The sequence below is a fragment of the Streptomyces sp. NPDC096152 genome, from assembly GCF_044763235.1.
Taxonomy (GTDB): Bacteria; Actinomycetota; Actinomycetes; order Streptomycetales; family Streptomycetaceae; genus Streptomyces.
The window spans coordinates 55336-508454 of sequence record NZ_JBIWFW010000007.1 but is presented as its reverse complement, the minus strand read 5'-3'; the positions used below and the strand labels follow the sequence as shown (position 1 = coordinate 508454).

Sequence of the window (453119 nt, the reverse complement as noted above, 5' to 3'; positions counted from 1 at the left end):
GCGATGCCAACCATCATCGGCGAGATCAAGCGCTTCTTCCGCGACACCTCGTGGTCCGTGCGCGTCCCGCGCCGGCTGCAGGAACTGCGGCTCGACCTGGCCAAGGCCGGGGACGAGCTGTCCCAGCGGCTGGACCGGGCCCCGACGGTGGCGGAGCTGGCCGCGCACCTCGGCCTCACCAACGACGAGGTCGTGGAGGGCATGGCGGCGTCGAACGCGTACACCGCCTCGTCGCTGGACGCCCAGCCCGAGGACGACGACTCCGAGGGCGCGCTCGCGGACCGCATCGGCTACGAGGACCACGGACTCGAAGGCATCGAGTACGTCGAGTCGCTGAAGCCGCTGATCGCCGAGCTGCCCTCGCGGGACCGGCAGATCCTCTCCCTGCGGTTCGTCGCCAACATGACCCAGTCGGAGATCGGCGAGGAGCTCGGCATCTCGCAGATGCACGTCTCCCGTCTGCTGACGCGCACCCTGGTCAAGCTGCGCAAGGGGCTCACCGTCGAGGAGTGACCCGCTGAGCGGGCTCCCCGGCGCACCCGGGACGGGGGGCGCCCGGCCCGACCTGACCAGGGGCCTCCCCCGGCTCGCCCAGGGCCGGGGCCCCTGCTCCACCCGGAGCCGGGGGTGCTCTCACCCCCCGGAGCCGAGGTGGCTCTCAGCCCACCAGGGCCCGGAATCCCTCAGCCCACCCGGGACCGGCGGTGCCCGGGCGACCCGGTGACGGGGTCTCGGCGCCCGGCCCACGGGACCCGGAGGCTCCTCCCGCTCTCACGTCGCCTCACCCGGTTACCCGGGGAAACCTCTTTTCCCCACAGGCCTCGTCCACCACTATGGTCACCCGCAAACCGACCGGTACGGCAGGGCTCCGCGACCGACCGGCCGGCCGCCGCACACGCGGCTGCGGCACGGGGTGCGAGGAGGCGGGTCGATGGCGCGGGCCGACGGGACCGACGAGGGCGTCCGGACCGGGGACGCGGACGCGGAGGAGGGCGGCGGCGCACACGCGACCGCGTCCGACCCGCGGCTCATCGAGCTGCTGCGCGCCGACACCCCGGCCGTCTACCCCGCGCTGCGCGAACTGCGGGCCCGCCACCACGCCGCTGTCCTCGCCTACGCACGGCAGTGCACGACCGGCGAGTCGGCGGCACGGCAGCTCGCCGCGCAGGCCTTCACCCTCACGGCCCGCGAGACCGCCCGCGGCGCCGACCCGGGCGTACCGCTGCGGCTGCGCCTGCTGCTGCTGACCGTCCGGCTGTCCGCCTCCTGGGCCCGTGACGAGCGGTCCGGCGGCCTCGACCCGGGGCTCCTGCTGGTGCTGAACACGGCGGGTCCAGAGACGCCCGTGCCGTCCCTGCTCGCCGCCTTCCAGTCGCTGCCGACCCGCGCCCAGGGCCTGGTCTGGTACGGCATCGTGGAGGGGGAGCCCGAGGAGCGGACGGCGACGCTGCTCGGCCTGACCCGCGAGGACGTGACCTACGGCACCCCACAGGCTCTCCAGACCATGGCGCAGGCGTGTCTGAGGGCCCGCCTCGCCGCCTCCGACGACCCGCGCTGCGGCGATTTCCGGCGGCTGATCGAGGAGGCGCTGCGGCCGGACGGCCCCCGCCGCAGCGCCGATCTGCACGCCCACATGGCGCGCTGCGCGCACTGCACGGCAGCGTTCGAGGAGCAGCGCGCGCTGCGCGAGAGCCCGCGCGCCGTGCTGGCGGAGGGGCTGCTGCCGTGGGGCGGCACGGCGTACGGGACCCGGCGGCCGGCCGAGCCGCCCGCGGACACCGGCGCGCGCGGGGCGCCCTGGCCGCCGTACCGCCGCTACGCGCTGGTCTCGGTGGCGCTCGGCGTGGCGCTGACGCCACTGGTGGTCCTGCTGCTCACCTCGGGCGGCGGCCCGCGGGACCGGCGCGGGGCGGCCTCGGCCACCGCGCCCGCGGCTCCCGTGCAGGTCACGGTCACGGCGACGGTCCCGGCGCCCACCCCGCCCCCCTCACCGTCCCCGACCTCCCGGCCCCCTTCGCCGACGCCCACGGCCCGCCCGCCGCGGACCCCCCGCCCGAAGCCGACCCCGACTCCCTCTCCGACGTACCCGCCGGGCGCCGCCTACGCCCAGGTCGTGAACGTCGCCTCGGGCCGCTGTCTGGACGTGGCGGGCGACTTCGACGACGGCACGGACGTGGTCACGGCCCGGTGCACCTCCTCCCCCACCCAGCGCTGGCGGGTGGACTCCGGCCGCGGGGTCCTGCAGTCGGCCGCCGATCCGGACTTCTGCCTCGACAGCCGGGGCTCGGTGGACAACGGCGTCGGCATCTGGACCTGCTCCTCGGTCTACGGCGACCACGGCCGCAACCTCCGCTTCGCCGTCGACCCGGACGGCGTGATCCGCCCCGCCATCGCCATCGAGACCGCCCTCACTCCGGACGAGGACGGCGGACTGTCCCTGGACCCCGTGAACGGCGACACCGTCCAGCGCTGGCGGGCGGGGGCGGCCTAGGCGGGGCGGCCCGGCCGGGCTTCGGCGAAGGGCGTACAGGCGTGGGTGAGCGCCGCCCGGCCGGCGGGCGGGCGGCCGCAGCCGACGGCGGGAGCGCGGGCTCGAGGCGGCGGCGCGAGGCCCGAGGCGGCGGCGCGGGTCAGGACACCGGCGTGCCGCCTCGCCAGACGCGGGTCACCAGGGGCACACCCGGGCGGTAGGCCAGGTGGACGTGGCTGGGGGCGTCCAGGAGGGTCAGGTCGGCGCGGGCGCCGGGGCCGAGACGGCCGATGTCCGTGCGGCGCAGGGCCGCCGCTCCGCCGGCCGTGGCCGACCAGACCGCCTCGTCCGGGGTCATCCCCATGTCGCGGACCGCGAGCGCGACGCAGAAGGGCACCGAGGAGGTGAAGGAGGACCCGGGGTTGCAGTCGGTGGACAGGGCGACCGTGGCCCCGGCGTCCAGGAGGCGGCGGGCGTCGGGCCAGTCGGCGCGGGTGGAGAACTCGGCGCCGGGCAGCAGCGTGGCGACCGTGCGGCTGTTGGCCAGGGCGTCCACGTCCGCGTCCGTCAGGTGGGTGCAGTGGTCGGCGCTGGCCGCGTCGAGTTCGACGGCGAGTTGCACACCGGGGCCGTAGGAGAGCTGGTTGGCGTGGACGCGCGGGTGCAGTCCCCTGGCGCGGCCCGCGGTGAGGATCGCGCGGGCCTGGTCGCCGTCGAAGGCGCCCTTCTCGCAGAAGACGTCGATCCAGCGGGCGTGCGGGGCGCAGGCGTCCAGCATCTCGCCGGTGACGAGGGCGACGTAGCCGGCCGGGTCCTCGGCGTAGTCCGGGGAGACGATGTGGGCGCCGAGGTAGGTGACCTCGTCGGTGTGGCGGGCGGCGATGCGCAGGGCGCGGGCCTCGTCCTCGACGGTCAGGCCGTAGCCGGACTTGGTCTCGAACGTGGTGGTGCCCTGGCGCAGGGCCTCGGCGAGGTAGCGGGTGAGGTTGGCCTCCAGCTCCGCGTCGGTGGCGGCGCGGGTGGCGGCGACCGTGGTGCGGATGCCGCCCGCGCTGTAGGCCCGGCCCGACATGCGGGCGTTGAACTCCTCGGTGCGGTCGCCCGCGAAGACCAGGTGGGAGTGGGAGTCGACGAAGCCGGGGATCACCGCCCGGCCGCCGGCGTCGACCCGATTGTCAGTGGCGGGTGCTTTGCTTGATTCACCGGTCCACGCGACGCGGTCGCCGTCGATGACGACGGCCGCGTCCCGGATCAGGCCCAGGGGGGTTCCGTCACCGAGGGAGGGGTCGTTGGTGACCAGCGTGGCGATGTTGGTGATGACGGTGGTCGTGCCGTTGCTGCCGGTCGTGCTGCTCATGACGTCCTCGTGGGCGGGGGCGGGGTTCGGTGGGTCGGGGGTCGGTGTGGAGACCGGGGCGGGGGTCAGTCGCGCAGGGCTTCGACGGCGGCCGCCAGCGCCCGCGGCACGTCGGGGACGAGCGTGTGCGCCCCGTCCCGGACGATCTGCCGCCCGGCGACGACCGTATGGCGGACGTCCGCTGCCGTGGCCGCGAATACCGCGGTCTCGGCACCGAGGCGGGGCAGGGTCCCCGCCGTTCTGACCGAGTCCAGCGCGATCGTCGTGAAGTCGGCGAGGGCGCCGGGCGCGAGGCTGCCCGCGTCGCTCCAGCCGAGGGCCGCGTGCCCGTCGGCGGTGGCGGCCCGCAGCAGGGCGGCGGCCGTCCAGTGGCCGCGGGTGCGGGTGCGCAGCCGCTCGTCCAGTTCCATCGCGCGCGCCTCCTCGAGCAGGTCGATGACGGCGTGGCTGTCGGAGCCCAGGGAGAGCGGGGAGCCGGCTCGCTGGAGGGCGACGGCGGGTCCGATCCCGTCGGCCAGGTCCCGTTCGGTGGTCGGGCACATGCAGGTGCCGGTGCCGGAGTCGCCGAGCAGGGCGATGTCCTCGTCGGTGAGGTGGGTGTTGTGCACCCCGGTGGTGCGCGGCCCGAGGACGCCGTGGTCGGCGAGGAGCCGGGTCGGGGTGCGGCCGTGGGCGTCCCGGCAGGCGTCGTTCTCGGCGGTCTGCTCCGACAGGTGCACATGGAGCGGGGCCCGCCGTTCCTCCGCCCACCGCGCCACGGTCGCCAGCTCGCGCGCGGGCACGGCCCGTACGGAGTGCACGGCCGCCCCGATCCGTGCGTGGTCCCGTTCCTTGAGAACTGCACAGCGTTCGGCCCAGGCCTCGGCCGTGGTGTCGGAGAAGCGGAGCTGGTGGGTGCTGGGCGGCTGCCCGAAGCCGGAGGACAGGTAGCAGGTGTCGAGGAGGGTGATGCGGATGCCGGCCTCGGCGGCCGCCGCGATCAGCGCCTCGCCCATCGCGTTCGGGTCGGCGTACCGGGTGCCGCCCGGGGCGTGGTGGACGTAGTGGAACTCGCCGACCGCCGTGACCCCGGCCAGCGCCATCTCGGCGTACACGGCGCGGGCGAGGGCGTGGTAGGTGTCGGGGGTGAGCCGGTCGGCCGTGGCGTACATGACCTCGCGCCAGGTCCAGAAGGTGCCGGAGCCGACCTGGACGGTGCCGCGCAGGGCCCGGTGGAAGGCGTGGCTGTGCGCGTTGGCGAGCCCGGGCAGGGTGAGCCCGCGGAGCACCTCGGCGCCGGGCGGCGGGGCGGTCACGTCCGTCCGTACGGCCGTGATCCGTCCGTCCCGGACGTCGAGAGCCACGTCCGGCTCCACGTGCGTGCCGAGCCAGGCGTGCTCCAGCCAGTACGTCCGCCCGTGCCCGTGCCCCGGCTCCTGCCCCTGCGCTTGCGTCTGCGTCACCTGCAGGCCAGCCCTTCCAGTACGTCGGCGAGTGCGCGCACCCCGGCCACGCAGTCGTCCTCGGCCGCGGACTCGGCCGGGGAGTGCGAGACGCCCGTGGGGTTGCGCACGAACAGCATGGCGGTCGGGATGCTCGCGGAGAGGATCCCGGCGTCGTGTCCGGCGCCCGTGCCGAGGACCGGCACCTTGAGACCGGTGTCCCGGCCCAGGATGCGGCCGAGTTCGTCGCGCAGCGCGTGGTCGAACTCGACGACCGGCGTGAAGGACTCGCGGACGACGTCGAGGTCGACGCCGTGCTCGGCGGCGTACGCGCGGGCCGCGTGCTCGATGCCGGTGACGACGGTGTCGAGGGTCTTCTGGTCGGCGGCCCGGGAGTCGAGCCAGCCGCGCACCAGGGAAGGGATGGCGTTCACGCCGTTCGGCTCCACGGCGATCTTGCCGAAGGTGGCGACGGCTCCGGCGAGTTCGGCCTCGCGCCGGGCGGCCAGCACGGTCTCGGCGTACGAGGGCATCGGGTCGCGCCGGTCGGCGAGCCGGGTGGTGCCGGCGTGGTTGGCCTCGCCCCGGAAGTCGAACCGCCACCGGCCGTGCGGCCAGATGGCGCTGGCGATGCCCACCGCGTCCCCGGTGAGGTCCAGGGCGCGGCCCTGCTCGACGTGCAGTTCGACGAAGGCGCCGATGCGGGCGAGCCGCTCCGGGTCGGGCCCGATGGCGTCGGGGTCGTGGCCGGCGGCCTCCATGGCGCGCGGCAGCGTGACTCCGTCCCCGTCGGTCAGCCGGTGCGCCTGCTCGACGGTGAGCTGCCCGGCGGTCAGCCGCGACCCGACGCAGGCGAGGCCGAACCGTGCGCCCTCCTCGTCACCGAAGTTGACGACGGCGAGGGGCCTGGTGAACTGCGCTCCCCTGTCGCGCAGTTCGTCCAGCGCGGCGAAGGAGGACACCACCCCGAGGGGGCCGTCGAAGGCGCCGCCGTCGGGCACGGAGTCCAGGTGCGACCCGGTGACGACGGCGTCGCCCTCGGCCGGGTCGCCGAGCCAGGCCCACTGGTTGCCGTTCCGGTCGACCTCGTAGGTCAGTCCCCGGGTCTCGGCCTGCGCCCGGAACCAGGCCCGGCACTCGCCGTCGGCGCCGGTCCAGGCGAAGCGGCGGTAGCCGCCGGAGGCGGAGCTGCGGCCGATCGGCAGCAGCTCCGCCCACATGCCGTGGAAGCTCAACGCTCCTCACCCTCGCGCATCGGGACGCGGACGCCCCGCTCGGCCGCCACGGTCTCCGCGATGTCGTAGCCGGCGTCCACGTGCCGGATCACGCCCATGCCGGGGTCGTTGGTGAGCACCCGACGGATCTTCTCCCCGGCGAGCGGGGTGCCGTCGGCCACCGTCACCTGGCCGGCGTGGATGGAGCGGCCCATGCCGACGCCGCCGCCGTGGTGGAGGGAGACCCAGGAGGCGCCCGAGGCGACGTTGACCATCGCGTTCAGCAGCGGCCAGTCGGCGATGGCGTCGGACCCGTCGAGCATGGCCTCGGTCTCGCGGTACGGGGAGGCGACCGAGCCGCAGTCGAGGTGGTCGCGGCCGATGGCCAGCGGGGCCGCCAGCTCGCCCGACGCCACCATGTCGTTGAACCGCTCGCCGGCCTTGTCCCGCTCGCCGTAGCCGAGCCAGCAGATGCGCGCGGGCAGGCCCTGGAAGTGGACGCGCTCCTCGGCCATCCGGATCCAGCGGGCCAGGGACTCGTTCTCCGGGAAGAGGTCGAGGATCGCCTTGTCGGTCTTGGCGATGTCGGCCGGGTCGCCGGACAGGGCGGCCCAGCGGAAGGGGCCCTTGCCCTCGCAGAACAGCGGGCGGATGTAGGCGGGGACGAAGCCGGGGAAGGCGAACGCCCGGTCGTAGCCGGCCAGTCGCGCCTCGCCGCGGATGGAGTTGCCGTAGTCGAAGACCTCGGCGCCCGCGTCCATGAAGCCGACCATCGCCTCGACGTGCCGGGCCATCGACTCGCGGGCCCGGGTGGTGAAGCCGGCCGGGTCCTTGGCGGCGGCGTCGGCCATGTCCTCGAAGGCGACCCCGAGCGGCAGGTACGACAGCGGGTCGTGGGCCGAGGTCTGGTCGGTGACGATGTCGATGGGGGCGCCCATGGCGAGGAGCTGCGGGACGAGGTCGGCGGCGTTGCCGAGGACGCCGATGGACAGCGGGCGGCGGGCGTCGCGGGCCTCGACGGCGAGCTGGAGGGCGTGGTCGAGGGAGTCGGCCTTCACGTCGAGGTAGCGGTGCTCGATGCGGCGCTCGATGGCGCGGGGGTCGCAGTCGACGCAGATCGCGACGCCGTCGTTCATCGTCACGGCGAGCGGCTGGGCGCCGCCCATGCCGCCGAGGCCGGCGGTGAGGGTGATCGTGCCGGCGAGGGTGCCGCCGAACTTCTTCGCGGCGACGGCGGCGAAGGTCTCGTAGGTGCCCTGGAGGATGCCCTGGGTGCCGATGTAGATCCAGGAGCCGGCGGTCATCTGGCCGTACATGGTCAGGCCGAGGGCCTCCAGACGGCGGAACTCCTCCCAGTTGGCCCAGTCGCCGACCAGGTTGGAGTTGGCGATCAGGACGCGCGGGGCCCACTCGTGCGTCTGCATGACGCCGACCGGGCGGCCGGACTGCACGAGCATGGTCTCGTCCTGCTTGAGGGTGCGCAGGGTGCGGACCATGGCGTCGAAGGAGCGCCAGTCGCGGGCCGCCTTGCCGGTGCCGCCGTATACGACGAGCTTGTCGGGGTGCTCGGCGACCTCGGGGTCGAGGTTGTTCTGGAGCATCCGCAGGGCGGCCTCCTGCTGCCATCCCAGGGCGCTCAGTTCCGTACCGCGCGGCGCTCGGACGGGCCGTGGTCCTGACATGGTCTGCCTCCTGGTGGGTTGCTCCCGGCGGAATATGCTGCGGTTATTCACATCCTGACTCGCTGAATAGAACTAGTCAATACATCGGCGCCCCCGCGTGCGGGCACTCGCGGTGTTTGGCTGGATGCATGACCGCCGGCGGCGAGAGGACCAGGGACGGAATGGACACGGAACGCGTTGAGCGGCCGCGCGCGGCGGACGCGGGGCGGGCGGACCGGCGGGACACGGCGGTGCGGGCCGCGGTGGAGCAGGGGCTGCTCGGCCCCGGAGCACCCCTCGTCGGCCTGCTCGACGTCGCGGGCATCCGGGAGTCGGCGGCGGCCCTGCGGGCCGCGTTCGAGGCGGTGGTGGCGCCGGGCACGCCAGTGCTGCACGCCTTCGCGGTGAAGGCGACCCCGCTGGTGCCGGTGCTGCGGCTGCTGGACGAGGAGGGCATCGGCGCCGAGGTGGCCAGTCCGGGCGAGCTGGCCCTGGCGCGGGCGGCCGGCGTCCCGCCCGCGCGCACCGTGCTCGACTCGCCCGCGAAGACCCCGGCCGAGCTGCGCGAGGCGCTGGCGCTGGGCATCGCAGTCAACGCGGACAACCCGCAGGAACTGGACCGCATCGACGCCGTCGTCCGGGACACCGGGACCCGCTCACCCGTCGGCATCCGGGTGAACCCGCAGGTCGGCGGGGGCTCCATCGACGCGCTGTCGACGGCTACGGCGACCTCGAAGTTCGGGGTGGCGCTGCGCGACGAGGGGGCGCGCGAATGGGTGGTCCGCGCCTGCCTGGACCGCCCGTGGCTGACCCGGCTGCACGCCCACACCGGCTCCCAGGGCATCCCGCTGCCCCTGATGGCGCGGGGCGTGGCGGAGACGTACGCGCTCGCGGAGGAGATCAACGAGCGGGCCGGGCGGCGGCGGATCGACACCCTCGACATCGGCGGCGGGCTGCCGGTGAACTTCGCCTCGGAGGAGACCGTACCGACGTACGGGGAGTACGCGCGGCTGCTGCGGGAGACGGTGCCCGGACTCTTCGACGGCCGGTACGGGCTGGTGACCGAGTTCGGGCGGTCGCTGCTGGCCCGGCACGGCACGGTGGTGGCGCGGGTGGAGTACACCAAGAGCGCCGGCGGGCGGCCGGTCGCGGTCACCCACGCGGGCGTCCAGGTGGCGACCCGGACCGTCTACGCGCCGGGGGCGTGGCCGCTGCGGATCGCCGCGTACGACGGCCGGGGACGGCCGAAGCCGGGGCCCGAGGTGGTGCAGGACATCGCCGGGCCCGCCTGCTTCGCGGGCGATCTGCTCGCCGAGGGCCGGGCGCTGCCGCCGCTCGAACCGGGCGACCTCGTGGCCGCGCTGGACACCGGCGCGTACTACTTCGCCCACCACTACGGCTACAACTCCCTTGCCCGGCCCGGCATTCACGGTTTCACCCTCGACGGCGCCGGGGGTGTCTCCTTCGCGGTCGTACGGGAGCCGCAGACGCTTCAGGACATCGTGGCCGAGTCGGGAGGGGCGCACGCGAACGCGCTCACCACCCTGCGCGCATCAGAAGGCCGTTGACGCACACCGGGAACACCCTGTGGAACTAGTGTGAATGCAGGGTCAGTTGACCAACACTAGCCGCTCGGTCGCATGTTCCACCGGAAAATGCCATATCCCTCACCGCCCGCGCACACGGTGCGTAGCGTCGGCATCACTCAGCCGAACCCCAGGCGGGAGGGGAACAACGGTGCCCGGAATCGACGAGTGCCTGCTGGAAGCCATGCGACTGCCCGGTGCCCGGGGCGCGTCGCTGGTCGACTGGACGAGCGGGCTCGCCCTGGGCACGGTCGGAGAGTCCCCGGGCGGCGACCACGAGACCACGGCCGCGGAGGCCGCCGAGCTGGCCCGGCTGGCCGCCGAGCACGGCGCGTTCGCCGCCGACGACGACCCGGAGGCCGAGCGCCCCCCGGTCGAGGACCTGATAGTCAGCAACCGGGACAGCTACCACCTGCTGCGCTTCGTGGACACGTCCTTCGACAGCAGCGTCTTCCTGCACCTGTGGCTGGCCCGCGCGGAGGGCAACCTCGCCCTGGCCCGCATACGCCTGGGCGAGATGGCCGAACGGCTGGTGCTGGGATGACCATGGTCGAGACCCCGCCGCCCCGCCTGCCGGTCCGGGACAGGGCCGGTGCCGCCGAGCGCTCCTGGGGCGGCCTGTCACCCATGCTGACCCGGCTCGCCGAGGAACGGGCCACCGGCGTCCTCGTCCGCGCCCGAGGCTCGCTCTACCTCGTCGACGGCCAGGTGGTGCACGCGGAGAGTCCCGCGGCCCCCGGCCCGGGCGCGCTGCTCACCGCCCACGGCACCCTGGCGGCCGGTGTCTGGCGGGACGCCGTGTCCCGGGCCGACGACCGGTGCGGCGCCGCGCGGCTGCTGCTGGACGGCGGCCACGTGACCGCGGGAGCGCTGGAGCTGTGCCACCTGGCCGCGTTGTACGACGCCGGGTACTTCGCGCTCTCCCCCAGCAGCACTCCGGGCCGTTTCCGCTACGGCATCACCCACCGGCTCGGCCCGATCCTGTCGTTGCCCGTCGCCGCGCTGGAGCGCGAGACGCTGCGCCGCCGCGACCTGCTGCACGCCATCTGGCCCGACCCGGCGCCGGACGGCGCCCCCCTGGCGCGGACGTACGCGAGCGGCGCCCCGAAGCTCACCGCCCGCCAGCAGAGGCTCCTGGCCCTGATCGACGGAGTCCGTACCGCCACGGACCTCGCACACGCGCAGGGCCGGCAGGCCTTCCACACGCTCGTGGACGTACGGCGCCTGGTGTCCGCGGGCCTGGTGGCGCCCCAGGAGCCCGCCCCGGCGCCGGACGACGGCGGCGTGGCGGCCACCGTCGCCGAGCGCCTGGCCCACACCACAGACCCCCACATCACGCTGCTGAAGAGGCTCAGGGATGCGCTGGAGGCCCTTTGAGAGGAGACACCGGATGGCAGCCGAGCCCGAAATCCTGGAGGAGCTACGCCGGTTGCGAGCCCGCGTCCCCCAGCTCACCGGCGCCCTCGCCGCGAGTGTCGACGGTCTGGTCCTGGCCCACGACACCCCGGGCGTGGAGCCGGAGAGCGTGGCGGCCCTCACCGCGACCGCACTCGGCGTCGCCGTGCGCATGGCGGACGTGACCGGTCAGGGGGATCTGCGGGAACTGCTCGTGCGCGGCGTCTACGGCTATGTCGCGACGTACGCGGCCGGCCGTACCGCCGTGCTGACCCTGCTCGCCCAGGACCGCGTCAACGTCGGCCGGCTGCACCTGGAGGGCCGCAGGGCCGGAGCCCGCATCGGGGAGCTGATGGACGCCGAGGCGGCGGCCAGGAGCCCGGCCAGGACGCAGACGAGGACGGCGAAACCGGCTCCCCGGACCATCGCCACACGGACCAGAAGCACGCGCGCGCCACGCACCACCGGCACCAACGCGCCTACCACCACCGAAAGTTGAGAAAAGGAGAACCACCATGGCCAACGTAGAGACCTGTCTGAAGGAAGCGCTCGCCTCCATCGAGGGCGCCACCGGCGTCGCGCTCGTCGACTACACCAGCGGTATGGCGCTGGGCACGATGGGCGGCAGCAAGACCTTCGACCTGAACGTCGCCGCCGCCGGCAACACCGATGTGGTGCGGGCCAAGATGCGCACCATGGAGCACCTCGGCCTCAAGGCGCAGATCGAGGACATCCTGATCACCCTGACCGACCAGTACCACCTGATCCGCCTGATCAGCGGGCGCGGCGGCAACGGGCTGTTCCTCTACCTCGCCCTGGACGCCAAGCGGGCCAACCTGGCGATGGCCCGCCACCAGTTGAGGAAGATCGAGGAGGACCTGGAGGTCTGATCCGCTCCACCCTGCCGGCCGAGTGCCGCAGGCGTGCCGGAAGACAGGACCTAGTGTCGTACGAGCGCCGCGGTGCGGCGGCGTGCCCCGCCCGGGGCCGCGTCGCCTGCCGCGATGCCCGTGCTGCGCCAGGCCCGGACCGCCGTGCCCGCCGGACGGCCGCCGCGTCCGTCGAGCCAGTCGACGCGCACCCACAGCAGCGCGTCCGCGGCCCGCTCGAGTCGCCCGAGCCAGGCCGCCTTCAGGCGCAGCCCGGCGCCGGCGCCGGCCAGCAGCAGGCCGCCGGCCGCGGGCACGGCGAAGGAGCTGCCCAGCGCGGCCGCGAAGGCGAGCAGCAGCCACCAGCGGTGACCCCGGCGCCAGACGCGGACGCTGACGGCGCGGTCCTGGAGCACGTCGTTCCGCCCGGCGCGGGCGGCGCCGCGGGCGAGGGCGGTGTAGCGCCGGCGGCGGCTCACGGCCACGACGGCCGCGGCCGCCACGAACAGCGCGGCGCCCGCCAGGACGCCGACCAGGCGCCCGGTCAGCCCGGGCACCAGCACCCCGACACCGGCCGCACACACCCCGAGCCACCCCAGGGGAGCCGCCCCGGCCCGCACCACGACAGCCACCCTGGCCAGTCCCTGTCCTCCGCGCCCTCCGCGTGCCACGTGCCGCCTCCTTCTCGTCCCGTCCGGCACACTCCGTTCGGGCCGGGAGGCTAGTGGCCTTCCGTGAGACGAGTCTGAGAACGCCCGGCCGGCCGCACGGAAGCTCACCCCACCGGCCGCCACCCACCACGACCGGCAGGCCGACTAGGCCGAGGCGCGAGTACGACCGTCACGCCACCGCGACCGCCACGCCAGTACGGGCTTCACGCCATCGCGACCGCCACGCCAGTACGGGCTTCACGCCACCGCGACCGTCACTCCACGAACAACCCGCGCGCCACCGCCTTGGCGTCGAAGTCCTCCAGCCGCTGCTGCGCCTGCGGGAGGTCGTCGCACATCGCCTCCAGCAGGACCCGGCCGAGCAGCATCGGCGCGCACGCGGTGTCGAAGGCGAGCCCGGTGCCGACCGCGGCGGGCAGCAGCAGGTCGGAGTACTTCGCGACCGGCGCGAAGGCGGAGTCGGCGACCGTGACGACGGTCAACCCGGCGTCCCTGGCGTAGGCGAGGGTGTCCACGACCTCGCGCGGGTGCCGCGGCAGCGCGAAGCACAGCAGCGCGCTCGCCCCGGCCCGGACGGCGCCGTCGATCCGGTCGTGGATCATGGTGCCGCCCTCGTCGAGCAGCCGTACGTCCGGGTGGACCTTGGCGGCGAAGTACGTGAAGCCGTACGCCTGGGAGGCCGCGGCCCGCAGACCGAGGACCGGCAGCGGGCGCGAGGCGGCGAGGATGCGCCCGGCGTCCCGCACCGGCCGCGGATCGGCCAGCGCCTCCGCCAGCTGCCTCAGGTTCTCGATCTCGGCCTCGACGGCCTGCTGGTACTCGTTGTACGACGCCGAGACCGCCGCCGGTTCGGCGGGCGCGACCTCGCGCAGGTGGCGGCGCAGCGCCGGGTAGCCGTCGAAGCCGAGCGCGACGGCGAAGCGGGTCACGGATGGCTGGCTCACCCCGGCCAGCTCGGCCAGTTCCACGCTGGACAGGAACGGCACGTCGGCGGCCCGCCGCACCATGCTGTGGGCGATGCGCCGCTGGGTCGGCGTGAGCCGGTGCCCCTCGAAGAGCGCCTGCAGCCGAGCGGCCGGGCTGTCGGTCACGCTCATGACGTACTCCCCCTCAGAAGTCTCGAACCCCGGGAGAGTACTCCCCGACCACCTGCTATTCAGACACCAAGAACTCTGCATGAGGCCATACACCCGGAGCAAGGTTTCGGCCGGGTGTCTTGCCCTGTGAGAGCCGCGGGGCCGGGCCCCGGGGGCCGGTCCCAGCGCCGAGAGGGGGGCTGGCACCAGTGCGCCGGCGGGCGGGCGTTCCTAGCCTGGGCGGCATGAGCGGAATGGACGCGCGAGACCTTGAGCTGAAGAAGGAACTCGACGCCACCCTGCAGACCCGCAGGGAACTGGGCGAGGAGTACGAGTCGGCGCTGGTCGACTCGTTCCTGGAGAAGATCGACCAGCGCATCGACGGCGCCGTGGAGCGCCGGGTGCGGCGGCAGCTCGCCGAGCAGCGGATGACGGTGGCGCGGGGCTCCCGGGCGCCGGGGGCCACCGACTCCTGGGGCGAGCGCTTCGGCTTCGGCATCGTCTCGCTGGTGCTGGCGATCCCGCTGTCCGCGATCGGCGGCGGCGTCGCGCATGTGCCCGGGCTGCTGGTCGCCTGGGCGGGCATCGTCGGCGTCAACGCCTTCCAGGCCGCGCGCGCCAACCCCGGCCTGTTCGGCGGCCGTCGCCGCAGGTCACCCCAGGACGGTGACTGGGAGGACTGAGCGGGGCGACGGGGGCCCACAGAGAAACACGGCGGAAACGGAGAAGCGCGAGGGACGTCGTGCGCGGGGACCGCCGCACCCCCGTTGCCGGGGGGCGGGACGACGGCGGTCCCCGCGAAGGACGCGGGCCGGGTCAGGACCGGGCGTGCGCGTCCATGGCGTCCGTGGAGGTCCGGGAGCCGCTCCGGAGGTCCTTGGCGCCGTTCGACGTCGATCGGGGCGAGAAGCTGGTCCCGCCCCTCCGACACCCACCAATCTGCCGGACGCGTGTTAAGCGGGTGCTGCGTGAACGTGACACCCTCGTACCATTTCCGCGCCTCACTCTCAGCCGCAGGTCACCGCAAGTTCCCCGCGGCCGCGCCCGGTCACCGGGCGTTCGCTACCGCACCCCGCCCTTGGCCAGGAAGGCCAGCAGGTCCTGGCGGCTGACCACACCGGTCGGCTTGCCCTCGACCAGCACGATCGCCGCGTCCGCCGAGCCGAGCACGGACATCAGGTCCGCGACCGGCTCGCCCGAGCCGACCTGCGGCAGCGGGGCCGACATGTGCTTCTCCAGCGGGTCGTCCAGCGAGGCGCGCTGGGTGAACAGCGCGTCGAGCAGCTCCCGCTCCACCACGGACCCCACGACCTCCGCGGCCATGACGTCCGGGTGGCCGGCGCCCGGCTTCACGATCGGCATCTGCGAGACGCCGTACTCGCGCAGCACCTCGATGGCCTGGCCGACGGTCTCGTCCGGGTGCATGTGGACGAGGGAGGGAATGGCGCCCTCCTTGTCCCTCAGCACGTCGCCGACGCGGGCGCTCGGGCCCTCGTCCTCCAGGAAGCCGTAGTCGGCCATCCACTCGTCGTTGAAGATCTTGCTGAGGTAGCCGCGGCCGCTGTCGGGCAGCAGCACCACCACGACGTCGTCCGGGCCGAGGCGCTCGGCGACCCGCAACGCGGCGACGACGGCCATGCCGCAGGAGCCGCCGACCAGCAGGCCCTCCTCCTTGGCCAGCCGCCGGGTCATCTGGAAGGCGTCCTTGTCGGACACGGCGACGATCTCGTCGGCGACGGTGCGGTCGTAGGCGGTCGGCCAGAAGTCCTCGCCGACGCCCTCGATCAGGTACGGCCTTCCGGAGCCGCCGGAGTAGACCGAGCCCTCCGGGTCGGCGCCGATGACCTTCACCTTGCCGTCGCTGGCGTCCTTCAGATAGCGGCCGGTGCCGGAGATGGTGCCGCCGGTGCCGACGCCCGCCACGAAGTGGGTGATCTTCCCCTCCGTCTGCTCCCACAGCTCGGGGCCGGTGGAGTGGTAGTGCGACAGGGGGTTGTTCGGGTTGGAGTACTGGTCGGGCTTCCACGCGCCCGGCGTCTCACGGACCAGCCGGTCGGAGACGTTGTAGTAGGAGTCCGGGTGCTCCGGGTCCACGGCCGTCGGGCACACCACCACTTCCGCCCCGTACGCGCGCAGCACGTTGATCTTGTCCGTGGAGACCTTGTCCGGGCACACGAAGATGCACTTGTAGCCCTTCTGCTGGGCCACGATGGCGAGTCCCACGCCGGTGTTGCCGCTGGTCGGCTCGACGATCGTCCCGCCGGGCTTGAGCTCCCCGCTCTGCTCGGCCGCCTCGATCATGCGCAGGGCGATGCGGTCCTTCACGGAGCCGCCCGGGTTGAAGTACTCCACCTTGGCCAGGACGGTGGCCCGGATGCCCTTGGTGACGTTGTTGAGCCTCACCAGCGGGGTGTTGCCGACGAGGCTGATCATCGAGTCGTGGAATTGCACCGTTGTCTCCGGTTGCTGCAAAAGATGTGGTCGTGGTGGTCCAGCCAGCCTAAGGCCAGTGAAGGGGCGGACGACGGCCCTTCACTGGCCGTCGAGATTGGGCGACGGTCCGTACGGGGCAAGGAGTGGGTGTACGGCTGAGAGGAGGTGGCGGCGAGGCATGACGGGCATGTCGAGGGCGAGAGTGGCCCGGCGGATCGCGGCCGGCGCGGCGTACGGCGGCGGGGGGATCGGTCTGGTCGGCGCGGCCGCGGTCGGTCTGCTGCTGGCCGAGGTGCAGCTGGCCAGACGCCAGGTGGCCAACGGCACGACGGACGGCCGCCTGCCGGTCGCCGACGGGCGGTACGGCGGCGGCTACGACATCCCGGGCGAGCAGCCCCTGCGGCTGGTGCTGCTCGGCGACTCCACGGCCGCGGGGCAGGGTGTCCACCGGGCCGGGCAGACGCCGGGCGCGCTGCTGGCGTCGGGGCTCGCGGCCGTGGCGGAGCGGACGGTGGAGCTGCGCAACGTGGCCCTTCCGGGCGCCCAGTCGGACGACCTGGACCGTCAGGTGACACTGGTCCTCGCCGATCCGGCCCGGGTGCCGGACATCTGCGTGATCATGGTCGGCGCGAACGACGTGACGCACCGGATGCCCCCGACCCGCTCGGTGCGCCATCTGTCGGCGGCGGTCCGCCGGCTGCGCACGGCAGGCGCGGAGGTGGTGGTCGGCACCTGCCCCGACCTCGGCACGATCGAGCCGGTCCAGCAGCCGCTGCGCTGGCTGGCCCGCCGGGCCTCGCGCCAGCTCGCGGCGGCGCAGACGATCGGCGTGGTGGAACAGGGGGGCCGCACCGTGTCGCTGGGCGACCTGCTGGGCCCGGAGTTCGCGGCGAACCCGCGGGAGCTGTTCGGCCCCGACAACTACCACCCCTCCGCCGAGGGCTACGCCACCGCCGCGATGGCGGTCCTGCCGACGGTCTGCGCCGCGCTGGGGCTGTGGCCGGCGGAGGAGGAGCGTCCGGACGCGTTCCGGCACGAGGGCTACCTGCCGGTGGCCCGCGCCGCGGCCGAGGCGGCGTCGGAGGCCGGTACGGAGGTCACCGCCGCGATGCCGACGGGGCCCCGGGGACCGTGGGCCCTGCTCAAGCGCCGCCGTCGCCGCCGGGTGCCGGAGGCGGCCCCGGCCCCGATGGAGACCCCGACCTGACCCTGACACCAGGAGAAAAGCAAGCGCTTAGAAAATTGCGGTCAGGGTCACATCGCCGTTCCCGTGACCTCGACCATACGTACGGGTAACTTCCCAACCAGCCCTGCCCATCCCCGTATGCAAGCCACTGGAGCCGTGATGCCCGAAGCCGTCATCGTCTCGACCGCCCGCTCCCCCATCGGCCGCGCTTTCAAGGGCTCCCTCAAGGACCTGCGCCCGGACGACCTGACCGCCACGATCATCCAGGCGGCCCTCGCCAAGGTCCCCGAGCTGGACCCGAAGGACATCGACGACCTGATGCTCGGCTGCGGCCTGCCCGGCGGAGAGCAGGGCAACAACCTCGGCCGGATCGTCGCCGTGCAGATGGGCATGGACCACCTCCCCGGCTGCACCATCACCCGGTACTGCTCCTCCTCGCTGCAGACCTCCCGCATGGCCCTGCACGCCATCAAGGCCGGCGAGGGCGACGTCTTCATCTCGGCCGGTGTCGAGATGGTCTCCCGCTTCACCAAGGGCAACTCCGACAGCCTGCCGGACACGCACAACCCGCTGTTCGCCGAGGCCGAGGCCCGCACCGCCGCGGTGGCGGCGCAGGAGGGCACCACCTGGCACGACCCGCGCGAGGACGGCCTGGTCCCGGACGCCTACATCGCGATGGGGCAGACCGCCGAGAACCTGGCCCGCTGGAAGGGCGTCACCCGCCAGGACATGGACGAGTTCGGCGTCCGCTCGCAGAACCTCGCCGAGGAGGCCATCAAGAACGGCTTCTGGGAGCGCGAGATCACCCCGGTGACCCTCCCGGACGGCACCGTCGTCTCCAAGGACGACGGCCCGCGCGCCGGCGTCACCCTGGAGGGCGTCTCCGGCCTCAAGCCGGTCTTCCGCCCCGACGGCCTGGTCACCGCCGGCAACTGCTGCCCGCTGAACGACGGCGCCGCCGCGGTGGTCATCATGTCCGACACCAAGGCCCGCGAGCTCGGCCTCACGCCGCTCGCCCGCATCGTCTCCACCGGCGTCTCCGGCCTGTCCCCGGAGATCATGGGCCTCGGCCCGGTGGAGGCCTCGCAGCAGGCGCTGCGCCGCGCCGGCCTCACCATCGACGACATCGACCTGGTCGAGATCAACGAGGCGTTCGCCGCGCAGGTGATCCCCTCCTACCGCGACCTCGGCATCGACCTCGACAGGCTGAACGTCAACGGCGGCGCCATCGCCGTCGGCCACCCCTTCGGCATGACCGGCGCCCGTATCACCGGCACGCTGATCAACTCGCTCCAGTTCCACGACAAGCAGTTCGGTCTGGAGACGATGTGCGTCGGCGGCGGCCAGGGCATGGCGATGGTGATCGAGCGCCTCAGCTGATCCCCCGCCGGGGGCCATTGAGAGACCGTCAGTGGCCGCCGTAGCACCCATAGTGAGCGAACGGCCCGGAATCCAAGAAACACCCGGCTTCCGGGCCGTTTTGTGATCGAATCTCCCCCAGGATGTGACCTATCTCCCCCAGGGAGGGAGTTCACGCAGGTCAAGGGTGTTTCGCCAGGGAACCAGGGGCAGCATTCCTGTCCGTTTCGTGACGTTACGCACTGACAGCTGGTTAGTCCGCCCTTCAAGCTGATGTAGGAAGTCGGGGGTCGACCTTGAACCCGGGAGTACGTCAGTGAGCGCCATGCCGATCGCCTTGTTGCTCACCACGGCCGCCACCGGCGCCGTGGGCGTCGCGGTCCTGCGCACCCTTCTGGTGCTGCGCCGCCAGGTCGCCGCTCTGCACACCCAGCTCGCCGAGAGCCAGGCCGCCGCCACGCGCGCCCTGCTGCCCGCCGCCCGCACCGCGGAGACGGAGCAGATACGCGCCGCGGTCGCCCAGGCGCTCGCCGAGGAGCGGGAGCGGGAGCTGGCCGAGGCCCGGGCGTTCTGGGCCGCCCAGGAGGCCCGCGACGGGGGTGACGCGCCCACGCTGCTCGGCCTGCCCGACAGCGAGCTGTTCCTGCCGCGCCAGGCCGACTTCGCGGGTCTGGAGCCGCTGGAGGCCCTGACCGAGACCGGCCCGGACGCGGACGAGTTCTCCGGGGAGTCGCCGGAGCTGGCCGCGGCCCGCCGCCGTCACCCCTCGCACCCCGACTTCACCCCGTCCCCGTCGCCGGTGGTCAACGACCACGAGCGCACGGTCGCCACGCTGGAGGAGCTGGCCGATTCGGGCGTGGAGCTGACCGATGTGCGGCCGGGCCCGCTGGGCACCCTCGACGTCTACGTGTTCGCGGACGGGACGACCCTGTGCATGACCCCGGGCCACCGCGAGACCGCGGAACGCCTGTCCACGGCGCTGCGCGCGGGCCGGGCCCCGGTGCTCCTCGGCGGCTCCGGCGTCTCGGGCGCGTACACCCTCACCTTCGCGTGCGGCGAGGAGAACGTGTACATCCTGGCGGACCGGGTCATCGCGTCGCTGTAGCCCGCCCTCCGGGCGCGCACGCCCGGACGCTCCTCGTGCTCCCGGCACTTCGGGCACTCACGCTCATGGCGCCCCAGCCGCTCGGCGCACTCCCGCGGCTCACACTCCGGCGCGTTTCTGCGCCTCCTCCACCAGCCGCACCGCCTCCTCCACCTCGGCCTCGTCCCTGAGGACGAGGGCAAGGTCGTGTCCGGCCACGGTCAGCTGGTCGGCGGCCGCGAACATCCCGGCGTCGGGCATCTCGCGCGGTTCGCGGCCGGGCTCCTCGCGTTCCTGCGCCCGCCGCGCCATTTCCCTGGCCAGCCCCAGCGCCTCCGCCGCCCCGCTGCGTTGCAGCCGGCTCTGCGGCGCGGCCCGAAGACGGTCGGCGAAGTGATCCACTGCGCGGGTCAGCGATGTCGTGTCAACCACGCCGCGAGACTACGCGTCGCAGCAGGACTGTTGCCAATACGCGAACGCTCAGGCACGGTGACCTGAAGGACCGGCTTCGTCGAACGCGTCCGGAGGCGCCGATGTCCCAAGTCTTCTCCGAGGAGACCCATCGCAACCTGCTCGCCCGCATCCCCCACTGCACCGGTCGTGAAGTCTCCGACTGGCTGCGCACCGTCGAAGAAGGCCCCGCTCTCCGCTTCGAGGAGAAGGTCAGCTGGCTCCGCCACGAACACGACCTCGCGTACGGCCACGCCAAGGCGCTCATCCACGAGTACGACCTGAGGAGGGCCGCGCGCAAACTGCTCTAGGCGCGCACGCGCAAGGGCCCCGGGAGATCCCGGGGCCCTTGCGCTGTCCGTCGCGGTGCGGCTAGTCGTTCTGGTTGAGGATCGCGATGATCCGCAGGAACTCCATGTAGATCCACACCAGCGTCAGCGTGAGGCCGAAGGCCGCGAGCCAGGCCTCCTCGCGGGGCGCGCCGTAGGCGATGCCGTCCTCGACCTGCTTGAAGTCCAGGGCGAGGAAGCAGGCGCCGAGGAGGATGCCGACGACACCGAAGAAGATGCCGAGGGGACCGCTGCGGAAGCCGAGGCCGTCACCGCCACCGAAGACGGCGAACAGCATGTTCACCATCATCAGCAGCACGAAGCCGAGCGCGGCCGCCATCACGAAGCCGTAGAACCGGCGGTTGACGCGGATCCAGCCCGCCTTGTACGCCACCAGCACACCGGCGAAGACCGCCATGGTGCCGATCACGGCCTGCATGGCCGCGCCGCTCGCGAGGTGCGTGTCGACGATGTTGGAGACGACGCCGAGGAACACGCCCTCGAACGCCGCGTAGGTCAGGATCAGCGCGGGCGAGGCCTTGCGCTTGAAGGACTGCACGAAGGCCAGCACCATGCCGATCAGCGCGGCGCCGATGCCGATGCCGTAGGACCGGTTGATGTGGGCCACGTCGACCGGCAGCAGCGCCCAGGCGAGCGCGGCCGTGACGATCAGAGTGCCGAGCGTGGACGCGGTGCGCAGGACGACGTCGTCCATCGTCATCCGGCCGGTGGTGGCCGGGGCCTGCGGCGGAGCGCCGTACTGCAGGTCCTGCTGGGCGTACGGGTTCTGGGCGTAAGGGTTCTGCGCGTAGGGGGCGCCGCTCGGCTGGGCGTAGGGGTTGCCCTGCGCGTACGGATTGCCCTGCGTGCCGACAGCGGGGCCCCCGGCCTGCGGCGCGGTGTTGAAGCCCGCGTAGCCGTTGTCGCGGCTGAACCCCCGTCGCGAGAAGACCGGGTTTCTGCTCCTCATCTCACTCCTCCATGGCCACGCTGCGCGGCCTTGGCCTCAAGAGTAATGGAACGGCAAAGGATGGATCCTAATACCTGCGAAGGATCTTTCCCTCGTCCTGCTGGCGAACACGCTACGCGGCCAGGTGATTCCCGGCCACGGAGGGCCCCATTCATGACCAACCTGCGACATGGCCGGAATCAGCCGGAGATCATCGGCCGGGTCAGTCGAGGGAGAAGCCGGTGTACGCCTCGGCGAGGTCGGTCTCGGCCGCGCGCCCGGAGGCGATCCGCCGCAGCCGGGCCAGCTGGAGGCGGTCGTCGAAGCCGGTGGCGTCCGGCGCCCGGTGCAGCATGGTCGTCATGTCGTAGCTGAACCGCTCGGCCTGCCAGATCCGGCGCAAACAGGTCGCCGAGTAGGCGTCGAGCAGCTCGGCGGAGCCCGTCCGGCGCTCGTGCTTCAGCGCCCGCGCGAAGGTGACGACGTCCCCGACGGCGAGGTTGAGCCCCTTGGCCCCGGTGGGCGGCACGATGTGCGCGGCGTCCCCGGCGAGGAAGAGCCGCCCGTGCCGCATGGGCTCGTGGACGAAGGAGCGCATCGGGGTCACCGACTTCTGGGTGATCGGCCCGCGCCCGAGGGTCCAGTCGTCGTCGGTCTCGAACCGCCGTCCGAGCTCGTCCCAGATCTCCTCGTCGCCCCACTCCTCCGCGTCGGTGCCGGCGGGCACCTGGAGGTAGAGGCGTGAAACAGACGGGGAGCGCATGGAGAGCAGGGCGAAGCCGCGGTCGTGGCGGGCGTAGACCAGTTCGTCGTGCGAGGGGGGCACGTCGGCGAGGACGCCGAGCCAGACGAAGGGGTACGTCCGTTCGAAGGCCCGGGAGAGTGCGGCGGGTACCGCCTTGCGCGCCACGCCCCAGAAGCCGTCGCACCCCACGACGTAGTCGCACTCCAGGACGTCCTCGCGTCCCTCGTACCGGAACGGCACGCGCGGGCGGTCGCCCTCCGCGCCCTCCACCGCGAGCGCCTCCGCCCCGAACAGCAGCGGGCCGCCCTCCTCCAGCTGGAGCGCGATGAGGTCCTTGCAGACCTCGGTCTGCGCGTACACCGTCACGGACCGGCCGCCGGTGAGGGCGGGGAAGTCGACCCGGTGCCGGGTCCTGGCGAACCGCAGCTCGATCCCGTCGTGCCGCAGCCCCTCCCGGTCCATCCGCTCCCCGGCCCCGGCCGCGCGCAGCACGTCCACGGTCCCCTGTTCCAGGATTCCGGCCCGCTGGCGGTTCTCGACGTAGACGCGGTCCCGGCTCTCCAGGACGACCGAGTCGATACCGGCGTTGTGGAGCAGCCGGGCCAGGAGCAGACCGGCCGGGCCGGCTCCGATGATGCCGACGGTGGTGCGCATCGGTCGTTCCCTTCGGGTGGGCGTCGTTGCCTGGGGAGGGGCGTTCCCGGCCCTTCCGGGCCGTCGGGAGTGGGGAGAGGCCGAGAGAGGGGCGGGTGTTCGCGTGGTGAAATTTATTTCACCTGCGCCTCGCCTGAGTCTCCGCCCGGCCCCACCCGATGTCAATGGGCCCGTGTCGATGGGCCCGTGCCCATGGGTCGGCGCCCACGGGTCCGCGGCCTGCGCGCACACAACCGACCGCCGTGCCCGCGCGATCAGGTCGCGGACACGGCGGTCGGCCGGGGAGCGGGGTACGCCGCGGCAGTGGTAGCGGCGTACCCCGCGGCTCAGTGGCCCGGCCAGCCGTCCAGGTGACGGTGCAGGGTCACGGAGGGTTGCGCCTCGCCCTTCGGGGCGCGCGCCACCGCGTCGTGCAGGACGCTGCTCACCTCGGCGGCGAGGCCGTCGACCCGCGACTTCAGCTCGGTGGCGGGGAGCGAGGAGCGGGTCAGCACGTCGAGGCGGCGGTGGATGTCGTCCAGCCGGCTCTGGGTGTCGCCGTCGAAGGTGATCGGGGTGGGCGTGGAGACGACGAACTGGTAGGCGCCGGCCAGGGTCTGGCAGCCCGTGCACTTCTTGTTCGCCGCGTCGCTGAGGTTCACGGCGTTCAGGTGGGTGCGTGCCCCCGCGAACGTGACGATCTGGAAGGACAGCGCCACCGACCGGCACTCGTCGTCGGCGGAGCAGCCCGCGGAGACGGCGTTGGCCTGGTTGCGCACCCCGGCGGCGTTCACGTTGCCGTACTGGCGGATGGTGAAGGAGTCCTTGGCCTGCGTGTGGTGCGCCCGGTCCGCGTGGCTGAACACGTAGTCGGAGGCGACCGCCGCGTGCTGCGGCGCGGCGGTGGCCGCCTGGGCCGGTACGGCGGTGGCCACCCCGGCGACTCCGGCGGCGAGCAGGCCCGCGCGGACTGCGCGCTGGGTGAAGTTGTTGCTGGTGGGACGTGGTTTGCGATGACTGCTCATGGGATCTCCTGCGGTAGATGGTTCGTGAGCCGCGGGCCGGGGCGCCGTCCCCGGTGCCGCGACGGCCCGGCGCACCCCGGGGCGGCACGGGGTGGGCGCGGGTGGAGGCGGACCCGTACGCGTTCCGCCTCCCGGGACGACGCCGCGTGCCGCGCTCCGGGGCGAGCCGGGTTTCGCCGCTCTAGGACGACACCGGGCTGGGTGACTCACTCACCGGCGGCGGGGAGGGGCTGGCCGGGGGCGACGCCGGCAGGCTCTCCGAGGGCGTCGGGGAGGGCTCCGGCGCGGGCCCGCCCCCGGCGGACGCCGACGGCAGCGGCCCCGCGGCGCTCCCGCCGCTGGTCGGCACCGCCTGCTGCGAGGCGCCCGCCGGTCCCGACGCGGTCGCCGACGCGCCGGCCGACGCCGGCGCGCTGCCCGTGGCGTCCACCGGCGGACTGCCGTCCGGCCCCGCGGACCCGGCCCCCGCCGTGCCCGACGGCTGCGCGGAGGCACCGCCGGACGGGTTGCCGGAGGGGGGTCCGTCCGGCGTCGACGCCTCCCGCGGCTGCGGTTCCTGCGTCGACACCCCCGGCTGCAGGATCGGCGCGATCGGCGGCCTCTTCGGCAGCGGCTTCGGGGTCATCCCGGACACCCACGCGTAGCTCAGCCCGGTCAGCGCGGCCAGCGTCAGCGCGCACACGGTCACGCGCAGCACCGGCCGGCTCGCCGTGGACCGCTTCGCGGCCCGGAAGAGACGCCCGGTCAGCTTCACGGACAGGTAGACCACACCCGCCATGGGGCACAGCAGCATGACGCAGCCGATCACCCCGACCAGGCCCTCGACGACCTGCCCGTCCGCGAACGCCGAGCCGGTGCCGACCAGTTGCTCGGTCAGCGACCGGATCATCGTGGCGATGATCCGCGGCAGGTTCCACAGCGCGTAACCGAGTTCGCCGAGCAGGAGCGGCACCATCGTCAGCACCCAGGTGGCGACGATGGTCCGCGCCGACTTCTTCAGCCCGGCGACCTCCTTGCGGGCGGCCCGGCCCTTCGCCCCGGGGACCAGGCTCAGCAGGATCGGCTTGATCTTGCCGTACAGGTCCGGCACGCCGGCCAGGTCGCCCAGGATGTAGTAGCCGTCCAGCCGGACGGCCGGCATCAACTGCTCCAGGATCTCGAAGTGCCCGAGATAGACCGCGGCCAGGAAGAACTGCGCCCCGGTGGCGAAGTACGCCCCGGCCATGGCCAGCATGAAGACGACGTTGAAGTACACCCCGCCCAGGTCGGTGCGCAGCCGGCCGGCGCGTCCGATCCGGTAGACGTCGGTGACGTCGGTGTACATCGACGGCCAGATGAGGAAGAGCCCGCAGCCGATGCACCCGGGGCGGGCGCCGCCGTATCGGCAGGCGGAGGCGTGGCCGAACTCGTGGAAGACGAGCGAGGCCACGGTGAGGACGAAGACGATGAGGATGAGCACCGGCTGGTCCAGGACCTCCAGCACCGGCTCGATCGCCCCGAAGAAGCCGAACAGCCAGACGTCCATGACGACCGCCGCGGCCAGCACCACGGCGACCACGACCGGCCGGTGCAGCCACGCGAACATCCGGGCGATCTTCGCCGTGCGGCGCTCGTTGAAGATCACCCGGTGGCCCTTGAGGGCGAGCAGCAGGTCGGACCTCGGCGCGTCGACCTCCTCGCCCTCCTGGCCGTCGGGCACGGTCACACCGAGCGGTTCGAGCTTCTCCTCCACCAGGAAGCGCACGTTCTCGCCGCTGACCTCACGGCCGAAACGCGCGCTGACCCGGTGGGCGATGGTCTCGACGTCCCGGACGCCGTCGATGGACGACGCCACGAGATACAGCAGCCGCGAGAGCTGCACGACCTGCCCGTCCCCCCGACGGGCGATGTACTTGGGGTCGGTGAAGCCCGACCCCTGGTACTCGCCGTGCAGCTGGAGCCCCGCACTCAGCCGCGGGACCAGTGGCGCCTGCTCCACGACGGGCAGCTTGCCCGTCGTCACCTGCTCGTACGTCACCGGCCAGCCGCCGGGACCGGGCACCGGGCCCGTGTCGTGCAGCGTCGGCGCCCCCTCTCCGAGCACCGTCATGTGTGGTCTCCCCCCACGTCCTCCCCCGTCCTCCCCGCTCTCCCCCGGTTCGACTCCGGGGGCGGACCGCGCCGTACCCCCCGCGCGGTCCGCCCCCGTGGCCGTCGTCGCGGCGCGTGGCCGCGCCTGCGTGCGCTACTGCGTGACGTTGATGCTCTGGACGGCCTGCGACTGGGCCACCGACCACGACGAGTGGTCGTTGAGCGCCGCGGACTCGTTGTGGGCGGAGATGTTGGCGACGTGCTTGGTGACGTTCACCGTCTTGCCGAAGCTGAACTTCAGGCGACCCAGGGCCTCACGGCCCGGCAGCAGCTCCGCGGACTCGGCCTCGAGGTCGTGCATGTCCATGCTCATGATGGATGTCCTTTCTGTGTCTTCAGGTCGGGATCGGATGGGGAGCGTTACTGGGTGACGTTGATGCTCTGGCCGGCACCGGAGTCGGCCACCGACCACGCGGAGTGGTCGTTCAGGGCGGCGGACTGGTTGTGGGCCGAGATGTTGGCGACGTGCTTGGTGACGTTCACCGTCTTGTTGAAGCTGAACTTCAGGCGACCCAGGGCCTCGCGACCCGGCAGCAGCTCCGCGGACTCGGCCTCGAGCTCGTGGGCGTCCATCATGATCAATTCCCCCTCAGGGATAGACATTTCCGGTCGGACCGAGTCAGGTTCCCCCCGGACTCTGTCCAACTTGGTCGGACGTGCTGTCCAACGAGATTGGACACTACGGCTTCGGGGGCGTTTCGCGCAACCCGTTCGGGGAATCGCCTCTCGGCGCCGCGCCCGGGCGCCCGTAGAATCAGGCGGCACATGGAGGGTTTCCGTGAGTTCCGCCAGGCGGCGAGCAGGAAGTGACGGTCAGTGGCCAACGCACTGCAGCAGTTGATCCGTGAGCGCCTCGACCGCAAGGGCTGGTCCTACGGCGATGTGGCGCGGCGCGGCGGCATTCCCCGCTCCACCGTCCACCACCTGGCGACCGCCGACCGCGTGGTCCGCATGCCCCAGCCGGCCACGCTGGAGGGGCTGGCCAAGGGGCTGGAGCTGCCCCTGGACGCCGTGCGCCGCATCGCGGCCGAGGCCTGCGGAATCCACGTCTACGGCCCCGCCGCGGGCGCCGGTGGCGAGGCCCCCCGCCCCACCGACCCCGACGTGGACCTGCTCATCGCCAGCGTCCAGCAGTTGTCGGCCGACGACCGCCGCCATGTCGCCGCCCTGGTGGAGTCCCTGCTCGACCGCTCCGCACGGGAGAAGTGACCGCACCCGGGACCGGACCGGCCGTCCGACGACATCGGACGACCGCTTCCCCGCCAACTCGGAAAAAGAATTCAGAGCACCCGAAAACCGGCGAGATCCGCCGCTAGTCTCTCGCTTGCCCGAGACGCGAGAGCCGCACGACCCGGGCTCCCAGGGGGGAAGTGTGTTGTTCGTGCATGGCGGCCCGACCACGGCCGTGGTCCGTGGCCCCGCCGGAGAATCGGTCGTCCTGCTGTCCGGCGAGCTGCCCGAGGTGCTCACCGACGAGGCGCTCGCCGAGCTCCTGGACCTGGCCGCCGCCATCCTCGATGCGGACGAACTGGTCCTGTTCCACCAGTGCCTGCAGACCCTGCGCCGCAACGGAATGCGGGCGGGCCGCCGCATCGAGAGAGGCGGTCTCGTACTCACCGTCTACGAAGGCTGACCCCACTCGGGGGCACGGGCTTTCGAAGGGTGAAGACGGGGGGTGAACACAGGGGGAAACACGCGCGCGCCGCCGCGGGGGACGGTGGCGCCGCGCGGTCGGTGGTGCCCGGAACCGGACTTGAACCGGTACGCCCGCGAGGGGCAGCGAGGTTTAAGCTCGCCGTGTCTGCATTCCACCATCCGGGCAGGCCATGGGCTCCGCATCGAGATCCCGAGCCTATCGGGGCGCCTCCCGCGAACAGTGGGCAGGCAACCCGATGTTGTCTTATTTTATTGATGTCTGAGGGAGCATCAGCAAGCGGAACAGGCCATCAGCACTTGCCAAGAGCCTTCCGTGGAGCCGGCCGTCACGCATGCGAAATGACGGAATTTCACCCTCTGAACAAGGACGCTCCACCTGTTCTTGACGACGGCCTCCTCAGGGACGGCCGTCATCCCCAGGTATGACGCGGACGGTTCCGGTCCGTCCCCGGTCGCCCCCCGGAACCGGAGCAGCGGCTGACTACACCGGCGCGATCGGCGGACACGATGGACGACGTCCCTTCGAACACCGTCGTCCCGTCAGGAGCGCCCACCCGTGACCACCTCCTCCATCGCCGGCCGGACCACCGCCGTGGCCGCGCGCGCCACGGATCTGTCGAAGATCTACGGACAGGGCGAGACCCAGGTGGTCGCCCTCGACCGGGTCTCCGTCGACTTCCGGCAGGCCGAGTTCACCGCGATCATGGGCCCGTCCGGCTCGGGCAAGTCCACGCTGATGCACTGCGTGGCCGGTCTGGACACCTTCTCCTCCGGCTCGGTGCGCATCGGCGAGACGGAGCTGGGCTCGCTGAAGGACAAGCAGCTGACCAGGCTGCGCCGGGACAAGATCGGCTTCATCTTCCAGGCGTTCAACCTGCTGCCGACGCTGAACGCCCTGGAGAACATCACCCTCCCGATGGACATCGCGGGCCGCAGGCCGGACCGGGAGTGGCTGGACACGGTGATCCGGATGGTGGGACTGTCCGACCGGCTCGGACACCGGCCCGCGCAGCTGTCCGGCGGCCAGCAGCAGCGCGTCGCCGTCGCCCGCGCGCTGGCGTCCCGGCCCGACATCGTCTTCGGTGACGAGCCCACCGGCAACCTCGACTCGCGCTCGGGCGCAGAGGTGCTCGGCTTCCTGCGCAACTCCGTACGGGAGCTGGGCCAGACGGTGGTGATGGTGACCCACGACCCGGTGGCGGCGGCGTACGCGGACCGGGTGGTGTTCCTCGCCGACGGCCGGATCGTGGACGAGGTGCACGAACCGACCGCGCAGGCGGTCCTCGACCGGATGCGGCACCTGCCCGGGGGGAACCCCCAGGCTCCCGAGCCGGACGCCGAGGGCCGCACCCGCTGATCACCGCCGACCCCGTACCCCTGGACTGAGACAACCCATGTTCCGCACCGCCTTGCGCAATGTCAGCGCGCACAAGGGCCGGCTCCTCATGACCGTGCTCGCCGTGATGCTCGGCGTCGCCTTCGTGTCGGGGACCCTGGTCTTCACCAACACCCTCTCCGACGCCTACCGGAAGAGCTCCGCCAAGGGCTTCGGCCAGGTCGACGTGGCCGTACGGCCCGCGTACCGGGAGAGCGAGGGCGACCGGCTCGGAAAGGCGCCCGAGCTGACCCAGGCCCTGCTGGACCGCAGCGCCCGCGTGCCGGGCGCCGCCTCCGCCGTCGGTGTCGTCGGCGGCTTCACCGCGCTCGCCGACAAGCACGGCAAGCTGATCGGCGGCGGCTTCCAGTCGCAGGGCGGCAACTTCTGGGGCACCGAGGACCCCCGGTACCCGCTCAGGAGCGGCGCCGCGCCGCACGGCCGCGACCAGGTCGCCATCGACTCCGAGACCGCGCGGCGGGCCGGCTACCGGGTCGGCGACACCGTGCGCCTCTCGGTCGACGGCCCGGTGCTGACCCCGACCATCAGCGGCATCTTCACCACCGACGACGGCAACGTCGCGGCCGGCGGCAGCCTCGCCCTCTTCGACACCGCGACCGCCCAGCGGCTGTTCGGCAAGCCGGGCACGTACGACGAGATCGACGTGCGGGCCAGGCCCGGCACCGGCCAGGCGGCCCTGAAGGCCCAGCTCGACCGGACGCTGCCGAAGGGGACGGCCGAGACCACGACCGGCGCGCGGCTCGCCGACGACCAGGCGCGGGCGATCTCCGCCTCGATGAGCGGGCTGCGCCAGGGCCTGCTGGTCTTCGCCGGGATCGCGCTCTTCGTGGGCACGTTCATCATCGCCAACACCTTCACCATGCTGGTCGCCCAGCGCACGAAGGAGCTCGCGCTGCTGCGCGCGGTCGGCGCCTCCCGCCGGCAGGTCACCCGCTCGGTGCTGATCGAGGCGTTCGTGGTGGGCACGGTGGCCGCCGTGGCCGGGCTGGTCGCGGGCGTCGGCATCGGCGCCGGGCTCAGGTCCCTCATGGGCACCCTGGGCGCGACCGTCCCCGACGGGCCGCTGGTCGTCACGCCCGGCACGGCCGGCGCCGCCCTCGCGGTCGGTGTCCTGGTCACCATGCTGGCCGCCTGGCTGCCCGGCCGCCGGGCCGCGAAGATCCCGCCGGTCGCGGCGATGGGCAGCGTGCACGCCAAGGCGACCGCCAAGTCGCTGGTGCTGCGCAACACGCTGGGCGCGCTGTTCGCCGCCGCGGGCGTCGCCGTCGTCCTGGCGGCCACGACGATGGACGGCACCGACGGTCAGGCGCCCATGGGGCTCGGCGCGGTGCTGCTGATCACCGGCGTGTTCGTGCTGACCCCGCTGCTGTCCCGCCCGCTGATCGCGGCGGCGGGCCCGCTGCTGCGCGGCTTCGGGGTCTCCGGCAAGCTGGCCCGGCAGAACGCGGTGCGCAACCCGCGCCGTACGGCGGCCACGGCGTCCGCGCTGATGATCGGCCTGACCCTGATCACCGGCATGACGGTGATGGCGGGCAGCCTGCAGACGTCGATCGACAAGATGGCGTCCGCCGCGATCCGGGCCGACTACGTGGTGTCGATGGCGAACGGCAACGCGCTCTCCCCCGGCGTGGACCGCAAGCTGCGCGCCACCGGGGGCGTGACGGCGACCAGCCCGATGCGCAACGCGCCCTCCCGCATCGACGGCCGAACCGAGTACCTGACCGGTGTCGACGGCCACGCGTTCGGCGAGCTGACCGACCTGAAGGTCGACGACGGCTCCTTCACGGTCGCCGGCACCCGGGTCGTCGTGGACCACGACACGGCCACGTCGCACGGCTGGCGGGCCGGTTCAGGCTTCACGGTCGCCTACGAGGACGGCCGCAGGCAGCGCCTGACGGTCGCCGGGGTCTACGAGGGCAACGACATGATCCGCGGCATCATGCTCGACAACGCCACCCTCGCCCCGCACCAGAGCGACCCGGCCGACATGCGGGTCCTGGTCAAGACGGCGAACGGCGCGTCCGCCGCCACCAAGGACCGGCTGGTCAGGGCGCTCGGCTCCAACCCGGCCGTCAAGGTCCAGAGCAAGCGGGACCTCTCCGACGACATCGCGAAGATGTTCACGCTGATGCTCAACATGCTCTACGGGCTGCTGGCCATGGCGGTGATCGTGGCCGTCCTCGGGGTCATCAACACCCTGGCGATGTCGGTGTTCGAGCGCTCGCAGGAGATCGGGATGCTCCGCGCGATCGGCCTGGACCGCACGGGCGTCAAGCGGATGGTCCGGCTGGAGTCGCTGGTGATCTCCCTGTTCGGCGGGGTGCTCGGTATCGGCCTGGGCGTGTTCTTCGGGTGGGCGGCCGGTGAGCTGCTCGGCACGAAGATGGCGACCTACGAACTGGTCCTGCCCTGGGCGCGGATGGCGCTCTTCCTGCTGCTGGCGGCGGCGGTCGGCGTCCTGGCCGCGCTCTGGCCGGCCCGGCGGGCGGCCCGGCTCAACACGCTCGAGGCGATCAAGTCCGAGTAGCGTACGGGCGGCGGCGCACGAGCCGGGGCCCCGTTCCACCGTGGAACGGGGCCCTCTCGCGTGCCGGGGGCCAGGGCCCTTCTTTCCGGGCCCTATGGCTGGCGCGTCACCCAGGTGCGGGCGCGCAGTGGCAGACCCGACGCGCCCGACTCGGTACTCCGCACCGCCAGCACCTGGTTGACGCCGATGCGGTTGCGCTCGAAGGCGAGGGCGGAGGCGGCCATGTACAGGCGCCAGACCCGGGCGCGGCCGGGGCCGGCGAGCTGGGCGGCGCGGGGCCAGTGCGCCTCCAGGTTGGCGACCCAGCGGCGCAGGGTGAGCGCGTAGTGCTCCCGGATCGCCTCCACGTCCCGCACCTCGAACCCGGCGCGTTCCAGCTGGGTCACCGTGGTGCCGACCGGGGCGAGTTCGCCGTCCGGGAAGACGTAGGCGTCGATGAACGCGTCCACCTCGTACGCCGTCTCGTCGCGCTGCGGGCGGCGGGCGATCTGGTGGTTGAGCAGCCGCCCGCCCGGCCTGAGCAGGGCGTGCAGGACGGTGGCGTACTCCAGGTAGCGGTCCGCGCCGACGTGTTCGGCCATACCGATGGAGGAGATGGCGTCGAAGGGGCCGTCGTCGACGTCCCGGTAGTCCTGGACGCGGATCTCCACCCGGTCGGTGAGCCCCTCGTCGGCGACGCGCTTGCGGGCGTAGGCCGCCTGCTCCTGGGACAGGGTGATGCCGACGACGCGCACACCGTGCTCGCGGGCCGCGTGGATCGCCATGGAGCCCCAGCCGCAGCCCACGTCGAGCAACCGCTGACCCGCCGTCAGACCCAGCTTGCGGCTGACGAGTTCGAGCTTGTCGTGCTGGGCCTCTTCGAGGGTTCCGTCGGGTTCCGGGGCCCGCCAGTAGGCGCAGGAGTACACCATCGAGGGGCCGAGGACGAGTTCGTAGAAGTCGTTGCCCACGTCGTAGTGGTGGCTGATCGCCCGCTTGTCGCGGCGCCGGGTGTGCCGGCCGCCGCGGCGGCCGCGGACCTCCTCGGGGGGCGGGGCGGGCGGCAGCGGGAGGCCGCCGAGCCGGACCAGGCCGCGGGCGGCGGCCCGCACCTCGGGGTCGCGCAGCGCCTCGGTCAGGGTCCGGGCGTCGTCGTCCCGCTCCCAGACGAGCCCCGAGAGCAGTCCGAGCGCGGCGTACAGATCCCCCTCGATCTCCAGGTCGCCGGCGACCCAGGCGCGGGCGAGACCCAGCTCGCCCGGTTTCCACAGCAGCCGGCGCAGGGCCCGGCGATTGCGGACGACGAGCGTCGGCGCGTTCGGCGGCCCGGCCTGCGAACCGTCCCAGGCGCGGACACGCACCGGCAGCGGTACCCCCAGCAACTGTTCCAGCAGACTCCGCAGCCGCGGCGCGGCATCGGCCATGGCGCACACCTCCGTGACGAGTGATCCGGGAAGTTCCTCATCTGATCCGGGATGTTCCTCATCACGTAAACACCTGTGGGGCGACAATGCAGTCCCCCACGCGCGTTACGTCTGCGCAAACCCTCGCGCACACCCGCCCCTCCCGCCCGCCGCCGCGCCCCGGTGTCCCCCGGATGCAGGGGCCGGGGGACCGGCCGTCCGCGTACGACGAAGGGGGCCGCCCGCACCACGGATGGCGGGTGGCCCCCTTCGGGGTGTCGGGTGACCGGAGGTCAGGAGGCCTTGGCCTTCTCCTCGGTCTTGGCGGTGGCCGGGGCCCCCGCCTTCACGGCCGGAGCCGGAGCCGGCTTGGCGGCCTCGTAGAACTCCTCGCGAGGGTTCTCCATGGCGCCGAGGGAGACGACCTCGCGCTTGAGGAACATGGCGAGCGTCCAGTCGGCGAAGACGCGGATCTTGCGGTTCCAGGTCGGCATGGCCAGACCGTGGTAGCCGCGGTGCATGTACCAGGCGAGACGGCCCTTGAGCTTGATCTTCATCTTGCCCATGACGATCATCGCGACGCCCTTGTGCAGGCCGAGGCCCGCCACCGCGCCCTTGTTGGCGTGGCTGTACTCCTTCTGCGGGAAGCCCCGCATGCCGGAGACCACGTTGTCGCCGAGGACCCTGGCCTGGCGCAGCGCGTGCTGGGCGTTCGGCGGGCACCAGGCGTTCTCCACACCGGCCTTGCGGGCGGCGAGGTCGGGCACCTGGGCGTTGTCGCCGGCGGCCCAGATGTAGTCCGTGCCCTGCACCTGGAGGGTGGGCGCGCAGTCGACGTGGCCGCGCGGGCCGAGCGGGAGGCCGAAGCGGGACAGCACCGGGTTCGGCTTGACGCCGGCCGTCCAGACGATCGTGTTGGAGTCGACCTCGAGGCCGTTCTTCAGCACGACGTGGCCGTCGACGCAGGAGTCCATGGAGGTGGACAGGTAGACCTCGACACCGCGGCCCTCGAGGTGCTCCTTGCCGTACTGGCCGAGCTTCGGGCCGACCTCGGGGAGGATCTTGTCGGCGGCGTCGACGAGGATGAAGCGCATGTCCTCGCGGGACACGTTGGTGTAGTACTTGGCCGCGTCCCGGGCCATGTCCTCGACCTCGCCGATGGTCTCGGCGCCGGCGAAGCCGCCGCCGATGAAGACGAAGGTGAGCGCCTTGCGGCGGATCTCCTCGTCGGTCGTGGAGTCGGCCTTGTCGAGCTGCTCGAGGACGTGGTTGCGCAGGCCGATGGACTCCTCGATGCCCTTCATGCCGATGCCCTGCTCGGCGAGGCCGGGGATCGGGAAGGTGCGGGAGACCGCGCCCATCGCGATGACCAGGTAGTCGAAGGGCAGCTCGTACGCCTCGCCGACCAGCGGGGCGATCGTGGCGACCTTGCGGTCCTGGTCGATGGTGGTGACCCGGCCGGTGAGGACCTCCGCCTTGGGGAGCACGCGTCGCAGCGGGACGACGACGTGACGCGGGGAGATGCTGCCGGCGGCGGCTTCGGGGAGGAAGGGCTGGTAGGTCATGTACGACCGGGGGTCGACGACCGTGACGGTCGCCTCTCCGTAGCGCATCTTCTTGAGGATGCGCCGAGCTGCGTACAGGCCTACGTACCCACCGCCTACTACGAGGATCCTGGGACGCTCCGTGGTGCTCATGGCATCGAGTATCCACCCGTCTCAGGGGGGTCGCTCGTGCGCCCCTTCACAAGCTCCGGCAGTCCCTGTGTTAAACTCCGCGGCCCGCGTGACGCAGGTCATCTCGGCGGAGGGAACTCCCCGCACCTCACGGCCCGTTGTCCATGCCGTGTGAGCTGCCCGTCAGGCCCTTCCGGGGCCCCGGACCGGGCCTCTGCCGCACCCTTCCGGAGCGCCCGCGCCCCGCTGCCCCGAGCGGCCCTCAGGGCCGGTCGATGACCCGAAAGGACCAACGGAGGGCCTTTCGGCCCCTGGCGGTCCCGAAATCCTTGTGAAGAACTTCACGAACTTTTCCGGCGGAGCGTCGCCGAGGGGTGCGCGAGGGCCCCTCGGACGCGCTCATACGTTATACGGCCCTGCTCAGCCGAGGCTACTGATCGGTAGCAAAGGAGACCTAGGCCACCGACCACGCGATGCCGTCGAGGATGTCGTGCTCGCTGACGACGACCTCCTCGGCGCCGATCCGCTCCATGATCGCCAGCAGGACCAGCGCGCCCGCGCCGATCACGTCGACCCGGCCCGGGTGCATGGACGGGATCGCCGCGCGCTCGGCATGGGTGGAGTGCAGCAGCCGCTCGGTGATCTCGCGGACGCGGTCGTGCGAGACGCGGGAGTGGTGAATGGCGGCGGAGTCGTAGGCGGGCAGGTCCTGCGCGATCGCCGACACCGTCGTCACCGACCCGGCCAGGCCCACCAGCGTGCGCGCCTCGCGCAGCGGCACCGTCCGCTCGGCGAGGTCGAGGGCCGCCTCGACGTCCGCCCTTATCGCGGCGATCCGCTCCTCGCTGGGCGGGTCGGCGACGACCCCGTCCCGCAACAGGTGACGCTCCGTCATCCGGACGCAGCCGACGTCGACGGAGCGCGCCGCCCGCACGTGGTCGTCGCCGACGACGAACTCGGTGGAGCCGCCGCCGATGTCCACGACCAGGAAGGGCCTGGCCAGGTCCGCGCGCCCGGTCAGCTCCTTCGTGGCGCCGGTGAAGGAGAACTCCGCCTCCTGCTCACCGGAGATGACCTCGGGCTCGACGCCGAGGATGTCCAGCACCTCGCGCACGAACTCGTCCCGGTTCTCCGCGTCCCGGGAGGCGGAGGTGGCCACGAAGCGCAGCCGCTCGGCGCCGTGCTCCTTGACGACCTCGGCGTACTCGCGGCAGGCCGCGAAGGTCCGCTCGAGCGCCTCGGGGGCGAGCCGCCCGGTGCGGTCGACGCCCTGGCCGAGCCGCACGATGGTCATACGCCGGTCCAGTTCGACGAGTTCGCCGGTCCCGGGGTTCGCGTCGGCGACGAGCAGCCGGATGGAGTTCGTGCCGCAGTCGACGGCTGCGACCCGGGTCACCGGTCCTCCTCCGGCACCGTCACGCAGGCGCCCTTCGCCCACCACTCGGGCAGCATCGCGAGCGCCTCGTCGCCGAGCGGGTTGACGCCCGGCCCGGCGGCCAGCGAGTGGGCGACCAGGACGTGCAGGCACTTGACCCGGTCCGGCATCCCGCCGGCGCTCGGGAAGCCCGTCAGCTCCTCGATCTCGTCCCGGCGCCGGATGTAGTCCTCGTGCGCGGCGCGGTAGGCGGCGGCGAGTTCGGGGTCGGTCCCCAGCCGCTCCGTCATCTCCTTCATCACGCCGTTGGCCTCCAGGGTGCCGATCGCGGAGGCCGCCTTGGGGCACGTCAGGTAGTACAGCGTGGGGAAGGGGGTGCCGTCGGGCAGCCGCGGGGCCGTCTCGACGACGTCCGGCTGCCCGCAGGGGCACCGGTGGGCGATCGCGCGCAGCCCGCGCGGCGGGCGCCCGAGCTGCTGCTTGAAGGCCTCGACGTCCGCGTCGGTGGGCTCGGTGCGCGGGGTCGTGGGCGGTGGCGTTTCCATGCCTTGCTTTCTGTGCGTCGGTCCGTTCACTGGTCGGAGGCGTCGGACTTGTCGACTCCGTCCCAGACGTTCACGTACCAGGGGCGGCGGGCCGCCGCCAGGTCGAAGCGTGACTGCCTGGCCCGGCCCGGGTCGACGACCACGAAACCGGTCTCGCCGGGCAGCACGTAGTGCAGCCGCAGCCGGATCTGCTGCCGGGCGTACGCGTCGTCCTGCCAGCGTGCCTTGAGGTCGCGCAGCTGCTGCACCCGTTCCTGGGCCTGCTGCTTCTGCTGCTGGAGCTCGTCGATCTCGGCGCGCTGGGAGACGTACTGGCGCATCGGGTACGCCAGGGCGACCACCAGCGAGCAGACCACGAGTGCGAGCAGCGCCGCGCGCCCGGTGAGCCGGGAGCGGCGGGCCTGCCGCCGGGTCTGGGAGCGGTAGACGCGGGCCGCGGTCTGCTCGCCGAGCAGCCTGAGCCTGGTCGAGGTGGAGAACCGGTCCCGGTCGGTCACGGCCTCCCACCTCGACTCACTACGCCGGTCACCTCTGCCTCCTGCCGGGGGTCCGGGGCTCGTCCCCCGGGACAGCGCAGTACAGCCATCGTCCCCGCCTCCCGTGGGTCGGCACACACGCGTACGTCCCCGGACACGGTACGGGACCGAGTACGGGGACGTACGTGCGACTGGCCAGGCCTCACCCGGGGTTGGCCCCGGGCCGGGGCGGGGTCAGACCTTGGAGACCTCGACGTTCCCCTTGAAGCGCGGGAACGCGCTGCGGCCGGCGTACACCGCGGCGTCGTCGAGGATCTCCTCGATGCGCAGCAGCTGGTTGTACTTGGCGACGCGCTCGGAGCGGGCCGGGGCGCCGGTCTTGATCTGGCCGCAGTTGGTGGCGACGGCCAGGTCGGCGATGGTGACGTCCTCGGTCTCGCCGGAGCGGTGGGACATCATGCACTTGAAGCCGTTGCGCTGGGCCAGCTCGACCGCGTCGAGGGTCTCGGTCAGCGAGCCGATCTGGTTGACCTTGACCAGCAGCGCGTTGGCGGCGCCCTCGTCGATGCCCCTGGCCAGGCGCTCCGGGTTGGTGACGAACAGGTCGTCGCCGACGAGCTGGACCTTGTCGCCGAGCTGGTCGGTGATGGTCTTCCAGCCCTCCCAGTCGTCCTCGAACAGCGGGTCCTCGATGGAGACCAGCGGGTACGCGGCGACGAGCTCGGCGTAGTAGTCGGTCATCTCGGCGGCCGTGCGGGCCTTGCCCTCGAAGAGGTAGGAGCCGTCCTTGTAGAACTCGGACGCGGCGACGTCGAGCGCCAGGGCGATCTGCTCGCCGGGGGTGTAGCCGGCCTCCTTGATCGCCTCGAGGATGAGGTCCAGGGCCTCGCGGTTGGAGCCGAGGTTCGGGGCGAAGCCGCCCTCGTCGCCGAGGCCGGTGGACAGGCCCTTGCTCTTCAGGACCTTCTTCAGGGTGTGGTAGACCTCGGTGCCCCAGCGCAGGGCCTCGGAGAAGGACTCCGCGCCGATCGGGGCGATCATGAACTCCTGGATGTCCACGTTGGAGTCGGCGTGCGAGCCGCCGTTCAGGATGTTCATCATCGGCACCGGCAGCAGGTGCGCGTTCGGGCCGCCCAGGTAGCGGAAGAGCGGGAGGTCGCTGGCCTCGGAGGCGGCGTGGGCGACGGCGAGGGAGACGCCGAGGATGGCGTTGGCGCCGAGGGAGCCCTTGTTGTCGGTGGCGTCCAGGTCGAACATGGCCTGGTCGATCAGGCGCTGCTCGGTGGCGTCGTAGCCGACCAGCTCCGGGCCGATCTGCTCGATCACGGCGAGGACGGCCTTCTCGACGCCCTTGCCCTGGTAGCGGCTCGGGTCACCGTCGCGGAGCTCGATGGCCTCGAAGGCGCCGGTGGAGGCGCCGGACGGGACGGCGGCACGACCCGTGCTGCCGTCGTCGAGGCCGACCTCGACCTCGACCGTGGGGTTGCCTCGGGAGTCCAGGATTTCCCGGGCTACGACGACGTCGATGGACGGCACGAGCATCTCCTTCGTGGATGTGACGCTGGTTGTGCGGGGCTGGTGTGCCTTGCGCCTAGAGCCTAACCGCCACGGGCCGCCGGCCGACCGACCGACCGTCCCGTGGACAGGCTGACCGTACACATTGTTCACGCGCGGAACAAAGGGGCCGGGGAAACCGGGACCACTTGGAGACACAAAAGCCCCGCCCCGGTGCGTACGGGGGAACACGCACCGGGGCGGGGAGCCCGTGAGGGCGGGAAGCGGCCCCTCGCGTGACCCCCAGGGGGGCCGGGGTCACGCGCGGGAGGGGCCGGTGGTCCGGCTACCGGGCCGCTGTCACTTCAGGTGCAGCTGCTGGCCCGGGTAGATCAGGTTGGCGTCCTGGACGATGTCCTTGTTCAGCTCGAACAGCTTCTTCCAGCCGCCCTGCACCTTGTGCTTCTGCGCGATGGTGCTGAGGGTGTCGCCGGCGACCACCTTGTACTCGCCGTCACCCTTCTTGACCTTCTTGCCGGTCGGGGTGGTGACGGTCTTCTTGGCGGCCGGACGCGTCGCGGAGCGGTTGGCGGCCTGCTTCTCGGTGGAGCGGGTGGTGGTGCTCTTCGTCGAGGTGCCGGTGCCACCGCTGTACGGGGTGCTGGACAGGTTCTTGCCGCAGACCGGCCAGGCACCCTTGCCCTGGCTCGCGAGAACCTTCTCGGCGACGGCGATCTGCTGCGACTTGCTCGCCAGGTCGGCGCGGGAGGCGTAGGCGGTGCCACCGAAGGCGGCCCAGGTGGAGTTGGTGAACTGCAGACCGCCGTAGAAGCCGTTGCCCGTGTTGATGGACCAGTTGCCACCGGACTCGCACTGGGCGACCGCGTCCCACTCGGAGGCGGTGGCGGCGGAGGCCGTGCCGGTCGCCATCAGCGGGGCGGCGACTGCGGCGCCGGTGACACCGGCGAGGGCGATGGCGCGGGTGGCCTTGGACGGACGACGGTGCTTGCCCTTGCTCGAAAACAGCATGGTGGATCCCCTCACCGACGCCTGCGAGGTGAGCTGTCGGGTTCGGGCCGGTTGAGTTGCCCGGCCGTGCCCCTCGCGGCGCACGGCTTCACCCCTAGCCGGTCCGGCTCAACCGCCGGATACGGCACTTACCTTGGGTCCCCCGCTCCTGCCTACGGCGCATGACGCGACGACTGGTCCCGGGCAGCCGCTGGCAGGATTCGGCGTTGCGACAGCCGGGGCTCGTGGTGACGAGCGGACACGACCGTAGACACGCGATCCGGGGAATTTCAAAGACGATCAGGGCTTCTGAGACCCATCCCACACTTTCACCTAATCGGACATTAGGTGCTAAATGCGCCCCGAATTCCCCCTACTTTTGGGTGGTTTCGGTAGGGAGATCAAGGGTCTGACCGGCGAAAATGTGATTCGGGTCGGCACCGATCGCATCCTTGTTCGCCGCATAGAGCGAACGCCATCCGCCGTCGAGGTCAAGGGAGTCGGCGATGGACGCGAGCGAGTCCCCGGCGCGAACGGTGTACGAGTCGTCCACCGTGGCGCGCGCGTCGGCGTCGCCGCGCGAGGCGTGCCGGCCGGAGGAGGTGTCGACCCGGATGTCGGCCGGGCCCTCCGCCGCGCTGCCGCCGCGGTGCCGACCACCGATGGAGCCGGTGTCCACCAGCGCGGAAGAACCGCCGACTTGGGCGTAGTTGTCCGAGTCGTCCACCTCGGGAGACATCGAGGGAGAGCTGCCGGAGTCATGCGATGCACCGGCATCGGCGGATGTGTCGGACTTACCCGATTCACCCTTCTTGCCGGATGGCGTGGGCGACGAGGGCGAAGTCGATGGCGTCGCGCTGGAATCGTCCGAGGAACCGGACGAACCGTACCTGCCGTGCGAAGAGTCGGACGAACCGGACGAGTGGGATATACCCGGCGCCGCGTTGGACAGTCCCGAGTCGGTCGAACCGGACGAACCGGAGGAGTCCGGCGAGCCGGACGAATCGCCCCCCAGGCCGGTGTCGACGTTCGCCGCGCCGGAGTCCTTGGTGAGGCCGGACAGCAGACCGCAGGTGGGCCAGGCGCCGGGACCCCGGTCGGCGAGTATCTTCTCGGCGACGGATATCTGCTGGGACCGGCTGGCCTGGTCCGCGCTCGGGGCGAAGGAGACGCCGCCGTACTTCTCCCAGTCGTCCTGGGTCAACTGCAATCCGCCGTAGTAGCCGTTGCCGTTGTCGGCGCTCCAGGAGCCGCCGCTCTCGCACTCCGCCACCTTGTCCCACGTGGTGCCGTCGGCCGCGCTCGCGCCGGAGGCGCCGAGCAGCGGAAGGGCGATGGCGGATCCGGTCACACCGGCCGCGACGAGGATGGCCGGGGCCTGGCGGGGGCGACGGTGACGGCCGTTCCCGGGGAGCATGCGGAAGCCTTTCGCGTGACAGCGGTGACCGGCGCGGCGGGAAACGCTCTCCGCCACGCTGATGCGTGAACGTAGCGGGTACCGATCACTTGTCACAAGTTCATGCCGCGCAGATCACGTGAAGATCACATAGTTGAGAGTGCGTCACTTTTCCTTCACCGGCGCACCGGCCGGGGGACGACACCTGCCGTACTCAGGCAAGGGGCGTGAACCGGACGGGCAGCGTGCGCAGGCCGCGCATGATGAGCCCGCCGCGCCAGCGCAAGTCCGCCGGGTCCGCGTCGAGTCGGAGGTCCGGCAGCCGGGTCAGGAGGGTGGCGAGCGCGGTCTGGCCCTCCAGCCGGGCGAGCGGGGCGCCGAGGCAGTAGTGGATGCCGTGCCCGTAGCCGAGGTGCTGGTTGTCGCGCCGGCCGAGGTCGAGCACGTCCGGGTCGGCGAACCGCCCGGGGTCCCGGTCGGCGGCGGCGAGGACGACGAGGACCGGGTCGCCGGGCGCGATGTCCTGCCCGCCGATGGTGAGCGGCCGGGTGGCGAACCGCCAGGTGGCCAGTTCCACGGGGCCGTCGTAGCGCAGGAGTTCCTCGACCCCGGTCTCCAGCAGGCCGCGTTCCCCGGCCGCCAGCGAGTCCTGCAGCCGGCGCCGCTGCCCGGGGTGGGTGAGCAGGGCGTAGGTGCCGTTGCCGATGAGGTTGACGGTCGTCTCGAAGCCCGCGAAGAGGAGGATGAAGGCCATCGCGGCGGCCTCGTTCTCGGTGAGGTGCTCGCCGTGGTCGGAGGCGCGGATGAGACCGGAGATGAGGTCCTCGCCCGGTCCGGGCTCGGCCGGGAGCGCCTGCCGCTTGCGGTGGATGAGGTCGGCGAGATAGCCGCGCATCCGCTTCACCGCCCGGGCGACCCCGCCCCGCGGGCCTCCCCCGTGCCGGATCATCATGCCCGCCCAGTCCCGGAAGTCGTCCTGGTCCTCGCGCGGGACGCCGAGCAGGTCGCAGATGGCGTAGATGGGAAGCGGGAAGGCGAACTCGTGGATGAGGTCGGCCGTGCCGCGCTCGGCGAACCGGTCGATGAGGTCGTCGGCCAGCTCCTGCACGCGCGGCGCGAACTCGGCGACGCGGCGGGGCGTGAACGCCTTGCTGACCAGCCGGCGCAGCCGGGTGTGGTCCGGCGGGTCGATGTTGAGCAGATGGGTCATCAGCTCGGCCTTGCGCTCGCCGGGGATGCCGGTCTTGCCCTTGGCGTGCGCGGGCTCGTCGTGGTGCGCCGGGTTCTTGCTCAGCCGCTGGTCGGCCAGGGCCTGCTTGGCGTCGGCGTACCGGGTGACCAGCCAGGCCTCGACCCCGCTGGGCAGCCGGGTGCGGTGCACCGGGGCATGCTCGCGCAGCCAGGCGTACGCCGGGTAGGGGTCACTCGCGAACTCCCAGGTGAAGAGCTCGGGGGCGGGGCTGTCGGGTCCGGGGTGGTCCGGCGGGGGCTGGGCGGTCACTCCTCGACGTTATCCGGCCGTGCGGCGGCCGCTCGCTCCGTCTCCCTGATGGCGTCCCGGTAGGCGCGGGCCGCCGCGCGCAGCGCCGCCTCCGGGTCGACGCCCCCGGCCTCGGCGCGGGCGGCCATCGCCAGCAGTTCGTAGCCGACGCCCTCCGCCTTCGGCAGCGGCACGTCCAGGCCCGCCGTGCGCACCCGGGACGCCAGCTTCGCGGCCAGGGCGAGGCCGGGCTGGCCGAGCGGGACGCCCTCGGTGACGGAGGTCCGGCGCTTCTCCTCGGCCTTGGTGCGCAGCCAGTGCTCCTTGACCTCCTCGGGGGTCGCGGCCGTCTCCTCCCCGAAGACGTGCGGGTGGCGGTGGATCAGCTTGGCGACGATGCCGCCGGCGACGTCGTCGATGGAGAACGGCGCCTCGGGGTCCTCCTCGGCGATCCGGGCGTGGAAGACGACCTGGAGCAGGACGTCCCCGAGCTCCTCGCGCAGCTCGGCGCGGTCGCCGTCCTCGATCGCCTCGACCAGCTCGTACGCCTCCTCGATCCCGTACTTCGCCAGGCCCTGGTGGGTCTGGCGGGAGGACCAGGGGCACTCGGCGCGGATACGGTCCATGACCTGGACCAGGTCGAGCAGCCGGGCGCCCGGCAGGTCGTAGGAGGCGGGCAGCAGCTCCAGCTCCGGCATGGCGACCCGGCCGGAGCCCGCGAGACGGGCGAGTCCGTCGGTCAGGGCCGGTTCGCCCTCGCCGGTCGCCACCACCACGACCGTGCGGCCCCCGGCACAGGCCGCGACCAGCTCCTCGGCGGTCGGCGCCGCCTCGTCCACGGCCACGCCCGCCTCGCGCAGATAGGGCAGCTGCGGGTGCGCGCCGTCCGCGCACAGCACCCGGTCGGCCACGCGCAGCGCCTGCCAGGCGGGCCAGGACAGCAGGCCCGGCGCGACCCGGTGGCTGGTCGTGAGCAGAACGACGCGGCCGGGGGCGGCGGCCGGCGCGTCCGGAGCGGCGTCGATGCTGGTGGTGTTCACGCTCCGAACGTAACGCACGGGACCGACAGCCCCGCGGGCCGTCCACAGACGTCCGCCGGGCCCCCGCGGGGGCTCGCCAGGGGCCCGGCGGACGCCGCCGTCGGACCGTGCGTGTCAGGCGTCCGTGTCAGGCCCGCGTATCGGGCGTGCGCGTCAGGCCGTCTGCTGCGCGGTCTGCGTGGAGACGTCGCGCAGCCACGGGCTCTTCGTCTCGACGCGAGTGCTCTTCTGGACGTCCCAGCTGCCGTAGCGCGGGTTGAGGTCGACGCGCAGCGACCGGGAGGCGTCGGACAGGGCCTTCCAGAACGCCGGCTGGCTGGTGTCGGCGTGCAGCTTGGTCGCCAGCTTCTGGGCCTCCAGCTGGAGGCGGAGGTTCTCGTCCAGGCGCTTCGGCGGCACCCCGTACTGCTGGAGCCAGGCCGTCTGCAGTCCCTTGCGGCCGCCCGCCTGCCGCTCGAGGCCGGTGCGCATCTGCTGGATCTCCCGGCGGCTGACGGAGACGCCCGCGTCCCGGGCGGCCCGGTCGAGGACCCGGTTGAGGACCAGCTGGTGCAGGGTGTCCCGGGCGAGCGTGCCGGTCCGGGCGACCACCCGCTCGTACTGCGCCGCGTCGGGCACGGCGGCGCGCTGCGCCTGCCGTACCTCGTCCACCCTGCTCTGCAGCTGCGCGACGGTGATCCGCTGCCCGCCGACCACGGCGGCGGCGCCGGGATGGGCGTCGTTCCCGCAGGCGGTGAGGGCGGGGGCCGCAGCGGCGATCACGGCGGACAGGACGAGCGCGGTGCGACGGCGGCGGTGCAAGGAAGCCTCCCGAGGAGAGATTGTGCGACGGTGCACAAAGTCTTGCGATGATCGATGGTAGGCAGCGGCCGGGCTCCGGCCAACCCATTGGACCAACGATTCACCACGAGTTCGGGCACCGCCTCGCCGCCCGGGCCCTCGGCTCGGCTCGCCCACCGCCGCGCCCCGGTAGCTCAGCCCCGTTCGCGCACCGCCGCACCGCCCCGCGCCGCTCAGCTCCGGCCGCGCACCGCCGCGCCCCCGTACCGCCCCCGCCGCTCAGCTCCGGCCGCACACCGCCGCGCCCCCGCACCGCCCCCCGCCGCTCAGCTCCGGCCGCGCACCGCCGCGCCCCCCGTACCGTCCCGCGCCGCTCAGCTCCGGCCGCGCACCGCCCGCTCGACGGCCGCGGCCACGTCGGCGCGCACCCCGTCGCCCGCGGCGACCGTGGTCACGTTCCCGCCGGAGCGGCCACCGCCGCCGACCAGCACGAAGCCGACCTTCGCGTACCGCGGTGCGGTCTGGGCCGCCGCCGTGGTCTCGGGCCGGCCGACGGCCAGGACGACGTCGCAGGAGCGCTGCAGCATCCCGTTGAGGAAGGGCCGCGCGTTGCCGACGCTCTGCTCGCCGCTCACCTGGGAGTAGCTGACCCGGGCGTGGGTGGCGAGGGAGGCGTCCTGCATGCCCTGCCAGGCGCGGGCGGCGGTGGTGCCGGTGATGCCGTCCTTGCCGGTGAGCAGGCAGGCGTCGGTCTCGGTGTAGTGCCGGGCGCGGGTCTCGGGGATCGGCGGCCGGTCGTCGTGCCCGAGCAGCAGCACGCCCGCCACGACCAGCGCGGCGACGACGGCCACCGCGCCCGCCGCGAGCGCGATGGTGCGCCCGCGCAGCGAGCGCAGCCGGCTGACGGCGGCCCGCCCCACCCCGGCGAGCCGCCCGCCCGCCGGGGTCCGCGCGTCCGTCGCCGGGCGCGCCCGCGTCACCTGTCTGACCTGTTTGGCCACGAGAACCGCCCGCTCCTGTCCCAGCTCTTCTCTCGGATTCCGCGTCAGCCGGTGATGGCGACGGGCGCGTCCCACGCGTCGCGGTCGACGGTGAGGGTGATGCCGCCGTGCGACTCCTTGCTGTTCACCATGTACTGGTGGCCCCGGCTGTGGTTGGTGAACTGGGTGGAGCCCCAGGGCCAGTCGGTGGTGGTGGTGTTCTGCTTGTCCCACAGGGCGTACCAGAGGTTGCCCGGCAGGTCGGTCTTGTCCGTCGCGGTGGCGATGGCCTTGGCGCTGGAGCTGGTGAAGCCGTAGAAGCCGGTGCGGTAGGTCTTGGCGCGCAGGGCCTTGTCGAAGGAGCGCACGTAGGTGAGCACGGCGTCGTTGCACGACTTGTTGGTGATGTCGTACGGCTCCATGTCGAGGTAGACCGGGCTGCCGGCCTTCATGCCGAGCGCCGAGGCCTTGGCGACCGCGTCGGCCCCGTCGCTCGCGCCGAGGGAGGCGGCGGTGGAGGCGGTGAGCTTCTCCGGGTTGGAGCTGGTCTGGCACGGCGGCTGGGCACCGACGTAGATCGGGATGAGCTTCCAGCCGATGGAGCTGACCGACTTCACCCAGGAGGCGGTGAGGTTGGGCTGGTTGCAGCCGCGGTTCTTGCCGCCGACGTAGACGGCGGCGGCGCCGTAGAACCCGGTGTGCCAGGCCTTCATGGTGGACAGCGAGGGCGCGGTGCAGGTGTCGAAGGCACGGCCGGTGTACGTCTTCTGGGCCGGCCAGGTGGTGGCGGCCATCGAGGTCTGCGCCGCGATCCCGGCTCCCGCGACGACGGCGGCCCCGGCCGCCGCCCACGTGACGTACCTGCGCTTCCTGGACTGCCGGTGCTCGGCCATGCCCACCCCTTTTTATCTGTGCGTGCGCGCGCGTTCGTCCGCGCGCATGCGTGTGGAGCGGCGTACGACGACGGTCGGGCATCGTGCGTCCGCTGAAAAACGTCGCTTGGTCCCCTGAAACGGCTTACGGCGCGCGTGAGTCCGTCTGCCGGCACTCTCCCCGGCGCCCGTAGCGGATCGCAAAGTAACCGATGGTGCCCCAGCGCACGGGAAACGGAGCCCCTTGTTCAGCACATGATTCCCTCAAGCAACGGCAAAAACTTCCGTCTCACTAGTGGCGGACGTGCGCCGCGCACGTCAACTCGCCGTTCTTGACCTGTTGTTGAGCAACCCCATACCCGTACGTGTAATATGCACGCGCTGGACGCCGTAGGGTCCGATGGCCGCTCCCCTGCCTCAAGCAGCCGCTCGTCCGGCTCAGTTGCTCTCCCCAGAAGGACTCAGATGCACATCCCGTCCCGCACCGCCCGCGCCGCCCGTGTCCTCGCCGTGGCCGCGCTGCCCCTGGCCCTGGCGGCCTGCGGATCCCAGCAGGCCACGTCCGCCAAGGGGTCGGCGTCCTCCTCCCCCGCCAAGGACCCGAACGCGGGCCTGCTGACCGGCGCGCAGATGAAGAAGGCGCTCGCTCCGGCGTCCTTCTTCCCCGCCGGCTTCGCGGTGGACCCGAGCGGGGCCAGGGACTCCGGCGACACCTACACGGCGCCGTCGACGGCCCCCGCGGCCAAGCCGGACTGCGCGAAGCTGGGCGGCACCGCCTGGATCGCGGTCACCGGGATCTCCGGTGTGTCCTTCGCGCAGAACGACTACGTCAGCAAGAACACCTCCGAGGACATCGCCCAGGAGATCGACGCCTACCGCGGCACGACGGCCTCGGACGTCGTGAAGGCCGTGCAGAAGACGGCCGCGGCCTGCGACGGCTTCGCCGACTCCCAGACCCACTCGAAGGTGAAGGTGGCCGGCGCCGCCACGCCCGGCCTGGGCGACGAGGCCTACACGGTCACCCTGACCGACACCGCCTGGCAGAACGGCACCACGCTGATCGCCGCCCGCGTCGGCACCAACGTCGTCAGCGTGATGTCGACGGACGGCCACGACAACGGGGCGGCGACGGCGAAGAAGCTGACGCAGCAGATCGTCGCGTCCCTGAAGAAGACGGCCTGACAGGGGTCTGTGCGGGCCGCCCGGTGACCTAGTCTTACCCTCTGCACTGCCTTGGGGGGTAAGCATGGAAAAGCGTCTGGAGGCCGGCTGGTTCCAGCGGATCGCCTGGTCGATCCTGGCGTGGGGCTCGCTGGGCCTGCTGATCTGGGTCCCGTTCCTGGTCGTGGCGGTCCGCCGCGGCCGCGGCTCGGACTGGGGAGCGTTCGCGGCCTTCCTCTTCTACGAGTGCGTGACGCTCCCGTGGGCGTCCATCACGTCCGGCGGCGACGGCGACCCGGTCCTGGGCGCCGTCGCCCTCCTGTGCCTGCTGGTGGCCACGGCCATGCTGCTCTTCGCCGTCTTCGACCCCCGCTCGCCCCAGGGCGCCCAGGGGCAGCGGCCGATGTACGGAACCCCGCCGGCGCCCCCGCAGGGACAGTCGTACGGATATCCGTACGGACGGTAGGCCTGTCCGGGGGGGGCGAAGCCACGGCGGGGCGAAGGCACGGCGGGCGACTGACGGGCACGGCTGACGGTGCGACAGGAACACGACCGTCGCTTGACCGTTCACCTACCGTCCGGACATCCGCCGTTCATCCGATCTCCTTATCGTCCCCCCGTCTTGATCGGCGGTCCGGCTCGTGCCGGCGTCGATTCCTCTCATGTACGGAGTCCCATGGCCCTGAACGTCCGCCGCAACCGCCAATTGCACGAGACGGCAGCCCCGTTGCTCGTCGAGGGCGAACGGGTGCTGCTGACCACCCTGGCCGGTGTCGGCTCGGTCTCCGTCCGCAAGCGGGCGCTCACGGCCGCCGTGGTCGGCGCCCTCAGCGCGGGCATGGTGATCGCCACGGTCACGCCTCGCCCGATGTACATCGTCCTGACCGACCGGCGCGTGCTGTTCTTCGACGGCAACCGCGGTGGCAAGCCGGGCAAGCTGATGGTCGACCTCCCCCACGAGTACGTCACCGCGGGCGGCTCCAAGAAGGCCCTCCTGGGCCTGCAGTTCGTCACCCACCTGTCGGTGGCGGGCCAGGAGCAGGGGCTGAAGGTCACGTTCCCGGTCCAGCACCGCGGGGACGGCCCGCGGTTCGTGTCGGGTCTGCCGGTGACCCGCTGACGCCCGGCCGTACCGGGGAATCCGCCGTCCCCGGTACGGTCCGCGGTCAGATTCGCGCAGCCGGCGTCGCGTCCAGGAAGACGGGGTTGGTCAGGGCGGCCATCGGACCGAACATCAGCGCCTGCCCCATGGTGTTGCCCTGCCCCGGGCTGCCGTCCGCCATCGGGTGGCGCACCTCGGCCCGTACGTACGCTGCGAGCGAGGCGGTCGTCCGCCACACCACCGTGCCGGACCCGGAGGCGCCCACCGACTCCTGGTGCATCTGGCCCTCGTCGGTGATGAACCGGACCGTGCCGTTGGGCACGCCCTGGACGTCGAGGCGGACATCCACCGGCGCATCGGCGGGAACGCTCAGCTTCTCGCCGATCCCCGCCTGGCTGCCGTGACCGCTGGCGGTGAAGGTCAGCTTGACGGAGGACGACTCCGCGATCCAGCTGCGGCCCGCGCGGATGCCCTCCATGAGGGAGTCGGTGGCCAGGTCGTCCGCGTGGACGACGTTGTGCGGCAGGCCGATGACCTGCGGATCGCTGTGCGCGTCGCTGTTGCCCATGGCCGGGAGCCAGCGCTTGCCGGTGCGGACGGCCTCGCCGAGCTTCTGGTCCCAGGTGCTCACCGCGTGCTCGTCGTCGTAGGTCCACGGTCCGGTCCACACCTCGGTGGCGTCGGCGTCCTCGAAGCCGAACTTCCACTGGCAGGCGACGTACGCGCAGTACATGTGGGCGGGGACCACGAGGCCACCACCGCGGCGCACCTGCCGCGAGAAGCGGCCGAACGCGTCGTCGCGCGAACGGTAGCGCCAGTCGATCCACTCTCCCGCCGGAAGGCCGAGGGCCAGCCAGTGCCCGTTGCGGGTGGTGACCTCCTCACCGGGGATGATCAGCAGGTCCGGCCCGGCGTGCTCGCCCCACACCGCGTGCGAGGCGGGCGTGTTGTGGTCGGTGGAGACCATGAAGTCCAGCCCGGCGGCGCGCGCGCCGGCCGCGACCTCGCTCGGCAGGCGCTTGCCGTCGGAGTACACCGTGTGCAGATGGCAGTCGCCGCGGTACCAGTCACGGCCGCGGCCCCTGGCCCGCTGCGGCGGGTACTTCTTGACGTAGTCGGGCCCGGGTTCGCCGTAGGTCAGCGTCACCTCGACCCGGTAGTTCATGCCCTGCGGCGCCACCTGGTAGGGGCCGAGCACGATGTTCCAGGTGCCGGCGTTGACCGGGCCGGGCAGGTATCCCGGCGTGGCGTCACTGTTGCTGATCTCGAACGACGTACGGAAACCACCGGACCAGCCACGGAAACCGCGTCCGCCGAGCGCGGTGCCCCGCTCGTCGAACACACCGATGTCGCAGGCGTTGCCCGGCGTGCCGGCGGGCACGGCCGGCTTGTCGTAGGAATACGAGACCGCGATCTTCTGCACGCCCTCGGGAACCTCGACAGGGAGGTAGACGAAATCCGCGGCCCCGGTCTCCAGGGACCCGGTGATGGTGCGGGTCGCGCTGCCACTCGCCGGGCTCGTGCCGCCGGACGAGCCGTCGGCCGCCCGCGCGAACGAGACCGGGGCCAGGGTGAGGGCGGCGGCGCCGGCCATCCCCGCGGTGATCAGTCGCCGCCGCCCCGGTCCGGCGGCCGAGTCGCCGGCACCCACGGCGTCGGCCGGGAGGGGATCCGCGTTGTGCTCGCAATGTCCGTCAAGGCACATGTCGTCCTCAGTAAAGTCGTCTTGATAGGTGCACGATGAACGCACCAAGGGCCCTCAGACTCTGATCCGGCTTCGTGGACGGAGGATGATCCCGGAATGAAGGCTTCACGGCATGCCTGCATCGACCTGCCTCGACGTGGTCACACACTCATGCCGTAGCCCAGTTCCTCGGCCCCGATGTGCCAGAAGGAGTTCTCGTCGGCAACGGCTGCGGTATCAAGCACCCTGAATCGTTCCAGCAACGCTTCAGTGAGCGCGTCGGCGGCCTGCTCGGCCAGATCCACGGCCTCGTCGTCATCCAGACCGTCGCCGGGCCCCCCGTACGCGGCGGCCTCAGCAGCGGCTTCCTCATAAGCGCGGCTGAAGGCGACGAACGCCTCGACACTGGAGTTCACAAGTTGGGGGATACCGTCCTCCGGCACACACCACAGCGAGCCCTCGCCACGCCGTAGGACGAGCGTGCTCAGCCCTGGGTCGACGGCGACCAGGGCATACCTCACACCGTCGTACGTGCGTTCCGCGAGAGGGGGACCCTGCCACACCCCGGGGTATGGGCAACGAGCACATCCAGCCAAGAGTGAGGCGACTTCAGCGTCGTTCATGCCGAGAACATAGCCCGCCCCGCCGATGCTTCACCAAGCCGGTGAACCTACGCGGTTACAGCACTAGACAGCACTTCGGCCACGTCAGCCCGAGAAGGGGAAACGACTCACTCGGCGGCGTATGCCCGTAGCGCCGGCAAGAGTTGGCTGCTGTATTCGTCGCACGCAGCCTCCAGTCGACTGCCGGCCGGCGACTCAAGCAGGTGCGAGTCCCCTGGAGCAGCGAGGATCGCCTCGTGACAGGCGCGTTCGATTTCCAGGTTCCTGGTTCCGAAATAACCCAGACCGTAGGCCCGAAGGCGCTCGTCGGCGCCGGCGAGATAGCGTTCACGGCACTCTTCCCCGTCCACCACGGTGAGCGAGTCGTCCATGCACGAATCGAGGTAGGTGGCCATCTCTCGCGCGAGGCCGACGACCTCATGGGTTTGCTCCTCGCTCATCTCCCCCAAGGCGTTGCCGAGCAGAAGCCAGCCGTTGATAGCCTCCAACTGGAACAACTCCGTGAGTTCGGGCTCGACTTCGGACTCGAACAAGGGTGCGGAGCTGATGTCCACGATTGCCTCCGCGAGACCCTCATCGGCCTCGCCGTCAAGTCGCGCGGCACCCTTGCGGAGCAGAGTGGTGACCGCGGCGGGATCGATCCCCCAGTCCGCAGGCATCTCGATGCTCACCAACGGTGCCTGCAATCTGCGCAGAGCGAGGTAGGCGGCCTGATGACGCTGCCGTCGACTCATGCCACGGATCTGCGCCGACAGCGTGTCGTCTTCGCGCCAGTCCAACCGACTCACCTACTTCACTCACCGGTGACGTGCCACAGCCATCGCCTTGCCCCTGCCGCACGGCCCCTACAGAATCGGGCCCTCGCATCGTGCCTCATCCGGGGCTGGAGGATTCCGTGACCATCGCCGCTCGTCTCGTCTCCACTGTCACCGCTCCCCTTGACCGGGCGTCAGCCGAGGCTCCGCAGGTGCTGCACTGGCCCGGCCGCAGGCTGCTCGTACAGCGTGGGGACACCGAGGTGGTGGCCGTCGACCTGGACGTACCCAGCGAGGGCCGGGCGGCCGAGGTCCGGTTCCTGGCGCCTTGGCCGCGCCGCTTCGGAACGGTGGCGGTGTCGCCGAAGCTGGACACCGCGGTGTTCGCCGGCGTGCACGCGGTGCGATCGGTCGAGGCGAACGGTGCCACGCGGTGGGAGGTACGGCACGGCTGCTGGAGCGCCGGCTGCTCCGTGACGCACCATTCGTTCGACGAATACGCCGACGACGAGGAGCACTTCTACGCCGACGGCGGCTCGGTCGCCGTCAGCGCGGACGGCGGACTGGTCTGGACGCATGTCCTCGGCCCGCGGGGCAGCGACAGCGGCACGGAGGACGGCCGGGAACGGTGGATGATCCTGGACGCCACGGACGGACGGATTCTGGGGCGTGTGGACACCCTGACCGTGGCCTCCGGCTCCGAGCACACCCCGCACCCGGACCCCACGCAGATGGGGCTGAGCATCGGCGAGGGCGAGGAAGGATCGCCCGTGCTGTGGGGGCGCTGGGACGGGCAGCGGCTGAACGTCGAGCAGATCGGCATCGAGCGGATCCTCCTGGCGGTGAGCCCGTCCGGCCGGTACGTCCTGTCCGTCCCCCTCGGACAGTGGTCCCTCAGCCTCCACCGTGTGGAAGACGGCTCGCTCCTGCGGGAACTGGACGCCGAGGACACTGTGCCGGCGCACCCCGGCAGCACCGGCGAGGACAGGGTGTACTGGGACTACGAGGCGGCCTTCGTGGACGAGGACACCGTCGTCGCCGGAACCTCTGAGTGCGACGCCCGCCACGGCACGGCCCGCCACTGGCTGGTCGACGCGCGCGGCATGACCCTGCGCGGCGAGATCCGATACCCCTTCCCGGTCTCCGGGCCTGCCCGCTCCGCGGGGGACGGCACCTGGTACACGGTCTCCGGCAACGGGACGTCCGTCCATCTGTGGCAGCTGGCCGAGGAGGACTGACCTGCGGACGCGGTCGCTCAGGGGACGACGTCACTGTTCGACCCACGTGTGCCTGGACCACATCTCCTCGCGCTGTGCGGCCTCCAGAAGAATCTGGACTCCCATCTCCCGCGGCAGGACGCAGTCCCTCGGCCAGTGGATCCCCTCACCAGCAACGGTGATCTCCACCTGCGCGGGATCGTCAGAGAGTTGCAGGTTGTAGAACGTCCGATCACGCAGAGCCGTGACCGTGGAGAAATCCGGTTCCACGGTCACGATGACGCAGTCGTCCTCACCGTCACCCAAGGTCAACCCAAGGGACGCACCTACCGGAATCGATCGATAGACATCCAGAAGCCTCGGCAGAGGAACCTCTGAGCGGCGGTATGAGGGGTCCCACACCTCGACGGTGACTACGTTGCGCATTCGAACCCGCTTTCAGATCAGCAGGAAGAGCCGGCGCGGCTCATCGATCAGGCGGCGGCCAGTTCACACCACACGATCTTGCCCCGGTTGCCCTCCCTGGCCAACGGCTGCCAGCCCCACAGATCGGCGCACGCCCGGACGAGCTCGAGCCCTCGTCCCTCCTCCAGATCGGTGACCTGCTCCCACGGCACCGGCGGCTCCGGCGGAGCGGGGTCCGCGTCCCACGCCCCGATCCGCAGCACCCCCGCCGCCCAGCGCACCCTCAGTGCGGCCGGCCCCTTGGTGTGCCGTACGGCGTTGGAGACCAGCTCGGTCGCCAGCAGCTCGGCCACGTCGACCAGACCGATGAGGCCGTGCATCGTGAGGATCAGCCGCAGGGTGCGGCGACTCACGGTGACCGCGCGGGGATCGTTGGGGATGTAGAGGCAGTACTCCCACGAGTCGGCGGCGGGATTGGCTTCAGGCATGGGGCAGCTCCATAGAGCGAGTTGAGGGCGTGCGTTGATGGGCGGCGGATGTGGGCGGTGGCCTGCCGCAACCGTCCTGGCAGGGCGGAGCGGTGCGCTTCCGGTGCCCCAGAAATCCGCAGCGTGTACGTCGCGTCACCGACGGTAGGGGTTACAGTTTCGGTTCAGCAAGCCAGCCGCGTAATCTGCCCCCGAACGAGTCGCGCTCACAGGCGCGTTGGACCCAGGAGTGATCGATGACGACGAGGCGCGCGCCAACGGCACGTCAGATGCGTCTGGCGGTCGAACTGCGCAGGCTCCGCGAAGCGGCAGGACTCGCCGCCCGTGAGACGGCAGCGCTGCTCGGAGTGAGCCACGTTCAGATCAGCCACATCGAGGCCGGACTCACGGGCGTGAGTGGGGAACGACTCCGTCGGCTAGCAGCCAACTACGCATGCTCTGACGACGAACTGATCCAGGCCCTGGTGGCCATGGCGACCGATCGCACGCGCGGCTGGTGGGAGGAGTACCGAGGGGTCCTCCCTACGGCGTATCTGGATCTGTCCGAACTGGAGCACCATGCCAGCTACCGGTGGGACGTCGACTTCCTGCATATCCCGGGTCTTCTGCAGACCGAGGACTACGCCCGCGCGCTCTTCTCCTACGTGAACCCGGAGTTCCCCAAGGACGAGGTGGAGCTTCGTGTGGAGCATCGGATGAAGCGGAGGGTCATCTTCCAGCGCCCCGACCCGACCCCGTACGAGGCCGTCGTCCATGAGGGGGCTCTGCGCATCAGAGTCGGTGACCGTTCCGCAGCACGTGCTCAGCTCGTCCGCGTTCTGGAGCTTTCCGAAGCAGAGCACGTCACCGTACGCGTCATTCCCTTTGATCTGGATGGGTTCGCCGGTGCTGGAAGCGCGATGGTGTATGCGGGCGGCCCTATCTCCAAGCTGGACACTGTGGTGCGCGACGGCCCTCATGGCACGACGTTCGTCGATGCCGAGGCCCAACTCGCTCGGTTCCGAACACTCTTCCGTAGGCTAGAGGCAGCGTCGCTTGAACCCGAGCGTTCGCGGGACTTCATCCACAGGCTGGCGAAGGAACTGTGAAGCGATGATCACCCCCAGAACCTGGCAGAAGTCGTCCTACTCCGGAGGCGGCGAAGGCAACGCCTGCGTCGAGATAGCGACCTCGCCGACCCACATAGCCGTCCGCGACTCAAAAGCCCCGGCCAGAGCCACCCTGACCTTCCCGGCCGGGGCGTTCAGCACCTTCGTCGAAGCCCTGAAGGGCTATGCCAGGCCCCACGTCTGACTGCCTCAGCCACCCACTCCAGCATCATCGTCCGAGTAGCTCAGCCCGATGACGCGTGCGTACAGGTCGGCGAACTTCTCGCTTCGCTGCACAGCTGCACGCCTGTCCACAAGTGTCCCGCCGTCCGCCTGGCGGGCATCGGACTCCATCCCTTGGAAGTCGACCGTTGCCAGCTCATGGCCTGCCGGCAGTTCCTCCCGAGCCATTTCATCGTGTGCCTCTGCCAGTTCATCGGCACGTTCGAGGACTTGAACGAGCGCGTCTGAGTCGTCCGGCGCGAGGAGGCAGTCGAGCACTTCGGTGGCGAACACCAGGTGATCCGTGATTGCCGCTTCGAAAGGCGGGCCGTCCGGATCACATGCCTCCAGCGCCTCGTCCAGCTCGGCGCGGAGGCTCGCGAGGTCAGGAGTCTCTCCTCGAAGCACAGCGTGAGCAGCGGACGTCGCCTGCGCCAGCGCGTCTCGGGCCCGCCCGAACCACTGCCCGAACTTGGGGTCCGTGTGCCAGCTGCAGTACCTGACGAGGAGCAGCGCAACAGTCGCGTTCTTACTCTCCTCGTCAAGCCATGCCAGGCGGGCGACGTGGTCCTGTGCTTCACTCATTGCCTGCACCTTGTACTGGACGTGTCGTAGTACTGGAAGCCGGTGCCTACCGAGACCCGGGCGGCGAAGATCCCCGTGGTCGCCTGCGCGGTTCCCTTGTAGAGGTAGAGCCTGCCGCCGGGGGTGCGGGCCAGGAAGTCTGTCATGCCGTCGCCGCTGATCGCCGTTCCAGGCGCTACGCCCCTTGATCCGGGAGGAGAAGGCCTCGGAGCCGGTCTTGCCGGTGACCTTGTACAGGTACAGGTCGCCGGTGCTGGACTGGCGCGCGAGCAGGTCGGCGTTGCCCTTGCCCAGGTAGATCCACAGTGTCTCGCCGGAGTCCAGCGGCAAGAAGCCGACCTCCGTCACTGATGACGGAGGTCGGCTTCAAAGGCTCGGCGATCGGCGATCCAAGCCGGCCGTGCCTTAGAACAACGTCTCCTCCCCTTCGCTCCCAGGCCTCCCGGTCGAAGCCGGCGGCGGAATATCGGAAGGGGAAGCCTCGGCCTTGGCGCTGAAGAGCGATACTGCCTCCACCTCGACGTCGGGCTCATCCGGCGCAGGAGTGTAAAGCGCGATCCCGGTTCCTTGAAGTACACCGCCCGAGTCGTCGATCTCGACGGTCACCCCCCGGCTCGTCAAATCGTCCACGACCTCGCCGAACGGACGTCCACACAACTCGACAGACGCAAAGGCCGGCCGCGCTCTTGTGGTCGCCTCGATGAAGACCAGTCGGTCCGATGCGTCGAAGCTGAGGAGTAGCCCCAGATCCACGTAGTGATCGACGGGTGGGGTTCCCGGGACGCGCACGAAGGAGGTGGCTGCTCCGAGCCGATCACGCAGTTCGCCTCTCGTCTCCCCGAAACGGGCCGACTCCAGTCCAACCCAGGGAATCACGTCAAGCACAGGTGCCTCTTTCGCTCCAACACGTCGACTTCGTATTTTCCATCGGCGAGGGCTGAGAGCCAAACCTGTTCGTACGCGCCCTCGAAACCGAAGGGCCTCAGATCTACCATGGCCAGGTAGTTGTTGGCACCACGGGCGACTGGATCTTCGTGGGTAATGTAAGTGCTGTCGTTCATCTAGACGGTCTTCCTGTTATCGACTTCCATAGAGATACGGCCCGCCGCAGCGAGCGGCGGGCCGTATCTCTATGGAATTGTTCGCGACCTGTTCGATGTTTTAACTCAAGCGAGCGCCGCCTCGTTCAGCAGCTGCAGCCATTGGTCATTTTCACCCAGCGGTGTGATTTCCCTGTACCCGGAACCGAAGGCGAATTCCAACATGAAGGAGATGAATCCGGCAGCACTTCGACGGAAATCCGAGGACATCCACCACTCGACCCCAGTGTCCGGGAAGGTCCACACCGACCCATCCGCCTTCTTGATGAAGAAGGGTTCGTCACTGATGAGACCGCAACAGAACCACTCATCGCGGCCGAGACGGACTGGCCCCCCCTCGACCTGATCAGCGTAGAACTGAAAGTCAGCCGCCTCCCGAAGCGCGAAGACTGTGAGGACCCCAAAATTTCCTCCGTCAACGACCCGTGCCGCCTGAACGAAATCATCGGGACACGAGTCGGTGAAGGTCGCCGTCGACAGGCCATCACCTACCCGGTTCTGGATCTCCCACTCATCGCGCTGGGACATCACACGCTTCACCAGTTCGACCGCAGCGCTCAACCGATCAACGCTCATGACTACCTCGCAATTCGAATCTTGATTGGCGTGTAGTCAGGCAGATGCCGAATCTGAGGCCATATCTGACGGAGTCCTATCTCCTGGTTCGTGAACCGATCCAGCATTTTCAAGTTGCTGGCCACGTCGGGGCCACCCAGTTGCAATTCATGCACATGGTCGGGATCCATTCTGGTCAGGATCCGCTCTTTCAGCGCGTCAGCAAACCCGCGGTTGTTCTCGCCGAACTGGTCGTAGACTCGCCGGATCAAATCTGCCTTGTAGTTGGCGGTCACCGATCGGTCCCGCGCAACCGGATTGGGAGCCTTGAACAGCTTGCCCTCGTCACTGAGCTTCTGAAGGGCGTCTGCCTTCTTGTCGAACTCGTTCCTCGGCATCCCTTCTCGGTAGCTGACCGTAACCTCAGCCGGGTCACAGTTATGTACGAGAACCGGCGTTTTCCCGGCTTCCACATAGTACGTGTGGAGGGTGCCGATGGTCAGGTCGTACGTCGTGGTGTGCGCGTGGTACAGGCGGACACCGGTGACCTCGGTCGTGCCGGTCGGGGTCTGGAGGACGTCGCCGGGGTTGAGGTCCTTGGCCTCGACGAAGGCGGACTGGGTCTTGTCGTAGAAGGGGTGGTGGAAGGTCGTCGTCAGGTGGGCGTCCTGCGCGTCGGCCCTGGTGGCCTGCGCCGGCGAAACCTTGCCGACCGCCGCCACCGGCGCCGTCGACGGCTGGTGCGCGTCACCGTGGCCGTGGCCGGCCGACAGGGCGCCGAGCACTGCCGCCGAGGCCGCGAGGCCGAAGGCCGCCTTGCGGGCCGCCTTCTTCGCCACGGACTTGACCGCGGCCTTCGCGCCGGCCTTCACCGACTTCTTGCCGGCGGACTTGCCCGCGTCCTTGATCGTCAGGTCCACGAAGTCGCGGTCCGTGCGCGTGACGATCACGTCCGTGACCTTGTGCGCCTCCGTGCCCTTCGCGCCCGGCACCGAGTTGGCGATGGTGTCGCCCACCTTGACGTGGTCGATGGCCTTGGTCGTGCCGTCGGCCAAGAGCACCCGGGTGCCTGCGGTGAAGCTGTGACACGTCGCGTTGGACTGGGACTGGCTACGTGTCCCCGCCCCCTCCGACTCCGCCGCCGAAGCCGCTTCCTCCGTCGCGTCCGTCGCCGCCGTCTCCTCGGCCTCGGTCGCGCCCTTGCCAAAGAGACCGCCGACGACCTTCATCGCCTTCGGGGCGACCTTCGCCAGGATCTTGCCGCCCAGGCTGCCCAGGGCGCCGCCCAGGGCGCCCGCGACGCCGCCTTCGAGGGCCGAGCCCGCGAAGGCGCCCACGCTGCAGTCGCCGCCGCCGTTCTCCGCGCACTTGAAGCCCTGCTCCACCAGCGCGCCCGCCGCGCCCGCGGCCGCCGCGCAGCCGATCGAGCCGACACCGGCCGTCACCGCCTCACAGCCCGCGAACACCGCCGTGGACACCACGAACGAGGTGATCGCCGCGGCGTGGTGCTTGACGTACTTCGCCGCCGACTTCGCCGCCTTGACCGTCGCGTGGTACGCCGTCCTCGCCGCGTGGGCGACCGCGTGCGCGGCCTTCCTCACCACGTGCGCGACCTTGTGCGCCGCCTGCTTCACCGCGTGCACCACCCGGTGCACCGCACGCGAGACCCGGTGGTACGCCGAGTGCACCGCGTGGACGACCCGGTGATACGCCCGTCTCACATGCCTCGCGGCGTAGTGGTAGACGCGCCGGACCACCCGCACCGTGGCGTGGTAGTAGTCCCGCACGTGGTGCACCACCTTGTGGGCCGCGTGCTTGACCGCGTGGACCACCTTGCGGGCCACGTGCTTGACCGCGTGGTACACCTTGTGCGCCACGTGCCGGACGGCGTGGCTCACCTTGTGCGCGACCTTCTTCGCCCCGCACACCACGTCGTACCAGGAGCAGTTGCCCGACTCGTCGGTACCGGCCAGCGGGTTGTCGTCGACGTAGGCGAACGGGTTCGCCGCCACCGAGTTCGGCACCGGGTTCAGCGAGATGCTGTCCTTGTTCAGGAACACACCCGTGTCCGGGTTGTACCAGCGCGAGGCCGTGCCGACGTCGCCCGTGCCCGGCTCCGTCCACCCGGACTGGAAGCCCAGGTGGCCGCTGATCGTGTTGGTCGGCGAGACCACCTTGCCCATCGGGTCGTACGAGACGGAGCCCGCCAGCGAGGTCGCACCCGAGGCGAACGTGCCCACCACGTCGTTGTGCTGGTCCGTCAGCGCCAGCACCCCGCTGCCGCCGCCGGCCGGCTTGATGCCGACGATGCCGCCGGACGGGTCGTAGGTGTAGTTGCTGTCGCCGTCGGAGGCGATCGTGTTGTCCGCGCCCGAGTAGGCGAAGGTGCGGGTGGTGCTGGACGCCCGGTCCCGGTCGGAGACGTTCCGGCCCATCGCGTCCTGCGTGTAGGACTGCTGGCCGGCGACGATCTGGCCGCCGAAGGCGTCCGTCTGGTACGCCACCGTGCCGCTCGCCGACGCCTCCTGCGTCATCGTGCCGCGGGCCGAGTAGTCGTAGGAGTTGACGCCGTCCGACGTGAGCTGGTCGCGCTCGTCGTACGTGAACACGTCCGAGCCGCGGCGGATGCGGTTGCCCGAGGCGTCGTAGCCGTACGTCGTCGTCTTCGTGCCGTCGTTCCACGACGTGAGGCGGTTGGCCCAGTCGTAGCCGTAGGTGTTGGAGGACGCGCCCGACACGCCCGTCGTCGTCTTCGACGTCAGGTTGCCGTTCAGGTCGTAGCCGTACGTGAAGCTCGCCAGCGTCGAGGCGTCCTGGACCAGGACGTCGCTGGTGAGTTCGTGCGCGCTGTTGTAGCCGAAGGTGCGGGTCTGGCCGGTGGAGCCGTACTTGACCGACTTCAGCTCGTTCAGCCGGCCGTACGAGTACGTGAGCTGGGTGCCCGTGGCCGCGTCGTTCAGGGACGACAGTCGGCCGGCCGTGTCGTAGCCGTACGTCGTCGTGCCCGCCGCGTCCGTGCGGGAGGTCATCGAGCCGTCGTCGTTGTAGGCGAAGCTGGAGGAGCCCGCCGAGCCCGAGGCGGTCAGGACGTCACCGCGGTCGTCGTAGGTGAACGCGTCGTGCGTGGCGTCCTGGTGGTCCACCGCGCCGGCCGTGCCCGCCTCCGCGGTGTCCGCCGAGAGCACCCGGCCGTCCGTGTCGTAGGTGAAGCTGCGCGTGGCCGTCGCCGCGTCCGCGCCCGAGCCGGACATGGACTTCAGCTGGCCCAGCGAGTCGTACGTCATCGACGTCGTCACGCCGCCCGGCAGCGTCGCGCCGGTCATCTGGCCGTCGGCGTCGTAGGCGAAGGTCGTCGTCGAGTCGGCCGCCGAGGTGTACTTGGCGGTGGTCGGCTCGATCACCTTCTCCTGCTGTCCCCACGGCGTGTACGAGTAGCGCCAGGAGTTGCCGCGGCCGTCGGTGAAGCGGGTCCGGTTGCCGGACGCGTCGTAGCCGAAGGTCGTGGTGATCGACGTGGAGGCGTCGACCGGCTGGATCTCCTGCGTGATGGTGCCGGCCGCGTCGTAGGTGAAGCGGCTGGTGTGGCCGTTGGCGTCCGTGGCGGCGGTCATGTTGCCGACGCCGTCGTAGGCCTGCGAGGTCTCCCAGAGCTTGGTGCCGCTCGCGTCGTAGGACCGGGTGGCCGTCGGGTCGCCGTCGTCGTTGTAGTCGGTCGTCGTGTAGGTGCCGTCCGCCAGCGTCGTCTTCGCGCGGTTGCCCTCGAAGTCGTAGGCGTAGCTGGTGGTGTTGCCCGCGCCGTCGGTGACGGAGGTGATGTCACCGGCCCGGTTGTAGGCGTACTGCGTCGTCACACCGCCCGGGGAGGTGGTGGAGGCGGCGTGCGCGCCGTAGGGGTTGCCGGTGGTGACCGCGTAGGAGTTGGTGGTGGTCAGCGTCCGTGTCGACGGGTAGCGCTCCAGCGTCGACTGCGTGAGCTGGCGGCCCAGGAAGTCGTACGTGGCCTGGGTCTGCGCGCCGGTCGGGTCCGTCGCCGAGAGCTGCTCGCCGTCGGCGTCGTAGGTGGCGTGCGTCTTGGTGCCGTCCGGGGCGGTGGTCTGGGCGAGGTTGCCCATCTGGTCGTACAGGTACGACGTGGTCTTGCCGCCGGGCGAGGTGACGGAGTTCTGGTTGCCCTCGCTGTCGTAGGTGTAGACGGTCGTGCCCGCGTTGGCCGAGGAGGCGCCGCTCGGGGTGTACGGCGGCAGGGTCTCGGAGACCTTGTTGCCCTCGGCGTCGTACACCGTGGTGGTGACCAGGCCGTTCGGGTCCTGCTCCTCGACGCCCTCGCCGAAGGTGTTGAAGCCGCTGGTGGTGACCGGGCGGACGGTGGAGGCGGTGGTGCCGTCCGGCTCAGCCTGGACGGCGGGCGCGGTGGTGACGGCGAGGTTGCCCGCCTCGTCGTAGCTGTAGTCGGTGGTGTGCTGCTCGGCGTCCGTCATGGACGTCGGCAGGCCGCGCTTGTCGTAGGCGTACTTCGTGGTCTGCGCGTCGGAGGAGCCGACCGTGCCGCCGGAGCGGCCCTTGCCGTAGAGCGAGGAGACCTCGGTGGCGGACAGGGCGCGCTGGTAGACCTGCACGTTCCCGACCTCGCCGGCCACCACGTCGCTCGTGGTGCCGCCCGCGGTCTTCGCACCGCCGATGGACAGCGGGCCGGTGCCGGTCCACGGCGAGGTGTTGGTCGCCGTCGTCCCGGACTGCGCACCGTCGACGTACAGCTTCATCGAGCCGTTGCTCGCGTCGAAGACGCCGACCAGGTGGGTCCAGGTGTTCAGCGGCGCCGCGGAGCCGGCCGTCGCGTCGTAGTACGCGGACGGTGAGGCGGTGTCGGAGTTCGCCGCGTGGAAGCGGAAGGCGTTGTCGGCCTTGGAGTACTGGAGGTAGAACGAGGCGCGGTTGGTGCCGCCCTGTGCGACGAAGGTGCGGTAGGTGGAGGTGTCGGTCAGGTTCACCCAGGCCGAGACCGTGTACGAGGCGGTGGTGTCCAGGACCGGGCTGTTGGTGGCGATCACGTCACCGGTGCCGGTGCTGGAGCCCGCGAACTTCGCCGCGTCGTCCGCCCAGGTCACACCGGGGTCCGCGGTCGCGGTGTTGCCGGTGCCGGAGGAGTCCGTGACGGACCTGCCGGACGTCTGGTTCAGCTTCCACCAGCCCGCCGGGTGACCGGAGGCGTCCCCGTACAGCGTCTCGCTGAGCAGGTTGCCCATGTCGTCGTAGGTGTTGGTGGTGGTGCGGTCGTAGCCGGAGGCGTCGTGGTCGCTCTCGGAGGCGACCTGGTCGTCCGGGGTGTACGACACCGTGGTCACGCGGTCCACGCCGGTCGGGTCCAACTCGGTGGAGGTGGTCCGGGAGGCGGCGTCGACCGTGTACTTGGTGACGGTCTCGCCGTTGTCGGACGTGGACTGCAGCAGGTTGCCGGCCGCGTCGTAGGTGTCCGACTCCAGCGTGTAGATGCTCTTGCCGTCGGCGCTGGTGCGCTTCACCGTCGCGGTCAGACCGTCGTCGGTGTACGTGTACGACGTGGTGTTGCCCATCGCGTCGGTGATCGACGCGAGCCGTCCGGCCGGGTCGTAGGCCCGGGAGGACTCGGTGAGCAGGGCCGCCGGCTGCGGGTTCGTCGGGTCGCCGGTGGACATCAGGCCCTGGGTGAGCAGGTTGCCGTTGTCGTCGTAGGTGTAGCGGGTCTCGTTGCCGGCGGTGGTGACCTCCTTGGTCTTGTTGCCGGACGAGTCGTAGGTGTACGTCGTGGTGTTGCCGTTGGAGGCGTTCTCCGCCGCGTTGGCGTCGGCCTCCGTCGCCACGTGGTCGTAGGCGTCGTAGGTCCACGTCTGCGTGCGGGACGTGTCGCCGCCGCTCGCGTCGGCGACGGTCTGCGAGGTGGTGTCGCCGTCCTCGTCGTAGACGGTGCTGGTGACCGCGGCGTGCGTGGCGCCGGTGACGCGGTCGGTGAGCTGTGGGTCGTGCTCCTCGACCACCTGGCCGGCGGCGTCGTACTTGTACGACGTGACCAGGCCGTTCGGGTAGGTGTCGGAGACGACCTTCTGGGTGGTGACCTGGCCCAGGCCGTCGTAGGTGTACTGGGTGACCAGGCCGATGGCGTCCGTGGTGGAGGCCACGTCACCATTCTTGAGGTACGACACCTGGTTGACGGCGCCGCCCGGGCTGACCGTCTTCACCGGCAGGCCCTTGGGCACCGTGCCGCCGTCCGCGGAGGGGTAGGCGCTGGTGCCGTCGCTGTACTCGGTGGTGGTGCCGCGGCCGTTCGGGAAGCCGGGCACCGCCGGGCCGGTGATCTTGGTCTGGTTGCCGGCCGAGTCGTAGGTGAACGACGTCAGGTAGGTGGTGTCCGTCGCGGACGAGGACCGGCCGTCGCGCTCGGTCAGGAGCTGGTCGTTGCGCGGGTCGGCGGTGGTCAGCTGCGGCGTGGTGTCGTCCGGGTAGTACGTGTAGTACTCGGTGTTGCACTTGTTCGCGGGCTGGTCCTGGCAGGACGTGGAGGAGACCACGTTGCCGCGCACGTCGTGACCGGTGACCGTCATCGCCCCGTTGGGGTCGGTGACGGTGTGCTCGAAGCCGGCGGTGTCGTAGCCGAAGCTCGTCCTGTTGCCCAGGCCGTCGGTCTCGGTCAGCGCTCGGTTGTTGTTGGTGACGTCGTAGGTGTACGTCAGCGTGGAGTTGGTCGGCGAGGTGACCTTGATGGTCTTCACCGGAAGCAGGCCGGTGGAGTTCTTCGCCGCCTCGAACTGGTCGGCGACGTCGGCGTCGGACAGCTGCGAGCGGAAGAGGGCCACCTCGGCGATGGAGCCCTTGAAGTAGGTGGCGTAACCGGTGTTGTCGGTGGTGCTGTTGTGCGGCTCGTCCGGCCAGTAGCCGCCGATGAATCCGCCGCCCACGTAGGTGTAGGTCTGGCCGGACATCGCGGCGGTGCCGGTCTGCGTGCCGACGAGCCCGCCGTCGAGGTACAGCGACTGGCTGCTCGCCGAGGTGGACAGCACCACGTGGTGCCACTTGCCGTCGGTCACGGAGGCGGTGGAGACCAGGGGGTTGTCCGAGCCGCCGGAGAACCAGAACTCGCCGTGCAGCTTGCCGCTGCTGCCCACGTAGAGCACGGGGGTGTAGCCGGACGTCGTGGTGCCGGCGGACAGCGGGTTCTTGGACGCGCCGAGCAGCACGCCGTTCGGGGTCGACGTCTTGAACCACATGCTCGTCGACTCGGCGCCCGAGCCCGGGACCGATCCGCCGGGCAGCGTCACCTGGGACGCCGTCCCGTCGAAGGTGGCGGCCTTGGCGTCGCTGAACGGGCCGGTGGCGCCGAGGGTCACGGTGTTGTAGGTGCCGTCGCCGCCGCGCACCTGGTCCACGGCGGTGGTGGCGCCCGCGGCCTCACCGAGGCGGAAGTACTCGGAGGGGGCGCCGCCGAGCACGGCACCGCGGTAGGTGTCGCTGGAGCCGGCCACGGTCGGGGTGCCGAGCTTCCACACGCCACCGTTCTCGTCGGTGAGCTGGGTCAGCGTGGTGGAGTCCGCGTCGTAACTCATCGCCGCGAAGGTCTTGCCGGACGGGCGGGTGACGGAGTTCAGCAGGCTGGTGCCGTGGGTGCCGTACGTGTAGAGGGCGTTGACGTCGGCGGCGACCAGCGGGCGGCTGTACCAGCCGACGTCGGCGATGGTGCCGTTGAAGTAGGTGGCGTAGCCGTCCTTCTCGGTGGTCGAGTAGTGCGGCTCGTCGGGCCAGCTGCCGCCGAGGAAGCCGGTGCCGAGGTAGTTGAACGACTGGTTCTTGCCGAACGCGGTCGCGCTCTTGATGGAGACCGTGCCGGTGCGGGAGCCGACCTTGGCGTTGTCCAGGAACAGCGACTGGGAGTTGCCCGCGGCGGACAGCACCACGTGGTGCCACTTGCCGTCGGCGACGGACGCGGAGGACACGATCGGGTTGACGCCGCCGCTGTACCAGAACTCGGCGTTCAGCTTGCCGTCGGTGCCCACGTAGATCGACGGGGTGTAGAAGCCGGCGGCCTGCCCGGAGCCGATCGGCTGGGAGGCGTAGGAGTAGAGCACGCCCGGGCCGGCCGAGGTCTTGAACCACAGGGAGAGGGCGCCGGAGTCGGTGTCGTTGCCGAGGTTCTTCGGCAGCGAGACGTCGGAGGAGGTGCCGTTGAAGGTGGCGGCCTTCGCCGAGGACCCGGTGAGCGGGCCGGTGGCCTGGCCGAGGGTGACGTTCTCGTACGTCGCGTCGGTCGTGCCCTCGTTGGCGAGGATCGTGTCCTTGGCGCTGGTGCCCGAGGTCTCCGACAGCGGCCAGAAGGTGTGCGGGTCGAGGTCGAGGGCCGCGTTGCGGTAGCCGGAGCCGGAGGCGTAGCCGTAGGTGGTGCACTTGGTGGTGGACAGCGGCGAGCAGACCTTGGTGAGCTGGTCGCCGGTGTAGCCGTAGGTCCACGTCTGGGCGGTGGAGGCGTCGCCCGGGGTGACGGGGTCGGTGACCACGGTCGCCACGTGCGCCGCCTGCGCGCCCGAGGGGGTGCTCCAGGTCAGCGACAGGGAGCGGCCGGAGACGGCGGACGTCATCTTGGTGACGTGTCCGCCGGCCCAGGTGAGGTTGATCGCACGGCCGTTGGCGTCGGTGACCGAGGTCAGGCCGTAACCGCCGGAGCCCAGGGACTGGGTGAAGGTGTAGACGGTGTCGTCCTTGTCGGTCAGCGTGTAGCCGCCGGTGACCGTCTTGAAGGTGGCGAACCGTCCGTTGCCGGGGGTGAAGGTGCCGTCGCTGTTCTTGCCGTAGCCGACCTGGGAGCCGTCGGGGTAGGTGACGACGGCGCTGGTGACCGCGCCGGAGGCGTTGTACTGCTCGGTGGCCCGGGAGTCGAAGATGCTCGACCAGCCGGAGCCGAAGGCGCCGGTCCAGCGCGGGTCGCGGGAGTTGTAGTCGCGCTCGACGTCCAGGGAGGGGCCGACGGTGGAGACGGAGGCGTCGGTGTCGGAGGTCGTGTAGTTGCCGATGGCCGCGTCGAAGCCGTGGTCGCTGCTGTTCTGCGACAGCCCGGAGGTGATCACGGGCTGCGGGACCTGCACGGACAGCGTGTACGGATCGGCCGGGGAGTACAGGTTGGTGGCGGAGTCGTACGCCTTGACGGTCCAGGTGTAGGCCTTGCCCCAGGCGAGCTTGCCGGCGGGGACGGTCCAGTCGCCGGTGGCGACCAGGCCCGAGTCGGCGACCTTGGCGCCGGAGGCGTCGTAGACCTGGAAGAGGTACTGGTTGTTGCTGCCGCTGGTGGAGTTGGCGCCGCCGGCCCAGGCCGTCAGTTCGGGCTGGGTGGTGCCGACGACGGCGTTGTCCTGCGGGAACTGCTCGTACAGCTGCGGCGCGGTGTTGCCGGTGTAGGTGACCGAGAGGACCGGGCCGAGGTTCGGGTCGTTGAAGGAGCCGAACTGCTTCCAGTGCAGGTTGTCGGTGGTCGCGGCGTAGACCGCGAGGCCGTGGTCGGCGGTGGTGCCGCTGAACCAGCCCTGGATCGCGGAGGTGGACAGCGAGACCGTCACCCAGTCGCCCACGGTGCGGTCGGCGGCGGTGTTGGCGCACGCGGTGGGCACACTGGGCGTGAGGTTGCCGATGGAGGAGCCCTTGGAGGGGCCCGGGTAGGAGGTGACGGACTCGGGGGTCCAGGAGCCGGTCACCAGGGCGACGTCGAACCGCTCGGCGGTGCAGGTGGAGGCCCAGGTGTCGAAGAGCTTCAGGGACGCCGAGGTGACGGTGGCGCCGCTGGCGTCCCAGGCGGTGTCCCAGTGGTTGACGAAGCTGTTGGCCGAGTGGGTGCCGGAGTCGTAGGAACCGACCTTGATGGTCTGCTCGTAGGAGTGGTCGACGTTGTTGCCGGCCCCGGACTCGGCGTAGGTGGTGGTCCAGCCGTCGGTGACGGTCGGGTCGACGGTGACCGGGAAGACGCGGTGGGAGTCGTGCAGCCAGCGGCTGTCCAGGGTCACCTTCAGCGCGTAGCCGTCCTTGCCGTGGACCAGCTCGGAGGTGACGTCGTGGGTGGTGGCCGGGTCACCGGAGCGGCGGTTCACCTTCGCGTCGTACGCGTACGCCGGAGGGATGCGCTCGACGGTCTTGCCGGCGGAGTTCCTGAGGTCGATCCAGCCGTTCTTGTGCTGGACGGGGGTGAGGCCCTCGAGGGTGAGCGGGAAGGTCCAGGAGTTGGCGGCGTCCGCGGAGTGCAGGACGACCGACTCCTTCACGCCGGTGGCGGTGGGCGACAGCTTCAGGTCGGTGGCGTCGAGGACGCCGCCGTAGGTGACGGTCGAGCCGTGCGCGGTGCCCCGGACGGGGGCGGCGCCCTGAAGGGCGTAGGCGACGCGGTGCTTGTCGTCGGGTGCGAGGGAGGCCAGGGCGGAGTCGGTGGCCTTGGCGCCGAGGTCGACGGCGAGGGAGTTGGCCTTCTCGTGCCAGCGGCCGTCCGGCCCGGCCCGTACGTCCACGTCGATCGGCGCCCAGCGGCCCTTGCCCACCTGGTAGTTGACGGGTGAGGGCGATATCTGCCGGGTGGTGGAGCCGTCGGCGTTGTCGTAGACGGTCTCGTTGCGCGTGGACTTGGCGGCGTTCCGCTTGCTGGTCTTGGCGTTGAAGGCGCCGCCCGCGCTGCGGCCGTGCTTCACGGCGCTCGCGTGCGGGTGGTAGGCGGCCAGTTCGCCGCGGCCCTTGCCGGGGGCGTGGCCCGCGCCGCGGTGGGCGTCGGTGGCGTCGGCGGAGACGTGGTGCCGGTGGCCGGTGGCCGTGCCGGACCGCTGGTGCGGCAGCTTGCCCCAGTGCGGGTCGGTGAACCAGGACGCGAGCGAGGACGCGCTCAGGCTCGGCAGGTCGACGCGGCTCAGTTCCAGTCCCTCGGCGAGGGCCTGATCCGTCGTCAGCATCAGGGCGAGCGCGGTGAGCGCCGCCATGGCGACGAGGCGTTGCGTACGACGTGCGAGAAGGGCTGGCCGCACGCGACGCGCGGTGCGCGCGGGGCGTGGGCGGCGGCTGAGCGGCCACAGAGGCACGGGATTCGACTCCAGCGGTCAAGAACGACACAGAAACGCGCTGATCTTGCCCTCTGGTGAACATCCTGTGGACACGTCAAGGAACGATCTTGTGCAGACCTTGACCGCCTCTTGCTGAACCTGACCGCTTTGCTGTCCGGCGCCCCTTTGCGACTTGTGAACGTCTTTACGGTTCCGTTACGGGACCCGTATCACTTGTTCATCCGACGGTGACTCACTTCCTGGTGCTCCGTCACCTTTGCTGCGTACGAGCGAACTTCAGCCGCCGCACTGCCGCAGCATCATCCGCTTGTCGGCCGCCGTCACCGGAAGGTCGTACTTCACCGACACCTGGGCGAAGCGCACCGAGTAGGCGCAGCGGATCGGCTTGCTCGGCGGCAGCCAGGTCGCCGGCCCGGAGTCGCCCTTCGCGCCGTTGGTCGGCCCGTCCACCGGGATCAGGTTGAGCGGGTCGTTGGCGATGTCCTCCCGCTTGCCCTTCGCCCAGTGCGTGGCGCCCATCTGCCAGTCGTACGACAGCGGCATGACGTGGTCGATCTGGACCCTCGCGGCACGGGACTTGGTCCACTCGATGGTCCTGCCCGTGTACGGGTCGTGCAGGGTCATCGAGGCGACCACGCAGTTCGAGCCCGACCGGAAGCGGAGCCGCTCCCCGTCCCGCTTGAGGAGGTCGTTGCGCGAGTCGCACCCGTTGTGCGCGTAGGGGATGCCGCCCGGAGCCGAGTCCATCCAGGCGTAACCGAACTCGTCGCGCTCGTAGCCCGTCTTCGGACCGCGCCCCTTCGTCGCGACCTTCCCGATCAGCGAGCGCGCCCTCGCCAGGTCCGCGGCGGACGTGATCGCCGCCAGGCCGGGCTTCGTGCCGTCCGGGTTCTCCAGCGGGCTCACCGCGCGACCGTCACCGGCGGTCGGCACGGCGGAGCCGGACGGCCCGCTGTCCACGGGCGGGGCGAGGTCCTTGCAGCCGCCGAGCAGCAGCCCGCCGGCCAGCAGCGCGGCCGACGTCACCAGGGCGCTCCGGCGCCCGCCTCCGTGCCCCACGCGCCCCTCCGCGCGCACGGCGGCCCCGCCCCTCAGACGCGTCACGATGCGCCCCTCCCCTTGCCTCCCGGTCCCGCCCCGACACGGGCGGTCGTTCTCCGGCTTCCCACGTTAGCGACGAAGATGTCCATGCCATATGGGGCGCGAAGAGGCACCCGGCGCATACCGGGCGTATCGTCGGTCGAAGCGACGTCCGGAAGGAGCTCTTCCATGGGCATCTTCGACAAGTTCAGGCACAAGGCCAAGAGCGTGTCCGACACGGCCGAGCGGAAGGTCGACGAGAGGACGGGCAACAAGTACGAGTCCCAGGTCGACCAGGCCCAGCAGCAGGCGGAGCGCCGCATCGGCATGGAGCAGGAACGCCGTCCCGACGAACAGCAGCCCTAGCGGCGAAGGAAGGCGGGACGCGCCACCGGCCCTGGGAGGCCGGTGGCCCGACGGCGTGTCACGAACAGCTTGGCACGAACAGCGTGTCGCGAACCTGCTACGAACCCAGGACCGACGCGAGGAACTCGCCGACCCAGCCGAGCAGTTCGCGTCCGACGAGCGGCTTGCCGCCGACCTTGGCGGTCTTCGGGCGGGGCACCAGGACCTGGTGGACGGCCGGCTTGATCACCGATCCCGGGTACAGGCGCTTAAGCCGCAGCTCCTGTGACTCGCGCAACTCCACCGGTGCGAAGCGGATGTTGGCGCCCTGAAGGACGATCTCGCCGACGCCGCAGGCCCGGGCCAGCATCCGCAGGCCCGCCACCAGCAGCAGGTTCTCCACCGGCTCCGGCAACTTGCCGTAGCGGTCGGTGAGTTCCTCGCGGACCGCCTTCACGTCCTCCTCCGAGTTGGCGGAGGCGATGGCCCGGTAGGCCTGCAGGCGCAGCCGCTCGCCGGGGGCGTAGTCGTGCGGGACGTGCGCGTCGACCGGCAGCTCGATCTTGACCTCGAGGGGAGCCTCCTCCTCGATCTCGCCGGTCTCCAGCTGCCGCCGGTAGTCGGCGACCGCCTCGCCGACCATACGGATGTACAGGTCGAAGCCGACGCCCGCGATGTGGCCGGACTGCTCACCGCCGAGCAGGTTGCCCGCGCCGCGGATCTCCAGGTCCTTCATCGCCACGTACATGCCCGCGCCCATCTCGGTGTGCTGGGCGATGGTCGCCAGCCGCTCGTGGGCGGTCTCGGTCAGCGGCTTCTCCGGCGGGTAGAGGAAGTAGGCGTAGCCGCGCTCGCGGCTCCGGCCCACCCGGCCGCGCAGCTGGTGCAGCTGGGACAGGCCGAAGTTGTCGCCGCGCTCCACGATCAGGGTGTTGGCGTTGGAGATGTCGATGCCGGACTCGACGATCGTCGTCGAGACCAGCACGTCGAACCTCTTCTCCCAGAAGTCGACGACGACCTGCTCCAGCGCCTGCTCCGACATCTGGCCGTGGGCGGTGGCGATACGCGCCTCGGGCACGATCTCCCGCAGCCGCGCCGCCGCCCGGTCGATCGACTCCACCCGGTTGTGGATGTAGAAGACCTGGCCCTCGCGCAGCAGCTCACGGCGGATCGCGGCGCCGATCTGCTTCTCCTCGTACGGTCCGACGAAGGTGAGCACCGGGTGGCGCTCCTCCGGCGGGGTGGTGATCGTGGACATCTCGCGGATGCCGGTGACCGCCATCTCCAGGGTGCGCGGGATCGGGGTCGCCGACATGGTGAGCACGTCGACGTTGGCGCGCAGCTTCTTCAGCTGCTCCTTGTGCTCGACGCCGAAGCGCTGCTCCTCGTCGACGATGACCAGGCCCAGGTCCTTGAACTTGGTCTCGGAGGAGAACAGCCGGTGGGTGCCGATGACGACGTCCACCGAGCCGTCCTTCAGTCCCTCCAGGACCGCCTTCGCCTCGGTGTCGGTCTGGAAGCGGGACAGCGCGCGCACATTCACCGGGAACTGCGCGTACCGCTCGCCGAACGTCCCGAAGTGCTGCTGCACCAGCAGCGTCGTCGGCACCAGCACCGCGACCTGCTTGCCGTCCTGGACGGCCTTGAAGGCGGCGCGGACCGCGATCTCCGTCTTGCCGTAGCCGACGTCGCCGCAGATCAGGCGGTCCATCGGGACCGTCTTCTCCATGTCCTCCTTGACCTCGGCGATCGTGGTGAGCTGGTCGGGCGTCTCCGCGTAGGGGAAGGCGTCCTCCAGCTCGCGCTGCCAGGGCGTGTCCCCGCCGAAGGCGTGCCCGGGGGCGGCCATCCGCGCGGAGTACAGCCTGATCAGGTCCGCGGCGATCTCCTTGACCGCCTTCTTCGCGCGGGCCTTCGTCTTCGTCCAGTCGGCGCCGCCCAGGCGGTGCAGGGTGGGGGCCTCGCCGCCGACGTACTTGGTGATCTGCTCCAGCTGGTCGGTGGGGATGTACAGGCGGTCGCCGGGCTGGCCGCGCTTGGCGGGGGCGTACTCCACCACCAGGTACTCGCGGGTGGCGCCCTGGACGGTGCGCTGCACCATCTCGATGTAGCGGCCGACGCCGTGCTGCTCGTGGACGATGTAGTCGCCCGCCTCCAGGGTGAGCGGGTCGATGGTCTTGCGGCGGCGGGCCGGCATCCGGGCGCCGTCCCGGCCGGACGCCTTCTGGCCGGAGAGGTCGGTCTCGGTGAGCACCGCCAGCTTCAGCGCCGGGTCGACGAAGCCGTGGTCGATGCAGCCGCAGGCCACGTGCACCAGGGACGGCGAGATCTCGCCGAGGTCGGCGTCCAGCCGGGCCGCGACGCCCTCGCCGCCGAGCACCTCGACCGTGCGCGAGGCCGGGCCGTGGCCCTCGGTGACGAAGACGGTGCGCCAGCCCTCGGCGAGCCAGCCCTTGGTGTCGGCGAGCGCCCTCGCGGTGTCACCGCGGTACGTCTCGGGGGCGCGCATCCCCAGCTTCAGCGTGTCGCCGTCCCCGGCGGACTCGTCGGCGGCGAACGGCGACACCGACCACCACATCATGTCCAGCTCACGGGCCCGGTCGCGGACGTCGGCGATGGACCGCAGGGAGGCCGCGCCGACGTCGATGGGCGCCTCGCCTCCCGCCCGTCGCCCACCACCACCCTCAACCGAGCGGGCTTCGCCCGCACGCCCCGATCCCGCGGTGGCCGCCCAGGACGCCTGCAGGAACTCCTGCGAGGTCGCCACAAGGTCGGAGGCGCGGGTGCGCACCCGCTCGGGGTCGCAGACCACGGCCATGGCGCCCTTGGGCAGGACGTCGATCAGCAGCTCCATGTCGTCGACGAGGACCGGCGCCAGGGACTCCATGCCCTCCACGGCGATGCCCTCGGCGATCTTGCCGAGCAGTTCGCCGAGCTCGGGGTGGCGCTCGGCCAGGGCCGCGGCGCGGGTGCGGACGTCCTCGGTGAGCAGCAGCTCCCGGCAGGGCGGCGCCCACAGGCCGTGCTCGGCGACCTCCAGGGAGCGCTGGTCGGCGACCTTGAAGTAGCGGATCTCCTCGACGTCGTCACCCCAGAACTCGATGCGCAGGGGGTGTTCCTCGGTGGGCGGGAAGACGTCGAGGATGCCGCCGCGCACGGCGAACTCGCCGCGCTTCTCCACCAGCTCCACGCGCGCGTACGCGGCCGCGGCGAGGGCTTCGACGATCTCGTTCAGGTCGGCGGACTGCCCGGATCCCAGGGACACCGGCTCCAGGTCGCCGAGGCCCTTGACCTGCGGCTGGAGCACCGAGCGCACCGGCGCCACGACGACGGAGACCGGGCCGGTCTCGGGGTCGTCGGGCCGGGGGTGGGCCAGGCGCCGCAGGACGGCGAGGCGGCGGCCGACGGTGTCGCTGCGGGGGCTGAGGCGCTCGTGCGGGAGCGTCTCCCAGGAGGGGTACTCCACCACGCCCTCGGGGGGCAGCAGCGAGCGCAGCGCCGCGGCCAGGTCCTCGGCCTCGCGGCCGGTCGCCGTCACCGCGAGGACGGGGCGGCCGGTCTCGCGGGCCAGCGCGGCGACCGCGAAGGGGCGGGCCGCCGAGGGCCCGACCAGGTCGACGTGCATGCGGTTGCCGTCCGCGGCCGCGGTGATCGCTTCCGCTAGGGCGGGGTCCTTGACGACGGCGTCGAGCAGACCGTGCAGGCTCATGGAGGGCTTTCCGTCCGGGGTGGCGAGGAGGTGGGCAAGGGGGTGGGCAGGGCTGGTGGACAACACGAAGAGCCCGACACGCGCCGCGGGCCGGGGGTCCCTCCAGCGTACGACGCCGCACCGACGACCGCCGGGCCTGTGGACAACGCCCGGCCAACCCGCACCCCGCGGGTGCCCGGGCGGGCGGCGCACAAAGGCCCGGTGCCGGGAAGTCAGGGACTTCCCGGCACCGGGCCCGCCCCCGCAACCCCCGTGTGCGGTGGTTCCCGGCGTGCGGTGCGGCCGTGCGGCTACTCGGTCGCGATCGCGTTCAGGACGTTCATCCGGCCCGCCCGGAAGGCCGGGATCAGGGCGGCGAGCAGGCCCACGAAGGCCGAGCCGACGAACACCCCGGTGATCGTCGGCCAGGGGATGTCCAGCACCTTCAGGCCCTCCAGCGCGAGCAGCTTCTGCGCGGTCGCGCCCCAGCCCATGCCCAGCCCGAGGCCCAGCAGCGCGCCGAACAGGGCGATCACCACCGACTCCAGGCGGATCATCCGCCGCAGCTGCCGGCGCGACAGGCCGATCGCCCGCAGCAGGCCGATCTCCCGGGTCCGCTCGACCACCGACAGGGCGAGGGTGTTCACCACGCCGAGGACCGCGACGACGATCGCCAGGGCGAGCAGGCCGTAGACCATGTTCAGGAGCCGGCCCACCTGGTCCTTCAGCTCCTGCTTGTAGTCGGTCTGGTCCCGCACCTGGTACTGCGGGTACCGTTTCATCGCGCTCTTCAGCGCCGCGTACGCCTGCTTCTCCCGGCCGTCCAGGGCCTTGGCGAACATGATCTGGTTCGGCGGGATCCTGTCCTTCGGGACGTACTTCTGCATGGTCGCGATGCTCAGGTAGCGCGCGCCCTTGTCGATGGCGGCGTCGTCGCTGGTGACGGCCGCGACCTTCAGCCTGGCCGTCCGGCCGCCCTTGAAGGCGACGGTGAGGGTGTCGCCGACGTGCACGCCGTGCTTCTTCGCGTAGTCGGAGCCGACCGACATGGCGTCGTCGCCGTAGGCCGCCGCCAGGGAGCCGGCGGTGGTGGTCCGGCGCAGGTCCTCGGCGTACGACGGGTCCGCGGCCGTCACCCCGTGGTCGTCGACCTGCCCGTCGGGCGAGGTCAGCGTGGCGTCGAGCGTCTTGTAGCGGGTGACGTGGGCCAGGCCGGGCGTGTTCCGCATGGCCTGCTCGGCCTGCGGCACGATCCGCTGCCGCCCCTGGACGATGAAGTCCGCGCCGACCGACCGGTCCAGCTCGTCCGTGGCCGAGGCGACCATCGAGGAGCCGACCACCGACAGGCACGCCACCAGCGCGAGGCCGATCATCAGCGCGGCCCCGGTGGCGCCGGTGCGGCGCGGGTTGCGCAGGGCGTTGCGCTCGGCCATGCGGCCGACCGGCCCGAACACCCGCAGCAGCACCGCGCTGATCACCCGCACCAGCCCGCCGGCCAGCAGCGGCCCGACGACGACGAAGCCGATCAGGGTCAGCACCACGCCGAGCCCCAGGACGAGCGAGCCCTCGCTCGCCTTCTTCGCCCCGGCCGCCGCGAACAGGGCCGCGGCACCGGCGCCGGTGAGGACCAGGCCGATCACGCCCCGCACCCGGCCCGCCCGGCCGTCGGCCGGAGTGCCCGCGTCGCGCAGCGCGGCCATCGGGGAGACCTTGCCGGCCCGGCGCGCCGGGAGGTAGGCGGCGAGCACGGTGACCACGACGCCGAGCAGCAGCCCCGCCACCGGCGTGGTCGCCTTCACCGTCAGGTCCCGCGTGGACAGCTCCATGCCCATCGCCGACATCAGCTTCATCAGGCCGACCGCGATGCCGACGCCCGCGCCGACGCCCAGGATCGAGCCGACGACACCGAGCAGCAGCGCCTCCACCAGCACCGAACGGTTGACCTGCCGGCGCGAGGAGCCGATCGCCCGCATCAGGCCGATCTCCCGGGTGCGCTGGGCGACCAGCATCGAGAAGGTGTTGATGATCAGGAAGATGCCGACCAGGAACGCGATCCCGGCGAAGCCGAGCATGGCGTACTTGATGACGTTCATGAACGCGCCGACGCTCTCGCGGTTCTCGTCCGCGTTCTCCTTGGCGGTCTGGATCTTGTACGGCCCGGAGCCGGTCCCGGCCAGGGTGCGCGCGACGTTCCGCTTCAGCGTCCCGTCGGAGACGCCGGTTGCGGCGGTGATGTTGAGGTGGGTGAACCGGCCGGTGGCGCCGAGCAGTTCGCGCTGGGCGGTGGCGGTGTCGAAGTAGAGGATGGCGGCGCCGGGGTTGGTCACCTTGAAGGTGGCGATGCCGACGATCCGCGTCTTGAAGTCGCCGGTCTGCGCGATGGTGCGCAGCTCGTCGCCGAGCTTGAGGTGGTGCTTGTCGGCGGTGTCGGCGTCGACCATCGTCTCGGTCGGCCCGCGCGGGGCGTGCCCGGAGGTGATCTCCATCGAGCGCAGCTCGTTGCCGTTCCAGTTGCCGGCGATCGTCGGGGCGCCGGTCGAGGAGCCCATGTTCTCGTTGTCGGCGTTCACGACGGTCACGTTCGCCGACACCACGCCGCCCTCGACCGACTTCACGCCCTCGGCCTCGCGCGCCTTCGCCACCAGCGAGGCCGGCAGCGACTCGGGCACACCGCCCTGTGGTGTCTCGCCGGTCTTCGCGACCTTCGGCGAGACGGTCACGTCGGCCGCCGTCACCGCGAACAGCTTGTCGAACGTGGTGTTCATGGTGTCGGTGAACACCAGCGTGCCGCACACGAACGCCACCGACAGCAGCACCGCGACCGCGGAAAGCACCATGCGCCCCTTGTGCGCGAAGAAGTTGCGCAGGGAGGTCTTCAGCACGGTCATGACGTCCGTCCGCGGGCGTCGAAGTCCTTCATGCGGTCCAGCACCTGGTCGGCCGTCGGCTGGTGCATCTCGTCGACGATCCGGCCGTCGGCGAGGTACAGCACGCGGTCGGCGTAGGAGGCGGCCACCGGGTCGTGGGTGACCATCACGATGGTCTGCCCGAGTTCGTCCACCGACCGGCGCAGGAAGCCCAGCACCTCGGCGCCGGCCCGCGAGTCGAGGTTCCCGGTCGGCTCGTCACCGAAGATGATCTCGGGGCGGGCGGCGAGCGCCCGGGCCACGGCGACCCGCTGCTGCTGGCCGCCGGAGAGCTGGCTGGGCCGGTGCCCGAGCCGCTCGGCGAGCCCCACGGTCTCCACCACCCGGTCCAGCCACGCCTTGTCCGGCTTCCGCCCTGCGATGTCCATGGGCAGGGTGATGTTCTCGATCGCGTTCAGCGTCGGCAGCAGGTTGAAGGCCTGGAAGATGAACCCGATCCGGTCCCGGCGCAGCCGCGTGAGCTTCTTGTCCTTCAGGCCCGTTATCTCGGTCTCGTCCAGGTAGATCTGCCCGCTCGTCACGGTGTCGAGCCCGGCGAGGCAGTGCATCAGGGTGGACTTGCCGGACCCCGAGGGACCCATGATCGCGGTGAACCGGCCGCGGGCGATGTCCACGTCGACGTGGTCGAGGGCGACGACCCGGGTCTCCCCGGCCCCGTACGCCTTCACGACCTGCCGCGCCCGCGCGGCGACGGCCGTAGGCCCTCCAGTACCCCCGTGCCTGGGAATGGTCACAGCCGAAGTCACGGTAAGTCTCCTATATCGGTCAGCGGTTGGGTCGCACGAGCCCACGAGCCGTACGAAGTGGTACGCCGATGAGTCTGGCCGGGGCGCCTTCCTGGCGCGCTGGTGCTCAGCACCCTCTTCCCCGGGGGAAAACCCCACCGTCGCCGGTGCGGTGCGCCGCCCCCCAAGCGGCGTAAAGCCAGGTTAAGGAGGAGGCCCCGGCCTCCTCGTCCTCCGCCGGTACGAACCCTCCCCGACCCCAGGTACGGAGGTACCCCTAGGGGCCGTCCACCGACGGGTGGAGGCCTTCTCAGGGTCGCCTCCACCCTCCGGCCCACGCAGCCTCCACCCTCCCGCCGCGTCAGGGGCAAGCGGGAAGCCGCCGGACGGCCCCCTTCCTCCTCACCGTCCGGCGGTCACCTCCGTCCGCGGCCCTCGCACCGGGGGCACTCACAGGGCGGGAACCGCCCCGCCGGCAACTGCCTCGAAGTGACGGCGTGGCGCAAGTCGACGTACAGCGGCGAGAGCGGCGGCAACTGCCTCGAAGTGAACGACGCCGCCCGCCCCACCCACGTCCCCGTCCGCGACAGCAAGAACCCCACCGGCCCGGCGATCGTCTTCTCGGCGCCGTCCTGGACGGCGTTCGCCTCCTGGCTCGCCCGCTAGTCGAAGCCGATCCGGGCCAGCAACTCCACGACGCGGTCCCGCACCTGGCGGCTGTTGGCGTGCTCAGCGAGGAACAGCACCGTCTCGCCGGAGGCCAGACGTGGCAGGTCCGCCTGCTCGACGGCGGCCGTGTAGGCGACGATCGGGGTGCGGTTGAGGAACCCGTACTCTCGCAGCCAGTGGACGATCCTGTAGCGCTCCTGGTGCACCTGCATCAGGTCCATGCAGACCAGATTCGGGCGTAGTTCGCTGGCCACGATCATCGCGTCGGCGGCCGTCGCCCGCGCCACCTGCATCCCGCGCCGCTCCAACGACCTGGTCAGCGCCAGCGCGATCTCCGCGTGCTCCTCGATCAGCAGGACGCGCGGCGCGTGCTGCTCGCTGTCGCGCGGGGCGAGCGCCTTCAGCAGGACGGCGGGATCGGCGCCGTACGCCGCCTCGCGGGTGGCCTGTCCGAGTCCCGCGGTCAACAGCACGGGGACCCCGGCGGCGACTGCGGCCTGCCGCATCGACACCAGCGCGGTGCGCGTGATCGGCCCGGTCAGCGGGTCGACGAACAGGGCGGCGGGGAAGGAGGCGATCTGCGCGTCGACCTCCTCTCGGGAGTGCACGATCACCGGCAGGTAGCCGCGGTCGCTCAGCGCCTGCTGCGTGTCGACGTCCGGAGAGGGCCACACCAGCAGCCGGCGTGGAGCATCCTGATCACGTTCATCAATGGCCGGCTCATGGGGATCGATGACCTCGAGGGTGACAGCCACCCTCGTAGGGCCCCCTGCCGACCACGCGACGACGGAACACAGTCTGCCGTCCGCGTCGATCAGCACCGCGCCCGGAGGAGGGTGGTTCTTGGACGAGGCAGGACGCAGGGTGAGCACCGGGGCTCCCGTGCGCTCGTGCCGCTCGTACCACCCGGCAATCGCCGGGCTGCTGTCCGCGGGCGCGAGTGGCGTGGTCGGAAGGGCGCCCTCGACAAGATCCACGCGCATCAGGCGACCGGGACCCTCTCTTCCAAGTCGTCCCTCAACAGCGGTCAAGTCCGTGCCGTCCTGACGGTGGACGCGCAACCGCCAGCCCGTGATGGGATCGCGCCGGACCGCGAGTACGACGTCGGGCTTCACGGCGACGCCAGTGCCGAGGAACTCACCGTCCCTGCTGATCCAGACGAGCGACCGCAGGAACTTGTCCCCTACCCGGCCCGCGAGCACTTCATAGAGATAGTCGCCGACCGGTCGGCGGTCCGCCTTGAGCATCGCACCGATCCCAGACAGTCGCCGCAGGTTTCCTCCCGCCACATCCACGAGGTCGGTCAGTTCGGCAAAGGTGTGCCACAACTCGCCGTGCTGGGACTCAAGGGACTTCGCCAGATAGGAAGTGGCCTCGTCTCGGTTCAGATCTCCCAGATTCAGGCTCACGTACGTCGAGCCGGGCCACCTCGTTCCCTCCGAGAGGGTCACCAGCAGTGCCCCGTACTCCTGCGGCGGCAGGCAGAGATCCCACCCACTGTGCGAGGCAGGACGGTCCGACTGAATTGTCTGCGGGGTGATGTCGTCATAGATCAGCAGCCAGCCAGGATGGGATCTCAGGTGCTTCCAAAGATCCACCATGCGTTGGAGGGGATCGGACCCGGGCTTCGCAGAGGGAACGCCGAGATCATCGGCAAGGGTGTTCAGTTCGTCCAGCAGGACCTCGCGGCTGTGGGCCCGGATCCACCAAATCCAGGTGAAGTGCCCGGCCAGTCGATGTGCACAGTCGATGGCCAGCATTGTCTTGCCCACGCCCTGCGCTCCCTCGATCATCCACGTCGCAGGACGCCGACGCGGGTAGCCCCCGGATGCTGCCACGGCAGGAGGAGTGGTCGCGCGCAACCCCCTGACGATTTCGTCTGCCTCGTGCCGGTGGACGTAGGTCGGCGCAAGAGGCGGGAGACTGCGCCGAGGCGAGCGGTCCTCGAAGTTGATCGTGATCCCCGACCGATCCACGGTCAGCGACCAGTCGCGCCCCCTCTTCCGCCGCCAAGGCAACCACCGCGACCTCCGTCCCTCGACCACCTCCGGCTCCGGTTCCGGCTCCGCCTCCGCAGGCGCCCCCCGCGCCGCCGCCCCGCTCCCCCGCGCCCCCAGCCGCGCCGCCACCTCCTTGTAGTCCCCGCCGACCCCGCCGATCACCGCCACCGCGACCTCGGCGAACGCGCGGCTCTCCTCGGGGAGTTCGAGGCCGTCCAAGGCGCCGTCGCCCTCCGCCTCCACCGCTGCCACCAGGGCGCCGAAGTCGGTCACTCCGCCCAGCGTCGCCGCCACGCGCTCGCTGACACCGTCGAGGACCCGGCGCAGCACGCGCAGCGACTCCGTGCGGGTGAGACGGCCCAGCAGCGCGTCCCGGACGCCGGGCCGGAAGTCGTAGAGCACGCGGTCGGGGTCCTCGCCGGGCCCGGGCGGGGTGCGGCGGACGAGGAGGCCGGAGAGGAAGATCTCGGCGAGGTGCATGGGCGTGGACGACGGGAGCATGGCGCGCTGGACGAGCCGCATCACCGGCAGGCTCAGCGGGGCGGCGGCCAGCAGGCGCAGCAGGCGGAAGGCCTCCGGTGAGTAGCCCTCCTCGAAGTGCTCGACCCAGGCTGCCGGGGTGGCCGGTTCCTCGGACGCGGTGAGGGGACGGGGGCGTGCGACGACGGTGAGCGGGGCGGCGTGCAGCGGGACCCAGTCCGTCGTGCGACCGGAGACCAGCCGGGCCCACGGGGCGAGCCAGGCGTCGTCGGCCTCCATCACCGGCAGCCAGCGGATGCGCTCCCGGTCGGCGGCGCCCGCACGGCCCCGGGCGATACCGGGCAGCGGGCCCGAGGAGCGGACCTCGATCGTGGCGGAGGCCGCTTCCGTGCCCCGGGCCCGGACGGAGGACGTGCCCAGGGCGGTGCGGTGCCACAGGCGGCTGGGCAGCACCTGGAGCGCGGCGACGGGGCGGCGGCGGGACCAGTCGGCGAGGGCGGCGGGCAGTTCGGTGCCGTACCAGGCGGGGCCGACGGCGTTGGTGAGGACCAGGACGGCGCGGCGGCCGGCGGGATCGGCGAGGGCCTGGCGCCAGCGGCGGGTGGGCGAGGCGGCGCGGGTGCCGGACCTGAACGGTGCCAGCGTCGGCTCGGGGCCGTCGGTGTGCAGGGCCCAGGCGCGGACGTCGGCGAAGGCGCCGTGCCGGGCGAGCAGGGTGCGCAGTTCACCGGCGAGGCGGTGCCAGACGGTCATGGTGGTGCCGGTGTCGATCAGCAGGTCGACGGAGAACCGGCGTTCGGCGGCGGGGCGCAGAACGGGCAGCAGCAGTCCGGTTTCCCCGGAGGCCGCCGCCGTGGCCTCGACGTCCAGGACGCGGGCGTGCGCGGAAGGCACCCAATGACGCAAGGGGCGCAGCGCCCGGGTCAGGCAGAGGGGGTTGGGGAGGGCCGGCGGCTGGGCGACGCGGATGGCGTGGGCGCCGCCCGGGCGGGCCGGGGCGGTGCCGTCGGTGCCGCCGGGAAGGTGGAGCTGGGCCGTCGGCTCTTCGGGCCGGGGATCGGGGGCGAGCCGGTCGTCCGGCGGGGCCGGGGGCAGCGGGTCGGCGGACGGAGCGGGGGCCGAGGTGTCGGTGCTTGGGCCGAGGTGCGTCCAGTCGACCGGGTCGAGGCCGCTGAGCCGGGCGATCCAGAGCGCGTCCAGGGCGTCGGTCGCGTCCGGCGCGCGCTCGGCGGCCAGGAGGCGGGCGAGCTCCTCGCGCAGGACGGCGTCGGGCGGCGCCGCCCGCTCACCGCCCGGCGCGGCCCGCTCTTCGCCGGGCGCGTCCCCCAGTCTGGCGCCCTTCCCGGCCCGCGCCCCGGGCCGTCCTCCGCCCGGCGCGGCGCTCGCCCTGAACCTCGACACCCCCGTCACGGCCCGCTCAGCCCCGGTCCAGCGGCCGCAACAGGTCGTCGTCGAGCAGGGCCCGTCCGGTCTCGTTGTCCCACAGGCCGCGTTCCGCCATGAGCAGCGCGTTGAGGAGCTGGTCGTTGGCGAGCGTGCCCACCGTCTGCTGCCGTTCCAGGAACTGGGCGATGATCCGGGCCCGGACCTCGGCGGAGCCGTTGCCGCCGGGGCCGGGAGCGCCGAGGTGCGCGGCGACCATGCCGGTCAGCCGGTCCTTGTCGGCGACCCCGATCTCCAGCCGGACGCAGCGGCGCAGGAACGCCATCGGGAACTCCCGCTCCTCGTTGCTGGTCAGCACCACGAAGGGGAACTCGGTGCAGGCCACCGCGCCCCCGCTGACGTCCACCTCCTGCCGGTCGGCGGTCATCACCCGCTGCGGCCTGCGGCCGAGCCGGGCCAGTTCCGGGATGACGAACTCGCCCTCCTCGAAGACGTTCAGCAGGTCGTTGGGGAAGTCCATGTCGGACTTGTCGATCTCGTCGATGAGCAGGACCCGGGGCCGCTGCCAGGGCAGCAGGGCCGTGCCGAGCGGCCCGAGCCACAGGTACTTGCCGATGTCGGGCGGTTCGGGCGTCGCTCCGGTACCGGTCGCCAGGGCGCCCGCGTTGCGCAGCCCGGCGTCGTAGAGGCGGCCCACGGCGTCGTACTCGTAGAGCCCGTCCTTGAGGGTGGAGCGGCTGGTGATCGCCCAGCGCAGCACCGGCCCCAGCCCCAGTTCGTGCGCGACGGCGTAGGCGAGGGTGGACTTGCCGGTGCCGGGCTTGCCGGTGAGCAGCAGCGGGCGGCGCAGGTGCAGGGCGAGGTTGACGAGGTGGATCTCGCGCTCACCGGCCTGGTAGGCGGCGCCCTGTCCGGCGCGCCCGAGGTGGCGCTGGACGGCGTCGTCCCCGGCCGCCGAGGGCGGGGGGAGCCGCCGCTGGGGTGCGTCCCCGCCGTGCCGGAAGGCCCGCCACGGGGGTGCCGGGGGCAGCCGGCGGATTCCGTGGTGCGGAGTGCCGGTGCCCTCGTAGACCCACCAGTCCTGTGTCTGCGTCATGCTGCTCCTCAACCGGCCCCTTGAGTGCCGGACATCTGGCCGTCCTGTCCGCGGAAGACACATGTGGGGTCGTCCCACAGCAGGGTGATCTGTTTGCCGACGCTGTGCGGATTGCGCCGCTCGCGCTTGCGCGCCTTCATCACGCTGTCGGGAAGTTCGGCCAGCAGGGCGGGCGGCCCGTCCGCGCGCAGGGCGTCCACCAGGTGGGTGGGATCACCCGCGTCGCGGCGCCAGACCATCACGGGGATCCCGTCCTCCAGGAGGGCGTCGAGCACGGCCTCCCGGATGAGTTCGTCGTGGGGGTCGTAGGGCCTGCCGAGGCCCAGGCAGGCCAGGTCGGCGTGCAGCCGCAGCCAGTCCTCCACCTCGGCCGGGTCGGTCAGGCGCAGGGGCGGGTAGGCGCTGTCGGGGCAGCCGAAGTCCTCCGGCAGGCCGTCCTCGCCGGCTCGGGCCGCCGTCCCATGGTCGTCGGGGCTCATCCAGCCGATGCGCTTGAGCGCGTCACCGGGTGGGCGGTCGCCGTCGAGCATCCGCCACCGCCGGGCCCACACCTCGTGGAGGGAGTTGTCCTTGTAGCGGCGCAGTGACCGTACGACAACCTGGCAGGCGCGGCTGAGCGGCCGGCCGGCCGATCCGCCGGACCACAGCTCGGCCGGATAGCCGAGGAGCGAGTCCGGCAGCAGGAACTCCACCCGATTGCCCGGCCCCCATTCGACCGCCTCCTGCGCTCGCCAGGCGGCCAGGAATTCGCGCCCGCGCTGGGCCAGTTCCTCACCGGTGAACAGGCCGGGCCAGTCCCAGGAGCAGTGGAACTCCGGCCGGGCGCTTCCCGTGCCCTCGTAGTGGAGACCGCGCAGCGAGTAGCGGCGCTGGGTGTACGGCAGGTCGCTGGGGGCGTCCTCCTCCTCGACCCGTATCTGGATGATGACCTGGCGCCCGGTGCCCGCCTGTCCCCCGGCGCACGCGGACGCCCCGGCGGCCGCCACGTCGAGGGCCTTGGTCTCCTCGCCCGGGATCCGGCCGAGGAGATGGGCGAGCCGGGGGCTGCGGCCGGGCTCGGCGTCCAGCCGCCGCAGAAAGCCGAGCAGTTCCCTGCGCGCGGCGCCGGGGTCGGCGGCGGGCACCCGTGCGTCGTAGAGGCGGAGCAGCACCAGCGGCAGCGTGCGTCCGTCCACCGGGCGACCGGCGGCGCGGCGCTCGGTCAGATACCGGGACACCGCGGTTCTTCCGAAGTCCGCTGGAAGCGACCGGAGTTCACCGACCAGGCCGAGCATCCACCTGGTGGGCAGCGGCGGTTCGGCGGTCGCGGTCAGGACCGTGACCGCGAGCCGGAACCACGCGGCGTCGATGTCGTCCGGGACGATGTCCTCCAGCGCGTCCCGCAAGGCCTCCAGGGCCGCGTCGTCCCGGGCGGCGGCGCGGACGACGGCGCGCAGGTGGGTGCGGGTCTCGGCGCTCTCGGACACGGAGAACGGCTTGCCGAGGCCGAGGTGTTCGCCCATCAGGGCCAGGAGTTCGTGGCGGGTGCTCAACCGGTGCAGTTCTGCTACGCCGAGCAGCATGTCCACGAGCTGCCGGTGCGTCTTCCACGGAGCAGCCGGCCACCCGCGGCCGAACCGGCTCAACACGGACACTCACTCCTCCCCGAGCACGAGTCCGCAGGAGACGAGGAGGTCCCGCACCCGCTTGGTGCCGATGTCGTCCGGCGCGATCTCCTCCAGGGCGAGACACATCGCCTTCAGCGCCGCGTCGGCCGTCAGGGTCGTCCGTTCGACACGGCGGCACAGGGCGCGCAGGTGGGTCCGGGTGTGCGGGGACTCCGGCACGTCGAAGGGGTGGTCGAGGCCGAGTAACTCACCCATGAGGAGCAGGAGTTCGTGCCGCGCGGCGAGCTGGTGCAGGGCCGGGCAGGCCAGGAGGGCGTCGAGCAGGTCCTGCTGCTCGGGCAAGACGAAGGCGGCGGGCGGCGGCTGCGAGGGCGGGAGCGGGAGCGACTGCGGGGCAGGCACCGGAGTGGTGGCGGGCACGGGCGGGCTCAGCGTGTCGACGGCCGGCGCGGACGCAGCCGCCACGGTCTCGTCCCGCGTGGGCAGCCGGGGCACCCGCCCCAGCTCCGGCACCGTCTCGAACGGCTGCCCGGTCAGCAGCCGCAGCAGCTTCTCCGCGCCGTCGGCGCTGAACTCGCGCACGGTGCAGTGCGCGGTGGTGCTGCCGCCCAGCCACAGCGGCAGATCGGCAGGGGAACCGCCGGGCAGGACGACGGGGACGATCCGGTCCAGCGCGGCCGTCGGGTCCGCGTACACCAGGTTCCGCAGCAGGAGGGCCTCCCACTGCACGCCCGCACCCTCGCCGGGCAGGGCGTCGCCCTCCGCGCGACGCTTGTACGCGGGCGAGGCGACGACGATCACCCGCCGGCTGTCGCGGATGCCGCGCAGCATCCACAGCGCCCAGTCCTGGCGGCGCTCCCCGGCGGGCAGGTCGAGGTCCGCGTCGACACCCGCGGAACGCAGTAAGCGGTACAGGTCCCGGACCTTGCCGACATGCCCGTCGTCGTCGTGCGCGTACGAGATGAACACCCGGCCCGGTGACGGCAGCCCACTCATGTGGCCTCCCCCTTGCTCCTACGCACCACCACGAGTGGATCCATGATGGCCCACCGGCGACGGGGGGTCAGCCATTTGGCTCCGGAGCACCCGGCCACACGGCCCAAAAGACTGACTTAACGCGGGTAACCCCCGAGGCCGCCCCCCGACTCCGCGCAGAAAGCGCATACCGACCGGATAGTTTGGCGAAAAGCCCGCGCCCGCCCGGTTGGCCGAGTAGCGTGCGGGCACCGCTCACCCCCCTCCCTGCAGTCCGCCGCACCGGACCCGAGCCGCGCAAGGAGTACCGGGATGTCCTACGACTCGTTCCCGCCGTACCCATATAGACCACACGACGCGTCATCGTCGTACCCGTACCGACCGCACGACGCGTCCCCGTCGCGCCCTCATCCCTCGCACGAGGCCTCACCGCCGTACCAGGCCTACGCGCCCCACCCGGCCGACGCGGCCCGCCCCACCTACCCCTGGCAGCCGTCACCGCCCGAGCCCGAACCCGGACTCGATCACCGGCGGCAGCCGCGCCGGCCCGCGCTGGGGCACCACAGCGACCTGCGGATCCTGCGCGGCGCCTACCGCCGGCAGCGCCGGGTGGCCACGCTCACCGCGCTCGGGTACTTCACGCTGTTCCTGGTCTTCTCGGCGTTCGCGCCGTCGCTCATGACCACCACCGTCACCGACGGCCTGCCCCTCGGACTGCTGCTCGCCCTGCTCCAGCTCCCCGTCACCTGGCTGGCGATAGTCCTCTACGAGCACACCGCGCGCCGGTACGTCGACCCGATCGCCGGCCGTATCCGCAAACAGGCGGAGCTGGACTCGAAGCGGGAGGCCACCCGATGACGACGCAGTTCAGCGGGTCGGCCCAGACGATGTCCCTGGTGGCGTTCACGTCCGTGGCCACGGTCACGCTGCTGCTGTGCGTGATGACCGGCCCGGACCGCGACGACCTCGACGAGTTCTACACCGGCTACGGCTCCCTGTCCCCGGTACGCAACGGCCTGGCGATCGCGGGCGACTACATCTCCGCGGCCTCCGTGCTCGGCACGGGCGGCGTGATCGCCCTGTGCGGCTACGACGGGATCGTGCTGGCGCTCAGCACGGCCCTGTCGCTGATGCTGATGATGTTCCTGCTGGCCGAACCGCTGCGCAACGCGGGCCGGTTCACCATGGGCGACGTCCTGGCGCGCCGGATGCCGGGGCGGTCGGCGCGCATCGCGGCGTGCGCGGTGACCATCGCCGCGCTGGTGCCGCTGATGCTGGTGCAACTGGCCGGCACCGGACAGCTGCTGGCCTTCATCCTCGGCTTCTCCGGCGACTGGCTGAAGACGGGCTGCGTGATCGGCCTCGGCGTGCTGATGATCAGCTACGCGGCGATCGGAGGAATGAAGGGCACGGCCCTCATCCAGATCCTGAAGATCGTGATGCTGCTCGGCTCGGGCGCGGTGGTCGCCGTACTGATCCTGCGGCGGTTCGACTGGGACCCGGGCGCGCTGTTCGCCGCGGCGGCGCAGCGCAGCGGGGTCGGGCCCGCCTTCCTCCACTCGGGCCTGGAGTTCGCCGGTGGCGCCAACCCCCGCCTGGACATGATCAGTTCGGAGCTGACGGTCGTCCTCGGCGGCGCCTGCCTGCCGCACATCACCATGCGCATGTACACCGCCTCCAGCGCCCGGCAGGTACGGCGGTCGATGTCCTGGGCGGTGTCGAGCGTGGCACTGTTCGTGCTGGTGGTCACGGTCGTCGGGTTCGGCGCGACGGCGCTGATCGGGCGCGGGGTCATCGCGCAGGCCGACCCGCAGGGCAACACGGCCTATCTGCTGGGCAGCCGGGCGGTGTTCGGCGCGGAGGTCTCGCCGGCGGAGAGCTTCCTGTTCACCACCGTCACGACGGCGCTGTTCCTGACCCTGCTCGCCTCCGTCGCCGGGATGATCCTGGCCTGCGCGAACTCCCTCGCCCACGACGTGTTCGCGGCCCGGGTGCGGGAGATGTCGGCGCGCCGCGAGATGACCCTGGCCCGCGTCTCCGCGCTGGCGGTCGGCATCCCCACGATCCTGCTGGCCGTCCTGGTCCAGCACCGCAGCCTGCAGCCGCTGGTGACGCTGAGCTTCTGCCTGGGCGCCTCCGCCATCGCCCCCGCCCTGGTCTACAGCCTCTTCTGGCGCCGCTACACCCGAACGGGCCTGCTGTGCACGCTCATCGGCGGCACACTGGCGGTGCTGCTGCTGATGCCGGGCACCAACCTGGTCTCCGGCTCACCGGTGTCGGCCTTCCCCGACGCCGACTTCAACTTCTTCCCCTTCACCACGACCGGCCTGGTCTCCATCCCCCTGGGCTTCCTCTTCGGCTGGCTCGGCACACTGGCCTCGGGCCGCGCTAAGGCCGAGGAACAACGCCGGCAGTACGAGGCGGTCGAGGGCTGGATCCTGGCGGGCGCGGTGCGCAGGGGCGGTTGAGCGACGGGCGGCGGGCGTGGCCCGGGCCGACGGACGGCCGGAGGCGCGGTCCGGGGGCACTCCCGCCGAACGAACCCGCCGTCCTCCGCTCGGCTACTCGGCCCACGCCCGCCCGGTGAGGGCGGTGATGCTGTCCCGCACCGAGTCCATCTGCGCGCGCACGTCGTCCCACATCTCACCGTGCTCCCGCAGCACCTCCTCGGTCTCCCGGCCGATCCGCTCCTCGCGCGCCCGGGCCTCGGCCAGGACCTCCGCCGCCCGCACCCCCGCCTCCTCCGGTGCCCGCCGCGCCGCCTCCTCCGCGGCGGCGAGCACCTCGGCCGCCTCGGCCAGCGCCGCCTCGGCGGCCACCACGCGCCCGGCGTACTCCTCCTCCAGCGCGGCCTGCCGCCCGGCCAACTCCCGCTCCGCCTCGGCCCACCGCTCGGCGTGCTCGCGGGACTGCTCGGCGAGCATCCCGCAGACGCGGTGCCGCACCTCCCGCAGTGCGGCCAGCGCCTCGCCCCGGCCCTCCCGCACCTCGCGCCGCACCGAGATCCGGATCTCGTCGGCCTCCGCGCGCGCCGCCAGCAGCCGCTGCCGGGCGGTCTCCTCGGCCGCCGTCCGCACGGCCTCGGCGTGCGTCCGGGCCGCTTCGAGCACGGCCTCCGCGTCCGCCCGCGCCTCGTCCACCACGTGCCGCGCCTCCCGCCGGGCGCGCTCCCGCACCTCCTGCGCCTCCCGCTGCCCCAGCTCGTAAAGCAGCCGGGCGCCCTCACCGAGGGCCGCGTACGTCTGCGGGGCGAGCCGCGCCACGGTCTCCCGCAGGGCGAGGGCCTCCGCCTCCATGTCCTTGGCGAGGACGGTCAGCCGCGCGGCGCGCTCCCAGGCGGCGTCCCGGTCGTCGGAGAGGGCCGCCACCCAGGCGTCGGCCTGCTCCGGCCGGTAGCCGCGTCCCCGTACGGCCGCGAAGCCGTGAGGTGACACCGGTGTGCTGCCCATCCTGGAACCCCTTCCGCCGGACCCCCGCCGCACGGACGCCGCCAGCCGACGTCGCGCACATCTTGAGGTATCGGGCATAAATGTTCATAACGCGACACTCCGGGCAAGGGGTGATGCCGGATACCGGCGAGAGCCGAGCCGCGGTGAACAAAAAGGGGCCGGGCCCGGTCGTCCGACCGGGCCCGGCCCCTTCGCACCCGCCTCAGCGGGTCACAGCAGCCCGTCCCACATCTGCTCCAGCAGCACCGACCACCAGCTCTCCGGCGAACCCAGCGCCGCAGGGTCCAGAGCGGCGAGCTGGGCCTGGAAGTCGACGGTCCAGCGGCCCGCCTGCTCCTGGTTCAGCCCGTACCGCAGCCGCCACATCCGCCCGAGCAGCGCCAGACAGCGCGCGAACTCGGGCAGGCCCGTGTTCACGAACTGCGGCGGTACGGACGTACCGCCCGGCCCCGCCTCCACGGGCACCGCGACGATGTTCGCCGTGCCGTACTGCACACAGATCGCCCGGCCGAAGTCGCTGCCCATGACCAGGTACGAGCCCGCGTCCGGCGCCGGCTGCACGCCACGCTCGGCCGCCAGCTCCGCCAGCGTCGGCACCGGACGGCCCGGCTGGGCCTGCGCCCAGAAGAACGGGCCCATGTCCACCGGCAGACCGGCCGCCACCAGCGTGTGCGCGACGATCGGCGGCACACCCTGCCGGGAGACCGCCGCCTGCTCGAACCGGAACACACCCGGCCCGAAGGCACCGGCCAGCTCCTGCCCGATCGCCTCCGGCGGAACCGGCGGCGCGGGCTGCACCGGCGACAGCGGCGCCCGCACCGGCCCCGGCCGCGCCGGACCGTCGGCGACCTGGTGCAACTCACCCTGGTGCGCGAGCAGTTGCCGCATCCCCTGCTGCCGGCTCGCGTGGTCCGTGCCGTACGGCGCGATCGACGCGATACGCGCCTGCGGCCACTGCTCGCGGATCATCCGCGCGCAGTAGGCGCCGGGCAGCTCGCACGACTCCAGCTCGGTGTGCAGCTCCAGCACCTGGTTCGGCGGCACGTTCATGGCGCGCAGCTCGTGGAAGATCTGCCACTCCGGGTGCGGCGTGCCCGGCGCGGACCGCCGGATCAGCTGCTGCTCCGACCCGTCCTGCGCGCGGTAGCGCAGCACGGCCTGATAGCCGGGGCCGACGACCGGCTGCCCCTGCTGCGGATAGCCGTACGCCGGGGGCTGCTGCCCGGGGACGGGCGGCTGGCCCGGCATGGGCTGACCGGGCACCGGGGGCTGACCGGGCACGTGCTGACCGGGCGCGGGTGGCCGGCCCGGCATGGGCTGTCCCGGCGGAGGCATCGCACCAGGGGGAGGCATCGCACCGGGCGGGGGCATCGCGCCAGGGGGAGGCATCGCACCGGGCGGCTGCGGGGCACCCGGGGGCATCCCGGGCGCGCCCGGAGCACCGGGGGCGCCGGGCGGGCCGGGGGGACCCGGAGGCTGCGGGGCACCGCCGAGCTGACTGGGATCGGCCAGCATCGTGGCCGCGTGGTGGACCCCACCCGGAGGCGTACCACCAGGCGTGTTCGGCGCGCCCGGAACACCCGGGGCACCCGGAGCACCGGGCGGCTGCGGGGCACCCGGGACGCCGGGCGGGCCGGGCGGCTGCGGGGCATGGGGAGCGCCCGGGACACCCTGCGCGCCCGGACCTCCGGGGGCGCCGGGCGGGCCGGGGAGACCCGGAGGCTGCGGGGCACCGCCGAGCTGACTGGGATCGGCCAGCATCGTGGCCGCGTGGTGGACCCCACCCGGAGGCGTACCACCAGGCGTATTCGGCGTGCCCGGAACACCTGGAGCACCCGGAGCACCGGGCGGCTGCGGGGCACCCGGCGGCGGAGGCGTGCCCGGACCGGCGGCGCCCTCGGGGCCGTCGGGACCGAGCGACGACACGAGCTGGGTCCGCACATACCCGCCCGCGGGAGCACCCGGCGGCGGAGGTGTGCCCGGCGCGGGCGTACCGCCCGGCCGCGCGCCCGGCGTCCCCGGGGCACCCGGCGGCGGAGGCGGCGCCGACCCGCCACCGTGTCCACGGCGCGGCGGAGGCGCCGCCTTGCTGGTCGCGGCGTCGGCGATGTCCCCGGCGTTCGGCGCGAGCGGGCGCCCCGGACCGGCCGGACCACCCGGAGCCGGCGGCGCGGCCGCGGACCCGCCCGGCCCCTGCGGATACCCGTACGAGGACGCGCCGGGCGGCGGAGGCGTGCCCTGCGGACCGCCCGGAGGCGGAACCGGAGCGCCGGGCGGCGGAGGCGGCGTACCGCCCTGGGACGCGCCAGGCCCACCCGGTGCGCCCGGTGCGTGCTGTGCGTGCTGTTGCTGTGCGTGCTGTGCGGCCGGGTCGTCGAGCGCCGGTGCCATGGCCGTACGCGGAAGCCGGCTGCCACCGGCCATCAGCGCCGTCTTGGCGTCCGGCACGGACGAGGGCGGCGGGGTGTCGTCGCCGGAGTCGCTCAGCTGCGGCGCGAACACCGTCGCGGGCAGCGGCACGGAACGGTCGTCCCCCGCATCGGCGTTGGTGTCCGTACCCGCCCACGGCGTGGCCCCCGCCGGAGCCCCCGGCGCACCCGCACCCATCCCGGACAGAGCCCCCGGCGCACCCGCGCCGCTCCCGGACGGCGCACCGGCGTCGCCCGCACCCCCGTCGGCGGCCGGCCACGCCGCACCGCTCGACGCGGGGGAACCGGTCGGCACCCCGGCCTGCGTCTCGGGCAGCGCCCCGCCCCCGGCCACGCCCGAAACCCCACCGGCACCGGCAGCGGAACCGGCAGCCGACCCGGCAGCGACCCCGGCGTCAGAAGCCGACCCGGCACCACTTCCGGCCCCGGCACCGGCGACCGTCCCGGACGCGGCCCCGGCCCGCCGGTCGGGAATCCCCAGCTTGTCCGCCGCCTCCTGCAACCACTCCGGCGGACTCAGCAGGAACGACGTCTGGTTCAGATCCACCCGCGCCGCAGGCGCCGGCGCCGGCTCGGCGGGCACGTCCGGACGGCCGTACTCCTCCTCGTACCGGCGGATCACCTCACCCACCGGCAGCGACGGCCACAACGTCGCCTCCCCGCTGTCCCGCGCGATCACCAGCCGCTGCGCGCCCCCGTCCGAACGCGGCCCGTCCGCACGGTCCTCGGCCCACACCACGAAACCGAGCTCGAACTCCCGCACCCGCACCTCACGGTGCTGGTACGAGGGCACATCCCCGTTGATCCACTCCTCGGCGCGCTCCTGCGCCTGCGCGAAGGTCACCATCGCTCAGCTCACTCCCCCACCGACGACACGGAAGAGACGGGCACGACCCGCGCGAAACCGCCGTCCACCATCAGATTCGCCACCGTCTCCAACTCCGGCGGAGAACCCGCCAGCCGGGACAGGAACGCGTCGAAGTCCGCAGCGCACGGCAGCAGCAGCCGCTCCACCCGCTCCGCGGGCGACCACGACGGATCCACGTCACGCGCGTCGTCGTACGCGCAGAACCACACCGACCCCTGCCGCTCGCCCCGCACCTTCACCGCGAGCAGCCCGCCCTGCACGAACGCGACCCCCAGATAGTCCTTCGTCAGATGGTCGCGCAGACACTTGTTCACGTACACCAGGTCGTTGACCGCCGCCTCCTCACGCACCGTGAAGAACGGCTGGTCGACCAGCAGCCCCAACTCCGCGTCCAGCGCCGTCCCGACCGGCGCGCAACCGCCCGCCGCCTTGAGGAACGAGCGGTACGCGCCCGGCAGCCGGTACCCCAGATCCTCCTCGACCCCCTGCACCGCCTGCTCGGAGACCGCCACGCCCGACTTCGGCAGCCCGAAGTGCGCCGGACGCGTCTCCTGCAACGGCCGCGTGCCCCGCTTCGTCTGGTCGACCCTCGCGGTCGCGATCCCGCCGTGGTGCCGCAGCAACGCCTTCACCTCGACCGGCACCAGCTCCAGCCGGCGGCCACCCGACACGTGGTGCCACGTCCAGCCGTGCGGCGTCGCCACATCCGGCACGGTGTCCCACAACTCGTGACCCGTCGCGGCCAGCGCCGCGTTCGCCGACACGTAGTCCGTCAGCCGCAGCTCGTCGACACCGAAACCCTCCGGCGGATCCGCGATCTCCGCCACCGCCCGCGCGTACGGCGAGAAGTCGGGATAACCGCGCTCGTCCATCCGCACCCCCCTCGGGTGGCGGGCGGCCCGGACCGGATCCGGGAAGTGCACGACCTGCCCTGCATAGGCCGCGTTCGGCGGCGCGGCTTGCTGCCCGAGCCGACCTGTCGTCATGGCGGTTGCCCCCTGCGGCACTCTGTACGGCCCGCGGCCACCGGCTCCTGCGCCGGCCCACCACTGCCCGTATCGACTACTTCTCTCCAACGCGTTGACCGCACCGATCGCGGTGCCGACAGCCTATGCGGTACCGCTTCACCGGTCACCGGGCCTCCACCTCCGTGACCAGCCGTCACCCCCGCGTGACCAACCGCCCCGGCCCGGGCGTGTCGCACCGCCCCAGCTTCCGCACCAGCCAAGGCATTTGGCAGTCTGTCTTTTTCCGGGGGATGCTCGGGAGGGGATGATGATCATGAACGCGACGCAGACGGGACCGCACACCAGCGCATCCGGCGACCCGCGAATCGGCTGGAGCAGCGCCGAAACCCCCCACGCGCCCGCCCTGCGGCACCGCCGCGACGGCATACTCCCCACCGTCGCCGCCGCCCTCTCCGTCCGCGGCGCCACCCTCACCGGCACCGCCGCCCGCGGCGACCAGCCCCCCGCGCTCCACCCGCTCGTCCAGGACTTCCTCGACACCCTCACCAGCACCCAGCGCGACCGCTTCACCGGCCGCTGCGCGGAGACCATCCTCATCTCCCGGCACATCACAGGCGCCGACGCGGCCCGCAGCAAACGCGCCGCACGCAAACCCATGACCAACGGCGAAGCCCGCAAAGCACTCAAGCAGGCCAAACTCACCGCCCGCCACATCCGCGAGGCCGGCGACCCCCTGCACGGCAGCTTCGCCACCCCCTGCCGGGCCTGCACCGCACTCAGCGCCCACTTCGGCGTCCGCATCGTCGACCCCGCCACCACCGACGCCTGACACCCGGAACCCACAGGCGAACCACGACGAACAAACGAACAGACGCACAGTTTCACCGACGCACAGACACACACAGGCAAGAACGGGCGAACATAGGGCAGATGCACACCGACCGCACCTCTTCCCCCAAGCTCTCGACTCCGCTCGAGCAGGGGGGACCCCCATCCCGCTTCGCCGTACCCGTCGACGCCGCCCTGCGCGCCGCAGGCTGGCAACCCGGACGCTGGGACATAAAACAGGCCGAGATCTGGGCCGACACCCTGCGCGACCACACCTCACCCGCCGGACACCGCCACACGGTCTTCCCCGCCGCCGTCGAAGCCTGGGCCGAATTCGGCGGCCTCCACATCACCCCCACCGGACCCGGCCGCCAGATCGCCCCCACCACCCTCCACCTCGACCCCCTGTACGGCCTCCACCTGGCCCGCACCCTCGGCGACCTCGGCCGCGCCCTGGACAGCGAGGTCTGCCCCCTCGGCACCGAGACCGAAACCCGGTCCCTCCTCGCCATCGACACCGAAGGCCGCGTCTACGCCCTCGACCACACCGGCGACTGGTACCTCGGCCCCGACATCGACCAGGCCCTCACCGCCCTCGTCTCCGGCACCGAACCCACCCGCCTGACCGCAGGCTGAACCACCAACCGGCCCTACGACGCCGGAATCACCGCCGACACCCGAAAACCCCCCGCATCCGTCGGCCCCGACACGAACACCCCGCCCAGCGCCGCCACCCGCTCCCTCATCCCGAGCAGACCGTTCCCCCCCGACGGCAGCCGCGCGGCCGACGCCGACCCCGGCTCCGGCGGCGGCTCGTTCTCCACCTGCATCGCGATCTCCGACACCCGGTGCGCCAACCGCACCCGCGTCTTCGCCCCCGCCGCATGCTTGTGGACGTTCGTCAACGCCTCCTGCACCACCCGGTACGCGGTCTGCTCCACCTCCGCCGCATACGACCGCGACTCCCCCTCCACCGACAGGTTCACCACCATCCCCGCCGCCGCCGACTGCCCGATCAACTCGTCCAGCTCCGACAACCACGGCCCCTCGGCACCCGGCTCCTCACCCGCACCCCGGGACGCCGCCGCAGCCGCCGCCACACCCACCGCGACAAGCGGCACCGCCGCCGGCTCACGCCGCCCCCGACCCTCCCCACTGCGCAGCACCCCGAGCATCTCCCGCAACTCGGTCAACGCCTGCCGCCCCATGTCCCCCACCAGCGCGGCGTTCTTCACCGCCTTGTCCGGATCCTTGCGCGCCACCGCCTGCAACGCCGCCGCGTGCACCACCATCAGACTCACCCGATGAGCGACCACGTCGTGCATCTCCCGCGCGATCCGCGTCCGCTCCTCACCCCGCGCCCACTCCGCCCGCTCCTCGGCCCGCTCCGCCAGCAGCTGCAACTCCCGCTCCAGGCTGTCCGCCCGCTCCCGCAGACTCTCCATCAGCCGGCGCCGCGCACCGACGTACAGCCCGAGCAGCACAGGAGGAGCCGTCAGCCCCAGCGAGGTGGTGACGGCGGCGAACGGCACGAACCAGTCCCCCAGGGTCAGATCCCCCCGCGCCATGTCCTGCCGCGCCCGCACGAACGTCACGATCATCGTGCCCAGCAGCGACATCCCGGCCAGCGACGCGATGATCCGACGCGGCAACTCGCACGCCGCCAGCGTGTACAGGCCGACGATGCCCATCAGGAAACCCATCTGGGCCGGCGTGACGGCGATCGACACCAGCACGACGGCGATCGGCCACCGCCGCCGGACCAGCAGCACGGACCCGGCCACCAGACCGAACACGATCCCCGCCGACACCGGGATCCCCGCGTCCCGCGCGAACGGAATCCCCTCCGCCCCGCACTCCAGAGCGGACACCAGCGCGAGACTCCCGTCCAGCGCCGCACTGCGCCACCGCGCCCACCACCACGGCCCGGTCACGGCCGCCGCGCGGTCTTCCCCCGTCGTGGTCATGCCTCCAGCCTACGGGCGCCGCCCCCGGCTTTTCCGGCGAGTTTCCGCTACTGGCCCACACCACACTCCGTAATCGAATAGCAGCAAAACCAGCTGATATCCCTCGAACCGCTGAACCAGCCCTGTTCACCCCCGGAACACTCCATTCCGGCCGGACGGTATGCCCATGGCACATTCACACAGCAAGTACGCGGACTTCGAGAGGCTGCGGGATCAAGCGGTGGCACTGCGGCGCGAGGGGTACAGCCTTCGGCAGATCCGCGACGAACTGAAGGTCTTCAACAACGACATCCTCAATCAACTGGTGAAAGGGGAGCCGCCGCCGGCGTGGACGAAGCGCCCGAACGCCAAGGACGACCTCCGCGCCAGGGCGCGCGAGCTGCGCCTCCAGGGCTGGACCTACGACCGGATCGAGGCGGAGCTGGGCTGCTCACGGAGCTCGGCGTCACTGTGGGTGCGGGACCTGCCGAAGCCGGAGCGCAGGCGCAGCCCCGCGGAGGCGGCAGCCATCGCACGGAAGGGCTGGGAGGAGAAACTGCGCATCCGCGACGAGGAGCGGCAGCGCACGAAGGCGATGGCCAAGCGGGCGATCGGCAGCCTCTCGCCTCGCGAGCTCTTCCTGGTGGGCGTGAGCCTGTACTGGGCGGAGGGCAGCAAGGACAAGCCGTACGAGCGCCGCGAGAGCGTGACGTTCGTAAACAGCGACCCGGGCGTGATCAAGGTGTTCCTCGCCTGGCTCGACCTGGTCGGCATCGAACGCGAGCGTCTCCGCTTCACCGTCATGATCCACGAGAGCGCGGACGTGGCCGGAGCCGAGCGGTACTGGGCCGAGTTCGTCGGCGCCGACTCTTCGGCGTTCAACAAGACAACACTCAAGAAGCACAACCCCAAGACCGTTCGCAAGAACATCGGCGACGCGTATCGGGGCTGCCTCGTGATCAAAGTCCTGAAGGGCGCGGACTTGTACCGTCGCATCGAAGGGTCTTGGTGCGGCATAGTGTGGGGTGCCGACCCGACGGCCTGACCAAATGTCCGGTTAGGGCGGCTTCCATCCCCCATGGTGTAATCAGGCAGCACTGAGGGTTTTGGTCCCTTAAGTTCAGGTTCAAATCCTGATGGGGGAGCTGTCACGATGCGGGCCCTGACTTCCCAGTCAGGGCCCGCTCTCGTCTCCCCTGCGAACCACCCCGGTATCCTGCGGATGTCCACCCCACCCAAAAGCCGAAGGGCATCCCGTGAGCTCCATTCGCCCGGCAGCCGTCGTCGTTCTCGCAGCGGGTGAGGGCACCCGTATGAAGTCGGCCACACCCAAGGTCCTGCACGAGATCTGCGGCCGCTCCCTGGTCGGTCATGTGCTGGCCTCCGCCCGTGAGTTGAAGCCCGAGCACCTCGTCGTGGTGGTCGGGCACGCGCGGGAGAAGGTCACGGCGCATCTCGCCGAGGTCGACCCTCAGGCGCGGACCGCGGTGCAGGAGAAGCAGAAGGGCACCGGGCACGCCGTACGGATGGGGCTGGAGGAGCTCGGCGGGTCCGTGGACGGGACCGTCGTGGTCGTCTGCGGGGACACCCCGCTCCTGACCGGCAGGACTCTCCAGAGCCTGACCGCGACCCACTCCGAGGACGGCAACGCCGTCACCGTGCTGACGGCCGAGGTGCCGGACGCGACCGGCTACGGCCGGATCGTCCGCGACGGGGCCTCGGGGGCCGTGACGGCGATCGTGGAGCACAAGGACGCGACGGAGTCGCAGCGGGCGATCCGGGAGATCAACTCCGGGGTGTTCGCGTTCGACGGGCGGCTGCTGGCCGAGGCGCTGGGCAAGGTGCGGACGGACAACAGCCAGGGCGAGGAGTACCTGACGGACGTCCTCGGCATCCTGCGGGAGGCCGGGCACCGGGTGGGCGCCTGTGTTGCGGAGGACCACCGGGAGATCGCGGGGATCAACAACCGGGTGCAGCTCGCCGAGGCGCGCCGGACGCTCAACGACCGGCTGCTGACGGAGGCGATGCTGGCGGGTGTCACCGTCGTCGATCCGGCGACCACGTGGGTGGATGTGACGGTGGCGTTCGAGCAGGACGTGACGGTGCTGCCGGGGACGCAGCTGCACGGGTCGACGCAGCTGGGTGAGGGATGTGTGGTGGGGCCGAACAGCCGGCTGACGAACACGCGCGTGGGCAGGGGGGCGCGGGTGGACAACACGGTCTCGGACGGTGCGGTGATCGGCGCGGAGGCCTCGGTGGGGCCGTTCGCGTATCTGCGTCCGGGTACGCGGCTGGGGCTGAAGTCGAAGGTCGGTACGTACGTCGAGACGAAGAACGCGTCGATCGGTGAGGGCACGAAGGTGCCGCATCTGTCGTACGTCGGTGACGCGACGATCGGTGAGTACTCGAACATCGGTGCCGCGAGCGTGTTCGTGAACTACGACGGGCAGGACAAGCACCACACGACGGTGGGGTCGCACTGCCGTACCGGTTCGGACAACATGTTTGTGGCTCCTGTCACGATCGGGGACGGTGCGTACACCGCCGCGGGGTCGGTGATCACGCGGGACGTGCCGCCGGGTTCGCTGGCCGTGGCCCGTGGTCAGCAAAGGAATATCGAGGGTTGGGTGGCTCGTAAGCGGCCCGGGAGCGCGGCGGCGAAGGCGGCCGAGGCGGCGTCCCGGGAGCCGGAGGGCGAGGCTTGAGGGGAATCACGCACGTCTGGGACGGCGTACCGTGATAAGTGCACGACCCGCACCCCACCAGCTGAGACGGCTTCGCGCAGACAGCTGACGAGGCTTCTCGACATCCAGCTGTGAATACCTCTGAGGAGACAGTGCTGTGACCGGGATCAAGACGACCGGCGAGAAGAAGTTGATGTTCTTCTCCGGCCGCGCCCACCCCGAGCTTGCCGAGGAAATCGCTCACGAGCTGGGTATCGGGGTTGTCCCGACGAAGGCCTTCGACTTCGCCAACGGTGAGATCTATGTGCGGTATCAGGAGTCGGCGCGTGGCGCGGACTGTTTCCTGATCCAGAGCCACACGGCGCCCATCAACAAGTGGATCATGGAGCAGTTGATCATGATCGACGCGTTGAAGCGTGCGTCGGCCCGCTCCATCACGGTGATCGTGCCGTTCTACGGTTACGCGCGGCAGGACAAGAAGCACCGGGGGCGTGAACCGATCTCGGCGCGCCTGATCGCCGATCTGATGAAGACGGCGGGTGCGGACCGGATTCTCGCGGTGGATCTGCACACGGATCAGATCCAGGGGTTCTTCGACGGTCCGGTGGATCATCTGTTCGCGCTGCCGCTGCTGGCGGACTATGTGGGTCACAAGGTGGACCGTTCGAAGCTGACGGTGGTGTCTCCGGACGCCGGCCGGGTGCGGGTGGCGGACCGCTGGTGCGACCGGCTGGGCGCGCCGCTGGCGATCGTGCACAAGCGCCGGGACAAGGACGTGGCGAACCAGGTCACGGTGCACGAGGTCGTGGGTGATGTGAAGGGCCGTATCTGTGTGCTGGTGGACGACATGATCGACACCGGTGGCACGATCTGCGCGGCCGCGGACGCGTTGTTCGCGCATGGTGCGGAGGACGTGATCGTGACGGCGACGCACGGTGTGCTGTCGGGTCCGGCGGCGGACCGGTTGAAGAATTCGAAGGTGAGCGAGTTCGTGTTCACGAACTCGCTGCCGACGCCGGGTGAGCTGGAGCTGGACAAGATCACGGTGTTGTCGATCGCGCCGACGATCGCGAGTGCGGTGCGTGAGGTGTTCGAGGACGGTTCGGTGACGAGCCTGTTCGACGAGCAGTGACGGTCGCTGTGGTGGGGCGTGACTGATCGCCGTCGGTCGCTGTAGATCGCTGTAGATCGTTTTGGGTTCGGCCTCCTTTGCCGAGTAGACTGCTCCAGTTGCTCGGCGAGGGAGGCCGTTTCCGTTGTTCCGGCGGATGCGGTGGTCCGTTATCGACGCGCTCTTCGTAGCAGGCCGTTCGTGTGGCCGGGTGACCAGTCCCCTTAATTTCTGCGAGGAGTGAAGAGCATGTCCGAGGTGAAGATCTCCGCCGCGACGCGCACCGAGTTCGGCAAGGGTGCCGCGCGCCGTATCCGTCGTGAGGACAAGGTTCCGGGTGTGCTGTACGGGCACGGCTCGGACCCGCTGCACGTGACGCTGCCGGGCCACGAGCTGCTGCTGGCGCTGCGTACGCCGAACGTCCTGATTTCCCTGGACATCGACGGCAAGGCGAACGAGCTGGCGATCCCGAAGGCCGTGCAGCGTGACCCGCTGAAGGGTTTCCTGGAGCACGTGGACCTGCTGCTGGTCAAGCGCGGCGAGAAGGTCACGGTCGAGATCCCGGTGCAGGCCGAGGGTGAGCTGGCCCCGGGTGGCAACCTGCTGGAGCACGTGCTGGCCGCGCTGCCGGTCGAGGCCGAGGCCACGCACATCCCGGAGCAGGTGACGGTTTCCGTGGAGGGTCTGGAGGCCGGTGCCTCGGTCCACGCCAAGGACATCAAGCTGCCCAGCGGTGTGACCCTGGCCGTGGACGAGGACGCTGTGGTGCTGCAGGTCCTGCAGGCCCAGATCGAGGAGGCCCCGGAGGGCGAGGGCGAAGAGGCCGTCGAGGGCGAAGAGGCCGGCGCCGAGGCCTGAGCCTGACCGTCGTCGTTTCTGTCAGCCGCTGTTCCCGTCGGGGGCAGCGGCTGGCGCGTATCGAGGAGATGTGGACGTGACCACTCCCGCGAATGTCCCGTGGCTGATCGTCGGCCTCGGCAATCCGGGGCCGGAGTACGCCATGAACCGGCACAACGTGGGGTTCATGGTGGTGGATCTGCTGGCCGAGCGGATCGGGGGGAGGTTCAAGCGGGCGCAGAAGGCGCAGGCGCAGGTGGTGGAGGGCCGGATCGGGCCGCCGGGGCCGGCGGGCCGGCGGGTGGTGCTGGCGAAGCCGATGTCGTTCATGAACCTGTCGGGGGGTCCGGTGACCGCGCTGCGGGACTTCTACAAGGTGCCGGTGGCGAATGTCGTGGCGGTGCATGACGAGTTGGACATCGACTACGGCATGCTGCGGTTGAAGCTGGGGGGCGGCGAAAACGGGCACAACGGTCTGAAGTCGATGACGAAGGCGATGGGTGCTGACTATCACCGGGTGCGGTTCGGGATCGGGCGTCCGCCGGGCCGGATGCAGGTGGCGGACTTCGTGCTGAAGGACTTCTCGTCGGGGGAGCGCAAGGAGCTGGACTACTTCGTGGACCGGGCGGCGGATGCGGTGGAGTGTCTGGTGTCGGAGGGGCTGGAGCGGGCGCAGAGCTCGTACAACTCCTGACTTGTCCGCCTTGTGAGTTGACCGGGTGCGACGGTATGGCCAATGATCCCGGCCATGCCCGCCACCGTCACCCGCTCCCGTCAGGCCTCGGCCGCCGCGCTCCGGCTCGGTCGGGTCGCGGCGATGGGCACGGTCGCGGCGTTGATCCTGATCGCGGGTGTGTGGGCGTCGTGGGGGACCGCGCAGCATGTGATGCTGACCAAGGGGCGGGAGCACGGCACGGTCACGGTGGTGCGCTGCGGCGAGGGCGCGTGCAGTGGTCGGTACACGCCGGTGTCGCCGGGTTCGACGCCGCGGGGCCGGGTCGTGATCACGCAGACGGTGACGGTGCGCAGGGGCGGTACGTACGCGGTGATCGTGAAGCCGGGTACGGACGAGGTGGTGCGCTCGGGTCCGGCGGGGGTGCTGTATGCCTGGGTGCCGCTGGGCGGGGCGCTGCTGCTGGCGTCGGTCGTGGTGGGGGGCGGGCTGCGGCGGACGCGGGTGGCGTGGGCGCTGGCGGGGACGGGGCTGGCGTTGCTGACGGCGGCGTTCGTGGCGCTTTGACCGCGTGGGGGCGACCTCCACGTCTGTGCGGGTTCCAAGCGTTCCCGGTTCGTGATTGACCGGTGGTCAGTGGTGATTGGAAGCTGAACCGCCCCCTCCACACTTTCCTTTCGCTTCCCGAAGAGGGACTTCTCCATGCGTACCCTGATTCGCGCCGGCGCGCTGACCGCTGGCGTCTGTGCGGCGGTCGTGGCCGTTCCGGCCGCTCACGCCGCTCCCGCCTCGCCTCCCGGTGACAACGGCACCGTGAAGATCCACGACGCGGCGACCGGCGCCGAGGCGCGCCGCAACGAGCCGCACGTGTGCTCGTTCTACCTCGACGCGTTCGGCTTCGACGGTGGGCAGCGGGTGGCCTGGCACATCGAGGCGTGGGCTCCGACGGCCGCGGCCAAGGGCGTCGAGGTGAAGTCCGGGTCGATCGTGCTGGACGCCGCGGGCGCCGGGCGGACGCCGGACCTGTCGCTGCCGGACGGGCACTACAAGCTGTTCTGGAACTTCGACGGCGAGAACGGTGCCGCGAAGCAGAAGGTGTTCTGGACGGACTGCGCGGCGTCGGGCGGGCCGTCGGCGTCCGTTTCGGTGGGCGCGTCGGTGTCGGTCGGCGCGTCCGTGTCGGCGGGCGCTTCCGTGCCGGCCGGTTCCGCGGCCTCGCCGTCGGCGTCCGCCGGTGCGGGGGCGGCCGTGTCGTCGTCGCCGTCGCCCCAGGGCGGTGCGGGCGATCTTGCCGAGACCGGTGCCGGTGCCCCGGTGGGGGCGCTGTCGGCCGCGGCGGCCGCGCTGCTCGCGGCGGGCGGTTATCTGATGTTCCGGCGGCGTGCGGTCCGCCGGGGCTGACGGGCTCCCGTAGGGCGAGGGCCCCCGCTCCGTGCCGGAGCGGGGGCCCTCGCCCTACGGTGTCCGGGTGTCAGCCGGTGTTGCGCAGGCCGGCGGCGACGCCGTTGACGGTGAGCAGCAGGGCCCGGGACAGCAGCGGGTCGGCCTCCTCGCCGGCGGCGGCCGCGTCGCGCTGCCGCTTGAGCAGGGCGACCTGGAGGTAGGAGATCGGGTCGAGGTAGGCGTCCCGGATGGAGAAGGTCTGCCGGAGCGCCGGCGTGGCGTCGAGCAGTTCCTTCTCGCCGGTGATGCGCAGGACCTCGCGGACGGTGAGTTCGTGTTCGGCCCGGATGGTGTCGAAGACGTGCTTGAGGTCGTCCGGGACGAGGGTGTCGACGTAGTGCTGGGCGATGCGCAGGTCGGTCTTGGCGAGGGTCATCTCGACGTTGGAGATGAAGTTGCGGAAGAAGTGCCACTGCTCGTGCATCTCGTCGAGCACGGTGTCGAGGCCGGTCTCGCGCAGCGCCTTCAGGCCGGAGCCGACGCCGAACCAGCCGGGGACGATCTGCCGGGACTGGGTCCAGCCGAACACCCACGGGATGGCGCGCAGGCCGTCGAGCGAGACGCCGGAGCCGGGGCGGCGGGAGGGCCGGGAGCCCAGGTGGAGGTCGGCGAGCTGGTCCACCGGCGTGGACGCGAGGAAGTACGTCGGCAGGTCGGGGTCCTCGACGAGGCGGCGGTAGGCGGCGTGGGCGGCGTCGGAGACGACGTCCATGGCGGCGTCCCAGCGGGCGAGGGCCTCGTCGGACTGGCGGGGGGCGGTGTGCAGGGCGGAGGCCTGCAGCGTCGCCGCGACGGTCAGTTCCAGGTTCTCCCGGGCGAGGGAGGGGATGAGGTACTTGTCGGAGATGACCTCGCCCTGCTCGGTGACCTTGATCTCGCCTTCCAGGGTGCCCCAGGGCTGGGCGAGGATCGCGTCGTGGGTGGGGCCTCCGCCGCGGCCGACGGTGCCGCCGCGGCCGTGGAAGAGGCGCAGGCGGACTCCGTAGCGGTGGGCGACGTCGCGCAGGCGGCGCTGGGCTCGGTGGATCTCCCACTGGGAGGTGGTGATGCCGCCGAACTTGGAGGAGTCGGAGTAGCCGAGCATGACCTCCTGGACGTCCCCGCGCAGCGCGACCAGGCGCCGGTAGGACGGGTCGGAGAGCATGTCCTCGAGGATGGTGTCGGCGGCCTTGAGCTCCTCGGTGGTCTCCAGCAGCGGCACGATGCCGATCTTGGCCCAGCCGGCGTGCAGGTCGAGCAGTCCGGCCTCGCGGGCGAGGACGGCGGCGGCGAAGACGTCGTCGGCGCCCTGGCACATGGAGATGATGTACGACTCGATGACCTCGGGTCCGAAGACCTCCAGGGCCCGCTTGACCGTCTGGAAGACGCCGAGGGTCTTGGCGCCGGCCGCGTCGACGGGGGCGGGGCTGGGGGCGAGCGGCCTGCGGGAGCGCAGTTCCTTGGCGAGCAGCTTGGCGCGGTACTCGCGGGGCATGTCGGCGTAGCGCCAGGACTCCTCGCCGAGCCGGTCGAAGAGCTGGCCGAGGGCGTGGTGGTGGGCGTCGGCGTGTTCGCGGACGTCCATGGTGGCGAGCTGGAGGCCGAACGCGGCGAGGGTGCGGAGGGTGCGGTTGAGGCGGCCGTCGGCGAACAGCTCGCCGCGGTGGGCGCGCAGGGAGGTCTGGATGACGCGTAGGTCGTCGATGAGTTCGGTGGTGCCGAGGTAGTCGCGGCCGGGCTCGTGCGGGGTGCCCTTGGCCAGGCGCTGCTTGGTGTTCTCGAGCTTCTGCCGGACGCAGGTGGCCTTGAGCCGGTAGGGCTCCTCGGCGTTGAGGCGCTTGTAGCGGGGGCTGATCTCGGGCAGGCGTTCGAGGTCGGCGTCGAGGGAGGTCAGGAGCTCGTCGGTGGCGCCGGTGTAGCGGATCGACTGGGAGAGCAGGCCGCGCAGCTCGTCGATCATGTCGAGTGCGTCGTTGATGCCGTGCTCGTGCTGGAGGATCAGCACGTCCCAGGTGACCTGCGGGGTCACGTTGGGGTTGCCGTCGCGGTCGCCGCCGATCCAGGTGCCGAAGGTGAGGGGGCGGACGTGGTCGGGCAGCTTGACCCCGACTCGCTCCAGCTCGGCGGTGAGGTCCTCCAGGACGTCGCCGACGGCGCCGGCGTGGAGTTCGTCGAGGTAGTAGATCGCGTTGCGGGCCTCGTCGGCGGGCTCGGGGCGGACGACGCGCAGTTCGTCGGTCTGCCAGACGAGGTCGATGTTCTCCGCCAGCCGGACGTCGTGGCGGCGGCGGTCGGAGTCGATGACCGGGGTCTCCAGGAGCGCGGCGACGCGCCGGAGCTTGTTGAGGACCGACCGGCGCGCGGCCTCGGTGGGGTGGGCCGTGAACACGGGGCGGACGTTGAGGTGCTCGACCGTCTGGCGTACGTGTTCGGGGTCGGCGTCCTTGAGGCGGTCGACCGTGCGGGAGAGCAGGCCGCCCTCGGCGGCGCGCCGGGCGCGCAGCTCGCGGCCGCGGTGGACCTGCTCGGTGACGTTGGCCAGGTGGAAGTAGGTGGAGAAGGCGCGGACCAGCTTGGCCGCGGTCTCCAGTTCGGTGCCGCGCAGCAGCTCGGCGGCGGCCTCGCCGTCCTCACGGGTGAGGCGGCGGACCTTTTCGACCAGGTCGAGGAGCTCGGGGCCCTCCTGCCGGACGAGGGTCTCACCGAGGAGGTCACCCAGTCGGCGGATGTCGGCGCGCAGCTCGCTGCTGGTCGTCGTCTGGTCGTCGGCACTGCTCACAGGTGCGGCTCCTTGCAGTGTTGAAGCTCGTCCGGGAGGGGAACCCGGTGGCCACGCCCGCGCGGCGGGTGCCGCATGAGAGGGGGGCATCCGGGAAGAAATCAGAGCGGACCGCGCTGTCCGACCGATTCCAAGTCTAGGTGTCGACCGGGAGGCGCAGGCTCGCGGGCTCTTGCCGCGCGGCGTGGCACTGCCATACTTACGACGCCGTAGGTTACGGAACCGTAGGGAGGCGGCTGGTTCCGCGCCCCCTTCGACACCTGAGCCTGTCTCTACCCTCGATCCCACAGGGGACGCCCATGACCACAAGCTCCGATGTGATCGACGACGCCCCGAAGGCGACCGACACCGCGCTGCCGTCCGCGACCCTGGGCGGCGAGCAGAAGCGTTCGATCGAGCAGATCACGCTGCTGCTGTTCATCACCGTTCCGTTCCTCGCCCTGCTGGCGGCGGTGCCGCTGGCCTGGGGGTGGGGAGTGAGCTGGCTGGACCTCGGTTTGCTGGTCTTCTTCTACTTCCTGGGCTGCCACGGCATCACGATCGGTTTCCACCGGCACTTCACGCACGGTTCCTTCAAGGCGAAGCGGCCCCTGAAGATCGCGCTGGCGATCATGGGCTCGCTGGCCGTGGAGGGCCCCCTGGTCCGCTGGGTCGCGGACCACCGCAAGCACCACCGGTTCTCCGACCACGAGGGCGACCCGCACTCGCCGTGGCGGTACGGCGAGACGGTCCCGGCGCTGATGAAGGGCCTGTGGTGGGCACATCTCGGCTGGATGTTCGACGAGGAGCAGACGCCGCAGGAGAAGTACGCGCCGGACCTGATCAATGACCGGACGCTGCGCACGATCTCCCGCCAGTTCGTGCTGTGGACGGTGGTGTCGCTGGCGCTGCCGCCGCTGATCGGCGGTCTGGTGACGATGTCGTGGTGGGGTGCGTTCACCGCGTTCTTCTGGGGCTCGCTGGTGCGGGTCGCGCTGCTGCACCACGTGACGTGGTCGATCAACTCGATCTGCCACGCGGTCGGCAAGCGCCCGTTCAAGTCGCGGGACCGCTCGGGCAACGTGTGGTGGCTGGCGGTCCTGTCGTGCGGCGAGTCCTGGCACAACCTGCACCACGCCGACCCGACCTCCGCCCGGCACGGGGTGGAGCGGGGGCAGCTGGACTCCTCCGCCCGGATCATCCGCTGGTGCGAGCGGCTCGGGTGGGCGTACGACGTGCGCTGGCCGTCACGCTCGCGTATCGATTCCCGCCGGAAGGACCGGGAAGGCGGCTCCCGGCGCCGGAAGGAGACCGCCGAGGCGGCATGATGGTCGCCGTGGCGACCGACTCCAGTACCCCCAGCAATGACAAGCCGCGGCGCGCGCGTCGCACCCGGATGACCGGTGCCGAGCGCCGCCAGCAGCTGCTGGAGATCGGTCGCACCCTGTTCGCGGCGAAGGGCTTCGAGGGCACGTCGGTGGAGGAGATCGCGGCGAAGGCCGGGGTGTCGAAGCCGGTGGTGTACGAGCACTTCGGCGGCAAGGAGGGCCTGTACGCGGTGGTGGTGGACCGCGAGATGCGGCGCCTGCTGGACATGGTGACCGGCTCGCTGACCGCCGGCCACCCCCGCGAGCTGTGCGAGCAGGCGGCCTTCGCGCTGCTGGACTACATCGAGGAGTACACGGACGGCTTCCGCATCCTGGTCCGCGACTCCCCCATCCCCCAGTCGACGGGTTCCTTCGCCTCGCTGATCTCCGACATCGCGACCCAGGTGGAGGACATCCTGGGCCGCGAGTTCAAGAGCCGCGGCTTCGACCCGAAGCTGGCCCCGCTCTACGCCCAGGCCCTGGTCGGCATGGTCGCCCTGACCGGTCAGTGGTGGCTGGACGTCCGCCGCCCGAAGAAGGCGGAGGTCGCCGCCCACCTGGTGAACCTGGCCTGGCACGGCCTGGACGGCCTGGAGCAGAAGCCGCGTCTGATAGGCCACCGCAAGAACTGACGCCACTCCGCGGAGTGGAATCAATAGACCGCAAGATTAACCTTGTGGCACGATTCGGGCCATGACTGAGATTGCGATCAGCGCCGCCCGTTCCCAGCTCGGCGACCTCGTCCGCCGCGCCGCCCACAGCCGCGAGACGATCGCGCTCACCGATCACGGGCACGTGGCCGCGCTTCTCGTGTCTCCGCAGGTGATAGAGGATCTGGAAGACGCTCTGGCCGTCGCCCACTACCAGCGGCGCAAGGCGGAGGGAGCACTGGAACCGGGCATCCCGATGGCGGAGGCGCGCAGGCGACTGGGGCTCCAACAGCGGTGACCTACGAGATCTTCTTCGAGCCGCACGCCCTCGACGCGGCCGCACGATTCCTGGCGGAGGACCCGAGCGGCCTCGCCGTGGTCCTGCACACCATCGACAAACTGGCCGACGACCCTCGTCCGGCGGGGTCGACGCCGTACGGGTCGCCAGACCTCCGCCGCCTGCGCGTCGGCGACCACCGGGTTCTGTACGCCATCGAGCAGGACGTGATCCACATCCTGGTCACCCAGCTGGGCCGCACGCCCTCCTGGCGTCAGCCGGCCGGCTGGAGGAACTCCAGCCGGTTGCCCACCGGGTCCTCGGAGTAGAAACGGCGGTGGCCCGGCAGGCCGTCGTCCCAGGTGACCTTCGCGCCCCGGGCCTCCAGACGGGCCGCGTACGCCTCGATGCCCGTCACGCGCAGCCCCGGGTGGGCCTTCCGGGCGGGGCGGAAGTCCTGCTCGACGCCCAGGTGCAGCTGCACGGTCCCGGCCCGGAACCAGCACCCTCCGCGTGCCGCCAGGACCGGCGGCTTGGGGATCTCGGTCATGCCGAGGACGTCGGTGTAGTACGCCCTCAGCCGGTCCTCCGAGCCTGGCGGGGCGGCGAGCTGGACGTGGTCGACGGCGGCGATCATCGGTTAGCCCTCCTTCGTGGCCACCGCGAAGATGCGGCGGAAGGGGAACGGGGTGCCGTGCGGGCCGGTCGGGTAGGCCTCGCGCAGGGCCGAGCGGTATTCGGCGAGGAACTGCTCCCCGGCCTCCGGGTCGTCGGCGAGCGCGGTGAGGACCGGGCGCAGGCCGGTGCCCTTCACCCAGTCCAGGACCGGGTCCTCGCCCTGGAGCAGATGGACGTACGTCGTCTCCCACACGTCCGCCGCGCAGCCGAGACCGGTCAGCCTCTCCAGGTAGGTCCGCGGCGCGAGCACGGCGTCGTCGTGGCGCAGGGTGCCGGCCAGGCGGTCCCGCCAGCGGGCGGAGTGCGCGAGTTCGCGCATGAGCGTGTGGCTGGGGGCGGAGAAGTTGCCGGGCACCTGGAAGGCGAAGGTGCCGCCGGGGGTCAGGGCCGCGATCCAGTCGGCGAAGCGACCGGCGTGTCCGGGCACCCACTGGAGCGTGGCGTTGGAGACGATCAGGTCGCAGGGCTCGGCGGGGTTCCAGGTGCGGGCGTCGGCGGGCGCGAAGTCCAGGCGGCCGCCGCCCGGGGTGGGGCCCTCGTGGTCGACGTGGGCCCTGTCGAGCATCTCGGGCGCGTTGTCGTAGCCGGTGATGCGGGCGGTGGGCCAGCGGTCGGCGAGGAGCGCGGTGACGTTGCCGGGCCCGCAGCCGAGGTCGGCGATGCGGGGCGGGTCGCCGGGGAGGCCGGGGACGCGGGCGAGGAGGTCGGTGAAGGGACGGGCGCGGTGGCCGGCGTGACGCAGATACTGGGCGGGGTCCCAGGCGGTGGCGTGGGCGGGCATGGCGTCTCCTCGAGGTGCTGGGCGTCCGCGGCGCGCCCGGTGCGGTACGCCCGGTGCGCGCACCACGACGATCACCACTCTCCCCCGAATATATCTCGACGTCAAGAGAATCGACATCAAGAGACTTCACGTCGACACAACCACTACACTGATCGACATGGAGGACGAGGTCGATCGGCTGGTCGCGGCGTGGCGCCGGGAGCGCCCGGACCTCGACGTGGAACCGCTCGAGGTGCTCAGCCGGGTGAGCAGACTGGCCCGGCACCTGGACCGCGCGCGCCGGCTGGCCTTCTCCGAGCACAGCCTGGAGCCGTGGGAGTTCGACGTGCTGACGGCGCTCAGGCGCGCGGGATCGCCGTACCAGCTCTCGCCCGGACAGCTGCTGACCCAGACCCTGGTCACCTCGGGCACGATGACCAACCGTATCGACCGTCTGGCGAAGAAGAGCCTGGTGGAACGGCTGCCCGACCCCAGCGACCGGCGCGGGGTGCTGGTCCGCCTCACGGACGAGGGCCGCGACCGCGCGGACCAGGCGCTGGCCGGGCTGCTCGCCCAGGAGCGGGCGATCCTCGGTGAGCTGTCGACCGCACAGCGCGCCGAACTGGCGGCGCTGCTACGCCAGTTGACCGCCCCGTTCGACAACATCCCCGGCTAGGTCGGCCGGACCGACCCCGGCCCGGCGGGCGAGGGCGACGGCGGCGAGGGTGGAGTGCACGCCCAGCTTGCCCAGCACGTTCTGCATGTGGGTGCGCACGGTGTGCGGGGACAGATAGAGCCGCTCGGCGACGGCCTTGCGGCCGAGCCCGGCGACCATGCAGCGCAGCACCTCCCGCTCCCGCGGGGTGAGCGACTCCACCAGGCGCTCGCTGTCGGTGCGGTGCTTGCGCGCGGCGGTCAGTTCGCGCAGTACGCCGGTGAGCAGCGCCGGCGGCAGATGGGTCTCGTCGCGCAGCACGCCCCGGATGACCGTCAGCAGCCGGGACAGCGAGCAGTCCTTGGCCACCCAGCCCGAGGCGCCGGCCTGCAGGGCGAGCGCCGCCCGCCGGGGGTCGTCCTTCTCCGCGAGCACCACGGTCCGCACCGCGGGCTGGGCCCCGCGCACCCCGGCCACCAGGGAGATCCCGTCGACCAGACCGTCGGCGTTGCCCTCCTGCACCGGGACCGCGGGCCGTCCGCCGGGCACGTTGCCGCCGAGGTCGGCGTCGACGAGCAGCACGTCGAACCTGCGGCCCTCGGCGGCCGCCCGCTCCATGCAGCGCAGCGCCGCCGGGCCGGAGCCTGCCGCGGCGACGTCGACGTCGGGCTCGGCGGCCAGGGCGGCGGCGAGCGACTCGGCGAAGATGCGGTGGTCGTCGACGACCAGGACTCGGATGCGAACCACTGAAAACCCCCTTCCCCACGCTCCTCGCAGAGCAGGGGATCCCCAACGTCCGGAGAACGCCGACCGGCGCCGGCACGACGCCCGGGGCGGCCACGACCGCACGGCCGCCGCCATGCGGAACAGTTACCCCCACTTCGGGCGTCGTACCCGACTGTCTCGCCCCCTGATCGGCACCGGCCCCCACCGGTGCTGCTCCACAGAGTACGGACGGTGGCCAGGAGGGGAAGGCAATTCGCAGAACTGGCCGCCGAGCGCGTTTAGGGTGTGCCGCATGTTTCGTATTGAGGCAGAAGTCGACAAAGACCGGCGCGATCTTCTCCGCTCCCGCCTCCGGGACACGAACACGGCGGCGTCCCCGGTGCTCGCCGCGCTGCGCGGAACGGCCGGGGGACGCGAGGTGCCGCTGCACGTCTGGGCGTCGGACGACTCCGGCGCGCTCGCCGGCGGCCTCGTGGGCCACACCTGGGCGACCTGGCTGCACGTGACCTACCTCTGGGTCGACGCACGCCACCGCGGCGCGGGCCTCGGCTCCCACCTCCTGTCCCACGCGGAGCACCTCTCCCGCACCGAACGCGGCTGCACGGCGGCCCGCCTGGAGACCTGGGACTTCCAGGCCCCCGACTTCTACCGGCGCCACGGCTACGACGTGGTCTGCGTGATCCCGGACTATCCCCCGGGACTGACGGAGTACACCCTGACGAAGCGACTGGGGTGAGGGTCAGAGCCCTCGACGCCCGCGGCCGCCCCGTCTCACCTGGGGTTCGACGGCTGTGGAACACCGCACGCCGGCCCAGGACATGAAGCCGATTTAGGCGCCTTGCCGCCCCGGCCGGGCGCGGCGACGACGCCGAGGAAGCCGTAGCATGCGGCGCGTGCGTTCGCGTTCGCCTTCGTCTTCGCCACATCACGTCGATGGGCTGTGGTCGGTTCGGTCGGTGGCTACGGACCCCGCGCTGGGTCAGCCGGTGCCGCGCACCCCGGCGCGGCGGGCCAGGACCACGGCCTCCGGCGAGGGGTTCCGCTCGCTCTCCGCGAAGGAGTTGCCGGAGGAGAGCTGATAGAGCAGGAAAAGACGCCGAGGCCCCGGCACCGCGACGACACCGGCGAACCGCGGGTCGCCCGCGAACCACACCTCGGCCACCTGAGAGGTCTTCTCCGTCTCGTAGCCCCGCCCGAGGCGGCGCCGCCACCAGACGGACCGCGCGTGCCCGTGAAGGATCATCCGGACGACACCGCCGGGCTGGTCCGGGTCGGGAAACGCCAGCCAGACGTCTCCGGATTTCGCTCGAGGGATCTGCCCGATGCCGCTCTCCGGAGTCGTGTGCGCCCGCCACGGATACACCTTCAGGACGCGACGCGTCTGCAGGGCCGCAACGATGTACTGCCGCTGAAGCAGCGTGCGGTAGAGGGCGTACAGAGCCAGAGGCAGCAGGAACCACATCGACCAACGCCCCGTGAGAATCATGAGGACGAAGGCACCGACCGCCACCGCGGGCCAGAGAACCTGCCCCAGAACGGCGAAGCCGAGCAGCTTCCCGCAAGCACGACGCGTGCCGGGATCATCCCAACCCGGCTGGGGGCCTCTGGGGTGCTGTAGCGGTTCCAAGGTCACGCCTCCCCTTGCAGGTTCACGGGCAACGGGTTCTCGAAGGTGACCATGCGGGCTGTCTCCCGGAGCAGATCACAGTAATGGTCGGCGCGGTGTACGGCCGGTGCGGAAAGCGTCAGAACAGCCAGCTTCGTGGCCTCGGGGTAAGGAATGTGCACGGCGACCTGAAGCAGATCGCGCGGCAAGCCGGCAGCCGGCGCGTCCAGGGTGGTCACCACCAGCGACGCGGGGCCGCAGGACAGTTCGAGGACCTCAGCGTGCCGTGCATCGTGTGTCCCGGCGGCGATGCGCGCGACGGTCACTTGGCGCGGCGCCCAGGCGATCTCCTGCCAGCCGAGAGTGAACAATGACGGCAGCAAGGCTTCGTCTGCCCCGTCATCGCGATGCAGCCCCAGCGAGCAGTGCAGCACGCCGTTGTGTGCAAGGACCTGGAACAAGCGCCGGACAGGCAGAAGAAATTCGAGGGCCCGTTGGGAGTCCCCGAGAGCCTGAAGCATCGGCATGGCTTGGGGCCAGCGCGGGCCGATATCCATACCATCCGAAGCCTCCTCGGACTTGAGGAGTTCCTGGAAAGGCAGCGGAATGAAGCCCGCCGGCAGGGCGAACCAGATGTCCGCGTCCGGCGTCATGGCGGACGGATCGATGACGAACGTATCCGTGGTCATGAAGCGGCAGCCACTCCTTTGAAGAGGAAATGGAGAACGCCGGCGGCGGCAGGGGCATCGACCGCTCCGGTCCGCACCCCGTCCACCACGGACGTCACGGTCTTGGCGCCATCACTGTCCAGTGTGTCGTAGAGGCTGCCGGCCACCCCGTACACGGCCGTACCGGCCCCGAGCCACGTCGAGGCAGTCTCCACCCTCGGCAGGACGTCTTCAGTGCGCGCGCCGAAGACGTTGACTCGTTCGAGCAGACTCGGCGCTTCGTCGATTGCGGAGGCCTCTTCACGGATCGAAGAACCAACCGCAGCGGCTTTCTGCCCGAATGTGAGGGCTTCATCCGCTGACCGGGCAGCGGCGCTCAGCACTTCAGGCGTCTTCAGGAGCCCCTTGGTGACCGCGCCAAGCCCCGGCACGACGCCCAGCGCGTCCCCGACTACGGAGATGGCGTTGCCCCAGAAGTCCGAGTCGAGCTCACCCTTGGTGATTCCGTCACGCAAAGAGGCCCACGTCTCATCGTCCTGGAGCCGCAGGACGAGGGCAGACCCGCTCAGCACCCCAGCGGCCAGCATGAGGAGCGGAACTGCGAGCGGCCCTGTGGCGAACAGGGCGAAGACACCCAGGATCGCTGCGACGCCGCTGAGCAGGTCGGGCAAGTTCTCGTCCAGCCAGTCGGTGAACTTGTCCCACGCTCCCGGCTCCTGCGGGGCCAGTTTCTTCGTCGCGTCGCGGATCTTGGCTGCTCGGTGGCGGCCGCGGTCCTCGTGTTCCTCGGCCAGTTCCCTCGCCCGGGCGATGATCTTGTCGAGGTCGGACTGCGCCTCTTCGACCGCTGTGTTCGCGTGGGTCAGCGTCTTCTGGGCCGTGTCGTGGCCGGCGCCCTTCTTGTGCAGGTCGGGGCTGTTCTTCGCCTTGTGGGCGCGGCCCTTGGCCGCGTCGACCGTGGCCTGCGCCTCCTTCGCCTGTTCCTCCAGGCGCTTGGCGCGGCGCTGGAAGTCGTCGAGTTCGCTCTCCCAGCGGTCGAGTTGACGGGCCGCCTTGCGCAGCGAGTGGGCGGCGTTCTTCAGGTTGAGCGGGAGCGGCCCGCCGTCGAGTTGCTCCCGGAAGGCGACGGCCGCGTCGCCCTGCCAGTAGCTGCCGTCCATCAGCCTGGTGACCAGGCCGTGGGTCTCCTCCAGGACCTTCGCGCAGTTCGCGAGCTTCCTGCCCAGGTCGTGGACCGTGTCGGTGCTGCCCGGGACGGGGTTGAAGCCCAGGTGGGGATAGCCGGGGTTGGGGATGTGCGGGGCCGACTTCAGGCCCTGCGGAAGGTCACCGTTGCGGCGGGCGGCGGAGCCGGGGTAGGGCGACGGTTCGACGCCGGGAGTGACGGTCACTTCCTGCCCGCTCCCTTGCCGTGCCCGCCCTTGCGCAGCGCCTCCTCCAGCGCCTTGTCCACCTCGCGGTAGCTGTCCTTGCTCTGACCGATGATCTTGGCCAGGTCCTCCGTCTGCTCGCCGATCTGCTCCGTGCCGTACTTCCAGTCCTCCTGGAAGTCCTCGCACGCCGAGTCCAGATCGTCCGTTCCCAGACCGGTGACGGTCGCGTCGCCGAGTGCCTTGCGCACCCCCTTCAGCGAAGTGCCCGACGCCTTCAGCATTTTCATGAAGTGCGCGAGTTCGTCGCCGTCGACGACCAGGCGGTCCGCCATGCCCTTGCCCCTCTCCCCGTTCACCGGCCGGCGTCCGGAGCAAGTGATGGTATCGGTTCCGCTTGGGCGGCGGTCTGACGCCTTTCACCGGCCGCGTACGGGACGGCGTCGGCCCCGGGGCGTGGGCGGTCACGCTTCCGGGGCCGGTGGTACGTCGTGGGTCAGGTGAGGCGGCGGGCTCCCGCGGACGGCACTGCCTCGAAGACGCGCGGGGTGGTGAAGCCGGCCGTGGCGAAGGCCTCTTCGACCGCCTTGGTGATCGCCGGCACGTCGGTCTCCTCGGCCAGCACGATCGCCGAGCCGCCGAAGCCGCCGCCGGTCATGCGGGCGCCCAGGGCGCCGGAGGCGTTCGCGGTGTCGACGACCAGGTCCAGCTCCGGGCAGGAGATGCGGAAGTCGTCCCGCAGCGAGAGGTGGCCCTCGGTCAGGACGGGGCCGATGGCGCGGGTGTCACCCGACTCCAGCAGGGACACCACCCGCTCGACCCGCTCGTCCTCGGTGACGACGTGCCGCACCAGGCGGCGGACCTCCTCCTCGTCGCCCAGCCGGCCGAGCGCCGCGTCCAGTTCCGCGTACGGCACGTCGCGCAGGGCGTCCACGCCGAGCAGGGCCGCGCCCTTCTCGCAGCCCGCGCGCCGCTTGCCGTACTCGCCGTCGCTGTGGGCGTGCTTGACGCGGGTGTCGACGACCAGCAGGCGCATCCCCTCGGCGGCCAGGTCGAAGGGGATCTGCTTCTGCGCGAGGTCGCGGGTGTCGAGGAAGAGGGCGTGCCCCTCGGCGCAGCAGGCGGACGCCGTCTGGTCCATGATCCCGGTGGGGGCGCCGACGTAGACGTTCTCCGCGCGCTGGCACAGGCGGGCCAGCTGCCAGCCCCGCAGACCCAGCTCGAACAGGTCGTTCAGGGCGAGGGCGACGACGACCTCCAGGGCCGCCGACGAGGACAGCCCGGCACCGGCCGGCACGGTCGACGCCAGGTGCACGTCCGCGCCGGTCACCGCGTGGCCGGCCTCGCGCAGCGCCCACACCACGCCCGCCGGGTACGCCGTCCAGTCCCGGTCGGACTCGGGGGCCAGCTCGTCGACGCGCAGTTCGACGGGGGCCGCCGTCCCGCCGCCGATGTCCGCCGAGTGCAGCCGCAGCAGGCCGTCGGTGCGGCGGGAGACCGCGGCGACCGTGACGTGCGGCAGCGCGAACGGCATCACGAAGCCGTCGTTGTAGTCGGTGTGCTCGCCGATCAGGTTGACCCGGCCGGGCGCCGCCCAGACTCCCTCCGGTTCGGCTCCGTACAGCCCGACGAAGCCGTCCCGCACCTGCTGTGCCCCCACTACTGCTCCCTTGCGATCTTCTGCGCGAACTCCCAGGCGTCCGCGACGATACCCGCGAGGTCCGCGCGGGACGGGTTCCAGCCGAGCTTGTCGCGGGCGGCCCCCGCGGAGGCGACCAGCACCGCCGGGTCGCCGCCGCGGCGCGGGGCCACGACCTCGGGGACGGGGTGGCCGGTGACCCGGCGGACCGTCTCGATCACCTCGCGGACGGAGAAGCCGTTGCCGTTGCCGAGGTTGCAGATCAGGTGCTCGCCGGGGGTGGCGGCCTTCAGGGCCAGCAGGTGGGCCTCGGCGAGGTCCGCGACGTGGATGTAGTCGCGGACGCAGGTGCCGTCCGGGGTCGGGTAGTCGTCGCCGAAGACGGAGATCGCGTCGCGGCGGCCCTGGGCGACCTGGAGGACCAGGGGGATGAGGTGCGACTCGGGGTCGTGCCGCTCGCCCTGCGCGCCGTAGGCGCCGGCCACGTTGAAGTAGCGCAGCGAGACCGCGCCGAGGCCGTGCGCGGCGGCCTCGCCGGTGATCATGTGGTCGACGGCGAGCTTGGAGGCGCCGTAGGGGTTGGTCGGCCTCGTCGGCGCGGTCTCGACGATCGGGACCTGCTCCGGTTCGCCGTAGGTGGCCGCCGTGGAGGAGAAGACCAGCGTGCGCACGCCCGCCTCGCGCATCGCGCCGAGCAGCGCCATGGTGCCGCCGACGTTGTTGTCCCAGTACTTCTCCGGCTTGACGACCGACTCGCCGACCTGCGAGAACGCGGCGAAGTGCAGCACCGCGTCGTAGGAGGGGTCCAGCCACTTCGCGGCGTCGCGGATGTCGCCCTCGACGAAGGCGGCACCGGCCGGGACGCCCTCGCGGAAGCCGGTGGAGAGGTTGTCCAGGACGGTGACCTCGTGGCCGGCCTCCAGCAGATGCTGGGCCACCACGCTGCCGACGTAACCCGCGCCGCCCGTCACCAGGTACTTCCCGCTCATCAACTCGCTACCTCTCGCAGTCGCTCGGCCGCGCGCTCCGGCGGCACGTCGTTGATGAACACGTTCATGCCGGACTCGGAACCCGCGAGAAACTTCAGCTTGCCGGAAGTGCGGCGGATGGTGAAAAGCTCGAGGTGGAGCGCGAAGTCGTCGCGGCTCACCCCGCCGTACCCCTGCGGCGTGCCGAACGGTGCCTGGTGCCAGGCCGCGATGTACGGGGTCGGAGGCTCACCCTCGCCGAAAATACGGTCGAAGCGCCGCAACAGTTCCAGATAGACCTGGGGAAACTCTGTGCGCGCGGCCTCGTCCAGCCCCAGCAGGTCCGGCACCCGGCGGCGCGGGTAGAGGTGGACCTCGTAGGGCCAGTGCGCCGCGTACGGCACGAAGGCCACCCAGTGCTCACCCTCCAGGACGATCCGCTCCCCGGCGAGTTCCCGCTCCAGGACGACGTCGAACAGGTTCTCCCCGCCGGTGGCGTCCTTGTGGTCCGCCAGTGAGCGGAGCATCCGCGCGGTGCGCGGGGTGGTGAAGGGGTAGGCGTAGATCTGACCGTGGGGATGCTGCAGCGTCACACCGATCTCGGCCCCGCGGTTCTCGAAACAGAACACCTGCTCGACGGAGGGCAGATGCGACAGCTCCGACGTCCGGTCCGTCCACGCGTCCAGCACCAGTCGCGCCTGCTCCTCGGTCAGGTCGGCGAAGGAGGCGTCATGGTCGGACGTGAAGCAGACGACCTCGCAGCGGCCCGAGTCGCCGGCCAGCGAGGGGAAGCGGTTCTCGAAGACCACCACGTCGTACGACGAGTCCGGGATCTCGCTCAGCCGCTCGCCCCGCGACGGGCACAGGGGGCACTCGTCGGCCGGCGGGTGGTAGGTGCGGCCCTGGCGGTGCGAGGCCACCGCGACCGAGTCGCCGAGCAGCGGGTCCCGGCGGATCTCGGAGGTGGTGACGGTGGGGTCCAGCGGGCGCCGGTCGGGCGCGCCGCGCACCACGTCGTCGCGCAGGTCGTAGTAGACGAGCTCACGACCGTCGGCCAGCCGGGTCGAGGTCTTCTTCACGGCAACTCACCCTTCTTCGCACCCGGGGCCCCTGCGAGTCGGCCGGGGGTCCGGGGGTCGCCCCCGAAAGATGCGGCACAGGGGACTGCCTAGCACCGCACGCCATCACTCAACACAATCAAACATAACACGTCACAACCAACCAACCAGTCCGGACATCACAATCAAACAAAGACCACCAACAGAAGTGTTCATTCACTGAGCACAAAGGCGTAGGTTCCCCGCTGGATCAGTTCGCGCAACGAAGCGAGTTCTCATGCAAACCCCCACACATGCGCCCGCCTACCTGGCAGCGGAGCTACGGCTCCCCACCAACTGGCTCGACTACACGATCCTCGGGATCTACTTCGTCGTGGTCCTCGGCATCGGCTTCGCCGCCCGCCGCTCCGTACGGACCACCCTCGACTTCTTCCTCTCCGGGCGCTCGCTGCCCGCGTGGATCACCGGCCTGGCCTTCATCTCCGCCAACCTGGCCGCCACCGAGATCCTCGGCATGGCGGCCAACAGCGCCCAGTACGGCGTCTACACCGTGCACTGGTACTGGATCGGCGCCATCCCGGCCATGGTCTTCCTCGGCCTGGTGATGATGCCCTTCTACTACGGCTCCAAGGTGCGCTCGGTCCCCGAGTTCCTGCTCCTGCGCTTCGACAAGGGAGCCCACCTGCTCAGTTCGATCCTGTTCGCCTTCGCCGCGATCCTCATCGCCGGCGTGAACCTCTACGCCCTCGCGATCGTCGTCGAGGCGCTGCTGGGCTGGCCGCAGTGGGTGGCGATCGTGGTCGCCGGCTTCTTCGTGCTCGCCTACATCACCCTCGGCGGCCTGTCCTCCGCGATCTACAACGAGGTGCTGCAGTTCTTCGTGATCCTCGCGGCCCTCATCCCGCTCGTGGTGCTCAGCCTGAAGAAGGTCGGCGGCTGGGACGGCCTGACCCACACGCTCACGCAGCAGCACGGCGGCAACTTCGTCACCGCCTGGGGCGGCACCGGCATCGGCAGTGCCAACCCGCTCGGCGCCAACTGGCTGACCATCGTCCTCGGCCTCGGCTTCGTGCTGTCCTTCGGCTACTGGACGACCAACTTCGCCGAGGTGCAGCGCGCGCTGTCCGCGCGGAACCTCTCCGCCGCCCAGCGCACCCCGCTGATCGCCGCCTACCCGAAGATCTTCATCGTCTTCCTGGTGATGATCCCGGGCCTGGTCGCCGCCGCCCTCGTGCCGAAGATCGGCACCTCCGCCTCCGGCCTCCAGTACAACGACGCGATCCCCTACCTGATGCAGGAGCTGCTGCCCAACGGCGTCCTCGGCATCGCGGTGACCGGTCTGCTCGCGGCCTTCATGGCCGGCATGGCGGCCAACGTGTCGTCCTTCAACACCGTCTTCACCAACGACATCTGGGCCAAGTACGTGGTCAAGCACCGCGAGGACGGCTACTACGTCCGCTTCGGCCGGCTGATCACGGCGGTCGGTGTGCTCGCGTCGATCGGCACGGCGTTCCTGGCCGCGTCGTTCTCGAACATCATGGCCTACCTGCAGACGCTGTTCTCCTTCTTCAACGTGCCGATGTTCGCGGTCTTCATCGTCGGCATGTTCTGGAAGCGCGCGTCGATGAAGTCCGGCTTCTGGGGCCTGCTCGCCGGCACCACGGCGGCGATGGTGAACTACTTCGTCATCTACAAGCAGGGCATCATCGGCATCCCCACCGACCAGGGCGCCAACTTCGTCTCCGCGATCGCCGGCTTCGTCGCGGGCGCGGTGGTCATGGTCGCCGTGTCGCTGTTCACCCGGCCCAAGCCGGAGGAGGACCTCCAGGGGCTCGTCTACGGCACCAGCTCGCCCGGCGTGGCCGAACCCTCCGCCCCCGGGGACGAGGCCTGGTACCGCAAGCCCGCCCTGCTTGGCTGGGGCGCGGTCGCCCTCGCCGCCCTCTGCTACATCCCGTTCTCGTTCTGACGCGGGAGGATTGAGAGACCATGTCCGAGAACCACGGATACTCCGAGAAGGACGTCCAGCGGGAAGTCACCGACCTGGAGGGCAAGTCCGCGACCGCCGCGCGCATCTTCGACCTGCGGCGCATCATCGGCGGCCTGTTCGTCCTCTACGGCGTCATCGTCACGATCACCGGCCTCACCGACTCCCAGGCCGCCATCGACAAGGCGGAGGGCGTCAACATCAACCTGTGGACCGGGATCGGGATGCTGCTGCTCGGCATCTTCTTCCTGGTGTGGCTGAAGCTGCGGCCGGTGGTACCGCACCTGCCCGAGGAACCGGCCGAAGAGCAGCGGCCGGAGTGACACGGGCCGGCCGGCCCGGCCGTACGGCGGCCACGGCGCGGTGCGCGGGTGAAGGGTGGCCCGCCTCCCCACAGCGGGCCACCGGGAGCCTCGGGGCCGGAGTTCCCCTCCGGCCCCGCGCCCGTCCCCGCCGAAGTCCCCGGCCCCGCGCCCGTGCCCCCGTGAGTCCCTACTGGGGCCCCGCCGCTCCCGTCTCCGGCCGCGCGGGCGGGACGGGCGCCGTGTGCGGGAGCGGGCCCGCGCGCTCCAGCAGGCCGGTGCGGGCCGCCAGGGCCGCCGCCTCCAGCCGGGAGCCCACCCCGAGCTTCATCAGCACCCGCTGCACATGCGTGCGGGCCGTGCTCGGCGCGATGCCCATGCCCGCCGCGATCAGCCGCGTGTCCTCGCCGTCGGCCACCCTGACCAGCACCTCCACCTCCCGCGGGGTCAGCATCTGCAACAGCCGCTGTCCCTCGTCGTCGGGCTGGGCGGCGGGGTTGAGCAGCTCGCCGAAGGCACCCTGCAACAGCTGCGGGGCCACGGCCGCCTCCCCCGCCCGCGCCTTCATGATCGCCCGCTCCACGCCCTCTATGCGCTCGTCATGGCGTACGTATCCGGAGGCGCCCGCCGCGAAGGCCGCCGCGATCCCGCGCGGCGACGGGACCGGGCCCAGCACCACCACCGCGACCTGCGGCCGCTCCCGCTTGATCCGCGCCACCGGGTCGAACGTCCCCGGCTCGGCCGGTGTCGCCGTCCCCAGCAGGCACACCTCCGGCGCACGGCTGATCACCAGCTCCGCCGCGCCGGCGGCGGGTGCCGCCGCGGCCAGCACGCGGTGTCCCCGCAGTTTCAGCGCCGAGGCCAGTGCCTCGGCGAGCAGTCGGTGGTCGTCGACCACCATCAGCCGCACTCCCATCGAGCAACCCCCCAGTCCTCCCAACGGACGCCCCTCATGGATGCCCACCGGATCCCACGGGCAGCCCTACGCGCGGTGCGCCCCCCGGCACACCGCCCTATGCATCCCCCGGAAGCTACACGCTTGTTCGACGTCGCGCTGCCCCTACCGGCGAGAAGTGCCCCGGATCGACGGAATTCCCGGGATTCCCCGCATTCGAGGGTGATGCGCGGTACGCGCACGGCCCCGCCCCTGAGCAGGGGCGGGGCCGTGCGGGTCGCGGCCGTGCGGAGGGCTCAGCCGCCGGCGCCGAAGGCCAGCAGCAGGTACTCCTTGCCGAAGGACGAGCTCGACTTGTGCGCGAAGACCGCCGACATGTACAGGTGGCCCTGCGCGTAGAGGATCTCGGCGTACTCCGGGGACATCGAGGTCTCCGCGTCCCGCACCGCCTCCGTGGCCGGGTTCTCCAGCAGCTCGGTCTCCTTGAAGGAGCCGCCGTCGATGCTCACGATCTGGCCGCCCTTGTCGTAGGGCGGGCGCTTGTAGGCGATGACGTTGCCGCCGTCCATGCGCAGCGGGGTGATCGTGTAGCCGTCGCCCGCGTCGGCGCGCTGGCCGGTCTGCCGGCCGGTGGCGAGGTCGAAGGCGACGATCTCGTTGGTCTTGCTGTACTGGCCGGTGCCGTCGTGCTCCTCGGTCGGCACGTACAGCTTGTCCTCGCCGACCGCGAGGCCGGTGCAGTACTCGATCCTGGTGATGCCGTCGCAGCGGGCCGCGTACTTGTCGCCCGGCGCGGAGATGTGGGCGCGCAGCTTGCCGGTCTTGTCGTCGATGGAGAAGAAGTCGGAGATGCCGCTGCCGTCGCCCGCGCTGTCGCCGACGTCGGCCGCCACCACCAGCGGGTCGGTGGACACCACGGCCGCGTACTCGATGCCCTGGGACATCTTGTACTCCGAGATCACCTTCCCGGTCTTCGGGTCGATGGTCTGCACGCGCAGCTCGCGCTGGCCGTACTGGCCGCACTTGCGCAGCGCGACCAGCTTGGGGCCGCCGCCGTAGCCCGCGTCGTAGCAGGTGTCGGTCGGCTTCGGGGACCACAGCGCCTTGCCGGTGGCGATGTCGAAGGCGGCGCCGCCGCTGGTGCTGCCCACGGCGACCGTGCCCGCGCTGACGGTGACGTTGTCCAGGGAGACCAGCCGGTCACCGGCCTTGACGGTGTTCGTCCACAGCTTGCGGCCGGCGTCCAGGTCGATCGCCGCGACCTGGCTGCAGCCCTGCGAGGGCTTGGCCTTGGTGGGCATGGCCGGCTGGTAGAGGATCGCCGTCCGGTTGTCCGCCGTGGTGTGCTCGGTGGCCTGGCACACCGGGCCGGGCAGCTTGATCGTCCACAGCTTGGTGCCCTTGTCGGGGTCGTAGCCGACGATCTCGGCGACCCCGCTCTTGGCGTACACCTTGTCGGTGAGCCAGGAGCCGGTGGTGACGAACGTGTCCTTCACGTCGGGCATCGGCACCTGGTAGAGCACCTTGGCGGCGGGGTCGGAGGGGACCTTCTCCTTGCCGCCGGAGGAGGTGCCGCCGGGGCCGCCCTGGTCGCCGTCGCCGCTCTTGCCGCCGGTGCCGCCGCTGGAGCTCGCGGTGTCGTCCTTGCCGCTGCCGCCGGAGGAGTTGGCGTACCAGACGCCGCCGCCGACGATCAGCGCGATGGCGACGACGGCCGCGACGATGATCGCCAGCTGCGCGTTGACCTTCCGTCCGCCGGCCGGCTGCCCGGCCTGCGGGTGCATCGGCATGGTGGGCTGGCCCGGGTAGCCGTAACCGGACTGCTGGGCGCCGTAGGGACCCGGCTGCGGGCCGCCGTAGGGACCGGGCTGCGGGGTGCCGTAGGGGCCCGGCTGCTGGGCGTACGGCCCCTGCGGCCGGCCGGGGTAGCCGTAGCCCGGGGGCGTCTGCGGGGCCTGGGGCGCCTGCGGGTAGCCGTAGCCGGGCGGGGTCTGGGGCGGCTGCGGGACCTGCGGATAGCCGTACCCGGGCTGGGGCTGCGGCGGTCCGGCCGGCGGGGGCGTCTGCGGGGCGCCCTGGGACGGCTGGGGGGCCTGGGGCGGCTGGGAGCCCTGCGGGGCCTGCGGGGCCTGCGGGGCCTGCGGGGCCTGCGGGTAGCCGTAGCCGGGCGCCGGGGTCGGGCCCTTGGTCAGGTTCGGACCGCCGGCGGGCGGCGGAGCCTGCGGCGGCTGCTGGGGCTGGGCGGCAGGGGGCTGCGGGCCCTGCGCGGGCGGCTGCGCCGCACCGTCCTGCTGCGGCGGCTGGTCCTCGGGCGGGCCGAAGCCGCCCTGCCGCGGGGGCTGGTTGGGCGGCGGCGGAGGCTGGGTCATGACGGGTGCACCTCGGGAATGCGGGGGACGACGGGGACTGCGGAGAAGCCGGGTGATCGAAACGGCGCGGGAGCGCCGGCCGCCCGGGAGCGGCCGACCGGCCTCACTTGCCGAAGGCGAGCATCAACTTCTCCTTCGTGTCGTCGTTGCCGTTCAGCCGGGTGGTGGAGATGTAGAAGCGCCCGTCGACCCAGTCGACGTCCTTGGAGTAGAAGCCGTCCTCGATCTGCGCGGTGCCCTGCGGGTTCTGCAGCAGCTTCGTGGTGGTGTGGCTCGATCCGGCGGTCGGCACGGAGACGATCTGGCCGCCCGCGTCGTAGGACGGCTCGACGTAGGCGACGAGCTTCCCGTCCTCCACCTTGACCGGGACCATCTTGGTGTCCGCGGGGGACTTGACCCGCCACTTCTCCTTGCCGGTGGCGAGGCTGAGCGCGACGATCTCGTTGGCGCCGCTGGTGGCCTCGGTGGGCAGGTAGAGCGTGCTCGCGTCGACGGCGACCGCCCGGCAGCCCTGGAGGTCGCGGTCGAGGATGGCGAAGCCGCACTGGGCGTCGAAGGAGGCCTTGGTGTCGACCTGGGAGCGGATGGAACCGTCGCTGTTCAGCGTCGAGATGTTCCAGTGCTTCTTGTCCTTGTCGGTGGAGTAGATGACCACCGGGTCGACGGAGTAGGCGCGCTCGACCGTCCAGCCCTTCGGGATCTTCTTGGTCCACCGCGCCTTGCCGGTGGCCGGATCGAGCTCCTGCACCTCGTCGTGCGCGTTCGAGCCGCCGACGCCGCAGGAGGAGACGGCGATCAGCCGCGCGCCGCCCGCGAACCCGGCCGGGTAGCAGGCCTCGCCGTAGTGCTTCTTGTCGAACAGCTTCCTGCCGGTCCCGACGTCGTACGCCACACCGGACTGGGAGCGGCCCACCATCAGGGTCTTGCCGGTCAGGGACAGCTCGACGGTGATCGTGCTGTCGAACAGCTGGCCGTCGGCGACCTGGGTGGTCCAGCCCTTCTTGCCGGTGTCCAGGTCGATCTCCTGGAGCTGGTTGCACTTGGCGCGGTCGCTGCTGCCGCTCATGTACGCCACGACGACCTTGCCGTCGGCCGATTTCTCGGGCGTCACCGCACAGATCTTCTGCGGGAAGGTGAGGGGCGCCCAGGTGGGGTTGCCGTCACCGACGTTGTAGGCGACGACCTGCTTGTAGGCCGCCTTCACCGCGGTCCTGCCGGTGATCCACATGCCGGGGGCGTCGGCGCCGGAACCGGGGGCGTCGGGCGCCTCCTTGTACCAGAGCACCTTCGCCTCGCCGGGCTTGCGGCCCGCGTTGAGGTTCTCCGGGTCCTTGCCGCCGTCGCCGCTGCCGTCGCCGGGGTCGGCCGGGCCGTCGGAGGCGGTGTCCTTGCCGTCGCCGCTCGGTCCTGCGACCGGCTTCTTGCCACCGCCGCCGTCACCGGCGTTGACGGCCCACACGGTGCCGCCGACGACGAGCAGCGCCGCCACCGCGGCGCCGACGACCAGCGCGGGCCGGCCCTTGAAGGGGTTGCGGGAGCCGCCGGGCGGCGGGGTGCCGGGCGCGCCCGGGAACTGCTGCTGCGGGTAGCCGTATCCGGGCTGCTGTCCGTACGGGCCGGGCTGCTGCGGATAGCCGTACGGCCCCGGCTGCTGCGGCTGCCCGTACGGGCCGGGCGCGGTGGGCGCGCCGTACGGTCCCGGCTGGGCCGGGGGGCCGGGCTGCTGCGGGTAGCCGTAGCCGGGCTGCGGGGCCTGGGGCGGCTGGGCGGGGGGCGGGGGCGTGCCCTGGCGCGGGTCCTGGGGAGCGCCGAAACCGCCCTGCGCGGGCGGCGGTTGCGGGGCCCCGAAGCCGCCGCCCGGCGGTGGCTGCTGCGGAGGCTGATCCTGCGGTGCTCCGAAGCCACCCTGCGGCGGCTGATTGGGCGGCTGAGCCATCAGCGCGTTCCCCCTAGTTCACTGATTTTCGGCCACGCTCTGAGGTTCGTGACGGACCCGAAGTGATACTCAGATTGTTCTCAGACGGCCCTTTCTATCACTCACCGCCGACGGCGGACCGGCTCGGATCAGCCCCTGTTCCCAAGGGAGAACCGGCCCGTGATGCCCTCGTTACGCGCCTTCACGCGCCCTTCACGCGGCGCACGCGACGCCGCCCCACGCCCGGGTTTTTTCGGCCGTGGGGCGGGGGCGGACGTGGGACGGGCCCGGATGCGGGCCGGAGCGGATGTGTGGCGGACGTGGGCGGGATGTGCCGGTGAGGCCGGCGGGATGCGCGGGTGGGCCGAGTCCTAGGCGTCCTCGGCCAGTTCCAGCCAGCGCAGTTCCAGCTCCTCGCGCTCGCCCGCCAAGTCGCGCAGTTCGGCGTCGAGTCGGGCGACCTTCTCGAAGTCGGTTGCGTTCTCGGCGATCTGGGTGTGCAGCGTGGACTCCTTGTCGGAGATGCGGTCCAACTGCCGCTCGATCTTCTGGAGTTCCTTCTTCGCGGCACGCTGTTCGGCGGCGCTCTTCTCGGGCGCGGCCGACCCGGGCCGCGCCGCCGCAGGCGCGGCGGTCGCGGCGGCTGCCGCGGCCTGCTGTTCCATCCGCTGCCGCCGCTCCAGGTACTCGTCGATGCCGCGCGGCAGCATCCGCAGCGCGCCGTCGCCGAGGAGCGCGTACACGGTGTCGGTGGTGCGCTCGACGAAGAACCGGTCGTGGGAGATGACGATCATCGAGCCGGGCCAGCCGTCGAGGACGTCCTCGAGCTGGGTGAGGGTCTCGATGTCGAGGTCGTTGGTGGGCTCGTCGAGGAAGAGGACGTTCGGCTCGTCCATGAGCAGCCGCAGCAGCTGGAGCCGCCGCCGCTCACCGCCGGACAGGTCGCCCACCGGCGTCCACTGCTTCTCCTTGTTGAATCCGAAGGTCTCGCACAGCTGTCCGGCGGTCATCTCCCGGCCCTTGCCGAGGTCGACGCGCTCGCGCACCTGCTGCACGGCCTGCAGGACCCGCCACTCGGGGTCGAGTTCCGCGACCTCCTGGGACAGGTACGCCAGCTTCACGGTCCGGCCGACGGCGATCCGGCCGCCCGCCGGCTGCTCCTCGCCCTCGGTGCGGGCCGCCTGGGCCATCGCCCGCAGCAGCGACGTCTTCCCGGCGCCGTTGACGCCGACCAGGCCGATCCGGTCACCCGGGCCGAGCTGCCAGGTCACGTGCTTGAGCAGCACCTTCGGCCCGGCCTGCACGGACACGTCCTCCAGGTCGAAGACGGTCTTGCCGAGCCGGGAGGAGGCGAACTTCATCAGCTCGGAGGAGTCCCGCGGCGGCGGCACGTCCTTGATCAGCTCGTTGGCCGCCTCGACGCGGAAGCGCGGCTTGGACGTACGGGCGGGGGCGCCGCGGCGCAGCCACGCCAGCTCCTTGCGGACGAGGTTCTGCCGCTTGACCTCCTCGCTCGCGGCGATCCGCTCCCGCTCGGCGCGGGCGAAGACGTAGTCGGTGTAGCCGCCCTCGTACTCGTGGACGACCCCGCGCTGCACGTCCCACATGCGGGTGCAGACCTGGTCGAGGAACCAGCGGTCGTGGGTGACGCACACCAGCGCCGAGCGCCGGACGCGCAGGTGCTGGGCGAGCCAGGCGATGCCCTCGACGTCGAGGTGGTTGGTGGGCTCGTCCAGGACGATCAGGTCCTGCTCGTCGATGAGCAGCTTGGCGAGCGCGATCCGCCGCCGCTCGCCGCCGGACAGCGGCCCGATGACGGTGTCCAGGCCCTTGGGGAAGCCGGGCAGGTCCAGCCCGCCGAACAGCCCGGTCAGCACGTCGCGGATCCGGGCGTTGCCCGCCCACTCGTGGTCGGCGAGGTCGCCGATGACCTCGTGCCGCACGGTCGCCGTGGGGTCGAGGGAGTCGTGCTGGGTGAGCACGCCCAGCCGCAGCCCGCCGGAGTGCGTGACGCGCCCGGTGTCGGACTCCTCCAGCTTGGCCAGCATCCGGATGAGGGTGGTCTTGCCGTCGCCGTTGCGCCCGACGACCCCGATCCGGTCCCCTTCGGACACGCCGAGCGAGACACCGTCGAGCAGGGCACGCGTGCCGTACACCTTGCTGACGTTCTCGACATTGACCAGATTGACGGCCATTTCACTCCTGCCCGGGGGACGCGATCGACCCTCCAGGGTAGTCGGAGACAGACGTACACCGATCGGGTGACGTCCGACGACGGACCCCACTCGCCCTCCGGGCTCCTCACCTCTTCACCGCCGTCCCCGCTTTACCGCCGTAACCGCTTTACCGCGGGGGAAGCCGCATGATCAGCTACGCCTGTCATGAACAGGACGGCCTCTGGGGAGGGCCGGGGGGAGGAACGCGGTGAGCACCGCTGCACGACAGACGCTTCAGCCATGCCCGGAGTGCGGGGCGGAGATCCGCGCGGACGGCCGGTTCACCGTGTGGTGCGCCGCCTGCGACTGGAACGTGGACCCGGGGCGGCCCGAGGACGACGGCGGCCGGCTCGAACGGCTGCGCCGCGCGCTGGCCCGGCGGCACGGCGAGGCGCTGTTCGCCGCCACGGGCGACGGCCGGGGGCGGCGGCCCGGCCGGGACGCGGCCGGCGTCGTCGCGTACGTGATCGCGGGGGCGATCCACGCCGTGACCCTGGGCCTGGCCGTCGCGGGGCTCTGGTTCCTGCTGACGGGGTGGGGCGGGTTCGCGATGCTGCTCGGCCTGCTCCTGCTGGGGGTGGCCTGGCCGCTCAGGCCACGGCTCGGCCGACTGCCCGAGGACGGCATCATCCTGCGCCGGTCCGACGCCCCGGAGCTCTACGCCCTCGTCGACGAGGTCGCCCGGGCCGCGGGCACCAGGAGCGTGGACGCCATCGCGGTGGACGGGCAGCCCGACGCGAGCGTGACCGGCCACGGCCTGCGCGGCCGCCTGCTCACACTGGGCCTGCCGCTGTGGGAGGTGCTCACCCCGCAGCAGCGCATCGCCCTGCTGGGGCACGAGCTCGGCCACTGCGCCAACGGGGACACGCGCCGCGGACTGGTGGTGGCGACGGCCTACCGGTCGCTCGCCACCTGGCACTACTTCCTGACCCCGATCCGCGACCCGAGCGCGGCGGAGATGGTCGTCAACCTCCTGTACCTCGTGCCCCGCGCGCTGGTCCAGGGCCTGCTGATGGTCTTCGAGGTGCTCACCGCACGCGCCACGCAACGGGGTGAGTACCTGGCCGACTCCCTGGCCGCCCGGGTCGGCTCCACCGAGGCGGCGGTCGGGGTCATGGACCTTCTGCTGGTCATGGACTCGGTGACGGTCACCCTGCACCGGGAGGTCGGCAGGCGCCGGATGGCCCGGCGCGGCGACCCGGCGAACCTCGGCGAGGGGCTGTGGGAGGAGCTGGCCGCCCACATGGGGTCGGTCCCGGAGTCCGAGTACGAACGTCAGCGCCGCGCCGGGGCCCTGCGCGGGCACAGCGTGGGCTCCACCCACCCGCCGACCCACCTGCGCCGCCGGTGGCTGCTCGACGCCCCGGCGCTCAGCGCCTCGGTCGTCGCGGACACCGACCGCGCCGAGCGCGTGGCCGCCGAGCTGGCCGGGGCCCGGCAGCGCGTGGCCCGGCAGCTCGTCCGGGACGGGCTCGGCGGCGCCTGACCCCGCCGGGGGCGGACGCCCCCGGTCCCGCTCCGGCCCGTACGGCCTCGTCCGCGAGCGCCGAACGGGCCGGCACTCCCGCCGCTACGAGGCTCCGCTCACCACGGTCGCCCCCGGCACCGGGCCCGCCGCGGTGCGGGCCGTGCGGCAGGTGCCCGTCGCGCGGAGGTCCCGGGCGATCCGGGCCGCCGCCTCGGCGTCACGGGCGAGGAAGGCGGTGGTCGGGCCGGAGCCCGAGACCAGGGCGGCCAGGGCGCCCGCGGCGCGACCCGCCGCCAGGGTGCCGGCCAGCTCGGGGAAGAGGGACAGCGCGGCGGGCTGCAGATCGTTGGAGACGGCCGCGGCCAGCGCGTCCGGGTCGCCCTTGGCCAGCGCGTCGAGCAGGTCCTGCGAGGCGACGGGCTCGGGGATGCGCGTGCCCTCGCCGAGCCGGTCGAACTCGCGGAAGACCGCCGGGGTGGACAGCCCTCGGTGGGCCGTCGCGAACACCCAGTGGAAGGTGCCGCCCACCTCCAGCGGGCGGAGCAACTCGCCCCGCCCGGTGCCCAGCGCGGCCCCGCCCACCAGGCTGAAGGGCACGTCGCTGCCCAGTTCGGCGCAGATGTCGAGCAGCTCCTCGCGGGAGGCGTGCGTCCCCCACAGCGCGTCGCAGGCCACCAGCGCGGCCGCCCCGTCGGCGCTGCCGCCCGCCATGCCGCCGGCGACCGGGATGTCCTTGGCGATGTGCAGGTGCACGTCCGGGCTGCGACCGTGACGCTCGGCGAGCGCGAGCGCCGCACGGACCGCCAGGTTCGTGGCGTCCAGGGGGACCTGGCCGGCGTCCGGGCCCGCGCAGGTGACCCGCGGCCCGTCCGCCGACGCGGTGGCCGTGACCTCGTCGTAGAGGCCGACCGCCAGGAAGACGTTCGCCAGGTCGTGGAAGCCGTCGGGCCGGGCGGCACCCACCGCCAGCTGGACGTTGACCTTGGCCGGGACGCGTACCGTCACGCTCACTTACTCGGACTCCTCTTCCGCGGCCGCCCGCGCCGGAGCGGCCCCCCGGGACGCGGCCGCCTCCGCGATCCGCGCGAACTCCTCGACGCTCAGCGACTCGCCGCGCGCCTGCGGCGAGACGCCCGCGGCGACCAGGGCCGCCTCGGCGGCCGCCGCGGAACCCGCCCAGCCCGCGAGCGCGGCCCGCAGGGTCTTGCGCCGCTGCGCGAAGGCCGCGTCGACGACGGCGAACACCTGCTTCTTGGTGGCCGTCGTCCTGATCGGCTCGGCCCGCCGGGTGAGGGAGACCAGCCCGCTGTCGACGTTCGGCGCGGGCCAGAAGACGTTGCGGCCGATGGCGCCGGCCCGCTTGACCTCGGCGTACCAGCCCGCCTTGACGGACGGCACGCCGTACACCTTGGAGCCGGGCCCGGCGGCGAGCCGGTCGGCGACCTCCGCCTGCACCATCACGAGGGTGCGCTCGATGCTCGGGAAGGTGTCGAGCATGTGCAGCAGCACGGGCACGGCCACGTTGTACGGCAGGTTCGCCACCAGCGCGGTGGGGGCCGGGCCCGGCAGCGCGGTCACCTGCATCGCGTCCGAGTGGACCAGCGCGAACCGGTCGGCGCGGTCCGGCATGCGGGCGGCGATCGTCGCGGGCAGCGCGGCGGCGAGGACGTCGTCGATCTCGACGGCGGTGACGCGGTCGGCGACCTCCAGCAGCGCGAGGGTGAGGGAGCCGAGCCCCGGCCCGACCTCCACGACGACGTCGTCGGGACGGACGTCGGCGGTGCGGACGATACGGCGGACCGTGTTCGCGTCGATCACGAAGTTCTGGCCGCGCTGCTTGGTGGGACGCACACCGAGGGCCGCCGCCAGTTCGCGGACGTCGGCGGGGCCCAGCAGGGCTTCGGGGGTGGGGCTGCTGCTCACGGAGCAAGGGTACGGGGCGCCCCGCCCGGCTCCCGCACCGCGCTCAGCCGTCCAGCCGTCCCCCGCACTGCGGCCAGGGACTGGTGCCCCGGCGGACGTACAGCTTCTTCGCCCGGTACGTCTGCTCCTCCGGCGAGGCGTCCTGCGGGCGCCCCTGGCCGCCGAGACTGTGCCAGGTGTGGGTGTCGAACTGGTACAGCCCCCCGTAGGTCCCGGAGGGGTCCACCGCGTGCGCCCGGCCCCCGGACTCGCACTCCGCGAGCCCCCGCCAGTCGAGGTGGTCGGCCCCCCGCACCGACGGCGGATGCGCCCGGGTGCCGACCTTCACCACCTGCGTGCGCGGCTCGCGCACCACCTCGGAGTCGAGGCGCCGGGGCCGCTGGCGCACCCCGTTGACGGTCCGCAGGGCGTACGTCACCCGGCGCACCCCCGGCTTCCCGGCCCGCTCGACGATCTCGGTGCCCCGGAACAGCGTGGGATCGTCGGTGCGCCGTACCTCGAAGGGGATCGGCTCCTCCCGCACCTCGCGCGACCCGGTGATGCGCAGCACGGTGACCGTCTGCCCGTCGCGCGGGAAGCTGTCCGGCGGGACGGAGGTGGCGTCCTGGCCGCGCAGGGTGACCCCGGCCGCCTCCACCGCCTCCCGCACGGTCGCCGCGTTGGTGCGGACGGTGCGGGCCCTGCCGTCGGCCATGACCGTCACCGTGCGCTCGGTGCGCACGTCGAGCGCGAGCCCGGCGCGCCCGATGGGCCGGGAGCGCGCGGCCGACAGATGAGCGCCCTCGGCGCGCACGCCGAGCTGCCGGAGCGCCCCGTCCACGGTGCGCGCCGTCGTCCACACCTCGTGCCGTTGTCCGTCGAGGGTGAGCCGCAGCGGCCGCCCGAAGCGCACCGCCACCTCGTCCCCGCTGGCCAGCGTCGCGTCCGCGCCGGGCGTCACCACGTCGTGCGCCCCGATCTCCACGCCTTCCTCGGCGAGCAGCTCGGAGACGTCGTCGGCGAAGGTGTGCAGGGTGCGCGGGCTGCCGTCGACGTCGAGTTCGACGGCCTTGTCCTGGGCGACGAAGGCGGTGGTGCCGCCGGCCAGGAAGGCGACGACCAGCGCCTGCGGCAGCAGCCGCCGCACGTTCGGCTCCGGGCGCTCCGCGGGGCGGGCCCTGCGCCGGCGGGCGCCGCGCCGCCCGGCGGTGTCCGTCCGCGGACCGCCGTCCGGGTCACGCGCCTCGCCCGCCGAAGCGCCGCGGCCCTGCCGGGGCAGCACCGGCTCGGTGATCTCGTACGCGGGCCGGTAGGTGTCCGCCCGGGCCCCGGGCAGCCCGTCCACGACGGTGGTGCCGGCGCCGCCGGGCCCGGCGGAGGCGTCGAAGCCGTCGAGCGCGGTGGGGGCACCGAGCGGTGTGGTGAGGCCTGGGGCGCCCGCATTCCGGAAGAACATGTCGCCGCCGTGGCCGCCGTAGCCGCCGTACACCCCGTAGGCCACCGTCTCGGCGCTGTGCACGTCCGGCGGCGGTTCCGGGGCGGGGACCACGCCGGGGCCGTACGGCTCGTACGTCTCGTACGGCGTCCCGTGCGTCTCGTACGGCATCCCGCACATCTCGTGAGACGTCCCGCACATCTCGTACGACGTCCCGTACGGCCCGTCCGACGTCCCGTACATCACGTAGGACGTCCCGAGCGTCTCGTACGTCTCGTACGGCGAGTTGCCGTTGCTCACACCGACACGCTCCAGAGGGCCGAGGGTCCGAGGGTCCGGATCGGGCCCACGCAACCTAGCGGAGCGCTCGTCACTCTCCAAAGTGACATGAATACGCATGGTCATGATCGGGCTCGAGGCGAACCCAGGTGGGCGTTATCGGTCGGTTGTGCGTCAGTAGCCGAAGGCGCGTGCCGTGTTCGCCGCCAGGGCCGCCGCCAGCGTGTCCTCGTCGATGCCGCGCACCTCGGCCATCGCCCGCACCGTGATCGGAACGAGGTACGGCGCGTTGGGCCGTCCGCGGTACGGCGCAGGGGTCAGGAAGGGCGCGTCGGTCTCCACGAGGACCAGCTCCAGCGGCGCCACGGCGAGGGCGTCCCGCAGGTGCTGGGCGTTCTTGAAGGTGACGTTGCCCGCGAAGGACATGAAGTACCCCGCGCCGGCGCACTCCTCGGCCATCTCCGCGTCCCCCGAATAGCAGTGGAACACCGTCCGCTCGGGAGCGCCCTCCTCCTTGAGGACGCGCAGCACGTCGGCGTGGGCGTCGCGGTCGTGGATGACCAGGGCCTTGCCGTGCCGCTTGGCGATCTCGATGTGCGCGCGGAAGGACCGCTCCTGCGCCGCCTTGCCCTCGGGCCCGGTGCGGAAGTAGTCGAGCCCGGTCTCGCCGACGCCCTTGACCTGAGGCAGCGCGGCCAGCCGGTCGATCTCGGCGAGCGCCTCGTCCAGGCCCGCGTCGCCGCCCGGCTCGCGCGCGCCCTGCCGGGACCAGCCGTCGGGATCGCCGTGCACGATGCGCGGGGCCTCGTTCGGGTGCAGGGCGACCGTCGCGTGGACGGCGTCGTACGCCGCGGCCGTCTCGGCCGCCCACCGCGACCCGGCGAGGTCGCAGCCGACCTGCACCACCGTGGTCACCCCCACCGACGCCGCCTTGGCGAGGCCCTCCTCGACGGTGCCGGACTGCATGTCGAGGTGGGTGTGGGAGTCGGCGACCGGGGTCCGGAGGGGTTCCGGGAGCGGTGGCGCCGCGTTCTTGTCGGCGTTCGAAGGCATGCCCCGATCCTACGAAAGGGGCAGGCCCCGACCGCTCCGGGCGGGCGTCAGCCGGCCTTGCGCTGGAACGGGTGCAGCAGGTCGGACAGGTGCCAGTGATGGCCGTGCCGCTCCCGGTCCGCCGCCTCCTCCCCGGACGGGGACTCCGGCGCGGGCGGCGCTGGGTCCATGACCGGGCCCGCCGGGCGCTGGTTGCGGTGCAGGTGGTACTGCACGGACGACACCTGCCCGGCCCGCATGATCCGCACGACGTGACCGTCGCAGTTCTGGCAGCTGGGACGGCTCAGCGGGGACGGGACGACCCGGCCGTCCGCGACGTACAGCACGAAATCACCGCCCTCGGCGTCCGTGTGGTGCTCTATCTCGTACGACTGCTCCCAGCCGTGTCCGCAGCGCATACAGGCGAACGCGTACGACTCGTTGACGACGGCGGTGGCCCCTTCACGCAGGCCGGTCTGCCCTGAGATCTCACTCATGCCAGCTCCTGTTGTCCGCTGGACAAGCGCCCCCGGCGAGGGGATTCCCCCCGGAATCCCGTCAGGGGCGAGGGACGGGTGCGTCCCTCGTCCCAGTGGACGCCTCCACCAGCGCGAACGCATCAGTCCTGTCGAACGTTGGAGGCGATTTGGCGGACGCTTGCCCCAGGGCACCCGAACGGCGGGTGGTTGCTTTGCCTTGCATGACGCGGCTTTGCCGCCCGATGGGGCGCACGCTCACCAGAGATGCTCCCTGCTCAGAGAGGGTGTGGCCGCTCTCACACCGACAGGCCCGCGCGCCACGGTGACCCGCACGTCACGGCGGCACATGCGTCGTCACAGCGGCCCGCACGTCACGGCGGCACGCACCGACCGGCCCTCCGACCGGCACTTCGACCGGCCCTCCGACCGGCGCCGCGGGTGTCACACCGAAGGGCGCCGCCTCCGCGGGGGCCGGCTCAGCCCGCGTGCTTGGCGGCCACCACGGCGTCGAACACCTCGCGCTTGGGTACGCCCGCCTCCGCCGCGACCGCCGCGATCGCCTCCTTGCGCCGCTCCCCGGCCTCCTCGCGGACCCGCACCCGCCGCACCAGCTCCTCGGCGCCGACCTCCTCGGGCCCCTTCTCGGGCGCCCCCTCCACCACGACCGTGATCTCGCCGCGCACGCCCTCGGCCGCCCAGGCGGCCAGCTCCCCGAGCCCCCCGCGCCGTACCTCCTCGTACGTCTTGGTCAGCTCCCGGCACACCGCGGCCCGCCGGTCGGCGCCGAACACCTCGGCCATCGCCGCGAGGGTGTCGTCGAGCCGGTGCGGAGCCTCGAAGTAGACCAGCGTGCGCCGCTCGTCCGCGACCTCCCGCAGCCGGGACAGCCGCTCACCCGCCTTGCGCGGCAGGAATCCCTCGAAGCAGAACCGGTCGACCGGCAGCCCCGACAGCGCCAGCGCGGTCAGCACGGCGGACGGTCCGGGCACCGCGGTCACCTTGACGCCCCGCTCGACGGCCGCCGCGACCAGCCGGTACCCGGGGTCGGACACGGACGGCATGCCCGCGTCCGTCACCAGCAGCACCCGCGCGCCGCCGGCGAGCTCCTCGACCAGCTCGGGCGTACGGGCGGACTCGTTGCCCTCGAAGTACGACACCACCCGCCCCTTGGGCTGCACGCCGAGGGCCTGGGTCAGCCGGCGCAGTCGCCGGGTGTCCTCGGCGGCGACCACGTCGGCGCCGGCCAGCTCCTCGGCGAGCCGGGGCGGCGCGTCCTGAAGGTCGCCGATGGGGGTGCCCGCCAAAACAAGGGTTCCAGTCACGCCCCCCATCCTCTCAAGGGCGCCGGCCCGGGAGCGCCGCCTCCCTCCCGGTCCCCGCCACCACCGCGGCCTCCGCGGAGACCGCGTCGCGGCCGGAACCGCCCATGCGCGGGACTCACACAGAACCGTTCCCTACGATGGCGCGGTGACCAGTACCGCGTCCTCCACGGACACCCGGCAGGGACCGGCCCCGCACGACCGCCGGCCGTCGTGGCAGCAGCGGCTGCGCCGCTTCGGCTGGCCGGCGGGGCCCACCAGCGACGTCGGTGTCACCGACCGGCTGGTGCCGCCGTACGCGCAGCCGAGCCCGAGACTGTGGGCCGCCCTCGGTGTCCCGGGGACGCTCGCCCACCGACTGACCCGCTGGTCGGGCTGGGGCGGGCCGCTGCTGGTGACGCTGCTGGCCGGCGTGCTGCGCTTCTGGAACCTGGGCAGCCCGAAGGCGGTGATATTCGACGAGACGTACTACGCCAAGGACGCGTGGGCGATCGTCCACCGCGGCTTCGAGGTCAACTGGGACAAGAACGCCAACGACCTGGTCCTCAAGGTGGGCAGTCACATCGGCATCCCCACCGACGCGGCCTACGTCGTGCACCCGCCGGTCGGCAAGTACGTGATCGGCCTGGGCGAGCTGGTCTTCGGCTTCGACCCGTACGGCTGGCGCTTCATGACCGCGCTGCTCGGCACGCTGTCCGTGCTGATGCTCTGCCGCATCGGGCGCCGGCTGTTCCGCTCCACCTTCCTCGGCTGCCTGGCGGGCGCGCTGATGGCGGTGGACGGGCTGCACTTCGTGATGAGCCGCACCTCACTGCTCGACGGCGTGCTGATGTTCTTCGTGCTGGCCGCCTTCGGCTGCCTGCTGATCGACCGGGACCGGGCCCGCGCGCGGCTCGCCGCCGCCCTCCCGGCCGACGCCGACGGCCGGATCCGGCCCGACGCGCACACGGCGGAGCACACCCGGCTGGGGTGGCGCCCCTGGCGCTGGGCCACCGGACTGCTGCTGGGCCTGGCCATCGGCACCAAGTGGAACGGCCTGTACATCCTGGCCGCCTTCTGCGTGATGGCGGTGCTGTGGGACGTCGGCTCCCGCAGGGTGGCCGGGGCCCGGCACCCGTACGCGGCGGTCCTGAAGCGGGACACCGGCATCACGTTCCTTGCGACGGTCCCGGTGGCGATCGCCGTCTACCTGGTCTCGTGGACCGGCTGGATCCTCTCCCCCACCGACGGCACCGGCGGCTACTTCCGCAACTGGGCCGCGACCGACGGCAGGGGCGGCAACTGGACCTTCCTGCCGGACTGGCTGCGCAGCCTGTGGCACTACGAGCACGAGGTCTACAAGTTCCACGTCGGCCTGTCCTCGCCGCACACCTACCAGTCCAACCCGTGGAGCTGGCTCGTCGCCGGCCGCCCGGTGTCGTACTTCTACGAGTCGCCCTCCCCCGGCGCGGACGGCTGCCCGGCGGACGCCGGCGAGAAGTGCGCCCGCGAGGTGCTCGCCCTCGGCACACCGGTGCTGTGGTGGGTGGCGTGCGTCGCCCTTCTGTACGTGCTGTGGCGCTGGTTCTTCCGCCGCGACTGGCGCGCGGGCGCCATCGCCTGCGGCGTCGCGGCCGGCTACCTGCCGTGGTTCCTGTACCAGGAGCGCACGATCTTCTACTTCTACGCCGTGGTCTTCGTGCCCTTCCTCTGCCTGGCGGTCGCCATGCTGATCGGCGCGCTCGTCGGCCCACCCGGCTCCACCGACACCCGCCGCGTCACCGGCGCCACCGCCGCGGGCGTCCTGGTCCTCCTGATCGCCTGGAACTTCATCTACTTCTGGCCCCTCTACACCGGCACCGCCATCCCCATCGACGACTGGCGGGCTCGGATGTGGCTGGACACCTGGGTCTAGCTGCGGAGACGTGACACGCGGCACGGCGGCCTGCCGCGCCGCTGTGGTCGTTGTCGGTCGTCCGTGGCTGTCCTGGGCCGCCGTCGGACGGCCCAGGGACGGCCCAGGCATGAGGCCCGAGCGGAGCACGTGAGCCAGGTGCCGACGTCCGTTCGCATCCCGTCCTGACCTCACAGATCCGCGATGCCGCGGACATGGCCGTTGGCCCCTTAGCCTTCGATCATGCGTGGGTCCTCATGACCTAACCCAGAGGAGCAGTTGGGGGTGTCCCCTCTGCCGAGTTGACGAAGGCCCTCATGCCTCGTCAACTCCGTCCATCCATATGGCACTTCTTAGGCAGACTGAGGCCATCCACCTCGTAGACTCTGAGGGATCAAGCGTGGACAATCAGTGATCGCTGTCCGCACTGAGAGTTCCCAAGCCGAGAGGCCGGGAGAGAGGGGCACTGGTGGAGTCCACGCACGAGGGGCCGGAGCAGTTGGCGTTCGGCGATGAGAGCGTCACCATTAGTCCTGCTCCGTTCGTGGCGGCTTCGCAAGGCCCGCGAGATCTCGTCCCAGTGCGCATCTCGTTGGCGATTATTGAGCGCTTCTCTGACGGACTCTACAGTTCGCCCAACAAGGCCTTCGAAGAACTAGTTTCGAACTCATACGATGCCGGAGCCGAGAATGTATGGGTTTACATGCCTGGTGACCTGTCATCTCCGCACGCCTCCATTTTGGTTATTGACGATGGCGAGTCCATGGACGTACAAGGCCTCCAGGATCTATGGCGAATCGGCAAATCACGTAAGCGTGAAGACGACTCTAACGGCAAGCGGCGCGAACCGATCGGAAAGTTCGGCATCGGAAAGCTTGCTACCTATGTATTGGCCCAGGAACTCACTTACATCGTCCTGAAGGACGGAACGTATCGCGCAGTGACCATGGACTATCAGATGGTCCAAGGTGACATGAGTGACCCACACACCCTTAACTTGGAGGTTGCCGAGCTCGATCGCGAAGAAGCGCGAGAGGCTTTGCTGTCCAACCTGCGAGATTACGGCGAACGCATGAAGCCTGTTCTGGATGCACTCTTCCCGGAGGGCAAAGCCGGACCAGAACATTGGACAGCCGCCATTATGACTCGACTTAAGAAGCAGGCACAGGGTATCCAACAAGGACGTCTTAGGTGGGTACTCTCTACCGCCATCCCGTTGAACCCTTCTTTCAACCTCCTATACAACGGAGACCCCATTGAGGCGTCTAAAGCCCAGGGGGTAGAACAGTGGCGCTTCACGATTGGTCAATCCGAAGACACCCTTGCTCCTGACTCAAGGATTGGCACGCCAGAACACGTCGAGGTGAATGGGGAACGTCTACCTGCATATAGGCTCCCTCTTGCCGGAGCGGTCTGGGGGCAGGCTCAGCTATTCGAAGATTCCCTTAACCGCGGACAGAGCGGCAAACTAGGTCGGAGCCACGGCTTCTTCGTCAGGGTGCGGGGCCGGTTAATCAATCTAGATGACGCTACTTTCAACGTCGGCGTCGACCTACACTATGGCACGTTCTCCCGCTTTAACATGGTGATTAACGCCGATGAACTTGATGCACTCGTGGCTAGCCCCCGAGAGAGCCTCATGGATTCGCCGGAAGTGCGCGAACTGAAGACTTACATGCTCGCCGTCTTCAACAGGTCACGCTCAGTTTTGAAGAAGCGCGATGATGACGACGAGATTCCTCTTCTGACGCAACAAGGTCGCATTTCCAATCCACCTCCCGGGCTTACCCAGGGCCCTCTCAGAAGAATGCTGCGGCGAGCATCTCAGGGAGATGAGCAGGTACGAGAGTCTCTCGGCATCAAGGTTGATACAACGATGCTCCCTGACACCTTTACGCAGGGAGGAGGAGAGGTCCTTGAACAGGTCCTCGTCGAGCCCGCAGGCGAGGAAACTCGTCTGATCTCATATGACCCGCAGCGGCGCGCGGCTATCCTCAACCAGGCTCACCCGTTCGTCAGTAACTATATCGATCGAGATGGCACCCAAGAGGCGCTGCAAATTCTCGGCCTGACAGAGTTGCTGACCCAGGCTTACATGCTTGACGAAAACATCGATGCCGCGACCGTAAATCGGATCATGAAACGGCGTGACGCTTTCCTGCGTGACTTCGTCAGCTATCACCCAAGATCCGCTCCTGTTATCGCGAAGAGTCTGCGCGATTCAAGCAATGACGAGAAAGCCCTTGAGGACGCAGTCGCCGATGCCCTCACCGTTATGGGATACAGCGTACAGAGGATCGGCGGCAGCGGAACACCGGACGGAGTTGCTACCGTCCGACTCGGCCGCCGCGGAGGGGGAGGTAGCGAAAGCTACGCACTCACCTACGACGCTAAGTCCAGCGGATCTGAGGCACGACGAGCCCTGGAGCCGGAAAAGCAGAAACAACCTGCAAGAGCGCCGCGCATTCAAGCCGGCACAGCCAGAACCTCAGTTCTTCGAGTTCACCGAGAACGGGCCGCAGAGCAGTTCAAGCTTGACGTACCGCCTAAGTTCACGCTTCTAGTAGCTCCTGGCTTCCAGGGGGATGGCGACGAAAAGGCCCTCATCGGTGATATCTGCCGCAATGACGGCATTACCCCAATTACCGTGGAGGACTTGGCGCGTCTGGTTGAGCTTTTCCCCTTGCGGCGTCTATCTCCGCTGAAGCTTTTGAACCTTTTCGCGACTCACGAGCCCAGCGAGGCGCGAGCATTTGTGGATGCCATCGAGGCCCAGAAACCCCCAGTTGCCCCTCCCGTGGCTGAGGTCATTGAGTTGCTTGTCCAGTACTCAGAGCGACGAACTCCGGTGACGGTAGATACCATCGTGACCGCCGTGTATGAGCGGAGCGGTATTGACCTCGACCATGAAGAGGTCGCAGCGATTGTGCGGGGCCTGGCTGCCCTTGCGCCCGCTACGATGTACTTCGACGGGCAACTCGTAGCGCTTAATGCATCACCGCAGGGACTCATTGGCGAGCTTCGTCAAACCCTCGGCGAGTATCCGAATAGGCTCGCAGAGACCTACAAGATTGCTATTCCAGTTCCTCAGCAACGCGTAGGAGACGATCAGTGATTACCGCCACCAGGGCTGCCGTGCATCCGTTTCCCGCACGCATGGCGCCCGAACTCGCAGCCGCTAAAGTCTCTAGTCTTGCCCCTAACGCGGTGGTGCTAGACCCAATGATGGGATCTGGCACATTCCCTCTGGCCGCCGCTAGATCCGGACACCAAGCTTTCGGTTGCGATACAGACCCCTTGGCCATAGTAATCGCCAACACTATCGCGGCCAGCTACTCTCTGGATGATTTCCTCTCGGCCGCAGAATCCGTGGTAGCGACTGCCAAGTCCAATAAAGTAGTCGACATACATGTTGATCCCGAGACATCCAAGTTTATTGACTTTTGGTTCGATCCGACCGCACGACAACGTCTCTCATCTCTAGCGGCGGCAATCAAAGAAGTGCCACCTCCGATTTCGTATCCTTTGTGGTGCGCATTCTCGCGGCTCATCATCGCCAAGGATGCGGGCGCGTCGCGCGCGCGAGATGTGTCTCACTCCCGTCCGCATCGAGTTCGTGAAACATCCTCATTCGATCCGATTGAGAAGTACTTCGCCTCGGCTAGATCTGTAGCCAATCGCGTGTCCCACTCGCGCACGGAGTCAGGAGAAGAAGCGGTTCCGCGCTCGTCGCCAAATATTTTGCGCGCGGATGCTCGGAGCCTACCTTTCGCGCAAGCGACAGTGGATGCGGTCATGACGAGTCCTCCGTACCTGATCGCCATCGACTACCTGCGTGGACATCGTATGAGCCTGGTTTGGATGGGCTATTCGATCTCTTATCTGCGGTCACTCAGGTCAGGCAATATTGGGTCTGAGGCAGGCGTGGCCGTTGACTCTGCTCTAGCCTCAATCGCAAAGTCTTCTTTCACTGGGGCACTCCCAGACCGAAGCCAACGCATCATCGGACGCTACGTACAGGACATGGACGGGGTCATGTCCGAGATTGCTCGCGTAGTTAAGCCGGCTGGACTTGTATCTTTCGTCATGGCCGATGCACGAATGAACGGGGTTGAGATTTCGATAGAGGAGATCCTCATTCGCGTTGGACTTCGTAACGGTCTCGTCCGTCGCGCACGAGTCTCGCGAGAACTTCCGGAAAATAGGCGCTACCTCCCCCCTCCACGCGATGCTGCCGGCGCGCTCGATAAGAGGATGAAGGAAGAGGTAATTCTGACCTTCGAGCGCGAGTGAATTGCCTGTAGCCGCTGCATACGGGCATCGCCATCCTCATCAACTCGTGGAGATGGCAGCTGTGGCTGGACACCTGGGTCTAGCCAGGTCGAAGCGTCGTGGCGGAACGTCCGATGGCCCAGTCCATCGTGGTCGTTGTTGGTCGTCAGTGGTCGCTGTCGGCCAGCGTCGGACGGCCCGGAGCCGGCGCAGGAACTTAGCTAGGCCGGGGTTTGCAGGGTAGCGATGACCTGCGGTTCTTCGGCCCGTGGCCGCTGGCGTGCCGTCGACAGACGCGCGCGGGTGCTGAGGGCAGTGCCTGCTAACGGATGCCGGGCGTTCTGGGCGTCTCGTCGTCCAGCCTCGTCGGGTGCCAAACTTGTGGATGCCTGTGCGAATGATCAGCGGAGAACCGGCGGAGGGGACTCAATGGGAGACGCCAGCCCACGTGGAACCTACCTGCAGGTTGCTGAGGCTCTGAGGGAGCGCATCCAGAGCGGAACCATCACCGACAGGATGCCGTCAGAAGCGGCCATCTCTGCTGAGTTCGGTATCGCGCGAACCACAGTAAGGCGAGCGCTGGCCTCACTAGAGAGTGAGGGCGTCATCGAGTCGATCGCTGGCCTGGGGCGCCGCGTAACGAGTGGCGAGGCTCATCAAGCCCCCTATAAGCGCGTGCGTGACGACCTGTTGGCGCAGATGCAAGACGGGCGCCTGCCGGCCGGCGAGAGGATGCCATCCGAACCGATACTGGCCACGGCCTACGGTGTGTCACGAGGCACCGTGCGGCGCGCGCTCGCCGCGCTGGAAGCGGACGGACGGGTGGAGTCACGGCAAGGCGTGGGAAGGGTTGTACGAGCAGCGGCCGAAGAAGGGTGAATTGATGAGTCTGACGTCCTGGGCATACGACATCGCACAAGGTCTGTTGGCGGACAGCCTGCCGAAGCGCTGGGCGCACTCCCAACAGGTCTATGAGCAAGCACGAAGTCTGCGGCCCATCCTCGGGGACGACTACGACCTTCTGACGGCAGCAGCTATCGCCCACGACGTCGGCTACGCCGAGACAGCCAAGCACACCGGCCAACACATGATTGATGGCGGTCGATATCTCCAGAGCATCGGCGCTGATCCTCGCCTCTGCGCTCTTGTCGCGCTACACACGTCATCGCCCTGGGAGGCGGCCGAGTTGGGCTTGTCGGACGCGCTTAACGACTTCACGCCGGTCCCACAGCCTCTCGTAGATGCCATCACTTACTGCGACTTGAGTAGTAGCCCCGACGGGCATCCCGTCAATCCTTCGGACCGTCTTGACGAGGTCCTAGAACGGTATGGTTCAGAGCACGTCGTCTTCCGGGCCGTATCAGCGGCTCGACCGGAACTGCTCAGGATGGTTCAGCGCGTCCGCACTCGCATTGAGGCTGCGGCGGGAGCCAGGACTAGCTAATAACGGGTTGAGGTAGCTTTTTCAGACCTTCCGAGATGCGTCGGCGAGTTGTAGGTGACATTTCCAACGCATCGAGTTCTTCGGGATCCACCCAGCGAACCTCAAAAGACTCAGAACTCACGGAGATTTCGCCACCTACGGGTCGAGCACGGAAGCAAAGGGAAAACTCCTGCCGCACCTCCCCGTCTGAGAACTCAATGACATGCCCGGGGTCCGTGAAAATGCCGACCAGTCCGGTCACTTCGACAGTGATTCCGGTCTCCTCAGCTACCTCCCGAACTACAGTCTGGCTAATGCTCTCCCCAATCTCTTGCACACCGCCTGGCATCCCCCATCGTCCATTATCGGATCGCCGCTCCATCAGGAGAAAACCACGCTCATCCTGGATGAACGCAGTAACCGCCGACACGATACGCGTAGCTACTGGCGCCGCAGGGTCATCGAAGTAATCTTTACGGCTCACGGCTTCCCTTCAATCGGAACAGCTTGGATCCATACTTTTTCGAAACTCTGCGCGTAAGTCGATGCCAACTGGGCTCCGGCGACCTTACGCAGATGGAGAACGGGCGTGTACGGCGCACTCACGCCGTACACCTGCGTGTTAACCAGCCACTCATCATCAGCTCTGTAGAGCGAGTTATGAAGAGTGGACCGGTGCAAGCGGAACTCAATGCCGTCCACGCCGTACAAGGGGCGATAAAGTTTCATCACCTCGCGCACCTTATAGGCGACACCCTCCCCAATCTCTTCCTCTTCGCCTCGCCGCGCAATCTCCGGGCTATCCGGATCACCGAGAAGGATGCGAGCACGAACGCCAGTTGCAGCTTTCATTCTGAGCAACTGAAGCCAGCGAGGGTTCTCAGCGAGAAAAACGCCTGCATGCACTAGCACGCCGATCTCTCGCTCAGCACGCCCAAAGAGTTGCAGCCACAGGTCTGGTGGAACGTAGCTCCGGTGAGGGTAGACCTTGAGCACTTCAGCATCGGCCGCATCTTTACGCTGCCCATCAGGCAAGCCGTCGGGCCACAGGTAACCCTCGTCCTCGCGTAGATACGCGGCCACCTTGAGCCTGTGCCGGCGGTACGGCGCCCGGCCACTGGTCACCCAGCGCTCGGCGGTCTTCGGGTCGACGCCGCAGTGTTCTGCCAGGTCATCCGTACTAATTCCCTTGGTCAGCATGGCAGACCTGAGCCGTTCGTTCGCCACCCCACCCCCACAGGACGTCTAGGGACGTACTCGCCGTACAGGACCGTACCCAGGACGTCCCAAGTCGTCCAGGGACGTGGTCACTTCGTCCCGCCCCCCTCCCGCAAGCTGAAGGCACATCAGGGCGACGCACCCACATCCGGTGAAGGGCTTGACAGCCGGAACGAAGCACGGCACCTTGAGAGACATGTTCAGCATGTATCGCATGCCCTTAGCGGCTATGCGGAACGTGCCGACTCGTGCGGCTTGACCTGCACGAATGCGCAGGGCGGGGACGCTGCAATCCCGCTAAAGGCCAGGTGAAACAGGGCTTCGGCCCGTACTGGCGAGGTGGCCCGGTGACCGCGAGCAACGGCCGGAGAGTGGGGACAAGGTCCCCCTTGCAGTTCAAAGTCCCTGTTCATCGCTCTGAAGGAGCAACTGTGACCAGACGAAAGCGTTGGGCGTGGCCGTGATCGACCGGCATGGTGGCGCCGCTCCATCCCAGGTCCCTCGCATCGCTCGGGTGCGGCGGACAACCGGTCGCCACTTCCGTCTCGCGGTGGCTATCGCCGCGCCGGTTGCCTCCCTCGCCCGTCCGGTCGCGCTGTGTGCGCTGGCTGCACGGGCGGGGTGGTGGGGAGCCGGAACCCCCGACTTCAACGGCGTGAGCCCCCGGAGGTGCAACTCCGGGGGCTCTGTTCAGGCCGTTCCTCCGTGGAAGGAACCACGACCCATGAACCACGTTGTCACACTTCAGGACGCTGTTACCGCGTTCGCCGACTTCATGGAGCCGACGAACGCTGAGCTGGACGCGCTCGAGCGCGAGATGCCCGTGATCCTCGCGGACGTCGAGCTGCTGGACGCGTACATCGTCACCTTCGACCGCACCCCGTCCGAGCTGGACGAGCGGCGTATCCGCCGGGCCCGCCGCCGGGCGCTCGCCGCCCGGGTCGCGCTGGTCAACCGCGCGGCCGGTACGAGCCTGCCCGGGGGTGCCGCGTGAGCGCCACGGAGAAGAACCTGGCTGCCGCCCACGCGGAGGTCAAAGCGGAGATCACGCGGACGGACGCGAAGACAGCGCTGCTGCTGGCGTTCGTCGGGGCCGTCCTCGCCGGATCGTGGACGGTCGCCCGCGACCTTCCCCTGAGCCTGGCCGCCAACATCGTCGGCGGTGCCGGTATGGCTCTGCTGGTCGGTGCCGCCGGGCTGCTGCTGCGGTCGGTGCGGCCGAACTTGTCGGGCCGGCACGGCTTCCCGCTGTGGGCCACCCTCACGGCTGAGGAGATCACGGCGGCGGTCGACCGGGACATGGCCGCCGACATCGCTGGCCTGTCTCGGCTGGCGGTCGCCAAGTTCACCGGCCTACGCCGCGCGGTCGACCTGACCGCCGCCGGCGGGCTGCTACTCATCCTCGCCGTGGTGATCACTATGGGGGGTGCGCTGTGACGCTGGACGACCTAACGGTCCCGTTGCGGGCCCTGCGGCTGCTGGCCGTGGACTTCCCGCACCTGCCCGCCCCCGACGTGGACGTGTCCCCCCTCTACCCGGAGCGGCTGCGGCTGTCCTTCCACGACACCACGGGCGAGAGTCTGGCCGCGTTCGAGCAGTGGCGCACAGTGCTGCGGATCGCGCCGGATGCGGTCGACTCCCGCACCCAGAGCGACGGCCACACCCGCGTGCTCGCGGCTGAGGGTTCGTTCGCCGGCGCGGTGGTCGTGCTGACCGCGTTCGCCGATCAGCCGGTCACCGACCCTGTCTCGGCGGGGCAGGCGGGAGGTGTCCGGTGAAGGCGAAGACGGTGCTGCCGGCCGTGGCGATGACGGCCGTGTCCATGGTGCTCACCCTTGCGGTGGTGATGATGTGGCTGGGTGCGGCGGTGCCGTGGCCGGTCGCGCTTGTCGTCGGTCTTGGTATCGACGGCGGATGGCTCGCCACCCTCGCCTACGAACGCCGGCTGGCTGCGCAGGGCGATCACAACCGGGCCGTAACCGCTGTCGGCTGGTCCTTCGGCATCCTCGCTGCCGGCGTCCTCGTGGCGCACGCGCTGACCGCCGAGCATTCCGCCGGAGCGTGGCTGGCTGTCGCGTGGCTGCCCATCGCCGCCAAGGCCCTGTGGCTGGTCCACAGCCTGTGGGAGCGCACGGCGCTCACCCCGGTCGCGCTGGACGCAATCCGGGGAATCCAACAGGAGGCACGCGACGAAGCGGCCGTGGCCCGCGCGCGGCTGCGGGCGGAAGCGGCGACCGAGGAGACGCGACTGACGGCCGTGACGGCCGCCGGGGCACGCGTCGCACGCGTCCAGGCGAAGACGGCGCAGACCCTTGCGGGGGCGTGGTCGACGCTGGAGACGGCGCGGAAGGGCGAGGAGACCGGCAGGGCGCTGACCAGCGTGACGAGCACCGTCACGCCCGGCGTCATACCCCGCTGGGAACTCCCCGTCTGGGGCCCGGCGGAGCCGGTTCCGGCGCTGGAAACGGCCGCGCCGGCGCTCACCGATGAGGCGCTGGACGCGCTGGTGGACGAGATCCGTACCAGTGAGGTTCCGGCGCTGTCGTACCGGGAGATGGCCGCCCGGTTCCGGGCGGCCGGACACTCGGCTTCGGAGGTCCGTTTGCGGGCCGCGTGGAAGCGCGTTGCCTGATGGCCGCGCTGCCGGTCTACCGGTGGCGCCTGGCCCCGGACGGCTACGCCACCCGCCGCCAGCTCAGGGCGCGCGGCTTGCGACCCGGTGGTCAGTGCGTGGCCGCGCAGCTCGAACGGCCACGCCGCCGCCGGGAACCGCTGGTCGCCTACCTCTACCGCGTCGACCTCGCCAAGCCCGTGCGACCGATGACCCCGGGTCGGTGGGCGGCGCTGGCGAAAGCGAACGCCGCCCGACGCATCTGCCCGCAGTGCCGCCGCGATGCGGGCTACGTCATCCCCGCCTCGCTCGGAACCTGCGTGCCCTGCGCCTACCCCGACCCCGCCGACTCTCCGAGGAGTACCTGACCATGCGCAACGCCGATATCCGTCGCCTGGACCGCGCGATCCAGGCGACGTCCAAGAAGCTGGAAGCAGTCCGCCGGGGTGAGTGGTGGCCGCTGAACGGCAGTGAGCGCCGGGCCATGGCCCGTGCCCTGGCCGGCGGCGCCTACAAGGTGGCCCGGGGCCGTAGCGCGGGCCGCGCCGAGGAGCGGATGGACGCCACCGGCAACGCGGCCGAGATGCGGCTGAACGCGGAACTGACCGCCCTGCACGGCGAGCGTCAGCGGCTCATCACCGAGGCCGCCCGCGATAAGGCCAAGAGGAAATCGTCCGGCTGGTTCTGAACAGCCATCACGCCGGGGTGACCGCCTCTTTCCACGGACACGGCCACCCCGGCCCTCTCCCTTACTTCCGCCCTTATGGGCAGTCAGGAGCACTTCCAGCATGTCTGAGAACGTCGTCCACCTCCACAAGCCCACCGACCCGCCGACCCCCGATACCGCCCCCACCGTGCTCACCGTCGTACCCGACGCGCCGCCGGTCCGGTCTGTGCCGCTCTGGGTCCGCTCCGGGCGTGCCGTGAAGACGGCCGCCACGCACGAGTCGACCCGGGCGACGGCGCGGGCGGTTGCCCGGCACAGCCTCTACACCCTCAACGGCGGGCGGATCGTGGCCCGTCGTACCTGGGACGGCCGTACCGGCTCTCGCTATGAGCGGATGATCCGGGCGGCGGAGGCCGCGGGGAACCTGGAAGCGGCCGAAGAGTGGGAGGACCGGTTGCAGCGCTTCCGCGCCGCCCGCCATCACCGCCGCATGGACCTCCTGCACTCGCCCGTGGAGGCCGCCAAGGGAGTGGCCGTCGGCGCCGGCATGAGCGTCGGTGTCCTGGTCGCCCTCGGAGTCGTCATGGCTATCAACACCAGCCACGTCGGCGACGTCATCACCCCTCTGTCGGCGACCATCGACTTCATCGCCCTGCTGATTCGCATCGTGCAGATCGTGTGGGGTCCGGCGCTTACGATCGGCCCGTTCCTGGCCCTGCTCGCCCTGTGGTCCGTGGGCCGCAAGCAGCAGGCCGCCCCGAACTGGGCACTCCCGGCGAACGTCCGCAACGGCGAGGGTGAACCGATCACGCCGTCCATCGTGGTCAAGGCCCTGCGCGACCTCGGAGTCCCCGCCCTGCGCAACGCCATCAAGGAGATGGGCGACGCCGGCGCGAGCATGCTCGGACCGATCACCATCGCCGGATGCGGCGTGGAAGTCGACGTGACCCTTCCCTCCGGGGTGTCGACCAACGAGGTGCAGAACAAGCGCCGCAAGCTTGCCGAGAACCTGACCCGGCACGAGCACGAGGTGTTCATCACCATCCCGCAGGCCGCGCGGACGGTACGGCTGTGGATCGCGGACTCAGGGGCGTTGGATGAGCCGATCGGCCCGTCCCCGCTGGTCACCGACGACACGATGACCGCGGACTACGCCAAGGGCAAGGCGCCCTGGGGGCAGGACCTTCGCGGGGACGCTGCCGCACTGAGCCTGTACCAGCGCCACCTCCTGATCACCGGTCTGTCGAACCAGGGCAAGACCGTGGCCCTGCGCTCCTTGGCTCTGTGGCTCTCGCTGGACAAGTCGGTGCAGTTCCTCATGGGTGACCTCAAGGGCGTGGGCGACTGGGCCATGTTCGACGGGCTCGCCACGACCTTGATCCAGGGCCCGACCGATGAGCACGTGATCCAGGTGACCGAGATGGTCGAGGGCGCGGTGGACGAGATGAACCGCCGCATCCAGGCGCCGCCCGGCACCGTGTTCCCGCCGCTGATCGTGCTGGTCGACGAGGCACAGGTGGCGTTCATGTGCCCGGCCAAGGACGAGGCCAAGCGCCCCTATGGCGGGTCGAAGGCCAACTCCCGGTACTTCATGGCTGTCCGGAAGATCCACAACCAGGGGCGGGCCGTGAACGTGCTGATGTGGCAGGGCACCCAGGACCCGACCAATGAGAACCTTCCCAAGCTGGTCCGCGAGGGCGCCCACACCCGCGCCTCCCTCGCCTTGGGCACCGAGTCGCAGGCCCGCATGGCGCTCGGGGACAAGGCCGTCGACGGGGGCGCGGCTCCGAACTTGTTGCGTCCGGGCCTGGACCGGGGAACCCTGGTCGTCGCCTCCGACGGGATCACCATCCCGGCCGGACAGTCGTCCATCACGGTGCGCACGCACTACATCGACGACGACGCAGCCGAGGCCATCACCGACCGGGCCAAGGCCCTGCGCGACGGCGTGACCACCCTGCACGCCATCGAGCGGGGCGAGGAACACGACCCGCTCGCCGACATCGCCACCGTCATCGGCGATGCGCCCCGTGTGCGGACGAAGGACGTGCTAGCGCGGCTCGCCACGCGGAACGCGGACGCCTACGGCGGCTGGTCGTTCATCGACCTCAAGCGCGTCCTGGACGACGCCGGCGCCGAACCCTACAAGTCCGACGGCGTCATGGTCGTCGCCCGCGACCGCGTTGCCCGCGCCCTCGCCAACCGCGACAGAGACGGTTCCGCTTCCGCTGGCGGATGACAGGGAGCCGACCCCCGACGGGTCAGGGAGGCAGGGAGAACTCCCTGAACGCCTCCCTGACCCGCCTCCTTGTCCCTGACCTGCACAGATGATCGTTCAGGGAGTCAGGGAGGCGTGCAGGTCACACCCCCCGAATACCCCTCCACACGGCACCCCGAAGGGGGTGTCTCTGTCTCCCTGGCCAACTACCGGAAGGGATTCCGCATGTACCCCGAGAACACCCCTCGCGTGCCCGCACAGCGGGCGGGCGAAGTACACCACCCGAAACCGATCGTGCGCATCGTGCCGGTATCGGTGCCGCTCGTGCCGGTGCAGCCGGATAGCCTGCCGACCGTGGCGAGCGTGGTCCTGCCGGACGGGCGGGTCGTCACCGGCTACGCCGTCAACCCGGTTCAGCCCGAACCGCTCGAGGCCAAGCCGACCTTGTCCCGGACGGCGGTGAACGTAGCTCTGGGAGGCGTCGGGTTCCTTGCCGTCTGCGGTGGCCTGCTGCTGCTCACCACCTTCATCGCCGCGCTCGCCGCGCTCATCCAGCAGCTCGTCATCCTCGCCGCTGTCATCTTCGGCGGGTTCATCGCCCTCCAGGTCCTCGGTCACCGCCCCCGCGGCGGCGCCGGGACGACGGTCAACATCCGCAAGGCCGTCATCAAGCGGAATCACTTCCGCGGTTAGGGCTGCTTGTCGGCCAGGGGCCAGCCTGCGAAGCCGTCCTCGGTCTGGTAGACCAAGCCGATGCCCAGCTCCTTCAGGAGTTCCTTCACGTCGTCGGTGGGCTCGCTCGGCAGCAACACCGCCAAGCGCAGTTCGTCCCGGTTGGGGACGCGTCGGCGATAATCGAGGAGCTGTCCGATCGCCATCCGCACGTTGGCCCGGGTTGTCATCCCCTTAGCCTCATACAGCGCGTGATCCGGCGCGTCGTACAGGTCAGGGGTCAGCGCCCCAGGCTCGCCCTTGATGGTGAACTGGAAGCTGTGGGTCGTGTGGCCCGCCGCTGCCAGATGGGCCGTGAACGCCGTGACCAACTCGCCTTCGCGCCGCAAGACCTTGCGCTGCGCGGCGGGAATGTCGGCGACTGTCTCAGCAGTGGTGTGCTGCTCGGTCGCCTTGACCTTCACCGCGTTCTGCTTGGGCACCGCGACCGGTGCCGGCGTCGGTACCGGCCCCGCGGGATCGGTGATTGCCACCGATGTCTTTGTGGCGGCCGGCACGCGGTCTGCTTCGGTCCAGGCCGGCGTCGTTCCTCCAGCCGGCCTGAAGCGGAAGACCAAAACGTTGCGCATGACGCCGTCCTGGCCGGGCCCGCGCCGAATGTCGTAAGGCTTGATGGGGTCCAGCACCATCTGACCGATGTAGCGCTGGAGCATCGCCCCACCACCGGGCACCCTGCCGTGGGCGACGAACAGATGCAGCTCACGGTTCTTCTCCACGTGGGTGAGCAGCGATCCATTGCGCCCCGACGGCTTCTGGTCCCCCTTCGCGCCGGCCCCGGTGTACAGGTACAGGGGCCCGTACTCGTCGTCTTCCGCGCGTCCGTCGAAGGTGTACCCGTACTCCTCGCCCGCTGACGGGTCGGAGAACACGAATACCTTGCCCGCCCTGTCGGCAGGTTCGATGCCCTGGAAGGTCCCACAGCCGTAGGTCGCCGCGATGGCATCCCGCGTCGTGATCAGGCCCGGCACAAGATCAACGGTCGTCGTCATGCCGCGACCTTAGCGACCCCCGCTGACAGCCTGCCCCGCCTTTTCCTAGCGGCAGGCAAGAGGGCGACCCCCCTTTCCGGCAAGAACGCGGGGCCGCCCTCATCCCAGCACCCTCAACAGGACTGGAGAAACCCAGCATGACCCAAGCCACCGACATCCGACCAGTGCCCGGCCATGGGCGCGGCAGCACGAGCGATCACCTGCGTACCGCCCTGCGTCTGGCGGCCGGCGGTCTACCCGTGCTTCCCCTGCGCAGGGGGAAGGTGCCGTTCGGCAACTGCCCCGACTGCAAGAACAGCGGCTGTGGGGACCGACCCAACATGAAGGCGGCAGGTCCCTGCCGGTGCCCGGCCCCGTGCCACGGATGGGCCGCCGCCACCACCGATCCGGCCGTCCTCTCCTCCCCGGCGTGGACGGCCGCATGGCGACGGGCCGTCGCCATCGCCTACCACCCCGGCGGCGCCGCTCTGACCGTAGTGGATCTGGATGACGCGGATGCCATCGCGTGGGCCCGAACCGCCCTGCCTGCCACCCGGACCGTGCCGACGACGCGCGGTGAGCACTGGATCTACAGGGGCGCCATGTCGTCACGCAACGCGGTCCGCCCCGGTGTCGACATCAAGTCGACCATGGCCTACGCCCGCTACCTCGGACCTGGCGCCGGCACCCTGACCGTCCTCCCCAACACCGTCCGCGCGCTGGCCCTGAAGGAACCGCCTACCGTCCGGCCGGCGCCCCGTTCCATCTCCGTGCCCGCACGGTCCGGCGGCGGAGAGTGCCCCCACCGCACGCCCGTCTTCCTGGAACGCGGCCTCGCCATGGCGGAGCAGCGCATCACGCAAGCCACCAGCGCGGTGCACGCCACTGTCTACGGGGCCTTCCTGGCAGTGCTGTCCACACACGGCCGCTGCGGCTGCCTCACCGACGCTCACGTCGCGCGGCTGTTCGCCGCCGCGCAGGCCAAGGGTGAGACCCTGCGGCACTGCACCGCCGCATGGTCCAACGCCCGCACCACGTTGGGACTGTGACCCATGTCCGACGACGACAAGAACCCCGCCCGCGAGGTCATCATCGATTACGCGCGATCCCACTTCCGGTACTTCCGCACCGCCGACGGCACCGTGTACGCACAGCGGAACGGCCACCCTGTGGCCCGCCCGATCCGCTCCCAGGGCACGACGGGCAGCCATCGGCAGGAACTCATGGTCGGACTGTTCAAGGACGGTATCGGCGTGTTCAACGGCACCGCCATGAAGGAAGCGCTGGACCTGATCGAGGCACTCGCGCTGACCGAGGACGTGCAGCCCGTACATATCCGCGTCGCTCCCGGATTCGACGGGTCGACATGGCTGGACCTGGGCCGCAGCGACGGGCAGTCCGTGCGTATCCACCCCACCGGCTGGGACATCGCCGTCCCGGACCCGCGTGAGGTGTGCTGGCGCCGCACCCAGCTCACTGGTGAACTGCCCCTGCCTGCGAAGGACACCGACGGCAAGGGCATCGACCTGCTGATGCGGCTGTGCAACTTCGCCACCGCGGAAACCGAGTGCCTGGCCATCGCCTGGCTCATCGGCTGCCTGGGGCCGACGGTGCCCGTCCCGGCCCCGTTCCTCACCGGTCCGCAGGGTGCGGGCAAGTCCACCGGCGGGCGGATGCTCGTGCGGATCATCGAGGGCATGACCGGGGATCTTCGCCGGGCGCCGAAGGATGAGGAGAACCTGATCACTGCGGTGGCGGCCGGTTGGGTCACCGCCCTGGACAATCTCTCCCACATGACCCCGGAGCTGTCGGATGCGATGTGCTGCATCGTGACCGGCGCAGAGAACGTCAAGCGCGCCCTGTTCACCGACGGGGACGTCTTCCGCGTCGGATATCGCCGGCCTCTGCTCCTGACCGGCATCGACGTCGGGGTGATCCGGCCCGACCTCGCAGAACGGCTCCTGCCGCTGCGGTTGGAACGGCCCCGCGTGCGGCGCACCGAGGCGGAACTGTGGTCCGACTTCGCAGAGGTGCTGCCCGTCATCCTCGGCTCGCTCCTGGACCTCACCGTGCAGGTGCGAGCTGCGGAGGCGGACATCCCGACGGACCTGCGCATGGCTGACTTCGCGCACTTGTGCGCGCAGCTCGACGCGGCCACCGGTCTCGGGGCGCTCGCCGCCTACCGGGCCAGCCTGGACGACCTCAACGACGACGTCATTGAGGGCGACCTGTTGGCGCAGACCGTGCTCAAGCACGCCGCTGACATCGATCCGGGGACCGAGCAGCGGATGACGTCGGCCGAGTGGCTGCACTGCCTTACAGGCCTTTACGCGGGCGAGGACTTCCGTCCCTTGCCTAAAGGGTGGCCGACCACCGGCAAGGTGCTCTCAGACCGTCTCAAGCGCCTTCAGCCCACCCTTGCGGCCCGGGGCGTCCTCATCGACTGGGGACGCACCAAGACGTCCCGCTACATCGAGATCGCGCGGCCGGCCGTCGCACCGTCCCCGCACGAGCAGGAAGCGGCGTTCTGACCGCGCGGCACGACGCCTGCCGCAACAAGCAAGAGGAGCACCCGGCGCCGCGTGCTCCTCTTGCTGTTCGGCGGCGGCGCCGCCCTGCGATGGTCGCGCCGCGAAGCGGCTCCTTCTTCACGCTCTGAGCCGCGCACCACAACAGATAGCACTCCCTCTTTGTCCCAAGTAGGGAGACGCTGCGTCACCTGCGTCACCCACACCCCGCAAACGGCCGGTGACCTGCCGAAAGGGCGGTGACGCAGACGGCCGATTCCAGCGTCACCCCGCGTCACCTGCGTCACCCGATGACGAAGGTTTGCGTCACCGATGACGCACCCTCCGGACCGTGCGTCATCCCGAAACCGCAGGTCGGAGGCGTGAATGACGCAGATGACGCGGGTGACGCAGAAATCCGCACCTCGGACACACACGGACTCCCGAGACATCCCGTACGGAGGCGCCTCATCGATACCGCACTTGATCGGCCGGACCCCCGCGCCATCCTCCGTGGCGGTCTCCCTGACCGCTACCTCACCCCCGACGACATCGCCGAAATTTTCGAGGTGCCCAAGGAAACGGTCTACCAGTGGCGCAAGAAGCGCATCGGCCCGCGCGGATTCCGCATCGGTAAGTACGTCCGCTACGACCCCGCTGACGTCCGTGCGTACGTCGCCCAGCGTAAGAGCGCCGACAACGGCGCCACCTGACTGAATCACCACAAAGGCCGGCCGGGAGAGTCGCGAGTCAGCGGCTCTCCCGGTTGCACGTTGAGAGGACCGCTGCCACGTGGCAGGACACATCCAAGACCGCTGGTTCAAGACCGTCACCGGTCCTGATGGCAAGCCCGTCAAGGTCACGACCGACCGTCATGGCACCGGGCTCCGTTACCGCGCCCGGTACATCGGCCCGGACGGCACCGAGAAAAGCAAATCCTTCCGTGACAAGGAACTGCGGCTCGCCAAACAGTGGCTCGCCGAGATCGAAGCGGATATGTCACGCGGACAGTACGTCGACCCGCGCAACGCGCGGACCACGTTCCGGCAGTACGCGGAGCGCTGGGTCAAGACGCACACCGGCGAAATCAACAGCCGTGAGGCTGCGGAACGTCGGCTCCGCCTACACGCCTATCCCCACATCGGCTCACGCCCGCTCGGCTCGTTCAAGCCGGAGCACATCCGTGCCTGGATCGCCGACCTGGAGGCGACCGTGCCGGCGGAGTCGCATCGCCGCATCATCGTTGGCACTGTGTCGGCTGCGCTGAGCGCGGCGGTCGATGACGGGCTACTCGGCAAGAACCCGTGCCGGGCCCGCACGGTGCAGCTCCCGAAGCCCGGCAAGCCACGCGTCATCCCGTGGACTGCCGTGCAGGTCTTCGGAGTACGCGCTGCTCTCCCCCGCCGCTATCAGGCGGCAGTGGACGCCGGGGCGGGTTGCGGGCTGCGGCAGGGCGAGATCTTCGGTCTGGCCGTCGAGGAAATCGACTATGAGGGCGGTTGGATGGCCGTCGGTCATCAGCTCAAGCGCATCCGGGGCAAGTACGTCTTCGCCCTGCCGAAAGGCGGCAAGGTCCGGGACGTGCCCCTCCCCAAAGCTGTGGCGACCGCGCTCCGGGACCACTCGAAGGAGTTCGAGCCCATCACCGTGGCTCTCCCGTGGCGCACACCGGACGGCCCCCTCGTGACGAAGCGGCTCCTGTTCAGCGGGCCGGAGGGCAATCACGTCCGCGTGAGCAACTTCAACGACCACCACTGGAAGCCCGCTCTGGCCGCCGCCGGCATCATCCCGGCGCGGGAGGCAGGCAAACGGTACGCGTCGGCCCCTGAACACGGCATGCACGCGCTCAGGCACTTCTACGCGTCGGTCCTACTGGACGCGGGCGAGAACATCCGGGCCCTGAGTCAGTACCTCGGTCACAGCGATCCGGGGTTCACGCTCCGGACCTACACGCACCTCATGCCGAGCAGTGAGGGACGCACCCGCAAGGCCGTCGACAGCCTCTATCTGGCGTCCAATCCTCAAGATCACGGCCCAGAGACGGCCCAAGCCGCCTGATCCGGCCCCGGCCGGCAGCAAACGCCCTGGTCGGGGCACTACGGGGCCAGATCACGCAGACTTCATCTACTTCTGGCCCCTGTACACCGGCACCGCCATCCCGATCGACGACTGGCGGGCACGAATGTGGCTGGACACCTGGGTCTAGCCGGGCGGACACACGACGAGGGCGCGGCTGCGGCCGCGTCCTCGTGGTTGTTGTTGGTCGCCGGTAGCTGCCGGCCACCCTCGAACGGCCCGGGATGGCCCAAGCTGGCCCGCACCCGGGGGATCCCCTCGAGGTTTACGAGGCGGCCGGGCAGGCAACCCAGGTGTGACTTGAGCATGGCCTGATCCATCAAGCCTGCCCGCCGGGGGCACGCTGTCCGCCGCGAAGGAGACCATACGGTTGAGCAGTAGGCTTTTCGACCCGCGGCGGGCCGCGGCGAGCCCCCGTCATGCAGAGATCTACGGCCGCTACCAGATCATCTACACCACCGTCGAGTTCGCCGCGGCGGTCGCGTTCGTCATCGGCAGCGCCTTCTTCTTCTTCGACTCGATGGCACTTCAGGCGGACTGGCTGTTCCTCGTCGGGTCGATCCTGTTCGCGGTCCGGCCCACCGTGAGCGTGCTGCGCGAGTCCCATCTGGCCCGGCTCCCGCTGCCCGGCGACGACCAGCGCGCCCGGCAGGCCGCGGGCTCCTGCGCGAGTCGACACGGCTGAGCCGAGCCGCTTCGCCTGCCCGGACCAGTACAGGTCGCCGGCCCGTCGGCGCAGCTCTTCACTTCACGGGCGGCGACGTCGTTGCCTCCCTCCGACGGCGCCAGGTCGCACACCTGCAGGTCGGCTCCATGGCTGAAGCATCGTCCCGCCTCCGGGCCCCGCGCCTCAAGGCAATCCAAGTTCGGCCAACATCCGAAAACAGCCCTCACAGGATCCCCTTCCGCCACTTACAGTGCGGGAGGAGAAACGGGGAGGGAGCGCTTCCATGCGCAAGGGGGTCAAGGCGGCGATCGTCGGCGGGGTGGTCGTCGTGATGGTGGGCGGGGCCGGGTACGGGGCGTTCAACGTGGTGTCCGCGCTCAGCGGTGACGGCGGGCCCGCGCCCGTGCGGACCGGGCCGCCGAGCGGGGACGAGGTGAAGGACACCTCGGCGAAGTTCTTCGCGGCCTGGGAGAAGAGGCGGGCGGCGACCGCGGCGTCGTACACGAACTTCCCCGACGCGGCCGAGCGGTTGCTGTCGGCCTACGGGCGGGACGCGCACATCACGGACGTCAGGATCACGCCCGGCGCGGCCACCGGTGCCACCGTGCCCTTCTCCGTGCGGGCCACCGTGTCCTACGGCGGCAGGTCCCAGCCGCTCGCCTACCGCAGCCGGCTGACCGTGGTGCGCGGTACCAACACCCACCGCCCGCTGGTCGACTGGCAGCCGTCCGTCGTGCATCCCGCGCTGAAGAAGGGCGACACGCTCGCCACCGGTGAGTCGGCCGCCCCGCCGATCGAGGCCGTGGACCGCGACGGCAAGGTGCTGACGAAGGACAAGTACCCCTCCCTCGGGCCGATTCTGGACGAACTGCGCGCCAAGTACGGGGACAAGGCAGGGGGCACGCCCGCCGTCGAGCTGAGCATCCGGCACGAGAGCGGCGAAGGCACCGACGCCGCCGAGACCCCGCTGGTCACCCTCGCCAAGGGCCGCCCGGGCAGACTGCGCACGACGCTCCGTGCGAGCGCGCAGGCGGCGGCCGAACGGGCGGTGCAGCGGTACGCCGAGTCGTCCGTGGTCGCGGTCAAGCCCTCCACCGGCGAGGTGCTCGCGGTGGCCAACCACCGCGCCGACGGCTGGAACGCGGCCTTCCTCGGCCGACTCGCCCCCGGCTCCACCATGAAGATCGTCAGTGCCGCCACCCTCATCGACACGGGACTCACCACGGCGAGCGGCGCCGCGCCCTGCCCGCCCGACGCGATGTGGGAGGGCCAGACCTTCCACAACCTCAAAAACATGGCCCCGAACCCCCGGGCGACACTCTCGGAGAGCTTCGCCCGCTCCTGCAACACCGCCTTCATCAAGTTCGCGGACTCGCTGAAGGTGGAGTCCCTGAACGAGGAGGCGGAGCGGCGCTTCGGGCTCGGACGGGACGACTGGAAGACCGGCATCCCGTCCTTCGACGGCTCGGTCCCCGCCTCCGGCGGCCCGGACAAGGCGGCCAACCTCATCGGCCAGGGTCAGGTGCAGATGAGCCCCCTGAACATGGCGTCGGTGACGGCGACCGCGATGACGGGCGCGTTCCGGCAGCCCGTCATCGTCCCGCAGGACCTCGACGACCGTGAACTCGCCCGGGCCGAGGGCCTGTCGGCGGGCACGGTCGCGCAGCTGCGGCAGATGATGAACCGCACCGCCACCAGCGGCACCGCGGCCGTCGCGATGTCCGGGCTGACCGGGAGCGTCGGCGCGAAGACCGGCTCCGCCGAGGTCGACGGGCAGGCGAAGTCCAACAGTTGGTTCACCGGCTACCGGGATGACGTGGCCGCCGCCGCGATGACCCAGGAGGGCGGGCACGGCGGCGACGCGGCGGGCCCGATCGTGGCGGCCGTCCTGCGCGCGGGCCGCTGAGGCGGCCCCCGGCCACGCGACCCCGCCCGCCCACCACCCCGAGCCCCCGGCCACGGACCCCCGCCCTCCCACCACCCCGTACCCCGGGGCTAATGTCGCAGGTCTGCTACGGACAGGTGTCCGAAGTCGCACACGTGGAACAGGCCCCTAGGGTAGGAGCCGTCGTTGGGGTGCGTGAGGGTGGCGGGGGCCCTGGGAAATCGTGAAGGACGGAAGGCAGTGGGCAAGAGAAGGCGCGTCACCGAGCAGCGGAGAACGAATCCGGCGGTGATCGGCGGAGTGATCGCCGTGGTCGCCGTCGGCGGCGCGGGCTTCGGCGCGTACGCGCTGTGGGGTGGCGGACCGGCGGCCGACGACGGCAAGGGGACCCAGTCCGCGCCGCGTCCCCAGCACTCGGTAAAGACCGGCCCGCTGACGGCGGCCGAGGTGCGGACCACCACCGAGCGCTTCCTGACGGCGTGGCAGCAGGGCCGGCCCGCCGAGGCGGCGGCCGCCACGAACGACTCCGCCGCGGCCACCGCCCTGCTCACCGGCTACACCCGGGACGCCCACCTGGAGCAGGTCACGCTGACCGCGGGCACGGGCACGGGCGGCAAGGTCCCGTTCTCCGTGCGGGCGACCGTGGCGTACAAGGGGCTGACCAAGCCGCTGGCGTACGACAGCGCGCTCACCATCGTCCGGCGCGCCACGGACGGGAAGCCGGTGGTCGACTGGCACGCCTCCGTCGTCCACCCCGACCTGAAGGACGGCGACACCCTGGTGACGGGCGCCTCCGGCACCCCGCCGGTGAAGGCGCTGGACCGCGACGGCGACGAGCTGACCACGGCCGACTACCCGTCGCTGGGCACCGTGCTGGACGGGCTGCGCGAGAAGTACGGCAAGACGGCCGGCGGCAAGGCCGGCGTCGAACTGCGGGTGATCCGCGGCAAGGCGTCACAGAAGGCCGAACTCTCCGACAAGACGCTGGTGGAGCTGAGCAAGGGCACCCCGGGCACGGTGCGGACGACGCTGAGCCCGACGCTCCAGGCGGTCGCCGAGAAGCAGGTGGCCAAGAGTAAGCGGGCGTCGGTGGTCGTGGTGCGGCCGTCGACCGGCGAGATCCTGGCGGTGGCGAACACCGACCACGGCTTCAACACGGCGCTCCAGGGTTCCCTGGCCCCCGGCTCCACGATGAAGGTCATCACCTCCTCGCTGCTGATCGACAAGCACCTCGCCTCGGCCGACAAGCAGCACCCGTGCCCGAAGACCTTCACCTACGGCGGGTGGAAGTTCCACAACGACAAGGACTTCGAGATCAAGAACGGCACGTTCAAGGCGAGCTTCGCCCGCTCCTGCAACACGGCCTTCATCAGCCAGGCCGGCAAACTCGAGAACGCCGACCTGACGCGGCAGGCACAGCAGGTCTTCGGTCTGTCGATGAACAACTGGGCGATCGGTGTGCCGTCCTTCGACGGCGCGGTGCCGGTACAGAGCGCGGCCCAGATGGCGGCCTCGCTGATCGGCCAGGGCGGGGTGCGGATGAACCCGCTGAACATGGCGTCGGTGGCCGCGACGGTCAGGACGGGCAGCTTCCACCAGCCCTACCTGGTGTCCCCGAAGACCGACGGCCGCACGCTCGCCACGGCCTCCCGCACGCTGTCCGCGTCCACGCTGTCCCAGCTGCGGGAGCTGATGAAGTTCACCGCGGACTACGGCACGGCCGCCGAGGCCATGTCCGGTCTCGGCCCGGACTACGGCGCGAAGACCGGCTCGGCGGAGGTCGACAGCCAGAAGAAGCCGAACGGCTGGTTCACCGCCTACCGCGGCGACCTCGCGGCCGCCGGCGTGGTGCAGCAGGGCGGCCACGGCGGCGACACGGCGGGCCCGATCGTGGCGACCCTGCTGAGGACGGGGAGCTGAGCCCCACCCGCGACGTCCCCGGTGTCCGACGGGTTCCGCAGGTCACCGGTGTCCGACGGGCTCCGCAGGTCCCCGGTGTCCGACGGGCTCCGCGACGGGCTCCGCGGCGGCTCGGTAGGTCCGCTGCAGGAAGCGGATCAGCGTCTTGGTCTCGAGCTGGACCACCGCGACGCCCCCGGCGGAGTGGAACTCGATGACGGCCTGCACCCGGCCGCAGGGCCACACCCGGACGGCGCCGGTGCCGGTCGGGGCGCGCAGGCCCTGTTCCAGCAGCGCCCGGGGGAACGCCCACTCGTGGGGGCCGGGAAGTCCGATGCGCACCACACGCGGGTCGGCTTCGGGGTCGTAGCGCAGGACGACCGGTACGGCGGCGTTCTCATCCCGCAGGTCGTGGTCCGTGACTATGTGAGCTCGTGCGTACTGTTCGACTACCGACATCGGACGACCCCTCACACTGGGTGACCTATCCGAAAGCTGGGATTCCGCTTTCTCTCCAGCCTCGCACATTTTCACGAGGGCGCCCGTCGAACGCCCGGCATCCCGCACTCCTCGCGCGCGCCCCGTCCGGCACGCACGACCTTCTCGCTCTTGCAAGGAGTTCGCAACAAGCCTCTATCATCGAACCGTGCATGTGCCTGACGGATTCATCGACGCCCCTCTGTCCGCCGCCACCGGAGCCGTCGCCGCCGGTGCCCTCGCGGTCAGTCTCCGCGGGGCCCGCCGGGAACTCGACGAGCGGACCGCGCCCCTGGCCGGCCTGGTCGCGGCGTTCATCTTCGCCGTGCAGATGCTGAACTTCCCCGTGGCGGCCGGGACCAGCGGCCATCTCCTGGGCGGAGCGCTCGCCGCGATACTCGTCGGCCCCTTCACCGGTGTCCTGTGCGTCTCCGTCGTCCTGCTCATGCAGGGCATCCTCTTCGCCGACGGCGGGCTGACCGCGCTCGGCGTGAACATCACCGACATGGCGCTCGTCACGACGGTCGTCGGGTACGCCGTCTTCCGCGGCCTGGTGAAGGTGCTGCCGCGCCGGCGCCGCTCCGTCACCGTCGCCTCCTTCGCCGCCGCCCTGCTCTCCGTCCCGGCCGCCGCCGTCGCCTTCACCCTGATCTACGCGCTCGGCGGCACCACCGACGTCGCCATCGGCAAGGTCGCCACCGCCATGATCGGCGTCCACGTCCTCATCGGCCTCGGCGAGGCCGCGATCACCGCGCTGACCGTCGGCGCCGTCATCGCCGTACGGCCGGACCTCGTGTACGGCGCGCGGGGGCTGCGGCAGCGGCTGAAGCTGCGGGTGAACGGCGAACTGGTCGACGCACCGCCCGCCCGCCCGGTCCCCGCCGCCGCCCTCCCCCAAGCTCTCGGCTCCGCTCGAGCAGGGAGGTACCCCCACCACCGCAAGGTGTGGCTCACCGGTCTGGTCGCCTCCCTCGTGCTGGCCGGCTTCGTCAGCTTCTACGCCTCCGCCAGCCCGGACGGGCTGATGAAGGTCGCCCACGACCAGGGCATCGACAAGAAGACCGGGCGGCACGCGTCGGACGGCTCCCCGCTCGCGGGCTACGGCGTCGAAGACGTCTCCGACGCCCGCCTGTCCGGCGGTCTCGCCGGCGTGATCGGCGTCGGTGCCACCGTCGTCGTGGGCAGCACGGTGTTCTGGGTCGTGCGCAGGCGCCGTGGCGCCGCCGAGTCCGCCGCTCCCTCCTCTCGGGGCGTCTGACATGGGCGCCGGGCACACGCACAAGCTCTACCGGCACGGGCACTCACCCGTGCACGGCCTGCCGCCGCACACCAAGCTCGCCGCGGCCTTCGCCTTCGTGGTCGTGGTCGTCTCGACTCCGCGCGAGGCGATGTGGGCCTTCGCCCTCTACGCCGTCCTGCTGGCCCTCGTCGCGTACGCGGCCCGGGTGCCGGCCGGTTTCCTGCTGCGGCGGCTGCTGATCGAGGTGCCGTTCGTGGCCTTCGCGGTGCTCATGCCGTTCGTGGCGGAGGGCGAGCGGGTGCACGTCCTCGGGCTGTCGCTGAGCGTGCACGGCCTGTGGGGCGCCTGGAACGTGCTGGCCAAGGGCACCCTCGGCGTCGCCGCCTCGGTCCTGCTCGCCGCCACCACCGAACTGCGCGAACTCCTCCTCGGCCTGCAGCGCCTCAGGCTCCCGCCGCTGCTCGTGCAGATCGCCTCCTTCATGATCCGCTACGGCGACGTCATCACCGACGAGATGCGGCGGATGCGGATCGCCCGGGAGTCGCGCGGCTTCGAGGCGCGCGGGATCCGCCACTGGGGCGTGCTCGCGAAGTCGGCGGGCGCGCTGTTCATCCGCTCCTACGAGCGCGGCGAGCGGGTCCACCTGGCCATGGTCAGCCGCGGCTACGCCGGTGCCATGCCGGTGATCGACGAGGTGACCGCCTCCCGGGCGCAGTGGTCGTACGCCCTCGCCCTCCCATTCTCCGCCCTCCTCGTCTGTCTGCTGGGATGGATCCTGTGACTGCCGCTTCCCCCGCCTCCCTGGAGGTCTCCGGCCTCGCCTTCGCCTACCCCGACGGCCACCAGGCCCTGTTCGGCGTGGACTTCCGCATCGCGCGCGGTGAGCGGGTCGCCCTGCTCGGCCCGAACGGCGCCGGCAAGACCACCCTCGTGCTGCACCTCAACGGCATCCTGAGCGGCGGGACCGGCACCGTCACGGTGGCCGGACTGCCCGTAGGGCGCGCGCACATGGCCGAGATCCGGCAGAAGGTCGGCATCGTCTTCCAGGACCCGGACGACCAGTTGTTCATGCCGACCGTGCGGGAGGACGTGGCGTTCGGCCCGGCGGCGGCAGGACTGAAGGGGGCGGCACTGGAGGACCGGGTGCGCACCGCGCTGGAGCGGGTCGGCATGGCGGACTTCGCCGAACGCCCGCCGCACCACCTGTCGTTCGGCCAGCGCCGCCGGGTGGCGGTGGCGACCGTGCTCGCCATGGAGCCGGAGATCCTGGTGCTGGACGAGCCGTCCTCCAACCTCGACCCGGCCTCGCGCCGCGAACTGGCCGACATCCTGCGCTCGCTGGACGTGACGGTCCTCATGGTCACCCACGACCTGCCGTACGCGCTGGAGTTGTGCCCGCGCTCGCTGATCCTCAGCGACGGCGTGATCGCCGCGGACGGCCCGACCGGCGAACTCCTCTCCGACGAGGCGCTGATGGGCGCCCACCGGCTGGAGCTGCCCTTCGGATTCGACCCGCGCTCCGTGACAATGGGCGCGTGACGAACCGGGACGAGAACCAGGGGGCAGCCGGGTCGCTGCTCCTGGACCACCAGCTGTGCTTCGCGCTGTACGCGGCACAGCGCGCGGTGACCGCCGCGTACCGGCCGCTCCTCGACGAGCTGGGGCTCACCTATCCCCAGTACCTGGTGCTGCTGGTGCTCTGGGAGCGCGGCGAGACGACGGTGAAGGAACTGGCCGCGGCCCTGCGTCTCGACTACGGCACGGTGTCGCCGCTGCTGAAGCGCCTGGAGGCCGCGGGCCTGGTGAGCCGGGAGCGCTCGGCGCGCGACGAGCGGTCGGTGCTGGTCTCGGTCACCGGGCGGGGCGAGGAGTTGCGGGAGCGGGCGGAGCGGGTGCCGGGCGCCATGCTGGCGGCGGCGGAGCTGGACACGGCGGAGGCCGAGCGGCTGCGCGAGGAGCTGTGGCGGCTCGCGCGGCGCGCCGACCGGGCGGCGGACCGGGTCCGCTGACCGGGGCAGATCGTCGGGGCCGTTGACCGGGGGGCCGCCGGGCGCACCGCGGCCGGAACGGCTGCGCCCCCGGCCGGCCCGGCAACATCGCGGTAACGATCGTGCCCTGCGGGCGCCACACAGGAATCGCAGGCTGGACCACCGTGTTGCGCTCGATGTCGTAGGCAAGGCAGAGGGAGGGACGCGGGCGTGGACGTGCACGGCACAGTGGCCGGGGGCTTCGAGCCGGTCGGGGAGGCGTTCGCGGCCAACTTCGACCGGCTGGGCGACCGGGGCGCGGCGGTGGCCGTGTACCGGGACGGGCACAAGGTCGTCGACCTGTGGGGCGGCACGAAGGACGTCGACGGTTCGGCTCCCTGGGAGCGGGGCACCGCCCAGATCGTGCGCTCGGCGACCAAGGGTGTCGCCGCCGCCGTACTCCTGCTGCTGCACCAGCGCGGGGAGCTGGACCTGGACGCGCCGGTGGGGGCGTACTGGCCCGAGTACAAGACGGCCGGCAAGGAGCGCACCCGCGTCCGCGACCTGCTCGCGCACCGCGCCGGTGTGCCGGTGCTGGAACGTCCGCTGACCCCGGAGCAGGCCGCCGATCCGGTGCTCGGTGCCGCCGCCGTGGCGGCGCAGGCCCCGGTGTGGGAGCCGGGCACGGACCACGGCTACCACGCACAGACGTACAGCTGGCTGACGGGCGAGCTGGTCCTGCGGGTGACCGGCCGCCCGATCGGCGAGTGGATCGCGCGCGAGATCGCGGAGCCGGCCGGGGCGGACCTGTGGGTCGGGCTGCCGGAGCGCGAGACCGGGCGTGCGGGCCGGGTGGGGCAGACCGAGGCCCCGCGGTCCGCGGGCGAACTGCGGACCCGTCCCAAGCGGTCGGTGGCCGAGGCGTACGCCGACCCCGGGTCGCTGACCCGGCGCGCGTTCGCGGCGATCAGCCCGCTGCCGGACGAGAACGAACCCGCCTACCGGGCCGCCGCGCTGCCCGCCTCCAACGGCATCGCCACCGCCGACGGCCTCGCCCGTTTCTACGCCGCGCTGATCGGCGAAGTGGACGGCGGACGGCGCCTGTTCACCCCGGCGACCATGGAACTCGCCCGCGCGGAGCACTCCTTCGGGCCGGACCGCGTGCTCGTGGTGAACACGCGGTTCGGCCTCGGGTACATGCTGCACGGCAGCGCCTCTCCCCTCCTCGGACCGGGGTCCTTCGGCCACCCGGGCCGGGGCGGCGCCCTCGGCTTCGCCGACCCGGAGTCGGGCATCGCCTTCGGTTACGTCACCAACGGCTTCCGCACGAGTGTGACGGCGGACCCGAGGGCGCAGGCGCTGATCGGTGCGGTACGGGCGTCCCTGACGTCCCTCGCGTAGGGCCTGCCCGGACCGGTCAGACGTGGATCGGGTGCGAGGTGTGCCCGGACGCCTGGTCGATCTCCCCGTGCGCCTTGGTCAGCAGTTCCATGACGATGTCGTTGAGGGCGCGGGCTCCGGCGATCTCCTCGCCGACCCGCGGCTGATTGGTGTCGGTGTAGTGCCGGCTGGCCCGGCCGTGGCCCCGTACCTCGGACCCGTCGGGCAGGCGCACGAGCGCCGCCGCCCGCGTGTGCGTCTCGTCCTCCTCGAATTCCAGCTCGATATGCCATCCCACAGTGGTGTGCATCATGACGGTCACCTCCGGAACATCTGCTTCCAGAGTGCCCCTCGCACGCCACCCGCGCACCCAAGAGGACGGCCCGGAGCCCGCGCGGGGCCGCCCGGTCAGCCCGCGTGCAGCATCAGGCCGATGCCGACGACCAGCAGCCCCGCCGCCGCGATGCGCGGCGCCCCGAAGCGCTCCTTGAAGAACACCGCCCCGATCGCCGCGCCGACCAGGATCGAGGACTCCCGCAGCGCCGCGATCGGCGCGAGTTCCGCCTTCGTCTGCGCCCACAGCACCAGCCCGTACGCCGCCACGGACAGCGCGGCGCCGAGCAGCCCCACGGCGGCGAACGGCCGTAGCAGGCCGACCGTCCGCCCGCGCCACCGCCAGGCCGCGTAGACCGGGATCGCGACCCCCTGGATCGCCATCAGCCACGCGACGTATCCCAGGGGCGACCCCGAGGCCCGTACGCCGAGCCCGTCGACGACCGTGTACGCCGCGATGGTCAGCCCCGTCGCGAGCGCCGCCCCGATCGCCGCCCAGTGCGGCCGGTGCCCGCGCAGCCCCCACAGGGCGACGCCGGTCAGCCCGGCGCAGGACACCGCGATGCCGGTGGCCGCCCAGCGGTCGGGCACTTCGTGCGCGAAGACGGCCGCGAGCGCGGTGACCACCAGCGGGGCGGAGCCGCGCGCGAGGGGGTAGACCTGCCCGAAGTCGCCCAGCCGGAACGACGTCATCAGCAGGGCGTAGTAGACGACGTGGATGGCGGCCGAGCAGACCAGGTACGGCCACGCCCGGGCCGCCGGCGGCGCGGCGAACGGCGCCAGGGCCAGCCCGATCAGCACGCCCCCGCCCGCGATCAGCGTGAAGCCGACGAGCTTGTCCGTGATGCGGTGGGCGATCGCGTTCCAGCCGGCGTGGGTGACGGCGGCCAGCAGGACGGCCGCGGTGACGAGGGGTGTCACGAGGTGCGCTCGCGCACGTCCACCAGGGTGCCGCCGGCCTGGGCGACCAGCTCCTTCGGCGCCATGGGGAAGACGGCGTGGGGCGTGCCGGCGGCGGCCCACACGACGTCGTGCTCCAGCAACGACCGGTCGGCGAGCACCCGGGTCCGCGTGCGGTGCCCGAAGGGCGGGACGCCGCCGATGGCGTACCCCGTCGTCTCGCGGACGACGTCCGCCCTCGCCCGGGTCACCCGCTCGGCGCCGAGTTCCCGCCGCACCCGCTCGACGTCCACGCGAGAGGCGCCGTCCATGAGTACCAGCACCGGCACGGAGTCCGCGGCGAAGATCAGCGACTTGCAGATCCGGCTCAGCTCGCAGCCGATCGCGGCGGCGGCCTCGGCGGCGGTCCGCGCCCCGTCCGGGAACCGCCGGACCTCGCCGATCAGGTCCGCGAGTCCCCGCTCCCGCAGGGCCTCGGCGAAACGCGGGTGGGCTCCCGACTCGGAAGACGTGCTCATGACCGGCAGGCTAGCCGCCGGGCCCCGGCCGTCACGAGCGAATTCCGCCACGTGGGACGGAGGCCGGTGAGAAGAGGCGGGTGAGAAGAGGCGGGTGACGACGGGCCGGTGAGGAGAGGCCGGTGACGACAGGCCGGTGAGTGAAGCCGGGCGCCGAGGCGGCGCCGACGCCCTCGGTCACACCTGTCGCTTTTCCACAAGTTGCTCCTCCCCATGCCCCGGCGAAGCATGGGGAGGTGAGCTATCTGCGCCTGCCGCACCTGAGCGGCGACCTGCTGTGCTTCGTGTCCGAGGACGACCTCTGGCTCGCGCCGCTCGACGGGGCCGAGCGCGCCTGGCGGCTCACCGTGGACCGCACCAAGGCCGGCCACCCCCGCTTCTCCCCCGACGGCAGCGCCATCGCGTACACGAGCTGGCGCAGCCTGGTGCCCGAGATCCACCTGGTCCCGGTCGACGGCGGTCCGGCCCGGCAGCTGACGTACTGGGGCAGCTCGGACACGCGGGTCTGCGGCTGGAGCGCGCCCGACGAGCAGGGGCACAGCCACATTCTCGCCGTCACCTCCCACGGCGAGCCCTTCTCCTACTTCACCTGGTCCTACAAGGTGCCCGCCGACGGCGGCCCCGGCCACCAGCTCCCCTGGGGCCCGGTCTCCGACATCCAGGTGGCCGACATCGCCGGCGAGCGGAAGACCCTGCTGCTCACCGGCACCCCGCCGCACGAACCGGCCGCCTGGAAGCGCTACCGGGGCGGCGCCATGGGCCGCCTCTGGCTGCACGGGCAGCGGCTGCTCGCCGACATCGGCGGCCATCTGGACTCCCCCATGGCCGTCGGCGGGCGGATCGCCTTCCTCTCCGACCACGAGGGCGTCGGCAACCTCTACTCGTGCGCAACCGATGGCTCCGACCTGCGCCGCCACACCGACCACGACGCCTTCTACGCCCGCCACGCCTCCACCGACGGCACCCGGGTGGTGTACCAGTGCGCGGGCGATCTGTGGATCGTCGACGGCCTCGCCCCCGACTCGGTACCGCGCCGGCTGGACGTACGGTTGAGCGGGCCGCGGGCGGGCCGCCGCCCCTACCAGGTGCCGGCCGCCCAGCACGTGGACGGTATCTCGGTCGACGACACCGGCCGGGCCAGCGCCGTCGTCGTCCGCGGCTCCCTGTACTGGCTCACCCACCGCGACGGCCCCGCGCGCACCCTCGTCGAGACCCCGGGCGTCCGCGTCCGGCTGCCGGAGATGCTCGGCGAGACCGGCCGGGTCGCCCATGTCACCGACGCCGAGGGCGAGGACGCCGTCGAGATCACCTTCCTGCCGCGCGCCACCGGCGACCGCGCGCCCCGCCGGCTCGCCTCGGGCGCCCTGGGCCGCGTCCTGGAGATGGTCTGCGACCCCGAGGGCGAACGACTGGCCGTCGCCTCCCACGACGGACGGCTGCTCCTGCTCGACGTGCGGGAGGAGGCGGGCGCGCAGGTCGGCGCGCAGACCGGCGCGGAGGGAGGCGCGGAGGCGGGGGCGCAGGGCGGCGCGGAGGGGGCCACGGACCCGGGTGCCGCCGGTGAACCGGGCGGTACGGTCACCGAGTTGATCCGGTCGGCCAACGGCCCGGTGCGCGACCTCGCGTTCTCCCCGGACGGGGCCTGGCTGACCTGGTCGCATCCGGGCATCGGCCGCACCCTCCGGCAGATCAAGATGGCCCGCATCAAGGACCACCTGACCGTCGACGTCACCGACGGCCGCTTCGAGGACGAGAACCCGGTCTTCACCCGGGACGGCCGCTACCTCGCCTTCCTGTCCTGGCGCGGCTTCGACCCGGTCTACGACGTGCACACCGGGGACCTGTCGTTCCCGCTCGGCTGCAAGCCCTATCTCGTCCCCCTGTCCTCGGCGACCCCCTCCCCCTTCGCGCTGAACCCCGAGGGCCGCCCGGCGGCCGGCGGGCTCGACCCGGCCGAGGAGGAGGAGACCGGCGAGCCCGGCGCGGTCACCGTGGAGGTCGAGGGCCTGGCGAACCGGGTCACCCCGTTCCCGGTCATCGCCTCCAAGTACTCGGCGCTGCACCCGGTCGCGGGCGGCGGCCTGGTCTGGCTGCGCTGGCCGATCTCCGGCGCGCTGGGCGAGACGTTCGCGAACCCGGACGACACCACCGGCCGGCCGACGCTGGAGTACTTCAACCTCACCAAGGCGAAGAAGCACGAACTCGTCGGCCACCTCGACTGGTTCGCGGTCAGCGGCGACGGCACCCGGCTGGTCGTGGTCGACGAGGGCGAGCTGCGCGCGGTCCCCTCCACCGAGATCGGCGACAGCGACTCCACGACCTGGATCGACGTACGCCGGATCCTGCACGTCGTCGACCCGGCCGCCGAGTGGCGTCAGTCGTACGAGGAGGCGGGCCGCCTGATCCGCGCCTACTTCTGGGATCCGGGCATGTGCGGCATCGACTGGGACGGGGTGCTCGCGCAGTACCGCCCGCTGGTCGAACGGGTCGGCTCACCGGACGAGTTCGCCGATCTGCTCCGCGAGGTGCTGGGTGAACTGTGCACCTCCCACGCGTACGTCACGGCCGCCCGCCGCAACGAGGGCCCGCCGCACTACCAGCGCCACCAGGGGCTGCTGGGCGCCAACCTGGTGCGCCGGGACGGCGGCTGGACGGTCAGGCGCATCCTGCCCGGCGACTCCTCCGACTCCAAGGCCCGTTCACCGCTGGCGGGCACCGGGATTCGCGAGGGGGCGGTCCTGACCCACGTGGACGGCCGCCCGGTGGACCCGGTCGCGGGCCCGTACCCGCTGCTCGCGGGCTCCGGCGGTACGACGGTGGAGCTCACCTTCTCGCCCGCCGGGGGCGCCGGACCGCCACGCCGGGTCGCAGTGGTCCCCCTCGTCGACGAGCGGCCGCTGCGCTACCAGGACTGGGTGGCCAAACGCCGCGAGGTCGTGCGCGAGGTGAGCGGCGGCCGGTGCGGCTATCTGCACATCCCCGACATGGGCGGTTCGGGCTGGGCGCAGTTCAACCGGGACCTGCGCAAGGAGGTGTCGCTGCCGGCGCTGATCGTCGACGTGCGCGGCAACGCGGGCGGCCACATCAGCGAACTGGTCGTCGAGAAGCTGACCCGTACGATCCTGGGCTGGGACCTGACCCGGTACGCCGAGCCGGTGTCGTACACCTCGAACGCGCCCAGGGGTCCCCTCGTTGCCCTCGCCGACGAGGCGACCTCCTCCGACGGCGACATGATCACCGCGGCCTTCAAACTGCTGAAGCTCGGACCGGTCGTCGGGCAGCGCACCTGGGGCGGTGTGGTCGGCATGACCGGCCGGCACCGCCTGGGCGACGGCACGGTGATCACGGTGCCGATGAACGCGGCCTGGTTCGACGCCTACGGCTGGTCCGTGGAGAACCACGGCGTCGCCCCCGACCTCGAGGTCCTGCGCACCCCCCTGGACTGGGCCGAGGGCCGCCACGCCCAACTCGACGACGCCGTCGAACTGGCCCTGGACCTCCTCGCCACCAACCCCCCGGCCACTCCCCCGCCCCACCACAACATCCCCACCCTCTCCCGCCCCGCCCTCCCGCCGCGCTCCACGCCGTAGCCCGCTGTCGACCGCTGCGCCCGGCTGCGCCCGGCTGCGGGCAAACTCCCCCCTGTGGGCAGCCGTTCCCCCGCTGTGGGCAGTCGTTCCGCAGGGCGATGGGGGTCCCCCCTGGACCGGAGCTTGTCGGAGGTCCTTGGGGGAGGGTGGGCACAGCCATCAACGCCGGGCACCGGGCGAAACACGCGCTCAGGACAGCGCCCCCACGCCCCCGGAGGGAAAACCCGAACGTGGGGCACCCCAACCGGCAAGGGGCACCCCACGCTTCACGGCCGAAGCCGAACGCAGCGACTAGGCGTCGTAGTCCTGGTCGAAGCGGTCCTCCATCTCGTCCCGCGGGTGCTCGCCACCCTGGCGGCCACGCTCACGGTGCTCGGAGGAGCGCTCGCGCTGCTGGCCCGCGTGCTGGCCCGGGTGCTGCCCCGCGTGCTGCCCCGCCTTCTCGCGGGCCTCGCCGGCCTTCTGCTTGCCCTGCTGCTGCCGCTGCTCGGCCTGGTCCTGGTACTTGTCCTTCATGCCCATGCGGTTTCACTCCCAAAGTGGGTGAGGGGATCGGGCTCGACCAGATTCACATGGGCGGTGACCCTGCGCATGTCGATCAGTCACGGTGTGTGATGCGCTGCTGTTCGTCGGCCGCACCACCCGCCCCGACCAGCCCCGTTCGCATCCCTGCCAGCCGGTCCGCGAACCGCCGCATCTCCCGCTGTCCCACCGTCCCGATCAGCCCCGGCAGATACCCGCGCACCCCCTGCATCCCGCGCAGCCACCACTGCCCGTACACATGGGCGGCCCGGCGCTCGATCCCGGCCACGATCCGGTCCACCGCGGGACCCAGCGGATAGGTCTTGTTGGACGGCCACGGCAGCCGCTGCCGCAACTCCCGCATGACGTCGTCCTGATCGGCGCCGCGCACCATGTCCGTGTCGGTCCACGACAGGTAGGCGACGCCCACCCGCACGCCCCGGTAGCCGACTTCGGCCCGCAGGCTGTGCGCGTACGCCTCCACGCCCGACTTGGACGCGCAGTACGCCGTCATCATCGGCGCCGGGGTGATCGCCGCGAGCGAGGCGATCTGGAGCAGATAGCCCCGGCTCTCCGTCAGCACCGGCAGGAACGCCCGGCCGGTCACCGCCGACCCGATCAGGTTCACCTCGATCACCCGCCGCCAGGACTCCGGGTCGGAGTCGACGAACGGGCCGCCGGTCGCCACACCGGCGTTGGCGACCACGATGTCGACCTTCCCGAACCGTTCCTTGACCTCCGCGGCGACCCGGCTCATCGCCTCGTGGTCGGTGACGTCGGCGTACCAGTGGGCGCTCTCGCCGTGCAGCCGCGCCGACACCTGCTTCAGCTCGTCCGGTTCGAGGCCGACCAGGGCGACCTTCGCGCCGCGCGCGGACAGCTTGCGCGCGAGCAACTCGCCGACCCCCCGAGCCGCGCCGGTGACGACCGCGACCTGCCCCTCCAGGCTCACCCTGCTCATGCGCCCTCCCTGATCCCTGCCTCGTCGGTGTTCTTCGCCGTGTCCGGTACCGCGTGCGCGGTGACCAGTTCCCGGATGCGGCCCGTGACCGCCTCGGGAGCCTCCACCGGCGTCATGTGGCCGAGTCCGGGCAGCTCCGTCAGCCCGACGCACAGCGGCAGCGCCGCGGCCAGCGCCCGCGCGTGCACCGGCGGGGTCAGCCGGTCGGCCGTGCCCACCACCACCGCCGTCGGAACCCGCAACTCCCTCACGCCGTGGTCGAGATCGAGCGCGGCGAGCACCTGCGACCAGGCGTGCCGCACCCGCCGCGGGCAGGCGTGCACGATCCGCGCGCAGGCCTCGACCATGTGCGGCGCCGAACCGGCGCCCATCGTGGCGTACTTGAGGATCCGCCGGGCGAGCGGCGTGACCGGTCCGAGCGGCGCCCGGGAGCCGAGCACGTTCCGGGTCAGCCAGGTCCGCAGCCTCCCGGCCCGGATCGGTACGACGGTCGACTCGGCGACCAGCCGCGAACTGCCCGTGCTGCACAGCAGGACCGCCGCCGCGTGTTCCTGGAAGCGGGGCCGCCCGGCCGCGGCCAGCACGGTCATGCCGCCCATCGAGTGCCCGGCGACGACGGCCTTCTCGCCGGGCGCGAGGGTCGCCGCGAGCACCGCTTCGAGGTCGTCGGCGAGCGCGTCCGTGCTGCACGCCGGGCTCGCGGGGCTGCGGCCGTGGCCGCGCTGGTCGTAGACGACGACCCGGTGGTCGGCGGCCAGGTCCCGGATCTGCGCGGCCCAGAAGGCCGTGGAGCAGGTCCAGCCGTGGGCGAGGACGACCACCGGGGCGGCCGGGTCGTCGGCGGGCCCGTGCACCTCGACGTGCAGCCGGGCGCCGTCGGCGGAGACGGCCGTCAGTTCGCGGGCGGGGGCGGGCGGGGCGTACGGGTCCGGGACCACGTGCGTCGGACGGCTCACGCGTCCACCTCCGCGGGCGCCGAGGTCCCGGCGGCGTCGGGCGCGGCGCCACCGGCAGCGGCGGTCCGGCCGGCGTCCCGCGCGGTGCCGCCCGGGGCGGCCGCCTCGCCGGCGTCCCGCGCGGGCGCCCGCAGCACCTCGTACTCCGCGAGGTCCACCCGCCGGGTGGCGCGCCGGAACTCCGCCGTCGTACCCGGCCAGATGGTGGTGTTGCGGCCACTGGCGTCCAGGTACCAGCTGGTGCAGCCGCCGGTGTTCCACACCGTGCGCTTCATGCGCTCCTGCACCATGTGGTTCCACGCCCCCACCGCGTCCGGGCGGGCGTCGAGGGCGGCGCGGCCGCCGAGGACGTTCAGCTGGCGCAGGTAGTCGGCCATGTAGTTCAGCTGGGACTCGATCATGAGGATCATCGACGAGTTCCCGAGGCCGGTGTTGGGCCCGATGATGGTCATCCAGTTCGGGAAACCGGCCGCGCTCGCGCCGCGCAGCGCCTCCATCCCGCCCTTCCAGGTCTCCGCCAGCGTGCGGCCGTCCGCGCCGACCACACGGTCGGCGATCGGCATGTCGGTGACGTGGAAGCCGGTGCCGAAGACGATCGCGTCGACCTCGGCCTCGCTGCCGTCGGCGGCGACCAGGGTCGAGCCGCGGACCTCGGCGAGCCCGCCGGTGACGACGTCCACATTGGGCTGCGCGAGCGCCGGGTAGTACGTGTTGGACAGCAGGATCCGCTTGCAGCCGATGCGGTAGTCGGGCGTGAGCTTGGCGCGCAGCGCCGGGTCCTTGACGGCGCGGGCCATGTTGCCCTTGGCGAGCCTCTCGACGAAGCCGAGCTCGTTGGGGTGCTTGGTGAACGCCTGGACCTGCAACTCCCGGATGCCCCACAGCACTCCGCGGCGCAGCTGCGTGGTGAACGGCAGCGCGCGGTGCAGCCGGCGCTCCAGGCCGCTGATGGCGCGGTCGGCGCGCGGCATCACCCAGGGCGCGGTGCGCTGGAAGAGGGTGAGGTGGGCGACCTCGGGCTGGATGGACGGCACGATCTGGATGGCGGAGGCGCCGGTGCCGACCATGGCGACCCGCTTGCCGCGCAGGTCGTAGTCGTGGTCCCAGCGGGCGGAGTGGAAGACCTTGCCGGGGAAGGAGTCCAGGCCCGGGATGTCCGGGACCTTGGGGTCGGACAGCGGCCCGGTCGCGGAGACCACGACGTCGGCCGACAGGTTCCCGCCCGCCGTCTCGATGTCCCAGCGCAGCTTCTCGGCGTCCCAGGTCATCCGCGCGACCTCGGCGCCGAAGCGGATGTGCGGGCGCAGGCGGAAGACGTCGGCGACGTGCTCCAGGTAGGCGCGGATGTGCTCCTGCCCGGAGAAGGCGCGCGGCCAGTCGGGGTTGGGCGCGAAGGAGAACGAGTACAGGTGGGACGGCACGTCGCAGGCGCACCCCGGATAGCTGTTGTCGCGCCAGGTGCCGCCGACGCTGTCCGACCGTTCCAGGACGACGAAGTCGGTGATCCCCTCCCGGCGCAGCCGCACGGCCGCGCCGAGTCCGCCGAACCCGGACCCGATCACCGCCACCCGCACATGCTCGTGTTCGGCCATTGCCCGCCCCTCCATGCCTCGCGTAGTCCTGCGGCGAAATCCGCCGGCCGGTCCGGATGTCCCGGCCCCGCCGACTCCGCCAGTGAACACTGGCGCAATGGGGAGAGTAGAGGAGGTGCGTACCGAGCGGTAGGGGGCGGGACGACGAAAGTTACCGGCGGTACAACATAGGCTTCCGACGTGGCAGCAGACGGTGGACGACGCGAGTACCGCATGGAGGAGCTGGCCGGGCTGGCCGGCATCACGGTGCGCACCCTGCGCTTCTACCGCGAGCGCAAACTCATCCCGCCGCCCCGCCGCGAGGGCCGTATCGCCTGGTACGACGACCACCACCTGGCCCGCCTGCGCACGATCTCGGCCCTGCTGGAACGCGGCCACACCCTGAACGGCATCGCCGAACTCGCCGAGGCCTTCGACCACGGCCGCGACGTCGGCGACCTGCTCGGCCTCGGGGCCCCCACCGAGGAGACCCCGGTCCGCCTCACCCCCGAGGAACTCGCCGACCACTTCGCCGGCCAGGTCACCGCGGAGAACCTCGCCGCCGCCATGCGGCTCGGCTACCTCGGCACCGACGGCGACGAGATCGTCCACGTCAGCCGCCGCCTGCTCGACGTCTCCGCCGCCCTGGTCCGCGAGGGCATCCCGCTCGCCGAGGTCCTGGCCGCCGGACAACGCGTCCGCGAGCACGCCGACGCCCTCGCCGAACTCTTCACCGACCTCGTCACCCGCCACGCCCCCGAGGAGGAACTCCAGCGCCTGCGCCCCCTGGCCAAGAGCGTGGTCGAGGCGGAACTCTCCATGGCCCTGGACCGCCGCCTGCGCAAGCGGGCGTGAGGACGGCGGGTCCGGGCGTCAGACGTCGTAGACGACCGTCACCGGCGCGTGGTCCGACCACCGCTCGGCGTGCGTCGCGGCCCGCTCCACGAACGCCTTGACCGCCCTGGCGGCGAGCCGCGGCGTGGCCACATGGTGGTCGATCCTCCAGCCTGAATCGCTGTCGAAAGCCCGGCCCCGGTAAGACCACCAGGTGTACGGCCCTTCGACGTCCGGGTGGAGGGTGCGGACGACGTCGACGTAGCCGCCGGCGGTGGGTTCGAGGACGGTGCTCAGCCACGCCCGTTCCTCGGGGAGGAAGCCGGAGTTCTTGGTGTTGCCGCGCCAGTTCTTGAGGTCGGCCTGCCGGTGGGCGATGTTCCAGTCGCCGCAGACGAGGACCTCGCGGCCGTCGGCGGCGGCGCGTTCGCGCAGTTCCTTGAGGTGGGCGAGGAACTCGCCCATGAAGCGCATCTTCTCGTCCTGGCGCTCGGTGCCGACCTCGCCGGAGGGCAGGTACAGGCTGGCCACCGTGACGCCGGGCAGGTCGGCCTCGACGTACCGTCCGGCGGCGTCGAACTCGGCCGACCCGAATCCCACCCTGACCCGGTCGGGCTCCCGGCGGGTGTAGAGGCCGACGCCCGCGCGGCCCTTGGCGGCGGCCGGGGCGTGGACGACGTGCCAGCCCTCGGGGGCGCGCACATGCTCGGGGAGCTGGTGCGGCTCGGCGCGCACCTCCTGCAGACAGAGCACGTCGGCGGAGGTGTCCGCGAGCCACTCCACGAAGCCCTTCTTCGCGGCGGCCCGCAGTCCATTTACATTGGCGGTCGTCACAGTGAGCACCCGGGCACCCTACCGGCACACTGGACGAGGTCTCGTTCGAGACGGATCACCGTCCACCTACTGCATTGATATACGGTTCCCCACATGAATTTCCGCCCCGTGTCCTTCGACCACCCCGACGCCGTCAAGCTGAACGACGAGGTCCAGGCCGAGTACCACCTGCGCTACGGCGACGGCGGCGACGCCACGCACCTGGACCCGGCGGATTTCCGGCCGCCGCGCGGCGTGTACCTGATCGCGTACGACGCCTACGACACCCCCGTCGCGACGGGCGGCTGGCGCAGCCAGGACAGCAACCCCGAGGGCAACGAGGACGGCGACGCCGAGCTCAAGCGGATGTTCGTCGTCGAGCAGATGCGCGGCCGCGGCCTGGCCCGGCGGATGCTCGCCACGCTGGAGGACGACGCCCGCGCGGCCGGCCGGGTCCGCATGGTCCTGGAGACCGGCGACCAGCAGCCGGAGGCCATCGCCCTGTACACCTCCAGCGGCTACGAACCGTGCGCCAAGTTCGGCTACTACCGGGAGTACGAGTCGAGCATGTGCTTCGCCAAGCTGCTGTAGCCGGGCGCGGCGACCGCCAACCCGGCCGGAGGCCCCGCCAGTTGCCCTCGCGGGGCTTCGGCGCGGGAGAGGGACCGCGGCGGAGGGCGCCCCGGTCACCGGGGCCCACAACACGTCAGAGCCCCGGTCGGAATTCACCGACCGGGGCTCTGAGCTGCGTGGACCTGAGGGGATTTGAACCCCTGGCCCCCTCGATGCGAACTATGGGCACGACGGTCACTGAGGTCTGGTCGGCTGGTCACACAATCGCATGTGGCTGCTGACGGTTGACTCGGGTCGCGACGGTTGCTGTACCTCGCTGCTGTACGGCAGGAAGGGCTCTGCTTGGATCAGCCCATGATTTCTGATGGCACCCCGGACGAGACGCAAGAGAAAGCAGAGCTTGCAGTCTGGTTCGGCGGAGCGTCCTTGGCGTTCTGGTTCTGCTGTCCGTTCTGGATACTGGTCAGCTTCGTCGCGCTGCCTCTGGCGCTCGTTGGCCTGGTGCGGGCCTTTGTCGAGCATCGCGCATCGAAGTCGAGGCGAGCGAACGGGACACGAGCTGTAGTGGGAGGCGTGTTGTCCCTCTTGGGAGCGGCAGCGGCGATCGCCTACATGATCTTTCTGGCCACCCATCCTGATCTTCCCGTCCAGGGATAGCCGCCTCATTTAAAAGGAGCGAAGTGAGGCGAGTGCCGCTCTGACCTGCGAACCGCCCGCGTGGGCAGACCCCGGCCGCCGCCTACGATCCGTCAGCGGGTCGGCACGCCATGAGATCGCGGGAGGCTGCGGAGAGGCAGGATCGGCAAGAAGATCGCCCAACAGGCCGGCGGCGAGGTTCTGCTGTACGGCTCCCTCATACGCCCCCGCGGCACTCCACCCCACCGGACCGACGATCCGCATCTCCGGAACCCTGGGGTTCGGGCGGTTGAAGGTCCGTCACGCCCGACGCCGAGGTAACTACTTCCACGCAACGGCCACGACGACCGCGGCCGCCGAGAGTGTCCCCACGGCGTAGAAGGCCCACTGCTGCTTGTTGCGCATGCCCATCAGAGCTGCCACCGCCACCAGAACGTCCAGGGAGAGCTTCACCCCCATCTTCGCGTTGTCCACCGGTAGGTCGAGGGACGTCCGGGTCCATATCAGTCCCGCACCGGTGACCAACTGTATGACCGCGCTGATCGGCATGTAGCTGCCGGCCACCGGGTTCTTCTCCCTCAGCTGATAGAAGAGGCCGCCCATGATCGCGGCGAACCCGAAGAGGTGGAAGACGAGGAACACATATCTGAGGATCTCCATGCCGGCGATCATCCCATCCCTCAAAAGGAGGGCCCACACTGGGAGTTGACAGATACATTGCGGGGCGGGCATCCCTGAATTGCAGGTGTGAGTTCTGGTGTGTGTGGGCCTCGGGATGCTCGCGCGTCGCCGCCCACGGCGGCACCCTGCGCTGACCTGCGGCATACCCCCGGGTAGGACTCTCAGGGGACACCCCTATCCTCTCCCCAGTCGCGCACGTGTTCGTGCGCATCAGGTGGGGAGAACAGCGGTGGACAACAGCGCCATGCCGTCGGCCGGCGTCGGAATCGTGCGGGAGTACCGCAAGTACAAGAAGACGCCCTTGGTGAGGGTCCTGGGGCCGTCGGTCATTCCGATCCTCGCCTTCTCCCAGACACTGCGGCACGGCGGCCCGTTCCGGTGGCCCATGGTCATCCTCGCCGTCATTTTCGTGCTGACCCTCGCGCGGCTGGGGCTCTACATGCGGCGCGGCCGCACGCTGGTCGACCCTGACGGCATTACAGTCCGCCGCGCCCTCACCGAGCGCACCCGCGCCTGGTCCGCCATCTACGACATCCGCGCCGAGCCCGTTCCGAACGCCATGGGTTCCGCCCGCCGCTGGCTCGCCTACCTCTACGACACCGAGGGCCGGCGCCTCCTCCTGCCGCACATCGACGACTGGCAGCTGGACAACCCGCCGGCCGAGGTCGCCGGTCTGCTGGCCGTCGGGGCCCCGTACCGCGGCATGGCGTGGGCGCGCCGGCCGGAGGTGGAGGCGCTGATCCGGCAACGGGCGGCGCACCGCAGGGCCTGGCTGTGGGCGGTCTACGGGGCGCTCATCGTCTTCGGGTGCATGACCGTACTGTCGATCGGACTGTTGTTCACCTCGGACGGCTCGCCCGTGGTCCTGCTGACGATGCTGGTTCCGCTGGGCTCCTTCGTCCTGTTCGCCGCCCTCTTCCACGCGGGCTGGAAGTACCTGGTCCCCCGCGACCAGCGGGAGGCCTGACACACGTCGGGGGCGGCCGGTCCGGCCGCCCCCGAGGTCACTTCCGGCGCACGGCGCCTACCACACGACGGTGATGCGGTCCGCCGGAAGCGGTGCGATCGGGCTGCCGGCGGAGGAGCTGGCCGTCAGGTACTTCTCCAGCGCGCCCAGGTCGTCGCCGCCCACCAGGTCGCCCGTGCCTCGGCCGAGCGTCGGGCGGCTCGACAAGCTCACCGTGCGGGACGTGCGGAACTGGGTGAATAGCCTCCTGGAACAGTGCCAGTGCTGTGCCCAGGGTCTAGACACGAAGCGGGACACTTCGCGTTGCCGTGCCGCCGGCCAATGCTGCGGGCGGGTCCCCTCCCGTCGCACCGTGCAGGACGCCCGCGCGGTTCTGCGTTCCGCGCTGACCAACGCAATGACGGAGGAACTGATTTCGAAGAACGTTGCGCTTGGTCCACGACGAGACCAAGACCGCAGTGTCGACGGCGACGCTCCCCCCTCCTGGGATCTGCGTCACGGCGCTCCAACTGCGGAGGAAGGAACAGGAGCTTTCCAGGCAGGCGGCCGGTGAGCTGTGGACGGCCAACGACTTCGTGTTCACCACGCGCTACGGCACGCCGTTCGAACCGCGCAACTTCAACCGCCGGTTCATGGACCGCACCGCCCGCGCCGGCATCCGTCGAATCCGGCTGCACGACACCCGCCACACCTGCGGCTCGCTGCTCGCGCCCCTGGACGTACATCCCCGCGTCGCCATGCAGATCCTTCGGCACAGCAAGATCGCAGTGACCATGGAGGTGTACACGCACGTCCCGTCCGAAGCGACTCGGCGGGCGCTGCGCAAGCTGGGCAAGCACCTCGGGAAGCAAGATCCGAAGTAGTTGCTGTACTTCGCTGCCGTACAACATGTCAGAGCCCCGGTCGGAATTCACCGACCGGGGCTCTGAGCTGCGTGGACCTGAGGGGATTTGAACCCCTGGCCCCCTCGATGCGAACGAGGTGCGCTACCGGACTGCGCCACAGGCCCTTGCAACGAGTGAAACTCTAGCATCCCCGTCCGGGTGGTCGGAAATCCATTGCCCGGCTGGTCAGGGGCGGGTCTCCGGAGGCGGTGTTTCCGCCGGAGTCCCGCCGCCCCACGGTCTACTCGTTGGCCGCCCGCGGGCGGTCCCCGTCCTCGTACTGGTCGAAGAGCGGCGTCCGGCCGCGCTCGCGGGAGCGTCGGGCGGAGGCGGCGCGGCGGGCGTCGCTGCGCTCGTCGGCGGCCGGCCGGTCCTCGTCGTGGGCCGACTGCTGCGGCGGCGCGGCGTCGGGGACGGCGGGGGCCGCCTCCTGCTCCGGCACGGCGGAGCTGGACCGGGCCGAACTCCAGGCGTCGGGCGCCCCGAGGTCGACGTCGGAGGTGGCGCGGGGGGCGACCGGCGCGGTCACGTACGTCGGCAGCGGCACCGGGACGGGGTCCCAGCTGTCGCCGTGGCCGGGACGCCGCTGGCGCTCGCGCTGCTGGTCGAGCCACTCGGCGTGGTCGGTCTGCTCGACGAGGGCGCGACGGTCGGCGGCGAGCGCGGCCAGTTCCTGGTCGGTCTCCGGCTCGGGTCCGGCCTCCGGCTCGTCCGCGGCCGCCTCCACGGCCGCCCGCCGGCGCGGCTGGCGCTCACGGAGCCGCTGCGCGGCGACCTCCGCGCGGCGGCGGTCCATCTGGAAGGCGAAGCGGCGCCGTTCCTGCGCCCGCAGGTACACGATGTACCCGCTGAGCATGACGGCGGGCACGGCGGGCGCCCACAGGAGCGCCAGGCCGCCGACCGCCGCCACGATCGCGCCCAGGGTGAAGGCGAGAAAGAGGATGACGGTGGTGCGCCGGCGGCGCGCGAGGACCTTCGAGCGCCGGGCGCGCGCTGCGGCCGCCTCCGCACCGGGGGCCCGCCGGGCGGCGGGCACGCGCGGCCGTGCGGGCACCTCGCCGGCCGTGACGGCCGGTCCGGTGGAGTGGGCCGCCGCGGAGGCGGATCGGGCCGCGGGTCTGCCCGGGCGCCCGGGCAGACCCGCCCCCGGACGCTCGCGGTCCGGTGTCCGCTCGCGCTCCGGTGCCTGCACCGGGGCGGGCTCCTGTGCCCGGGTCGGAGACACGGCGAAGGCCCGGACGTCCACCGAGTCGGTGACGGCGTCCGGTCCCGTGGCGTCGCGCTCCCCCTCGTCGGTGGAGCGCGCCCGCAGGTCCCTGGCGTACCGGCGCTCCATGCCCGCCCGTCCGGACAGCAGCCGGATGGCTGTGCTGAAGCGTTCCGTCGGACGGGCCTCGTTCAGCTCGTCCTGCCTACGGAGCCACATCGGCACCAAGTAGGCGGCCCAGGCCCCGACAATGACTGCGTAGATGAGGCCGCTGCTGCTCACGTCTCACACGGTAGAGGGGTTTGCGTGAGGCCATCTGCCAATTGGGCCGGTGTGTCGCACGATCTGGCTGATATTTCGAACTTTTTTTGTGACCGATGCGATCAGTCGGCCGTCAACCCTGCGAATTCAATGCCCCCGAGACGGTCGCGAGCAGATCCGAGGCCGGTCAATTTCGAACACTTATTCAATTTCCGGGCCACGCGGGATTCCCTCGGGTGTTCTGTTCGCCGGAGGCCGTGTTCCGGGCCCGCTGGGCGCGGGTGCGGCGCCACCGGTTCAGCAGCCCGTCGGGCACCTCCTCCGCGGTGAGCGCGTAGACCAGATGGTCGCGCCAGGCGCCGTCGATGTGGAGATAACGCGGCCGCAGCCCCTCCTCGCGGAATCCGAGTTTCTCCACCACCCGGCGGCTCGGCCCGTTCTCCGGGCGAATGCAGACCTCGACGCGGTGCAGGCCGACGGTGCGGAAGCAGTGGTCCACGGCGAGCGCCACGGCCGTCGGCATCACTCCGCGGCCGGCCACCGCCTCGTCCACCCAGTAGCCGACGTGGCCCGAGCACATCGAGCCCCAGGTGATGCCGGCGACGGTCAACTGCCCGACCAGCCGCCCCTGGTACTCGATGACGAAGGGCAGCATCCGGCCCGCGTGCGCCTCGGACCTGAGGTGGCGGACCATCTGGCGGTAGGTCGGCCGGTGGGTGATCGGGCCGCTGGGCGTGGGCGGCGGGATGGTCGCCTCCCAGGGTCTGAGCCAGTCCCGGTTGCGCCGGTTGACCTCGCGCCAGACCCGTTGGTCGCGCAGCTTTATCGGGCGGAGGACGACATCGCCCTCCGCGAGCACCACGGGCCAGGCCGGGCTGTTCAGCTCGCACCCCCGGGGCGTCTGGACCGGTCGTCGCCGGCCGGAGCCGGTTCCCCGCCCGGCCCGGGGTGGTCGCCGCCGCGCAGCTGGTCGACGGCGTGCGTCAACAGGGGCTCCAGGACGGCCAGTCCGTCCTTCACCCCGCCGGTGGAGCCCGGCAGGTTGACGATCAGCGTCCGTCCGGCCACTCCGGCCAGGCCCCGGGAGAGCGCCGCGGTCGGCACCTTCTGCCGTCCGTACGCCCGGACGGCCTCCGCGATGCCCGGCACCTCGTGGTCGATCACCCGGCGGGTCGCCTCGGGGGTGCGGTCGGTGGGCGAGATGCCGGTGCCGCCGGTGGTGACCACGACGTCGTACCCCGCCTCGGCGGCGGCGCGCAGCGCGGCCTCGACCGGGTCGCCGTCCGGGACGACCCGCGGGCCGTCCACGGCGAACCCGAAGCCCTTCAGTCCGTCCACGATCAGCGGACCGCCCCTGTCCTCGTACACCCCGGCCGCGGCCCGGTTGGAGGCGGTCACGACGAGTGCCCGGTACGGCACGCCCGGCGCGCCGCTCATGCCCGGCTCCAGTCGCCCGACTTGCCGCCCGTCTTCTCCTCCACCCGCACGTCCGTGATGACCGCTCCCTTGTCGACCGCCTTGACCATGTCGATCACGGTGAGCGCGGCGACCGAGACCGCGGTGAGCGCCTCCATCTCCACGCCCGTGCGGTCCGTCGTCCGCACGGTGGCCGTGATCTCCACGGCGTCGTCCGCGACCGACAGGTCCAGTCTCACACCCGACACCGACAGCGGGTGGCACAGCGGGATCAGGTCCGGGGTGCGCTTGGCCCCCATGATCCCGGCGATCCGCGCGGTGGCGAGGGCGTCGCCCTTGGGTACCCCTTCGCCGCGCAGCAGCTCGACCACGCGGGGCGAGACGAGGACGCGGCCGGCGGCGCGGGCGGTGCGCGCGGTCACCTCCTTGCCGGACACGTCGACCATGCGGGCGGCGCCCGCGTCGTCGAGGTGCGTCAGTCGGTCCTGCGCAGGGGGTCCGGGGGTCTCCCCCCGGGAAGGCACGGTCATGATCGTGTGGCGCTCCCGGTCCGGGCCCGCCGCGGTGCGGTGCGCGGGCCTGTTGTGCGCGACACGGTACCTCCCGGGCGGAGCGGGCAGCGGACCAGGACCCCCGGGCCCGGCGCGCACCCCCGCGCGCGTGGGAGCCCGCCGCGCACCCCCGCGCGCGTGATGGGCTCAGCCGAGCAGGACGACCTCGACCTCGGTGCCGGGCTCGACGGACTCGACGTCCTCGGGGACGACGATCAGCGCGTCGGCCTGGGCGAGGGCCGCGACCAGATGGGACCCGGCGCCGCCGACGGGGGTCACCTCGCCGTCGGCGTACGTCCCGCGCAGGAACTGCCGGCGCCCCTTGGGCGAGCCGAGCGCCTTGCCGGCGGCCAGCGTCGCCCGGGTCCGGGGCCGGTGGACGTCCTCCAGGCCCATCAGGACGCGGATCGCGGGTCGGACGAACAGCTCGAAGGAGACGTACGAGGAGACGGGGTTGCCGGGCAGCGCCAGCAGCGGGATGTGGTCGGGGCCGACGGTGCCGAACCCCTGGGGCTTGCCGGGCTGCATGGCCAGCTTGCGGAAGTCGACGCCGCCGCCGGACTCGTCCTCGTCACCGACGTGCGCCAGCGCTTCCTTGACGACGTCGTACGCTCCGACGCTCACGCCGCCGGTGGTGACCATCAGGTCGGCGCGGACCAACTGGTCCTCGATGGTGGACCGCAGGGTGTCGGCGTCGTCGGCGACGGCGCCCACCCGGTAGGCGATGGCGCCGGCGTCCCGGGCGGCCGCGGTCAGCGCGAAGCTGTTGGAGTCGTAGATCTGGCCCTGGCCCAGTCGCTCGTCGGGCTGGACGAGTTCGCTGCCGGTGGACAGCACGACCACGCGCGGGCGCGGGCGCACCCGGACCGTGCCGCGGCCGATCGCGGCGAGCAGCCCGATCTGCGGCGGCCCGAGGACGGTGCCCGCCTCCAGGGCGAGGTCGCCCGCCTTCACGTCGCTGCCCTTGGCGCGCACATGCGCGCGTGCCTCGGCCGACCGGTACACGCGTACGTGCCCGCGCGCTCCCTCGGGGGCCAGGCTGCGGGCGCGCATCCCCCGCACCGGGCCCTCGCCGAGGCCGCCGTCGGTCCACTCCACGGGGACCACCGTCTCGGCGCCGGGCGGCAGCGGCGCGCCGGTCATGATGCGGGCGGCCTGGCCGGGTCCCACCCGGGTGAGGCCGGCCGCGCCCGCGGCGACGTCCCCGATCACCTCCAGCACCGCCGGGAACTCCTCGTTCGCGCCGGCGACGTCCGTGACCCGTACCGCGTAGCCGTCCATGGAGCTGTTGTCGAACGGCGGCAGGGAGACCGGCACCGTCACGTCCTCGACCAGGACGCAGCCCAGGGCGTCGAGCAGGTTCAGCTCGATGGGGTCGAGGGGGCGGACGGTGGTGAGGACGTCCTCCAGGTGCTCGTCCACCGACCACAGGCGGTCCGGGTCGGCGGCGGGGGTCGCGGCGCTGCTCAACGTCGTTACATCTCCTCGGCTACGTAGCGCTGAAGCCAGGCCTTGAAGTCGGGGCCCAGGTCTTCACGTTCGCACGCGAGTCTGACAATGGCACGCAGGTAGTCGCCACGGTCTCCGGTGTCATAGCGGCGGCCCTTGAAGACGACGCCGTGCACCGGGCCGCCGATCTTCTCGTCCTGGGCGAGCTGCTGCAGCGCGTCGGTGAGCTGGATCTCGCCGCCGCGGCCGGGTTCCGTGGTCCGGAGTATGTCGAAGATGTGCGGGTCGAGCACATACCGGCCGATGATCGCGTAGTTGGAGGGGGCGTCCGCCGCGTCCGGCTTCTCGACCAGGCCGGTCACCTGGACGACGTCACCGTCCGTGGTGCTCTCCACGGCCGCGCAGCCGTAGAGATGGATCTGTTCGGGCGCGACCTCCATGAGCGCGACCACGCTGCCGCCGTAGGTCTCCTGGACGTCGATCATCCGCTGGAGCAGCGGGTCGCGCGGGTCGATCAGGTCGTCGCCGAGGAGCACGGCGAAGGGCTCGTGGCCGACGTGCGGGGCCGCACAGAGCACGGCGTGACCCAGGCCCCTGGGGTCGCCCTGGCGGACGTAGTGGATCATCGCCAGGTCGCTGGACTCCTGCACCTTGGCGAGCCGCCTCTCGTCGCCCTTCTTCTCCAGGGCCGACTCCAGCTCGTAGTTGCGGTCGAAGTGGTCCTCCAGGGGGCGCTTGTTGCGGCCCGTGACCATGAGGACGTCGTTGAGACCCGCGGTGACGGCCTCCTCGACCACATACTGGATCGCCGGCTTGTCGACGACCGGCAGCATCTCCTTGGGAGTGGCCTTGGTGGCCGGCAGGAACCGGGTTCCGAGACCTGCTGCGGGAATGACAGCCTTGCTGATCCTGGGGTGCGACTGAGTCATGTCCGCAACCTTATCCGGTGCCTTTGCGGGGAATCTGTGGCTCCGGTCATTCGGCTCTTGTATGAGCACATTGGGAAGGGTACGGGAACGACGTTGCGTCACACCGGACACAAAGGCGAGCCTGACAAGCGAATGTTGCGCCGGGAATTCCTCGCGGTGAGGAACAGGTTGACCGCGGATGACGTGCGGAAGTCGGCGGCCGCGCTCGCCGGGCGTGCGCTGGAGCTGCCCGAGCTGGCGGGGGCGCGCACGGTGGCCGCGTACGTCTCCGTCGGCGCCGAGCCGGGCACCCTCGCGCTGCTGGACGCGCTGCGCGCGCGGGGGGTGCGCGTCCTGCTGCCGGCCCTGCTGCCCGACAACGACCTGGACTGGGGCGTGTACGGCGGGGAGGGCTCCCTCGCGCGTGTGCAACACGGCGGGAGGATGGCGCTGTTCGAGCCCTCCGGCGAGCGGCTCGGCCCGGACGCGGTGGCGGAGGCGGACGTCGTTCTGCTGCCCGGGCTCGCCGTCGACGCGCGCGGGATGCGGCTGGGCCGCGGCGGCGGGTCCTACGACCGGGTCCTGGCCCGTCTGGAGCGCGCGGGCGTCCACCCGGTGCTGGTGGTGCTGCTGTACGACTCCGAGGTCGTCGGGCACGTCCCCGGGGAGGCGCACGACCGGCCGGTGCAGGCGGTCGTGACGCCCTCGGGGGTACGGCGTTTCAGAGCTTGATCGGGGCATTGTCGAGGCTTTATCAGAGCGCCGGTCAAACTCTGATCGTGGCTTTGTCGGCCGCTCCCGGACTTCGGCTTCTTGTTCAGCTTTCCGATTACCGGAACCGTGGATCACCGGCACGGTTGCCGGCCGCGTGATTGCCCGGCACGGTCAGGGAGATGACCGCGCCGGTGCCGAACGTGCCGAGCGCGAGGGGCCCGCCCCCGAGATGGGTGCGGGCCCCTCTTCTCGCCGGCCGCTCAGGGCTTGAGCGTGAGCTTGTCGCTCGTGCTCCGGTCGACCGCGTCCGGCGAGTAGGACCACGTCAGCAGGTCGCCCTTGGCCCACTTGCCGGTCTGGTCGGTGTAGTGGGCGCTGAAGGCGTGCCCGGAGGCGCCGGTGAGGTTGATCCACCGGGACTTGTCCAGGTCGGCGAGGTTGACGACCATCCGCATCGACGGCACCCAGATGACGCCGTAGCCGCCGGCCGCGTTCCAGCCCGCGGCGTTGACCGCGGCCTCGCCGCCGCTGAGCTTCCAGGGGCCGCGGTTGAGGGCGTACTGCAGGAAGCCGGGCCCGTCGGAGCCCAGGGTCTGGTTCTTCAGGAACAGGCGGTGCAGCCGGCCCCAGCTCCAGGTGTCGATGTCCTTGCCGAGCTTGGCGGTCAGCTCCCAGCGGGCGTCGATCATGGCGCGCCGGAACAGCTCGTCACGGTTGTCGGCCTTGGGGCGGGTGCCCGCGGCCGGCGCCTTCCACCAGTCGCTGTTCTCGTCGTCCATCAGGGTGCGCACCACCTCGAACCAGCGGTCGCCGCCGTCGGGCTGCGCCTGGTCGGAGTCGCGCTCACCGCACTCGCGGACCTTCTGCGCCTCGTCGGCCGGGCCGGTGGTGTCGGACGGCTCCACCCACAGGCACTGGCCCTTGACCCGCAGCTCCTTGGGGAGCTTGTTGCCGAAGGCGAGCTTGAGCACGTTGCGCCAGACGGCGTTGAAGTAGGCGGCCGCCGCCGAGTCGGCGTTCTGGGTGTAGTCCCAGCCCTCCAGGAGCTTCTGCGCCTGGCGGACGTCCTTGTCGCCGATGTCGATCTTCAGCAGCTTGGGCACGAGCAGCTTGGCGATCTCGCTGCTGTTGTCCAGCTGCATCTGCCGCATGTCCTCGGTGGAGATCTTGCCGCCGCCGTCGATCTTCGACTGGATCAGGTCGCTGATCCGCTGGCTGCGGGCGCCGTAGCCCCAGTCCGTGGTGAGCGCGTACGGGTAGGTCTTCGGGTCGACGACGGCCTGGTTGGCGGTGACGATGTAGCCGCGCTTGGGGTCGTACTCGTAGGGCAGCTCGTCCTGCTTGAGGTAGCCGGTCCAGTCGTACTTCGAGTCCCAGCCCGGCGCCGGGATGGAGCCGTCGTCGGTCTTGGCGCGGACCGGGATGCGGCCGGGCAGCGTGTAGCCGATGTGGTTCCGGGTGTCGGCGTAGATCAGGTTCTGCGAGGGCACGTCGAACAGGGCCGCCGCCGACCGGAACTCGCCGAAGTCCTTCGCCTTGTCGAGGGCGAAGACGGCGTCCATGGTGGTGCCCGGCTCCAGCGCGGTCCACTTCAGCGCGATGGCGTAGCCGTCGCCGCGGTCGGGCGCCGCGGTGTCGACGGCTGCCTTCCGGCCGACCGTGACGAGCTCGTCGTCCCGGTCGGAGAGCAGCGGCCCGTTGCCGGTCTCCCGGACGGTGATCGTCTTGGCGGCGCCGCCGGCCACCTTGATGGTCTCCTGGCGGGTGGTGAAGGGCACCACCTTGTCGTCGCGCAGGTAGCCGTCGCCGCTGAGCTTCTCCAGGTACAGGTCGGTGACGTCGACGCCGGAGTTGGTCATGCCCCAGGCGATGTCCTGGTTGTGGCCGATCACCACGCCCGGCATCCCCGCGAAGGTGTAGCCGGTGACGTCGTAGGGGCAGGCGCTGGAGACCGTGCGGCAGTGCAGGCCCATCTGGTACCAGACCGACGGCAGCGCGGGACCCAGGTGCGGGTCGTTGGCCAGCAGCGGCTTGCCGGTGATGGTGTACTTCCCGGACACCACCCAGGAGTTGGAGCCGATGCCGTCGCCGTTGACGCCGACGGCCGAGGGCAGGTCCTGCATCGCGTCATGCAGGCCCATCAGCTGGCTCTGCACGCCCGAACCGGAGGACGCCGGGGTGCCGCCCGCCCCGGGCGACCGGCCCGTGCCCGCCGTCCCGGAGGTGCCGTGGGTGCCCGCGGTGCCGGACGGGCGGCCCGTGCCCGTCGAGGTGCCGGCCGAGCCGGCCGTGCCGGTCGGGGTGCCCGCGCCGCCGCTGGCCCGGAACGTCCTGCCGAGCGCGTCGTACTGGCCCTCCGTGACTATCGCCTTGTTGCGGGCGTAGGGGTAGTCCGGGTAGAGGTCCTTGATCTGCTTGGGGCCGAGGCGGCTGGTCATCAGGGCGCGGTCGACCTCGTCCTGCATGTTGCCGCGCAGGTCCCAGGCCATCGCCTTCAGCCAGGACACGGAGTCGACCGGGGTCCACCGCCCGGGCCGGTAGTCGTTGGTGAAGCCCAGGGCCGCGTACTCCAGGGAGATGTCCGAGGCGTCCTTGCCCTTGAGGTAGGCGTTGACTCCCTCGGCGTACGCCTGGAGGTACTTCTTGGTGGAGGCCGACAGCTTCGTGTCGTACTCCCGCTGGGCGACCCGGTTCCAGCCCAGGGTGCGCAGGAAGGCGTCGTTCTTGACCTGGCCCTTGCCGAACATCTCCGACAGGCGCCCGGAGGTCATGTGCCGGCGCACGTCCATCTCGTAGAACCGGTCCTGGGCCTGGACGAAGCCCTGGGCCATGAACAGGTCCTCGGCCGAGGAGGCGTAGATCTGCGGGATGCCGTAGCCGTCGCGCTTGACGTCGACCGGGCCCGACAGGCCCTGCAGCGTGACGGTGCCCTTGGTCTGCGGGAAGGAGGAGCGGACCGTGCTGATGGACCAGTAGGCCCCGTAGACGACGCCTCCGATGAGGGCCAGCACCAGGACGAGCACGATCAGTCGGGCTTTTCGCCCCTTCTTCCTGCCGGACTTGCCGGGCTTGTCACCCGTTGAGGCGGTGGTGTTGGGGGGCATCGCTGTCCTTGCTGTCCTAACGCGAGCGGCAGGCGGTACTGGAGTGCTGGAGCAACCATAGGCGCAGGGCCCGATACCTCTTGACGCGGAGTCGGGTCCAGGCGCGGACGGACGTTCGATCTTGCCGCGTGAAGCGTCAAGAAAGCGTCAAGAGTTAGGTAAGGTAACGAAGTAACCCGAGACCTCCGGGGGAGGAACCGCCGCTGACTGTCCACCACCTCAACCAGCTCCTTCTCGTCTGCTCGCTCGTCCTGCTCGTCGCCGTGGCAGCGGTCCGGATCTCCTCGCGCAGCGGGCTCCCCAGCCTGCTCGTCTACCTGGGGATCGGGGTCCTCCTCGGCCAGGACGGCCTGGTCCACCTGCACTTCGACAACGCCCAGCTGACCCAGATCATCGGCTACGCGGCCCTGGTCGTGATCCTGGCCGAGGGCGGTCTCGGCACGAAGTGGAAAGAGATCAAGCCGGTCCTGCCCGCCGCCTCCGTGCTGGCGCTGGTCGGGGTCGGCGTGAGCGTCGGCGTCACGGCGGCCGGCGCGCACTACCTCATCGGGCTGGACTGGCGGCCGGCGCTGATCATCGGAGCGGTGGTGTCCTCCACGGACGCGGCGGCGGTCTTCTCGGTCCTGCGCAGGGTCCCGCTGCCCGCACGCGTGACGGGCACGCTGGAGGCCGAGTCCGGCTTCAACGACGCCCCCGTGGTCATCCTGGTCGTCGCCTTCTCCACGGCGGGCCCGGTCGAGCACTGGTACGTGCTGCTGGGTGAGATAGCTCTGGAACTGGCCATCGGAGCGGCCATCGGCCTCGCGGTGGGCTGGCTCGGCTCCTGGGGCCTGCGCCATGTGGCGCTGCCCGCCTCCGGCCTCTACCCGATCGCCGTGATGGCGATCGCGGTCACCGCCTACGCGGCCGGCGCGCTCGCGCACGGCAGCGGCTTCCTCGCCGTCTACCTCGCGTCGATGATGCTCGGCAACGCCAGGCTGCCGCACTGGCCGGCCACCCGCGGCTTCGCCGAGGGGCTCGGCTGGATCGCCCAGATCGGCATGTTCGTCCTGCTCGGCCTGCTGGTCACACCGCACGAACTGGGCGACGACATCTGGCCCGCCCTCGTCATCGGCCTGGCCCTGACCATGGTGGCCCGGCCGCTCAGCGTGGTGACCAGCCTGGTGCCGTTCCGGGTGCCCTGGCAGGAGCAGGCCCTGATGTCCTGGGCCGGCCTGCGCGGCGCCGTGCCCATCATCCTGGCGACGATCCCGATGGTGAACGGCGTCGACGCCACCCACCGCATCTTCAACATCGTCTTCGTCCTCGTCGTGGTCTACACCCTGGTGCAGGGACCGACCCTGCCGTGGCTGGCCCGGACGCTGCGCCTGGGCGAGGGCCCGGAGGCCGCCGACCTCGGCATCGAGGCGGCGCCGCTGGAGCGGCTGCGCGGCCATCTGCTCTCCGTCGCGATCCCGGAGGGGTCGCGGATGCACGGCGTGGAGGTCAACGAGCTGCGGCTGCCGGCCGGGGCCGCGGTCACGCTCGTGGTCCGCGAGGGAAAGTCGTTCGTCCCGCTGCCGACGACGGTCCTGCGGCGCGGCGACGAGCTGCTCGTGGTCGCCACGGACCCCGTCCGGGACGCCGCGGAACGGCGGCTGCGCGCGGTGGGCCGGGGCGGCAAGCTGGCCGGCTGGCTGGGCACGAACGGGGGCGCCCGCGGTGAGGGGCGGCAACCCGGCGGCTCGCGTTGAGAGCACGTTCCGCACTGATCACACCGGCGGCAATCACAGGCGAACGGCAGCCGCGGTGCTCCTTTTCACAGGGGTACGAGGCACCGGCCCCTGTACGATGAAGGCGCACCCTGATCGAACCAACTCTGCCTGACGCAGAGCTGGCGCGACCGTATGGCGGCCGTCTCGCCCCCCGCAGTGGGCGCCGGTATCTACCGCAGTCCGCGCAAGAGGACAGCTCTCGGCGCCCGGAGCCCCGCCCGTGGGCCCGCGCTACCAGGCGGCAGAAAGGCACGGGCCGTGGCATCCACGGTCTCCACCGGACCGGCGCGGAACACGACGGAGCCGGGCATCTCGACGGACTCCGCGCACGCGGCGACCGCCGCGAGCGCCACGAACCCGGCGCGCTCGGGGGACCCCGCCGACCCGACCGGTCCGGCGGCATCGTCCTCCCGTCCCGGATACGGGCAGCTGCTGCGCACCCGCGGCGCCTGGACGTTCCTGCTCCCCGGCTTCGCGGCCCGCCAGCCGTTCGCCATGCTCACCCTCTCCATCGTGCTGCTCGTGCAGCACACCACCGGCTCCTACGGCGCGGCGGGCGCCACCGCGGCCGTCACCGGGGTCTCCATGGCCCTGTTCGCCCCCTACAGCGGCCGACTCGCCGACCGTCACGGGCAGCGCGCCGTGCTGGTGCCCGGCGTCCTGGTGCACGCACTGGCGGGACTGACGCTGACGGCGCTCGCCCTCACGCACGCCCCGCTGTGGGCGCTGTTCGCGGCCGCCGTGCCGACCGGCGCCTCGGTGCCGCAGGTCGGGCCCATGGTGCGGGCCCGCTGGGGCGTGACCCTCAAGGACTCCCCGCTGATGAGCACCGCGGCGGCCTTCGAGTCGGTCACGGACGAGCTGACCTTCGTCGTCGGCCCGCTGCTGGCCACCGCGCTGTGCACGACCGTCGCCCCGGCGGCGGGCCTGCTGACGGAGGCCATGCTGACCCTGCTCGGCGGTCTGCTCTTCGCCGCGCGGAAGCACACCCAGCCGGCCGTCACCACCGCGGGCCACGCGCGCGTGGAGCACGCCTCCGCCCTGCGCGTGCCCGGCGTGCGCGTGCTGGTGGTGACCTTCCTGGGCATCGGGTCGGTCTTCGGCGGGATGCAGGTCTCGCTGGCCGCGTTCACCGAGTCGATCGGCGAGCCGGGCCTCAACGGCGTCCTGTACGGGATCTTCGCCGCGGGCAACATGCTCTCCGGCGTGGTCTGCGGCGCCGTGGCCTGGAGGGCCGCCCCGCAGCGCCGCCTCGTCCTCGGCTACGCGGCCCTCGCGCTGACCGCGTCGGCCCTGTGGACCGCCCACTCGGCGGCCGCCCTCGCCGCACTCGGCCTCCTGGTCGGCATGTGCATCGCGCCCGCCCTGATCACCGGCTACACCCTGGTCGAGAGCCTGGTGCCGGCCGGCGCCCGCACCGAGGCGTTCACCTGGCTCACCGGCGCCGTCGCGCTCGGCCAGGCGGCCGCCGTCACCGTCGCCGGACAGCTGGAGGACCGGCTGTGGGGCGGCGCCGGGTTCCTGGTCCCCCTGGCGGGCACGGTACTGGCCCTGGCGACCCTGGTGGCCCTGCGGTCACGGCTCGACGCGCGGCCCCGCGCCCGGACGGTCGCACGTGGCGTCGGTCACCGCTCGCCCGTGTCAGTGGACTGATCTCGAGGAATACGTCACTATGGATCGTCGTTAGCACTCATCGAGTGAGAGTGCCAGGAGGAAGACAGTGCCCACCTACCAGTACCAGTGCACCGAGTGCGGCGAGGGCCTCGAGGCGGTGCAGAAGTTCACCGACGACGCCCTGACCGAGTGCCCGAGCTGCCAGGGGCGCCTGAAGAAGGTGTTCTCCGCGGTCGGCATTGTCTTCAAGGGCTCCGGCTTCTACCGCAACGACAGCCGCGGCTCCTCGTCGAGCAGCAGCCCGGCGTCGTCGTCGAAGTCGTCGAGCACGTCGTCGAGCTCGTCGTCGTCCTCCGACTCGGGTTCGTCGGCCGCGAGCACGTCCCCGGCCTCGCCGTCGAGCTCGGCCGGCACGTCCGCCGCCTGACACCTCTTCTCCCCGGACCCCGCCGTCGCCCGACGGCGGGGTTCCCAGCGTCCCCGAAGCGGCCTCCTCACGGCGGTCGGGGGCGGATAGTGTGCTGGTCATGGCGAACGCAGAGATCGGTGTAATCGGCGGTTCCGGCTTCTACTCGTTCCTGGACGACGTGACCGAGATCCAGGTCGACACGCCGTACGGGCCGCCCAGCGACTCCCTCTACCTCGGTGAGATAGCCGGCCGCCGGGTCGCCTTCCTGCCCCGGCACGGCCGCGGCCACCACCTTCCGCCGCACCGCATCAACTACCGGGCCAACCTGTGGGCGCTGCGCTCCGTGGGCGTGCGCCAGGTCTTCGGCCCCTGCGCGGTGGGCGGCCTGCGCCCCGAGTACGGGCCCGGCACCCTGCTGGTGCCGGACCAGTTCGCCGACCGTACGAAGTCCCGGGTGCAGACGTACTTCGACGGGCTGCCGCTGCCCGACGGCACGGTGCCGCGCGTGGTGCACGTCTCCCTGGCCGACCCCTACTGCCCCACCGGGCGTGCGGCGGCCCTGAAGGCGGCACGCGGGCGGGACTGGGAACCCGTCGACGGCGGCACGCTGGTCGTGGTGGAGGGGCCGCGCTTCTCGACCCGTGCCGAATCGTTGTGGCACCAGGCGCAGGGCTGGTCGGTGGTGGGCATGACCGGCCACCCGGAGGCGGCGCTCGCCCGCGAGCTGGAGCTCTGCTACACCTCACTGACCCTGGTCACCGACCTCGACGCGGGTGCCGAGACCGGCGAGGGCGTCTCGCACGAGGAGGTGCTCCGGGTGTTCGCGTCCAACGTGGAGCGGCTGCGCGGCGTGCTCTTCGACGCGGTGGCCGCGCTGCCCACGGAGGCGGAACGGGACTGCCTGTGCGCGAACGCGCTGGGCGGGATGGATCCGGGGTTCGTACTGCCGTAGGTGTGGGGGCGGGGGCCTGCCTGGTCTGCCTGGTCTGCCTGGTCTGCCTGGTCTGCCTGGTCTGCCTGGTCTGCCTGGTCTGCCTGGTCTGCCTGGTCTGCCTGGCGGAACGTCCCGTTCGGGTGAGGCGGTTGTCCACAACCCGGCAGTAGCACACGGGCTCCGGCGGGCGCCCGCCACTTCGTGGATCGTGGCATCGCAACCGATTCCACGTCGTCCACAGGTGGTGGTCCCTGGTGGTTCAGCGGGTTCCCGTGTCCTCGTCTCCGTCGTTCCCCTCGCTTCCCTCGTCTCCGTCCTCTTCTTCGCCGTATCCGTCGCATCCGCCGTATCCGTCGCATCCGTCGTCGGTTCCGTCGCATCCGTCGTCGGTGCCGTCCCCGGCTTCTTCGCCGTCGCTGTTCCCGCCGGGCACGGACGCTCCCGCCCCGTGCCAGGTGCCCCCTTTCGCCCCGGTGCGGGTGCGCGGCGGCCGGTACGGGCTGCGGCGGCTCGTACGGCACCGGAGGCGGGCGGTGGCGGCCGGGCTCGCCGTGACCGCGGCCGCGCTGGTGGCGGCGGGGCCGGGAGACGGCCCCGACTCTCCTCGGAACGGACGGCCCCGCGGCCATCCGCCGGCGGCCCGGCTGCGGGAGCACCCGGGTGGGAACGGCGAGGCCCTGGTGACCGCGCCGGTGCGGATCGCCGACGCGGCCACGGTCCGGCTGCTGCGGCCGGGCGACCGGGTCGACGTCATCGCCGCGGAGGATCCGGCGGCGGGTGGCGAGGCCCGTGTGGTCGCGCGGGGCGCGCGGGTGACGAAGGTGCCGGAACCCGTGGACGGTACGGCGGAGAGCGGCGCTCTGGTGGCTCTCTCGGTGCCGCGCGCCACGGCGGCGCGTCTGGCGGGGGCCGGTGTGACGTCCCGGCTGGCGGTGACGCTGTGGTGAGCCGTAGGTTGCGGAGCTGTTTGTTCCACAACCTGTTTGTACGAGGAGGGCTCCGAGGTGAGAGAGAAGAAGGACCCGAGCGTCTGGCACGGCTTCAAGGCCTTCCTGATGCGCGGGAACGTCGTCGACCTGGCGGTCGCGGTGGTCGTCGGCGCGGCCTTCACCAACATCGTCAATGCCGTGGTGAAGGGTGTGATCAGCCCGGTCATCGGGGCGATCGGCACCAAGAACCTCGACCACTACAGCTCGTGCCTGAGCGCCACGTGCAAGGGCGACGAGGGCATCCAGATCCTGTGGGGATCGGTGCTCGGCGCCACCCTCCAGTTCGTGATCACCGCGGCGGTGGTCTACTTCCTGATGGTCCTGCCCATGGCGAAGTTCCTGGCCCGCCAGGAGGCACGGAGGAAGGCGCGCGAGGGCACCCGCGAGATCATCGAGGTGACCGAACTGGAAGTGCTCAAGGAGATCCGCGACGAGCTGGTCGCGCAGCGCGGCCCCGAGCGGAGCCGGCGGTAGCGGCCCCGGGCCGGCGGGGCTCCGGGAGGCCTGTCGGCCGGGAAGGTGCCGGGGCCGGTCCCGGAGGCGACAGGGCTGAACCCGGAGGCCGCAGGGCTGACCCGGGAGGCGGTGGAGCTTGCCTCAGATGTGGTGGGGCGGCTTCTCGTCGAGGAAGCGCTTCAGGTCGGCGGCGCTGTCCCTCTCCGTCCGCTCGCCCCACCCGCGGTCGGTGTCGTCCGTGGACTGCTGGCTCAGCGGGTCGTCGAAGATCAGCGCACTCTTGGGATCGCGCGGCTCGGGGGCGGTACTCATGCCTCCAGGGTACGGTCCGCCGCGGCCGGGGCCGTCGGTGAAGTCCGCTCCGGGACGCGGGCGGCGGCGGGAGACTGCCCCCATGAGAGTTGACGCATTGACGGACGTCGCCGGTGTGCGGGTGGGACACGCGACGCGCAGGGGCGGCGGGTGGCTCACCGGCACCACGGTCGTGCTCGCGCCGGAGGGCGGCGCCGTCGCCGCCGTGGACGTGCGCGGCGGCGGCCCGGGCACCAAGGAGACCGACGCACTCGATCCGCGCAACCTGGTGCGGAAGGTGGAGGCGATCGTGCTGACCGGGGGCAGCGCCTACGGGCTCGACGCGGCCTCCGGGGTGATGGCCTGGCTGGAGGAGCAGGGGCGCGGAGTGCGGGTCGGGCCCGACCCCGGGCAGGTCGTGCCGGTGGTGCCCGCCGCCTGCCTCTTCGACCTCGGACGGGGCGGCGACTTCCGGGCCCGGCCGGACGCGGCCACCGGGCGCGCCGCGGTCGAGGCGGCGGCGGGGAGCGAACCGGGTGCGCCCGTGCCGGAGGGCTGCGTGGGCGCCGGGACGGGAGCGGCCGTGGGTCCGCTCAAGGGCGGGATCGGCACCGCCGGCACGGTGCTGGACTCCGGGATCACGGTGGCCGCGCTGGTGGCGGCCAACGCGGTGGGATCGGCGCTGGATCCGGAGACGGGGGTGCTGTACGGGGAGTTGGGGCGGGGGCGGGTGACGTACCCGGACGCGCGGCTCCACGACACCGCGCGCCGGCGGCTCGCCGAGTCCGCCGAACGGAACGGCACTCCGCCGCTGAACACCACGCTGGCGGTGGTCGCCACCGACGCGGACCTGTCCAAGGCGCAGGCGCAGAAGCTGGCCGGGACGGCGCACGACGGCATCGCGCGCGCCGTGCGCCCGGTGCATCTGCTCAACGACGGGGACACGGTGTTCGCGCTGGCCACGGGTGAACACCCGCTGGACTCCGACGATCCCCTCGCCCTGAACGCGGTCCTGGCCGCGGGCGCGGACGTGGTGACCCGGGCGATCGTACGGGCCGTACGCGCCGCCGAGCCGGTGGACGGGCCGGGCGGGGCCTGGCCCGCGTACGAGGAGTTGTACGGAGTCGGCGGTGGGCGGCCGGGCTCGTATATCTCGTGATGCCTGCGATTGTCCCGGTTCTGTCACGCGATGGCCCGTAGCGCGATCGGCGGGAACCCCGGCGGGTGGTGGATCGCTCTTTACCGACGCACTGCAGCGGATCACCTCACCACTCGAACCTGGAGCAGCCCGTGACAACGCCGGACACAGCAGCGCGGCGCGCACTGGTGGCCTGTGCCGCCCTGATGGTCGGCGCCCTGACCCTCACCGGATGCGGTGGCGACGCCACCGCCAACGACGGCAAGGACGGTGACAAGAGCAGCCCCAAGACGTCCACGGCGAAGATCGCCATCTCGGCCAAGGACGGCTCGACGGGTGCCTCGATCAACGCCACCGGCGTCAAGGTCAGCGACGGCAGGCTGACCGAGGTGAAGATGACGGTGGCGGGCGCGGGCCAGGCCGTGCAGGGTTCGATCTCGGCGGACGGCAGGAGCTGGAAGCCGAAGGAGCAGCTGGAGCGCGGCACGAAGTACCAGATCTCGGCGACCGCCAAGGACGAGGACGGGCGTACCGCCGCCGCCAACTCCATCTTCACCACGGTCAGCACGGCGAACAGCTTCATCGGCACGTACACGCCGGACAACGGCGCGACGGTGGGCGTCGGGATGCCGGTGTCGTTCACCTTCGACAAGGCGATCAGCGACAAGAGGGCCGTGCAGTCGCACATCACGGTCACCTCCAGCAGCGGACAGCAGGTCGTCGGCCACTGGTTCGGCGCGCAGCGGCTCGACTTCCGGCCCCAGGACTACTGGAAGGCCGGCTCCAAGGTGACGATGAGGATCGACCTGGACGGCGTGCAGGGCGCGAACGGCGTCTACGGCGTGCAGAAGAAGACGGTCACCTTCGCGATAGGCCGCTCGCAGGTCTCCACGGTCGACGTGGGCACGCAGACGATGACCGTCGTGCGGGACGGGCAGACCCTGAAGACGGTGCCGATCTCGGCGGGCAGCCCGCAGCACACCACCTACAACGGGCGGATGGTGATCTCGGAGAAGTTCGTGCAGACGCGCATGAACGGCTCGACGGTCGGTTTCGGCGGCGAGTACGACATCGCGGACGTGCCGCACGCGATGCGCCTGACCTCGTCGGGCACGTTCATCCACGGCAACTACTGGTACAACAGGGGCAACCCGCCCTTCGGCCGCGAGGGCACCAGTCACGGCTGTGTCGGGCTCGCGGACGTGCAGGGCGCCCAGGGCGACACCAGCGCCAAGTGGTTCTACGACAACTCGCTCGTCGGCGACGTCGTGGTCGTCAAGCACTCCCCCGACTCCACGGTCGCCCCGGACAACGGGCTCAACGGCTGGAACATGGACTGGAGCCAGTGGGCCGCCGGAAGCGCCGCGTGATCGCCAACAGGCCTTCCAGCAGCGGATTTTGACTCATCGCCGGGCCGTGCGGGAACTTCTCGCGCGGCCCGGTCGTTTTCCCGGCGTACGTTTTCTCGGTTCCCGGACATGATGTCCGACCGAGGGGCTACGGTATGCACCCACAAGGTGACATGCAGCGACGCCGGGAGAAACCTTGAGCGTTCCGTACGAGACGGCAGCGTACGAGCCACGCGAGTCGCCCGAGTCTCCGGAGGAGCACCTCGCGCGACTGCTCGGCCGCGCCCTGAACTCCTTCGAGCTGCCCGACGAGACGATACGGCGGCTCGACTGCGCCCTCGCGTACGACGGTTCGCTGCACTCCGCCCACCACAGCGCGGGGCTGCACCGCGAGACGTACCGGCACACCTGGCTGCTCGCCGACGGCTCGGCGCTCACCCTCTGGGAACTGGTGCACAACACCGCGCCGGGCAGCGAGCCGCAGCACGAGGTCTACGTCGACGAGGAGGAGTTGCGCACCGCGACCGGCCGGCTGCCGCTCCCGGCGGACACGCCGGACTTCGAACTCCCGGTGCTGATGCAGCTCTCGCAGGTTGCCGAGGCGCGGCACACGTATGTGCCGGACGGCTCGGCCGATCATGCGCGCCGTCTGCTGCGGCGCGCGGAGAACCCGGACCGGCCGGGCGCGGACATCGCCTCCCTGCTGGCGACGGCGGCCGCGCACCAGATCACCCAGGCCTTCGGCCGCCCCTGCCGCGCGGGCCGCGCCGGACTGTGCTTCTCCCTCTACGAGCACGCCTTCCTGCTCGGTGACGGGAGGGAGATCTCCCTGTGGGAGGTCGAGCACACGGCGACGCCGGACGGCCGGCACATGTGCGAGGTGTACGCGACGGAGGACGCGGCCCGGGACGCGATGGAGCGGCGGGCGGCGCAGGTGTCGTAGGGGCGAGCGCCGGGCAGCGGCCGCTCAGTGGCCTTCGTCCAGTTGCCGCATCAGGCCCACGAAGGCGTCCCGTTCCGCCGGGGTCAGTTCGACGGACTCGCGCCGGGGGCCGGACTCGGACTGGTGGGGGACGGCCGGCAGGCGCGGGAGGGTGGGCCGGCGAGCGGTCTCGATGCGGACGGCGCGTCGGATGCGGGCCAGGCCGATCAGACAGGCGGCGGTCAGCGCGGCGGGGACGGCCACACCTATCCACATCAGGGGCGAGACATGCTCAGGCATGCGTTCCAGTAGACACCACGGCCGGGACTTTGACCCCGGACCGTGACGTATCTCGCAGGTGTCGTGGAACAACTCACAGTGCCCCAAAGGGACAGGGGCAGGAGCGGGCGGGCAGTGCGTCGGCCGCGGCCCCGGGTCGTTCCGGGGGCGCGGCCGACGCCACGGGCTCACGCCGCCACGGGCTGCTTCCGGTCGGCCGCGGGCGCCTGCGCGTCCTCGCCCGTGCCCTGGGCCGCCGCGTCGGGGGCCGGCTTGCGCAGGCTCTTCAGGGCGACCACCAGGGCCGTCGTCACGCACACGCCCGCCGCGATGGCGATCAGGTAGAGGACCGGGTTGCCGATCAGCGGGACCACGAAGACGCCGCCGTGCGGGGCGCGCAGGGTCGCGCCGAAGGCCATGGACAGCGCGCCGGTGACCGCGCCGCCGACCATCGCGGACGGGATGACGCGCAGCGGGTCGGCCGCGGCGAACGGGATCGCGCCCTCGGAGATGAAGGAGGCGCCCAGCACCCAGGCGGCCTTGCCGTTCTCCCGTTCGGTCCGGGTGAAGAGCCGGCCGCGCACGGTGGTCGCCAGCGCCATCGCCAGCGGCGGCACCATGCCCGCCGCCATCACCGCGGCCATGATCTTCATCGCGGAGTCGCTCGGGCTGGTGACCGCGATCCCGGCGGTGGCGAAGGTGTACGCGACCTTGTTGACCGGGCCGCCGAGGTCGAAGCACATCATCAGGCCGAGCAGGGCGCCGAGCAGGACGGCGTTGGTGCCGGTGAGGCCGTTCAGCCAGTCGGTCATCGCCTTCTGCGCGGCGGCGATCGGCTTGCCGACGACCACGAACATCAGGAAGCCGACCACCGCCGAGGAGATCAGCGGGATCACCACCACGGGCATGATGCCGCGCAGGGCCTGCGGTATCCGCACCTTCTGGATCGCCATCACCACACCGCCGGCGATCAGACCGGCCGCCAGGCCGCCGAGGAAGCCCGCGTTGATGGTCAAGGCGATCGAGCCGCCGACGAAACCGGGCACCAGGCCGGGGCGGTCCGCCATGCCGTAGGCGATGTATCCGGCGAGGACCGGGACGAGGAAGCCGAAGGACACCACGCCGATCTGGAAGAGCAGCGCGGCCCAGCTGTCGCCCTGGGTCCACACGAAGTGGTCCATCACCGACGGCGCCTTGTTGATCCTGTAGCCGCCGATCGCGAAGCCGAGGGCGATCAGCAGACCACCGGCCGCGACGAAGGGGACCATGTAACTGACGCCGGACATCAGCCACTTGCGCAGCTTGGTGCCGTAGCCCTCGCGGGCGTCGCCGGTCCGCTCGACCGGTGTGGGTGCCGCACCGGAGGTGACCTCGCCGCGCGCGGCCTTGTCCCGGACCTCGGTGATCAGTTCGCCGGGGCGGTTGATGCCCGCCTTCACGCCGACGTCGACGGTCGGCTTCCCGGCGAAGCGGTCCTTGTCGCGTACGGGCACGTCGTGGGCGAGGATCACGCCGTCCGCGGCGGCGATCACGGCCGGGTCGAGCCGGGTGAAGCCGGCCGAGCCCTGCGTCTCGACGGCGACCTCGACGCCCGCCGCCCGGCCGGCGTTCTCCAGCGACTCGGCCGCCATGTAGGTGTGGGCGATGCCGGTGGGGCAGGAGGTGACGGCGACGATCCGGAAGGGGCGCCCACCGGACGCGCCGGGCGCCTCGGACCCGTCGGGGGCGTCGGGGGCGTCGGACACGTCGGGGGCGTCGGACGCGGGTCCGCTGGAGCTGCCGCCCGGCGCCGGAGTGGGGACCGAGGCGGAGGCGGCGGTGTCCGTCTCGGGCGTGGTGCCCGCTGCGGCGCCGGCGGAGGCCGCCCCCGGCGCCGCAGCGGAGTCTTCGCCGGCGCTCCGCGCCGCCTCGGGGGCCTCGTCACCGCGGATCATCGCCGCCGCGGCGGCCGCGTCGCCCGCCGACCGCAGCGCGGAGGTGAACTCGGCGTTCATCAGCTGCCGCGCCAGCGAGGACAGGATCGTCAGATGGGCGTCGTCGGCGCCGGCCGGCGCGGCGATGAGGAAGATCAGGTCGGCGGGGCCGTCCGCCGCACCGAAGTCGATCCCGGTGGCGCTGCGCCCGAAGGCGAGCGTGGGCTCGGTGACGTGCTCGCTGCGGCAGTGCGGGATGCCGATGCCGCCGTCGAGGCCGGTCGGCATCTGCGCCTCGCGAGCGGCCACGTCGGCGAGGAAACCCTCCAGGTCGGTCACCCGGCCCCGGGCCACCATCCGCTCGGCGAGGGCGCGGGCCGCCGCGTCCTTGGTGTCGGCGGACAGGTCGAGGTCGACCAGGTCCGCGGTGATCATGCTGCTCATCGCGGGCTCCTTAGCACGCGTATCGCCCGGGGCGTGCGGTGGGCGGGGGCGGAGGCGGGGGTGCTGTGCGGGGAAGCGGGAGACGTCGTACGTACGTTCATGGCGCCGGCTCCTTCAGGGGGCGGTCGACCGGCACCTCGGCCGTGACGGTCACCGCCGCCGGGTCCAGGTCGCGCGGGGTCGGCATCACGCTGCCCGGCAGCCGGACGGCGGCCGCGCCGTGCGCGACGGCGGAGGCGAGGGCCTCCCGGCCACGGCCGCCCGCGATCAGGAAGCCGGCGAGCGAGGAGTCGCCGGCCCCCACATTGCTGCGGACGACGTCGACGTGCGCGGAGCCGAACCAGGCGCCCGCACCGTCCACGAGCAGCTGGCCGTCGGCGCCCAGACTGGCGAGCACGGCGCCCGCGCCCAGCCCGCGCAGTTCCTCGGCCGCCTTCAGTGCGTCGCCCACCGTGGCCAGCGGGCGTCCGACGGCCTCCGCGAGCTCCTCGGCGTTCGGCTTCACCACGTCCGGGCCCTCGCGCAGTGCCGCGAGCAGCGCGGGTCCGGAGGTGTCCAGCGCGATGCGCACTCCGGCGGTGTGCGCCCGCGTGACCAGGTCGGCGTACCAGGACGGGGCGAGTCCGCGCGGCAGGCTGCCGCAGCACGCGATCCAGTCGGCGCCGCGCGACTGCCGCCGCACGGTGTCCAGGAGCAGTTCCTGCTCGTCGGCGGACAGCTCCGGCCCCGGCGCGTTGATCTTCGTGAGGACACCGTCGGCCTCGGCGAGGGCGATGTTGGAGCGGGTGGCCCCGGCGACCGGCACCGGCGCGACCTCGATGCCCTGCGCGTCGAGCAGCTCCGCGACCAGCGCGCCCGGTGCGCCTCCCAGGGGCAGCACGGCGACCGTGCGCCGTCCGGCCGCGGCGACCGCTCGGGAGACGTTCACTCCCTTGCCGCCCGGGTCCATCCGTTCGCCGGTGGCGCGGACGACCTCGCCGCGGTGGAGCATGGGGACCTCGTAGGTGCGGTCCAGGGACGGGTTGGGGGTGACGGTGAGGATCATGCGCGCACCACTTCCGTGCCGCCGCGCTCGATGGCGGCGCCGTCCTCGGGGCTCAGACCGCTGTCGGTGATCAGCAGGTCCACGTCGCTCAGGTCGCCGAAGCGGGCGAAGTGCTCCTGGCCGTGCTTGGCGGAGTCGGCGAGCAGCACCACACGGCGGGCGGCGGCGACCGCCGCGCGCTTCACGGCGGCCTCGGCGAGGTCGGGGGTGGTCAGACCGTGCTCGGCGGAGAAGCCGTTGGCGGCGACGAACAGCACGTCGGCGCGGATCTCGCCGTAGGCGCGCAGGGCCCAGGCGTCCACGGCGGCGCGGGTACGGTGCCGCACGCGCCCTCCGACGAGGTGCAGCTGGATGCCCGGGTGGTCGGCGAGGCGGGCCGCGATGGGGAGGCTGTGCGTGACGACGGTGAGGGTGGCCTCCAGCGGGACGGCCCCGGCCAGGCGGGCGACCGTCGTACCGGCGTCGAGGATCACCGTGCCCTCGGTGGGCAGCTCGGCGAGGGCCGCCTTGGCGATCCGGTCCTTCTCGTCGGCGGCGGTGGACTCGCGCTCGGTGAGGTCCGGCTCGAAGTCGAGGCGCCCGGCCGGGATGGCACCGCCGTGCACGCGGCGGACCAGGCCGGCGCGGTCGAGTGCCTTCAGGTCCCGGCGGATGGTCTCCGCGGTCACCTGGAACTCCTCGGCGAGCGACACGACGTCCACCCGGCCGCCGTCACGGGCGAGCCGGAGGATCTCCTGCTGCCGCTCCGGTGCGTACATGTCCGTTTGCCTCCGACCGATGCCCGAACCTGTGGTTTCCCTGCGAGGCTACGCCCGCCCATGGGGAAAGTAAACAGGTTCGGGCTCGAATCGGGCATGAACGGGCTTCCGGAGCATGAGCGGGGCGGGCGGGGCGGGTCAGCCCGCGAGCGCGCGCTCCCGCTCCGGCGTCCCGGGTGCCGCCGGCTCCTCCCCCGCGCCCTCCGTGTGCTGCGCCGGGCGCCCGGGCAGCGCGGACATCAGGACGAAGATGACGCCCATCACCGCGGCGACGTACACCAGCGCGTGCCGGAAGGCGTGCACGAAGGCCGGGCCGACCTGGGCCGGTGCCGGCCGGTCGCCGATCACGCCGAAGAACACCACCGACACCAGGCCGAGCCCCAGCGCGTTGCCCATCTGCTGCACGGTGTTGATCAGGCCGGACGCCGAACCGGCGTGCTCCCGCGGCACCTCCGAGAGCACCGCGTCCGTCAGCGGGGCGACGATCAGGCCCATGCCCGCGCCCATCACGACCAGCGGCAGCGCCATCTGCCAGGAGGCGATGTGCAGGCCGTAGCGGCCGGACTCCCAGATGTAGAGCAGGACACCGGCGCCCATGGTCAGCGCACCCGCCTGGAGGACCTTGCGGCCGAACCGCGGGACCAGCTTCTGCACCGACATCCCCGCCGCCACCGAGACCGCGATCGAGAACGGGACGCCCGTCAGCCCGGCCCGCAGCGCGCTCCACCCCAGCCCGATCTGCATGTACAGCGTCCAGACCAGGAAGAACACACCGAGCGCGACACCGAAGACCGTCTGGACGGCGATGCCCGCCGCGAAGCTCTTGACCCGGAACAGGGACAGTTCGACCAGCGGGGAGCCGTCCCTCGCCGCCTTCCGCCGCTCGTACGCCACCAGGACCGCGAAGACCACGAACGCGCCCGCCATCGACCCGTATCCCCACAGCGGCCAGCCCAGCTCACGGCCGCGGGTCAGCGGGTAGAGCAGCATCAGCAGGCCGAGGGTGACCAGGGCGACTCCGACGAGGTCCAGTTTCAGAGCGCGCGGGGCCCTTGACTCGGTGATGAAGCGGCCGCCGAGGAGGAGGGCGGCGATGCCGACCGGGAGGTTGATCAGGAAGATCGGGCGCCATTCGAGGCCGAAGAGGTTCCATTCGGTGAGCAGCGCGCCGAGCAGCGGACCGGAGACCGCGCCGAGCCCGACGATCGCCCCGAACAGGCCGAAGACCTTGCCGCGTTCGTGCGCCGGGAAGGTGGCGTGCACGATCGACAGGACCTGCGGCACCATCATCGCCGCCATGGCGCCCTGGAGGATGCGGGAGGCGACCAGCATGTCCGGGTTCGCGGCGAAGCCGCACAGGGCGGAGGCCAGGGTGAAACCGCCGATACCCACGAGGAACAGTCGCTTGCGGCCGTGGATGTCGCCGAGGCGCCCGCCGGTGATCAGGCCGGCGGCGAAGGCGAGGGCGTAACCGGCGGTGATCCACTGGATCTGGCTGAAGGACGCGCCGGCGTCCCGCTGGATGGACGGGATCGCGATGTTGACGATCGTGACGTCCACGAGGTCCATGAAGGCCGCGGTCATGACGATGGCGAGCGCGAACCAGCGGCGGCGATCGGCTGCGCCGGGGGCGCCGGAGGAGCCGGCGATGTGCGGGGTGGGGCCGGAGGTGCCCGCGGCGCCGGCGGCGAACGCCGGTTCGGGGGGCGTGTCGCGGGTCGTGTCGCGGGTCGTGTCGGTGGTCATGGCTTCACGGTAGAAGCGCAATAGGTCAGATCATGTCCTAGCCGTACGGCATTCTCGGACGCATGACGACGGACACTCCGGCTCGGCTGCTGACGCTCCTGTCCCTCCTCCAGACGCCCCGCGAATGGCCCGGCGGTGAACTCGCCGGGCGGCTCGGGGTGTCCCGCCGTACGGTCCGGCGCGACATCGACCGGTTGCGGGAGCTGGGCTATCCCGTGCAGGCGACGCGGGGCTCCGACGGGGGCTACCGGCTGGTCGCGGGCAAGGCGATGCCGCCGCTGGTGCTCGACGACGAGGAGGCGGTGGCGATCGCGGTGGGGCTGCGGGCGGGGGCCGGGCACGCGGTGGAGGGCGTGGACGAGGCGTCGGTACGGGCCCTGGCGAAGCTGGAGCAGGTGCTGCCGGCCCGGCTGCGGCACCGGGTCTCCACCCTGCAGGCCGCGACGACACCCCTGGTGAGCGGGGACGGGGCGAGCATCGCGCCCGAGACGCTGACCGTGATGGCGTCGACGGTCGCGGGGCAGGAGCGGCTGCGGTTCTCCTACCGGGCCGGGGACGGGACCGAGACGCGCCGCCTGACCGAGCCGCACCGCCTGGTCTCGACCGGGCGGCGCTGGTACCTCGTGGCCTACGACCTCGATCGCGCGGACTGGCGGACGTTCCGGGTCGACCGGGTGAGCGAGCCGTTCGCGACGGGGGCGCGGTTCACTCCGCGGGAGCTGCCGACCGGGAGCGCGGCGGAGTACCTGCGGCAGTCGATGCACCGGCAGCAGGGGACGTACGGGTTCACCGTGACGTTCGCCGAGTCCGCGGACGTCGTGGCGGGGCGGCTGCCGGCCTGGCTCGGTGCGCCGGAACCGCTCGACGGCGGCGGGTGCCGCCTGCGGGCGAGCACCGGTGACCGGGTGGAGTGGCTGGCGGTGCGGCTGCTGATGACGGGGTTCGAGTTCGTGGTGCGGGAGCCCGCGGAACTGGTGGACTGCGTCCGCGAACTGGGGGCGCGGCTCAACCGGGCGGCCGGGGGCGCCTGAGCGGGAGGCGTGCGGCGAGGGCAGCGACAGGGACGGGCCGCGGCCAGGGGTGCGTGGATCAGGTCCAGTCGAAGTCGCGCAGGGCGGCGAGGTTGCGCAGGGCCAGCTCGGCGGGGCCGTCCGGGCCGTCGGGCGGGGAGTCCCCAGCGGCCCAGCTCTCCACCGCCACGCGTACGGCGGCGCTGGCCACGGCGGCGGCGAAGCGCACCTCCTGGGAGCCGGGCGGCCGCTCGGCAACGTTGTCGAGGCGGGCCGCCAGGACGTCCGCCAGCCTCCGTTCCGACGCCTGGCACTCCTCCGCCCAGACCTTGCGCACCGCCGGATTGGTGTCGGCCAGCCGGATGAGCGTGCGGACCCACTGCCACGAGGCCTCCGAGACCCCGGCGCCGGGGGTCAGGGTGTAGCGCACCGCGTGTTCCAGGGCGCGGAGGACGGGGAGGTCGTCGGGGGCTTCGCGCACCGCCTGTGTCCACCGTTCGGCACCGGTCGCGTAGAGGGGCGCCACGGCCTCCTCCTTCGTGGCGAAGTACCGGTAGAACGTGCGCGGGGCGACGCCGGCGGCCTGGGCGATGTCCTCGGCGCGGGTGGCCCGCAGCCCCCGCGTGACGAAGAGGTGGGCCGCGGCCCGGGCGATCTCCATCCGGGTGACGGCCTTGCGGCGCTCGGTCAGCGTGGGCGAGGAGGAGGTACGTCTCGGGGAGGGGGTGGAACTGCTCACATCGGCAGGTTATGCCTGTGTGGCACAATCTGCCATCTGGGCGGGCCACCCCGGGGTTCAGGTCCGGGGTGCCCCGCCTGTCTGGTGTGTGCGGAGGCGGAGAAGGAAGTAGCCGGGCTCCGGCACCCGGGGGGGTGGCGCCGAAGCCCGGCTGGGGAGAGTCCCGGCGCCGGGGGGGTGTGCGTCGGGACTTGGCTCGGTGGTCCGTCCGCCGACTCGTCCGGTGGCCGTGCGGTGGCCGTTCCGGGGTCGGTGCGGGCGGTTTCGTGCGGGGCCCGTGCGGGCCGAACTGCTGTGCCATGAAAGGTTGTTCCCACGGCCCCCCGGGTTGAAGCGGCGGTACAGCGCCATTGTTTGCGCGTACTTCTGCCACCCGGCGTACGCGGTCGGCGCACGGCGCTCGCCGCCCGGCATCGACGAGACCCTTCCGGCACCCGCGAGCCGCGGAACCTTCCGCGATCGGCGGACAGTCGCGGTCTCCCCTGCGCGGCCGGCGGACGGGGCTCCCCTTCCGGGGCCCGCGTCACGCCGACGCCAGGGGCGGCGTCACGCCGACGCCTCGGGACCGTGTCAGGCCGCCGCGTCGAAGCCGGTGTCGCGGGCCAGCTTCTTCAGCTCCAGCAGGGCGTGCTTCTCGATCTGGCGGATGCGCTCGCGCGTCAGCCCGTGCTCCTTGCCCACCTCGGTCAGCGTGCGCTCCCGGCCGTCATCGATGCCGTAGCGCATCTTGATGATGGAGGCCGTGCGCTGGTCGAGGCGGCCGATCAGGTCGTCGAGCTCCTCGCTCCGCAGCAGGGTGAGCACCGACTGCTCCGGCGACACCGCGGAGGTGTCCTCCAGGAGGTCGCCGAACTGGGTCTCGCCCTCGTCGTCCACCGACATGTTCAGCGAGACCGGGTCGCGGGCCCAGTCGAGGACGTCCGCAACGCGCTCCGGCGTCGAGCCGAGCTCGGTGGCGATCTCCGCGGGCTCCGGGTCACGGCCGTGCTCCCGGTTGAACTCGCGCTGGACCCGGCGGATGCGGCCGAGTTCCTCCACGAGGTGGACGGGCAGGCGGATCGTGCGGGACTGGTCCGCTATGGAGCGGGTGATCGCCTGACGGATCCACCAGGTCGCGTACGTCGAGAACTTGAAGCCCTTGCGGTAGTCGAACTTCTCGACAGCGCGCACCAGGCCGGCGTTGCCCTCCTGGATCAGGTCCAGCAGGGGCAGGCCGCTGCGCGGGTAGCGCCGGGCGACGGCGACGACCAGGCGGAGGTTGGAACGGATGAAGATGTCCTTGGCACGCTCCCCCTCGGCGACCAGGGCTTCGAGCTCCTCGCGGGAGGCGTCCGCCTTGGCCTCCTCGAGCCCGTCGAGGATCTGCTGTGCGAACACACCCGCCTCGATGACCTGGGACAGCTCGACTTCCTTCGCGGCGTCGAGCAGCGGTGTACGCGCGATCTCGTCGAGATACATGCCGACCAGGTCGCGGTCGGCGATCTCGCCGCCATGGGCGCGAACACTGTTTGCCGCGTCGGCCGTCTCGCCGGTGGCGGACTTACGACGGGCGACGGCACGGGTTGCCATGCGTGCTCCCTTGCGATGGTGGGTCAGCGGGTGGGCTTCGGACGCTGGACACTGTCTTGGGGGACTCTCCTCGGGTGCCCCGCATCCGATGGAAACAACGACTGGAATCCGGACAGAATTCCCAACCCGCCCCCCAATTTTTCTGATCATGCAGTACCCTGCACGGCCGCAGCGCCCTAGCATCGCCGACGGCCCCCACGGAGACGCAGGTCAGAGCGGTTACCGCCCTCTCCTCCAGGTTTCCGCGAACCCGGTGGACCGCGCCGCCGTGAGGTTCCGGTCACACGTACGGTGGCCGGTCCCTCACGGGAAGAGCCACGGAGAGCGCCGCGGGGAGGGCTGCGGGGAGAGCGTCACCCTCGGCCGTTCTCCCACTCTCAAGGACGGGTGGTACCAGCCGAAGGTTGCCGCAAACCCGGACTCTCAGGAGATTCCCAGACTCTCCACACCCAGAGGTACGCGGCGCGTGTGCGCTTGTTTCAGCCGAACTGCACGGACCGCTTCGCCATTCCCATCCAGAAGCCGTCGATCACGGATTTCTGCGTGTCCAGCTCCCCGCCGACCTCCGCCGCGCCCATGGTCACGAAGAGCGGGGCGAAGTGCTCGGTGCGCGGATGGGCGTACCGGCCGGCCGGGGCCTTGTCGAGGAAGTCGAGCAGGGCGTCCCAGTCGCGGGCCTCCAGCGCGCGGCGGCCCCAGTCGTCGAACTCGGAGGACCAGCTCGGCACCCCGCGCCCGGCGTGACGCAGCGCGGCCAGGTTGTGGGTGAAGAAGCCGGAGCCGACGATCAGCACGCCCTCGTCGCGCAGCGGGGCCAGCCTGCGGCCGATCTCCATGAGCTTCACCGGGTCGAGGGTCGGCATGGAGATCTGCAGGACGGGGACGTCGGCCGCGGGGAACATCTCGACGAGCGGGACGTAGGCGCCGTGGTCGAGGCCGCGACCGGGCACGTCCTGCACCGGCATACCGGGGGCGCGCAGCAGCTTGCGCACGCTCGCGGCGAGTTCGGGGGCGCCGGGAGCGTCGTAGCGCACCTGGTAGTAGTGCTCCGGGAAGCCCCAGAAGTCGTAGACGAGGGGAACCGGCTCGGTGGCGCCGACGGCGAGCGGGGCCTCCTCCCAGTGGGCGGAGACCACGAGGATCGCCTTGGGGCGGGGCAGCGCGGCGGACCAGGAGGCGAGTTCACCGGGCCAGACCGGGTCGTCCGCGAGGGGTGGGGCGCCGTGGCTGAGGTAGAGGGCGGGCATGCGTCCGGGGGCGCGCTCCGCCGCGCCCTCCCGGCTGCGGCCCTGCTGCGTGTGCGCCTGGGTGACTTCGGACATGGTGGCGGCTCCCTCCGGCATTGCTTGAAAGCTAAAGCTTTACTGGAGAGGGTACGTGCAAGTTGTTTAAGTTTCAAGAAGCAGCCTCGTACAGTGGAGCCATGAACACGGCACCCGCATCCGCGTCCGGCTCCGGCCCCGGCCCCACCGGGGACCACCGCTGGCTCACCGCCGAGGAGCAGCGCGTCTGGCGCTCCTACCTGCACGCCACCACCCTCCTGGAGGACCACCTCGACCGGCAGTTGCAGCGTGACGCGGGGATGCCGCACATCTACTACGGCCTTCTCGTCCAGCTCGCCGAGTCCCCGGGCCGCCGCCTGCGGATGACCGAGCTGGCCAGGAACGCGAAGATCACCCGCTCCCGCCTCTCGCACGCCGTGGCGCGCCTGGAGAAGAACGGATGGGTACGCCGTGAGGACTGCCCCTCCGACAAGCGGGGCCAGTTCGCGGTGCTGACCGAGGAGGGGCGGGACGTCCTGCGCCGCACCGCGCCCGGCCATGTGGCCGCCGTACGCCAGGCCCTGTTCGACCGGCTGACTTCGGAACAGCAGAAGTCCCTCGGCGAGATCATGCAGATCGTCGCCGAGGGACTTCAGCCGGACGAAGCGGGTGCGGACCTGCCCTGGCTCCGCTGAGCGGAGTGCGCGGAGGGGCCGGGGCAGGGAAGGGGCAGGCCGTCCGGTCGATGGACGGCCGGTGGGTCGATGGACTGCCGGTGGGTCGATGGACTGCCGGTGGGTCGATGGACTGCCGGTCGGTCGATGGACGGCCGGTGCGTCAGTGGGCGACGACCGGGACCATCACCTCGTCCTCGACGCCCTCGCCCGCGCCGGAGCCGGAGCCCGAACCGGTGACCGTGGCGCTCCCCGGGCGGCCGGCGTTGACGAAGGACAGCGCGATCAAGGAGGCCGCGGCCAGGATGCCGACGGCGAACCAGATGGCGCTCGCGTAACCGTGCACCATGCCCTCCAGCCGGACCAGCTGCTGCTGCGGCCTGGAAGCGGCGGCCCCGATGTGGTCCTTGACGTACCCGCTGTTCGCGGAGGCCGCGATCGTGTTCAGCAGGGCCGTACCGATCGCACCGCCCACCTGCTGCGAGGTGTTGACCATCGCCGAGGCGACACCGGCGTCACGCGGCTCGACGCCCAGGGTGGCCAGGGACATGGCCGGCATGAACGCCGTACCCATGCCGAGACCGAGCAGCAGCATCGCCGGCAGCAGCAGCGCGGCGTACGAGGAGCCGATCTCCAGCTGGGTCAGCAGCAGCATGCCGAGGGCCGCGACCAGGAAGCCGGGGCCCATCAGCCGCCGCGGCGCCACCCGGGTCATGAGCCGGGCGCCGATCTGGGTGGAGCCGGTGATCATGCCCGCGATCATCGGGAGGAAGGCGAAGCCGGTCTTCACCGGCGAGTAGCCCTTCACGACCTGGAGGTAGTAGGTGAGGAAGAGGAAGAGGCCGAACATCGCGATGATCGCCAGGCCCAGCGAGAGGTAGACACCGCCGCGGTTGCGCTCGGTGACCACGCGCAGCGGCAGCAGCGGGGCCTTGACCTTCGACTCGACGACGACGAAGGCCGCGAGCAGCAGGGCCGACCCGACGAACATGCCCACGGTCACGGAGTCGCCCCAGCCGTCGGACTCGGCGCGGGTGAAGCCGTAGACCAGCGCGACCAGGCCCAGGGTGGACAGCACGACGCCGGGGATGTCGAGCGGCGCGCGCTTGCGGCTGCCCTCGGGCTCGCGGACGACCAGGTAGGCACCGGCCGCGGCGACGACGGCGAACGGGATGTTCACGAAGAACGTCCAACGCCAGTCCAGGTACTCGGTGAGGAAGCCGCCGAGGATCAGGCCGACGGCGCCGCCGCCACCGGCGATCGCGCCGTAGATGCCGAACGCCTTGGCGCGTTCCTTGGCGTCGGTGAACATCACCGCGAGCAGGGAGAGTGCGGCCGGCGCGAGCAGCGCGCCGAACGCGCCCTGCAGGGCGCGGGCCCCGAACATCATCGCGCCGCTCGTGGCCGCGCCGCCGAGCGCGGAGGCGGCGGCGAAGCCGGCCAGGCCGGTGACGAAGGCGCGCTTGCGGCCCCACAGGTCGGCGATGCGTCCGCCGAACAGCAGCAGACCGCCGAAGGCCAGGGCGTACGCCGTGACGACCCACTGCCGGTTGCCGTCGGAGATGCCGAGGTCCAGCTGGGCGGAGGGCAGGGCGATGTTCACGATGGTGGCGTCCAGGACGACCATCAGCTGGGCGAGCGCGATGAAGACGAGCGCCTTCCAGCGGTTGGCGTCGGGGACGACGCCGGGAGCCTTCACGGCTGTTTCGGACATGGGGGTACCCACTTCGGGACTTCGTGACGGAAAAAGGGTGACGTGTGCCGGCGGCTCGTCGTCGGTGACGGCCACGGGATCTTGACGGCTTTGGTGGCTGGGCGGGGTGGCTTTGGCTGATGGGGGGTGGCTTTGGCGGATGGGGGGCTTTGGTGGATGGGGGGGCTTTGGTGGCTAAGTGGCTTCGGCGGCTGGGTGGCTTCGGCGGCTGGGTGGCTGGATGCCCGGGTGGAGGAGGGGCGCGGTGCCGTGCCCGCGTTACTCAGGCAGCCTGGCGCAGGTCCTCAGGTCCTCCATGGTCGCCGCGGCACCCGGCAGGACGGACCGGGCCGGAGCCCGCAACCCGTCCAGGAACAGCTGCAGATGACGGTGTACGAAGCGGTCGGTGCCGAGGCAGCCGGTGCCGGCCGGGGGCCGGCTGAGCTGGGCCACGGCCACCATCAGGTCGCCGACGCCCACGTCCGAGCGCAGTTGCCCGGCCGCCTTGGCGCGGTCCATGACCTCCTCGACGAGACGCTCCACCCGTTCGCGGGCGGCTTCCAGATCGGGGTGGTGCTGGTCGAAGGTGCTGGAGATCATCGGGCACAGCGCGCTGATCCGCTCGTCGGCGGCGACGTGCACGAAGCGCTCCAGGGCGTCGAAGGCGTCGCCGGTCTCCGCGAGCGCCTGCTCCGCCGCCAGCGCCGTACGGTCCATGACCGAACAGACGACCTCGCGGACGAGAGCGTCGCGGTCCGGGAAGTTGCGGTACAGCGTGGCGTTGCCGACGCCGGCCCGGCGGGCGATCTCGTCGAGCGGCACCTCGGGTCCGAACTCGACGAACATCTCGCGGGCGGCGGTGACGATCCGCTCCCGGTTGCGCAGAGCGTCGGCGCGAGGCCGGGTCGCCTTGCGCGAGTGGGCGGTCGCGGTCTGCACGGCGTACTCCTCGACTGATCGTGGGGCTTGCGGGTCTGGGGGCTCGGGCATGGGGCCTTGGGCCTCAAGCCCCGAGCCTGGGGTCTTGCTGAGTCCTGTCGCGTGTCGCCGCGATCCGGGGAAGGAATCCCCGTTTCGCTGGACACAGGGCTAAACGGGGAAACGGTCCCCGGTTATTTCCCGCGCCCGCCAAGTTTTCCGGTGACCTGGGTCACATGACCATGGGTGACCCCCGGACCCTGACCATGGGTGACCCCCGGACCCTGACCATGGGTGACCCCCGGACCCCTGCCATGAGTGCCCCCCGGTCCCCTGACCAGCCCCTCACTTCCCTCCCGATCGGCCGTCGCACGATCGGCCGCTCCAGCGCGCGCCCACCGCCCCGACGACACAGGGTGATCGAAAGGGTGCAGCCGGAGACCGGTGGCTGCCTGGCGCGAAAGGTCCACGGATGCAGCCGCAGCCCCGCCACCGGATACGCAAGCGCCGTGCGGCCGCCCTCGCCTCCGTGACCGCGCTGACCCTGGCGGTCAGCACGTCGGCCGGATCGGGGCGCCTCACGGCGGGGCCCTCGGCCACCGGTGCGGGCTCGGCCCTCCTGGCCCGCTCCCCCGCCCTCAACCCGTGTCTGATCAGCGGCGGTTCGGCCGTGCAGATGTCGGAGGGCATACCGACCGGCAGCGGCTACGCCCGCTCCGTCGGCACCGTCCACGCCCTGACCGTCATGATCGACTTCCCGGACGCACCGGGCGCGGGCAAAGCGCTCGACCGCTACCACGAGTTCTTCCCGCGGACCCAGGAGTGGTTCCGCACCGCCTCCTACGGCCGGCTCGACTACCGCCCCGAAACCCCGATATCCGGGTGGCTGCGCATGCCCAAGCCCTTCAAGGCGTACGGCATAGAGCGCGGCGCGCCCTTCGACCCCGGCTACCGCCAACTCGTCCAGGACATCGTCACGGCGGCCGACCCCACGGTGGACTTCCGGGACTACGACCTGCTGAACGTGCTGATGACCCCCAACGCCGGGCCGTCCGCGCTGGAGACGGTGCTGTCGGTGACGTTCGCGGGCAACAGCGCGGCCCCGGTCGCCGACGGCGTCCCGGTGGCGAACGCCTCCTTCGTCTACTCCCGCCAGGACGACGGCTCCGGCTCCTACGGCAGCACCGGTTACCGCGTCCTGCCCCACGAGAACGGCCACGTCTTCGGCCTGCCCGACCTGTACACGCCGGAGGGCGGGGGCGCGGTCGGCCACTGGGACATCATGAGCGAGGACTGGGGGGCCGACAACGACCTCCTCGGCTGGCACAAGTGGAAGCTGGGCTGGCTGGACGCCTCCCAGGTGAGCTGCGCGGCCAAGCGGGGCTCGGTCGAGTACCCGCTGACGCCGCTGGCCCGCCCCGGCGGCCCGAAACTGGTCTTCGTCCCCCTCGACGCCCGCAGCGGCTACGCCCTGGAACTGCGCACCCGCGCCGGCAACGACGAGACCGTCTGCCAACCGGGCGTCCTCATCTACAAGGTCGACGCGGACGTCGACACCGGCCGCGGCCCGATCAAGGTCTACGACGCCCACCGCGACTCCGGCGGCTGCACCCGCAGCCCCAACGTCCACGCCGAACTCTCCGACGCGCCCTTCGCGCCGGGCCAGTCCTTCCGGGACCCCCGGGCGGGCATCCGCATCGACGTGGCGGCGGCCGACCTCCACGGGAACTACCGGGTGCGGGTCACCCGGCGGTGAGGGCCGGTGAGGGCCGGTGCGGGCCCCTCGGAAGGTACGGAGGAGGGAACGCGCGGTGCGGGCTTACGGTAGGCCTGCCGCCACCCCCGTACCGGAGATGCGATGCCCCCGAACACCCCGACGGTGGCCCACCGGGTCACCGGCGCCGGCTCCCCCGCAGCCGCCGCACCCACCGCGGCCACCACTGCCGCCGCGCCCGCCGAGGCGGTCACCCCGCTGATGCGGGGCGTCGCGGTGCTGCGGCAGCTGACCGAGGCCGGCGGAACGCTGAGCCCGAGCGCCCTGGAACGGGCCACGGGACTCGCCCGCTCCACCGTGGACCGGATCACGGCGACGCTCGCCCGCATGGGGTACGTCCGTCCGGACGGCCGGGACGTCGTACTCGCCCCCCGCCTCATGGAACTGGGCAACGCCTACCTGGCCGCCCTGCGGCTGCCGGCGCTGCTCGACACGCGCGCCGACGCCCTCGCCGACGAGCTGGACGAGTCGGTCTCCCTGGCCGTCGGCGACCGGGACGGCATCCGCTTCATCCACCAGGCCACCCGCCGCCGCGCGATGTCGCTGAGCTTCCGCATCGGCGACCTGCTTCCCGCGGAACGCACCGCGCCGGGCCCGCTGTTCGCGACGGAGTGGACCGACGCGGACTGGCGGCTCTGGCATGCGCGCCGGGCGGCCGACCCGGAGGACAGGGGCTTTCCGGCCGTACCCCCACGGGTGCCGACGACGGACCGGCCGGGGGACGCGATCGGCACGATCGGCACGATCGCCACGGACTTCGAGCGGCGCGCGGCGAGCGCGCGGGAGGACGGCTGGTCGCTGGACGACCAGTTGATCGAGCCGGGCCTGGTCGCGGTCTCCGTACCCGTACGGCACCCGGACACGGGCCGCATCGCGTGCGTGGCGAGCGTGGTGAGCCACACCAGCCGGCACTCGGCGGACGACCTGCGCACCACCCTCCTGCCCCGCCTGCGGAGGACGGTCGCGGCGATGGAGGCGGACCTGCGCGCGGCCCCGCCCCTCTCGGGCACCTCACCCCCCTCGAACCTCGCGACGTGGACGGCCGCGTCGAAGCAGGAACTGGGCCGGGAGTTCGTCGAGTCCCTGGCCCGAGGCCTGACCGTGCTGACCGCCTTCGGCGAGGACAGGGCCGCGCTGACGTCGGCGCAGGTGGCCAAGGCGACGGGGCTGTCCCGGGCGACGGCACGGCGAGCGCTGATCACGTACGAGCACCTGGGCCTGGTGCGCCAGGAGGGCGACCGGACGTTCACCCTCACCCCGAGGGTGCTGTCCCTGGGCTTCCCGCCCCTGTCCCGCACCTCGCTCCCCCTGATGGCGCTGCCGCACCTCGAGGAACTGGCGGCCCACGTCCACGAGTCGACGTCTCTGGCGGTCCTGACTTCCTCCGGCGAGGAGATCCAGTACACGGCCCGGGCGACGACGGGACGCATCATGAGCGTGGACATCACCGTGGGCACCCGCCTCCCGGCCCACGCCACCGCCCTGGGCCGAGTCCTGCTGTCGGACACACCGTCCGTGCCGCAGACGCACCCCGAAACCGCGGAGCAGGGCTACGCCCTGGTCGACGAGGAACTGGAAGCGGGCCTCCGCTCCCTCGCGGTCCCGATCCACGACCGCGCGGGCCGGGTGGTCGCCGCGGCCGGCGTGGCCATGCACACGGCCCGCCACACCCGCGAACAGTGCATCGAGCACCTCCTCCCCGCCCTGCGCCGCACGGCCACCGCCATCGAGGCAGACCTCCACGTGGCCACCCACTTCACCCACGTCCCCCTGACCTGACGCCCGGCGTCCCCACCTGCGGCCGCCCACATCCGGTACGCTGACGCCTGTGACCCACGCGGCCACGATCCGCCTTCGTAGCTCAGGGGATAGAGCACCGCTCTCCTAAAGCGGGTGTCGCAGGTTCGAATCCTGCCGGGGGCACCAGCCAAAAGGCCCCGGACCGATCATGGTCCGGGGCCCTTGATGGTGCCGTGGCGGGCGTCGTGCAGCCGGACCACGCAGAGGCCAGCAGACTGGACGATGCGTGTGAAGGAGCGGTAGACGTTCCACGGTTCGACCGGGCGGCTGGTATGGGTGGCGAAGACGCAGGCGTACTCCCGGTGAGCCGCAAGGCTTTACCTTTCACTCCGGTGCCGCCGGTTGATCAGCACCGTGTGTGCGGCCAGGGCCAGACAGACAGCTACCGCTGCAAGGCGGGTAATGGTCCATGCCGTCTCACCGACTGACCCTTGCAGTGAGACCTCAGCTCGCAGCCGCGCCGACGTCTCCACAACAGCCAGCAGCGGGATCATCAGCCGGAAGGGAAGACCGCCAAGGCCAGGCTTGCGTGCCAGGTTCCCCGCGAGCCCCAGAAAGGGCCCGACTACCAGAGCGACTGCACCCCATGCGAGCGTGGCCGGCAAAAACCCGGCCCAGGCGGCGTGCGCGTCCACCGCGTAGTAGGCAGCGACAGCCGCCGCCAGGGACACTGCGGCCAGGGCCGCGGACGCAATCCTGGATGCACAGGCGAGGCCAGCGCAGAAGGCCAGGGCCGACCAGGGCCATGCCTCGTTCAGGACGAGATACGCGGCACGGACTCCCGTGGAGGCATTCGCCTCAAGAAGGCGGGTGAGGGATCCCAGCGCCGCACCGACTGCGAGCGCAGCCGCAGATGTCAGGATCCAGGAGCGTGGAGAGAACACGAGGTTCGAGAGAGCCTTCCAGTAACGAGACTTCTGAGACCTGACCTCTGCGCGAGTCTACGTCGGCCACCGTCGCGGGTTCAGGGCCGTTACTCGTTGCCAGAACAGCGGAGTGCTCACCGCGCCGCTCGCCGGCCAGACGGCGGGGCGAACGGCACGGCAGCTTCCCTGCGCACTCGCGAAGGGGATGCGGAGGCGAAGGGCTGACAGGTCTCGGGCTTGTCCGCGAAGTTGCCTATTGCGCCTCCAGCGTGAGGCTCGCGGTGAGAGCAGGCCCTCACGAGACAGGCGTCGCTTCACGGCCCCCTTGAGTGTTAGCGCGGCCGAAAGGCTTATTCGTCGACGCTCCAATACGCGGCGCACGTGTAGGCGGAGCCTGCCGTCCTGCTGGCCTTAGCCGTTTGTTTGGCGAAGGCGTAAGCCTTGTTCTGGGCGTTGGCTATTCTCGCCGTCGCATGGTGCATCTTCGAGCCATGGAAGTAGTAGGAGAAGCAACGCTTGCCGCCGGTCGTCAGCTCCCAGCCATAGGTCCAGGTGCCACCACCGACGTCCTTGGTGTGAGTTTCACGGTCCGCCGACCGCAAGGATGAGTTGAGGTTGATGACGGCCATGCCTGACTTCGCGGGCTTGAGTTCTGCCGCGCTGGCCGACGCAGCCGGAGCGATGACGGCTCCGGCGGTCAGCGCCGCGACGGCTGCGGTCAGCATCAGGGACTTACGACGAGCTTTCAAGGTCAACCCCGTTTTGTGTGGGAAGCATTAGATTTTCTGGAACGAGAACAGGCCACAACTAGTCATTGGTCGAAGGCAAGTTGAGGACAGTATCCGCCTACGGTATGACCGCTCCCGCACCGGCTCAAGATCCCCATTCCGTTATGGATGTCACACAGGCGGCAGGAACCGATGCAGTCCTCGCGGCCTCCGTCAGGCGCTGTAGGGCTGGTTGCGGTACAGCAGAGAAATACAGCAACCACAGCAACCGACCATGGCCAACAGCCACCCTCAGGAACCGAACGGAGACCTCTATGGCCCCCATCGACCGATCTCTATAGAGCTACGGATTAGGAGGTCGTGAGGGGGGCGGGTGCGGAGCCGTTCGGCGTCCCGGATCCAGTGGGCTGGGGACCCTATCGAAGCCCGCCAGCGGGCCCGCGAGTTGCCCATCAGCGCATAGGCCCTGACGGCACCTACTGACGGCAACAGGCGCGTACGACGGGGCACGAGGGCAGCAGTCAGCGGCCTGGGCTCGACCACGGGAGGAGCCTTACCGCTGGGCCTACACCTGCGGGTAGGAACTCCTAAAGCGGGTGTCGCAGGTTCGAATCCTGCCGGGGGCACCAGCCAAAAGGCCCCGGACCGATCATGGTCCGGGGCCTTTGACGGTGCCATGGCGGGCGTCGTGCAACCGGATCACGCCGGTCAGGTTGCCGTATTACGACATCGGCTCGTTCCTAGCACCGATCGGTCACAGGCGGCCGCGGGTGCGCCGTCAGCCGAGACGCTGTCATCATGCTGGCCTGTGGATGCATGAACCTGATGGACGTCATCACCAACCTGACGGGGTACGGGCTCATGGGTCTTGCCGGACTCGGCCTTTTCCTGATCTGTCTGCTCGCTTTGTTGCTCGGTGCGATCGTCGCCATCGGGCACCTGCTCCGCCCGCGGCAGGTGCCCGATGCACCTGAAACGCAAACACCGCATCTGATCACAGAAGGGTCTGCTCTCGCATCCTTCCGTTGGGAAGTTGAATCGGATCAAGAAAATTGAGCCTTGTTCAACCTCAAGGGGCCTTCCCCCGTGATGGTGGACACGCTTCGTTGATCACGCGGCGAGCGTGAGCGTAGCGGTGTGGTGTCGTCGTGCGCGGCCCGGCTCGAACGGGCTGGTCGCCACCAGCAAGAAGAAGAGACCGTTCACATGCAGCTCCCCGCCGAAGCCGTTGCGGCTACCGTGCTGATTGAGGTCGTGAGGGTCTCCGCCCCGCCGCCCAAGAAGGGTGTCCCCTACCCCGGCAGGGCGGTCGCCCACTGGACCGGCAGCGAGGCCGCCGAAGCCCTGACTTTGATCGAGAACCTGCCCGGCAGCCAACAGCACCGCTGCGGCTTCTCGCCAGGCTGGAGTGTCCGGGCGTACGAGGACTCTCTCGACCTGGCACTGTTCGAGGCGGCGTTCTGTTTCAGGTGCCACGAGGTCCGCATGCACGGAACGGCAGTGCCGGCCGCGCTGGCCACACAGTTCTTCGACGCGGACACCCCGCCAGCCCAGGCGCTCCTGGGCCTCTTCCGTGCGGCAACCACATAGCCGGCTGGCCGAATGAGCGAGTTACGCCGTGCACTCAGGGCGGGCTGTAGCACCGAAGGCGCCGCATGGCAGCCACGGCTGACGGCCGTGACGGCAGCGCTGACGGCAACGACGGCGGACGACAGCGGCACTCAGCGGTCCGGAACGGAAGCATCAAGGTGCCATCGCACCGTCCTGCCAAGGCTTGCCCGCATCTTCTAAGCTCCGGGTCGCATCCCGGGTGAGTGTCTAACTGCGTGACAACGCCGACGCACAGCGGCGGACGAGCGCGGACGGCTGTGGACGCTCGCAGCAGGTGAGAGGCCCACCGCCCCATGGTCGGCCACCCGCGCAAGTTCCTTCGGGACGAAGAGGTCGTGGGTTCAAATCCCGCCACCCCGACAGCCAAAACACAAGGTCAGGGCCTGTTTCCCTTCACGGGAAACAGGCCCTGACTCGTTCCAGTGTGCGGCCGGCTCTCCCGTCTGGCCCGCACGGACGTAGCCGAATTCCACAATGGCTGTCTCCACCCAGATCCGCGTTCGTTCCGCGACCGTGTCCGGACGGTTCAGCACGTTCGAGACCGTTGCCGCAGAGACCTCGGCGCGGCGGGCGACGTCGACCACCTTTGCGCCTACGTGCCGGGCAGCACCGTTGGCGGGACCGTGGCCACGGAACACGAAGGTGTGCTCGTGACACGGGCAGGGTGCCGACTCGGTCCGGGCGATATGACCGGCGACCAAGCAAGACAGCCACTTCGGCGTGTCGATGGTTTTGACGGCTCCGCCCGCTCCGCGCGTCGGCCCAGTCTCAGCGTGCCGGACCTGGCCAGGGCCTGTGCCCAGGTCCTGTCGGGTGTGTCCCCGTGACACCCATGACCAGTGAGTAGAGGCTGGTCTCCGCCGTGATGAACAGACGGTTGCGCTTGGCGCCGCCCCACGAGATGTTGGCCACCGCCTCCGGCACGTTCAACCGCCCGATCAGTGTGCCGTCAGGGTCGTAGCAGTGCACGCCGTCCGCCATCGCGGCGGCCCAGAGCCGGCCTTCTTCATCGAAACGGAGGTTGTCGAAGCGCGCCGCCGCACGGGCTCCGGCCGCCGCGAAAATCCTGCCGTCCGACAGCGTGCCGTCGTCCCGTACGTCGAAGACCCGGATGAACCCCGCCCGAGTGTCGGAGACGTACAACTGCCGTTCGTCAGACGAGAACACGAGACCGTTCGGCGCTCCGAAGCCGTCGGCGACCAGGTCGACCCGGCCGGTGGCCGGGTCGATTCGGTACACGTTGTTGGAGCCGATCTCGCTCTCCGCCCGGTAGCCCTCGTAGTCGCTGGTGATCCCGAAGTCCGGGTCGGAGAACCAAATCGAACCGTCGGACTTCACGGCCGCGTCGTTCGGGCTGTTCAAGCGCTTTCCCTGCCAGCGGTCGGCCAGCACGGTGATGCGACCGTCGTGCTCTGTACGCGTCACCCGGCGGTTTCCCTGCTCACAGGTGATGAGTCGCCCCTCGAGGTCCAGGGTGTTGCCGTTCGTGTGCCCGGCAAAGCGGCGGAAGACGCTGACCGACTCCGTCTCCTCGTCCCAGCGCAGCATCCGGTCGTTGGGAATGTCGCTCCAGATCAGTTGCCGCCAGGCGGGCAGGTAGACCGGCCCTTCGGCCCAGCGGCAGCCGGTGTACAGGACCTCGAGGCTCTCGTCACCGTTCATGCACCGTCCGGTACGGAACCGGTCGTCGAAGCTCTCGTACAGCACGGGGCGCTGACCGGGCATTGGATGTCCTTCCGTCCAACAAATGGCGCGTACATCGAATCTGGTTCGACTTGCATGCGATAGTGCAGGATTCCATATGGTCATCACAAGGTCATGCCGAACGGAGAGTTGTGGATCACATCGACCGAATCCTGCTGACGCAACTTCAGCAGGACGCAACCCAGTCCTACGCCGCGCTCGGCCGGGCCGCGGGCCTGTCCGCCGGTGCCGCCCACGAGCGGGTCAAGAAGCTGCGGGAACGGGGCGTCATCCGGCGCACGATGGTGGAGGTGGACCCGGCGGCGGTCGGGTGCGGCGTCTTGGCCTACGTGATGGTCGAGTCGACGTCATGGATGGGAGATTCGGCGGAGAGCTTCGCCGCGCTCCCCGAGATCATGGAGGCGCACGTCATCGCGGGCAGCGCATCGGTGTTGGTGAAGGTGAGGACCGCGACCACCGAGCAGCTCCAGGACGTACTGCGCAGGATTTACGCGATCGACGGCGTCAGCGGAACGCAGGCGACAGTCGTCCTGCAAACGTTCTTCGAACGCCCAGTCTCCGCTGGCCCTGCCGATCCGCAGGATGTCTCCCCGCAAAGCGCAGGGTAAAGGCTGTTCCTTTTCTCGCGGACAGTATGGGGAATAGCTACCAGCGGACCGCTCCGGTGATGACCGGCCGGAGCTGCTTCCGGTAGACGGCCTCCGTCGTCGCCTGACTGGTGTGCCCGTCAAGCTGCGCGATGCGCTCCAGCGGGATGCCATGGTCGGAGAGCAGTGAGACGAAGCTGTGCCGCAGTTCGCGCGGCGTCCATTCTGGAGCCAGTCCCGCCTTCTTCACGATGGCCTTGAAATCACGCCGGACGTTGGCAGCGTCGAGCGGCTCACCGCTCCGCGTCGTGAAGACGCGACCGGTCGGACTCCCCATCCCTCGGAACGCCCTCTCCTGCTTCTGCCACCGCTTGTGCTCTTCGAGGACGTCGACCACCTGCTTCGGCAGAGCGATGGTCCGGCGGCTCCTTCTTGTCTTGGTCTCGCCGTGCTTGCGCACCGAGCGCCAAACGGCGACGTGGGGCGGGATGCCATCCTCTGTCTCCAGGAAGAGATGATCCCAGGTGAGGGCCGTGCCCCCTCTGTACGTAGGCCACTGAGGAGTGAGAGCAAGAGGTAGGCGTACAGCCGCGACGGGCGAGCGGCGGCGAGCACGGCTTCCGTCTGCTCAAGGTTCAATGCCTTACTCGGACGGCCCGGTCGTCCTTCCGGAGCGGTGACCGGCAGCGCCACGTTGCGCGCGGCCTTGTCCCTGCGCTGAGCGTGCTCGATCTCTGAACCGCATCGGGCGAAGCGTGCCGATCACAGCCACTCGTTGATGGCCGCTACGAGGACAGTGGCCTCGTAGCGGACCGCGAGTTTGTCGTACCGGGTGGCGACGGCGCGGTGTCTCTTGAGGCGGTTGATCCCCCACTCGACCGCATGACGTTCGTGGTGAAGGCAACACGACGGACAGGGCACAGCAGGAGGCTCAGACGTGCGTCTGTTCGTCGGTGGCCGAACGACGGCCTCCATATGAGGTAACCAATGCGTCAGCGACGGCCGCCGCGTCTGCGTCCGCTACGTCCGCCGGGTACTCCGGCAGCAGGTCGTCCCAGACGGGCAACCACGAACCGTAGAATTGGGCCTGCCCCTCGGGCCGGGCGAAGAACCAGATATGCAGGTGTGCGGCTCCGTCCCCGATCCGGTAGACGTGGGCTCGGGAGACATGCGCTAGTGCCTGCACATGACGGACGATGTGAGTGGTGAGCAGCCCGAGTTCGGCGGCCATCTCGTCGGGCAGATCCGCCATGTCGTAGTGGTCTCGGGAGTACAGCATCAGCACCAGCGGCACACCGACTCCCGTGACCCGGGCCAGTCGCCAGCGTTCGTTGAACCAGATGCCCTTGTCTCGGGCGCGGCACACGTCGCAGTTCGCCGGATCCTCGCCGTGCCGTTCTGGCTCGGGCGAAACGGGCGGGCGCAGCGGCGCGACGCGAAGTCCCCCGGGTTCGAACGGGCTTATGTCCCAGCCGGTCATCCGTGCCAACGGAAGCCGAAGCTCACCATCCGCGGCTGCAAGTGCGTGGTCGTAGAACTCATCAGGTCGCAAGGCCATGATCGGAGACTAACGTGCCCCACGAGTGCTCCGAAGGCCAATGTGATCACCTGTCGAGCGGACCTGCGGGTACAGGTGTCGGGACTGCTGCAGGTTCGGGTGACAGGTTCAGTCACCCGGCCTGGAGGGCCGGTGTGGTCATGACGGCTTCGTATTCGATGAGGGTCAGCCGGCCGAGTGCGGATTGTCGGCGGCGCCGGTGGTAGGTCCTCGTTCTCCTGCTCCAGCAGCTTGATCCGCCGACACTTCCCGGAGTTCCGCGCTCTCCTGGCTGGCCACCCCGGGCTTGGATCCGTCATCGATGTCCGCCCGGCGCATCCACTTCCACAACGTCATCGGGTGAACCCCGAATGTCAGTGGCCACCTGCTCGACCGTGACACCCGGGCCCCGGTTCTTCGCGATTCGTACGACGTCCTGGCAGAACTCTTTGCGGATAGGGCTTGGGCGCAGCGACGTCCTTCCCAGCCGCCCCTCAGGGCAGGCCAGTTCAGATGTCACCCGATCGTGCAGCAGACACCTACCACACGCCCAGTGTCGACCTGCAAGAGTGCGTCGTCGATCTCTGCTGGTGTGTGCGGGCCGACTGCACCTTCCACTCCATACTGCTTCCAAGCCTCTTCGGCCTCGGCGGCCAGTTGGCGAACGAGTTCCGGAACGGATCCGCCGGTCCTGTTGACCGCACTGCCGAAGACGCCGTCTTGTCGCGGCAACGAGCCCGTAAGAGAACGCAGTTCCTCAGCTACGTCGACCCGGCCGTTCTCCAACGGGCGAGCCCTAACCCGGTCACGGCTGTGCAGCCTCGTGCGATGGGCGTGAGTGTCTATCTGTGTGACAACGCCGACGGACATCGGCGGACAAGTACGGACGCCCGCGGACCACCGCCACAAGTGAAAGGCGCACTGGGCGCAGGTCGCGCCTCCGGCCAAGTAGCTTCGGGACGAAGAGGTCATCGCCCAAGGTCTCACCGCTACGCTTCCGCCAGCACAACTTGCTCTGGTCGACGACACGGCAGCGTGGCTGAGGCCGGTGGGAGTACAGGGAGACACACGCGCGCGTGGTCGGCCGTCGCACCCGCCGTCCTGGCTGACTGCCGTCGGTCGAGGTTCGTGCCACAACCGTGCCAGATGCAGGGGTCAGCCACGGTCAACGAGGGTGTTTCGCAGTCGAGTTTGTAGCCGCCCCACAAGGTGTCGAAGACCCAGGTCAGCGGCACAGCCTCTCAGCCTCTCTCCTAAAGCGGGTGTCGCAGGTTCGAATCCTGCCGGGGGCACAGAAGAAAGGGCCAGCTCAGGAGGGTTTTCCTCCCAGGCTGGCCCTTCGTCGTGCCAGGCGCCGTGGCACACGCGTGCCACTACGTCCGCTCGGCGTCCTCTCCGGTGGACTCGGAGGCCGCTCCCCCCACCCCGGATCATGGCCCCGAGCCGAGCCGCGATGGCCCGATCACAGTCGCTCGTCATGTGCTGATAGATCAGCGCGGCGCAGGCCTATAAGCGGCTGCTCGATGCGACCGTGCACCATCGCCTAAATTCAATCGTACGTAGACGCCATGAAAGCGACAACCAACGCCCAGCACCCGCTGTTCATCTAGGCGGTGTGCGATCTGATGGCGTCCGGCGCCGCGATGTCATCTGCCCTCATGGGCGTACAGCTCCGTGCGCCCGAATACGTCATTGCCGCTGGTCAAGCGGTGATCGAGGCCATCCAAGCAGGTGCCGAAGAGGGGACGAACTCTCGGAACGCCCGGAGCATGCCCACCAATCACGCCGACGCACCGGGCAACTCAAAGATCCCCGACAGAGTCAAGCTCAGCTATGGACTGTCTGTTTGACGCCGTCCTTGTCGGTGATGCTGACGGAAACGCGCCACCGCGTCCGCTTGTCGACCTCGATCTTGACCGTACCGCCGAACTTCCGGCCATCCAGGTCTTTCGCCTTCATCGAGGCACCGTAGGTGGCGCTGTCGTCACACACTTCGATCCCGGCGCGCAGCGCTGTCCCATTACTGACCTTCAGACCACCCGAGGGACCGAGACAGTCATACCGCACGGACAATGCGGCAATCCGGTCCGCAGCCACGGGCAGCTTCACCGTCCCCGGACCCAGCCGGCCCGGTTCCTTAGCGCCCTTCGCAGGATTGTCCGGATCGGACACCAGCGCCGCCTTCGAGGCACTCGGCGAAGGCGGCGTACTCTTCCCGCCGCTGCACCCGGACACCACAGCGGCGGACACCACCAGCAGAACGATCCCTGCGCTGCGCATCAGCATTTCCCGTGCCACGTCTCGCGGCCGTTGTAGACCAGCCGCGCCGTTCCGTTGTGCAGCACCTTGGTGCTGCAGTTGGGCTCGGTGGTCTTGTAGTTCCACTTCGTGTACCTGACCTTCACCCCAGCGTGCAGTGCCGTACGCCGGGCCGCATTCGCGCTGGAGAACGTCATGCTTCGTGAGCGGAGTCGAGCACCACCATGAACCTGTTGCCTTCCGGATCCTTCATCAGGGCTTCCATGGGATCGTGGAGTTCCACCAGTGAGGCGCCTTTGGCGATCAGCGTCTGGACCTGTTCGGCGACCGTTCCGGCAACGACGGTGACGACTGGCAGCACGGCCGGAGATTCCGCTTGGCCAACGCTGTACGCGCCATGACCCGGGATGCTGCCCCAGAACCTGATCATTTTCTCTGGGTCTACGGCTTCAAAATGAACGTGCACGCTTCTGTCTCGCTTTCATTTGTGGGACCGAAACTGAAAAAGGCCTACCGAATCGCTCCGGCAGGCCGTTATGAGTGAACGGACTTCAGCAGTCGATCACGGTGTTGTGCGTGTCTGCGATTCCGGGTTCGCTGAAGCGTCCGCGGTACTCGACCTGAAGGGTCACCTGAGTGTTGTACGTCTCCTTGTGGCCATCATGCACGCACTTGAGCCCTGGGGTGGTGAAGCGCCCGCTGCACTTCGTCCACCCGCTGTCCTTGTGCTTCACCGCGTGCCAGTGCCCGTCGTAGGCTTCGAGCCGCTGAAGATCGACCTGGGCCCGGCATTTGTTGGGCGCCGGAGTCGAGCAACCCGTGTAATGACCCTGGGCGAACAGCGGGCCGTTATGGGTGACTTGAAACGGCTTCTCACCTAAGAACGTGCACCACACGGCTACGTCAGTAGGGCTCTTCGCGATGGCCCTTCCCGTGCTGCCGCTCGGAGTTGCCGCGGCCGACGCTGTGGCAGCCGGCACCAGCAGGGCCCCAGCCGCGAGAAGCGGGACGACAAAACGTGCCTTCACTTTCCCCCTAGAAAAATCGAACGCGTGTCGTACCACCAACCACCCTCATGGGTTCACAGGCGCCACACAAGATCCGTGGCGCGAACTTTCCGTAGTTTGTCCGGTTCCTTATCGGTGGAATTGGCCGTTCCCTCCCATCCGCTGGCAGTGGGCCGGTAGACAACGACGAAGCCCCGCCGATCCGGAGGCTGACAGACGATGACACCAATGGCTCACACCACGGGCGCGGACAGTGACGGTCAACGCCGGACCTCAGCGGACCATCGTCCGAGGGCGTTAGCCCTCGGACGATGCTGCCGAGACCATGTGATCGACCTGATAAGGATGAGGCTAGGTACCAAAGTCTCGGGACCACTCGGGGCGTCGGCCTCGACGACCGATGTACCACGCCCGCCGACTTGCCTGACCCATTGAGCGTGTCACTCAGCCGTGCTCGTGAGTGGCCCCGTCATCACCCTCAGGGATGTCGCATGCTGCCAGTGCCCGACCACGAAGGCCCGTTCGTCCTCCGTACCTACTTCGGTGACCAGTCTGCTTGGGAAGCGCTCCAGTCAGCGGTCCACGGAGCAGATCCCGATGGCGGAAGTGGTTATGTCGGCTTCGTTGACGACCTGGCGTATCGCGACCTCACAGCGGAGCAGTTTGCGGAGCTGATGCCCCAGGGCGATAACGACCCCACATTTCTGCTGCTGGCAGACGAACGGGCCGTGATGGACAAGGAGTACCCGATCCTCGTCCTCGACCTCTACGAAGAAGGGCGGGGTCGGTCGCGCCCGAGAGGTATCGCGTCAAGTTGGCGCGTCGGGTGGAACGCTATGAACGCGAAGGACGCTGAACGCGCACGCCTCTGCGGAGGATGCGCGTGCCACAGCCGTGCCAGATGCGGGGGTCAGCCACGGTCAACCAGGGTGGCTGACGGCCGCACTCGTGCCCGCTGGCTCAGCCAGCAAAGCCGCAGGTCAAAAGGCCACCTACCGATCTTGGTAGGTGGCCTTTGACATCCAGGTCTGACATCAACGAGGACGGTCACTGACGACCGGGGCGCCTCCGCAGCAGGCGGTCCATGTGGCTCATGGCCTCGCGTTGGGTGTCCTGGACGACGTGAGTGTAGACGTCCATGGTGATGCTGATCTGGGAGTGCCCGAGGATCTCCACCACGACGCGGGGCGCGACTCCGGCCGCTGCGAGGAGGGTCGCGGTGCCGTGCCGGGCATCGTGCAGCCGGATGACGCGGAGGCCGGCGGACTGGGCGATGCGGGTGAAGGAGCGGTAGACGTTCCGCGGCTCGACCGGGCGACCAGTGCGGGTGGTGAAGACGTAGGCCGACTCTTGCCACCCCTCCCCCGCCTTGGCACGTGCAACTGCCTGCTTCATGCGGTGCCAGCGCAGAGGCGCGATGCAGAGCGCGGGTAGCGGGACGACACGGCGACGGCGGCTTTTCGGGTCGTCGTCGTACAGGACGCCCCGTCGACGCTGTGTCTGCTGGCGGACGTACAGGACCCGGTTTTCGAGGTCGAGGTCCGACCAACGCAGACCGACGATCTCACCCCGGCGAAGACCCATGCCGATGGCGAGCACGAAGGCCGCGTAGAGCGGGTCCTTGCGCGAGGCGGCCAGGAAGTCGAGCGTCTCGTCCAGGGTCCAAGGCCTCAGCTCCCGGTTGTCGGTTCGAGGAGGCTCGACGAGCTTGGCGACGTTGCGCGTGATCAGTTCCTCTCGGCACGCGGAGGACAGCGCCGAACGCAGAACGCGGTGTGATTCCTTGGCCGTTGCGGCGGTGGTCTCCTGTTCCAGGCGCATGAGGAACCGTCGTACGTCGGGAACGCTGAGGGATTCGAGCCGCTTGGCCCCGAGCAGCGGGACCAGATAGAGCCGGACGTGCCCTGGTGTTCCGGTGCCGGCCTGTAGGCGGCCACGCGCAACTCTCCGACGAATCAACCGCAGTTGAATGGCTCACCCCGACCGAGGCCATCGCCACGATGAGCGAGGTCTACGCGATCCGCGTCCAGGACGCCTTGCACGACGAGGCGCCCCCTGTCCGGAGCCACGATGGCCGCAGACTAACGCCACCGGTAGGCAGCTGAACCGCCAAGCTGCCTAGAGCTGTTACATGTTTCTCTACCTCATCAAGCCCCGGCTGCGCTCCGCTCCGCCGGGCGCGCTACCGGCTCCGCTCGGGGCGCCGCTCCTGCCTTCGGCCCGCTCCGCCCCGGCTGCGCCTCCGCGCGCCCACAGGTGGATAGGGCCGATGGCCATGAGTCGATCACCGCATAGGGCAGGCCGCCGGTCAAGGCGGTGCCTCCGGCGGGGGATCGGCCGGCACCGGGATGGAGGGGGCACCGTTCCCGACTGCGGGACCGTAGTGGCGTGCGCGGCTGGGGTGGGTGGTGGCTGAGGGTGGATGGTTCGTAACGCGTCGCTTCTGAAGCCATTGCAGATCTTGCCAAAGGCGTCAGGTCCGCTCGCGAGCACCCATCACCCGGATTCGGCCTGGACGGGCGAGGGCTCCTGGGGAGCGGGCGCTGCTGCGTCGGTCATCCCTCAAAGCCAACAACGCGCGGACCTGCCCAGATGGAGATGACGTGCATGGCCGGGAGCGTGGCACGCAGCGTTAGTGCGATGGCACGCGGACATAGAGGGTCCGATCCCGGCGTGCGTACGTTGGGTGGCGGCCCTAGGTTGGGAAAGTCGAGGTCGCAAAGCCACCGAAATGACCGCCGGCACTTCCACGGCCGAGTCGCCCTGGATCAGCAGAGGAGATCGTCATGGCAGGCAGCAACCGCGCCGTCGTCTTCCAGAACCCGAAAGACATGCGCGTCGAGTCTCTCGACTTCCCGAAGCTTCAGATGCCGAACGGGAAAAAGGCCCCGCATGGCGTCATCCTCAGAATCGTCGCCACCAACATCTGCGGTAGCGACCTGCACATCTACCGCGGGTCCTTCCCGGTGCCCCAGGGCATGGTGATGGGGCACGAGATGACCGGGGAGGTCATCGAGGTCGGCCCCGACGTCGAGTTCCTCGGTGAAGGCGACCTCGTCTCCGTCCCGTTCAACGTCGCCTGCGGCCGATGCCGCAACTGCAAGGCGCGCCGGACCGAGGTCTGCGAGACCACGAACCCCAAGGTGTCCTGCGGAGCGTACGGCTTCAACCTGGGCGACTGGACCGGCGGCCAGGCCGAGTACCTGTTCGTCCCGTACGCCGACTTCCAGCTCCTGCGCTTCCCGGACAGGGACCAGGCCATGGCGAAGATCCGTGACCTGGCGCTGCTCTCGGACATCCTGCCCACCGCGTTCCACGGTCTCATGGAGGCCGGTGCCAAGCCGGGCTCGACCGTGTACATCGCCGGCGCCGGCCCGGTCGGCCGCTGCGGCGCAGCAGCGGCGCGCCTCCTCGGGGCGTCCTGCATCATCGTCGGCGACCACAACAAGGACCGCCTGGAGCTGGTGAAGAAGAACGGCTGCGAGACGATCGACCTGAGCCAGGACGCAGCGCTCACCGACCAGATCGAGGCCATCCTGGGCGAACCCATGGTCGACTGCGCAGTCGACTACGTCGGCACCGAGGCGCACGGCATCGGCCCCGAGGCCGAGGACATGGACCCGGCCTACGCGATCAACCAGGTGATCGACGCCACCCGCGCGGGCGGAGCCACCGGCGTCATCGGCGTCTACGGCCCAGACCCGCTCGCGAAGTCGAAGGCCGAGCAAGAGGGAACGTACCCGATCGACTTCGGCAAGGCCTGGATCAAGTCGCCGCGGATCACCGCCGGGCAGGCACCGATCATGCACTACAACCGCGAGCTGATGATGGCGATCCTGTGGGACCGCATGCCCTACTTGAGCGCCATGCTCAACACGAAGGTGATCAGCCTCGACGACGCCCCCGAGGCCTACGCGACCTTCGACACGGGAGTGGCCGAGAAGTTCATCATCAACCCCCACGGCCTCATTCCCGCCTGAGGCCCGCCCTCCCCGGCCCCGCAGTCCCCGTTCGGGGAGGCTGCGGGCCGGACTCCTGCCTTGCCGACGCATCGGTCGGCGAAAGGCCCGAGAAGATCCCTGCGGCGTAGGCGGGACAGGACGCCGTGAGCCTCGGGCAGATCGGCGCGGAGCGGTCAAGAGGAGAGCATGACCGTGGCTCAGGACGGCTTGGCGCTGCCGCGCCTGACGTCCTTCTCCACCCGTCACGCCCCGCGGGGCGACGGGGTCGACTACTGGCGTCAGGCCAGGCGGGAAGCCTACGTGTCGGTCAGGACGGACCCAGTCGGCAGCTCATTCGGAGGCGAGATCAGGCTGGGCCAGGACGCGGATTTCCGTCTGTCCACCAAGCGGGCCCGACCGGAGGAGGTCCGGCGCTCGGCCGCGACGTCGCGCAGGGCCGGGAGGACGAGGAGTACCTGTACCTCGCGTTCCAGCTAAGAAGACATCTCATTTGGCGAGTTGCGGTAGCAGATGAGGGTGCGGTGCAGGCGATGCTCGTGTAAGCGAGGAGGTGGTCGGCCTTGCGTTCGGAGCGGCGGTGCGGTCGGCGGTATCCGATGAGCCAGGCCGTGTCTTCTCCTGATCAAGCCGGGTGAAGGTCAGATGGTGAACGGCCGCCGACGGAGGAACTCGGCATCTACCCGCACGCCGAGTTGGGGCAGGACGACATGTCGCGTCCTCAACTGTGCACCCTTCAACGAGCTACGGACGCGCAGCGCACGCAGGTTTTCGCCGCCGGGCGAACTTCGAGGCGCTCCGTCGGGATCGGCTCACCGCATTGCTCGCAGCGCCCTGAGTCGCCTCTCTCCAACCGTTCCAGGACGCGATCGAGATCGTTCAGATGCTCGCGCGCCTGGGACAGCAGGGCGGCGACGTGCGCCCGCTCGAAGGCCGTGCTCGCCCCCTCCGGGTCGTGCTCGTCGTCAATGGCCACCAGTGCGTTCGCCTCGACGATCCCCTTCGAACTCACGGCTAAGGGCGGATATCTGCTGCAGCGTGCCGACACGGTCGGCCGCGAGCAGCGCCCGCATCGACTCTCCCTTGGGCCGCGGGAAAAGCAACATTGATGCATTGATCGCCCATACCGGAGGAAACCTCATTGTCTTGTGCCGAATTCCCGGGTGCTCGGGCGGCGACGGCCTCAGCGATGACGTGGGCGGCCACGCTGGTACTGCTTCGGCCACGGGACGTCGTCACCGAGCACGTGGGCCGCGCGGAGCGGCCAGGTCGGGTTGCGCAGCAGTTCGCGCGCGAGCATGATCGCGTCGGCCGAGCGGTCCACGAGGATCTGGTCGGCCTGTTCCGGTGCGGTGATCAGGCCGACCGCGGAGACGGGCAGGGCCGCGCCCTCGCGGACGGTTCGGGCGAAGGGCACCTGGTAGCCGGGCTCCACTTCGATACGGGCGTTGTGGACGAGCCCGCCGCTGGTGATGTCCACCAGATCGACGCCGTGGGCCACCAGGTGCCGCGACAGCTCGACCGTCTCTTCCGGGGTCCAGCCGCCGTCGGCCCAGTCCGTGGCCGAGAAGCGTACGAACAGCGGGCGGTCCGCCGGCCACTGCGCCCGTACGGCGTCGGTGACCTGGACCAGGAAACGGCTGCGCCCGTCGAGATCGCCTCCGTACTCGTCGCTGCGGTGGTTGGACAGCGGTGACAGGAACTGGTGCAGCAGATAGCCGTGCGCGGCGTGGATCTCCAGGACCTCGAAGCCGGCGGACAGCGCCCGCGCGGCGGCCTCGCCGAAGGCCCGGACCAGAGCGCGGATGTCGTCCGCGCCGAGCTCCCGCGGGGCCGGCCAGTCGCCGAATGGCAGCGGTGACGGTGCGACCGTCTGCCATCCTCCGGCCTCCGGTTCGACGTACACGTCACCCTCCCAGGGCGGTGCCGTCGACGCCTTGCGGCCGGCATGGGAGATCTGGATGCCGGCAATGGCTCCCTGCCCGTGGACGAAGTCGGTAATCCGCTTGTACGCGGCGGCCTGCCCGTCATCCCAGATGCCGGCGTCGGAAGGGGTGATCCGGCCCTCAGGTTCCACTGCCGTGGCCTCCTGCATGACCAGGCCGGACCCGCCGCGTGCCAGGGAGCCGAGATGGACCAGATGCCAGTCCTGCGGATAGCCGTCGACCGAGCTGTACTGGCACATGGGGGCCACCCAGGCCCGGTTTGGGAAGGTCGTGCCGCGGAGGGTGAGCGGCGAGAAGAGACGGCTCATCGGAGGCCTCGCAGGAGGGATGTGGGACGCCGGGTGCCCCGCAGCCGTCGAGCCGTGACGACCTGGGTTCCTGCGGGGCGCCCCGCAGGGTGGGTGCACCCCCGAGTACCCCGGCCGCTCGTGGCACACACCACCGGCCAGGCGTGCTCACCCGCGCAGATGTCCGGGCACGTGGCGGTCCCGGGCCGTGGTCGCGTGAGCAGCTGGTAGCGCGGCGCGATGGAGTCGGCGAGGGCGAAGACCTCAGCAACCGTGAGGACCGGACGCTCAGGCACGTCGTACCGGTCCGCGCCCTTGATGCGGCACGGGTTGCGCCGGATCAGCTCGTCGTCCACGGCCGTGTTCATCAGGGCGCGCAGCAGCTGGTACGCCTTGTGCCCGACGCGCCGGAAGCTTACGGGGCCGTGATCACTCGCGCCAAAGCAGCTCCGTAAGTTGGAGGCGGCCCGGGAGGGCCGGATGTGGCTTCGTGGCTGACTTTCGTCGGCTGAGGCACAGACAATCTCCGGGACGAGATGCCGCCCTCATGGGTGGGGGGGTGGCCGCACCCTTGACTCGGTCATTGAAACTCCAGGCCAAAATCGCTCCGCCGACCTGGCACGCCCGACAGCGGTATTGCTGGGCCGTTGTCATCTGGGCTGCGTGCTGGTCTGGGCGGGGCAGGCGGTTGAGCTGGTCGTTGCTGGGCGTGCGGGTACCGGGGTCAGGGGTGTGCAGACGGGTGTGGCGGCTCCGATGAGTTCGACCAGGCCGGTGCCACCGGTGGGTGGGACGAATTTGGACCAGTTGTTGGCCAGCCAGACGTTGCCGGACTGGTCGACCTGGATGGCGGTGAGGTGCTGGATGGAGTTGCTGCGGTAGCCGTGGGGCGGCGTCAGCAGGGAGCCGGTGGAGGAGCCGGTCGGGCAGGCGCTGGTGTTCACGCCGCACAGGACGGAGACGGAGGGGGCGCCGAAGCCGGCGATCCATATGCGGTCGGATCCGTCGATGGCCAGGGACCAGGGTGCGATCGTGGTCGGCAGTTTGTACTCGCCTGTGATCTTTCCGCTCGGCCCGATTTTGGTGACCGAGTTGCTGACGAAGCTGGGCACCCAGACGTTGTTCTTGGAGTCGACGGCGAGTGCGAGGGGCCAGTCGAGTGAGTTGTCCTTGATGGGGGAGAACGAGGTCGGCTTGAAGTCGGGGCCAATCACGGTGACGCTCCCGCCGACGTGGCCCTTGGGTACGCGCGTGTCAAGGAGTTTTGCCCCGTTGAGGCGGGCGTTGCTGACCCAGGCCCGGCCGTAGCCGTCGATCTGGATGGAGAACGGGTGGTCGAGGCCGCCGCCCTTGATGGTGATCGCCTTTGAGGGGTCACCGTGTGGGTAGACGCTCACGCTTCCCTGGCCGCGATTGCCTTTCAGGCCGTAGAAGTTGGCGATCCAGATGTTGCCCTTCTGGTCGACGGCGGTGCCCTGGGGGTGGGTCAGGTCGCCGTTCTTGAATCCTGTGCCGGGCGACAACGGCTTTCCGGCCGACGAGTACTTCGACATGGCATCGCCGCCGTAGCTGGGCACCCATACGGAGCCATCGTGGTCGATGGCGATGCCCCAGGCGCCTGCCTTCATGCCGCCGCCGCTGATGGGGCTGTTCAGGGTGGGGTTGCCCACCGGGTCCTGCACGGTGACGTAGGGGCTGGGGTTTCGCGTTCCGGGCAGCCAGTTGTTGGAGGCCCAGATGTTGCCCTTGGCGTCGATGGCCATCCGGCCGGGGGCGTAGACGTCGGGGGCGGTGTAGTGCAGGGCCAGGACCCAGGCTTCCGGGGGCGCGGTGAGCGCGGGGGTGTAGGTATGTGCCCGGCCTGCCAGGGCGTAGAGCTTGCCGGTGGCCAGTCTCGGGTTGTGGGTGAGGTTGAGCACGGCTTGTGCCGTGTCGGCGGGAGTGGTCCCGTGCTGCGGTGCTGCCAGGCGCAGCATGTCCTGGCATCGCCCGGTGTCCGCTCCCGGCGCACAGAGGGAGACGAGGTTGGCCAGGGTGCCGAGGGTGGCCAGAGTGTCGTTCTTGGTGCCGTTGTTCTGGTCGGTGACGACCTTGCCGGGCCTTCCTGAGGCCGGGTTGGCGAGGTTGTAGGACCTGGCTGCGGCGTTCTCCAGGCCGGGGCTAGGCCCAGTGATGCCGCGCTGGTCGGTGAACTGAGCCAGTGCGTAGGTGGCGGCGACGGTGGTGAATTCGTTGACCGTGACAGCGGATTCGAAGCGCTGCGGCACACCACCGTCGGGGCCGACTCCCACGACGGTGCGCAGACGCAACAACCGGTCGCCAGCGGGTGCGGCTTCGACGTACAGCACCGAGCCCGTGCGCTGGCTGGGCCGGATCTGGAAGGTTCCGTTGGCGTCGGTGGTGGCGTGTCCCAGTTCCCGCGTGCCTTGCCGGTCTCCGGCGAAGAGCGTGACGTCGGCGTGGGACAGCGGCTTTCCAGCGCTGGTGGCTGTGCCGTGCAACGGGGCCGGCGTGCCGGGAGGCGTGGTTGCGGGGAGCCCCGTCAGGGCCAGTGCCATGGTGGCCGATGCGGCCAAAGCGGTGCCTGGAAGGTGTCGGCGGGGCTTGGCTTTCCCAACGCTGCGACGAACGCGGAGTGCTGATCTGCGGGGATGAATGGTCGGGGGAAGCAAGGTCGGGGCCTTTCGTCATGTCGGCTCGTGTCAGAGCCTCCGCTCACAGGCGGGGTCCAACCCATCAACCGAATGTCGCGACTTCCCGGAGAGACCGCTCACGGTAGCGGCCCTCGTTACGTTCGTGATCACAGCGCCCCGGTTTCGGCGCGATCGGTTCCGTTGCTGCTGTTCGGGTCGCGCAGCGTGAACCATCCGATCTTGCGGCTGGACAGCCAGATCAGGCCCAAGTACAGGTGTGGGTCGACCTGGCGGAGCTCATCGCGCACGCCCCCGAACACCAGCGACGTGTTGGAGTAGTCGATGACGATGCACTCCTGTTCGTCCAGACGGCTGGGGCCCGGCCCGACCATGGCAACGATGGACAGCATGTCCAGCGGGAAGAGTCGATTGCTGAGGTAGCCGTCGGGGCTGAAGACTTTGCCCCGCCACAAGAACAGATGCACCAGGCGGGCGAGCAACCGTGCCCCCGAAAGCCCCGCCCCAGGCAAGATCGCTAGACCTTCCATCGGGCCTTTGGGGATCTCACCAGCAGGAATCTTGCGAAAGAGCTCCTCAAGCTGCTTGTCGTCGGTCTTGAGGAGCTCAGTGTCGGTTGGCATCACGATCTTCCTTCTCGCCGTCAGTCCCGCCCTGCCTCTGCTCCACGCCTCTGGAGACAGCCCGAATTGAAAGACGGGGTGCCGTTTTGCACAGGCCTGTGGAATTCGGGTCGCTGCCCGGAAACGCCTGTGGCCCCGGACTGATCGAGTAGAGGCTCCCAGGCATCGCGACGCCAGCCCACAGTGCGGGGTGCCGAGCAAGGGAGCGGCGGGCTACTTCCAAGGGCGACTAGTCCGGCGCTGCGACCAAATTTGGCTTGCAATCCGCCACTTTCTCCATTTTGAACCCCATCTAGGCGGCTCACAACCGCTGGCGAACTGCTGCCGTGCCGCACTGGTGCGCGGCGCGTGCCCCCTGCATCGTGGTCTGCCTGCCCCGATTCCTGGCACCAACAGCCACGGACAGCGGCGATGGGCGCTGGGCCTCTGCGGGCCATCGGCCGGCGGCTCCGGCCGTTTGACCGACACCCGAGACGTCCCGTGATCGACCTGATAAGGATGCGGCCGGAAGTAGTACCGCAGGGGAATACTCCGCGAGCCCCCTTTCCCTGACTGGAAGGGGGCTCGTTGACGTTCGGTGACGCGTGCGTCCATGGGGCCGCCGCTGTGGGGGCGCGGTTCACGGCTGGCGCATCGGGCCCAGACTCGCGTTCCTCGTTTTGACTGCCCGGCGATCCGGTCGTAGGTTTGAGACAAAAGCCACTTATGCCGGTTTCTTACCGCAAGTGGTGACCCGCCGCGTGCGGCGGGTGGGCGCCGGAGCTACGCGCCAGCTCCGAGCGCGGGCGGGCGGCCCGTGGAGGCCGCCGGGAAAACCAGACACCCTCCGGAGAGGGGCGCATCATGCGCGCGCACACCACCCGTATGAAGAGAATGGCCATCGCAATCTGCTCGGCGCCGATCCTGGCCATCGCGGCCGGCGCTGGAGCCGCCCACGCGGCCGCCACCACCACTGCCCCGCAGAACGTCGTCTCCTACCACCAAGGTGGCTGGGGCTGGGGCTGGGGAGACGATGGCTGGGGCTGGGGCGGCGGCTGGGGCTGGGGCTGGGGCTGGGGCGGCGGCTGGGGCTGGGGCTGGGGCGACGGCGGCGGCTGGGGGTGGGGCGGCGGTGGCTGGGACTGAACCTCCGCAGTGAGCCACATCCCCTGACAAGGACAAGCGAAGGGTGGATCCGGGTGCTCGACCCCACGGGCACCCGCATCCATGTGCCGGCCCGCAAACGGGAGGGACGGGCTGGGGGCGCTCCTGAGACGTCCGTTTCTGTGCCGATGTATTCGCACCTGGCACACTGCCCGCTGGTCAGTCCCCGCCCAGGTTGCTTCGGGACGAAGAGGTCGTGCCAGACGCATGCCAGGTATGTGCGGAACCAGGGGGCGCGGGAGTCTCTAGTGGGCCATCAGGTCGTTCTCAACGGCGGGAGCCAGCCGGGCGAGCCAGCGCTGTGTCTCGACCGGTTCGAGAATCCGGTCGAGGCGGAGGACCGGCATCATGTGCTCAAACACTCGACCCACGCCCAGGCCCTTCCGGGCTGATGTAGGCGCCCTGGCCGTCGAAGAGGCGGAAGCAGCGGATCGCCGGGTCGTCGGGGCCGAGGTGGGGGTCGCCGCTGGTGGCCGCCTCGACCCAGGACCGCGCGGGGCGGTCCCCAGCGACCAGGTCTTGTCCGGGATCCCCCACGAGGCGATCCGCCAGGAGGATGTGCAACTGGCCGTTGTCCCCGACGCCACTCATCGTGAGGGCGTATCCGCGGTGTGTGCGAGGGTCGATGACGACCAGCGGCTCGTCGTCAAGGACGGCAGCCAGCGCGCCGACCCAAGCAGCTCGCTGGGACCGGTGGGCGACCGCGGCAGCGTGCTCACGCAACTCGGCTTTGACGTCGTCGGCGACGGCCGCGCGGAAATCTGCGTCCGCCAGGACGGTGATCAGAGCTTTGAGCCAGTGCTCCATGTCGAACCAGGACATGGCGATCCGGGTCATGGTGTTCTTGTCGACGCCCCGGCGCCACCGGACCAGTCCGGTCAGCCTCCGCACCAGTAGGTGGGTGCTGGCGCTCACCGGTTCGGGCAGCGGTCGGCCGCGTGCTGCCTTGTCCCAGAATTCCGGCACCACCTCGTTGAGCATCATGGCCTCCGAGGCGCGCCGCGGCAGCACGTCGACGAGAGCCATGGGGGACGCACCCCACTCGACGCAGGCGCCCGCCAGAACCGCGGTTATGGCGAAGTCCCCACTCAGACCCGGCAGCAAAGGCGCGAGAGCTTCTACTGCGGCCGTCAGGCTCTCGGGGCCTCCCGCCCGCGCGGTATCCGCAAGCCGCTTCATCGCGGTTCGGTAGGCGGGAGCGGAGCCGGACTTCATCTGTGTGACGAGTTCATCGACCAGACGCTGTATCTCCGAGGGCACGTGGGGACGTTAGCAGGGGTGATCGTCCGTCCAGAGCCTTCACCTTGACCAGCCAAGTGACAGACAAGGTGGAGCCGGGCAGACCTCCGCGGTGACATCCATGGCTGACTGTGAGGATGTCGGTGGTGCCGCCCGAGGCGGTCTGACCCGCCGACAGCCTCCGGCGGCCCCGCACGACAGGCTCAGTCAGGTGTACAGCCTCCTCACCCAAGGCCTGATCGAACTCCTAAGGCGATGGTCACACCTACCTGCGACGCCGGACGTACCAACCCACAACCAGCACGACCACAAGCGACAGCACGAACGCCCAAACGGCCGTTGCTGCGTCGTAGGACCGGTACACGATGGCCAGCATGCAGAGACGGATACCCGGCATGCGGCGTGGCAGCCCTGCACCGCAAGCGCACCAGAACGAGCGGGGAAAAGCGGGGAGTCACGGTGAAAGTGACCAGCTCGATCGGGCCGCGCCACGGAGGCACGAGCGAGGCCGCGTCATGCCGGACGCTACCCGGCGTGTGGCTTCCGGTGCGGCAGGCCAGACTTCTGTAGGTGATCATTCGTAGGGCACGTGATGTCTGACTATCCGAGACTGGCGGCGAGTTCTCCGTTCTCAGCCTGCTTGGCACTCAGTTGTACGGTTCCGCGGTGGGAAACTTCCACTTTGTAGAACTTCTCCCCCATGGGCACATCGGGCACGGCGATTTTGAAGGTGCAGGTCACGCCCATTTCATCCGACTTGGACTTGCCCAGGCTGCTGGTGGCGATGACATCGCCCTTGGCGCCGTACACGGTGACGCTGGTGCCCTCTGCGATGTCGTCGTAGCCGCTATCTGCGCTACCCCGACAACTGTCGTCGTCAGGGTCCGTATACACCGAATCTGTGAGGGCGAAGTTGCCCTTAAGCGTGAACGTGGCAGGCTTGCTCGGGCCGCTGTTCGAGGTGACGGCCCAAGCGCCGCCGACGACGGCAGCGCCGACGGTGAGGCCGAGGACACCAGCCACAAGTGGGCTGAGCCGTCTCTTCGCCGGCTCAGTCGTGGGTACGACGAGGGGTTCGGCCGGGGAACCGGCGGGGAGCAGCGGGGTGGTCGGCTGCGGCGGAAGCTGGTCGGTCATGGTCCCCCCAGGGATGCGGAGTGGGTATGGCCCCGCCTCCACGGATCGGCGGGGCCGGCAGCGTCAGTAGTTGGCGTTGGCGATCAGGTCGCCGTCCTTGCCGTAGATGCTTACGAGTCCGTTCTTCGACTCGTAGCAGGACGTGAACGCGGACGCGATCAGCTTCGCGTCGCCCGCGTTGCTGCTCATGAAACCGCCGGTGTAGTCGGTCCACACCTCAGCCGCGTCGAGGACGTCATTGCGCTTGTCGGTGCCGGTCACCTTGGTGACGTGCTTAACCGCGGCCTTTTCTGTGGGCGTGCCGGACTTGGCCACGCACGCCTGGAACTGCTCGGCCTGCGACTTGGTCCCCTGGGCCGGCTCCTCCTTGGCGGGCGCCTTCTGGGACTGATCGACCTTCGGCTCACCGCTGGCCGCGGAGACGGCCTTGTCCTTCTTGCTGCTGTCGGTGGAGTCGCTGCCGCCGCTCGCGACCGCGCCGATGATGCCGATCAAGAGGAATAGGGCCACGATGCCGAGGCATCCGAACCCGATGATCTTCCCGGCGCCAGACTTCCTCGGGGGTTGCGGCGGCGGTCCCCACTGGGGCGGAGCGGCAGGCCCGGCCCATTCGGCCGGCGTCTGGCCGGGCTGCTGCTGGCCGTTCCACCCCGGCTGAGGCGGCTGCTGCGGGTACTGCTGGGTCATGGTCCCCCCTGGGGATCGAGCGTGTATTGCGCGTGTATGACTCGTGAAGGACTAGTGTGGTTGCATGCTCAATCTAATTTTTTTGCATACGGGTCGGGCCTTGCCTACGGGAGATTCCGGCGGGGCCCGGATCTACGTGTGGCAAGGGGTCTGACAGTCAGGTCAAGGACAGCGCAATCAGCCCAAGTCGCTTCGGAACGAAGGGGTCGCGTCCCCAGACTGGCCACAGCCGATGGTGGAGCCCGAGCCGTCCCCAGGCCGTCCGAGGTCACCCAGCGCTGACCAACAGCGACAGAGGCGCACGACATCTGAGCAGCTCAGAGCCGTGGGCTTCGTCAGTCCCGCTGCTCGGCGGGACCCGCGATCAGTAGACCCAGTTCAGCGGCATAGCCTCATGACGGTGTCGTCAAAGTCGGGAAACTCCTGTGCGGCCTGCGCGATGGTCGCCGGTGCCGACGCTTGGGCGGCCCGGGACCCAGTGCCGCGCGATGGCCGCCAGCTGCGCATTCCGGCCCACCGCGCACACCTGCACGACCGTCCGCCCAGCCTTGGGTTCCACCTGCAACGAGATGGAAATCGCAGCCACGAAGTGACGACCTGTCACTACTCGTGACCATCAGTCGCCATCATGGTCAGGCCGCACAGCGTGCCGCGCGCCACAGCCATGCCAGATGCAGGGGTCAACAACGGTCAACGAGGGTGACTAGCGGCGCATCCATGCCCGCTAGCCCAGCCGGCTAAGCCGCAAGACGCGTGCAGGCACGGGCCGTGAACCTCGAGCCACTGTGGCCACGCGTGGGCTCACGACCTCGACGCTCGACGCCAGGAGGACGCAGCCAGAGTCAGGCAGGTCGAGGCGCGGTCCGAAGTGTCACCTCAAGCCCTGGACACCTACTGGTCAGCGACTTGATCATGTACATCCCAGAGTGATAGACACTTCCTGTTCACGACACCTCCACCAATCGTTCACAAGAGCAGGGCAGGGGCAGCACTGCTGTCCGGTCAGCGCGGGAGTAACGCTGACCGGTGCACCGTCCTCAACGACGGTCATCGAAGAAAAGGCGTCTTCTCATCTCGGGACGCGGGCACGTGCCGATGAGCCGCCGCATGACGCCACGGCCCCCACCACCGGTGACGGCACGTCAGTCCCTGTCACGACACGGTGGGGTCATCCATGGAGCCCCTGCCGTTTCCCTGTGACGCCTTCATTTCTGGTTGTCGAACCACCGGACCGGCTGAGATCTCAGCCCTCAACCTTCGAGAGTTCCCACGGAGAGGAAATCCTGTGATCTTCGGTTGCGAGCACGACAGACCGCGCGACAGTTGCGTCATCTGTGCGACGAACGACAACACGGCGGCGGTGAACGACGCCGCCCGCGCGGCGGACCACAACGCGCAGCTGATGCAACAGGCGCTGAGCGAGCAGCAGGGCGAACTACAGCGGATGCGGCAGGACATCCGGACGGCCGCCGACCAGCAGCGCCGGATGGCGGAGCAGCAATACGAACTGAACATGACCACGCACTGGGAAGCGCACCTGACCAGGGAGGCGACGTCGCAGGGCCTGGACCCGGCCACGGTCGTGCGTGAGGCGAGGGCCCGGGAGCAGCGAGAGATCGCCGCTGCGGAGGGCGTGCTGGGCGTGGCCAAGGCGGAGTACGACGCGGCTCGGGTACTGCGCGACGGCGTGTCCGTCGGTGTGCTCTCCGGCCCTGTCGCCGCACTGGTCCGGATCTTCTGGGTAGTGATGAGCACAGTGCTCCTGAACCTGGGGACCAACCCCCTCGGCGAGCTTTTGGCCGTCCTCGTCGGCTCGGCGGCGGGCGTCGCGTTCATCTCCCGCAGGCGTGCCGACATGGAGGAAGTCACCCGCGTGCTGGGCATGCCCCTTCCCGCGCCTGCCTGGAGCATGGCCGGAGCGGCGGCGACCGGTGTCGCTTGGTGCTCGGTGTTCGCCGCCGGAACCACCGAGGACTGCGTCAGCCTGGCCCTCCTCAACTGCATCTTCTACGTCCCGATCACCTTCGCGGTGCGGGCGTCCGTCAAGAAGAAGAGCCCCGCGGTCGCCGCGGCCGACCTGCGGCTCGGGAACGCCGCCCGTGAGGTGATCGAGTGCCAGGACCAGCTGGCCCTGGTCAAGCGGCACCCAGCCGTGAAGTACGGCCTGGTCGCTCCCGTCGCCCAGGTCTGAGGTCTGAGGTCTGAGCGGCAAAGGCCCACTGGCGGGGACCTCCCCACCCGGCCGGTGATCCGACCGGCAATATCACCACCCCACCCGGGAAAGGGAATCAACCATGGGAAGTCTCTTCGACTGGGGCAAGCGGAACCAGGCTTCGGCCGCTCCCGCACCGCCCCTGCGGCCGCCGGTCCCGGCCGCACCCCCCGCCGCCACAGGCAAGACCGCCCTGATGACGCAGGTGAGCCACGAGTGCACGGACGTGATCGACCAGCTCTCCAAGGCCGCCGAACTCACCCGCGGATGCACTTCCTACGCGACGGAAGCCCTCATCAGCGTGGCCGACACCTTCGGTCCGCAGTCGATTTTCTACAGTCTGGGCATGGCCTTCAGGGCCGCGACGCAGATCACCCACGAGTACTGCGAGCGGAGTGTGGCCCTGGCGCGGGAAATTCTTCCCGAACTGAACTCGGACCGCTTGAACCAACTGCTCCGCTCGTTCGCCGAAACGTCGCAGAGGATAACGGACGTCTCCCGCGAGGCGGCGGCGATGTCGAAGCGCTACTACGACCAGTACCAAATCGAGGTGGCGGCGGAGCGCCAGGAATACATGGCGCAGATGTCGGCGTGCTTCGCCGAGATGGTGCGAGGGGAGTACACGAACTCGGCTCTCCTCTACAAGTCCTGCGCCGAAGGGGTTCTAGCCCTGAGATCCACCGTGGTCGAATGGGGCTTCTGACTCCTTGGCTCCTTCCCGGACCGGTAACCGCGCCGGTGCTCCCCCCTCGCCGGCCACCGGCGCCGCCGCAGCCCTTGGCGGAACGACCGTGGAGGCGGGTCCAGGCCGACTGAAGGACCTGACGGCCGAAGCCCGCCAGCAGACGCCAGAGTTGCCCATCAACTCGTAGGCACTGACGGCAGGTGCTGACGGCAACAAGGGCATACGACGGGGCACGAGGGCAGCAGTCAGCGGCCTGGGCTCGGCCATGGGAGGGGCCCCTACTGCTGCCCTGCTTGTGCGCTTTGGGGATATGGGCGGTGCCAGCGCTGCCTCCGCTGGTGAGCGCACAGGGTGGGGAGAGACTGTTGATCGTCGTACTGCTGTGTGTCTTTATGGTTGTGGGCCTCATTCAGGTGATCAAGCCGCAGTTGCTGTGGAGAGTGAACCGGCCACTCCAGCGGCCCTTCGTGAAGGACTACGACGCCACTGAGCCCACGAGGGCGGGGTACGCCATGACGCGCGTCGTGGGAGGGATCTTTCTGATTGTCGCGGTCTGGATGCTCGTTCGGCAGATCTCCTGACCGCTCTACGCCTGGGCGGACGCCGACCCCGGCCAAGGCCGAGCGTCGACCTCAGCCGGGGTCAGCCCACGGCTCAGGGAATGACGACCCTTTAAAGGGACCCCCCTGACCCATCGTTCCTGAGGTGGACACGGCTCGAGGTGTGGGGGATGTGGTGCGTCGAATGGCTCAATTTGCGGTCTCGTAGCGGGCGACGTTCTTCGAGACCGCTTTGAGCAACGGTTCCAAACGATCCGTCAGCTTCTGGTACTCGCTCGTCCGGCCGTCCGACCACTGGCCGAGTCCCGCCACCATGGCGCGGCCCTGCCCGGTGAAGGCCTGCACCATTCCGCTGTTGGCCGGCAGGGTCGGCAGGCCGGATCCGGGCGGTGGAGCTTGCGCGGCCACTTCGTAGTCGTTGAAGTTCATGGACAGTTGGGTCACCAGCTTTACCGTCTCCTGGGGATCCTTCATTGTGAAGATGGCCAGGTTGAACTGGTTGTTGTGCATGTCCTTGTACAGGGCGATCTCCTCGCCGAGACACCCTCTGCCGGCGGCGATCTCTGCGGCCAGTGCCGACCCGACCGAGTCGGGCTCGGTGCAGGACTTCAGCGCGGCCCAGCCCAGCCTGGTGAAGGTGCCACCGTTACCGTCCGCCACATGGACCGGAAACGCTGCGGCCAGGGGGATTATTGGCCGCTCTGCCGCACGAGCGGTCGTCGCTGAGGCTCGCGGTGTGGGTGCGGTCGTTGTCGTCGCGGGTGCGGCAGCTTCGCGTTCGGGCGGTGACGAGGTCGTGTAACTCACAGCAAGGAGGGCCGCCGTGACCACGGTGGCCGCCGCTATGGCCAGCGCGGTATTCCGGGGCCACGCACGCTTGCGGGCGGGAACCGGGCCTTCCTTGATGCCGGCCCACTGCGCGAAGTCGTCGTTGCGCACCGCGTTCCACTGGTCGCCGTCGGGTCTGTGGTGAGTCGGAAGTGGATTCTCGTTGCTAGACACAGTGAGACCGTATTGATCAGGGCTCTTCCGAGGTGCGTACAACTGGGTCACAGCATGATCACTATTCAGGTGAGCGTTCAGACGGCGGCTCTTCGGACGAGCGCGACAGGCATCGTCAGTGGTGGTGTCTAGAGTGCGCAGCATCAGCGCTGGATCGAACGCTCAGGGGTGGGACATGAAGGAGCCCGAGCGGTTCGTACTGCTGCGGATCACTGGTAAGTACGGCGGCAGTGTCGTAGTCGAGCTGAATGATTCCTACGCCCCGGGCATCCCGGACGTGAAGGGACAGCTCCTGGTCCACAACGACTTCGTGGCCGGTGTCCTCGACACCTATGTCGATCCAAGAGACCTGGCCGGCTGGGCACACGTGCTGGATGAGGTCGCCGCGGGGCATGACGCCGTCTGGCGTGAGGCTGCGCGAGTCGCCGAGATCGGCATCCGCCTGAACTGGCGGGAGGACGACCAGGACGGGATCACCGTCACCATCGCAGACCAGCAGACCACCAGGCTGGCCCTTTCCCTCGAAGTGGACCGCGGCTGGATCGACGAGCAGCGTGCCCTGCTCGAAAGGCTCCGTGCCGTCTGGGCGCACTTGATCCCGGCGGAGCGGGGATCGTGAGCAGGAGACGCCACGTGGCCAGGGGCGTGCCTGGTGGCTACCGGATCTGGGACAACCGAGGACGCCGGTGGTGGGGCGATCCGTACGAACTGTGCCCTGACGATCTCCTGACGGAGCTCAACGGCCGGGCGGAACACGAACGGATCACCGCGCTGATGAAGCGTTACAGAGCGCAGAAGCGGTAGGCGCAGCACAGCCGCAGATGACGAGCGTGCACCACAAGCGCACCAGTCGGGTAGGAGCCGCAGATCTCGGGTACCCGCGGTAACAACATTTGCCGTACGGCAACCATGCCGCCACGCCCTGGGAGAAAAATGACAGCCCCTGTGGACACCCGGATCCCTGATCCCTCGCAGGCTTCCAGGCTCGGAGGACGGTACGAGCTGGGTGAGCATCTGGGGACCGGCGGTGCCGCGGACGTCTATCGTGGCACGGACCTGCGGCTTGGTCGTCCGGTGGCGGTCAAGGTCTTCCGGGCGGGGAGCGGCACGGGGCTGAAGGACCGGTTCGAGGACGAAGCCCTCATACTGGCCCGCCTGCAACATCCGGGACTGGTCACCGTCTTCGACGTCGGCCGCCACGACGGGCAGGCCTTTCTCGTCATGCAACTGGTCGAGGGCAGCACCCTGCGCAGGCGCATCACCGATACGACGATGGTCGTTCCCGCGCTGGTCGAGCTCGGGATCCGGCTGGCCGAGGCCCTCGGGCACGTACACCGGGCGGGAATCCTGCACCGTGACGTCAAGCCGTCCAACATCCTGCTGGACGCGCAGAACCGGCCCTACCTCACCGACTTCGGCCTCTCACGGGCGATTGACGCCACTGCGTCCACGCAGGCCGGCGCCCTCGTGGGAACCGCCGCATATCTGGCCCCCGAGCAGGTCACCGGCCGTCGCATCGAGGAGAAGGCCGACGTCTATGCTCTCGGTCTCGTACTACTGGAGTGCCTGACGGGTCGACTGGAGTACGAGGGCGCCCCGCTGGAGTCTGCGGTCGCCCGGCTGCACCGGGCGCCGCGGATACCCAGGCGGCTGCCGTCGGAACTGCGCGATCTCCTGCGCTCCATGACCGCGACCGAGGCAGCGGACCGGCCCGACGCGCAGACGTGCGCGGCAGTCCTGTCGAGGTTGCATCGGAGCGGGGAAGCCGCCGGCGCTTCGATGTCGGTAGGCGGACCACCTGACGGCATACAGCCCGGCACCGAGTGCGGCACCCGTCGCGAAGGGAGCCGATCGGCCTCCCGACGTCGCAGGAGGACGCTCGCCGCGGTCGGAGCGATTGCCGCCGCGACAGCGCTCGGGATGACGGTGCCGACTTGGGGCTCCGAGGCCCCTGCCGAGCGGGGGCCGTCCGCGAGCCGGTCCACCCCGCAGAAGGACTCGGCGTCCGCCGGAAGCAGGGAACACGAGGCTGGGAACAGCACTGCCACGCCTGCCCGTACGGGGCAGCGGGTGCCCACGGTTGCCGAAGCGGCCGAGGACTTGACTCCGATTTCGGCGACACCTGGCTCGGCTCGGTTCACGCGGTCAGAACCGGCCGGCAGCAGGGGCCATCATCACGCCGAAGAGGTTTCGGCCGCGCCCCTCCCAGCTCGGTTCCCGCGGTCGGTACCGGTCCGCGACAGGAGCCACCATCACGCCGAACGGGTGGCCGAGGGGCCGGGACAGGACTCCCGGTCCAGCGGCGAACACCTGACCAGGAGTGGGCCAGAGGCAGGGAAGGACGCGCCGGACCAGGGCGGAAGCCGAGGTGAACCGCACCGGTAGTTACCGGGGGAGGGGCGGGGAATCACGGTGAAGGCAGCCGCGCCCACGGGGTCACGACCCGACGCTCGACCCAGGTCGGCACCCCCGCCGGCCCCATATGATCGCAGCTTCCCAAGCTGAGGATCCCGGTACGCAGGCGCGACCGGGACCCGTAAGGTTCCCCGCATGGTGACTGCGACCGTCCGTGAGTGGCGCGACGAGGAAGGCTGGGGCGTGCTCGACTCCCCCGAGACACCCGGCGGTTGTTGGGGCCACTACTCCCACATCCAGACGGAAGGATTCCGCACGCTGTCGCCGGGACAACGGGTAGACCTCCAGTGGGAAGCCCCCGGCTTCAAGCAAGACGGCTACGACTACCGGGCGGTGAACATCGTGCCTCGGCCGGCCTGACATACCGTCGACGGTCCGCGCCTGGTCCACTGGGTCGGCTCAGTCGCCCGAGTAGCCCCAGAAGTGGATCTCCTGCGGTGCACCCTCGTCGTCGTGGCCGCCGGAAGGAACTCCCGAAGCGGGTGTCGCGGGTTCGAAGCCTGCCGGAGGCACAAGGGAAGAGCCCCGGACCGATGATGGTCCGGGGCCTTCGACATCCACTTCCGACATCGACGCGCGTGGTCACTGACGACCAGGAGGCCTCCGCAGCAGCCGGTCCATGTGGCTCACGGCCGCGCGCTGCGTGTCCTGCACGACGTGCCCATTCGGTGGCGCTCATGTCCGAGTCGTACCGGGGGCTACGCGCGCCAAAGCACCCCAGTCCGAAGCCGTCTCGCCGACCTCGGGCCGAACCCACCGCCTCCCCCTCCGTCCTACCGTGTGCTCAGCTGGTCGTCAGGGTGGTGTCGTCGACGACGAAGCTGGTCTGGAGGCCGGCGTCCTCGGTGGCCGTGAAGGTCAGGGTGATCTGCCGGCCGAGGAACTGGCTCAGGTCCAGGGTGCGTTCGGTGTAACCCGTGGCGGCGTTGGCATTGGAGTACGTCTGCTTCGCGGTCCCGTTGACCTTGACCTGGAAGGTGTCGTACGCCGTCGAGCCCGACTCGTCGCTGTCGATGTGCAGCCAGTACCTCAGCGTCGCCTTGGTGCAGCCGGCCGGGATCGTCACCGTCTGGCTGACGGTGTCGGTCGCCGCGTAGCCGTAACCCGCCAGCCATGCGAACCGGGTGCCGGAATGCGCGGACTGGCCGCTGAACGAGCCGATGGCGCCGGTGTCACCGGTCCACGGCGAAGTACCGCTCTCGAAACCCCCGTTGGACACCACCTGCGAGGACGTACAACCACCCGCCCCGTTCACCGTCAGCGTGTACTGCGCGGTGTGGGTGGTGGTGCCGGTGCCGGTGAGGGTGAGGTTGTACGTGCTGGGCGGCACGGAGGAGCCGACGGAGATCGTCGCGGTGGACGAGGCGCCGGAGGTCACCGAGGCCGGGCTGAAGGAGACCGTGACACCCGAAGGGGCGCCCGAGGCGGACAGGTTCACCGTCTGCGCGGAGCCGCTGGTGGTGGCAGTGGAGACGGTGGTGGTCAGCGAGGCTCCCGGGTCGGTGCTGCCCGTGGCGGGGCTCGCCGAGATCGAGAAGTCGTTCGCCGGGACGGTGTCCGAGACCGCCTGCTGCCACAGTGTGTAGGCGACACCGTCGGCGCTGCGGTTCAGCCCGGTGGCGTTGATGTTGGTGGTGGTGTCGCAGGAGGAGTGGTAGCAGCTGTCGTACGCGGTACCTGCCGTGCCGCCCCACTTGGCCGCCTGCGCCGAGGTCTTGTGGGCGCTCGCGCCCATCGCGTAACCGGAGGTGGGGATGCCGTAGTTCTCGAAGGAGTAGTCGTCGGAGCGGCCCGCGCCCTCGGTGTTCTCCTCGGGCTGGAGGTTCAGCGAGTCCCAGTACGCCTTCATCGGCCCGGCGGCGGTGGAGGTGATGTGGTTGATGAAGTAGCCGCCGTTGGGCGAGGCGACCATGTCGAAGTTGTAGTACGCCTTGATCGCGGAGCGCTGGGTGGAGGTCAGCGAACGGACATAGAAGTCCGAGCCGTTGAGGCCCTGCTCCTCGTCCGTCCACCAGCCGAAGCGGACGCGCGCCGCCATCGTCGGGTTGGTCTCGGCGAGTTTCAGGGCGACCTCCAGGAGGGTCGCGCTGCCGGAGCCGTTGTCGTTGATGCCGGGCCCGGCGGACACGCTGTCCAGGTGCGAGCCGAACATGTACACCTTCGACGTGTCGCCGTGCGGCCACTCGGCGATCAGGTTGGGCCCGGCGCCGCTGGTGCAGCCGGAGGTGCAGGCCTGCTCGGTGACCGTGTAACCGGCCGCCTGGAGCTTGCCCTTCACATAGGCGACCGAGTCGAGGTAGCCCTGCCCGGTCGACCTGCGGGTGCCGCCGTTGCGGTTGGCTATGGCGTTCAGTTCGGCCAGGTCCGCCTGGACCTTGGTGACGTCGATGTCGGGCGCGGCCGCGGTCAGGGTGGCCGCGGCCGCCGCGGTGTGGACGTCCTCGGGGGCCGGCGCGGCAGTCGCGGGGAGCGCCGCCAGGCCCAGCGCGGCGGCGAGGGTGAGGCCGGTCAGGGTGAGGCCGGTCGGGAAGGTTCTTCGAAGCACGGTGGCTCCTTTGTGGGGTGTGGGGAAACGGGAGGCGGGGCCTGGGGTGCCCCGCCTCCCGGCCGATGCGAAGGTCAGCTCGTGGTGAGGGTGGTGTCGTCGACGACGAAGCTGGTCTGGAGGCCGGCGTCCTCGGTGGCCGTGAAGGTCAGGGTGATCTGCCGGCCGAGGAACTGGCTCAGGTCCAGGGTGCGTTCGGTGTAACCCGTGGCAGCGTCGGCATTGGAGTACGTCTGCTTCGCGGTCCCGTTGACCTTGACCTGGAAGGTGTCGTACGCCGTCGAGCCCGACTCGTCGCTGTCGATGTGCAGCCAGTACCTCAGCGTCGCCTTGGTGCAGCCGGCCGGGATCGTCACCGTCTGGCTGACGGTGTCGGTCGCCGCGTAGCCGTAACCCGCCAGCCATGCGAACCGGGTGCCGGAATGCGCGGACTGGCCGCTGAACGAGCCGATGGCGCCGGTGTCACCGGTCCACGGCGAAGTACCGCTCTCGAAACCCGTTGGACACCACCTGCGAGGACGTACAACCACCCGCCCCGTTCACCGTCAGCGTGTACTGCGCGGTGTGGTGGGCCACGCCGTCACCCTGCACCGTGATCGTGTAGGTGCCGGGGGCGGCCGAGGACGTCGTGGCGACCGTCATCGTCGAGCTGCCGCCCGAGGTGACCGAGGCGGGGCCGAAGGAGACCGTGACACCGGACGGGGCGCCGGTGGCGGTCAGGTCGACCGTCTGAGCGCTGCCGCTGGTGGTCGTGGTGCTGACCGTGGCGGTCACCGAGGCACCCGGGTCGACGCTGCCCGTGGCGGGGGCGACCGACATGGAGAAGTCCTGGCCCGGGGTGCCGGTGCAGGTGGGGTCGCCGGACTGCGCGGGAACGCTCACCGCGTCCCAGGCGGCCTTGGTCTTGTTGAACAGGCCGCAGGTGGCGTCGAGGTTCTTCGCGGCGGTCAGGGTCGCGGTGCGGTACTTCTTGTATGTCATACCGCTGGTCTTCAGCAGCATGCCGCCGTAGAACACCTTGCCGGCGCTCTGGACGCCCATGCCGGTGACCGCTGAGCTGTTGCAGGTCGGGCTGGACGGCTTGCCGCCCCCGGGGGCGGAGCCCTCGGCCATCAGGTAGAACCAGTGGTTCAGCGGACCGGCGGCCGCGTGCACCTCGGTGCTCGGGATGGCGGAGGAGTAGCAGTTCGGGTCGCCGAGCTGCGAGGGGTCGTACATGTTGCGGATCGGGCCCTGGCCGACGAGGTTGATCATCTCGCCGACGAGGTAGTCGCCCGGGGTGTCGTACGGGGAGGGCTCGTTGGCGTAGGCCTCGGTCAGCGCGCCGAAGATGTCGCCGGTGCCTTCGCCGAGGCCGTTCTCGTTGTTGGCCCCGCCGGGCGTGTACTGGTCGATGCCGTGGCCGAACTCGTGGGCCACGACGTCCATCGCGCCGATCCACTCGTTGGCGTCGTTGTGGCCGATGGAGATGCTGGAGCCGTCCCAGTAGGCGTTGACGTCGCCCAGGCCGACCTTGACCGGCCAGCTGCGGCCGTTGCCGTCATGGCCGTTGCGCCCAAGCCAGGTCTTGAGCATGTCCCACTCTTTCTGGGCCCCCCACATCGCGTCGACGCAGCCGGTCTCCTTGCTGGTCGGATTGCCCGTGCCCCAGGAGTCCGTGGACTTGGTCATGACGGTGCCCGTGCTGAAGTCGGCGCAGGTCAGACCGGGGCGGTTCGGGTCGCGCAGGGAGTACGAGCCGCCCGAGGCCGTGGTGTCGATGGACAGCGGGCCGGGTCCGTTCCACTTGCTGTTGCCGGTGCCGGCCGCCACGTCGTCGTGGGTGGCGAGGACCTTGCCGTTGACGGCGTCCACCCAGACGTGAAGGTGGCTCGGCGCCTTCTCGGTGGCGCCGGTCAGCACGGTCTCCCAGGCCAGGCGCGCCTTGTTGCCGGCCACACGGACGACGAGGCGGGGTGACTCGGCCTTCTCCACCGACTTCAGCCGCGTCCGGCTGGTCTTCGCGGCCGTCGCCTTGCTGACGCGGGCCTTGGTGGGGACCGCGATCTTCGCCTTGGTGGCCGAGGACGCGGCGCGTACCCGCCCGTTGCCGTCGGCGAGGACCACGGCGTCGCCGCCGACGACCGGCAGGCCGCGGTAGGTGCGCTCGTAGGCGATCGAGTAGAGGCCGTTGACCCAGGGCGTGACCTGCTTGCGGTCGTACCGCTCGGAGGGGCCCTTGGCGAGGGCGCCGAAGCCGCTGGTGGCCGCCTTGTCGGCGGCGGATGTCGCCCGGCTGCGCGGGCTGGGCGCGGGATCGGCCTTGGCCGCCGCGGGCGGGCCGGCCGCGGCCGCGGTGGCGGGCAGGGCCGCCACGCCGAGGGTCACCGCCAGCGCGACGCCGGCGATGGTGAGTCTTCTGTGCACCGTGGCTCCTAGTGGGGTTGGAATCCAGGTGGGCGGCTCCGCAGTGCTGTGAAAAGCATGCACATGTCAAGCAGGACTCAAGCTTCACAACGCGGAACCGGCCGGATCTGAGGGTTGTGTCCGGCTTCTCTACGGCCGTCGGCGCAGCGTGCGTCGGGGGAGGCGCACTGGGGCCACGAGGAGCAGGACCAGCGGCGACGAGGTTAACCGCGGGGCGGTCCGTCCGCTCCTGTCCGAATTCGGCATGTCCGCTTTCGGCCAGCACGGTTGCGGCCCGTATGTGGCTGAAGCGACCTCTCTGGCCTCCTCCGGAGGGGGCCCGTATCGTGCGCGCATGCATTCGGCTCATAACCCTCCGCGTGGCCGGCCGTTGACAGCCTCCGAGGGGAGAGAGGCCTACCTGGCCATGATCGAGCGGATCACGGTGTCGGGAGTAAGAGACTCCACCGTCGAGAGAGAGGAACTCTCGTGCGCCTCAGCCGAGTTGACTCGATGGCTCAAGGACCGGCGGCTCCTGGACCCGAGCGGTGAGCGGCTCAGCTCTCCGGAACGGGCCCTGCGGCACATCGTCCTGGAGCACGGGCGCCGGCTGCAGGAGGCGGTCGAGGGGATCGGCCGTGACGCGCAGGCGCTGGAGGACGTCCTGTCCGTGCTGACGGCCCCACGGTCCGACCAGCGGGAAGCCGTGGAGATCGAGTACTTCACGGACCGCTCGCGCACCCGGCAGCGGCTGGAGGAACTGGACGCGGTCTCCCTGGAGGAGTTCCTCGCGATGCGCAACGGTTTCCCCGACGCGCGGATCCTGGAGGCCAGCCTCACCGGGGACCTGGACATGCTGGCGAACGGAATCCGGATGCGCATGCTGACGTCCCAGCAGGCCGTGCGATCACAGGCGTCGGCCCGCTATCTGAACGCGCTGATCGACGCCGGAGTCGAGGTGCGGGTCGCCCCTACGGTGCCGCTCCACATGAACATCCTGGACCGGGCGATCGTCATCATCGGGGCGGGACCGGGCCCGCAGGGTGAGGGCGGCGACGTCATCCTGCACAGCACGCCCGTCGCGCGGTGCTTCGTCAAGGTCTTCACCCACGCCTGGGATCTCGCGCGGCCGCATACCGACCGGCAGACCGGACGCGGGCGCACCGGGTTCGAACTGTCCGCGCAGGAACGCGAGGTACTGGCGCTGCTGGCCACCGGGGCCAAGGACGAGACCATCGCCCGCCGACTGGCCTGTTCGGACCGTACGCTGCGCCGCCTGATGAACCAGATCATGGAGAAACTCGGCACCTCCAGCCGGTTCGAGGCCGGAGTGACCGCCGCCCGCCTCGGCCTGGTGAGCTGAGGCGGCGCGTGCGGGGCCCGGACGGAACAACCGGCCCAGCATCCGGGCCGCGGAGGCGAAGTCCACTTCGACCAGCAGCCAGGCCGTGGCGCGGCCGCGCACCGAGGTGTTGGCGGCAGCCGGGCGCCCCCGCCGCGCTCGCGGCATGCACCACATGCGCCCCAGTTCGAGCGGGGAGCAACGGGGAGGGAACCGCCCTGGGGGCAAGGGCCTTCAGGCCGAGACCAGGGAACGCGCCACGATCAACCGCATGATCTCGTCGGCGCCTTCGAGGATCTGATGTGCCATCAGGTCTTGGACGATCTTCTCGATGCCGTACTCGGTCAGGTAGCCGTAGCCGCCGTGCAACTGGAGCGCGCGCCGTCGGCGGCCGAGGAGCCCGCGTCGGTCGCCACCCACTTGGCCATCGCGCAGAGGGTGACCGCGTTCGGGTGGGCTCGCATACACACCGCTGGCCGTCGCCTTCTTCGCCACCAGCCTGCTGGCCGCGCGCTGGACACCGCACCGGCGAGGGAAGGGGATTCCGAGAGGAGCGTCACGACCCTGACGTCGCTCGTGCGCGTCGCCGCGATCAGCAGGCCACCGACGAGCCGGCCCAGGACCGTCGACACGCCGATGGCCGGAACCCTCGCCTTCGAGGCGCTGTCCACGGGCTGCCCGACCGTGGCTGCCTACCTCTTCCGTGCGTATCTCACCGGACCACCGGGCATCGCGACCATCCCCCGAACAGAGGCATCCCGTCGTTACTGAAGCCATTGGGCCGTTCGACGGAATTCAAGACGGCGATATCGCCATCGGTTTCACGGACCGTCAGCTGCCTTTCTTCCTGCTCTCGGCCTTGATTCCAAGCCGGGACAGTGCCGGCACACGGCCCCCTCCCCGACATCAATGGCCCATACAAGGGAGAGTTACGGATATATCTGCGCTTTGTAACGCGAATCCTTTCCTCGGACTCGTGTCGCCGCGGCGGGCCACAGTGTGGGACCTCGGCACCGAGCCGGGAATTTCGGATCGCACACCCGGCCCCGGCCAGGGTCGGTGTGCACGAACGTGAGGTGACAGATTCATGTCTGTTTCTCGTACGACGGCCCGCCTGATCGCCACCTTCGTGGCTTCGGGCGCGCTCGTCGGAGCGGCCGCCATGCCGGCCCTGGCCGCCGGATCCGGCCATGACCGCGGCAGCGGGATGGGTTACTCGCAGAGCCACAGGAGCGACCACGACCGCCACTTCGGCGACCGGGACCGGGACCGCGACCGGGACCGCGACCGAGACCGAGACCGGGACCGGGACCGAGACCGCGACCGGCACCACGACCGGGACCGCGACCGGGGCCGGCACCACGACCGGGACTGGGACCACCGCTGGGGCCGGGACTGGGACCACCGCTGGGACCGGGACTGGGACCACCGCTGGGACCGGGGCTGGCACCACGGCTGGTACAACGACCGGCACTGGGGTCACGACCGCTACCCCGGCCGCCGCTAGCCCGCCTTGGCGGCGGGGCTGTGACGCGGAGGCCTCCACCCTCTGCCACCCGTCGTCATAGCCGGCACGGCCGCTGCACCCGTCCGGAGAGCCGAAGGCCGTTCCTTGCTGTCTTCGGCCCTCCGGGCCCAGGGAAGCCCAAGTACTGCCGCGCCGCGGCGCCCCGCGGTCCGGCGACGACGTGTCCGTCACGGCCAGGAGCGGCGGGGGTCTACGGGTGGCACTTCACGGAGCCGCCGCATCCGGGCCTGGACGCCGGGCGCCTGCTTCACGTCGGCACAACCGCGCGGTACCCGGCACGCCGGACCAGCGCCCAGAACCTGCGCGTGCGGATGCGCTGCCACTCCCGGGGCAACGCGGCCGACTCACAGTGCGGGAAGACGATTCCCCAACGATCAAGCCCCCTGCCGGCGGAGAACCGCGGGCAGGGGGCTTGTGCCGTGGTCGCCGATCGGCTGTCAGGCCGCCGGTCGGACCATCGGCGATCGCGTGGAGAGGAAGTCCCGCGATCCGGAGATCAGAAGGAGACCGTGATGCCGGCCTGGTGGTACTGGCTGACGGTGTCCAGGACCTCGTCCTTGGCCGCGCCGAACTGGGCCGCGAGGTCGGTGCTGCTGATCGCCGTGGGACCGGCGGCGATGCCGACCTGCGGGCTCAGGCCGCCGGAGACGGCGTCGAGGTCGGCGTCAGAGATCTCAAGGGTCTGAACCTGGGGAGCGGAGTTCATGATGAAACTGCCCTTCGTATGAATGGTCCACAAGGGGGAGCGGCCTGGGTGGGGACGGACGGTCGGCCGCTACCGCAGCGCGCGCCATCCGTTTCCGGACGCCTTGGCGCGATCCCGGCGGTGCGAAGGATCAAATCACGTGGCGTGCCAGGCATCCAGTCGTCCTCCGCTCCCGGAAGGACAGTTGAAACACTTGGCTTCTCATCCGTGAGCGCATGTACACGAATTGGGGGCAGCTTGTACACGAATTGGGGGCAGCTTCCCTACATCCAGCGCCGCACAGGCAATCGGCGGCTCTTGCCGCGGTGGCTTCGTCGCGGACAACTCGGCATCAACAGACCTCAATCGTGTTGCAGTTGCGCCTTCGCTGTGCAGATTCAGTTGCAGTACCCGTAGACGTGGCCGTCACCGCCCGTCAGCCGTCAAGTGCGCCGTCGTACGCCGTGGCCGAGCCTGCGGCTTCCGCCTCGCTCTCGGTGGCGTGTGCCGACGTCGCTGTCGCGGGGGGCGGGAGGACGGTGGCGGTGGGGAGTCCGCGGGACAGTCGCAGCACGCTGGCGCACGCGAGCAGGAGGAGAGTGCCGAGGACGGCCCAGAGCAGTGGGGCGGCGGCGGCGAGGAGCGCGGAGAATCCCACCGGGGCGAGTACGGCGGCGACGGCCCACGTCAGTTGGTATACAGCGAGGTAGCGTCCGCGGACGTGGGCGGGGGCGATCGCGGCGGCCAGGGCGGAGGACGGGGCGGTGTGCATCAGTTCGCCGGCCGTGTGGAGGAGCGTGGCGGCCACCAGACCGGCCACCTGCCACCCGCCGTGGGGCAGGCAGGCGACCGCGGCGTAGGCGGCGCAGGAGGTGACGAACACGGCGCCGCCCAGAGCTAGTGCGTGGGTGCGGCGGGACGTGGCCTGGAGCCGGCGTACGGGGAGCTGGCCCACGACGAGCAGGGTCGTGTTGAGCGTGTAGAGCAGGCCGAGGACGGCGGGGGGCGTGTCCAGGACGGTCACGGCGTAGACGGGCAGGGCGACCGGCAGGACGGAGTGCGCGAGGGTGAACGCCTGCTCGGCTCCGACCAGCGAGAGGAACGGCCGGTCGGACAGGACCGCCCGGTATCCGCCGGGCTTCCGCGGTGCGTTGCCGGTGCCTGTGCCGGTACGGGCACGGATGCCGGTACGGGCACGGACGCCGGTGCCGGTGGGCCGGGATGCGCTGGTCGGGCGGGGAGCGGCGAGGGCCAGGCATCCGGCGGCTCCGAGGAATGTGATCGCGTTGATGACGGCCATCGCTCCGAAGCCGTGGTCTCCGCCGAGGGTGAGAGCTGCCGCCGACAGCAGCCCGCCCAGGCCGAAGCCGACGTTGCGGGCCATGGCCGTCCAGGCGTAGAGCCGGTCGCGGTCCGCGCCATCGGCGATCGCGGCGGTGTGGCCGGCGGTGGCGGGGTAGTACGCGCGGTCGCCCAGGGCGATCAGGCCCGCCACGGCGATGAGCGCCGGGAAGCTCCCCACCAGGGGGTAGAGGGCGAAGCCGAGCGCCCGCACCAGATAGGTGCCGATCAGGACGGGGCGGGAACCGAACCGGTCCACGAGGATGCCCGCCAGGGGGTTCGCCGCGAGGCCGAAGGCCGCCGCGACGGTGACCCCGAGTCCTACGGCCGACGCCGGCAGGCCCGTCACCGCGCGGATGAACACCAAGGTCAGCGGTAGGTACAGGCCCGAGCCCAGTGCGTCGACGAACAACGCTACGAGGTAGGCCGTGCCTCCGGGGAGTCGGCGGGCCGGCCGGGAGGAGGCGCGCATGGCCCAACTGTCCACCGCAGGACACGTTTCCGCCTCGGGCGGTGGCCGTAGACGAAGGACGTGGCCCGTACCCCGATGGGCCTAGGACTCCGGAGGGTTCGGTCCGCGCCCGTCGTCAGCGCGGACGCCTGCTGCCGGCACGGCACCCCGGCGCGTGGTCGGCGGACGTCGGTGGCGCCCGGGTGGCGGCGGGAGCCGTGGGTCACGCCGCGCGGCCGAAGGTGCGCAGGCGGGTGAAGGAGGAGTCGAGGCCGCGCTTCAGCAGGCGCGCGGACGGCCGCTCCACGAGGTGATGGACCAGCCAGCTCAGGACCAGGAAGGCGGCGACGAGGAGGGCGAGCAGCAACCGGGCGTCCATGGTGTCGCGCAGGCGGCTGATCAGCGTCGTACCGGCGACGTAGTGCATCAGGTAGAGCGGGTAGGTCAGACAGCCCGCGGTGGCCAGCCACTTCCAGCGCACGCGGTCGGTGCGGCCGAGCGCGACGGCCACCATGAAGAGAAGGAACGCCGTGAAGATCAGCAGGGACCCTCGCCAGCTGGAGACCCCTTCGTACGCGACCCGCAGGCCCAGCTCCCGCTGGCCCATCAGCCATGCCATGGCGAGGATGCCCCAGAGCAGCAGGTCCTGGCCGAAGCGGTGCATGAGGTAGAGGGCCAGGCCGGCGACGAAGTACCAGGTGCTGCTCGGGTCGGCCACCAGCACGAGCAGCGGGAACTTGGAGACGGGGGCGAGCATCGCGGCCGCGCCCCACACGCAGCAGAACACGACGACCCTGCGGTAGGTCAGTCCCATGGCGACCACGACCGTGAAGAGCAGGTAGAACCGCAGCTCCGACCAGAGGGTCCAGTAGACGAGGTCCACGTTCGGCACGCCGGAGCCGGACTGCAGCATCGTGAGGTTGAGCAGGATGTCCCGCCCCTGCGGCCGCCGCCAGGCGCCCGGCAGGACGAGCAGGACGGTGACGGTGAAGGCCACGGCGACCCAGTAGGCCGGGTAGAGGCGGATCACCCGGGAGACGAAGAAGTCCTTCGGAGCGCGGCCCCAGCACGACATGCAGATCACGAAGCCGCTGATCACGAAGAAGATCTCCACGCCGATCCAGCCGAAGGACGCGAGGTGGAAGACCGTGGGCATGATCTCGGACACCGGCCGGCCCCAGATCGCGTTGCCCGGCTGATTCAGCCGCCGGGTGCCCGCGTAGTGGTGCAGGACGACCATGAGCGCCGCGATCAGGCGTATGCCGTCGATGACGTAGAGCCGGGGCCGGGTCCGTACGGCCACGCCCGCCTTCCGCATCGGTGCCGTCCACGGCGGCGGCTCGGCCACGGCGAGGCCGGGGCGCCCGAGCGCGTCACCGGCCGGGGGAAGCGGCTGCTGAAACCTGCTCCGCATCAGAACTGAGCCATCCTCACGAGGTGAACCGACGGGGGCCCGGGCCGGATGGCTCCGGACGGCTCACGCTACGTTCCCCGCGATCCCGCCAAACCGGGCGAACCATGACCATCCGCCTGTACGCCGGCCGAACTCCCGAAGACTCTCGCGGACACGCCACTCGGCGTTCTCCGCCGCTTCACCCGACGCGGACCGCCCTCACCCCGGTCGGCGCGGACCGTCCTGGCTCCACCCGACGCGGACCGCCCTCGCGCCGGCCGGCACCGGCTGCCCTCGGGCGCCCGACTCTCCCGGGCTCACCCGGCAAGGCAGGAGCCCCGGCCGCACGGGGGGAAGCGGCCGGGGCTCCTCTGGGGGAAAGGTCTCGCGATGGGAAGGTCAGGCGGCGAGGGGGACCTCGGTGCCCGGGGTGGCGGCCGGGTAGGCGTCGACGACCATGTTGAGCTGGCGCTGGATGTACCAGGTGTTCAGGCCGAAGACGAAGGCAAGCCAGGTGCTCGCGGCGGGGCTGCACGTCACCGGCAGGCCGGCCGCGCGCTGGGCGTTCGCGATGGCCTTGCCGGTGTTGTGGAACGAGATCAGCGGGGCGATCAGGGTCCAGCCCAGGAAGATCATGACGAGCAGGCTGCCCGCCGGGCTGAGGGCACGGCGCCGGTCGAACTCCTGCAGCTCCTTGTGGATCTTGTAGTACCAGACCAGCTGGTAGATCCCGAGGGTGATCAGCGGCAGGCCGAGCCACACCGCGACGGGGCCGCGGCGCTTCATGGCCAGGCCGGTCAGGCGGTGCGCGACAGGGGCGCCGGGCGCGACGGCGCCGGCGGCCGGGGCGGCGGCACTCTGGGCGGCCTGGGCGGTGGGCTGGATGTCGTCCATGTGGTCTGCTCCCAAGACTGGTGCTGATCTCAGCCGGAGCAGACTGGCAGGCAAGTCGTCGCGTTGTGAAGGTAGTTGTCGATTGAAGTGATTGTTTGTCACATGATCGTGATCAAGGCGGGACCATTTCGGGCAGACGCCCCGATCGGGACCGGGTGGCGACACCGCACCGACCGCGTGACCGGGGCACGCGGACGGCCGGCCAGGTGCGCCGTGCGGGCCATAATCGGCACGTGATCGTTTCACTGCGCGAGGTCCGCGGGACGCGTCCGGGGGCGAGTGGCCGCCGGGCGTCCGGGGGCCGTGGTCGGGAGGGCCGGACTGGTGGATGAGGAGCGCCGGCGGCTGCTGGTGGATGTGCTCGCGGTGGGCGCGCCGTACGGTCTGCTGCTGGCCGGCGGGCACGCGGTGCGGGCGCACGGCCTGGTGGACCGGCCGAGCCGGGACGTGGACGTCGCCACCGAGAGCGCGGTGGACACGCAGGACATCGTGGGCGCGCTGCTGCGCGGGCTGGAGGAGCGCGGCTGGGGGGTGCGGGCGCCGGAGACCGAGCCGCTGGGCGGGCGACTGGTCGTCAGCGATCCGGTCAGCGGTGCGGAGTGCGCGGTGCAGGTGCTCAAGGAGGTGCTGTGGCGGCCGCCGGCCGAGACCGGGTCGGGCCCGGCGCTCTCCCTGGAGGACCTCGTCGGGACCAGGGTGCGGGCGCTGGCCGAGCAGGGGCTCGCCGCCGACCTCGTCGACGTGCACGCCGCCGCGGACCGCTGGAGCCACCCGGAGCTGGAGGAACTCGGCCGCCGCCACGCCGGTGACGCCTTCGACCTCGCCGACCTCCAAGCCCGCCTCGACGGTACGGAGTTGATCGACGACCGGGAGTTCGCCGCCCACGGGCTCGACGACGCGGCCGTCGCCGGGCTTCGCCGGTGGGCCCAGGAGTGGGCGGACGACATCGGCGAGCGGCTGGCGGAGTCCGCGGCACCCGAGGACGAGTGACGGGCCGCCGCCGTCGCTTTCTTGACGAAGTCCTGACACTGGCGGCCGCATCCTTTCCGTCGTGCGTCATGTCCTCATCGGTGTCTCAGTCGACATCTGTGAGGAGTGGAGTGCCATGGAAGGCACCGTCGTCGCGGTCGTGGTGGTGGCCGTGCTGGCCCTGCTCGTGCTGCGCAGTGGGATGAAGGTGGTCAACCAGGTCGAGCGCGGGGTCGTGTTCCGCTTCGGCCGGGCGCGGCCGGGCTTCCGGCAGCCGGGCATCACCTTCCTGATCCCGTTCGCCGACCGGATGCGCAAGGTGAACGTGCAGGTGGCCACCATGCCGGTGCCCACGCAGGAGGGCATCACCAAGGACAACGTCTCGGTCAAGGTGGACGCCGTCGTGTACTTCCGGGTGACGGACCCGGTGCGGGCCGCCATCGAGGTGCAGGACTACGTCTTCGCCGTCGGCCAGGTCGCCCAGTCCTCGCTGCGGTCCATCATCGGCAAGAGCGACCTCGACGACCTCCTCACCGACCGGGAACGGCTGCACGAGGGGCTGGCCCTGATGATCGACAGCCCGGCCGCCGGGTGGGGCGTCCACATCGACCGCGTCGAGATCAAGGACGTACAGCTGCCCGAGTCCCTCAAGCGGTCCATGTCCCGGCAGGCGGAGGCCGAGCGGGAGCGGCGGGCGAGGGTCATCACCGCGGACGGCGAGTTCCAGGCCGCGCAGCAGCTCGCCAACGCCTCCCGGATCATGTCGGACACCCCGGAGGCCATGCAGCTGCGTCTGCTCCAGACGGTCGTGGAGGTCGCGGCCGAGAAGAACTCGACGCTCGTGATGCCCTTCCCGGTGGAGCTGCTGAGGTACTTCGACCGTGCCGCCCAGCACCTGGGCGGCGCGGCACCGGCTTCGGCGGGCTCCGCGCAGGAGGCCGCGGCGCCCGCGGTCCCCGCGCAGGAAGCGGTGGTGCCCGTGACGCCGCGGCCGGCCGCCGAGGGCCGGGAAGCGCCGGTCGCTACGGCGCCGGAGCCGGCCGTGGAGCAGGGGCCGGCGTCCGCCGAGCTGCCGTAGCCAGGGCCAGCGTCGCCCCGGCCGACGCCAGGGCCATCGCCGTCATCGCCACGGCGGGCGAGGTGAGTTGTGCCACCGAGCCCGCCAGCGCGGCGCTCACCCCCTGGAGCGTGAGCATCCCGGCCGAGTGCAACCCCAGGGCGTGGCTGCCGAGTTCGTCCGGGGTGAGCTCCATCAGCCGCTCCTGCTGCACCAGGCTCGCGCCGAAGCCGACGGAGGCCACCGCCACCAGGCAGGCGGCCACGGCGAGGGGCGGGTGCAGGCCGAACACCGCGTACGGGGCGGCCAGCAGCAACAGCAGCGGGGTGGCCAGGCGGCGGCGCCGCGCCGGCGGCAGCAGCCGGCCCACCGTCACGTCCCCCGCCAGCATCCCGAACGCCGCGCACGCGAACAGGGTGCCGGCCGCGCCGGGCGCGTACGACACGTAGAGCGACTCGCAGCCGACCACCAGGCCGTTGGGCAGCCACAGCCCGAGGTAGGTCAGACGGCGTGGACGGTGCGACCACAGGCGTGCGTTGGTGCGCCAGGTCGCCGACACCGATGGGCGGCCCTGGGACCGGGGCGGACGGCGGCCGAGACCCAGGCGGAACCCGGCGGCCGCGGCCGTGTAGAGCACGGCCGCCAGGGCGAGCGAGAGCCGCGGGGACAGGACCGCCACGAGCAGCCCGCCCGTCGCGTACCCGGCGATCTGCATGACCCCGTTCATCATGTTGAACACCGAACGCCCCAGCAGATAACCGTCCTTGGCCAGGATCTCGTTCAGCAGACCCCAGCGGACTCCCCCGCCCAGAGACGCGACCAGGCCCTCCACGAGGACGACGGCGAAGACCGCCCACAGCGGCAGGCGGGGCAGCGCCAGGAGCGCGGTGCCCGCCGCGAACGTCAGGGAGATGCCCGCCAGCGCCCGGCGCGGGGGCAGCCGGTCCGCGCCCGAGAGGAGGAGGGTCGCGCCGAGGACCTGGGCGAGCGACGGGCCGAACATGCTCACCGCGGACAGCAGCGGCGAGTGGGTCGACCGGTACACCAGCGTGCCGAGCGCCAGACCGCCCACCGTCTGGGCCACGGCCTGCGCGGAGGAGGAGAGGAAGAGCGGGGTGAACTCCCGCGTGCGGAAGAGGTCCTGGTAGCTGCGCATGGTGCGGAGTCTCGGCCGGGCCCGGCACCGGACGTTATTGTTTCGCGCGGGTGCGAAACGTCGTGTGACGCCGGGGGGCCGATGGGCTGGTGGCAGGTCAGCGCGGACACGCTCGCCGGCAGCCGTTTCGTGCTCTCCCCGCTCGCCGAGACCTTCGCGTGCCTGAAGCTGCTGCACGCGGGCGTGGGCGGGCACCCCGGTGAGCAGGCGTGGCTGCGCGCGCACCTGCCCGCCTACCGCCGGCGGCTGGCGCGCGATCCCGTCACCGCGTGGCTGGTGCGCGCCGGGCTGGGCCGGAGCTGGATCGCCGACTTCCTCACGCCCACCCCGGAGGACGCGGAGAGCTTCGAGGCCGGAGTCGCCCGGGTGCGCGCGGCCGACCCGGCGCGGGCCCGCGCGGACCTGCGGGTCTCGCTCGCCGAGCCGCCGCCCGCCGGCGCCGCCGAGCGGCTGGGGGAATCCCCGTGGCTGGCGCGGGACGACCTGCCCGAGCGTGCGGCCCGGCTCCTGGAGTACGTCTGGGCCGACGCCGTACGCCCGGACTGGGACCGGCGGCGGCGCGTCCTGGAGGCCGACGTGGTGGCGCGGACCGCGCAGGTGAGCCGAGGCGGCTGGGCCGCCGTGCTGGACGCGCTGCGGCCCGGGACGCGCTGGCTGGGCGAGAGCCGGCTCCAGGTCAACGCGCACGAGTACCCGCCGCGCGAGATCTCCGGCGCCCGGCTCGTCTTCGTGCCGGTCACCCCGCAGACCGGCTGGGTGTCCTGGGAGGAGCCGCGCCGCTACGCCGTCGTCTACCCGTGCGCGGGCGCCCTCGCCGACGGCGGCGGGCGGCGGGCCCGCGTGCCCACGGCGCTCGGCGCGCTGCTGGGTCCCGGCCGGGCCCGGGTGCTGGTGCTGCTCGACTCCCCGCTCAGCACGACCCAGCTGACCGCCGTCACCGGACAGGCCCTCGGCTCCGTCGGCCGCCACCTGAAGGTGCTCCTGGACGCGGGCCTGGTGGAACGCCGCCGTGCGGGCCGCTCTGTCCTGTACGTCCGCACCGGCGCGGGCCAGGTCCTCGTGGCCACCGCGGGGGCACGGGGTGAGCGGGACGGCGGGGCGGCGCGTGGACGCCCGGACGGGCGGGGTTAGCATCCGGCCATGACCACTGCAGACAGCAACGGCGCCGCACCCCTCGAGGTGGAGATCGGCGCCCTCCAGGGCGGGTCGGCGGACCTGAAGAGGTACGCGGGACGGCCCGTCCTCGTCGTGAACGTGGCGTCCAAGTGCGGCCTGACCCCGCAGTACGCGGGCCTGGAGCGGCTGCACGAGCGGTACGCCGCGCAGGGCTTCACCGTGCTCGGGGTGCCGTGCAACCAGTTCCTCGGGCAGGAGCCGGGCGGCGCCGAGGAGATCGCCGAGTTCTGCTCGGCCACGTACGGCGTCACCTTCCCCATGACCGAGAAGGTCGAGGTCAACGGGGCCGGGCGGCACGCGCTCTACGACCGTCTGGTGGGCTTCGCCGACGCGGAGGGGCACAGCGGGGACATCCGCTGGAACTTCGAGAAGTTCCTGATCGGGCGGGACGGCCGGGTCGCCGCCCGCTTCTCCCCGCAGACCGACCCGGAGGCCGCCGAGGTCGTCACGGCCGTCGAGGCGCAGCTCGGCCGGTCTTAGGGCCGGTCCGGATCGGGCGGTGGCACGGCTCGGGCCGTAAGCGGATCGAGCCGTGCCACGGCTCACCCGGGCGTCACCTCAGTTCCTCGGGGCACGGGGTGCCCCGGGGCAGCTGGTACGGCGCTGCCAGACGGTAGGTGCCCGCCTTCGGCGCCAGCAGTTCCGTCCATCGGTCGCCCTTGGCGTCCTGCTCGGTCTCCCGCAGGCAGCCGTTGACGTTGACGTACGTCTTCGGCGCGCCCTCGGGCCGGTGCCGGGAGGCCACGGTCTCCTGGGGCGGCTTGAGGCTCTTGCCCTCGGAGTCCACCAGGCTCAGCCAGGGCGAGTACGGGATGCGGATGAGGATGCGGCCCGCGTGGCGCACCTCGATGGTCAGTTCGCCCTGCTCGGCGCGGTCGACGACGGCGCCGGGCTCGGCGAGCGGCGCCGGGTCGGTCACCCGGAACAGCTGCCAGTTGGCGTCGCCCCAGATCTGCGTGAGGTACGGCATACCCCGCTGCACAAGCGTGCGTTCGCGTTCGCCGCCGTCGCCGTCCGGTTCGCCCTTGGGCAGCACCACGTAGTGGACGGCCCAGCGCTGGAGCCACTCGTGGTAGTTCGCGGAGTTGAGGGTGTCGTCGTAGAAGAGCGGGTTGCGCTCCATGTCGGCCTGGCGGTTCCAGCCGCGGGCCAGGTTGACGTACGGCGCGAGCGCGGAGGCCTCGCGGTGGGAGCGGGCCGGGACCACCTCGACGCGGCCCTTCTCCGCGCCGACCTGCTGCAACTGGTGGACGAGCGGCGCCAGCTCGCGCGCCCAGGAGGCGACGGGGGTGGTGTGGACGATGTCGTCGACCGACTTGAAGCCGATCCAGCCGACGAATCCGGCGAAGGCCACCGCGAGGGCGTACCAGGTGCGGGAGCGCGGGACGGCGAAGGGCAGGGCCGCCACCAGGACCACCCCGGCGAACAGCATCGACAGCCGGGTGATGTTCGAGCCGATCTGGGAGCTGACGAGCCAGACCAGGACGACCGACAGGCCGTACACCCCGGCCGTCAGACGGACCGTCGTCCACTCCTCGGGGACCAGGACGACACACAGGATCGAGTAGAACAGGGGCAGGAGCACCGAGGCGAACGTCATGGGCTGGGTGCCCGAGAAGGGGAACAGCCAGGCCGACACGGCGACGACCGCGGCGGGCGCCAGTCCCAGCGCCCAGGCGCCCGGCCGGCGCTTCTGCAGGAACAGCGCCACGGCCACCAGGCCCACGAACAGCCCGGCGACGGGTGAGGACATGGTGGCGAGCGCGGCCAGCGGGGCCGCCACCAGCGCCTTCGCCCAGCGCTTGTAGCGCCAGCGGTACGGCCAGCAGAAGACGGCCGCGACCGCGCCCAGCGCGAACGTCGTGCCCAGGCCGAAGGTGACCCGGCCGGACACCGCGTTGCACAGCAGCCCGAAGACCCCGGCCAGCGCGGCCCACAGCGGATTGCGCACCGAGCGGCTGCGGATGAGGACCATCGTGAGCAGGCCCGCCGACACCGTCCCCGCGATCATCATGGTCGTACGGACGCCGAGGACGGACATCAGATACGGCGACACCACGCTGTACGACACCGGGTGCATCCCGCCGTACCAGGCGAGGTTGTACGCCGAGTCGGGGTGGCGGCCGACGAACTCGGCCCAGGCGTCCTGTGCCGCGAGGTCGCCGCCGCTGTTGGCGAAGGTGAAGAACCAGACGACGTGGAGCAGGCCCGAGAGGGCGGTGACGGACAGCGCGGGGTGCCGCAGCATCCGCTCCCGGACGGCCAGGACGCCGGTGCTGCCCCAGGACCCCCGGGGCGTACGGCCGTTCGGGTGAACGGGGCCGTGGTCACCGTCCGTGCCTGTCGTGGACAGGCGTATTCGCGGGCCGGTCTCCGGGCCCGGATCGGCGTCGTCGGCGCGTGTCGGCTCCGCAGTGGCCACCTGAAGGCACTCCCCGTGTCCCGTCATTCTGTTCTCGGCCGCGTCCCGTTCGGGTGCCCGGCCTTTCCCCGTCCGTGCGCGGCCGGGTCCCGCGACCCATGACGTGCCCCGTTTCGTGACGCTAGCACGCACCCCGCCGGGCAGCCCCTGGAGTGGGGCCGCCCGACGGGGAGTGGGCGTCGGCGGGTCCGGTGCCCCGGTGACCCGCGGGCCGGCCGGGGCGGGCCGGTGAGGCGGGCCGGCCGAGGACGGTGAGGTCCGTCAGAGGATGCGGGTCAGCTTGTCCGTGAAGCCGGGTTCGGTGAGGTCCTCCTGGAGGGCGACCGGGACCCGGACGGCACCGCCGGAGCCGTCACCGACAGTGAGCGTGCCCACCTTGGTGCCGGCCTTCGCGATGTGGGGCACCTGGTCGGAGGCGAAGGACAGCTTCACCTTCAGGCCCGCCCAGCCGACCGCGGGGACGTCCTCGGTGACGACGACCGGCGTGTGGCCGCCGAGCTGGTCGTCCACATAGCCGACGACGTCGCCCTTCTTCAGGATCTTCGCCGAGGTGAGCGCGTTCTGCGCGGCGACCAGCGCGGTCTTGCTGACCGCGTTGACCGTGTCGAGGATCGACGGCTTGTGCTGGCCGAGGATGGCGCCGACGACCGTGACCGTCTGGCCGCCGGCCTTCTTGTGGGCGGCGAAGAGCAGGTTGCCGCCGGCCGCCGTGGTCGTTCCGGTCTTGATGCCGATGGCGCCGATGGCGTACGGAAGCTGGTTGTAGTTGGGCCAGTTGCGCCCGGAGGGGTCCTTCCAGCTGGACGCGCTGGTGATGGCGACGAGCGCCGGGATCTCCACCACCGCGTTGCCGAGCTTCACCTGGTCCTCGGCCGTGGAGACGGTCGTCTCCTTCAGACCCGAGGGGTCGGTGTACGTCGTGCCGGTCATCCCGAGTTCCTTGGCGGTGGCGTTCATCTTCTTGACGAACGCCGCCTCCGAGCCCGCGTCCCAACGCGCCAGCAGCCGGGCGATGTTGTTCGCGGAGGGAACCATGATGGCGGACAGCGCCTGCTTCTCGGTGAGCTTGTCGCCCTCCTTGACGGTGTTGAGTGTGGACTCGTTGTCCTTGTCGTAACCGCCCTCCTTCTCCGCCGTCGCGTCGACCGTGATCCGCGGGCCCTCCTGACCCGGCTTCAGCGGGTGGTCCTTGAGGACGATGTAGGCGGTCATGGTCTTGGCGACCGAGCCGATGGCGACCGGCGTCTGCTTGCCGAAGTGGTCCATCGTGCCGATGCCGTTGACGTCCATCCAGCCCTGGCCCTCGGTCGGCCAGGGCAGGTTCACCCGGCTGCCGTCGAAGGTGTAGCTGTCCTTCGCGGTGAGGGCGAGGGTGGGCGTGGGCAGCGGCCGCAGGGCCTGCGCGATCGCAAAGACGATCGCGAGCAGGATGACCAGCGGGGTCCAGATCTTGACCCGGCGCACGGCGGTGCGCAGCGGGGTCTCCGGCGGCGGCGGAGTGTTCGTCAGCTCCGCCAGCAGGTCCAGCGGCGGCTTCGGCGGCAGGGGCTGCTGGGTGGTGCGCTCGGGGCCGAGCTGCGGGACGGGGGCGGTGGCGTCCGCCGGCACCTTCGGCAGCGCGGTCGTGGCCTCGGCGGCGGGCGCGGACGGCTTCGGCCGGCGCGTCTCGGGCGCGTCCAGCGGCTTGAGCGCGACGAACTTGCTGGTGCGCTCGGTGTCGGACTCGGGCTTCTTGCCGGTGCGCTCGGCGTCGGACTCGGGCCTCTTGCCGCCGAGCTTCAGCATGGTGGTCGGCTGGTCCACGGCGGGGCGGGACTTGGCGGCGCCGCCCAGCTTCAGCATGGTGGTGGGCTGGTCGACGGGGGGCTTGGGCTTGGGCTTGGGCTCGCCGTCGGACTTGGAGGTTTCACCGCCTTCGGGAGCCTCGCGGGTTTCGTCAGCTTGGTCCGCCTCGTCGGCTTCGTCGGCTTCCGGGGATCCTTCGGCTTCGTCGGCGTCGTCGGCCTCGGGGGCGGCGTCGACCTTCGGCGCGTCCCCGGCAGGGGGCTTGGGGGCGTCCTTCGGAGAGGCCTTCGGGGAGCCCTGGGGGGCGTCCTCGGGTTCGGGGGCACCCTCGGGGGCGGTGGCGGCCTCGGCCTTGTCCCGGGGCTCGTCCTCGGTGGCGTCCTCGTCCGTCGCGGCCGTGGTGTCGGCGGCGGCCTCCTCGGCATCCTCGTCGGCGTCGGCGGCCACCTCGGTTCCAGTGCCGGTGTCGGAGTCGGACTCCTCGGTCCCGGCCGCGGCTTCACCCTTCGCGTCCTCGGTCGCGTCGGAGTCCTCGCCGGACTCCTCGACGTCCTCGGCGGCCTTCGCCTCCGCCGGCCCGCCCTTGCCACCGTCCGCGGAGTCCACCCAGGCGGCCACCGCGTCGCGCAGGCGCGCGTCACCGGCCGCGCCCTCGGACTCGCCCTCGCCCTCGGACTCGGACTCGGACTCGGTCTCGGACTCGGTCTCGGACTCGGTCTCGGTCTCGGTCTCGGTCTCGGACTCGGACTCGGTCTCGCCACGGGAGCCGACCTCCGCGTCGGCGTCCTCGCCACCGTCAGCGGCCTTCGCCGCAGCCTCGGCGTCCTCGGTGTCCTCGGGGGCCCTGCCCTCGGCCTTCGTGGCCTCGGGCACCACGTCGCGCACGGAGAGCACCTTCGTCGCCGTGTCGACGCCGCCGCGCTTCCCGGACGCCCCGGACGCCTCGGAGTTCCCCGCCAGCGCGAGCCGGGGGTCGCGGACTTCGCGCCCCTCGCCCCTGGCCTCGGGAACCGGACCCGCGCTCCCCGACGTCGGTTCTGCCGACGACTCGCGCTGCTTCGACCTGTCGGGGGACTCGCCCGCCACCGATGCCTCCTCCTCGCGCCGCACGCCCCGCGTGCGCCTACCCAACCGTGAACCACCGCCCGGCCGAAGCGGCCGTACCCACCCGGCCGTACCGCTGTCCGAACCATGTACCAGTGTCCTGTGTGCGGGCTATACCCGTGCGGTAGACGAGAACGACATATCTATCGGTTCCCTCACGAACCGGTCACGCGCCCTCGACAGACCAATGTGAGAGGGGTCACCCTGTCTTTCATCCACGCGGGGAGGCATGGATGGGCAGGAGCCGCAGAACACTTCCGGAGGAGCTTCTGCTGCTGGCACTGGACCCGGCCACGGGTACCACTGCGCAGCCGCAGTCGCTCGACCTCGGTCTGGCCGGAGCACAGCTAGTGGAGCTGGCGCTGGCCGGACGGATAGCCCCAGACGGGGATCGTATCGCCGTGGTGGCACCACGGCCGACAGGAGATCCAACTCTGGACTGCGCGTTGGAGTTGCTGCGAAGGCGCGGCGCTCCGGTACGGGCCGTCCACTGGATCGGCGGGCCGCGTCTCGGGCTCCGCCAGATCTACCTGACGCATCTGGAGCGGTGCGGCATGGTCGCCGCCGTGCCCGGCCAGATGTGCGGGGTGCTGCCGACGACTCGCTACCAGGCGACGGACACCGCCATCAGCCGGGAGATCAGGTCCCGGCTGGACTCCGCGATCCGCACCGGCGTACCGCCGGACCCGCGGACCGCGGCGCTCGCCGCCCTGGCGCACGCGGTCGGCCTCGGCAAACACCTGTACCCGGGCAACGAAGGACGCTCGTCGCGTTCCCGGTTGCGGGATCTGATCAGGCACGACCCGATGGGCGGGCTCGTCGCGCACGCCGTGATGGACGTCCAGAACGGCGCTGCGGCCCAGCCGCGCCGCAGCCCGGGCCCGACGGGCCGCCAGGCCCCCGGCGTGAGGTCGGCAGCGGAACCCGCCCGCGGTGTTCCGATGCAGCCGCGCCACGGATCCATGGCGCGCGTCGTGGCCCACTAGCCGCACCGGCACCACAGCACCGCCGGCGCGCCGAGCCGCGCGCCCCGCACCACCCAGCGCCGCGCCGTCAGTCCCCATGACCCGGTACGGAAGCCACCGGCGAGCGGGGTGGCGGGATCACGAGATCCCGCCACCCCGCCCGGCCGCATGTCCAGGTCTCCCGGGCGATCGGCCGAACTGACGCGTACGTGCCGCATATCCGGCGTTTTCCAGCGGTAAGAAGCACCGTGGTGGCAGTCTGCTCAGCAGCAGATACGCAAAGTAGAAGTATGCAGCCGGAGGTGCGCGTCCCGTGGCGTCCAATGTCAATCCCACCGTCAGGCGGCGCCGGCTGGGCCAGGAGCTGCGCAGGCTCCGCGAGCTCAAGGGCATGACGGCCGAGGAAGTGGCCGAGCGGCTGCTGGTGTCGCAGTCGAAGATCAGCCGTCTGGAGAACGGGCGGCGCAGTATCAGCCAGCGCGACGTCCGCGACCTGTGCGGGGTCTACGAGGTGGAGGACCACCGGATCGTCGACTCGCTGATGCAGATGGCCAAGGACTCGCGCCAGCAGGGCTGGTGGCACTCCTTCGGCGACATCCCCTACAGCGTCTACATCGGCCTGGAGACGGACGCGGCGAGCCTGAGAGTGTACGACCCGCAGGTGGTGCCGGGGCTGCTCCAGACCCGGCAGTACGCCGAGGCGCTCATCGCGGGAGCGCTGCCCGAGACGGCCTCCGCGGACATCGAGAAGCGCGTCCAGGTCCGGATGCGGCGGCAGGAACGAATCTCCGCCGCCGAGAACCCGCTGCGCCTGTGGACGGTGCTGGACGAGGCCGCGCTGCGCCGGGTGGTCGGCAACCGCTCCCTGATGCGCGATCAGCTCGAGCACCTCGTCGAGCAGTCGAACCTGCCGCATGTGACCGTACAGGTCATCCCGTTCGACATGGGCTCTCATCCGGGCCTCAACGGCCAGTACGCGATCCTGGAGTTCCCGGACGCGGCCGACTCCAGCGTCGTCTACATCGAGGGCGTCACGAGCGACCTGTATCTGGAGAAGGCGAACGACGTCCAGAAGTACAGCGTGATGTACGAGCACCTTCGGGCGCAGGCCCTGAACGTGGAGCAGTCGCGCCAGTTCATCGCGGACATCGCCAAGGACTACGCACGCTGAGAAATGCGCGCACATTACACCTTCGCCCGGCCGAATTGGAAGCTCCAGTGGTATATGCCATCCGGTCGAGTGAATAGTCGCTTCGGATGCCGAGCGTGGCGAGTAGCGTCGATCACGCCAACGCACATCAAGGTTGGCGCAAACCGCGTGGTGGGTCCCCGAAGGGGAACGCGTCGTGCGGTGACAGCAATTCGACAACTTGCAATCCGGAGCAGAAATGGCAATTCGTCAGGGCGCCACGGACACGTGGACCAAGTCCTCGTACTCCACGGGCAACGGCGCGTGCGTCGAGGTCAAGTCACCGGTGGTCGCGGCCATGGCGGTCCGGGACTCCAAGGTCCCCGCAGGCCCGGTGCTGGGCTTCCCCGCCGCGGCGTGGAACGCCTTCGTGGCCTCCGTCAAGGCGTGAGGGGAGGGTCTTCCTGATCCTCGTCCACGCCGGGACCGACCCCGGCACCGTCGTCAACCGCACAAGCACCGTCGCAAGAGCCCTCTCGACCAGTTCGCCGTCCTCGCCGAGGGGGCTCGGCTTGTGCCCTGCCGCAGCCCGTCGACGTACGTGTCCGGTCCTCCGGCCGGTCAGGCCCCGCGCGGATATCGGGCCAGCCACCCCGGCGACGACCCGGCGGGTCCGTGCAGGGCGGGCCCCTGGGTCATCTCCATCGCGAAGTCGTCCGCCAGGACCAGCAGCGTGGGACGGCCCTCCAGCTCGGCCAGCCAGGCCGGCGGGAGGGCCGTCTCGCCGTGCAGGGCGCCCAGCAGACCGCCGGTGAGGGCGCCGGCCGCGCCCGAGGGCCCGCTCTGGTTCACCGCGAGGCACAGCCCGTGCCGGACGTCCTCGCCGACGAGGGCGCAGTACACGGAGGCGGCCAGCAGCCCCTCCGCCGTGCCCTCCCCCACCAGCTCCTCCACCCGGGAGGGGGTCGGCATCCCCTGCCGCACCGCGCCCAGGGCGTGCTGGAGGGCATCCGACACCGGCTGGTGGCCGGGGCGCACGGCGAGCAGCGCCAGCGTCTTCTGCACGGCGCCGTCGAGGCCGTCGCCGCGGGCGAGGGCGTGCACGATCGCGGCGTACGCGCCCGCCGTCAGGCAGGCGGTGGGGTGGCCGTGGGTCTGCGCCGCGCACTCCACGGCGAGCTGCATGACGAGTTGGGGCTCCCAGCCGACCAGCAGGCCGAAGGGGGCGGAGCGGCCGGCCGCCTCGGGGCCGGGCTCGCCCGGGTTCTTGGGCACCTCCAGCGTGCCCATGGTCTCGTCGCCGAACCCGGTGAGCAGCGCCCGGGTGGGATCGCGACGGGCGTAGAGCCACTCCTCGCGGGCCAGCCAGCCGTCGTCCTTGCGGCGCTCGTCGGGGCCCCAGTCCCGCTGGGTGGCGGCCCAGCGCAGATACGCCCGGTGCAGATCGGTCGGCGGGTGCCAGACGCCGGTGTCCCGGCGGACCTGCGCCCTGATCAGCCCGTCGAGGGAGAAGAGGGTGAGCTGGGTGAAGTGGGTGACGGCGCCGCGCCGCCCGTAGGACGGGGCGAGGTCGGCCAGCCCCTCGGCCCCGTACGCCTCCCGGATCCCGGCGAGGTCCAGCCGGTCCGCCGGCGCCCCCAGGGCGTCCCCCACGGCCACCCCGAGCAGGGTGCCGCGCACCCGGCTGCGAAAGTCCTGCTGCTCACCGCGTCCCCAGACGGCACCGGACGTCGCACTCACCCTGGCCTCCTCCCGGCACCGTCCGTACGTACGACAGCTCAGCACTGTATTCGAACGGGAACGGTGTGTTCAGGACCAGGATCGGTACCGGAAGTGGAGCCCGGATGGTCACACCGTGAAGACTTCTCAGGCGTGGCAGGTGACGTTGCCCACGTGCGCCGCCGGGCCACGGGGCCGCGCGATCTCCGTGGAGCGAGGGGGCGAGGGGCGGCCGCTCACCAGGCCGGGGGGCGGGAGGGGTCTTCGACCCGCGGTCTCCTTCGCGCACCGCCGGGTGGCCGGGGCTCCATGATCTCGTCGGCGTCCTGCGCCAGCACGATGACCTCGGCGATTCTGCTCATGCCCGCATGACAGAGCCCACGCGCTTCCACCCGCAACCGATTTCGGCCGCCGGCCGGTTCCTACTTGACGACCGTCACCTTCGTCGGGGCCGAGGTGAAGGTCCACAGGGCCGTGCCGTCGGGCTTGGGCATGCGGATGCCGCCGGTCTGCCTGCCCGCGGCGGGCGGGGGCGGCGAGGAGCCGTCCACGGCGTTGGAGAAGGCGACGGAGACGCCGGACTTGGCGGCGAAGTAGACGATGTGCTCGACCTGGACGCCGTCGGAGCCGGTGGTGGCGGCCAGGCGGTGGGAGACGGCGTAGGTGCCGGGGTCCGGGTCGACCGTGCCGGGCCAGACCGTGAACGTGCGGCTGGGCGAGTCGCTCGCGTCGACCAGCCAGACCCGGTGCTGCCCGACGGAGTAGACGATCCGGCGGCCGGTCCCGGTGCCGGGCGGCACGGCCGGCGGAGCGGGCTTCCTCGGGGTGGCGGAAGGACGCGCGCCCGCCGACGCGGAGGCGCTCGGCCGGGCGGTGCCGGCCGTCGGGTGCGGTCCGTGGTCCGCCTGCACCGCCAGCACGACGACCGCGGCGACCGCTCCCACGGTCAGACCGCCGACCCAGGCCCACGACGGTATTCGGGCAGGCATGGGCACGCATCTCCTCGGCTACTGTGCGACCCCTCCGGCGGGGGCCGGATCATCGTACTGTGGGCCGGCCCCCGCTCCGGCGGCCCGGTGGTCAGTCCAGGACCGGCAGCAGCTCCGGCAGGTGGCCGTCCGAGGCCGTCGCGGTGCGCTGCCGTTCCTCGGGGACCTCGCCGTAGACCGTGGTCCGCGGCTTCGCCGGGCGTCCGGCCGCCTCCGCCACCGCGATCAGGTCCTTGACCGACTTGTACGAGCCGTAGGAGGACCCCGCCATGCGGGAGATGGTCTCCTCCATCAGCGTGCCGCCCAGGTCGTTGGCGCCGGAGCGGAGCATCTCCGCCGCGCCCTCGGTGCCGAGCTTCACCCAGCTGGTCTGGATGTTGGGGATGTGCGGGTGGAGCAGGAGGCGCGCCATGGCCGTCACCGCGCGGTTGTCGCGGGTGGTCGGGCCCGGGCGGGCGATGCCCGCCAGGTAGACGGGGGCGTTGGTGTGGATGAAGGGGAGCGTGACGAACTCGGTGAAGCCGCCCGTGCGCTGCTGGATGCCGGCGAGGGTGCGCAGATGGCCGAGCCAGTGGCGGGGCTGGTCGACGTGGCCGTACATCATCGTCGACGACGAGCGGATGCCCAGCTCGTGGGCCGTGGTGACGACCTCGATCCAGGTCGCCGCCGGCAGCTTGCCCTTGGTGAGGATCCAGCGGACCTCGTCGTCCAGGATCTCCGCGGCCGTGCCGGGGACGGTGTCGAGGCCGGCCTCCTTCGCCGCCGTCAGCCACTCCCGGACGGACATGCCGGTGCGGGTGGCGCCGTTGACGACCTCCATCGGGGAGAAGGCGTGCACGTGCATGCCCGGCACCCGCTCCTTCACGGCCCGCGCGATGTCGAAGTACGCGGTGCCCGGCAGGTCCGGGTGGATGCCGCCCTGCATGCACACCTCCACCGCGCCCACGTCCCACGCCTGCTGGGCGCGGTCGGCGACCTGCTCCAGGGAGAGGGTGTAGGCGTCGGCGTCGGTGCGGCGCTGCGCGAAGGCGCAGAAACGGCAGCCGGTGTAGCAGACGTTGGTGAAGTTGATGTTGCGGGTGACGATGTACGTCACGTCGTCCCCCACCGCGGACCTGCGCACGTCGTCCGCGATCCGGCACAGCGCGTCCAGCGCCGGGCCGTCCGCGTGGAGGAGCGCCAGGGCCTCCTCGTCCGTCAGCCGCGTCGGGTCGTCCGCGGCCGTGCGCAGGGCGGCCCGTACGTCGGTGTCGATGCGCTCCGGCGCCATCCCGGGGGCGGCCGCCTCGCGCAGGGCGTCCCAGTCGCCGTACACCTCGTCGAAGTCGGCGCGCCGGTCCGACGTACGGCCCTCGGTGTCGATCGACGTGTGCAGATCCGTACGCCCGGAGGAGGTGAACGCCTCCTCCGGCTCCTGCCACGGCCGGCCCTCCACCACGGCGTCCTCGCGCGCCAGCCCGGTCCGCGGGTCCGCCAGCGCCCGCACGTGCGGCAGCAGCCGCGGGTCGAGCCAGGGCTCGCCGCGGGTGACGAACTCCGGGTAGACGCAGAGCCGTTCGCGCAGCTCGAAGCCGGCGGCCGCCGACCGCTCGGCCAGCTGCTCGATCTGCGGCCAGGGGCGCTCGGGGTTGACGTGGTCGATGGTGAGCGGGGAGACCCCGCCCCAGTCGTCGATGCCGGCGCCGATGAGCCGCTCGTACTCGGCGTCGACCAGGTTGGGCGGGGCCTGGAGGCAGGCGGACGGGCCCATGACGTGCCGGGCCACGGCCACCGTGGCGACCAGGTCGTCCAGTTCGGCGTCCGGCATACCGCGCATGGCCGTGTCCGGCTTGGCGCGGAAGTTCTGGATGATCAGTTCCTGGATGCCGTGGTGGGCGCGGGCGACCTTGCGCAGCGCGAACAGGGACTCCGCGCGCTCCTCGTACGTCTCGCCGATGCCGATGAGGACGCCGGAGGTGAAGGGGACGGAGGAGCGGCCGGCGTCCTCCAGGACGCGCAGGCGTACGGCGGGCTCCTTGTCGGGGGATCCGTGGTGGGGGCCGCCGGGCTCGGACCACAGGCGGGTGGCGGTCGTCTCCAGCATCATGCCCATGGACGGGGCCACGGGCTTGAGGCGCTGGAAGTCCGTCCAGGTCATGACGCCCGGGTTGAGGTGGGGCAGCAGCCCGGTCTCCTCCAGGATGCGGACGGAGACGGCGCGGACGTAGGCGATGGTGTCGTCGTAGCCGTGCGCGTCGAGCCACTCGCGCGCCTCCGGCCAGCGGTCCTCCGGCTTGTCGCCGAGGGTGATGAGGGCTTCCTTGCAGCCGAGTTCGGCGCCCCGGCGGGCGATGTCGAGGACCTCGTCCGGCGACATGAACATCCCGTGCCCGGCGCGGCGCAGCCTGCCCGGCACGGTGACGAACGTGCAGTAGTGGCACTTGTCCCGGCACAGCCGGGTCAGCGGGACGAAGACGCTCTTCGAGTAGGTGATGACGCCGGGCCGGCCGGCCGCCTCCAGCCCCGCGTCCCGCACCCGGGCGGCGGACGCGGCCAGGTCCCGCAGGTGCTCGCCGCGCGCCTGGAGCAGCACCGCCGCCTCCGTGACGTCGAGGGCGACGCCGTCCCGGGCGCGTTTGAGGGCGCGACGCATGGAGTTCTCGGTGGGGCCGGTTCCGGAGGCCGCGGAGGTCGTCATTCTTCGAGCATACGATCGCGGTGATCGGCCGGGCGGAGTCCCGTCAGGCCCCCGGAGCCGCGTCCCGTCAGGCCCCCAGGAGGGCCGCCAAGCCGTCCAGGGCGCGCAGTACCTCGGCCTCCCCCGCCGCCGGCAGTTGGACCACGACCTCCTCGATGCCGAGGTCCGCGTAGTGCGCGAGCTTGCCGGGGGTGGGCAGGACGGCGTACGGGACGACGTGGAGGGCGGCCGGGTCGCGCCCGGCGTCGGCCCAGGCGGCGCGCAGCACCGGCAGCGACTCCGCCAGGCCGCGCCCGCCGATCGGCAGCCACCCGTCGGCGTACTCAGCGATGTGCGCGAAGAGCTTCGGGCCGGCCGCCCCGCCGACGAGGGTGCGCGGCCCGGCGACCGGCCCGCGCGGCTTCTGCACCGGTTTGGGGAAGGCCAGGCTCGCCCGCACGCTCCCGAAGGGGCCCTGGTGGGCGACCGGTTCCTCGTTCCACAGGGCGCGCATCAGCGCCATCCGGTCCCGCACGAGGTCGCGCCGGCCGCGCCAGTCGACGCCGTGGTCGGCGGCCTCCTCCACGTTCCAGCCGAATCCGAGGCCGAGGGTGAAGCGTCCGCCGGAGAGGTGGTCCAGGGTCGCGATCTGCTTGGCGAGGCCGATCGGGTCGTGCTGGGCGACCAGGGTGATGCCGGTGCCGAGGCCGAGCCGCTCGGTCACCGCGGCGGCCTGGCCGAGGGCGACGAAGGGGTCGAGGGTGCGGCCGTACTCGCGCGGCAGCTCCCCGCCCGCCGGGTACGGGGTGGTCCGCTCGACCGGGATGTGGGTGTGTTCCGGCAGGTAGAGCCCGGCGAAGCCGCGCTGCTCCAGCTCACGGGCGAGCACGGTGGGGGCGACGGTCTCGTCGGTGAGGAAGATCGTGACGGCGATCTGCATGGCGGCGGCCTCTCGGTGCGCGGCTGATGCCCCCTCTTGTACCGGCGGAAGCCGCCCGAGTCCATACCGACCGGTCGGGACCATCTGTCCGGAAACCGTCGTCCCCCGCTCCCCTGAAGCCCGCGATCACCTTCCCGTCCCCGATGGTTCACGCCTGAACACCAGGGTTGAACGGCACCACCCACGACCCCCGGGAGCAGCGGCCTGTGCCAGGACGACCACCACCACGGGCCCGGCAGACGCGCCCTGTTCGTGACGGGGGCCGCGGCGGCCCTTACGTTGGGAAGCGTGACCTTCGCGAGCGGCGCCGAGGCGGCGGACGGCGACCGGCGGACCCGGACGATCCGCGGCACCCTGCCGCCCGGGTCGCCGGACTACGTGTACGTCCCGGTCGAAGTCCCCTCCGGCGTGCGGGAGCTCAGGGTCTCCTACACCTACGACAAGCCGTCCGTCCCGGCCGGCACCCCCGGCAACGCGCTCGACATCGGCGTCTTCGACGAGCACGGCACCGAACTGGGCGGCCGGGGCTTCCGCGGCTGGTCGGGCGGCGCCCGCCCGGAGTTCTTCGTCCGCGCGGACGACGCCACGCCCGGCTACGTCCCGGGTCCGGTGGGCGAGGGCACCTGGCACGTCGCCCTGGCGCCCTACACGGTGGCCCCGCAGGGCCTGTCGTACGAGCTGACGGTCACCCTGACGTTCGGCGAGCCGGGCACCACGCCGAAGCCGGTGTACCCGCCGGGGCGGGCCAGGGGCCGGGGCCGGGCCTGGTACCGCGGCGACTGCCACCTGCACTCCTGGCACTCCGACGGCCGCCGCACCCCCGCCGAGATCGCGGCGCTGGCCCGCGCGGCGGGCCTGGACTTCATCAACTCCTCGGAGCACAACACCCACTCCTCCCATCCGCACTGGGCGGACCAGGCGGGCGACGACCTGCTGATCATGCTGGGCGAGGAGGTGACGACCAGGAACGGGCACGTCGTGGCCCTCGGCACCGACCCGGGCACCTTCGTCGACTGGCGCTACCGGGCCCGGGACAACCGCTTCGGCCGCTTCGCCCGCCGGATCCGCGCCGCCGGCGGCCTCGTCGTCCCGGCCCACCCGCACGCCACCTGCGTCGGCTGCGGCTGGAGGTTCGGCTTCGGCGAGGCGGACGCGGTGGAGGTGTGGAACGGGCCGTTCACGCCCGACGACGAGGTGGCGCTGGCCGACTGGGACAGCGCGCTGGTGGTGTCGGTGCGCGAGGGGCGGGGCTGGACACCCGCGATGGGCAACAGCGACGCGCACCGGGATCCGGACGCGGTCGGCCTGCCCCAGACGGTCGTGCTGGCCGACGACCTGACCCGGGAGGCGATCCAGGAGGGCATCCGCGCGGGCCGCTCGTACGTGGCGGAGTCGAAGAGTGCCTCCCTGGCCTTCACGGCGTCGGGCGGCCGGGGCCAGCACGCGGGCGTCGGCGAGCGGCTGCGGGTGGATCCCGGCACGCCCGTGACGGTGCGTCTGGAGGTGTCGGGCGCCCCGCGCTGCTCGGTCCGTCTCGTGACCGACCAGGGCGTCCTGCTGACCAGCGGCCCGCTCCCGGTCTCCGGCTCGGGCGTGGTCGAGTGGCACACCACCCCGGCGTACGCGGCCTACGTCCGGGCGGAGGTGCGGCACGAGACGGCTGCGGGGCCGCTGCCGGGGGTGATGGCGGCCTTCACCAACCCGGTCTTCCTGGGTCACGAGTGAGGGACCGACCCGGTCGAGACCGGGGCTGCCGTGGTCGCTGCCGTCGTCCGGCGCGTTGCCCCCTCATGAACCTGACGAGCCGTCAGTCATTTGAATACGGTGCGATGCGGCCGAACTTGACGCTCAGGGACACGGCCGCGGGTGCGGAGAGTATGTGTGGGGCTTGTGGACTCCCGTGTGCCGCCCTGTGATCGGCGTCGCGGGCGGCTGACGCATCCGGCGTGAACAAGGCAAACTGACGTGGTCGGTCAGGATGGCTAGGGGGACGGCATGGACGGTGTACCGCGAGCCGTGGACGGTGTGCCGCGCGTACCGGAGCAGCGGCGTCCCGGCTCCCCGGCGGAGCCGGACCGGCTGCGCTTCAGCGTGCTCGGCCCGGTGCGCGCCTGGCGCGGCGACGCGCCGCTGGCCACCGGGTCCCCCCAGCAACGCGCGCTGCTCGCGGCCCTGTTGCTGCGCGAGGGCCGCACCGCGACCGCGGCCGAGCTGATCGACGCGGTGTGGGGCGAGGAGCCGCCGTCGCAGGCCCTGGCGGCGGTACGGACGTACGCCTCCCGGCTGCGCAAGGCACTGGACGCCGGTGTGCTGGTCAGCGAGTCGGGCGGGTACGCGGTGCGGGGCCTGGGCGAGGGAGCGCTGGACCTGACGGCGGCGCAGGACCGGGCGGCCGAGGCGGAGAAGGCCCGGTCCGGCGGCGACCTGGGCCGCGCCCGGGACCTGCTGAACCGTGCGCTGGACCGCTGGGACGGGGAGCCGCTGGCCGGGGTGCCGGGGCCGTACGCCCAGGCGCAGCGGGTCCGCCTGGAGGAGTGGCGCCTGCAACTGCTGGAGTCCCGCCTGGACATGGACCTGGAGCAGGGCTGCCACGCGGAGGCGGTGTCGGAGCTGACGGCGCTGACGGCGGCCCATCCGCTGCGCGAGCGGCTGCGCGAACTGCTGATGCTCGCGCTGTACCGCAGCGGCCGGCAGGCGGAGGCGCTCGCCGTCTACGCGGACACCCGCAGGCTGCTCGCCGACGAGCTGGGCGTGGACCCGCGTCCGGGCCTGCGCGAGCTCCAGCAGCGGATCCTCCAGGCGGACCCGGCCCTCGCGGAGCCTTCCTCCCCGGTGACCGAGCCCGTCGTGGTGCCGGTCCGACCGGCCCAGCTCCCGGCCACCGTGCCCGACTTCACCGGCCGGGCGTCCTTCGTGGCCGAGCTGAGCGAGGTGCTGGCGTCGGCCAAGGGCCGGGTGATGGCGGTCTCGGCGCTCGCCGGGATCGGCGGAGTCGGCAAGACGACGCTGGCGGTGCACATGGCCCACCGGGCGCGCGCCGCCTTCCCGGACGGCCAGCTCTACGTCGACCTCCAGGGCGCCGGCCCGCGCGCGGCGGACCCGGAGACGGTGCTGGGCTCCTTCCTGCGGGCGCTGGGCACCGCGGACTCCGCGATCCCCGACTCGCTCCAGGAGCGGGCGGCGCTGTACCGCTCGGTCCTGGACGGCCGCCGGGTGCTCGTGCTGCTGGACAACGCGCGGGACGCGGCACAGGTGCGGCCCCTGCTGCCGGGCACGGACGGCTGCGCGGCGCTGGTGACGTCCCGGGTGCGGATGGTGGACCTGGCGGGCGCGCACCTGGTCGACCTGGACGTGATGTCCCCGGACGAGGCGCTGGAGCTGTTCACCCGGATCGTGGGCGAGGAGCGGGTGGCCGCCGAGCGGGAGGCCGCCCTGGACGTGGTGGCGGCCTGCGGCTTCCTGCCGCTGGCCATCCGCATCGCCGCCTCCCGCCTGGCCGCCCGCCGCACCTGGACGGTGTCGGTGCTCGCGGCCAAGCTCGCCGACGAGCGGCGCCGCCTGGACGAGCTCCAGGCCGGGGACCTGGCGGTGAAGGCGACCTTCGAACTGGGCTACGGCCAGCTGGAGCCGGCCCAGGCCCGCGCCTTCCGCCTGCTGGGCCTGGCGGACGGCCCGGACATCTCCCTGGCGGCCGCCGCGGCCGTACTGGACCTGCCCGCGGAGGAGACCGAGGACCTGCTGGAGTCCCTCGTCGACACCTCCCTGCTGGAGTCGGCGGCGCCCGGCCGCTACCGGTTCCACGACCTGGTCCGCCTGTACGCGCGCGCCTGCGCGGAGCGGGACGAGCACCCGCCGAGCGAGCGGGACGCGGCGCTCGCGCGGCTGCTGGACTTCTACCTGGCGACGGCGGCGGGGGTGTACGCGATCGAGCGGCCCGGTGACCGGCTGGTGGACCACCTGGAGGCCGCGGAGTACCCGGGTCTGGTCTTCGAGGACCGGCACCGGGCGCAGGACTGGCTGTACGCGGAGGCCGTCTCCCTGCTCGCCTGCGTCCGCCAGTCCACCCGGCCCGGCTTCCTCAGGCGGGCCGTCGACACCCTCTGGGCGGCCGTCGACCTCGCCGAGTCGGGCACCAACTCCAAGGCCTACGAAGGGGTCGCGGCGGCGCTGCGGGACGCGGCGGCGCGGGCCGCCGACCCGCACGCCGAGGCGCGGGCCCTGATCATGACCGCCTACGTCCACCACATCACCGGCCGCTTCGACCTGGCGGTGCGGGCCGCCGAGCGGGCGGCGGAGCTCAGCACCGGCACCGATCCCCTGGCGGCCTGCTGGGCGTACAACACCCTCGGCGTGATCGCGCTCTACCAGAACCGGTACGACGACGGCGAGGCGCAACTCACCCGCGCCATCGCGGGGTTCCGCGCCTGCCTGGACCGGCCGGGCGAGGCGAGCGCGCTGTGCAACCTCTCGCGCATCCACCTGGCGACCGGGCGCACGCACAGCGCGGTCTCCCTGGCCCAACAGGGCGCCGACACGTACGACGACATGGGGCACGCGCTCAAGGGCGCCAACGGCCGTTACGCGCTGGGCCTGGCGCTCACCGAGAGCGGGCGGCACGGGGAGGCCGCGACGCGGCTGCAGGAGGCGCTGGCGGTGTTCCGGGACAGCCGGCAGCAACTGTGGGAGGGCATGGCGCTGTTCCGGCTGGCCGAGGTCGATCTCGCCGCGCAGCGCCCGGCGCAGGCGGCGGCGAACGCGGAGACGGCGCTCAGCGTGCTGCGGGACATCGGCGGCGACTGGCGGCGGGGCAACGCGCTCGTCGTCCTCGGCCGCGCCCTGCACGGCATCGGCCACATCGGCCGGGCCCAGGTGTGCTGGCGTGAGTCGCTGGGCCTGTTCGAGGCGCTGGGCGCGCCCGAGGCCGCGACCGTGCGCGCGCTGCTCGCCCCGCTGGCCGTGGCCTGAGCAGGCCCGACGGGGCGTTCATCATTCGTTTATCGCCGCCCGGCAGTCTCGGACATGTCGAACCGTCGCGTCGGGGGGCAGACGGGACGACCGGTGGCCGTGCCATAGGGTGAACGGCCCCGAGTTGCCCGGCCGGCGGCCCACGGGGGAGTTGCCGGCCGGGCGCTCGACACAGATCAGGAACCGCACGGGGAGGCAGTCGACATGAGCGACGAGAACACCACGGACAACATCCACGCGACCGACACCAAGTCGGGCACCGTCAGCACGAACAACATCCACGCCACCAGCGAGCCGCTGAGCGGCAAGAACCCGCTCACCGCGGACGAGGGCACCGGCGAGGCCACCACGGACAACATCCACGCCACGGACGAGCCCGCCTGACCCGACTGCCTCCAGGGGGACGGCCGCGGGAGCACGGAGGGGAGCCGCCGCGGCCGCACGACGCGCCGCCCGCACCGCACAAGACGGTGCGGGCGGCGCGTCGTTCACCGCGTCCCGGGGCGTGGTGAGGCCAGGGCCTGTCCGGCCGATCAAGTCGCGGGAAAGCGACGGTGGCCTGTCCGCGCGGGTGAGCGGGGGCCGGCGGGACAGCACACCTGGAGCCCGTCAGGACGTGGGCGGGGCGGCCGGGTCCAGGGCGCAGTGGTCGGTCCGGGCGACCCGGTCGTCACCCGGCAGCGGTACCCGCACCGTCGCCTTCCCGTACGCGGGCACCTCGGCCTCCGCCGTCCGGGAGACGATCTCGTCGTTCCCGGCGTCCCGGAAGCTCACGGTGACGGCGAACGTGCCGTCGGAGCCGTTGGGACTGGTGACCTCGACGGTCGCGTACGGCGTCTTCGGGGTGGCGCAGCTCATCAGCCTCGCCGTGGCGTCCCGCAGGGCCGGCGTGCTCGTACCGCTGCCGCTGCCCTGGTCGTCGTCCGTGTCGTACCGGTCCCGGTGGGAACCGGAGCCGTACGAACCGCCGTAGGACCCGCCGGAGGAGTCGTCCGTGCCGTCGTCCTTGGAGACGCCGCCGGTGGTGGACGACGAACTGTCGTGGTCCTGACTGGAACTGCTGCAGCCGCCCGAGCCGCCGCTGTGGTAGCCGTGTCCGTGTCCGTGGCCGTGCCCGCGCCCCGACGAGAAACCCGTCAGGGAGAGGACCACCAGCGCCGACACCGCCGTGAGCCTGAGTGTGTGCCCCCGTGATCGCATGGCCCCACCCTACGAGCCGCCTGTCACGGGCATGTCACTGCGGGGCGACCACCCCGCACCTGGGGCGGCGGCCGCCCTCACTCCGCCGCCGGCCCGGGTCAGGTCGTGCGGGCCGTGCCCGTCCCCTTCTCCGCGTCCAGCGCGTACACGCACCGGTCCTTGCTGCACGCGTACACCACCCCGTCCCTGACCACCGGGGAGCCGGTGATCTCGCCGCCGGTGGCGAGCTTCCAGCGCAGCCGCCCGTCGTCGGCCTTGAGGGTGTACAGCAGGTGGTCGGTGGAGCCGAAGTGGATACGGCCCTCGGCGACCGCCGGGGAGCCGACGATCTCGCCGCCCGCCTGGAAGCGCCACTTGGGCGTGCCGGTCACCGCGTCCAGGGTGTACAGGCCCTTGCCGCTGCCGACGTGGACGTGGCCCGCGGCCACCAGGACCGGGTCGATCCCGGCGCGGGACTCGGTGGCGATGCGCCACCGGTCGCGGCCGTCGGTGGCGTCCAGGGCGTAGACCGTGCCGAGGTAGTCGGCCAGGTACACACCGCCGCCGGTCACCGCCGGTCCCGGCGCGAAGGCGGGCGGGCACAGGAACACCGCCGGGGCCTCGAAGTGCCAGCGCACCCGTCCGCTCGCCACGTCGAGGGCGAGCACGCGGGTACCGGCCGAGACGTACACGTAGCCGTCCGGGGCCGGAGTCAGCCGCACCGGGACTCCGCCGCAGGAGGCGGCGTCGCCGATCGGGTAGGACCAGCGCTCCTCGCCCGTGCGGGCCTCCAGGGCGCGCAGCCGGGCGTCCTGCCAGACGTACACCGTGCCGTCGTGGACGAGGGGTCCGGCCTCGGGCGACTCGAAGTCGCTCTGGGCGCCGGTCAGCTCCCACAGCTTCTGGCCACTCGCCGCCTCCCAGCCCTGGACGCCGCCGCCCCGGGTGCCGGTGACGACCGTGCCCCGGTCGGCCTTGAGCGAGTACACCCAGGCATCCGTCTGGAGCCGCCACAGGTCGGCGCCCTCCCGGGCGTCCAGGGCGAACAGGGTGGGCCCGTCGGAGGCGTGCACCCGGCCGTCCGCGACCGCCATCGACCAGGCCACGTCCCGCGTCTTGAAGCGGCGGCGGCCGGTGGCCACGTCCAGGGCGTGCACCTCGAAGGAGGTGACGTAGACGAGGTCGTCGGCGACGGCCGGGGTGCCCCACACGTCGTTGGACATGCGGAAGCGCCAGGGCCGCCAGCCGGTGGCGGTCTCCGGGGGCGCGGCGGGCACGGCCGGCACGGCGGGGTCGGCGCCGTTGACGCCGGGGCGGGGCCGGGACCAGGTGGCGGCGAGGCCGGCCTCCGGCGGGGGCGCCTTGACGGCGGCGGCGCGGGCGTCGGCGACCCGCGGCCCGGGGCCGATCGGGACCTGGGCACCGGCCAGCCGCACCGGGCCGGAGTCGGGGGCGGGCGCCGGGGCGGGCACGGACGCCTGGACGAGCGGGTCGTGCGGCGGCGGGGGCGGCACATGGGCCCGGCCGCCGCTGCGGGGCCCGGCGGCGGGCCGCGCGGCCGGACGCCCGCCGCGGCGGCCCTCGATGAGGGCCACCGCCTTCTCCGGCAGCCAGGCCGAGGCGGTCCCGCTGTCGTCGGAGCCGGAGCCGAAGAGGTGGGGGGCCAGCTGGGCCTGGAGGTCGGCGGGCGAGGGCCGCCCGGGGGCCTCCATCTGCATGCAGGACTCGATCAGCGTGCGCAGCTCGTCCGGCAGGCCCTCCAGGTCCGGGCCCTCCCTCAGCAGCATGAAGACCGTCTCGACCGGGTTGGCCCCGTGGTAGGGGGCGTGCCCGGTGGCCGCGAAGACGAGCGTCGAGCCGAGCGAGAAGACGTCGCTGGCGCCCGTCACGCTGCGGGAGTCCTTGGCCTGCTCGGGGGACATGTAGGCGGGCGTGCCCACGGCGACGTTCGTCATGGTCAGCCGGGTGTTGGAGACGCCGGAGGCGATGCCGAAGTCGATCACCCGGGGGCCGTCCTCGACGACGAGGACGTTGGAGGGCTTCAGGTCCCGGTGGACCAGCCCGGCCCCGTGGATGGACTGGAGCGCCTCCGCCACGCCCGCCGCGAGCCAGCGCACCGCCTGGGCCGGGAGGGGCCCGCACTCGGTCACTATCTCCTCGAGGGAGGGCGCGGGGACGTACGCGGTGGCCAGCCACGGAACGGCGGCACGCGGGTCGGCGTCGACGACCGCGGCCGTGTAGAAGCCCGAGACCGCGCGGGCGGCCTCCACCTCGCGCGTGAAGCGCACCCGGAACAACTGGTCCTCGGCCAGCTCGGTGCGGACCGTCTTGATCGCCACGCGCCGGCCGGACGCCGAGCGCGCGAGATAGACCAGCCCCATGCCGCCGGCCCCCAGCCGTCCCAGCACCTCGAACGGCCCGATCCGCCGCGGATCGTGCTGCGTCAGCTGATCCACCACTTGCCTGCCACCTCCCCGTACGAGCCGCGCCACCCACATATGGACGCGACCGAAGTGCAGCGTCTCACCACCGCACCGCCGCGGCGGCACGCACCCCGATTCTTCCTGGCCCGGGCACTGGTTGCGAACCCGGCGACGAATCGGGATGTCCCGCCGCAAATCCCCCCACTTTCCCCGTGAGGGGCGGCCCTCACCTCTCCAGCAGGGCGAAGGACGCTCCCTGATTGTCGACGACGACGGCCACGGTTCCGTAGGACGTCTCGAAGTGCGGCACCTGCACCCGCCCGCCGAGCCGCTGGACGGCGCCGAGGGCGCCGGCGCGGTCCGCCACCCGGAAGTGCACCAGGAAGTGGGGCGGCATCTCGGGCGGGAAGACGTCGGTGACGGGGGCGCGGCCGAAGTCGGGCCTGGCGTCCGGCCCGAAGAGGGCCTCGTGGAAGACGTCGCCGTAGAAGTCGTTGGCGGTGTCGGTGTCGCGGGCGTACAACTGGGCCCAGGCGAAGGTGCCCGGCTCGTGCCGCCGGCCGAAGCCCGGATGGCCGGCCGGCTCCCACAGGCCGAAGACGGCGCCCTCCGGGTCGACGGCCAGCGCGACCGTGCCGAGGCCGTCGACGGCCACGGGCGGCACCACGAGCTGCCCGCCCCGCACCCGGATGCGCCGGGCCAGCGCTCGGGCGTCCGGGGTGGCGAAGTACACGGTCCAGACGGTGGGCATCCGGCCGTCCGACTTGGGCGAGAGCGCGGCGACGCGTTCACCGTCCAGGAGGGCCCACACATAGCCCTCGGGCGCCCCCTCCTCGTCGAAGGTCCACCCGAAGAGCTCACCGTAGAACCGCCGGCCCGCCCCGACGTCGGCGAGTTGCGCGTCCACCCAGCAGGGGACGCCCTCCGTGTATGCGGATGCCCTGTTTTCGGCCATGCCGTCAACGTAACCGGCTCTCCCGCAGGCCGCAGACCAGGCACACCACCCTCTCCGAGCCCGTGCACCCCATTTGCAGTCGGCCGAATCGCGCTCCCATCACCCCTCGGTAAGCTGACGTCATGACAGGACAAGTGCGTACCGTCGACGGCCGCGTGGCCGGCCGGCGTGGGCAGGCGACCCGGCAGAAGCTGCTCGACTGCCTCAGAGAGATGCTCAGCTCCTCCCCGTACCGCGACGTCAAAGTCATCGATGTCGCCCGGAAGGCGGGCACTTCGCCCGCGACCTTCTACCAGTATTTCCCGGACGTCGAGGGCGCCGTCCTCGAGATCGCCGAGCAAATGGCCGTCGAGGGCGCCGAGTTGGCCGAACTGCTCGAAGGGCGGTCGTGGGTCGGCAAGGCCGGCTGGCAGACGGCCCAGGAACTCGTCGACGGATTCCTGGACTTCTGGCGCCGCAACGACGCGATCCTGCGCGTGGTCGACCTCGGGGCCGCCGAGGGCGACAAGCGCTTCTACAAGCTCCGTATGAAGATCCTCAACTCGGTGAACAACTCCCTGGCGGACGCGGTCGCCGAACTCCAGTCCAAGGGACGGGTCGACAAGGACGTGAACCCGGCGGCGATCGCCGGGTCGCTGGTCACGATGCTCGCCGCGGTCGCCTCGCACCAGAAGGGCTTCACCTCCTGGGGCGTGAAACAGGCCGAACTGAAGCCCAACCTGGCGCTGCTGGTGCATCTGGGCATCACCGGCCGGAAGCCGACGCGGTAGCCCGCGGCACGGCTCCGGCTCCTTTTTTTCCACGCCCCAAGTCCTGTCAGGCAGGCGGCGGTCCACCCGGGTGGACCGCCGCCTGTCGCGCTGTGGGGCCCCGTGCGCTACGAGGGCAGCGGCCGGTCCTTGACGACGTGCTTCATCACCAGGGTGGAGGTCAGCCGCTGCACACCCGGCAGCGTCGCCAGCCGTTCGTCGTACAGGCGCTGGAAGGCGGCGAGGTCGGCGGTGGCCACCCGCAGCAGGTAGTCCGGGTCGCCGAAGAGCCGCTGCGCCTCCAGCACGTGCTCCACCTCGCTCACCGCCCGCTCGAACTCGACGACCGTGTCGCGGTCCTCCTGGCGCATGGAGACGAAGACCAGCGCCTCGAAGGTCAGGCCCACGGCGGCCGGATCCACCACGGCCCGGTAGCCCCGCACGGCCCCCGACCGCTCCAGCTCCCGCAGCCGGCGGTGGCACGGCGAGACGCTCAGCCGCACCCGCCCGGCCAGCTCGGTCACGGTCAGCCGCCCGTCCTGCTGCAGCTCGGCAAGAATCTTCCGGTCCACGTCGTCCATGGGGAAGATTCTCCCTCACCCACCCCGGTTTCGAGCAAACTTAAGAAACACTTTCGGGACAATCGCGCCTAATGTCCCTACCATGCACTACGGACCGCTCCTCTCCTTCCTCGCCGTCGACCTGCTGCTGGTCTGCGTACCGGGCGCCGACTGGGCGTACGCGATCGGCGCCGGGCTCAGGAACCGCTCGGTCGCGGTGGCGGTGGGGGGCCTGGTCGCCGGCTACGCCCTGCACACCGTGCTGGCGGTGGCCGGTCTCGCGGTCCTGGTCGCCGGGTCCCCGCGACTGCTCACCGTCCTCACCGTGGCGGGCGCCGGATATCTGGTGTGGCTGGGCTGGGGCGTGCTGCGCTCCCCGGGCACGCCCGGTGCGGCCGGGGAGCGGCTCGGCGCGACCGGCCCCCGTGTCTTCCTGCGGGGCGCCACGATCAGCGGCCTGAACCCCAAGGGGCTGCTGCTGTACCTCTCCGTCCTGCCCCAGTTCCTCGTCACGCGGGACGCGCCCGTGCCCGTACCCGTGCAGACCGCCGTTCTCGGCCTGCTGCACATGGCGTGCTGCGCGGCCGTCTACCTGACGGTCGGCACGCTGGCCCGAGCGCTCCTGCGCGCCCGGCCGTCGACGGCACGGGCGGTGACCCGGACGTCGGGGGCGGCGATGCTGGGGATCGGCGCGTTCCTTCTGGTGGAGCGACTGGCGACGCTGTAGCCGCGCCCTCGGCCCACGCCCGCCCGGGCCCGCGGCTGCGGGGAGGGACGGGCGCGCGCCGGGTCCGCCGCCCGGACGGCTCGCCGCCCCGGCCGGCGGTGGCGTCCGGGTTCGGGGGCCGGTTCCGCCCGTCGGGGACGGTGGTGCCGGGGCGTGACCGATACTCGGGGGATGGAGACGGATCTGCACGAGCTGCTGAGGTCGCTGCGGGTGTGGGACCCGGAGGTCACCGAGCTGGCGTCGTTCGACCCCGGGGCCGTGCCCGCGGACCCGCTGTCCCTGTTCACGACGTGGTTCGCCGAGGCGGTGGCGGCCGGGGAGCGGGAGCCGCACACCATGTCCCTGGCCACCGCCGACGCGGAGGGCCGGCCGGACGTCCGGATCGTGGTGCTGCACGGCGCCGACGAGAGCGGCTGGTCCTTCGGGACGCACGCCGGCAGCCGCAAGGGCCGCCAGCTCGCTGCCCGCCCGCAGGCGGCGCTCGCCTTCTACTGGCCGCTCCAGGGCCGTCAGGTCCGGGTGCGCGGGCCGGTCACCGCGGCGCCGGCCGAGGAGTCCCGGACGGACCTGCACGCCCGGTCGACCGGAGCGCTGGCCGCCGCCCTCACCGGCCACCAGAGCGATGTGCTGGGCTCACTGGAGGAGCTGCGGCAGGCGTCCGAGGAGGCCTGGGAGCGGGCCCGGAGCGAGCCGGACGCCGAGGTGTCCTCGTGGACCCTGTTCCACCTCAGGCCCGAGGAGGTGGAGTTCTTCCAGGGCGAGGCCCGGCGCCGGCACGTCCGCCTGCGCTACCGCCGCGCCGGGGAGGGCTGGAGGCACGAGCTGCTGTGGCCCTGACCTCGCGCCGATCGTCCCTGCCCCGGTGATCCCTGCCGAGCGACCTCCACGCCGATGCCCCCACCCAGGCGACCCCCGCACCGATGACCCCAGCCCAGGCACCCCCACCCAGGCGAGCCCCGCCCGCCGGAGGGGCACGGCTCACGCGAAGGCGTACACCGCGAAGTCGGAGACCGGCCGGTAGCCGATCCGCAGGTACAGCCCGTTGCTGGTCGGGTTGGCGAGGTCGGTGAACAGCAGCACCTCGTCGGCCCCCGCGGCCAGCGCGGCCCGGGTGACCTCCGCCGTCACGGCGCCCGCACAGCCCCGACCCCGCAGCCCGGCCGGGGTGTACACCGCGATCACACGCACCTGCCCGGCCACCTTCGGGGCGGTCCCGGCCATGGCGGCGGGCGTCCCGTCGGGCAGCTCCCAGAGCATGAGGTCCTTGTTCTCGACCCGCTCGTCGGCCCAGTCCCCCAGGTCCCGGCCGGCCGGCTCGCCGACCTCGGCCATGAACTCCGCGTACCAGCGGGCCAGCAGCTCCCGGTCCTCCGCGCCCGCCACCCTCGCCCGGCCCGGCGGGACCGACGCCGGCACGGTCAACTCGCCCAGCCGGTACAGCCGCATCCGCCGGTGGAGGGCCGCCTCGGCGCCGGTGCGGCGCTGCCAGGCCGCGGCGAACGCGGCGGCGGTGTCGCGGTCGGCGTTGACCCCGGACAGGGCGCGCTCCGAGGCGGCCAGCCGCCCGGCCAGCGCGTCGGCTTCCTCCTCGGTGAGGGAGGTGAGCACGAGCGGATGGGGCGGGGTGCGGAAGAAGGCGGCCCGCACGGTCCCCTCCCCCCGCAGCACGCCGAACTCGGGTGCGCCGTCGCCGTAGAGGTGCGCTCCGCGGGCGCGCAGGCTCTCCGTCACGGTCAGCTGCACGGTGTGCTGCGCGGGCCGGGCGCGGAGGAAGTCGCCCGCGAGTGCGAGGAATTCGTCGAGAGCGCCGGTCAGGTACCAGTCGTCGTCGGAAGTCATGCCCCATGGTGCCGCCCCCGGTTGGCCGTCGCCTCCGAATTACGGCGCCTCCGGCCGGCTCTCCGGCTCCGGGTCCGTGGCGAGGCGCGCGTGCAGGTGGGCGTCGCGGAACGCGTCCCGCCGCCCCGCCACGAAGACCGAGCCGCGCATCGTCCCCTCGTACCGGAACCCGCACTTCTCCGCGACCCGACAGGACACCTCGTGGCCCACCGCGTGGTTCAACTCCAGCCGGTGAAGTCCCAGTTCGTGGTGCCCCCAGCGGGCGACCAGGCTCAGTGCCCGGGTGGCCACGCCCTGCCCGCGCGCCTCGGGGAGCACCCAGTACCCGAGCGTGGCGGCGCCCAGGGCGTACCTGACGTCGGTGGCGCCGATGTGCCCGAGGGTCGCACCGCTCTCCGCGTCCGCGATCAGGAACGACACGCTCGTCCCCTCAGCGGCACGCCCTGCCCGCGCCCGAAGCGAGTTCCGCGCGTCCGCCCGGTCGGTGATCGGGGTGAGCGGCGTGTTCCAGCGCGCGAACTCGGGGTCGGTGAGTCCGCGCAGCCACGCCTCGACGTCGGCGTCGGAGTCCGGGTCCCAGGGGCGCAGCCGCAGGCCCCGGCCTGCCAGCCGTATGGACGAGAGGTTCGGGGAGTCACTGAGGTCGGCGGTCACCGCCTCATTCAACACGGCGTGCCCGCGCGGCGCCCGCCCCTTCCGGACGGAGGACGGGCACCGCACCCGGAACTCCCCGGCCGCGCGGAGCACCACCGCCGGCGGCAGCCCGGCCCGCAGTCCCCCGGCCGCCGCCTCCTCGGTCATCATCCTTGACTCCTCGGCGAGTTCGGCCACCGCGGCGACGTACGGCGTCCGGTGCGGCCGCACAAGCGGGCGGCCGGTGCCATCGCTCCCGCACACTCTCCCCACAGGCGTGATCAATCCGCAACCAATTCCGGTCTTGACCGAGACCCATCAACGGGTTGCGTGATTACGCTCGCGACCATGACCGACTCCTCCGCATCCGTCCTCTCTGGCGCTCCGCACCCCGCCGACCGCCCCGTCTACGTCATCGGGGGCGGCCCGGGCGGGCTCGCCGCCGCGTACGCGCTGCGCGCCCGGGGGATACGCGCCGTCGTCCTGGAGCGGTCAGACCGGGTCGGGGCGTCCTGGCGGCGCCACTACGACCGGCTGCGCCTGCACACCACCCGGCGTCTGTCGGCCCTGCCGGGCCTGGCGATGCCCCGCCGGTTCGGGCGCTGGGTCGCCCGGGACGACGTGGTGCGCTACCTGGAGAAGTACGCCGAGCACCACGAACTGGAGATCGTGACCGGCGTCGAGGTCTCCCGCGTCGAGCGCCTGCCCGACGGCACCGGCTGGCTGCTGCGCGCCTCCGGCGGCCGGGAGCTGACCGGCGGCGCGGTCGTCGTCGCCACCGGCTTCAACCACACGCCCCGCGTGCCCGACTGGCCCGGAAGAGAGACCTGCACCGGCGAGTTCCTGCACGCGTCCGCGTACCGCGACGCCGGACCCTACGCGGGCCGTGACGTCCTCGTCGTCGGCGCCGGCAACACCGGCGCCGAGATCGCCGTGGACCTGGTGGAGGGCGGCGCCGCACGGGTCCGGCTGTCCGTGCGCACCGCCCCGCACATCGTGCGCCGGTCGACCGCCGGGTGGGCCGCGCAGTACACGGGCATCCTGGTGCGGCGGCTGCCGGTCGGGATCGTCGACCGGCTGGCCCGGCCGCTGGCGAGGCTGAGCGTGCCGGACCTCTCGGCACACGGCCTGCCGCGCCCGGAGACCGGCCTGTACTCCCGCGTCACCGAGGGCGCGATCCCGGTCCAGGACGTGGGCCTCGTCGACGCGGTGCGTACGGGCAAGGTCGAGGTGGTCGCCGCCGTGGACGCCTTCGACGAGGGCAAGGTCGTCCTCGCCGACGGCAGCCGGATCGGACCGGACGCCGTCATCGCGGCGACCGGGTACGTCCGCGGCCTGGAGGACCTCGTCGGCCATCTCGGCGTGCTGGACGGCCGCGGCCGGCCGGTCGCCCACGGCCCCCGCGCCCCGCACGGCGCGCCCGGCCTGTACTTCACCGGCTTCACCAACCCCATCAGCGGCATGTTCCGCGAGCTGGCGATCGACGCGGAGAGGATCGCCCGGGCCGTCGCACGGGAGAACGCGCGGAGCGGCGGCGGCCAGGTGTCCCGCCTGCCGGCCTGAGAACCCGCCCGCCCGTCACCGACGCCCGCCTCTCCGAGACCGGGGCCGCCCGCCCGGTTCCGCCAGGGCCCTTCTTCCGGGTGAGGCCGGCTCCGGGCGGCGGTGCCTTCCTAGGACCCCGCGCCCCGGCAGGATCCGAAGGAGAGGCCCTCAGGCCAGGACCGGCGCGGGGGTCGCCGGGCGGCGGTGGATCACCAGGGCCATCAGGGCGGCCACCGCGCACAGCGCTCCCGAGGCGTACCAGACCATGTCGTAGGAACCGAAGACGTCCCGGGCGGCCCCGCCGAGGAAGGCGACGAGGGCGGCGCCGACCTGGTGGGAGGCGAGCACCCAGCCGAAGACGATCGCGCTGTCCTCGCCGTACTGCTCCCGGCACAGGGCGAGGGTGGGCGGGACGGTGGCGACCCAGTCGAGGCCGTAGAAGACGATGAAGAAGATCATCGGCGGGTGCACCGAGGGGGCCAGCAGCATCGGCAGGAACAGCAGTGAGAGGCCCCGCAGCGCGTAGTACACCGCGAGCAGGCGGCGCGGCTCGAAGCGGTCGGTGAACCAGCCCGAGGCGATGGTGCCGACCACGTCGAACACCCCGATGACGGCGAGCAGCGAGGCGGCCGCGGTGATGGGCATGCCGTGGTCGTGGGCGGCCGGCACGAAGTGGGTCTGGATCAGGCCGTTGGTGGAGGCCCCGCAGATCGCGAACGTGCCCGCGAGCAGCCAGAACGGCCCGGTGCGGACCGCCGAGGACAGCACGGTGAGCGTGCGCCGCGCGGCGCCGGTCACGGGCTCCGGCCGGGGGACGAACCGCGTCGCGCCGTACGGCTTCAGGCCCAGGTCCGCCGGATGGTCGCGCAGCAGCAGCCAGACGAAGGGGACGACCGCGAGGGCGGCCAGGGCCACCGTCACCGCGGCCGGGCGCCAGCCGTGGCTCTCGACCGTCCAGGACAGCACGGGCAGGAAGATCAGCTGGCCGGAGGCGGCCGCGGCGGTGAGGATGCCGCTGACCAGGCCGCGGCGCTCGGTGAACCAGCGGTTGGTGACCGTCGCCGCGAACGCCAGCGCCATCGCGCCGGTGCCGAGGCCGACCAGCAGCCCCCAGCAGAGCAGGAGCTGCCAGGCCGCCGTCATCCACACGGTGGCGCCGGAGCCCACGGCGATGACCGCGAGCGCCACGGCGACCACCCGGCGGATGCCGAAGCGGTCCATCAGCGCGGCGGCGAAGGGCGCGGTGATCCCGTACAGCGCGAGGTTGACCGAGACGGCGGCGCCGATCGTGCCGCGCGACCAGCCGAACTCCTGGTGCAGGGGGTCGAAGAGCAGGCCCGGCAGGGAGCGGAAGGCGGCCGCGCCGAGGATCGTCACGAAGGTGACGGCGGCGACGAACCAGGCCCGGTGGACGCGGGACGGCCTCCGGTCGGGTCGGGGGGCGGATGTTTCGGCGGCCGCGGCTCCCGTGGCCGCGGATTCCGTTGTCTGGGTCACGTCATCGAGCTTCCGATGTTCCGTCCCTCCGATCGAGTGGCCCGAAGGACAGTGTTCGTTAGGATCGGGCCATGGATACGGTCACCGGTTCCCGCCCCCACCGCGTCGTCGTCCTCGCCCTCGACGGGCTGCTCCCGTTCGAGCTGGGCATCCCGCACCGGGTCTTCGGGCGGCCCCGGGACGCGGCGGGACGGCCGCTGTACGAGGTGGTCACCTGCTCCGTGCGCCCGCCGGGCCCGGTGGAGACGGACGCCGACTTCGCCGTGCACGTCCCGCACGGGCCGGAGATCCTGGCCACCGCCGACACCGTGGTCGTCCCGGCCTCGTACGAGCTCGGCCCGGTCTTCGAGGAGGGCGTGCTCACCGGCGAACTGGCCGCCGCCCTCGCGCACATCCGGCCCGGCACCCGGCTCGCCTCCATCTGCACGGGCGTCTACGTCCTCGCCGCGGGCGGATACCTCGACGGCCGCCCCGCGACCACGCACTGGGCCGACGCCGACCGCTTCCAGCGGTTGTTCCCGCGGATCAGGGTGGACGCGGACGTGCTGTTCATCGACGACGGGGACGTGCTGACCTCGGCGGGCGTCGCCGCCGGGATCGACCTGTGCCTGCACATGGTGCGCCGCGACCACGGCACCGCGGTCGCCAACGAAGTGGCCCGGCGGATGGTCGTACCGCCGCACCGAGACGGCGGGCAGGCACAGTTCATCGAGCGGCCGGTGCCCGACCCGCAGCAGGCGACCACCACCACGGCGCGGGCGTGGGCGCTGGGCCGGCTGCACGAGCCGATCCAGTTGCGCGACATGGCCGCCCAGGAGTCCATGTCGGTACGCACCTTCACCCGGCGTTTCCGCGAGGAGGTCGGGATCAGCCCCGGGCAGTGGATCACCCAGCAGCGGGTGGAGCGGGCACGGCACCTGCTGGAGTCCACCGGCCTGTCCGTCGACCAGGTGGCCCGGGACTCCGGTTTCGGCACGGCCCAGTCGATGCGCCAGCATCTGCAGGCGGCGCTCGGGGTGACGCCGACGGCGTACCGGCGGACGTTCCAGGCGGCCGTCAGAACGTGACCACGGCGTGCGCCACGCGCCCCGCCTCCGCGCCTGCCCGAGCCGTCTCGGCGTCGGCCGCTGTCCGCCCCCCACCGTGGACACGTCGTGGGGAGGCGGAGGTTCCAGGGCCGGAACGGAAATCCCGAGAAGTTGTCCACAGCCTGTGGAGAAGAGGGCCGCTTCACTTTCCCGCCGCCGGCGACGCCCGAGGCGTTCGTCGGCGCGACGGGCACACCGGTCGCACCGGCGGCCGTTCTTCAGGGCGGTCATAGACGCGGCCTCCGGGGCGGCGCGGCGAGTCCGGGTGGCGGCGCGCTGTGCCCGCCCCGAGCACGGCACCCCGCGCCACCATCCGGCTCCGGCGCACCGATCCCCGCCCCCCTCGGCCCTGAAGGGACCGGTCGACGCCGACGCGCGACTCACACTCGCCGAGGGCCTCCGTCACGCGGGCCCTCGTCGTCCCCTCACGGCGAATCGCTGACCCCAAGCGTGATCAAGCGCGCACGTCCCGTCAACAGCCGCGAGGGGATTTGTCCGTTGCGTCCGCTTCACAGTGGCCGCGCACGGAAGCATCTCCCGGCGCACGGCCCCACCACCGGCAGCACTGACAGCGCTTGCCGCAACGAGGGAACCGGCCTTCCGCCCCGACGCGCCCCGTCACCGCCTCACACGGCTTCGTACGCCAGTCCGTCGTACGCGGGAGCCTCGCTGCCGCAGCGTCTGCGCATCGTGCCCTGGGCGGACGGTGCGCAGCGGTCCAGTTCGCACCAGATGCGCTTGCCGGCCCCCTCGCGGCTCCAGCCCCAGCGGTCGGCCAGGCCGTCGACGAGGGCGAGCCCGCGGCCACCGGTGGCGTCGTCGTCCGCACAGCGGGGCACGGGGGCGCGGGTACTGGTGTCGGCCACCTCAAGGCGGACCGTGGCCGTCTCGGCCGCCCCTCCGGGCAGCGACAGCCGCAGCACGGCCGGGCAGCCGGTGTGCACCACGGCGTTGGTGACCAGTTCGGAGACGAGCAGGATCAGTGTCTCGGCGAGCGGCTCGTCGACCTGTATGCCCGACCCGGCGAGCCGGGAGCGGGCCCATTTCCGGGCTCGCCCGACCTCCGCGGGGTCGGGCCGGATCTCCAGCTGCACTTGAAGCACCTGCACCGCTCACACCATCCGAACCGGCGGACACATAGCCTCGCGCCACACGAGGGCCACGATCGTAGCCATTTTCTGCATGGCCAGAACAACGGCCAGAGCAAGGGTCACGGAACGTGACTCCCTTGCGAGACAGCATGGTTGACGTACCGTCACCGCTACAAGCGCTTCGGGCATATTCCCGCGCGAAGGAGTACTCGTGCGGCATACTGTGCGACGCTCGTCACGGCAAGTCGAACGGGCGGGCGGCGAAGGCCGCCCGACCTCGCGAACAGGCCCGCGCACCGCCTGATCCGGCGCCGCCTCAGGGGCCGCACCGGGATGGCTCATTCTCGGAACCACTCGCATTGCACACAAGGTACCCGAGCCGGGCGGCGACTCCAGGACGTGACGAGTCACGCCTAGGACACAACCCGGTATCAACGCTCTGTAATTCCGGTATGCCACGATCCGTGACATTCGATCCGCCACATCCGGGTCGCCGCAGCCCAGGGCCCCCTCACCCCGCTCCGGACACCGGATCGGCCCCGAACTGTTACTCACTCTCCGTCACACCGCCGCCACGATGGGACCCCATCCAGGCCTGCTTCAGCGGCGGATCGACCTCGCTTTCCCAGGTGAAGGCCATGCCGCCGTGCGCCCGGAGGCAGTCGCGGGCCCCGCGCACGGCGGCCGCGTGGGCGAGCAGCCGGGCCCACGGCGACGTCCACGGGGTCGGCGGTGACGACGGCCGCGCAGCCGGTGGCCCGGGCCGGCTCCGTGCGGATCAGCAGGCCCGCACACGGGTGCCGCACCGCCCGGGAGGCCCCGATCGGCCGACCGAACTGCTCACGCGCCCGGGCGTGTTGCACGGCCGGGCCCGGCACGCCGTCGAGGCCGTGGCGGGCTGCTCGGCGGCGACCGGCACAGCCGCGGGCGGATCGCCGGTCAGGAGGGTGGCTGGGACATGGACGCCATCAGGCCGGCACCGGGCACGTCCCGCACGCTCTGGGAGCCGGCGGCCCGCCGCGCCGCCTTGGGGCCTGTCCGGCGGGGACGTCGTCATCCGCGGGGGCGGAACATCTCCGCGGAGGAGATCGAGGACCTGCGCATCGGCACCCGGCGGTCGGGGACGTGGCAGCGATCGCGCTGCCGGACCCGGAGCGCGGGGAGCGGGGCCGCGCGGTGGTGGAGCAGCCGCCACGAGCGCCGGAGTTGAGGCACCACGCGGAGACGCCGTACCTCCGCACGGAAGGACTGTCGGTCCACACGTCGCCGGAGCGGCTGGTGGTGGTGGACGCCCTTGCGCGGGGCGGGGCCCCGCGCAAGGTGCTCAAGTGCGGGCTGCGCGAACGTTATTCGGGCACGGTGAAGTACCGCGCGAACGCGGGCACGACCTCCTGCTCGCCCACCTTGCCGTCCCCGTCGGTGTCGAGGGAGGCGGCGATCGCCCGGGCTCCGTCCTCGGGGACGCCGAGGACTCTGAGGACCCGTACGGTGTCCTCGACGGTGGCGGCCCCGTCCCCGTCGGGGTCGGCGACGGCCAGAGCCGCGTGCAGGAAGGGGCGGGCGATCTCCGCGAACCGGTCGGGGTTGTCACGCAGGCGCTTGACCGCGCCGCCGACGAACTCCTCCCGGGTGATGCGCTGGTCGCCGTCGCGGTCGGCCATTCCGGCCATGCCCTGCCAGAAGGCCTCCGCTCCGGCGTACAGTGCCTGGCCCTTGTCGGACCGGGCGGGGGTGGCGAACTCGGCGAGCAGCGCCTTTGCCGCCACGCTGAAGTCCTCGCGGTCGATCGTGCCGTTGCCGTCCTGGTCGAAGGTGGCGAACCGGGCCGCGATCCTGCGCTCGTACTCGCTGCTGACCATCTCTTCTCTGGCCGCCTTACGTGTGGGGTGCATCTGGCAGGGAGCGTACGACGCCGAGGAGCGTCCGCGGACGGGAAACCGACGGTTGTGCCAACTCCGGGGAAATTTCGGGACACCGCCGGGGGAATTTCCGGACATTGATGCGGCACGGAGCACCGGCGGCCGGACCGCCGGACGGCCGCGCGGCGGGTGAGGGAACCCGAGGACGGCGGCTCAGGCCGACAGCGGCTCCTCGTCCACCGCCGCCGCGAGGTCCGGGTAGACGTCGAACAGGCGCCGGACGCCGAGGGCGCCGAGCACGCGGTTGACGTGGGAGCCGTCGACGGCTCCGCGGGCCGGCAGGATCAGGCGCAGCCTGCCCTGGCAGGAGCGGAACAGGCGGCGGGCGGCGATGAGTACGCCAACGCCGCTGGAGTCGCAGAAGAAGACCTCGGACAGGTCGAGGACGAGATGGTGGCGCCCCTCGGCCACCGCGTCGTGCACCCGCTGACGCAGCACGGGTGAGGTCACCAGGTCCAGTTCACCCGAGACCCGGAGTACGGCCCACTCACCCTGTTCGTCATCGGTCACCTTGAACGTCACGGTCTGCCCTCCGCTCGCCGGAACTTCCCCGGAACCGCCCGGAACGGAAGCAGTTCCTACGCTTCTTTTCGCGCGGCTGCCCAGCGGCCGTTCCCCCAAACTCCTTGGGGGAAACCGGTAAAGGTCAACTAGGGTCTTGTTTCGGACATCTTCGATCGTGTTCGATCGGGCTTGGTCGGAAAGTACAGGGGTAGACGAGACGGACGATATGAGCCGTGCGGCCGTCCCCACACCCGGGACCGCGCCCCGCAGACCCCTACCACCTGCGGCGCACCGGGGGGCGCACATTGCCACAAAGGGGCGTGCGCTGTCGGACGTGCCGACTACATTCGAGGAGACGGCAGGAAGACGGTGGACACGGAGACGGAACGGGGCGGCGGCACGACACGACCGACACAACGGTCGTAACGGATATGACGGACATCAAGGGCGTAAGGGGGTCGTATGGCGAAGCAGGACGCACCGCCCCGCTGGGACCGCAAGATGCAGCAGCGGCTCGCACGCGGCGAGGCGGCCGCCCTCGGTGAGCTCTACGACCGCCACGCCTCGCTGGTGCACGGCCTCGCCCACCGCGTGCTCGGCGACGAGCACGCCGCCGACGCCATCACCCGCGAGGTCTTCGCCCACGTCTGGGAACACCCCGACGCCTACGACCCCAAGCAGGGCCCGCTGCGCTCCTGGGTCGCCGCGCTGACCCACCGGCTCGCCGTGCAGCGGCTGCGCACCACCGAGACCGCCGCGCTGGCCCAGGGCGGCCAGGGATCGCCGGAGGAACTGGAGCACAAGGTGCGCCGCGCCTCGGCCGCCGCCCGCGCCGACTACATCGTCCACTCCATGCCCGCCCCGCTGCGCGCCGCGCTGGAACTGGCCTACTTCCAGCGCCGCGACTACCGCCAGACCGCCGCCGACCTCGGCGTCACCGAGGACGAGGCCCGCCGCCGGCTCCGCCTCGGCCTCCAGCTCCTGTCCACCGCCCACGACGCCGGGGCGCCCGGGGCACCGCCCGAGTACGGGGGTGCGGCGTGAGCGGGCCGCCCGAGGGTCCTCAGGGCCACGGCGGTCCCGAGCCGGTCGGGCCGCCCCGCGTCCCGATGCCCCGCGCCTCCGTCGAGGACGGCGGGCGGCCGCTGCCGCCGGTGCCGGCCGGGCCGGACGCTCCGGAGGCGCCCCCGGCGGACCGGCGCGCGCCGCTCGTGCTGGAGCACCACGTCCTGAAGTCGCTCCTCGGCGCCTGGGCGCTGGCCGCCTGCTCGCCGCAGGAGACGGCCGCCGTCGAGGAGCACCTCGGCGAGTGCGGCGCCTGCGCGGAGGAGGCGCTGCGGCTGCGGGACGCCGTCGGACTGCTCCACCCGCCCGAGAGCCTGGACCTCGATCCGGGGCTGCGCACCCGCGTCCTGCGGGGGTGCCTGGGCCGGCGGCCGGCGCGCATCCCGGTGCCCGAGTGGGCGGCGCCCTACGACGCCGAGACCGCGCGGCTGGACGCGCTGCTCCAGGACATCGGGGACTCCGAGTGGCACGCGCCGGTGCGGCTGCGGTGGTTCGAGCGCGAGGAGACGGCGAGCCGCCGTACCACCGTCGCCGGGGTCATCGGGCATCTGCTGTGCGTCGACGGGCTGGTCGCTGCGGCGCTCGGGCTCGACGACCCGCTGGGCGACCTCGCGCCGGCCGCTCCCGGACCCACGGAGCGCACCGAGACGTACTGGCGGACCGCGCACCTCCCGCCCACCCGGGACGTCCGGGCGCCGTGGCGGGAGCAGTCGCACGCCCTGGTGCGGACGGTGTCCTTCACCGGCGGCACCGGGAAGCCGGCGGTGGGGTACGGCGACTTCGAGCTGCCGCTGCGCGACGCGATGCTGGACCGGGCCTTCGAGTGCTGGGTGCACGCGGAGGACATCGCGGACGCGGTGGACTACCCGTACGCGCCGCCCGCGCCGCGGCATCTGCACCACATGATCGACCTCGCGGCCCGGATGCTGCCGGTCGCGCTGGCCGCGCGGCGGCAGGCGGGTCTGGCCGCACCGGCGCCCACCCGGCACCTCGTGCCCGCGGGCGAACCCGGGCGCAGCCTGCGGCTGGAGATCGAGGGGCTGGGCGGCGGCGAGTGGCTGATCCCGCTGGACGCGCCGGGAGCGGCGGGCTCCGCGGACCACGAGGTGGCCCATGTCGCCCTGGACGGCGTGGAGTTCTGCCGGCTCGCGGCGGGGCACGTGGCCCCGCGGGAGGCGGCGGCCGGCCAGGTGGGCGACCGGGAGGCCATCCGGGACGTGCTGTACGCGGCGGCGTCGCTCAGCCGCCTCTAACCGCGGCTCCCGGCGGACCGGCGGGAGCCGCGCGCACGCCGGACAGGTTCTAGGCGAAGACCACCGTCCGGCGCCCGTTCAGCAGGATGCGCCGCTCGGCGTGCCACTTCACCGCGCGGGCCAGCGCCTGGCACTCCACGTCCCGGCCGATCGCGACGAGCTGGTCCGGCGTGACGTCGTGGCCGACCCGCTCGACCTCCTGCTCGATGATCGGCCCCTCGTCGAGGTCGGCCGTCACGTAGTGCGCGGTCGCGCCGATCAGCTTCACGCCGCGGGTGTGCGCCTGGTGGTACGGCTTGGCGCCCTTGAAGCTCGGCAGGAAGGAGTGGTGGATGTTGATGATCCGGCCGCTGAGCTGCTTGCACAGGTCGTCGGAGAGCACCTGCATGTAGCGGGCGAGGACGACCAGCTCGACCTGCTCCTCGCGGACGATCTCCAGCAGCCGCGCCTCGGCCTCGGACTTGGTGTCCCGGGTCACCGGGATGTGGTGGAAGGGGATGCCGTAGGACCCCACCAGCTCCGCGAAGTCGGTGTGGTTGGACACCACCGCCGCGATCTCCACCGGCAGCGCTCCGATGCGGGCACGGAACAGCAGGTCGTTCAGGCAGTGCCCGAACTTGCTGACCATCAGCACGATGCGCATCTTCTCGTCGGCCCGGTGGATCTGCCAGTCCATCTGGAAGGCGTCACCGATCGCCGCGAAGCTGGCGCGCAGCTTGTCGACGGTCACCGGGGCCTCCGCCGAGAAGTGGACGCGCATGAAGAACAGTCCCGTGTCGTGGTCGCCGAACTGCTGGCTGTCCTCGATGTTGCACCCGGTCATGAACAGGTAGCTCGACACGGCGTGCACGATGCCCTTCTTGTCCGGGCAGGCGATGGTGAGAACGTACTGATCGGCCTGGGCCGCGGCTCGGGTGGACTGCTCGCTCATGCACCACAGGATCTCACGTCCGCCCCGGCCCGCGGGGGGACGTCCGGGAAGCGGACCGGGGCCGCGGGCGGGCACCCGCCAGGCCGATGAGGCCGGGCGAGCGGGGGCCGGGGCGGAGGGGCCGGGTGAGGCGGAGGGGCCGGGTGAGGCGGAGGGCCCGGGTGAGGCGGAGGAGCGGGGTGAGGAGGCCGGGCCCCGGTTACGCGGTGCGCGTCATGATGCGGAGCACCTCGAGGCTGCGCGGCGGCGCGTCCGGCTCCTCGCCGTCGCCGGCGGCCATCCGCATGTGCGCGTCCCGCGCCGCCCGCACCGCCTCCGGCCAGCCGTGGTGGTCGAGGTACGCGGAGACCGGAGCGTCCGGGCCGACCTGGTGCATGATGCGCAGCACGCGCAGCACGGCGGTGTCGACGAGCGCGGCCTCCTGGGAGTCGCGGAAGATCGTCCCGACGTACTTCTCGGCGGACCAGTTGTCCAGCCAGGTGTCCTCTACCAGGCGGTACACGGCGTCGGTGACGTCCCCGTACCCCTCCACACCGGCCAGCCAGACGTCCCGCTGGAACACCGGGTCGGAGAGCATGTGCAGCGCGGAGCGCACATTGCTGCGCCAGCGCCACCACGGCATGTCGTTGAGTGGCATGCCGCCCATGGTGGAGGAGCGACGGCCGCGACGGGAAGAGTTCTCCGAACCTTGCACGGTCATCGATCGTACGTTCCTCGCACCTGTGGTCCCAGCGGCCCCCGCAATTCACCGTAGCGTCACCTCTCGTTGACCATGGGTCACTCCCGGGTTAGCGGTGTGGGGGAATCGTGCGGGAGCATGACCGGCAGGCGACACACGCGCAGCACATTCCTCCCCGTTCTCCCCCGGCCCGTCAAGAGAAAGGCCGCGCTCGCGGCGGGCGCCCTGGTGGCCTGCGCGTCGCTCGCGGCGGGCTGCGGGGTCGTCCCCGGCGCCTCGGACGCGGCAGGGGACGGCACCGTCACCGTGATGACCTGGGCTCCGGAGAACACCCCGGCCACCAACAAGCCCGGAATGCCCGCCATGGCACGGGCCTACGCACGCTGGATCAACGCCCACGGCGGCCTGGGCGGCCGCCGTCTCAACGTCCTGACCTGCAACGAGGGCAACGACAGCGTGGCCGCGGCGAAGTGCGCCCGGCGCGCCGTCAAGGAGAACGTGGTCGCCGTCGTCGGCTCCTACAGCCAGTACAGCGACTCCTTCTTCCCGCCGCTGGAGGGCGCGGGCATCCCCTACATCGGCGGCTACGGCGTCACCAGCGCGGAGTTCACCCGGGCCCTGTCCTATCCGGTGAACGGCGGCCAGCCCGCCCTGCTGGCCGGCCTCGGCAAGGAGCTCGCGCCGAACTGCGGCCCCGTCGCGCTCGTACGGCCCGACACCATCGCGGGCGACGAGCTGCCCGCCCTGCTCGACGCCGGGCTGAAGGCGCGCGGGCACGTGCCCGCGCACGACCAGCGGGCCGCCGAGGACGCCACCGAATACTCCGGCCAGTCCGACCTGGCGCTGCGGCGGGCGACCGCCGACCCGGTGAAGAAGGGCTGCGTCATACCGGCCCTTGGGGAGCGCACGGACATCTTCATGGATTCCTTCCGCCGTGACCGCGAGAGCTACCCGGGGGTGCGGACCGCCGCGGTGCTCAGCAGCGTCGACCAGACGGTGGTCGACGCCAGCGGCGGCGGCTCGGGGCCGTACGAGGGCTCGTACCTCACCGGCTGGTACCCGGTGGCGAGCGACCCGCGCTGGGACGCCATGAAGAAGGTCATCAACGCGGAGGCCTTCGGCGACAACCGTGTCGACCCCGAGGACGCCGGAGTGCAGACCACCTGGATCGCCTACACCGTGCTGCGGGCCGTCGTCGAGAGGATCGGCACCGGGGAGCTGAGCGCCGACAGCGTGCGGCACACCCTCGACGCCGGGCTCCGGGTGGACACCGGCGGCCTGACCCCGCCCCTGCGGTGGCGCCTGCGGGACACGTTCTCCGCCGGCAGCTTCCCCCGCCTGGTCAACGCCGACGTCACTCTTCAGGTGGTCCGGCGGGGCCGGCTCGAGCCGGCCGCCAAGGGCTTCGTCGACCTGGGACGGACGCTGGAGGACGCGGACGTCAACTGACCTCCCGCGCCCTCCCGGGCCTCGGAGCCGGGCCGGAAGCCGGATCGGGCCGGGCCTCGGAGCCGGGTCTGAAGCCTGGTCGCGCCGGGCCTCAGAGCCTGGTCGCGCCGGGCCTCAGAGCCTGGCCGGGCCGGGCCTCAGAGCTGGGTCGGCTGGCGCTGGGTCAGACCGTACTTCTGCGCGATCACGTTCCACAGCTGCGCGGCCTTGACCTTCTGGGCGCTGGCGACGCCGCTCTGCCGGTTGCCTGCCTGGGTCTCGTTGGTGGTGCGGGCGTGCCCCTTCTTGCAGCGCCGGCCGCCGACCTGGTCGGCCCAGGCCGCGTAGTGCGCGTCGGCCGACGCGGACGCCCGCCAGGCGCCGGTCAGGGCCGCGGTCAGCTCGCCGTGCCGGGGGAGCCGGTCGACGGACAGCCGTTGCAGCCGGGTCACCAGTTCGTTGCGCTGCTTGGCCGCGGCGCGCAGGTCGGAGGCTGCCCCGCCGAGGTTGTCGCAGTTCTTGACGTCGGCGACCGCGCTGATCACCGAGGCGCGGCTGCTGCCGCTGTCGGAGAGCAGCTTGTCCAGCTCGACGGCCTGCTGCCGGGCCGGATCGGCGGCCGAGGAGCCCTCGGTGGCGGGCGCGGTGGCGGAGACGTTCTTGTTGTCGCCGCCGGTCTGGTCGCCGCTGTCCCCGCCACCGCTGAGCAGGGCGCCCGCGCCGATGCCGAGGACGGCGATGCCGATGCCGACGGCGGCGATCACCGGCACGCGCGAGCGGGTGCGCCCGCCCCGGCCGCCGTCGCCGCCCCGGTCGCCCCGGCCGGGCGGCGCGTACGCGGGCCGGTCGTGCGGGTGCCCGGCCGGCGGCTCCTGGAAGCGCGGCAGCTGCTGGGTCTCCGGGGCACCGCCGCCGGCGTCGCTGCGGAAGAGGTTGTCGAACTCGGCGGGCGTCTGCCGTCCCTCCGCCCCGCCCGGCCCCGTGCCGTAGGGCGACGCTCCGCCCGCCCCGGCGTCCACGGGCGCGATGTACTGCGTGGCCTCGGCGTCGGAACCGCCGCCGGGCGCGGCGTACGGCGGCGGGCCGGAGCCGTCCTGCGGCAGGCGGCCGAGGAACCGGGTCGCCTGGTCGCCGGAGACCTCGGGCGGCAGGCCGCCCTGGGCCACCGGCGGGAGGAACTGCGTCGCCCCCTCGTCTGCCGGGGCGGAGGCGACCGGCGGAAGGTACTGGGTGGCGCCCTCGTCGGCGGCGCCCGGTATGCCGTGCCCGGGGACGGCGGGCGGCAGGGGCTGCCCGGAGGCGGAACCGTACGGATCGGCGCCGGCGGAGGGCATCGGCCCCGGCGGGGTGCCGTAGGCCGAGGGGGCGGAGCCCCGCATGTCGTGCGCAGCCGGGGCGCCCTCGGGGGGCAGCGGCCCGGCACCCGGGTACGACGGGGCGCCGGACGGGGCCCCCTGGGCGCCCGAGGTGTCCGGGCCCTGGGTGCCCCAGGGAGCCTGCGACTGCTGCTGGTAGGGGTCGTGCCCGGGCGTGTTCCACGGCTGACCGGCCGGCGTCTGCCAGCCCTGGCCGGGCTGCGGCGCGGGCTGCTGGTCGCCGGGCCCCCACGGCTGACCCCAGGCCTGACCGCCGGCCGGGGCGGCGTTCTGGCCGGACGGCTGCGCGGGCGGGCGGCCGACCGGGGCGCCCGTCATGCCCGGCAACAGGGGCTCGCTCCCGTCGGAGGGCAGCACGATGCCTTCGCGCGCGGGCTGCGCCGAGGGCTCCTCGCCCTGTCCGCTCTGCGTCACCGGGACTCCTACGAATGGGGGACCTTCGGAATCGTCGGCTCACGCTACCGGGTCCCCGAAGCCCCGTGCCACGCAGCACGGGGCCTGACCTCCTCCCCTGTGACCGCAGTAACAAAACCCGCCCCGGACACGCAGTTACTGCTCCCGCACACACGGACGGCGGCCGTTCACCACACCTTCACACAGGGATCCAGCGGGCGTTCGCGCACCGGCCCGCCGCGCCCCGACGCCACCGCCCGCGTCCCCACCGCCCCCTCACGCCGCCGTCCGCACCCCCGGCCGGGCCCTCACGCCGCCGCCTGCACCCCCAGCCGTGCCCCGAACTCCCGTACCACCGGCTCGTCCCGGTACGGCTCCAGACGCTGCTGGAAGTCCTCCAGGTACTCGGCGCCCCGGTTGGAGCGCAGGCTCTCCAGCAGTTCCACCGCCTTCAGCCCCGTACCGCAGGCCTGTTCGATCTCCCGCTGCTGCACCTGCGCGGTGGCCAGCAGCACATAGCCGATGGCCCGCCGGCGCGCCCGCGACGCGGGATGCCCGGCCAGCGACTCCCGCGCGCACCGCGCCGCCGACTCCGCCTGCCCCAGGTCGCGGTGGCAGTGCGCCAACTCGTCGGCCAGATAGGCCGCGTCGAAGTGGGCGATCCACGCCGGGTCGTCCCCGGAGTCGGGTTCGGCGGACTCCAGCGCGGTCACCGCCCGGCCGGCCGCCAGTTGGGCCCCCCGCGCATCGCCCATCAGCGCGTGTCCGCGCGCCTCGGCCGAGTGGAACATCGCCTCCGCCCGCGGCGTCACGCGCCCGCGCGCGCCCTCCTGCGCCGCCCGGGCCAACTGCGCGATCTCCCGCGGGTTTCCGAGCTGCGCGGCGAGGTGGCTCATGGAGGCGGCGAGGACGTACCCGCCGTAGCCGCGGTCCCCGGCGGCCTGGGCGAGGCGCAGCGCCTGGATGTAGTACCGCTGGGCGAGGCCCGGCTGCCCGGTGTCCACGGCCATGTACCCGGCGAGTTCGGTCAGCCGCGCCACCGCGGCGAACAGGTCCCGGCCCACCGCCTCCCGGTACGACCCGGCCAGCAGCCCGGAGACCACGCTGTTGAGGTAGTGCACGACGACCGGGCGCACGTGCCCGCTGCCGTAGGCGTGGTCGAGGTCGACCAGCGCCTGGGTCATCGCGCTGACGGCCGCCACGTCGGACTGCCCCACCCGCGGCCCGGCCGAGCGCGCGACCTGGCCGTCCGGCGCGGAGATCAGCCAGTCGCGGCTGGGCTCGACCAGCGCGGAGGCGGCCACGGACGAGCCGGACAGGAAGTCCCGCCGGCCGACGTCGCTGCGCCACAGCTCGCAGACCTGCTCGATGGCCCCCAGTACCGTCGGCGAGAACTGGAGGCCCACGCCCGAGGCGAGGTTCTTGCCGTTGGCCATGCCGATCTCGTCGATGGTGACCGTGCGGCCCAGCTTGCGTCCCAGCGCCTCGGCGATGATCGCCGGGGCGCGGCCGCGTGGTTGCTGTCCGCGCAGCCAGCGGGCCACGGACGTCTTGTCGTAGCGCAGGTCGAGACCGTGCTCGGCGCCGCACATATTGACCCTCCGGGCCAGCCCGGCGTTCGAGCAGCCCGCTTCCTGGATGAGCGCCTGCAGCCGTTCGTTCGGCTGCCGCGCGACGAGAGGCCTTGCGGCCATGGCGTTAACCCCCTGTGGCTGCGGTGCCTGCCCACGCACCGAGTTGACGTGTCTTCCGCGGCCGTCCCCCTCGCGTCCCGGCGAGAGATCCGGCCGTGAAGATCGATGCCCCGCCCGACCGCCGATAATGCGAGACTTGTGAGGATTGCCGGGGTGAAGGCGAATCCACCCCCACACCGGACTACCCAGCGGCCGCCGTCGATCCTCCCGCGCGCCCCCACAGATGCACCCATGCGCCCCGGGCGTGGAGGCGATGCTCCTCCCCCGCGCGCGGCACGGCCGTAACTCCAGGTGGACGCGGGAGTTGAGTGGAGCGTGGAAGAGACGATCGCGGGCACGGACTCCGCACAGATGACCGGTCAGATTCCCCAGCAGCGCAGGGAATCCCTGCTGGAGACCGCCGTTCGCTATGCCGAGGAACGGCACTGGGACGTCGTCCCCGGCACCTGGCTGGAGTCCGTGGACGGGGTGCAGCGCTGCTCCTGCGGCCACCCGGCGTGCGCCGTGCCCGGCGCGCACCCGGCGCGCGAGGACTGGGCGACGCAGGCCACGGGCAGTGCGACCGTCGCGCGCCGGCTGTGGCAGAAGCAGCCGATGGCGTCGATCCTGCTGCCCACCGGCCGGACGTTCGACGCGCTCTCCGTTCCCGAGACGGCCGGGTTCCTCGCGCTGGCCCGGATGGAGCGGATGTCGCTGACGCTCGGGCCGGTGACCCTGACACCGGAGCGGCGCATGCAGTTCCTGGTGCTCCCGGGCGCCGCGGCCAAGGTGCCCGAACTGGTGCGGAAACTGGGCTGGTCGCCGTCCTCCCTCGACCTGGTCGTCCTCGGCGAGGGCGCGTACCTGGCCGCGCCGCCCACGCGGTACGGGTCGCGCGGCGCCGTGCAGTGGGCCTGCCGGCCGACCGCGGCGAACCGGTGGCTGCCGGACGCGGAGGAGCTGGTCTCGCCGCTGGCCTACGCGTGCGGGCGCGAACGGTAGGCGGTCGTCCACGGCGGCCCTCGGCCGGCACCCGTCGCCCGGATCCGGCCGATCCGCGCCACGCCCGCCCACCGCCCCCTCCGGGGCGCCGCTCCCGCCGTAGGGTTCGGGTATGACGGAGGGAACAGGGGTGGGTCCGGCCGCCGTACGTGTGCGGGGGCTCTGGAAGCGGTTCGGGCAGCAGGTCGCCGTCGCCGGGATCGATCTGGAGCTGCCCGCGGGGAAGTTCGTCGGGCTGGTCGGTCCCAACGGCGCCGGGAAGACCACCACGCTGTCCATGGTGACCGGGCTGCTGCGGCCGGACCAGGGCAGCGTCGAGGTCGTCGGCCACGACGTGTGGCGGGACCCGGTGGCGGTGAAGGCGCGGATCGGGGTGCTGCCCGAGGGGCTCCGGCTCTTCGAGCGGCTCTCGGGACGTGAACTGCTGGCCTACTCGGGGCGGTTGCGCGGTCTGTCCGGGGCCGAGACGGACCGCAGGGCGACGCAGCTCCTGGAGGTGCTGGACCTGGCCGGCGCCCAGCACAAGCTCGTCGTCGACTACTCGACCGGTATGCGCAAGAAGATCGGCCTCGCCGCCGCTCTCCTGCACAATCCCGAAGTGCTCTTCCTCGACGAGCCGTTCGAGGGCGTCGACCCGGTGTCCGCCCAGATCATCCGGGGCGTCCTGGAGCGCTACACGGCCTCCGGCGCCACCGTCGTCTTCTCCTCGCACGTCATGGAGCTGGTGGAGTCCCTGTGCGACTGGGTGGCCGTCATGGCCGCGGGCCGCATCCGCGCCCACGGCCCGCTCGCCGAGGTGCGCGGCGAGGCCCCCACCCTCCAGCGGGCGTTCCTCGAACTCGTCGGCGCGCAGGGCCGGGACGCCGGTTCCCACCTCGACTGGCTGGGCGGCGGGGCCCGATGAGCGGCGGCGCCGAGGCGGCCACGACCACCGCCGTCGTCGTACGCCTGAAACTGTCGCTGCTGCGCAACGGGCTCCGGCAGTCCGGCGGGCGGCGCGCCGCGTTTCTCGCGTCGGCCGTCGTGGCCCTGCTGTTCGCCGCGCTGCAACTGGCCGGCCTGATCGCGCTGCGCGGCCACGCGCACATCGCCTCGGTCGCAATCCTGGGCACGGCGGTGCTGGCGCTGGGCTGGGCCGTGATGCCGCTGTTCTTCCCCGGCGGCGACGAGACCCTCGACCCGAGCCGTCTGGTGATGCTGCCGCTGCGGCCGCGGCCGCTGGTCCGGGCGCTGCTGGCGGCCTCCCTGGTCGGCGTCGGGCCGCTGTTCACGGTCCTGCTGCTCGCGGGCTGCGCGATCACGGTGGCGCACGGGACGGCCGCGTACGCCGTCTCGGTCGTCGCGCTCGTCCTCGCCCTGCTGGTCTGCGTGGCCCTGGCGCGGGCCGTGGCCACCGCCAACATCCGGCTGCTGAGCAGCCGGAAGGGGCGGGACCTGGCGGTGCTCAGCGGACTGGTCGTCGCGATCGGGGCGCAGCTGGTCAACTTCGGCATGCAGCGGCTCGGCACGGCGGGGCTCGCGCAGCTCGGGCCGGCGGCCGACGTGCTGCGCTGGGTGCCGCCCGCGTCGGCGATCGGGGCGGTGGACTCGGCGAGCAGGGGCTCCTGGGGCACCGCGTTGGCTCAACTTGCCCTCACAGCTGTCGCGTTGACGGTCGTCCTGGCGCTGTGGGCGCGCAGCCTGACCCGGCTGATGACCTCCCCCGACGCCTCCACCCTCCCGGACGGCGACACGCCCGGGCGCGGGCGGACCCGCACGGACGGCCGGGGCGGCCCGGCCCGCCTGCTGCCCGCCGGCCGCACGGGTACGGTCATGGAGCGCAGCCTGCGCTATGTGTGGCGCGACCCGAAGACGAAGGCGGCCTGGGCGACATCGCTCGCCATCGGCCTGATCGTGCCGGTGTTCAACGCGCTGCAGGGCACCGGGTCCGTCTACTTCGCCTGCTTCGCGGCGGGGATGCTCGGCATCCAGATGTACAACCAGTTCGGGCAGGACACGTCCGCGTTCTGGATGGTCGCGCTGACCATCTCCTCCCCCCGCGACGCCTACGTCGAACTGCGCGGACGGGCCCTGGCCCTGCTGCTGATCACCCTGCCCTACGCCGTCCTCGTGACGGTGCTGACGACGGCGCTTCTCGGCGACTGGCCGCGGCTGCCCGAGGTGCTGGGCCTGTCGTTCGCGCTGCTCGGCGCGATGCTGGCGACCGGCGCGTGGACCTCGGCCCGCTTCCCGTACTCCATCCCGCAGGAGGGCTACAAGAACGTCGCCCCGGGGCAGGCCGGCCTCGCCTGGATCTCCATCTTCGGCGGCATGGTCGCGGCGGCCCTGCTGTGCTCCCCCGTCATCGCCCTCGCCATCTGGGCGAACGTCAGCGCCGCCGGCGAGGGATGGACCCTGCTCCTCCTCCCCGCCGGCGCGGTCCACGGAGCGTCCCTCACCCTCCTCGGCCTCCGACTCGCAGCCCCCCGCACGGCAGCCCGCCTCCCGGAGATCCTCACCGCGGTGAGCAAGGGGTGAGGATCTGCTCGCAGTGGTGCCGCTGCACGGCGGGCCCGCGCGTGCAGCAGGCCCGCCGTGCAGGCGGTCTCGGGGTCAGCGGGTGGCCCGGAGCATCACGGGACCGCGGAGGCCGGTGACGGCTGGCTCTGCCCGATGTCGCGGTACCCCCCGGGGCCGTCACCGCAGGCGGGCCGTCGCCACGTGGATCCGGAAACCGCACGGCACCCGTCCGTCCGGGCCGGCCAGGGCGGCCGCCTCGGTGAGGAAGGCGCGGCGGAGGCGGGCGACGGCTGCCCCGTCGAGCGGGCCGACGTCGTAGATGCCGGACACGGACGACCACACCCGCTCCGCGGGGCCGCTCAGGTCGATCGGCACGGTCCGCCAGTCCGCCATCGCGAACCCGGCGGGTGCCAGGACCTCGGCGAGCCCGTCGCGGTCACGGGTCCTGCGGTCTCCCAGGGGCGGAATGCGCCGGTCGGCGGGTGCCTGCCGGACGGTCTCCCCCAGCAGCGCCCCGAAGAGTTCGTACGCCTCGCCGCCGACGGCTCCCCCGCCGACCACGCAGGCCAGTACTCCGCCGGGGGACAGGACCCGGGCGATCTCGGCGGCGACCCGGTCGACGTCCCCCATGAGCATGAGCGCGAGGTGGGAGACGCAGGCGTCGAAGGCACCGTCGGTGAACGGCAGGTCCTGCGCCCGCGCCTCCACCAGGGCCGCGTGCGCCAGGGCCGGGCGGCGCCGGGCCAGGGCCAGTGACTCCGGCGAGAGGTCCACTCCCGCGAGCCGCCGTCCCTCGGCGCGGGCCAGCACCTCCAGCAGCATTCCGTCGCCGCAGCCGAGGTCCAGGACGCGACGGCGGCCGGTCACCCGGTCGCCGAGGATCTCGTAGCTGGTCCGCCCGTCCGGGGCACGTCCGCCGCCGAACGCGTCCCCGGTCACCGCCGGGTGCTCACTGTGGAAGGCCTTGAGGAACGCCTCCTGGGCGGCCGCCGTGGTCATACGGCCGAACCTACGCCGACGGGGCCGCGGGGACGGCCGGGACCGTCGGCTTTCGGCCGGGACCGGGGTGCGTCATCCGGTGAGGACCGCGTCCAGGAAGGGTTCGATGGCGGTGCGCCAGGCTTCCGGCTGGTCGTAGTGGACGAGGTGACCGGCGTCGGACACCTCCGCGTACTGGCCGCGGGGCAGGACGCGGACCATTTCCTGGGCCTCGGCGCGGCCGAGTTCGCCGTCGAGGCCGCGGACGACGAGGGCCGGGCAGCGGACCTGCGCGAGCTCCTCCCAGTGCGCGTCGTACACCCAGGTCTCGCGGGACTTGAGCATCTGCTCCGGTTCGAAGACGGGGCGCCAGCCGTCGGCGCTCTCGTGCATGACCTCGGCGTAGAAGGCGCCGCGGGCCGGGTTGGGGCGCTCCACCCAGGGGTCGTCCTCGCCGAACCACTTGCGGACGTCGGCGAGGGTGGCGAAGGGGACGGGCCAGGCCCGGAACCAGTCCTCCCACTCGCGCTGGGAGGCCGCGCCGAGCGCGGAGGCCCGCATGTCGCAGATGATCACACCGCGCACCAGGTCGGGGCGCTTGGCGGCGAGCTGCCAGGCGGTCAGGGCGCCCATCGCGTGGCCGATGATCACGGCCGGGGCGAGCCCGAGCTGTTCGACGGCGGCCTCGGCGTCCTCGACGTAGGCCTCACGGGTGTAGGCCGCCCGCGGCGGTTTCCCGCTCTGGCCGTGGCCGCGCTGGTCGAGGGCGACGGCCCGGTGCCGCTCGGAGAGCCAGCGGGCGGTGGAGGCCCAGTGGGAGGCGCGGCCCATGAGGCCGTGCAGTAACAGCACCCCGGGGGTCCGCTCGCCGCCGGCGCCCGCCGGACCGGGCGGGGCGGAAGGGGCGGGCGGGGTCGCCGGTCCGGCCTGCCGGGGCAGGGCCGGTGCCGGGTCGGCCTTGGGCGGATCGGCGAACTCCCAGGCGGCGAGGCGTACGCCGCCGGTCCCGATCACGTCGATGCGCCGCGTCATAGGTCCTGGCACCCCCCTGGTTCCACTCGGACCACTCGGTTCACCCACACGCTATCGAATACGCATTCGAAAATGAGGCCTCCGCCGGCAACACCCCTCGTTCGAGTGACCCCCCGCCAGGAATGATCGCCGCGCTCGGGGGGAGATCTTCATCGGGAGGCGGACCGCTCGGGGAAAACGGTCCGAGGGGGACGACCCTGAGAGCTCGGGGCTCCGGGTCGACACAGGGGAGGACAGGCCCCGGCGCCACACGGCGCCGGGGCCCTCCACGTCCCGACGGCACATCCCGCCCGCCCCCTTCAGGTCATATGCCTCTGCGACAGCCTTGCACGCGAAGCGCCCGAGCGCTGCGATTCGCCGCACTGAATCCCGGATTCGGCGAGATCGACTGCGGCGCCACAACTGCCCCAGCTTTCACAGGAGTTGACCGCTCTCCGGCAAGTCGCAGGGAAAGCATGACGCTGCGTCACGATCGGAGGAGGACGACGGGGCGCGGTCAGCGCTTGGCGACGAAGACGTGCGAGGCGACCTCCGCCTCCAGCTCGGCCGCCTCCCCGCCGCTGCCGACCAGCACACCGCCCGCCGACGCCGTGACGCTCACCACCGACCCGGGCTGCACACCCGCGCGACGCAGCGTGTACATCAGCTGCGCGTCCGTCTGGATCGGCTCGCCGATCCGGCGGACCACGACCGTCTTGCCGTCGGTCCCCGGGTCCAGTTCGGCCAGCGACACCATGCCCTCGTCCAGGAACGGGTTGGAGCCGTCCTTCTCGCCCAGCTCCTCCAGCCCCGGGATCGGGTTGCCGTACGGCGACTCGGTCGGGTGGCGCAGCAGCTCCAGCACCCGGCGCTCGACCGCCTCGCTCATCACGTGCTCCCAGCGACACGCCTCGGCGTGCACCTGCTCCCACTCCAGGCCGATCACGTCGACGAGGAGGCACTCCGCCAGCCGGTGCTTGCGCATCACGCGCGTGGCCAGCCGGCGGCCCTCGTCCGTCAGCTCCAGATGCCGGTCCGCGGCCACCGACACAAGGCCGTCGCGCTCCATCCGCGCGACGGTCTGGCTCACCGTCGGCCCGCTCTGGTCCAGCCGTTCGGCGATCCGGGCGCGCATGGGGACGACGCCTTCCTCCTCCAGTTCGAGGATGGTGCGGAGATACATCTCCGTGGTGTCGATCAGTCCGGACATACGTGCCCCTCGATTACCTCTGCCGGAAGGCTCGGCGGCTCTCCGGCGCGTGCGCTGGCCCTGGCACCAATTCTGACGCATAGCGCCGACAACCGGAGCGCTCCGCCGAAACGCCGTCACAGCGCGGCGCCCGCCGGCACCGGCCCCGGGCCACCCGTAACCGTCTGCCGCCCCCTCCCGCCCCGGTCTCCCGGCCGCCCGGCACCGGCTCCCCCTGCCCGCCCACCGCTACCGTCTCCCGGCCACCCGGAGCCCCCGCGGCCACCCGCCACCGTATTGACACCGCTCTGGTCCAGACCTCACCGTGATCCGCGACACACGGACCGCGGACCTGACCGCACCACCGACCGCGCGGACACCGTGACAGACACCGTGAAGGGGACCCCGGGATGAGCGACCGCACGTTGGCCGGCCAGTTCTTCGACGCCGCCGTCGGCCTGCTCCAGCGGGTCCGCGACGAGGAGGCCGGGCCGATCGCCGCCGCCGGCACCCTGCTCGCCGACACCGTTGCCGCCGGCGGACGCCTCTTCGCGTTCGGCGCCGGCCACTCCTCGCTCGCCGCCCAGGACGTCGTCTACCGGGCCGGCGGCCTGGCCCTGATGAACCTGCTCGCCGTCCCCGGCACCGTCGGCGTCGACGTCGTGCCCGCCACCCTCGGTTCCGCCCTCGAACGCGTCGACGGCCTCGCCGCCGCCGTCCTGGACAGCTCCCCCGTGCGCACCGGCGACGCCCTGGTGATCGTCTCCCTGTCCGGCCGCAACGCCCTCCCCGTCGAGATGGCCATGAAGGCCCGCGCGCTCGGCGTGAAGGTCGTCGGCGTGACCTCGGTGGCCTACGCCGCCGAGACCGGGTCCCGGCACTCCTCGGGGACGTTCCTCAAGGACCACTGCGACATCGTCCTCGACTCGAAGATCACCGTAGGGGACGCCGAACTCACCCTCGACACCGTCCCCGCGCCCTTCGCCCCCGCCTCCACCGTCGTCACCACCGCCCTCCTCCAGGCGGTCATGGCCACGGCGGCGGGCGCCCTCGCCGACCGCGGTCTCGAACCCCCGCTGCTGCGCTCCGGCAACGTCGACGGCGGCCACGAGTGGAACGGCCGCGTCTTCGACGAGTACGCCGATCGCATCTTCTACCGCCGCTGACCGGCGCCGGGCGCGCTGCCCGCACCCACCTCCGCCGACCGTCACCGACCGTGGCTGACCAGCGACAACCGGAGACGCCCGGAGGCGACCGGCACCGACCCGGCGCGACCGTGAAACGATTGCCTCAATCTTGGGGAACTCGATGTGTGCTGTGTCACGTTCCAGTTGAATGATGGGCAGTGAGCGAACCGACGCGCCGTACGTGCGGACGCAGCCTGCAGGGGGTCCAGGTGAGTGCTTCCCGGCGTAGTGGGACCACCGACGAGGTCGGGCCGGACGAGCCCGAGCGGGACGGTCCGGAGGGCTCCGACGCCTCCGACGGCTCCGACCTGCTCGCCGCCCTGCTCGACGGCATGGACGCCGCCCTGTGCGCCTTCGACGCGCACGGCGTCGTCACCCACTGGAACCGCGAGGCCGAGCGCATCCTCGGCTGGACCGCCGCCGAGGCCGTGGGCCGGCACGGATTCGCCGGATGGGCCGTGCGCAGCGCCGACGCCGAGGAGGTCGAGGGGCGGCTCATGTCCGCCATGCACGGGCCCGGCCGGCAGGTCCACGAGTTCGCGCTGCTCACCAAGGACGGCGGCCGCGTCCTCGTGCGCACCCAGTCGGCGGCCGTCCTCGGACCCGACGGCAAGCCCGCCGGTGTCTACTGCGCCTTCAGCGAGGTGCACACGCAGATCGACCTGGAGCGGTCCATCGCGCTGAGCGAGGCCCTGTTCGAGGACGCCTCCTGGGGCGTGGTCCTCGTCGACGCCGACCTGCGGCCCGCCGTGGTCAACGCGCACGCGGCCCGCGCCCTCGGCACCGGACGCACCGCCGCGCTCGGACGCCCGCTCGGCGAACTGCTCTCCCAGGGCGTGGAGGAACTCGAGAGCGCCCTCACCCACGTCCTGGCCGAGGGGGCGCCGCCCGCGCCGGCCGAGATCTGGGTGGGCGTCCGCGCCCCGGAGGGCGAACGGCGGCGCTGCTGGCGCAGCGGGTTCGTCCGGCTGGCCTCGCCGCTCGCGGAGGAACCGGTGCCGCTCGGCGTCGCCTGGCTCTTCGTCGACGTCACCGAGGCCAAGCAGGGCGAGCAGGAGGCCGCCCTGCTGCGGTTCCGCGGCAACCAGCTGCACCGGGCCGCCCGCGCCGCGGCCGAGTGCGAGGACCCGGCGGAGGCAGCCACCGTCCACCTCGACTTCGCCCTCGCCGGCTTCGCCGACCACGCGCTGGTCGACCGCGTGGCGGGCGGCGCCGTCACCGACGGCGAGACCACGGGCCCGGTACGGCTGGTACGGATCGCCGCCACCCCCTCCGGAGCCCCCGGCCCCAGCCTGCTCACCGGCCGGGCCGGACTCCCCGTCCGCTACGGCGAGGGGCACCCCGCCCTCCAGTGCGTCCAGCGGACCGGGTCCGTGCGCGCCACCGTCGGCGCCGTATCCCCCGGCCAGGCACGCGAGTGGGCCCAGGCCCGGCAGTGGCCCGCGGACACCGTGCACGCCCTGTGCGCGGTCCTGCGCAGCAGGGGCCGGACCCTCGGCGTGGTGACCTTCCTGCGCGGCTCCGGCCGCAACCCCTTCGAACGCGTCGACGCGGCCTACGCCGAGGACGTGGCCGCACGCATCGCCACCGCGCTGGACCTGGCCGCACTCCTGGAGCACGGAAAGCCCTGAACCGCGCACCGGGCCGCGCCCGATCCGTCAGACGGCGTCACGCCGCCTCGCGTACGGCTCGATCTCGATCTTCATCCGGGGATACCGGCTGGAGAGCCGGACCGGCCCCCTGGAAAACCGGTTGATCCGTCGCGGGTGCCTTCCTAGTGTGGTGAGCACTTCGGAAGGGAGGTGGTTCGGCAGATGTATGCATACCGGACGGAAGAGGTGGCTGCGGGCTAGCGGCCCGCCGTCGTACTCGGTTCGGCGCCGGACCAGCGTGTGCGAGATGCACGCCGCCGGCCCAATCCAACGCAGTCACCCGACCCGCGAGCTCGCCGGTACGTCCGGCCGGCTTCTCCGCCGTCAGGCGGGGGACCTGAGCTCGCGGGTCGTCTGCGTGTGCGGGGTCGTGGGGGGTCAGGGGCTCAGGCGTTCGACGTGCCAGGTGCCGGCGGGCTGCGCCGTGTAGCGGAGGCGGTCGTGGAGGCGGTTCTCGCGGCCCTGCCAGAACTCGACCGTCTGCGGGGCGACCCGGAAGCCGCCCCAGTGCGGCGGGACCGGGACCTGTTCGCCCTCGGGGTAGCGGGCGGCCAGTTCCGCGTAGGCGACCTCCAGGTCCGCGCGGGTGGCGATCACCGTGGACTGGGCGCTCGCCCAGGCGCCGAGCTGGGAGCCGTGCGGGCGGGTGCGGAAGTAGGCGGCGGTCTCGTCCCGGCCGGTGCGGCGGGCGATGCCCTGGACGATGACCTGGCGGGCCATCGGGTGCCACGGGAAGAGCAGCGAGACGTAGGGGTTCTCGGCCAGGTCGCGGGCCTTGCGGGAGTCGTAGTTGGTGTAGAAGACGAAGCCCTGTTCGTCGAACGCCTTGAGCAGCACCGTGCGGGAGCTGGGGCGGCCCTGGGCGTCCGCCGTGGAGACGACCATGGCGTTGGGTTCGAACATGCCGCCCTCCGTCGCGGCCTGCTGGAACCAGCGGGCGAACTGGGCGACGGGGGTGTCGGCCAGATCGGTCTCGGACAGGCCCTCGGCCCGGTAGTGCTTGCGCATGGAGGCGAGGTCGAAGGGGTCGCCCACTCCGGCTGCTCCGGCTTCTCGTCCGGCTGCGGCTTCTCGGTCGGTCACCCGGTCATCTTGCCGTATGGGCGGGCCCGGTCCGGCGGGTGTCCTTCGTCACTGCGTGGCACCGAGTGCCGGACGGCCTCCCCAACGGTGGCACGCGGGGATATCGTGCTGCTGCCGTCCAGGTTGGGTGACCGCCGACCGTACGGGGCATCACAGGAGTGACCGCTTCGGACCGCGAGTCGTCGGACGCGACCGCGGATCCGCCCCGGCACACACCGCTTTTCGACAACAACGCGCCCTTGGTCGCCGTCCCCACCGCACCATCCGTCGCACACCTCACGAGGAGCCGCCTGATGTCCGACTTCGTACCCGGACTCGAGGGAGTCGTCGCGTTCGAGACGGAGATCGCCGAACCGGACAAGGAGGGCGGCGCCCTCCGGTACCGGGGCGTCGACATCGAGGACCTCGTCGGTCACGTCTCCTTCGGCAATGTCTGGGGACTGCTCGTCGACGGGGCCTTCAATCCCGGTCTGCCGCCCGCCGAGCCGTTCCCGATCCCCGTCCACTCCGGTGACATCCGGGTGGACGTGCAGTCCGCGCTGGCGATGCTCGCGCCGGTGTGGGGTCTCAAACCGCTGCTCGACATCGACGTCGAGCAGGCCCGCGAGGACCTGGCGCGGGCCGCCGTCATGGCGCTGTCCTACGTCGCCCAGTCGGCCCGCGGGCAGGGGCTGCCGATGGTGCCGCAGAGCGAGATCGACAAGGCGCACTCCGTGGTCGAGCGGTTCATGATCCGCTGGCGGGGCGAGCCGGACCCGAAGCACGTGGCGGCCGTCGACGCCTACTGGACGTCGGCCGCCGAGCACGGCATGAACGCCTCCACCTTCACCGCCCGTGTCATCGCCTCCACCGGCGCCGACGTGGCGGCCGCGCTGTCGGGTGCGGTGGGCGCGATGTCCGGCCCGCTGCACGGCGGGGCGCCCTCCCGTGTGCTCGGCATGATCGAGGAGATCGAGCGGACCGGGGACGCGGCCGGGTACGTGAAGCGGGCGCTGGACCGCGGTGAGCGGCTGATGGGCTTCGGGCACCGGGTGTACCGGGCGGAGGACCCGCGGGCGCGGGTGCTGCGCCGCACCGCGCGGGAGCTCGGCGCGCCGCGCTACGAGATCGCCGAGGCGCTGGAGAAGGCGGCGCTGGAGGAGCTGCACAACCGCAGGCCCGACCGGGTGCTCGCGACGAACGTGGAGTTCTGGGCGGCGATCATGCTGGACTTCGCCGAGGTGCCGGCGCACATGTTCACCTCGATGTTCACCTGCGCCCGTACGGCGGGCTGGTCGGCGCACATCCTGGAGCAGAAGCGGACGGGGCGGCTGGTGCGGCCGTCGGCGCGCTATGTGGGGCCGGGGCCGCGCAGTCCGCGGGAGGTCGAGGGGTACGCGGACATCGCTCGCTGAGCGGGTGCCCGAGGGATGCCTGGAGGGTGCCTGAGGGATGTCTCAGGCACCCCCGAGGGATGTCGGCGCCGATCACGCCGGAGTGAGCAGCTCCGCGTGGTGGCGCCGGGCGACCAGGGGGTGCGCCCTCAGCTTGCCCTTGAGCTCGTTGTAGCCGTATTCGGCGAACAGGGGGTTGGCCGGGTCGTCGGTGATGCCGGGGGCGGTGGCGGCGTGCGGGAAGGGCAGCGGTTCGACGCGGGCGTCCAGGCGCGGGTTGTAGAAGAACGGCACGGAGAAGCGTTCGGTGGCGCCGGGCGGTGAGACGACGCGGTGGTTGGTGGCCACCAGATAGCCGTCGGTGGCCACCTCCAGCAGCTCGCCGAGGTTGACGACGAACGCGCCGGGGATCGGCGGCACCGGGTGGAAGCGCCCGTCCTCGCGCTGCACCTGGAGGCCGCCGACCTCGTCCTGGAGCAGCAGGGTGAGGAAGCCGTAGTCCTTGTGGGCACCGACGCCCTGGTCGGTGCCGTCGCCCGCGCTGCCGGGGTAGCGGACGAGCTTGAGGTGCGGGTGGGCGTGCGCGCCGAAGACCGGGGCGTAGAAGTCCGCGGGCGCGCCGATGGCGGTGAGCAGCTCGCGCAGCAGCCGGTCGGCGACGGCGCTGAGCCGGTCGATCCAGGTGAGGGCCGCGGTGCGCAGCTCGGGCAGTGCGGCGGGCCACTGGTTGGGGCCCTGCAGCCACCAGTAGGCGGGCTCGGCGGGGCCGGGGACGCGGGCCGGGCGTTCGGCGCCTATGTCGAGCTGGTCGCGCCAGTCACGGGCGCCGGCGGTGCGTTCGTCGCCGGTGCGGGTGTAGCCGCGGAAGTGCGGCGAGTGGACGTTGTCGAGGGCGAGACGGTCGGCTTCGGGGAGCCGGAAGAAGGCGTGCATGGCGTTCAGCAGCGCGTCGGTCTCCGCGGGCGTGACGCCGTGCCCGACGAGCTGGAAGAAGCCCACGTCGTGGGCGGCGCTGTGCAGCTGGGCGTGGAGCAGCGCTCGGGCCTGGGGGCCGCGGTCGGCGGCGGAGAGGTCGATGATCGGGAGCTGGTCGTACGACGAGGTCGTCGCCGGGGTGCTGACCGGATTCGTCATGGGTGCGTCCGCGGGTGTACGGGGACCCGGCCGCCGTCATGGGTGGGCGGGCGGCCGCGGGTGCCGGGTGGGAGGTACCGGGCCAGGTGGTGGGCGGTACCGGGTGAGGAGGCGCGGCGGGGCGAGGCGGCCGCGCGGGGGCTGGGTCAGGCGGAGCGCCGACAGCCCATGCTCGTGACGCGCACGTAGTCCACGTGGCGACGGCGTACGAGCATCGGAAGCATGGGCACAGGCTACTGCGGACGCCGGTTTTCGGGTGTGGCCCGCCTCACATCGGGTTCGGCCGCCGGGCCGGCCGCACGGGCCGGCCCGGCGGGGGGGGCCGTGCGGGCCGGCCGACGGGGGCCGTGCGTCCTCCCGAAACGGCGTTCAGCCGAGGGCGTCGTCCAGGAGGGCGGCCCACTGGGCGACGACGCGCTCGCGGCGGGCCCGGTCGTCGGTGAGGAGGGTGGCGAGGCCGAGGCCGCGGGCCATGTCGAGCAGGCCCTGGACGGTTTCGCGGACGCCGGGGCGGGACTCGTCCGCGCCGAGGAGTTCGACGGCGATGCGGTGGCTGTCGCGGCCGACGCGGGCCTCGAGTTCGGTGACGCGGGGGCGCAGCTGCTCCTCGTCGGAGGCGGCGACCCACAGGTGGAGGGCGGCGCGGAAGAGGGGGCCGGTGTAGAGGCCGACGAGCGCGCTCACCACGGCGCGCCGGTCCGCGCCGGCGCCCTGCGGGAAGAGGGCGCGCAGGGCGGTGGAGCGTTCCTCGGCGACGTACTCGACGGCCGCGGTGAAGAGGTCCTCGCGGGTGGGGAAGTGGTGCTGGGCGGCACCGCGGGAGACGCCGGCGCGCTCGGCGACGACGGAGACCGTGGAGCCCGCCCAGCCGTGTTCGGCGAGACAGGCCACGGCGGCTTCCAGGAGCCGCTGCCGGGTGGCCCGGCTGCGGTCCTGCTTGGGTGCGCGGTCGCGTTCGGCTGTGTTCACACCACCCATGAAGGGTCCCGTCGTTCGAGGAAGGCCGTCATGCCCTCGCGCGCCTGCGCGGAGGCGAACAGGCGGGCCGAGAGCGCGGTCAGGTCGGCCGCGTCCCGGTCGAAGGCTTCCAGCACCCTAGCCGTGAGCAGCCGTTTCGTCTCGGCCAGTGCCTCGGGTGAGGAGCGGCGCAGGCCGTCGAGGACGGGTTCGAGTACGGCGTCGACGTCGTCCCCGGCCGCGGTGACCAGGCCGATCCGGGCCGCCTCGGCGGCGTCGAAGCGTTCGCCGGTGAGGTAGTAGCGGGCCAGGGCGCGCGGGTCGGTGCGGGGCAGCAGCGGCAGGGAGATGACGGCGGGGGCCACGCCGATGCGGACCTCGGTGAAGGCGAAGGTGGCCCGGGTGCCGGCGGCGGCGATGTCGCAGGTGGCGAGCAGGCCGAGGCCGCCGGCCCGGACGTGTCCGGTGACCCGGGCGACGACGGGCTTGCCGAGTTCGACGATCAGGCGGAGCAGGCCGACCAGGGCGTCGGGGTGGGGCGGGTCGCGCAGGTCGGCGCCGGCGCTGAAGGTGTTGCCGGTGTGGGTGAGGACGACGGCGCGGACGTCGGTGTCCTTGGCGCAGTCGGTCAGCGCGCCGGCGAGTTCGCCGACGAGGGCGGCGGACAGGGCGTTGCGGTTGTCCGGCGAGTCGAGGGCGAGTGTCTCGACGGCACGCGCGCGGGTGCGGGCGATCAGGGTCACTGCTGCTCCTCGGGCCGGTGCTGTTCGGGCCGGTGCTCCTCGGCCCGGCGTTGCTGCTGTTCGCGCAGGTCCCGCAGTTCGCGGCGGAGGATCTTGCCGGAGGCGGCGCGGGGCACCGCGTCGAGGAAGGTGACGTTCCGGACCCGCTTGTAGGGGGCGACGCGCTCGGCGACGTGCATCATGACCTCGCCGGCGGAGAGGCCGGTGGCGGTGGGCTGCCGTACGACGTAGGCGTGCGGGACCTCGTTGCCGTCGTCGTCGTAGACGCCGATGACGGCGGCGTCGGCGATGCCGGGGTGGGTGAGAAGGAGCGCCTCCAGTTCGGCGGGGGCGACCTGGAAGCCCTTGTACTTGATGAGTTCCTTGACCCGGTCGACGACGAACAGCCAGCCGTCGCGGTCGGTGTAACCGACGTCGCCGGTGTGCAGCCAGCCGTCGGGGTCGATCATCGCGGCCGTGGCGTCGGGGCGGCCGAGGTAGCCCTTCATCACCTGGGGACCGCGGATGAGGATCTCGCCGGCCTCGCCGGTGCCGAGGTCCTTGCCGGGGTCGGTGAGTGAGACGATGCGCATCTCGGTGCCGGCGATGAGCTTGCCGACGGTGCCGGGGGGTGCCTCGTGCAGGGCGTCCTGGGGCACGACGTGGGTGCCGGGCGACAGTTCGGTCATGCCGTAGGCCTGGCCGACGGGCGGCAGGCCGAGGCGCTGGGAGCAGGCGGCGGCGAGTTGGGCGTCCAGGGGGGCGGCGGCGCTGATGATGTGCCGCAGCGACGACAGGTCGTACCGGGCGACGGCCGGGTGCTTGGCGAGGGCGAGCACGATCGGCGGGGCCACGTACAGGCCGGTGATGCGGTGGTCCTGGACGGCGGCGAGGAACGTCTCCAGTTCGAAGCGGGGCAGCACGACGACGGTGGCGCCCTTGCGCAGGGGCGCGTTCATCAGCGCGGTCAGCCCGTAGATGTGGAAGAAGGGCAGCACGGCGAGGATGCGGTCGCCGGGCCCGGCGGTGATCAGGGGTTCGAGCTGGGCGAGGTTGGTGGCGATCTGACGGTGGGTGAGCATGACGCCCTTGGGGACGCCGGTGGTGCCGGAGGAGTACGGCAGGGCCGCGACGTCCCGTGCCGGGTCGACGGCGACGGAGGGCTCCGGGGCGGCGGAGGCGAGCATGTCGATGAGGGAGCGGTGTCCGGGCGCGCTGTCGCAGACGAATATCTCCTCTATGCCGCCCGCCAGTTCGGCCGCCCGGCGGGCTGCCGCCAGCAACGGTGAGACGCTGACGATCCAGCGGGCCTTCGCGTCCCGCAGCTGCTTGGCGAACTCCTCGGGCGTGGCGAGGGGGTGCACGGTGGTGACCGAGGCGCCCGCGCGGGTGGCGGCGTAGAAGGCGACCGGGAAGGAGACGGTGTTGGGGCTGTGCAGGGCGAGGACGTCGCCCTTGCGGACCCCGGCCTCGGCGAGCGCGGCGGCGATCCGCCGGTGGAACCGGTCGACCTGGTCGTACGTGAGGGTGGTGCCGTCGGTGCCGTCGATCAGTGCGGGCGTGTCGCCGAACTCGGCGGCGTGGCCCAGAACGGCCTCGTGGATGGGGAGTTCGACGGGCGGGACATCTGCGTACTCGCTGCGGAACACGGTTCCTCCTCGCACGGCGGGCGCACTGCGTTGTGCGCCGGGGGTCGGCCCTGCCGGGTACGGCCGGTCCGGCTCGGGTACGGCCGGTCCGGCTCGGGTACGGCCGGTACGGCCGGGTCCGGCTCAGTACGACTTGGGCAGGCCCAGGGTCTGGTGGGAGACGTAGTTGAGAATCATCTCCCGGCTCACCGGAGCAATACGGGCCACACGGGCCGCGGTTATCAACGAGGCGAGGCCGAATTCGCGGGTGAGCCCGTTGCCGCCGAGGGTGTGCACGGACTGGTCGACGGCCTTCACGCAGGCCTCCGCGGCCGCGTACTTGGCCATGTTGGCGGCCTCCCCGGCGCCGACGTCGTCGCCGGCGTCGTACAGGGCGGCGGCCTTCTGCATCATCAGGCGGGCGAGTTCGAGGTCGATGTGCGCCTGGGCGAGCGGGTGGGCGATGGCCTGGTGTGCGCCGATGGGGCTCTTCCAGACGCTGCGCTCGCGGGCGTACTCGACGGCCCGGCCGAGGGCGAAGCGGCCCATGCCGATCGCGAAGGCGGCGGTCATGATCCGCTCGGGGTTGAGTCCGGCGAAGAGCTGGAGCAGCCCGGCGTCCTCGTCGCCGACGAGCGCGTCGGCGGGCAGCCGTACGTCGTCCAGGACGAGCTCGAACTGCTTCTCGGCGGCGTTGAGTTCCATGTCGATCGCCCGGCGCTGGAAGCCCTCGGCGTCGGGCGGGACGATGAACAGGCAGGGCTTGAGGCGGCCGGTGCGGGCGTCCTCGGTGCGGCCGACGATGAGGACGGCGTCGGCGATGTCGACACCGGAGATGAACACCTTGCGGCCGGTGAGCAGCCAGTCGGCGCCGTCGCGGCGGGCGGTGGTGGTGATGCGGTGGGAGTTGGAGCCGGCGTCGGGTTCGGTGATGCCGAAGGCCATGGTGCGGGAGCCGTCGGCGAGGCCCGGCAGCCAGGCGCGCTTCTGCTCCTCGGTGCCGAAGCGGGCGATGACGGTGCCGCAGATGGCCGGGGAGACGACCAGCATGAGGAGCGGGCAGCCCGCGGCGCCCAGTTCCTCCAGCACGATGGAGAGTTCGCTGACGCCGCCGCCTCCGCCGCCGTACTCCTCGGGGAGGTTGACGCCGAGGTAGCCGAGTTTGCCGGCGTCGGCCCACAGCTCGGTGGGCGGGTTGCCTTCGGCGACGGTGCGGGTGATGTATTCGCGGCCGTAGCGCCTGCCGAGGGCGGCCACCGCGGATCGGAGGGCCTTGTGTTCTTCGGATTCGATGACGGGGTTCATGTCTTCTCCCGAGTGCGAGTGGTCCGTGGTCGGTCGCGCTCACGCGGCGGAGCCGCATGTCGATACAGCCCCGCGCGCTTAGGTCTCCTGCACCACCGCCAGCAACGTGCCCGGCTCCACCTGCAGGCCGGGGGTGGCGTGCAGGGCCGTCAGGGTTCCGGTGACCGGTGCCGTGATCCGGTGTTCCATCTTCATCGCCTCCAGCCAGAGCAGGGGCTGTCCGGCCTGGACGGCGGATCCGGTGGTCAGGCCGTCGGCGACGCGGACGACGGTGCCGGGCATGGGGGCGAGCAGCGAGCCGGGCGCGCGCTGGTCGGCGGGGTCGGGGAAGCGGGGCAGGGCGGTGAGGGTGGTGGTGCCGACGTGGACCTGGTCGCCGTACCGGGCGACGTGGAAGGTCCGTTGCACGCCGTCCACTTCGAGGACCACCCGGTGGGGGCCGGCGTGCACGACGCGGACGCCGTCGGCGGTGAGGCCGTGGCGGGTGTGCCGGTAGCGGACCTCGTGCTCCTCGCCGGCCATGGCGTACCGCTTGACCTGCGGCTCGGCGGGCAGGTTGCGCCAGCCGCCGAAGCGGGAGCGGCCGTGGGCGTCGGCGAGGGCGGCCGCGAGCGGCGCGTAGGGGTCGGGGGCGGCCGTGGTGAGGGCGGTGAGGTGGCGGTCGTAGAAGCCGGTGTCCATGCGGCCGCCCGCGAACTCCTCGTGCCGCAGGGAGCGGACGAGCAGGTCCCGGTTGGTGACCGGGCCGTGGATCGCGGCCCGCTCCAGCGCGCCGGCGAGCTTGCGGACCGCCTCCGCGCGGGTGGGGGCGTGCGCGACGGCCTTGGCGAGCATCGGGTCGTAGTGGACGCCGATCGTGTCGCCGTCGCCGTAGCCGGTGTCCAGGCGGATGCCGTCGGGCACGGCGAGGCGGTGCAGGGTGCCGGTCTGCGGGGCCCAGTCGCGGGCGGGGTCCTCGGCGTAGAGGCGGGCCTCGACGGCGTGGCCGCGCGGGCGGGGCGGCTCGGCGTCGAGCGCGCGGCCCTCCGCGACGCGGATCTGCAGAGCGACCAGGTCGATGCCGAACACGGCCTCGGTGACGGGGTGCTCGACCTGGAGGCGGGTGTTCATCTCCAGGAAGTGCGCGGTGTCGCCGGAGACCAGGAACTCGACGGTGCCGGCGCCGACGTAGTCGACGGCACGGGCGGCCCGTACGGCGCTCTCGTGCAGTTCCTGTTCCATGTGCGGGGAGAGGCCGGGCGCGGGGGCCTCCTCGATCACCTTCTGGTGGCGCCGCTGGAGGGAGCAGTCGCGGGTGCCGAGCGCCCACACCGTGCCGTGGGTGTCGGCGAGGACCTGCACCTCGACGTGCCTGCCGCCCTCCACGTAGGGCTCGACGAAGACCTCGCCGTCGCCGAACGCGCTCGCCGCCTCGGCGCGGGCGGCCGCCCGTTCGGTGTCCAGGTCCGCCAGGCGCCGCACGATCCGCATCCCGCGCCCGCCGCCGCCCGCGGCCGCCTTCACCAGCACGGGCAGGTCGGCCTCGGTGACGTGCTCCAGCGGGCGCAGGCCCATCAGTTCCTTGGCCCGGGTCTTGGACGCCATCGCCTCGACGGCCTCGGGCGGCGGCCCGATCCAGACCAGGCCGGCGTCCTGGACGGCGCGGGCGAAGTCGGCGTTCTCGGAGAGGAAGCCGTAGCCCGGGTGGACGGCGTCCGCGCCCGCGGCGATCGCCGCCTTCACGATCAAATCGCCGCGCAGGTACGTCTCGGCGGGCGCCGCGCCCGGCAGCCGTACGGCGGCGTCGGCCAGGCGCGTGTGGAGGGCGCCGTCGTCGGCGTCGGAGTGCACGGCGACCGTGCGGATGCCGAGTTCACGGCAGGTGCGGAAGACCCGGCAGGCGATCTCGCCCCGGTTGGCGACGAGCAGAGTCGAAATCACGTGGTCCCTCACATCCGGAAGACGCCGAAGCCGCCGCGCGCGCCCTGGTAGGGGGCGGTGTGCAGGGCGGACAGGCACAGGCCGAGGACGGTGCGGGTGTCGCGCGGGTCGATGACGCCGTCGTCGTACAGCCGCCCGGACAGGAACATCGGCAGCGACTCGGACTCGATCTGCTGCTCCACCATGGCGCGCAGCGCCGCGTCCGCCTCGTCGTCGTACGGCTGTCCCTTCGCGGCGGCTGACTGGCGGGCCACGATGGACAGGACGCCGGCGAGCTGTTGCGGGCCCATGACGGCGGACTTGGCGCTGGGCCAGGCGAACAGGAAGCGCGGGTCGTAGGCCCGGCCGCACATGCCGTAGTGCCCGGCGCCGTACGACGCTCCCATGAGCACCGACAGGTGGGGCACCTTCGAGTTGGCGACCGCGTTGATCATCATGGCGCCGTGCTTGATGATGCCGCCCTGCTCGTACTCCCGGCCGACCATGTAGCCGGTGGTGTTGTGCAGGAACAGCAGCGGGATGTCGCGCTGGTTGGCGAGCTGGATGAACTGGGCGGCCTTCTGCGACTCCTCGCTGAACAGCACCCCCTGGGCGTTGGCGAGGATGCCGACCGGATAGCCGTGCAGGGCCGCCCAGCCGGTGGCGAGGCTGGTGCCGTACAGCGGCTTGAACTCGTCGAAGTCGGAGGCGTCGACGATCCGGGCGATCACCTCGCGCGGGTCGAAGGGGATCTTCAGGTCGCCCGGGACGATGCCGAGCAGTTCCTCCGGGTCGTACTTCGGCGGGGCCGCCGGGCCCGGATCCGGGTACGCCTTGCGGTGGTTGAGGCGGGCGACCACGCGCCGGGCCTGGCGCAGCGCGTCCGGCTCGTCCACGGCGAAGTGGTCCGCGAGCCCCGACACGCGCGCGTGCATCTCCGCGCCGCCCAGCGACTCGTCGTCGCTCTCCTCGCCGGTCGCCATCTTGACCAGCGGCGGGCCGCCGAGGAACACCTTCGCGCGCTCCTTGACCATGATCACGTGGTCGGACATGCCGGGAACGTAGGCGCCGCCCGCGGTGGAGTTGCCGAAGACGACGGCGACGGTGGGGATGCCGGCGGCCGAAAGCCTGGTCAAATCACGGAAGATGGCGCCGCCGGGGATGAAGATCTCCTTCTGGGAGGGCAGGTCCGCCCCGCCCGACTCCACCAGGCTGATGCAGGGCAGCCGGTTGGCGAGCGCGATGTCGTTGGCGCGCAGCGCCTTCTTCAGGCTCCACGGGTTGCTGGCGCCGCCGCGCACGGTCGGGTCGTTGGCGGTGATCAGGCACTCCACGCCCTCGACGACGCCGATCCCGGTGACGAGCGAGCCGCCGACGGCGTATTCGCTGCCCCAGGCGGCGAGCGGCGACAGCTCCAGGAACGGGGTGTCGGGGTCGAGGAGCAGCTCGATCCGTTCGCGGGCGAGCAGCTTGCCGCGGCCCCGGTGCCGTTCGACGTACTTGGGGCCGCCGCCCGCGAGGGCCTTGGCGTGCTCGGCGTCGAGGTCGGCGAGCCGGGCGAGCATGGTCTCGCGATGGGCCTGGTAGTCCGGGGCGCCGGTGTCCAGGGCGGAGGAGAGGACGGTCACAACAGGGCCTCCGGGATGTCCAGGTGGCGGGAGCGCAGCCATTCGCCGAGGGCCTTGGCCTGCGGGTCGAAGCGGTGCTGGGCGGCGACGCCCTCGCCGAGGACGCCCTCGACGACGAAGTTGAGGGCGCGCAGGCGGGGCAGCACGTGCCGGGTGACGGGCAGGTCGCGGCTCTCGGGGATCAGCTCCCGGAACCGGTCGGCCGTCAGCTCGTGGGCGAGCCACCGCCAGGCGTCCTCGCCGCGCGCCCACACGCCGACGTTGGCGTCGCCGCCCTTGTCGCCGCTGCGGGCGCCTGCGACGAGGCCGAGCGGGGCGCGCCGGGTGGGGCCGGGGGGCAGCGGGTCCGGCAGGGGCGGTTCGGGCACGTCGTCGAGGGCGCGGGCCCCGGGGGCCGGGGGCACGGGGACGCGCCGGCCGTCGTGGAGGACGGCCAGGTGCGATACGGCGTCCTGGGGCACCCGGGCGGACTCGAACACGCCGTAGGGGGCGCCCTTCCCGGGCGGGGCCAGGAGGTGGAAGCCGGGGTAGCTGGCCAGCGCGAGTTCCACCGCGGCCCCGCTGAGGGCGCGCCCCACGGCCTCCGGGCCCGGGTCCCGGACGACGAGCCGGAGCAGGGCGCCGGCCGTCTCCTCGGTCGGCGCGTCGGGCCGGTCGGTGCGCACCAGCTCCCAGCGCACCTCGGCGGGCCGCGCCTTCGCGGCGTCGAGGGCGTCCTCCATCTGGCGTCGCACCAGGGCCGCCTTGCGCTCGATGTCCAGCCCGGTGAGGACGAAGGTCATCTCGTTGCGGAAGCCGCCGAGGCGGTTGAGGCCGGCCTTGAGGGTGGGGGGCGGGGCCTCACCGCGCACGCCCTCGACACGGACCCGGTCGGGGCCGTCCTGGCTGAGCCGTACGGTGTCCAGCCGGGCCGTGACGTCGGGTCCCGCGTACCGGGCGCCGCCCGTCTCGTAGAGCAGCTGGGCGGTCACCGTGCCGACGTCCACGACGCCGCCGGTGCCGGGGTGCTTGGTGATGACGCTGCCCCCGTCCTCGTGGAGCTCGGCGAGCGGGAAGCCGGGGTGGCGCAGCCGTTCGGGGGCGTGGTCGGTGAAGAAGGCGTAGTTGCCGCCGGTGGCCTGGGCGCCGCACTCCAGCACGTGCCCGGCGACGACCGCGCCCGCGAGCCGGTCGTACTCGTCCGGCCGCCAGCCGAAGTGCGCGGCGGCAGGCCCGGTGACGAGGGCCGCGTCCGTCACCCGGCCGGTGACGACGACGTCCGCGCCCTCGCGCAGGCAGGCGGCGATGCCGAACCCGCCGAGGTAGGCGTGGGCGGCGAGGCTGCCGGGGAACGCCGTGGTGAGGTCGTCGCCCTCGACGTGGGCGACCCGGGCCGGGATGCCGAGCCGGCCGGCCAGCTCCCGCACCGCGTCGGCGAGTCCGGCCGGGTTGAGGCCTCCGGCGTTGGTGACGATGCGGACCGACCGCTCGTGCGCGAGCCCGAGGCACTCCTCCAACTGCCGCAGGAAGGTGCGGGCGTACCCGGCGGCGGGGTCCTTGAGCCGGTCCCGGCCCAGGATGAGCATGGTCAGCTCGGCGAGGTAGTCGCCGGTGACGACGTCCAGTTCACCGCCGGTGAGCATCTCGCGCAGGGCGTCGAAGCGGTCGCCGTAGAAGCCGGAGGCGTTGCCGATGCGCAGGGGCGGGGTCACGGCCGGGCTCCCGGGGCGCTGCCCGGCTTCCGTCCGGCGCCGGGCGGGCCCGCGAAGGCCTGGGCGATGTCGAGCCAGCGGTCGGCGGCCGGTCCTTCGGCGCGCAGGGCCAGGTCGGCGCGGTGGGCGCGCTGGGTGACCAGGAGGCAGAAGTCGAGGGCGGGCCCGGTGACGCGCTGGGGGGCGTCCTCGGGGCCGTACGTCCACAGGCCGCCGGAGGGGGCGGTCAGTTCGACGCGGAACGGCCCGGCGGGCACGTCGAGTCCGTGGATCCCGAAGGCGAAGTCCCGGGTGCGCACCCCGAGCCGGGCCACGTGCCGGAGCCGGTCGGACGGCGGGCGGGCCACGCCCAGCGCGGCGGCGATGTCCAGGCCGTGGGCCCAGGTCTCCATCAGCCGGGCGGTGGCCATGGAGGCGGCCGCCATGGGCGGGCCGTACCAGGGGAAACGGGCGCCGGGCGGCGCGGCGCGCAGCGCCTCGTCCAGGGCCGCCCGGCCGTCCCGCCAGCGCGTCAGCAGTTCGGCGGGCGCGAGCCGGGCCGCCTCCTCGGCGCCCTCGTCGACGAAGGAGTGGGGTGCGGCGAGCGCCTTCTCCACCAGGGCGTGGAAGCCGTCCTGGTCCGTGACGGCGAGCAGGGCCGAGTGGTCGGTCCAGGCGAGGTGGCCGATCTGGTGGGCGACGGTCCAGCCGGAGGCGGGGGTGGCGAGCGCCCACTCCTCCGGGCTCAACCCGCCGACGATCCGGTCGAGCTCCTCGCTCTCCTCACGCAGGTCGTCGATCACGGGCGTCGGGTCGGACACGGTGACGCTCCCCTCGGGGCACGGCGGTGTGCGGCGATGTGGTGAGGAGCATGGCAGCGCGCACAGAAACAATCAAGCACGCTTGTATGAATTTACGTCGCGCCGCCGCGACGGCGCCCGGACGGCGTCCCGAGCGGGAACGGACCGTCCGCGGCCTCGGTCACTGCCCGGACGCGCCCTCCGTCACTGCCCCGACGCGGCCTCCGGCCCCGGCCCGGCTCCCGGGCCGCTCCCCGGGACCCCGCCCCGCCGCCGCACCTGCGTCCGCACCGCACCCATGCTCGCGGCGACGACCAGGGTGACGGCGAGGGCCTGCGGGGCGGACAGGGACTGGCCGAGCACCAGGAAGCCGGCGGTGGCGGCGATGGCCGGTTCCAGGCTCATGAGGATCGCGAAGGTGGGGGCGGGCAGCCGGCGCAGCGCGAGGAGTTCGAGGGTGTACGGCAGCACGGAGGACAGCAGCGCCACCCCCGCGCCCAGCGCGAAGGTCACCGGGTCGGCGAGCCTGGTCCCCGACTCCGCGATGCCCAGCGGCAGGAAGAGCAGCGCCCCGACCGCCATCGCCAGGGCCAGCCCGTCCGCCTGCGGGAAGCGGCGGCCGGTGCGGGCGCTGAAGACGATGTACGCCGCCCACATGGCGCCCGCGCCCAGCGCGAAGGCGACACCGGCGAGGTCGAGGCCGCCGAAGTCCCCGCCGCCGAGCAGGAAGACCCCGGCCAGCGCGAGCGCGGCCCAGACGAGGTTGACGGCGCGGCGCGAGGCCAGCACGGACAGGGCGAGCGGGCCGAGGACCTCGAGGGTGACGGCGGGGCCGAGCGGGATGCGGTCGAGCGCCTGGTAGAAGAGGCCGTTCATCGCGGCCATGGTGGCGCCGAAGGCGACGACCGTGCCCCAGTCGGTGCGCGAGTGCCCGCGCAGCCGGGGCCGGCAGACCAGCAGCAGCACGACGGCGGCCACCAGCAGCCGCAGCGCCACGACGCCCAGCGCTCCCGCGCGCGGCATCAGCGTCACGGCCAGGGCGCCGCCGAACTGCACCGAGACGCCCCCGGCCAGGACCAGCCCGACGGGGCCGAGGGAACCCCTCCGGTGCGGCGCGCCGGGCCCCGCGGAGGAGGTGGCCGGGGTCGACGAGGAGGGGGCGGCGGCACGAGGGGTGCTGGGGATGCTCACGGGGCGGTCCAGGGGCTGAGCTCGGATATTCGTTCATCGCGATGTACTACCGAGTCCAGGGTAATGGACTCGGTCAGGCGTGTGAACCCTTTACGCTGCTGTACCGAACGTCACGGGCGCACGAGACCGGCCGGGGCCGGGTCGGCGGCTCCGCGTCACTCGGCGGCCGGTAACCGTCCGGGAGGAGGTCAGGCCTCCTCCCCGTCCAGGGCCTGCGCCAGCACCTCCGCCAGATGCCGTCCGCGCACTCCCGCCAGCTGTTCCAGCTGGGTCCGGCAGGAGAAGCCATCGGCCAGGACCACCGCCGTCCCGGGGGCCTGCCGGACCGAGGGCAGCAGCTGCTCCTCCGCGCAGGCCCGGGACACCTCCCAGTGGCCCCGCTCGAAGCCGAAGTTCCCGGCGAGGCCGCAGCAGCCGCCGGACAGCTCGCCGGTCAGGCCCGCCGCGGCACGCAGCCGCCGGTCGGCCGCGTCACCGAGCACCGCGTGCTGGTGGCAGTGGGTCTGCCCGGCGACCGGGCGGTCCAGCCGGGGCGGCCGCCAGCCGGGCGCGTGGCGTTCCAGGGTCTCGGCGAAGGTGAGCACCCGGTCGGCCAGCCGCCGCGCCCGCGGGTCGTCGTGCAGCAGCTCCGGCAGGTCGGTGCGCAGGGCGGCGGCGCAGCTCGGCTCCAGCACCACGACCGGGGCGCCGGTCTCCAGCACCGGCGTCATCAGGTCGAGGGTGCGGCGCAGCACCGTACGGGCCCGGTCGAGCTGACCGGTCGACACATAGGTGAGGCCGCAGCAGACCCGGCCCCGGCCGCGCAGCAGAGCCACCGGGTCGAGGACCGCGGACCTGCCGTCGCCCACCGGGGGACGGCGCAGCCGCAGCGTCGGCGGGAGCGCCACCCGCAGTCCGGCCGCCTCCAGCACGCGTACGGCCGCCCGGCCCACGGACGGCGACAGGTGCTCGGTGAAGGTGTCGGGCCACAGGACGACCAGCTCACCGGCGCCTCCGACCGCGCCAAACCGGCGCCGGCCGCGCCACCACCGGGTGAACGGCTCCCGCGCGAGCCGCGGGAGGTCCCGCTCCGGCGTGATCCCGCCGAGCCGTTTGGCCACCGCCGCAAGCGGCCGCACCGAGGCGAGCGCGTCGAGGACCGGCGCCGCGCGGAGACGGGCCGCCCAGCGCAGCCACACCGGGAGCCCGCCCATCGCGTAGTGGGCGGCCGGACGGCGCCGCCCGGCGTAGTGGTGGTGCAGGAACTCCGCCTTGTAGGTGGCCATGTCGACGCCGACCGGGCAGTCCGAGCGGCAGCCCTTGCACGACAGGCACAGGTCGAGCGCGTCGCGCACCTCCGGCGACCGCCAGCCGCCGGTCACCAGCTCGCCCGCGAGCATCTCGTGCAGCAGCCGGGCCCGCCCGCGCGTGGAGTGCTCCTCCTCACCCGTCGCCCGGAAGGACGGGCACATCACGGCGGGCCCGGACACCTCCGTCGTACGGCACTTGGCGACGCCGACGCAGCGGCGCACCGCCGCCGAGAAGTCGCCGCCGTCGGCCGGGTAGCCGAAGGCCACGTCGACGGGCTCGCGCGGCAGCACGGAGAAGCGCAGGCCGGAGTCGAGCGGCGCCGGGCGCACCAGCATCCCGGGGTTGAGCAGGCCGTCGGGGTCCCAGACGGCCTTGGCCCGCTCGAAGAGGGCGACCGTCTCGTCGCCGTACATCACCGGCAGCAGCTCCGCCCGCGCCTGCCCGTCGCCGTGCTCCCCGGAGAGCGAGCCGCCGTGCGCCACCACCAGCTCGGCCAGCTCCCGCGAGAACCGCCGGAAGCGGCCGACCCCCTCTCCGGTCAGCAGGTCGAAGTCGATACGGACGTGGACGCAGCCGTCGCCGAAGTGCCCGTACGGCGTGCCGCGCAGCCCGTGCGCGGCCAGCAGCTCCCGGAAGTTGCGCAGATAGGCGCCCAGCCGGGCCGGCGGGACCGCGCAGTCCTCCCAGCCCGGCCAGGCCTCCGAGCCGTCCGGCATCCGGGTGGCCGTGCCGCTCGCGTCCTCCCGGACGCGCCACAGCGCCCGCTGCGCCGCCTCGTCCGTCACCACCAGCGCGTCCACGGCGTCGGCCGCGCGCACGATCGCCTCCGCCCGCGCCCGGGCCTCGGCCCCCGAGCGGCCGCCGGTCTCCACGAACAGCCAGGCGCCGCCGCGGGGCAGCGCGGTCGCGTCCGGCACCAGGTCGCGCGCCATCCCCTCCACCGTGAGCGGCCGGTACGGCCGCAGCCCGGCCGCGGCGTCGGCGGCGGCGCTCTCGTCGGCGTACCCCAGGACCGCGAGCGCCCGCGCCCGGGGCGCCTGGACCAGCCCGACCACCGCCTCCGTCAGCACGCCCAGCGTGCCCTCCGAACCGCAGAAGGAGCGGGCGACGTCCGCGCCCCGCTCCGGCAGCAGGGCGTCCAGCGCGTAGCCGGAGATACGGCGGGGCAGGTCCGGGAACCCGGTCCGCAGCCGGGCCAGCTCCCCCTCGACCAGCTCCCGCAGCCCGTCCGGGGCCCCGGCCCAGCCGGGTCCGGGCCGCAGCCGCCGCCCGCGCGCGGTGACCACCGACAGCTCCCGGACGTGGTCCGCCGTCGTCCCCCAGGCCACCGAGTGCGCCCCGCAGGAGTTGTTGCCGATCATCCCGCCGAGCGTGCACCTGCCGTGCGTGGACGGGTCGGGGCCGAAGCGCAGGCCGTGCGGCGCGGCGGCCTCCTGGAGCCGGTCGAGCACCAGCCCCGGCTGCACGACGGCGGTCCGCGCCTCCGGGTCGATCTCCAGCACCCGGTTCATGTGCCGGGTGAAGTCCAGGACCACGCCCGTCCCGGTGGCCTGGCCCGCGATCGACGTGCCGCCGCCGCGCGCCACCACCGGCACCCCGCGGCCCCGGCACACCTCCAGCACGGCCGCCACGTCGTCGGCGTCCCGCGGCGCCACCACGCCCAGCGGGACCCGCCGGTAGTTGGACGCGTCCATGGTGACCAGGGCCCGGTCCGTGATCCCGAACCCCACCTCCCCCCGGACGACCCCGCGCAACTCCGCCCGCAGACCCGGTACATCCGTCATGGCTCCAGGATGCCCACCCGCACCGGCGGCCCACGCGCGCCCCGGCCGCCGCCGCGCGCCCCGCCCGTCCCCGCGCGCACCCGGCGGCCCCGGCGGCCCCGGCGGCCCGTCAACGTCGTAGGTCCCCACAAGCCCAAGGGCTGAAGGAGTCGTCTCATCGAACGGACACGGTTCCGTCCGGTTTCGCCGAAGAGATACCCTCCGGCACGTGGCTGAGATCCGGATTCCCTCTGACATCAAGCCCGCGGACGGACGTTTCGGCGCGGGTCCCTCCAAGGTGCGGACGGAGGCGCTGGACGCCCTCGCCGCCACGGGCACGTCCCTCATGGGCACCTCCCACCGCCAGGCACCGGTCAAGAACCTGGTCGGCAAGGTGCGCGAGGGCATCCGCGACCTGTTCTCCCTGCCGGACGGCTACGAGGTGATCCTCGGCAACGGCGGGTCCACCGCGTTCTGGGACATCGCGACCCACGGCCTGATCGAGAACAAGTCGCAGCACCTCGCCTTCGGCGAGTTCAGCTCCAAGTTCGCCAAGGCCGCCAAGCTCGCCCCCTGGCTGGCCGAGCCGACGGTCGTCGCCTCCGACCCCGGCACGCACCCGGAGGCCGTGGCCGAGGCGGGCGTCGACGTCTACGCCTTCACCCACAACGAGACCTCGACCGGTGTCGCCATGCCGATCAGGCGCGTGGCCGGGGCCGACGACGGCGCCCTGGTGCTGGTCGACGCCACCTCCGGCGCCGGCGGCCTGCCGGTCGACGTCGCCGAGACGGACGTCTACTACTTCGCCCCGCAGAAGTCCTTCGCCTCCGACGGCGGCCTGTGGATCGGCGTCTTCTCCCCGGCGGCGATCGAGCGCGCCGAGCGCGTGCACGCCTCCGGCCGCCATGTGCCGGAGTTCTTCAGCCTGCCGACGGCGATCGACAACTCCCGCAAGAACCAGACGTACAACACCCCCGCCCTCGCCACCCTCTTCCTGCTCAACGAGCAGCTGGAGTGGCTCAACGGCCAGGGCGGCCTGGCCTGGTCCACGGCGCGCACCAAGGACTCCTCGACCCGCCTGTACGGCTGGGCGGAGGAGAGCAAGTACGCGACCCCGTTCGTCTCCGACCCGGCCAAGCGCTCCCAGGTCATCGGCACGATCGACTTCGCCGATGAGATCGACGCGGCGGCCGTCGCCAAGGCGCTGCGCGCCAACGGCGTCGTCGACACCGAGCCGTACCGCAAGCTCGGCCGCAACCAGCTGCGCGTCGCGATGTTCCCGGCGATCGACCCGGCGGACGTCGAGGCGCTCACGAAGTGCGTCGACTACGTGATCGACAAGCTGTAGTCCGCGGCCCACGGCTCACCGCGAGGGGGGCGCCCGGCGAGACCGGGCGCCCCCCTCGCCGTCCGCTCAGCGGCGGCGGCGCAGGCGGCTCAGCGCGAAGACGGCGGCCGCCGCGACGGCCACGGCGACGGCGCCGGCCTTCAGGCCGCTGTCCGCCCCGGCGCCGCCGGAGCCCCCGGAGTCCGAACCGCCGTTCGCCGAGGGCGTCTTGGCCGAGCCGCCGCCCGGCACGTCCTCCGCCTGCACGGGGCTGTTCTCGCCCTCGCTGCCGTAGAGCAGCTTGCTGCCGTCGGCGCTGTAGGTGACGGACTCCCCCTGACTCTGGAGCGGCACGTCCAGTTGGCCCTCGCGCCTGATCCGCCCGCCGTCGAAGGCGTAGAGGATGCCGCCGAAGTAGCCGCGCACGGCGAGCCGTTCGCCGTCGGGCGAGAAGGCGGCGTCGGTGGCCCACAGGTCGACGGGGGCGACGGGCCTGAAGACGTTGGCCTTGGAGGGGGAGAGCCGGGCGGGCCCCTCGTACAGGTGGCCGCCGTTCTCCTTCTTGTCGATGAGGTACACGCGCCCCGTCCTCGGGTGCACGACGAGGGACTCGGCGTCCCGGGGGCCGTCCGCGTACTTCACCACGTACTGAGTGGCCCGGATCGTCTGGTCCTTGAGCTCCTTCGGCTCGGGCAGCCGGTAGATCCACACGTAGGGCCAGGTCCCGCCGAGGTTGTCGCCGATGTCGCCGACGTAGATCTGATTCCCGGGTCCGATCGATATGGCCTCCGTGTCGCGCGGCCTGCCGACGCCGCTGAGGGTGACGGTGGCGACGGTCCGGCCGGTCCGGCCGTCCACGGCGTAGAGGTACGGGCCGTCGTCACTGTCGTTGTGGGTCCAGTAGACGCCCGGGTGCAGGCGGGAGGCCGCGAGGCCGCTGGACTCCCCGATCCGCGGATCCCTGATCGTGAAGCCGCCGTCGCCGTCGGCGGCGGACGCGGGCACGGCGGACGCACCCGCGAGGAGGACTCCGGCGAGGAGGGCGAGGGGTCGGCGCATGGGCCAAGCCTGCCATCCGGCGCGGCCGTTCACCGGCGTGGTGGGCCTCACACCCCACCGGGGCCCGTGCCGGACCCGTGATCGTCCATCATGAGCGGATGCTCAGGTTCATGCCCGTCGGTGACTCCATGACGATCGGAAGCGCGGGCGAACACACATGGCGGTACCGGCTGTGGCAGCACCTGTGCGCCACCTACGGCGGCCCGTTCACCCTCGTCGGCCCGCGCGAGACGCTGTACGACAAGACGGCGGACGCCCCGACGTCGTACCTGTACGCCGATCCGGAGTTCCCCCGCCGCCACCTGGCGGGCTGGGGCGAGGGCTGGATGCACATGGCGCCGCTGATCGGCGGGGAGGTGCGCGCCTGCCGGGCGGACGTGCTGCTCGTCTCCCTCGGCCTGATCGACCTGGGCTTCTACACGAACGCGGAGCAGACCGCGGAGAACGCGCGGGCCTTCGTGGCCGGGGCCCGTGAGGCGAACCCGCGCATCCGCATGGCGCTGCTCCCGGTCATCCCGAACGTGCGGGCCGCGTCGGACCCGCCCTTCGCCGAGCAGGTGGCCCGCTTCAACGAACTCCTGGCGAAGACGGTCGCGGACCTCGACGAACCCCGCTCCCCGCTGCTCCTGGCCTCCCCACCGGCCACCTACGACATCCACACCGACACCTACGACGGCACCCACCCGAACGCCCACGGCGAACACCGCCTGGCCCAGGCCTTCGCGGACGCGATGCACCAGGCGTGGGGGTGGGGCGACGAGTACGAGGGCTGAGCGGGGGGCTCGTGGGGGCGGTTCCTTCTCCCGGCACATCGACATGACGACCACCCCCCTCGGCCTCACCCTCAAGAACGACGCGTTCCCCCGCGACTGACCGCGCCCGGCTCCCCTTGCGTGGAGCGCACTCCAGGACGTTGGCTGGGGGACCATGGAGTACACGCAGCTCGGACGCACAGGACTCAAGGTCGGCAGGCTCGTTCTCGGGACCATGAACTTCGGTCCGCAGACCGACGAGGCGGACAGTCACGCGATCATGGACGCGGCGCTGGACGCCGGCATCAACTTCTTCGACACCGCCAACGTCTACGGCTGGGGCGAGAACAAGGGCCGTACCGAATCGATCATCGGCAACTGGTTCGCCCAGGGCGGTGACCGGCGGGACAAGGTGGTCCTCGCCACCAAGGTGTACGCGAACATGGGCGCGGACGGTGCCGCCTGGCCCAACCACGACAAGCTCTCCGCGCTCAACATCCGGCGGGCCGTCGACGCCAGCCTCAAGCGGCTGCGCACGGACCACATCGACGTCTACCAGTTCCACCACATCGACCGCGACACCCCCTTCGAGGAGATCTGGCAGGCCGTCGACGTCCTCGTCCAGCAGGGGAAGATCCTCTACGTCGGCTCGTCCAACTTCCCCGGCTACAAGATCGCCCAGGCCAACGAGATCGCCGCCCGCCGCCACGGCACCATGGGCCTGGTCAGCGAGCAGTGCCTCTACAACCTCGCCGAGCGCCGCGCCGAGATGGAGGTCATCCCGGCCGCCCGGGACTACGGGCTCGGGGTCATCCCCTGGTCGCCCCTGCACGGGGGCCTGCTGGGCGGTGTGCTCAAGAAGGAGGGCGAGGGCGGCCGGCGCGCCTCCGGACGCGCCGCCGAGGCCCTGGCCGACCCCGCCGCGCGCGCCAGGATCCAGGCGTACGAGGACCTGCTCGACAAGCACGGCCTGGAGCCCGGCGAGGTCGCGCTGGCCTGGCTGCTCACCCGGCCGGGCGTGACCGGCCCGATCGTGGGCCCGCGCACCGCCGAGCAGCTCGCCTCCGCGCTGCGGGCGGCGGAGCTGGAGCTGTCGGAGGAGCTGCTGGCCTCGCTGGACGAGATCTTCCCGGGACCGGGGCCGTCCCCGGAGGCCTTCGCCTGGTGACGGCCGTCCGCGTGACGCGCCGAGGCACGTCCGGGTGTGTCCCTCGCTGAGGCACATCCGGGGGTGTCCGGGGGTGTCCCTCGCCGAGGCACGTCCGGGCCGCCGCGCCCGGCGTTCACCTGCCGAGCGCGGCGGCCACGGCGACGACGGCGAACATCAGCACGAGCGCACCGGCCATGATCCGGTTCCGGGTCTTCGGGTCCACGTAGTCGAGGTTAACCGGACCCGCCGAGCGGCCAGCGGGCGACCGGTTCGTACCGGGGCTGCTCGCCGGGCACCCCCGACGTCGGCAGATGGCTGCGGAACATGACCATCTCGTCCACCGTCCACCGGCGGCTGCCGAAGGCGCCCAGGGCCTCCACGTGCGGCCGGACGTCCACCGCGGCCCGGCTGCGCGCGACCGTCAGGTGCGCCTTGTAGGGGCGGTGCTCCCCCATCGGCAGGCCCGCCTTGCGCGCCGCGGCCTCCGAGCGGTCGGCCAGCAGCCGCAGGGTCGCCAGGTCGCCCTCCGCCCCGGCCCACAGCGCCCGGCCCCGCCCGAACTGCCCGCCACCGCGCAGGGCCAGCGGGAACGGCTCGGTGCGCCGGGCCGCGCGCTCCAGCCGGGCCGACAGCTCCGGTACGACCTCCTCGTCGACCTCGCCGTAGAAGGCGAGCGTGAAGTGCCAGGCGGGACGGCCGGTCCAGCGCAGATCCGCCGCGCCGGGCAGCCTCCGCAACCCGGCGACCTCGCGATCGATCTCGCGGAGAACGTCCTCCGGCGGCAGCACGGCGGCGAAGAGCCTCATGCCACCAGTGTCGCTCCCGCCCATCCGTACGCGCGGGCGTGCCCTGGTGACCGCCGGCACCCCCCGTCGGCCTGGTCCTCAGGACCGACGAGTTCCCCCGGGACCGAACCGGCCCCCGGCGGGGCCGGGGGCGGGGGCTATGCCGGCGCCGGCTCCTCCCGGCACTCGCGCGGTACGAAGCGGACGTGCGGGTGGGCGCCCCGCCAGCCGACCGACAGGCGCAGGCCGCCCACCCGGGCGAGCAGCAGGCCGACGGTGACGGCCGCGGCGACCGAGACCACGCCGCCGAGGACGAAGCCGATGCGGGGGCCGTAGACGTCGGTGACCCAGCCGACGACCGGCGCGCCCAGCGGCGTACCGCCCATGAAGACCATCATGAACAGGGCCATCACCCGCCCGCGCATGGCCGGGTCGGTGGCCATCTGGACCGCGGTGTTCGCGGTGACGTTGACTGTCAGGCCGAAGATCCCTATCGGGATCATCAGCAGCGCGAACGGCCAGTACGACGGGGTCAGCGCGGCCACGATCTCCAGCGCGCCGAAGGCGGCCGCCGCGGCGATCAGCACCCGCAGCCGGGCCGTGCCGCGCCGGGCGGCGAGCAGCGCGCCGACCAGCGAGCCGACCGCCATCAGCGTGTTGAAGAGGCTGTAGGCGCCGGCCCCGGCGTGGAAGACGTCGTCGGCGTAGGCGGACAGCCAGACCGGGAAGTTGAAACCGAAGGTGCCGATGAAGCCCACCAGGACGATCGGCCAGATCAGCTCCGGCCGCCCGGCGACATGGCGCAGGCCCTCGCGGAGCTGGCCCTTGCCGCGCGGGGCGCGCTCGACGGCGTGCAGCTCGCGGGCGCGCATCAGCAGCAGGGCGGCGATGGGGGCGACGAAGGACAGGCCGTTGAGGAGGAACGCCCAGCCGGTGCCGACGCCGGTGATCAGGACGCCCGCGACGGCGGGACCCACCAGGCGGGCGGACTGGAAGTTGGCCGAGTTCAGGCTGACCGCGTTCTGCAGCTGCTTCGGGCCGACCATCTCGGAGACGAAGGACTGGCGGGCCGGGTTGTCGACGACCGTGGCGAGTCCGACGGCGAAGGCGGCGAGGTAGACGTGCCAGACCTGGACGTGGCCGGTGAGGGTCAGGGCGGCGAGCGCGAGGCCGGTCACGGCCATCGCGGACTGGGTGACCAGCAGCGCGGGGCGCTTGGGCAGACGGTCGACCAGGACCCCGCCGTAGAGGCCGAAGAGGAGCATCGGCAGGAACTGCAGGGCCGTCGTGATGCCGACGGCCGCGGAGGAGCCGGTGAGGCCGAGCACCAGCCAGTCCTGGGCGATGCGCTGCATCCAGGTGCCGGTGTTGGAGACGACCTGGCCGACGAAGAAGAGGCGGTAGTTCCGGATCCTCAGCGAGCTGAACATCGAGGACTTCGCGGAGGTACCGATGTGAGGGGCGGGCGGGGAGTAGTGGGCGGCTGGTGCGGGGGCGGAGTCTGCTCCGGGTCCCGTACTCAAAAGGGTCGCCTCCTCGATGGGCGTGCTTACAGGTGCGCGAGCTTCTCCAGTACGGGGGCGGCGGCGCGCAGTTTCGCCCACTCGTCCTCGTCGAGGCCGTCGACCAGGCCGGCCAGGAACGCGTTCCGCTTGCGGCGGCTCTCCTCGAGCATGGTCTCGGCCTGCTCGGTCCTGGTGACGACCTTCTGGCGCCGGTCCTCGGGGTGCGGCTCCAGACGGACCAGGCCCTTGGCCTCCAGCAGCGCCACGATGCGGGTCATCGACGGCGGCTGGACGTGCTCCTTGCGGGCGAGCTCGCCCGGGGTGGCGCTGCCGCAGTTGGACAGGGTGCCCAGCACCGACATCTCGGTGGGGCTGAGCGACTCGTCGACGCGCTGGTGCTTGAGCCGACGGGACAACCGCATCACGGCGGAGCGCAGGGCGTTCACGGCGGCAGCGTCGTCGCCATGGGTAAGGTCCGGCATGTTCTTTAGCGTAACTCATTACTCTGACTAAAGACCAACGGGGATGCCTCCCCATGCCCGTGACCCTGGCCACTGCGGGGGCGGATCGCCCATAGATCACCCATACGGGTGATCCCGGCGCGGAACATGACACGTCGCGCGGAAGCGTGCGGCGACCCTCGTTGCCATGGGGACCAGCGTGCTCAGCCTGCGTATGGACCGTGAGCTGCTCGAACGGCTCCGGTGCCACGCCGCGAAAAGGGGAATGAGCGTCCAGGACTATGTCGTCCGAACGCTCATTCGCGATGACTTCGACGAGCGGTTCCAGACCGCCGTCGAGGAGACGGAGAAGTTCTACGGGGTCACGTGAGCGCGGGCGCCGCGTGAGCGCGGGCGCGGGTCTCGCGTGACCCCGTCGAGCCGGATCAGGTCAGGCCCAGGGCCGGCATCAGGTAGTAGAAGCCGAAGACCGCCGCCACCACGTACATCGCCGCCGGGACCTCGCGGCCGCGGCCGACCGCCAGGCGCAGCACCGCGAAGGTGATGAAGCCCATGCCGATGCCGTTGGTGATCGAGTAGGTGAACGGCATCATCACCATGGTGATGAAGGCCGGGACGGCGATCGTGAAGTCCGCCCAGTCGATGTCCTTGACCGAGCCCGCCAGGATCAGGAAGCCGACCGCGAGCAGGGCCGGGGTGGCCGCCTGGGACGGGACCATCGTGGCGATGGGGGTCAGGAAGAGCGCCACGGCGAACAGCGCGCCGGTGACCACGTTGGCGAAACCGGTGCGGGCGCCCTCGCCGACGCCGGCCGTGGACTCCACGAAGCAGGTGGTGGCCGAGGAGGAGCTGGCGCCGCCCGCCGCGACGGCGATGCCGTCGACGAAGAGGACCTTGTTGATGCCGGGCATCTGGCCCTGCGCGTCCGTGAGCTTGGCCTCGTCGCTGACGCCCATGATCGTGCCCATCGCGTCGAAGAAGCACGACAGCAGCACGGTGAAGACGAAGAGGATGCCGGTCAGCAGGCCGACCTTGGAGAAGCCGCCGAAGAGGCTGACCTTGCCGATCAGGCCGAAGTCGGGGGTGGAGACCGGGTTGCCGGGCCACTTCGGGGTGGTCAGGCCCCAGGAGGGCACCTTGACGAGGGCGTCGACGACCATCGCGAGCACCGTCATGGCGACGATCGAGATGAGGATCGCGCCGGGCACCTTGCGGATGATCAGGGCGAGGGTGAGCAGCGCGCCCAGGATGAAGATCAGGACCGGCCAGCCGGTGAGGTGACCGTCGGCGCCGAGCTGGAGCGGGACGGTGGTGTGGGCGGCGTCCGGGATGCGGGAGACGAAGCCGGAGTCGACCAGGCCGATCAGCATGATGAACAGGCCGATGCCGATGGCGATGCCCTTGCGCAGGCCGAGCGGCACCGCGTTCATGACCCGCTCGCGCAGGCCGGTGGCGACCAGCAGCATGACGACGAAGCCGGCGAGCACGACCATGCCCATGGCGTCGGGCCACGACATCCGCGGGGCGAGCTGGAGGGCGACGACCGTGTTCACGCCGAGGCCGGCGGCCAGGGCGATCGGGACGTTGCCGATGACGCCCATGAGGAGCGTGGTGAACGCGGCGGTCACGGCGGTGGCGGTGACCAGCTGGCCGTTGTCGAGCTGGTGCCCGTACATGTCCTTCGCGCTGCCGAGGATGATCGGGTTCAGCACGATGATGTACGCCATCGCGAAGAAGGTGGCGAAACCGCCGCGGATCTCGCGGGACAGCGTGCTGCCCCGTTCCGAGATCTTGAAGTAGCGGTCGAGGGCGCCGTACGCGGGCGGCGTGCCGGGCTGCTCGGGAGCGGGTGCCTTGGCGGTGGCCGAGGTGGACATGCGGGTGACCTCAGGGGTGCGGGGGGTACGGGGGTACCGGGGCCGGAAACATGATCGAGTCTCGCCACCTTCGGGTCACCAGCAGGTCTCCCCCAGGGCTCTGTTGGTGTTTCCTACGAACAGAAGTGGCCAGACTCAGACCGTTTCAGTATGAACATATGAAGGCCAAAAGGCCATCTCCGCGCGTAGACCCTTGGTGGGCAAGGGATCCGAAATGATCAACGATGGCCGCGAGGAGCCGGCGCACGGGGGCCGTAAGCTGAGGGCCATGGCGAAGTGGACCCCCAAGCACGAGGCGCCGGAGCCCCTGGAGGGCCCCGTGGTAGCCACCATCATCGGCGGCACGATCGTGTGGTTCGTCCTCTTCCTGGTCCAGCTCCCCTTCTACGGCCGGCTCGAGGACCACGGCCGAGCCTGGTGGGTCTGGACCTGCCTGGCCGGCGCCGGCCTCGGCCTCATCGGCATCTGGTACGTCCGCGGGCGTGACGCCGCGCTCCGGCAGGCGGCGGACTCGCCCGCGCCCGAGTCGGAGCAGCAGCCGACGTCGGCGGAGTGACGCCCCGGGTCCGACCGCCGTACGACGCCCCCTCCTCCCCAGGTCGGATCTTCCGCCCACTCGGCGGGTGAAGCCGCACATCGGCACGTACCGTCGAAGGCATGACGCACATCGACGCGGGCGCCGGGCCGGCCGAGGTGCACCCCTCGCGCGCGCCGGTGCGGGCGGGCGGCCTCACCGCCGCCGAGGTCGCGGAGCGCGTCGCCCGGGGGCAGGTCAACGACGTACCCGTGCGCAGCAGCCGCTCCCTGACCGAGATCGTCCGTGCGAACGTCCTCACCCGGTTCAACGCGATCATCGGTGTGCTCTGGCTGATCATGCTGTTCGTCGCGCCGATCCAGGACAGCCTCTTCGGCTTCGTGATCCTCGCCAACACCGGGATCGGCATCGTCCAGGAGTGGCGGGCGAAGCAGACCCTCGACTCGCTGGCCGTGATCGGGGAGGCGCGGCCCACCGTCCGGCGGGACGGCACCACCGCCGAGGTCGGCACCGGCGAGATCGTCCTCGACGACCTGCTGGAGGTCGGCCCGGGCGACAAGATCGTCGTCGACGGCGTCTGCGTCGAGGCCGACGGTCTCGAGATCGACGAGTCGCTGCTCACCGGCGAGGCCGACCCGGTCCTCAAGCGGCCCGGGGCCACCGTCATGTCCGGCAGCTTCGTCGTCGCCGGCGGCGGCGCCTACCAGGCGGCCAAGGTCGGCCGCGCGGCCTACGCCGCCCAGCTCGCCGAGGAGGCCTCCCGCTTCACCCTCGTCCACTCCGAGCTGCGCACCGGGATCTCCACCATCCTCAAGTACGTCACGTGGATGATGGTCCCGACCGCGATCGGCCTGGTCGTCAGCCAGCTCGCGGTGAAGCACAGCGACCTCAAGGACTCCGTCGCCCGGACCGTCGGCGGGATCGTGCCCATGGTCCCGGAGGGGCTGGTGCTCCTCACCTCCGTCGCCTTCGCCATCGGCGTCATCCGGCTCGGCCGCAAGCAGTGCCTGGTCCAGGAGCTGCCCGCCATCGAGGGCCTCGCCCGCGTCGACACGGTGTGCCTGGACAAGACCGGCACCCTCACCGAGGGCGGCATGGACGTCAGCGAGCTCAGGGCCCTGGACGGCTACGACGAGGCGTACGTCCGCCGGGTGCTCGGCGCCCTCGGAGAGTCCGATCCGCGCCCGAACGCCTCCCTGCGGGCGATCATCGACGCCTACCCGGACAGCGAGGAGTGGCGCTGCGTGGAGTCGCTGCCCTTCTCCTCCGTCCGCAAGTACAGCGGCGCCACCTTCAGCGAGGGCGACGGGCAGGCGAGCACGTGGCTGCTCGGCGCCCCCGACGTGCTGCTGCCCGACGGCTCCCCCGCCCTCGCCGAGACCGGACGGCTGAACGAGCGGGGCCTGCGGGTGCTGCTGCTCGCCCGCGCGGCCGGCGACCTCGACGACCCCGGCATCACCCGGTCCGTCACGCCCGCCGCCCTGGTCGTGCTGGAGCAGCGGCTGCGTCCCGACGCCGCCGGGACGCTCGGCTACTTCACCGCGCAGAGCGTGCGCGCCAAGGTCATCTCCGGCGACAACGCGGTCTCCGTCGGCGCGGTCGCCGCGAAGGTCGGCCTCACCGGCACCGCCGTCGACGCCCGCCGGCTGCCCGCCGACCGCGACGGCATGGCGCGGGCGCTGGAGGAGGGCACGGTGTTCGGGCGGGTCACCCCGCGGCAGAAGCGGGACATGGTGGGAGCCCTTCAGTCGCGGGGGCACACGGTCGCGATGACCGGCGACGGCGTGAACGACGTGCTCGCGCTGAAGGACGCCGACATCGGCGTGTCGATGGGCTCGGGGTCCGAGGCCACCCGGGCCGTGGCGCAGATCGTGCTGCTGGACAACAGCTTCGCCGGCCTGCCGTCGGTGGTCGCCGAGGGGCGCCGGGTCATCGGCAACATCACCCGGGTCGCCACCCTGTTCCTGGTGAAGACGGTCTACTCGGTGCTGCTGGCCCTGCTGGTCACCGCCTGGCAGGTGGAGTACCCGTTCCTGCCCCGGCACCTGACCCTGCTGTCCACCCTCACCATCGGCGTCCCGGCCTTCTTCCTGGCGCTGGCCCCCAACACGGAGCGGGCCCGCCCGCACTTCGTCCGGCGGGTCATGCGCTACGCGGTGCCGGGCGGGGTGGTCGCCGCCGTGGCGACCTTCGCCGCCTATCTCGTCGCCCGGCACCACTACACCGGGCCGGGCTCCCTGGAGGCGGAGACCAGCGCGGCGACGCTGACGCTCTTCCTCGTCTCGATGTGGGTGCTGGCGATCATCGCCCGGCCGTACACCTGGTGGCGGATCGCGCTGGTGGCGGCCATGGGGGCCGCGTTCCTGTGCGTGCTCGTCGTCCCCGGGCTCCAGCGTTTCTTCGCGCTGGAGCTGGTGGGGACGACGCTGCCGTGGGTCGCGGTGGGCATCGCCGCGGTGGCGGCGGCCGCCCTGGAACTGCTGTGGAAGTGGGTCGGCCGCCGCTTCCCCGCCTAGGGGCGTCTTACTGCACGTCGACGTAGTCGCCGGCGGCGTTGACCGCCGGGGTGGTCGAGGTGCCGGCGAAGCTGAAGCGCCAGTAGCCGTCGTAGTTGGCGGTGGTGGTGGTCTTCACGTTGCCGTACGAGTCGGAGTACACCGTCTTGACGGTGGTGTACGTGGTCGTGCCCGCCTTGCGGAACTGGAGCTTGACCGGCTGGTTGGTGTAGCCGTGGTACAGGCCGTCCTCCCAGTTGGCGCGGGAGAGCTTGCCGGTCGCGGTCAGGGTCTTGCCCTTGGCGACGGGCTCCGGGCCGGCGTTGACGGTCAGCTTGGAGTAGCGCTGCAACAGGGTGCTGCCGAGGCCGTCCTGGTCCTTGTAGCCGACCTTGCTCATGTCCGGGTTGCTCTGGTCCTGGCCGTTGAAGGCCACGGCCTCGGCGGCGGCCTTCCAGCTGCCGGCGTCCGCGTTCACCAGGTCGCCGTCGGCCGGGTAGATGTCGATGGTCGCCGTGCAGTCCGCGGTGGTCGACGAGGTGGCGGTGCAGGTGGCGGGGTTGTCGCCGTAGAGCTCCTTGTCCGGGGCGTCGAAGGAGCCGCGGTACAGGAACGGGTCCGTGTAGAAGTCGCTCGCCGTGATGTCGACGGCGGAGCCGTGGGTCAGCGTGTAGGTGACCTTGGTGCTGACCTTGTTGGTGGTGCCCACCTTGATCGCCGAGGCGATCTTGTAGTTGGAGAAGCTGACGTCCAGGGTGTACGGCGTGCCGCTCGTCCCGGTGGCCGGGGCCGAACCGGCGGCCTGCGCGGCCGGCACGACGAGGGCGGAGAGGGCCAGGGCGCCGGAGACGGCGGCCACGGTGGCTCGTATGCGCATGTGCGTTCCCCAAGGGTTGGAGAAAGGGGGCCCGGGCGCCGGTCGGCCGTACGGTCGTTCCGCCCGGCTCGTCGTCGGCGTGGGCGGGCCCATGTGATCGTGGAGTCTGTTGACTCACGCGATCAGATACACGACCGGCGTGGAGAGTTGTAGGCGGACCGCACGATTTTGTCTCCGGATGCACAACGCTTGACGTGTCCATTGCGCGACGCACCGCCGCTCCCGGACAAGTCGGGAGCGACGGTGCGCCAGGGTCTTGCGGGAACGACGGTGCGCCGGGGTCTTACTTCACGTCGACGAAGTCACCCGTGGCGTTGACCGCCGGGGTGGTCGTGGTGCCCGCGAAGCTGTAGCGGTAGTAGCCGTCGGCGCTCGCGGTGGTGGTGGTCTTCAGGTTGCCGTACGAGTCCGACTTGATGGTCTTCAGCGTGGTGTAGGTGCTGGTGCCCGCCTTGCGGTACTGCAGCTTCACGTACTGGTTGGTGTAGCCGTGGTACAGGCCGTCCTCCCAGTTGGCCCGGGAGAGCTTGCCGGTGACGGTGATGGTCTTGCCCTTGTAGACGGGCTCCGGCGAGGCGTTGACGGTCAGCTTGGAGTAGCGCTGCACCTTGGTGGTGCCCAGGCCGCCCTGGATGGAGTCGTCGCTGGTGCTGTACTGCAGGGCCAGCGCGCCCGCCGACCAGGTGCCGGCGTCGGAGTTGAGCAGTTCGCCGTCGGCCGGGTAGACGTCGATGAGGCCCTTGCAGGAGGCGGTCGTCGACGAGGTGGCGGTGCAGGTCGCCGGGGCGTCGCCGAACAGCATGTTGTCCGGGGCGTCGAGCGAGCCCTTGTAGATGAACGGGCCGTTGTCGAAGTCGTCGCCGTTGAGCTGGTAGCCCGCCCCGAAGGTCATCGTGTAGGTGACCGTGGTGGAGACGTGGTTGGTCGTGCCGACCTTGACCGCGGAGGCGATCTTCAGGTTCGAGAAGGTGACGCCCAGGTCCGCGGCCGTGGTGGCGGTGTAGGCGGACTTGCCGGAGGCGGAGAGGGCCTTCTCGGCCTGCGCCTTGTAGGACGGGGCACCGGTGGCGTGCGCGGCGGGCACGGCGAAGGCGGCGAGGGCCAGGGCACCGGAGACGGCGGCCACAGTGGCTCGAATACGCATGCGTTCCCCAGGTGGGAGAAGGGGCCCCGCCGCAGGTCGTTCCGTACGGCTCGTCTTCGGCGGCGCGGGGCCCAAGCGATCTTGGAGTCTGTTGACTCATGGGATCAGATCCGCGACCACCAGGGATGGTTGTACGTCGGTTGAAGATTTTATGAAGGTATGGCCGCGGCCGCGATCACGGGCCTGGCCGGCGGGCATGGCCGACGCCCGCCGGGAACCGGCCCGCCGCGCGTCAGTCGAACCAGCGGTCCCGCGCCAGCTCCTCGGTCCGGGACGGATCCTCCAGCAGGGCCGCGACCTCGAACCGGCGCGGCCACTGACCCGCCGCCCAGGCCAGACCGGCGGCCACGCCCTCCAGGGTCGCCGCGTGCAGCACCCCGTCCGCCGTCAGACGCCAGTCCAACTCGGTCCCGTCCACGACGAGTTCCTCGTGCTCGACGTAGGTCCCGGGGGTCCGCGGCCCGAGCAGCGCCCGCACCGGCCCCGGTACGTCGTGCTCGGTGCCCTCGGAGTCCACCTCGCCGGTGACCGACTCGCTGAGCCGGCGCACCTGGAACAGCTCTGCCAGCTCGGCAGCCCGCGACGGCCGTACGGGCAGCAGCGGAACGCCCTCGGTGAACGGCAGCAGGTCCGGCGAGTCGCACACCACGGCGTCGGCCGCGTCCACGACCTCCACCCGCCCGTCGACCACGGCCCGCAGCTCGTCCGGCAGCGTCACCTGATCCGGGTCCAGCTCGGCCAGCGCACCGTACAGGGCGTGCAGTTGGGCGGAGGTCACCGGGCGCTCGGGGTCGGCGAGCCGGTCGAGCAGCTCCGCGGCGCCGCCGGGCTCGTCGAGCAGGGCCGCGACACTCGTCCGCACGCCCAGCGCGCGCAGCACCTGCTCGTCGTCGAAGCCGGTCGCGTCGGCCTCGTCGTACAGGCCGCGCAGCAGCGGGTCGGAGCCGGCGGCGCGCAGACCGGCCGGACGGCGTCCGCCGAGCACCGGGTGCCCGCGCAACCACCAGGCGGTGTACGGCCGGACGATCTCGTGGGTGCCGTCCGGCAGCAGGATCCGCACCGGCTGGACCAGCGCGTCCCGCAGCGGCGGCCGGGCCAGCTGGGCGAGGGCGTCGGGCCACTGGTCGTCGTCGACGAGGTCCAGGTCGCGCACGGCGACGATCTCGGTGGCGACCGGCGGCACGGGCGTGTCCGGGAACCGGTCGAGGACGTCCTCGCACCACACGTCGACCGCGTCGAGCAGTCCGGGGTCGTCCGGCTCGGGGAAGTCGCCCTCCCGCGGCTCCAGTTCGTCGGGGTCGAGAACCACGTCGGTGGCCCGCACCAGGGCGAAGTGCGCGAGCACCCCGCAGGCGGCCAGCGGCTGCTCGCCCCAGCGGGCGGCCAGTTCGGCGTCCACGGCGGGCAGTTCGCCCTCCCGCATGACCTCCGCGAACGGGGCGCCGGGCAGGACCAGTTCACCGGCCGGGGCGAGTTCGCCTTCCTCGTCGGGCAGGGCGAGCGCGCCGAGCCAGGGTTCGTCGCCGGGCGCCAGGCGCGCGTCCCGCACCAGGGCGAGGACGGTGTCGGCGAGTTCCTCGGCGTCCGGGGTGTCCTCGTCCCACGCCCCGGCGTCCTCGTCGAGGGAGGCGGCGACGGCGGCCCGCACCTGCGGGGTGGTGAGCACCGCGCGCGGGGTGGCGGGCAGGGCGCCGAGCTTCTCCAGGATCGGGTGGGCGGCGTCCGGGTGGGCGACCTTCAGGCCGAGCCGGGCGAGCGTCTCCGGGTCGGCCGGGGCGGCCTCCGGGGTGGGCAGCAGCACCTGCCGGGGCCCGAGCGTCGTCCGCCCGTCGGCCAGCGGCACCGGCAGTCCCGACAGCCGGTCCGGATCGACGCCCGCGAGGGAGTCGTACAGCCGCCGCCACCAGCCCGGCTCCTTCTCCAGCCCGGCCAGCCGGTCGATCGCGTCGGTCAGCGGCACCCGGGCCACGCCCAGCGTGCGCAGCTCCACGCGCCGTTCGAGACCGGCGGGCAGCAGGGTGGGCAGCACCTCGGCGAGGACGCGCACGGTGTCGGCGCCCGCGCCCTCCACCACCTCCGCGTCCCGCGGCCGCAGCGACTCGGGCAGGTCGGAGTCGGGCTCCTTCGGCTCGGCGGCGGGCGGCAGGAAGGACGTCCGCGGCAACCGGTCGAGGACTGCCTGGCGCAGCGCGCCGTCCAGCTCGCCCTTGCCCAGCGGGCCGGGCACGAGGCCGATGATCCCGGCGGTCACCGGCCGCCAGCCGGCGAGGAGTTCGGCGTAGGCGTCCGCCGCGCGGGCGACCATGAAGTCGGTCAGCGGGCCGGGCGCGGCGCGGCGGCGGGTGGTGTCCAGCGGGAAGGAGGCGATGAGCAGGGCGGGGACGCCGAGCGGCTCGTCGCTGGGCGTGGGCGCGTGGACGACCGGGCTGGTACGGGGCCGGGCCGGGCCGCCGTCGGCGTCGACGGGCACCGCCCAGGTGACCGACCAGTGCGGGCGCAGGCGCTCCTCGACCGGCCGGCCGGCCAGCAGCTCCGGGGTGAGCGGGCCGTGCGCCTGAGCGGTGCGCCAGCGGGTCGTGCCCTCGCGGGTGTCCTCCACGACGGTCAGAGCGCCCTCGGTGCGGCGGCGCAGGGTGCGCGGACCGGCGTCGCCGATCTCCACGACGACCTCCTCCAGCCCCGGCAGGGCGAGGAGCAGGGCGTCGTCGACGGCGAGCAGCAGCCGTTCGGCGAGGTCGGCGGCGGCCGTGTCGCGCAGCGGCAGGATGACGACCGTGTCGTAGGGGTCGGGCGCGGTGCCCTCGGCGGCGAAGGGCAGGCGCAGCAACGGTACGTGCCCGTCGCGGCGGCGGATCTCGTCGCCCAGGCCGGGGCTGTGCCGGGCGGTCTCCTCGGCGAGGCCGCGGGCCTCGGCCAGGGACCAGCGCACCCCGCCGTGCCGGCCGACGACCGCGGGCTCGTCGGTGACGGAGAGGACGGCGGCGAACCCGACGCCGAAGCGGCCGACCGACGGGGTGTCCCGCTTCGCGGAGGCGCGCAGCGTGGACAGCGACTCCACGCCGGCCGCGTCCAGCGGGGCACCGGTGTTGGCGGCGACCAGGACGTCGTCGCGGAGGGTGAGGCGCAGCCGCCCGGGGACGCCGGCGCGGGCGGCGGCGTCGGCGGCGTTCTGCGCCAGCTCGACGACGAGACGGTCCCGGTAGCCGCCGAGGACGAGGTCCTCCTCGGCGTTGGCGTCCTCACGGAACCGGGCCGGGCTGGTGGCCCACGCGTCCAGCACGCCGCGGCGCAGACGCGCCGTCCCGAAGGGATCGACACCCTCGGCCGGCGACGGCACGATCATGCTCACGTTGCATCTCCTCGCATATGTGAGGTCGACGGTACCGCCCCGCCGGACACCGTCCGCACCGTCCCGCACCGGCCGGGCTTCCGCCCCCGGCTCCCCGGCCGAAAGCAGGCCCGTCGCCGCGCCTCGGCCGCCGAACGGCGAAAAGCCCCGCTCCCGGTATGGACCGGGTGCCGGGGGCACCCCGGTGACCGAGCCGGCGGCCAACGCCGTCACGCACGGCCGCGTCCCCGGGCGGGACTTCCGGCCGACGCTCTACCCGACCGGCGGCATGCTCCGTATCGAGCTCTCCGATACGCGCGGTGACCGCCTTCCCGCGCCTCAACACCTCACTGAAGCCGCCGAGTCGGGCCGCGGCCTGCTCCTCGTGGACGCACTCGCGGACCGCTGGGGCGTGAGCGAGGACCGGTTCCCGCGCAAGGCCGTGTGGGCCGAACTGCGCTGCTCAGCACCGGAACCCGCCCCCACGGTCCCCGGTGCCGCCGACTCCTTTTCCCAAGGAACGTGAGGGAGAAAGAACCCCACCAAGCCCCACCCCTCCGCCCGTGGCGCACGCTCACTCGGGCGGGTGAACATCACCGGCTCGGCTGGATTTCAGGGCCCCCAACTCCCCTACTCTCAGCGAAAACAACCGCACACATGCATCGGCCCCCGGCCGGGACTCGCAATCCCGATCGAGGGCCTGACCACCGAGGAAGTAGGGCTTCCCGATGGGTACCCAGAACCCTAGCGTGCCCCCGCACGCCCAGTCAGCCGTTGCCGCGAGCGAACCCCCCTCCCGGGCGAATCCACGCACGCACACTCGCCCCCGCGCCTTCGGCGTCACGCACGACAACACCCGCCACACCACCCGCTTCACGGTGATCGGCAACCACCTCGCCCAGCACCCCGAGCTGTCGCTCGTCGCCATCGCACTGGCCGTACACATCCAGTCCCTGCCGGCCAACGCCCCCGTCGACATCAAGACCCTCGCCGAACGCTTCCCGGAGGGCCGCACCCGAATCGCCGCCGGACTGCGCGAACTGGAGGCCCACGGCTACCTGCGCCGCGTCCGCGAACACACTCCCGCCGGCCGGATCATCACCCGCACGATCTCCTGCAACCAGCCGAAGACCCGCGACACCGCCCTCCACCACGCCCCGGCCCCGGCTCCCGTTCCGGCCGCCCCCGACAGGCAAGCGGTCCGCGAGGAGCCCGCAGAAAGGACCAGGAAGCCCCGCGAGACCCGCAAGAAGCAACACCCCCTCCCCCGGTCCCCCAGCCGGCGCACCCCTCCCCCACCCTCCTCCAGCAGGCCACCGACCTCCTCGCCTCCCTCCACCGCGAGAACCCCCGCCTCCTGCTCAGCGCCTGCGACACCGCCCACCTCGCCCCCGGCGTCGTCGCCTGGCTGCAACGCGACGTACCCGCCACCGCCGTACGCCACGCCCTGACCACCGACCTCCCGCCCGAAGGCGTACGCCGCCCCGCAGCGTTACTGGCCCACCGCCTCACGGCCCGGCTACCGCCCCCGCCCCCGTTCCGCGCCCCGGCCGAACCCCCACCCGTCCGCCACGAGATGCGCAACTGCGACGGCTGCGACCGCGGCTTCCGCGCACCCGAGCCCGAAACCCTCTGCCGCGACTGCCGCACAGCCGCCGCGCCTGTCTGAATCCACAAGGAGCTCCATGGTCAGCCCGCCCCACGAGGCGATGCACCGCATCTTCCAGCACGACCCCGGGCTGTTCAGCCGTGTCTCGCGCTTCCTCGGGGTCGACATTCCCATCCCCGTGAAGGCGACAGCCCTGCCGACCGACCTCACCGAGGCCAACCCCGTCGAACGCCGGGTGGACACACTGCTGCGTTTCGAGACCGCGGAGCAGGGCCCGTTCCTCCTGGCCGTCGAGGCCCAGGGCAAGAAGGACCCGGGCAAGCCCGCGAGCTGGGCGTACTACGCCGCTTACCTGTGGACGAAGTACCGACTGCCCACGGCCCTCCTCGTCGTCTGCCAGGACTACGCGACGGCCAGATGGGCCCAGCAACCGGTGAGCAGCGGGCCACCGCAGCTGCCCACCCTCACCCTGCGGCCCCTGGTCGCCGGCCCGCACAACATGCCGGTGATCACCGACCCGGAGGAAGCCCGCGCCGACCTGGTCCTCGCCAGCCTGGCGGCCATCACACACGCCGCCGACCCGGCGGTCGATGCGATACTGAAGGCCCTGTCCACAGCACTGCGGGACGCACCCGAGAACATCGCGGACCCCATCGTCGAATTCACCGCACAGGGCCTGGGCAGCCGCCCGGCCAAGCACCTCTGGAGGAATCTGGTGGCCGTGGACCTCTCCTTCTACAAGTCCTACATCTCCGAAGAAATCCGGGACGAGGGCCGCCTCCAGCGGGGCGCCGAAGACGTACTGGTCGTCCTGGAGCAGCGCGGCCTCGACGTCTCCGACGACGTCCGCGGGCGCATCACGGACTGCACCGACCCGGAGGTGCTCCGGCGTTGGCTCGCCCGCGCGGTCACCGCGCCGAAGGCAGAAGAGATCTTCGAGGACGAGTGACCGGGCTCGTTCCACACCGTGCGCGGGCCCGCACCGGCCGCCGCCGGACCTGACCGCGGCCGACCGCCGCCGTGCGGCCCCTGACCGCCCATCACGCACGGGCCGACGCCGCCCGGGCCACCCCGGCCCCAGCGGCGCGCGGGCGCCGGACACGCGGGTCCCACGGACCCCCGCGGTGCGCGGGCGCCAGACACCGGGCGCCACGGGTGCCAGGGGTGCGCGGGCGCCACGGCTACGCGGGCGCCACGCTCACGCGGGCCGCGGGCCGCGGCCCCTACGAGTGGCCCAGCTCGGCCGTCTCCTCGTCCGCGGCCGCCGGGGGGACCGATCCGGAGTCGCGGGCCGGGCGCAGCGGGAAGGGCTCGACCTGGGTCTCGTCGACCACCGGCGGGGGCGGCTGCGGCGGCCTCGGCATGACAGCGGCCTCGGAGTGCCCGCCGCACCCGTACGCCAGCGACACCACATGTCCGTCGGCCGGGGAGAACTCGTTCGCGCACACGCCGAAGGCCTGGCCCAGGGAACCGCCGATCGGCATCAGGAAGCCGCAGCTCACACAGGGTGCGGGGGCCGCTTGCGCCATCGGCGTCTTCGGCCCGAAAACCTCCTCCCAGCGGTCGGCGGCGACATGCAGGCCGTACCGGGAGAGCACCCGCGCCCGGCGCATCCCGAGCTCCTCGGCGACCGCCGCGATCGAGCCGCGCAGGGGCGCCGCCGGGAGGTTGCGCGGCGTGCCGGCGGTGACCTCGGCGTCCTCCGCCTCGACCAGTTCGGCCATGTCCGAGGAGACCGCGGAGCTCGGCACCGGCTCGTCCTCGCCGCTGTAGCCGGGCTCCAGCCGGAGGTCCTCGGCGTCCGTGGGCAGCAGGTCGCCGGGGCCCATGTCGCCGGGGCGCAGGCGCTCGCTCCACGGCACCCACTCCGGGGCGAGCAGCGCGTCGGGGCCGGGCAGCAGGACGACCTCGTCCAGGGTGACGATCTTCGCGCGGGAGGCGCGGGCCACGGTCGCGGCCCAGCGCCAGCCGCGGTACCCCAGCTCCTTGCACTCGAAGAAGTGCGTGACGACGCGGTCGCCCTCGGACACCATGCCCGTGTGCTCCCCGACGACGCCGGGCGCGGCAGCCTCCTCGGCTGCGGCGCGGGCGAGGTCGACGGCCTCGGCGCACAGGCGGTCGGGGGTGCGGCTTCGCGTGGTCGCTGCGCTCACAGGTATCGCTTCTCTCCTACGCCGTCTCTCAGGGTGCGCCGGCCTGAAGGCGGGCGGGGCGGACGGAGCGGAGCCCGGGGACCGCGTCGACGTCCGCGCCCGATCGCGCTCGGGCGCACCTACGTCATCCATTCTGCGGTATGCCCGTAAGGCGCGCGGCCGAGAACGTTCGCCACGGCGCGCTGTGCACGCTACCTTCTCGCGTGCCGTCGGCCTACACCGACGGGTGCTTCGCCGCTGCGCGGCGGCACTTTTCTTCCCGCCCCTCCACCTGGCCCGCTCCGCCGGAGGCACCGCAAAGGTGTGTTCCGGCGGGCCCTTCGGTCCCTTCCGTGCCGTAATCGCACTACCCGTGCCCGTCTCGGGGCACTATGACGGGGTGGCAGCCGCGAGGACGCCTCCGGGAGCCGCCGGGCTCGGTGAGACCAAGGGGCTCAAGGGGATGAAGGGAAGTGGCCGGGGAAGCGGTTCGGGCCGGTTCGGCGGGTCCGTCCGTGCGGTCGGCCGTGCCCTGCGCCTCCCGTTCACCGGCGCGGCCCGGGGCATCCGGAAGGCCACTCACGCGCACGGCGCGGGTGAGTCCGGGCTCGGCAAGCTGATCGAACTGCACGCGGTGAACGGCGCGGGCGACGTCATGATCACCGTCGCCCTCGCCTCCACCGTCTTCTTCTCCGTGCCCACCGACGAGGCCCGCGGCCGGGTCGCCCTCTATCTCGCCGTCACCATGGCCCCGTTCACGATCCTGGCACCCGTCATCGGCCCCCTCCTGGACCGCCTGCCGCACGGCCGCCGGGCCGCGATGGCCGGCGCGATGCTCGCCCGCGCCCTGCTCGCGCTGATCATCTCCGGGGCCGCGGCCAGCGGCAGCCTGGAGCTGTATCCGGCCGCGCTGGGCGTGCTGGTCGCCTCGAAGGCGTACGGCGTGGTCCGCAGCGCCGTCGTGCCCCGGCTGCTGCCACCCCGGTTCTCGCTGGTGAAGGCGAACTCGCGGGTGACGCTCGGCGGGCTGCTCGCCACGGGCGTCGCCGCGCCGATCGGCGCCGGCCTGCAGGCCCTCGGCTCCCCCTATCCGCTCTACGGCGCCTTCGTGATCTTCGTGGCGGGAACCTTCCTGTCCCTGTCGCTGCCTCCGAAGGTGGACTCCGCCAAGGGCGAGGACCGGGCCCTGCTCGCCGCGGACGCGCAGCACCTGCACGGCCCGCACCGCAAGCCGGTCAAGCGGCCCGGCCTGCGCACCGTCGGCGCGGCGGTCACGCACGCCCTGGCCGCGAACGCCACGCTGCGCTGCCTGTCCGGCTTCCTGATCTTCTTCCTCGCCTTCCTGCTGCGGGAGCATCCGCTGGCCGGGTCCAGTGCCGCGGTCTCCCTGGGGATCGTCGGCGTCTCGGCGGGCGCGGGCAACGCGCTCGGCACGGCGGTCGGCGCGTGGCTGCGGTCGCGGGCGCCGGAGCTGATCATCGTGACCGTCGTCGCGATCGTGCTGGGCACGGCGATCACGGCAGCCATCTTCTTCGGCACGTTCGTGGTGGCCTGCCTGGCCGGGATCGCCGGCTTCGCGCAGGCGCTGGCCAAGCTGTCCCTGGACGCCCTCATCCAGCGGGACGTGCCCGAGCTGGTGCGCACCTCGGCTTTCGCCCGCTCCGAGACGCTGCTGCAGATGGCCTGGGTGCTCGGCGGCGCGATCGGCATCGTGCTGCCGCTGAACGGCACCCTGGGCCTGTCGGTGGCCGCCGCCATCGTGGCCGCCGGATGGCTGACCACCGTCCGCGGACTGCTGGCCTCGGCCCGGCACGGGGGCGCGCCCCGGCCCCGTGTGGCCTGACGCGCCGTACCCCGCCGCTACCGGCCGCGCCGCACCTCGGCGTACCGGCCGGGCGGCACCCCGGCGTACCGGCCGGGCGGCACGCCGTACCCCCGCGTGGGCGGTCCGCCCGAGGTGCCCGATAGCCTTCGACCATGACCACGCTGCAATCCGCCGTGCGACGCCGCCGCGCCGTCGCCGCTGCCGGTGCCGTTTTCGCCGGACTGCTCGTCCTCACGGCCTGCGAGAAGCCGACGCCTCTGGCCACGATCACCGTCGGCCGGTCCTCGGTCAGCTCGGAGGCCAGCTGCTACAACGACGGCAAGTCGCTGCAGACGGCCGACCTGGCCAAGTGCCTCAAGGACACCGACATCAAATCCATCAAGGTCGACCCGGACGAGACCGTACGCTTCGGTGTCGACCCGAAGATCGCCGACAAGGGCTGGACCATTCTGATGAACGGTCAGCCGCTCACCGACGCCAGCACGAAGACCTACCGCACCATCCCGGGCAGCGTGTTCTTCAACGCCCAGTACGGCGCCAGCGGCAACTCGACGCTGGTCTCCGTCAAGGAGGGCGACAAGGAAGTGACCGGTCTGTGGTCCTTCAAGCTCCAGAAGAACTCCTGACCACGTCCTCCGTACGCGTCCTCGTGGCCACCGCGGTCCCCGCCGAACGGGACGCGGTGGCCCGGGCGTTCCCGGGGCCGTTCCACGAGGTCGCGCTGCCCGGGGCGACCCTGCGCCGCGCCGCCGGCTGCGACCTGCTCGCCGCCGGGGTCGGACCGGCCCTGTCCGCCGCGTCGACCGCCGGCGCCCTCACCGCCGCCGCCCTCGGCGGCACCCCCTACGACCTCGTCGTCTGCGCCGGCATCGGCGGGGGCTTCCCGCCCGTCGCACCCGTCGCCTCGCTCGTCGTCGCCGACGAGATCACCGCCGCCGACCTCGGCGCCGAGACCGCCGACGGGTTCCTGCCGGTGACCGAGCTGGGCTTCGGCACCGTCACCCACCGTCCGCCCGAAACACTCGTACGGGGGATCGCGGCCGCCACCGGAGCCCGCACCGGCACGGTGCTCACCGTCTCCACCGTCACCGGGACCGCCGCCCGGGCCGACGCACTGCGCGCCCGGCACCCCCGCGCCCTCGCCGAGGGCATGGAGGGGTTCGGGGTCGCCGAGGCGGCCGCCGCGCACCACGTGCCGGTGCTGGAGATCCGCGCCGTCTCCAACCCCGTTGGCCCCCGGGACCGCGCCGCCTGGCGCGTCGGCGACGCCCTCGCGGCCCTGACCGAGGGTTTCGGGAAGCTCGCGCCCGTCCTCACGAGTTGGAATCCACATGAGCCCTGAGAGCCGACCCCTGCAGATCGCCTACTCCCCCTGCCCCAACGACACCTTCGTCTTCGACGCCCTCGCCCACGGCCGCGTCCCGGGCGCGCCCGCGCTCGACGTCACCTTCGCGGACATCGACATCACCAACGGCATGGCCGAGCGCGGCGAGTTCGACGTGCTGAAGGTGTCGTACGCGGTGCTGCCGTACGTCCTGCGGGAGTACGCGCTGCTCCCGTGCGGCGGCGCGCTGGGCCGGGGCTGCGGGCCGCTGGTGCTCACCCGGGAGCCGGGGGCCGGGGGCGTCTTCGGCGGTGCGGGACTGGCGGGCCGCACGGTCGCGGTGCCGAGCGAGAGGTCGACCGCGTACCTGCTCTTCCGCCTGTGGGCCGCGGACACGGTCCCCGGAGGGGTCGGGGAGATCGTGGTGATGCCCTTCCACGAGATCATGCCCGCCGTACGGGACGGCAAGGTGGACGCGGGACTCGTGATCCACGAGGCCCGTTTCACCTACCAGAACTACGGCCTGCACAAGCTCGCCGACATGGGCGAGCACTGGGAGAGCACCACCGGCCTGCCGATCCCGCTCGGCGCGATCGTCGCCAGGCGGTCGCTGGGCGCCGAGCGCCTGCACCGGCTCGCCGAGTCCATTCGCACGTCCGTGCGCATGGCCTGGGACGACCCGGAGGCGTCCCGGCCCTACGTCATGGAGCACGCCCAGGAGATGGACCCGGCCGTCGCCGACCAGCACATCGGCCTGTACGTCAACGAGTTCACCGCCGGCCTCGGCGAGGACGGCTACGCGGCGGTCCGCGGGCTGCTCACCCGAGCGGCGGCCGAGGGACTCGTGCCGCCCCTCGGCCCGGACGCGCTGGACTTCCCGTAGCCGGCGCCCCTGTTCCTGTGGTCCGTCCGTGCAGGCTAGACGTCCAGCTGGTCGGCGACCGCGCGCAGCAGGCCCGCGATCTTCTTGCCGGAGGTCTTCTCCGGGTAGCGGCCCTTCTCGAGCATCGGAGTGATGTTCTCGAGGAGGGTCGTCAGGTCCTGCACGATGGAGGCCAGCTCGTCCGGCTTCTTGCGCTGCGCGGCCGCGACCGAGGGGGTCGGGTCGAGGAGCGTCACCGACAGCGCCTGGTCGCCCCGCTGACCGGCGACGACGCCGAACTCGACGCGCTGTCCCGGCTTGAGGGAGTCGACTCCGGCGGGAAGGACGGAGGAATGGACGAAGACGTCACCGCCGTCGTCGCGGGAGAGAAAGCCGAAGCCCTTCTCACTGTTGAACCACTTGACCTTGCCGGTGGGCACTTCCGTCCTCGTCCTCGTAATCGTCGGAAAACTGCTTCTGCAACGGGCTCTTGATAGCACTGGGGCGGGCCGCGTCAGGACCCGCCGGTATCCAGGCTAATGGTCTTGGGGCGGGTGACAAGACGTCGCCCGCTTGTTCCTTCGCGCCAGGAACTACCCTGGTCCGGTGCGTGACAAAACCCAAGCGAATTCCGCCGCGGCCGGTGACCGGCTGATCCGGGCCGGTGCCGTCGTGTTCTTCGTCGGCGCGCTGGCCACTCTGGTCACGGTGGCCCCGCTGTTCCTCGGCGCGAAGCCTTTCCCGACCTACATGTTCGGCCTGAGCATGCTCATGGGCGTCGGCTTCCTGATCGCGGGGGCGGGTGTCCTCCAATCGATCGCGGCCGGCCGCCGGCAGGCCCGCGAGGGCACCCGGTAGGCGACGCCCCCGCGCACGTTCGTCCTAAAAGGCCGTGCGGAAGGCCGAAAACCAATTCGGAAACTCGTTCAGATCGGCGAGTACGACGTCCGCGCCCGCCTCGCGCAGCTCCCCCGCGCCGCACGGCCCGGTGGCCACGGCCACCGACAGGGCGCCGGCCGTCCGGGCGCCGCGTACGTCCCCGACGTGGTCGCCCACGTACACCCGGGCGCCGTGCTCGCGCAGCGCCAGCGCCTTCTGCTCGGCCCACAGGTCGCCGACGACCGCGTCCGGGTCGAGGCCCAGGTGCTCCATGTGCAGCTTGGCGTGCGGCTCGTTCTTGGCCGTGACCACGATCGCGCGCCCGCCGGCCCGCCGTACGGCCGCGATCGCCTCGCGGGCGCCGGTCAGCGCGGGCGAGGCGGTGACGGCCATCGCCGGGTACATCTGGCGGTACAGCCCGATCATGCGCTCGATCTGGTCGGCCGGGAACCAGTTGCCCAGCTCCTGCGCGAGCGGCGGCCCGAGCCGCGTGACGGCGAGGTCGGCGTCGATGTAAGTCCCCGTCCGCTCGGACAGCGCCAGGTAGCAGGCGCGGATGCCGGGCCGGGAGTCGATCAGGGTCATGTCGAGGTCGAAGCCGACGGTCAGCGGGCGCGAGGTCATGGGGGCCATTGTGCCCAGGGCGCGGAACGGGGAGACCACCGGCCCGTGTGACCTACACCTTTCCGCACCGCGCGACCGGTTCCGCCGGCTCGCCCGCCCGCCGGCCCGGCACCGACGCCCGCGACCGCCTCCCGCCCTACCGCTGCCGCTGCGAGCGCCACACCAGGAAGAGCGCCGACAGGACGGCCGCGCCCCGGACCACCCACGGCCAGGTCTCGGCGATCGCCGCGTTCATGTGGCCCTGGGCGACGGGCGTGCCCCAGCGGCCGTCGCCGCGGCCCCACAGCCAGACCGCGCCCGCCACGACCGCCAGGCCCGGCATCCCCATGACCGCCCACTTCGACTCCAGGGCCGTCAGACGGCGGGAGGCGTACGCGATGACCCAGCCCAGCAGCAGGGCGAACCAGTTGCCGAGGACCGCGCCGGCCACGAGCAGCCCGGCCGCGAGCAGCAGCAGGGGGTTGTTCCACCGGCCCGTGCGCAGGGTCGGGAGGCGGCGGCGCAGGGAAGGGGCCTCCGGTACGGCCGTGGCGTCCTCGGCCGGTTCCACGGGCGGGGCGCCCCCGGTCCGCGCCTGTTTCTCCGGCCCCCTGGCCGGCGGGGTCTTGAGCAGTTCCGGGATCTCCACTCCGCCGACGAAGCCCGGCACGTCGTCGCCGATCCCGAAAGGGCTGCCGTCCGTCCGCCACCAGTCGGGCCGTGCGGTGGCGCCCCCGAGTTCCGCGGCGGTCGCCAGGTGGGGCGGGGCCGGGCCGTCGAAGGGCGCGGGGTCCTCCCGCGGCCGGGCGGGACGCGGCCGCGGCACCATCCGGCGCAGCCCCTTGGGCCGCTCCGGCTCCTCCTCGTCCCCGTCACGCTGGACGGGGACGGCGGAGGCCGACTGCTCGTACGGGCTCGTTCGGGCGTCCGTGCTCCGGCCGCCGGCGGCGGCCACGACCTCGTCGGGGCTGCCGAGGCGGTCGAGGATGCGGCGGACGGCGGCCGGGCTGTCGACGGCGGCCCTGGAGCGGCGCCGGTCGATCTCGTTGCGCAGCTCCGAGACCAGGCGCATCCGCGTGGCGGACGACAACTGCCGCTGGTGGGCCACGTCCCCGACGCGGCTCAAGTACTCGTAGACGACCTGGTCGCTCTCGATCCCCACGGAACCCCTCCGGGGCGACGGCGATGAACCCCGTGGGCACGAAGGTAGCGCAAGGCCCCCCTTCCCCTGGATCTCCGGCCCGCCCAACCAGCCCGTCCGGCGCTTGAGGACGAGACCGCCAAGGCCGAACGGGGACCGGGACACAGCCCCAGAGACGAAAACTCTCCGGCACCCGAAGAACCCGGCCGACCCCAACCAGCCCGTCCGGCGCTTGAGGACGAGGCCGTCAAGGCCGAAGGGGGTCTGGGGCACAGCCCCAGGGACGCGCACCCCCACCCACCCGCACCCCCGTCACCCCATCCGCCGGAGGCAACCACCCGCTAACGTGGACCGGATGAGCAGCGATGAGAAACCGCCGGCGCCGCGCTCGCTCGCCGAGGCGCTCCGCGCGCGCGACGACGCCTCCCTGGCCGCCCTCCTGCGCAGCCGGCCCGACCTCATCACCCCGGTCCCGACGGACCTCACGCAGCTGGCCACCCGCGCGGGGACCCGCGCCTCGGTGGTCCGCGCCCTGGAGCGGCTGAACCGCTTCGCCCTTCAGACGGCGGAGGCCCTGGCCGTGGCCGGCGACCCGGCGACGTACGACGAACTGCTCGGTCTGCTGGCCGGGGACGCCGGTGACCCGGCCGTCGCGGCGGCGCTGCCGCACGCCCTCGCCACCCTGCGCGAGCAGGCCCTCGTCTGGGGCGGCGACGACCGGCTGCGGCTGGTGCGCACGGCCCGGGAACTGCTCGCCCCGTCGGCGCAGCACCCGTCCCCGACCGGGCTCGGCCCGACGGTGCGGGAGGCGACGGCGGGCATGTCCCCGGGCCGGATCCAGGAGATCGTGACCACGGCCGGGCTCACCTCCACCCACGACTCCGTCTCCGCGGTGGCCGCGCTCACCGGCCTGTTCACGGACCGCAGGCGGATGGCCGCGCTGCTCGACGCGGCGCCGGCCGACTCCCTCGACGTACTCGACCGCCTGGTGTGGGGACCGCCGTACGGGCAGGTCACCGCCGACCCGGCAGCCCGGCTGCGCTGGCTGCTGGACCGCGGGCTGCTGCTGCCGACGGCGCCCGGCACGGTCGTGCTGCCCCGCGAGGCGGCCCTGCATCTGCGCGCGGGCCGCGCCCACCGCTCGCCCGAGCCGGTGCCGCCGCCGGTCGAGGCGGTCGCGGCGCACCGTCCACAGATGGTGGACAGCACGGCGGCCGGGCAGGCGTACACCGCCCTGGCGACCGTGGAGGAACTGCTCAAGGACTGGGACGAGGGCGGGCCGAACGTACTGCGCGCCGGCGGCCTGAGCGTGCGCGACCTCAAGCGCACCGCCGTCGCCCTCGACGTGAGCGAACCGGTCGCCGCCTTCTGGGTGGAACTCGCCTACGCGGCCGGTCTGCTGGCCTCCGACGGGGACGCGGACGAGCGGTACGCGGCGACCCCGGAGTACGACGACTGGCTGGAGCGGCCCGCCGCCGACCGCTGGGCGCAGCTCGCGCAGGCGTGGCTGGCGGCGACGCGGACGCCGGGGCTGGTCGGCGGCCGGGACGCCAAGGAACGCGCGCTGTCGGCGCTGGGCCCGGGGCTGGACCGGTCGGCGGCCCCTGAGGTGCGGCACCGGGTGCTGATCCTGCTGGCGGGGCTGCCTCAGGGCGCGGCTCCGTCCGCCGAGTCCCTGCTGGCCCGGCTGCGCTGGGAGCGCCCCCTGCGCGGGCCCCAGCGGGAGGACGACCTGCGCGGCCGGCTGGCGCGGTGGACGCTGTCGGAGGCGGAGCTGCTCGGGGTCACCGGGCGGGGCGCGCTGTCCGCGCACGGGCGGGCGCTGCTGGGGCTGCCGCCCGCGCCTGCGCCGGCCGAGGAGCCCGAGCCGGCGGGCCCGGGCGACAAGCTTCCCGTCCACCGGCACCACCGGCCGGCCGGCGGCCCCGAGACGGCCGCACCGGAACCCCTCTCCCCCGCCGAGCGGGCCGCGGCGGGCGCGGCGGCCGCCCGGGTGCTCGCCCCGCTGCTGCCCGAGCCGCTGGACCACGTACTGCTCCAGGCGGACCTCACCGCGGTGGCTCCCGGACCGCTACGGCGGCCGCTGGCCGGGCTGCTGGGCGTGCTGGCGGACGTGGAGTCGAAGGGCGGGGCGACCGTGTACCGGTTCACCCCGGCCTCGGTACGGCGGGCCCTGGACGCCGGCCGGACGGCGGCCGACCTGCACGCCTTCCTCGCCGAGCACTCCCGTACGCCGGTCCCGCAGCCGCTGGCGTACCTGATCGACGACGTGGCCCGCCGCCACGGCCATCTGCGGGTCGGCGCGGCCTCGGCGTACGTCCGCTGCGACGACGACGCGCTGCTGAACGAGATCCTCGCCGACCGCCGCTCCGCCGGTCTGCGCCTGCGCCGTCTCGCGCCGACCGTGCTCGCGGCGCAGGCCGACCCGGCGACGCTGCTGGAGGGCCTGCGGGCGATGGGCTACGCCCCGGCCGCCGAGTCCGCCGAGGGCGACGTCCTGATCACCCGCGCCGACGCGCACCGCACCGGGCCGCGCGCGGCGCCCGAGCCGGTCCCGGAGGGGCCGCCGGCCCCGGACGCCACCCTGCTGTCCGCCGCGATCCGCGCGATCCGGGCGGGCGACCTGGCCTCCACCGCCCCGCGCAAGCCGTCCGCGTCCGCGGCGGCACCGGCCGACGGGGAGCTGCCGCGCACCAGCTCCGCGGAGACCCTCGCCACCATGCAGGCCGCCGTGCTCACCGGGGAGGCCCTGTGGATCGGGTACGTCAACGCGGAGGGCGCCGCCAGCCAGCGGGTCATCGCGCCGATCCGGGTCGAGGGCGGCTTCGTGACGGCGTACGACCACACCGCCGACGAGGTCCGCACCTACCCGCTGCACCGCGTCACGGGCGTGGCCGAGCTGGCGGACGACCAGCCGTGATCGCCCGCCGGTAGGGCACACTGGACGTTTGGCCGCACCATGAAGGCCGTAGCGAAAGGGTGCCGCGCGTGAATGGTCCGCTGATCGTCCAGTCCGACAAGACCCTGCTCCTGGAAGTCGACCACGAGCGGGCCGACGACTGCCGCCGGGCCATCGCCCCGTTCGCCGAGCTGGAGCGTGCGCCCGAGCACATCCACACCTACCGGGTGACCCCGCTCGGCCTGTGGAACGCCCGCGCGGCCGGGCACGACGCCGAGCAGGTCGTGGACGCGCTCGTGGAGTACAGCCGCTACCCGGTGCCGCACGCGCTGCTCGTCGACATCGCCGAGACGATGGACCGCTACGGGCGGCTGACGCTCAGCAAGCACCCGGCGCACGGGCTGGTGCTGACCACCACCGACCGGCCGGTGCTGGAGGAGGTGCTGAAGTCCAAGCGGATCGCCCCGCTGGTCGGCGCCCGCATCGATCCCGACACGGTGGCCGTGCACCCCTCCGAGCGCGGGCAGATCAAGCAGACGCTGCTGAAGCTGGGCTGGCCCGCCGAGGACCTCGCCGGGTACGTGGACGGCGAGGCGCACCCGATCGAGCTGCGCGAGGACGGCTGGACGCTCAGGCCGTACCAGAAGCAGGCGGTGGAGAACTTCTGGCACGGCGGCAGCGGCGTGGTCGTGCTGCCCTGCGGCGCGGGCAAGACGCTGGTCGGCGCGGGCTCGATGGCGCAGGCGAAATCGACCACCCTGATCCTCGTCACGAACACCGTCTCCGCCCGGCAGTGGAAGCACGAGCTGGTGCGGCGGACGTCGCTGACCGAGGACGAGATCGGCGAGTACAGCGGCACGAGGAAGGAGATCCGCCCGGTCACCATCGCCACCTACCAGGTGCTGACGACCCGGCGAAAGGGCGTCTACCCGCACCTGGAGCTGTTCGACTCCCGCGACTGGGGGCTGATCGTCTACGACGAGGTGCACCTGCTGCCCGCGCCGGTCTTCAAGTTCACCGCGGACCTTCAGGCGCGGCGGCGGCTGGGCCTGACCGCGACGCTGGTGCGGGAGGACGGCCGCGAGTCGGACGTGTTCTCGCTGATCGGGCCGAAGCGGTTCGACGCGCCGTGGAAGGAGATCGAGGCGCAGGGCTACATCGCGCCCGCGGACTGCGTCGAGGTCCGGGTGAACCTGACGGACTCCGAGCGGCTGGCGTACGCCACCGCCGAGACCGAGGAGAAGTACCGCTTCTGCGCGACGACGGCCACCAAGCGGCGGGTCACGGAGGCGATCGTGCGCCGCTTCGCCGGGCAGCAGATCCTGGTCATCGGCCAGTACATCGACCAACTCGACGAGCTGGGCGAGCACTTGAACGCGCCCGTGATCAAGGGCGAGACGTCCAACGCGCAGCGCGAGAAGCTCTTCGACGCCTTCCGGGAGGGCGAGATCAGCGTGCTGGTGGTCTCCAAGGTGGCGAACTTCTCGATCGACCTGCCGGAGGCGACGGTCGCCGTCCAGGTGTCGGGCACGTTCGGCTCGCGCCAGGAGGAGGCCCAGCGCCTCGGCCGGGTCCTGCGGCCCAAGGCGGACGGCCACCAGGCGCACTTCTACTCGGTGGTGGCCCGCGACACCATCGACCAGGACTTCGCCGCCCACCGGCAGCGGTTCCTGGCCGAGCAGGGCTACGCCTACCGGATCGTCGACGCGGACGAGATCCTGTCCGAGGGCTGATCGCCGCTCCCCGTTCCGCCCGGCCGGAACGGGGGCAGGCGGAGCGCCGCCGCCGCGAGCAGGGCCAGCCCGAGCAGCGCGTAGGGCGAGGCGAACGGTTCCTGCCACCACGGGATGCGCAGGTCAAGGTCGCCCTCGCGGGGGATCAGCCACATCGTGCGGGCCGTGAAGAGGACCGTGGTGAGTGCCGCCCAGCCGTGCCGGCCCTCCGCCAGCAGGACGGCGATCAGCGGGACGCACCACACCCAGTGGTGGGACCAGCTGATCGGTGAGACCAGCAGCGCGGTGAACGCCGTCAGCAGGACGCCCCACCGCTCGTCGGGCGCCCGGCGCGCCAGCCACAGACCGGCCGCGGCCACCGCGAGCGAGGGCAGCACCCAGGCCAGGCCGGGTGCCTGCTCCCGCAGCGCGCGGGCGACCAGGCCCTGGAGGGACTGGTTGGCGATGATCCACGGCTTGCCCACGCGGCCGGTCTCGTACAGGTGGCGGGTGAAGAAGTCCCAGGTGGCGGTGGGCACGACGAGGCCGCCCACGGCGACGGTCGCGGCGAACGCGGCCGCGCCCCCGGCCGCCTCGCGTCCGCGCCCCCGCAGGAGCAGGTACACCAGGAAGATGCCCGGGGTGAGTTTGATCCCGGCGGCGATGCCGAGCGCGACGCCCCGGGCGCGGGCGCCGGGCGGCCGGGTGAGGTCCCACAGGACCAGGCAGGCGACGGCCAGGTTGACCTGGCCGTAGATGAAGGTCTGGAAGACCGGTTCGAGCCAGAGGGCGAGGGCGGTGGCGGTGCACAGCAGGGGCAGGCCGGCCGGGCGGCCCGCCAGCCGGGCGGAGAGGTGCACCAGCCAGACGAGCAGGAACGTGTTGCCCACCAGGAACGCGGCCTTCAGGACCGGCACCGGCAGCCAGGCCAGCGGCACGAACAGCACCGCGGCGAACGGCGGGTAGGTGGCCGACAGTTGCCCCTCGGTGACTCTCAGTCCGTACAGATCGCCGCCGTGGACGACGGCACGGCCCTCGGCCCGGTAGACCACCGCGTCGGGCATCGGCACGCGCAGTACGGCGAACAGCACTGCCAGCGCGACGAGGGAGACGGCGAGGAGGACAAGGGACATTCCCGCACGTGACCGCAGGGCCACCGTCGTCCGATCTTCCACGGACCCGACCCTAGTTGGTCACTTGCGGCGGACGCCCGCCTCCTCGCCGTATTCGCCCAGGACGACCACGTCGAACGCGGCGCCCGCGAAGACCTTGACGGCCCGCAGGGCGTCGCCCAGACGGTGGTGGTGGTCGCCCAGGACGGCGGTGGCGCCGGCCGGGCGTCCGGAGGAAGCGGGGTGAAGGGTCGCTGCGCTCATGGCTCAATGGTGGAACTCGGGGCACTGGGCCGGCATCGGTCCGCGGTGCCGGCCCCTTCGCCCGCCGTGTACCCCTCCGGAGGGATCGCACCCCTCCGGAGGGCGGACGCCCCCGGGCGGCTTCCCGTAGGGGGCGCCTCACCACGGCCGGCTTCCCCGGAGGGTGGAAGGCCGCACAATTCATTGGCCTCCGCCACCCGGGGCGTCCTAGAATCTCCGCTCTTGCCCGCCTCCCCACACGGAGCGCCGCCGTCCGGACGGAAACCGGTCGGCCCTCACCGCAGCCGCCCGTCCCGCAGGTCCACCGGAGGCACCCCCTTGTCGTCCTCGTCCCCGCCCGCCGGCCCCGATGTCCCACCCGGCTCCGCCGACGACCCGCTGGCCCGTGAAAGATCCCATCTGACCGCGTCCCGCGGCGCGTTGCGGGCGATGCGCGAGGACGTCGAGTCGCTCGACATCCGCGACGTCACCGCGAACTGGGTCAACGCCGCCGTCCTCGCCCGGCAGATCGACGACCGCATCAAGGCGCTGGCCGACCTCAGCGACACCCCGCTGTTCTTCGGCCGCCTCGACTACCTGCGCCCGCCGGGCGCGGACCGGGCCGAGGGCGCGGAAGGGGAGCGGTTCTACATCGGGCGCCGGCATGTGCACGACGCGGGCGGCGACCCGATGGTGATCGACTGGCGCGCGCCGGTCTCGCAGCCGTTCTACCGGGCGTCCAGGAAGGACCCGATGGACGTCGGGCTGCGCCGCCGCTTCGGCTACACGGGCGGCGACCTCACGGCGTACGAGGACGAGCACCTTTCCGACCCGGCGGAGACGGCCGGCACCAGCAAACTGCTCCAGCAGGAGATCGAGCGCCCCCGCGTGGGCCCGATGCGCGACATCGTCGCCACCATCCAGCCCGAGCAGGACGAGATCGTGCGCGGCGGCCTGTCCGGCACCGTCTGCGTGCAGGGCGGCCCCGGCACCGGGAAGACCGCGGTCGGCCTGCACCGGGTCGCCTACCTCCTGTACGCCCACCGGGAGCGGCTCGCCCGCACCGGCACCCTGGTCATCGGGCCGAACCGGTCCTTCCTGCACTACATCGAGCAAGTGCTGCCCGCGCTGGGCGAATTGACGGTGCGCCAGGCCACGGTGGACGACCTGGTGGCCCATGTGGAGGTACGCGGCGCGGACGAGGCGGCGGCGGCGCTCGTCAAGGGCGACGCCCGGATGGCCGAGGTGCTGCGGCGGGCCGTGTACGCGCAGGTGGCCCTGCCGGACGAGCCGGTCGTCGTGGTGCGCGGCTCACGCCGCTGGCGTGTCCCGGCGTACGAACTCCAGGACATCGTGCGCGAGTTGCTGGACCGCGGGATCCGCTACGGTGCGGCCCGCGAGGCCCTGCCGCAGCGCGTCGCGCACGCCGTGCTGGTGCAGATGGAGCGCGCGGGCGAGGCCCCCGACGACCGGGTGCAGGACGCCGTGGCCCGCAACGCGGCGGTGAAGGCCGCCGTGAAGACGATCTGGCCGCCGGTCGATCCGGCCAGGCTCGTCCTGCGGCTGCTGACGGACGCGGACTTCCTCGCCGAGCACGCGGCGGGGATCCTCACCGAGGAGGAGCGCAAGACGATCCTGTGGGCGAAGCCCGTGCGGTCGGTGAAGTCCGCCCGGTGGTCGGCCGCGGACGCGGTGCTGGTCGACGAGGCGGCCGACCTGGTGGAGCGCACGCACTCGCTGGGGCACGTGGTGCTGGACGAGGCGCAGGACCTCTCCCCCATGCAGTACCGGGCGGTCGGGCGGCGCTGCACGACCGGTTCCGCGACCGTCCTCGGCGACCTGGCGCAGGGCACCACGCCGTGGGCGACCCGGACCTGGGAGGAGGCCCTGGCCCACCTCGGCAAGTCCGACGGCCTGATCGAGGAGCTGACGGCGGGGTTCCGCGTGCCGACGGACGTCATCACCTACGCCTCCCGGCTGCTCCCGCACATCGCCCCGGGCCTGACGCCGGTCGCGTCGGTGCGGGAGAACCCGGGCTTCTTCGAGGTCCGCCCGGTCACCGCGGACGCCGAAGTGGTCGCCGCCTGCGAGGAGTTGCTGCGCAACGAGGGCTCGACGGGCCTGATCGCCGCCGATGCCCGCGTCCCCGCCCTGGCCGAGGCGCTCACCGCGGCGGGCCTGACCCACCTCTCCCCCGGCGAGGAGACGACCCGGCGGACCCGGCTGACCCTGGTCCCGGCCTCCCTGGCCAAGGGCCTGGAGTACGACTACGTGGTGCTGGACGAACCGGGCGCCGTGGTCGACGGCGAACCCGACGAACGCACCGGCCTGCGCCGCCTCTACGTCTCCCTGACCCGAGCGGTGTCGGGCCTGATCGTGACCCACGCGGCCCCGCTGCCCGAGCAGCTGGCCGAGGCCGGCGGTGCGATTGCGGTCCTCCCGGCGACGGTCTGAGGTACCTGGCCCGCACCTGGCGGTAAGCGCCTGCCCGGCGGGCGGCTCCGGCCCGGCGGCCGTCCCGCGCCGTCCCGCGCCCGGCGGGCGTCCCGCGACCGTCGCTCGACCGTGAACCGGCGGGCGTCCCGTGACCGGCGGGCGACTCCAGCCCGGCGGCCGACCCGCGACCGGCGCTCGACCCGCGACCGCCGCTGGTCCCGTGACCGGCGGTCGTCCCGCGACCGGCGGGCGACTCCGGCCCGGCGGCCGTCCCGCGACCGGCGCTCATCCCGCGTCGAGGACCGCGCGCCACCGCGCCACCGCGTCGGCGCCGACCGGGCCGGTCCAGCCGTCGGGGCGGGCCGCGCCGCCGATGTGGAAGGCGTCGATGCCGGCGGCCCGCAGCGGCGGGACGTGTTCGAGGCGCAGTCCGCCCCCGACCATGATCCGCTGCTCGTACCCGGGCTGCCCGCTCCGGGCCGCCTCCGCGACCAGAACCGGGAGCCCGTCGTCCACCCCGCCCGCCGCGCCGGCGGTCAGATAGGTGTCCAGGCCGGGCAGACCCTCCAGCCGCTTGCGCAGCGCCTCGCGGTCGGCGGCCCGGTCGATGGCCCGGTGGAAGGTCCACCGGCACCCCTCCAGTACGGCGACCAGCCGCTCCACGGCCGCCAGGTCCACCCCGCCGTCCGCGTCGAGGAACCCGAGCACGAACTCCTCGGCGCCCGCGGCCCGCAGCTCCCCGGTGATCCCCGCCAGCCGCTCCACGTCGTCCGCGGCGAACCCGTCCGCGAGCCGCAGCATCACCCGCAGCGGGATGTCGACGGCGGCACGGATCCCGGCGAACGTCGCGGCCGACGGGGTGAGCCCGTCGGCCGCCATGTCGGTGACCAGTTCGAGGCGGTCCGCGCCCCCGGCCTGGGCGGCGACCGCGTCCTCGGCGTCGAGGGCGATCACCTCCAGGACTGCACGCGTGCTCATAGGACCCCTTTCCTCGGCTTCCCCTGGAGCGGACAGGTCTAGTCCAATCTCAGGGTACGCCCGCGGGGTCCGGGAGCCGAGGACCGGTCACCCGAAGATGTTCAGTTCCCCCTTCTCCGCGCCGGCGAGTTCGTATCCGGCGCCGCCGTCCGGCACCGGGCGGCCCGCGTAGAGCCGTACCAGCGTGGCGGAGCCGCCGATGTAACGCGCCGGGGGCCGCTCCCCGCTCAGGTCGCCGAAGCGCAGCGGCTCGTCCCGGTCGTCGAGGTCGGCGTGCAGCGGCAGATGGCCCTTCTCGCGGGTGGCCCGGGCCAGGAGCACGAGCGCGTGCGGCTGTCCGGGGCCGGCGTACGCCCCCGGCTCGCCGAGCGTCTCGCGCACGTCACCCGAGTGCACCCACTCGCCCAGCGCCAGCGTGTCCAGCACCCCGCCGGCCGCGGCGATCACCGGCCCGGCCTCGGTCATCCCGCGCTCCAGCTCGTCCACGACCATCGCGTTGGTCCAGTCGGCCCGCTCGGCGATGTCCCGGTCGTTGCTCTCGGGCGAGAACACGCCCCGGCCCAGCCGGCCCTCCACCGCCCTGAGCAGCGCGGCGGAACAGTGCGCGAGCACGTCCCGCACCGTCCAGCCCGGACAGGCCGCGGTCGGCAGCGCGAAGTCCGCCTCCGGCCTGGCCCGCAGCAGCGGGATCAGCACATCCCGCTCGGTCGTGAGCAGCCGCCCGGGCAGCTCGGGGTCCCGTACGTCGTGCGCGTCGACAGAAGTCATACCGTCCACGCTAGGTCCTGTCGTCAACCCGCACGGGAGAGGACCGCCCGGAAATGGGCCGCACGGGAGGGGACCACTCGGGAGAGGACCACTCGGGAGAGGACCGCACGGGAGAGGACCGCACGGGAGAATGGGACGCATGGCCGATCACGCCGACCTCGACGCCCTGCGCGACCGTTTCACCCGCGCCCTGGAGAACGCCCGCGGCCCCGGCGGCGGACCCGACCCGGTGCCGTACGCCGACAACCTGCTGGCCCGCTGGCGGGAGCCGCAGCGGCACTACCACACGCTCACGCACCTCACCGCGGTCCTCGACCACATCGACGTACTGGAGGCGCACGCGGACGATCCGGACGTGGTCCGGCTCGCGGCCTGGTTCCACGACGCGGTGTACCTCCCGGAGCGGTCCGAGAACGAGGAGCGCTCGGCCCGCCTCGCCGAACGCGCGCTGGCCGAGGCCGGCGTCCCGGCGGAGAGGACCGGCGAGGCCGCCCGGCTGGTCCGGCTGACCGTCACCCACGACCCGGCCGAGGACGACCCGAACGGCCAGGTCCTGTGCGACGCCGACCTGGCGATCCTCGCCGCGCCGCCGTCCGCGTACGCCGCCTACACCGCCGCCGTGCGCGAGGAGTACCACTTCGTGCCCGGCGACGCCTTCCGCGCCGGCCGCTCCGCGATCCTGCGCGAACTCCTCGCCCTGCCGAGCCTGTTCAGGACCCCGCACGGGCGGCGGGCGTGGGAGCCGACGGCCCGGTACAACCTCCGCGGCGAGCTGGAAATGCTCTCGCTCCCGGACCGCCCGTATGCCTAGGCTGCGCCCCATGCGTGCATGGGGCGGGGAACAGGTGGAGGCGGCCGTCGCGGGCGCCGTGGCGCTGCTGCGGACGGCGACGGACCGGGACTGGGACGGTGTAGCGGCCGGGCGGCTGGAGTGGAGCTGCCGGCGGACCGCCGAGCACATCGCGAGCGATCTGATCGCCTACGCCGGGCAGTTGGCCGGGCGTGCGCAGTCCGCGTACGTCCCCTTCGACATCACCCTCGACGAGGGCACCGGCAACGCGGGCGTCCTGGACGTGATCGAGGCCACCGGCACCCTGCTCGCCGCCGCCGTCCGCACCACCCCGCGTCAGGTGCGGGCCTTCCACCCGTACCCCTTCCGCAGCGCCGACCGCGAGGGCTTCGCCGCGATGGGCGTGGCCGAGGTACTGCTGCACACGCACGACATCGCCCAGGGACTGCGCCTGCCCTACGAGCCGCCCGCCGAGCTGTGCGAGGACCTGCTCACCCGCCTCTTCCCGCACGTCCAGCCGTGCGCCGCCCCCTGGCCGACCCTGCTGTGGGCCACCGGCCGCGGGGAACTGCCCGGCCGTGCCCCGGTCACCGGGTGGAAGTGGACCAACCCGCTCGCGATTCCCGCCGGGCGGCTCACCCTGGAGGGCGTCACCCCGGCCGCCGCCCGCGATCTGAGCGCCGGCGGGGACGGCGGTTTCCCGTGGGTGGAGGGCGGCCCGTGCCAGGGCACCCGGGAGGCCGCCGGGATGGTGGCGAAGGCGTACGAGGCGGGGCTGCACCGGCCCGAGTGGGGGATGTTCGTGCTGGTGCGGCGGGAGGACGGCCGCGCGGTCGGCGGGATGGGCTTCCACGGACCTCCCGACGAGGAGGGGCGGGCCGAGATCGGCTACGACCTCGCCGTGACCGCCCGCGGCAACGGCCACGCCACCGAGGCGCTGCGGGCCCTGACGGCGTGGGCGCGGGCCCGGGACGAGGTCCGGACGCTGTTCGCCACCGTCGAGCCGGACAACCTGCCCTCGCAACGGGTCCTCGGACGCGCCGGGTTCACCCGGGTGGGCACGGACGGGGAACTTCTCGCCTACGAACTGCGCGGCTGAGCACGGCCCTTGGGGCGGCGGAGCCCGGACGCGTGCAGCAGCCTCACCACTTCGCGGCTGCCGACCTCGACCGCTCCGGCGGCGACCGCGTCCGCGTAGCGGTGGGACGGGAGGTCGTAGTGGTCGCGTTCGAAGGCGCGGCGCGGGACGCCCAGGCGCTCGGCGAAGCGGTGGAGTTCGTCGTAGGAGACGTCGCTGACGAGGTGGGACCACATCCGGCCGTGGCCGGGCCAGGTCGGCGGATCGATGTAGACGGTCACGGGGCGACCGCCGGGCGCCCGGGCGCTCCCCGCCGCGCCACCGCCGGGTCGGCCGCCCTCACGACGACGGCCCCCCGCCGATCGCCCGCCCGAGGGCCCCGACCGGAGCGACCTTCACGCCCGCCTGGGCGCACACCCAGTGCGGGTCGGGACCCAGCTCCGGTTCGACGTCCAGCGCGTGCGGGTCGCCGGAGCCGCACACCGGGCACAGCGGCCAGCGGCCGTACCGCTCCAGCAGCGCGTCCTGGACGTCCTGCGCGACCAGCCCGGCCACGTACGCCGCGCCGTCCGGCCACTGCTCCACCCACCAGCGGCGCTGCACCACGGACTCCTCCACCAGCGAGACCACGTCCGCCTCGGCCACCTCCCCCGCGACCAGATCGGCGAGGACGAGGGCGCGGGCGGCGTGCAGGGCCTGCTCCAAGGGGCTGATGGGGTCCATGCCTCCATTGTGCGCACTCTTGACCGCACCCCCGAAACGAAAATATCTTTCACCATGTGACCCAGCACGTGAAGGAAACTTTCGCAAGCGGCAGCGTCCCGGGCGGCGCACTCCCCGCTCCCCCCGCGCCCGCCGCGCTCGCGGCCAAGGTCCGCACCCTCGCCCCCTCGATGACCCGCTCCATGCAGCGCGTCGCCGAGGCCGTGGCGAGCGACCCGGCCGGCTGCGCGGCCCTCACGGTCACCGGCCTCGCCGAGCTCACCGGCACCAGCGAGGCCACCGTCGTGCGCACCGCACGCCTGCTCGGCTACCCCGGCTACCGCGACCTGCGCCTGGCCCTCGCCGGGCTCGCCGCCCAGCAGCAGTCCGGCCGCGCGCCCGCGATCACCACGGACATCGCGGTGGACGACCCGATCGCCGACGTCGTCGCCAAGCTCGCCTACGACGAGCAGCAGACCCTCGCCGACACCGCCGCCGGGCTCGACACCGTGCAGCTCGGCGCGGCCGTCACCGCGCTGGCCGCCGCCCGCCGCACCGATGTGTACGGCATCGGCGCCTCCGGCCTGGTCGCCCAGGACCTCACCCAGAAACTGCTGCGCATAGGGCTGATAGCCCACGCGCACAGCGACCCGCACCTCGCCGTCACCAACGCCGTGCAACTGCGCGCGGGGGACGTGGCGATCGCGATCACCCACTCGGGCTCGACCGGCGACGTCATCGAACCGCTGCGCGTCGCCTTCGATCACGGCGCCACCACGATCGCCGTCACCGGACGGCCCGACGCGTCCGTCGCCCAGTACGCCGACCACGTCCTGACCACCTCGACGGCCCGCGAGAGCGAGCTGCGCCCGGCGGCGATGTCGTCCCGGACCAGCCAACTGCTCGTCGTGGACTGCCTGTTCGTGGGCGTGGCGCAGCGGACGTACGAGACGGCCGCACCGGCGCTCGCCGCCTCCTACGAGGCACTGGCCCACCGGCACCGCAACTCGTCGCGGTAGACCTGCCGGGACCGGCCGTCGTGGGGCCGAGGGGGCGACCGCCCGGGGACCGTCCGCATCCGCCCTCCGGGAGACCGCCCGCGACGTGCCGCCCTGCCGTTCTGCCGTCCTGCGCCCCGACGGCGTCGCACCACCCGCACCGAAAGCACTGGAGAGAGCCGCTCCCATGACCTCCACGCCCCACTACCGTGAGCTGCGCGCCGAGTTGGAGGCGCTGACGACCGAGGCGTTCCGTCCCGAGCTGTCAGAGATCGACCGGCTGCCCACGCAGGAGATCGCCCGGCTGATGAACGCCGAGGACGCGACCGTGCCCGCGGCCGTGGCCGAGCGGCTGCCGCAGATCGCCGCCGCCATCGACGCGGTGGCCGAGCGGATGGCGCGGGGCGGCCGGCTGATCTACGCCGGCGCCGGCACCGCGGGCCGCCTCGGCGTCCTGGACGCCTCCGAGTGCCCGCCCACCTTCAACACGGACCCCGCACGGGTCACCGGCCTGATCGCGGGCGGCCCCGAGGCCATGGTGACCTCGGTCGAGGGCGCCGAGGACTCCCGGGTCCTGGCGGTCGAGGCCCTCGACGCGCTCGGCCTCACCCCCGACGACGCGGTGGTCGGCATCTCGGCCTCAGGACGCACCCCGTACGCCATCGGCGCGGTCGAGCACGCCCGGGCGCGGGGCGCGCTGACGATCGGCCTGGCCTGCAACGCGGACAGCGCGCTGGCGACGGCCGCCGAGCACGGCATCGAGATCGTCGTCGGCCCGGAACTGCTCACCGGCTCCACCCGGCTGAAGGCGGGCACCGCCCAGAAACTCGTCCTGAACATGCTCTCGACGATCACGATGATCCGCCTGGGCAAGACCTACGGAAACCTGATGGTCGACGTACGGGCCTCCAACGAGAAGCTGCGGGCCCGCTCCCGCCGCATCGTCGCCCTCGCCACGGGCGCGCCGGACGACGAGATCGAACTCGCCCTGGCCGCCACCGACGGCGAGGTGAAGAACGCGATCCTGACCCTCCTGACCGGAGTCGACGCCCCCACGGCCGCCCGCCTCCTGCGCGACTCCGACGGCCACCTGCGCGCGGCCCTGGAGGCGACACGGGGCTGAGGGGCCCCGGACAGGGGCGAGGCCCGGAGCGGGGGGACCACGCCCAAGGCAAGGGGCCCACGCCCGGGGCAACGGACCGACGCCCCGGGTCAGCTGCCGCGAAGCCACCTCTGTGGCCCACCGGCACCCGGATTGCGCACACTGGCTCCATGAACCACGCCCAGCTCACCGCCCTCGGCCGTGCTCTCCGTCTGCTCGGGGAGCACGGGGAGGCGCTCGGTGCCGACACGGCCGATGCCAAGCTGCACGAGATCAGGGCGGACGTGCGGCGCGCGCTCGATCTGCTGGAGGAGAGCGTCAGCGGCGCCGCCCCCACGACCCGGTGTCCCGAGCACCCGAACGGTCCGGTGGACGAGGGCGCCCCGGATCTGTGCCTGCTCTGCGAGACCCGGCGGCGGGCCGCCCGCCGGTCGCAGGTGGACGGGGCCTATCCGGCGTACGAGCGTCCCGCCGCCGAGCCCGTGGAGCGCACCCCCTCCCGCTACGGCGTCCGCGGCGACCGTCCGCAGCCCCAGCAGCGGTGGCTGCCGGAGCTGTGGAACGGGCGGGAGTGGCAGTTGTGCGGGACGCCGCGCCGGGACCGGCGGGAGGCCGAGGCGTTCGTCAACGCCCAGCGCCGCGCCCCGCGCGCCGCCATGGCCTACCGGCTCGTGCACGAGTTCACCGACTACGAGGTGGTGCGGATGTGGGGCACCCCGGTACGGGTGGACATCGAGCCGATGGGGAATGCGTAGGACCTGTCCGGGCGCCGCGCGTCAGCTCAGCGTCTTCAGCGCCGCGGCGTCGTAGGGCTTCAGCTCGTCGAGGCGGCCGGCGAGGACCTTCGCCGCCCACTCGGGGTCCTGGAGCAGCGCGCGGCCCACGGCCACCAGGTCGAACTCGTCGTTCTCCATACGGTCCAGCAGGTTGTCCAGGCTGCCCACGGCCGCGCCCTCGCCCTGGAACGCCTTGATGAAGTCGCCGTCGAGGCCGACCGAGCCGACGGAGACGACCTGCTTGCCCGTCAGCTTCTTCGTCCAGCCCGCCAGGTTGAGGTCCGAGCCCTCGAACTCCGGGAGCCAGTAACGGCGGGTGGAGGCGTGGAAGACGTCCACGCCGGCCGCGGCGAGCGGGGTGAGGATCGCCTCCAGCTCCTCCGGGGTCTCGGCCAGGCGCGCGTCGTACGCCTCCTGCTTCCACTGCGAGTAGCGGAAGAGGACGGGGAACTCGGGCGACACACGCTCGCGCACCGCCGCGACGATCTCCGCGGCGAACTGCGTACGGGCCACGGGGTCGCCGCCGTAGGCGTCGGTGCGGCGGTTGGTGCCCGCCCACAGGAACTGGTCGAGCAGATAGCCGTGGGCGCCGTGCAGCTCCACGCCGTCGAAGCCGATGCGCTCGGCGTCGGCCGCGGCCTGGGCGAAGGCGCCGATGACGGCGTCGATGTCGGCCTGGGTCATGGGCGTGGCGTCCTCGGTGCCGTTCACGCGCAGCCCGGAGGGGCCGTGGGAGGGGGCGTCCGGGTGGGGGTTCTGGCCCTGCTTGCGGACCGTGCCGATGTGCCACAGCTGCGGCACGATGGTGCCGCCCGCCTGGTGCACCGCCTCGGCGACCTTCGCCCACCCGGCCAGCTGCTCCTCGCCGTGGAACCGGGGCACGCGGCCGCTGCCGCCGGCCGAGTCGTGCCCCACGTACGTGCCCTCGGTGACGATCAGGCCGACGCCCGCGGCGGCGCGGCGGGCGTAGTACGACAGCACGTCCTCGCCGGGGACGCCGCCGGGCGAGAACATCCGGGTCATCGGCGCCATGACGATCCGGTTGGGGACGGTCAGGCCGTTCAGCGTGACGGGGCGGGAGAGGATCCTGGCCGCGCGGGAGGCGGACTCGGAGGCGGTGACGGTCATGCGGGGGGTCTCCTCTTGCAGAGCAGTCGGGTACCAGACGGTATGTGCACGCGCATGAAGTGCACGCACCAACGTCAACCCCGCCGCCCCGGCACGGCATTCCGGCCCGGCACACCTGTGACCCGGAACACGCCCGAGGGCGGCGCCCCCTGTCGGAACAGGGGACGCCGCCCTCGGTACGTGAAGGACGGTACCGATCCTCGGAAGGATCAGAAGTCCATGTCACCGCCCGGCATGCCGCCGCCGGCCGGCGCGGCGGCCTTCTCCGGCTTGTCGGCGATGACGGCCTCGGTGGTGAGGAACAGCGCGGCGATGGAGGCGGCGTTCTGCAGCGCGGAACGGGTCACCTTCGCCGGGTCGATGATGCCCTCGGCGATCATGTCGACGTACTCGCCGGTCGCGGCGTTCAGGCCGTGGCCGACGGTCAGGTTGCGGACCTTCTCCACGACGACGCCGCCCTCGAGACCACCGTTGACGGCGATCTGCTTCAGCGGGGCCTCCAGGGCGAGCTTCACGGCGTTGGCGCCGGTCGCCTCGTCACCCTGGAGCTCCAGCTTCTCGAAGACCTGGGAGGCCTGCAGCAGGGCCACGCCACCACCGGCGACGATGCCCTCCTCGACGGCCGCCTTCGCGTTGCGGACGGCGTCCTCGATGCGGTGCTTGCGCTCCTTGAGCTCGACCTCGGTGGCGGCACCGGCCTTGATGACCGCGACGCCGCCGGCCAGCTTCGCCAGGCGCTCCTGCAGCTTCTCGCGGTCGTAGTCGGAGTCGCTGTTCTCGATCTCGGCGCGGATCTGGTTCACGCGGCCCTGCACCTGCTCCGGGGAGCCGGCGCCGTCGACGATCGTGGTCTCGTCCTTGGTGATGACGACCTTGCGAGCGCGGCCCAGGAGGTCCAGGGACGCGTTCTCCAGCTTGAGGCCGACCTCCTCGGAGATGACCTCGCCGCCCGTGAGGATGGCGATGTCGCCGAGCATGGCCTTGCGGCGGTCACCGAAGCCCGGGGCCTTGACGGCGACGGACTTGAAGGTGCCGCGGATCTTGTTGACGACCAGGGTCGACAGGGCCTCGCCCTCGACGTCCTCGGCGATGATCAGCAGCGGCTTGCCCGACTGCATGACCTTCTCGAGGAGCGGGAGCAGGTCCTTGACCGAGGAGATCTTGGAGTTGGCGATGAGGATGTAGGGGTCCTCGAGCGCCGCCTCCATACGCTCCATGTCGGTGGCGAAGTAGGCGGAGATGTAGCCCTTGTCGAAGCGCATGCCCTCGGTGAGCTCGAGCTCCAGACCGAAGGTCTGCGACTCCTCGACGGTGATGACGCCTTCCTTGCCGACCTTGTCCATGGCCTCGGCGATGAGCTCGCCGATCTGGGTGTCGGCGGCGGAGATGGAGGCGGTGGAGGCGATCTGCTCCTTGGTCTCGACCTCCTTGGCCTGGTCGAGCAGGGCGGCGGAGACGGCCTCGACGGCCTTCTCGATACCGCGCTTCAGCGCCATCGGGTTGGCGCCGGCGGCGACGTTGCGCAGGCCTTCCTTGACCAGGGCCTGGGCGAGAACGGTCGCGGTGGTCGTACCGTCACCGGCGACGTCGTCCGTCTTCTTGGCGACTTCCTTGACCAGCTCGGCGCCGATCTTCTCGTACGGGTCCTCGAGCTCGATCTCCTTGGCGATGGAGACACCGTCGTTGGTGATCGTGGGGGCACCCCACTTCTTCTCGAGGACGACGTTGCGGCCCTTGGGGCCGAGGGTCACCTTGACGGCGTCCGCGAGCTGGTTCATGCCGCGCTCGAGGCCTCGCCGCGCCTCCTCGTCGAACGCGATGATCTTGGCCATGTGAAGTGGTCCCTCCAGGACTGGGGGTGATTCCTTCGGACCGCGCCCGCGCCCGCGACGGACGGCTCGCCGGCCTTGTGGTTCCTTGCCCCACCCGGCCTGCGGGCCTCACCGACCCGGTCCTTCGCTGTCACTCTCACCTTCAGAGTGCTAACGCCAATGATTAGCACTCGGCACCCGAGAGTGCAAGCGCCCGCGAAGCGGGCTCGTTGAGGGGTGACGGCCGGGCGACGGGTGTGCGCAAGCGACTCAGGCGGGGCGGAGGGCGACTCGGCCGCGCGCGAACAGGCGCGAGCCGCCCGCCCCGAGGCGGAGGGCGGGCACGCCGAAGGGCCCGCACCCCACGAGGTGTGCACCTCGGGGCGCGGGCCCTTCGATCAGAAGAATGTCGCTTGCGGTGGTCGCGCGATTCAGGCCGTGACGCGGACCATGTCGGCCTGCGGACCCTTCTGGCCCTGCGAGATCTCGAACTCGACCCGCTGGCCCTCTTCCAGCGTGCGGTAGCCGTCCATCTGGATCGCGCTGTAGTGGACGAAGACGTCCGCACCACCGTCGACCGCGATGAAGCCGTACCCCTTCTCCGCGTTGAACCACTTGACGGTGCCCTGAGCCATGCCTAACTCCCCTATTACTGGCCCTTGCACAGATCCACACTTCGCGGATCCGGGTCAGACCTCCGCCCCCATGGATTGGGGGCGTGCGCCGGAACGCGTCGACCGCGGCTGAATGTATCTGTCCAACTGCCGTCTGCAACAGGTCAGTCGGACGAGAAATCTGGGCACGACCGATCCGGAATCTCCCGAGAATTCGCCTGAATTCAGGTCAAGTCGGGCCGGGCAAAGGGAGCGTATGACGCAAAAGACCCGCACAGTTTGGCTACTTCTTGTCGCCCGTGCGGCGGGTTTCCAGGGCCACCGATCTTCGGATCAGCGACGCGTTCCCCAACTGTACCGCGCTCAATCACGCTGAATTGCCCCCTCCGCTTCTCTTACGGAGGGGGCAATTCCATGAACTCTCGGTGACGACGGTTACCGAAGGTAATGATCAGCCGCCGGCGACCGCCGGAATGATGGACACGCCCGCGCCCTCGGGGGTGGCCGTCTCCAGGCCCTGCTCGAACCGGACGTCGTCGTCGTTGACGTAGACGTTGACGAAGCGGCGCAGCCTGCCCTGGTCGTCCAGGACGCGCGTGGCGATGCCGGTGTGGTTCTTCTCCAGGTCGGCGATGACCTCGCCGAGGGTCGCGCCGTCGGCGCTCACCTCGGCCCGGCCGCCGGTGTAGGTGCGCAGGATGGTGGGGATGCGAACGGTCACGCTCATGCGAGGCCAGCCTCTCGGAAGGAGTCCAGGTTCGGGCGGATGGTCGCGGTGAGGCCGGTGCCCGCCACCGCGTCCAGGGTCTTCAGGCCGTCACCGGTGTTCAGGACGACGGTGGTCTTCGCCGGGTCCAGCACACCGTTCTCGATCAGCTTGCGCGTGACGCCCACCGTCACACCGCCCGCCGTCTCCGCGAAGATGCCCTCGGTCCGGGCGAGCAGCTTGATGGCGTCCACCACCTGCTCGTCGGTCACGTCCTCCACGGCACCGCCGGTGCGGCGCGCGATGTCCAGGACGTACGGGCCGTCCGCCGGGTTGCCGATGGCGAGGGACTTGGCGATGGTGTCCGGCTTCTGCGGGCGGACCACGTCGTGGCCCGCCTTGTAGGCGGTCGACACCGGGGAGCAGCCCTGGGCCTGGGCGCCGAAGATCTTGTACGGCCGGTCCTCGACCAGACCGAGCCTGATCAGCTCCTGAAGGCCCTTGTCGATCTTCGTGAGCTGCGAGCCGGAGGCGATCGGGACCACGATCTGGTCCGGCAGCCGCCAGCCGAGCTGCTCGCAGATCTCGTACGCCAGCGTCTTGGAGCCCTCGGCGTAGTACGGCCGCAGGTTGACGTTGACGAAGCCCCAGCCCTCGCCGGCCGGGTCGCCGATCAGCTCGGAGCAGAAACGGTTCACGTCGTCGTAGTTGCCCTCGATGCCGACGAGCTCGCCGCCGTAGACCGCGGCCATGACGATCTTGCCCTGCTCCAGGTCGTGCGGGATGAACACGCAGGAGCGGAGGCCGGCCCGGGCGGCCGCGGCGCCGACGGCGCCGGCCAGGTTGCCGGTGGAGGAGCAGGACAGGGTGGTGAAGCCGAAGGCACGGGCGGCCTCCAGGGCCTGGGCGACGACCCGGTCCTTGAAGGAGTGCGTCGGGTTGCCGGAGTCGTCCTTCACGTACAGCCCGCCGGTCACGCCGAGCTCGCGGGCCAGGTTGTCGGCCTGCACCAGCTTGGTCCAGCCCGGGTTCAGGTTCGGCTTGGTCGCCACGTCGGCGGGGACGGGCAGCAGCGGCGCGTAGCGCCAGATGTTCGCGGGGCCCGCCTCGATCCGCTTGCGCAGCTCCTCGGTGTCGTACGCCGAGAAGTCGTAGGCGATCTCCAGCGGGCCGAAACACTCCTCGCAGGCGAAGACCGGGCCGAGCGGCACCCGGTGGCCGCACTCACGGCAGCTCAAGGACGCGGCGGGACCCAGGTCGACGGTGGAGTCGGTGCTGCTTGCAACAGTCTGCACAGCCATGGAGGCGAGGCCCTTTCTCCTCATCTTCCTCACGACGCATCTCGCCGTGAGACGGATTTGGCACCTTCCCTAGCCGGGAGCCTCGCGGTGACGATCGACCGTGCGCGCACAGCGATGGATACGAGAACCGGCTGGAGGGTTGCCGGGGCTTCATCGGGCCGTGTCCCTCTGCCCCTCTGGATGAGCGGTATGCGGTTGTTGAGCGGCGGCGACCCCCGACATGCGATGGTCATCCGCGTTGTTCAAGACTGTAACCGAAGGCCAGGACAGTTGAGATAGTCGTCCGAACCGCGAGACGGAGCACAGGACCCGTGTGATCCGTTCCGTGATCCGAATCAGTGAGGAGCCGCCGACCGTGCTGGAAGAAGTCGAGGGCTGGCTGAGGACACGCTCCTGGTCCGTGACCGATCGCCCGCTGCACCGGATCCTGGCCGCCAAGCGCGCGAGCGGCTCGTCGGTCAGCGTCGTGCTGCCCGCGCTGAACGAGGAGGAGACGGTCGGCGAGATCGTCGCCGTGATCCGTCACGACCTGATGCGGCAGGCCCCGCTCGTCGACGAGATCGTCGTCGTCGACTCGGGCTCCACCGACCGCACCTCCGAGGTGGCCGCCGCCGCGGGCGCCCGGGTCGTCCACCGGGACGACATCCTGCCGCGCATCCCGGCCGTCCCGGGCAAGGGCGAGGTGCTGTGGCGCTCGCTGCTCGCCACCGAGGGGGACATCGTCTGCTTCGTCGACGCCGACCTGAGGGAGTTCTCCTCCGACTTCGTCACCGGGATCGTCGGCCCGCTGCTCACCGACCCGGACGTCGACCTGGTGAAGGCGATGTACGACCGTCCGCTCGGCGGCGCCGCCGGGCAGGGCGGCCGGGTCACCGAGCTGATGGCGCGCCCGCTGCTCAACATGCACTGGCCGCAGCTGGCCGGCTTCGTGCAGCCGCTCGGCGGCGAGTACGCGGCCCGCCGCTCGCTGCTCGAACAGCTGCCCTTCCCGGTCGGCTACGGGGTCGAGCTGGGGATGCTGGTCGACGCGCTGCACCTGGTCGGCCTGGACGCGCTCGCCCAGGTGGACGTCGGCGTGCGCAAGCACCGGCACCAGGACGGGCAGGCACTCGGCCGGATGGCCGCCGCGATCTACCGCACCGCCCAGCTCCGGCTGGCCCGCGGCCATCTGATCCGGCCCGCCCTCACCCAGTTCGAGCGGGGCGAGGAGGGCTTCGAGCCGCGGACGTACTCGGTGGACACCGAGGAGCGGCCGCCGATGGTCGAGATCGCGGAGTACGCCGCCCGGAAGGTGGCGTGAAACATCGGCCCGGCCGTATACGGCCACCCACCAAGCGGAACCGTACGTTTGAGCGTTTGAGGGCCGGGCTAGGTTGAGGCGTATGGCTTCTACGCACGGTGCCGAGGTGCTGGTCGCGTCCAATCGCGGCCCGGTTTCGTACGAGCTGCGCGAGGACGGTTCGCTGCAGGCCCGACGCGGAGGCGGAGGGCTGGTGTCCGGGTTGTCGGCGATCGGGCCGGAGGCGGGCGCGGTGTGGGTGTGCGCCGCGCTCGGCGACGCCGACCGGGAGGCGGCCCGCCGCTTCGAGGGAGGCCGCCGATTGCCGTCCGACGCGACCGGCGGGCAGCAGGTCCGGATGCTCGACATCGACGCGGCGGTCTTCGCGGACGCCTACAACGGCATCGCCAACTCGGTGCTGTGGTTCGTCCACCACATGCTCTACCAGACGCCGCTGGAGCCGGTCTTCGACGCGGAGTTCCGCCGGCGGTGGGCGTCCTACGAGGCGTACAACCTGGCCTTCGCCGAGGCGCTGGCGGAGGAGGCCGCCGAGGGGGCGGCCGTGGTGGTGCAGGACTACCACCTGACGCTCGTCCCGGGGATGCTGCGCGACTTCCGGCCGGACGTGCGGATCGGCCATTTCTCGCACACGCCGTGGGCGCCGGTGGACTACTTCCGGATGCTGCCCGACGACATCGCCGAGCAGGTGCTGCGCGGGATGCTGGGCGCGGACCGCCTCGGCTTCCTCACCCGGCGGTGGGCGGACGCGTTCACCGGCTGCTGCGAGGCGCTCGTCGACGGGCTCGGCGGCACCCGGGTCGGGGTGCACGGTCTCGGCGCGGACGCCGAGTTCCTGCGGGAGCGGGCGCACCGCGCCGACGTCGACGAGCGGATGGCGGCACTGCGCGAGGAGATCGGCACGGCTCCCGACGGGACCCCGCGCCGCACCGTCGTGCGCGTGGACCGCACCGAACTGTCGAAGAACATCGTGCGGGGGCTGCTGGCCTACGAGCAGCTGCTGGAGGACCGCCCCGAGTGGCGGGAGCGCGTGACGCACCTCGCCTTCGCCTACCCCTCGCGGCAGGACCTCGCCGTCTACCGGGACTACACCGCCGAGGTCCAGCGGGTGGCCCAGGAGATCAACGACCGGTTCGGCACGCCCGGCTGGACCCCGGTCGTGCTGCACGTCCGGGACGACTTCGCGCGCTCGCTCGCCGCGTACCGGCTCGCCGACGTGGCCCTGGTGAACCCCATCCGGGACGGCATGAACCTGGTCGCCAAGGAGGTGCCCGTGGTCTCGGACGCCGGGTGCGCGCTGGTGCTCTCCCGGGAGGCGGGGGCGTACGCGGAGCTCGGCGAGGACGCGGTCGTCGTCAACCCCTACGACGTGACCGGCACGGCCCAGGCGCTGCACGAGGCCCTGACCATGCCGGCGCACGAGCGGGCGGAGCGCTCCAAGCGGCTGGCTGCGGCGGCCACCGCGCTGCCGCCCGCCCAGTGGTTCCTGGACCAGCTGACCGAGCTGAACGGCCGACCGGACTGAACCCGGGGCGGGGGGTGGGCCGCCCGGGCTGAACGACCGCGGTGGCCGACCGCCGTGCCTGAACGGCCGACCGGGCTGCACGCCCGCTCAGGGCCGAACAGCCACCGCGGCTGAACAGCCGCCCCAGGCCGGACAGCCACCGGGGCTGTACGGCCCGCCCCGGCTGAACGGCCACCGGGGCTGAACGGCCCGCCCGGGCTGGACAGCCACCGGGGCTGTACGGCCGACCCGGTCGGTGGGATGACCGGGCCGGCCCCGCCGGGAGCCGGTCCGGCGCCGGAAACTCAGTCCAGATTCTCCGCCAGCTCCCGCAGCAGGGCCACCACCCCGGCCGGCCCGTCCACGACCAGGTCGGCCCGCTCCGCCAGTTCCGTCACCTCGCTGCTGCCGCTGCACACCAGCAGGCCCGGCACGCCGTCGGAGCGGAGCTTGTCGACCGTGGCGAAGGCCGACAGATCGCCCAGGTCGTCACCGGCGTAGAGGACCGAGGTGGCGGCGACGTCACGGGCGTAGTCGAGGAGGGCGACGCCTTTGTCCATGCCCGGCGGGCGCAGCTCCAGGACCATGCGGCCGGGCTCGACGATCAGGCCGTGCCGGGCGGCGAGGTCGGTGAGCGGTTCGCGGAGCAGCTCGAAGGCGGCCTGCGGGTCGTCGGCGCGGCGGGTGTGCACGGCGACGGACCGGCCCTTCTCCTCGACCCAGGTGCCGTGCCCGGCGCCGACGCGGTCGAGGAGCCCCGGCAGCTCGGCGCGGACGGCGGCGACGCCGGGGTGCGGGGGCGGGGCGGTGACGGTGCCGGTGGCCGCCTCCCAGCGCTCGGCGCCGTAGTGGCCGAGGACGACGAGGTGCTCCAGGCCGGGGACGCCCGCGAAGCCGCCGTGCCGCACGGCGACGTCGGCCGGACGGCCGGTGACCACCGCCACGGCGGCCACCTTCGGGGCGAGCGCGGCGATCGCGGGCACCGCCTCCGGGTGCGCCCGGGCCTGGTCCGGGTCCGGCACGATCGGCGCGAGCGTGCCGTCGAAGTCGAGTGCGATCACCGCGCTCCGGGGCCGCGCGAGGATCGCGGCGAGCCCGTCCCGCCCGGCCTGCGTGGCGGGCGTCGGCAGGGAGGGGGTGGGGTTGGGGGTGGTCGAGTCTGCTGCGTGACTGTCCTGGCTGCCCATACGGCGAACCTATCCACGCGCGGCCGGACGCACTCCTCGACGCCCCGTTCCCGGCCGGTCCGGCCCCGCTCTCAGCGCTCGCCGCGGCGGGCCTCCCGCACCCGGCGCAGGCGGTTCACCGTGACCGGGTCGTGGGCCAGCGCGCGGGTGTCGTCGAGGAGGGCGTTGAGGAGCTGGTAGTAGCGGACGGGGGACAGGCCCAGCTCCTCGCGGATGGCCCGCTCCTTGGCGCCGGGGCCGGGGAACCCGCGCCGCTCCAGGGCGAGGATGTCCCGCTCCCGCCGGCCGAGCACGTCCTGGTCGTCGTCCATACCGGCACGGTAACCGCCGCCACCGACAATGCGACTCGCGCGCCCGCTCGACCGCCACGGCCTCGGGAACACGGAAGCCCGCCCGATGCCCGTGCCGCGTAACGGCACAGCACCAGGCGAGCAGGCCGGAATCTCCCTCCTTCTTCAGGAGGGAGAGCAAGTCAACGCTCCGCACTCTCCGCCGAGGACGCCCGCGCCTGCAGCCCGCCGAGCACCCCCGCGGGGCTCCCGCCGGGGGTGACCGCCTCGCCGATGCGGCGCTTGACGTCCGCGCTGACCTGGGCCCAGGAGGTGTTCCCGACCGGGTAGAGCTGCGCGAGCGGAAGCTCCTCCAGGAACGGCCGGAGCTTGGCGTCCTCCTCGGACGCGGCCATCGCCTCCGAGGCGGAGGTGGTGACCGGCAGCAGGTCGTAGCGGCGGGAGAAGTCGAGGACGTTCCCGCGGCTGTAGACGAAGTCGAGGAAGTCACCGATCTCGTCGCGGTGGCCGTTCTTCTTGAAGGCCATCATCCAGTCGGCGACGCCCATGGTGGCCTTGGCCGCGCCTTCGCGCCCCGGCATCGGCACCATGCCGAACTTCACGCCCTTCCTCGCGGCCTGCTGCATCAGCGTGGGGTGGCCGTCGAGCATCCCGACCCGGCCGTCGGCGAAGGCGGCGAACGCGTCCGCGCGGTTGAGCCTGCCCGGGGCGACCGGCCCGGTCAGGTCCTTGCCGACGAGTTCGTCCTTGAGCCAGTCGAAGGTCTGGACGTTCTGCGCCGAGTCGATGGTGTAGGTGCCGATGTCGTCGGTGTAGCCGGTGCTGCCGCCGCTGAGCATCCACTGCATGGTCTCGGCCTGCGCCTCCTCCGGGCCGAGCGGCAGCGCGTAGGGGTACTTCACGCCCTCGGCCTTCAGCGCCCGGGCGTCGGCCGCGAGCTCGTCCCACGTCCGCGGCGGGGTGAGCCCGGCCTTGGCGAAGAGGGTCTTGTTGTAGAAGAGGACGCGGGTGGAGGCCGCGAACGGGATGCCGTACTGCACGTGCCGCAGTTCCCCGGCGTCGGAGAGCTGGCCGATGAGGTCGGCCTGGACGGGGATGGAGAGCACGTCGTCGGCCTTGTAGAGCAGGTTGTCGGCCGCGTAGTCGGCGTACGCGCCGATCTGTGCCAGGTCGGGGGCGTGGCCCGCGGCGACCATCTCCTTGACCTTGCGGTCGACGTCGTTCCAGGAGTAGACGCTGACCTCGACCTTCACGTCCGGGTGCCGCGCCTCGTAGTCCTTGACCAGCCGGTCCCAGTACTTCTGCGAGCCGTTGGCCGCGGAGTCGCCGTAGTCGGCGGCGACGAGCCTGAGGGTGACGTCGGAGGAGCCGGTGCTCCCGCAGCCGCCGAGGACCGCCGTCATGCCCAGTGCGGACACCACCGCGATCATTCCTGTCCTACGCCGCTGCACTGCCTGTTCCGCCCCAACCACTGTCGCCCGCCGAACGCGAACGCACATAAACAGAACCTGTGTGCTCGCAAGGCGAAACCTTTCGAATCGTCAGCCATAAGGTCTACACCACGCGAGTGGACTAGACCTCTTCCGGGTCAAAGGGTCACACTGTCCCCCGTGAGACACGTCATCGCCCTCGATGTGGGCGGCACCGGCATGAAGGCCGCCCTGGTGGCGGCCGACGGCGGCCTGCTGCACCAGGCGCGCCGGGCGACCGGCCGGGAGCACGGGCCCGACGCCGTGGTCGAGCAGATCCTGGGCTTCGCCGCCGAGCTGCGCGCGCTGGGCGCGGAGCGCTTCGGCGAGCCCGCCCGCGCCGCCGGCGTCGCCGTCCCCGGCATCGTCGACGCGGAGCACGGCATCGCCGTCTACGCGGCCAACCTGGGCTGGCGCGACGTCCCGCTGCGCGCGCTGCTCGGCGAGCGGCTGGCCGGCGTCCCCGTCGCCCTCGGCCACGACGTGCGCACCGGCGGGCTCGCCGAGGGCCGGATCGGCGCGGGCCGGGGCACCGACCGGTTCCTCTTCGTCCCGCTGGGCACCGGGATCGCCGGGGCCATCGGCATCGAGGGCCGGGTGGAGGCGGGCGCCCACGGCTTCGCGGGCGAGATCGGGCACATCGTCGTACGGCCCGGGGGCACCCCCTGTCCGTGCGGGCAGCGCGGCTGTCTGGAGCGGTTCGCCTCCGCGGCCGCGGTCGGCCAGGCCTGGGCCGCGGCCTGCGGGGACCCCGGCGCGGACGCGGCGGACTGCGCGAAGGCCGTCGAGTCCGGGGACCCGCGGGCGCGGGCGGTCTGGCAGGAGGCCGTGGACGCGCTGGCCGACGGGCTGGTCACCGCGCTCACCCTGCTGGACCCGCGCACACTGATCATCGGCGGCGGGCTCGCCGAGGCCGGGGAGACCCTGTTCGCGCCCCTGCGGGAGGCGGTCCGGCGGCGCGTCACCTTCCAGAAGCTGCCCGTCGTCGTTCCCGCGGCCCTCGGGGACACCGCCGGCTGCCTGGGCGCGGGCCTCCTCGCCTGGGATCTCCTGAACACCCCCACGACTCCTGCGGAGGTAACCGCCTGATGGCCCCTAGCAAGGTTCTCGCCGGCGCCCGGGTGGTCCTGCCCGGCGGAGTCGTGGACGACGGCCGCCTGGTCGTCGAGGGCACCCGGATCGCCGAGGCCGCGCCCGCGGGCGCGCCGGTCCTCGACCTGCGGGGCCACTGGCTGGTCCCCGGCTTCGTCGACCTGCACAACCACGGGGGCGGCGGCGCGTCCTTCACCTCCGGGACCGTGGACGAGGTCCTCCACGGCATCCGCACCCACCGCCGGCACGGCACGACCACGCTGGTCGCCTCCACCGTCACCGGCGAGATGGACTTCCTCGTCCAGCGGGCCGGGCTGCTGTCCGAGCTGGCCGAGCAGGGCGACCTCGCCGGGATCCACTTCGAGGGGCCGTTCATCTCGCCGTGCCGCAAGGGCGCGCACTCCGAGGAGCTGCTGCGCGACCCGGACCCGGCGGAGGTGCGCAAGCTGGTCGACGCCGGGCGCGGCCAGGCCCGGATGATGACCCTGGCCGCCGAACTGCCCGGCGGCCTCGACTCCGTACGGCTGCTCGCCGAGCACGGGGTGATCGCGGCGATCGGGCACACCGACGCGACCTACGAGCAGACGGTGCGCGCGATCGACGCGGGGGCGACCGTGGCCACCCACCTGTTCAACGCCATGCCCGCCCTGGGCCACCGCTCCCCCGGCCCCATCGCCGCCCTGCTGGAGGACGAGCGGGTCACGGTCGAGCTGATCAACGACGGCACCCATCTGCACCCGGCCGCCCTTGAACTGGCGTTCCATCACGCGGGCGCGGAGCGGGTCGCGTTCATCACCGACGCGATGGACGCGGCCGGCTTCGGCGACGGCCGCTATCTGCTCGGCCCGCTGGAGGTCGAGGTCGCCGACGGGGTGGCACGGCTGGTGGAAGGCGGCTCGATCGCGGGTTCGACACTGACTCTGGACCGGGCCTTCAAGCGGGCGGTGACGGTCGACCGGCTGCCGGTGCCGGACGTGGTGGCCGCGCTGTCGGCCAACCCGGCCCGGCTGCTCGGCCTGGCCGACCGGGTGGGCTCGCTGGAGCCCGGCAAGGACGCGGACCTGGTGCTGCTGGACGAGGAGTTCGACCTCAAGGGGGTCATGCGGCGCGGCGAATGGGTGGTCGATCCCCAACTGGGCTGATCCGTCCGGCCGTACGGCGGCGGTGGCCGGTCGGGAGGGCTGGGCCCGCCGCCGTCTGTTTGGCATGATCGAACCTCCGGAACGTCGCACCAGGCGCCTGCACTCGGGGGAGGTCCGCCCACGTGATCCTCACGGTCACGCTGAACACCGCTCTCGACATCACCTATCGGGTGCCGTCGCTGCGGCCGCACACCGCGCACCGGGTGTCCGAGGTGGTGGAGCGGCCCGGCGGCAAGGGACTGAACGTGGCCCGGGTGCTGGCCGCCCTCGGCCACGAGGTGACGGTCACCGGCTTCGCGGGCGGCGGCACCGGGCGTGTCGTGCGCGACCGGCTCGCCGGGGTGCCGGGCGTGGCGGACGCGCTGGTCCCGGTGGCCGGGGCGACCCGGCGGACCGTGGCGGTCGTGGACCAGCGGACCGGCGACACCACCCAGCTCAACGAACCCGGGCCGCTCGTCGCGCCCGCCGAGTGGGCCGCTTTCCAGAACGTGTACGAGGAACTGCTCGGCTCGGTCGCGGCGGTGGCGCTGTGCGGCAGCCTGCCGCCGGGGGTGCCGGTGGGCGCGTACGCCGGGCTGGTGCGTACCGCGCGCGCCGCGGGCGTGCCGGTGCTGCTGGACACCAGCGGGGAGCCGCTGCGCCGGGCGGTGGCCGCGCGCCCCGACATCATCAAGCCGAACGCGGACGAGCTGGCCGAACTCACGGGCGCACACGAGCCGTTGCGCGCCGTCCAGGACGCCCGCCGGCGCGGTGCCCGCGCGGTCGTGGCCTCCCTGGGCGCCGACGGCCTCCTCGCCCACACGCCCGAGGGCCACTGGCGGGCCACTCCCCCGGCCCATGTCCGGGGCAACCCCACGGGCGCCGGCGACTCGGCGGTCGCGGGGCTGCTGTCCGGCCTGGCCGAGCACCTCCCCTGGCCGAGCCGCCTGGCCCGCGCCGCCGCCCTGGCCACGGCCACGGTCCTCGCCCCGGCGGCGGGCGAGTTCGACCGCGCCACCTACGAGGAACTCGTGGGCCGGGTGTCGGTGACGGGCGAGGTCAGCGCGGCCTGAGGGGCAGTCGTTGGATCAGCCCTTGGCCAGCCAGAGCTGGTCCAGGTTGGCGTCGCACTGGTTGCCGTCGTTGCAGGCGATCTCGATGGTGTTGGTGCCCTTGTTCAGGTTGACCAGGGCCCAGGTGGACTGCCAGCCCTTCTCCCAGTCGCCCGCGGGCTGGTGGGAGAAGTTCGCCATGTTCAGCGGCTTCGGGTTGGCCTGGCCGTTGACCACCAGCGTCGCGTTGGCGTCCACACCGGGGATGCCGTAGCCGACGTAGAGCCGGTAGGAACCGGACTTCTGGATCCCGTTGACCGTCCACGAGACCTTGGCGCCGACGTGGTTGAAGCCCGCGACGTAGACCCCGCCGTCCGCCTTCGCGCCCTTGATGTCGGACGCCGTGGTGGTGCCCGTCAGGTTCATCGCCTTGGCGTCGATCTTCGGGAGTTCGCCGTCCTCGGCCACGCTGCTGGTGGCCGAGGGTGCCGTGGTGGGGTGCTGGGAGGCCGTGGGGGCGGTGCTCGCCCCGGCGTCGTCCTTCTTGTCGTCCGAGGAGTCGCCGAGCATCGCGATGCTGATGCCGATCACCACCGCGGCGACCACCGCGACGGCGCCGATCAGCAGGCCCTTGGTGTTCGGGCCCCGGCCGCGGCCGCCGCCGCCCTGCCGGCCGGTCGTGGGGGCGCCGCCCGGAAGGGTCTCCGGCGCCGCGTAGTGGGCGTTCGGCTGGGCGTGGGTGCCCTGCTGCGGCACCTGGCCGTAGGACGCCGTGGGGGCCTGCTGGCCGTACTGCCGCTGGCCGACCGCGCGGACCCGGCTGACCGAGTTCGGGTAGCCGTAGCCGCCGGACGGCGGCTGGGCCCCGTTGGCCTGGCCATCGGCGTACAGGTAGCCGAACGGGTCGTCGTTGTCCTCGGGCGTGCTCGCGCCGTTGTTGCCGGGCGTCATCCCTTGGTACTCCTCAACAGGTGCGGGTCGGATGCGGGACGTGGTGAGAGTGGCGAGCCTACCCGTTCCACGGGCACCAAACGGGTGACTCCCACCGCATCAGCACGGTGACCTGCGATCATCCGGCCCGACGATGTTGTTTGGGACGAGATCGTTTCTCGACGTACATCCGTTCGTCAGCGGATTTCAACACTTCGTCCGCCGTCATTCCACAGTGTGCCCATCCGATGCCGAAGCTGGCCCCGACCCGCACCGCGCGGCCCTCGGCCCGGATCGGCTGGATGATCTCGTTGCGCAGCCGTACGGCGAGGTCCTGGGCGTCGGCGCGGCCGAGGCCGTTGGCGAGGATGACGAACTCGTCACCGCCGAGCCGGGCCACCGTGTCGCCGTCGCGCACGCCGTTGCTGAGCCGCCGGGCCACCTCGATGAGGACGGCGTCGCCCGCGTTGTGCCCGAACCGGTCGTTGATCGACTTGAAGCCGTCGAGGTCGCAGAAGAGGACCGCGAGCCCCTTGGCGCCGTCGTCCCGGTCGTCCTCGGGGGCGATGGTGTGCACATGGTGGTCGTAGGTGTCGTACGCCGGCACGTCCGGCTGGAAGTCGAAGCCGTGGCCGCCGACGTCGTACGCCGGGTGCCCGTAGGCCGCGTCCAGGGAGTCGAGCTCCGCGTGCGCCGACTGGGGGCGCCGGCACAGCCGGGCGGAGAGGCGGGCGCGCAGCTCCGCGGAGTTCGGCAGGCCGGTGAGGGAGTCGTGGGAGGCGCGGTGGGCGAGGTGGAGCTCGCGGCGCTTGCGGTCCTCGATGTCCTCGACGTGGGTGAGCAGGAAGCGCGGGCCGTCGGCGGCGTCGGCGACCACGGAGTTGCGCAGCGACACCCAGACGTAGGTGCCGTCGCGGCGGCCCAGGCGCAGCTCGGCGCGGCCGCCCTCGGCGGAGGTGCGCAGCAGGGTGCCTACGTCCTCGGGGTGGACGAGGTCGGAGAAGGAGTAGCGGCGCATCGCGGAGGCCGGGCGGCCCAGCAGGCGGCACAGGGCGTCGTTGGTGCGCAGGATGCGGCCGTGCTGCTCGCCGCCCATCTCGGCGATGGCCATGCCGGAGGGGGCGTACTCGAAGGCCTGGCGGAAGCTCTCCTCGCTGGCGCGCAGGGCCTGCTGCTCGCGCTCCAGGCGGACCAGGGCGCGCTGCATGTTGGCGCGCAGCCGGGCGTTGCTGATCGCGATGGCGGCCTGGAAGGCGTACATCTGGAGCGCCTCGCGCCCCCAGGCGCCGGGCCGCCGGCCGTTGCGCGGCCGGTCCACCGAGAGCACGCCGAGCAGCTCGCCGCGCCGGCCGTCCGGCGCGCCGGGGGTCCACATGGGCGCGAAGAGCCGGTCGGAGGGGTGCCACTCGTCCTCGAAGCGGGGGGCGGGCCCGTCGGTGTACCACTGCGGGACGTCGTCGTCGTCGAGGACCCAGCCCTCGGTGTGCGGGATGAAGACGAGGTCGTCCCAGTGCTCGCCCATCCCCAGCCGGCGCTCCCAGGAGTCGCGGGAGCCGACACGGCCGGTGATGAGCGCCTCGGCCGCGGAGTTCCCGGCGAAGGCGGCGACGACGAGATCGCCGTCGGGGCGTACGAGGTTCACGCACGCCAGCTCGTAGCCGAGGCCGTTCACCACGCCGTCGGCGACGGTCTGCAGCGTGTCCGCCAGGCTGCGCGCGGTGTTCATGTCCGCCATGACCTGATGCAGTTGTCGCAGGGTCGCAAGGCGGACGTACGGCTCCGACTCGGTCTCCATGCTCGCCCTCCCCCCGAGACCTCGCAGCGAATCCAGGGTTCTCATCGGCGTATCGTCTGTGCAGCGTCCCCGCCACTGAATCACAGCGCGAAGCCCACTCGGTACACAGGGTCAACAATTCAGGGCCCTTGTGACTCAAGTCACAGGCAAACCTGAACAATTGAGTGAAGATTCCGCGCTTTACCCGCGCTTTTTCCGATCGCAAATGGTGTGGATGTGTGGACATGATGCACGAGAAGGACCCGTGACACGCCCGGAACGGGGGGAGAGCGGTCCGCCGCTGGTCCTAGGACCGGGCTCGGGCGGAGGCCCGATGCGGCCGGTGCTGGCCGGTGGTTAGCGTTTCGTGTGTGCTGAACTCTTCTTCCCCGCCCGCCTCCCCCGTCCGGCTCTCCCCCGCCGTCCCGGTCCCCGCCGCCCCGGCCGCCGGCGGGCATCCTGAGGGGGTGACCAACGACGAGTTCCGCGCCGCGATGGCCCGGCTGGCCGCGGGCGTGGTCCTGGTGACCGCGCAGGAGCCGCCGCTCGACCCGGACGACCCGGGGGCGCCCGCCGGCGAGGACGTGGGCATGACGGCGACGGCGTTCCTGTCGGTGTCCCTGGACCCGCCGCTGGCCATGGTCAGCCTGCGCGCGGGTTCCCGCATGGACGACCTGCTCGCCGAGCAGCCGCTGTGGGCGGTGTCCGTGCTGGCGGAGAGCCAGCGCCACATCGCCGGCCGCTTCGCCATGAGGGGGCGCATCAGCGACCGCCTGCTCTTCGAGGACATCTCCTACGTCCGCGGCGAGGTGTCCGGCGCCCCGCTGGTGGGCGGCGCCCTGGCCACCCTGGAACTGCGCAGCGAGCAGCGGGTGACGGCCGGGGACCACACCCTGGTGATAGGCCGCGTCCTGACCGCCCGGGTCCCGAGCGCGGACGGCGGCCCGCTGCTGTACTTCCGGGGCCGCTACCGGCACCTGGGCTGATCCGCGCGGCGCCCGCCGCTTGCTGGGACCCGTCCGGCCGATCATGCCGCGGGCGCGGGGGCCGGCACGCGCACCGGCCGGACGGGTCCTACGTCCAGTTGCGGCCGGAGCGGCCCTGCTTTCTCTCCGAGCGCTGCTTCTTCTCCCGCAGCCGGCGCTCGTTGATCCCGCGCGGGATCCGGGTCGGCCGGCGCGGCCTGGGCGGGGGCGCGGTCGCCTCGGCGAGGAGCGCCGCGAGCCGTACGGCGGCGGCCTCGCGGTTGCGCCACTGGGAGCGGTGCTCGGAGGCGCGGACGCTGACCACGCCGTCGACGAGCCGTCCGGCCAGGCGCTCCAGCGCCCGCTCCTTCCACACCTCGGGGAGCGCCTCGGTCCGCGCCAGGTCGAAGCGCAGCTCCACCTGGGAGTCGCTGGTGTTCACATGCTGTCCGCCGGGACCCGACGAGCGCGAGAAACGCCACATCAGCTCGGCCTCGGGAAGCGAGACGGAGCCGCGGACGACATAGGGACCGGACATGTCCTCCATGTTCCCGGGTCCGTCCGGTCCACGTCATCCGGATTTCGCGGGGCGCGTCCGCCGAGATGCGTAAAAAAGGTAAAGAGATCCGGAACCCCGGGGACCCCCCTTGGCGTTCCTATGGGTGGCGGTAGCTTCGTCCGCACACGTAACGAGGGAAGGGACTCCCAACAATGGCTGTAAGCCTGTCCAAGGGCGGCAATGTCTCGCTCACCAAGGAAGCTCCGGGCCTGACCGCCGTCACCGTGGGCCTCGGCTGGGACGTCCGCACCACCACCGGCACGGACTTCGACCTCGACGCCTCCGCGATCGCCGTGAACCCGCAGGGCAAGGTGTACTCGGACGGTCACTTCGTCTTCTTCAACAACAAGCAGACCCCGGACAACTCCATCGTCCACACCGGCGACAACCGCACCGGCGAGGGCGCCGGCGACGACGAGGCGATCAACGTCAACCTCGCCGCGCTCCCGGCCGACATCGAGAAGGTCGTCTTCCCGGTCTCCATCTACGACGCCGAGAACCGCGGCCAGAACTTCGGACAGGTCCGCAACGCCTACATCCGCATCGTGAACCAGGCCGGCGGCGCCGAGATCGCGCGCTACGACCTGTCGGAGGACGCGGCCACCGAGACCGCCATGATCTTCGGCGAGCTCTACCGCAACGGCGCCGAGTGGAAGTTCCGCGCGGTCGGCCAGGGTTACGCCTCGGGCCTGGTCGGCATCGCCCAGGACTTCGGCGTCAGCGTCTGACGGACACCGCCCCGCGCCCGGACCCCGGCTGCCCCGTGCGGCCGGGGTCCGCGCATGTCCCGCGCCCTCTTTCCCCCGGCGCCGCGGCCGGTCCGCGATACGTTGCCCTGGTGATCCTCGAGCCCCTTCGCGTCGCCCCCGACCACGACCTGCCGGGCGAGTTGCTGACCGAACTCACCGCGCTCTACGCGTCCAACCGCGGCTTCCACGCCCTCAGCGGGGACTTCCCCGACCCGGACGACATCCGCCCGGAGCAGGTGGCGACCGAGCTGGCCGACGAGTTGGCCAGCCCGGACGTGGAGGTGCTGCTCGCCCGCAGCGAGGGCCGGCTGGTCGGCGTCGCCATCACGCTCGCCCATCACCCCGACCCGGCCGACCCGGACCCGTGGATCGGCCTGCTCATGGTGGACGCGGCCGCGCAGCGGCAGGGCCACGGGCGCCGGCTGGCCCGCCTGGTGGAGGAGCGCCTGCGCGCCGCGGGCCGCACCGCCGTACGCCTGGCCGTCCTCGAGAACAACCCCGGGGCCCTGGCCTTCTGGACCGCCCTCGGCTACACGGTCGTCGACCACCGTCCGGACCGCCGGCTCAACCGCCCGTGCGCGGTGCTGCGCAAGGAACTGCGGTGAGACGGCAGCGAGGGGCGCGCCCCGGGGCGGCGGGGCTCAGGGGCGCGCGGCCCGGGGCGGCGGGGCTCGGGGCGGCCCGTCTCTAGGGGTGCGCCGGCTTTCCCTCGCCGTACAGCCAGTTCTTCCAGATGCCGCTGAAGTCCTCGTCCGGTGCCTTCTTCTCCACGTACGCCGTGAACTGCGCGGTGTCCGCGGTGCCGTGGCGGTGGGCGGCGGCCCAGCCCTGGACGATGTCGTAGAAGGTCTCGTCGCCGACCTTCTGCCGGATCTTCTGCAGCACCATCGCGCCGCGGATGTAGACGGGGCTGTCGGAGATGTGCGCGGCGTCGCTCGGCTTCGCGGGCGGGAACGCCCAGACCGCCTTGTTGTCGGCCTCGTCGTCGTAGTGGTCGCCGCGGTAGACGGAGTCGAAGGTCCGCTGGGCGCTGTCGCCGCCGTGGTCCTCCGCGTACAGCCACTCCGCGTAGGTGGCGAAGCCCTCGTTGAGCCACATGTCCTGCCACGTCCTCGGGGTGACGGAGTCGCCGTACCACTGGTGGACGAGCTCGTGGACGAGCGTGGTCGTGTCGGGGGCGCCGGCGAAGACGGGGCGGTTCTGGGTCTCCAGGGCGTACCCGGCGTCATCGGGACGGTCGACGATCGCGCCGGTGGAGGAGAAGGGGTAGGGGCCGAAGTTGGTCTCCGCCCAGTCCATGATCTCGGGGATCTTCGCGAGCACCGCGCGGCTCGCCTTCGCCTGGGTGGGGTCGACGGCCACGTACACCGGCAGGCCGTTCTTCAGCGTGGAGCGGGTGACGGTCCAGCGGCCGATCGCGACGGTGGCGAGGTAGGTCGCCATCGGCTCGGCGGTGTGCCAGTGGAAGGTGGTCCGGCCGCCGCTGGTCGTCTCGCTCTTCAACTCCCCGTTGGAGACGGCGCCCAGGCCCTTGGGCACGGTGACGGTGATGTCGTAGGCCGCCTTGTCGGACGGATGGTCGTTGCCGGGGAACCACGCCATCGACCCCACGGGCTCGCCGAGCGCGAGCGCGCCGTCGGCGGTGCGCAGCCAGCCCTCCTTGGAGCCGTCGGGGTCGGTGAGGGTGCGCGGGGTGCCCGCGTAGCGGACCGTGGCGGTGAACGTCTCGCCCCGGTCCAGCTCGTCGTGCGGGCGGACGGTGAGCTCCTGGCCGGCACGGCTGAACAGGGCGGCCCGGCCCTCGACGGTGACCGAGCCGACCTCCATCCCCGCCAGGTCGAGGTCGAAGGCGGACAGGTCCTTGGTGGCGCGGGCGGTGATCACCGCGGTGCCGGAGAGGCGGTGGCCCTTCGGGTCGTAGGCGAGGGTCAGGCCGTAGTGGGTGACGTCGTATCCGCCGTTGCCCGCCTTCGGGAAGTACGGGTCGCGCACGCCCGCCCCGCCGGGGGTGCCGTGCACACCGCCGCCGCACGCGGTCAGCGCGAGGGCGAGCAGGACGGAGGTGCCGGCTGCGGCCGTGCGGACAACGGGTGCGGATCGGGACACGTGCGTGATCCTATGCGGGGGCGTGACACCATCGCCTGTGTGCTCGACATCGGCTACGCCCTCTCCCCCCGCTTTCCCGACCCGCCGCAGACGGACTACCGGCGCGCGGACGTCCACGCGCTGCGCCACGACCTGTTCAGCGGGGACGTGTACCTCGCCGACACCAAGGCGGACCGGGAGCTGGCCACGGCCTGGGGATGGGTGCCGGTGCTGGACTTCGCGTGGGCGCTGTGCGACATCGTGGAGCGGCTGGACCGGGACCCGGCCGGGTCCCGGGCGTCGCGGCCGCAGCGGGCGGAACTGGACTTCACGGAGTCGACCGACCGGATGCTGTTCGAGCGCCGCTTCGGCTGGGTGGACATCGAGGCCGACTGGATGCCGGCCGAGGAGCCCCCGCTGACCTTCTCCCACGCCGAACTGCGCCGGGAGGCAAGGGACTTCCTGCACGATCTGATCGCCGACCTGTGCGACATGCACGAGGACCTGGCGGAGAACCCGGCCGTCTGGACCCTCCAGGCCCGCTTCCCCCGCCTGCCCTGAACCGGCGGTTCCCCGCGCTGCCCGAACCGGCCTCCGGGCCGCGGGCGCGCCCCGGTACGATCATCCCTCGTGCCTGAGACCATCTCCCGCCATCAGCGTTCCGCCCAGGGCCACTTGAGCCCCGGGGAGCAGCTGCGCACCTACGCCGTCGTCATCCCCGCGAAGAGCGCCCGGGGCATGAAGATGCGCGTCCACGGATTCGGGCGGCTCGGCGGGGAGCTCGGGGACTACCTGGCGCAGAACATCGGTGCCCAGTCCGGCGGGCACGGAAGCGTCGCGGCCGGAGTGCCGGCCACCTCCGGCGCCCTGCTCCTGCGTGTCACCGACCAGCGGGTCGGACTGGTGCACCCGCTGGACGGGACTCCGGTGTGGGAGGTGCCCCGCACCTGGGTGGCCCGGGTCGAGCGCCGTCCCCGGCTGCAGCTCATGGCCCGCTTCCGGCTGCACTTCGCCGACGGCTCCTGGCTCGCCCTGCTCACCATGCGCCGCCGGACGATCGAGCGGTTCCGGTCGGAGATCGGCTGAGAAGGCTCCGGGAGGGCGCTCCGCTCAGCCCTCCACGGCGATCCCCAGCTCCGCCGCCAGCAGCGGTGCCAGGTCCAGGAGCTGGGCCGGGCTGATCACCGCTCCGGCCAGCCGGTCCAACCCGCGCGTGATGTCCAGCGGCGCGGCGTCCCGCAGGTCCACGTCGGTGAGGACCGCCGCGGTGAGGTCCGCGCCCCTGAGCGCGCAGTCCACGAACTCGACCCGCTCCAGCCGGGCTCCGCCGAAGTCCGGCTCGACGAGGACGCACCCCTCGAAGACGACGTCCCTGAGCCGCGCGTCGCGCAGGTTCAGACAGTCGATCTTGCCGCCCCGGATCCACACCCGTTCCAGGACCGCCCCGTGCAGCCGCACCCCGCCGAGGCGGGCGTCGACCAGTTCCACATCGCGCAGGGTCGACTCCGCGAGGTCGGTGCCGACGCCCCGGACGCCGGTGAGGACCGAGTCGAGGAAGCGCGCGTGGCGCAGCGACGTCTCGTCCAGGGCGCAGCCGGTCAGCGCGCAGTCCAGGAAGCGGGCGCCCGCGCCGTCCTGGCCGCCGAGATCGGCCTCCCGGAAGTCCAGTCCGTCGTAGTCCCCGTCCGGGGCCAGCGCTCGGCCGTCGTACGCCGCCAACGGAGGCAGCCGCACCTCCGGCCGCCGCGCCGCCTTCACCGCGGCCCCGCGGCCGCCGCCCGCACCGGTCCCGTTCGCACCCGCGCCGCCGGTCCTGCCCGTCACTCGCCTCGCCATGCGCCCATCCTGCACCCGGCCACTGACAGTCCCGCCGACCTGCGCGGACGACGCACAGAGATGCGGTACGTCCTGATTCATGGTCTTCTGACCAGGTGCCCCTCACCCGAACAGGTGAGCCGGATTCCGTGCACCAAGGTCAGGCGGCCGAGGCGGTGCCGCCGGAGTCCGTGGCCTGAGGCCGGGGGGGAAGCCCGCGAGGGTGGGGAGGGGTCCCTGCCGGGGCCCCTCCCCGTGGGAATCAGCGCAGGCGCCGCGGGTCGACGGCCCAGATGCCGCGCCCGTGCGTGGCCGCGTACAGCAGGCCGTCGGGACCGGTCCGCAGCTGCAGCACCGCGGTGGTCGGCAGGTTCTCGCCCGCCACCTTCCAGCCGGCCGACCCCGGGGTGCGCACCAGCACGCCGAGGTCGGTGCCGAGGACGACCGTCCCGTCCTTCAGCAGCGCCACCGCGTTCGCCGGGACGTCGGGCAGGTTGCCGGAGACGTCCTTCCAGGTCACGCCGCCGTCCCGGGTCTCGAACAGGTGGCCGTAGCCCGCGCCGGGACCCTCCGTCCACTTGCGGGAGAAGCCGTTGACCGCGAGCAGGACGTGGTCGGCGTCCGCCGGGTCGATCGCCAGCCCGGACAGATAGCGGTTGGGCACCGTGCCGTCGGCCGGCAGGGTCAGCTGGTGCCAGCCGGTGCCGTCGGCGTTGCCGACCGCGATGCCCCGGGTGAAGCCCTGGTTGTTGCAGGGGCCGCACCAGGCGGCGTACACCCGGCCGCCGGAGGAGGCGACCGCCGTGGCGGTGTGGCCCGCGCCGAGGTCGAAGGCGCCGGTCCACTCGCTGCCGCTGCGGATCGCCCAGCCCTTGGTGTTGATCCACACGTGCCGGCCGCCGGCGACCCAGGTGTCGCTGTCCTTGATGTCGGCGTTCAGCGGCGCGATGAAGCGGGCCTCGCCGGTGGCGCTGTCGGGCGGAGCGACGGAGTACGAGGTCGCCTTGGACGGGTCGGTGACCCAGCTCCCGTCGTTGACCGCGCAGTTCTGCGTCACCGAGACCGCCAGGTAGACGTACTCCTCGGCGATGTTGCAGCCGTTGCGCGGGTCGGTGATCGTGTCGCCGCCGTCGCCGCCGAAGTTCGAGCCCATCACGCGGTCGCCCGGGCGCAGGACCGACTGGCCGTTGTCCTGCAGGCCGCCGGTCACGGCGACCCCGCGGCCGTCGGTGCCGACGCCGACCGAGTAGTACTGCAGGACGTCCATGGTGCCGTCGTTCAGCGAGGTCCAGTCGGTGGCGTGGCCCTCGGCGTTCGCGCTGCCGTTCAGCGGGCGGCGGAAGGCGCCGCCGTCGTCGCCGACGATCACGTACGGCTTGCCGTGGAAGCTGCCGGTCGTCACCGCGTGCTGGTCGGCGTGCACGGTGGACGGGCAGTCGCCGGACTGCTTGGCCGGGTCGATGGACCAGCACTTGAAGCCGAAGTTCCAGTACGGTCCGGGCACCGTCCAGGACCTGCCGCCGTCCTTGGTCTCGAAGACCTCCTCCAGACCCGCGTACACGTGGTCGGGGTTCTTCGGGTCGACGGTGAGGAACTGGTTGTACCAGGCCTGCACACCGGGCTGGTAGCCGTCGTAGGTGAGCGCCGAGCCGGAGTCCCGCAGCTGCTCGTACCCGGCGATCTTCGTCCACGGGCCGGTCGGTGAGCCGGACTTGGAGACGAAGATGCCCTCCAGACCGCTGTCGGGGTTGGTGTTCATCTGCTCGGGCGACTGGTCGATGGCGTAGTACCGGGAGCCGTCCGCGCTGTGGGCGAAGGTGACGTTGCCGACGTTGTCGCTGTCGCTCGGCAGGTCGCCGAGCCCGGTCACCCGCTCCCAGCCGTGGCTGCCCTTGGTGTAGAAGCCGTTGTAGGTGTCACCGCTGCGCCAGCCGACCGCGAGGACGACCTTCGAGGGGTCCTTCGGGTCGATCGCGATGTCGTTGGCGATGTTCTTGTACGGCGCGTTCGGGTCGGAGGCCTTCGAACCACCCGGGAGGTAGTCCGGGTTGGGCGCGAACTCCTGCTTCCAGGGGCCCTTCAGCGTCCTGGTGGAGTGGCTCCACACCCCGCTCGTGGTGGCCGCCCACACCTTGTCGCCGCCGAAGCGCAGCGCGTGGATCGAGGTCGACTCCAGCTCGTCGCCGCCGACCCGGTCGCGTCGGCCGAACTCGCCGTGCCGGGGGTCGGCGAGGACGTAGACGCCGGTGCCGAGGAAGGAGGTGGCGCTGGTGTTGGCCTCACCCGTCGCGTACCAGAGCCGTCCGCGGCCGTCGAGCTGCAGGTCGCCGGTGGACAGCGCGGGCAGCCGGTCGGAGATCGGGGTCCAGTGGCCGCCGCCGGTCCGCGACCGGAAGACACCGCCGTTGGCCGAACCGGCGTACACATCGCCCTTGTTGTCGGCCGCCAGTCCGGTGACCCGGCCGGACACCCGGCCCGCGCCGCCGCTGGAGTTGGAGTTGATGTCCCGGTAGCGGGGGTCGTCGCTGTCGTAGGGCAGCCGGGTGACGTCCCGCCATCTGCCGTCCGTGTGCGGCAGGTTCTTCAGCGCCGCGTAGGCCGCACCGTAGGCGCCGGGCGCGACGATGCCGGGCGAGGTGCGGGCCTCGGCGTACTGGTCGGCCTGCTCGGCGATCTCCTCGCCCTCGTTGCCCCCCTCGTCGTCGCCCTCCGTGGCGAGGGAAACCCGGCCCGGCTGCTGCTCGTTCAGCCGGGCCTTGTGGTGCTGTGCGCGGACGCCGAAGGGATCGACCCCGCGTCCCGCGGCCTGGGCCTGGGTGATGGTCAGCCCCAGTGCGGCGGTGGTGATGAGAACCGCCGCCGTTCTTTTTCTGCTTCGCCGGCTTGTGGCCGCCATGAAGTGCCCTCCCCTGGGAGCGGTTGCGTGCATGACACACTCGGCACACAGCTTCGACGGGATGGGCGTGACGGGAGACGTCCGTGCGGGCAATCAGAGCGTAAAGTTTCGGCCGTGGCGTGAAAGGCCGTCAGTGACGCCCGGCCACCCGGTCCGCCAGGCGGGCGAGCCTCGACGACCGCGCGCTGTGGGTGAGCAGTTCACGCCGGTCGGCGGTGCGGTAGGTGGCGTACATGCCCCGCACACCCAGCCAGCGCAACGGCTCCGGCTCCCACTTGCGGACCTTGTGGCCGACCCAGGGCAGGCCGGTCAGCTCGGTCGGGCCCGACTGACCGGAATCCAGCTGGACCAGGTCGCGCAGGGTACGGGCGGCGAGGTTGGCGGTGGCGACGCCGGAACCGACGTAACCGCCCGCCCAGCCCAGGCCGGTCGCGCGGTCCAGGGTGACGGTCGCGCACCAGTCGCGCGGCACGCCGAGGACACCCGACCAGGCGTGCTCGATCCGCACCCCGGCCAGCGCGGGGAAGAAGCCGACCAGGATCTCCCGGAGCGCCTCGACCGTCGCCTCCTGGGTGCGGCCGTCGTGGTCGGTGCGCGAGCCGAAGCGGTACGGCACCCCGCGCCCGCCGAGCGCGATCCGGCCGTCGGCGGTGCGCTGGGCGTACATGTAGGCGTGCGCCATGTCGCCGAGGGTCTCGCGGCCCTCCCAGCCGACCGCCGCCCACTGCTCGTCGGTCAGCGGCTCGGTCGCGATCATCGAGGAGTTCATGGGCAGCCAGGTGCGCCTCTGCCCCTTGAGCGACGCGGTGAAGCCCTCGGTGCAGCGCAGGACGTAGGGCGCCCGGACGGTGCCGTAGGGGGTGACCGCGTGCTTCGGGCGGATCTCCGTCACCGGCGTCGACTCGTGCAGGGTGACGCCGAGCGCCTCCACCGCCGCGGCGAGGCCCTTGACCAGCTTCCCCGGATGCAGGCGGGCCCCGTGCGGGGTCCAGGTGGCGCCGACGGCACCGGCGACGCGGACGCGCTCGGCGGTCTCGCGGGCACCGTACAGCTCGCGGTCCTTCTCGCCGTACGACAGCTCGTGCTCGTGGAAGGCCTTCAGGCGGGCCAACTGGGCCGGTGTCCGCGCCACTTCCAGGACGCCGCCGCGGTGCACGCCGGCGTCGACGCCTTCCTCGGCGGCGGCTCGGATCACCTCGTCCACGGTGTCGTTCATCGCCCGCTGGAGCCGTACGGCGGCCTCGTGGCCGTGCAGCCTCGCGTACCGGTCGCGGCCCGCGACGCCGTTGTAGAGCCAGCCGCCGTTGCGGCCGGAGGCGCCGTAGCCGCAGAACCGCTGCTCCAGAACGGTGATCCGCAGGAAGGGCGCCGCCTTCTTGAGGTAGTACGCGGTCCACAGTCCCGTGTACCCGCCGCCGACGATCACCACGTCGGCGCTCGCGTCACCGGTGAGCGGCTCCCGCACCGCCGGGAGGCCGTCGTCCGCGAACCAGAAGGAGATGCCGCCGTTGACGGGGCCGTGTGCCGCGCTGCTCATGGCCGGACGTTAACGCCTCAGGACGGCCAGTGTCTCCTTCGGATTCCATGCTTCTCCACGGCCCTTGACCAGCGGATGGCAGCCCAGTCCGAGCAGCACGGCGGTCACGTGCCCCAGATCGGTGAAGGTGCGCCCGGTCAGCAGCGGCACCCCGTAGCCGGCCAGCACCACGGCCGCGTACAGGTACCGCCAGGGCGTGGCGATCCGGTACGTCAGCACGCCCATCACCCCCGCCAGCGCGTAACTCACGCCCACGTCCAGGGTGTTCACGGCGCCCACCGGCGCCACGCCGCCGCGGACCGCCCACAGCAGCGCGCCCTCGCTGATCAGCGTGGCCAGGGCGTGCGCCGCCACGCACACCAGCAGCCAGCGCAGGGTGCCCAGCCAGCGCTCGGCCTGCGCGTGGAAGACCGTGTAGAGCGCCGCGTACGGCAGCCAGTGGCCGCTGTCGATCCACATGGCACTGGCGACCAGCACCCGCACCGGATTGTTCGACAGCTCGCGGATGTTGGTCGAGCGCTGCCGCAGGAACTGGTCCTCGAACTCGGGCGGCATGTGGTGCAGCGCGACGGTGGTGACGAACAGGATCAGCAGCCACACGTAGGTCCCCGGGGCGCTGCGGACGTACCGCGCCACGGCCCCGGTCCCACGCCGTATCCGGATGAACCCGTTCATAGTGCAAGTACCGCCGGGCCCGGCCGGCCGCTGCCGCGGCGTCCTGAGGGGCTACGGCGGCCGGGTGACGGCGGGCCCGCCCGGCCCCGCGGGCATGACACGCCGCCGTACGGCCCATCTCGGGATGCATCGGGTCGTAGGGTCATAGCGTACAGAATATGACGAAACGCCATATTGCTTACCTCGCCTGCGCCGCGGCGCTGCTCGGGGCCGGAGTCGGGGCCGCCCCGCCGATCAGCGTCCCCCGGGTCCACGTGGTGCACCCGGGACAGTCGATCCAGAAAGCGGTGAACGCCGCGCATCCGGGCGACACCGTGCTGGTGTACCCCGGCACCTACCACGAGAGCGTCAAGGTGACCACGCAGGGACTGACCCTGCGCGGCACGGGACGGCTCACCGTCATCGAGCCGCGCGCCAAGAAGGCCGTGCCGAGCGGCCGCAAGGACACCAAGGGCACCAAGGGCACGCGGGCGGCGGCCAAGAGCTGCGCCGAGCTGGGCAACGGCATCTGCGTGGTCGGGGCGAAGGGCCACCCCCTCAAGAACGTCACCATCACCTCCCTGACCGTGCGGGGCTTCGCCCGGACCGGCGTGATGGCCGTCGGCACCGACCGGCTGACCGTGCGGAGGGTGACCGCCGAGAAGAACGGGCAGTGGGGCATCGCCGAGGAGCGCGCCACCCGCAGCCTGTACCGGGCGAACACCGCCCGCAACAACGGCGACGCGGGGCTGTTCCTCGCCAACACGATCACCGCCGAGCAGGGCGCCAAGGACGCGCGGGGCACGGTGGTCGACCACAACCTGCTGACCGGCAACCGGATCGGCGTCACCGTCCGGCGCCTGCGCAACGTCGCCGTCACGGGCAACCGCGTCACCGGCAACTGCGCCGGGGTGTTCCTCGTCGGCGACGAGAACAAGCCGAAGGCCGGCCTGCTGACCGTGTCCGGCAACCGCGTGGTCCAGAACAACAAGTACTGCCCCAAGACCACCCGGCTGGCCTTCCTGCAGGGCTCGGGCATCGTCCTGACCGGCACCGAGCAGGTCACGGTGACGCGCAACCTGGTCGCCGGCAACAAGGGCAGGTCCCCGCTGTCGGGTGGCGTGGTGCTGTTCAAGAGCTTCGTGGGAGCCTCCAGCGAGCGGAACCGGATCAGCGAGAACCTGCTGGCCGGAAACGCCCCGGCGGACCTCGTCAACCAGGAGGTCGCCCGCAGCCGCAACACCTTCCAGGACAACCTCTGCCAGACCTCCAAGCCCGCGGGGCTGTGCTGACGGACCCTCCTCACCCGTTCCCGGCATCAGCGTTCAGAAGGAAGGAAGGCGGCACATGACGACCACACCCCCTGCCCCTCCGCCGTCCATGCGGCTCAGGGAGCTCGCGTTCGGGGCGGCTTGTGCCGCCGCCCTCCGCGCGGCGGCCCGGCTCGGGGTCGCCGACGCACTCGGCGACCGCCCCATGGCCGTGACGGACCTCGCGGCCGCGGTGAAGACCGAACCCAAGCCGCTGCGGCGGCTGTTGCGCGCCCTGGCCTGCTACGGCGTCTTCGCCGAGCGGCAGGACGGCACCTTCGAGCACACCGACATGTCCCGGCTGCTGCGCGAGGACGACCCGCACAGCCTGCGCTACATCACGCTCTGGTGCACCGAGGCGTGGACCTGGGACGCCTGGCCCAAGCTGGACGAGGCGGTGCGCACCGGCCGCAACGTCGTGGAGGACCTCTACGGCAAGGAGTTCTTCGTCTACCTCAACGAGGACGCCCCCGAGTCGGCCGACGTCTTCAACCGGGCCATGACGACCTCCAGCAGGCAGTCCGCACAGGAGGTCGCCGACCTGCTGGACCTGTCCGGGGCCTCCTCGGTGGCCGACATCGGCGGCGGCCAGGGGCACGTGGTGGCGAGCCTGCTGGAGAAGTACCCGGCCATGCACGGCACCCTGCTCGACCTGCCGCGCGTGGTGGAGAACGCCGACCCCCGGCTGCGCCCGGGCGGCTCCCTCGCCGACCGGGTGCGCATCGTGCCCGGCGACTGCCGCGAGGCGATCCCGGTCACGGCCGACGTCTACATCATCAAGAACATCCTGGAGTGGGACGACGACAGCACCGCCCGGTGCCTGCGCAACGTCATCGAGGCGGGCGGCCCCAAGGCGCGCGTCGTGGTCATCGAGAACCTCGTCGACGACACCCCCTCCATGCGGTTCAGCACCGCCATGGACCTGCTGCTGCTGATGAACGTCGGCGGGGCCAAGCACACGACCGAGAGCATGGTCGGCCGGCTCGAGGCCGCGGGCCTGGTCATCGACGACATCAGCCCGGTCAACCCCTACCTGCACGCGTTCGACTGCACCGTGCCCGGGTGACCGGCGGCACGGAGCACGCACACCGGTCGCCGGGCCCGCGACGCTGCGGGCCCGGCGACCGGTGTGTCCGTCTGTCCGGCAGACGGTCGGGGCGGACGGCTCAGTCGCGCTCCCAGACGTAGAAGCGGCGCGCCATCGCGTCCTTCGGCGACCGCCACGTCTCCGGGTCGTACGCGCTGACGTACGCCGACAGCCGCTCGCTGATGCCCCGGAACTCGGGGTGCCCCGCGACCTTGGCGATCGCGGGAGCGGGGTCCCGGTCGGCCTCGACGAGGTGCATGTACACATCGCCGAACTGGAAGAGGCTGCGCCGGGTGACGCCGACGAGGTGCGGCAGCTCCCCCCGGTCGGACTCCTCGAAGATCCTGGCGATGTCCGGGGCCGAGCCGGGGGCCATCCGGGCGACGATCAGTCCTTGGTGCATGGGCCTGTCCTCCGTCCGGCTCAGTCGGTGCTCAGGGCCGGCTCGCCCCGGTGGCCCGCGGCGGCCTTCTCGATCCTGTCGCGGATCAGGGCCATCTGGATCTTGGAGTTCCTGTTGATGTTGTCGGTCATCCAGTCGTCGTCGACCGGAGCGTCCGGCTTCATCGCGAAGTCCTGCGTCCACACCATCCGGGTGCCGGCCGGCACCTCCTCGTACCGCCAGTGGATGTCCATGTGGTCGAACGGGCCGGTCTCGACGCGGCGGGCGCGGACGGTGAGCGTGTCACGGTCGGGCTCGCGCTCGGAGACCCAGCTCCAGACGGTGCCGTTCTCGTCGGGGTGCATGGTCAGCCGGAAGGTGCACTTGTTCCCCTCCCGGGACAGGATCTCGGCGGAGGCGTACTCGCTGAACAGCTGCGGCCACCTCTCCACGTCGTTGGTCATGTCCCAGACCAGGTCCACCGGCGCGGCGATGGTGATCTCGTTCTGCGTGTGTCCGGCCATGTCAGGCTCCTGCCAGGAAGGTGCTGTTGACGAGGGCGAGGAACTCCCGCGGGGTCTTGCAGCGCTCCGCGTCGGCAGGCATCGGCGTGCCGTGCCGGTTCTCCAGCTCGCCGACGATGCCGAGCAGGCCGAGCGAGTCGATGCCGAGCTCCTCGAAGCCGGCGTCGGCGCGACCCTCCAGTTCCTGCGGGCCGACGGTGATACCGGCGGCCTTCTTCATGAGTGCGGACAGTTCTTCCACGGTGATGCGGTCGCTCATGCGGATCCTCTCCTTGTCGCTCCCGGCGGCCTCGCCGGGAGGCGCCGGTTTCTCGGACTCGTTCGCCTGCCGGGCGCCACGGCCCCTCCGGCTCAGCCGGCGCCGTGCCGCAGCACCAGCGCCGAGTTCGAACCCATGAGGCCCCGGCTGAGGACCAGCGCGGTGCGCACCTCGGCGGGGCGGGCCCGGACGGTCACCAGATCGAGGTCGTGGCAGACGTCGAAGACATTCGGGGTGGGCGGGATCAGTCCGTGCTCCATCGCCAGCACGGCCGCCGCCGCGTCCAGCACGGGCGCGGCGCAGTAGCCCCGGCCGGTGCCGGTCTTCGGCGCCGTCACCGGCACGCGCCGGCCGTGGGCACCGAGGGCGTCGGCGATCGCGAGCGCCTCGGCCCGGTCCGCCTCCGGGACCCCGAGGGCGTCCGCGAAGACGACGTCCACCTCCTCCGGAGCGCAGCCGGCCTCGGCCAGCGCACCCCGGACGGCCTCGGCGAGTCCCTGCCGGGACAGCTCCCACCGGGAGGCGCCCGTGAAGGTCGCCGCATGACCGGCGACGAAGGCGCGTACGGGCATGCCCCGCTCCCGGGCCACGCCCGCCTCCTCCACGACGAGCATCGCGCCGCCCTCGGCGGGCACGAACCCCGAGGCCGCGTCGGTGAACGGCCGGTAGGCGCGCGCCGGGTCCTCCACCCGGCTCAGCTCCGGGTAACCGAGCTGGCAGACCATCGAGTACGGCGCGAGCGGCGCCTCGGTGGAGCCCGCCACGATCACGTCGGTGCCCCGCCGCACGGCCCGCGCCGCGTGGGCGAGGGCGTCCAGCCCGCCGGCCTCGTCGGCGGCGACCACCGAGCACGGGCCCTTGAACCCGCGGCGGATGGAGATCTGACCGGTGCTGGCCGCGTAGAACCAGGCGATGGACTGCCACGGTCCGACGAAGCGGCTGCCCCGGCCCCACAGTTTCTGCAGCTCCCGCTGGCCGAACTCGCCGCCGCCGGACCCGGCGGCGGTGACCACGCCCGCGGAGAACGGGGCCTCCCCGGTGTCGGCCCGGCTGAGCCGGGCGTCCTCCAGGGCCAGGTCGGCCGCGGCCATCGCGAAGTGCGTGAAGCGGTCGGTCTGGACGAGGTAGCGCTCCTCGACGGCCGCGGCCGGCTCGAAGGCGCGGACCTCGCCCGCCACTTTCAGCGGAAGGTGCTCACAGCCCTCCCGGGTGACGCGGTCGAGGACGCTCAGACCCTCCTGGGTGGACTTCCAGAAGGTCTCGGTGCTCGTTCCGTTGGGCGCGACGACACCGATTCCGGTGACGGCCGCGCGCCGTTCATGCGGTGCACTCATCGTGTCCTCTCCCTACGGCCGGGTCAGGATCACCGCGGACTGGAAGCCGCCGAAGCCGCTGCCCACGGAGAGCACGCTGGACAGCTTCCGTTCACGGGCCACCCGCGGGACGTAGTCCAGGTCGCACTCGGGGTCGGGGGTCTGGTAGTTCGCGGTCGGCGGGACCACCTGGTGGGCCAGGGCCAGCACGCAGGCCACCACCTCGATCGCCCCGATGGCCCCGAGGGAGTGCCCCACCATCGACTTGATGGAGCTCATGGGGGTGTCGTAGGCATGGTGGCCCAGCGCCCGCTTCACCGCGGCCGTCTCGTGACGGTCGTTCTGCCGGGTGCCGGAGCCGTGCGCGTTGACGTAGTCGATGGCGGAGCCGTCCAGCCGGGCGTGGTCGAGCGCGGTCTCGATGGCCCGCGCCATCTCCAGGCCCTCACTGGTCAGGCCGGTCATGTGGTACGCGTTGCCGAAGGTGGCGTAGCCGCTGAGCTCGCAGTACACGTGCGCACCGCGGGCCCGGGCGTGCTCCAGCTCCTCGAGGACGAGCACCGCGCCGCCCTCGCCCATGACGAACCCGTCACGCTCGTTGTCGAAGGGGCGGGAGGCGTGGGCGGGATCGTCGTTGTTGGGGGAAGTGGCCTTGATCGCGTCGAAGCAGGCCATGGTGATCGGGGAGATGGGCGAGTCCGAGGCACCCGCCACGCAGATGTCCGCCCGGCCCTCCTCCACGGTGTGCAGGGCGTAGCCGACCGCGTCGAGCCCGGAGGTGCAGCCCGTCGAGACGGTCTGCACCGGACCGCGCGCCCCGAACCGCTCCGCCACCGTCGAGGCGAGGGTGCTGGGCGAGAACGCGCGGTGCAGGTACGGCCGCGCCCGGCGGTGGTCCACGTCCCAGTGCTCACCGCCCTGGCTGACCAGGACGTAGTCGTTCTCCAGGCGGGTGGTGCCGCCGACCGCCGTGCCCAGGGACACCCCGACCCGCCAGGGGTTCTCCGCGGCGAGGTCGAGCCCCGAGTCGCGTACCGCCTCCGCCCCGGCGGCCAGCGCGAACTGGATGTAGCGGTCGCAGCGTGCGACCTGCTCCTCGTCCAGTCCGCAGGCCACCGGGTCGAAGTCGCACTCCGCGGCGATCCGGGAACGCAGGCCCGCCGGGTCGAAGAAGGTGATGCCCCGCGTCGCGGTCCGCCCTTCCGACAGCAGTCCCCAGAAAGCCGGGGCACCGATGCCGCCCGGTGCCACCACACCTATCCCGGTGACCGCGACACGCCTGGTCATGACCGGACCTCTGCCGCGCCGGCCTCCCCCTCCACGGCGGCCGCGGCCGGAACGGTCTCGGTGCCCTCCGTGTCGACGTGGCCGAGCTGCGGACGCGGGGCCAGCGGCCCGAGGTGGAAGACGATACGGGCCTCCACGTCGCCGACGTTGCGGAAGCGGTGCCGCATGTAGGCGGGGATCATCAGCCCCTGCTCCGGCTTGAGCGGGTGCGGATCGCCGTCCAGGTCGACCTCCAGGTCGCCGCAGACGACGTACACGAACTCCTCGGAGTACGGGTGGTAGTGCTCGCCGATGCGGTCGCCGGGCTGCACGATGGCCACACCCATGAAGCCGCTGGTGGAGCCGACCGTCGCCGGAGTGAGCATGGCGCGCAGATCGCCTCCGCGCTTGGTGTTGGGCTCGGCTTCGTCGAGGTTCACGATCCTGGGCCGGGGTTTGATCACGTCGTTCCTCCGATGGTGTGGTGCGGTCGGCAGCCTCGGGGGCCGCCCGTCAGGACTCCGGTGCGGACCGGCGGTCGGTGATGAGGTCCATCCGGGCGAGGGTGAGCAGCTGCGCGGCGTCGCCGCCCCGTGCCGCGCCGTCGGCGAGGGTCGTCAGCTCGGCCACCTGCGCGGGGTCCAGACCCAGGGCGACGGCGGGGTCGGCGTCGAAGCCCTCCCGCACGTCGACCAGGCGCACCACGACGTCGTCGCGCTCGTAGACCGTGCTGCGCAGGACCGGCCCGTGCGGGTCCTCGGCGGCGCGGTCGTCGTGCTGGGAGAGCAGCTCGGCCAGCCGCATGCCGAGCCCCGGCCGCGCCTGGTAGTACAGGGCGTGCCGCTCGACCTCGGACGCGTCGTCCGCGGTGACGTGGTGCACGGCCGGCAGCGCCGCCCGGGTGAAGAACACCCGTGCGGACTCCTGGTCGTTGAGGTCGCGGTGCTCCTCCAGGAAGGGGTTGATGGCCTCCTCCACGGCACGCACCTCGGGCTGCCGGGCGACGTGGCGCAGCGCGGCCAGCAGGTCGCCGCGCACCTCGATGGCCCGTACGACCCGGTTGCCGCGCATGAACAGCGACGTGCGGCACAGCTGGGTGGTGTCGTCGACCCGCGCCTCGGGCGAGGCGTAGTTCGAGAGGATCTTCGCGACCTCCCGCTCGCTGCCCGGCTTCACCGTGAAGGTGAGCGCGTGCCGGATCACGCCGTCACCGATGCGCGGGGAGGTCTGCAGCCGCCGCTCGGCCCCCGCCGCCTCGCCGCCGGTCTCCCGCACGATGTGGAAGCGCAGCGAGCGGGTGTCGCGGATGCAGCTGTGCATCGGCTGCACCATCTGCACGTGCTCCTCGCTGTTCACCCAGGCGAGGAACGGCGGGGCGCTCTCCCACTCGCTGGTGATCAGCCACTGGGAGGGGTTCTCGATCGACTGGCACAGCTGGTCGCTGACATGGCCCGGAACGGACGAGACCTGCTTGCCCATCTGCTCGTAGGCCTCAAGGAACTGCTGTTGAGCGCCGTCGTAGACGTCGACCAGCAGCACGACCCGGAGCCGGGATCCGTCGAACACCGACTGGGAGACCCGCTTGGCGGCCTGTCGCAGCGGTGGTTCTGAGGCTCGTTCAGACGTAGTGGTCATCCTGCGCACGTCTCCTTCGGGGGGCAGCGGGGTCAGAGGGACGTCGGCCGCGTGTGACGCGACGTCAGCATCTCGATCCTGAGCCCGTCGCGACCGGTGCGCGACTCGTATGAACCACGTGGGTGATCACACGGGTGATTGGGCGCGCACATGCACGCGGACCGGCTCCCCAGAGGGCATGGAACCTGCGATGCGCCCCGCTCCCGCACCCCTGCCCTGGAGGCATCGATGCACCAAGAAGCCGACCACCGGGTTCCCGTCCTCATCGTGGGCGGCTCCCTGGTGGGCCTGTCCACGTCGCTGTTCCTGGGCCGCCTCGGCGTGCCGCACCTGCTGGTCGAGCGCCACTCCGGGACCTCCATCCACCCGCGCGGCCGCGGCAACAACGTGCGGACGATGGAGCTGTTCCGGGTGGCCGGCATCGAGCCGGACATCAGGACGGCGGCCTCGCTCCTCGCCGACAACCACGGCATCCTGCAGACCCCCACCCTGGTCGGCGACGCCGGGGAATGGCTGTTCAAGCACATCGACCCCGGTGGCGGGATGGCGCGGTTCAGTCCCACCGGCTGGTGCCTGTGCAGCCAGAACGACCTGGAGCCCGTCCTGCTAGAAGGCGCCCGCGCCCTCGGCGGCGATCTGCGCTACTCCCACGAGATGGAGTCCTTCGAGCAGGACCGCGACGGAGTCACCGCCGTCGTCCGGGACCGGGCGACCGAGGAGCGCTACACCGTCCGCGCCGACTACCTCGTCGCGGCGGACGGGCCGCGCAGCCCGGTCCGGGACCGGCTCGGCATCGGCCAGACCGGGCCCGGCGAACTCTTCGCCAACGTCAGCCTCACCTTCCGCTCCAAGCTGCTCGCCGACGTGGTCGGCGGCCGCCGCTTCATCTGCTGCTACCTCACCGACCCCGAGGCCGACGGAGCCCTGCTGCCCGTCGACAACAAGGAGCACTGGGTCTTCCACGCGCCCTGGCACCCCGAACGCGGCGAGGAGCTGGAAGAGTTCACCGAGGAGCGGTGCGCCCGGCACATCCGCCGCGCCGTCGGCGTGCCCGACCTCGACGTGGAGATCACCGGCAAGGCGTCCTGGCGCGCGGCCGAGCGGGTCGCCGACCGGTACGCGGCCGGCCGGGTGTTCCTGGCCGGCGACTCCGCCCACGAGATGTCCCCGACCGGGGCGTTCGGTTCCAACACCGGCATCCAGGACGCGCACAACCTGGCCTGGAAGCTGGCCGCCGTGATGCAGGGCTGGGCCGGACCCGGCCTGCTGGAGACCTACGACACCGAGCGCCGCCCGGTCGCCCGGGCCACCAGCGCCCGCGCCTCGGCCCGCTCCGTGGAACACAGCCACCCCGGCTTCGCCCCCGCCCCCGGCGTCGGCGGCGGCCCGCGCGGCGGCATCCTCAACGTCGTCCTCGGCTACCGCTACCCGCAGGGCGCCGTCGTGGGCGCCGACCCGGCGCAGGAGGCCGTACCGGAGAACCTTCGGCTGACCGGGGAGCCGGGCAGCCGGGCCCCCCACCTGTGGCTGCGCCGCTTCGGGCAGCGGGTCTCCACGCTCGACCTGTACGAGCGCTCCATGGTGCTGCTCAGCGACGCCCAGGGCACGGGCGGCTGGCACGAGGCGGCCCGGCGCATCGCCGCGGAGGACGGCGTCGCGCTGCAGAGCTACCGGATCGGCACGGGCGCCGAAGCCGACCTGACGTACGACCCGACGGCACCGGGTGCGGGCGCGGGACGGCCGGGCGGCGCACCGGGGGCTGGGTCCGCGGCCGGGCCCGCGGGGACGCCGGGCGGCGAGAGCGGGTCCGGGGGCAGGCCGGGCGGCGCGGGTCGGCCGGGGGCCGGCGACGGCGCGGGCAGGCCCGGCGGGGCACCCGGGTCCGCGGGCGGGCCAGGCGGCGCGCCCGGCTCGGCGGGCGGGCCCGGCGGCGCGGGTCGGCCCGGGCCCGGCGGCGGCGCGGGCGGGGACCAGGCGCCCGACTGGGCGCGGGTCCACGGCACGACGGCCGACGGGGCGGTCCTGGTGCGGCCGGACGGCTTCGTGGCCTGGCGGGCGCCGGGCGCGACCCCGGACCCGGAGGCGACCCTGCGCTCGGTCCTGCGGGCGGTGCTCAGGACCGACTGACCCGCGGAAAGCGACACACACGGCCAAGGCCACCCGCACCGGACGGTGCGGGTGGCCTTGGCGTGGGGAGCCCCCTGTCGGATTCGAACCGACGACCTACGCATTACAAGTTGTCGGGTCCTGGTCCAGGGGCATCCATCAGCATTCGCGTAGCAGGCATCGCGCCTGCTCAGAGGAGTTTTCGGACTCCAGCGGACGACAGTCGACGTGATCAGAATCAGCGGCGATCGAGACCACGAGTGAGACCAGGCCCCGCCTGACTGCTGTGCGGCAACCGATCCACCGGCCTTACCTGACGGCATCTGGGAGACCGCGATTTGCGATGCATGAAATAAGCGCAGGGTTGCTCCACAATCACGTGACTTCAGTCATCCCCGGGGCGATTGCAGATCTTCATTAGGGATCGATAGGTTCTCTGTGTCGAGCTCTGACCAAGACGACACTTCGGGGAGAAAAATTGAAAATCGCAGAACGAGTGGCGGCTATCGGCCTTGCCATGCTTGCCGCGTTGTCGGTGACTGCCTCCGCTTCAGCGGCCGAGCAGGGAGGCGATGCCCCTCGGCAGCCGCTCCGCGCAGTCAAGGTCATCGTGAATGAGCACACCGAGACCAAGACCGTTATCGACGGAAAAGTGGCCAAGGTAGAGAAGTCAGGCATACCGGGGGCCTCGCACTACTTTAGCCCGCAGGCGCCCGACTTCAGGGGTGACTCGCAATACGGGCACTTCACGGGGCAAGTGCACTATTACGACCCTCATATGACTTTCGCATGGAGCCTGAAGCTCCACGCGGGGGTGGCCGCAACGGCAACTGGCCCAATGGCAGAGAGTGCCACGGCGACTCGGAACGGCCGCAGTTTCGGCTACTCTGACAGCCATCCCTCCATAGGCGCGAACTACCTGGTCCATTCGTCGTTCCGGGTCAACACCAGTCACTACGTACTCACAGTCAACGAGCACTTCCGTAGCGGCAGAAGCACAAAGTACATCACGACCGTTTTCGCCTTCACCGTGACGCTGATTTGAACTAGAATAGGCGCCCCTCCACCAATGGAGGGGCGCCTATTCTATCTGCCAGGGGATGCACTCATGTCAGACCTGAAGGAACTTTCCGGGCGCGTTCTTCGTGACCTATCGATGGGCATGAAAGAAACGCCCGCCATCACATTCTCCGCGCCGGACGGGGAAGGTTATGTGGAAGTGCTACTGCAAGAGAAATCAGGGATGGGCGTGGGCTTCACCGTGAACCCCTCGGCACCCGAAGTGGAAATTCTATTTGAAATGGCCTATAGGATCCCGGATGCCTATGTTGAAATGTATGCTGTCGGGCTCCCCGTAGTTCCGGGTACCGAGCGACCCGCCACTCCGAAAATTCTGGCGGATGCGGTCGTTTGGGAAGATCCAAACGCAAACGGCACATGGTCCTGCGTGATTGGGCAATACGAGCACGCCTGGAAGCATTGGCGGGAGGGCAGGCACAGCTGACGGCAGTGCTTCTTCCTCGCTATCGAGCCGCCTGATTGGCGAGTTGCCAGTGCCGTACTCGTCCCGAACGTACCAGGCCATTCCGCCCGGCTTGCGCCATGCGCTCACAGGCCGGTTCGGCCCAGCTGATCGAAACGGTCCGCAAGACCAGCCGGTTTCCCGCACCGACACCTCGGTGACTCGCACCTATAGCTCTGCGGCGTCCCATGCCGACCGGAGGATGGCCACTACACCACTCGCCGGGCTCGCTTGGCGCCGTCACTTCCGCTCGGCGGTGTCCGGCACGAGCCGGCTCGTGAAGCCGCCGTCGCGCAGGCGTTCGTACGCTACTGCCACCTCTTCGGGAATGCTCTGCTCGATCATGAACCCCTGCTGTGGGTAGACCATGAGCCGCTGCTGCGCGCCGACCAACATGTCGATCACCAACCGTGCGTCCCCGATGGAATCGACATACTCGGCGAGGGCCATGGGTGTGGACGCGCAGAGCCACTCGACTTGAGGCCACAGCTTGCGCGCGGTCGCGTAGGACCGTCGTTCCTCATACGGCTTGCTGATCAGCAGGACGGACGACACAGGAACGCGGCGCTCTTCGAGCAACGCGCGGGAGAAGCGGATGTTCTCTCCCGTGTTCCGGGCCTGCGGCTCAACGAGGATCGCATCGGCCGGTACCCCCAGCTCCATCGCTCGTTCGCGATAGTGCTCGGCCTCTCCGCGCGGCATGCGGTCACGTGTCGTACGGCTCGTGGCCCCGGTGAACACGATCAACGGCATCATGCCGCGGTGGTATAGATCGGCGGCCACGTCCGCGACTCCGAGGTCATGACTACCGAGTCCAATCGCGACAGAGCATGGCCGCAGCTCGTGGCTCATCTGCTGGAACTCCCAGAGCCGTTGAGCGTCGGCCCATGCTTGTGCTGAGATCACTTGCTCTCGCCCCCCGCTTTAGCTGAGTCGGGAACCTTGAAGTCGACGAGATTGACCACATGCAGGAAACGCTGTTCGCACGCATCCCTACGGCGGACGTACCCGCGTGGCGGCCGGCGAGCTGTGGCAGGAGCACCGCCTCGTCTTCACGCGCCCGGACGGCCGCCCGCTCGACCCCCGACAGGACTGGCAGGAGTTCAAGGAACTCCTGGCGGAGGCCGGCATCGACGACCGGCGCCTGTACGACGGCAGCCGACACACCGCCGGCACGATCCTGAATGAGCTGGGGGTAGATATGCCTACGATCATGGAGATCCTGCGCCATACCCAGATCAGTCAGACCCGCCGGTACGTGAAGGGGCGCTCGCACCTCTCGAAGGACGCGATGCGCCGCATGGGCGACACCTTCATGCCCCCGGCCGAGGCCCCGAATGAGACCAGAACTGAGACCGGAGACAGCAGGGCAGCCCGTGCCCGCCGCCGTCGCCGCCTGCGCTGAATCACAAGATCCCAGGTCAGGAAGTACCTGGCCTGGGATCTCAGGGGAGCCCCCTGTCGGATTCGAACCGACGACCTACGCATTACAAGTGCGTTGCTCTGGCCGGCTGAGCTAAGGAGGCAGTGCACGGACGTGCCCGTGCAGTGTACCCAGGTCCCCCGAGCGTGCCGTCGAGAATTTCGACGAAGGTCACAGGGCCCGGAGTGCTGACAGACGAGGTGGACGCCAGGTAGCGTCCTGTGCCAGTTCACCCTTGTGGACTACACCACAACGGCACCGCCCGTAGTGGACCACCACCTTCCTACAACGGATCGTCCGGCACGTTCCTGCCGGTAGAAGGGGGCCCATTCACCATGGCCACTGTCCAGTTCGACAAGGCGACCCGGATCTACCCGGGTTCCGAGAAGCCCGCCGTCGACGCGCTCAACATCGACATCGAGGACGGCGAGTTCCTCGTCCTGGTCGGTCCGTCCGGCTGCGGCAAGTCCACCTCGCTCCGGATGCTCGCGGGGCTCGAGGACGTCAACTCCGGCGCCATCCGGATCGGTGACCGCGACGTCACCCACCTGCCGCCGAAGGACCGGGACATCGCCATGGTGTTCCAGAACTACGCGCTGTACCCGCACATGTCGGTCGCCGACAACATGGGCTTCGCGCTCAAGATCGCCGGCGTCAACAAGGCGGAGATCCGGCAGAAGGTCGAGGAGGCCGCGAAGATCCTCGACCTCACCGAGTACCTGGACCGCAAGCCGAAGGCGCTCTCCGGCGGTCAGCGCCAGCGTGTCGCCATGGGCCGCGCCATCGTGCGCGAGCCGCAGGTGTTCCTCATGGACGAGCCGCTGTCCAACCTCGACGCCAAGCTCCGCGTCTCCACCCGTACGCAGATCGCGTCGCTGCAGCGCCGGCTCGGCATCACCACCGTCTACGTCACCCACGACCAGGTCGAGGCCATGACGATGGGTGACCGGGTGGCCGTGCTCAAGGACGGTCTGCTCCAGCAGGTCGACACCCCGCGCAACATGTACGACCGGCCCGCCAACCTCTTCGTCGCCGGCTTCATCGGTTCCCCGGCCATGAACCTGGTCGAGGTCCCGATCACCGACGGCGGCGTGAAGTTCGGCAACAGCGTCGTCCCGGTCAACCGCGAGGCCCTCAAGGCCGCCGCCGACAAGGGCGACCGCACGGTGACGGTCGGTGTCCGCCCCGAGCACTTCGACGTCGTCGAGCTGGGCGGCGCCGCGGCCTCGTCCCTGTCGAAGGACACCGAGGACGCCCCGGCCGGTCTCGCCGTCTCCGTGAACGTGGTCGAGGAGCTCGGCGCCGACGGCTACGTCTACGGCACCGCCGAGGTCGGCCGCGAGCGTAAGGACCTGGTGGTCCGCGTCAACGGCCGCCAGGTGCCGGAGAAGGGCGCACAGCTGCACGTCGTGCCGCGGCCGGGCGAGACCCACGTGTTCTCGACCTCCACGGGCGAGCGCCTCTCCGACTGACACGCGTGACTGCCGCTCCCGGGTGACACCTTCGGGTTGAAACCCCCGACAACCCGGGGCAATTCACCCAGGTTGACGAAAAGGGCCCCGCGAACTGCCGCGGGGCCCTTCTCCGTGCCCTCCAGATACCCCGGCGCACCGGACGTTTCGAGCAGCGTGCGTCAACACGTCACTCCGGGATGGAGGGCTCCCCATCCCCCGAAGAGGTGACTGAATGTCGCCAAATCATTACCGGGCGCTACCCTCACTCGCGTGAAGCACTCCACCACCCCACAGACGCGACGCGGCCGGGGCCCCGCCCGCCGGATCGGCCGCTCCCTCGCCCTCGTCCTGCCCGTCGTCCTGGTGCTCTCCGGGACCCTCGCGGTCACCCGAGTCAACTGGTCGGGGGCCTCCTCGAACTCGGTGCTCACCGCGTCCGACACCGCCGTGACCGGCGCCGTGACCGGCGTCTCCCCCCGCACCCGCGCCCGCGCCCCGCAGGACGTGCTGCGCGACCGGCTCATGACGGAGCTCCAGGAGAAGGACCCGGGCGTCGTGCTCACCCATCTCCAGGAGGCCGTCAACGGGCGCCCGTCGCTGGCCCGGCACTGCTCCTCCATCGCCCGCGCCCTCGGCCGCGCCGCGGTCCGCATCTACGGACCCGCGCACGCGCAGTCGTACGCGCGCCCGGTGTGCGACACGTCCTTCGCCTCCGGCGTGCTGAACGCCGCGCACAGCTGACCGGCGCGCACGCCTGAAGACCGCGCACCACCGAACACCGGGCACGGCCGACCGGCACCCGTATCGGCACACGGGCACGGAAGCACGGCACTCGCATCCGCACGCCGGGCACGGCCGACCGCCGCCCTTCGCCCGTCCTCGCCCCCCTGCCGGGGAGCCCCGGCAGGGGGGCGAGGGCGGTCGCCGAACACGGAACGGCCGTGGACGAAGGCGGCGTGCGGGGTCCCACGTACAGTTCGGTCATGACCCATCCGAACGCGGCGTCCCGCCCCACTCAAGCCGTCATCCTGGCCGGCGGCCAGGGTTCCCGGCTGCGCCCCTACACCGACGACCGGCCCAAGCCGATGGTCGAGATCCCCGGCACGGGCACTCCGATCATCGGCCACCAGATCGCCTGGCTCGCCGAGGAGGGCGTGACGGACGTGGTGGTCTCCTGCGGCCACCTCGCCGAGGTCCTGCAGACCTGGCTGAAGTCGGCGGCCCTGCCCGTCAAGGTCACCACCGTCGTGGAGACGGAGCCCCTCGGCCGCGGCGGCGGCCTGAAGTTCGCCGCCGCTCATCTCCCGCACCCCGATCAGCCCTGGTACGCCACCAACGGCGACATCTGGACCCGCTTCTCGCTACGCGACATGGCGGACTTCCACACCGAGCGCGACGCGGTCGCGACCCTCGCGCTGGCCCGCCCGCGCCTTCCCTGGGGTGCCGTGAAGACGGACGGCTTCGGCCACATCACGGACTTCATCGAGGCACCGCCGTCCACCGTCGAGATCAACGCCGGCGTCTACGTCTTCGCCCCCGAGTTCGCCGGTCTGCTCCCGGAGCGCGGCGACCACGAACGGACGACGTTCCCCCGGCTGGCCCGCGAACGCCGCCTGGCGGGCTTCCCCCTCCCCCAGGGTGCCTACTGGCGCGCCATCGACACCGCGAAGGACCTCACCGAGGCCGCGAAGGAACTCGCCGCCCTGAACCGCTGACCCTCATCCCCGCGGGCCCCCGGAGCTCGGGTGAGGCCACGGCCGGGGCTGCCGGGACCTCGTCGCCCCGTACGCCGACGGGGTCCCGCGCGTCGTGCGTACGGGACCCCGTCGGCGTGCTTCGGTACGAGTAGGGCCTGTCCGGCGGATCGGGTCGGATCATGCCGCGGCGTCCGGTACTGGGGGCACCTCCCACGCCGTTCAGGCTGTGGGGGAACATCGCAAGGCGGAGGACTGCCCGCGTACTGGATGTACTCGGGTGGGCCTACTGGATGTACTCGGGTGGGCCGACAACGCGGCGAGGTGCCGTTCCGGGCGTCGCGGACCCGGGCTGATCCGGACGGAGCCCCCTAGCCCAGAAGGCCGCCCACCAGGCCCGGCTGGCCGGAGGAGGTGCCGGTGGAACCCTGGCCTGCGTCGGAGCCCGTGCCGCCGGTCGCGGAGCCGCCGGAGGTCGGGCCCGAGCTGGTGCTGGGGGCCTGCTGGACCGGGGCGGAGTGCCGCGGCGGGGTCTGGCCGGTGCCCTGGGTCTCGCTGGGCGAACCGCCGGTGGCGGTACCGCTCTCGCGGGCCGAGCCCGGCGTGGTCGCCGGGCCGCCGGACGGGCCGGCCGACGAGCCGTCGCGGGTCGGCGAGGTGGAGGCCGACGGCGCCTTCTTCTGCCGCTGCCCGGGCTCCTGCGGGAGCGGCGAGCCGGGCAGCTCGTTGCGCGGGGCCTCGCCGGGGCCGGGCACGACCACCCGGCCGGCGTCCCGCACCGCGCCGCCGAGCAGCGACCCGACGAGCAGCGTGAGCCCGGCGACGACGAGGGTGAGCAGGGCGCCCCGGCGCAGCACGAACTGACGCAGCTCCCAGATGTCGGAGCGCGGCCCGAGCCGCCGCCAGGCGGAGGCGGCGAGACGGCCGTCGACCGAGTAGACGGGGGCGCCGGCGATGATCAGCGGCGACCAGGCGGCGAGGTAGATGATGTCGGGGGCGTCGTAGGCGGGCACCGTCTTCCAGCTGACGGTGACGATGAGCGCGGCCGAGAGCAGCGCACCGCCGATCGCGGCGACCCGCTGCCAGCAGCCCAGCACCGTCAGGACGCCGACGACGACCTGCAGGAAGGCGATGACGAGCCCGGAGCCGACCGGGTGGTGGAGCGCGAACTGGCGCAGCGGCTCGGCCACTTCCCACGGGTGCAGGGTGTTGAGCCACTTCACCATCGAGCCGCGCCTGCCCCCGTCGAAGTAGAGCGGGTCGCACAGCTTGCCCATGCCGGCGTAGACGGAGATGAAGCCGAGGAAGATCCTCAGAGGGAGCAGGACCACCCCGAGGTTCATCCGGCGCCCCGGATAGTAGGCGTGCCGGGCCGGGTCGTCGGCGTGCCGCCGGCCCCGGCCGAACTCGTCCTCGGCCGGCTCGTCGAGGTCGTCGTCCGCGAAGTCGTCCTGGTCGTAGCCGGGTTCGGCGTGACCGGGGCCGGCGTAGGCGCGATCGCCGTAGGGCGACCCGCCGTACGGCGTTTCCCCGTACGCCGAGTTGCCGTACGCCGGGTCTCCGTAGGCGGGATCACCGTACGCCGGGTCTCCGTAGGCGGGATCGTCGTAGGCGGGATCGTCGTACGCGCTGCCGACGGTGCGCATGTGCGGCAGGAGCCGGGTCCCGCCGGTCCCGGGCGTGCGCTGGGCGCCCACGACGGGGGTCTCGACGGTCTGGTCCGGATCGCCGTACCCGTCGCGGCCGTAGCCCTGGCGGCCGTAGTCCTGGTCGACGCCGATGCGGGGGATGACCCGGGTCGCCCCGGCGGCGGCGGACGGCTCGTCGGAGTGCCGGACGCTCCCGCTCCGCGCGGCCTGCAGCAGCCGGTGGGCGCCGGTGTCGTCGGGCGCGGACCTGCCGCTCCAGACGACCGGACGGCGGTGGGCGGCGGCCCCGGCGCGGCGGGCCGTGCCGGCCACGGGCACCCGGAAGGGGTCATCCGTGGCGCTCGGGTGGCGGGCGACGCGCGCGGACTGGATACGCCGCGTCGCGGCGCCCAACTGCACGCGGAAACTGGCGTGGTTGACGATGACCTGCGCCGGATCGCTCGGCACCTTCACCATGCTCAGCGCGGGAGCGTCGTCGATTCCCGACGAGCGGTCCCCCGTGGGTGTGCGGGGTGTTCTGGTGTCCACACTCATCTAACCGAGTGATGTGGAGTTAGGACACTGCCTTGACCCGGCCGGAACTGTCCGGACCGCGTCAAGGTTGTACCGCTCGCCCTGATTTACCCGGGTGGGTGACCGGACGGACTCCCGTTCGGCCACCCGGCGCCGACCGGTTCAGGCGCGCCTGCGGGCCGCCTCGTACAGCACGATGCCCGCCGCCACACCGGCGTTGAGCGACTCGGCGCCGCCGGGCATCGGGATCCGCACCCGGAAGTCGCAGGTCTCGCCGACGAGCCGGGACAGCCCCTTGCCCTCGCTGCCGACCACGATGGCGACCGGGCCCCCCAGGGCCTCCAGGTCGCCCAGCTCGACCTCGCCGTCCGCGGCGAGACCGACCACCGTGATGCCCGCCTTCTTGTACGCCTCCAGCGCGCGCGTCAGGTTGGTGGCGCGGGCGACGGGCGTCCGGGCCGCCGTACCGGCGGAGGTCTTCCAGGCACCGGCGGTCATGCCGGCCGCGCGCCGCTCCGGCACGACGACGCCGTGGCCGCCGAAGGCGGACACCGAGCGGACGACGGCGCCCAGGTTGCGCGGGTCGGTCACCCCGTCCAGGGCGACGATCAGCGGGTCCGCGCCCTCGTCGTAGGCGGCCTCGGCGAGGTCCTCGGGGTGGGCGTACTCGTACGGCGGGACCTGGAGGACGAGTCCCTGGTGGTTGAGCCCGTTCGTCATCCGGTCCAGCTCCGGGCGCGGGGCCTCCATGAGGTTGATGCCGCCGCGCTCGGCCGCGAGCTGGAGCGCCTCGCGGACCCGCTCGTCGTTGTCGATGAACTGCTGGACGTAGAGGGTCGAGGCGGGCACGCCCTCGCGCAGCGCCTCCACGACCGGGTTGCGGCCGACGACCAGTTCGGAGGTGGAGCGGCCGCCGCCGCGGCGCTGCTGCGGGCGCCCCTGGGTGCGGCGGACCTTCGACGCGGCGGCGCGCTGCTTGGCGTGTCCCTTGCGCATCTCGGCGGGGGGCGTGGGGCCCTTGCCCTCCAGACCCCGGCGCCGCTGGCCGCCACTGCCGACCTGCGCGCCCTTCTTGCCGGACATGCGACGGTTGTTCGCGGCCATGACCTACCTGTCTCTGTGTTGCGTTCGAATGCGTACGTCTATGCAGTGTGCCGCTCGGAAGGCCGGGCGGCACAATCGATCAACCGCTCGAAGCGGGATCAGCGGGGGCCGAGGCTCCAGCGCGGTCCCTGCGGGCTGTCCTCGATGACCAGTCCGGACTGGTTGAGCTGGTCGCGGATGGCGTCCGCGGTGGCCCAGTCCTTGCGGGCGCGAGCGGCCTCGCGCTGGTCCAGCACCATCCGGACCAGTGTGTCGACCGCCCCGTGCAGGTCCTCGCCGCGGTCGCCCTCGCCGGCCCAGTGCGCATCCAGCGGGTCGAGACCGAGGACGCCGAGCATGGCGCGCACCTCGGCGAGCCGGGCCACGGCGGCCTCCTTGTCGTCGGCGGCCAGCGCGGAGTTGCCCTGCCGGACGGTGGTGTGCACGACGGCCAGCGCCTGCGGGACACCCAGGTCGTCGTCCATCGCCTCGGCGAAGGCGAGCGGGACCTCGGTGGCCGGCTCGACCACTCCCCCGGCCTTCTCCACCACGCGCTGCACGAAGCCCTCGATCCGCGCGAACGCCGACTCGGCCTCGCGCAGCGACTCCTCGCTGTACTCGATCATCGAGCGGTAGTGCGGGGTGCCGAGGTAGTAGCGCAGGACGATGGGGCGCCACTGCTTGACCATGTCCGCGACCAGCACGGAGTTGCCGAGCGACTTGGACATCTTGTCGCCGGCCATGGTCACCCAGGCGTTGTGCACCCAGTAGCGGGCGAACTCGTCGCCGAAGGCCTTGGCCTGGGCGATCTCGTTCTCGTGGTGCGGGAAGATCAGGTCCAGGCCGCCGCCGTGGATGTCGAAGGCGGAGCCGAGGTACTTGTGCGCCATCGCCGAGCACTCCAGGTGCCAGCCCGGCCGGCCCCGGCCCCACGGCGTGGGCCAGGAGGGCTCGCCCGGCTTGGCGCTCTTCCACATCGCGAAGTCGCGCGAGTCGCGCTTGCCGCTCTCCCCCGTGCCCGAGGGCTGCTGGAGGTTGTCCAGCTCATGGCGGGACAGCTCCAGGTAGCCCGGATAGGAGCGCACGTCGAAGTAGACGTTGCCGTCGGCCGCGTAGGCGTGCCCGCGGTCGATGAGCGTCTGCATCATCTCGACCATCTCCGGCACATGGCCGGTGGCGCGGGGCTCGTAGGTGGGCGGCAGGCAGCCGAGGGCGGTGTAGCCGTCGTCGAAGGCGCGCTCGTTCTCGTAGCCGATCGACCACCACGGACGGTGCTGCTCGTGCGACTTGGCGATGATCTTGTCGTCGATGTCCGTGACGTTGCGGATGAACGTCACGTCGTAGCCGCGGTACGCGAACCAGCGGCGCATGATGTCGAAGTTGAGCCCCGAGCGGATGTGCCCGATGTGCGGTGCCGCCTGCACGGTGGCGCCACAGAGGTAGATCGAGACGCAGCCCGGCCGGAGCGGGGTGAAGTCACGGATCTGCCGGGCGCTGGTGTCGTACAGGCGAATAGTCACCACTCCAGGGTAGTGGGCGCCGGGCAGTGCCCCATGCCCCTTCCCGCGCGTGGCCACCGTTTCGTGACGTCGCCCGCCTCACAGCGCCGCGCCGGCTCCGGCGGGGCGCTCGCGGTGCCCCTCACAGGCTCCCGACGACCTTGCGCGGGGTGATCCGCACGACCACCCGCTCCGCGTCCCGCACCGAGGCCGGGTTGAACTCCGCGTACTCCTTGCCGGTGTACTTCACGGAGAGTTCGTCGATGAGTTCCCGGCCGCCCCGCGTGGTCATCTCCACGGACCCGCGGATCTCGGCGTACTCGTAGGGAGAGCGCGGGTCCAGGACGACGACGTCGACCCGGGGGTCGGCGTCCAGGTTCTTCTTCTTGCGGCGGTCCACGGTGGTGGAGAACAGGAGCTGGTCGCCGTCCCGCTTCACCCAGACCGGCGACATCTGCGGGCTGCCGTCGGGCTGGAGGGTGCCCACGACGACGAAGACGGGGCTGTCGAGGAGAGCCTTGAGCCGGTCGGACAGAGCGGCGGACATGGGGGTACCTCCGGAGATCTCGGTCGGCGGTGACTCTCCGGGTACCCTCGCACGCCCTCAGCGCACCCGCACCACGAGCGCCGTGGCCACCGCCATCAGCCCCTCGTCGCGGCCCGGGAAGCCGAGCCCGTCCGTCGTCGCGCCGGAGACGGACACCGGCGCGCCGGCCGCCTCGGACAGGAGCTTCTGCGCCTCGTCCCGCCGCTTGCCGATCTTCGGCCGGGGGCCGACGACCTGCACCGCGACGTTCCCGATCCGGAACCCGGCCGCGCGTACGATCCGCGCCGCCTCGGTCAGCAGGACGACCCCGGACGCCCCCGACCACTCGGGGCGGCCGGTGCCGAAGTGGTGCCCGAGGTCGCCGAGCCCGGCGGCCGAGAACAGCGCGTTGCACGCGGCGTGCGCGACGACGTCGGCGTCGGAGTGCCCGGCCAGCCCGGGTCCCTCGCCCTCCCACCTCAGGCCCGCGCACCACAGCTCGCGGCCCTCCTCGAAGGCGTGGATGTCGGTGCCGATGCCAACCTGCGGCAGTGGCGCCTCCGCGAAGCCGGCGGGGGTCTCAGAAGCCATCGTTCAGCCTCCTGCGGGCCAGGACCGCCTCCGCCAGGACCATGTCGAGGGGGCGGGTGACCTTGAAGGCCTCCTCGTGGCCGGGCACGGCCACCACCCGCTCGCCGAGCTGCTCGACCATGCTCGCGTCGTCGGTGACGTCGTCGGTGACCGTCTCGTGGGCGCGGACCAGGGTCGCCCGGTCGAAGCCCTGCGGGGTCTGCACGGCGCGCAGCAGCGACCGGTCCGGCGTCGCGACGACCGGCTCGGGCGCACCGGGCTCCGTCGCGGGCTCGACCTGCTTGACGGTGTCCGCGAGCGGGAGCGCCGGGACGACGGCCCGCGCCCCGTCCCGTACCGCCTCGATGACCGCGTCGACGGTGTCGACGGGCACCAGCGGTCGGGCCGCGTCGTGCACGAGGACGACGTCGTGGCCGGGCGGCAGCGCCTCCAGGCCGAGCCTGACGGACTCCTGGCGCGACTCGCCGCCGGGGACGACGAGGACGTCGGTCCAGTCGGACAGCGCGTGGGCGTCCAGCAGGGACTTCACCTCGGCGGCGTCGTCGGGCGGGGCGACGACCACGACGAGGGAGACGGCGCGGGAGGCGGCCAGGGCGCGCACCGCGTGGACGAGCATCGGCGTGCCGCCCAGCGTGCGGAGCGCCTTCGGGGCGCCCGGACCGAGGCGTACCCCGCGGCCGGCGGCCGGGATCACGGCGGCGACGGGCGTCACCCGCGGGCCGCCCGCCGGCGAAGGGCGCGAATCGTCAGACATCGGTTCCTGTTCAGGTTTGTGTGCTCGGCCTACGTGGGTATGGCCACAGGCAGCACCCCCGGCCGCCGGCCGGGGGACGTGCCGGGCGCGACGCCTTGACCGGACCCTTCCGTGACCCCGGTCGAGCCGCTCGTCCGGGCCCGGCACGACAGTAGCGGGGGCTTTCCCCCGTTGTGGGGGACGTGGGCGTCGTCGTAGGACGTCTGCGTCATGCGCGCGGGTACGAACATGCCGCAGCGCCCGGCGACTGGAGATGTGTCATCGGGCACCGCGGCATCGCAGTGTGCTGATCTGAGGCGGGTGTCGCAGCCTCGCGTCAGGACGTGCCTCGCGTCAGGACGCGAGAACCTCGTCGAGCAGGGCCTCGGCCTTGTCCTCGTTGGTGTTCTCCGCGAGAGCGAGTTCGCTCACCAGGATCTGGCGGGCCTTGGCGAGCATGCGCTTCTCACCGGCGGAGAGCCCGCGCTCGCGCTCGCGGCGCCACAGGTCACGCACGACTTCCGCGACCTTGATGACGTCGCCGGATGCGAGCTTCTCCAGATTCGCCTTGTAACGACGCGACCAGTTCGTGGGCTCCTCGGCGTACGGAGCGCGTAGCACCTCGAAGACCCGGTCCAGCCCGTCCTGACCGACCACATCACGCACGCCGACGAACTCCGCATTGTCCGCTGGCACACGCACCGTCAGGTCACCCTGGGCGACCTTCAGCACCAAGTAGGTCTTGTCCACGCCTTTGATCTGGCGAGTTTCGATAGCCTCGATCAGCGCGGCCCCGTGATGGGGATAGACCACGGTGTCGCCAACCTTGAACGTCATGTGACAGGTACCCCTTCCGTGGCTATCCAGGGTAACACGGATACGGCGTCTTCTGAATGGCGTTTTCGCAGGTCAGGGCATATCTCGGGGCTTGACAACAGCAACAGGGACGTGCTTCGGGAGGGTCGGACGCGCCAAGAGGAAGCAGGTATTCGCAGGTCGGAGGGGTACTTCACGCGGAGTGAAACCCGTACGTTACACACATCCGGCGGCCCCTCCAAACGGCTGAACATCCCGATTTGTCCGGTTCCAGATGCTCGACTTCCGCTACTCCGTTCGGTGAGACGAGTCGCGTCCCGGACGATTCCGGAATTGATCACGACCGCCGTCACAAGCGCGGCGGAACGGCGGTGATCAATTACCGGGAGCCGCCCCGCTTTCCCGCACGGATAATCCCGGCCCGCGGCGCGGGGGCCGTACCACTGGGACTTATGTGAATGGAGGGTCGGCACACGACCAATGTGACTGGGGAGTCACATGTGAGCGTGGCGACCAGGGGGACAGAGGGTGAGTTCGGGCGGTCCCGGAGCACCCTGGCGGCCATAGGGGCGGGTCGGGTGCGAAGGCCCGGGAACGGCTCGGTAACCTAAGGCCGCTGACAGACACTTAGGGTGGCTTTATAAGGGAGCCGCCCTGTACCGCCCACGTTCAAGGAGTTGCCGCCGCCGTGAGCAGCAGCCTTCGACGCGGCGCCCTCGCCGCCGCCGCCATCGCGTTCTCGATCGCCTCGCTCGCCGCGTGCGGCGCCGGCAACAACGCCCAGACGCTCCAGGTAAAGCCCGACAACGCGGCCACCAAGGTCGGCGACATCGCGATCCAGAACGCGGTGGTCATCACGCAGCCGGACACCTCGCAGACGAAGGGCCCGGCCGTCGTCTCCGCGACGCTCTTCAACTCCGGCAGCACCGACCAGACGCTGGACTCGGTCCGCGTCGGCGGCAACGGCACCGCCCAGCTCACGCCCGCGAAGGGCAAGAGCAAGCTGGTCGTCCCGGCGGGCGGCTACCTGGTCATCGGCGGCAAGGGCAACGCGTCGGCCGCGCTGACCGACCCGGGCACGGCCGTCCAGAACGGCAACGCGCAGCAGCTGACCTTCAGCTTCAGCAAGACCGGTGACGTGAGCCTGCGCGCCTTCGTCGTCCCGGCCGTGAGCTACTTCGACAAGTGGGGCCCGAGCAACATCCCGGCGGCGCCGGGTGCCACGGGCTCGCCGTCGGCGTCCGCCTCCGAGTCGGCGTCGGAGTCCGGCCGGCCGTCGAAGCCCTCGAAGTCGTCGGCCGCCTCGCCGGCGGCGTCGGAGTCCGCCGGCGCCACCGCGACCCCGAGCGACTCGGCCTCGCAGTCCGCGGCCGGCAACTGAGTCTCAGGACGAACGCCGAAGGGCGGCACCCTCTCCGCGAGGGTGCCGCCCTTCGGCGTTCGTACGGGCACGGGGTCCCGGACGCGGTCTACGGCTCGAACTTGTAGCCGAGGCCGCGGACCGTCACCAGGTAGCGCGGGGCGCCCGGGTCCGGCTCGATCTTGGCGCGCAGGCGCTTGACGTGGACGTCCAGGGTCTTGGTGTCGCCCACGTAGTCCGCGCCCCAGACCCGGTCGATGAGCTGCATCCGGGTCAGCACGCGCCCGGCGTTGCGCAGCAGCATCTCCAGCAGGTCGAACTCCTTCAGCGGCAGGTCGACCTTGGAGCCGGAGACGGTGACCACGTGCCGGTCGACGTCCATCCGGACCGGACCGGCCTCCAGCGCGGCCGGGGTGACCTCCTCCGGCTCGCCGCGGCGGCGCAGCACGGCACGGATCCGGGCGACCAGCTCACGGGAGGAGAAGGGCTTGGTGACGTAGTCGTCGGCTCCTATCTCCAGCCCGACGACCTTGTCGATCTCGCTGTCCTTGGCGGTCACCATGATCACGGGGACGTTGGAGCGGCCGCGCAGCTGACGGCACACCTCGGTGCCGGGCAGGCCCGGCAGCATCAGGTCGAGGAGGACGAGGTCGGCGCCGTTGCGCTCGAACTCGTCGAGTCCGTCGGGCCCGGTCGCCGCGACGGCGACCTCGAAGCCCTCCTTGCGGAGCATGTACGACAGGGCGTCGGAGAAGGACTCCTCGTCCTCGACGACGAGCACTCGGGTCACGGAAGGACCTCCGGGGCGGGAAGCGAAGCGTACGGGGATGACTCGGTGGACTGCCCGGCCTCGTCGTCGAGGTCGGGGTGCTGCTGTGCACGGTCGCGGGCCGCAGCCGCCTCCGGCAGCCGCAGGGTGAAGGTGGAACCCTGGCCCTCGGCGCTCCACACCGTGACCTCCCCGCCGTGCGAGGCGGCCACGTGCTTGACGATCGCCAGTCCCAGGCCGGTGCCGCCGGTGGCGCGGGAGCGGGCCGGGTCGACGCGGTAGAAGCGCTCGAAGATGCGCTCCTTGTCCCTGTCCGAGATGCCGATGCCCTGGTCGGTGACGGCGATCTCGATCATGTCCCCGCCGGGCGAGGTCACCGTGCGGGCGGCGATGCCGACACGGGTGCGGGCCGGGGAGTAGTTGACGGCGTTCTCGACGAGGTTGCCGAGCGCGGCGGCGAGCTGGCCGCGGTTGCCCCACACATGCAGGTCGGCGGTGCCCCCGGCAGCCATCGTGATCTGCTTGGCGCCGGCCTGGTGCCGGCAGCGGTCGACGGCCTCGGCGACCAGTTCGTCCACGCGGACCGGCTCGGCGTCCTCGAGGGGATCGTCGTTCTGCACCCGGGACAGGTCGATGAGCTCCTGCACCAGGTTGGTGAGCCGGGTCGCCTCGATCTGCATGCGCCCGGCGAACCGCTCCACGGCCTCCGGGTCGTCGGAGGCGTCCATGACGGCCTCGGACAGCAGCGAGAGCGCGCCGACGGGGGTCTTGAGCTCATGGCTGACGTTGGCGACGAAGTCGCGGCGCACGGCCTCGATACGGCGGGCCTCCGTGAGGTCCTCCACGAGCAGGAGGACCAGCCGCGAGCCCAGGGGGGCGACTCTGGCGGAGACCGCCAGGGCCTCGCCGCGTCCGGTCCCGCGCCGCGGAAGGTCCAGTTCCACCTGGCGTATCTCGCCGTCCCGCCGGGTGTCCCGCGTCATCTGGATCATGGGCTCGACGGCGAGCTTGCCGCCGCGGACCAGCCCGAGGGCGTACGCGGCGGAGCTCGCCTTCACGACGCCGTCGGCCTCGTCGAGGACGACGGCGGAGGAGCGCAGAACGGACAGCACGGTGTCCACTCCGGGCGGGAGCACCGCGTCGGTGTGCAGGGAAGTACGAGTCGGGCGCTTCTGCTCGCGCTCGCTCCAGCGGAACGCCAGCATGGCGATCACACCGGTGAGCACACCGGCGATCGCTGCCGCTGCGGCGACCGCCGCGTTCACGTCCATGCATCCAGGTTAGGCATGGCGTGCGAGGTGACCACAGCCGTCCGAGTGCGAGCTCGAACACTCGTCGCCCAGAGTTCACCTTGGAGCCAGTATTGGTTCATTTGGGAGGTCGGAAACGGACGCGTACGGGCCGGAACGTGGGAGCGTGGGGTTCGTACCGCTGGTTCGACCAGGGGCTCCGGCCCCGAACCCCGAACGAAGACGCACGAGAGGGAAACCCTGATGCGGGACGCGTACCACGAGGAACTGGACTCGATCGGCGACGGTCTGGTGGAGATGGCCCGGCTGGTCGGGTCGGCGATCGGGCGCGCCACCACGGCCATCCTCGACTCCGACCTCAAGCTGGCCGAGAGCGTGATCGAGGCCGACAAGAAGGTCGACGAACTCCAGCACGACCTGGAGGCCAAGGCCATAGCCCTGCTGGCGCGCCAGCAGCCGGTCGCCACCGACCTGCGGATCGTCGTCACGTCGCTGCGCATGTCCGCCGACCTGGAGCGCTCGGGCGACCTCGCCCAGCACGTGGCGAAGCTCGCCCGGCTGCGCTTCCCGCAGCGCGCGGTCCCGCAGGACCTGCACGCGACGATCCTGGAGATGGGCCAGCTCGCGCAGCGCCTGATGGCGAAGGCGGCCGAGGTGATCGTGACCAAGGACGTCGACCTCGCGCTCCAGCTGGAGCAGGACGACGACGAGATGGACCTGCTCCACCGCACCCTCTTCCAGCACCTGATCGACGACCGCTGGAAGCACGGCATCGAGACCGCCGTCGACGTCACCCTGCTCGGCCGCTACTACGAGCGTTACGCCGACCACGCGGTCGCGGTGGCCAAGCGCGTCGTGTACCTGGTGACGGGCGAGCACGCGGACGAGATCCAGGCCGCGGACATCCCGCCGGTGGCGGGGGTCGAGGGGGCCTGAGAGCCGAGGGGGCTGCCTGGCCCGGGGTGCTCGGAGGGCTTTCCCGGGCTCGGCGCGGGCTGCCCCGGAGCCCGGCGGGACCGCCCGACGCGGGACTCCTCGGGTCTGAACAGGCGCGAAGGGGTGGTGGCTGGGCGTGCGCGAGCCACTGTGCGCCGTTGATGCGCCCAGTGCGGTGGGCGTCCAATGGGCACAGGCACCAGCCTCTAGGAGGACCCATGGCCGATTCCCCCAGCACCACGCCCGACCCCACGCAGGAACGCGAGACCGAGCAGCCCACCGAGATCAGGAGCCTCCCGCTCTTCGGCGCCTGCGGCTGCGGCTCGGGCTGCGGCTGCGGCTGCCAGTCGGGCGGCCCCTGCCAGTGCGGCTGACGGAACGACCGACGGCTCGTGCGTACGCACCTGACGCACATACGCCGTACAGGGCCCCGGCGCACGTGGATACGCCGGGGCCCTGCCGTCTCCACGGTGACGGACCCGCGAGTCAGCCCTTGCCGCGGCTCTGGGCCTCGGCCTCCGCCATGGCCTGCGCCTCGGCGTCGGCCAGGGCGATGGTGAAGCCGAGGGCCTTGGTGATGTGGCCGGCCGCGGCCATCACGCGCGCCGTCCCGATGACGGGGGCGACCGCCACGAGGACGTCCTGCACCTGCTCGACCGTCAGGTTGGCCCGCACGGCCGGACCGACGTGGGCGAGGTAGGAGACGGCCGGTGCGTCCATCGCCGCGAGGGCGGCGATCCGGGTGCAGATGAGTGTGCTCTCGTCCAGGCCGCAGCGTTCGAGCGAGTCGATGGTCATGGCGGCGAGGGTGTCGAGAACAGGGGTGTCCGAGCTGGTGGTCATGGTGGAGCCGCCTTCCGGGCGTGCTGAGCCGGCACGCGCGCCCCGCGGAACGGGGCCCCTCACACGCCGGCGACTGGCATTTCCACCGTAAGCAGCAGTTGAGCACCCCGCATGCCGGGCCATCCGGGTGAATCACCCTCCGAAACGGATGGACCCTTCAGGGTGGATGCCCGCCGACACGGGCCTTTGCATGCGCTCCCGCTGGGACCTCACCATGGGCGGATGACGAACATCGACGAGACCGCCCCGGCGGAGCGGGCATGACGGCCCCGGCGGGAGCGCGTGTCGTGGCGATGGGCCCCGAGCACGCCGACGAGGTCCTGGCGATCTACCGGCTCGGCATCGAGGAGGGCGACGCGACCTTCGAGACGGCGCCGCCCACCTGGGAGCAGTTCGACGCCGCCAAGCTGCCCGGCCACCGGTACGTCGCCGTGGCCGGGACGGGCCGTGTCCTGGGCTGGGTCGCCGCGACCCGGGTGTCGGACCGGGGCGCGTACGCGGGCGTCGTCGAGCACTCCGTGTACGTCCACCCCGACGCCCGCGGCCGCGGCACCGGCCTGATCCTGCTGAACGCCCTGATCGACTCGACCGAGGCGGCGGGCGTCTGGACCATCCAGTCGGGCGTCTTCCCCGAGAACACCGGCAGCCTCGCCCTGCACGAGAAGGCCGGGTTCCGTGTCATCGGCACGCGTGAACGCATCGGCCGGCACCACGGTGTATGGCGCGACGTCGTCCTGATCGAGCGCCGCAGCCATACGGTCGTCTGACGCCCGCTGGAGGGCCGTCCGGCCCTGGGCCGGGGAACGATGGCCCACTCCCGGCGAGGCGCCGCCGCCCCATCCTGGAAACCGGAGATCGGAAATCCGGAATCGGCCGGAAGAAGTGATCGTCATGATGTGGTACGACGGCGGATGGGGCTGGGGCGGCTGGTTCATCATGGCAGCGTTCATGGTGCTGTTCTGGGCGCTGGTGATCGCCGGTATCGTCGCGCTGGCGCGCTACTTCGGCGGTTGCCGCCATCAGCAGTCCGGCCCGCCCACACAGTCCGGTGCCCCCGGTGAACAGGGCTGGGGGAACCGCCGGGCGGAGGACCTGCTCGCCGAGCGCTTCGCCCGCGGGGAGATCGACGAGGAGGAGTACAAGCGCCGCCTCACGCTGCTGCGGGAGCACCGGTGAGCACGCGCCGCCGCCCGGGGGTGTGGCAGGTCGTGGCCGCGGCGGCCGCCGCCCTGGTCCTGGGCATCGCCTCGACGGTGCTGCTGGCCGCCACCCACCCCTTCCCCTCCATGGGCCCCTCGTCCTGGAGGGCGCACGGGGGACGGTGCGCTCCCCCCGCGCCGGGCGCCCGCACGGTCGACGTGCTCGCCGGCGACATGGGGCACATGGGGCCCGGTCCGGGCCCCAGGCACGGCATGCGCATGATGAACCTGACCGTCCACCCGGCGACGGTCCCGGCCGGGAAGGTGACGCTGCGGGTGTTCAACGCGGGACGGCTCGCCCACGAGGTCGTCGTCCTGCCCCTGCTGGCCGGCCAGTCCGCGGGCAACCGGGCCATCGGCTCCGACCTGCGGATCGCCGAGACGGGCAGCCGCGGCGAGGCCTCCCGCACCTGCGGCGCGGGCACCGGCGACGGCATCGCCCCCGGCACCCGAGGCTGGACGACCCTGACCCTCGCGCCCGGCCGCTACGAACTGGTCTGCAACTTCCCCGGCCACTACGCGTCCGGCATGTACACCGAACTCGACGCCACCCGCTGACACCCCGGCTCGGGGCCGCCTGTGGCCCGTGGAGAAACGTAAGCCCCTTGCGGCTGTGCGCTCACGGCTGCCCGGCGGAGGAGTCAGTGTGCCCCCGGCCATCTGCCGGGGGCACACCGCGCGCTTCCGCCAGTCGAGGTCACGTTGCTTCAGCGGGCCGCACGGCGGGCACGTCTGGCGTACGTACCTGGGGCACGAAGCCTCATCGAATCCTGAAACGGATTGTCGGCCCCCCTGCCGTCCCGATGCCCCGGCCTGCGAGAGTGGTCCCGTGCTGCTGGATCCTGAGAAAACTCTGTTCGTCCGTGGTGCCACGCCCGTGCTTCTGCTGGCCGCCGCGCCCGTCCACGATGCCCTGCCGCTCCTGACCGCGCCGGACGGGGCGGTGCCGTTGTGCGAGGGCTGGAGCATCGTTCCTCGACTCACCCTGTGCGTCGTGGACGGACCTGGGGACCACGGGCTCGTCGTCCCCGCCCTCGCCGCGCCGGTGGTCGGCGGGGCCGACGAGGGCACGGCACCGAGCGGCATGGGCGACTGGTGCGCGGATGCCGAGCAGGCCGGCGGAGCAGTGGTCCTGTCTTTGGAACACCTGCCCGAGGCACTCGACTGGTCAGCCCTGCTGTCCTCGGGCACCACCCGCGGCGGCTTCATGCCCGCGCCCGCCTGACCGGAGCAACTGCCGCAGGCCAACCGGTGCTGCGGCACGGACGCCGTCCGGGCCTCGCGAGGCTTCGACACCACCCTCTCGCAATGCATCTGCCGCCATTTCGTAAATTCCTCACCTTTCGATTGTTCAACCTCTCGACGCTTGAATAATCGACTACATTGCAGCGCCTTCGACATGCACCTAGGCCCCAGCACGCTTAGAATGCTGTGTACCGAGCAGCGCGCGGGCGTGGCGACAGAGACGGACTCCGATTAACCTCCGGGATTGCCGGGAGGTCAGTCATGCCATTTACCAGGAAGGCTGCGCTGGACCCGGATAATGATGTGGCTGGATACGCCAGGTCCTCATGGTGGCAGCGCATGGTTGCACACATTGCAGAATTGCAGTGTCAGCTCAACCGGATCAAGTCGCTCAACCCTCACGGACTTGCGCCGCACGAGGTGGAGATCGCCGCAAAGATTGAAACGCACCTCAACGCTGCACGGCAGGCGGCAGATCGCAAGAAGAATCTATGGGCCATAATCACCGGAGCCGATATCGATCGAGCATTCGCCAATATACACAGGGCGGAAACGAAACTTATTCGCCTGACCCCCGAGGGGGAACTGGGCGAATTGGGACCATTCGTGCTGGCGAACGCCCGACAGCATCTGGGCGGCGAAGATCCTCGGCGCGCCAGGCTAGAGGCGCAACTCCGGAGCAACGGCCACAGGCTCACCGAAGACATGCGTGAACTCGCCATCACCACGCTGCTGGCTGCTCAGATGGCAGAAGAAAAGGAGCGGGCGAAGGCTCGGAGTTTTCGCAATATACTGCTGGCGTCCGTGATGGCAACAGCGGTCATTGCTGGACTTTTCATTTTTTGGGGATTTTTCTCTCCATCGACGATCGTGTCGAACATCTGCTTCAAACCAGATCCGGCAAAGCCCCAAATCTGCCCGATCGGCAACTCGGCAACCGGTCAGGACATGTTGATGGTAATGGCGTTCGGATCAGCTGCGGCGGCCTTCGCAGCGGCGGTCTCCCTGAAAGGGATTCAAGGGACGTCTACCCCGTATTCGGTCCCCTTGATGCTGGTGCTTCTTCGGATCCCAGTGGGAGCCTTGGCTGCACTGATGGGTCTCGTCCTGATCCACGGTGGCTTCGTTCCAGGTCTTTCAAACCTGGATAGCGGGCCGCAGATCATCGCCTGGGCGATCTTGTTTGGCATACTGCAAGAAAGTGTCACGCGACTGGTGGACCGACAGGGTAAGGACGTCCTGAACAACGTACGCGGAGCCGAACGCGAGTTCCAGAAGAGCTCAAGTCACAAAACCTGACGTGACGCGAGAAGTGATCTGGGCTTCCTGCCGTCGGGCAGTCCGTGAACCTGCGGAGCCGGAACCGCACTCCCCCGGTCCTGCCGCCTGACGGCCCGGTCAGCAGCTCGCGGCCCAGAGACGGCCCCAGCACAGCGACAAGCCCCCTGCCGGCGGAAAAACCGCAGGCAGGGGGCTTGATCAGCTCTGCTTACTTCTTCTTGCCCTGGTTCTTGACCGCCTCGATCGCCGCCGCGGCCGCCTCGGGGTCGAGGTAGCGGCCGCCGGGGGTGACGGGCTTGAAGTCGGCGTCCAGCTCGTAGAAGAGGGGGATGCCGGTCGGGATGTTCAGTCCCGCGATGTCGGCGTCCGAGATGCCGTCCAGGTGCTTGACCAGGGCGCGCAGGCTGTTGCCGTGGGCGGCGACGAGGACCGTGCGGCCGGCCAGCAGGTCCGGGACGATGCCGTCGTACCAGTACGGGAGCATCCGGAAGACGACGTCCTTCAGGCACTCCGTCCTCGGGCGCAGCTCCGGCGGGATGGAGGCGTAGCGCGGGTCGTCGGACTGGGAGAACTCCGTGCCGTCCTCGAGCGGCGGCGGCGGGGTGTCGTAGGAGCGGCGCCACAGCATGAACTGCTCCTCGCCGAACTCCGCGAGGGTCTGCGCCTTGTCCTTCCCCTGCAGGGCGCCGTAGTGGCGCTCGTTCAGGCGCCAGGAGCGGTGGACCGGGATCCAGTGCCGCTCGGCGGACTCCAGCGCGAGCTGCGCGGTGCGGATCGCGCGCTTCTGGAGGGACGTGTGGACCACGTCGGGGAGGAGATCGGCGTCCTTCAGGAGCTCGCCACCGCGGACTGCCTCCTTCTCGCCCTTCTCGTTCAGGTTGACGTCCACCCAGCCGGTGAACAGGTTCTTCGCGTTCCACTCGCTCTCGCCGTGGCGGAGGAGGATCAGCTTGTACGGTGCGTCGGCCATGCCTCAGAGCGTAATCCACGCATTCGAACCCCTGCGTGGCCTGCCCGGCAGGCGGACGGTTGACGGCTTCTGTTAATTGAGTGGCTCCTTCGGGTCGCCCGGTCGTAAGTTGTGCTCGCCGCATGAGCCGCTTACATCACCGCCGCAGCCGTAGGGGGATCCCGTCATGTCCGTCGCCCGTCTCAGAGGTGCCGCCCGGGAGACCGTCTCGGGACTCCCCCGTGCGTTCTGGTGGCTGTGGACCAGCACCCTGGTCAACCGGCTGGGCGCCTTCGTCGCCACCTTCATGGCGCTGTACCTGACCCTGGACCGCGGCTACTCCGCCACGTACGCCGGTCTCGTCGCCTCGCTCCACGGGCTCGGCGGTGTCGTCTCCTCCCTCGGCGGCGGTGTGATGGCCGACCGGCTCGGGCGGCGGCCGACCCTGCTCGTCGCGCAGTCCGCCACCGCCGTCTCCGTCGCGGTGCTCGGATTCGTGCACGACCCCGTCGCCATCGCGGCCGTCGCCTTCCTCGTCGGCCTGAGCAGCAACGCTTCCCGGCCGGCCGTGCAGGCGATGATGGCCGACATCGTGCGGCCCGAGGACCGCGTGCGGGCCTTCTCGCTCAACTACTGGGCGATCAACCTCGGCTTCGCCGTCTCCTCCATGGCCGCCGGCTTCATCGCCGAGTACAGCTATCTCGCCGGTTTCCTGATCGAGGCGGGGATGACCCTGGTCTGCGCCGTCGTGGTCTTCCTGAGGCTGCCCGAGTCCCGGCCGGCCGTGCCGTCCGGTGCGCAGGGCGGCACGCCGGACGCCGTCGGACTCGTCACCGTGCTGCGCGACGGGCGTTTCATGGCCGTCGTCGGGCTGTCCTTCCTGGTGGCCCTGATCTTCCAGCAGGGTTCGGTCGGCCTGCCGGTGGCCATGGGCACGGCCGGGTTCGCCCCCGCCGACTACGGCATGGCGCTCGCCGTCAACGGTGTGCTGATCGTGGCGCTGCAGATCCCGGTCACCCGGTTCATCGAGCACCGCGACCCGCGCCGGCTGCTGGTCGTCTCGTCCCTGCTCGCCGGGTACGGCTTCGGGCTCACCGCCTTCGCCGGGTCGGTCGGCGCGTTCGCCCTGACGGTCTGCGTGTGGACGCTCGGCGAAATGCTCAACGCGCCCACGCAGACCGGGCTGGTCGTGCGGCTGTCCCCGGTGCACGGCCGCGGCCGCTACCAGGGCGTGTACACCCTGTCCTGGTCGCTGGCGGCCCTGATCGCCCCGCTGATGTCCGGCTACGTCATCGACCACCTCGGCGCCGGGTGGCTGTGGGGCCTGTGCGCGCTCGTCGGCACGGCGGCGGCCGTCGGCTACGGGGTGCTGATGCGGAGCCTGCCCAAGGAGCAGCCGACCGGTGCCGTGGTCCCGGAGAGCACCGAAGTCCCCGAGAGCACCGAAGTCCCCGAGAGCGCCGCGGTCCCGGAGAGCGCCGCGCCCCGGGTCGCGGCCGCGTGAGCGTGCGTCCGGAAGCCGTCCGAGCGTGATCGCGGCGGCAGGCCCGCGCGGGCCTGCCGCCGGCGTCACGCCGTCCCCGCGCCGGCCCGCCGCTCCCGGGACGCGTCCGCGGGCGCCTTCACGCCAGCCGTCCCGGACGTGTCCGCGGGCACCTTCGCACCCGCCCTCCCGGAAGAGCGCGGGTTCGCAGATTCCCGTGCGCTCCGTACGCGGAACCCGCACGCGATCCTGCGGCTTGCGCAGTTGTGCGTACGGGTTCCCGCTCACTTCGGAGCGCGGCTCAGTTCCCGGGCCTCACTTCAGGTGCCGGTCGTAGAACCGGCCCCCGTCCTCCACCTCGAACCACGGGGTGCCGGTGTGCCCGCCCAGATTGGCGTGCAGCGTCTTCTCCCTGGTGCCGAAGGCGTCGAACAGGTCCAGGGCCCGCTGCCGGGGGTTGCCTTCGTCGTCCCACTGCAGCAGGAACAGCAGCGGAATGGTGACCTGCCGGGCCTCCTCGCGCTGGGCGCGGGGCACGTAGCCCCCGGCGAAGAGACCGGCGGCCGCGATGCGCGGGTCGAGGACCGCCAGCCGAATGCCGACGGCGGTCCATCCCGAGTACCCGACCGGGCCGCCGATCTGGGGCAGCGAAAGGAGGGCGTCCAGAGTGGTCCGCCACTCCGGGACCGCCTTTTCGACCAGCGGGCCGATGAAGGACTCGAAGATCTCGTCGACCGGCTCCCCGGCCCGCATCGCCCGGCGCAGGTCGGCGCGGGCCCGCTCGTCGGCGGCGGAACGGGGCCGGTCACCGCACCCGGGGGCGTCGACGGCGGCCACCGCGTAGCCGTACGCCGCGTAGTGCCGGGCCCGGGCCACCAGCCGGGATTCCCTCCGGGGCAGGCCGTTGTTGTGGGCCATCAGGATCAGCGGAGCCGGTGCGGTGGATTCAGGCGTCCACAGGGTGCCGGGGATCTCGCCGAGGGTGAACTCGCGTTCGCGGACGCCGTCGTCGAGGCGCCGTTCAGAAGTGAACTGCATGGTCGTGCCTTTCGGGAGGGCTCAGAGACGGCGCTCCCGGACGACCTATCGCCCGACCGTGACCCCGAAGGAGAGCACCCATGTCGAAACTGCGTTCACGGGTACCACCTCCTCGTTCTCTCGCACGGCCTCCGGGAACGTAGCAGCGGCCCCCGCGGTCCGCCAACGGGTTTTCTTGCGGGAGCTCGTGGCCGCACACCGCGGGCATGGCGCCGCGGCCGGGCAGACCGCCACGTTCGACGGCTCCGGATGCGTCCGCGCGCGCCTTCGCACCCGCCCTCACGGATGCATCCGCGCCCCCTTCAGCACCTTGTCCACCGCGTTCCGCGGTCCGTACACCGCAAGTCCCACCAGGTCCAGCCCGCCGGTCGGTACGGCGCGCACCGCCGCGCGGTTGTCACGGTCGTTGCCCGTCGTGAACAGGTCGCCGGTGAACACCGCGCGGGGCAGCGCCCGCGAGAGCGCCCGCCCGTGCGCCGCCGTCAGGGTCTCCCCGGTGCCCTCGAACACCAGGACCGGCTGGCGGAACATCGAGAGGTACGGCACCCCGTCGCCGTCCTCGTACGGCTCGCCGACCACCTCGGGGACCGCCGTGCCGAGGCCGCTGACCAGGAAGGCGGTGACGTTCAGGCGCTGCCAGGACTCCAGGTCCGCGCGCAGCAGGACGGCGATCTTGGTGTCGAAGCGGACGGGGGCCTCGCCAGAGGTCTCGGCAGGGGGCTGGACGTGGGTCTCGATGCTCATGCCGTGAGACTGCCGTCCGCCGTACGGCATCGTCTTGTACGTTCTTTGCATGGCCGCGCAGCCCGAGGTCACCGCCTGGCGCCCTCACGTCCCGGGGGTCGTGGAGGTCTTCCACGCGCACTTCACCGAGTACGCCTATCCGATGCACGTGCACGAGGCGTGGACGCTGCTCGTCGTGGACGACGGCGCCGTACGGTACGACCTGGACCGGCACGAGTACGGCACCCCGCACGACACGGTCTCGCTGCTGCCGCCGCACGTCCCGCACAACGGCTCCCCCGCCACCCCGCACGGCTTCCGCAAACGCGTCCTCTACCTGGACGCCACGATCCTCGGCACCGACCTGATCGGCCCGGCCGTCGACGGGCCCGGCCTGCGCGACCCCTTGCTGCGCCGACGCGTCGGGCAGCTGCACACCGTGCTCGCCCGCCCCGGCGACGAACTGGAGGCCGAGAGCCGGCTCACCCTCGTCGGCGAGCGGCTGCGCACCCATCTGCGGCCGCGGCCGGCCGCCGGGCCCGCCCGCGACGACGGCACCGTCGCCCGCCGGCTGCGCGAGCTCCTCGACGAGCGGGTCACGGAGGGCATCGCCCTCGGCGAGGCCGCGCGGCTCGTCCAGGCCCATCCCGCCCACCTGGTACGGGCGTTCAGCGGCGCCTACGGCATCGCGCCGCACCAGTACCTCATGTCCCGCCGCGTCGACCGCGCCCGGCGGCTGCTGCTTGAGGGGCTGCGTCCGGCCGAGGTGGCCACGACGACCGGTTTCTACGACCAGGCCCATCTCACCCGGCACTTCAGAAGGCTGGTGGGGGTGACGCCGGGCCGCTACGGCGGGAGCTTCCGGCCCGGCGCGCGCTGAGCCTCGTACGGCTGCCGTCAGTGCCGTACGAGCCGTCCCGGGTCCGGCGCCAGTCCGCCCGAGTCCGTGGTGAGTCGACCCGAGTCCGTGGTCGGTTCGCCAGGGTCGGTCGTCAGTCGGCCGGGCGCTCGGTCAGGTGCGCGAACGCCTCCAGGTTCCGCGTCGACTCGCCGCGGGACACGCGCCAGGCGTACTCCCGGCGGATCGCGGAGGCGAAGCCGAGTTCCAGCAGGGTGTTGAAGCTGCCGTCGGCGGCCTCCAGCACCTGCCCGAGCAGCCGGTCGACCTCGTCGGGCGTGACGGCGGCCAGCGGCAGGCGGCCGGTGACGTACACGTCGCCCAGCTGGTCGACGGCGTAACTCACGCCGTACAGCTTGAGGTTGCGCTCCAGCAGCCAGCGGTGGACGGCGTCCTCGTTCTCGTCGGGGTGGCGGATGACGAAGGCGTTGAGGGAGAGCGAGTGCCTGCCGACGATCAGGGACAGGGTCGTCGACAGCTTGCGGGTGCCGGGGAGCTTGGTGACGTACGTGCCCGACTCCGGGCTTTCCCAGTCCAGTTCGGCGTCCTTGAGCACGCCCTCGATGACCTGCGCCGCCCGCTGCTGCTCTGCCTCACCCATGGTGCGAGCGTACGCGACGGCGGTGGGCCTGCATCGCGGCCGTGTAGACGTCGGCCGTGGCGGCGGCCGAGGCGTCCCAGCCGAAGGACCGCGCGTGCCGGGCGGCGGCGGCGCCCATCCGGTCCGGTAGGTGCGGGTCGTCGGCGAAGCCGCGCAGCACGCGCGCGTAGTCGGCCGGGTCGTGCCCGCGCACCAGGTACCCCGTCTCCCCGTCCCGCACGGCCACCGGCAGCCCGCCGACCGCGGCCGCGAGCACCGGCGTGCCGGCGGCCTGGGCCTCTATCGCGACCAGGCCGAAGGACTCGCTGTAGGAGGGCATGACCAGGACCGAGGCGGCCCGGAACCAGTCCGCGAGCTGTTCCTGCCCGACCGGCGGCCGGAACCGTACGACGTCGGCGATGCCGAGCCGGGCCGCCAGCTTCTGCAGCCCCTCCGGCTTGGCCAGGCCGCTGCCGCTGGGGCCGCCGACTATGGGCACGATGATGCGGGAGCGCAGCTCGGGCCGCTCGTCCAGGAGGGCGCCGACGGCCCTGAGCAGCACGTCGGGCGCCTTCAGCGGCTGGATGCGGCCGGCGAAGAGCGGGACGAGCGCGTCCTGCGGCAGGCCGAGGCGCTCGCGGGCGGCGGCGCGGCCGTCGCCGGGGCGGAACCGGCCGAGGTTGACGCCGGGGTGCACGACGGCGACCTTGGCGGGGTCGGCGGCGTAGTGCCGGACGAGTTCGTCGGCCTCCTCGGCGGTGTTGGCGACGAGCCGGTCGGCGGCGGCGACGATCTGGGTCTCGCCGATGACGCGGGCGGCGGGCTCGGGGGTGTCGCCGTCGGCCAGGTTGGCGTTCTTGACCTTGGCCATGGTGTGCATGGCGTGCACCAGGGGGACGCCCCAGCGCTGGGCGGCGAGCCAGCCGACGTGGCCGGAGAGCCAGTAGTGCGAGTGCACGAGGTCGTAGTGGCCCGGGCGGTGGCCGGCCCAGGCCTGCATCACACCGTGCGTGAAGGCGCACAGCTGGGCCGGGAGGTCCTCCTTGGCGAGGCCCTCGTAGGGGCCGGCGTCGACGTGCCGGACGAGGACGCCGGGGGCGAGTTCGACGGACGGCGGGAGGCCGCCCGCGGTGGCCCGGGTGAAGATCTCGACCTCGATGTTGATCGCGGCGAGGCGCTGCGCGAGCTCCACGATGTAGACGTTCATGCCGCCGGCGTCGCCCGTGCCGGGCTGGTGGAGCGGGGAGGTGTGCACGGAGAGCAGGGCGACCCGGCGGGGCCGCCGGTGCAGCCTGAGCCGCGAGGGCGCCGCCGCGGAGCGACGCCCGAGCCTGCTGACGTACTGGCTCACGTGGCGTTCCTCCTCGCTGCGGGCATGCCGTACGGCGGGCGCGGAGCGCCCTTCAGGGGCTAACGCCGGAGGAGTTGGCTCCATTTCCGGTACGGTCCTCTTTGCTCAATCATTACTTGATCTCGATCAATCGTTCGACCGGGCGGCGGATGAGGTCGGGAGGGTCCCCGATGGGGGCCGGAGCGGGGCCCGGGCGAGGCTCGGGGCGTGGGCTCCGGGGCGGGGGCTGGGCTGGTGCCGGGGCGGGAGCCAGGGGTGGCCGGGACGGAAGCCAGAGGGGGCGGCCTACGGCCCCGACCGCGGCGCGCGTCCCCTTCCGGGTGCCCGCCCGGGGCCCGCATACCCTCGTATCCATGACATCCCGCGCAGCGACCCGCCCCGTGGGCACGGTGACGCGCGGGACGACCAACCCGAACCGGCTCCGCCGGATGGACCGCTGGATCGCGGCCACGCACGGCGCCGAGCTGCGCCGGGCCGCCGCCCCGGTGGCCGTCGACCTCGGCTACGGCGCCGCCCCGTGGACGGCGGTCGAACTGCTGCACCGGCTGCGCACCGCCGCGCCCCGCGCACGTGTGGTGGGCGTCGAGATCGAACCGGCGCGGGTGGCGGCCGCGAAGCCGTACGAACGCGAGGGGTTGGTCTTCCGGCACGGCGGCTTCGAGGTCCCCGTCGCCCGGCGGCCGCACCTCATCCGCGCGGCGAACGTGCTGCGGCAGTACGACGAGGCCGAGGTCGCCGCCGTCTGGGAGGGGCTGTGCGCGCGGCTCGCCCCGGCGGACGGGCACTCGCGCGGAGGGCTGCTCGTCGAGGGGACCTGCGACGAGATCGGCCGCCGGCACGTCTGGGTCGCGCTCGGCCCCGAGGGCCCCCGCACGGTCACCTTCGCCACCCGCCTCGGCTCCCTGGACCGCCCCTCCGACCTCGCCGAACGTCTCCCGAAGGCGCTCATCCACCGCAACGTCCCCGGTGAGCCGGTGCACGCCTTCCTGCGAGACTTCGACCGCGCCTGGGCGGCCGCCGCGCCCTACGCCTCCTACGGCGCCCGCCAGCGCTGGATCCGCGCGGTGCGCGACCTGACGGCCGGCTGGCCGGTGACGGACGGGCCCGCGCGGTGGCGGCAGGGCGAAGTCACGGTGGCCTGGAAGGCGTTGGCACCGCGCGGCTGACCGCCGTACCCGCCCCGACCTGCGGGGAACGATCTTCGTGAGTCGTTCGTCACACAGGCGGGGAGATCGTCATGCCCGGTGTCCGCCGTGGGGAGGGAAGTCGTCGTACGGCCGGGTTCCGTCCGCGCAACGCCGAGCGCGCCTCTGTCGCTTTTCGCCCGGACATGGCACTATCCCCCAGGTGTCGTAAGTTACTGACGGTAAATCAGCTTGGGGGCTGAGTATGGGACGGGGCAGGAGCAGCGTGCTCGCGGCGGCCGTGGCCGTGGTCTGCGCGGTCACCGTGCTGGGGGCGCCGGGCGTGGCGTTCGCGAGCGCGGGGCCCGCGCCCACTCCTCCCGCCTCCGCCTCTCCCGGCGCGCCGGCCGGCTCACCCAAGGCCCCGCCGTCCGGCTCGCCTTCCGCCCCCGTGAGCCCGCCCGCGGACAAGGACCTCGAAGCCGTCCGCGCCAAGCTCGACAAGCTCTACCACGACGCCGCGGTGGCCACGGACGCGTACAACGCCGCCGAGGAGAAGGCCCGCAAGCAGTCCGCCGAGATCGTCGACCTGGCCCGGAAGATCGTCAAGGGACAGCAGCGACTGGACGAGTTGAAGGACCGGGCCGGTGCCGCCGCCCGCGCGCAGTACCGCACCGGGGGACTGCCGCCCGCGGCGCAGCTCGTGCTCAGCGACGACCCGCAGCAGTTCCTCGACGGCGCGGGCCGCGTACTGCAGGGCGAGCGGGCCACCAAGGGCCTGCTCGCGGAACTGGCCCGCACCCAGAAGGACTTGAAGCAGTACGCGAAGGACGCCGCCGACCGCTGGCAGAGACTGGAGGCGAACCGCAAGGCGAAGGCCTCGGCGAAGAAGGAGATCCAGCAGCGGATCAAGGCGGCCGAGGAACTGCAGTCCACGCTGGAGAAGCGGCAGCAGGAGCGCCTGGAGCGGCTGGAGCAGGAGGCCGCCCTGAAGGCGCAGACGGCCTGGCTCGACACGGGTGTCCTCAAGGAGATCAGCGGCAAGGCTTCCGAGGCCGGCCGCAGGGCGGTGGAGTACGCCACCGCCCAGATCGGCAAGCCGTACGAGTGGGGCGCCGAGGGGCCGAAGACGTACGACTGCTCCGGGCTGACCTCGCAGGCCTGGGCCGCGGGCGGCCGCCCCATCCCGCGCACCTCCCAGGAGCAGTGGAAGCAGCTCCGGCACGTGGACGTGAAGGACATGCGCCCCGGCGACCTGATCATCTACTTCGACGACGCCAGCCATGTGGCGATGTACGTCGGCGACGGCACGATCGTGCACGCCCCGCGGCCGGGGCGGACGGTGACCGTCGCGGGCGCGGGTTCGATGCCGATCCTGGGGGTCGTACGGCCCGACGCGGGCTGACGGGCCCGGCGGGGACCCGGACCGACCCGGACGCGGACCGAACAGGACGCGGACCGAACAGGAATGCGGCCGTGACCTGGACCATGTGACGGATCGCACCCGGGTGCGCCGTCAAACCTCCCGCCGAAGTGAGCTACGTCATGCCCACCCCTGGGGGGCCCTGTACAACTCCGGCAGGAAACGCGGCATATGACGGTGGCCGCGGCCCGAGCGACGCGCCTCACACCATTCCGCTGCGGCGCCTACTACCGCTAGTGTCCCCGTCGGTGGAGCGAGATCCCTCGTGCCCACCGTGCCCTCGGGGGGAGGGAAGGAACCAACACGATGCCCGTGCCCGTACCGCGGCAGAAAGCGTTCCCGGCCGCGGAGAGCGGTCAGGCGCAGACCGTGCCCCACGGCGGCGGCCCCTCCGCCGCACAGGCCCTGCCCAAGGAAGCCACGGTCGAGAACAACACCCGCGACACCGCCCACGCCCACAGCACCAACCTCACGCTGCTGCTGATCGAGGACGACCCCGGCGGCTCACCGATCGTGCCCGACCTGCTCGACCAGGCGGGCAAGCCGATCCGTATCCGGACGGCCCGCAACCTCACCGAGGCCGGACGGCTGCTCACGGACGACGTCCACTGCATCCTGCTGGACCTCGCGCTGCCCGCGCCCGGCCGGGCGGGTGCCGACGACGAGCTGGCCGTGCTCAAGCACGTGCTCGAGATCGCGCCCCGGCACGCCGTCCTCGCGCTGACCGCGTCCGGCGACGCCGAGCGCGGCGCGGAGGCGGTGCGGGTCGGCGCCCAGGACTACCTGTTCCGCGACGAGCTGGACGGGCGGCTGCTGAGCCGCGCCATCCGGTACGCGGTGGAGCGCAAGCGCTCCGACACGGCCGAGCGCCGGCTCGCCGAAGGCAGGCTGCGCGCGCAGGAGAACCGCCGCCTGGAGCGCGGTCTGCTGCCGACCCCCCTGCTGGACGGGGCCTCGCTCCGCTTCGCCGCCCGCTACCGGCCCGGCCGCTCGCGCGCGCTGCTCGGCGGCGACTTCTACGACGCCGTGCGCACGCCCGACGGCACCGTGCACGCCATGATCGGCGACGTCTGCGGGCACGGCCCGGACGAGGCCGCGCTCGGCGTGGAGCTGCGCATCGCCTGGCGGGCGCTGACGCTGGCGGGGCTGTGCGGCGACGAACTGCTGAACACCCTGCAGCAGGTGCTGGAGCACGAGCGCGCCGACGACGAGATCTTCGCGACGGTCTGCACGGTCGACATCGCACCCGACGGACGCCGGGCGGGCCTGTGCCTGGCCGGCCATCCGGCACCGCTGGTCGCCCGCCCGGGCCGATCCGCCAAGCTGCTGCCCTACGACAACAACGGCCCCGCCCTCGGCCTGCTGCCCGGGGCGCGCTGGCCCCGGATGCAGGTCGAGCTGGGCGCCGAGTGGAGCCTGATGCTCTACACCGACGGCCTGATCGAGGGCCGGGTCGGCGCGGACGGCGAGCGGCTCGGCCAGGACGGCATGGTGGAGATGGTCCGCCGCCAGCTGGCCCAGGGCCTGCGTGGCGAGGCTCTGCTGCGCGCGGCGGTGAACGAGGTCCGTGACCTCAACGGCGGCGAGCTGACCGACGACGTGGCGGTGGTCCTGCTGGACCGGGAGCCGTAGGGGCTCGGATCGGGCCCCTCAGCGGGCCCGCCGCGTGCCGAGAAGCGGGTCCGGAGCCCCTGAGACCGCCCCGATACGGCCCCCGGGCTCAGCGTCCGCCGTTGTAGGGGCCGTACGGGCCGTCGCTGCTGCTGCCACGGCGGCGGCCCCAGCCGCTGCCGCCCGACACCTGCTTCAGCGCGGGCCGTACGTCGACGATGTAGACGATGCTCGCGATCACGCCGATGATCGGCAGGAACGACAGGATCGAGAACAGGTAGCTCACGACGAGCGCCAGGGCCAGGATGATCAGCCAGAACACCTTGTTCTGCTTGTCGGCCGCGCGGAAGGCGTCCTCGCGCCGGAACGCGGCGTCGAACAGCCCGAACGCGGCCAGGGCCATGAGCAGGATCTTCAACAGCCCCAGGAACCCCGCGAAGCCCAACATCAGCATGCTGTCCACCGCCCGATCTCTCCCGTTTCACTTGCGGCCACCGTACCCGTAGAACGGGCCGGACACCCCCAGGGTGCCCGGCCCGCGGAACCCGCCCGGAAGCGCCGGGCGCGGGTGCCCTCTACTTGGCGGGCGGCGTGGTCCTCTTGGCGGCCGTGGTCTTGCGGTTCACCGGAGCCTTCTTCGCCGGCGCCGGCTTGTTCGCCGCGGCGGCCTCGGCGGGCTTGGCCTCGGCGGGCCTGTCCTGCTTGACCTCGACCGGCTCGGTCCTCGGCTCGACCGCGATGGCGAGCTCCTCGACCTCCTCGGCGATGTCCTCGATGCCCTCGGCCGCCTGGCCGCGCCAGGTCCGCACGGTCTGCTCGCCGTGCTCGGCGACCTTCTCGTAGGTCTCACGGGCCTTCACGGCGTACTCGGCGGCGACGCCGACGCCGCGCAGGGCGAGGTCCTGGGCGGTCTCGCCGAGCTTCTT

The 453119-nt window shown here is 71.8% G+C and carries 400 protein-coding genes, 4 tRNA genes, 13 pseudogenes and 2 riboswitches (2 of these 419 only partly in view); of the genes and pseudogenes, 185 read left to right on the top strand and 232 right to left on the bottom strand.

The window, feature by feature from the left end:
• Both ACIQ9G_RS25635 and ACIQ9G_RS25630 read left to right on the top strand, forming a co-directional pair.
• On the top strand, positions 1–513 hold the 3' portion of the coding sequence (locus ACIQ9G_RS25635; RefSeq protein ID WP_403613669.1) for an RNA polymerase sigma factor SigF. Its footprint begins 423 nt before the window's first position; the window shows 513 of its 936 coding nt (coding positions 424–936); the start codon falls outside the window, past its left edge; the stop codon is at positions 511–513.
• Positions 514–931: 418 nt separating this feature from the next.
• Positions 932–2491 carry a ricin-type beta-trefoil lectin domain protein gene (locus ACIQ9G_RS25630; RefSeq protein ID WP_403613667.1) on the top strand — a complete coding sequence of 520 codons (1560 nt, stop codon included), beginning with the start codon at positions 932–934 and terminating at the stop codon, positions 2489–2491.
• 139 nt (positions 2492–2630) lie between these two features.
• Here ACIQ9G_RS25630 and hutI read toward each other — a convergent pair whose 3' ends face one another.
• The 4 genes from hutI to hutU all read right to left on the bottom strand — a co-directional run bounded on the left by hutI (position 2631) and on the right by hutU (position 8144).
• The gene (hutI, locus tag ACIQ9G_RS25625) at positions 2631–3827 is read right to left on the bottom strand and encodes an imidazolonepropionase (protein WP_403613665.1); all 1197 of its coding nucleotides are present in this window, start codon (positions 3825–3827) and stop codon (positions 2631–2633) included.
• Positions 3828–3892: 65 nt separating this feature from the next.
• Positions 3893–5269, bottom strand: coding sequence for a formimidoylglutamate deiminase (locus ACIQ9G_RS25620; protein WP_403613663.1), 1377 nt, complete (start codon positions 5267–5269; stop codon positions 3893–3895).
• Positions 5266–6483, bottom strand: coding sequence for an allantoate amidohydrolase (locus ACIQ9G_RS25615; protein ID WP_403613660.1), 1218 nt, complete (start codon positions 6481–6483; stop codon positions 5266–5268). Before ACIQ9G_RS25615 ends, ACIQ9G_RS25620 begins: the two co-directional genes overlap by 4 nt.
• Positions 6480–8144 carry a urocanate hydratase gene (gene hutU / locus ACIQ9G_RS25610; protein WP_403613657.1) on the bottom strand — a complete coding sequence of 555 codons (1665 nt, stop codon included), beginning with the start codon at positions 8142–8144 and terminating at the stop codon, positions 6480–6482. The genes ACIQ9G_RS25615 and hutU overlap by 4 nt, the downstream gene beginning before the upstream one ends.
• Positions 8145–8305: 161 nt before the next feature.
• Between hutU and ACIQ9G_RS25605 the strand changes: the two genes are divergently transcribed.
• From ACIQ9G_RS25605 to ACIQ9G_RS25585, 5 genes are all read left to right on the top strand, one after another.
• Entirely contained in the window at positions 8306–9691 is a 1386-nt protein-coding gene (locus ACIQ9G_RS25605; protein WP_403613655.1) for a diaminopimelate decarboxylase, read from the top strand.
• A 169-nt stretch (positions 9692–9860) separates the two neighbouring features.
• Positions 9861–10253 (top strand): hypothetical protein, encoded by a 393-nt coding sequence (locus ACIQ9G_RS25600; RefSeq protein ID WP_392193873.1) that lies wholly within the window; start codon positions 9861–9863, stop codon positions 10251–10253.
• Positions 10250–11086: a transcriptional regulator gene (locus ACIQ9G_RS25595; protein WP_403613652.1), complete on the top strand. Its 837-nt coding sequence runs from the start codon at positions 10250–10252 to the stop codon at positions 11084–11086. The genes ACIQ9G_RS25600 and ACIQ9G_RS25595 overlap by 4 nt, the downstream gene beginning before the upstream one ends.
• 13 nt (positions 11087–11099) lie before the next feature.
• Positions 11100–11603 carry a roadblock/LC7 domain-containing protein gene (locus ACIQ9G_RS25590; RefSeq protein ID WP_403613650.1) on the top strand — a complete coding sequence of 168 codons (504 nt, stop codon included), beginning with the start codon at positions 11100–11102 and terminating at the stop codon, positions 11601–11603.
• A gap of 16 nt (positions 11604–11619) precedes the next feature.
• On the top strand, positions 11620–11994 hold the full coding sequence (locus ACIQ9G_RS25585) for a hypothetical protein (protein ID WP_356188601.1): 375 nt from the start codon (positions 11620–11622) through the stop codon (positions 11992–11994).
• A gap of 50 nt (positions 11995–12044) precedes the next feature.
• Here ACIQ9G_RS25585 and ACIQ9G_RS25580 read toward each other — a convergent pair whose 3' ends face one another.
• Together ACIQ9G_RS25580 and ACIQ9G_RS25575 are read right to left on the bottom strand one after the other, a co-directional pair.
• Positions 12045–12644, bottom strand: coding sequence for a hypothetical protein (locus tag ACIQ9G_RS25580; protein ID WP_403613648.1), 600 nt, complete (start codon positions 12642–12644; stop codon positions 12045–12047).
• Between the two features lie 254 nt (positions 12645–12898).
• The gene (locus ACIQ9G_RS25575; protein WP_403613645.1) at positions 12899–13741 is read right to left on the bottom strand and encodes a MurR/RpiR family transcriptional regulator; all 843 of its coding nucleotides are present in this window, start codon (positions 13739–13741) and stop codon (positions 12899–12901) included.
• A 233-nt stretch (positions 13742–13974) separates the two neighbouring features.
• On the opposite strand from ACIQ9G_RS25575, the gene ACIQ9G_RS25570 reads away from it, so the two are divergent.
• Complete coding sequence (locus tag ACIQ9G_RS25570) at positions 13975–14403, top strand: hypothetical protein (RefSeq protein ID WP_403613817.1); 429 nt, start codon at positions 13975–13977, stop codon at positions 14401–14403.
• 379 nt (positions 14404–14782) lie between these two features.
• Here the strand turns inward: ACIQ9G_RS25570 and ACIQ9G_RS25565 are convergent, their stop codons facing one another.
• A complete protein-coding gene (locus tag ACIQ9G_RS25565) occupies positions 14783–16171 on the bottom strand; it encodes a cystathionine beta-synthase (protein ID WP_403613643.1) in 1389 nt (462 codons plus the stop codon).
• Between the two features lie 160 nt (positions 16172–16331).
• Between ACIQ9G_RS25565 and ACIQ9G_RS25560 the strand changes: the two genes are divergently transcribed.
• The 3 genes from ACIQ9G_RS25560 (at position 16332) to ACIQ9G_RS25550 (ending at position 19803) form a co-directional block, all read left to right on the top strand.
• Positions 16332–17360 carry an SGNH/GDSL hydrolase family protein gene (locus tag ACIQ9G_RS25560; protein ID WP_403613640.1) on the top strand — a complete coding sequence of 343 codons (1029 nt, stop codon included), beginning with the start codon at positions 16332–16334 and terminating at the stop codon, positions 17358–17360.
• Positions 17361–17498: 138 nt separating this feature from the next.
• Positions 17499–18719 (top strand): acetyl-CoA C-acetyltransferase, encoded by a 1221-nt coding sequence (locus tag ACIQ9G_RS25555; RefSeq protein ID WP_403613638.1) that lies wholly within the window; start codon positions 17499–17501, stop codon positions 18717–18719.
• A gap of 295 nt (positions 18720–19014) precedes the next feature.
• A complete protein-coding gene (locus tag ACIQ9G_RS25550) occupies positions 19015–19803 on the top strand; it encodes a hypothetical protein (protein ID WP_403613635.1) in 789 nt (262 codons plus the stop codon).
• A gap of 99 nt (positions 19804–19902) precedes the next feature.
• Here the strand turns inward: ACIQ9G_RS25550 and ACIQ9G_RS25545 are convergent, their stop codons facing one another.
• Positions 19903–20214, bottom strand: a complete 312-nt coding sequence (locus ACIQ9G_RS25545; protein WP_403613632.1) for a hypothetical protein — start codon at positions 20212–20214, stop codon at positions 19903–19905.
• 101 nt (positions 20215–20315) lie between these two features.
• Between ACIQ9G_RS25545 and ACIQ9G_RS25540 the strand changes: the two genes are divergently transcribed.
• Complete coding sequence (locus ACIQ9G_RS25540; RefSeq protein WP_276111179.1) at positions 20316–20543, top strand: DUF4287 domain-containing protein; 228 nt, start codon at positions 20316–20318, stop codon at positions 20541–20543.
• A 61-nt stretch (positions 20544–20604) separates the two neighbouring features.
• Here ACIQ9G_RS25540 and ACIQ9G_RS25535 read toward each other — a convergent pair whose 3' ends face one another.
• From ACIQ9G_RS25535 to ACIQ9G_RS25510, 6 genes are all read right to left on the bottom strand, one after another.
• Positions 20605–21531, bottom strand: coding sequence for a Bax inhibitor-1/YccA family protein (locus ACIQ9G_RS25535; protein ID WP_403613630.1), 927 nt, complete (start codon positions 21529–21531; stop codon positions 20605–20607).
• A 202-nt stretch (positions 21532–21733) separates the two neighbouring features.
• Positions 21734–22909, bottom strand: a complete 1176-nt coding sequence (locus tag ACIQ9G_RS25530; protein ID WP_403613628.1) for a 4-hydroxybenzoate 3-monooxygenase — start codon at positions 22907–22909, stop codon at positions 21734–21736.
• 326 nt (positions 22910–23235) lie between these two features.
• Positions 23236–23913 (bottom strand): hypothetical protein, encoded by a 678-nt coding sequence (locus ACIQ9G_RS25525; RefSeq protein ID WP_403613626.1) that lies wholly within the window; start codon positions 23911–23913, stop codon positions 23236–23238.
• A gap of 181 nt (positions 23914–24094) precedes the next feature.
• The gene (locus ACIQ9G_RS25520; RefSeq protein WP_403613623.1) at positions 24095–26002 is read right to left on the bottom strand and encodes a hypothetical protein; all 1908 of its coding nucleotides are present in this window, start codon (positions 26000–26002) and stop codon (positions 24095–24097) included.
• 135 nt (positions 26003–26137) lie between these two features.
• Positions 26138–26356, bottom strand: a complete 219-nt coding sequence (locus ACIQ9G_RS25515) for a hypothetical protein (RefSeq protein WP_356188625.1) — start codon at positions 26354–26356, stop codon at positions 26138–26140.
• Positions 26357–26403: 47 nt separating this feature from the next.
• On the bottom strand, positions 26404–26619 hold the full coding sequence (locus tag ACIQ9G_RS25510; protein ID WP_356188627.1) for a hypothetical protein: 216 nt from the start codon (positions 26617–26619) through the stop codon (positions 26404–26406).
• A 240-nt stretch (positions 26620–26859) separates the two neighbouring features.
• Here ACIQ9G_RS25510 and ACIQ9G_RS25505 point away from each other — a divergent pair, with 240 nt between their 5' ends.
• Positions 26860–27252: a helix-turn-helix domain-containing protein gene (locus ACIQ9G_RS25505; RefSeq protein ID WP_403613620.1), complete on the top strand. Its 393-nt coding sequence runs from the start codon at positions 26860–26862 to the stop codon at positions 27250–27252.
• A gap of 163 nt (positions 27253–27415) precedes the next feature.
• Positions 27416–27676, top strand: a complete 261-nt coding sequence (locus tag ACIQ9G_RS25500) for a hypothetical protein (RefSeq protein WP_392193888.1) — start codon at positions 27416–27418, stop codon at positions 27674–27676.
• A 102-nt stretch (positions 27677–27778) separates the two neighbouring features.
• Here ACIQ9G_RS25500 and ACIQ9G_RS25495 read toward each other — a convergent pair.
• Positions 27779–27864, bottom strand: a tRNA-Leu gene (locus ACIQ9G_RS25495).
• A 391-nt stretch (positions 27865–28255) separates the two neighbouring features.
• Between ACIQ9G_RS25495 and ACIQ9G_RS25490 the strand changes: the two genes are divergently transcribed.
• Entirely contained in the window at positions 28256–29056 is an 801-nt protein-coding gene (locus ACIQ9G_RS25490; RefSeq protein ID WP_403613617.1) for an ABC transporter ATP-binding protein, read from the top strand.
• A 37-nt stretch (positions 29057–29093) separates the two neighbouring features.
• Complete coding sequence (locus ACIQ9G_RS25485; RefSeq protein WP_403613615.1) at positions 29094–31622, top strand: ABC transporter permease; 2529 nt, start codon at positions 29094–29096, stop codon at positions 31620–31622.
• A 92-nt stretch (positions 31623–31714) separates the two neighbouring features.
• Here the strand turns inward: ACIQ9G_RS25485 and ACIQ9G_RS25480 are convergent, their stop codons facing one another.
• The 13 genes from ACIQ9G_RS25480 to ACIQ9G_RS25420 all read right to left on the bottom strand — a co-directional run bounded on the left by ACIQ9G_RS25480 (position 31715) and on the right by ACIQ9G_RS25420 (position 46147).
• Positions 31715–33025: a class I SAM-dependent methyltransferase gene (locus ACIQ9G_RS25480; RefSeq protein WP_403613612.1), complete on the bottom strand. Its 1311-nt coding sequence runs from the start codon at positions 33023–33025 to the stop codon at positions 31715–31717.
• A gap of 272 nt (positions 33026–33297) precedes the next feature.
• Positions 33298–34701, bottom strand: coding sequence for an NAD(P)/FAD-dependent oxidoreductase (locus ACIQ9G_RS25475; protein ID WP_403613610.1), 1404 nt, complete (start codon positions 34699–34701; stop codon positions 33298–33300).
• Positions 34702–35134: 433 nt separating this feature from the next.
• On the bottom strand, positions 35135–36076 hold the full coding sequence (locus ACIQ9G_RS25470) for an exopolyphosphatase (protein WP_403613608.1): 942 nt from the start codon (positions 36074–36076) through the stop codon (positions 35135–35137).
• Positions 36073–36600, bottom strand: coding sequence for a DUF501 domain-containing protein (locus ACIQ9G_RS25465; protein WP_356188646.1), 528 nt, complete (start codon positions 36598–36600; stop codon positions 36073–36075). The genes ACIQ9G_RS25470 and ACIQ9G_RS25465 overlap by 4 nt, the downstream gene beginning before the upstream one ends.
• A gap of 26 nt (positions 36601–36626) precedes the next feature.
• Complete coding sequence (locus ACIQ9G_RS25460) at positions 36627–37097, bottom strand: septum formation initiator family protein (protein WP_403613605.1); 471 nt, start codon at positions 37095–37097, stop codon at positions 36627–36629.
• 213 nt (positions 37098–37310) lie between these two features.
• Entirely contained in the window at positions 37311–38612 is a 1302-nt protein-coding gene (gene eno / locus ACIQ9G_RS25455) for a phosphopyruvate hydratase (protein WP_403613603.1), read from the bottom strand.
• Positions 38613–38930: 318 nt separating this feature from the next.
• A complete protein-coding gene (locus ACIQ9G_RS25450) occupies positions 38931–39599 on the bottom strand; it encodes a transglycosylase family protein (RefSeq protein ID WP_403613600.1) in 669 nt (222 codons plus the stop codon).
• Positions 39600–39602: 3 nt separating this feature from the next.
• Positions 39603–39769, bottom strand: a riboswitch (cyclic di-AMP (ydaO/yuaA leader).
• Between the two features lie 182 nt (positions 39770–39951).
• Positions 39952–40995, bottom strand: a complete 1044-nt coding sequence (locus ACIQ9G_RS25445; RefSeq protein WP_403613814.1) for a transglycosylase family protein — start codon at positions 40993–40995, stop codon at positions 39952–39954.
• Between the two features lie 193 nt (positions 40996–41188).
• A complete protein-coding gene (locus ACIQ9G_RS25440) occupies positions 41189–42475 on the bottom strand; it encodes a cytochrome P450 (RefSeq protein WP_403613598.1) in 1287 nt (428 codons plus the stop codon).
• Positions 42472–43494 carry a nucleoside triphosphate pyrophosphohydrolase gene (locus tag ACIQ9G_RS25435; RefSeq protein WP_403613596.1) on the bottom strand — a complete coding sequence of 341 codons (1023 nt, stop codon included), beginning with the start codon at positions 43492–43494 and terminating at the stop codon, positions 42472–42474. Before ACIQ9G_RS25435 ends, ACIQ9G_RS25440 begins: the two co-directional genes overlap by 4 nt.
• A 153-nt stretch (positions 43495–43647) precedes the next feature.
• Complete coding sequence (locus tag ACIQ9G_RS25430; protein ID WP_403613593.1) at positions 43648–44295, bottom strand: SurA N-terminal domain-containing protein; 648 nt, start codon at positions 44293–44295, stop codon at positions 43648–43650.
• Between the two features lie 353 nt (positions 44296–44648).
• Positions 44649–45275 (bottom strand): hypothetical protein, encoded by a 627-nt coding sequence (locus ACIQ9G_RS25425; protein WP_403613590.1) that lies wholly within the window; start codon positions 45273–45275, stop codon positions 44649–44651.
• 44 nt (positions 45276–45319) lie between these two features.
• Positions 45320–46147, bottom strand: coding sequence for a glycoside hydrolase domain-containing protein (locus ACIQ9G_RS25420; RefSeq protein WP_403613587.1), 828 nt, complete (start codon positions 46145–46147; stop codon positions 45320–45322).
• 444 nt (positions 46148–46591) lie between these two features.
• Between ACIQ9G_RS25420 and ACIQ9G_RS25415 the strand changes: the two genes are divergently transcribed.
• The 3 genes from ACIQ9G_RS25415 to ACIQ9G_RS25405 all read left to right on the top strand — a co-directional run bounded on the left by ACIQ9G_RS25415 (position 46592) and on the right by ACIQ9G_RS25405 (position 48407).
• Entirely contained in the window at positions 46592–47308 is a 717-nt protein-coding gene (locus ACIQ9G_RS25415; RefSeq protein WP_403613584.1) for a hypothetical protein, read from the top strand.
• Positions 47309–47372: 64 nt separating this feature from the next.
• Complete coding sequence (locus tag ACIQ9G_RS25410; protein WP_403613581.1) at positions 47373–47753, top strand: hypothetical protein; 381 nt, start codon at positions 47373–47375, stop codon at positions 47751–47753.
• A gap of 210 nt (positions 47754–47963) precedes the next feature.
• The gene (locus ACIQ9G_RS25405) at positions 47964–48407 is read left to right on the top strand and encodes a hypothetical protein (protein WP_403613578.1); all 444 of its coding nucleotides are present in this window, start codon (positions 47964–47966) and stop codon (positions 48405–48407) included.
• Positions 48408–48453: 46 nt separating this feature from the next.
• Here the strand turns inward: ACIQ9G_RS25405 and ACIQ9G_RS25400 are convergent, their stop codons facing one another.
• From ACIQ9G_RS25400 to ACIQ9G_RS25390, 3 genes are all read right to left on the bottom strand, one after another.
• Entirely contained in the window at positions 48454–49983 is a 1530-nt protein-coding gene (locus ACIQ9G_RS25400) for a CehA/McbA family metallohydrolase (protein WP_403613575.1), read from the bottom strand.
• Between the two features lie 251 nt (positions 49984–50234).
• A complete protein-coding gene (locus tag ACIQ9G_RS25395; RefSeq protein WP_403613572.1) occupies positions 50235–50696 on the bottom strand; it encodes an SUKH-4 family immunity protein in 462 nt (153 codons plus the stop codon).
• A gap of 107 nt (positions 50697–50803) precedes the next feature.
• Positions 50804–51475: a hypothetical protein gene (locus ACIQ9G_RS25390; RefSeq protein WP_403613569.1), complete on the bottom strand. Its 672-nt coding sequence runs from the start codon at positions 51473–51475 to the stop codon at positions 50804–50806.
• 116 nt (positions 51476–51591) lie between these two features.
• Here ACIQ9G_RS25390 and ACIQ9G_RS25385 point away from each other — a divergent pair, with 116 nt between their 5' ends.
• A complete protein-coding gene (locus tag ACIQ9G_RS25385; protein ID WP_403613566.1) occupies positions 51592–52689 on the top strand; it encodes a hypothetical protein in 1098 nt (365 codons plus the stop codon).
• A gap of 30 nt (positions 52690–52719) precedes the next feature.
• Here the strand turns inward: ACIQ9G_RS25385 and ACIQ9G_RS25380 are convergent, their stop codons facing one another.
• Positions 52720–53094 (bottom strand): hypothetical protein, encoded by a 375-nt coding sequence (locus tag ACIQ9G_RS25380; protein ID WP_403613563.1) that lies wholly within the window; start codon positions 53092–53094, stop codon positions 52720–52722.
• A gap of 47 nt (positions 53095–53141) precedes the next feature.
• Positions 53142–53561: an ATP-binding protein gene (locus ACIQ9G_RS25375; protein ID WP_403613560.1), complete on the bottom strand. Its 420-nt coding sequence runs from the start codon at positions 53559–53561 to the stop codon at positions 53142–53144.
• A gap of 236 nt (positions 53562–53797) precedes the next feature.
• On the opposite strand from ACIQ9G_RS25375, the gene ACIQ9G_RS25370 reads away from it, so the two are divergent.
• Entirely contained in the window at positions 53798–54649 is an 852-nt protein-coding gene (locus ACIQ9G_RS25370; protein ID WP_403613558.1) for a helix-turn-helix domain-containing protein, read from the top strand.
• A gap of 4 nt (positions 54650–54653) precedes the next feature.
• Entirely contained in the window at positions 54654–54854 is a 201-nt protein-coding gene (locus ACIQ9G_RS25365; protein WP_403613555.1) for a DUF397 domain-containing protein, read from the top strand.
• A 5-nt stretch (positions 54855–54859) separates the two neighbouring features.
• Here the strand turns inward: ACIQ9G_RS25365 and ACIQ9G_RS25360 are convergent, their stop codons facing one another.
• The 7 genes from ACIQ9G_RS25360 to ACIQ9G_RS25330 all read right to left on the bottom strand — a co-directional run bounded on the left by ACIQ9G_RS25360 (position 54860) and on the right by ACIQ9G_RS25330 (position 69188).
• Positions 54860–55456, bottom strand: coding sequence for a hypothetical protein (locus ACIQ9G_RS25360; RefSeq protein ID WP_403613553.1), 597 nt, complete (start codon positions 55454–55456; stop codon positions 54860–54862).
• Entirely contained in the window at positions 55453–55602 is a 150-nt protein-coding gene (locus tag ACIQ9G_RS25355; RefSeq protein WP_403613550.1) for a hypothetical protein, read from the bottom strand. The genes ACIQ9G_RS25360 and ACIQ9G_RS25355 overlap by 4 nt, the downstream gene beginning before the upstream one ends.
• 259 nt (positions 55603–55861) lie before the next feature.
• Positions 55862–56341, bottom strand: a complete 480-nt coding sequence (locus tag ACIQ9G_RS25350; RefSeq protein WP_403613547.1) for a hypothetical protein — start codon at positions 56339–56341, stop codon at positions 55862–55864.
• Positions 56329–56517 carry a hypothetical protein gene (locus tag ACIQ9G_RS25345; RefSeq protein ID WP_403613544.1) on the bottom strand — a complete coding sequence of 63 codons (189 nt, stop codon included), beginning with the start codon at positions 56515–56517 and terminating at the stop codon, positions 56329–56331. The genes ACIQ9G_RS25350 and ACIQ9G_RS25345 overlap by 13 nt, the downstream gene beginning before the upstream one ends.
• A 105-nt stretch (positions 56518–56622) precedes the next feature.
• Entirely contained in the window at positions 56623–57132 is a 510-nt protein-coding gene (locus tag ACIQ9G_RS25340) for a hypothetical protein (protein ID WP_403613542.1), read from the bottom strand.
• Positions 57133–57134: 2 nt separating this feature from the next.
• Positions 57135–68078, bottom strand: a complete 10944-nt coding sequence (locus ACIQ9G_RS25335) for a LamG-like jellyroll fold domain-containing protein (RefSeq protein ID WP_403613539.1) — start codon at positions 68076–68078, stop codon at positions 57135–57137.
• Positions 68079–68435: 357 nt separating this feature from the next.
• A complete protein-coding gene (locus ACIQ9G_RS25330; protein ID WP_403613812.1) occupies positions 68436–69188 on the bottom strand; it encodes an HNH endonuclease family protein in 753 nt (250 codons plus the stop codon).
• Between the two features lie 240 nt (positions 69189–69428).
• Here ACIQ9G_RS25330 and ACIQ9G_RS25325 point away from each other — a divergent pair, with 240 nt between their 5' ends.
• Positions 69429–69605 carry an antitoxin gene (locus tag ACIQ9G_RS25325; RefSeq protein ID WP_403613536.1) on the top strand — a complete coding sequence of 59 codons (177 nt, stop codon included), beginning with the start codon at positions 69429–69431 and terminating at the stop codon, positions 69603–69605.
• A 97-nt stretch (positions 69606–69702) separates the two neighbouring features.
• On the opposite strand, the gene mfd is transcribed toward ACIQ9G_RS25325, so the two are convergent.
• The 3 genes from mfd to ACIQ9G_RS25310 all read right to left on the bottom strand — a co-directional run bounded on the left by mfd (position 69703) and on the right by ACIQ9G_RS25310 (position 76945).
• Positions 69703–73293 carry a transcription-repair coupling factor gene (gene mfd / locus ACIQ9G_RS25320; RefSeq protein ID WP_403613533.1) on the bottom strand — a complete coding sequence of 1197 codons (3591 nt, stop codon included), beginning with the start codon at positions 73291–73293 and terminating at the stop codon, positions 69703–69705.
• Positions 73294–73583: 290 nt separating this feature from the next.
• On the bottom strand, positions 73584–76160 hold the full coding sequence (locus ACIQ9G_RS25315; protein WP_403613530.1) for an ABC transporter permease: 2577 nt from the start codon (positions 76158–76160) through the stop codon (positions 73584–73586).
• Complete coding sequence (locus tag ACIQ9G_RS25310; RefSeq protein WP_403613527.1) at positions 76157–76945, bottom strand: ABC transporter ATP-binding protein; 789 nt, start codon at positions 76943–76945, stop codon at positions 76157–76159. The genes ACIQ9G_RS25315 and ACIQ9G_RS25310 overlap by 4 nt, the downstream gene beginning before the upstream one ends.
• Positions 76946–77398: 453 nt before the next feature.
• On the opposite strand from ACIQ9G_RS25310, the pseudogene ACIQ9G_RS25305 reads away from it, so the two are divergent.
• Positions 77399–77590: pseudogene (locus ACIQ9G_RS25305) on the top strand (DUF397 domain-containing protein); the annotation flags it as partial.
• On the opposite strand, the gene ACIQ9G_RS25300 reads toward ACIQ9G_RS25305, so the two are convergent.
• Genes ACIQ9G_RS25300 through ACIQ9G_RS25285 form a run of 4 tightly spaced genes read right to left on the bottom strand, consistent with a single transcriptional unit; the run spans position 77587 to position 85155 of the window.
• Positions 77587–81474, bottom strand: coding sequence for an SAV_2336 N-terminal domain-related protein (locus ACIQ9G_RS25300; RefSeq protein WP_403613524.1), 3888 nt, complete (start codon positions 81472–81474; stop codon positions 77587–77589). The pseudogene ACIQ9G_RS25305 and the gene ACIQ9G_RS25300 sit on opposite strands and share 4 nt — an antisense overlap.
• Positions 81475–81490: 16 nt before the next feature.
• Positions 81491–82552 (bottom strand): AAA family ATPase, encoded by a 1062-nt coding sequence (locus ACIQ9G_RS25295; RefSeq protein ID WP_403613521.1) that lies wholly within the window; start codon positions 82550–82552, stop codon positions 81491–81493.
• 8 nt (positions 82553–82560) lie between these two features.
• Complete coding sequence (locus ACIQ9G_RS25290) at positions 82561–84180, bottom strand: hypothetical protein (protein WP_403613518.1); 1620 nt, start codon at positions 84178–84180, stop codon at positions 82561–82563.
• A 6-nt stretch (positions 84181–84186) separates the two neighbouring features.
• Positions 84187–85155, bottom strand: a complete 969-nt coding sequence (locus tag ACIQ9G_RS25285) for a toll/interleukin-1 receptor domain-containing protein (protein WP_403613516.1) — start codon at positions 85153–85155, stop codon at positions 84187–84189.
• A gap of 291 nt (positions 85156–85446) precedes the next feature.
• Here ACIQ9G_RS25285 and ACIQ9G_RS25280 point away from each other — a divergent pair, with 291 nt between their 5' ends.
• Positions 85447–85992, top strand: coding sequence for a DUF485 domain-containing protein (locus ACIQ9G_RS25280; protein WP_403613513.1), 546 nt, complete (start codon positions 85447–85449; stop codon positions 85990–85992).
• Entirely contained in the window at positions 85989–87602 is a 1614-nt protein-coding gene (locus ACIQ9G_RS25275; RefSeq protein WP_403613510.1) for a cation acetate symporter, read from the top strand. Before ACIQ9G_RS25280 ends, ACIQ9G_RS25275 begins: the two co-directional genes overlap by 4 nt.
• 93 nt (positions 87603–87695) lie before the next feature.
• On the opposite strand, the gene ACIQ9G_RS25270 is transcribed toward ACIQ9G_RS25275, so the two are convergent.
• The 3 genes from ACIQ9G_RS25270 to ACIQ9G_RS25260 all read right to left on the bottom strand — a co-directional run bounded on the left by ACIQ9G_RS25270 (position 87696) and on the right by ACIQ9G_RS25260 (position 92866).
• On the bottom strand, positions 87696–88583 hold the full coding sequence (locus ACIQ9G_RS25270) for a cellulose-binding protein (protein ID WP_403613508.1): 888 nt from the start codon (positions 88581–88583) through the stop codon (positions 87696–87698).
• Between the two features lie 210 nt (positions 88584–88793).
• Positions 88794–91859, bottom strand: coding sequence for an SUKH-4 family immunity protein (locus ACIQ9G_RS25265; protein WP_403613504.1), 3066 nt, complete (start codon positions 91857–91859; stop codon positions 88794–88796).
• An 8-nt stretch (positions 91860–91867) separates the two neighbouring features.
• A complete protein-coding gene (locus ACIQ9G_RS25260) occupies positions 91868–92866 on the bottom strand; it encodes an SMI1/KNR4 family protein (protein ID WP_403613501.1) in 999 nt (332 codons plus the stop codon).
• 286 nt (positions 92867–93152) lie between these two features.
• Here ACIQ9G_RS25260 and ACIQ9G_RS25255 point away from each other — a divergent pair, with 286 nt between their 5' ends.
• Both ACIQ9G_RS25255 and ACIQ9G_RS25250 read left to right on the top strand, forming a co-directional pair.
• Positions 93153–93677 (top strand): YwqJ-related putative deaminase, encoded by a 525-nt coding sequence (locus ACIQ9G_RS25255; RefSeq protein WP_403613499.1) that lies wholly within the window; start codon positions 93153–93155, stop codon positions 93675–93677.
• 101 nt (positions 93678–93778) lie between these two features.
• The gene (locus tag ACIQ9G_RS25250; RefSeq protein WP_403613496.1) at positions 93779–94312 is read left to right on the top strand and encodes an SUKH-3 domain-containing protein; all 534 of its coding nucleotides are present in this window, start codon (positions 93779–93781) and stop codon (positions 94310–94312) included.
• Between the two features lie 14 nt (positions 94313–94326).
• Here ACIQ9G_RS25250 and ACIQ9G_RS25245 read toward each other — a convergent pair whose 3' ends face one another.
• The gene (locus tag ACIQ9G_RS25245) at positions 94327–95643 is read right to left on the bottom strand and encodes a sensor histidine kinase (protein WP_403613493.1); all 1317 of its coding nucleotides are present in this window, start codon (positions 95641–95643) and stop codon (positions 94327–94329) included.
• A gap of 166 nt (positions 95644–95809) precedes the next feature.
• On the opposite strand from ACIQ9G_RS25245, the gene ACIQ9G_RS25240 reads away from it, so the two are divergent.
• The 7 genes from ACIQ9G_RS25240 (at position 95810) to ACIQ9G_RS25210 (ending at position 102328) form a co-directional block, all read left to right on the top strand.
• Positions 95810–96667: a hypothetical protein gene (locus ACIQ9G_RS25240; protein ID WP_403613490.1), complete on the top strand. Its 858-nt coding sequence runs from the start codon at positions 95810–95812 to the stop codon at positions 96665–96667.
• Between the two features lie 211 nt (positions 96668–96878).
• The gene (glmU, locus tag ACIQ9G_RS25235) at positions 96879–98327 is read left to right on the top strand and encodes a bifunctional UDP-N-acetylglucosamine diphosphorylase/glucosamine-1-phosphate N-acetyltransferase GlmU (RefSeq protein ID WP_403613487.1); all 1449 of its coding nucleotides are present in this window, start codon (positions 96879–96881) and stop codon (positions 98325–98327) included.
• A gap of 136 nt (positions 98328–98463) precedes the next feature.
• Positions 98464–99438 carry a ribose-phosphate diphosphokinase gene (locus ACIQ9G_RS25230; RefSeq protein ID WP_403613484.1) on the top strand — a complete coding sequence of 325 codons (975 nt, stop codon included), beginning with the start codon at positions 98464–98466 and terminating at the stop codon, positions 99436–99438.
• Positions 99439–99666: 228 nt separating this feature from the next.
• On the top strand, positions 99667–100275 hold the full coding sequence (locus ACIQ9G_RS25225) for a 50S ribosomal protein L25/general stress protein Ctc (RefSeq protein ID WP_403613481.1): 609 nt from the start codon (positions 99667–99669) through the stop codon (positions 100273–100275).
• Positions 100276–100345: 70 nt separating this feature from the next.
• Positions 100346–100948: an aminoacyl-tRNA hydrolase gene (gene pth / locus ACIQ9G_RS25220; RefSeq protein WP_403613479.1), complete on the top strand. Its 603-nt coding sequence runs from the start codon at positions 100346–100348 to the stop codon at positions 100946–100948.
• 42 nt (positions 100949–100990) lie between these two features.
• Positions 100991–101494, top strand: coding sequence for a hypothetical protein (locus tag ACIQ9G_RS25215; protein WP_403613477.1), 504 nt, complete (start codon positions 100991–100993; stop codon positions 101492–101494).
• A gap of 135 nt (positions 101495–101629) precedes the next feature.
• Positions 101630–102328: an LPXTG cell wall anchor domain-containing protein gene (locus tag ACIQ9G_RS25210; protein WP_403613475.1), complete on the top strand. Its 699-nt coding sequence runs from the start codon at positions 101630–101632 to the stop codon at positions 102326–102328.
• A 70-nt stretch (positions 102329–102398) separates the two neighbouring features.
• On the opposite strand, the gene ppc is transcribed toward ACIQ9G_RS25210, so the two are convergent.
• Positions 102399–105128 carry a phosphoenolpyruvate carboxylase gene (gene ppc / locus ACIQ9G_RS25205; protein ID WP_403613473.1) on the bottom strand — a complete coding sequence of 910 codons (2730 nt, stop codon included), beginning with the start codon at positions 105126–105128 and terminating at the stop codon, positions 102399–102401.
• Positions 105129–105427: 299 nt separating this feature from the next.
• Between ppc and ACIQ9G_RS25200 the strand changes: the two genes are divergently transcribed.
• From ACIQ9G_RS25200 to ACIQ9G_RS25185, 4 genes are all read left to right on the top strand, one after another.
• On the top strand, positions 105428–106435 hold the full coding sequence (locus tag ACIQ9G_RS25200; protein ID WP_403613470.1) for an acyl-CoA desaturase: 1008 nt from the start codon (positions 105428–105430) through the stop codon (positions 106433–106435).
• The gene (locus ACIQ9G_RS25195) at positions 106432–107106 is read left to right on the top strand and encodes a TetR family transcriptional regulator (RefSeq protein ID WP_392193944.1); all 675 of its coding nucleotides are present in this window, start codon (positions 106432–106434) and stop codon (positions 107104–107106) included. The genes ACIQ9G_RS25200 and ACIQ9G_RS25195 overlap by 4 nt, the downstream gene beginning before the upstream one ends.
• Before the next feature lie 61 nt (positions 107107–107167).
• Positions 107168–107422 (top strand): type II toxin-antitoxin system Phd/YefM family antitoxin, encoded by a 255-nt coding sequence (locus ACIQ9G_RS25190; RefSeq protein WP_403613468.1) that lies wholly within the window; start codon positions 107168–107170, stop codon positions 107420–107422.
• On the top strand, positions 107419–107730 hold the full coding sequence (locus tag ACIQ9G_RS25185) for a type II toxin-antitoxin system RelE/ParE family toxin (protein ID WP_403613465.1): 312 nt from the start codon (positions 107419–107421) through the stop codon (positions 107728–107730). The genes ACIQ9G_RS25190 and ACIQ9G_RS25185 overlap by 4 nt, the downstream gene beginning before the upstream one ends.
• Here the strand turns inward: ACIQ9G_RS25185 and ACIQ9G_RS25180 are convergent.
• A complete protein-coding gene (locus tag ACIQ9G_RS25180; protein ID WP_403613462.1) occupies positions 107676–108038 on the bottom strand; it encodes a VOC family protein in 363 nt (120 codons plus the stop codon). The genes ACIQ9G_RS25185 and ACIQ9G_RS25180 overlap by 55 nt on opposite strands.
• Positions 108039–108041: 3 nt before the next feature.
• Positions 108042–108860, bottom strand: a complete 819-nt coding sequence (locus ACIQ9G_RS25175) for a trans-aconitate 2-methyltransferase (protein WP_403613460.1) — start codon at positions 108858–108860, stop codon at positions 108042–108044.
• 157 nt (positions 108861–109017) lie between these two features.
• Between ACIQ9G_RS25175 and tamR the strand changes: the two genes are divergently transcribed.
• A complete protein-coding gene (gene tamR, locus ACIQ9G_RS25170) occupies positions 109018–109515 on the top strand; it encodes a MarR family transcriptional regulator TamR (protein WP_403613457.1) in 498 nt (165 codons plus the stop codon).
• On the opposite strand, the gene ACIQ9G_RS25165 is transcribed toward tamR, so the two are convergent.
• Positions 109474–110241 (bottom strand): LuxR C-terminal-related transcriptional regulator, encoded by a 768-nt coding sequence (locus ACIQ9G_RS25165; RefSeq protein WP_403613454.1) that lies wholly within the window; start codon positions 110239–110241, stop codon positions 109474–109476. The two genes, tamR and ACIQ9G_RS25165, sit on opposite strands and share 42 nt — an antisense overlap.
• 271 nt (positions 110242–110512) lie before the next feature.
• On the opposite strand from ACIQ9G_RS25165, the gene ACIQ9G_RS25160 reads away from it, so the two are divergent.
• Positions 110513–110956 (top strand): GNAT family N-acetyltransferase, encoded by a 444-nt coding sequence (locus ACIQ9G_RS25160; RefSeq protein ID WP_403613452.1) that lies wholly within the window; start codon positions 110513–110515, stop codon positions 110954–110956.
• 243 nt (positions 110957–111199) lie between these two features.
• Here ACIQ9G_RS25160 and ACIQ9G_RS25155 read toward each other — a convergent pair whose 3' ends face one another.
• From ACIQ9G_RS25155 to galT, 7 genes are all read right to left on the bottom strand, one after another.
• Entirely contained in the window at positions 111200–111706 is a 507-nt protein-coding gene (locus ACIQ9G_RS25155; RefSeq protein WP_403613450.1) for a hypothetical protein, read from the bottom strand.
• 143 nt (positions 111707–111849) lie between these two features.
• Entirely contained in the window at positions 111850–112515 is a 666-nt protein-coding gene (locus ACIQ9G_RS25150) for a hypothetical protein (RefSeq protein WP_403613447.1), read from the bottom strand.
• Positions 112512–113885, bottom strand: a complete 1374-nt coding sequence (locus ACIQ9G_RS25145) for a DivIVA domain-containing protein (protein WP_403613445.1) — start codon at positions 113883–113885, stop codon at positions 112512–112514. Before ACIQ9G_RS25145 ends, ACIQ9G_RS25150 begins: the two co-directional genes overlap by 4 nt.
• Positions 113882–114199, bottom strand: coding sequence for a hypothetical protein (locus ACIQ9G_RS25140; RefSeq protein ID WP_403613442.1), 318 nt, complete (start codon positions 114197–114199; stop codon positions 113882–113884). Before ACIQ9G_RS25140 ends, ACIQ9G_RS25145 begins: the two co-directional genes overlap by 4 nt.
• 161 nt (positions 114200–114360) lie before the next feature.
• Complete coding sequence (gene galK, locus ACIQ9G_RS25135; protein WP_403613439.1) at positions 114361–115524, bottom strand: galactokinase; 1164 nt, start codon at positions 115522–115524, stop codon at positions 114361–114363.
• Complete coding sequence (gene galE, locus ACIQ9G_RS25130) at positions 115524–116492, bottom strand: UDP-glucose 4-epimerase GalE (protein ID WP_403613437.1); 969 nt, start codon at positions 116490–116492, stop codon at positions 115524–115526. Before galE ends, galK begins: the two co-directional genes overlap by 1 nt.
• Positions 116492–117550 (bottom strand): galactose-1-phosphate uridylyltransferase, encoded by a 1059-nt coding sequence (gene galT, locus ACIQ9G_RS25125; RefSeq protein WP_403613434.1) that lies wholly within the window; start codon positions 117548–117550, stop codon positions 116492–116494. Before galT ends, galE begins: the two co-directional genes overlap by 1 nt.
• 256 nt (positions 117551–117806) lie before the next feature.
• Between galT and ACIQ9G_RS25120 the strand changes: the two genes are divergently transcribed.
• Both ACIQ9G_RS25120 and ACIQ9G_RS25115 read left to right on the top strand, forming a co-directional pair.
• The gene (locus tag ACIQ9G_RS25120) at positions 117807–119498 is read left to right on the top strand and encodes a sodium:solute symporter family protein (RefSeq protein ID WP_403613432.1); all 1692 of its coding nucleotides are present in this window, start codon (positions 117807–117809) and stop codon (positions 119496–119498) included.
• 20 nt (positions 119499–119518) lie between these two features.
• A complete protein-coding gene (locus ACIQ9G_RS25115) occupies positions 119519–119839 on the top strand; it encodes a hypothetical protein (RefSeq protein ID WP_403613430.1) in 321 nt (106 codons plus the stop codon).
• 169 nt (positions 119840–120008) lie between these two features.
• Here ACIQ9G_RS25115 and ACIQ9G_RS25110 read toward each other — a convergent pair whose 3' ends face one another.
• The 4 genes from ACIQ9G_RS25110 to ACIQ9G_RS25095 form a co-directional block, all read right to left on the bottom strand.
• Complete coding sequence (locus ACIQ9G_RS25110; protein WP_403613428.1) at positions 120009–120734, bottom strand: LuxR C-terminal-related transcriptional regulator; 726 nt, start codon at positions 120732–120734, stop codon at positions 120009–120011.
• A gap of 275 nt (positions 120735–121009) precedes the next feature.
• The gene (locus tag ACIQ9G_RS25105; protein ID WP_403613426.1) at positions 121010–123082 is read right to left on the bottom strand and encodes a PQQ-binding-like beta-propeller repeat protein; all 2073 of its coding nucleotides are present in this window, start codon (positions 123080–123082) and stop codon (positions 121010–121012) included.
• A gap of 103 nt (positions 123083–123185) precedes the next feature.
• Entirely contained in the window at positions 123186–125018 is a 1833-nt protein-coding gene (locus ACIQ9G_RS25100; RefSeq protein WP_403613423.1) for a PQQ-binding-like beta-propeller repeat protein, read from the bottom strand.
• Between the two features lie 350 nt (positions 125019–125368).
• Complete coding sequence (locus ACIQ9G_RS25095; protein WP_403613420.1) at positions 125369–127192, bottom strand: ABC-F family ATP-binding cassette domain-containing protein; 1824 nt, start codon at positions 127190–127192, stop codon at positions 125369–125371.
• Between the two features lie 229 nt (positions 127193–127421).
• Here ACIQ9G_RS25095 and ACIQ9G_RS25090 point away from each other — a divergent pair, with 229 nt between their 5' ends.
• Positions 127422–128699: a M48 family metallopeptidase gene (locus ACIQ9G_RS25090; RefSeq protein WP_403613418.1), complete on the top strand. Its 1278-nt coding sequence runs from the start codon at positions 127422–127424 to the stop codon at positions 128697–128699.
• A gap of 84 nt (positions 128700–128783) precedes the next feature.
• On the opposite strand, the gene ACIQ9G_RS25085 is transcribed toward ACIQ9G_RS25090, so the two are convergent.
• The 6 genes from ACIQ9G_RS25085 to rsmI all read right to left on the bottom strand — a co-directional run bounded on the left by ACIQ9G_RS25085 (position 128784) and on the right by rsmI (position 135130).
• Positions 128784–129692 carry a 4-(cytidine 5'-diphospho)-2-C-methyl-D-erythritol kinase gene (locus ACIQ9G_RS25085; RefSeq protein WP_403613415.1) on the bottom strand — a complete coding sequence of 303 codons (909 nt, stop codon included), beginning with the start codon at positions 129690–129692 and terminating at the stop codon, positions 128784–128786.
• Positions 129693–130604, bottom strand: coding sequence for a 16S rRNA (adenine(1518)-N(6)/adenine(1519)-N(6))-dimethyltransferase RsmA (rsmA, locus tag ACIQ9G_RS25080; protein WP_403613412.1), 912 nt, complete (start codon positions 130602–130604; stop codon positions 129693–129695).
• 43 nt (positions 130605–130647) lie between these two features.
• Positions 130648–132198 carry a ubiquitin-like domain-containing protein gene (locus ACIQ9G_RS25075; RefSeq protein ID WP_403613810.1) on the bottom strand — a complete coding sequence of 517 codons (1551 nt, stop codon included), beginning with the start codon at positions 132196–132198 and terminating at the stop codon, positions 130648–130650.
• A gap of 273 nt (positions 132199–132471) precedes the next feature.
• Positions 132472–133350, bottom strand: a complete 879-nt coding sequence (locus ACIQ9G_RS25070; protein WP_403613410.1) for a TatD family hydrolase — start codon at positions 133348–133350, stop codon at positions 132472–132474.
• Between the two features lie 47 nt (positions 133351–133397).
• Positions 133398–133826, bottom strand: coding sequence for a hypothetical protein (locus tag ACIQ9G_RS25065; RefSeq protein ID WP_356188072.1), 429 nt, complete (start codon positions 133824–133826; stop codon positions 133398–133400).
• 458 nt (positions 133827–134284) lie between these two features.
• Positions 134285–135130: a 16S rRNA (cytidine(1402)-2'-O)-methyltransferase gene (rsmI, locus tag ACIQ9G_RS25060; RefSeq protein WP_403613407.1), complete on the bottom strand. Its 846-nt coding sequence runs from the start codon at positions 135128–135130 to the stop codon at positions 134285–134287.
• Between the two features lie 145 nt (positions 135131–135275).
• On the opposite strand from rsmI, the gene ACIQ9G_RS25055 reads away from it, so the two are divergent.
• The 5 genes from ACIQ9G_RS25055 to ACIQ9G_RS25035 all read left to right on the top strand — a co-directional run bounded on the left by ACIQ9G_RS25055 (position 135276) and on the right by ACIQ9G_RS25035 (position 142716).
• Positions 135276–137021, top strand: coding sequence for a dolichyl-phosphate-mannose--protein mannosyltransferase (locus ACIQ9G_RS25055; protein WP_403613404.1), 1746 nt, complete (start codon positions 135276–135278; stop codon positions 137019–137021).
• A 448-nt stretch (positions 137022–137469) separates the two neighbouring features.
• Complete coding sequence (locus ACIQ9G_RS25050) at positions 137470–140115, top strand: ATP-binding protein (protein ID WP_403613401.1); 2646 nt, start codon at positions 137470–137472, stop codon at positions 140113–140115.
• A 182-nt stretch (positions 140116–140297) separates the two neighbouring features.
• A complete protein-coding gene (locus tag ACIQ9G_RS25045; RefSeq protein WP_403613399.1) occupies positions 140298–141293 on the top strand; it encodes a hypothetical protein in 996 nt (331 codons plus the stop codon).
• A 225-nt stretch (positions 141294–141518) separates the two neighbouring features.
• On the top strand, positions 141519–142151 hold the full coding sequence (locus ACIQ9G_RS25040) for a GntR family transcriptional regulator (protein WP_403613396.1): 633 nt from the start codon (positions 141519–141521) through the stop codon (positions 142149–142151).
• Positions 142152–142155: 4 nt separating this feature from the next.
• Positions 142156–142716 (top strand): HD domain-containing protein, encoded by a 561-nt coding sequence (locus tag ACIQ9G_RS25035; protein ID WP_403613393.1) that lies wholly within the window; start codon positions 142156–142158, stop codon positions 142714–142716.
• On the opposite strand, the gene ACIQ9G_RS25030 is transcribed toward ACIQ9G_RS25035, so the two are convergent.
• Positions 142709–143179, bottom strand: coding sequence for an NUDIX domain-containing protein (locus ACIQ9G_RS25030; protein WP_403613390.1), 471 nt, complete (start codon positions 143177–143179; stop codon positions 142709–142711). The two genes, ACIQ9G_RS25035 and ACIQ9G_RS25030, sit on opposite strands and share 8 nt — an antisense overlap.
• Positions 143176–143895 (bottom strand): XRE family transcriptional regulator, encoded by a 720-nt coding sequence (locus ACIQ9G_RS25025; protein WP_403613388.1) that lies wholly within the window; start codon positions 143893–143895, stop codon positions 143176–143178. Before ACIQ9G_RS25025 ends, ACIQ9G_RS25030 begins: the two co-directional genes overlap by 4 nt.
• Before the next feature lie 742 nt (positions 143896–144637).
• Here ACIQ9G_RS25025 and ACIQ9G_RS25020 point away from each other — a divergent pair.
• The 8 genes from ACIQ9G_RS25020 (at position 144638) to ACIQ9G_RS24985 (ending at position 150102) form a co-directional block, all read left to right on the top strand.
• A complete protein-coding gene (locus tag ACIQ9G_RS25020; RefSeq protein ID WP_403613386.1) occupies positions 144638–144907 on the top strand; it encodes a DUF6284 family protein in 270 nt (89 codons plus the stop codon).
• Positions 144904–145350 (top strand): Pycsar system effector family protein, encoded by a 447-nt coding sequence (locus ACIQ9G_RS25015; RefSeq protein ID WP_403613383.1) that lies wholly within the window; start codon positions 144904–144906, stop codon positions 145348–145350. Before ACIQ9G_RS25020 ends, ACIQ9G_RS25015 begins: the two co-directional genes overlap by 4 nt.
• Complete coding sequence (locus tag ACIQ9G_RS25010) at positions 145347–145691, top strand: hypothetical protein (RefSeq protein ID WP_403613380.1); 345 nt, start codon at positions 145347–145349, stop codon at positions 145689–145691. Before ACIQ9G_RS25015 ends, ACIQ9G_RS25010 begins: the two co-directional genes overlap by 4 nt.
• Entirely contained in the window at positions 145688–146545 is an 858-nt protein-coding gene (locus tag ACIQ9G_RS25005; protein WP_403613378.1) for a protein spdB, read from the top strand. The genes ACIQ9G_RS25010 and ACIQ9G_RS25005 overlap by 4 nt, the downstream gene beginning before the upstream one ends.
• The gene (locus ACIQ9G_RS25000; RefSeq protein ID WP_403613376.1) at positions 146545–146892 is read left to right on the top strand and encodes an RRQRL motif-containing zinc-binding protein; all 348 of its coding nucleotides are present in this window, start codon (positions 146545–146547) and stop codon (positions 146890–146892) included. The genes ACIQ9G_RS25005 and ACIQ9G_RS25000 overlap by 1 nt, the downstream gene beginning before the upstream one ends.
• Before the next feature lie 2 nt (positions 146893–146894).
• Positions 146895–147212, top strand: coding sequence for a hypothetical protein (locus ACIQ9G_RS24995; RefSeq protein ID WP_403613374.1), 318 nt, complete (start codon positions 146895–146897; stop codon positions 147210–147212).
• A gap of 100 nt (positions 147213–147312) precedes the next feature.
• Positions 147313–149430, top strand: coding sequence for an FtsK/SpoIIIE domain-containing protein (locus ACIQ9G_RS24990; protein ID WP_403613372.1), 2118 nt, complete (start codon positions 147313–147315; stop codon positions 149428–149430).
• A 204-nt stretch (positions 149431–149634) separates the two neighbouring features.
• A complete protein-coding gene (locus ACIQ9G_RS24985; protein ID WP_403613371.1) occupies positions 149635–150102 on the top strand; it encodes a hypothetical protein in 468 nt (155 codons plus the stop codon).
• Here the strand turns inward: ACIQ9G_RS24985 and ACIQ9G_RS24980 are convergent.
• Entirely contained in the window at positions 150099–151130 is a 1032-nt protein-coding gene (locus ACIQ9G_RS24980; protein ID WP_403613369.1) for a hypothetical protein, read from the bottom strand. The two genes, ACIQ9G_RS24985 and ACIQ9G_RS24980, sit on opposite strands and share 4 nt — an antisense overlap.
• A gap of 137 nt (positions 151131–151267) precedes the next feature.
• On the opposite strand from ACIQ9G_RS24980, the gene ACIQ9G_RS24975 reads away from it, so the two are divergent.
• From ACIQ9G_RS24975 to ACIQ9G_RS24945, 7 genes are all read left to right on the top strand, one after another.
• A complete protein-coding gene (locus ACIQ9G_RS24975; RefSeq protein ID WP_403613366.1) occupies positions 151268–152158 on the top strand; it encodes a bifunctional DNA primase/polymerase in 891 nt (296 codons plus the stop codon).
• 3 nt (positions 152159–152161) lie between these two features.
• A complete protein-coding gene (locus ACIQ9G_RS24970; protein WP_403613363.1) occupies positions 152162–153640 on the top strand; it encodes an ATP-binding protein in 1479 nt (492 codons plus the stop codon).
• A 446-nt stretch (positions 153641–154086) separates the two neighbouring features.
• Complete coding sequence (locus tag ACIQ9G_RS24965; protein ID WP_403613808.1) at positions 154087–154329, top strand: helix-turn-helix transcriptional regulator; 243 nt, start codon at positions 154087–154089, stop codon at positions 154327–154329.
• Between the two features lie 79 nt (positions 154330–154408).
• Positions 154409–155674, top strand: a complete 1266-nt coding sequence (locus ACIQ9G_RS24960) for a tyrosine-type recombinase/integrase (protein ID WP_403613361.1) — start codon at positions 154409–154411, stop codon at positions 155672–155674.
• Positions 155675–156062: 388 nt separating this feature from the next.
• On the top strand, positions 156063–156377 hold the full coding sequence (locus tag ACIQ9G_RS24955; RefSeq protein ID WP_403613358.1) for a YrhK family protein: 315 nt from the start codon (positions 156063–156065) through the stop codon (positions 156375–156377).
• Positions 156378–156642: 265 nt separating this feature from the next.
• Entirely contained in the window at positions 156643–158265 is a 1623-nt protein-coding gene (locus tag ACIQ9G_RS24950; protein WP_403613356.1) for a penicillin-binding transpeptidase domain-containing protein, read from the top strand.
• 219 nt (positions 158266–158484) lie between these two features.
• Positions 158485–160164, top strand: coding sequence for a penicillin-binding transpeptidase domain-containing protein (locus ACIQ9G_RS24945; RefSeq protein ID WP_403613353.1), 1680 nt, complete (start codon positions 158485–158487; stop codon positions 160162–160164).
• Positions 160165–160206: 42 nt separating this feature from the next.
• On the opposite strand, the gene ACIQ9G_RS24940 is transcribed toward ACIQ9G_RS24945, so the two are convergent.
• A complete protein-coding gene (locus ACIQ9G_RS24940) occupies positions 160207–160602 on the bottom strand; it encodes an SsgA family sporulation/cell division regulator (protein WP_403613350.1) in 396 nt (131 codons plus the stop codon).
• A gap of 187 nt (positions 160603–160789) precedes the next feature.
• On the opposite strand from ACIQ9G_RS24940, the gene ACIQ9G_RS24935 reads away from it, so the two are divergent.
• The 5 genes from ACIQ9G_RS24935 to ACIQ9G_RS24915 all read left to right on the top strand — a co-directional run bounded on the left by ACIQ9G_RS24935 (position 160790) and on the right by ACIQ9G_RS24915 (position 165228).
• The gene (locus tag ACIQ9G_RS24935) at positions 160790–161878 is read left to right on the top strand and encodes an energy-coupling factor ABC transporter permease (RefSeq protein WP_403613348.1); all 1089 of its coding nucleotides are present in this window, start codon (positions 160790–160792) and stop codon (positions 161876–161878) included.
• A 1-nt stretch (position 161879) separates the two neighbouring features.
• Positions 161880–162641 (top strand): cobalt ECF transporter T component CbiQ, encoded by a 762-nt coding sequence (gene cbiQ / locus ACIQ9G_RS24930; protein WP_403613345.1) that lies wholly within the window; start codon positions 161880–161882, stop codon positions 162639–162641.
• On the top strand, positions 162629–163399 hold the full coding sequence (locus ACIQ9G_RS24925; RefSeq protein ID WP_403613342.1) for an energy-coupling factor ABC transporter ATP-binding protein: 771 nt from the start codon (positions 162629–162631) through the stop codon (positions 163397–163399). Before cbiQ ends, ACIQ9G_RS24925 begins: the two co-directional genes overlap by 13 nt.
• Positions 163396–163869: a MarR family winged helix-turn-helix transcriptional regulator gene (locus tag ACIQ9G_RS24920; RefSeq protein WP_403613340.1), complete on the top strand. Its 474-nt coding sequence runs from the start codon at positions 163396–163398 to the stop codon at positions 163867–163869. Before ACIQ9G_RS24925 ends, ACIQ9G_RS24920 begins: the two co-directional genes overlap by 4 nt.
• Positions 163870–164058: 189 nt before the next feature.
• Positions 164059–165228, top strand: coding sequence for a serine hydrolase domain-containing protein (locus ACIQ9G_RS24915; RefSeq protein WP_403613338.1), 1170 nt, complete (start codon positions 164059–164061; stop codon positions 165226–165228).
• Between the two features lie 16 nt (positions 165229–165244).
• Here ACIQ9G_RS24915 and ACIQ9G_RS24910 read toward each other — a convergent pair whose 3' ends face one another.
• The 3 genes from ACIQ9G_RS24910 to ACIQ9G_RS24900 all read right to left on the bottom strand — a co-directional run bounded on the left by ACIQ9G_RS24910 (position 165245) and on the right by ACIQ9G_RS24900 (position 166958).
• A complete protein-coding gene (locus ACIQ9G_RS24910; RefSeq protein WP_403613336.1) occupies positions 165245–165520 on the bottom strand; it encodes a DUF1876 domain-containing protein in 276 nt (91 codons plus the stop codon).
• 95 nt (positions 165521–165615) lie between these two features.
• Positions 165616–166461, bottom strand: a complete 846-nt coding sequence (locus ACIQ9G_RS24905; protein WP_403613333.1) for an EamA family transporter — start codon at positions 166459–166461, stop codon at positions 165616–165618.
• Positions 166458–166958, bottom strand: coding sequence for a YbaK/EbsC family protein (locus tag ACIQ9G_RS24900; protein ID WP_403613331.1), 501 nt, complete (start codon positions 166956–166958; stop codon positions 166458–166460). Before ACIQ9G_RS24900 ends, ACIQ9G_RS24905 begins: the two co-directional genes overlap by 4 nt.
• A 236-nt stretch (positions 166959–167194) precedes the next feature.
• Here ACIQ9G_RS24900 and ACIQ9G_RS24895 point away from each other — a divergent pair, with 236 nt between their 5' ends.
• The gene (locus ACIQ9G_RS24895; RefSeq protein WP_403613328.1) at positions 167195–170548 is read left to right on the top strand and encodes a S41 family peptidase; all 3354 of its coding nucleotides are present in this window, start codon (positions 167195–167197) and stop codon (positions 170546–170548) included.
• Positions 170549–170839: 291 nt separating this feature from the next.
• Here the strand turns inward: ACIQ9G_RS24895 and ACIQ9G_RS24890 are convergent, their stop codons facing one another.
• From ACIQ9G_RS24890 to ACIQ9G_RS24875, 4 genes are all read right to left on the bottom strand, one after another.
• Complete coding sequence (locus ACIQ9G_RS24890; RefSeq protein WP_403613325.1) at positions 170840–171070, bottom strand: hypothetical protein; 231 nt, start codon at positions 171068–171070, stop codon at positions 170840–170842.
• A 76-nt stretch (positions 171071–171146) separates the two neighbouring features.
• Complete coding sequence (locus ACIQ9G_RS24885; RefSeq protein WP_403613323.1) at positions 171147–172031, bottom strand: SDR family oxidoreductase; 885 nt, start codon at positions 172029–172031, stop codon at positions 171147–171149.
• Positions 172028–172987: an alpha/beta fold hydrolase gene (locus tag ACIQ9G_RS24880; protein WP_403613321.1), complete on the bottom strand. Its 960-nt coding sequence runs from the start codon at positions 172985–172987 to the stop codon at positions 172028–172030. Before ACIQ9G_RS24880 ends, ACIQ9G_RS24885 begins: the two co-directional genes overlap by 4 nt.
• Positions 172984–174579: a flavin-containing monooxygenase gene (locus ACIQ9G_RS24875; RefSeq protein WP_403613318.1), complete on the bottom strand. Its 1596-nt coding sequence runs from the start codon at positions 174577–174579 to the stop codon at positions 172984–172986. The genes ACIQ9G_RS24880 and ACIQ9G_RS24875 overlap by 4 nt, the downstream gene beginning before the upstream one ends.
• Before the next feature lie 213 nt (positions 174580–174792).
• On the opposite strand from ACIQ9G_RS24875, the gene ACIQ9G_RS24870 reads away from it, so the two are divergent.
• Positions 174793–175413 (top strand): MerR family transcriptional regulator, encoded by a 621-nt coding sequence (locus ACIQ9G_RS24870; RefSeq protein ID WP_403613805.1) that lies wholly within the window; start codon positions 174793–174795, stop codon positions 175411–175413.
• 18 nt (positions 175414–175431) lie between these two features.
• Here ACIQ9G_RS24870 and ACIQ9G_RS24865 read toward each other — a convergent pair whose 3' ends face one another.
• On the bottom strand, positions 175432–176235 hold the full coding sequence (locus tag ACIQ9G_RS24865; RefSeq protein WP_403613316.1) for an exodeoxyribonuclease III: 804 nt from the start codon (positions 176233–176235) through the stop codon (positions 175432–175434).
• A gap of 84 nt (positions 176236–176319) precedes the next feature.
• Here ACIQ9G_RS24865 and ACIQ9G_RS24860 point away from each other — a divergent pair, with 84 nt between their 5' ends.
• Together ACIQ9G_RS24860 and ACIQ9G_RS24855 are read left to right on the top strand one after the other, a co-directional pair.
• On the top strand, positions 176320–176796 hold the full coding sequence (locus ACIQ9G_RS24860) for a GNAT family N-acetyltransferase (RefSeq protein ID WP_403613313.1): 477 nt from the start codon (positions 176320–176322) through the stop codon (positions 176794–176796).
• 324 nt (positions 176797–177120) lie between these two features.
• Positions 177121–177435, top strand: a complete 315-nt coding sequence (locus ACIQ9G_RS24855; protein WP_403613310.1) for a hypothetical protein — start codon at positions 177121–177123, stop codon at positions 177433–177435.
• Positions 177436–177735: 300 nt separating this feature from the next.
• On the opposite strand, the gene ACIQ9G_RS24850 is transcribed toward ACIQ9G_RS24855, so the two are convergent.
• Positions 177736–178074 (bottom strand): hypothetical protein, encoded by a 339-nt coding sequence (locus ACIQ9G_RS24850; RefSeq protein ID WP_343324481.1) that lies wholly within the window; start codon positions 178072–178074, stop codon positions 177736–177738.
• 250 nt (positions 178075–178324) lie between these two features.
• Between ACIQ9G_RS24850 and ACIQ9G_RS24845 the strand changes: the two genes are divergently transcribed.
• Positions 178325–179062 carry a PH domain-containing protein gene (locus ACIQ9G_RS24845; protein ID WP_403613308.1) on the top strand — a complete coding sequence of 246 codons (738 nt, stop codon included), beginning with the start codon at positions 178325–178327 and terminating at the stop codon, positions 179060–179062.
• Between the two features lie 57 nt (positions 179063–179119).
• Here the strand turns inward: ACIQ9G_RS24845 and ACIQ9G_RS24840 are convergent, their stop codons facing one another.
• Positions 179120–179275 (bottom strand): hypothetical protein, encoded by a 156-nt coding sequence (locus tag ACIQ9G_RS24840; RefSeq protein ID WP_403613305.1) that lies wholly within the window; start codon positions 179273–179275, stop codon positions 179120–179122.
• 218 nt (positions 179276–179493) lie between these two features.
• On the opposite strand from ACIQ9G_RS24840, the gene xerC reads away from it, so the two are divergent.
• Complete coding sequence (xerC, locus tag ACIQ9G_RS24835; protein WP_403613302.1) at positions 179494–179925, top strand: tyrosine recombinase XerC; 432 nt, start codon at positions 179494–179496, stop codon at positions 179923–179925.
• Positions 179926–179997: 72 nt separating this feature from the next.
• Here the strand turns inward: xerC and ACIQ9G_RS24830 are convergent.
• From ACIQ9G_RS24830 to galU, 7 genes are all read right to left on the bottom strand, one after another.
• A tRNA-Ala gene (locus ACIQ9G_RS24830) sits at positions 179998–180071 on the bottom strand.
• 116 nt (positions 180072–180187) lie between these two features.
• On the bottom strand, positions 180188–181435 hold the full coding sequence (glpR, locus tag ACIQ9G_RS24825) for a gephyrin-like molybdotransferase receptor GlpR (protein ID WP_403613299.1): 1248 nt from the start codon (positions 181433–181435) through the stop codon (positions 180188–180190).
• A 184-nt stretch (positions 181436–181619) separates the two neighbouring features.
• The gene (locus tag ACIQ9G_RS24820; protein ID WP_403613296.1) at positions 181620–182276 is read right to left on the bottom strand and encodes a GNAT family N-acetyltransferase; all 657 of its coding nucleotides are present in this window, start codon (positions 182274–182276) and stop codon (positions 181620–181622) included.
• A 17-nt stretch (positions 182277–182293) separates the two neighbouring features.
• Positions 182294–182851 (bottom strand): molybdenum cofactor biosynthesis protein B, encoded by a 558-nt coding sequence (locus ACIQ9G_RS24815; protein WP_403613293.1) that lies wholly within the window; start codon positions 182849–182851, stop codon positions 182294–182296.
• Positions 182848–183360 (bottom strand): cyclic pyranopterin monophosphate synthase MoaC, encoded by a 513-nt coding sequence (gene moaC, locus ACIQ9G_RS24810; RefSeq protein ID WP_403613291.1) that lies wholly within the window; start codon positions 183358–183360, stop codon positions 182848–182850. Before moaC ends, ACIQ9G_RS24815 begins: the two co-directional genes overlap by 4 nt.
• A gap of 168 nt (positions 183361–183528) precedes the next feature.
• Complete coding sequence (glp, locus tag ACIQ9G_RS24805) at positions 183529–184851, bottom strand: gephyrin-like molybdotransferase Glp (RefSeq protein WP_403613288.1); 1323 nt, start codon at positions 184849–184851, stop codon at positions 183529–183531.
• Between the two features lie 5 nt (positions 184852–184856).
• A complete protein-coding gene (gene galU, locus ACIQ9G_RS24800; RefSeq protein WP_392194016.1) occupies positions 184857–185759 on the bottom strand; it encodes a UTP--glucose-1-phosphate uridylyltransferase GalU in 903 nt (300 codons plus the stop codon).
• 132 nt (positions 185760–185891) lie between these two features.
• Here galU and ACIQ9G_RS24795 point away from each other — a divergent pair, with 132 nt between their 5' ends.
• A complete protein-coding gene (locus ACIQ9G_RS24795) occupies positions 185892–186470 on the top strand; it encodes a 5-formyltetrahydrofolate cyclo-ligase (RefSeq protein WP_403613284.1) in 579 nt (192 codons plus the stop codon).
• Positions 186471–186712: 242 nt separating this feature from the next.
• Here the strand turns inward: ACIQ9G_RS24795 and ACIQ9G_RS24790 are convergent, their stop codons facing one another.
• On the bottom strand, positions 186713–189556 hold the full coding sequence (locus ACIQ9G_RS24790) for a penicillin acylase family protein (RefSeq protein WP_403613281.1): 2844 nt from the start codon (positions 189554–189556) through the stop codon (positions 186713–186715).
• A 203-nt stretch (positions 189557–189759) separates the two neighbouring features.
• Here ACIQ9G_RS24790 and ACIQ9G_RS24785 point away from each other — a divergent pair, with 203 nt between their 5' ends.
• The 6 genes from ACIQ9G_RS24785 (at position 189760) to mscL (ending at position 195730) form a co-directional block, all read left to right on the top strand.
• Positions 189760–191289, top strand: coding sequence for a potassium/proton antiporter (locus ACIQ9G_RS24785; protein ID WP_403613802.1), 1530 nt, complete (start codon positions 189760–189762; stop codon positions 191287–191289).
• Positions 191290–191739: 450 nt separating this feature from the next.
• Positions 191740–192963: an MFS transporter gene (locus ACIQ9G_RS24780; RefSeq protein ID WP_403613800.1), complete on the top strand. Its 1224-nt coding sequence runs from the start codon at positions 191740–191742 to the stop codon at positions 192961–192963.
• A 67-nt stretch (positions 192964–193030) separates the two neighbouring features.
• Positions 193031–193351, top strand: a complete 321-nt coding sequence (locus tag ACIQ9G_RS24775) for an FmdB family zinc ribbon protein (protein WP_403613279.1) — start codon at positions 193031–193033, stop codon at positions 193349–193351.
• Between the two features lie 100 nt (positions 193352–193451).
• Positions 193452–194285, top strand: coding sequence for an S-methyl-5'-thioadenosine phosphorylase (locus tag ACIQ9G_RS24770; protein ID WP_403613277.1), 834 nt, complete (start codon positions 193452–193454; stop codon positions 194283–194285).
• 371 nt (positions 194286–194656) lie between these two features.
• Positions 194657–195214: a hypothetical protein gene (locus ACIQ9G_RS24765; protein ID WP_403613274.1), complete on the top strand. Its 558-nt coding sequence runs from the start codon at positions 194657–194659 to the stop codon at positions 195212–195214.
• 57 nt (positions 195215–195271) lie between these two features.
• Positions 195272–195730 carry a large conductance mechanosensitive channel protein MscL gene (gene mscL, locus ACIQ9G_RS24760; RefSeq protein ID WP_403613271.1) on the top strand — a complete coding sequence of 153 codons (459 nt, stop codon included), beginning with the start codon at positions 195272–195274 and terminating at the stop codon, positions 195728–195730.
• Positions 195731–195853: 123 nt separating this feature from the next.
• On the opposite strand, the gene ACIQ9G_RS24755 is transcribed toward mscL, so the two are convergent.
• Complete coding sequence (locus ACIQ9G_RS24755) at positions 195854–196024, bottom strand: hypothetical protein (RefSeq protein WP_392194023.1); 171 nt, start codon at positions 196022–196024, stop codon at positions 195854–195856.
• A gap of 82 nt (positions 196025–196106) precedes the next feature.
• On the opposite strand from ACIQ9G_RS24755, the gene ACIQ9G_RS24750 reads away from it, so the two are divergent.
• The 3 genes from ACIQ9G_RS24750 (at position 196107) to ACIQ9G_RS24740 (ending at position 199433) form a co-directional block, all read left to right on the top strand.
• On the top strand, positions 196107–197162 hold the full coding sequence (locus tag ACIQ9G_RS24750) for a P1 family peptidase (protein ID WP_403613268.1): 1056 nt from the start codon (positions 196107–196109) through the stop codon (positions 197160–197162).
• Positions 197163–197293: 131 nt separating this feature from the next.
• Positions 197294–198511: an Ig-like domain-containing protein gene (locus ACIQ9G_RS24745; RefSeq protein ID WP_403613265.1), complete on the top strand. Its 1218-nt coding sequence runs from the start codon at positions 197294–197296 to the stop codon at positions 198509–198511.
• A gap of 175 nt (positions 198512–198686) precedes the next feature.
• Positions 198687–199433, top strand: coding sequence for a DUF6227 family protein (locus tag ACIQ9G_RS24740; RefSeq protein ID WP_403613263.1), 747 nt, complete (start codon positions 198687–198689; stop codon positions 199431–199433).
• Positions 199434–199457: 24 nt separating this feature from the next.
• On the opposite strand, the gene ACIQ9G_RS24735 is transcribed toward ACIQ9G_RS24740, so the two are convergent.
• The 5 genes from ACIQ9G_RS24735 to ACIQ9G_RS24715 all read right to left on the bottom strand — a co-directional run bounded on the left by ACIQ9G_RS24735 (position 199458) and on the right by ACIQ9G_RS24715 (position 205435).
• Complete coding sequence (locus tag ACIQ9G_RS24735) at positions 199458–199712, bottom strand: hypothetical protein (protein WP_403613261.1); 255 nt, start codon at positions 199710–199712, stop codon at positions 199458–199460.
• Positions 199713–199879: 167 nt separating this feature from the next.
• The gene (locus ACIQ9G_RS24730; RefSeq protein ID WP_403613259.1) at positions 199880–202048 is read right to left on the bottom strand and encodes a fructose-specific PTS transporter subunit EIIC; all 2169 of its coding nucleotides are present in this window, start codon (positions 202046–202048) and stop codon (positions 199880–199882) included.
• Positions 202049–202145: 97 nt separating this feature from the next.
• Positions 202146–203093, bottom strand: a complete 948-nt coding sequence (pfkB, locus tag ACIQ9G_RS24725; protein WP_403613256.1) for a 1-phosphofructokinase — start codon at positions 203091–203093, stop codon at positions 202146–202148.
• Entirely contained in the window at positions 203090–203851 is a 762-nt protein-coding gene (locus ACIQ9G_RS24720) for a DeoR/GlpR family DNA-binding transcription regulator (RefSeq protein ID WP_392194030.1), read from the bottom strand. The genes pfkB and ACIQ9G_RS24720 overlap by 4 nt, the downstream gene beginning before the upstream one ends.
• Before the next feature lie 138 nt (positions 203852–203989).
• Positions 203990–205435 (bottom strand): MFS transporter, encoded by a 1446-nt coding sequence (locus ACIQ9G_RS24715; RefSeq protein ID WP_403613798.1) that lies wholly within the window; start codon positions 205433–205435, stop codon positions 203990–203992.
• Positions 205436–205659: 224 nt separating this feature from the next.
• On the opposite strand from ACIQ9G_RS24715, the gene ACIQ9G_RS24710 reads away from it, so the two are divergent.
• Entirely contained in the window at positions 205660–206628 is a 969-nt protein-coding gene (locus ACIQ9G_RS24710) for a helix-turn-helix transcriptional regulator (protein WP_403613254.1), read from the top strand.
• 58 nt (positions 206629–206686) lie between these two features.
• Here the strand turns inward: ACIQ9G_RS24710 and ACIQ9G_RS24705 are convergent, their stop codons facing one another.
• From ACIQ9G_RS24705 to ACIQ9G_RS24695, 3 genes are all read right to left on the bottom strand, one after another.
• Positions 206687–207346: a TetR/AcrR family transcriptional regulator gene (locus ACIQ9G_RS24705; RefSeq protein WP_403613253.1), complete on the bottom strand. Its 660-nt coding sequence runs from the start codon at positions 207344–207346 to the stop codon at positions 206687–206689.
• A 570-nt stretch (positions 207347–207916) separates the two neighbouring features.
• Positions 207917–208915 (bottom strand): RNA polymerase sigma factor RpoD/SigA, encoded by a 999-nt coding sequence (locus ACIQ9G_RS24700; protein WP_403613251.1) that lies wholly within the window; start codon positions 208913–208915, stop codon positions 207917–207919.
• Positions 208916–209394: 479 nt separating this feature from the next.
• Complete coding sequence (locus tag ACIQ9G_RS24695; protein WP_403613795.1) at positions 209395–210162, bottom strand: dioxygenase; 768 nt, start codon at positions 210160–210162, stop codon at positions 209395–209397.
• A gap of 176 nt (positions 210163–210338) precedes the next feature.
• On the opposite strand from ACIQ9G_RS24695, the gene ACIQ9G_RS24690 reads away from it, so the two are divergent.
• Positions 210339–210872 (top strand): MarR family winged helix-turn-helix transcriptional regulator, encoded by a 534-nt coding sequence (locus ACIQ9G_RS24690; RefSeq protein WP_403613249.1) that lies wholly within the window; start codon positions 210339–210341, stop codon positions 210870–210872.
• A gap of 142 nt (positions 210873–211014) precedes the next feature.
• Here the strand turns inward: ACIQ9G_RS24690 and ACIQ9G_RS24685 are convergent, their stop codons facing one another.
• Together ACIQ9G_RS24685 and ACIQ9G_RS24680 are read right to left on the bottom strand one after the other, a co-directional pair.
• Positions 211015–212565 carry an MFS transporter gene (locus ACIQ9G_RS24685; protein WP_403613246.1) on the bottom strand — a complete coding sequence of 517 codons (1551 nt, stop codon included), beginning with the start codon at positions 212563–212565 and terminating at the stop codon, positions 211015–211017.
• Between the two features lie 258 nt (positions 212566–212823).
• A complete protein-coding gene (locus ACIQ9G_RS24680; RefSeq protein WP_403613244.1) occupies positions 212824–213483 on the bottom strand; it encodes a TetR/AcrR family transcriptional regulator in 660 nt (219 codons plus the stop codon).
• Between the two features lie 451 nt (positions 213484–213934).
• On the opposite strand from ACIQ9G_RS24680, the gene ACIQ9G_RS24675 reads away from it, so the two are divergent.
• The 3 genes from ACIQ9G_RS24675 (at position 213935) to ACIQ9G_RS24665 (ending at position 217162) form a co-directional block, all read left to right on the top strand.
• A complete protein-coding gene (locus ACIQ9G_RS24675) occupies positions 213935–215218 on the top strand; it encodes a M6 family metalloprotease domain-containing protein (RefSeq protein WP_403613242.1) in 1284 nt (427 codons plus the stop codon).
• Between the two features lie 102 nt (positions 215219–215320).
• Positions 215321–217015, top strand: coding sequence for an IclR family transcriptional regulator C-terminal domain-containing protein (locus ACIQ9G_RS24670; RefSeq protein ID WP_403613240.1), 1695 nt, complete (start codon positions 215321–215323; stop codon positions 217013–217015).
• Positions 217016–217086: 71 nt separating this feature from the next.
• A tRNA-Arg gene (locus ACIQ9G_RS24665) sits at positions 217087–217162 on the top strand.
• Between the two features lie 44 nt (positions 217163–217206).
• On the opposite strand, the pseudogene ACIQ9G_RS24660 reads toward ACIQ9G_RS24665, so the two are convergent.
• The 3 genes and pseudogenes from ACIQ9G_RS24660 to ACIQ9G_RS24650 form a co-directional block, all read right to left on the bottom strand.
• Positions 217207–217338 (bottom strand): annotated as a pseudogene (locus ACIQ9G_RS24660) (site-specific integrase); the annotation flags it as partial.
• A gap of 15 nt (positions 217339–217353) precedes the next feature.
• Positions 217354–217920 (bottom strand): DUF6518 family protein, encoded by a 567-nt coding sequence (locus tag ACIQ9G_RS24655; protein WP_403613237.1) that lies wholly within the window; start codon positions 217918–217920, stop codon positions 217354–217356.
• Between the two features lie 332 nt (positions 217921–218252).
• The gene (locus tag ACIQ9G_RS24650) at positions 218253–218627 is read right to left on the bottom strand and encodes a lactococcin 972 family bacteriocin (RefSeq protein WP_403613235.1); all 375 of its coding nucleotides are present in this window, start codon (positions 218625–218627) and stop codon (positions 218253–218255) included.
• A gap of 819 nt (positions 218628–219446) precedes the next feature.
• Between ACIQ9G_RS24650 and ACIQ9G_RS24645 the strand changes: the two genes are divergently transcribed.
• A complete protein-coding gene (locus ACIQ9G_RS24645; protein ID WP_403613232.1) occupies positions 219447–219686 on the top strand; it encodes a hypothetical protein in 240 nt (79 codons plus the stop codon).
• Between the two features lie 150 nt (positions 219687–219836).
• On the top strand, positions 219837–220220 hold the full coding sequence (locus tag ACIQ9G_RS24640; protein ID WP_403613230.1) for a hypothetical protein: 384 nt from the start codon (positions 219837–219839) through the stop codon (positions 220218–220220).
• A 362-nt stretch (positions 220221–220582) separates the two neighbouring features.
• Here the strand turns inward: ACIQ9G_RS24640 and ACIQ9G_RS24635 are convergent, their stop codons facing one another.
• Positions 220583–220825, bottom strand: a complete 243-nt coding sequence (locus ACIQ9G_RS24635; RefSeq protein WP_403613227.1) for a LacI family DNA-binding transcriptional regulator — start codon at positions 220823–220825, stop codon at positions 220583–220585.
• 184 nt (positions 220826–221009) lie between these two features.
• Positions 221010–221966, bottom strand: coding sequence for an SMP-30/gluconolactonase/LRE family protein (locus ACIQ9G_RS24630; protein WP_403613792.1), 957 nt, complete (start codon positions 221964–221966; stop codon positions 221010–221012).
• A gap of 110 nt (positions 221967–222076) precedes the next feature.
• Between ACIQ9G_RS24630 and ACIQ9G_RS24625 the strand changes: the two genes are divergently transcribed.
• Complete coding sequence (locus ACIQ9G_RS24625) at positions 222077–222553, top strand: Lrp/AsnC family transcriptional regulator (RefSeq protein WP_403613226.1); 477 nt, start codon at positions 222077–222079, stop codon at positions 222551–222553.
• 37 nt (positions 222554–222590) lie between these two features.
• Here ACIQ9G_RS24625 and ACIQ9G_RS24620 read toward each other — a convergent pair whose 3' ends face one another.
• The 6 genes from ACIQ9G_RS24620 to ACIQ9G_RS24595 form a co-directional block, all read right to left on the bottom strand.
• Positions 222591–222992: a tyrosine-type recombinase/integrase gene (locus tag ACIQ9G_RS24620; protein ID WP_403613224.1), complete on the bottom strand. Its 402-nt coding sequence runs from the start codon at positions 222990–222992 to the stop codon at positions 222591–222593.
• Between the two features lie 471 nt (positions 222993–223463).
• Positions 223464–224090: a hypothetical protein gene (locus tag ACIQ9G_RS24615; RefSeq protein WP_403613221.1), complete on the bottom strand. Its 627-nt coding sequence runs from the start codon at positions 224088–224090 to the stop codon at positions 223464–223466.
• 1806 nt (positions 224091–225896) lie between these two features.
• Complete coding sequence (locus ACIQ9G_RS24610; RefSeq protein WP_403613219.1) at positions 225897–226349, bottom strand: hypothetical protein; 453 nt, start codon at positions 226347–226349, stop codon at positions 225897–225899.
• Entirely contained in the window at positions 226349–226525 is a 177-nt protein-coding gene (locus ACIQ9G_RS24605; RefSeq protein ID WP_403613216.1) for a hypothetical protein, read from the bottom strand. The genes ACIQ9G_RS24610 and ACIQ9G_RS24605 overlap by 1 nt, the downstream gene beginning before the upstream one ends.
• On the bottom strand, positions 226522–226689 hold the full coding sequence (locus tag ACIQ9G_RS24600) for a VOC family protein (protein ID WP_403613215.1): 168 nt from the start codon (positions 226687–226689) through the stop codon (positions 226522–226524). Before ACIQ9G_RS24600 ends, ACIQ9G_RS24605 begins: the two co-directional genes overlap by 4 nt.
• Before the next feature lie 190 nt (positions 226690–226879).
• A complete protein-coding gene (locus ACIQ9G_RS24595; RefSeq protein ID WP_403613214.1) occupies positions 226880–227224 on the bottom strand; it encodes a hypothetical protein in 345 nt (114 codons plus the stop codon).
• 422 nt (positions 227225–227646) lie between these two features.
• Between ACIQ9G_RS24595 and ACIQ9G_RS24590 the strand changes: the two genes are divergently transcribed.
• Positions 227647–228354, top strand: a complete 708-nt coding sequence (locus ACIQ9G_RS24590; protein WP_403613213.1) for a DUF6924 domain-containing protein — start codon at positions 227647–227649, stop codon at positions 228352–228354.
• Between the two features lie 28 nt (positions 228355–228382).
• On the opposite strand, the pseudogene ACIQ9G_RS24585 reads toward ACIQ9G_RS24590, so the two are convergent.
• Positions 228383–229237: pseudogene (locus ACIQ9G_RS24585) on the bottom strand (tyrosine-type recombinase/integrase); the annotation flags it as partial.
• Here ACIQ9G_RS24585 and ACIQ9G_RS24580 point away from each other — a divergent pair.
• A pseudogene (locus ACIQ9G_RS24580) lies at positions 229237–229440 on the top strand (NUDIX hydrolase); the annotation flags it as partial. The pseudogenes ACIQ9G_RS24585 and ACIQ9G_RS24580 overlap by 1 nt on opposite strands.
• A 681-nt stretch (positions 229441–230121) precedes the next feature.
• Positions 230122–231315, top strand: a complete 1194-nt coding sequence (locus tag ACIQ9G_RS24575) for an alcohol dehydrogenase catalytic domain-containing protein (RefSeq protein ID WP_403613211.1) — start codon at positions 230122–230124, stop codon at positions 231313–231315.
• Between the two features lie 715 nt (positions 231316–232030).
• Here ACIQ9G_RS24575 and ACIQ9G_RS24570 read toward each other — a convergent pair.
• The 5 genes and pseudogenes from ACIQ9G_RS24570 to ACIQ9G_RS24550 all read right to left on the bottom strand — a co-directional run bounded on the left by ACIQ9G_RS24570 (position 232031) and on the right by ACIQ9G_RS24550 (position 236801).
• Positions 232031–232367: pseudogene (locus ACIQ9G_RS24570) on the bottom strand (TraR/DksA family transcriptional regulator).
• 110 nt (positions 232368–232477) lie between these two features.
• A complete protein-coding gene (locus tag ACIQ9G_RS24565) occupies positions 232478–233548 on the bottom strand; it encodes an NADH:flavin oxidoreductase/NADH oxidase (protein ID WP_403613209.1) in 1071 nt (356 codons plus the stop codon).
• A 197-nt stretch (positions 233549–233745) separates the two neighbouring features.
• Positions 233746–233922 (bottom strand): annotated as a pseudogene (locus tag ACIQ9G_RS24560) (site-specific integrase); the annotation flags it as partial.
• 255 nt (positions 233923–234177) lie between these two features.
• The gene (locus tag ACIQ9G_RS24555; RefSeq protein ID WP_403613207.1) at positions 234178–236028 is read right to left on the bottom strand and encodes a hypothetical protein; all 1851 of its coding nucleotides are present in this window, start codon (positions 236026–236028) and stop codon (positions 234178–234180) included.
• Positions 236029–236327: 299 nt separating this feature from the next.
• Complete coding sequence (locus ACIQ9G_RS24550; RefSeq protein ID WP_403613204.1) at positions 236328–236801, bottom strand: hypothetical protein; 474 nt, start codon at positions 236799–236801, stop codon at positions 236328–236330.
• 873 nt (positions 236802–237674) lie between these two features.
• Between ACIQ9G_RS24550 and ACIQ9G_RS24545 the strand changes: the two genes are divergently transcribed.
• On the top strand, positions 237675–237926 hold the full coding sequence (locus tag ACIQ9G_RS24545; RefSeq protein WP_403613201.1) for a hypothetical protein: 252 nt from the start codon (positions 237675–237677) through the stop codon (positions 237924–237926).
• Positions 237927–238298: 372 nt separating this feature from the next.
• Here ACIQ9G_RS24545 and ACIQ9G_RS24540 read toward each other — a convergent pair whose 3' ends face one another.
• The 3 genes from ACIQ9G_RS24540 to ACIQ9G_RS24530 form a co-directional block, all read right to left on the bottom strand.
• Positions 238299–239204, bottom strand: a complete 906-nt coding sequence (locus tag ACIQ9G_RS24540; protein WP_403613198.1) for a hypothetical protein — start codon at positions 239202–239204, stop codon at positions 238299–238301.
• Positions 239205–239783: 579 nt separating this feature from the next.
• Positions 239784–240320, bottom strand: a complete 537-nt coding sequence (locus ACIQ9G_RS24535) for a hypothetical protein (RefSeq protein ID WP_403613196.1) — start codon at positions 240318–240320, stop codon at positions 239784–239786.
• Between the two features lie 63 nt (positions 240321–240383).
• Entirely contained in the window at positions 240384–241007 is a 624-nt protein-coding gene (locus ACIQ9G_RS24530; RefSeq protein ID WP_403613193.1) for a hypothetical protein, read from the bottom strand.
• 1285 nt (positions 241008–242292) lie between these two features.
• Between ACIQ9G_RS24530 and ACIQ9G_RS24525 the strand changes: the two genes are divergently transcribed.
• The 3 genes from ACIQ9G_RS24525 to ACIQ9G_RS24515 all read left to right on the top strand — a co-directional run bounded on the left by ACIQ9G_RS24525 (position 242293) and on the right by ACIQ9G_RS24515 (position 244485).
• Positions 242293–243198, top strand: coding sequence for a hypothetical protein (locus ACIQ9G_RS24525; RefSeq protein ID WP_403613190.1), 906 nt, complete (start codon positions 242293–242295; stop codon positions 243196–243198).
• A 103-nt stretch (positions 243199–243301) separates the two neighbouring features.
• The gene (locus tag ACIQ9G_RS24520) at positions 243302–243922 is read left to right on the top strand and encodes a hypothetical protein (protein WP_403613188.1); all 621 of its coding nucleotides are present in this window, start codon (positions 243302–243304) and stop codon (positions 243920–243922) included.
• Positions 243923–244269: 347 nt separating this feature from the next.
• The gene (locus tag ACIQ9G_RS24515) at positions 244270–244485 is read left to right on the top strand and encodes a DUF6199 family natural product biosynthesis protein (RefSeq protein ID WP_403613186.1); all 216 of its coding nucleotides are present in this window, start codon (positions 244270–244272) and stop codon (positions 244483–244485) included.
• A 168-nt stretch (positions 244486–244653) separates the two neighbouring features.
• Here ACIQ9G_RS24515 and ACIQ9G_RS24510 read toward each other — a convergent pair whose 3' ends face one another.
• Positions 244654–245466: a hypothetical protein gene (locus ACIQ9G_RS24510; RefSeq protein WP_403613183.1), complete on the bottom strand. Its 813-nt coding sequence runs from the start codon at positions 245464–245466 to the stop codon at positions 244654–244656.
• 175 nt (positions 245467–245641) lie between these two features.
• Here ACIQ9G_RS24510 and ACIQ9G_RS24505 point away from each other — a divergent pair, with 175 nt between their 5' ends.
• The 4 genes from ACIQ9G_RS24505 to ACIQ9G_RS24490 all read left to right on the top strand — a co-directional run bounded on the left by ACIQ9G_RS24505 (position 245642) and on the right by ACIQ9G_RS24490 (position 248241).
• Positions 245642–246085, top strand: a complete 444-nt coding sequence (locus ACIQ9G_RS24505) for a DUF5959 family protein (RefSeq protein WP_403613180.1) — start codon at positions 245642–245644, stop codon at positions 246083–246085.
• The gene (locus tag ACIQ9G_RS24500; RefSeq protein WP_403613177.1) at positions 246082–246270 is read left to right on the top strand and encodes a hypothetical protein; all 189 of its coding nucleotides are present in this window, start codon (positions 246082–246084) and stop codon (positions 246268–246270) included. The genes ACIQ9G_RS24505 and ACIQ9G_RS24500 overlap by 4 nt, the downstream gene beginning before the upstream one ends.
• Positions 246271–246411: 141 nt before the next feature.
• Positions 246412–247851, top strand: a complete 1440-nt coding sequence (locus ACIQ9G_RS24495) for a protein kinase (protein ID WP_403613174.1) — start codon at positions 246412–246414, stop codon at positions 247849–247851.
• A 165-nt stretch (positions 247852–248016) separates the two neighbouring features.
• On the top strand, positions 248017–248241 hold the full coding sequence (locus ACIQ9G_RS24490; RefSeq protein ID WP_403613172.1) for a cold-shock protein: 225 nt from the start codon (positions 248017–248019) through the stop codon (positions 248239–248241).
• 424 nt (positions 248242–248665) lie between these two features.
• On the opposite strand, the gene ACIQ9G_RS24485 is transcribed toward ACIQ9G_RS24490, so the two are convergent.
• The 3 genes and pseudogenes from ACIQ9G_RS24485 to ACIQ9G_RS24475 form a co-directional block, all read right to left on the bottom strand.
• Entirely contained in the window at positions 248666–250426 is a 1761-nt protein-coding gene (locus tag ACIQ9G_RS24485) for a M28 family peptidase (RefSeq protein WP_403613169.1), read from the bottom strand.
• Between the two features lie 74 nt (positions 250427–250500).
• A complete protein-coding gene (locus ACIQ9G_RS24480; protein WP_403613166.1) occupies positions 250501–250782 on the bottom strand; it encodes a hypothetical protein in 282 nt (93 codons plus the stop codon).
• Positions 250783–250951: 169 nt separating this feature from the next.
• Positions 250952–252832, bottom strand: a pseudogene (locus tag ACIQ9G_RS24475) (M4 family metallopeptidase); the annotation flags it as partial.
• 334 nt (positions 252833–253166) lie between these two features.
• Between ACIQ9G_RS24475 and ACIQ9G_RS24470 the strand changes: the two are divergent.
• The gene (locus tag ACIQ9G_RS24470; protein ID WP_403613164.1) at positions 253167–254174 is read left to right on the top strand and encodes a LuxR C-terminal-related transcriptional regulator; all 1008 of its coding nucleotides are present in this window, start codon (positions 253167–253169) and stop codon (positions 254172–254174) included.
• Positions 254175–254387: 213 nt separating this feature from the next.
• On the opposite strand, the pseudogene ACIQ9G_RS24465 reads toward ACIQ9G_RS24470, so the two are convergent.
• A pseudogene (locus ACIQ9G_RS24465) lies at positions 254388–254599 on the bottom strand (acyl-CoA dehydrogenase family protein); the annotation flags it as partial.
• 641 nt (positions 254600–255240) lie between these two features.
• Between ACIQ9G_RS24465 and ACIQ9G_RS24460 the strand changes: the two are divergent.
• On the top strand, positions 255241–255660 hold the full coding sequence (locus tag ACIQ9G_RS24460) for a hypothetical protein (protein WP_403613162.1): 420 nt from the start codon (positions 255241–255243) through the stop codon (positions 255658–255660).
• Positions 255661–256177: 517 nt separating this feature from the next.
• Here ACIQ9G_RS24460 and ACIQ9G_RS24455 read toward each other — a convergent pair.
• From ACIQ9G_RS24455 to ACIQ9G_RS24440, 4 genes are all read right to left on the bottom strand, one after another.
• Positions 256178–256387, bottom strand: a complete 210-nt coding sequence (locus ACIQ9G_RS24455; RefSeq protein ID WP_403613159.1) for a hypothetical protein — start codon at positions 256385–256387, stop codon at positions 256178–256180.
• Between the two features lie 415 nt (positions 256388–256802).
• Positions 256803–258179 carry an MFS transporter gene (locus tag ACIQ9G_RS24450; RefSeq protein ID WP_403613157.1) on the bottom strand — a complete coding sequence of 459 codons (1377 nt, stop codon included), beginning with the start codon at positions 258177–258179 and terminating at the stop codon, positions 256803–256805.
• 202 nt (positions 258180–258381) lie between these two features.
• Positions 258382–259572, bottom strand: coding sequence for an acyltransferase family protein (locus ACIQ9G_RS24445; RefSeq protein WP_403613155.1), 1191 nt, complete (start codon positions 259570–259572; stop codon positions 258382–258384).
• A gap of 378 nt (positions 259573–259950) precedes the next feature.
• Positions 259951–260445 carry a DUF4234 domain-containing protein gene (locus tag ACIQ9G_RS24440; protein WP_403613153.1) on the bottom strand — a complete coding sequence of 165 codons (495 nt, stop codon included), beginning with the start codon at positions 260443–260445 and terminating at the stop codon, positions 259951–259953.
• A gap of 324 nt (positions 260446–260769) precedes the next feature.
• Between ACIQ9G_RS24440 and ACIQ9G_RS24435 the strand changes: the two genes are divergently transcribed.
• Complete coding sequence (locus ACIQ9G_RS24435; protein WP_403613150.1) at positions 260770–261435, top strand: hypothetical protein; 666 nt, start codon at positions 260770–260772, stop codon at positions 261433–261435.
• A gap of 115 nt (positions 261436–261550) precedes the next feature.
• On the top strand, positions 261551–262492 hold the full coding sequence (locus tag ACIQ9G_RS24430) for a slipin family protein (RefSeq protein WP_403613148.1): 942 nt from the start codon (positions 261551–261553) through the stop codon (positions 262490–262492).
• On the opposite strand, the gene ACIQ9G_RS24425 is transcribed toward ACIQ9G_RS24430, so the two are convergent.
• Complete coding sequence (locus ACIQ9G_RS24425) at positions 262437–263627, bottom strand: MFS transporter (protein ID WP_403613146.1); 1191 nt, start codon at positions 263625–263627, stop codon at positions 262437–262439. The genes ACIQ9G_RS24430 and ACIQ9G_RS24425 overlap by 56 nt on opposite strands.
• An 81-nt stretch (positions 263628–263708) precedes the next feature.
• Between ACIQ9G_RS24425 and ACIQ9G_RS24420 the strand changes: the two genes are divergently transcribed.
• Together ACIQ9G_RS24420 and ACIQ9G_RS24415 are read left to right on the top strand one after the other, a co-directional pair.
• Complete coding sequence (locus tag ACIQ9G_RS24420; protein ID WP_403613143.1) at positions 263709–264758, top strand: ArsR/SmtB family transcription factor; 1050 nt, start codon at positions 263709–263711, stop codon at positions 264756–264758.
• A gap of 9 nt (positions 264759–264767) precedes the next feature.
• Positions 264768–265283 (top strand): glutathione peroxidase, encoded by a 516-nt coding sequence (locus tag ACIQ9G_RS24415; RefSeq protein WP_403613140.1) that lies wholly within the window; start codon positions 264768–264770, stop codon positions 265281–265283.
• Between the two features lie 73 nt (positions 265284–265356).
• On the opposite strand, the gene ACIQ9G_RS24410 is transcribed toward ACIQ9G_RS24415, so the two are convergent.
• A complete protein-coding gene (locus tag ACIQ9G_RS24410; protein ID WP_403613137.1) occupies positions 265357–267225 on the bottom strand; it encodes an MFS transporter in 1869 nt (622 codons plus the stop codon).
• Between the two features lie 261 nt (positions 267226–267486).
• Entirely contained in the window at positions 267487–270096 is a 2610-nt protein-coding gene (locus ACIQ9G_RS24405; RefSeq protein WP_403613134.1) for a D-alanyl-D-alanine carboxypeptidase, read from the bottom strand.
• A 251-nt stretch (positions 270097–270347) separates the two neighbouring features.
• Here ACIQ9G_RS24405 and ACIQ9G_RS24400 point away from each other — a divergent pair, with 251 nt between their 5' ends.
• From ACIQ9G_RS24400 to ACIQ9G_RS24390, 3 genes are all read left to right on the top strand, one after another.
• A complete protein-coding gene (locus tag ACIQ9G_RS24400) occupies positions 270348–271100 on the top strand; it encodes a GPP34 family phosphoprotein (protein WP_403613132.1) in 753 nt (250 codons plus the stop codon).
• 292 nt (positions 271101–271392) lie between these two features.
• Positions 271393–272250 (top strand): helix-turn-helix domain-containing protein, encoded by an 858-nt coding sequence (locus tag ACIQ9G_RS24395; RefSeq protein ID WP_403613130.1) that lies wholly within the window; start codon positions 271393–271395, stop codon positions 272248–272250.
• 217 nt (positions 272251–272467) lie between these two features.
• Positions 272468–272659 carry a DUF397 domain-containing protein gene (locus ACIQ9G_RS24390; RefSeq protein WP_356188912.1) on the top strand — a complete coding sequence of 64 codons (192 nt, stop codon included), beginning with the start codon at positions 272468–272470 and terminating at the stop codon, positions 272657–272659.
• Positions 272660–272829: 170 nt separating this feature from the next.
• Here ACIQ9G_RS24390 and ACIQ9G_RS24385 read toward each other — a convergent pair whose 3' ends face one another.
• The 5 genes from ACIQ9G_RS24385 to ACIQ9G_RS24365 all read right to left on the bottom strand — a co-directional run bounded on the left by ACIQ9G_RS24385 (position 272830) and on the right by ACIQ9G_RS24365 (position 278512).
• On the bottom strand, positions 272830–273948 hold the full coding sequence (locus tag ACIQ9G_RS24385) for an ADP-ribosylglycohydrolase family protein (protein WP_403613128.1): 1119 nt from the start codon (positions 273946–273948) through the stop codon (positions 272830–272832).
• A gap of 215 nt (positions 273949–274163) precedes the next feature.
• Positions 274164–274289 (bottom strand): hypothetical protein, encoded by a 126-nt coding sequence (locus tag ACIQ9G_RS24380; protein WP_403613125.1) that lies wholly within the window; start codon positions 274287–274289, stop codon positions 274164–274166.
• Between the two features lie 60 nt (positions 274290–274349).
• Positions 274350–274916, bottom strand: coding sequence for a hypothetical protein (locus tag ACIQ9G_RS24375; RefSeq protein WP_403613122.1), 567 nt, complete (start codon positions 274914–274916; stop codon positions 274350–274352).
• A gap of 91 nt (positions 274917–275007) precedes the next feature.
• Positions 275008–277593: a bifunctional FO biosynthesis protein CofGH gene (locus tag ACIQ9G_RS24370; protein WP_403613120.1), complete on the bottom strand. Its 2586-nt coding sequence runs from the start codon at positions 277591–277593 to the stop codon at positions 275008–275010.
• Positions 277594–277660: 67 nt separating this feature from the next.
• Entirely contained in the window at positions 277661–278512 is an 852-nt protein-coding gene (locus ACIQ9G_RS24365; RefSeq protein WP_403613118.1) for an LLM class F420-dependent oxidoreductase, read from the bottom strand.
• Positions 278513–278716: 204 nt separating this feature from the next.
• Between ACIQ9G_RS24365 and ACIQ9G_RS24360 the strand changes: the two genes are divergently transcribed.
• The 3 genes from ACIQ9G_RS24360 (at position 278717) to ACIQ9G_RS24350 (ending at position 283861) form a co-directional block, all read left to right on the top strand.
• Positions 278717–280237, top strand: a complete 1521-nt coding sequence (locus tag ACIQ9G_RS24360; RefSeq protein WP_403613789.1) for a CehA/McbA family metallohydrolase — start codon at positions 278717–278719, stop codon at positions 280235–280237.
• Between the two features lie 291 nt (positions 280238–280528).
• Positions 280529–283477 carry a BTAD domain-containing putative transcriptional regulator gene (locus ACIQ9G_RS24355; protein WP_403613786.1) on the top strand — a complete coding sequence of 983 codons (2949 nt, stop codon included), beginning with the start codon at positions 280529–280531 and terminating at the stop codon, positions 283475–283477.
• Positions 283478–283681: 204 nt separating this feature from the next.
• Positions 283682–283861: a hypothetical protein gene (locus tag ACIQ9G_RS24350; RefSeq protein ID WP_392194098.1), complete on the top strand. Its 180-nt coding sequence runs from the start codon at positions 283682–283684 to the stop codon at positions 283859–283861.
• Between the two features lie 225 nt (positions 283862–284086).
• Here the strand turns inward: ACIQ9G_RS24350 and ACIQ9G_RS24345 are convergent, their stop codons facing one another.
• The 3 genes from ACIQ9G_RS24345 to ACIQ9G_RS24335 form a co-directional block, all read right to left on the bottom strand.
• Positions 284087–284677 carry a hypothetical protein gene (locus ACIQ9G_RS24345; RefSeq protein ID WP_403613115.1) on the bottom strand — a complete coding sequence of 197 codons (591 nt, stop codon included), beginning with the start codon at positions 284675–284677 and terminating at the stop codon, positions 284087–284089.
• A 98-nt stretch (positions 284678–284775) separates the two neighbouring features.
• Positions 284776–287115, bottom strand: coding sequence for a PQQ-binding-like beta-propeller repeat protein (locus ACIQ9G_RS24340; RefSeq protein WP_403613112.1), 2340 nt, complete (start codon positions 287113–287115; stop codon positions 284776–284778).
• Between the two features lie 190 nt (positions 287116–287305).
• Positions 287306–288034, bottom strand: a complete 729-nt coding sequence (locus ACIQ9G_RS24335) for a VOC family protein (RefSeq protein ID WP_403613109.1) — start codon at positions 288032–288034, stop codon at positions 287306–287308.
• A 134-nt stretch (positions 288035–288168) separates the two neighbouring features.
• Here ACIQ9G_RS24335 and ACIQ9G_RS24330 point away from each other — a divergent pair, with 134 nt between their 5' ends.
• Complete coding sequence (locus tag ACIQ9G_RS24330; RefSeq protein WP_403613783.1) at positions 288169–288804, top strand: TetR family transcriptional regulator; 636 nt, start codon at positions 288169–288171, stop codon at positions 288802–288804.
• Positions 288805–288911: 107 nt separating this feature from the next.
• On the opposite strand, the gene ACIQ9G_RS24325 is transcribed toward ACIQ9G_RS24330, so the two are convergent.
• A complete protein-coding gene (locus tag ACIQ9G_RS24325; protein WP_403613106.1) occupies positions 288912–289364 on the bottom strand; it encodes an Lrp/AsnC family transcriptional regulator in 453 nt (150 codons plus the stop codon).
• Positions 289365–289446: 82 nt separating this feature from the next.
• On the opposite strand from ACIQ9G_RS24325, the gene ACIQ9G_RS24320 reads away from it, so the two are divergent.
• Positions 289447–290070 carry a LysE family translocator gene (locus ACIQ9G_RS24320; RefSeq protein WP_403613104.1) on the top strand — a complete coding sequence of 208 codons (624 nt, stop codon included), beginning with the start codon at positions 289447–289449 and terminating at the stop codon, positions 290068–290070.
• 171 nt (positions 290071–290241) lie between these two features.
• Positions 290242–290907: a pyridoxal 5'-phosphate synthase gene (locus tag ACIQ9G_RS24315; RefSeq protein WP_403613101.1), complete on the top strand. Its 666-nt coding sequence runs from the start codon at positions 290242–290244 to the stop codon at positions 290905–290907.
• Positions 290908–291048: 141 nt separating this feature from the next.
• Here the strand turns inward: ACIQ9G_RS24315 and ACIQ9G_RS24310 are convergent, their stop codons facing one another.
• Positions 291049–291909, bottom strand: a complete 861-nt coding sequence (locus tag ACIQ9G_RS24310; RefSeq protein WP_403613099.1) for a GNAT family N-acetyltransferase — start codon at positions 291907–291909, stop codon at positions 291049–291051.
• Positions 291910–291948: 39 nt separating this feature from the next.
• Positions 291949–292713, bottom strand: coding sequence for a GNAT family N-acetyltransferase (locus ACIQ9G_RS24305; protein ID WP_403613097.1), 765 nt, complete (start codon positions 292711–292713; stop codon positions 291949–291951).
• 177 nt (positions 292714–292890) lie between these two features.
• On the opposite strand from ACIQ9G_RS24305, the gene ACIQ9G_RS24300 reads away from it, so the two are divergent.
• On the top strand, positions 292891–294105 hold the full coding sequence (locus tag ACIQ9G_RS24300; RefSeq protein WP_403613095.1) for a flavin-containing monooxygenase: 1215 nt from the start codon (positions 292891–292893) through the stop codon (positions 294103–294105).
• Positions 294106–294255: 150 nt separating this feature from the next.
• Here ACIQ9G_RS24300 and ACIQ9G_RS24295 read toward each other — a convergent pair whose 3' ends face one another.
• The gene (locus ACIQ9G_RS24295) at positions 294256–295584 is read right to left on the bottom strand and encodes an MFS transporter (protein WP_403613091.1); all 1329 of its coding nucleotides are present in this window, start codon (positions 295582–295584) and stop codon (positions 294256–294258) included.
• 71 nt (positions 295585–295655) lie between these two features.
• Here ACIQ9G_RS24295 and ACIQ9G_RS24290 point away from each other — a divergent pair, with 71 nt between their 5' ends.
• Positions 295656–296651 (top strand): GlxA family transcriptional regulator, encoded by a 996-nt coding sequence (locus tag ACIQ9G_RS24290; protein WP_403613088.1) that lies wholly within the window; start codon positions 295656–295658, stop codon positions 296649–296651.
• Positions 296652–297298: 647 nt separating this feature from the next.
• Here the strand turns inward: ACIQ9G_RS24290 and ACIQ9G_RS24285 are convergent.
• A complete protein-coding gene (locus ACIQ9G_RS24285; protein WP_403613781.1) occupies positions 297299–297766 on the bottom strand; it encodes an ATP-binding protein in 468 nt (155 codons plus the stop codon).
• Between the two features lie 544 nt (positions 297767–298310).
• A pseudogene (locus ACIQ9G_RS24280) lies at positions 298311–298721 on the bottom strand (acyl-CoA dehydrogenase family protein); the annotation flags it as partial.
• Positions 298722–298823: 102 nt separating this feature from the next.
• Between ACIQ9G_RS24280 and ACIQ9G_RS24275 the strand changes: the two are divergent.
• Positions 298824–299128: pseudogene (locus ACIQ9G_RS24275) on the top strand (cyclohexanecarboxylate-CoA ligase); the annotation flags it as partial.
• On the opposite strand, the gene ACIQ9G_RS24270 reads toward ACIQ9G_RS24275, so the two are convergent.
• Together ACIQ9G_RS24270 and ACIQ9G_RS24265 are read right to left on the bottom strand one after the other, a co-directional pair.
• A complete protein-coding gene (locus tag ACIQ9G_RS24270; RefSeq protein WP_356189054.1) occupies positions 299110–299622 on the bottom strand; it encodes an EF-hand domain-containing protein in 513 nt (170 codons plus the stop codon). The pseudogene ACIQ9G_RS24275 and the gene ACIQ9G_RS24270 overlap by 19 nt on opposite strands.
• 213 nt (positions 299623–299835) lie before the next feature.
• Positions 299836–300204, bottom strand: a complete 369-nt coding sequence (locus ACIQ9G_RS24265; protein WP_403613086.1) for an STAS domain-containing protein — start codon at positions 300202–300204, stop codon at positions 299836–299838.
• A 444-nt stretch (positions 300205–300648) separates the two neighbouring features.
• On the opposite strand from ACIQ9G_RS24265, the gene ACIQ9G_RS24260 reads away from it, so the two are divergent.
• A complete protein-coding gene (locus ACIQ9G_RS24260) occupies positions 300649–301230 on the top strand; it encodes an RNA polymerase sigma factor (protein WP_403613084.1) in 582 nt (193 codons plus the stop codon).
• Positions 301227–302504, top strand: coding sequence for a zf-HC2 domain-containing protein (locus ACIQ9G_RS24255; protein ID WP_403613081.1), 1278 nt, complete (start codon positions 301227–301229; stop codon positions 302502–302504). The genes ACIQ9G_RS24260 and ACIQ9G_RS24255 overlap by 4 nt, the downstream gene beginning before the upstream one ends.
• Before the next feature lie 49 nt (positions 302505–302553).
• On the opposite strand, the gene purU is transcribed toward ACIQ9G_RS24255, so the two are convergent.
• Both purU and ACIQ9G_RS24245 read right to left on the bottom strand, forming a co-directional pair.
• Positions 302554–303435 carry a formyltetrahydrofolate deformylase gene (gene purU / locus ACIQ9G_RS24250; RefSeq protein ID WP_403613079.1) on the bottom strand — a complete coding sequence of 294 codons (882 nt, stop codon included), beginning with the start codon at positions 303433–303435 and terminating at the stop codon, positions 302554–302556.
• 199 nt (positions 303436–303634) lie between these two features.
• Positions 303635–304135 carry a hypothetical protein gene (locus tag ACIQ9G_RS24245; RefSeq protein WP_403613077.1) on the bottom strand — a complete coding sequence of 167 codons (501 nt, stop codon included), beginning with the start codon at positions 304133–304135 and terminating at the stop codon, positions 303635–303637.
• Positions 304136–304252: 117 nt separating this feature from the next.
• Here ACIQ9G_RS24245 and ACIQ9G_RS24240 point away from each other — a divergent pair, with 117 nt between their 5' ends.
• Positions 304253–305563 carry an ABC transporter substrate-binding protein gene (locus ACIQ9G_RS24240; RefSeq protein WP_403613074.1) on the top strand — a complete coding sequence of 437 codons (1311 nt, stop codon included), beginning with the start codon at positions 304253–304255 and terminating at the stop codon, positions 305561–305563.
• 137 nt (positions 305564–305700) lie between these two features.
• Here the strand turns inward: ACIQ9G_RS24240 and ACIQ9G_RS24235 are convergent, their stop codons facing one another.
• On the bottom strand, positions 305701–307332 hold the full coding sequence (locus ACIQ9G_RS24235) for a hypothetical protein (RefSeq protein ID WP_403613072.1): 1632 nt from the start codon (positions 307330–307332) through the stop codon (positions 305701–305703).
• 287 nt (positions 307333–307619) lie between these two features.
• A complete protein-coding gene (locus ACIQ9G_RS24230; protein WP_403613069.1) occupies positions 307620–309005 on the bottom strand; it encodes a transcriptional regulator in 1386 nt (461 codons plus the stop codon).
• 315 nt (positions 309006–309320) lie between these two features.
• On the opposite strand from ACIQ9G_RS24230, the gene ACIQ9G_RS24225 reads away from it, so the two are divergent.
• From ACIQ9G_RS24225 to ACIQ9G_RS24215, 3 genes are all read left to right on the top strand, one after another.
• Positions 309321–309986 carry a bifunctional DNA primase/polymerase gene (locus ACIQ9G_RS24225; RefSeq protein WP_403613067.1) on the top strand — a complete coding sequence of 222 codons (666 nt, stop codon included), beginning with the start codon at positions 309321–309323 and terminating at the stop codon, positions 309984–309986.
• A gap of 112 nt (positions 309987–310098) precedes the next feature.
• A complete protein-coding gene (locus ACIQ9G_RS24220) occupies positions 310099–310890 on the top strand; it encodes an ABC transporter ATP-binding protein (protein WP_403613064.1) in 792 nt (263 codons plus the stop codon).
• Positions 310887–312503 carry a transporter gene (locus ACIQ9G_RS24215; RefSeq protein WP_403613062.1) on the top strand — a complete coding sequence of 539 codons (1617 nt, stop codon included), beginning with the start codon at positions 310887–310889 and terminating at the stop codon, positions 312501–312503. Before ACIQ9G_RS24220 ends, ACIQ9G_RS24215 begins: the two co-directional genes overlap by 4 nt.
• Positions 312504–312662: 159 nt before the next feature.
• Here ACIQ9G_RS24215 and ACIQ9G_RS24210 read toward each other — a convergent pair whose 3' ends face one another.
• The 3 genes from ACIQ9G_RS24210 to ACIQ9G_RS24200 all read right to left on the bottom strand — a co-directional run bounded on the left by ACIQ9G_RS24210 (position 312663) and on the right by ACIQ9G_RS24200 (position 315684).
• Positions 312663–313484 carry a class I SAM-dependent methyltransferase gene (locus tag ACIQ9G_RS24210; RefSeq protein ID WP_403613060.1) on the bottom strand — a complete coding sequence of 274 codons (822 nt, stop codon included), beginning with the start codon at positions 313482–313484 and terminating at the stop codon, positions 312663–312665.
• 72 nt (positions 313485–313556) lie between these two features.
• Complete coding sequence (locus ACIQ9G_RS24205) at positions 313557–314495, bottom strand: alpha/beta fold hydrolase (RefSeq protein ID WP_403613057.1); 939 nt, start codon at positions 314493–314495, stop codon at positions 313557–313559.
• 496 nt (positions 314496–314991) lie between these two features.
• The gene (locus tag ACIQ9G_RS24200; RefSeq protein WP_356188974.1) at positions 314992–315684 is read right to left on the bottom strand and encodes a metal-dependent transcriptional regulator; all 693 of its coding nucleotides are present in this window, start codon (positions 315682–315684) and stop codon (positions 314992–314994) included.
• A 389-nt stretch (positions 315685–316073) separates the two neighbouring features.
• Between ACIQ9G_RS24200 and ACIQ9G_RS24195 the strand changes: the two genes are divergently transcribed.
• Together ACIQ9G_RS24195 and ACIQ9G_RS24190 are read left to right on the top strand one after the other, a co-directional pair.
• A complete protein-coding gene (locus ACIQ9G_RS24195; protein ID WP_403613055.1) occupies positions 316074–316829 on the top strand; it encodes an SIS domain-containing protein in 756 nt (251 codons plus the stop codon).
• A gap of 230 nt (positions 316830–317059) precedes the next feature.
• On the top strand, positions 317060–318481 hold the full coding sequence (locus ACIQ9G_RS24190) for a PAS domain-containing protein (protein WP_403613052.1): 1422 nt from the start codon (positions 317060–317062) through the stop codon (positions 318479–318481).
• A 399-nt stretch (positions 318482–318880) separates the two neighbouring features.
• Here ACIQ9G_RS24190 and pdxH read toward each other — a convergent pair whose 3' ends face one another.
• Positions 318881–319510, bottom strand: a complete 630-nt coding sequence (pdxH, locus tag ACIQ9G_RS24185) for a pyridoxamine 5'-phosphate oxidase (protein WP_403613778.1) — start codon at positions 319508–319510, stop codon at positions 318881–318883.
• 368 nt (positions 319511–319878) lie between these two features.
• Between pdxH and ACIQ9G_RS24180 the strand changes: the two genes are divergently transcribed.
• Positions 319879–320979, top strand: coding sequence for a citrate synthase 2 (locus ACIQ9G_RS24180; RefSeq protein ID WP_403613050.1), 1101 nt, complete (start codon positions 319879–319881; stop codon positions 320977–320979).
• A 72-nt stretch (positions 320980–321051) separates the two neighbouring features.
• On the opposite strand, the gene ACIQ9G_RS24175 is transcribed toward ACIQ9G_RS24180, so the two are convergent.
• From ACIQ9G_RS24175 to ACIQ9G_RS24125, 11 genes are all read right to left on the bottom strand, one after another.
• The gene (locus ACIQ9G_RS24175) at positions 321052–322092 is read right to left on the bottom strand and encodes an isopenicillin N synthase family dioxygenase (RefSeq protein ID WP_403613048.1); all 1041 of its coding nucleotides are present in this window, start codon (positions 322090–322092) and stop codon (positions 321052–321054) included.
• A gap of 369 nt (positions 322093–322461) precedes the next feature.
• Positions 322462–323070: a TetR/AcrR family transcriptional regulator gene (locus ACIQ9G_RS24170; protein WP_392194128.1), complete on the bottom strand. Its 609-nt coding sequence runs from the start codon at positions 323068–323070 to the stop codon at positions 322462–322464.
• The gene (locus ACIQ9G_RS24165; RefSeq protein ID WP_403613045.1) at positions 323058–323792 is read right to left on the bottom strand and encodes an enoyl-CoA hydratase family protein; all 735 of its coding nucleotides are present in this window, start codon (positions 323790–323792) and stop codon (positions 323058–323060) included. The genes ACIQ9G_RS24170 and ACIQ9G_RS24165 overlap by 13 nt, the downstream gene beginning before the upstream one ends.
• Complete coding sequence (locus ACIQ9G_RS24160) at positions 323789–325420, bottom strand: 4-coumarate--CoA ligase family protein (protein ID WP_403613042.1); 1632 nt, start codon at positions 325418–325420, stop codon at positions 323789–323791. The genes ACIQ9G_RS24165 and ACIQ9G_RS24160 overlap by 4 nt, the downstream gene beginning before the upstream one ends.
• A 123-nt stretch (positions 325421–325543) precedes the next feature.
• A complete protein-coding gene (locus tag ACIQ9G_RS24155; protein WP_403613040.1) occupies positions 325544–326704 on the bottom strand; it encodes an acyl-CoA dehydrogenase family protein in 1161 nt (386 codons plus the stop codon).
• Positions 326705–326782: 78 nt separating this feature from the next.
• On the bottom strand, positions 326783–328624 hold the full coding sequence (locus ACIQ9G_RS24150) for a biotin carboxylase N-terminal domain-containing protein (RefSeq protein WP_403613038.1): 1842 nt from the start codon (positions 328622–328624) through the stop codon (positions 326783–326785).
• An 8-nt stretch (positions 328625–328632) separates the two neighbouring features.
• Positions 328633–330231, bottom strand: coding sequence for an acyl-CoA carboxylase subunit beta (locus ACIQ9G_RS24145; RefSeq protein ID WP_403613036.1), 1599 nt, complete (start codon positions 330229–330231; stop codon positions 328633–328635).
• A complete protein-coding gene (locus ACIQ9G_RS24140; RefSeq protein ID WP_403613034.1) occupies positions 330228–331922 on the bottom strand; it encodes an acyclic terpene utilization AtuA family protein in 1695 nt (564 codons plus the stop codon). Before ACIQ9G_RS24140 ends, ACIQ9G_RS24145 begins: the two co-directional genes overlap by 4 nt.
• Complete coding sequence (locus tag ACIQ9G_RS24135) at positions 331919–332722, bottom strand: TIGR03084 family metal-binding protein (RefSeq protein ID WP_403613031.1); 804 nt, start codon at positions 332720–332722, stop codon at positions 331919–331921. Before ACIQ9G_RS24135 ends, ACIQ9G_RS24140 begins: the two co-directional genes overlap by 4 nt.
• A gap of 183 nt (positions 332723–332905) precedes the next feature.
• Positions 332906–333892 (bottom strand): EamA family transporter, encoded by a 987-nt coding sequence (locus tag ACIQ9G_RS24130; protein ID WP_403613029.1) that lies wholly within the window; start codon positions 333890–333892, stop codon positions 332906–332908.
• Between the two features lie 188 nt (positions 333893–334080).
• Entirely contained in the window at positions 334081–336966 is a 2886-nt protein-coding gene (locus ACIQ9G_RS24125; RefSeq protein WP_403613026.1) for an FAD-binding and (Fe-S)-binding domain-containing protein, read from the bottom strand.
• A gap of 208 nt (positions 336967–337174) precedes the next feature.
• Here ACIQ9G_RS24125 and serC point away from each other — a divergent pair, with 208 nt between their 5' ends.
• A complete protein-coding gene (gene serC, locus ACIQ9G_RS24120) occupies positions 337175–338293 on the top strand; it encodes a phosphoserine transaminase (protein WP_403613024.1) in 1119 nt (372 codons plus the stop codon).
• Positions 338294–338359: 66 nt separating this feature from the next.
• Here serC and ACIQ9G_RS24115 read toward each other — a convergent pair whose 3' ends face one another.
• A complete protein-coding gene (locus ACIQ9G_RS24115; RefSeq protein ID WP_403613021.1) occupies positions 338360–339331 on the bottom strand; it encodes a WD40 repeat domain-containing protein in 972 nt (323 codons plus the stop codon).
• Positions 339332–339429: 98 nt separating this feature from the next.
• Between ACIQ9G_RS24115 and ACIQ9G_RS24110 the strand changes: the two genes are divergently transcribed.
• Both ACIQ9G_RS24110 and ACIQ9G_RS24105 read left to right on the top strand, forming a co-directional pair.
• Complete coding sequence (locus ACIQ9G_RS24110) at positions 339430–340104, top strand: GDSL-type esterase/lipase family protein (RefSeq protein ID WP_403613018.1); 675 nt, start codon at positions 339430–339432, stop codon at positions 340102–340104.
• 154 nt (positions 340105–340258) lie between these two features.
• A complete protein-coding gene (locus ACIQ9G_RS24105) occupies positions 340259–341251 on the top strand; it encodes an aldo/keto reductase (RefSeq protein WP_403613016.1) in 993 nt (330 codons plus the stop codon).
• A gap of 215 nt (positions 341252–341466) precedes the next feature.
• Here the strand turns inward: ACIQ9G_RS24105 and thpR are convergent, their stop codons facing one another.
• From thpR to ACIQ9G_RS24090, 3 genes are all read right to left on the bottom strand, one after another.
• Positions 341467–342039 (bottom strand): RNA 2',3'-cyclic phosphodiesterase, encoded by a 573-nt coding sequence (gene thpR / locus ACIQ9G_RS24100; RefSeq protein ID WP_403613013.1) that lies wholly within the window; start codon positions 342037–342039, stop codon positions 341467–341469.
• Positions 342040–342176: 137 nt separating this feature from the next.
• On the bottom strand, positions 342177–343541 hold the full coding sequence (locus ACIQ9G_RS24095; protein WP_403613010.1) for an MFS transporter: 1365 nt from the start codon (positions 343539–343541) through the stop codon (positions 342177–342179).
• A 26-nt stretch (positions 343542–343567) separates the two neighbouring features.
• The gene (locus ACIQ9G_RS24090) at positions 343568–344005 is read right to left on the bottom strand and encodes a MarR family transcriptional regulator (protein WP_356189020.1); all 438 of its coding nucleotides are present in this window, start codon (positions 344003–344005) and stop codon (positions 343568–343570) included.
• 166 nt (positions 344006–344171) lie between these two features.
• Between ACIQ9G_RS24090 and ACIQ9G_RS24085 the strand changes: the two genes are divergently transcribed.
• Positions 344172–344354, top strand: coding sequence for a ribbon-helix-helix protein, CopG family (locus ACIQ9G_RS24085; protein WP_356189022.1), 183 nt, complete (start codon positions 344172–344174; stop codon positions 344352–344354).
• Between the two features lie 55 nt (positions 344355–344409).
• Here ACIQ9G_RS24085 and ACIQ9G_RS24080 read toward each other — a convergent pair whose 3' ends face one another.
• Positions 344410–345861: an NCS2 family permease gene (locus tag ACIQ9G_RS24080; RefSeq protein WP_403613007.1), complete on the bottom strand. Its 1452-nt coding sequence runs from the start codon at positions 345859–345861 to the stop codon at positions 344410–344412.
• A gap of 268 nt (positions 345862–346129) precedes the next feature.
• On the opposite strand from ACIQ9G_RS24080, the gene ACIQ9G_RS24075 reads away from it, so the two are divergent.
• Together ACIQ9G_RS24075 and ACIQ9G_RS24070 are read left to right on the top strand one after the other, a co-directional pair.
• Positions 346130–346417, top strand: coding sequence for a DUF2530 domain-containing protein (locus tag ACIQ9G_RS24075; RefSeq protein ID WP_403613005.1), 288 nt, complete (start codon positions 346130–346132; stop codon positions 346415–346417).
• A gap of 101 nt (positions 346418–346518) precedes the next feature.
• A complete protein-coding gene (locus ACIQ9G_RS24070) occupies positions 346519–348912 on the top strand; it encodes an HAD-IC family P-type ATPase (protein ID WP_403613003.1) in 2394 nt (797 codons plus the stop codon).
• A 7-nt stretch (positions 348913–348919) separates the two neighbouring features.
• Here the strand turns inward: ACIQ9G_RS24070 and ACIQ9G_RS24065 are convergent, their stop codons facing one another.
• From ACIQ9G_RS24065 to ACIQ9G_RS24055, 3 genes are all read right to left on the bottom strand, one after another.
• Positions 348920–349768, bottom strand: coding sequence for a hypothetical protein (locus ACIQ9G_RS24065; RefSeq protein ID WP_403613000.1), 849 nt, complete (start codon positions 349766–349768; stop codon positions 348920–348922).
• A gap of 283 nt (positions 349769–350051) precedes the next feature.
• Complete coding sequence (locus ACIQ9G_RS24060; protein WP_403612997.1) at positions 350052–350912, bottom strand: hypothetical protein; 861 nt, start codon at positions 350910–350912, stop codon at positions 350052–350054.
• 232 nt (positions 350913–351144) lie between these two features.
• Positions 351145–354255 carry a sacsin N-terminal ATP-binding-like domain-containing protein gene (locus ACIQ9G_RS24055; protein ID WP_403613776.1) on the bottom strand — a complete coding sequence of 1037 codons (3111 nt, stop codon included), beginning with the start codon at positions 354253–354255 and terminating at the stop codon, positions 351145–351147.
• A 190-nt stretch (positions 354256–354445) separates the two neighbouring features.
• Here ACIQ9G_RS24055 and ACIQ9G_RS24050 point away from each other — a divergent pair.
• The 3 genes and pseudogenes from ACIQ9G_RS24050 to ACIQ9G_RS24040 all read left to right on the top strand — a co-directional run.
• A pseudogene (locus ACIQ9G_RS24050) lies at positions 354446–354766 on the top strand (ATP-binding protein); the annotation flags it as partial.
• 202 nt (positions 354767–354968) lie between these two features.
• A pseudogene (locus ACIQ9G_RS24045) lies at positions 354969–355909 on the top strand (helix-turn-helix domain-containing protein).
• Between the two features lie 16 nt (positions 355910–355925).
• On the top strand, positions 355926–356798 hold the full coding sequence (locus ACIQ9G_RS24040) for a hypothetical protein (protein WP_403612995.1): 873 nt from the start codon (positions 355926–355928) through the stop codon (positions 356796–356798).
• Between the two features lie 274 nt (positions 356799–357072).
• Here the strand turns inward: ACIQ9G_RS24040 and ACIQ9G_RS24035 are convergent, their stop codons facing one another.
• Positions 357073–358002, bottom strand: coding sequence for a DUF3027 domain-containing protein (locus ACIQ9G_RS24035; protein WP_403612993.1), 930 nt, complete (start codon positions 358000–358002; stop codon positions 357073–357075).
• A 379-nt stretch (positions 358003–358381) separates the two neighbouring features.
• Between ACIQ9G_RS24035 and ACIQ9G_RS24030 the strand changes: the two genes are divergently transcribed.
• The 4 genes from ACIQ9G_RS24030 to ACIQ9G_RS24015 all read left to right on the top strand — a co-directional run bounded on the left by ACIQ9G_RS24030 (position 358382) and on the right by ACIQ9G_RS24015 (position 362013).
• Positions 358382–359824, top strand: coding sequence for an MFS transporter (locus ACIQ9G_RS24030; RefSeq protein WP_403612991.1), 1443 nt, complete (start codon positions 358382–358384; stop codon positions 359822–359824).
• A gap of 134 nt (positions 359825–359958) precedes the next feature.
• A complete protein-coding gene (locus ACIQ9G_RS24025; RefSeq protein WP_403612988.1) occupies positions 359959–360432 on the top strand; it encodes a DUF2771 domain-containing protein in 474 nt (157 codons plus the stop codon).
• Positions 360402–361148 (top strand): futalosine hydrolase, encoded by a 747-nt coding sequence (locus ACIQ9G_RS24020; RefSeq protein WP_403612986.1) that lies wholly within the window; start codon positions 360402–360404, stop codon positions 361146–361148. Before ACIQ9G_RS24025 ends, ACIQ9G_RS24020 begins: the two co-directional genes overlap by 31 nt.
• Positions 361138–362013: a 1,4-dihydroxy-6-naphthoate synthase gene (locus tag ACIQ9G_RS24015; protein ID WP_403612983.1), complete on the top strand. Its 876-nt coding sequence runs from the start codon at positions 361138–361140 to the stop codon at positions 362011–362013. The genes ACIQ9G_RS24020 and ACIQ9G_RS24015 overlap by 11 nt, the downstream gene beginning before the upstream one ends.
• Positions 362014–362048: 35 nt before the next feature.
• Here ACIQ9G_RS24015 and ACIQ9G_RS24010 read toward each other — a convergent pair whose 3' ends face one another.
• Positions 362049–362432 carry a cold-shock protein gene (locus tag ACIQ9G_RS24010; protein ID WP_356186166.1) on the bottom strand — a complete coding sequence of 128 codons (384 nt, stop codon included), beginning with the start codon at positions 362430–362432 and terminating at the stop codon, positions 362049–362051.
• 166 nt (positions 362433–362598) lie between these two features.
• On the opposite strand from ACIQ9G_RS24010, the gene ACIQ9G_RS24005 reads away from it, so the two are divergent.
• A complete protein-coding gene (locus ACIQ9G_RS24005) occupies positions 362599–362850 on the top strand; it encodes a hypothetical protein (RefSeq protein ID WP_403612980.1) in 252 nt (83 codons plus the stop codon).
• Positions 362851–362874: 24 nt separating this feature from the next.
• Here ACIQ9G_RS24005 and ACIQ9G_RS24000 read toward each other — a convergent pair whose 3' ends face one another.
• Positions 362875–363495, bottom strand: coding sequence for an HAD family hydrolase (locus ACIQ9G_RS24000; protein WP_403612978.1), 621 nt, complete (start codon positions 363493–363495; stop codon positions 362875–362877).
• Between the two features lie 136 nt (positions 363496–363631).
• Positions 363632–364636 carry a hypothetical protein gene (locus tag ACIQ9G_RS23995; RefSeq protein WP_403612975.1) on the bottom strand — a complete coding sequence of 335 codons (1005 nt, stop codon included), beginning with the start codon at positions 364634–364636 and terminating at the stop codon, positions 363632–363634.
• Positions 364637–364970: 334 nt separating this feature from the next.
• On the opposite strand from ACIQ9G_RS23995, the gene ACIQ9G_RS23990 reads away from it, so the two are divergent.
• Together ACIQ9G_RS23990 and ACIQ9G_RS23985 are read left to right on the top strand one after the other, a co-directional pair.
• Positions 364971–367535 carry a helicase-associated domain-containing protein gene (locus ACIQ9G_RS23990; RefSeq protein WP_403612973.1) on the top strand — a complete coding sequence of 855 codons (2565 nt, stop codon included), beginning with the start codon at positions 364971–364973 and terminating at the stop codon, positions 367533–367535.
• A gap of 68 nt (positions 367536–367603) precedes the next feature.
• On the top strand, positions 367604–369247 hold the full coding sequence (locus ACIQ9G_RS23985) for a DNA repair helicase XPB (protein WP_403612970.1): 1644 nt from the start codon (positions 367604–367606) through the stop codon (positions 369245–369247).
• On the opposite strand, the gene ACIQ9G_RS23980 is transcribed toward ACIQ9G_RS23985, so the two are convergent.
• Entirely contained in the window at positions 369205–370359 is a 1155-nt protein-coding gene (locus tag ACIQ9G_RS23980) for a glycosyltransferase 87 family protein (RefSeq protein WP_403612968.1), read from the bottom strand. The two genes, ACIQ9G_RS23985 and ACIQ9G_RS23980, sit on opposite strands and share 43 nt — an antisense overlap.
• Before the next feature lie 60 nt (positions 370360–370419).
• A complete protein-coding gene (locus ACIQ9G_RS23975; protein ID WP_403612966.1) occupies positions 370420–370602 on the bottom strand; it encodes a hypothetical protein in 183 nt (60 codons plus the stop codon).
• A 318-nt stretch (positions 370603–370920) separates the two neighbouring features.
• Between ACIQ9G_RS23975 and ACIQ9G_RS23970 the strand changes: the two genes are divergently transcribed.
• Entirely contained in the window at positions 370921–373035 is a 2115-nt protein-coding gene (locus ACIQ9G_RS23970) for a HelD family protein (RefSeq protein ID WP_403612963.1), read from the top strand.
• Positions 373036–373302: 267 nt separating this feature from the next.
• Here the strand turns inward: ACIQ9G_RS23970 and ACIQ9G_RS23965 are convergent, their stop codons facing one another.
• Together ACIQ9G_RS23965 and ACIQ9G_RS23960 are read right to left on the bottom strand one after the other, a co-directional pair.
• Positions 373303–373995 (bottom strand): copper homeostasis protein CutC, encoded by a 693-nt coding sequence (locus tag ACIQ9G_RS23965; RefSeq protein ID WP_403612960.1) that lies wholly within the window; start codon positions 373993–373995, stop codon positions 373303–373305.
• Positions 373996–374082: 87 nt separating this feature from the next.
• Positions 374083–374763, bottom strand: a complete 681-nt coding sequence (locus ACIQ9G_RS23960; protein WP_403612958.1) for a maleylpyruvate isomerase family mycothiol-dependent enzyme — start codon at positions 374761–374763, stop codon at positions 374083–374085.
• 139 nt (positions 374764–374902) lie between these two features.
• Between ACIQ9G_RS23960 and ACIQ9G_RS23955 the strand changes: the two genes are divergently transcribed.
• Entirely contained in the window at positions 374903–375574 is a 672-nt protein-coding gene (locus ACIQ9G_RS23955) for a hypothetical protein (RefSeq protein WP_403612955.1), read from the top strand.
• Between the two features lie 10 nt (positions 375575–375584).
• Positions 375585–376652, top strand: coding sequence for a GNAT family N-acetyltransferase (locus tag ACIQ9G_RS23950; protein WP_403612952.1), 1068 nt, complete (start codon positions 375585–375587; stop codon positions 376650–376652).
• On the opposite strand, the gene ACIQ9G_RS23945 is transcribed toward ACIQ9G_RS23950, so the two are convergent.
• Entirely contained in the window at positions 376634–376912 is a 279-nt protein-coding gene (locus ACIQ9G_RS23945) for a DUF4031 domain-containing protein (protein WP_403612950.1), read from the bottom strand. The two genes, ACIQ9G_RS23950 and ACIQ9G_RS23945, sit on opposite strands and share 19 nt — an antisense overlap.
• 58 nt (positions 376913–376970) lie before the next feature.
• Complete coding sequence (locus ACIQ9G_RS23940; protein ID WP_403612947.1) at positions 376971–377354, bottom strand: hypothetical protein; 384 nt, start codon at positions 377352–377354, stop codon at positions 376971–376973.
• Positions 377355–377410: 56 nt separating this feature from the next.
• Between ACIQ9G_RS23940 and ACIQ9G_RS23935 the strand changes: the two genes are divergently transcribed.
• The 3 genes from ACIQ9G_RS23935 (at position 377411) to ACIQ9G_RS23925 (ending at position 380188) form a co-directional block, all read left to right on the top strand.
• The gene (locus ACIQ9G_RS23935) at positions 377411–378352 is read left to right on the top strand and encodes a MurR/RpiR family transcriptional regulator (protein WP_403612944.1); all 942 of its coding nucleotides are present in this window, start codon (positions 377411–377413) and stop codon (positions 378350–378352) included.
• 166 nt (positions 378353–378518) lie between these two features.
• The gene (gene murQ / locus ACIQ9G_RS23930) at positions 378519–379454 is read left to right on the top strand and encodes an N-acetylmuramic acid 6-phosphate etherase (protein ID WP_403612941.1); all 936 of its coding nucleotides are present in this window, start codon (positions 378519–378521) and stop codon (positions 379452–379454) included.
• A gap of 149 nt (positions 379455–379603) precedes the next feature.
• Positions 379604–380188, top strand: coding sequence for a hypothetical protein (locus tag ACIQ9G_RS23925; protein ID WP_403612939.1), 585 nt, complete (start codon positions 379604–379606; stop codon positions 380186–380188).
• Positions 380189–380209: 21 nt separating this feature from the next.
• Here ACIQ9G_RS23925 and ACIQ9G_RS23920 read toward each other — a convergent pair whose 3' ends face one another.
• The 5 genes from ACIQ9G_RS23920 to thrC all read right to left on the bottom strand — a co-directional run bounded on the left by ACIQ9G_RS23920 (position 380210) and on the right by thrC (position 385769).
• Positions 380210–381337 (bottom strand): NADH:flavin oxidoreductase, encoded by a 1128-nt coding sequence (locus ACIQ9G_RS23920; RefSeq protein WP_403612937.1) that lies wholly within the window; start codon positions 381335–381337, stop codon positions 380210–380212.
• A 209-nt stretch (positions 381338–381546) separates the two neighbouring features.
• Positions 381547–383169 (bottom strand): chaperonin GroEL, encoded by a 1623-nt coding sequence (gene groL, locus ACIQ9G_RS23915; protein ID WP_356186216.1) that lies wholly within the window; start codon positions 383167–383169, stop codon positions 381547–381549.
• A gap of 410 nt (positions 383170–383579) precedes the next feature.
• Positions 383580–383783 (bottom strand): cold-shock protein, encoded by a 204-nt coding sequence (locus tag ACIQ9G_RS23910; RefSeq protein WP_004986573.1) that lies wholly within the window; start codon positions 383781–383783, stop codon positions 383580–383582.
• A gap of 430 nt (positions 383784–384213) precedes the next feature.
• The gene (locus ACIQ9G_RS23905; RefSeq protein WP_403612935.1) at positions 384214–384489 is read right to left on the bottom strand and encodes a MoaD/ThiS family protein; all 276 of its coding nucleotides are present in this window, start codon (positions 384487–384489) and stop codon (positions 384214–384216) included.
• On the bottom strand, positions 384486–385769 hold the full coding sequence (gene thrC / locus ACIQ9G_RS23900; RefSeq protein ID WP_403612933.1) for a threonine synthase: 1284 nt from the start codon (positions 385767–385769) through the stop codon (positions 384486–384488). Before thrC ends, ACIQ9G_RS23905 begins: the two co-directional genes overlap by 4 nt.
• A gap of 17 nt (positions 385770–385786) precedes the next feature.
• Positions 385787–385956: riboswitch (SAM riboswitch) on the bottom strand.
• Positions 385957–386124: 168 nt separating this feature from the next.
• On the opposite strand from thrC, the gene ACIQ9G_RS23895 reads away from it, so the two are divergent.
• Together ACIQ9G_RS23895 and ACIQ9G_RS23890 are read left to right on the top strand one after the other, a co-directional pair.
• A complete protein-coding gene (locus ACIQ9G_RS23895; protein ID WP_403613774.1) occupies positions 386125–387069 on the top strand; it encodes a glucosyl-3-phosphoglycerate synthase in 945 nt (314 codons plus the stop codon).
• Between the two features lie 82 nt (positions 387070–387151).
• A complete protein-coding gene (locus ACIQ9G_RS23890; RefSeq protein WP_403612930.1) occupies positions 387152–388591 on the top strand; it encodes a trehalose-6-phosphate synthase in 1440 nt (479 codons plus the stop codon).
• 284 nt (positions 388592–388875) lie between these two features.
• On the opposite strand, the gene otsB is transcribed toward ACIQ9G_RS23890, so the two are convergent.
• The 3 genes from otsB to ACIQ9G_RS23875 all read right to left on the bottom strand — a co-directional run bounded on the left by otsB (position 388876) and on the right by ACIQ9G_RS23875 (position 391477).
• Positions 388876–389757 (bottom strand): trehalose-phosphatase, encoded by an 882-nt coding sequence (gene otsB / locus ACIQ9G_RS23885; protein ID WP_403612928.1) that lies wholly within the window; start codon positions 389755–389757, stop codon positions 388876–388878.
• A 71-nt stretch (positions 389758–389828) separates the two neighbouring features.
• On the bottom strand, positions 389829–390068 hold the full coding sequence (locus tag ACIQ9G_RS23880) for a DUF3263 domain-containing protein (protein ID WP_356186231.1): 240 nt from the start codon (positions 390066–390068) through the stop codon (positions 389829–389831).
• Positions 390069–390229: 161 nt separating this feature from the next.
• Entirely contained in the window at positions 390230–391477 is a 1248-nt protein-coding gene (locus ACIQ9G_RS23875) for an extracellular solute-binding protein (RefSeq protein WP_403612926.1), read from the bottom strand.
• Positions 391478–391657: 180 nt separating this feature from the next.
• Between ACIQ9G_RS23875 and ACIQ9G_RS23870 the strand changes: the two genes are divergently transcribed.
• The 3 genes from ACIQ9G_RS23870 to ACIQ9G_RS23860 all read left to right on the top strand — a co-directional run bounded on the left by ACIQ9G_RS23870 (position 391658) and on the right by ACIQ9G_RS23860 (position 394802).
• A complete protein-coding gene (locus ACIQ9G_RS23870; protein ID WP_403612923.1) occupies positions 391658–392605 on the top strand; it encodes an ROK family protein in 948 nt (315 codons plus the stop codon).
• Positions 392605–393750 (top strand): N-acetylglucosamine-6-phosphate deacetylase, encoded by a 1146-nt coding sequence (gene nagA / locus ACIQ9G_RS23865; protein ID WP_403612920.1) that lies wholly within the window; start codon positions 392605–392607, stop codon positions 393748–393750. Before ACIQ9G_RS23870 ends, nagA begins: the two co-directional genes overlap by 1 nt.
• Before the next feature lie 122 nt (positions 393751–393872).
• Positions 393873–394802 carry a 1-phosphofructokinase family hexose kinase gene (locus tag ACIQ9G_RS23860; RefSeq protein ID WP_403612917.1) on the top strand — a complete coding sequence of 310 codons (930 nt, stop codon included), beginning with the start codon at positions 393873–393875 and terminating at the stop codon, positions 394800–394802.
• A 15-nt stretch (positions 394803–394817) separates the two neighbouring features.
• Here the strand turns inward: ACIQ9G_RS23860 and ACIQ9G_RS23855 are convergent, their stop codons facing one another.
• The gene (locus ACIQ9G_RS23855) at positions 394818–395732 is read right to left on the bottom strand and encodes a carbohydrate-binding protein (protein WP_403612914.1); all 915 of its coding nucleotides are present in this window, start codon (positions 395730–395732) and stop codon (positions 394818–394820) included.
• Between the two features lie 118 nt (positions 395733–395850).
• On the bottom strand, positions 395851–397506 hold the full coding sequence (gene cdgB, locus ACIQ9G_RS23850) for a diguanylate cyclase CdgB (RefSeq protein ID WP_403612911.1): 1656 nt from the start codon (positions 397504–397506) through the stop codon (positions 395851–395853).
• A gap of 350 nt (positions 397507–397856) precedes the next feature.
• Here cdgB and ACIQ9G_RS23845 point away from each other — a divergent pair, with 350 nt between their 5' ends.
• Positions 397857–398471: a flavin reductase family protein gene (locus tag ACIQ9G_RS23845; RefSeq protein WP_403612908.1), complete on the top strand. Its 615-nt coding sequence runs from the start codon at positions 397857–397859 to the stop codon at positions 398469–398471.
• Positions 398472–398559: 88 nt separating this feature from the next.
• Here ACIQ9G_RS23845 and arfB read toward each other — a convergent pair whose 3' ends face one another.
• Complete coding sequence (arfB, locus tag ACIQ9G_RS23840) at positions 398560–398997, bottom strand: alternative ribosome rescue aminoacyl-tRNA hydrolase ArfB (protein ID WP_403612905.1); 438 nt, start codon at positions 398995–398997, stop codon at positions 398560–398562.
• Between the two features lie 164 nt (positions 398998–399161).
• On the opposite strand from arfB, the gene ACIQ9G_RS23835 reads away from it, so the two are divergent.
• Positions 399162–399737 carry a TerD family protein gene (locus ACIQ9G_RS23835; RefSeq protein ID WP_403612902.1) on the top strand — a complete coding sequence of 192 codons (576 nt, stop codon included), beginning with the start codon at positions 399162–399164 and terminating at the stop codon, positions 399735–399737.
• A gap of 110 nt (positions 399738–399847) precedes the next feature.
• Positions 399848–400363 carry a GNAT family N-acetyltransferase gene (locus tag ACIQ9G_RS23830; protein WP_403612899.1) on the top strand — a complete coding sequence of 172 codons (516 nt, stop codon included), beginning with the start codon at positions 399848–399850 and terminating at the stop codon, positions 400361–400363.
• An 82-nt stretch (positions 400364–400445) separates the two neighbouring features.
• Here ACIQ9G_RS23830 and ACIQ9G_RS23825 read toward each other — a convergent pair whose 3' ends face one another.
• Complete coding sequence (locus ACIQ9G_RS23825) at positions 400446–401864, bottom strand: M1 family metallopeptidase (RefSeq protein WP_403612896.1); 1419 nt, start codon at positions 401862–401864, stop codon at positions 400446–400448.
• 39 nt (positions 401865–401903) lie between these two features.
• Between ACIQ9G_RS23825 and ACIQ9G_RS23820 the strand changes: the two genes are divergently transcribed.
• The gene (locus ACIQ9G_RS23820) at positions 401904–402404 is read left to right on the top strand and encodes a hypothetical protein (RefSeq protein WP_403613772.1); all 501 of its coding nucleotides are present in this window, start codon (positions 401904–401906) and stop codon (positions 402402–402404) included.
• 69 nt (positions 402405–402473) lie between these two features.
• Positions 402474–402929, top strand: coding sequence for a hypothetical protein (locus ACIQ9G_RS23815; protein ID WP_403612893.1), 456 nt, complete (start codon positions 402474–402476; stop codon positions 402927–402929).
• Positions 402930–402953: 24 nt separating this feature from the next.
• On the opposite strand, the gene ACIQ9G_RS23810 is transcribed toward ACIQ9G_RS23815, so the two are convergent.
• From ACIQ9G_RS23810 to ACIQ9G_RS23795, 4 genes are all read right to left on the bottom strand, one after another.
• Positions 402954–403679 carry a pentapeptide repeat-containing protein gene (locus tag ACIQ9G_RS23810; protein ID WP_403612891.1) on the bottom strand — a complete coding sequence of 242 codons (726 nt, stop codon included), beginning with the start codon at positions 403677–403679 and terminating at the stop codon, positions 402954–402956.
• 241 nt (positions 403680–403920) lie between these two features.
• Positions 403921–406554 carry a glycosyl hydrolase gene (locus ACIQ9G_RS23805; RefSeq protein WP_403612888.1) on the bottom strand — a complete coding sequence of 878 codons (2634 nt, stop codon included), beginning with the start codon at positions 406552–406554 and terminating at the stop codon, positions 403921–403923.
• Between the two features lie 130 nt (positions 406555–406684).
• Complete coding sequence (locus ACIQ9G_RS23800; RefSeq protein WP_403612885.1) at positions 406685–408091, bottom strand: NAD(P)/FAD-dependent oxidoreductase; 1407 nt, start codon at positions 408089–408091, stop codon at positions 406685–406687.
• Positions 408092–408100: 9 nt separating this feature from the next.
• Positions 408101–408766, bottom strand: coding sequence for a rhomboid-like protein (locus ACIQ9G_RS23795; protein ID WP_403612882.1), 666 nt, complete (start codon positions 408764–408766; stop codon positions 408101–408103).
• 158 nt (positions 408767–408924) lie between these two features.
• Here ACIQ9G_RS23795 and ACIQ9G_RS23790 point away from each other — a divergent pair, with 158 nt between their 5' ends.
• Both ACIQ9G_RS23790 and ACIQ9G_RS23785 read left to right on the top strand, forming a co-directional pair.
• Positions 408925–410037 (top strand): nitrous oxide reductase family maturation protein NosD, encoded by a 1113-nt coding sequence (locus ACIQ9G_RS23790; RefSeq protein ID WP_403612880.1) that lies wholly within the window; start codon positions 408925–408927, stop codon positions 410035–410037.
• 55 nt (positions 410038–410092) lie between these two features.
• The gene (locus ACIQ9G_RS23785; RefSeq protein WP_403612878.1) at positions 410093–411121 is read left to right on the top strand and encodes a methyltransferase; all 1029 of its coding nucleotides are present in this window, start codon (positions 410093–410095) and stop codon (positions 411119–411121) included.
• A gap of 100 nt (positions 411122–411221) precedes the next feature.
• On the opposite strand, the gene ACIQ9G_RS23780 is transcribed toward ACIQ9G_RS23785, so the two are convergent.
• The 7 genes from ACIQ9G_RS23780 to ACIQ9G_RS23750 form a co-directional block, all read right to left on the bottom strand.
• The gene (locus ACIQ9G_RS23780; protein WP_356186285.1) at positions 411222–411545 is read right to left on the bottom strand and encodes a TcmI family type II polyketide cyclase; all 324 of its coding nucleotides are present in this window, start codon (positions 411543–411545) and stop codon (positions 411222–411224) included.
• A 20-nt stretch (positions 411546–411565) separates the two neighbouring features.
• Positions 411566–412048, bottom strand: a complete 483-nt coding sequence (locus tag ACIQ9G_RS23775) for an SRPBCC family protein (protein ID WP_356186288.1) — start codon at positions 412046–412048, stop codon at positions 411566–411568.
• A 1-nt stretch (position 412049) separates the two neighbouring features.
• Entirely contained in the window at positions 412050–412307 is a 258-nt protein-coding gene (locus tag ACIQ9G_RS23770) for an acyl carrier protein (protein ID WP_403612875.1), read from the bottom strand.
• A 92-nt stretch (positions 412308–412399) separates the two neighbouring features.
• Positions 412400–413641, bottom strand: coding sequence for a beta-ketoacyl synthase N-terminal-like domain-containing protein (locus ACIQ9G_RS23765; RefSeq protein ID WP_403612873.1), 1242 nt, complete (start codon positions 413639–413641; stop codon positions 412400–412402).
• Positions 413642–413653: 12 nt separating this feature from the next.
• On the bottom strand, positions 413654–414907 hold the full coding sequence (locus ACIQ9G_RS23760) for a beta-ketoacyl-[acyl-carrier-protein] synthase family protein (protein WP_403612871.1): 1254 nt from the start codon (positions 414905–414907) through the stop codon (positions 413654–413656).
• The gene (locus ACIQ9G_RS23755; RefSeq protein ID WP_392194198.1) at positions 414904–415350 is read right to left on the bottom strand and encodes a cupin domain-containing protein; all 447 of its coding nucleotides are present in this window, start codon (positions 415348–415350) and stop codon (positions 414904–414906) included. Before ACIQ9G_RS23755 ends, ACIQ9G_RS23760 begins: the two co-directional genes overlap by 4 nt.
• Positions 415351–415399: 49 nt before the next feature.
• Entirely contained in the window at positions 415400–416521 is a 1122-nt protein-coding gene (locus ACIQ9G_RS23750; protein ID WP_403612869.1) for a SchA/CurD-like domain-containing protein, read from the bottom strand.
• A gap of 228 nt (positions 416522–416749) precedes the next feature.
• On the opposite strand from ACIQ9G_RS23750, the gene ACIQ9G_RS23745 reads away from it, so the two are divergent.
• The 3 genes from ACIQ9G_RS23745 to ACIQ9G_RS23735 all read left to right on the top strand — a co-directional run bounded on the left by ACIQ9G_RS23745 (position 416750) and on the right by ACIQ9G_RS23735 (position 420131).
• Positions 416750–418648 carry an FAD-dependent oxidoreductase gene (locus tag ACIQ9G_RS23745; RefSeq protein WP_403612866.1) on the top strand — a complete coding sequence of 633 codons (1899 nt, stop codon included), beginning with the start codon at positions 416750–416752 and terminating at the stop codon, positions 418646–418648.
• Between the two features lie 457 nt (positions 418649–419105).
• A complete protein-coding gene (locus tag ACIQ9G_RS23740) occupies positions 419106–419672 on the top strand; it encodes a hypothetical protein (protein WP_403612864.1) in 567 nt (188 codons plus the stop codon).
• A gap of 63 nt (positions 419673–419735) precedes the next feature.
• Positions 419736–420131, top strand: coding sequence for a hypothetical protein (locus tag ACIQ9G_RS23735; RefSeq protein ID WP_403612861.1), 396 nt, complete (start codon positions 419736–419738; stop codon positions 420129–420131).
• Positions 420132–420389: 258 nt separating this feature from the next.
• On the opposite strand, the gene ACIQ9G_RS23730 is transcribed toward ACIQ9G_RS23735, so the two are convergent.
• Entirely contained in the window at positions 420390–421055 is a 666-nt protein-coding gene (locus tag ACIQ9G_RS23730) for a YdcF family protein (RefSeq protein ID WP_403612860.1), read from the bottom strand.
• A 103-nt stretch (positions 421056–421158) separates the two neighbouring features.
• On the opposite strand from ACIQ9G_RS23730, the pseudogene ACIQ9G_RS23725 reads away from it, so the two are divergent.
• Positions 421159–421554: pseudogene (locus ACIQ9G_RS23725) on the top strand (tyrosine-type recombinase/integrase); the annotation flags it as partial.
• A 47-nt stretch (positions 421555–421601) separates the two neighbouring features.
• Here ACIQ9G_RS23725 and ACIQ9G_RS23720 read toward each other — a convergent pair.
• Positions 421602–421675 (bottom strand) — tRNA-Thr (locus tag ACIQ9G_RS23720).
• Between the two features lie 232 nt (positions 421676–421907).
• Here ACIQ9G_RS23720 and ACIQ9G_RS23715 point away from each other — a divergent pair.
• The 3 genes from ACIQ9G_RS23715 (at position 421908) to ACIQ9G_RS23705 (ending at position 424741) form a co-directional block, all read left to right on the top strand.
• The gene (locus ACIQ9G_RS23715; protein WP_403612857.1) at positions 421908–423044 is read left to right on the top strand and encodes an ABC transporter ATP-binding protein; all 1137 of its coding nucleotides are present in this window, start codon (positions 421908–421910) and stop codon (positions 423042–423044) included.
• 252 nt (positions 423045–423296) lie between these two features.
• Entirely contained in the window at positions 423297–423767 is a 471-nt protein-coding gene (locus ACIQ9G_RS23710) for a hypothetical protein (protein WP_403612855.1), read from the top strand.
• Positions 423768–424009: 242 nt separating this feature from the next.
• On the top strand, positions 424010–424741 hold the full coding sequence (locus ACIQ9G_RS23705; RefSeq protein WP_403612853.1) for an NDP-sugar synthase: 732 nt from the start codon (positions 424010–424012) through the stop codon (positions 424739–424741).
• A 350-nt stretch (positions 424742–425091) separates the two neighbouring features.
• Here ACIQ9G_RS23705 and ACIQ9G_RS23700 read toward each other — a convergent pair whose 3' ends face one another.
• The 7 genes from ACIQ9G_RS23700 to ACIQ9G_RS23670 all read right to left on the bottom strand — a co-directional run bounded on the left by ACIQ9G_RS23700 (position 425092) and on the right by ACIQ9G_RS23670 (position 432151).
• The gene (locus ACIQ9G_RS23700) at positions 425092–426903 is read right to left on the bottom strand and encodes a DoxX family membrane protein (RefSeq protein WP_403612850.1); all 1812 of its coding nucleotides are present in this window, start codon (positions 426901–426903) and stop codon (positions 425092–425094) included.
• Positions 426904–427044: 141 nt separating this feature from the next.
• Positions 427045–427986, bottom strand: coding sequence for a 23S rRNA (guanosine(2251)-2'-O)-methyltransferase RlmB (gene rlmB / locus ACIQ9G_RS23695; RefSeq protein WP_403612847.1), 942 nt, complete (start codon positions 427984–427986; stop codon positions 427045–427047).
• Between the two features lie 98 nt (positions 427987–428084).
• Positions 428085–429485 carry a cysteine--tRNA ligase gene (cysS, locus tag ACIQ9G_RS23690; RefSeq protein ID WP_403612845.1) on the bottom strand — a complete coding sequence of 467 codons (1401 nt, stop codon included), beginning with the start codon at positions 429483–429485 and terminating at the stop codon, positions 428085–428087.
• Positions 429486–429606: 121 nt separating this feature from the next.
• The gene (locus ACIQ9G_RS23685; protein WP_403612842.1) at positions 429607–430011 is read right to left on the bottom strand and encodes a PPOX class F420-dependent oxidoreductase; all 405 of its coding nucleotides are present in this window, start codon (positions 430009–430011) and stop codon (positions 429607–429609) included.
• A gap of 57 nt (positions 430012–430068) precedes the next feature.
• Complete coding sequence (gene ispF, locus ACIQ9G_RS23680; protein ID WP_403612840.1) at positions 430069–430581, bottom strand: 2-C-methyl-D-erythritol 2,4-cyclodiphosphate synthase; 513 nt, start codon at positions 430579–430581, stop codon at positions 430069–430071.
• Complete coding sequence (gene ispD, locus ACIQ9G_RS23675) at positions 430571–431335, bottom strand: 2-C-methyl-D-erythritol 4-phosphate cytidylyltransferase (RefSeq protein WP_403612837.1); 765 nt, start codon at positions 431333–431335, stop codon at positions 430571–430573. The genes ispF and ispD overlap by 11 nt, the downstream gene beginning before the upstream one ends.
• Before the next feature lie 333 nt (positions 431336–431668).
• Entirely contained in the window at positions 431669–432151 is a 483-nt protein-coding gene (locus ACIQ9G_RS23670) for a CarD family transcriptional regulator (RefSeq protein ID WP_003953493.1), read from the bottom strand.
• A gap of 667 nt (positions 432152–432818) precedes the next feature.
• Between ACIQ9G_RS23670 and ACIQ9G_RS23665 the strand changes: the two genes are divergently transcribed.
• The gene (locus tag ACIQ9G_RS23665) at positions 432819–433511 is read left to right on the top strand and encodes a DUF461 domain-containing protein (protein ID WP_403612834.1); all 693 of its coding nucleotides are present in this window, start codon (positions 432819–432821) and stop codon (positions 433509–433511) included.
• An 88-nt stretch (positions 433512–433599) separates the two neighbouring features.
• On the opposite strand, the gene ACIQ9G_RS23660 is transcribed toward ACIQ9G_RS23665, so the two are convergent.
• Together ACIQ9G_RS23660 and ACIQ9G_RS23655 are read right to left on the bottom strand one after the other, a co-directional pair.
• Positions 433600–434280, bottom strand: a complete 681-nt coding sequence (locus ACIQ9G_RS23660) for a response regulator transcription factor (protein ID WP_010358452.1) — start codon at positions 434278–434280, stop codon at positions 433600–433602.
• The gene (locus tag ACIQ9G_RS23655; protein ID WP_403612830.1) at positions 434277–435530 is read right to left on the bottom strand and encodes a sensor histidine kinase; all 1254 of its coding nucleotides are present in this window, start codon (positions 435528–435530) and stop codon (positions 434277–434279) included. Before ACIQ9G_RS23655 ends, ACIQ9G_RS23660 begins: the two co-directional genes overlap by 4 nt.
• A 222-nt stretch (positions 435531–435752) precedes the next feature.
• On the opposite strand from ACIQ9G_RS23655, the gene phoU reads away from it, so the two are divergent.
• Both phoU and ACIQ9G_RS23645 read left to right on the top strand, forming a co-directional pair.
• Positions 435753–436445, top strand: a complete 693-nt coding sequence (gene phoU / locus ACIQ9G_RS23650) for a phosphate signaling complex protein PhoU (RefSeq protein WP_392194229.1) — start codon at positions 435753–435755, stop codon at positions 436443–436445.
• A gap of 218 nt (positions 436446–436663) precedes the next feature.
• The gene (locus ACIQ9G_RS23645) at positions 436664–436819 is read left to right on the top strand and encodes a hypothetical protein (protein ID WP_392194230.1); all 156 of its coding nucleotides are present in this window, start codon (positions 436664–436666) and stop codon (positions 436817–436819) included.
• A 112-nt stretch (positions 436820–436931) separates the two neighbouring features.
• On the opposite strand, the gene ACIQ9G_RS23640 is transcribed toward ACIQ9G_RS23645, so the two are convergent.
• The gene (locus ACIQ9G_RS23640; protein WP_403612827.1) at positions 436932–437288 is read right to left on the bottom strand and encodes a carboxymuconolactone decarboxylase; all 357 of its coding nucleotides are present in this window, start codon (positions 437286–437288) and stop codon (positions 436932–436934) included.
• Between the two features lie 260 nt (positions 437289–437548).
• Here ACIQ9G_RS23640 and ACIQ9G_RS23635 point away from each other — a divergent pair, with 260 nt between their 5' ends.
• The 5 genes from ACIQ9G_RS23635 to ACIQ9G_RS23615 all read left to right on the top strand — a co-directional run bounded on the left by ACIQ9G_RS23635 (position 437549) and on the right by ACIQ9G_RS23615 (position 441031).
• A complete protein-coding gene (locus tag ACIQ9G_RS23635; RefSeq protein WP_403612824.1) occupies positions 437549–438055 on the top strand; it encodes a GNAT family N-acetyltransferase in 507 nt (168 codons plus the stop codon).
• Positions 438056–438179: 124 nt separating this feature from the next.
• Positions 438180–438464: an SHOCT domain-containing protein gene (locus ACIQ9G_RS23630; protein ID WP_403612821.1), complete on the top strand. Its 285-nt coding sequence runs from the start codon at positions 438180–438182 to the stop codon at positions 438462–438464.
• Positions 438461–439045, top strand: coding sequence for a sulfocyanin-like copper-binding protein (locus ACIQ9G_RS23625; protein WP_403612818.1), 585 nt, complete (start codon positions 438461–438463; stop codon positions 439043–439045). The genes ACIQ9G_RS23630 and ACIQ9G_RS23625 overlap by 4 nt, the downstream gene beginning before the upstream one ends.
• Positions 439046–439316: 271 nt before the next feature.
• Complete coding sequence (locus ACIQ9G_RS23620) at positions 439317–439712, top strand: hypothetical protein (RefSeq protein ID WP_403612816.1); 396 nt, start codon at positions 439317–439319, stop codon at positions 439710–439712.
• Positions 439713–440071: 359 nt separating this feature from the next.
• On the top strand, positions 440072–441031 hold the full coding sequence (locus tag ACIQ9G_RS23615; RefSeq protein WP_403612815.1) for a hypothetical protein: 960 nt from the start codon (positions 440072–440074) through the stop codon (positions 441029–441031).
• Positions 441032–441221: 190 nt separating this feature from the next.
• Here ACIQ9G_RS23615 and ACIQ9G_RS23610 read toward each other — a convergent pair whose 3' ends face one another.
• Positions 441222–441983, bottom strand: a complete 762-nt coding sequence (locus tag ACIQ9G_RS23610; RefSeq protein WP_403612813.1) for a phosphoglyceromutase — start codon at positions 441981–441983, stop codon at positions 441222–441224.
• Between the two features lie 166 nt (positions 441984–442149).
• Between ACIQ9G_RS23610 and ACIQ9G_RS23605 the strand changes: the two genes are divergently transcribed.
• Complete coding sequence (locus ACIQ9G_RS23605) at positions 442150–443466, top strand: MDR family MFS transporter (protein ID WP_403612811.1); 1317 nt, start codon at positions 442150–442152, stop codon at positions 443464–443466.
• Positions 443467–443760: 294 nt separating this feature from the next.
• On the opposite strand, the gene ACIQ9G_RS23600 is transcribed toward ACIQ9G_RS23605, so the two are convergent.
• Positions 443761–444483, bottom strand: a complete 723-nt coding sequence (locus ACIQ9G_RS23600; RefSeq protein WP_403612810.1) for an alpha/beta hydrolase — start codon at positions 444481–444483, stop codon at positions 443761–443763.
• Positions 444484–444762: 279 nt separating this feature from the next.
• Positions 444763–445227 (bottom strand): DUF2000 family protein, encoded by a 465-nt coding sequence (locus ACIQ9G_RS23595; protein ID WP_403612809.1) that lies wholly within the window; start codon positions 445225–445227, stop codon positions 444763–444765.
• Between the two features lie 49 nt (positions 445228–445276).
• Here ACIQ9G_RS23595 and ACIQ9G_RS23590 point away from each other — a divergent pair, with 49 nt between their 5' ends.
• Positions 445277–446086: an AraC family transcriptional regulator gene (locus ACIQ9G_RS23590; protein WP_403612808.1), complete on the top strand. Its 810-nt coding sequence runs from the start codon at positions 445277–445279 to the stop codon at positions 446084–446086.
• A gap of 112 nt (positions 446087–446198) precedes the next feature.
• On the opposite strand, the gene ACIQ9G_RS23585 is transcribed toward ACIQ9G_RS23590, so the two are convergent.
• Together ACIQ9G_RS23585 and mshA are read right to left on the bottom strand one after the other, a co-directional pair.
• Complete coding sequence (locus tag ACIQ9G_RS23585) at positions 446199–446705, bottom strand: YbjN domain-containing protein (RefSeq protein WP_403612806.1); 507 nt, start codon at positions 446703–446705, stop codon at positions 446199–446201.
• Positions 446698–448035 (bottom strand): D-inositol-3-phosphate glycosyltransferase, encoded by a 1338-nt coding sequence (gene mshA, locus ACIQ9G_RS23580; protein ID WP_403612804.1) that lies wholly within the window; start codon positions 448033–448035, stop codon positions 446698–446700. Before mshA ends, ACIQ9G_RS23585 begins: the two co-directional genes overlap by 8 nt.
• 353 nt (positions 448036–448388) lie before the next feature.
• Between mshA and ACIQ9G_RS23575 the strand changes: the two genes are divergently transcribed.
• From ACIQ9G_RS23575 to ACIQ9G_RS23565, 3 genes are all read left to right on the top strand, one after another.
• Positions 448389–449201, top strand: coding sequence for a class I SAM-dependent methyltransferase (locus tag ACIQ9G_RS23575; RefSeq protein ID WP_403612802.1), 813 nt, complete (start codon positions 448389–448391; stop codon positions 449199–449201).
• 223 nt (positions 449202–449424) lie between these two features.
• A complete protein-coding gene (locus tag ACIQ9G_RS23570) occupies positions 449425–450564 on the top strand; it encodes an NlpC/P60 family protein (RefSeq protein WP_403612799.1) in 1140 nt (379 codons plus the stop codon).
• A gap of 324 nt (positions 450565–450888) precedes the next feature.
• A complete protein-coding gene (locus tag ACIQ9G_RS23565) occupies positions 450889–452214 on the top strand; it encodes a PP2C family protein-serine/threonine phosphatase (RefSeq protein ID WP_403612796.1) in 1326 nt (441 codons plus the stop codon).
• An 88-nt stretch (positions 452215–452302) separates the two neighbouring features.
• On the opposite strand, the gene ACIQ9G_RS23560 is transcribed toward ACIQ9G_RS23565, so the two are convergent.
• A complete protein-coding gene (locus ACIQ9G_RS23560; RefSeq protein WP_392194308.1) occupies positions 452303–452647 on the bottom strand; it encodes a DUF2516 family protein in 345 nt (114 codons plus the stop codon).
• A gap of 121 nt (positions 452648–452768) precedes the next feature.
• Positions 452769–453119, bottom strand: partial view of a hypothetical protein gene (locus ACIQ9G_RS23555; RefSeq protein ID WP_403612793.1) — the 3' portion only. It continues 324 nt past the right edge of the window; the window shows 351 of its 675 coding nt (coding positions 325–675); the start codon falls outside the window, past its right edge — the gene reads right to left on this strand; the stop codon is at positions 452769–452771.

Coding starts and splice junctions, on each gene's coding strand:
- mfd (WP_403613533.1), bottom strand. CDS start 73,293: ATGAGCCTGCACGGTCTGCTCGACGCCGTCGTCAAGGACCCCGCCCTA.
- ACIQ9G_RS23635 (WP_403612824.1), top strand. CDS start 437,549: ATGACGGCCCCGGCGGGAGCGCGTGTCGTGGCGATGGGCCCCGAGCAC.
- ACIQ9G_RS23805 (WP_403612888.1), bottom strand. CDS start 406,554: ATGGCGGCCACAAGCCGGCGAAGCAGAAAAAGAACGGCGGCGGTTCTC.
- ACIQ9G_RS25285 (WP_403613516.1), bottom strand. CDS start 85,155: ATGAGTGGGCTGCCGTCACCGGGCCGGGTGTTCATCTCGTACGCGCAC.
- ACIQ9G_RS23800 (WP_403612885.1), bottom strand. CDS start 408,091: ATGAGCAGCGCGGCACACGGCCCCGTCAACGGCGGCATCTCCTTCTGG.
- ACIQ9G_RS25420 (WP_403613587.1), bottom strand. CDS start 46,147: ATGGCCGAGCACCGGCAGTCCAGGAAGCGCAGGTACGTCACGTGGGCG.
- ACIQ9G_RS25360 (WP_403613553.1), bottom strand. CDS start 55,456: ATGAGTGAAGCACAGGACCACGTCGCCCGCCTGGCATGGCTTGACGAG.
- thpR (WP_403613013.1), bottom strand. CDS start 342,039: ATGAGGCTCTTCGCCGCCGTGCTGCCGCCGGAGGACGTTCTCCGCGAG.
- ACIQ9G_RS25415 (WP_403613584.1), top strand. CDS start 46,592: ATGCACATCCCGTCCCGCACCGCCCGCGCCGCCCGTGTCCTCGCCGTG.
- ACIQ9G_RS24545 (WP_403613201.1), top strand. CDS start 237,675: ATGGCCATCGCAATCTGCTCGGCGCCGATCCTGGCCATCGCGGCCGGC.
- ACIQ9G_RS25530 (WP_403613628.1), bottom strand. CDS start 22,909: ATGCGCACCACCGTCGGCATCATCGGAGCCGGCCCGGCCGGTCTGCTC.
- ACIQ9G_RS25140 (WP_403613442.1), bottom strand. CDS start 114,199: ATGGCGGACCGCCTGGTCGTCGACGGCGACGAACTCGCGCACTTCATG.
- ACIQ9G_RS24460 (WP_403613162.1), top strand. CDS start 255,241: ATGTCTGTTTCTCGTACGACGGCCCGCCTGATCGCCACCTTCGTGGCT.
- ACIQ9G_RS23940 (WP_403612947.1), bottom strand. CDS start 377,354: ATGGACCCCATCAGCCCCTTGGAGCAGGCCCTGCACGCCGCCCGCGCC.
- nagA (WP_403612920.1), top strand. CDS start 392,605: ATGGCCCCTAGCAAGGTTCTCGCCGGCGCCCGGGTGGTCCTGCCCGGC.
- hutU (WP_403613657.1), bottom strand. CDS start 8,144: ATGTCAGGACCACGGCCCGTCCGAGCGCCGCGCGGTACGGAACTGAGC.
- ACIQ9G_RS24170 (WP_392194128.1), bottom strand. CDS start 323,070: ATGGGTGGTGTGAACACAGCCGAACGCGACCGCGCACCCAAGCAGGAC.
- ACIQ9G_RS24985 (WP_403613371.1), top strand. CDS start 149,635: ATGTACCCCGAGAACACCCCTCGCGTGCCCGCACAGCGGGCGGGCGAA.
- ACIQ9G_RS25465 (WP_356188646.1), bottom strand. CDS start 36,600: ATGGAAACGCCACCGCCCACGACCCCGCGCACCGAGCCCACCGACGCG.
- ACIQ9G_RS24520 (WP_403613188.1), top strand. CDS start 243,302: ATGGGAAGTCTCTTCGACTGGGGCAAGCGGAACCAGGCTTCGGCCGCT.
- ACIQ9G_RS24415 (WP_403613140.1), top strand. CDS start 264,768: ATGACCACTGCAGACAGCAACGGCGCCGCACCCCTCGAGGTGGAGATC.
- ACIQ9G_RS24400 (WP_403613132.1), top strand. CDS start 270,348: ATGGGCAGGAGCCGCAGAACACTTCCGGAGGAGCTTCTGCTGCTGGCA.
- ACIQ9G_RS25000 (WP_403613376.1), top strand. CDS start 146,545: ATGGCCGCGCTGCCGGTCTACCGGTGGCGCCTGGCCCCGGACGGCTAC.
- ACIQ9G_RS24975 (WP_403613366.1), top strand. CDS start 151,268: ATGACCCAAGCCACCGACATCCGACCAGTGCCCGGCCATGGGCGCGGC.
- ACIQ9G_RS25225 (WP_403613481.1), top strand. CDS start 99,667: ATGTCCGAGGTGAAGATCTCCGCCGCGACGCGCACCGAGTTCGGCAAG.
- ACIQ9G_RS23560 (WP_392194308.1), bottom strand. CDS start 452,647: ATGCTGATGTTGGGCTTCGCGGGGTTCCTGGGGCTGTTGAAGATCCTG.
- ACIQ9G_RS24610 (WP_403613219.1), bottom strand. CDS start 226,349: ATGCGCAGCGCAGGGATCGTTCTGCTGGTGGTGTCCGCCGCTGTGGTG.
- ACIQ9G_RS24090 (WP_356189020.1), bottom strand. CDS start 344,005: ATGCCGGACCTTACCCATGGCGACGACGCTGCCGCCGTGAACGCCCTG.
- ACIQ9G_RS24365 (WP_403613118.1), bottom strand. CDS start 278,512: ATGCAGATCGCCGTCACGATCTTCCTCACCGACGAGACCGTCGCCCCC.
- ACIQ9G_RS23565 (WP_403612796.1), top strand. CDS start 450,889: ATGCCCGTGCCCGTACCGCGGCAGAAAGCGTTCCCGGCCGCGGAGAGC.
- ACIQ9G_RS25630 (WP_403613667.1), top strand. CDS start 932: ATGGCGCGGGCCGACGGGACCGACGAGGGCGTCCGGACCGGGGACGCG.
- ACIQ9G_RS25260 (WP_403613501.1), bottom strand. CDS start 92,866: ATGACGACAGGTCGGCTCGGGCAGCAAGCCGCGCCGCCGAACGCGGCC.
- ACIQ9G_RS24175 (WP_403613048.1), bottom strand. CDS start 322,092: ATGACGAATCCGGTCAGCACCCCGGCGACGACCTCGTCGTACGACCAG.
- ACIQ9G_RS25405 (WP_403613578.1), top strand. CDS start 47,964: ATGGCCCTGAACGTCCGCCGCAACCGCCAATTGCACGAGACGGCAGCC.
- ACIQ9G_RS25325 (WP_403613536.1), top strand. CDS start 69,429: ATGGGCATCTTCGACAAGTTCAGGCACAAGGCCAAGAGCGTGTCCGAC.
- ACIQ9G_RS24750 (WP_403613268.1), top strand. CDS start 196,107: ATGAGAGTTGACGCATTGACGGACGTCGCCGGTGTGCGGGTGGGACAC.
- ACIQ9G_RS23890 (WP_403612930.1), top strand. CDS start 387,152: ATGGCTTCTACGCACGGTGCCGAGGTGCTGGTCGCGTCCAATCGCGGC.
- arfB (WP_403612905.1), bottom strand. CDS start 398,997: ATGGAGGACATGTCCGGTCCCTATGTCGTCCGCGGCTCCGTCTCGCTT.
- ACIQ9G_RS24015 (WP_403612983.1), top strand. CDS start 361,138: ATGAGCCCTGAGAGCCGACCCCTGCAGATCGCCTACTCCCCCTGCCCC.
- ACIQ9G_RS23570 (WP_403612799.1), top strand. CDS start 449,425: ATGGGACGGGGCAGGAGCAGCGTGCTCGCGGCGGCCGTGGCCGTGGTC.
- ACIQ9G_RS24420 (WP_403613143.1), top strand. CDS start 263,709: ATGGGCTGGTGGCAGGTCAGCGCGGACACGCTCGCCGGCAGCCGTTTC.
- ACIQ9G_RS23600 (WP_403612810.1), bottom strand. CDS start 444,483: ATGCAGTTCACTTCTGAACGGCGCCTCGACGACGGCGTCCGCGAACGC.
- ACIQ9G_RS24565 (WP_403613209.1), bottom strand. CDS start 233,548: ATGAGCCGTCTCTTCTCGCCGCTCACCCTCCGCGGCACGACCTTCCCA.
- ACIQ9G_RS25395 (WP_403613572.1), bottom strand. CDS start 50,696: ATGAACGACGCTGAAGTCGCCTCACTCTTGGCTGGATGTGCTCGTTGC.
- ACIQ9G_RS25475 (WP_403613610.1), bottom strand. CDS start 34,701: ATGAGCACCACGGAGCGTCCCAGGATCCTCGTAGTAGGCGGTGGGTAC.
- ACIQ9G_RS25270 (WP_403613508.1), bottom strand. CDS start 88,583: ATGGGCAGCACACCGGTGTCACCTCACGGCTTCGCGGCCGTACGGGGA.
- ACIQ9G_RS24335 (WP_403613109.1), bottom strand. CDS start 288,034: ATGGCCGAAAACAGGGCATCCGCATACACGGAGGGCGTCCCCTGCTGG.
- ACIQ9G_RS25075 (WP_403613810.1), bottom strand. CDS start 132,198: ATGTGCGGGATGCCGTACGAGACGCACGGGACGCCGTACGAGACGTAC.
- ACIQ9G_RS23960 (WP_403612958.1), bottom strand. CDS start 374,763: ATGACTTCTGTCGACGCGCACGACGTACGGGACCCCGAGCTGCCCGGG.
- ACIQ9G_RS24695 (WP_403613795.1), bottom strand. CDS start 210,162: ATGCCCGCCCTCTACCTCAGCCACGGCGCCCCACCCCTCGCGGACGAC.
- ACIQ9G_RS25570 (WP_403613817.1), top strand. CDS start 13,975: ATGGACGCGCGAGACCTTGAGCTGAAGAAGGAACTCGACGCCACCCTG.
- ACIQ9G_RS23965 (WP_403612960.1), bottom strand. CDS start 373,995: ATGAGCACGCGTGCAGTCCTGGAGGTGATCGCCCTCGACGCCGAGGAC.
- ACIQ9G_RS25315 (WP_403613530.1), bottom strand. CDS start 76,160: ATGACCGTGCTGAAGACCTCCCTGCGCAACTTCTTCGCGCACAAGGGG.
- ACIQ9G_RS24445 (WP_403613155.1), bottom strand. CDS start 259,572: ATGCGGAGCAGGTTTCAGCAGCCGCTTCCCCCGGCCGGTGACGCGCTC.
- ACIQ9G_RS23990 (WP_403612973.1), top strand. CDS start 364,971: ATGAGCAGCGATGAGAAACCGCCGGCGCCGCGCTCGCTCGCCGAGGCG.
- ACIQ9G_RS25520 (WP_403613623.1), bottom strand. CDS start 26,002: ATGACGGTGCTCGGAGAGGGGGCGCCGACGCTGCACGACACGGGCCCG.
- ACIQ9G_RS24040 (WP_403612995.1), top strand. CDS start 355,926: ATGGTCAGCCCGCCCCACGAGGCGATGCACCGCATCTTCCAGCACGAC.
- ACIQ9G_RS24220 (WP_403613064.1), top strand. CDS start 310,099: ATGACGGAGGGAACAGGGGTGGGTCCGGCCGCCGTACGTGTGCGGGGG.
- ACIQ9G_RS24605 (WP_403613216.1), bottom strand. CDS start 226,525: ATGACGTTCTCCAGCGCGAATGCGGCCCGGCGTACGGCACTGCACGCT.
- murQ (WP_403612941.1), top strand. CDS start 378,519: ATGACCTCCACGCCCCACTACCGTGAGCTGCGCGCCGAGTTGGAGGCG.
- ACIQ9G_RS23875 (WP_403612926.1), bottom strand. CDS start 391,477: ATGATCGCGGTGGTGTCCGCACTGGGCATGACGGCGGTCCTCGGCGGC.
- ACIQ9G_RS24720 (WP_392194030.1), bottom strand. CDS start 203,851: ATGTACGCACCGGAGCGGCAGCAGGAGATCCTCCGGCTCGCCCGTGAC.
- ACIQ9G_RS23585 (WP_403612806.1), bottom strand. CDS start 446,705: ATGGGTGAGGCAGAGCAGCAGCGGGCGGCGCAGGTCATCGAGGGCGTG.
- ACIQ9G_RS24060 (WP_403612997.1), bottom strand. CDS start 350,912: ATGCGTATTCGAGCCACTGTGGCCGCCGTCTCCGGTGCCCTGGCCCTC.
- ACIQ9G_RS25380 (WP_403613563.1), bottom strand. CDS start 53,094: ATGCGCAACGTAGTCACCGTCGAGGTGTGGGACCCCTCATACCGCCGC.
- ispD (WP_403612837.1), bottom strand. CDS start 431,335: ATGTCTGACGATTCGCGCCCTTCGCCGGCGGGCGGCCCGCGGGTGACG.
- ACIQ9G_RS23705 (WP_403612853.1), top strand. CDS start 424,010: ATGACCCATCCGAACGCGGCGTCCCGCCCCACTCAAGCCGTCATCCTG.
- ACIQ9G_RS25200 (WP_403613470.1), top strand. CDS start 105,428: ATGACCACAAGCTCCGATGTGATCGACGACGCCCCGAAGGCGACCGAC.
- ACIQ9G_RS24645 (WP_403613232.1), top strand. CDS start 219,447: ATGAACCTGATGGACGTCATCACCAACCTGACGGGGTACGGGCTCATG.
- ACIQ9G_RS24345 (WP_403613115.1), bottom strand. CDS start 284,677: ATGCGATCACGGGGGCACACACTCAGGCTCACGGCGGTGTCGGCGCTG.
- ACIQ9G_RS24940 (WP_403613350.1), bottom strand. CDS start 160,602: ATGTCGGTAGTCGAACAGTACGCACGAGCTCACATAGTCACGGACCAC.
- ACIQ9G_RS24290 (WP_403613088.1), top strand. CDS start 295,656: ATGGATACGGTCACCGGTTCCCGCCCCCACCGCGTCGTCGTCCTCGCC.
- ACIQ9G_RS25195 (WP_392193944.1), top strand. CDS start 106,432: ATGATGGTCGCCGTGGCGACCGACTCCAGTACCCCCAGCAATGACAAG.
- ACIQ9G_RS24430 (WP_403613148.1), top strand. CDS start 261,551: ATGGAAGGCACCGTCGTCGCGGTCGTGGTGGTGGCCGTGCTGGCCCTG.
- ACIQ9G_RS25095 (WP_403613420.1), bottom strand. CDS start 127,192: ATGGCCGTCAATCTGGTCAATGTCGAGAACGTCAGCAAGGTGTACGGC.
- ACIQ9G_RS25510 (WP_356188627.1), bottom strand. CDS start 26,619: ATGATGGACGCCCACGAGCTCGAGGCCGAGTCCGCGGAGCTGCTGCCG.
- ACIQ9G_RS23575 (WP_403612802.1), top strand. CDS start 448,389: ATGACATCCCGCGCAGCGACCCGCCCCGTGGGCACGGTGACGCGCGGG.
- ACIQ9G_RS25485 (WP_403613615.1), top strand. CDS start 29,094: ATGTTCCGCACCGCCTTGCGCAATGTCAGCGCGCACAAGGGCCGGCTC.
- ACIQ9G_RS23855 (WP_403612914.1), bottom strand. CDS start 395,732: ATGACGCCCGGCAACAACGGCGCGAGCACGCCCGAGGACAACGACGAC.
- ACIQ9G_RS23670 (WP_003953493.1), bottom strand. CDS start 432,151: ATGACGTTCAAGGTTGGCGACACCGTGGTCTATCCCCATCACGGGGCC.
- ACIQ9G_RS25025 (WP_403613388.1), bottom strand. CDS start 143,895: ATGCTGACCAAGGGAATTAGTACGGATGACCTGGCAGAACACTGCGGC.
- ACIQ9G_RS23750 (WP_403612869.1), bottom strand. CDS start 416,521: ATGACCACTACGTCTGAACGAGCCTCAGAACCACCGCTGCGACAGGCC.
- ACIQ9G_RS24735 (WP_403613261.1), bottom strand. CDS start 199,712: ATGCCTGAGCATGTCTCGCCCCTGATGTGGATAGGTGTGGCCGTCCCC.
- ACIQ9G_RS24195 (WP_403613055.1), top strand. CDS start 316,074: ATGAGCGACCGCACGTTGGCCGGCCAGTTCTTCGACGCCGCCGTCGGC.
- ACIQ9G_RS23980 (WP_403612968.1), bottom strand. CDS start 370,359: ATGTCCCTTGTCCTCCTCGCCGTCTCCCTCGTCGCGCTGGCAGTGCTG.
- ACIQ9G_RS23955 (WP_403612955.1), top strand. CDS start 374,903: ATGGCCGATCACGCCGACCTCGACGCCCTGCGCGACCGTTTCACCCGC.
- thrC (WP_403612933.1), bottom strand. CDS start 385,769: ATGGCTGTGCAGACTGTTGCAAGCAGCACCGACTCCACCGTCGACCTG.
- ACIQ9G_RS24900 (WP_403613331.1), bottom strand. CDS start 166,958: ATGAGCACGTCTTCCGAGTCGGGAGCCCACCCGCGTTTCGCCGAGGCC.
- ACIQ9G_RS23595 (WP_403612809.1), bottom strand. CDS start 445,227: ATGAGCATCGAGACCCACGTCCAGCCCCCTGCCGAGACCTCTGGCGAG.
- ACIQ9G_RS25445 (WP_403613814.1), bottom strand. CDS start 40,995: ATGCTCCCCGGGAACGGCCGTCACCGTCGCCCCCGCCAGGCCCCGGCC.
- ACIQ9G_RS25335 (WP_403613539.1), bottom strand. CDS start 68,078: ATGGCGGCGCTCACCGCGCTCGCCCTGATGCTGACGACGGATCAGGCC.
- ACIQ9G_RS25110 (WP_403613428.1), bottom strand. CDS start 120,734: ATGGGAGTGCGGCTGATGGTGGTCGACGACCACCGACTGCTCGCCGAG.
- ACIQ9G_RS23795 (WP_403612882.1), bottom strand. CDS start 408,766: ATGAACGGGTTCATCCGGATACGGCGTGGGACCGGGGCCGTGGCGCGG.
- ACIQ9G_RS25250 (WP_403613496.1), top strand. CDS start 93,779: ATGCACACCGACCGCACCTCTTCCCCCAAGCTCTCGACTCCGCTCGAG.
- ACIQ9G_RS24505 (WP_403613180.1), top strand. CDS start 245,642: ATGAAGGAGCCCGAGCGGTTCGTACTGCTGCGGATCACTGGTAAGTAC.
- ACIQ9G_RS24870 (WP_403613805.1), top strand. CDS start 174,793: ATGGAGGAGCTGGCCGGGCTGGCCGGCATCACGGTGCGCACCCTGCGC.
- rlmB (WP_403612847.1), bottom strand. CDS start 427,986: ATGGCCGCGAACAACCGTCGCATGTCCGGCAAGAAGGGCGCGCAGGTC.
- ACIQ9G_RS25450 (WP_403613600.1), bottom strand. CDS start 39,599: ATGCTGTTTTCGAGCAAGGGCAAGCACCGTCGTCCGTCCAAGGCCACC.
- ACIQ9G_RS24990 (WP_403613372.1), top strand. CDS start 147,313: ATGTCTGAGAACGTCGTCCACCTCCACAAGCCCACCGACCCGCCGACC.
- ACIQ9G_RS24970 (WP_403613363.1), top strand. CDS start 152,162: ATGTCCGACGACGACAAGAACCCCGCCCGCGAGGTCATCATCGATTAC.
- ACIQ9G_RS24530 (WP_403613193.1), bottom strand. CDS start 241,007: ATGACCCAGCAGTACCCGCAGCAGCCGCCTCAGCCGGGGTGGAACGGC.
- ACIQ9G_RS24450 (WP_403613157.1), bottom strand. CDS start 258,179: ATGCGCGCCTCCTCCCGGCCGGCCCGCCGACTCCCCGGAGGCACGGCC.
- ACIQ9G_RS24675 (WP_403613242.1), top strand. CDS start 213,935: ATGCAGCCGCAGCCCCGCCACCGGATACGCAAGCGCCGTGCGGCCGCC.
- ACIQ9G_RS24795 (WP_403613284.1), top strand. CDS start 185,892: ATGTTGCGCCGGGAATTCCTCGCGGTGAGGAACAGGTTGACCGCGGAT.
- ACIQ9G_RS23655 (WP_403612830.1), bottom strand. CDS start 435,530: ATGGACGTGAACGCGGCGGTCGCCGCAGCGGCAGCGATCGCCGGTGTG.
- ACIQ9G_RS24910 (WP_403613336.1), bottom strand. CDS start 165,520: ATGATGCACACCACTGTGGGATGGCATATCGAGCTGGAATTCGAGGAG.
- ACIQ9G_RS25280 (WP_403613513.1), top strand. CDS start 85,447: ATGTCCTACGACTCGTTCCCGCCGTACCCATATAGACCACACGACGCG.
- ACIQ9G_RS24205 (WP_403613057.1), bottom strand. CDS start 314,495: ATGACGCGGCGCATCGACGTGATCGGGACCGGCGGCGTACGCCTCGCC.
- ACIQ9G_RS25400 (WP_403613575.1), bottom strand. CDS start 49,983: ATGGCCGGCGCCGCCGCCCTCACCCTGGCCCCGGTCTCGTTCGCGCGG.
- ACIQ9G_RS24270 (WP_356189054.1), bottom strand. CDS start 299,622: ATGGTCAGCAGCGAGTACGAGCGCAGGATCGCGGCCCGGTTCGCCACC.
- ACIQ9G_RS25515 (WP_356188625.1), bottom strand. CDS start 26,356: ATGAGCATGGACATGCACGACCTCGAGGCCGAGTCCGCGGAGCTGCTG.
- ACIQ9G_RS25255 (WP_403613499.1), top strand. CDS start 93,153: ATGATGATCATGAACGCGACGCAGACGGGACCGCACACCAGCGCATCC.
- ACIQ9G_RS24240 (WP_403613074.1), top strand. CDS start 304,253: ATGACCGGCAGGCGACACACGCGCAGCACATTCCTCCCCGTTCTCCCC.
- ACIQ9G_RS25175 (WP_403613460.1), bottom strand. CDS start 108,860: ATGCCCGCCCACGCCACCGCCTGGGACCCCGCCCAGTATCTGCGTCAC.
- ACIQ9G_RS24110 (WP_403613018.1), top strand. CDS start 339,430: ATGCTCAGGTTCATGCCCGTCGGTGACTCCATGACGATCGGAAGCGCG.
- ACIQ9G_RS24210 (WP_403613060.1), bottom strand. CDS start 313,484: ATGACCACGGCGGCCGCCCAGGAGGCGTTCCTCAAGGCCTTCCACAGT.
- ACIQ9G_RS23735 (WP_403612861.1), top strand. CDS start 419,736: ATGTCAGACCTGAAGGAACTTTCCGGGCGCGTTCTTCGTGACCTATCG.
- ACIQ9G_RS25265 (WP_403613504.1), bottom strand. CDS start 91,859: ATGGTGACCTTCGCGCAGGCGCAGGAGCGCGCCGAGGAGTGGATCAAC.
- ACIQ9G_RS23640 (WP_403612827.1), bottom strand. CDS start 437,288: ATGACCACCAGCTCGGACACCCCTGTTCTCGACACCCTCGCCGCCATG.
- ACIQ9G_RS24925 (WP_403613342.1), top strand. CDS start 162,629: ATGGATCCTGTGACTGCCGCTTCCCCCGCCTCCCTGGAGGTCTCCGGC.
- ACIQ9G_RS23810 (WP_403612891.1), bottom strand. CDS start 403,679: ATGGCGAGGCGAGTGACGGGCAGGACCGGCGGCGCGGGTGCGAACGGG.
- purU (WP_403613079.1), bottom strand. CDS start 303,435: ATGAGCGAGCAGTCCACCCGAGCCGCGGCCCAGGCCGATCAGTACGTT.
- ACIQ9G_RS25100 (WP_403613423.1), bottom strand. CDS start 125,018: ATGGCTCAGCCGCCCAATCAGCCGCCGCAGGGTGGCTTCGGAGCACCG.
- ACIQ9G_RS24875 (WP_403613318.1), bottom strand. CDS start 174,579: ATGGCCGAACACGAGCATGTGCGGGTGGCGGTGATCGGGTCCGGGTTC.
- tamR (WP_403613457.1), top strand. CDS start 109,018: ATGGAGGACGAGGTCGATCGGCTGGTCGCGGCGTGGCGCCGGGAGCGC.
- ACIQ9G_RS24715 (WP_403613798.1), bottom strand. CDS start 205,435: ATGACCGCGGCCTTCATGGACCTCGTGGACGTCACGATCGTCAACATC.
- ACIQ9G_RS23835 (WP_403612902.1), top strand. CDS start 399,162: ATGGCTGTAAGCCTGTCCAAGGGCGGCAATGTCTCGCTCACCAAGGAA.
- ACIQ9G_RS23910 (WP_004986573.1), bottom strand. CDS start 383,783: ATGGCTCAGGGCACCGTCAAGTGGTTCAACGCGGAGAAGGGGTACGGC.
- ACIQ9G_RS25375 (WP_403613560.1), bottom strand. CDS start 53,561: ATGCCTGAAGCCAATCCCGCCGCCGACTCGTGGGAGTACTGCCTCTAC.
- ACIQ9G_RS23925 (WP_403612939.1), top strand. CDS start 379,604: ATGAACCACGCCCAGCTCACCGCCCTCGGCCGTGCTCTCCGTCTGCTC.
- ACIQ9G_RS23775 (WP_356186288.1), bottom strand. CDS start 412,048: ATGGCCGGACACACGCAGAACGAGATCACCATCGCCGCGCCGGTGGAC.
- ACIQ9G_RS24245 (WP_403613077.1), bottom strand. CDS start 304,135: ATGACCGTGCAAGGTTCGGAGAACTCTTCCCGTCGCGGCCGTCGCTCC.
- ACIQ9G_RS25590 (WP_403613650.1), top strand. CDS start 11,100: ATGGCAGCCGAGCCCGAAATCCTGGAGGAGCTACGCCGGTTGCGAGCC.
- ACIQ9G_RS24755 (WP_392194023.1), bottom strand. CDS start 196,024: ATGAGTACCGCCCCCGAGCCGCGCGATCCCAAGAGTGCGCTGATCTTC.
- ACIQ9G_RS23610 (WP_403612813.1), bottom strand. CDS start 441,983: ATGGCCGACGCACCGTACAAGCTGATCCTCCTCCGCCACGGCGAGAGC.
- ACIQ9G_RS24200 (WP_356188974.1), bottom strand. CDS start 315,684: ATGTCCGGACTGATCGACACCACGGAGATGTATCTCCGCACCATCCTC.
- ACIQ9G_RS24300 (WP_403613095.1), top strand. CDS start 292,891: ATGACCGACTCCTCCGCATCCGTCCTCTCTGGCGCTCCGCACCCCGCC.
- ACIQ9G_RS23605 (WP_403612811.1), top strand. CDS start 442,150: ATGTCCGTCGCCCGTCTCAGAGGTGCCGCCCGGGAGACCGTCTCGGGA.
- ACIQ9G_RS24115 (WP_403613021.1), bottom strand. CDS start 339,331: ATGCGCCGACCCCTCGCCCTCCTCGCCGGAGTCCTCCTCGCGGGTGCG.
- ACIQ9G_RS25105 (WP_403613426.1), bottom strand. CDS start 123,082: ATGACCCAGCCTCCGCCGCCGCCCAACCAGCCCCCGCGGCAGGGCGGC.
- ACIQ9G_RS25595 (WP_403613652.1), top strand. CDS start 10,250: ATGACCATGGTCGAGACCCCGCCGCCCCGCCTGCCGGTCCGGGACAGG.
- ACIQ9G_RS25215 (WP_403613477.1), top strand. CDS start 100,991: ATGATCCCGGCCATGCCCGCCACCGTCACCCGCTCCCGTCAGGCCTCG.
- ACIQ9G_RS24885 (WP_403613323.1), bottom strand. CDS start 172,031: ATGAGCAGGGTGAGCCTGGAGGGGCAGGTCGCGGTCGTCACCGGCGCG.
- ACIQ9G_RS24950 (WP_403613356.1), top strand. CDS start 156,643: ATGCGCAAGGGGGTCAAGGCGGCGATCGTCGGCGGGGTGGTCGTCGTG.
- ACIQ9G_RS25555 (WP_403613638.1), top strand. CDS start 17,499: ATGCCCGAAGCCGTCATCGTCTCGACCGCCCGCTCCCCCATCGGCCGC.
- ACIQ9G_RS23765 (WP_403612873.1), bottom strand. CDS start 413,641: ATGAGTGCACCGCATGAACGGCGCGCGGCCGTCACCGGAATCGGTGTC.
- ACIQ9G_RS25020 (WP_403613386.1), top strand. CDS start 144,638: ATGAACCACGTTGTCACACTTCAGGACGCTGTTACCGCGTTCGCCGAC.
- ACIQ9G_RS24425 (WP_403613146.1), bottom strand. CDS start 263,627: ATGCGCAGCTACCAGGACCTCTTCCGCACGCGGGAGTTCACCCCGCTC.
- ACIQ9G_RS24065 (WP_403613000.1), bottom strand. CDS start 349,768: ATGCGCATACGAGCCACCGTGGCCGCCGTCTCCGGCGCCCTGGCCCTC.
- ACIQ9G_RS24770 (WP_403613277.1), top strand. CDS start 193,452: ATGGCGAACGCAGAGATCGGTGTAATCGGCGGTTCCGGCTTCTACTCG.
- moaC (WP_403613291.1), bottom strand. CDS start 183,360: ATGACCGTGCCTTCCCGGGGGGAGACCCCCGGACCCCCTGCGCAGGAC.
- pfkB (WP_403613256.1), bottom strand. CDS start 203,093: ATGATCCTCACCGTCACCCCCAACCCGTCCCTGGACCGCACCTACGAG.
- ACIQ9G_RS24470 (WP_403613164.1), top strand. CDS start 253,167: ATGCATTCGGCTCATAACCCTCCGCGTGGCCGGCCGTTGACAGCCTCC.
- ACIQ9G_RS25365 (WP_403613555.1), top strand. CDS start 54,654: ATGATCACCCCCAGAACCTGGCAGAAGTCGTCCTACTCCGGAGGCGGC.
- ACIQ9G_RS24105 (WP_403613016.1), top strand. CDS start 340,259: ATGGAGTACACGCAGCTCGGACGCACAGGACTCAAGGTCGGCAGGCTC.
- ACIQ9G_RS25295 (WP_403613521.1), bottom strand. CDS start 82,552: ATGACGCAGACACAGGACTGGTGGGTCTACGAGGGCACCGGCACTCCG.
- ACIQ9G_RS24305 (WP_403613097.1), bottom strand. CDS start 292,713: ATGATGACCGAGGAGGCGGCGGCCGGGGGACTGCGGGCCGGGCTGCCG.
- ACIQ9G_RS24535 (WP_403613196.1), bottom strand. CDS start 240,320: ATGACCGACCAGCTTCCGCCGCAGCCGACCACCCCGCTGCTCCCCGCC.
- ACIQ9G_RS24730 (WP_403613259.1), bottom strand. CDS start 202,048: ATGAGCAGCATGATCACCGCGGACCTGGTCGACCTCGACCTGTCCGCC.
- ACIQ9G_RS24320 (WP_403613104.1), top strand. CDS start 289,447: ATGCACTACGGACCGCTCCTCTCCTTCCTCGCCGTCGACCTGCTGCTG.
- pdxH (WP_403613778.1), bottom strand. CDS start 319,510: ATGCGCAAGCACTACCGGGCCGAGGGCCTGTCCGAGACCGATCTGGCC.
- ACIQ9G_RS24325 (WP_403613106.1), bottom strand. CDS start 289,364: ATGGACGACGTGGACCGGAAGATTCTTGCCGAGCTGCAGCAGGACGGG.
- ACIQ9G_RS23760 (WP_403612871.1), bottom strand. CDS start 414,907: ATGACCAGGCGTGTCGCGGTCACCGGGATAGGTGTGGTGGCACCGGGC.
- ACIQ9G_RS24890 (WP_403613325.1), bottom strand. CDS start 171,070: ATGGGCATGAAGGACAAGTACCAGGACCAGGCCGAGCAGCGGCAGCAG.
- ACIQ9G_RS24315 (WP_403613101.1), top strand. CDS start 290,242: ATGGAGACGGATCTGCACGAGCTGCTGAGGTCGCTGCGGGTGTGGGAC.
- ACIQ9G_RS24125 (WP_403613026.1), bottom strand. CDS start 336,966: ATGACGGATGTACCGGGTCTGCGGGCGGAGTTGCGCGGGGTCGTCCGG.
- ACIQ9G_RS24710 (WP_403613254.1), top strand. CDS start 205,660: ATGACGACGGACACTCCGGCTCGGCTGCTGACGCTCCTGTCCCTCCTC.
- ACIQ9G_RS23745 (WP_403612866.1), top strand. CDS start 416,750: ATGCACCAAGAAGCCGACCACCGGGTTCCCGTCCTCATCGTGGGCGGC.
- ACIQ9G_RS24025 (WP_403612988.1), top strand. CDS start 359,959: ATGACCACGCTGCAATCCGCCGTGCGACGCCGCCGCGCCGTCGCCGCT.
- ACIQ9G_RS24615 (WP_403613221.1), bottom strand. CDS start 224,090: ATGGCCTTGCGACCTGATGAGTTCTACGACCACGCACTTGCAGCCGCG.
- ACIQ9G_RS23630 (WP_403612821.1), top strand. CDS start 438,180: ATGATGTGGTACGACGGCGGATGGGGCTGGGGCGGCTGGTTCATCATG.
- ACIQ9G_RS24000 (WP_403612978.1), bottom strand. CDS start 363,495: ATGACCTCGCGCCCGCTGACCGTCGGCTTCGACCTCGACATGACCCTG.
- galU (WP_392194016.1), bottom strand. CDS start 185,759: ATGACTCAGTCGCACCCCAGGATCAGCAAGGCTGTCATTCCCGCAGCA.
- ACIQ9G_RS24690 (WP_403613249.1), top strand. CDS start 210,339: ATGAACACGGCACCCGCATCCGCGTCCGGCTCCGGCCCCGGCCCCACC.
- ACIQ9G_RS24350 (WP_392194098.1), top strand. CDS start 283,682: ATGAGCGACGAGAACACCACGGACAACATCCACGCGACCGACACCAAG.
- ACIQ9G_RS24260 (WP_403613084.1), top strand. CDS start 300,649: ATGGCGAAGCAGGACGCACCGCCCCGCTGGGACCGCAAGATGCAGCAG.
- ACIQ9G_RS25245 (WP_403613493.1), bottom strand. CDS start 95,643: ATGACCACGACGGGGGAAGACCGCGCGGCGGCCGTGACCGGGCCGTGG.
- ACIQ9G_RS25525 (WP_403613626.1), bottom strand. CDS start 23,913: ATGAGCAGTCATCGCAAACCACGTCCCACCAGCAACAACTTCACCCAG.
- ACIQ9G_RS24375 (WP_403613122.1), bottom strand. CDS start 274,916: ATGCCTGCCCGAATACCGTCGTGGGCCTGGGTCGGCGGTCTGACCGTG.
- ACIQ9G_RS23790 (WP_403612880.1), top strand. CDS start 408,925: ATGACGAAACGCCATATTGCTTACCTCGCCTGCGCCGCGGCGCTGCTC.
- ACIQ9G_RS23685 (WP_403612842.1), bottom strand. CDS start 430,011: ATGTCCGCCGCTCTGTCCGACCGGCTCAAGGCTCTCCTCGACAGCCCC.
- ACIQ9G_RS23715 (WP_403612857.1), top strand. CDS start 421,908: ATGGCCACTGTCCAGTTCGACAAGGCGACCCGGATCTACCCGGGTTCC.
- ACIQ9G_RS25340 (WP_403613542.1), bottom strand. CDS start 57,132: ATGAGCGTTGATCGGTTGAGCGCTGCGGTCGAACTGGTGAAGCGTGTG.
- ACIQ9G_RS24685 (WP_403613246.1), bottom strand. CDS start 212,565: ATGTCCGAAACAGCCGTGAAGGCTCCCGGCGTCGTCCCCGACGCCAAC.
- ACIQ9G_RS23700 (WP_403612850.1), bottom strand. CDS start 426,903: ATGAGTGTGGACACCAGAACACCCCGCACACCCACGGGGGACCGCTCG.
- ACIQ9G_RS25370 (WP_403613558.1), top strand. CDS start 53,798: ATGACGACGAGGCGCGCGCCAACGGCACGTCAGATGCGTCTGGCGGTC.
- ACIQ9G_RS23880 (WP_356186231.1), bottom strand. CDS start 390,068: ATGGACGACGACCAGGACGTGCTCGGCCGGCGGGAGCGGGACATCCTC.
- ispF (WP_403612840.1), bottom strand. CDS start 430,581: ATGGCTTCTGAGACCCCCGCCGGCTTCGCGGAGGCGCCACTGCCGCAG.
- ACIQ9G_RS24455 (WP_403613159.1), bottom strand. CDS start 256,387: ATGAACTCCGCTCCCCAGGTTCAGACCCTTGAGATCTCTGACGCCGAC.
- ACIQ9G_RS23615 (WP_403612815.1), top strand. CDS start 440,072: ATGGTTGCACACATTGCAGAATTGCAGTGTCAGCTCAACCGGATCAAG.
- ACIQ9G_RS24380 (WP_403613125.1), bottom strand. CDS start 274,289: ATGAGCAGAATCGCCGAGGTCATCGTGCTGGCGCAGGACGCCGACGAG.
- ACIQ9G_RS25065 (WP_356188072.1), bottom strand. CDS start 133,826: ATGAGTGAGATCTCAGGGCAGACCGGCCTGCGTGAAGGGGCCACCGCC.
- ACIQ9G_RS25585 (WP_356188601.1), top strand. CDS start 11,620: ATGGCCAACGTAGAGACCTGTCTGAAGGAAGCGCTCGCCTCCATCGAG.
- ACIQ9G_RS24575 (WP_403613211.1), top strand. CDS start 230,122: ATGGCAGGCAGCAACCGCGCCGTCGTCTTCCAGAACCCGAAAGACATG.
- ACIQ9G_RS24590 (WP_403613213.1), top strand. CDS start 227,647: ATGCTGCCGAGACCATGTGATCGACCTGATAAGGATGAGGCTAGGTAC.
- ACIQ9G_RS24310 (WP_403613099.1), bottom strand. CDS start 291,909: ATGACTTCCGACGACGACTGGTACCTGACCGGCGCTCTCGACGAATTC.
- ACIQ9G_RS25605 (WP_403613655.1), top strand. CDS start 8,306: ATGGACACGGAACGCGTTGAGCGGCCGCGCGCGGCGGACGCGGGGCGG.
- ACIQ9G_RS25115 (WP_403613430.1), top strand. CDS start 119,519: ATGTCCGAGAACCACGGATACTCCGAGAAGGACGTCCAGCGGGAAGTC.
- ACIQ9G_RS24230 (WP_403613069.1), bottom strand. CDS start 309,005: ATGGCCGCAAGGCCTCTCGTCGCGCGGCAGCCGAACGAACGGCTGCAG.
- ACIQ9G_RS25540 (WP_276111179.1), top strand. CDS start 20,316: ATGTCCCAAGTCTTCTCCGAGGAGACCCATCGCAACCTGCTCGCCCGC.
- ACIQ9G_RS23920 (WP_403612937.1), bottom strand. CDS start 381,337: ATGACCGTCACCGCCTCCGAGTCCGCCTCCCGCGCGGCCAGGATCCTC.
- ACIQ9G_RS23590 (WP_403612808.1), top strand. CDS start 445,277: ATGGCCGCGCAGCCCGAGGTCACCGCCTGGCGCCCTCACGTCCCGGGG.
- ACIQ9G_RS23780 (WP_356186285.1), bottom strand. CDS start 411,545: ATGCACCAAGGACTGATCGTCGCCCGGATGGCCCCCGGCTCGGCCCCG.
- ACIQ9G_RS23975 (WP_403612966.1), bottom strand. CDS start 370,602: ATGAGCGCAGCGACCCTTCACCCCGCTTCCTCCGGACGCCCGGCCGGC.
- ACIQ9G_RS24815 (WP_403613293.1), bottom strand. CDS start 182,851: ATGAGCGGCGCGCCGGGCGTGCCGTACCGGGCACTCGTCGTGACCGCC.
- ACIQ9G_RS23905 (WP_403612935.1), bottom strand. CDS start 384,489: ATGAGCGTGACCGTTCGCATCCCCACCATCCTGCGCACCTACACCGGC.
- ACIQ9G_RS24075 (WP_403613005.1), top strand. CDS start 346,130: ATGGCGAAGTGGACCCCCAAGCACGAGGCGCCGGAGCCCCTGGAGGGC.
- ACIQ9G_RS24850 (WP_343324481.1), bottom strand. CDS start 178,074: ATGGAGATCCTCAGATATGTGTTCCTCGTCTTCCACCTCTTCGGGTTC.
- ACIQ9G_RS25150 (WP_403613447.1), bottom strand. CDS start 112,515: ATGACCACGGATACGTTCGTCATCGATCCGTCCGCCATGACGCCGGAC.
- ACIQ9G_RS24215 (WP_403613062.1), top strand. CDS start 310,887: ATGAGCGGCGGCGCCGAGGCGGCCACGACCACCGCCGTCGTCGTACGC.
- ACIQ9G_RS24670 (WP_403613240.1), top strand. CDS start 215,321: ATGCCCCCGAACACCCCGACGGTGGCCCACCGGGTCACCGGCGCCGGC.
- ACIQ9G_RS25345 (WP_403613544.1), bottom strand. CDS start 56,517: ATGAACGACAGCACTTACATTACCCACGAAGATCCAGTCGCCCGTGGT.
- ACIQ9G_RS25180 (WP_403613462.1), bottom strand. CDS start 108,038: ATGATCGCCGCCGTCGACCACGTCCAGCTCGCCGCCCCGCCAGGCTCG.
- ACIQ9G_RS25120 (WP_403613432.1), top strand. CDS start 117,807: ATGCAAACCCCCACACATGCGCCCGCCTACCTGGCAGCGGAGCTACGG.
- ACIQ9G_RS25560 (WP_403613640.1), top strand. CDS start 16,332: ATGACGGGCATGTCGAGGGCGAGAGTGGCCCGGCGGATCGCGGCCGGC.
- ACIQ9G_RS25355 (WP_403613550.1), bottom strand. CDS start 55,602: ATGACAGACTTCCTGGCCCGCACCCCCGGCGGCAGGCTCTACCTCTAC.
- ACIQ9G_RS24630 (WP_403613792.1), bottom strand. CDS start 221,966: ATGCCCGGTCAGCGCCCCGTGCTGTACGAGAGCTTCGACGACCGGTTC.
- ACIQ9G_RS24650 (WP_403613235.1), bottom strand. CDS start 218,627: ATGCTGACCGCAGCCGTCGCGGCGCTGACCGCCGGAGCCGTCATCGCT.
- ACIQ9G_RS24055 (WP_403613776.1), bottom strand. CDS start 354,255: ATGATCGTGCCGTCGCCGGCCGAGGGTGTCGATCCCTTCGGGACGGCG.
- ACIQ9G_RS23645 (WP_392194230.1), top strand. CDS start 436,664: ATGGCCGATTCCCCCAGCACCACGCCCGACCCCACGCAGGAACGCGAG.
- ACIQ9G_RS24070 (WP_403613003.1), top strand. CDS start 346,519: ATGACGCACATCGACGCGGGCGCCGGGCCGGCCGAGGTGCACCCCTCG.
- ACIQ9G_RS25035 (WP_403613393.1), top strand. CDS start 142,156: ATGAGTCTGACGTCCTGGGCATACGACATCGCACAAGGTCTGTTGGCG.
- ACIQ9G_RS24370 (WP_403613120.1), bottom strand. CDS start 277,593: ATGACGACCTCCGCGGCCTCCGGAACCGGCCCCACCGAGAACTCCATG.
- ACIQ9G_RS24440 (WP_403613153.1), bottom strand. CDS start 260,445: ATGGACGACATCCAGCCCACCGCCCAGGCCGCCCAGAGTGCCGCCGCC.
- ACIQ9G_RS24490 (WP_403613172.1), top strand. CDS start 248,017: ATGGTGACTGCGACCGTCCGTGAGTGGCGCGACGAGGAAGGCTGGGGC.
- ACIQ9G_RS25070 (WP_403613410.1), bottom strand. CDS start 133,350: ATGCCTTCGAACGCCGACAAGAACGCGGCGCCACCGCTCCCGGAACCC.
- ACIQ9G_RS24640 (WP_403613230.1), top strand. CDS start 219,837: ATGCAGCTCCCCGCCGAAGCCGTTGCGGCTACCGTGCTGATTGAGGTC.
- ACIQ9G_RS25190 (WP_403613468.1), top strand. CDS start 107,168: ATGACTGAGATTGCGATCAGCGCCGCCCGTTCCCAGCTCGGCGACCTC.
- ACIQ9G_RS25410 (WP_403613581.1), top strand. CDS start 47,373: ATGGAAAAGCGTCTGGAGGCCGGCTGGTTCCAGCGGATCGCCTGGTCG.
- ACIQ9G_RS25040 (WP_403613396.1), top strand. CDS start 141,519: ATGACCTGCGGTTCTTCGGCCCGTGGCCGCTGGCGTGCCGTCGACAGA.
- ACIQ9G_RS25575 (WP_403613645.1), bottom strand. CDS start 13,741: ATGAGCGTGACCGACAGCCCGGCCGCTCGGCTGCAGGCGCTCTTCGAG.
- cbiQ (WP_403613345.1), top strand. CDS start 161,880: ATGGGCGCCGGGCACACGCACAAGCTCTACCGGCACGGGCACTCACCC.
- ACIQ9G_RS24790 (WP_403613281.1), bottom strand. CDS start 189,556: ATGCCCCCCAACACCACCGCCTCAACGGGTGACAAGCCCGGCAAGTCC.
- otsB (WP_403612928.1), bottom strand. CDS start 389,757: ATGGGCAGCCAGGACAGTCACGCAGCAGACTCGACCACCCCCAACCCC.
- ACIQ9G_RS24980 (WP_403613369.1), bottom strand. CDS start 151,130: ATGACGACGACCGTTGATCTTGTGCCGGGCCTGATCACGACGCGGGAT.
- ACIQ9G_RS24180 (WP_403613050.1), top strand. CDS start 319,879: ATGTCCGACTTCGTACCCGGACTCGAGGGAGTCGTCGCGTTCGAGACG.
- ACIQ9G_RS23785 (WP_403612878.1), top strand. CDS start 410,093: ATGACGACCACACCCCCTGCCCCTCCGCCGTCCATGCGGCTCAGGGAG.
- ACIQ9G_RS25480 (WP_403613612.1), bottom strand. CDS start 33,025: ATGGCCGATGCCGCGCCGCGGCTGCGGAGTCTGCTGGAACAGTTGCTG.
- galE (WP_403613437.1), bottom strand. CDS start 116,492: ATGAGCGGGAAGTACCTGGTGACGGGCGGCGCGGGTTACGTCGGCAGC.
- phoU (WP_392194229.1), top strand. CDS start 435,753: ATGCGGGACGCGTACCACGAGGAACTGGACTCGATCGGCGACGGTCTG.
- ACIQ9G_RS25535 (WP_403613630.1), bottom strand. CDS start 21,531: ATGAGGAGCAGAAACCCGGTCTTCTCGCGACGGGGGTTCAGCCGCGAC.
- hutI (WP_403613665.1), bottom strand. CDS start 3,827: ATGAGCAGCACGACCGGCAGCAACGGCACGACCACCGTCATCACCAAC.
- ACIQ9G_RS24390 (WP_356188912.1), top strand. CDS start 272,468: ATGGCAATTCGTCAGGGCGCCACGGACACGTGGACCAAGTCCTCGTAC.
- ACIQ9G_RS25275 (WP_403613510.1), top strand. CDS start 85,989: ATGACGACGCAGTTCAGCGGGTCGGCCCAGACGATGTCCCTGGTGGCG.
- ACIQ9G_RS25160 (WP_403613452.1), top strand. CDS start 110,513: ATGTTTCGTATTGAGGCAGAAGTCGACAAAGACCGGCGCGATCTTCTC.
- ACIQ9G_RS25210 (WP_403613475.1), top strand. CDS start 101,630: ATGCGTACCCTGATTCGCGCCGGCGCGCTGACCGCTGGCGTCTGTGCG.
- ACIQ9G_RS25155 (WP_403613450.1), bottom strand. CDS start 111,706: ATGATTCTCACGGGGCGTTGGTCGATGTGGTTCCTGCTGCCTCTGGCT.
- ACIQ9G_RS24155 (WP_403613040.1), bottom strand. CDS start 326,704: ATGAACCCCGTCATCGAATCCGAAGAACACAAGGCCCTCCGATCCGCG.
- ACIQ9G_RS23950 (WP_403612952.1), top strand. CDS start 375,585: ATGCGTGCATGGGGCGGGGAACAGGTGGAGGCGGCCGTCGCGGGCGCC.
- groL (WP_356186216.1), bottom strand. CDS start 383,169: ATGGCCAAGATCATCGCGTTCGACGAGGAGGCGCGGCGAGGCCTCGAG.
- ACIQ9G_RS24700 (WP_403613251.1), bottom strand. CDS start 208,915: ATGGCAACCCGTGCCGTCGCCCGTCGTAAGTCCGCCACCGGCGAGACG.
- ACIQ9G_RS24995 (WP_403613374.1), top strand. CDS start 146,895: ATGCGCAACGCCGATATCCGTCGCCTGGACCGCGCGATCCAGGCGACG.
- ACIQ9G_RS24080 (WP_403613007.1), bottom strand. CDS start 345,861: ATGTCCACCTCGGCCACCGCCAAGGCACCCGCTCCCGAGCAGCCCGGC.
- ACIQ9G_RS25240 (WP_403613490.1), top strand. CDS start 95,810: ATGGCACATTCACACAGCAAGTACGCGGACTTCGAGAGGCTGCGGGAT.
- ACIQ9G_RS24085 (WP_356189022.1), top strand. CDS start 344,172: ATGGGGACCAGCGTGCTCAGCCTGCGTATGGACCGTGAGCTGCTCGAA.
- cdgB (WP_403612911.1), bottom strand. CDS start 397,506: ATGGAGACCGAGTCGGAGCCGTACGTCCGCCTTGCGACCCTGCGACAA.
- ACIQ9G_RS24550 (WP_403613204.1), bottom strand. CDS start 236,801: ATGCCAACCGACACTGAGCTCCTCAAGACCGACGACAAGCAGCTTGAG.
- ACIQ9G_RS24860 (WP_403613313.1), top strand. CDS start 176,320: ATGAATTTCCGCCCCGTGTCCTTCGACCACCCCGACGCCGTCAAGCTG.
- ACIQ9G_RS23770 (WP_403612875.1), bottom strand. CDS start 412,307: ATGAGCGACCGCATCACCGTGGAAGAACTGTCCGCACTCATGAAGAAG.